Here is a 359,980-nt window from a genome sequence, read left to right as displayed (position 1 = left end):
ATGGCGGGCCAGGAGCACTCAAAGCGATCCGGCAATGCTGGCCCGCCACCGGGGTTCAGCGCTGCCTGTTCCACGTGTGGCTCAACACGAAAACCGACCTGACAGGGCACCCGAAAACCCCTGCTGGCAAGGCATTACTGCGCCTCGGAGGCAACCTCGCCGCCATCAACACTCTCGACGAAGCCGCCACATGAGCCACCCAACTCAACAATTGATGGAACGCTTACGGGTATCTCACCCGCGAACGAACCTACAACACCAGCTGGCAACCAGGACAACAACACTGGTGGTACACCCACTACCGGCTTCGACGCGCCTACCTACACCTAGCGAAGCTACTGGCCAACAAGTCCCTGTTCACTCATCTTGCCCCCAGCGTTGCCACCCTTGGCATAGCAAGAACCACAAGCGGGACTGCTACCTCACCAGCCACTACCAGCCACCAGCCCGCAAACCCCTCACCACGCGTGCCGACAACCCCGGCACACCAGCCCGCTACGACACCGCCATCGACTACGACACCAACTACCAAGACGGATCACTACACATCAGAAAAGGCTGGGCAGGACACTCAACACCCCGCGACAAGCCCACCCCATACACACATTTCGGGCATTAACTCTTCGTTCCCACTTGGATGTGCCGGTGCGTGATATAAGCATACCTAAAGTGTTTAGCGCAGTAGACAAATAATGTTTAGTGAGCTAGACTTAATGTGCGAAAAGGCGAGACCTACTCAAGAAACTCAAAACCATTGCCCAGCAAACAGGCAACCCCATGACCACCACAGAAGGCGGACGACACACCCAAATCACAATAGGCCCCCACGTCACCTACGTCCCCCGTCACAGGGAAATAGACGAACACCTGGCCAAAGAAATCCTCAAGCAAGCGAAAGGACTCAAATGAACATCCACGCAACCGCCAGCTTTCACGGCAAATGGTGGGTACTCGAATTTGAAACACCAGCAGGAGTGCGATTCACTCAAGCACGCCACTTAAAAGACGCCGAAGAAATGATACGCGACATCTGCACCATGGAACATGTGAACGTCGAGAACGTTGCTATCAAGCCGCAGGTTCCCGCCATTGTGCGTGAATACCATGAAAAAAGCACCCGTGTCACCCAAGAACAAGAAGCCCTCGCACGCACATCGAAAAAAACAGTCGCAACACTCAGGGATCTTGGAATGTCTGTCCGCGATGTTGCCAGCGTCATGGGAATCTCACCGGGGCGAGTATCCCAACTCGCCAAGTAGGCGCACTACTCCCTCAAAACATCTAACACTTTATCACAGGATTGTGTGAGTGGGTAGCGTTCATGCGCGTGTTGACCACAGCAAGAGGGTAGGTTTTCGGCTTACCCGCCCTAGGTTCAATGACCCCCCGGTGTACCCATAGGTCGAGGCGGTTGTCTGTGAGGGTGGGCCATATTGTTTTCAGGTCCTGCCGCGTCACATACACGTCTAGGCTGGCAACATGCAGGAGCCGCGTTCAGGCTGCCTCGCCCTGGGTGAGATACAGGCGGTCGCAAATGTTGCACCACGACTGGTCGGTGAGCCCGCGCCTGGTGGGGTACCGGTAGATCCTCCCACCACATTCACACGTGCCGACGAGCATGGGAGCATGCTCGGTCAGGCGGGCGATGCGGTGGTGGATGCGGTGGATCTCGTCCAGGACAGCATCCGCATCCGGGTAGTGTTCTGCTGCCCATGGCATGTCACGCTGCAGGTCAGCTATCGGACTGCCTGTCGAGTGCGTGCCGCGCTCACCGGCAATCAGCGTGGCGTAGGAGGAGAGGATTTTAAGGCTCCCACGTGTGTGCGGATACCTGGCCACCCGTCATCGGTTTGGTCGATCCGGTGGTCGAGCCCGAAGGGTAGGCCGTTGTGCCTGGCGCACCTGGCTGGCGTGACGCGGGCTGACCTGACACCATACACGGCCAGTGACTGCGCGGTGAGCAGTGGGAGCCATGCGGCTATGTCGGATAGCTCGTTGATGGCTCTTTTTTCCTGTCGTTTTGTTGTGTCTTTGTACGTCAACCTGTCTCCCATCTTTTGGTGTACACACCTCTTGACACTACTGTTAATAGGTGTTATCATTTAGCTATGACGAAGCCAATGCCGTACCGGAAACTAACCGCACTCCTCAAGTAGGCAGGCTTCACTTCACGCCAAGGTAAAGGCGACCACGAAATATGGACCAACGGGCCTTTCCGCGTTACCATCACCCAAACCCGCGAAATCTCTCCAAGCCTCACCCGCAAAGCACTCAAAACAATCGAAGCAAGCAAAAGAAACACAAAATGAACGCGATAACCATCACTGCCCGCCGCTGGAGCGGCGGCTGGGAACTGTGGAACGGTAACGACATCTGGACACAGGTGCGCACTCTTGCCAAAGCCCGCCAGCAAGTAATTGACTACCTCGACACGATGGAAGAAGACATCGATCACTCCACGTGGAACATCACGATCGTCCCTGAAATAGCACAAGCCGCCCAGGTCGAGCAATCTGCCGCAGCATCTAAACTGGCTGAAGAATCCGCCAGAGCGGCCTCCGCGGCATCCCGAAAAGCAGTGCGAGCCCTGAAAGACGATCACTACTCTCTGGCAGATATCAGCTACATTATGGGCTTGTCCCGCGCACGCGTCTCGCAACTCGCCAACTCTTAACATCCAGATTCTTTCCGCCAATTCAGACCAGCTGCCATTTCTCTTGACAACGCTTCCTTGTCGCGGGGTTGGGAACCGGTGGGGTTGCCGTCAATAATGGTGGGTGCTTCTGGCTGTGCTTGGTCGTGTCGCACCCATCGTCGCGCTCCTTTCGTGTTGGCTTCAATTCTTGCAGGTTTACAATCGTTTTTCACCCGTAGGCAGGTGCGGTGAGCTGTGGTCGTAATGAGTCGCCTACCTAAATTCTTTAGGGGGCTTGACTTAAATAAGTCAATGGGGGTAGAATATAATAAAGAAGCGGAGAGACCTCATCAAACAACTCGACAAGATCGCCAAAGCCAAAGGAGAAACACTCACTCTCACAGAAGGCGGCAATCACTCCCACGCCCCAGAGAAGTCAACGAGCTACTAGCGAAAGCGATCATCAGTAGGGCACAGAAATGACACACATCAACGCAACCGCCACCCGCTGCGACGGATGGTGGTCCGCCGACTTCACCATCAACAACCGCGAGTACGGAACCCAAGCGCGCCGCCTCGACCAGCTCGAAGCCATGATCAAAGACGCCGCCACACTCATGACCGGCCAGCCCGAAGAAAGCTTCACCGTCACCATCGAACCCTGCGGGCTCCCACTCGAAGCAATCAACCGCTACAAGAACGCCACAAAAGCTGCACGAGAAGCAGAACAGGAACTGTCCGCGTCTTCGCGCAAAGCAATCCAACTCCTGACGCAGGCGGGCCTGTCTATGCGTGACATTGGATTGATCATGGGCATATCCGTACAGCGCGTCTCCCAGCTCGCTAACTCCTAAGTTCATAAGTCCGTATCCGACTTACTACTAGTCAAGGACGGCTAAGTCACTGTGCGTCATGAGTGCCCACTGGGAACCTAGGCCGTTGACTGCGCGGCGGTTGGCGACAACGGTCCCCGCGGGCGCATTATCGTTACCCATCTCGGTGTGCGCTTCGTTGCCCCATTGGCCGGGTAGGACGCAGCCGCCGTACCCTTTTGTTCTGACGACGATGCACCTGCCCATGTGTCGCATATTGACAATGTCGCCGGTGTCGCCGGCTCCAGCGAGTACTTTCCGGTCGATTCTATCGTCTACCTGTTGGGCGAGGTAGTTGGCGATGGTGTCGAGGAGCCTGCTAGCGCTGACACCTTCCCTGTAGATGTGGGCTTCGACGCGGTGGTCGCTTCCGGAAGTGGGTTGGTCGTGGGTGGTGATTTGGTGGTGAGGACGCGATGGATGACTCGGTCGAGTATTTCTTGAGCGATCAACATAGTGATTGTGATGGAACTGGTTTGTGTGATGCGCTAGATGTGCTCTTTGTCTTGGGTACGAGGGCGTGCGTTGATTCAGTTTCCACACTTAGTGCGTCTTCTGCGAGGGTGAGGCCGACTCGGCGGCGGTGATCTAGGCAATGACCACGTCAACACCGCATACCTGAGAAACGTCCGCGGTGGTGTGGCGCATCTGTAGCCTTTGGGGCGAATTCGTCTGCCACGTCATTGAACGCTGCACGCCAGGAATATCGACGAACTGAGTGTGACGTGTGTTGGGTGGCGGGTCGGACAGGCCGCCTTTGTGTTGCGTCAGATCCATACGAGGGCGGATCCGTTTGTGGGGATTAGGTATGCGTTCGGGAATTGGTTCGAGGCAGCACCAGTGCGAAGTACCCCCGCGTGCGCGGGGAAGAGTAGTGGTACACACCATTCACAGCCGTGTCCTCGGAAATACCCCCGCGTGCGCGGGGGAAGAGAGGGATCATCGCCGCTTCCGGCCGCTTGACTTGGAAATACCCCCGCGTGCGCGGGGAAGAGCAAGTGGAGGTCGAGGATGTTGGCGCGGGTCCGGAAATACCCCCGCGTGCGCGGGGAAGAGCCACGCATCCGCGACACATTCAACCGATCCACAGAAATACCCCCGCGTGCGCGGGGAAGAGCCACCGTGGGAACGTGACGGTGCTGCCGGGCTGGAAATACCCCCGCGTGCGCGGGGAAGAGCTTTACCGGGCGTGAGTAGGTCAAGAATTGCTGGAAATACCCCCGCGTGCGCGGGGAAGAGTGGCGAAAAAGTCAACGACGCCGCTGTGGGTTTGGAAATACCCCCGCGTGCGCGGGGAAGAGGCCTCAAATTCGGCTGGCACATTCTTGCCAACGGAAATACCCCCGCGTGCGCGGGGAAGAGCTCACGATACTAAAAAGCATTCACTACCCGCTGGAAATACCCCCGCGTGCGCGGGGAAGAGCACCCCACCCGCAAAGACGGGTCAGCATCCCCGGAAATACCCCCGCGTGCGCGGGGAAGAGGAGATCCCAAAGGGTGGCACCCTCTCCTATATGGAAATACCCCCGCGTGCGCGGGGAAGAGCCGGATCTGATCAAGGCCATCAAGCTAGGAGAGGAAATACCCCCGCGTGCGCGGGGAAGAGTGCCCTGATACTTGATCGAATGCCCACGCCTCGGAAATACCCCCGCGTGCGCGGGGAAGAGCAGCCCGCACCGTGGACGCTGGACACCATGCCGGAAATACCCCCGCGTGCGCGGGGAAGAGTGCCCCATGATTCCTAGAGGGTGAAAGTACTTGGAAATACCCCCGCGTGCGCGGGGAAGAGCCTTATAGGTCAATCCCTGGCCAAGCACTGCAGGAAATACCCCCGCGTGCGCGGGGAAGAGACAGTTTGAGATGTACTCATGCGACTATTCTAGGAAATACCCCCGCGTGCGCGGGGAAGAGCTTGCTCCTATGGGCGTGGAGCTTACGTATTCGGAAATACCCCCGCGTGCGCGGGGAAGAGGCAACCCGGCTTCCTTGAGCCACTGTTTCCACGGAAATACCCCCGCGTGCGCGGGGAAGAGGACTTAGCGCTGACCGGGCAAAACGGGGAACTGGAAATACCCCCGCGTGCGCGGGGAAGAGTCACAGCAGTAGGAGACGCCCTAGGTAAACTCGGAAATACCCCCGCGTGCGCGGGGAAGAGAGATACCCCCACTCCACAGCCAGGCGCGACCGGGAAATACCCCCGCGTGCGCGGGGAAGAGTGGATCACAGCCGGTCTGCTCGAAAAATCAATGGAAATACCCCCGCGTGCGCGGGGAAGAGCATTCAAAATATGCCATGTGTGATCCTGGATCGGAAATACCCCCGCGTGCGCGGGGAAGAGTCGAGCCCGTTTTTTGTGCGCTCGGGGGATGTGGAAATACCCCCGCGTGCGCGGGGAAGAGCGAAACTAGCGTTAGAGCCGCTAGGAAGCGCCGGAAATACCCCCGCGTGCGCGGGGAAGAGTAATTGAACACTTCGATATATCAGCAGATGAAGGAAATACCCCCGCGTGCGCGGGGAAGAGATAGTGTGCGCTGGCAGCAAGTCCCGCGCCCCGGAAATACCCCCGCGTGCGCGGGGAAGAGGCTTTCTGGGGCGCTGGTTTGAAGCCGTTTGAGGAAATACCCCCGCGTGCGCGGGGAAGAGAGAGACTGCCCGTTCAACAAGTCTGTGACACTGGAAATACCCCCGCGTGCGCGGGGAAGAGCGTTTCGCGTAGGCGTTTGAGCCGGTATTTGTAGAAATACCCCCGCGTGCGCGGGGAAGAGCTGATGGTCAGGCGCAAGGGTTCGGGCACTGTGGAAATACCCCCGCGTGCGCGGGGAAGAGAATCTGCTTGCTGAACGGGTCAAGCCCTGTACGGAAATACCCCCGCGTGCGCGGGGAAGAGAAAGTCCCGGGGTCTGATGGGTTTCATTTCCTGGAAATACCCCCGCGTGCGCGGGGAAGAGCTTTCGCCATCGTGTGCGAGCACGCAGCCCTGGGAAATACCCCCGCGTGCGCGGGGAAGAGTATCTGGTTCATTTTTGATTTCCTTTCTGGCCGGAAATACCCCCGCGTGCGCGGGGAAGAGCGTTAATAGCTAGCTCGCATGTAATCGGCGCTGGAAATACCCCCGCGTGCGCGGGGAAGAGTCTACGGGCGCATGATCGACATTCCCGAACCCGGAAATACCCCCGCGTGCGCGGGGAAGAGGAACGGTTGACGAAAAAACCGTACTAGCAGTTGGAAATACCCCCGCGTGCGCGGGGAAGAGTGACCGACGAGAAGCACCAGCTGGAAGACCACGGAAATACCCCCGCGTGCGCGGGGAAGAGGCGTCATACGGAATCGCTTCCTTGGAATCACGGGAAATACCCCCGCGTGCGCGGGGAAGAGTGGCTGGACACTTGCCCGTCTTGTGGTGTGCCGGAAATACCCCCGCGTGCGCGGGGAAGAGTTGAGCCTGCCACCAGCTTTACTACCAGCCTCGGAAATACCCCCGCGTGCGCGGGGAAGAGCGCGTCTGGGCCAGCCCCGGCCGCACCAACACGGAAATACCCCCGCGTGCGCGGGGAAGAGATATTCGCGCTCAGCCACTCATTAGGCGGCACGGAAATACCCCCGCGTGCGCGGGGAAGAGTCACTACCCTGCCAGGCAGCAGCAGTGCTGCCGGAAATACCCCCGCGTGCGCGGGGAAGAGACCGTGCTCCATGAGCGCGTCGAATTCTTCTTGGAAATACCCCCGCGTGCGCGGGGAAGAGCACCTTGAGCGCGCTAAGAGAACTCTCAGGGAGGAAATACCCCCGCGTGCGCGGGGAAGAGCTGGTGACCACCTGAATAATGCCCTTAATGACGGAAATACCCCCGCGTGCGCGGGGAAGAGGGGTCGTGCTTCCATCGCTCGGACTGCAGCCAGGAAATACCCCCGCGTGCGCGGGGAAGAGTATATGAACCGGCTCACCGAAGTGTCAGATTCGGAAATACCCCCGCGTGCGCGGGGAAGAGGCGACCGATCGTGGCAACCCACTGGCGATCTTGGAAATACCCCCGCGTGCGCGGGGAAGAGCAGTGCGACCGTGAGCACCTGCATGATGATCTGGAAATACCCCCGCGTGCGCGGGGAAGAGTCTAAGTGACCTGCAGATATTAACGGGAGTTATACAATTTCTGAGTGGCCCTGCCGGGTAAGCCAGCGATCACCGTTACCCCATCAATATCCACAGCGGTTCGCGCCGAGTCACCAACTGACACCACGTTGAATCCTTGCTCTCGTGAAGGGTCACTGAAAATCATAGTAACAGCGCCTGAAGTGGGCACAGAGCTAATTCGTTCCCACAAACGTTCCACTACAACTTTCGACAAGTTCCCCACATATAGACCCACATCGGCTTCAGTCAGGAAACGGCTTAGATACCCGTGAAAATGCTCCTGCGATGCACGAACGCTCACAACAACAAACATCAGGAATCCTGCCCGTACTGCACATGGCCCGGAACCTGCTCATCATCCCCGATCAGTCGATCATCATCACGTTCCGGCAAATGCACCCGCAATACATCCATCAAGGCGTCCAGCATTCCCTCCAGGATTCTTTTTCTCCTGATCTCAACGCGCAGACCCTTACGAATCGCGGTCACAGGATCCTCATCATGAGCGTGCGAAAACACTAATGGAATAACCGTGTTTGCCTTATACAGATCCGCTAGATCATAGAGCAACGCCCTAATGTCGCCTCGATGAATGATTCCAAGCGCTGGATTAACCCCCAAAGTCGTACAAGCCGTCGCCGCGAGCCCATACATGATTGAGTTAGCGATGTTGAGGCCTACGTTGACCGGATCCTTCGCGTGTGTATCTCGCCTAAAACCACGTATTCTCGCCTTCTTCGCCTCGTTCCGATACGCATTTCGCATGAGGCGGCCCTCCATCCCTCGCATGGCTTCAATATTGGATCCGGGCATATCCTCCAGACCAAATTGGCGCTTATAGAGTTGAACCGCAGCCTGCTTTTGAAAATCCTCCGAGGCAATCAGGCGAGTCTGAGCAATCGCCCAGCGTGCAGATGAGGTCAGCGGTGTCGCATGCGAATACGCATTCACACCATTCGCACCACTGAAAATCACAGTGCAACCGGATCTGGTACACGACGTCAAGGCGGCGCTGGAAATACTCGTACCAGGCCCTAAACACAGCACCGCCAGTCCCGCGACCGGAATCTGAATTCGCGACAGAAGCACTTGCTCATCTTCTTCAGCGGTGTCGCCCTCGCTCCTCCTTAACGCAACAACACCGGTACGGTCCTGCCGAACCAGACACTGATCGACGTACAGGAAAGAAACTCGATCCTCGAAACGGACCTGCTCACCTGCCGGAATAACACTGAATGCTATAGCTTCCTCGGAGTACCCCATCGCTGACTCACTGACCTAGTCCTCATCCACAAACCCGACGAGCGGGTCGTAAAGATCTTCCGCATCAGGCACGAAATAGTAGCTACGCAGCAGTGAATGCGCCTCCCCAAGCGAAACCGGCCCTCGTTTAGATAAGGCTTCGAACTGTCTTCCGCTCAACGGAAGAGAGGCTCTTAATGCTACGCGTAGCGCATCTTGATCAAATGCTCTCACCGCCAATAGATCCTTCGCATCGCCTTCGAACGCTCCGGGAATTCGATCAGGATCGCCGCCGAGGATGACGCGAAACGTCTCGCTCCCATCCAGGAATCGCGTCTGCCTTTCTTCCACCGTCAGATCCTGGGTGAGCTGACTGAAATCTTCAACGTAGGCGTCGGGAAGAAGAGCATCAGATAGCCTTGCCCTTCTGTCGATGCCTGCCCGCGCCCTCGTCGCCCACACCGCCAATTCCTCAATATCATTCGAATCGACAGCATCATCGAAGGAGATAGTCGCCACGTCAACGAACGCTTGCGCATCGGCAGGCATCTGGATTCTCTCATGACTCATGAGCCACTCCCTCGTTCTGCGCAGCTCGGCGGGTAAGTATGGCAAGCACTGCCACGGCTGAGCGGATGAAATTGCAACGACCGACAGGGATTGACATACCATTTTCGGCACTCGCTGAGAGCGCTCAGGATCGGAACGTCTCCACTGGCGTCCGGCTCGTTGAATGACTGAAGCCGGCGGGCAAAGCTCGGTCCTCAGAAGGTCGAGGTCAATATCCAGTGACGCTTCGATCGCCTGTGTCCCGATTAGGACAATCTGATCGCCACGACCATTCGGCCCGAGGGTGTCCTCCAAGGCACTCGCAACTCGCCTGCGGTGCTCAGCTGTCATTCGAGAGTGAAGGACCAAAATGCGTCCGTCGGCCTCCAGTTTTCTGCCCAGCTCCTGCGCTCGAGCGACAGTATTGCACACAATTCCGATACGCGAACGAGGGAAATCGAGACACTGCTGCCGACACCATGACACATGAGAGTCCACTAGCCTTTCATACGGCTCGTCAGCCAGTTCCACTCGAATAGTCTTGCTGGCCGCGGACATTGGCACTGTATTCAGCCCAGCCTCGTTCAACGTCTCTGAAGCCGGAAAGTGTGTGTCACTCAATTGGAGATCACGAGATCTATACGCCGTCATCAGAGCTTCGCGTTGCCAGCTCGGCATTGTTGCAGTCAGGAATGTCACCCGCGTTCGGGTGGCAGAAAGCCAGGGCAGAATTCCTTCAAGAAGTTTCGTCTGGTACTGGTCAAGAGTGTGCACCTCGTCAATCACGACGTGCGCGTTAGCAAGTGCCAGCAATCTGAGGTGAATCCACTTTGCCGGCAGACTTGCCATCAATGCCTGGTCCACGGTCCCCACAGCTACAGGCGCGAGGAGCCTGGCTGCGCCGCTCTTGACGAATGATGAGGGATACAGTCCGCTGGGTTGAGACGATGTGCTGTCCTCGTGCGTATCAACCGAAACAGGATTGACGTAGAAATCCTCCACCGATGCCAACTCGTGCGCCAGTGCCGCAACGTTTGAGGTCGTCGAGTACGCTCTTTGAACTCGCCGCATGATTGCGTTTGAGGTTGCTTGAGTTGGAAGAAGAAAGATGAGACGTTCATTTCGAGTCGAGTGGCGTAAAAGGGCCGCTTCGGTTTTTCCTCCACCGGTTTGCGCCATTAACGACCACAGCCCGTCACCTACCGACAAAGCTTCCTCCTGGACGGGCCGAGGGTCGTGTTCACCCAGGATCGAGCGTTGTGCCTCTTCTTCGCTCCCCCACGAGCTGTATATTCCGACCGTATCGCGCACCCGTTTCGCAGCATCTTTTCGCCGTTGGACGATCCACTGAGCCGGATTCTTCAACGCGTCAGGGGTCCGGGTGAGGATCTGACCCCCGGCTTCCACAAACGGCACCCCTGAAGCAATTCGATCCGCAAGAATCGTCAGACCGGAAAGCAGGAGCGTAACCGTCGGGCTCACTTCATCGGGCATTTCACTGACGTCAACATCGCAGGCCGCAGCAACGCACGCCACGAGATCCCGCTGAGCCTGGAGCCATCCGTACTCTTCAAGTTCTTTGCTTGCAGTCTTCCGCTTAGCTGCAAAAATCCGGTTGTGCTCCCCCAACGAAAAGTAGCCATGATGTCCAAGCGCCGCGAGGGCATGCCACCTGTCCCGCGCCTCGTCGCTCGATGACAGAAAACCCCCAGCGACGCAGTAGGCAGACCACTGCTCGTGTCTGCGAGCAAATCTATTATCGAAATCGCGCAAGGGTGACCCAACCGGTATCTGTCCATAGAAGCCGGACCCGTCGATGACTTCCCGTATTCGTCGCCAGTGGTCGTCATCTCTGCGGTACTGCATCTGAAAAATCGGTGACGCCTTGCCGATGTCGTGAGAACCTACGACGAACTGAACAATTCGGCGGGCATGCTCTCCGAGTTCTTGCTGAAGAAGATCTCGCAAACCATCACGGAGCCAGAGGTCAAAAAGCACCTCCGCGACGGTCGCAGAGTCCAGGAGATGCGCCAAGAGCGGATAGGGAGTGCCCACGCCGTCATCCTTCGACCACAGTTCAAGGTGCTCGTTCATCCGCACTTCTTTCCGCACTCAGACTCCTCGTATCGAGGCATGCTCATAACTGGCGTACTGACAGCAGCCCGCATCCGTAGGACTTAGCCCTGCCAACACCGTTAAGAATGAGCTTGTTCAACTGCGCAGAGTCGGCAACAATAGCTGCGCCATCGACCTTATCCACCTGCACAACTCGTTGCGAGGTTTTCCTGCCCTGGCGCGAAGTTCCCAGCACTTCCCTCCGATGGTTGATGATTTCAAGATCAGAAAGGCCGCCGGCAAGCTTGCCTTGAAGCCACGGCGTCATCCTGCTGATCGACTCCGGCGCCTGCTCGTCGCCGTCGAAGGGGACGGGCTTGATGCCACCGTTGCTCCCAGGATCAGAGCCGGAATCTCTGTTCTGCCGGCGCACAGCATTGATCGCGATGCGGAAAGCCACCGGTGTTCCCTCTGGGACCAGCCGCAGCTCCCGAGAGATCATCTGCGCGCCCTCAGGAAGGTTGACCGGAGCCACGCTCGACTGGATGAGGAAGAATGGCGGCTGACCAGGCAGATGCTCGACACGGAATAGCACATTCCACTGCGCCCGAGGGTTCGCGGAATCAGAATCTTCGAAAAGTGCCATCACCGCACGATGACGAAAAAGAGGATCATCCATTTTCCCCGACACTGAACCCTGCGCATCTGGAACTTGCTGCATAGCAACCATCATCGGGTATTTGACGAGGTAGATGGATCCCATGTCTTTGCCTTTCATAGGGGTCGGACTTCTGTTGTCCGCCCAACTTCGACGATAGCCAAAGAACGCCGCGTTGCGAAGCCTCAGGTCGGGCGATCAATGCCTGAGCGACAGCTGCAGCACGGGCGACGCTGAAGTGAGCTGCACAACTCTTTGTTCGTGTCCACTAGTATAATGGCCGCACTAGTTCATTTACTTCAGTAGATAGGACAGGAGCATTGGAGCTCAACGCGATCGAGGACGTTGCGTGGATCGATACCACTGTCGGCCTTATGACGCCCAAGGATTTCCTGCTTGAATGCCACACACCAGACGTGGCTCTCCGCCTTGATCGCCCAGCTTTCGAGGTCTCCGCACAGATCAGATTCCTTACCTCAATCCTCGCGGTCGCGATTCGCCACGATTCTGCTGATGTGCGACCCGGCAGAGGCATCGTGAAAGACCTGATCAACAATGGCCTCTCCCGTGACGCTGCAGACTTCATGGTGGAACAGCTTAAGGATGGATCCAACGTCTTCGACACCGAGCAACCTTTCATGCAGCGCCCCCCACTTCCTCGAGAAGAAAAGAAAATAGGGGACAGGTATTCGACAACTAAACCAGACGCTGTCAAGAAGCTGTCACCTGCAATGCCTCCGAGTCAAAGTGAAGATTTCTGGAATCGCAGAGTTGCCTACCCAACCACGCTTGCCCTGCCAGAAGCTCTACTCAAACTCACTACTTATCACTACTTCTCTCCGGCCTCAAACCTCAGTGTGACCATTGATTTTCGCACATCCCCCACGTCGCAGCCTATTTCCTACGTCGAAAAGCCACGTTCAGCAACTCCTGGCTTCCGTTTTCCTGGCCGAAGCCTCACTGCCACAGAATTCTACTGGCGGTACCCCAATGGGTCTTTTCTTAAGACCCTTCTTAGTTCCCTCCCCGCACGCTGGGTTAACGAGGGTGGCCTTCCCGCCTTTGCGGACCGAACCTGTGAAAAATCTCGAGCATCTAATGGTGACTTTTGTTCCCTCTGGTCTGCCACATGGAGCTCCAACACAGCGATCGGATACTGGAAAGGTACCGATCTGGTTCAGGTGAGGGTATGCGGAGTCCCAGAAGAGTGGCTACCGTTTCCTCTCAAAAAGATTGAAAAGAACAAGCGTGGCAAGAAAATACTCGAATTTATCGATACACCTCTTATAGAATGGCGGAACCACCGCAATACGCAGGATCCCTTCTACTTCTACCTCGCAGATTCAAAAGGCGTGCTTAAGGCGCAACGCTTGGACATTGGTCGCGACCCCACGGATCTGTCAGTGGAATGGTATTCCCTCAACAAGTCTGAAAAGCTCCTAGACAGATCTGCTGGCAATCTCTTCCCACCTCGATTCGAAAACGTGGACTTTCCCGAACCGGTTTTCCTCAGACACCTAGTGGAGGGAACGTCCCCATCACCAGTCGTGCGAGCATCCGAAATCTTTCAGCCACGCCGCGATCAATGGGGCTTCGATCTGCCAGAAGACGAACAGGATGCAATTGTCGCAATGGCAGTGGTTGTCACAGATCTGCACCGATATGTAACGGCGGCCTTTCCTCGAGGCGAGGCCAAAACGCAGGGAGGCAAATCACGCACCCAACGGGCCCGTCCACTGTTAGCAGGACGCTATAACGACGTATCCAGCGAATTCTGGCGCAGGATTTCCGCCGTGTATGAGGGATTCATTCAAAGTCTTCGCGCCCATGAGTCTTACCCAGGCGATCTCTTGACGGATCTTCGCGCCGCATCGTTGGAAACCTTCGATGAGATCACTGAACCTTATCTGGCAACAGATGCACAACAGATTTACGAGCTCCGCGCCGACCTGCAACGGGACATCAACAGGCGACTGAAAGACGCTAAAAAGGATGGCAAAGTCGCATTTTCTCAGGATGGTGAGCAATGACAACTGAAAGTCTTCCGGGTAGACAGCTTTTGCAGGAAATTCTCCGGCGACGAAACGATTCCGGTTTCCGCAAGCAGCGGGCGGAACTCAGACGCGGAGCGGACGATACCACCGAGTACTACGCAATTCCGTACGTGTACCCCGCGCTGCCAGCAGGAACTCGGGAGCATGAATATCGCGTGCTTCTTCGCATGGCTGCGATCGCCGCTGAATTCACGGATGTACCCTCATTTGAAAGAACGAAGGAGTTAAGGCGTAAACCGTTTGGACGCTGGTGCCAACAGGTGTCGTGGGCGAAAAAGAAGTCGCGCAGTTCTCGTGAAACCTCGGAGGTGAGTTCTGCGAGCACAGCCGAGACACTCGCCAGTTCTTCACCCACACACGATGCGATCGCAGAGCGCCTTGCCTATCTGCATACGCAGGACTTCGAGGAGGCAGTGAAGACCATCCGCCGCATCCTTCAGATCGCGGAATCAGTGGACGCAGTTCCCGCCCTCGACTACCTCGATCTTTATCGCCTCCTCCTCCACTGGGGTAAAGGCGCGAGCGCGCAATCACGAGCAATGCGGATGTCACCTCTGCGTGACTACTATTCCAATTTCGTTCCCCGGACTGATCAGATCATCGACGCAGCCGACCATTCAGAGGACTCAGACAAAGGAGAATGACTTCCATGGCAAAGAACCTGACCTTGCACTTTCTGACAAACGTGCCGTATTCGAATCTCAACAGAGATGATGCCGGAACGCCCAAACGGGTGATCGTTGGAGGCCAATTGCGAGCACTCCACTCCTCACAGAGCATTAAGCGAGGGATCCGCGCACGATATGAAGAAGCGAGTCTTGATACATCGGTTCGCTCGGGGCAACTAACCGACGAAATTGTGCGACTTGCGTACGCGATCAGGCCAGAATCTGATCTAGAGGCTTTGAAGGAACGAGCCAATGAATTAGTCAGCAAGCTGACTTCAAACAAAGGCAAGAGCGCCAACGGTTCCGACCGCTCAGTGTGGATGAGCAGAGAAGAGATAAACGTAGCAACCCAGAGAGTTCTGGACGAAAAGGGCGGTGAATTCATCCAAGACGACACGACGGGTTCCCTGGCGATAGCAGCCTTCGGGCGAATGTTTGCGAAAAAGCCGAACAAAAACACTGAAGCCGCAATCGCGGTGTCACCGGGAGTGACCACGCATGCCACGCCCATTGAGAGCGACTACTTCACAACTGTTGATGACCTGAAGGTTCGCGATCACAAAACCGGTGCCACCTATCTGGGTGTGCAGCGTTACGTCAACGGCACTTTCTACCGCACGGTGACCATTGATAAAGAACAGCTCAAGCGCAGCTGGAGCGCTTTCGACGATCCCGAATCCCGCGATAATGTGCGCGAGCTGCTTCGGGCAATGGTCTATGGCGCTCCGCGCGGCAAAGAGAATTCCACTGCCCCCTATACCATGCCTGTCCTCATTCTGGCGGAAGAGCAGCGCTGCCGAACCTCATACGAATTTGAAACACCCGTCGAGCCGAACGAAGGCGGAGGTTTCGAGGCACCCAGCATCACTGCCCTGAGCGACCAGTACCAGCGAGCTCGCGAATTTGATGCCGGAAACTTTGGCGACCTGCAATTGCTATCGGGCACCGCGAAGTGTCCGGAATCAGAGTTCCCAGGTGCTGACCGAGTGAACCTTCACGACCTTATTGAGCGCGTCGTCGATTGGATCTATGCGTGATTGACGGCATTTATCTGCGCCTGGCGGGAGTGCTGCAGTCGTGGGCTGGACCGGCAATAGCTGGAAATATCGTCCATACTGAGCGGTTTCCCACCCGGACGGGATTGAAGGGTTTGGTAGCGGGAGCACTGGGGGCGCCGCGTGACGACTGGCCCGAGTGGCTTGACGATGTTGAGTTCACCGTGCGCCAGGACCGGCGGCCGCGCGTAGTTGACGACTACCACACCATCAATCCGCGCACAGAATCTACGAAATTCAGGACGCGGCTGCTTCTGTCACATGGTGACAAAGTATCGGACCATAGTTTGGTTTTCACGCCTGACCAGCAAAACGGAACGTCAGTCGTTAACAGAACCTACCTGGCTGATGGAGAATTCATCGTCCGGATTGTATGCGACGCGCGCCTCGACGAACTGGAATCAGCCCTGTCATCCCCGTCATTCACCAGTTATCTGGGGAGGAAAGCCTTCCCGCCGGCCTTTCCTTTCTATCTGGGACGCGGATCCGTCGATTGTCTCGAGCAAATTCCCACACTCGACTGGCACAGTCATGCGCGCCGGAAAGTTACTCGACCTGACGCTGGAACAGGAACCGCCGATGTGCGGACCGCCGATTCCAACGCAGCGTCCGATTCAGTTCTACCGCGCACGACCCCGCTGATTTTCGTTGAGTATTCGCAGTACACCGGGCCAAAAGGGAAACGCACACAGTGTGCAGTCCCGCTGGCAACCGATCAGACACAGCGGCTTCAAGCGATATCCGACCTGCTCAGCATTCGACGCGAACTTGACTCACCCCCGCGTGGACAGGTGTTGTGATTTGGCCGGACGGGTCGGACAATGATGGGCAGACATCAACGAGCTCCATGCCGCACAGCGAAGGAGGCACCGTGTCCGACCAGTCAGCCCATTCAGACCAGTCAGCGCAGCCCACCCATCCGACCCAGCCAGTGAAACCACCCGTATCTGATGACGATCCACTGGTGACTGCTCCGACCACTCCGGTCACCAACGAGACGATCCGCACTCAGCTTGCGCACCGCACGATCCGCGCATTCACAGACGAGCCGGTCGGTGAGGACATCATGGACACGCTGATCGACGTGGCACGCCGCTCGCCCACCTCCAGCTTCTACCAGCAGATGACGATCATCCGTGTCACGAACGAGGACACGCGCAACGCGCTGGCCCGCAACGCGGGCCAACCCTACATTGGAGGCACGAAAGGCGAACTGGTCATCTTCGTCGCGGACCTGCATCGCAACGCCGTGATCCGCGAGCGCGCAGGCCAGCCCACCGACCCGGCATCAACGATCAACGCCTATCAGCAGGCCGGCCGCGACACCCTGATCGCCGCACAGAACTACGTGATCGCCGCTGAATCTCTCGGGCTCGGCACCGTCTACCTTGGCTCCATCGGCGCGAAACCGCAGGAAACGATCGACCTGCTCGGACTACCCGCACACACCTACCCCGTTGTTGGAGTCCTGGTTGGCCACCCGGCCCAGGAACCCCAGTTCAAGCCGCGGCTCCCGCGCGAGCTGACAGTTGGCGTTGACGCATACCCTGACCTGGACTCCGATCAGGCACGCGCGGCACTGGATGACTACGACGCCCTCGTCACCCGGTACTACGACATGCGAAACCTGAACAGCCGCGTCGACTCGTTCAGCAACCAGATCGTCTCGAAGTACGGCACGAGCCCATCGGAAACTGCCCCCGCCATGCAGGTCATGAACGATCAGGGCCTCGTCCAGAGGTAGTCCTCAGAACCCGTCAGCTGAGCGGCTCCCAGAATCTGTCAACAGGCAGATCTCAAAGCTAGTCAGCAGGCAAATCACAAATCCTGTCAGCAGCTCGTTCTTAGAAGTAGTTCGCCGGCGTCTCCCCGCGTACGGCGCGCTTAATCGGCAAAAATGTCGCGAATGCGCAGATCAGTGCTGCCAGGGCGCAGCCGACCGTCGTCAGGAATCCTCCGATGGCGCCGAACGCATCGATCAGGTGACCACCGATCAGTGAACTGGCAGACTGGCCGACCACCCACATTGTTCCGCACAGCGCCATGCCTTCGGTAAATCGGTAGGACGGCACCATACGCACAATCATTTGATTCACGTTCACCACGGTCGGTGCCTGCGCCAGTCCGGCGATGAACATGACGATCGCGGCACCCCACATGGAGTGCACGAATACCAGCATCGAACAGCCCACGGCCAGCGCAATCAGCCCGATGTAGAAACGTTTCCACAGCTCACCCTTCCAGTCGATCGCACCGTAGGTGAGGGCCGCGATCATGGATGCAGCTGAAAAACAGGCGGTGATCACGCCGGACAGTTCCTGGTGGCCCTGCTCGCCACTGAACGCCACGACCGACAGTGTCGTGATCGACAGGAACGCGCCGTAGGCCAGCTGAATGATCAGCATCGATGCGAACGCAACCGACCACAGGCCCTGGCGCGCCGCCGGTTGTGGCTGCGGGTTTTCGGTGGGCAAGTCGCCCTCGTCCGTGGTGGGTGAAGTGACGAGGGAGTCCTGCACGTCGCCATGACGGCGCAGTATTCGCGAGACCTGGCGCGCGATGGATCGGTGGCGGGTAGCGTACTGTGGGGCCGGTTCGTAGGTCGAATCTGCCAGCATGATCCACATGCCCACGCTCATGAGGACGGCGGCCAGGCCAAGGGACACGAGCGGCGAAATGGAGGTGGCAAGGAAGGCTGCCAGCGGATTACCAATCACCCACATGCATTCTTCGAGGGTGGACGTCAGTGACAGGGCAGAGTTGAGACCCTGTGGGCGTCCGCGCAGGGCGACTGCCCAACGTGCGCGCAGCATGGAGCCGAACGGTGCGTACAGGCCGAGCAGGGGGCTGAGAGCAAAGAGCACCCAGATCGGGGCGCGCAGCGCCAGGGCCACCATGACGGCGATGTCGGCCAGAACCCAGATCGTGATGATGGGAATGGAAACGCGGCGCTGGCCGTGGTTGTCAACCAGACGCCCAATGATCGGGCCGGCAACGGCCGAGGTGAGCGCCACGACCGCTGACAGAGCACCCGCCAGACCATAAGAACCGTAGGCGTGCTGAACGCCGATGAGCATGCCCATTCCGACCAGGGGAAACGGGAACTGTGCGATTGTGCCGCCGAATGCGAAACGAGGGGTGCGCGGAATGCTCAGCAGGGAGCGGTAGACCTTCACACCGTGTGATGGCCACTCATCTGCCGGCGAGCTGGAAGAGTGTGACGCATCGGCGGCGCATTCGGAAGTCTCGGGTGCAGGGGTCACATTCTGCGCGCTCACGTGTTCTCCGCAAAAATCGAGCTGAACTACTGTGTGAAGGGATTGATGAGGGCTGCATAGTCAGCATGCCTCTCAATGCACCATTGTCCACCATCGAGCAGGTTGTCGCACCGTGATTCTCCACGCATACACACCGAACTTTCAGTGACCGCGCAGCAGCGGCAGATCCGGGGTATTCATGGGGATATCGTGTGATCCAGCAACCGGATCAGCGATAGTTTACTTCCCGTGAGCGGCCAGTGCGGAAAAGTCGTGGGCGAATGTGGCCACGTCATCCCAGTTGGTGAATTCGACACGCTGGGTGAAGTCAATGTCGCGTCCCATGAAACGGCGGATCATCTTGATTACCGCGGTATCGAACGGGTTGTAGAGCGAAAAATCGAGGTCACCGGCAAATACGTCAATCATGTCCGGTTTCCATGGGGTGTGTTCGAAGAAGCGACGCATGTACACGTTTGTTTCCGGAGTGTTTTTGCCATCATTCGCGGCCACGAGGTTCACTCCGAAAAAAGCATTGGGGATGTGAGCCAGTGCTGCAGCGTTGGTGCGGGCAAAGCGCCACACTCGTGGGGAAAAATAACCGTACCTGGTGGAGGCTCCGACGATGACTGCCCGACCCGGTGCAGGCTCGATGCGTTCGCGTCCCGTGATGTCCAGGACGCGAGCATCGTTCCCGTCCTGGCGCAGGATGTCAGCGACGCGCCCACAGATGCGGCGTGTATGTCCAAATCGGCTTGAGCAGAGCACCACGATGTCCATAAACCCAGTTCCCGTCCGTCACATGTCAGGTACGGATCCACATCATAGTGCCGTTTTGCGGCTCGTAATATGACGGACTGTGGCAAAGAGCGTGCTGCGCGCACAGTTCCCGCTGCTCACACCGTTTTGATCGCGTCCTTGAGTGCAACGCGCTTGCCGATGCGCATCACCGCACGCTCGTACACGATCGAGCTCAACCACACCAACACCACCGTGGTGACGATCAGGATCGCCGTGCTGATGAACGGTTCCCACCACTGTGCCGTTCCCATGTACAGGCGTGCCGGCATCGCAATCGGAGCACTGAATGGCACATAGCTCATGACGGCCATGACCGTGGTGTTGTCAAAGTAGAGGATGACCAGAACGTACGGAATCATGATGAGCATCATGAGTGGCCCGGTCACTCCTGCGACGTCTTCCTGGCGTGACACCAGTGAAGCAGCACCGGCATAGAGCGCAGCCAACACGATGAAGCCCAACAGGAACAGAATCACGAACCAGATCAGAGCCGATCCCAGCTCACCGAGCAGCAAATCCTGCCCCGTCACCAGCAGACCCGTCGTCGCCAGAATTGCAGCCACACCGATACAAGTGAACGCCACGATCGTGTTACCTGCGATCTTGCCGCACATCAGTGCGCGCGCACCCGTCGTGGCCAGCAGAATCTCCACAATGCGGCTCGACTTTTCCTCCACGACGCCTTGCGCCACGTAACTGCAGAATGTGACCGCACTGAGCATGAACAGGGCCGCAAAGATGAGCGAGATCATGAACGCCATCATGCTGTCCACTTGTGGTGGATCCAGAAGTTCAACCTTTGGGTAGGCCGCCAATACATTGATCACGTTGGCCGGTTCTTTTTCCAGTGCCACCACTGTCAGGCCAACGGGTGAGTCTCCCTCGTCAATGACGGCTTCGACGCTGCCGTCGCGCAGGAGTTCTTCACCGCCGGACCTGTCAGCAACTTCGGTGGCATCTAGCCCCACGCTCGTGGCCATCTGCGTAACGGAGGGTCCGACAGTGGCGACCGAAGGCACCTCATCATCGTCGCCGAGCAGCCCGGGGATGATGGTGCCCGCAAGGACGCCAAGACCCACGATCGACACCATGACGATGAAAGCTTTGGACGTGAATCGTGTTTTTGCCTCGCGTGCGGTAATCAGCACGACTTGCTGGAACCAGTTCATTCGATGACCTCTTTGAAGATTTGTGCCAGTGAGGGGACGATGGGGCCGAAGTGCAAGAGCTGACCCGCTACGTCGCGACGGTGCAGAGCCTGCTCGACGACGCGTTGTTCTGCCTGCTCGTCGGGTGCTGAAAAGCGTGCAAATCCGCCTTCCAGGGCGCTGACTTCGATTCCGGGCATGTCACGAATCCACCCGCAGTCACCGCTGACTTCGATTTCGAACGAGCGGTCCGAGTACTGTTCGCGCAGCTCTTCCCTCTCTCCCGCGGCCACGATGTGACCGTCGCTGATGATGACGAGGTCCTCACATAGGCGCTCGACCACGTCGAGCTGGTGAGAAGAGAAAAGCACCGGAATACCTGTGTCCGATATGCGTTGCAGGACGCCGAGCACCACATCCACCGCGAAAGGATCCAGACCGGAAAAGGGTTCATCGAGGATCAGCGCTGTCGGGTGGTGCACAATCGCCGCCGCGACCTGGGCGCGCTGTTGATTGCCAAGCGACAGGTTTTCCACCGGTTCCGCAGCGCGTTCCGATAAGCCGAGTTCATCAAGCAGCTCATCAGTGGACGTGGATGCGTCGTGCGCGGACACGCCGTGCAGACGCGCGAGGTAGATGAGTTGTTCGCGCAGCGGCATTTTCGCGTACAGGCCGCGTTCTTCTGGCATGTATCCGAATTGCGCGCGCTGAGCGGTGCTCGTCGTGTGTGAATCGATCAGGACTTCACCCGAGTCAGCTTCCAGGACGCCCATGATGATACGCATCGTCGTTGTTTTCCCGGCGCCGTTTCCGCCAACGAAACCCGTCATGCGCCCATCGGCAACAGTCATGGACAGATCGTGGAGGACCTGGTGGCCGGAAAATGACCGGTTAAGATTTCGAACTTCCAGCATGGTGCTTACGCTACGTGCCACCTGAGCCGATCCGCATCCGTCTGGCGGATGATTCCTATCGGTCGTGCGACTGATTTTCGCTTCCCGCCACCTCCCTGACCCCGCGCCCGTAGGATCATGACTTTATGCTGGATTCATGACGGGTCCGATTGTCGAGTTGAACTCCACATGGGTCAGGCCGCGTCCCACTGAACAGGGGCTCAGGCGTGACATTGTGTTGGCCTGCGTGCTGGCCGCATGGTCAGCTCTGACGGTTCCCCTCTACTTGCGTTCGGGCATATTCACGGAAGTTGCCCCCATGTGGCTGACGCTCGCCTCTCTGGCGATCACGTTTACAGCTTCCGCGCTGCGCCGACGCATTCCCTGCACCGTGGCCCTCATTATCACGGCGGCGTTCCTGGTAAATGCGCATTTTGGCGTGCCCGAGCAATTGGTCACCTCCCTGTGCCTGTCGATCGCTCTGTACACGGTGGGCGCGTGGGGTCGCCAACGCGTGCGCGCATTGGTGGTGCGGCTGGTCTGCACCGCGGCGATCGTGATCTGGTGCGTCGTGTGGCTCATCCTCGCCTCCTCCAATGTCGAACTTTTCCCCGGTATCTCCCGCGCCGGCGTCTTTTCTGCCTATGCCACGGTCATTCTCATCACCGTCATGACAAACCTGTTGAACTTGACACTTGCCTGCGCAGTCGGTGAAGCCTCCTGGCAGTGGGCACGCATGCGGGCACGCCTCGAAGCGCAAGGCGGAGAGTTGGAACGGGAACGTCGCACCACCGCTACCCAGGCTGTCGTGCTGGAACGACTGGCTATTGCGCGCGAACTGCACGACGTGGTGGCTCACCACATCTCTGTCATCGGCATCCATGCCGGCGCTGCCCGGTTGAACCTGACATCGGATCCTTCGAAGATCGGCCCCGCCCTGGAGCACATCGAGGAAGGCACGTCCGCCGTGGTCACAGAGCTGCGCCGCCTCGTGCACACGTTACGTGACCCGAGCAATGGTGAAGACGGGCCGACCGTCGGCATCGCACAGATCCCTTCCCTTGTAGAAGAGGCCGCGCACATCGGTATGGATGTAACCACAGTTGTGGTGGGTGAGCCGCGTCCGGTGCCGATGCTGGTCGACGTCGCTCTATACCGCGTGGCTCAAGAGGCGCTGACGAACGTGCGTAAACACGCGCCGAAACGCAGCCGCGTCCAGGTCATCGTCCGGTTCGCCTCTGATGCGGTGGAGGTTGAAGTGGTTGACACGTCCAGGGCAATGATTGCCGATCGACGAGGGCGGCCCGCGCATTCGGCGAGCACGTCAACGGGAATGGGGTTGCGTGGTATGCGTGAACGTATCGGTGCGGTCGGGGGTACTGTCGAAGCGCATCCCGGTCAATACAGCGGGTTCGTCGTGCGCGCACATGTCCCCCTGATGAAATCGACCGGTGATCGTGATCCCAGCACAGTCGCCAGGCAGGAGATGGCATGATTCGAGTCGCCCTCGTTGATGATCAGGCGTTGGTGCGTTCCGGGCTGCGCATCATTGTCAACACTGCTGACGATATGGAGGTTGTCGCTGAAGGTGCGAACGGACTGGAGGCACTCGACATTGCACGCAGTGCGAGGCCGGATGTGATCTGCATGGATATTGAGATGCCCGTGAAAGATGGGCTCAGCGCGGCGCGCGAGATTGTGGACGAATGTGCAGATAGCGGGCCGGAGATCATCATGCTGACAACGTTTGGAGATGATTACTACGTTGTTGATGCTGTTTCTGCCGGCATCAGCGGGTTTCTGCTGAAAACGTGCAGGCCTGAGGAACTTCTCGACGCAATTCGGCGCGTCGCTGAAGGCAAGGCGATACTGGATGATGACGTGACGCGCATTGTCATGAACGCGATGCGTCAGCGGAGCGAAGGTGCTCGTGGCGAAGGTGGTACTCGTGGCTCTGAAATGGATGCGGGCCACGCTTTGGATCCACGCCAGGCTCTGGAAGCCGCCAATGTGACCGACCGCGAGCGCGAGGTACTCGAACTTCTGGCAGCCGGTCACACCAACGCGGAAATCAGCGAGGCTCTTTTTGTCAGTGAATCCACGGTGAAAACTCACGTGTCGAGTTTGCTGCGCAAGGTGCACGCTCGTGATCGTATTCAACTGGTGGTGTGGGCACATGCGCACGGCATCAGACCGCGCAGCTGACGTCAGGCCCACACGGTGCGTACCCGTGAATGCGTCTGATTGTTGCGGCTGGCCAGGCGAGCCTGCGCCAGCGGCCTCATCGCCTCGGCGCCCGATACCTCCACAAGCTGGCAAGGTCCAATCAGTTCGGCCCAGGCGCGCGCGAATTCTTTGGCTCCGGCTTTTCGCCTTCCCACCTCCCTGGGAACCTGCACGTACAGTGCCGAGGGTGAGATCCGTTGCGCGATCCAGCTGACCATGCGCAACAGCAGCGTCGACGGGCGCTGCGAATCTCCCTGAAAGGTCACGCGCAGCAGAAACCGCGGTGTCTCAATGGGAGCGAAGACTTCACTGACTGCATCGATGATGGTGCGTGCACTCGCATCGGGCACATCCGGCAAAGACACGACATAGCCGGCGGGCATTGCCTGGGTTCCCACTGTGACCGCGCCGTAAGGGCGGACCTGAACCTCATCGAGTGAGACAAGGCGCTGGCCGCGTTCTGAGGCGACAAGGCCGCGGGAGACGGCAACAGTGGCACCGGCATAGACGCGGGCGGGGTGTGAACGCCCTCATAACATGCGCCATATTTCAACGGGGAGCCGCCATGCGCCTGCGATGCCCAGGAGCACCACCATGAATGCCAGTGCTATCAGGATGCGGACAGGGTGCGTGCCCCACATGACGAGCATTGGCCAGATGATGCCGGCCAGCAGGGCACACAGGCCGGAAAGGAGGGCCACGGCTGTCCAGAGGGTGGGCGGCGAATAGAACGTTGGATTCTTTCCGGCCGACACTGCCGTGTCGTGGCTGGTGTCGCCTGAATAGGGCTGGCCGATACCCCACTGTTCGTAGGTGGTGGCTCGTGACGCTATGAGCTGCAGTGTCTGGTCATTGAGCTGGTTGATGGTGGCACGCCTGTCGCCTTCAAGAAGTGCGCGCAACCTGGCTTGCCCAGTGAGCGTGAGCGAGTGATCGATGCCGGTGACGATCTGTGGGAACTGACCTGATAGCAGGGTGTTGGCGGGCTGCGGCTGGTTGCCGGGGTGCGGGCGGTCACTGACTTGCAAGTAGTCGCTGGCCTGCGGGGCATGACCGGTTGGCAGGGTGACATCCAGTCCCCACAACTGTTCGTGGCGACGATTCATACGCGATATTTCCGCATCAGAATCCAGGGAGATACGCGGCGGCATCACACAGATCACTCCCCAGTTGTGCGCCACCTTTCCTGGCCATTGGGGATCCAAGCGCAGTGTGCGCCCACGCAGCTGCTGAGTTGCAGCTGATGTGGCCACAGCGGTCAGGTCAATCAGCGTGTTGACGGCCGGGCAGTCCCATCCCTCCCCCAGCAAGCCTCGGGTGCCGACCAGCAGACGTACTGTGCCTTGCTCCATCAGTGTGGATACCGCTCTGACAAGCACTGCCGCAGAAGGGGAGGATGATTCCACTTTGACTCTGGTCACCAGGTGGTCTGCCTGTTCCGGCTCGTTCTCGTCACCGCTATCAACTGCCAGGCGCAGACCGCTGAGTTCTTCAAGGGCGGGAATGATCCACTGCGCGTCAGCGCTGGCAACATGCAGGTGCTGTGAGGTCAGCAAAATCGGGTGCAGTCCCGCTGTTGTCGCGTCAGCACACACTCGGGCAAAACATTCCACCGCGCTGGCAACGGGGCCGGTGGAGCGCCCTCGTCGATTCCCTTCAGTGGCAAAGTCGCACACGATAACTGCCCGAACGTGTTGACCGTCCGCGCTTGCCAGCTCGTGATGCACAATATCGACGGCCGCATCGTTCTTAGCGTGTGACTGCGCCATGACGGTATCAACCGGATTCCGACCCGCACGGATCCCTCTGTCAGTCAGGTAATATCCAAAGTCTTTGAGTGTGCGGCGCATCGCGTGCCATTCATCGGCTCGGCTCGCATCCGGCAGAATCTTCTCCAACGCGAAGCGTGCACACACCCGTATGGCGCTGTCGATGCTGGGGCGTCTGTTGCCGATCAGTCTGGGCAGTGTGAGTGCTGCAGGGTGATCACCGTGGGTATGAATCAGAATCTGCGCAGCTGATTCCGTGAATGCATAATCGGCCTCCAATTGTGCATCTATACCTGTAGGCTGCTCGCCATCTATACCTATGAAACCTATTGATTCCAACAAAAAGTCGAGGCCTTCACCCCCTGCAAAAACTGCCTTCAAAAATCTACGCAATTGGCGATCATGAGAGGTAAGGAATGTGATTTCATCATCTGCCGGCTCAGTGAACCACACAAGATCCCGGTATGGTGCAAGGTTGCCTTCCCGAACGACGGCAGGGGTCGGAACCTCAAAGTCGACGTCACCGAACAGACCTGAATAGGTGTCAAATGCGCGGCCATCGTCCACACTGGGCAGCGTGGCGGTCAGACCGATCACGATCGGTTCGCGGCCACTGGCACGAATACGCGCCAACAGCAGTCCGATAACCAGTGCCCAGTGGTCAAGCAGATGATGGCATTCATCAAGGATGACTGTGCGCACGCCAGCCTGAACTATCCGATCAATTGCAGCAATTGCATGAGGGTGCAGTACGCGTTCCACCAGCTTAGGATCCTGCGCTGTCAGGGTTGTGCGGATCTTGGAGGCTCGACGAGAAATGCCGGAGCGATAAGCCGCGCTATTTGAGCTCTTCAGATCTTTCAACCATTCGTCAGCCGCCTGCACTGAGCGGCCCGCATCCACCAGGTCGTCGATCCACTGCTCCCGCGCCAAATCAGCAACAGCATCTGTGCTGCGGACGGTGGACAATGCCTGATATGTCAGCGCAGTGAAATCGCCGACCAATTCCGGATCTTCGCTGATCGTAGCTTGAGGTTCATCGTCCGGCACGGGTGCATAGGCGGCGGCCGCCCGGCTCAGCTTCGTGGCAGTCAGAGCCCATTGATGGCGAATAGTTGTCGTGGGAGCCAGTGCAACGGCTTTCCATCCTGAACGCATGGCCAGCATCAGGCCGACCAGTGTTTTGCCTGCTCCTGGCGGCGCCACAATATGCAGGGGATGATCCGGGCCTGGTGTCAAAGTGGCAAGAATGTCGCGTTGGTACGTGCGCAGGTTTCCCGTGAATTGCCACGTGCTCAGTGGGCGCTCCTCTTCACAGCTATCGGTATCACAGCGCTGACGCCTGTTCCTGTGCGCATCACAAGGCACAGCTGAGTCGTCATCAGGTGCGCTCGATTCGGGCTTGTGCATGCTTCACTCTAACCTGATGCGCGGACCACCAGCTCACACGGCAGCAGGACAGGAGCTTCCGTATGTTCGCCGTTGATCAGGTCACGCAGCATCCGCGTGGCAACGTCAGCCATCTGATCAGCAGGGTTCGTCAGTGACGTCAATGGCGGAGTGAAGCTCGCTCCCATTTCCGAGTTGTCGATCGACACCACGCGAACATCATCCGGTATGCGAATTCCCTGGTCACGCCACACATTGATTGCGGCCATCGTCATCAGGTCCGACGAGGAAAAAACAGCGTCAACTTCGCCCCGCTGAATCGGCTCGGTCAACTGATACCCCGCCCGGGCTCCCGATTCAGCAGTGAACGAGCCGTTGACAACGAGTGCCTCGATATCGTGAGTTCGCAGCTCATCACAGAAACCATCCAGACGATCCTGCGCTGCCACCATATCCGTTGATCCGGTGATAATAGCCGGTTTGCGCGATCCACCCTCGACCAGTCGGCGGGCAGCCATACGACCAGCCTGCTCGTTATCCACATCGACCCACGACTCAAAGGATGTGGATTGTTCGGGTCGTCCGATGAACACGATTGGAATGGGCGCATGCATGAAGGTTTCAACCTGGCCGGGGATCTGGTGATGAGAAGTCACGATCGCACCGTCCACATGCCCGTCGTACAGGAACGGTCGCAGGCGCTGGTGGTGGCCTTCCTTATCTGCAAATGCCAGAACCAGTTGCACGTCCGTGTCATCCAGGCTGGAGACAACCGCCTGCACAACCGAAGAAAAGAACGGGTCGGAAAAGATGCGTTGATCCGGCTCAGGCACAATCAGCGCGATCGTGTCAGTTCTCCGGGTCACGAGCGAACGGGCCGCACGGTTAGGCCGATAGTTCAGCTCCTTGACAGCGCGCTGCACGGCGCGCACTTTCTGCGGTGACACACGGGTATCCCCACGCACGACACGCGATGCCGTTGCACGTGACACGCCAGCTGCGCGCGCCACGTCCTCAAGGCGCACTGCGCCCGTGCGCGCGACTCCCATGACTCATCCTCTATTCCTGGGCGTCTGGAATCTCCAGCGTTCCGGTGCGCATGACGTCGCGGTACCACAGCGCTGAAGCCTTCGGTACTCGCTCGAGCGTGTCATAGTTGACGCGCACGATGCCGAATCGCTTCGAATATCCCAATGCCCATTCGAAATTGTCCATCAGTGACCATTCCAGGTAGCCGCGCACGCGGGCGCCCTCGTCAATTGCCTGGTGAACAGCTGCCAGATGATCACGAATGTACACCAAACGGTCGGCAGAATCGTCCACGTAATCGTGCTCATCAGCAACATCGGGGTAGGCGGCACCGTTTTCGGTCACCACAAGGTCAGCTCCTGCCGGCTCGGTGTATTCCCGATGCAGGTATGTGAGCAGCAGGTACAGGTCGTGAGCGTCGACCTCCCATCCCATATCTGTCAGCGGCAAGTTGCGCGAGACTACGCGCACAGATGATGAACCGACTTCCGGGCTGGACCGCAGCACTCCCTGCGCATTCGGTGCAGGCACCGATTTCCTGTATCCATCCTCAGGTGCGGCCACTGCCATTCCGTTATAGAAGTTGACCCCCAGCACGTCGATCGGCACATGGATTATCTCCATGTCTCCGGGGCGTACATACTGCATGATGTCGGCTTCCAGACGCATGTCTTCGACCACGTCAGCAGGGTATTCGCCGCGGAAAATGGGGTCAAGGAAAATACGGTTATGCAGCCCGTTGATCCTGCGCGCAGCATCCTTGTCACCCTCGCTTTCGGGGTCAGCGGGATGTGCCACCGTAAAGTTCAACGTGATTCCACGCGTCGGCTCCTCACCTTTTTCATTGGCGAGGGCGTCGATGGCACGTATCGCCAGTCCGTGCGCCAACAGCAGGTGGTGCGCCGCCGCCACAGCCTCATCAGGGCTGGTGTGACCGGGTGCATGCTCACCGCATGCGTAGCTGAGGAATGACGAGCACCACGGTTCGTTCAGCGTTGTCCACACGTCCACGCGGGCGCCAAAACGGTCATACACAGCGGCAGCGTAATCAGCGAACAGTTCTGCGGTACAGCGGTTCGTCCAGCCACCCTCGTCCTGCAGGACCTGCGGCAGATCCCAGTGGTAGAGCGTGAGCCACGGCTTGATTCCCGCGGCACGGAGCTCATCGATCAGGTCACTGTAGAACGCCAGGCCTTCTTCGTTGAGAGTGTGCCCGTCAGGCATGACCCGCGCCCACGACACGGAGAATCGGTAGGTGCCGACACCGAGGTCTTTCATCAAGGCGACGTCTTCTTTCATGCGGTGGAGGTGGTCGCATGCGACGTCGATAGTGGATCCGTCGATGATGGCGCCCGGGGTTTGGCAGTGAACGTCCCAGATGGACGCAGCTTTCCCGCCCTCGTATGCGCCGCCTTCAACCTGAGCTGCCGCGGTGGCGACGCCCCATCGGAAATCTTCAGGGAAAGTGAGTGTGGTCATCCTTTGACAGCTCCTTGCATGACGCCGGAGACGAGGTGTCGTCCGGCCAGGAAGAACAGAATAATCAGTGGTGCCGTTGCCACGACGACGCCTGCCATGATCAGGGAGTAGTCCTTGAAGTAGGAGGCTTGCAGCAGTTGCAGTGCAACGGGCAGTGTTGGGTTTTTCGCGCCCAGAACGATGAACGGCCAGAAGAAGTTGGTCCATGAGCCGACGAACGTGAACAGGGCGAGCATCGCCGCGGCGGGTCGTGCAGCTGGAATCGCCACTGACCAGAACGTGCGGAACATGGAGGCGCCATCCACGCGGGCTGCCTCGATCAGTTCGTAGGGCAGTGCGTCGCGGATGTACTGCGTCATCCAGAACACGCCGAATGCGCTGACCATGCCCGGCACAATGACGGAGACGAGTTCGCCGCTCCATCCCAGTTTTGTCATCACCATGAACAGCGGGACAACGCCCAGCTGTGCGGGCACCGCCATCGTCGCGATGATGAAGGTCAGCAGTGGTTCACGCCCGCGGAAACGCAGCTTCGAAAACGCGTAACCCGCCAGCATCGAGAAGAACACCACAGAGGCGGACGAGATCACTGCGACGATCACCGAGTTGATGAACGCCCCCCACACGTTGATGTCGGAGTTGAGGACGCGCTGAATATTTTCGATCAGGTGCCCGCCCGGAATCAGGGACGGAATCGGATTCTTGGCAATGTCAGGCGCGGTGGACGAAGCAAGCAAAAACGCGAAGTACAGCGGGTAAGCAGAGATCAGCAGGATCACTACCAGCAGTGCGTACTTGTACCACCGCGGCCGCTGGGTCGTGCCGAAACCACGGTGTTCGGGTGTGTCCGCGCGCCGGCCACGCTTTTTCCGCACAGGTTCGGAGAGCTCGTAAGCAGTTGATTGAACTGACGAGGCAGCCTGGCTCTTTCCTTCCTGAGTCCGTGCCCTGATGGTGCGACGACGGTCTTGCCTGGCTCTCGCGCGCGCCGCTGCGCGCGCAGCCCTTTTGCCGCATCGCTGCTCAATCATGGCAATCGACGGCTGGTAAGCACCTTCAAGGGTACTCATGACAGGTCAGCTCCTTTCCCTGCAGAAGTTGAATGTGCCGAACGGTGATCGGAGTGTGCGGCCGAGGTGGCAACCAGTTCGTGCTGCGCACCCGATTTGTCGGAGCGATGTTGTGCTTCGACGGCGCGCCGACGCGCCTCGCGCTTCTCAGCACGGGAAACCCTCTGACCGGAGGAGGAAATTCGCTTGGTCAGGAGGAAGTTGATCGCCGCGAAGAAAACGATGATGAGGAAGAGCAGCCATGCCACGGCAGATGCCTTACCGAAGCTCTTTTGCGCGCCCCACCCGACCTGGTACAGGTACATCGTCAGGGTCAGCCACTGGTTGTCGGCGCCGCCACCACCCATCGTGTCGTACATGCGCGGCTCGTCGAAGATCTGCAGGCCGCCGATAGTGGAGGTGATGACAACGAAAATAATGGTCGACCGAAGCTGCGGGATCGTCACCGAAAAGAACTGGCGGGCCGGGCCTGCCCCGTCAACGGTTGCCGCTTCGTACAGTTCACGCGGAATCGCCTGCATGGCGGCCAGAAGAATCAGAGCGTTGTACCCCGTCCAGCGGAAATTCACCATATTCGCAATAGCGATATGGGAGGCCAGAGCGTTGGCATGCCAGCCGATCGGACTGATGCCCACCATGCCCAGCAGCGTGTTGATCATGCCTGACTGGTCAGCGAAAACTTTCGAGAAGATCAGGGCCACGGCCACAGGCGCCACAACGTAAGGCAGCAGCACACCCATGCGCCAAAATGTCTTGGCACGCAAGTTGGCATCGAGCACCCAGGCAATGAATATCGCGGCGATGATCTGCGGAATTGAGGACAGTAAGAAAATTGAGAATGTATTGCGCAGCGCGATCCAGAAGACTGAATGGTCCAGAACGGCTGCGTAGTTTTCAACTCCGTTGAACCCTTTATCCCCACCGATCAGGTGCCATTTATGGACGGACACCCAGGCTGTATAGACCAGGGGGAACAATCCGGTCACGGAGAAAACAATAAAGAATGGCGAAATGTACAGGTACGGAGAGGCTTTGTACTCGAATCTACTGAGACGATCTCGCCATGTAACGCGCGCAGTGGCAGCATCGCTCGACATGGGTTTTCCTGTGTTCTTTCAGGTAGAAAAGCACGAATGTGCAAGATGGATCCGATGAGCTGGGGACTGTGGCGGGCCCATTTTGAGCCCGCCACAGTCTCACAGTGAGGAGTTATTGAAGATCAAGCTGGTTGTATTCAGCAATAACCTTGTCCCAGGACGCCTGGGCATCATCAGTCTTGTCGACATCGACGCGCGTAATGCCGTCGGTGACCAGCGTGGTCAGAGCGAAGAAGTTGGGTCCCTTGTACGGCTGGACCGTGATCTTCTTCGACATGTCAGAGAAGATCTGCCCGATCGGAGCGTTGTTGAAGAACTCGTTGGTGTATTCGGTCAGCTCCGGAGAATCCAGTGCTTCCAGCTGCGAGGGGAAGTTGCCTTTGGTCTCAAATGCCTTGATCTGCTGTTCGGGTGCGGTCAGCCATGCTGCGAGTTCCCTGGCTTCCTCCGGGTGTGCGCCCTGCGCAGGAACAGTCAGGTAGGAGCCGCCCCAGTTGCCACCGCCACCGGGGAAGACAGGAGCCACGTCCCAGCCTTCGACGCCTTCAGCATTTCCTTCGACAACGCCGAGCATCCACGGCGGGCACAGCATCGTGGCAAAACCATCATTCTGGAATGCGTTGGTCCAGTCTTCCGACCACTGTGACAGGTGGGCAGACAGGTTATCCTCGACCGACGCCTTCAGTACCTGGTCGTACACCTTCTTGATGGTGTCGTTTTGGTCCAGCGGGATCACGGTATTGTCAGACTCTTCGAAGGGCTGTTCAACCTGGTTCAAAATACCCTGGTAGGTACCGGTTCCACCGTCAAACCACGGAATTCCGGTTGCCTCGACGAACTGTTTGCCGACTTCGAAGTACTTGTCCCAGTCGCCTTCCAGCAGCTTGGCCACCTCATTGCGATCAGTTGGCAGGCCGGCTTTTTCGAACATGTCTGCGCGGTAGCAGATGGCTTCCGGACCGGCATCCGTGCCGTATCCCATCAGCTTGCCATCTTCAGTCATCGCAGCTTCGGCCTTCCAGTCCAGCCAGCGACCCTCAACGTCAGGTGAGCTCAAATCGACGAATTCATCTGGGTACTGCTTCAGTTCGGGCCACCAGTCCACTTCGATAGCTTCGATGTCCGACAGGCCGGATCCTGCTGCCAGACGGGTGAGCATGTTGTCGTGGGCTTCGTTCGAGGTGGCCGCTTTCTTCTGCTCGACCTTGATGCCCGGATGTGACTCCATGTATTCGTCAAAGAGGTTGTCGTAGCCAAATTCGTTGAATGTTGCGACAGTCAGCGTGATGTCGCCGTCTGATCCGCCGCCAGCCTCGCCTGATGCTGAAGATTCCGATCCTCCGCCTGACGAGCAGGCTGCCAACGCAAGTGCGCCAATTGAGAACACTCCGATGGTGCCCATCATTTTTCTCGATCTCACAACTACTCCTTCGTATGTGATGGTGTCGTCCATTGCCGATGCGCATGGACCAGCGCCCTGATAAGGCCACCTTTGGGAGCGCTCTCTCATTGTGTTCACAGGCTGAGAGCGCTCTCAACAGGATGTTTCCCATCATGCCACCATAGTGCGTAGGCTGCCACCGTTAAATGGACACAATTTAGTAACACCTCTCACAAGGCGGGTGTTCAGGCTTTCGCCGGTACTCCTTGTGTCTAACGGCAGCCGTCGCTCACAGTGCCACAGCTGTGGAGACCAGCGTCGCTACGGCGACGATTAACAGCAGCCCACCGAAAGTCAGTGTCAGGGTGCTGTCTTTGGCTCGAGTGGTCAATTTTCCGCCGAAGATTCCACCCACCATTGAGGCAGCCGCGAACGACAGTGTCACAACCCAATCGACGCTCACGTGAGTTCCCACCCGAGATAGCAGCCCCATCGCTGAGGCAATGATCATGATCAACAGCGACGTGCCTGACGCTTCCTTGATCGGGAATTTCAGCACCAGCACCAGCATCGGAACAACCGCGAACCCGCCGCCGACACCGAAAAAGCCAGTCAGGAAGCCTGTCAGTGTTGCCGCAGCGATCAGTGCCCAGACGTTGACGCCGTCCAGTGAGAAAAGACGACGAGGCGCGCGGGCACCCTCGTCAATACGGGTGGAGGAAGGGTCAGCATCGTCGCCATCAGCACCATCAGCGGGAGTATCGTCGAGGGCATCTGTGGACGCATCGCCGGATGACGATCCGGCACGGCGCAACACTCGCCAGATCATGAGTGTGCCCACGCACAGCAACAATGCGCCAAAACAGAGCATGAGGATGGTGCCGTCTACCAGCACGCTCAGGCGTGAACCGGCCAGGGACCCGATGCACGACAGGGCTCCGAAAATGAGCCCTTCCTTGATTCGAACCCGTCCGTGGCGCTGGTGGTCAACGATTGACACGACGGCGGTCAGAGCCACGATGACCAGCGACGAAGCGGCGGCAGAATGGGGGCTCTGCCCCAGCAGATACACCAGGATCGGGACGGACAAGATGCCGCCGCCGGCGCCCAGCGCGCCCACCACGACACCCACCGCTAATCCGACTGCCAACGCTGCAACAATGCTCATCATGTCCTGCATGTTCCCTTTCGCGTGTCATTCATAATGTCGCTGGCGGGCCGGCCCGAGACAATCAGGCCCGCCATGCGCTCCAGGTCAGCGCTGATGTGTCGGTAGAAGTGCTCGTATCCGGCGCACAGATAGTTCTGCCCGTACTCTCCGTCGACCGAGCGAACGAAGCGGTCCTTCGGGCATCCGCCATAACACAGCTGCAGGTACGGGCAACGCCGGCACTGTCCGGTCAGCTCGAGGCGTTTCTTGCGTGAAAAGCGGCCCATCGTGTCAGTTCGGGCCAGGTCAGCAAACGCGTCCGATGCCACGTTTCCCACAAGCCAGTCAGGTTCAACCCAGTGGTCGCAGGCGTACACATCGCCGTTGAATTCCATGGCGAAATTGAATCCGCACTCGGGCGCATGCACGCACACCGACGCGGCACCGAAAAGCGCAGACAAGGCTGAATCGAAATCCTGGACGAAGACGCGCCCCACATCGCGCTTAACCCAGCAGTCGAAAACGGTGGAGAGGAACTGGCCGTACGCCTCAGGGTCCACGCTGCGTGATGTCACATCCGAGCCATGCTGACGGTAGAACACGCTCGGAGCGCGCTCCCCTTCGCCGCGCCAGCCGTTTTCAGCCAGATCAGCATATTCGGGGTCGACGCGCTCCACGATGGGAATGAACTGCATAAACTCAGCGCCCAGCTCATCGCGGAAGTACTCGTACACTTCGCGGGCGTGGTGTTCGTTCGCATGGTGAACGGTGCACAGGACATTGCAGCGCACACCGGCTTCCTGCAGGTATCGCCACCCTCGAATCACCATCGTGTGTGTGCCGCGGCCACCCTTATTCAGTCGGTAGGCATCGTGCAGCGCCTCAGGCCCGTCAATCGACACACCAACCAGGACGTCGTGCTTGGCCAGGAATTGCGCCCAGTCGCGGTCGATCAGAGTGGCGTTGGTCTGAATCGCGTGGACAACGCGTTGCGAGGGGCGGCGGTAATCCTCGCACAGCTGGACGGCACGTCTGAAAAAGTCGAGTCCGCGCAAGGTGGGCTCGCCACCTTGCCACAGCATCGTCACCTCGCCGTCAGCGCTGGCGGCCAGGAACTCTGCGATGTATCGCTCCAGCGTGTCCTCGCTCATGCGTTGGCGCGGCACGTCGTAGAGCAGTTCCTTCGACAGGAAGAAGCAGTACTGACAGTCGAGGTTGCACGCCGCACCAGCGGGTTTGGCAACGACGGAGAAAGGAAATCTTTCGCGTGCCAGAGGTGTCCCGTCGAGGGAAGGGGCCTCGGTGCGCACATGTGGAAACGGCAGTGTTGTCAGTGCCGGCACGGAGTCTGCTGCGGGTTCGGGATCCGGCGCTGGAGATGATCCGCGTGTCATGGATACCTCCTGCCCGTTCATCGTCAGCCGTTTTGATCCAGCGTAGTCACGGTTTTCGCTCAGGCGCCACCGCATCAAGGCCCGGGCGGGATGTCTTATGCAACGTCACATCGTGCAGTGATCGCGTCCCTGCCCGACAGTTGGCTCCCTCGTTATTGACGAGGGGCGTGCCGCATCACTGTTCGAATGCGCGCCAGCTGATCATGCAGTTCGGTGAGACGCAGGACCAGGCGGTAACGAAGCATGTTGATCGGGATTTCCCCGTACGTCCACACCTGTGTCGGTTCGGCAGCAAATTTCGTCTTGAACGTATCGAGGTGGGCGAACTGGGGAGCGTCTTCTGAGCCGATTCCCATCAGATCCAGGGTGTGGCACTTGCGTTCGCGGGCCGCCTGAATCATCTTCCACACCAAGGCGTCGGGAGCCAGTTCGCGTTTGGCCTGAGGCGTGGCAGCGGCAAAGTAGTAGGTGGCGAGGCCGTACGCATGGGTCATCATCAACCAGGCCGAAGATTGACCTTCGGGGGCGTAGATTATCAGTGTTGCCGCATCCCCCTGTGCCAATGCAGTCAGGAAGTCATGGTAGTAATCGCCCGTGAAGGTGGCGAAGTGTTCCGCGCTGCCCAGACTGTTCATGATCTCGACAAGAGGGTGGAATTCTTCGGCGCTCAAAGCGGTATAGGTGTGAATGGCACTCTGATCGATCTCGCGCAGGGCTTTCCGCACATCGCGTCGCCCTCGTTTTTTCATGCGAGCGAGCACATCGGAGTCCTCATCGCCCTTAAGGTCCAGCATCACCGTACGGTCGTAGGCCACGGCTTCGCTGCACGGCAGGCACTGCGCCTGAGGGCTCGCCACAATTCTGAGGAACGTGGCATCACTGCGTGATTTCTTGACGTACGCGGCCAGGTTATCGACCATGCGTCGTTCAACTGAGGCAGGGGGGCGCTCATTCCAGACCGGCCCGCCACGAGACCACAGGAACGGTACACGATGAGTCTCATACGACTTCAAGGTTAAGACTGCTTCATAGTGCCCATCAGTCCACAGGTGACGGGACCCCTCAAAAAGGTCGCGGCCCTCATGCAGTGCGTCCACGCGATCCCATTGCACTGTCGCCTCGATCGGCACCAATGACTGCGCACGTGACAGGAATGCCTCGTATTCCTCGTCAGTCAGTGTCTGGATATGCGAATCAGCCGATACTTCCGCTGCAGTGTAAGGGTCGCGCGAAACGGGCGCACTTTTTTCTTTGCGACCCACGACGCTCACCTTCTGTGTCTGACCTACGGAGCAGGGATGATGATCCGTATCCCACCAACCGGCCATACTCGTTGGAAAAACGTCACTGTAGGAGGATCTTGCGCCGAATCTTTCGAGATCCTGAACGGACAACAACGGTTCAGTAACGAGCTGCCATTCTTCATCGTAGCATTTGGATCATCCCGAGGATCTCACTACGATCACTTGAGGCCGACACCACAAAGGCTCCAGCCTTTGACACCTCACCTTGTCGATCGGGCCGCTCGAGGGACCGTCCGTCGGGGTGAAGCTCAGATGATTGCGATGCTTCTACTTTTCCTTGCTGAACATGTAGTTCGTGGCCACCACGATCGCGCCGTAAATCAGTCCGGCGATCGGCCACACCAGCCACGAGGTTTCCCAACTGCCCAGGAATGACACCGCCAGGAAGATTGCAACGGTCAGCAGCCAGTACACTCCGCTGATCATGCCCAGAGGGCTGTGTGAGGTCTTCTTGGCCAGGTCGTACTCTTCAACCTGCAAGATGACGTTCATGCCGTTCATAACAGTCTGAACTGCAGTAATGCTGTAGGTCGCGACGGCGAAGACGATCAGGGAGAGAGCAAAGCAGATTGCCAGTATCCCGTCCCCGAACACGTCCGACAGTATACTGCCAAATATCAAAATCAGTAGCCCGACGATGTAGGAGATCACGGAGATCGTAACGGCACGCGAATATGTCGGCTTAAACTCCTTCTTCTGCTGCTCAGTTCGATACGTTGCGGCAATGGTGGGCGCCAGAACCTTCTTCGACATGTCCTCATACTCACCTGAGTAGGGGTTTTTCAGCATGAAGTACAGTCCGAGGCAGACCAGAATTGCCACTACTGTCAATCCGATGGCACCAGCGATCATCTCAACGGTCTCGCCGCGTCCGTCAGCCACCATGCCACCGCAGATCAAAACGATTGGAGACAGGATAAATGCTGCCACTCCCAAGGCGATGGGGCGTGCCCGTTTGCGTCGATGCTCAATGAACTCGGCGGCTCGTTCAGGACTGATCTGAATCGGTGTATCAGCCAGGGTGACTGTGCGCTCGGTCGGTGCTGTCACCTGGGGATCGCCCGCCTGGCTTGCCGCTGCCGACTGGGGTGATGCGGCCTGGGTTGGAGCGGCTACTCCCATTTCTGCTGCCAACTCATCAACATCTCCGAAATCAGCGATGACCTGGGACAGTGCGTAGTGTTCGGGCAGTCCCTGCGCCAGGAGTTCGTCGTATTTGTCTTCCATCAGCTCGAGCATTTCACTGCGGGCCTGCGCGGTTTCAGGGGTGTGGGGAAGAGATGCGAACATGTAATCAAGATATTGCTCGATGGCTTTCATGGTTACTCCTCAACGAATGAATTGATCAACGAGGGTTTTGGTGTCGTTCCACTCGGAGCACTTGTCATGGTAATAGGTGCGTCCTTCTGTGGTGATATGGAGGTAAGTCCGAGGTTTTCCGCCGGTTCGGGTGCCGGGATACGAGGTCACATATCCGCCTTTTTCAAGGCGCTTGAATGCGGAGTACAACGTCGTTTCCTTCATGACGAAGTCACTGTTGCTCAGTTCGGTGATGGATTTGGATATTTCGTAGCCGTAGCTGTCCGAGTCGAGCAGAACTCGCAGAATCATCAGTTCCGTGCATCCGCGCAGAACTTCACTACTGACCATGTGGGTTCCTCCCTTTGTGATGCCGTCGCCGCACTGTTGTGGTGATGTGTATGCCCCTCAGCAAGTACTCCATGTGAAGTACTACGTCTGATGTAGTAAACACTGTACACCTACTACTACGTCACATCAAGTAGTTTGGGTCACTTCATGGTGCGGTGATTTCCGCCTTACGTGTGTTGGCAGCGACTGAGCCGAAGATCACGCGCTGCACCTCCTAGAGGCCGAAGCCGTCGACACCTCGTGCATCAGTGTCGATCGAATCGAATTCGCTCGCCCGGATTCCGTGCAATATCGACACCTCTCGCATCAGTGTTGATCATGCGACTTCCCCTCGTCCACCACTCCCATCGCGCCGAATCCTCGGCTCATTCACCCCACTCACCGTCTCTTGCGCACCTCCAACCCAGTCCCGCCGCTTCCTCGCACAAAACCCTAAATTTGACGCCTCGTTGTGCACATTCCCCTAGATCTAAGGCCACCACATGCACATTCCCCTAGATCTAAGGCGACCTCGTGCACGATGCCCTGGAAAAAAGAGAGCCTTTTCAGCACTCTTTTCCATGTGTCCACGTCAGCCGGCATTAGCTTCAGCGACGCCCGCGACAGACCTTGTTGATCTAGGGGTTTGTGCAATTTTCTGCCTAAATCTAGGGCTTCGTGCATTTTCTTCCCTTAAATCTAGGGGATTGTGCGTTTTTCTCCTCTAGATTGAGGAGATTGTGCACGCAGACGGCTGCTTGACGATCAGCGCCGACGGTCAGCGCTGGCATGGCGGATTGCGGAGGCGAGCGAAAAGTTCGGACAGTGTGCGCTACGCGCAGTGTTTAAGGCGAGCGCCGGCGTGGCGGATCAGGGGGTGCAGGGCAGATCACGCTCATCGATGTTGCTTTCATTAAAAGTTGTGCCTAACGTAACTAAGCAATTCCTAATTCACTGTTAGAAAGTGAGAGTGCGTTTATGCGCCACCTGGCGAAGACTCTGGTGACCATCAGTGCATCGATTGCGCTGATCAGTGGATGTTCCACTGGGGCCACTGACGCTGGCGAATCTGACCTGGCGACGCATCAGGATACTTCCGCCCAGCCGGCATCGGCTCAGTCCGGGCAGGTCCCACGCGACATTATCAGTGCCTACCGCAATTGGTCGATACGTCGCCAGCCATTGAGACGCACTCGGGTGAATGCCGGGGCCGTCGAGGTAACGCTCGGCATTATCCCAGTTGATGTCGTTGCCCAGTCGAACAAAGATCACGCTTCCCGGTTCGATGTGGGTGCGTTGGTCGCGTGCACAGTCTTCGAGGTCCTGCGCGGTGACCTGGGTTCTGGGTGGGACGCGACCGTTTTCTGATCGCGCGGCCACGTCGAGCAGCACGCCGGGCGCATCAATGATGGGAATGCTTTCCGCGCCTCCTTCTGAAAATCCGTCGTAATTTTCGAGGGTGTCTGCGCGAGATGAGCACCCGTAGAAGTGCAGATCGTCTGCCTGGTGGCATAGCGCGTCGATGTGTGTTCCGGCGTGCTCGTTCATGACGATCACGCCGGAGGCGCTGGAGCGCGGCAGTGTGCCGGGCTGTTCGCGCAGGGTGTCTTTGTGGCGGCGATACAGATGGTAGGAGTATCCGGGTCGGTGGGATCCCAAAACTGGCATACCGTCGAAGCGTTGCTGTTCCAGGTCAATGATCTGAGGTGTCATGTCCGCCTCCGCACTTTCGTCGGTCCACGCCGCGATATTTCAGTCCTCAAGAGTGATGACTGTGTCGAAGAGGCCCACATCTCTGAGCTCTTTGTGCGAGCGGATGCCTGTGTAGCTAAGCGATGCGTCCTCATAACGACGAAACGCGAAAACGGCCTGATTCATGTGGATCGAGTTGAATACCCCCAAGTCTACGAGGAGATGAAAATCATCAACTGTCAAACCAGTTACTGTCTTGAACAAGTCAGGCTCTATTTTTGTGATTACGTCTTGCAACGTATTTTCCCGGAAGTCTGTCAGGTACATAAATGCCGGAATGCGCGTAGCGAACTTGATGAGCTTCTCTTGAATCTGCTTGCGCTTGGACTTGTATTCCTTTTCCTCTGCTGTAAGTTCCTTTCTTTTGTCTCCTGAAAGAGTGTCGCCTTTTTGCTTCTTGGTTTTCGACACTGACTCGCTCTTGTTAACGACCGTTTCGAAGACGTCTGACCCAAGCGAGCGGAAGCCCTCGATGTTCATAATGGCTTCCATTGCGGCTTCGTTGTTCATAATCTTGCGCAACGTAGCGTTGTCTACGTTCACCAGAATCGCAGACTCCCACTTGCGCGCCAATAAGGTTGCTGACGTGCCTGACATTGCGATGTCAAGGATGCTTCCGGCATCTATTTGCGTCATATTCGCCCCGTCATAAGCGAGCACTGGAAGGAAACTCACCAACTCAGCAACGGCATTCTCCGGGTTCGACATCTGCGGATTGAGCCCAGCACCATAGTCTGCTACCTGCCGAAGAGCTCGAGTCGGTGCGAAATCGAAGACGAAAGCAACAGGCTTGAGGACTTCCTCCTTTGAGGGATTGTCGCCATTTGGGTTCTTAATGGACCACGGAGACTGCACACGAAACGCTGCCTGGAAATAAGTCTCTGGACTGGCGAGGTTACGCAACATCAAGATCGATGACCACTGCTTCACCGTGACACCGGTGGTCAGCTTTCCACACGAAAGTGTAATTGTCTTCGTCTCATGTCCATCCCTAATAGCTCTCCGCACAGGTGGGAGTGCCTCTATTCCCACGCCTGCACCTGCGCCCGCCACTACAAGTACCTGGTAGTCATGCCAGTATGTGTTATGTCGAGCCTTCAAAAGATTCGCCATCGCATGGCATGCAGCTACGTTGGGCATAAACCAGAATGAGTGTTGCATATACGGCAGTAAACGCGAATCAGCATACGGGAATGGTGGTCTCGTTCCAGCTCTGAGCGAGTCAAGTTGAGTTGGAGCATGCTCTCCACGAATGAGATCCAACCATTTCTGTACATCTGACTCATGTTTGAACATCGCTTCCCGGCCCGTTCCGGTGGCGGAAAAGAACTCGTTCAAATCGAACTCATCGAATTCCCCTTGGTGGGCTGTAGTAATTAAGTCATCAGGCATTTGGTACGTCATGAGACGTAATTCAGGCAACGCACCGTATGGATTCCATGCGCCGGGCTGTTTTTCGGCCCATTCTTGTTTGGCGCGTTGCTCATCGGTATATGTCCAGTTGAAGATTTGTTCTTCAATAAAGTCGCCTGACCCTATTGCGCGAAACGGCGTACCAGATAAGTACAGGTAGGCACGCGTGGTGATCGGCAAGAACTCATCCTCGTTGCTACCCAATTCATCGAGTTCTTGATCGAAGGTTTCCAGGCCCTCATGGAACTCGACTTTGAGTTCTCGTGCGGCTTCTCTTTCATCCTCACCTTCAAAGAGTTCCTTGACGGAGTCGCGCCACGCCCCAAAGTGATATTCATCAAAAACGACCAAATCCCAGTCCACTGCGTGGATCCATTTGTTTTTCGCCTTGATTAGGCCCGTTCGACGATCGCGGCCCAGTAGGTCCTGGAAAGATCCGAAATATACGAACGGACGCTCGCGATCAAAATCCAGTTGGCCCTTCATCGTTGCCGCATTACCATATTGCCATCCCTCAAAATCAACGTGGTTGGACAGGTCCTCTTGCCACGCATCCTGCACAGCGGGCTTGAAAGTCACCACAAGGACCCGCATGGCGCCCATTCGCTTTGCCAGTTGATAGGTTGTGAACGTCTTTCCAAAACGCATCTTTGCGTTCCACAAGAATCTCGGTGTTGCTTCTCCGTCCTCATGCCATATTGAGCGGTAATACGCCAAAGTCTCGCTCACTGCCCGATCTTGTTCGGGACGCATCTTGAACGTTTCATAGCGTTGCCCGGTGTATGTCTTTCCTGCGCGAAGTTCTTCGATGGCGGTCTTCACGTCTGCGGGAGTACATCGAACCCACTCTCTAGCCGAGCCGCGAGGGGGATTCTCGAAGCCTTTTGCCACAAGACGGGCAATCACATCCTTATCACTGAAATTGCCGCCATCTTCGCGCTCCGCAATCTCATCCACATGTAGTTCGTATTCCTGCTGCATCTGGCCCTGAGACTCTCGAATGCGATCATTTACATCCGCTTTTGTAGTCTGGCCAACCTTGATCAGTCCCTCATAGTCAACAGGCGGATTCTTTGGGGTCCACGCGTAAATATGCAGCCGGGATGAGGGCTTAGGTGGGAGTAAATCAGAAATATTCCTCATGTCACTTACCATTCATGGGACGTATTGACTGCTCGATTAGATTGATCTCCGACTCATCTAGCCCATAACGCGAGTAGAGCTCCTTATCGGAGAAACTATGGTCCCAACTTTGCAGAGGTACATACTTAAACCGGGACTTTGTAATGTGTTGAGTCGATGAGCGTAAAGCTACCAAAAAACGTACGAATTTCGTTATGACGTAAGAGAGGCAACTTTCAGCCTCCCTCTGACTTTCAAAAATCCCAAGTAATATGTATGTTTCCGTCACCACTGCATTCGGCTCAAGTATAGATGTTCGCCCCAGAACCCTCCTAGTTCCAGTTTTATCAGGCTGGCCAGCATGATCATGAGATGCGTTTGAGGTGAAAACTTTCCACCTATCCACCGCATCTAATCTCGTTCGTATTTCATTCCTAGAAATCCAATCAATCCCATTGTTCCGCACTAGCTTTACTGAATCAGTAGAAGTTATTTCTGAGCGACCTCGAAAATTAGTCGGAAATCCAAAAGGCTTACGTGAACTTACTTGAGTAGCCATTTGCAAGTTCTCGGGAAGAATTGTTTTCGACTCTTCTAGCGACGTTTTCATTTCGACTGAGTAAATCTTACGCAAAATCGATATTGCCCTACTGTTGCGAATGAAAATATCGTTTCCCGGTTCGAGCAAAGCGCGCTCAGACACGTCTTCATCGCCGTGTACATGGGTCGTGACACTCGTAATCCCGTTATGATTCTGCGCCCATAGAAAGTAGCAAATACCGCCTGCTACATCTACATCGGGGAACACATCACGGCTATCCGGAAAGTCATGGAGTGCCACAATTCGGGAATCAGTAAGCATTTCTTGACGGAAATCATCGAGTCCCTTACCTCCTGAATACCACCGTGCCGGAATAATCATGCTTAGATATCTAGGATCAAGTTTCTTTGCTTGATCGATGAATAAATGATAAATTGGCTTAGCGCTAACTCCGTAACCCCCATCACTGAGCTGGTAGGGAGGGTTACCGATTACAACATCAAAATGCATTTGTTCTCCAAACATCTCGTTCATACGAGACTTAATATCATCTGTGTGGATGAGGGCGTACGCGTGCGATTCCATATCATTACCGCGCGCATAGTCATCCTCACCCGCACCGCAGTAAACACAGTGTCGGTGCGTATAGATGGTCTGGTCACCGCCGGTAAGTGGGTCGAGGCGAACTTCCTTACTCCCCCCTACCCATGTATGTTCGGTGCGTTCGAACCAGATGTTTCCCCAGTCATTCTCAAAAGCCTTACAAATGGAGTGTTTACCGTTAGCCCACTTTGAACAATAAACACTGCGGCGTGCAAGCAACGCGGTAAGATTCGTGATCCCGATACCGAATACTTGGCGCGTCAAAATATGGTCTACACGCTGTTGCAGGTCGGGAATTCTCATGACAAGACCGCTTACAAGCCGACGGGTGATCTCACGGAGAAATACACCAGACTTAGTGAAAGGATCCAAAAACGTGACTTTTGGATTCTGCCACAGATTCTCGCCGTCGTGATCTTTCGCCCACGCGTCCGCTACTCGATCAAGCATCTGATTGGCAATATCCGGAGGGGTAAAAACTTCGTCGTTGGAAAGGTTTGCAACGCACGTCAGTACATCAGGGTTATGATTGACCAAATCCGTTATCGTCATAACACATCTCCCATTTCGGCCATTTCACGAACGGTCATGGGTTTATAACTGGTTACCGGTTGAAAAACGTCGTCCTCTTTAAATTCCCCAAAAAGCGCCACGTTGTATGCACTTCTCTTAGTTAGTTTGTCATATTTAAAATCACGCCTCTGGAACTTACCTCTGCCGAGGTATCCCCATTCAGAAAACGTCAACGACCCACCTGTAGGAGTCTTCATTGTCAGCGCGTCGGCCTGAACTATGTTTGCGGTGAGTACGACATCAGCAGCCTGAATCCACTGTTCGGCATCCTCTACGCCAATAAAAGCCTGAAAAATCTCACAAAGGACCCGCCGGCACACGCGCACATTGTCCTCCAATAGCTCGATTCCGTAGATGCACATGAGAGCAAGCAAGGCATAATGACGGCGTTCGAATTCGTTTTTTCCATAATTCTGTTGGACTGTCGTTAATTTGCGCTGAAGCACTTGCTTCAAGAAGTTACCCTCGCCGCATGCAGGCTCAAGAAACCGTGAATCGATGCGTTCGGACTCGCCTTTAACGAGATCTAGCATGGCGTTGACGATATGTGCCGGAGTGAAAACCTCACCGTGGTCCGTTACCCGTTCCTTAGACTTGACGAATATTTCCTTCTGATCCACCAAAAACCCCACTCCTTATCCCAAAATCAGGCTTGTTCCAGAGCCGACATAGCTCTCGATAAGCCCAACTCAGATCATCGATTACTTGGATGAACCGTCCATTCAACTCTAGGTCAGGTCAAACGCACAAAACTTGTGATAACACACTCCGCATGCATCTCGAGACCGGTCTTAGATATTATCCTCAGAATACCGCCTCAAGAAAACAAACTACGCTCCTACAAGAGGCACTTCTCTGACTAGGCATCGTTTGCGGCACCTTTAGTGGGTTGATACTCAACGGTACTAAGAAGTCACGGCTTGGTGCATGCACGTAAGCACGCCATGACCAGTGAATCCCAGGAGATTCAGTTATCCGCGGGATCTTCTGTATCCTTGCCTAATGCGGGCGCCGTGAGTGGCGACATCTAGGAATGCTAGCGCAAGCTGAGAAAGCAGAGCTGTTGTTGGACCGATCTTGGCGAGCTGCTTCGAATTCGACTGCTGCGATGCTGAATTAATCACAGTAGCAGGAGCAGTTCTCTGCCCCGGCCTGCTCTCTCCATCGGCTCGATTGCCTCGGATCGAGCGAGTGCTCCTGACGGGTCGATTGAGCCCGCCGGATCCGTCACGTCCAAGGGACCGATTGGCTTCTCTACTGCGTTGAACTTGGCGATGTCTCGCATCAGGGATGCCATAGTCCTTCACAGCTCCAATCGAGAAGTCAACGAGTTTCGTCAACGTATGTCCTTCCACACTGGCCATCTGCTTGAGCCGATACTTTCCCGCGGATAAGTAAATTACGCGGTTCGAGCTATGTGCACCAGCCAGCGTCTAGATCATCGTGTTCTTAGCCGTGTCTCCCTCACCCACAGCCGAGTCCTCTTTCCCAAAGCAGTGAGTATCTGACGCGTAATATCGGCCAGCTCCGCCTACGTCTTTGGCACCGCATCAGTCCGATCTCTGTTTGCCAGGATCTCTGCCTAGATTAGGAGCTCAGTTTTTCCATCAACGCGATAGAGATCGAACTTCGCACGTCCAGCTTCTTATCTCTGTCGCCCTCAACTGTTCAACCAGCAATTCCTTCGGGAGCAAGCGACAGGTCAAGTAATAGTGCTGCATCATTTGATGATAACCGTCCGCGTCATATGCGTGGGCGATGTGTCGGTTGCCGTCCGCTTCGTTCAATACCGCATCAGCTAGGACTGCTCCGGTTTTCGCTTTATTAACGTCGTTGCTCCAATACACGAGGCCGGCAATGTGCTTTGTCAATGCTGCCATGCTCAAATCAACCTCAGTACTCCCGTCCGGACTTAATAACGGAGTCCTCAACTTTCGTGCGTGGCGCAACCGCCCAGCAGAACGACAATCGCGTGATCTCGATCTGCCGCTGGTTCGGTATCCGCCGAATGACCGCGTGGACTCATATCAAGAGCCTCGGTAACAGCCACCAAGTCACTCCACTGGAACTTCCTCGGCATTGGCCTACGTTGCATCGTCCTCACATTCGACGCATTATTCACCCAGAGCCGAGCTCTTAGCAGCCACCTGTTCCTCCGCAGACAAACAGAAGTCATCGTTCATCTTGATTACGAGAGCGATTATGAGCTTTAGGACGGTGATGTAGGTCTGAAAGTGGGCACCTTCACCATCGCCATTCACTTGTGATCCGTGAAGGTATTTGTTGCGCAGCTCAGGCCCGTTACTGAACTCAACCTTATTGAGCATAAAGTTGAAGTAGGCAGCTTCGGCTTCCGTCAGCAGGGACGAGCGACGGGTCACCCACCCACGCTTTTCCATTGAATCCGCTTCTGCACGACCATTCTCCGAGAGGTGGAAGTAACTCACTGCCTCACTGGTGAACAGTGAATGAAGGATGCAAAACTGCTGCGGTTTCGCGATTGTCACCTGTGCCTCCGTATCCTGCAGGATACCTAGCTTGATAAGCTGATCAACCATACTCCGTTGATATTCATCAAAATCGCCATATCTGACCTCGTTCTTGAGTAGAAGTTCCGCGGCGCTTGTTCCTCTCAAGTCATCGCTGATGCACGTTAGCCTCGACTGGTCAGAAAAAAGCGCGTGGAGGATTCCTGTGATTTCTTGTTCATGTGTCGAGTAGATGTACTTTCCGTCTAGGAGGCTGGGTACCCGCTTGTATGCTATTGGGTCTGAACTGATGGAGAGCAAGTCGGGGTCGATTTCACCATTGTTAACAAACTGACGGAATTGGTTCAAAACACTCTCCATTTCGACGAAAAGGTGCCTAGTCCTTTCCAGAAAGGAACTTCCGGGCGTGGAGCGGGTGAACGAGAAGTTCATGGCGCCGAACTCGTCCACAAGATAGGTTCTAAAGAACCAGATGATAACATCTTCCAAGTCGATTCCCTTGTCTTCTAGGAAATGCTGGTAGAGCCTTGTCTGCAGGAAGGACGCCATTTCGGCGACTCGGAACGCCACACCTACCGGGTACTCGCTCTTCCCAGGCACACCCACGAAGCTTTCAAGGGCCCCGAGCTGCGAAGTGTCGAAGGGAAGCTCAGTATTACTTCGCGATTGGCGAACTCGAAGAGGTACTGGAAGTTATTGAGGACACTCGGGTAGTCGAGGGTTTCTTCCAACCAGCGACTGCTGTAACTAAATTGAGCGACTGTCCCATCAGAGTTGTCCAACTTGGACACCACTGGTTCGTCTTGGGTATCGGAGAGACACATCTCAACACCGAACCTGATGCCTGCCGTCTCCTCAAAGAGCTTTTGCGTCATCTCGGCATTGCGGCGCTTCGCTTTCAACTTCAGCTTGGCGTCAATCCCGGTCGCCACCATACCCTGGGATGAAGCGGTCTCGATCAACCTCACGTAGTTAGGGTTAGCCTCGGGACTGTCAAGGTATCTCTCCAGCAAATCGTGCACATCGCTAGTCGTCAGATTCGCAGGCAGGTGGATATCATCACGCGTGTTCTTCTCCAGATACTTGCGCACCACATGCTCTGCGTTCTGCGGCGATGCGAGCAGCCTTTCACGCATCTCCAGCTGGTAAGCAACCACGAGCTTCTCGCATGCAAGCATCTGACCAATGCGGACGCCCGCAGTATCAAGTACAGACAACATGATGGTTGGGTTGCACCGCTCGTACGCTCTGTTCCGGCCAAGTAGTTCGAGTAGGTCCGCGTGGTAGTCATAGTTGATGTCAGTAACGATGGCTTCACAGTTGGACTCGTTGACTCTAGAGAAGAACCGTGCCACCGCGCTGCGCATCCTTGGAACTAGGCTCTCAGCATGGGCGCGTTGTTCGGCCGTGTAAGTCTGGGGTAGAAAACCCTTCTCTATGTACGGCTGGACGTTGTGGAGCTCGATCGCGTCCACGGTCGTGGTCAGCGTGTCAGCATTCTCAAATTTCTCGATGAGCTCAGCCACGCGCGGCATGTACATCCAGGTCGCTAAATCCTGTGCGCCGTAGAACTTCACTCGTCGGAGGGTACCTTCGCCCATCAGTTGCCCCCAATCATACAATCAAGCCACGGGTTTGTACCTCGGCTGGCCGAAGCGTGGTTCCTTGGCCAATCTCATTGTAGAGATCACCCCGGACACTAAACCCGCCGAGCAGCTCAGTACGACACACCAGCGCGCCACGCCTCCTGGAAGTCGAGAGACGCCGCTGAAGACGCCTGTCAGAGCATCAAGCCCCGACTCGCCCCTGATCTAGTCGCTGCATGACGAGCTCCTCTGAGACGCCAAGCGCGGCAGCGAGCCAGCAGCGGATCAGGATTAGGCCCTCCCGCGTCCGTACCCAGGCTTCTCGTCCTTCCGTCAGATCGTTGTCAGCGTGTTTGACTCCTTTATAGGCCTCGTTGAAAGCCTTGCACCAGGAATCACGGCTGCCGCCCTCGCCAACAACAGCGTCGGGTTCGTATCCCAGGAAGTCGAAGATGTTCTTGAGCAGCGCTTCATACGTTCCCGATACTTTCTTGTCGGGATTGGCTTTTTCGGCGATCGCGTAGCCCAATGCTTCGAGCGCCACGGCAACGTGAACAAGCTGCGACTCCACCGGAAGGGTGCGATGGAACAGGGCACTCATGGCGATCCAGGTCGGTCGAGACCAGTACGAGTACTCATTTAGCCACTTCGCAACAAGATCCGCGTTGGCCTCGTCAAGGAAGAAAAGCGGGTTATCATCGTCGGTCAACTGGCGGTCGGGATCGACGGTCCGACCGAAAGACGGTTGGTATGCGTCTCGCCAGAAACGACGCTCATCTGTCGGCGGCAGTTCCTGGTCGTCTTCCCTCATCACCGAGATCAGCCGCGATCCGCAAGGCTTGCCGTATACCAGGCACATGAGGTCTTGCATCATCCGATGCGTCTGCTGGTGCGTCTGCCAACTTTCAAGCTCAGTGCTAAGGGTTCGCACCAGCAGAGCGGTAGGGATCGTGAAGACGCCGCCCTTCGGCATGGGGTTGAAACGGAACGAAGTGCACAGTTGCAGATCGAGCGGGCCTCCCAGAGACAACGAATCCAAGTTCTTTGCCACAATCGAAACACCCTCGATGTCCTTTCCCTCCTCGCCCAGCATCAGTTGCGTTGTTACTGGAACCAGCTTCGCCCACTTGGCCAATCCGTCGATCTCCGAGGTCATCCCATTGACCCCTACATAATCGACTCCGTTTGCACCGGAGTGGATCGCGCGCCTGTAGCGAAGGCGCTCCAGAGAGTGCCCAAGAGACGACGCAGACGCACCCACGGTGTAGCCCTCGGCAAGAGTGAGCCATCCATCGCCATCCCGCAGAATGAGCGGGTCCGGGATTTGCCGACTGTCGTCATTCAGGCGGAGAGCCTCAACTAAATCCAGGGTTCGTGGCCATCTCACGAGCACACCCTTGGTGTCGAACTCAGCAACAACTACCTCGTCGGATCCCTCAGCGCCCGACCGCGTGTGCGCGATCCTCACGACACCAGGTTCCAGCTTCGTCGCCATTTGCCTCACCGCCGATTTTCCGTTGGATGCCGTCCTGCAGGCACAGCGCGGCTACCGGAACAATTCTCTCTGATGCCGGAGCCACTGTCACGAACTTCATGGGCTGCTGTGAAGTCGTACCTCGTCGTCCACGCTTCACATGTGCATCGCCCCGAGTTCCTGCGCGGCTTTCGCATGTGACATCGGGCGTGGAGCTACCACACAGATTGCAAAGCACGCTTGACAGTTTTTGCAAAGCTTACTAGTCTTTTTTGTGTCGGAATGCTTCACAGTGACAGGAGCAAGATGCGAACACAGATCCCGAAACTACGCAAAGAACGCAAGCTTTCACAGGAAGACCTTGCTCTGGCAGTCGGCGTCACACGGCAAACAATCACCTCAATTGAAACCGGTAAATACGTGGCGTCCCTGCCGCTGGCATACAAAATCGCCCACTACTTCGGCCTCACAATCGAGAACGTTTTCGACTTCACAGACCTGGAGAAAACAACATGAACGAACTCGAACAATACCGCACAGAACTCAAGAAGCGCCACAGCCTGGCTCTGATCTTTGTCATCGCCGGCCTCGCATTGAGTTTCTTCGGAAACTTAATACTGCGCGCAAACATCCCGGATGCACCGATCGTCAACATCATCACCGCAGCAGGAATTGTTTTCGAACTCATCTGCGTCGGCTACATGAGTTTCAACCTCAGCAAAATGCGCAATGACAGTACCTTGAGGCAAGCCTATATCCGTGAAACTGATGAGCGTGAAGCCGCCATTCGCGCTCATTCAGGCAGACCCATTGTCACCGTGCTGTCGATGACACTCGTCGGCGCGTCATTCATCGTCGGCGCCTTCAGTATCCCGGCATTCATCGCTCTTCAATGCGCGGCCGCATTCCAACTTATCGTTGCATTCGTCCTTACCGGATACTGGAGTCGCAAACTCTGAGCTGGTGCGTCAGACAACAGGGCCGGCGTCACACACCCCTTCGCCTTCGGCATACTACCCAGTATTGAGCTGGTGATCAGGCTTTGCGGCGTCGGATGACCATGGCGCTGCCAGCAAGCAGCATCATCACGCCTGCTGCCATCTGAACGTATCCGTCAGCTCACCCAGTGCTGGCAAGTTTCCGCGCAGAATAGCTCGGCTGGACCGAGTCTCCCGGGTCGACACCTGGCTTTGGTTGAGGGTCGGGAACAGGTTCAGAGTCACGCGTCGTCCACTGAGCGTATAGTGTCATGTCCTCGGTCACCGGAGTAGTGCCTGTGAAGTTCGTGCCTTTCCCATCGCGTTGAGTATTCCACCCATTGAATTTGTAGTGGACACCGTCAACCTCCATTGAAGCAGGCAATGTCGGCATGCTCTGATCAGTTAATGAGTCAGCCTCAATACCCTTCTTGTGCACAACATTGATCGTGCCGAGGTCTTTTTCAGCAGCACCAGGAGGTGTGTTCTCATCGAAGCTCACCTTGTTGAAGGCAAATGTCACGTCCACGTTGTTGGCTTGCACCGGGCCAAGCAGGAGCTTGCCTCCAAGGGATTGTCCAAAGACGTTCACTACGGAAGCCTTCACCACGCCCTCAGCATTCCAGTGACCTGAATCGGATCTGCTTCGCCATTGGCGATCTTCAGGGCATCTTCTGGGCTGACAGTGAGCGGAGCGCTCGAATCGTCAAGCATCAGGCGCTGCATCTTGGCGATCTTCTCATAGGTCGCAGGAATGCGGTCACCACCAGGCGCTTGGTCATATCCGGTTCGGGTACGAGTACGAACCACGATTTCGTGGACGGGAACACGTTCGCCAGCGGCATTCGTCATCCACGGGACAATTTCGATGATCGTGTCTGGATTATTGTTTTCTGCGAAGTCTATTGCCGTCTTGCCATCCGCAACGAGGGAAACCCCATATTTCCCGCCGGGATTGTCCTTATCCCCCATCGCAACTTCACTGCCATCGGCGTTCGTTGCGGCGTAGACAGCGATCGGACGGAATGTGTAGCTGGAGAACTTGATCTTCATCCGCTCCGGCATCACGATGCGTTCGTCGAGCTTGACGCGCATATCGACGTGGGTCGCCTTGGCTGTTCTGTTCGCCAACTGACTCCAGTCAGAACCGTTATCCAACGCACCTACTATCGGATCTTTGTAGACAGTAATCGAGGTGAACGGAGGCATCGAAAACTGCGCCTCATAAGAAACCTAGTAACCATCGGTACGGTCGTCGTAGTAAGCGGTTGTGGTTGGCATATCGCCTTCGACTTCAAATTTCTTGATGTCGGAGTCAGGCGCTGTTTGCTCACCGCTCTTGCCGCAGTTGATGGTTGCCATCGACGTGGTATCCAGGCCGACGTAGTCGGTATTGGATACGTAGATAGCGTGCAGGGTCTGAGGCGCGGTTCCGGCTGGGAAAATGTCGCCAACCTTCTGGCTCGCAAAGTAGAACGGACTGTCTTCCGAATATTTCTTAAGATCCTTGAACTTCGGATCTGGAGACCACCCGAGGAAGTACATCCTGAAAGGCCACTGATTGATATCGGTCTGTACACCCTGCGTACCGAGAACCGCTTCCGGGTCAGTGAAGGTTTGCTTCGCCTGCACATTCTCACCGTACATAAAGGTGATCTGGACACTGTAAGGCGCGGCCTCCGAGGACTCTGCAGGTGGAGCTGCCGCTTCACGCGCAGACGTATCGTTCGGTTCGACTGAAACAGCAGTATCTTCTGCCGGGGCAGGAGCACCCTCTTCAGAAGTCGGAGCAGCTTCTGAGGCATGAGCCGCCTCCGCAGGAGCCGCTTCAGGATCGACAGGTGACGGGCTCGGCTGACCGGCATCAGATGCCGGCTCGCTGGATTCCACAGCAGGATCAGCGGCAGCGGCATCACTTCCATCACCATCTGCCCACGTCACTGGGGTGATGCCACACATCAGCAGGAGAGCCAACAACAAACTAACACTTGAAAAATGTATGACAGGATACACGGACTTTGTGTGTGACAACATCCTCATGAGGTCCCTTTTTTTCAAAGGGAGTCAGAATCTGGACCCGGATATCGTACACTCAGCAATACTCCGGCATTAGCCCAATATTCGTCGCCACGACACAAAAAGCGCTCATTGTGAATCACAATGAGCGTCCAGTGGTGGAGCTAGTGGGACTCGAACCCACGACCCCCTGCTTGCAAAGCAGGTGCGCTACCAGCTGCGCCATAGCCCCGTTATTGAGTTCCTACCGTACCTGACGGTGACAGCTCCAGACAACCGCCCAGAAAGCGGTCGGGTCGGGTCGCCGTCGTTAATGAGCGGTGGAAGATTCCGGCTCATATTCGTCGGTGACGGACCTCCACAGATCAGCGTTATTGGACAGGTCCTGAGCAATTTGACGAACGACAATCCCCGCTATCGCAGCACCGGCAAGCGCCGCAATGGTCGTGATCGCCTTCTTCACCGCTCCGCCTCCCATTCAGCTGAGTGTGGACAGTGGGCCTAGCTGGACTCGAACCAGCGACCTCAGTCTTATCAGGACTGCGCTCTAACCAACTGAGCTATAGGCCCATCCGCGCCCCAAGGGCACCGAACTATCGTACCCGAGCATCGGTGCGACAACAAAACGAGAGCCTAGTGACGTCTATGACATTCACCGACACCACAGTCGCCATCTTCCACCGCTCGCGCCTCTACTCATCCATCAAGGACACGCGCACCCCGCCCACCAATGAGGCGATGATGTTGTACAGGAACGCACCCAGCGTCGACATCGCCGTGATCATGATGACGTTGGCCACCGCCGCAATGGTCGCGTAGGACAGCACCTTCGACAAATGCAGGTACTCCATGAGCGTGACGAAACGTTCCGCGCTCAGATTCTTGAGGAATTCCTCAATGTCGCCGAAAACGTGCATGGAGTCGAGCATCAGCCACAACACCAGGGTGGCGAACACCAACGCTATCCCCAGCGCCACGGACAACAGGAAACCAACCTTCATGACTGACCACGGGTCCACGCGCGCTACCGACAGGTCGACTCTGCGCGGTACATCCTCATCCAGGATCGGCTGATCGAGGTCTTCAAGATCGCTCATTGCTCGTCCTCCTCAGTTTCTGCACTTGACGCTACAGGCTCATCAGCCTCTTGTGCAGCTGATTCGTCGGCGGTTTCATCAACGGCCTCATCTTCGTCATCCTCCGTGTGACGCGTAATCGCAATAATGCGGTCATCGTCATCCGGGCGAGCGAAAATGACACCCATAGTGTTGCGCCCGGTGGCACGCACGTCGGACGCGTTGATTTGGACAAGTTTACCGGATTCGGTAATCACCATGACATTCTCGTCACTGTCGACAACGAGGGCGCCCACCAGTGCACCTCGTTCATCCACCAAGTTGCCTACTCGCACGCCGAAAATGCCGCGACCCTTCACAGGATATTCGCTCAACGGGGTGCGCTTCGCGTAGCCACCATCTGTGACGATCAGCAGGTCCGCACCCTCGCGCACAACTTCCATCGCCAGCAGCTCATCGCCGTCACGGAACTTCATGCCGCGCACACCCGACGTGCCGCGCCCCATCGGACGCAGCTGCTCATCGCTGGCAGTAAATCGCACCGCTTGCCCCTTACGGGACACCAGGATCAGATCATCATCAGCGTTCACCAGCTGAGCAGACACCTGCTGATCAGGCTCTCCGTTGTCATCATCACGCAAGTTGATCGCAATAATGCCGCCGGTTCTGGCACTGTCGTATTCCGACAGGCGCGTTTTCTTCACCAGACCGGACCGTGTGGCCAGCACCAGGTAGTCAGCCTCGTCGTAGTCGTGAATAGCCAGGACCTGTGCAATGCGCTCATCGGGTTGGAACGCAAGCAGATTCGCAACGTGCTGACCGCGGGAGGTGCGACCGCCCTCCGGAATCTCATACGCTTTCGCGCGGTAAACACGACCCAGGTTCGTGAAGAACAGCAGCCACTGGTGCGTGGTTGTGACAAAGAAATGCTCCACCACATCATCGCCCTTGAGCTGAGTGCCGCGCACACCTTTGCCGCCGCGTTTTTGCGAACGGTAATTGTCGGTGCGGGTACGTTTGGCGAAACCGTCACGGGTGATGGTCACCACCACGTCCTCTTCGGGGATGAGGTCCTCCATCGACATTTCGCCCGCGTACGGCACGATCGTGGTGACACGCTCATCACCGTAGCGCTCGACAATCTCCGCCAGCTCGGTGGACACAATGTCGCGCTGGCGTTGCGGGGTGGCCAGGATGTCTTCCAGGTCGGCCACATGGTCACGCAACTGTGCGTGCTCGTCCAGAATCTTCTGACGTTCGAGGGCGGCCAGGCGACGCAACTGCAGCGCCAAAATGGCATCAGACTGCGCTTCATCAATGTTGAGCAGGTCCATCAGGCCGGTGCGCGCATCGTCGGCTGTTGGAGAGCGACGAATCAGCGCAATCACTTCATCGAGGGCATCGAGCGCCTTGAGGTAGCCTTCCAGAATGTGCAGGCGTTCGCGCGCCTTGTTCAAACGGAAGCGAGTGCGCCGCTCAATGACTTCGATCTGGTGTCTGATCCAGTGACGGATAAATCCATCCAGCGACAGTGTGCGCGGCACGCCGTCCACCAGGGCGAGCATATTCGCCGGGAACGAGTCCTGCAGCTGCGTGCGCTTGTACAAGTTGTTCAGGACAACTTTGGCAACCGCGTCGCGTTTGAGAACCATGATCAGGCGCGTGCCTGAACGGCCCGACGTTTCGTCACGGATATCCGCAATACCCTGGATCTGGCCGGCCTTGACCATGTCGGCAATTTTCTGGACCAGGTTATCGGGGTTGACCTGGTAAGGCAGCGCCTTGACAACCAGGCACGTGCGGCCATGGATTTCCTCAACCTCGACAATGGCGCGCTGAATAATCGAGCCGCGGCCAGTGCGGTAGGCATCCTCAATGCCCTTGCGACCCAGGATCGTCGCACCGGAAGGAAAATCCGGGCCCTTGATGCGTTCCATGAGAGCTGCCAGCAGTTCTTCACGCGTGGCATCAGGATGCTCAAGTGCCCACTGCACACCCTCGGCCACCTCACGCAGGTTATGCGGCGGGATGCGCGTGGCCATACCCACGGCAATACCTTCCGACCCGTTGATCAGCAGGTTCGGAATACGCGACGGCAGGATCGTAGGCTCCTGGGTGCGCCCATCGTAGTTGTCCTGGAAGTCAACAGTGTCTTCATCAATGTCGCGCACCATTTCCATCGCCAGGGGCGCCATCTTACATTCGGTATAACGAGGGGCAGCAGGCCCCAGGTTACCGGGAGAACCAAAGTTACCCTGACCGGCAATGAGCGGGTAACGCATTGACCACGGCTGGATGAGGCGAGCCAAAGCGTCATACACGGAGATGTCACCGTGAGGGTGGTAGTGCGCCAACACGTCACCGACGACGCGCATGCACTTGTAGAAACCTGCATTGGGGCGGTATCCGCCGTCGTACATGGCATACAGGATGCGGCGGTGAACCGGCTTGAGGCCGTCTCGCACGTCCGGAAGGGCGCGGCCCACAATGACCGACATGGCGTAATCAAGGTACGACCTCTTCATTTCCATTTCGAGGTCGACTTGATCAATCCGTCCGTGCGGAGCGGTTGATTCAATCTCTGTGGTGGGCTCGTCACTCACGATGAAACTCTCCTTGGTCCCTGATCAGTAGGTTGTTGACGATGGTCGGATCACTGTCGTTGCGCCGCGGCGCTAGGCGTCAATGAATCGCACATCCTGAGCGTTTCGTTGAATAAACGAACGCCTGGATTCCACGTCATCACCCATCAGCAGGGTGAAGATTTGGTCGGCAGCTGCTGCTTCGCCCACCTCGACTTGCTTCAAAATTCGGTGCGCAGGATCCATCGTGGTTTCCCACAATTCCTGGTCGTTCATCTCACCCAGGCCCTTGTAACGCTGGATGCCGCCCTGCTTGGGCAGGCGATGACCGGCCTTGAGCCCTTCAGTAAGACAGTCGTCACGCTCCTTGTCCGAATACACGTATTCGTGCGGAGCATTCGTCCACTTGAGTCGATACAGCGGAGGTGTCGCTAGGTACACGTACCCTTGCTCCACCAGTGGTCTCATATAGCGGTACAGGAACGTCAGCAGCAAGGTCGCGATGTGCTGGCCATCCACGTCAGCATCTGACATCAGCACGATCTTGAAGTAGCGCAACTTGTTGATGTCAAACTCTTCACCAATGCCAGTGCCCAGGGCGCTGATGAGCGACTGGATCGTCTCAGAGTTCAGCGCGCGGTCAAGGCGAGCCTTTTCAACGTTCAGGATCTTTCCGCGAAGTGGCAAAATCGCCTGGTGTTCCGGGTCGCGCCCACCGACGGCACTACCACCTGCCGAGTCACCCTCGACAATGAAGATTTCACACACCGAGGGATCTTTGGACGAGCAGTCGCGCAACTTCGTCGGCATCGACAGCGTGTCCAGGGCGGTTTTGCGCCGAGTGGCCTCACGGGCCTTGCGTGCCGCGACGCGCGCCAACTGAGCCTGCTGACCTTTCATGATGATCGCCTTGGCGTCGGCAGGATGCGCATCGTACCAGTCCTGCAGGTGCTGGTAGACCTGCTGCTGGACGAATGTGCGGGCTTCTGTGTTCCCCAGCTTGGTCTTGGTCTGGCCTTCGAACTGCGGTTCGGTCAGCTTGATGGAGATCACCGCCGTCAGACCTTCACGCACATCTTCACCGGACAGGTTTTCGTCCTTGTCCTTGAGGATTCCGCGCTCCTTGGCATAACGGTTGATCACCGTGGTCAGTGCCGTGCGGAAGCCCTCTTCGTGTGTTCCGCCTTCGGTCGTATTGATCGTGTTGGCGTAGGTGTGCAGGCTCGACGAGTACGCCGTTGTCCACTGCATCGCAATTTCCAGCGACATCGTGCCCGGATCGTTTTCAGCTTCAAAATCAATGATCTCGGAGTTAATGACGTCAGTCTTGCGGCTCGAATCCAGGAATTCCACGTAGTCGCGCAAGCCATGTTCATACATGTAGGACACGCGGCGGAACCCTGGAACAGGATCGTCAGCTGGGCCTTCATCATCCCCGGTGATCTCGTCGCCCTCGTCCTGAACCCAGGGGCGCTCATCGGTCAGCGTGATGCGCAGCCCCTTATTGAGGAACGCCATCTGCTGGAAGCGGTGACGCAGCGTCTCAAAGTCAAACTCAGTGGACTCGAAGATCTGTGGATCTGGATAGAACACCTGGGTAGTGCCCGTTTCGTCGGTTTCCTCGCCACGTTCGAGCTCAGAGACCACTGCCCCGCCATCGGCAAAGGACATCCGCCACACGTACCCCTGTCGACGCACCTCAGTATCAACCCGGGTGGACAGAGCGTTCACGACGGAAATACCCACGCCATGCAGACCGCCGGAAACAGCGTACCCGCCGCCTCCGAACTTGCCTCCGGCGTGCAGAATCGTCATGACGACCTCAACGGTTGGTCGCCCCTCGGTGGGGTGAATATCCACTGGAATACCGCGCCCGTTGTCGACTACCTTCAGGCCGCCATCAGCCTGGATCGTCACCTCGATGTGGTCGGCATATCCAGCCAAAGCTTCGTCAACGGAGTTGTCGACCACTTCATACACCAGATGGTGCAAGCCGCGTTCTCCCGTTGAACCGATATACATGCCAGGCCGCTTACGAACAGCCTCCAAACCTTCCAGAACGGTGATGTCTGATGCCCCGTAATGCCCCTGGTCCTCATTTGGCTGGGAATTGATCCCTTCGTCCGCCACTCACCGGCTCCCCTCATTGTGATGGTGCTGTGCACCGCGGGCTGGCTGCCCTCCCGGAAAATTCCGGGACCGTGTGTCCACATGACACACTACTCATAATCTGTTTATATTTTACCAAAAAACAGGGTTTTTCGACTTGATTTCACGTTGGTGTAGGCCACGCTAAAGTACTCGTGAGCTGCGAAAAGACAGGTTCTTGTGAAGTGTGGGAGGGGTCACCCATACGTGTCACGCACACCTCTGCCCTTCACTGACCATCGGCCCTTGTTCCAGGAGGGGGCCGACGGGCCGCGGACGATGACCTGATCGACCACTCCGGCACCGACTTCTTCGGCAATTCGGCGCTCAATATGCGGCAGAAGCAGCACGAGCTGTTTGGCCCACGCCGTTGATGAACAGCGCACAATGAGTGTGCGGTCATTGAAGGTTTCGATTGAACAGTGCTGGGCCACGTTGTCTCCAACAATCACTGGCCACTGCGCCATAACGGACCCCATCGCGGTCGACGAATCCCATCCGCGATCATGCGTGGTCTTTTTGATGACACGTCCAATGGAGCGCGGTTCATTCCACCGTAAGCGACCAGAAGCCAGTCCCACACGCCCGGCGCGCCCAGCCCCGCTTCGATGCCGCAATGCCCACAGAGGTCCCAGCATGGCGCGCGCACGCAGTTCCTCGCGTGCATTGCGAGGTTCGAGGGTGACCTGACCACTGTGTGCATCACCGTTCGATGCACCGGTGTCACCTGCACCAGCGTGAGCGCCATGGGCGAACTCATCGCGCTGAGTGCGCCCAGAAGAGCCGGCGGCGCGCGGGTGAGTGCTGCGCGTGGCTCCCCGAGCCAGCATGGCACGCTGCATGCGAGCAGTGGCCTGCGCGATCACATCGGTGCGCTCACCATCAGAAAGCAGTCCGGAATTTTCATTCACGCTCAATCACCGAGCCATCTTCTGGATCCCAGTGGACGCGAAAAATGTGAGCGTCCAGCTGATCGGGCACATCGCTCTCAACTGCCGCAGTAATGAGCACCTGATCTGCCTGCCTGATGACCTCGACAAGGGCTTGACGCCTCTTCGCATCGAGTTCAGCAAAGACATCATCGAGGATGAGGATTGGCCGTTCTCCCTCGTCACTCAGGACTTCAAAGGATGCCAGGCGAAGTGCCAGGGCAGCCGACCATGATTCGCCGTGAGATGCATAGCCTTTAACGGGTAAGTGTCCCAAAGTCAGTTCCAGGTCGTCGCGGTGGGCACCCACAAGGTTCACACCGCGTCGCACTTCATCGTCTCGAACATGCTGGAGGGCCTGTCTTAATGCCTCAATGTGCGCGGTCGGGTCAGTGACGTCGATATCGCTGAAGGCTGACACGGAGGCTTCCAGGCCCACTGAAAATTCTCGAGGCGAGTCAGCCACACTGCTATAGGCATCAGATGCCGGTGTACTCAGTAACGTGACGACGCGGTGGCGCTCAAGTGTGACCTGCGCAGACAGTTCCACGAATTGGTCATCCCAGATTTCCAGCGTTGATAGGTCAGGGACCTGGCCACGACGCACACGTGCACTGGCAGCTTTGAGCACTGCGGCGCGTTGGCGTGCCACACGGTCAAAATCTGCACGAACGGCGCTGAACGTCGGGTGAAGCTGGATCGCGCATTCGTCGATGAAACGGCGCCTGACCTGCGGTGCATCGCGCACAATGGACAGATCCTCGGGTGCGAACACAACGGTCCTGACCATTCCGAGGATTTTCTTAGCCGCCAGCGTGGTGCGATTCAGGCGCGCCCGATTGGCTTTTCCGCGCACCACTTCCAGTTCCACCACCTGGTCGCGCCTGCCGGCTTGATCGCGCCTTTCGGAGGATTCACCTGCCTGTGACGTATCCGAAGCATTGTCACTGTTGTCCCCGCTCAGCGACGTCGTGTGCTCCCCTGTCACCAATTTCACGCGGATCATGGCACCACCAGGAGGAGCCTCCTCGCCGGTCGGTACCCGCACCAGTGCCGTGTCGGCAGCGACCCGATGAGACGAAAACGTTGACAAATAGGCGATGGCCTCAACAAGATTCGTTTTTCCCTGACCGTTGTGGCCAACGAAAACGCTCACTCCAGCGGGAAGTTCACACACCTGGTGACGGTAGGAACGGAAATCATCAAGTGCGACGTGCGAGATACGCACACACTCACGCTCCGAAGCGGATGGGCATCAGCAGGTAGCGGAAACTGGTGTCCTCTCCCCCATCGAGTTCACTTTGACCAGTCATGACAACCGGCTTGGACTGGTGTGTAAAGCCGAAGCGCACAAAGTCGGCCGACAGTACCGACAGGCCTTCAATCAGATACGACGGGTTGAATCCTGTGGTGATCTCGTTGTTGACCTGAGCTTCAATTGCTTCCGAACCCTGGGCGCTTTCACCCTGGCCGGCTTCGAGGACCACCTGACCTTCTGAAAATGCCATCCGCACCGACGTCTTACGCTCAGCCACCAGCGCCATACGCTTGACCGCTTCAAGCAGCACGTGACGATCACATACAGCCTGAATCGGTGTGGTTTCCGGGAAAAGTCGGGATACCGGCGGGTAATCCCCGTCCATCAACGTGGAGGTGGTGCGTCGACCCGATGCCTCAAAACCAATCAGAGATGATGCTCCTGGCTTGGATTCACGTGACAGACCGATCGTCACGCGCGACCCTGATGCGGTGGACTTGGCCACGTCGCTCAGAATCCGGGCCTTCACCAGTGCCGCATCGGAGAACTGCGGGTCACTGGGTTCCCATTCCAGGTCACGCACAGCCAGGCGGTAGCGGTCAGTGGCGATCAGCGATATGCGCTCACCTTCAAACTCCATACGCACACCCGTCAACAGTGGCAACGTGTCGTCGCGCGACGCGGCGATCGAGACCTGGCCGATGGCCTGGGCAAGTGTTTCAGAATCAACAGTGCCGCGTGTTTGGGGATGTTCGGGCAGCAGCGGGTACTCATCCAGTGGCATCACAGCCAGCACAAAGTGAGACGATCCGCAGGTGATCGTCACTTTCGGTCCGTCAACAGTGAAATCGACCGGACGCTGCGGCAGTGACTTACAGATGTCGGCCAGCAGGCGACCCGATACGAGAACCTCACCGGGCTCATGTACTTCGGCAGGAATATGCGAGTTCGCGGATACCTCGTAGTCGAATGACGACAGCGTGACGATCTCAGCATCTGCGCTGAGTCTGACACCTGCCAGAATCGGGCTGGGTGGCCGTTGCGGCAACGCTCGGGCAGTCCACGATACGGCTTCCGACAAAATGTCACGGGCGACAGTGAACTTCATTCTGTACCCCTCCAACTCCCCGTGCGAGCACTCATTAGCTGTTTTGATGAACCGAACCAACTCTACTCGATTCTCATGCAGAAGTTGACCCCAAGGCGAAATATGTGGATTAAATCAGAACTGACCACGAACCCGTGTGATGAGCTTCGTCGAGCTCTTCGCGAACTCACTAATCGGCCACCCATCGTTTGTTGTGAGTTTTCCACTTTTTCATCTTTTATTTCTTTTTCTTCATCGTCATAGGACATGTGGAAAGTGTGGAAAAGCCCGTCAACCCCCGCGATTTCAACGATTCGTTACGTGGACAAATGTGGGCACGAGATGTGGACACTTTATGAGCCGATTGTGGATTCACACAAGACCGGTCCGTGCATCCACAACGAGCAGGCATCGATCCACAGATCGAATCACAAATTTCTTGTCATTACCCACAGGATATCCACAGTTTTATCCCCAGCGGTGGGTAAGTAAGGAATATGCGGCTGGACGCGCCCCCTTCGTCAATTCGTGGCTCAACGGTACGGGCGATCCTTACGAATTGCGAGCTTTTTGCTTGATGCGGTTGGTCAACTCGGTGACGTGGTTGAAAATGTCACGCTTTTCCGCCATCTGCTCGGTGATCTTCTTATTGGCATGCATCACCGTGGTGTGGTCACGACCGCCGAACGCTGCGCCAATCTTGGGCAATGAAAGATCTGTCAACTCGCGACACAGATACATGGCGATCTGGCGTGCTTCCACCACCGTGCGGGAACGGTCAGTTGAACACAGTTGATCCAGCGTGACATCAAAGTAGTGCGCGGTCTGACCCATAATCAGTGCGGACGTGATCTCGGTGTCATCGGGATCAGAAATGATGTCCTTGAGGACCATCTCAGCCAGCGGCAAGTCAATGCGTTGCTGCGTGATATTGGCGAAAGCCGTCACGCGCAGCAGCGAACCCTCGAGTTCTCGAATATTCGACGAAATACGCGAGGCGATGTACTCCAGCACAGCCGGATCCACTTCGATCCCCTCGCCAACGGCCTTCTTCTGCAAGATGACGATACGCGTTTCCAGATCCGGTGGCTGAACGTCGGTGAGCAGACCCCACTCGAAGCGCGAACGCAGCCGGTCCTCAAAGCCTGACAGCTGTTTGGGCGGCAGATCCGAAGTCAGAACGACCTGTTTATTAGCGTTATGCAGGGTGTTGAAGGTGTGGAAGAACTCCTCGACGGTCTGCTCTTTGCCCTGAATGAACTGGATGTCGTCCACCAACAGAATGTCCACTTCGCGGTAGCGGCGCTGGAATTCCTCCGCGCGGTCTTCGCGAATAGCGTTAATGAAGTCGTTCGTAAATTCTTCGGAATTGACGTAGCGCACACGCAGATGCGGATACATCGACAGTGCGTAGTGACCGATCGCGTGCAGCAAGTGAGTCTTTCCCAGTCCTGACCCACCGTAGATAAACAGGGGGTTATAGGACTTGGCCGGTCCTTCAGCCACTGCCGTTGCCGCCGCATGGGCAAAACGGTTCGAGGGGCCAATGACGAATGTGTCGAACGTATAGCGAGGGTTGAGCCGGGTTTCCGTTGAATCGATATTCACAGCATCGAGCACGCGCGAGGCTCCGGCGTCGCGCGGAGTTTGCAAAGGTGGAACATGATCATCGTCGGGTGATGCGCTCTCGTCTTCAAGCGGTGCAAGCGAGGTGTCAATGGTGACAGCGATGCGCACGTTGCGACCCAGTGCCTGGGACAGTGACTGCGTGACGTCGTCGGAAACGCGTGTCTCAATGAAACCTTTGGTGAATTCGTTGGGGACGGCCAGCAAGATGGTGCCTTCGATGTCGCCCAGAGGTTTCACCATGTTGATGAATGACGCCGCCAATGGCCCTAAATCAACGGATTTCAACGATTCGAGGGCGTCTGCCCACGCATCGGATAACGACTTGCTCACTGTTCTTACCTTACCTGCGAAACCGACGTGACATTCAACACTTGAACGCTACCAGTTTGTGACGACGTCCGGATAACTCACTGTATCGATCTGAGCGTAATCCACAAGTTGGGGAAAGGTCTGTGGAAAACACGCTGGCAAATGACACACGTGTAGTTACAAAGCCGAATTCAGAGATGCTGCGGAAAATCCGTAAATTACACCGTTGTGGATAACATGTGGAAATCCACGGATGTGGAAAAAGTTATCCACGGGCCAGTCCACAGTTGTGGACGAAAATTGGGAGTGTGGAACCGGTGACAATTGGCCTCGATTGCGTTGACGGCTCTGGGTCAAACCCCTACGCTTGAAATCTGTCTGTGCTCGCATGAGCACGCCGTGAATCGTCCTGCGAGAACAACTCGGTGGATACTCGCGGTGAAAGAAATAAAGGAAGAGTGGAACGAGGGGTTCCACCGTCAAGGAGTAGCGTCATGGTGAAGAGGACCTATCAGCCCAGTAACCGTCGTCGTTCCCGTACGCATGGTTTCCGTTTGCGTATGCGGACACGTGCAGGTCGCGCGGTGATCTCCAACCGTCGCCGCAAAGGCCGCGCACGTCTTTCTGCCTGAGACTTCGGTGTTGCCGCGCGCGCATCGCATGGTGGATTCGACCGATTTTTCAACGACAATCCGTCATGGTTCTCGCAGCGGTAATGCGATGGTCGTGGTGCATTGCCGAACCGACGAGGATGCTTCCAAGCGCCTCGTCGGTTTCATCGTGCCCAAGCGCGAAGTCGCGTTGGCAACACGACGCAACACCATCAAGCGTCGCCTGCGCCACCTCATGGCCGCGCGAGTAGCTGACCAGCCCGACGGTGCGCGCATTGTTGTCCGCGCAGGGCACCGAGCTCTGGGTGAGGACTCGGCCACACTGGGCGTCAACCTGGATCGGGCACTGACGCGGGCATGGCGCAAGTGGGATGAACGCGAGCAGCAACGGGGCCAGAAATGAGCCTCCTGCGCACCATCGCTTTGGCACCCATACGTTTCTACCAGCGCTTCATCTCTCCCGGTTTGCCACCACGATGCAAGTACGCACCCACATGTTCGGCTTACGCCGTGCGTGCGATCGAAGTTCACGGCATCATCAAAGGCACAATCCTGGCGTCATGGCGGCTCCTGCGATGCAACCCGTGGTCCAATGGCGGTGTCGACCATGTGCCGCTTCAAGGCCAGTGGAGTGCACCCCCCTGGGTTCCGCCTGACGATTGGGCGGGTTATCTGGACCCCGATGACTTCCCCGTGATGGGGCTTAGCGATTGTGACGAGTCGCCCTCGTGCACTCACGATACGATCGATGAGACATGCGCACATTCGCCTGTGCGAGACACACATGAAGGAGATGTCCATGTGGTTTGACAAGATCATTTACCCATTTACCGTTGCGATTGCATGGGTGTGGGTAAAGATCCACGATCTGCTGGTGGCGCTCGGAATGAGCGGTGGGCCAGGTGTGGCGTGGATCGTGTCGATCATCGTGCTGACGATTGTGGTGCGCGCACTGATTACGCCTCTGTACGTCAAGCAGCTGCGTTCGCAGCGAGCGATGTCCGTCATGCAGCCTGAAATGAAGAAGATTCAGGAAAAGTACAAGGGCAAGACGGACCAGGCATCTCGTCTCAAGATGAGCGAGGAGATGCAGGCGCTCAACAAGAAGTACGGGACGAATCCTTTTGCCTCGTGTCTGCCGCTGCTGGTTCAGATGCCGATTCTGTTCGGTATGTACCGCGCACTGTGGAACGCGGGTGCCGTTGCGCAGGGAACGTTCAATCTTGGCGACCACATCGGTCCGATCGATCAGGCGCTGGCTCAGGAAATCGAGCGGACGACGGTGGCAGGTGTGTCACTGTCAGGGCGCTTGACCGAATCGACGGGTGTGGGCCTGGCGGTCTTCATCATCTTGGCCATCTTCATGGTCGTGCTGCAGTTCCTGACGATGAAGATCTCGATGGAACGCAACATGCCGCAGCAGGCTCAGGATTCATCAAACCCGATGATGCGCACCCAGAAGATGATGATGTACCTGATGCCGTTGATGTTTGTCTTCACGGCATTTGTGGTGCAGATGGGCATCATGATCTATCTGTCGATCTCCACCGCGTGGACCTTCGGCCAGCAGATGGTGATGATGACTGTGATGCCGACCCCCGGTTCACCGGCCTACAAGGACGTGCTGGCCAAGCGTGAACGTGGGTACAAGGAGTGGGCCAAGCCTTACTTCGAGGAATACGACCGCAAGCGTGAGGAACTCGGATCTGATCCTGAGGCTGTCGCACAGCTGAACCAAACATCGCTCAAGGAAATCAAGAGCAAGGCCAGGAGCCAGCGCGTAGCCGGCAACTTCCCTGAATCAATGAGTGAGGGTGAAGTGGTGGGCGTATACCGTAACCTGGCGCTGCAGGAGTGGACGACGTTGCCTGACGAAACGTGGATGCGTGGCGTCCACCGTGCCAAGGAGCGCAGCGTGGTGCGCCAGGAGAAGGCTGCGAAGCGTGAACAGCCCCGACGGATGAGTCGTGAACAGCGCAAGCAGGCAGAAGCTAAGGAACGTCAGTTGGCTGCCGAGCATGAACGTGCCGAACAGAATCGGCGAGCTCGCCGCGAGGCGAGCGACCGTGCCAAGAGCGAGCTGACCCCTGAAGAGGTGGAACGCCGCCGCGCACAGCGCAAGAGTCAACGCAACAACCCAGGCCAACGCAAGAAGAAGAAGAGAAAATGATCGGAAAGTGGTGGCACTGACACACAGCGACAGTGACACTCACCGCCGATCCCCTGCACCTGAACAAGTGGAGCCCCACGGAAGGACATCTCAATGAGTGAGAAGAAAGACGAAACGTTGTCACGTCTGGAAGAAGAAGGCGAAGTCGCGGCAGATTACCTGGAGGAACTGCTCGATATTGCCGATCTTGACGGTGACATTGAGATCGACGTTGAAAACGGTCGCGCGTCGGTGGAAATCGTGGCTGACGACGCGACTGGTCTGGAAAACCTGGTCGGTGAGGACGGTGAAGTTCTCGACGCCCTGCAGGAACTCACGCGCCTGGCAGTACAAACCGAGCTGGGCGAACGCTCACGCTTGATGCTGGACATCGCGGGCTTCCGTGCCGATCGCCGCGTCCAGCTTCGTGAGCTGACACAAGAGGCCATTAACCGCCTGAATGCGACGGGTGAGCCGCAAAAGCTTGAACCGATGAACCCGTTTGAGCGCAAGGTGTGTCACGACGTGGTGGCCGAGGCTGGCCTGCACTCCGAATCGGAAGGCGCAGATCCACATCGCTATGTCGTGATCTCCGATCCGCGTGACGATGAGAGCGACGACGTTGATGACGACGCGGACTTCGAGGATTCAGACAGCGATGACGAATCTGTTAACGAGGTGCGCGCTCTGGAGGAATTGCAGGAAGGCGACTTTGTTGCTCCGGCTTCTGATGTAGCGGAGGCAACCTCGGAACTTGCTGAGCGCGACGATGAGTGAGGATGCGGCGCCTGCGGCCGGTAGTGTACCTGACGGCACCGGCGACGCTGACCTGGTGATCCCCGAAGAGCCCACCGAAGCTGTGCGCGAGTATTTCGGTACCAGTTTCTCGGCATTGGAGCACCTGGTCGACATGCTGCTTGACGAGGGAGAGATGCGCGGCTTGATCGGACCGCGTGAAGCCGGACGATTGTGGTCGCGCCACATTGTGAATTCAGCTGCGGTATTGGATTTTCTGCCTAAGCGTGGACAGGTGCTTGATGTGGGTTCAGGCGCGGGATTTCCTGGCCTAGTTATTGCCATATGTAAACCATCACTTGACGTTCACTTGGCAGAGCCGATGGAGCGTCGGTGTGAATGGTTGGCGGACGCAATCGATGAGCTGGGTTTGGACAATGTGACAATCCACCAGGCTCGCGCGGAAGATCTGCGCGGTAAGGGTCGTGCTGATGTGGTGACGGCTCGTGCGGTGGCGAAAATGTCGAAGCTCGTGCGAATGACGTCCAAGCTGATTGCTCCTCATGGTCAGTTGGTGGCGTTGAAAGGTCGTCGTGCTGCGCTCGAAGTTGAGGACGCACGCAACGAATTGAAGCGCCATCATCTCCTCGCTGAGGTTCATGAAGTACCGTCGGTGATGGAAGATGAATCGACCTATGTGGTCGTTGCCCGTCGCGATGTGTGACCTCGGAACCAGCGGCTGACAGAGTAGACAAGAAGAAGGCAGGCTGAGATGAGCGAATTGACGCAAGGTGACGCTCCCCTATCGCGGCGTCTTCAGCAGAACTATGCTGATCTTCGTATGCTCGAGCACGCGGTCTTCACGCGGCCAGAGCGCCCTGTGGTCATGACCGTTGCCAACCAGAAGGGTGGCGTTGGAAAGACGACGTCCGCCGTCAACTTTGCTGCAGCTCTGGCTCTTGGCGGGTTGAATGTTGTGGTCATTGATGCTGATGCCCAGGGAAATGCGTCGACGGCGTTGGGTGCAGAACATGGCGTGGGCACTCCGTCAATCTATGACGTGATGGTGGAGGGAGCATCGTTGGCAGGCGTGATTCAGGACTGCCCTGATGTGGAAGGCTTGCGGGTGTGCCCATCGACCATTGACTTGTCGGGTGCTGAAATTGAAATGGTGGATTTGCCGCGTCGTGCATTTTTGCTGTCCGATGCGGTTTCGGAGTTCTTGTCAGTGAACCGTGACGTGGATGTCATCCTGATTGACTGTCCCCCGTCGCTCGGATTGGTAACGCTCAATGCACTGGTGTGTGCCGACGAGGTCATGATTCCGATTCAGACCGAATATTACGCGCTGGAAGGTTTGACCCAGCTATGGTCAACGATCGAACGGATTCGATCTGAACTCAATCCGCGGTTGAGGATCTCGACGATTGTGCTGACGATGGTCGATAAACGTACCAAGTTGAGCGAAGAGGTTGCAGCTGAAGTGCGCGAACACTTTGGGGAGATCACGCTGACAACCGTCATCCCACGATCCGTTCGCATTTCCGAGGCGCCGAGTTACTCGCAGACTGCAGTAACCTATGATCCGCGATCGACCGGTGCGATTGCGTACCGCAAGGCGGCGCTTGAGTTGACGCAGCGATGGGCACAGAAGTAACTGATCGCGTCATTTTGCGTGGCCGTGACCTGTGAAGGATAATTACAGTTCCAGTGTCTGTGCGGGTGGCGGGCCTGTGAGTGAGTCAGGTTGTATGCGAATGCAGGAAATGTTTCACGTGAAACATTCACGAAGAGGCCCGTTTGGTCAGTGATGACAAAAGCCCGGTGAAGTTGGATGACCAGGTGCGATGTGAACCCGACATGATGGTGGATAGGGACTCCTGCAACTCGTGATATCGAGCGCTCTTTGTTTGGACGGTGGACAAGGTCGCAATCGAATGTGCTCACAGCAATGTTTCACGTGAAACATTCGTTGGCGCTCAGAGAACTGTAGAATCGAAAGCATCGATACGACCGAAGAAAGTGAAGCGCTGGGAACGATGGCCAGGAAGAAAGACACTGCACATCAATCGTCCGATTCAGGAAAATCGACTCGTCGGCACGGAGGACTGGGACGTGGATTGGCGGCACTGATTCCAGATTCTCAGAGCGAAAATCCGCATTCGGTGTCGCGGCCGCTTGATGTCTTATTTCCAGAGCATACGGGTAGCCATGCTCCAGTTCGTGGGGGGTCACAACGAGATTTGTTGTCTCCGCGCTCGTCACGTCGGACAGCACGCACACGGAAGGGCACGACCACGCCCGAGTCAGAAGGTACGGGGAATTCAACAACCGTTGTGTCAGAGTCGTCGGACGCATTTGCATCCAGTCAGTCCCGCAACTTGGGTTCTGAACGCGCCCACAAGGATTCAACGAGAAAGAATCGTGTAACATCTGCTGGAACAAGAAAAGGTGCAGCCCGCAAATCACAATCGGATGACGGCGCAGTGTCGCGAAAAGGTGAGGGTGCGTCACCTCGTAAAGGTCAGTCGAGGTCACGGCTCTTTGCTGAGGTCCTTGAAGGAACACCTGCGAGTGTTTCACGTGAAACATCGCCGTCGGCCGCCGATTCGCCAGGACCTGACGGAGATCACGCGCCAAAAGAAAACTCGGGATCAAATAACGCAGAAGCAGTGCCGAGATCAGACGCTGGTCACGCAGGTACTGGTGACGAGAAGTCTGACCTGGTCGAAGTTCCCGGTGCGACCTTTGCTGAGATTCCAACTCAGTGGATTGTGCCGAATACCCGTCAGCCTCGGAGCGTTTTTGACGAAGATGACCTCAATGAACTGGCCGCTTCGATTCGAGAAGTCGGGGTGCTGCAGCCGATTGTCATTCGACCCATCGAAATCACGTCTGATACGCCTGACACATTGCGTGAATACATCGAGGAAAAGCCGGAAGCGCGCTATGAACTCATCATGGGAGAGCGACGTCTGCGCGCCTCTGAAATCGCTGAGGTCGACACCATTCCCGCCATTATCCGAAGGACCCAAGATGAAGACCTTCTGCGAGATGCCCTGCTGGAAAACCTCCACCGCGCCCAGCTCAATCCACTTGAAGAAGCCTCGGCCTATGCTCAGCTGATGGAGGACTTTGGAGCAACGCAGGAAGAGCTGTCAAGGCGCATTGCACGATCGCGTCCGCAGATTGCCAACACCTTGCGATTGCTCAAACTCCCACCCGCCGTGCAGCGAAAAGTTGCTTCGGGCGTGATCTCTGCTGGCCACGCACGAGCCCTGCTCTCGTTGTCAACACCAGATGAAATGGAGCTGCTGGCTGACCGAATCGTAGCAGAAGGGCTCTCGGTGAGGACGACGGAAGAAATCGCTCGGCTCAACAAGCCTAAGCCTGCACGGGTACAACGCATCCGCAAACCTCAGCAGCTCTCTGAGTTGGGGCGCCACGTGGCAGCGGAACTGTCTGATTTGTGCGATACCCGTGTAACGGTGAACGAAGGCAGCACCAAAGGCAAGATTGTCATTGAGTTTGCCGGCGCACAGGACCTGGAACGCATCGCAGCAGTCCTGCGCGCACAGGCCAGGTAACGCGTACGCAGATATAGACAGGGCCGCACGTGCGCGATCGTGATGCCGACATTTATTGTCAACAAGCGTCTCAGGATGGGTTAATGAGTCTTGAGGACTAGACCACTAGAGATGATATGGGTGTCGCGCTGTCATGCTATGCGCTAGCGGCATGGTGCCATGACGCTGTCACACCGTGATGATGTGATGCGGTGGCGCAAGGCGCCGAGGAATGCACCCGTGAATTCACCGGCCGTGCGCCGCAGACTGTGATCGATACTATTCGTGAAGCCGGTGTGAATGATCACAAACTATCCCATTACATCTGAAAAACGGAGACAATCAGAGCAGCGATACGAATACGGGTGAGCTGCCGGAAACGCTACCAGCGCAACCAGCGGTGAGTCCGTCCACCGGTCCAGTAGGAGATTAAGCAGCAATGGGGAATGCGCAGTGCCTGATCAGCACCGTATTGTTCGACATTGGTGGTGTGCTTGTCACACACCGACCTGATGCGGCGAAGATGGCTCAGGTCATGAATATGGATACCACCCCGTCAGACACCGTCAAGCTGGTTGATCATTCCATCTGGTTCCACCGTGATGCCTACGATGCTGGCTGTTCAGACCGTGAATTCTGGGACCACGTCGCAGGAGATTGCGGATTGGGTGAACTCAGCGATGCCACGATCGCCGCTCTCGTCCAGGAAGACATTACACGCTTCGACCTGCCTGACCCGGACGCCCTCGAACTCGTATGCGAACTGAAAGCCCGCGGAATGAACCTGGGGATCCTGTCCAACGCGCCGCACGCGATTGCCGACAGCTTCCCGCAACTGTCCTGGGCTGAGGCCTTCGACCACTTCACATTCTCCGCTCCGCTGGGCGTGTGCAAGCCGGCACAACGCATTTATAAAGAAGCAATCGCCCGTTCAGGGGTGCCAGCGGACAACATTCTCTTCATTGACGATCGACAGCCCAATATTCGCGCCGCCACACTGGCAGGAATGCACACCATTCAGTGGACCGACCCAGCCACCGCGCGTGAGGCGCTGGTCAACCTCAACCTGCTCGACGAATGCGTCGCAGCGAGCTGACACGAGCTGCAGACACTCGCTGAAGTGCTGAAGTGACGAGGGCGCCTTCGGAAAGCACGCCCGACCACAACCTCACAGATCTGAGGCCACGAAATGCACGATGCGGTCGCACACCGCGCTGAATGAATCCTGCGCATCTGCAGCCTGAGGGAACAACGACGTGTCTGTCATTCCGGGTGCCACATTCGCATCGATGAACCACACAGTTCCAGCAGGATCAACGATCACGTCAATGCGGGAGAGGTGACGCAATCCCAGCAAAGCGTGGATCTCCAATGCTGTTTCCTGCGCATGATCGAGAACCTCTTGATCAAGACGAGCGGGCACGAAGTATTCCGTGCTGTCCGTGGTGTAGCGGGCATCGTAGTCGTAACGCCCGTCATCGGTGACGATCTCAATAGGCGGCAAGGCCGTGGGCCCGTTCTCCAGGTCAAGAACAGAGACGGCAACTTCGGTGCCTTCCACGAAATTCTCGATCATGACGCGCTCACCATAGGCAAAGGCGTCAACCAGCGCCAGCCGCAGCTCCTCAGCCGAGGTCACTTTCGACAGACCCAGGGCCGATCCACCATCAGCCGGCTTCACGATCGCCGGGTAGTGCATTGTCTGATCCAGTGAATCCAGCACACCGGAGGCGCCAACCTGGCGGAAAAGTTGCTGAGGGAGTGTCACCCATCCGGGAGTGTTCAAACCCGATGAACCAACCAGGCTCTTGGCTGTGGGCTTATTGGTCGCCATCATGGCCTGAGCCGAGTTCGACCCGACGAAGGGAATATCAAGGTTTTCGAGCAAGCCCTGCAAGGATCCGTCCTCGCCCAGGGAGCCGTGAATCAGCGGCCAGATCACATCGGGCTGAAAATCCTTGATACCTGTCAGCAATTCACTGTCCAGGTCGCACACGCATACCTTGTGGCCCAGGTGATGCAAGGTGGATGCCACGCGGCGGCCCGACCGCACGGACACGTCGCGCTCGTGGGTAAGTCCACCTGCAATGATCAAGACCCGTTGTGGGTGATCTGTCTGACGAGTCATAGCGTCGATACCTCCTGAGGTAGTCGTGGCAATATCTGTCAAAGAACGTGAGTGGTGTGAACAGTGCGCTCAGGCAGGTTCACGGACCTATTCAGTTATCTGAAGTCGGCAGTGTGGGCTCGACATCGATGTGCGCGTTCGCAGGGACCGACCCGACACCGAACATGTCCACCAGCTCCTTCTCAGCGTTGACCACAGTGGACAGACGTCGCACACCCTCGCGAATTTCCTCGGGAGTGGGGTAGCAGAACGATAATCGCATGTGATTGGTACCACGCCCATCATAGTAGAAGGCAGTTCCGGCCACGTAAGCGACCTGGGCTCGCACCGCGCGCGGCAGCATCGCCTTGGCGTTCAGGCCGTCGGGCAGCGTGACCCACGTGTAGAAGCCGCCCTCAGGATGTGTCCACGTGCAGTCCGGCATGTACTCAGCCAACGCCTTCATCATTGCGTCGCAACGCTCGTGATACATGGAACGGAAGGTTTTGACCTGGCTGTACCAGTCGTAATCAACCAGGTACCCGCCGATCGCCATCTGACCCACCATCGAGGGGCACAGGATCGCTGACTCGCTGGCCAGGACCAGTTTGTCGCGGATTGCGTGGGGTGCGTAGGCCCATCCGATCCTGAAGCCCGGTGCAAACATCTTGGAAAACGATCCCAGGTAGACCACGACTTCCGGTGCGTAGGACTTCAATGCGGGAAGCGGATCTGACCCGAAGCCGAGCAGTCCGTAGGGGTTATCTTCCACGATCAGCACGTGTTCACGCTGGCAGATCTCAACGATGTGCGGTCGGCGTTCCTCGCTCAGCGTCACGCCCGCTGGGTTGTGGAAGTTCGGAATCGTATACAGGAACTTAATCGTCTTTCCAGACTTACGCAGAGAGTGGATCATATCCTCCAACGCCTGCGGAATGATGCCATCGGCATCCATGTCGACGTGCACCACATCGGCCTGACGCGCACGAAACACACCAAGGGCTCCCACATATGACGGCGACTCCGCGATGACAACGTCACCCTCGTCAATGAACAATTCGGAAACAAGGTCCAGGGCCTGCTGCGAACCGGTGGTGATGACAACGTCATCGGGGTCGGCACCTGCGATGCCGTCATAGGACATGACGTCGCAGATCTGTTCGCGCAGCGGTTCCCAGCCTTGACCGGAGCCGTATTGCATGGCGACCGAGCCGTTGCGTGCGATCAAGTCGCGCGCCGAGTCAGCCAGGCGCTCAATAGGCAGGTCCTTCAGGTTGGGCATGCCGCCAGCCAGTGAGACAACTTCGGGGCGCGACACTACCGAGAACAACGCGCGGATTTCAGAGGCGCGCAGGTTGTGAGCTCGCTCGGCATAATGGTCAAACCATGGGTCGAGACGGTTTCCATGCTGAGCGGCTTCCCGGCCGGGCATCTGGCTCACAACGATTTCCTTCCATTGTGCTACGCAAGTGCTGATCACACGTTCTATCACCAGTGTGCCACCACTTCACACACGGTCAGTAACGGTGACACTCGTGAGGCGACATATGATGAATCAGGTCACACTAGCGCGCCGATGTTTCATCGCGCAAGCACTGTCCAGTCCGTGACGCAACTCGGTTTTCGGTTGCGCACCATCCCACGTGCGGGTGGGCTGCTCGTCGTCATACGGATTGATCAGGACGGCGCTGGGAACCCACGTCACATGCCATCGTTTCGCAAAGGTGACGAACTGCGGGGCGTCGGTATCGACAGCCACAACCGTGACATCTGCAGCGAATTCACCTGCAAGTTCGTCGAAAACCGGCTCAACCATGCGCGATTCGGGACTCCAGTGGGCCAGGCATGCAATGAAAACGATGCGGTCGTCGGAAAGGAGCGTGTCGAGTTCACGCAGGTCGACACGCTTCACAGTGTTGCCAGGTACCGTTCAGCGTCGAGGGCGGCTCGGCACCCTGATCCCGCTGCCGTAATGGCCTGACGATACATGTGGTCCACTGCGTCACCGCAGGCGAATACGCCAGGCAGTGATGTGTGGGTCGACGGCTCGTTCACGGTAATGTAACCGGCTTCATCCAGGTCAATCTGGCCGCGCACGATGTCGGTGCGTGGCAAGTGTCCGATCGCAACGAACACGCCCTGGACGGGCAAGGTGGTCTCAGAGTCGTCAACGGTGGAACGCAAAACGAGGCCTTCCACCTCGGTGTCGCCCTCGACGCTGGCTACTGTCGAGTTCCACGCGAAGGAAATCTTCGGGTCAGCCTTGGCGCGGTCTGCCATCACTTTGGAGGCGCGCAGTTCGTCGCGACGGTGAACGATCGTGACGGACTGTGCGAAACGAGTCAGGAAGGTTGCTTCTTCCATTGCAGAGTCGCCGCCACCGATGACCGCCAGGTCCTTGTCCTTGAAGAAGAAGCCGTCGCAGGTGGCGCAGTAGCTGACGCCGTGGCCGGAAAGCTCATCTTCACCTGGCACGTTCATGTGGCGGTATTCGCTGCCGGTCGCAAGGATCACGGTGCGAGCCTGCAGTGTCTCGTCATCGAGTGTCACGGTCTTGACGTCGCCCTCGAGGCTGACGCTGCGGGCATCCTCGAAACGAATATCGGCACCGAAGCGTTCGGCCTGGGCACGCATATTCTCCATGAGTTCGGGCCCGAGGATACCCTCAGGGAAACCGGGGAAGTTCTCCACGTCCGTCGTGTTCATCAGGGCGCCACCTGCGTCCAGTTCACCTGCGATGACGATGGGCTTCAGGCCGGCGCGCCCGGTATAGACAGCTGCCGTGTATCCGGCGGGGCCTGATCCGACGATGATGACGTCATGAACGGTGCCGTCTGTGTGAGACTGTGTAGCCTCGGTGGCCTGGTCGGCGGTTTGAGGGGCCGTTGCATCGTCCGCCTGACTGTCGCCCAGGCTGATTGCGTTGATAGAGGGGATAGAGGAGACGGAAAAATCAGTCATGATGCACCTTGTCATTCCACAGTGACTTCATAGACCCACGCCTGGTTGCTACCTTCGTCAGACGAGGGCATGTAGCGGAACATTAACACGAGGCCCTGGGTCTCAACAGGCTCCGGTAATGTGATGTCAGTTGTCGGACTCATTGCCGTGGTTGCTAGCTCTGTGCCGTGACGTGCAGCGGTGACGTCAACTGACGGGTCGACGGAGGTGAGGACCAGCTCGCCTCCGGTAGTGCCCGGAGCCATGTGGACAGTCACCTTGGACACGGTGGCCTTTTCCTGCAGGTTCAGTTTGAGTGAGACGATCTCATCGGGCGGGAACTGGTTGTAGTCGAAGGAACGCGACCTCCATGCGGTGTCCAGTTTCCCGTCGATGGCGTAGATCGCCTGGTCCGGGTTGTCACCATTGTCGTTACGCCACGACAAAGCATCCACGGAGGTGACCTGCGGACGGATGATTTCCGGTTCGACAGGTTGATCGGATCCTGACTGGCCGGATCCTGACTGTTCTGCAGATTGGCCGGATTCCTGCTCGTTGTGGGTAGGACTGAATGAGAAGCCTTCGCCGGATACAGGTGCGAGCATGGTCTTGACACCCCACAGCCCGCCACCGATGACCAGGATCGCCGCAAAAATCACGGTCGGAATCGTGGGATTGATGCGCGTGGTGAGGGCACGGCTTGTCGTCGAAGATGCGTTCGAGGCCGGCTCGGGCTGCTCGGTTGCTGTGGGCTGTTCGGTTGCTGCAGATTGCCTGGTCTCAGACGCAGCTCCCGCAGCCTCGGTTGTTCCCGTCGTACTTGCTGTGCCGGCTGTACCTGGAGTGCCGGCCGCACCTATGCCACCTGAAGCGGCAGCTGCCGGCGGCACGGAGTGATCACTCGACTCGTGACCCGAGGAGGCATGATCGGTGAGCCTGCCGAACGCAATCTCATCGAAGCTGGGACGCGCGGGCTGATGAGCGCCATGTTCATGAGAGCCAAACTGATCGAGTTCGTCGTTCTCATCAGGTTCGGGTGGGTAGGGCACGGGATGCTCCTTAGGTGTGTGAGCTGGCGTCGGTTCAGAGGCGCGCAGGTCGTTCGCTTGGGATTGTACTAAGTGTGGAGTCTCTTCGTCGGGCGTCACCGCCGAGGCGAGGCCGTCTTGAGCATCCGGCTCCGGCGCCGCGGCACCCCACCTGCTGACCACCGGCATCTCACCCGTGTTCGTCGGATCTGAAGGTGAAAACCCTCTTTGCAGAATGCTCGAGGGGATCTGTGCATCTTCTTCCACCTGGGCCGGGTCATCACTGTGATGAGCGTCAGCGGGGAACGGGTCAGCATGAAGAGTGGTGTCGTATTGCGCGTCGGTGAGTTCCTGACCAACCTCAGCCTGCTCGCGACCCAGGAACTTTGACCAGTCAAAGAAGTGAATCTGCGTGCGTTGCGAATCGGTATCGTGCGAGGACCCGTCCACCACCGCGTCGGCCTGCGTGCTTTGCTGCTCACCAGAATCTGCTGTCGGCTGCGCGCGATCTGCGGCAGCTGAATCCGACTCGTCGCGCTCAGCGTCGGGGGCTTGCGGCACGGTGGTACGTGCGTGTGAAGCAAAAGAGGCGGTGGAGGCGCCCGCTCCTTCAACGACGAACACCTTGCGGATCAACGCTGGTACGGGTAGTCGCCGGTTCACCTTGCGCACAGCATCACTGGTGGAGGCAGGATCAAGCAGACGCATCATCAATGCGAACACGATGGTGACGACGAGGGCGACCACCACGGCTTTCACAGCTGCGACCAGCCAACGCGCCACCCACTGATCGATCGGGGTGGACGCCCCCATCAGCCAGATAGCCACACCACCGGCCAGACCCCCCACACCGGCGGCAGTGAAGTATTTGATATAGCTGGCGACAATCAGACCCGGGTTGACGTAGCGAATCTTTCGCGCAACCCAGAAGACGGCGATAAAGCCCTGGAGGAGTCGGCACACCGTTTCAGCTGCGCTGGCCCCGATCGTCCACCAGCCGGGTCCTGCCAGGAAGAAAACTGACCATCCGACGATGATCTGAATGATCGTCGGGACGATTCCCATCAGGAAAACAGGTTTGGCATCCTCGTAGGCGAAGAAGACGCGTTGGCTCATCAGCACCATGCCGGTCGAAGCAACGCCCGGCATCAGGGCGATCAACACTGCCGCGTAGGCGCGCACATTCTCCGGCGAGGCCATCGGCAACACCAGCTGCATGACCGGCACAGCTGCCGCGATCAAAATGGCCGCAGCCAGCAGCGTCAACAAGGTGATGACATTGACGCCTGTGTGGAAATTCCGCGCGACCTCCCGGTGATCATTTTCGGTGACCGCATTGGCCATCCGAGTGAAGATCGCGGTCGCCAGCGACACGGAGATCAATGACTGAGGAACCATGTACACCATGAACGCTGCCGTGTAGGCCACGTAACCGGCAATGGACGCGTCATGCAGAGTGGCCCAGTGGTCAGCCTGCGTAGCCAGGTTCGTCGTTGAAATAATGCCGATCTGGCTCACGCCGAGCGTGGCGAACGTCCAGCCGGCCACGCGTGAGGCGGACTTGAAGGACGTGCCCTTGAAATGCCAGTCGATGCGCAGCTTCACGTCAGCGTGACGCAGCGGTATCAGCAAGATCAATGCCTGGAGGATCACGCCGAGCGTGGCCGATCCGGCCAGCACCCAGAACTGAGAAGAGGTGAATTCTTCAATCGGGAAGACACCGTGGTGAGGGCCCCACAAGATCAGGAAGATGCTCAGACCCAGGATGGCGATGACATTGTTGAGCACCGGCGCCCACATATAGGGACCGAACATGCCGCGCGCGTTCAGCAATTCGCCCAGCAGGTTGTACACCCCATAGAAGAAAATCTGCGGCAAACACAGCAATGTGAAGGTGATGGTCAGTGCGCGGGCGGGACCCTCGTAACTGGAGGCGAACAATGTCACCAGGAGCGGCGAGCCCACCATCATCACGATGGTGACGCCGAATAGGATCAGTCCGGCCAGCGTGAGGAGGCGCGAGACGTAACGATCCCCAGAACGCGACTTCAGTGCGCGCACGATCTGCGGAACGAGGACAGCGTCGATGACACCTGCCGCCAGAATGTTGTAGACCGTGTTGGGCAGCGTGTTGGCCACCTGGAAGGTCGCTGACACGGAGCCGGCACCTTCACCGATCGCGATGATCAGCAGCGCGGTTCGCACGAATCCGAGGATGCGGGAGACCAGGGTGCCTGACGCCATGATGGCTGACGACTTCAGCAGGGACGTCTGCCTGGGGGCACGCGAATCAGATGCATCGTGTGACTGGTTCATGGTGTGTCTCCATCATCTGAGTGTGTGTGCTTGCGTCGCGACGACACTAACGGGTCGCGTGATCGCCACTGCGAGCGCACATTGCGAATCAAACCGACGCAGAACGCCACTGCAACCAGCCCCGCGATTGACCACGTCCCAATATCCTCCCACTGTGCGCGCAAACGTACCATGACGGACTGAGAGCTATCGAGTATGGTGCCACGCGGTGTGGCCACAATGTAGGTGACGTCGATATTCCCCGATCCGATGGCCTGAACTGGAACTTCGACGTTACCAGTGGAGTTCGCCTCGAGGGGCTGAGCGGCGCTGGGTGTCGCACGAAGACGCGCATCGTCAGGTTTCAGCGTTGCGGTGACGGTGATTGTCCACGGTAGCTTATTCGTCACGCGCACAGGGAACGCGGCCGTCTTGTTAATGACATTGATCGTCGCTGATGGTTCGGCATGGACCAGTGAGTACAGCTCGCTGATCGCTCCCTGCAGGTTCTTCGCCGCCTCAATGGCGTGATCATCGTCGTGTCCTGCACTGACGGCGTTGAGCATCGCCACGTTGACGACGTTCGTCAGCTGGTGGGGTTCGTCGAGTGCGGTCGCCAAGGCTGCAGCCTGATCGCGTGCTTCGTTCAGCGTGTGCAGTGTGTGCTCCCAATGGTCAGGGACCTCAGGTGTGGGATGTACATCTTCACGCTCGGTATCGGTGGGCTCTGACGTTGCAATCTCGGCGAAGGAACGCGGTGCCATCCAGTCCGACTGTGTCAGGGAGCGGATACGTGATACCAGTTCGGAGTTGACGGCGGTGTTGCGCGCCACGGTCACGAGCTGAGGTCGGGCTATATTGGGAAGCTGACGCGTGATCAGAGCACCCATTGCCTGGGCTGCCTGACGCGCATCCAGCTCATCGCTGTCTGTAGGCGCATCCCACGCCAGCAACTCCGTGAGCTCACGAGTCGAGGTCAGCACCGTGCGAGTCGAATCAGATGCGCCCTCCGTGTGGGTGTGACCATCATCAGCATCGACTTCGACGCGTGTCACGGATGTGAAAGAGGCGTCCTCGGGAGGCCCGACTTCACCGGCGGGTGCAATGATCGTGCGGCCAGTTGACTCCGGCAGCATGGACAGCCCGAAAGTCGATGAGCGTGGCCACAGCACTGATCCGATGACGCTGACTGACTGAGCTGAACCAGTGCGTGATGTGGTCGAATCTGCCTGACCGGCCTGATTGACGACCTGCTCGGGCGTGGACAGCGTGCCGAAAACGCTCATCGACTCACGCGCCAGTTCGGTCAGACGCTCATCGCCTAGCTCTTGCAGCCGAGCGGGGTCTGCATCCATGCTGGGCAGGGCAACAACCTGCCCCCCCGATCCGACGAGGGTGTCCAGTGCGCGCGAGACAAACGCGGAAGTTGCCGGTGAATGCCACCATGACGGTGTGGGGTACCTGGGTGAAGGCCAATGAGGAAACGGAGTCATCTCTGCTGGACCGGCGCTTCCGCTTTGAGGCTGATCGCCGGATTGAGAGCCTGCATCTGCCGCCGTGCCGTTCGCGCTGCCGGACTGAGTGCCTTCAGGTTGGCTGCTTTTACCGGATTGCGCCGGGGAGGCCGAATCAGAATCGGAACGGGCAGTGGATTGGGACTGGCTGGTCGGAGCAGTCGACTGCGGCTGGGCGCTTGTCCCGGCAGATTGAGCCTGGTCAGCGGTCGTAGTCGGTGAGCGCAGCCGCCCGTCGGCGTCAAGAATGCCGGTGCGCACAAAACTGGTCAACGCTTCAGGATCAACAGCCAGTGTCACGCCTGGTGTGCGGGCAAGTTCACTGAGAGCTTTCCACTGCTCCGTGGAGCCAAATGCCTGAGTCGACGTGAAAGGAACCAGCACCGATATGGGTGTCTGCTGACGCTCATAGTAAGAATCCCACACGACCACGGAGCGGTCCTCACCGTCTATATCACCCTCATCAGTCGTGGCCAGCGCCTGGACGCAAATACCGCGCGGCCCCCACTCAAAACTGTCATCCAGCGGCAGCTCCTCGGCGGGAACCGACAAGGTGAAACCCACTTTCTGACGCGGGCCAAGCTGCCTGTCGATGGTGCGTTCGGCTACCGGGATGCCGGCATCAGTGTGGCCCGAAAAGTATGCGCTCAGGTCAGGTGCCGCGACCGCTGAATGGACGGACATGAACAGGCGCAGCACAGTTGACGAGGTGGCCTGTGCACCCGAAAGGTTCGTCAATGTGCCCGACACGGTGAGCGTTGACGTGTCATCAAGGACAGTGGGTGTGATCGACGTGATCGACACCTGCAGATTGCCGCCCTCATCGGCTTCACCGAGCACGCTGGGGCGCGTGGTGTGAATACCGGACGGGTCACCCTCGGACGTGGAAGTAAAAGAAGCAACACGCGCACTGGTGTCAGTTAGTGGCATGCTCGAGGCACCCGCGGGCGCGCACAGGCACGCGGCAGTCACAATGGCAGTGACGACCGTGGAGAAAACGCGTGCGCGGCTCTTCATCACACGTCCCGGTACAAAAGATCCAATGCGATTCTGACGATACGACGCTCGTTCGGATAGGCGAGTTGGCGCATCAGCTGCTGCAAGGATACCCACGACGCGTCTTCAGCTTCGTGATCAGGGTCCATTTCCACGGTGATCGATCCCGACACGTAGCCCATGAGGAAGTGGTGCACCACCTTGTGAACACGCCGATCAGGAGAGGAAAACCAGTAGTCGATCGACGCGAGGTGACGAATGATCCGTCCGGTAATCCCCGTCTCTTCCGCAACTTCGCGCAATGCGGCTTCCTGAGCGGTTTCGCGTCCCTCCAGGTGGCCTTTCGGCAGGCACCATTCGATGCGGCCGGCCCGGTTACGTCGCGCAATGATCGCCGCGTAAGGGGTACCGTTGACAACATCGATAACGAGGCCGCCCGCCGATGTTTCTCCCACAATCGGCAGGCGGGAACTGGCAGAGTGATACGCCCGTATCGAGGCATGGTGGCGTGGGGGACGAGGTGTCCCCACACGGCGCTCATAACGACGGGCTGACATAGTTCCACTCTATTAGTCTTGGAGCGATGGCGGGTGACGTGACATTCCTGCGTCGCGGCTCCTGAGGTTTTTCGAGGCCTGAAAACGTGGCACTCTAGTACGTAATGGATACGCACAAGCACGGTTCCCACGCTGACCGCCAGCAACTGAAAGGACACGGTGTGAAGACACGCGCACTCGAGGGTGTCGGATCTCAGGACGTGCCAGCTTTGCTGGTCAACGCTCAACGCACATTCAGCCATCTACCTGCGCAAGTACTGGAAATGGCGCACCTTTTTGACGACGCTGGCCAGGAAATTGCGCTGGTGGGCGGACCTGTGCGCGACGCGTTCCTCGGCGTGACGCCGCATGACTTCGACTTCGCAACATCGGCACGCCCCGACGAAACCGAGGAGCTGCTCAGCAAGTGGGCCGACGCCGTGTGGGACATCGGCAAGAAGTTCGGCACGATCGGAGCACGCAAAGATCACATCGTTGTGGAAATCACCACATACAGGTGCGACGAGTATGACATCGGCTCACGCAAGCCTGACGTCACATTCGGAGACACGCTCGAGGGAGACCTGACGCGCAGAGACTTCACTGTCAACGCCATGGCGATGCGGCTGCCGACGATGGCACTTGTGGACCCTCACCACGGTCTTGACGATCTGGCCGACGGACGCCTGCGCACACCTGTCACCGCTCAACAATCATTCGACGACGACCCGCTGCGCATCATGCGTGCGGCGCGTTTTGCCGCCCAACTGGGCATCGACGTCGACATGGATGTGATGGATGCGATGGAGTCGATGGCCTCACGGCTGTCGATTGTGTCCAACGAACGGATCCGGGCCGAATTTGAACGCCTGATGGTCAGCCCGTACCCGCGGCGCGGCATCGAACTCATGGTGCACACCGGCGTGGCAGCTGTTGTCATTCCGGAGCTGGACGCACTGGTCGATACGCGCGACGAACACCGTCGCCACAAGGACGTGTACGAGCACACGCTGACCGTGCTCGATCAGGCGATGGACCTGGAAACCGGGCTCGATGGCGCTGTGCCGGCACCGGACCTGATTTTGCGGCTGGCCGCGATCATGCACGATGTGGGCAAGCCTGCCACGCGGCGCTTTGAAAAAGACGGCACCGTGTCGTTCCACCATCACGAGATTGTCGGCGCGAAACTGACGCGCAAACGCCTCAAGGCCTTGACCTTTGACAGACACACAGTTGATGCGGTGACGCATCTGGTGGCGCTGCATCTGCGTTTCCACGGTTATGGCGAACAGGCCTGGACTGATTCGGCTGTGCGCCGCTACGTTGCTGATGCTGGTGACCAGTTGGAGCGCCTGCACCGCCTCACTCGAGCTGACTGCACGACGCGCAACCGCCGGAAAGCGATGCACTTGTCGGCCGCTTATGACGATCTGGAAGCACGCATCGCTCAACTACGTGAACAGGAAGAACTCGATGCGATCCGGCCGGATCTGGATGGCAGTCAGATCATGGAAATCCTCAACATTCCACCTGGCCGCGATGTGGGTCGAGCACGCCAGCACCTGCTGGACCTGCGCATGGAGAACGGCCCGATGGGTCAGGACGCGGCACGTGAGGAACTACTGCGCTGGTGGACCGAGCAGGGTGCCAGGGACTGAAACACCCGCCGGCCGCCCAAGGCACGGCGTTCGCACCGTAAAACAGTGGCCGGACTGTACACTCAATGTGAAGGGCGTCATAGCGTGGATCGGACGCCCTCGCGCCACGACAAAGGATGAAAGAAGCTCACGATGACGATTACTTCACCTGAAACGGCAAGTGCTGATATTGGCGTGTATGGAATGGGCGTGATGGGGTCGAATCTTGCGCGTAACCTCGCACGCAACGGGTATCGCACTGCGGTGACGAATCGTTCACCCGGTCGCACGCTGCGCCTCATGGACCAACATGGCGACGGATCCGAGGGCATCTTCATTCCCTCGGAAACCACCGAAGACTTCGTGAAATCGCTCGAAAAGCCGCGCGTGGCCATCATTATGGTGCAGGCAGGTGAGGCCACTGACTGGGTCATCGAACAGCTTGCGGACCACATGGACGAGGGTGACATTATCGTGGACTGTGGAAACTCCCTGTTCACTGACACGATTCGCCGTGAAAAGTGGGTGCGTGAGCGTGGGATGCACTTTGTCGGTGCTGGCGTTTCAGGCGGTGAGGAAGGTGCTCTGTGGGGGCCGTCCATCATGCCGGGTGGAACCGAAGAGTCCTACAAGCGCCTTGGCCCGATGTTTGAAACGATTTCCGCCCATGTGGACGGCGAGCCGTGCTGTACGCACGTGGGTGCTGACGGCGCGGGTCACTTCGTCAAGATGGTACACAACGGCATCGAATACGCAGATATGCAGGTCATCGCGGAGGCCTACGACGTGCTGCGCCGCGGCATGGGTGCTACACCGTCCGAACTGGCGGACATTTTCGACGAATGGAATGCGGGCGAGCTGAATTCGTACCTCATCGAGATCACGGCGCAGGTGCTGCGCCACAAGGATGCAAGCACAGGTGAGCCGCTGGTGGATATGATCGTGGACCAGGCATCGCAGAAAGGCACCGGCAAGTGGACCGTGCAAACAGCGCTGGACCTGGCAGTTCCCGTCACCGCCATTGCTGAAGCAACCTTTGCGCGCGGCGCATCCTCGCAGACCACGCAGCGTGAAGCCGCACAACACATGGAGGGCCACGCCCAGGAACTGAAGGTGGAACAGGCCGATCATGACTCCTTTGTTGAGGACGTACGACGCGCCCTGTTCGCCTCCAAGATCATCGCCTACTCACAGGGATTCGATGAGATCGCTCAGGGGGCACACGCCTACAACTGGACGATTGACAAGGGTTCTGTGGCGCGGATCTGGCGCGCAGGATGCATCATTCGTGCCACGTTCCTGTCCGACATTGGGCAGGCGTACGACGAGGATCCCGATCTGCCTCTGCTCATGGCAGCCGAACCCTTCGCCTCCCGGATCGAGGAATGCATCCCGTCACTGCGCAAGATTGTGGCATTGGCAGCGACGCACGGCATTCCTACCCCCGTGTTCTCGTCGTGCCTGGCCTACTTCGACACGGTGCGTGCCGACCGACTGCCGGCAGCACTGATTCAGGGTCAGCGTGATTTCTTCGGCGCGCACACCTACCGGCGCGTCGATCGCGAGGGAACATTCCACACGCGGTGGGCTGACGAGGGCAAGCCTGAAGAACAGTGGGACTAGGCTCGGACCATACCCAGGTGTGATTCCCTTCATGGAAAAGCTGGGATTTCCATGTGAAACGAGGGGAATAGTGGCGCGGTTCATGGCGCGATCACCGTCGACATGCTTACGCTGAAGGGCAAGGCTCATAGAGACGGTGCCTGTAACGAAAGGTGAACGCGTGTCGAAAAACGGCAGGATGAATCCGGATGAGGCCAAGAACGGGCGTCACTCGTCCCGCTCATCGCACGGCACATCGCGAGGGGCGATGCGTCCCGATCCGGCATTCCCCAAGCGCGCAGCGCGACATGAAGGAACCCATCGGTCATCCGCTTCCAACTCGTCGCCCGGGACTTCCAGGCAGGCTGGCTCCGCTGCGGCAGGCAATGCCGGTGGGCGGAAAGGCGAAACCAGCCGGTCGAACTCACGCAAGACCAGTGGACGCACAGCGAATGGGCGCAAAAGGCGGTCATGGGGTAAACGCATCGGCCTTGCCTTCGTGTTCAGCGTCCTCGGCGTCATTATTGCCGGACTGGCATCCTTCCTGTTCCTGTACGCCACGTTGGATATTCCCAAGGCCGACCAGGTGGCCTTGGCTCAGACCAGCACCGTGTATTACGCGGACGGCACCTCCGAGATGGGGAAGTTCTCTGAGATCAATCGCTCCATCATCGACACGTCCACATTGCCGGACTATGTGGGGCAGGCCGTTGTTGCCTCCGAAGACCGCACTTTCTATTCCAACTCCGGAATAGATCTGAAAGGCATTGCGCGTGCCCTCGTCAATAATCTGAGAGGACTGCCGCGACAAGGTGGCTCCACGCTCACCCAGCAGTACGTGGAGCGCTACTACATGGGTGAGACTACTTCGCTGAAAGGCAAGGTCAAGGAAGCGGTCCTGGCGGTGAAGATCAACCGTGAGCAAACCAAGGACGAAGTGCTGGGCAACTACCTCAATACTATCTATTTCGGCCGGGGAGCCTACGGCATCGAAGAAGCCTCGAAAGTCTTTTTCGGACATCCGGCATCAGAACTGACCCTGTCAGAATCCGCGCTGCTGGCAGGGATCATCCCGGCACCATCGGCGTGGGATCCTGCAGAAGATCCTGATATGGCGCACTCACGGTGGGAACGAGTCATCTCACTGATGGTGCAGGACGGGTGGATCGACCAGGCGGAAGCAAATCAGCAGCAATTCCCGCAGACCATTGATTTCCAGGAGACGACCTCGTCAATGACCGGGACGACCGGCTACCTCCTGCAGCAGGTGCGTCGCGAGCTGGCCGAGACAGGTGCGTTCACTGATGAGCAGATCGATTCGGGTGGCCTGTCGATCATCACCACTATCGACAAGGCTCGTCAGGAAGCCGCAATCAATGCGGCCCAGATGATGAACGAGGTCGAGGGATGGAACCCTGATTCCATGCACGTGGCGCTGTCTGCCATTGACCCTGCAACGGGGGAGATCGTCGCTGAGTTTGCGGGCAGTGACTATCAAAAAGTTCAACGTAATGCGGTCACTGATGACATTGCACAGGCCGGTTCAACCTTCAAGCCGTTTACCTTGCTGGCGTATGCCGATCAGGGCGGCAGTGTCTACGATCAGGTTGATGGCAGTTCACCGCGCTCATTTGACGGCCTGGCTGAACCAGTGTCGAACGTGGGGAACACCTCGTGGGGTAATGTGTCGTTGATTAAGGCAACGTCCTATTCAATCAACACGGCTTTTGTGACGTTGAATGAGAAAGTCGGTCCGCAGGCGACAGTGGACACAGCCGTGAAGCTGGGAATCCCTGAAGACACGAACGGACTCGATGCGACGCTGCTCAACACGTTGGGTGTGGCATCAACGCACAACATTGACCTCACCCATGCGTATGCCACTATCGCCAACGGCGGGACACGGATGAACCCGCATATCCTGCGAGAGGTGCGTGACTCTGTTGGCAACAAGGTCTACAGCGCGCAGCTTGAGTCGGAAAAGGTCTTTGATGCAGAGACGGTCAGCGCGATTATGCCGGCGCTCAAGGCAGTGATGGAGCCGGGTGGCACCGGTGAGAAGGCGGCAGTTCTGGGACGTGAAGCGGCCGGTAAGTCCGGTACGTCTGATGATCAGAAGTCCGCACAGTTTGTTGGAATGGTTCCGGGCCTTGTCGCCAGTGTCTCGATGTATCAGTCCGACGAGGCCGGCAACCCGGTTTCGCTGGATAACATCGGCGGCCTGTATCAGTTCCACGGAGGCGACTGGCCAGCTGACGTGTGGGTGAAATTCATGGAGGCTGCAACTGCTGACCTGCCTAACGGTGACTACTCGTGGTACACCGAACCGAACCCAGTTCAACAGAACACTCCACCAACGCCGACACAACCTCAGTCGGTCCAGCCCACCCAGCCGACTCAGCCCACACAACCCGAACCAGCTGAACCGACTCAGCCCACACAACCCGAACCAGCTGAACCGACTCAGCCCAGCCAGCCTGGTCAGGGTCACGATGACGACCACGATACGGGCGGCTCTCAATCCTCCTAGACGTCTGGCGCTGGTGGGCACGTGGGCCTAGCCGGTTGGCTATCCGACTGCATGAAAATCGAGCCGCACCCACAGTGTGGAAAAAATCCACTGCGCGGGTGCGGCCCGGTATGAATGTGCCCGGCGTCCCGGAGCCTCCTTACAGAAACGGAGTACTCATCGGAACGCCGGGATCACACTCGGTGGTGTGTCACTGTCACTCAGCGATGACGCGGACATGCAGGTTTGCAGACACCTCAGAGTGCAGGTTGACCTTGACGGTGTAGTCTCCCAGCGTCTTGATCGGAGCAGGGATGACGATCTTGCGGCGATCAATCGTCTGGCCGATCTGATCCTGAACGGCCTGAGCGATGTCGGCACTTGAAACGGCGCCAAAGAGTCGATCGTTGGAACCGGTCTTGCCGGAAACAGTCACGAACTTGACTTCCTGGAGCTGATCGCGCACGACGCGGGCATCGTCGACGGACGCGATTTCGCGCTTGCGGCGAGCACGAGCCATGTCGTCAATCTGGCGCTGAGCACCCTTGGACCATGCAGTGGCAAGGCCGCGAGGAACTAGGTAGTTGCGAGCGTAACCGCTCTTCACCTCGACAACGTCACCGGCTGAACCGAGCTTGTCGACATCGTGGGTCAAAATGAGTTTCGTTGTTGCCATCAGAAAAAGCCTCCCTATGAATCTCAGCGACCGGACGAAGAGTACGGCAGCAGAGCCATCTCGCGGGCGTTCTTGACGGCCTTGGCGATGCGGCGCTGTTCCTGTACGGATACGCCAGTGACACGGCGGGCACGGATCTTGCCGCGGTCCGAGATGAACTTACGCAGCAAAGCGGTGTCCTTGTAGTCAATGGATTCGATCTTGGCCGACTTCAGCGGGTTGGCCTTCTTCTTAATGGGCTTATTGCGAAGTTGAGGCTTCGCCATAGTGTTCTCCTTGGATCCAGGTAATCGCTGTGATTACCCCATACGAAAAATGAAGCGATAAGAATGCATTGCGAAAGCGCGTTGCGTCAGATCAGCGTCGCCCTCGTCAATTGAATTTAGAAAGGCGGCTCTTCACCGAAAGAGGACGCTCCCTCGGTGCGCCACGGATCGGAAGTGGACCCTCCGGCGGGCGCATTGTAGCTGCCTTGTTGCTGACCATATCCACCCTGGTAGCTGCCGGAACCACCTTGCGCGCCAGCGCCTGACTGGCTCTGGTATCCACCCTGGGAGTATCCGCCCTGGCCGGAATCGCCTCGAGGAATGCGGGTCACTTCAGCCTTTGCGTAACGCAAGGATGGGCCGACCTCATCAACCTGCAGGGACAATTCACTGCGCTGCTGGCCATCGCGCGTTTCATAGGACCGCAAAGTCAGGCGACCCTGGACGATGACGCGCATGCCTTTGCGCAGGGTTTCGGCCACGTTCTCAGCCGCGTCGCGCCAGACGGAGCAACGGTAGAACTGCGTGTCTCCGTCGCGCCATTCGTTCGCACTGCGGTCGAACGAGCGTGGGGTCATTGCCACCGAGAAGTCGGCAACGGCTACTCCCGATGACGTGAAACGCAATTCGGGATCTCTGGTCAGGTTTCCGACGATTGTGACGACAGGTTCTCCAGCCATGTCAACTCCTTTGGTGGGTGGTCAAACGCTCTTAATTCAGCGTGCGTCAGGGCGCATCAGTTTGTGGCGCAGGATGGACTCATTCAAGCCCATCAGACGTGTTGCTTCCTGTGCAGCCTCAGGCGTTGCTGTCATGTTAATGACAACATAGATGCCTTCAGATTGCTTCAAAATGTCGTAGGCAAGACGACGCTTGCCCCAGACGTCCACCTTTTCGACGGAGCCGTCGCTGGCTTTCACAGGGGCCAGGAACTTTTCCATCATGGGGACGACGGTGCGCTCGTCGATCGTTGGATCGAGGATCACCATCAGTTCATATGTACGCACGTGTGTACCCACCTCCTATGGTCTTAGCGGTCACGGACTTTCCGTGACAGGAGGGTAATGCGTGGACAGTGTCCCTTATGCAGAACACGGTCCGAGTGTCCATTTTAGTCGCTTCGAGGCTCTCTTAGCTACCCCGCGGAGTGAATCTGTGCGGTCGAGTTCGCCACATCCAACGGCCGGCAAGGAGGCTCATGTTCAGTGCAGGTCGGCAATAGCGCGGCGCGGTGACCACCAGGTGCGCCACGCGTTCACGAGGCCGCGCACCCCCAGGAACACGAAACCGAAGATCAGCCACAGCGCCACCATTGCTATACCTTGATCCGCTGGGCTCAGTGCGTCATCAATGCGCTGGGCAGCCATCCATCGCTCCAGTGCCCACAGACACGGAAGGTAGACCACCATCATGAAGACACCGCCAAAGGCCAAGGTCTTGCCGTGCCCCGCGCCGATCAGGACGCCGTCAAGCAAAAACACGACCCCTCCCAACGGCATGGCGCAGGCGCTGGCAATCAGCGCCCATGTCGCAATGTGGTGCATCGATGGGTCAGAGCCGAAGAAGTGAGGCAAAAACGGGCTGGAAGCAGCGATGAGTACCGCGAGAATCAGGCCGACAGCTGCGCCCCACACGGTGAGTTTGCGCAGCAGGGTGCGCAGGTGCTCGCGGCGTCCGGCACCCAGATCGAAGCCCACCAATGCCTGCGCGGCGATGGCCAGCGCATCCAGTGCCAGCGCGGTGAACATCCACACGGCGTTGACCACCTGGTGTGCCGCCAAGGCGGTGACGGAAATGGAGGTGGCAACCATGAGGGTGGCGATGGTGGCGATCCTCATGGCGACGGTGCGCACGAACAGGGGAGCGCCGTCCAGAGCCGCATTCCAGATTCCCGCTCCTGATGGCCGCAAGGACACGTGCCGGCCTCGCGCTTTGGACAAGATGACGGCGACAAGGACGACAGCCATCAGTGTCTGAGCCAGCGCGGTTCCCAGTCCCGACCCGGCGATTCCCATGTCCAGCCCGTAGATGAACAGCGCGTTGAGGGCGACGTTGAGTGCTGCACCTCCGGCGGCAACATACAGCGGCGTGGTCGTATCGAGCAGGCCGCGCAGTGTGCCTGTGGCCGCCAGGACAACGAACATTCCGACCAGGCCGGGAGAGGCCGTGTGCAGGTAGGCGAGCGCGTGCGGCATGACGTCAGGTGAATTGCCCAGGGTTTCCACGAGCGCCCGACCGCCCAGGATCAAGCCGCATGCGGTGACAATGCCGCATCCGGCTGCCAGCCACATTGCTTCAATACCGGAGCGAATGGCGCGCACGCTGTCACCGGCCCCGAGTGCCTGTGCAGCGAGCGCGGTTGTGGAATAGGCCAGAAAGACGAACAGTCCGACGATGGTTTGGACGATGGTGGTGGCGGTGGCCAGGCCGGCCAGCTCTTCAGTGCCAAGGTGGCCCACCATCGCGGTGTCGATGAGGGTGAAGATGGGTGCTGCGACGAGTGCTCCCAGTGCCGGGATTGCGAGGGACAGAATCTGACGGGTCAGTGACCCTGAGGGGGTGGTGGGGGCGCTGTGAGAGGAGTGTGACGTGGATGAAACCGTACCTTTATGTTCATCTTGAGGGTCGCAAGAATTCATCTTCTGTTCATCCACTGATTACGCTCCTATTTGTTGTCCACACATTGTGCATAGATCTGTGGACAACCTGGTGGTGATGTTCCGCATGAAAACGCCTCTTGAGCGATTTGCATGGTGGTGGGGATCAGATCCCCGTCCCAACTTTATCCACATGTACTGTGGACGACCTGCCGAGTTGTCCACAGTCTATCCACACGTTATCCACATCAAGTGATCCTTGAGAGCTTCGCGTGAGGCGGAAAAAGAGGATAACCTCGCGTATGCGCGCACGAGCGGGCGCAGGCAATGGAAGGATTGGCAGGCCGATGGCGTCAGATTCAGATTTTGACCGGGTTCCACCGCAGGATCTGGATGCGGAGATTTCTGTGCTGGGCTCGATGATGCTGTCGAAAGAAGCCATCAACGACGTCACGGAAGAGATTCGCGGCTCGGACTATTACAAGCCTGCTCACGAAACTATCCACAACGTCATCGTGGATCTTTCCGGTCGAGGCGAACCGGCCGACGCCGTCACGGTGGCCGGCGAATTGCAGCGTCGCGGCGAGCTGCAGCGCGTTGGAGGCGCCACATATCTGCACACCCTGATTGCAGCCGTCCCCACAGCGGCGAACGCCGGATATTATGCGCGAATTGTGCGCGAGCGATCGTTGCTGCGACGCCTCGTCAGTGCCGGTACACGCATTGTGCAGCTCGGCTACGCTGATGCCGGGGGCGACGTCGATGAAATCGTCAATCAGGCGCAGGCGGAAATCTACGCTGTTTCAGAACGTCAGGCGAGCACTGATTACCTGTCGATGTCGGACGTTTCGGAGTCCATCCTCGACGAACTTGAGGAAATTGAACGCAACAAGGACAAGCTCAAGGGCGTGCCCACCGGGTTTGCTGATCTGGACCGACTCACCCAGGGTCTCCACCCCGGTCAGATGATTATTGTCGCCGCCCGACCGGCAATGGGTAAATCGACACTTGCACTGGACTTTTGCCGCTCGGCATCGATCCGCCACGGTGTCACATCGGTGATCTTCTCACTGGAAATGTCGCGCTCCGAAATTGCCATGCGCCTGCTGTCGGCAGAATCCGGCGTCTTCTTGCAGAAGATGCGCGCAGGTGAGATGACCAGTGAAGACTGGAGGCGCGTGTCTGCCACCACGGCGAAAGTGTCCGAAGCTCCGCTCTTTATTGACGACTCGCCCAACATGGCGATGACGGAGATTCTGGCCAAGTGCCGCAGACTGAAACAGCAGCACAACCTGGGCCTCGTTGTGGTGGACTACCTGCAGTTGATGACAGCTGGACGCGAGATGGAATCGCGTCAGCAGGAAGTGTCCACGCTGTCGCGCCAGCTGAAGCTGCTCGCCAAAGATATTGAAGTTCCGGTCGTGGCTGTCGCACAGCTGAACCGTGGGCCCGAGCAGCGAACAGATAAGAAACCGATGATGGCTGACCTGCGTGAATCCGGGTCGTTGGAGCAGGACGCCGACGTCATCATGTTGCTGCACCGCCCGGAGTACTACAACTCCGAGGAACGCCCCGGTGAAGCCGACATCATCGTCGCCAAGCACCGTAACGGTGAAACTGCGACGATTCGCGCACTCTTCCAGGGTCATATGGCACGTTTTGCGAACTTCACGGGACGTGAAGAACCGGGCGCATAACCCCTTCACTTCATCAGGGTTTACCCTGAATCTCCCCTTGCCTTCGGTTTGGAGGGTAGCCAAGCGGCGCTGAGTGTTGCACGGTAGACGTGTTGCACGGTAGAAGGCAAGGAAGGAGAGTGAAACCTGATGAGCACACTCCGCGACACTTTTCGTGGCACCACACCTATGACCCCGACGCTGCGGTCATTCGACCAGACTGATCGTCGCCATGTTCAATGCACGAATGCGCGCCATATTGCCGCCCGTAGTCACACCGACACGACGATGATTGACGTTGAGGAAGTGCGTATGCATATGCGCATGCGGGGCGCTCGCCCTCGAACCACAATGCTGGCCGGAGGAAACTAAGGGGTACGGGCCACCCGCTGGAACACGTAATACGCGGGAATAGCAAGCAGGAACCAGACGGCAATGACGAGGTGATGGCGCACGTCGTCAGCCGGTGGGAACACAGTCATGAGCGTATTGGCCATCCCGTGGAACACCATGCACCACAGGACTGATCTGGTGAAGGCGACCAACAGTCCCAACCACGCACTGAGCGCGAAAGAGGTCAGTGCGAATGCCGCAAATGAGGATCCCTGATGCGGGTTGCCGTCGATCCACCACAGGGGGATATGCCAGCATGCCCATACCGCCCCTACAACGAGGGCCGCTACTAGGTCTGGCGCTATGAAATTGTGAAAGCGGCGCGCGAGCAGAGGCTGCATGATGCCACGCCAGCCCCACTCTTCATTGCCGCCGGCCACCAGCGTCACGACCAAGAAGATGGACACGATGGCGATCAATGAGGTGCCTGCCGAGTCGGCGGGTGCACTCCATCCGTGTGATGACAGCCAGAATGCGGCGACCTCAAGCAAAGCGCACAGGAGAAAATAAAGCGCAGCGTGCGGGGCACGACGGGTCAGAAAATGCGCGAGATTTTTCCACGAAAAACCACCCGGCAGGCACACGCAAGCGGCGATGGTCGGGCCGAATCCACCCAGAACAAACAACGCCATAGCGGGAATCTCGGTGGCGCGAAGTGATGTGAAGTGGACCAAGAGTGCTGTCGCGCCCCAACAGATCCATGAGATCGCGAATGTCGTGAGTAGATATGTCACAAGACGGCGCCACGGATTATCGCGCACGGCCCTGCTCCTTTCACGTGCAGCGTCGAGCGGGCCGGGCTCTTCGGCGCCTGTTTATTCCGATGAGAGTGTGAACTTGAAGGAGTAGCGCTGGGCATCGTAGTAGTGAAGGCCGTATTCAACTGCTGCGCCCGCACCGTCATATGCCGTGCGCTCCATTGTCAAAAGCGAGCTTCCAGTTCCTATGTGTAACAGATCCGCTTCGACCTCGCTGGCGTTTCGGGCACCGACAGACTGGGTGGCGGACAGCAGCTCGATGCCGCGCTCGCGGATGCATGAATACAAGCCCTGGTGCGCCAGATCTGTGAATGAGGGGGCGTAGCGAGCCGGCAGCAGATTCGTCATGATCGCCAGTGGCTTGTTGTCGATCCAGCGGCGACGGGTGACGCGAACAATTTCCTCGTCGACGGTGCATCCGAGTTTGGCGGCATCATCCTCGTCGGCCAGGAGAACTTCATAGCGCAGCACTTCGGTGTGTGGGGTGAAGCCGGCTTTTGTCAGGTCGTCGTTGAGGGAGGTCAGGGCGAGGGGGCGGCGGACGTGTTTGGGGGTGACGCGTGTGCCGACGCCACGCCGGCGGGTCACCAGGCCACGGGAGACGAGTTCCTGGAGTGCGCGGCGCGCGGTGGGGCGGGAAACGGACAGGCGGCATGCCATGGAGATTTCATCTTCGATCAGTCTGCCGGGTAGGAGGGTGCCGGTGGAGATGAGATGTTCGAGAGGTTCGGCGATCTGGGTGTACAGGGGCGTTGAACTGGTACGGTCCAGATCGATTGACAGCTCAAAGGGTTCGTCGAGATTTCCTTGGTCACTGGCCATTGTGGGTTCCTTCAGATCGTCTCATGATTGGTTCATGTCATTGAGCGAATCGTATCACCTGAGGACAAACGAATATTTGTTATGACATGCGAGGTTGGTCGGTGCGGAGCGTGGAAAGCCGATGGTGTCCGCCTTGACAGAGGCCTTCATGCTCTATATTGTTTTAGTGATTAACAAATTGAAGTGATGTGGCGACAGAGCTGCGTACGTGCACATGGAGGTGTCTTTACTATGAGTGAATTGTGGTCAAACGGTCCTATCCCTTTCGTCGGGACCGACGATCCGAAAGCGGGCATGGGATTCAGGTACTACCAGCCAGACCGCGTCGTTGCCGGAAAGACAATGGCAGAATGGCTGCGCTTTGGCGTGGCATACTGGCACACATTCAACCAGCGCTTGGTTGACCCGTTTGGAGATGGAACCGCTCAGCGTCCCTTCGACCGCTATACCGATCCGATGGAACTGGCACTGGCAAAAGTGGACTACGCATTCGACTTCTACACCAAGCTCGGTGTGCAGTACTTCTGCTTCCACGATCGCGACCTCGCTCCCGAGGGTGACACCCTGCGTGAGAGCAACAAAAACCTGGATAAGGTCGTCGACCGGATCGAACAGCTCCAGCGCGACACCGGCATGAAACTGCTGTGGAATACCTCGAGCCTGTTCACTAACCCGCGGTTCCTGTCCGGCGCTGCCACCTCGCCGTTCGCGGACATCTATGCGTACTCAGCCGGCCAGCTCAAGCACTCTCTGGAAATCGCGAAGCGACTGGGCGCGGAAAATTACGTCTTCTGGGGCGGGCGCGAAGGATACGAGAATCTGTGGAACACCGATCTCAAGCGCGAACAGGATCACATCGCCCGCTTCTTCCACATGTGCGTGGACTACGCCAAGGAGATCGGCCTGGACGCACAGTTCCTCATCGAACCCAAGCCCAAGGAACCGACGACGCACCAGTACGACTTCGATGCTGCCACGTCGATCGCATTCCTGCAGACCTACGACCTGGCCGATCACTTCAAGCTCAATCTGGAAGGTAACCACGCGAACCTGGCCGGACACACCTACCAGCACGAGATCCGCGTGGCGCGTGCCGCCGGAATGCTCGGCTCGCTCGATGCCAACCAAGGTGACAAGCTCATTGGCTGGGACATCGATGAATTCCCATCTGACCTGTACGAAACCACTGCAGTGATGTGGGAAATCGTCGACGAGGGGCAGATCGGGCCGCGCGGTGGACTGAACTTTGATGCCAAGCCGCGACGTACCTCGTTCACCGCCGAAGACCTGTACCTGGGCCACATCGTCGGCATGGATACGTATGCCGCAGGCCTGCTGGTCGCCGCCAAGATGCACGAGGATCGATTCATTGAAGAACTGGTCTCCACCCGATACGGGTCATTCGATTCTGGAATCGGTGCGACAGTTGAGGACGGGTCGGCAACCCTTGCCAGCCTGGAAGAGTATGCCTTCGATGTGCCGCAGGCTGACCTGATAAAGGCGGTGCGCTCTGACCACCTCGAATGCGTCAAGGCCACCATCAACAACTACATCATCGACGCGCTCGCGCAGGCCTGATCCGGCATCGCTCCGGTGGCACGCCGGGTGAGGTCGACAAACCGAGCCAACGTGCATACCAGACGGCCCATGAACTTGATTAAATGGTTCGTGGGCTGTTTGGTATGCCAAATGAGTTCGCGAGCCTGCTGCGTCGCAGCGATGGCACAGTCAAGAGTGTGTGATGAGGCAGAACGGCAATCACACATCCTCCCATAATTTGTACTGACAAAGTGTGACTGCGTGGTTATACTAGGTGGTGAGTGCGCAGGCCACCCTCGTCCTCATCGAAACAAGGGAATACGAGGTGGCACGGGCGCGGGAAGTGTGGCCATGACAGTGGTCGCGAACGATGACAATGACGAAGGAGCTGTCACAGGTGAATACAATTAAGCACTGGATTGGTGGTGCCGAATACGAAGGCACGCCGGTCAAGACTCTCGATGTCGAAAATCCAGGCACCGGTGAGGTGGTCAGCCAGCTGCTCCTGGCAAGCGATGACGACCTCAACCACGCAGTTGAGGTTGCAACCGAGGCGCAAAAAGAGTGGGCAGCAACGTCACTCGCCAAGCGCACCGCGATCATGTTCAAGATGCGTCAACTCGTCCTGGATCACCAGGATGAAATGGCCAAGCTGATCGTTGAAGAGCACGGCAAGAACTACTCCGACGCAATCGGTGAAATTCAGCGTGGACGCGAAACCCTCGACTTTGCCACCGCCATCAACGTCGCACTCAAGGGTGAGCATTCCGTCAACGTATCAACCGGCGTGGACATCTTCACCACCCGTCAGCCTGTGGGCGTAGTAGCAGGCATCTGCCCCTTCAACTTCCCGGCGATGGTTCCCATGTGGATGCACCCGCTGGCGATCGCTACAGGCAACGCCTTCATCTTGAAGCCCGCCTCGCCGACTCCGTCGGCAGCACTGCTGACCGCACGCCTCTACAAGGAGGCGGGCCTGCCTGACGGCGTGTTCAACGTCGTGTCCGGCAACCGCGACATGGTGCAGTCAATCCTCAAGCACCCCGGAATCAACGCGATCTCATTCGTTGGATCAACCCCGGTGGCACACATCGTGCAGGACACCGGTGTGACCCACGGCAAGCGCGTCCAGGCACTGGGCGGCGCCAACAACCACGCGATCGTGATGCCCGACGCAGATCTGGACTTCGCTGCACAGCACATCTCCGCCTCAGCCTTCGGTGCGGCCGGCGAACGCTGCATGGCGCTGCCGGTTGTTGTCGCCGTCGGTGGAATCGGCCCGAAACTGGCCGAGATGGTCAAGAAGCACGCCGATGCAATCAAGGTTGGCTACGGCATGGATGAGGGCGTCGAAATGGGCCCGGTCATCTCCGCTAAAGCCAAGGAACGCATCGTTGGCCTGATCGACGATGCGGAAAAGCGCGGCGCCACAATCGTGCGCGATGGCCGTGACCTGGTCATCGAGGGGTACGAGGGTGGTCACTTCGTAGGACCGACCATTATCGATGATGTTCCGCTGGATGCGCCGGTGTACACCGAGGAAGTTTTTGGACCTGTCCTGGCAATCGTCCATGCCGACACCTACGAGGAAGCGATGAAGATCGTGAACTCCAGCCCCTTCGGCAACGGTTCAGCAATCTTCACCAACGACGGCGGCGTCGCACGTCGCTTCACACTCGATGTTGAGGCCGGCATGGTGGGCGTGAACGTCCCGATCCCGACACCTGTTGCGTACTACTCCTTCGGTGGGTGGAAGGATTCGCTGCTGGGCGATACCCACATCCACGGTCCGGAAGGTGTCCGTTTCTACACGCGCGCCAAGGCGATCACGTCTCGCTGGCCCAGTGAGAAGACCTATGAGGCAACGATGTCGTTCCAGCGTGAAGAGTGACGCCGGTCTTCCCGTGCGCTGATCTTTTTCATTGACGAGGGCGGCTGTGCGCGGCACTGCTAGATGTGGTGTTGCGTATGGCCGTCCTCGCTATGTCTCATCGCAGTGGATGGCACATGTTCGCAGGACCTGGTCGCGACCTGGCACCGCACCCTTATTGGAATGCTGCATGCTCACCCGAGCAAAGCAAAAGGCGATACCGAAAGGTATCGCCTAGGTGAAGCCGCGTCAGCTGGACGCGATCGGGATCAGTCAGTCCTGGGTATCAAGAACACGCGTGAACAGTGCGTATACTCCCAGAGCCAGAGTGCACAGTCCGGCAATCAGTGTGATAACTGGTGAAGCGGCGGCAATTCCGGCAACGAGGGCGACCAAGCTGATCACAAGAGCAACAACAAAGATGCGATGCTGAGCCGGTGCTGACAGCTGAAGCGTCAGGGCAGGCTGTGCAATTGCATACGATTGAGTTGATGTCATGGTCTCTCCTGTTTATCTTCGTCGGCCATGCAGGAGACCCGATGACACACACCGTGCACCCGCACGGCATTGTGTTCAATCCGGTGGGGCAGATTCCCCGTGGATCAATGCACTTCCATTATCTCCCTTTATCAGCACCGATGCTGGTTGAGTTGATCACAGTAATGAACGCGGGATCGCTGGACCACGTGGTAGCGAGTGGTAGATCGATTCTCCTTGGCGTAGCTGATGCTGACGAGACTGATTCTTGCTAAATGGCGTACACGTACTGGAAAGGTTCCTGCGTCGCAGTGCAAGGGATACCTCTGCCGTGAAGCGTGCAGACTACTGACAACGTCACTTGATTTGCTGACGCCACATCCGATCTTTGGAGTAGACGAGATTGAAGGATTTTCCATCCAGGCGGGCTTGGCTTTCGTCAAAACGCTTGGCAATCAGAGCGCTGGAGCCCATGAACTCGAAGGGCACGTCATCAACATCCTCGTTCAGCACCTGGTCACACAACTCGATGGCTTCATCGAACAGGCTTAACGGCATATCCATCGTCATATGGGAAATGAAAAGCCGGTCGTAGGAATCTGCAGTGCGCTCTTTCATGCTCAGCACACGGTCGCGGTATTCTTCCACAGACGTTGAATTGTGGTCCCACAGAAAAGTTCGCTGATTGCAGGCGTCGCCGGTGATGAGGATTCTTTCTTCTGGGATAAGAATCGCAGTCATGCCGGGAGTGTGCCCGGGGAAGTGAAGGGCTTCCACGCATATTCCGCCCAAGTCGAAGATCTGACCGTCGGTGAGGTCTTCGAAGTTCAAGGGGTGAGGTGGCACAAAATCAGAGTCGTTCATTCGCGGTGATGCATCACCGACAGACAAGTCGATGTATTCACGGCGAACTTTCAGGGCTGCCATTTCGTCGTATACCGGCACGTCCAGAGAATTCATGTAAACGTTGTCAAACTCCGGCCCGCCCATTGCATGATCGACATGGCCATGAGTCAAGATGGTCACGATCGGCTTTTTCGTCAGACGTTCGACGAAAGCTCGCAGGCCTCGTATTCCCAATGACGAATCGATGAGAGCAGCGCGCGTAGCACCCTCCACCAGATAGAGGAGTTCACCAGTCAATGTGCGAATAACGGTCACACGGTTTGTGACACGTTGTGCGGAGAAGAAATCAGCCATGGTGATTTCACCGAACCTTTCGAATAAGCGGGGTGGTCACGCCCTCCGAGAATTGAAGACGCGTCGCCATGGTGGAGCATCGTCGCACTTTTTGGTCCATTCAGCGCCCAGGCTTCGGTTCATGCCAACGTTTCGGCATCAACCGAAAATACACAAAAACCTCCAGCCAACCCGAATATCACCCGGATTGACGTGGAGGTTTGAGATGAAGGCCTGTCGGCCTTACTCCTCGACGCGTTTGATGTGCTCGGCCTGCAGACCCTTCGGGCCCTGCGAGACCTCAAAGTCAACCTTCTCACCCTCGTTGAGAGTGCGGAAGCCTGACGCCTCGATTTGTGAGTAGTGAGCGAACACGTCAGCAGATCCGTCATCGGGAGTGATGAAGCCGTAGCCTTTGTCCGCGTTGAACCATTTAACGACACCAGTGGTCATGAAAGCGCTGTCCTGTCTACAAAAGCCCCTGCGCAGGGGAAAAACCTCGATCCCGGTTGAGACCGACACAGTTTCATGCCCACCGCAAAGCGGAACATAACGACTGCGACATCAACGCTACCGCACATTGGGCTAGAAAAAAGGCAACACAGGTCACAGCTCGGTATCAGTCGACACGGACGCGTTCCGACGCGACTCATGTTTGAGGATCTGACGGGGTACCAGCTTGAGGGGCTCGACGCAACCCTCATGCAGGAGCCCCGATGCCTCATCGTGTGGAAAGTCTGCCGCGTACCTATCGCCCACCGCCCGCCATCCGAAGCCCCCACCACGCCTCAGTCCAGCAGAACCCGCGGCCATGCATCCCCACTCACTGCCGGCCATCCGCTGCCCGGCGCTTGGCGTCTGTCTCTGACGACATGGGACTTTCGTCGGATCCTGGTGTGTGAACCACTTCATAAAGTAGGTACGGAGGTATAGACACAATGACGCGACCCCCATCCCATGACATGCCGCACGCTGACACGCCGCACCCTGACGCGGCTCACACCCACACCGAGCCCAACCCAGTCACGCCAACTTCGATGTCGAAGCGTTCGCGTGGCACACGAAAACAGGCACACGCCAGGCAACGCCCGAGGCGTTCACCGCGCCCCGAATCAGGGCGCCCCGCAACCCTGACCCGCAGCAAACTCGTCGGCCGCATCATCGCGGCCGCTGCCCTTGTGACATTCCTGTTCGTCCAGCTGCCCGGTCTTGATGCGAGCGGCTCACGCATGTTCGGCATTTTCATTGCAGCCATCGCACTGTGGGTCACCGAAGCTATCCCGCTGGCCGCAACGGCAGTTGGCGTCATCTTGATGGAAGTACTCCTGATCTCCAACCAGGCAGTGCTCAGCGTCTCGGAAGAAGCGCCCGCCGCAACCGCCATCTTCGGCTCATTGGCCAACCCCGTCATCATTTTGTTCATGGGCGGATTTATGCTCGCCGACGGAGCCGCCAAATACAACGTTGATAAAGCGCTCTCCGCTCTCATGCTCAAACCTTTCCTGCGTAATGCGCGCATGACCGTCATGGGGGTCATGATGATTACCGCGCTGATGAGCATGTTCATGTCGAACACCGCCACCACCGCCACCATGTTCGCTGTCATGATGCCGGTGATTACAGCCTTGCCGAAGGGACGCGCGAGAACCGGCCTTGCGTTGTCGGTGCCGGTGGCCGCCAATGTCGGTGGCATGGGAACACCTGTGGGCACCCCTCCCAATGCCATCGCTCTGGGCGCCCTTCAAAACCACGGCATCCACGTCACATTCATTGACTGGATGCTGGCCGCAGTTCCGCTCATGCTTGTTGTACTGGTCATCGCCTGGCTGTTCATCATCTGGCGATATATCCCCTCCGACGTCAAGTTCGACGTCGACACATCCGCAACCTTCGAGCGCACCCCGAAAGCCATCATGTTCTACGTGGTCGCCATGATCACGATCGGCCTGTGGATGACTGAATCGCTCCACCACATTTCCTCCAACACAGTGGGCTTCATCCCTGTCGCCGGTCTGATGATCCTGGGTGTCATGGGCGGCGACGACGTCAAGAAACTCGACTGGCCAGTACTGTGGCTGGTCGCAGGCGGTATCGCCCTGGGAGCGGGAGTGGGAGCAACCGGCCTGGACGAGTGGCTCATCGGCTCAATCTCCTGGCAGGCAATCCCGATGGCGTTACTCTTGCTGACTCTGGCAGCAGTGGGCTGGGTGACCTCGAACGTTATCTCCCACTCCGCGTCCGCCAACCTACTCATCCCGATGGGGATGGGGCTGGCAGCAACGGTCAGCACGTCCCCGAGCCAGATCGCGGTTGTCCTGGCTCTGGGATGCTCGCTGGGGATGTGCCTGCCGATCTCCACCCCACCCAACGCCATCGCGTATTCGACAGGCACGACACCCACCCCCGAAATGGTCAGAGTCGGCATCGTCGTCGGCATCAGTGGCGTCCTTCTGCTCGCCTTCGTCGCTCCGCTCACGTGGCGTGTGCTGGGGGTGCTGTAGGTGATTGACGAGGGCACCCTATCCGCACTCCATCCGCGACGCGCAGATGCCTGCGCCATCCTGGTGATAGGCGACGGGTCGGACGGGATTGCCGCGACACTGGTTGAGGATTTAACGGGTGCTTTCAGCCATATCGAGGTCCGCTCAATCGCCGACATCGACGGCATTGACGCCGAATGCGCATACCTGGCGCGCAGCCGTACGCGCCTCGTCCTGGGATTTGTCACCAGCGAGGTCGGCTCTCTCGACCGCGCCTTCGAGGCGCTGAAGGCATACCCGTGCACGCAGCACAATGAATGGGTGGTGGTGACGCGCAGCCGCACGCACACCGACATGAGCCGCGCCCTGGCCTCGGGGCTGCTGGCATCTGTCATCTCCGTGCCGTGGACCCTTCCGACGCTGGTGGCGCAAAGCTACGGTGCAATCACGCGGCTGCTGTTGCGCTATGAAATGAACGAGGCTGAACGTGAACGAATCGCCGGCACTGTTCCCGACAATGCCGTGCGAGGCCCTGTGCTCTTTGGCCTTGACCACAGTGAACGGGAAGTACTGAATGACCTCCTGGCCGGGGCTGAACGAGTACTGGGGCCGCGCCCCATCCTGGAGGTTGGCCCTCATACCGATCTGACCACGCAGGGTCAGCCCGTGCGCGCTGTGCACCTGGTACTCGACGGTCACGTTGCCCTGCACCGCGATTCCGACCAGGGCGACATTCTGCTGCACCATGCCACATCGGGACCCCTGATCGGGTTGGTGTCCCTGGCGCGCGGCGAAAACGCATTTTTCACGTCGACGACCACCACGCCGGTCAAGGTGGTGCGCCTGACCAATGAACAACTCCAGCTGGTCATCGCTGAAGATCCTCCGATGGCGGCGACGTTGGCTGCCCTCGCCATTCAATCCCTGGCCCGCCGCCTCGTGCGCGCAGAATATCTGCACATCGAAAATCGCGTCCTGGTTGACGACCTGCGGCACACGCGCGCAGAACTTGTGGAGCGCGCCCGTTACGCCATGCTCGGTGAACTCAGCGCCGGCATCGCGCACGAACTGAACAATCCGATCACCGCGGTGGACCGGGCTGCCGACCATCTGCGTGACGACATCACAACGCTGATGGACAGTGCCTACGCCGACCATGACCCCAGCGACGAGCTGCGCGCCGCACATGAAGCCATGACCCGCGCGCTCGACGCACATCCGCGCTCCACCGCCGATGAACGCCGACTGGTCAGTGAATTCATGTCGGAGCTGAAAGTCAGCCGTCAGGTCGCTCGCCGCCTGGTGCGAGCAGGGGTACACGATGTGGCAACTGCGCGACCCCTTGTCGCGGCGTCAGCGCCTCCCTCGTATATGACGATGGTGGAGACCGGCGCGCAGATCGGATCCTCGCTGCGCTCGCTGACAGTGGCCGCGGGGCGCGTGGTGCAGTTGACCGATTCCCTGAAGGGCTACGCGCGGCCTGATGGTACCGATGCGCGCATCGTTGACGTGCGTGAAGGGATCGAGGACGTATTGCGTCTGACGGCGCACCGCCTACGCCACGTCGAGGTGCTCCGTGATTTCGAGGGCGAGCCGCTCGTGGTGGGTCATCCGGCCAAACTCGAACAAGTGTGGACGAATGTGTTGGTCAACGCGGCTGAAGCATTCGAAGACGAGGACGAAGCCGATGCCTACGCCCAGCCGGCGCGCGGAGATGAGCCACCGAGTATCACGGTCAGTGCGCGCACAGCAGGGCCGGATGTGGTGGTCGACATCGTGGATAACGGGCCGGGGATTCCCGCCAACGTGCTGGCAAAAATGTTCGAGCCGCATTTCACCACCAAATCGGGGCGCGTTCGTTACGGTCTGGGCATGGGGATGTCGATCTGCCGGTCGATTATCACAGATGCAGGCGGCACCATCAATGTGGCATCTCAGCCCGGACGCACACAGGTCACGATACGTCTGCCGAAAGCTGCCGACCACGAGGGCGGCCCTACCCACAGTGAACACAAGGAGAGATCATGACGTTAGCTGTTCTCATACTGGAAGATGAAGCGGAAGTGCGTGACGCTCTGGAACGCGACTGTGACGAGTTCTGGGACACGCTGCGACTGGAGACTGCCGAAGATGTTGACGATGCATGGCAGGCGATCCGCAGCATTGACGAAGACGGCGATGAGCTTGCGCTGGTCCTGGCTGACCACCGTCTTCCCGGACGGAACGGCGTGGACTTCCTGATCGACATGATGGATGAGCCCTCCACGGTCAATACGCGGCGCGTCCTGGTGACCGGTCAGGCCGATCAAAGCGACACGATCCGCGCCTTGAATGAAGCCAGTCTGGACTATTACATCGCCAAGCCGTGGGTACGTGATGAGCTGGTGGCAACGGTGCGCGACCAACTGACCACCTATGTCCTTGAATCAGGTGTTGACCCGTTGCCGTACATGCCCGTGCTGGATGCGGTTCGTATTATGGATGCCATGCGATAGTCCCCGCTCACAAGGAGGCGTCATGGATATTGCAGTGATCGGGTCGAACAATGTCGACCTCATTACCTACATCGATCGCATGCCCACCGAAGGGGAGACGCTCGAGGCGCCCTCGTTCCAACTGGGGTGCGGTGGCAAGGGGTCGAATCAGGCGGTGGCCGCTGCGCGCCTGGGGTCGCGTGTCCTGATGGTGACCTGCGTAGGTGATGACATTTTTGCCGACATGACGGTAGAAAACTACCGCAATAACGGCATCGACACAGACCACGTCAAGCGTGCGCACGGCACGTCGGGTGTGGCGCCGATCTTTGTCGATCCACACTCGCGCAACTCCATCCTGATTGTCAAAGGCGCCAATAACGACCTGACTCCTGAGGACGTGGAGGCCTGCCGCGAGCAGATTGCACAGTGCGCACTGATCGTCTGCCAGTTAGAAATCCGTCTGGATACGGTCTATGCGGCGATAGCGCTTGGCGAACAGGTCGGTGTGCCCGTGCTGCTCAATCCCGCTCCCGCCAGCCCTGATTTCAACTTTGACTGGGCGCGGCGCTGCACCTACCTCATGCCCAACGAAAGTGAACTGGCGTTGCTGACCGGTATGCCGTGCGACAGCGATGAAGGTGTTGAGGCTGCGGCGTGCACCCTCGTTGAACACGGCTGCCGACACGTCATCGTCACGCTCGGGTCACGCGGGGCGTGGTGGTTCACGCGGGCCAACGAGGGTGGCTTGCACGTTGCCAGTCAGCGTATTGACGCACTCCGTGTGGATTCGGTGGATACGACTGGAGCAGGGGACGCGTTTATCGGAGCCTTTGCGCACCGGATCGTCCACGGCGATGCAATTCCGGAGGCTCTGGAGTACGCCAACAGCTATGCGGCAATGTCGGTGCTCAAACGCGGCACCCAGTACTCATATGCCACAGCCGACGAATTTGACCGGTGGCGTGCCCAACGCACGCAGTAAGACGCGAGCGGTCCTCTGCACCCAGTTGGGGGATGAGCGGCTATGACGGGACTACCACGCAGAAAGTGTGTCCCGGAGCGGCCCAGCCCGCCGGTCACTCGGGCCGAGTGACATCTGCCCACACCTGACGCCACTTGTCGGCCAACGAGTCGATATTTTCGTGTGCGTTCAGGCCGCTTGGCTGGGGAACAACCCACAGGGATATGCCGCGCGGCCAGTTGTCAATCGCGTCAACATCTTGCCTCCCGAGCTTTGCGTGGGGTTGCCTGAACGCCGTGCGGTACGCGGTAATTCCGGCGATGGCAACGGCGCGTGGATTCAGGTCGCCAACCCGAGTCACCAAGTGGGCAGCGCCCTCGCGCAGTTCATCGCGGCTCAATTCATCTGCGCGTGCAGTGGGCCTGCCGACCAGGTTCGTGATGCCGATTCCGCGTGACAGAATATGTTCCTCATCTTCGGCGCTGAGGCCGCAGGACGCATCGATCTCATAGTCAGTCAGACCCGCTCGAGCGAGAGAGGGCCAAAAGCGGTTACCCGGTCGCGCGAACGGTGCATTAACGGCCGCAGTCCACAACCCCGGATTGATTCCGACGATCAGGAGCGTCAGTTCAGCTCCACCGCAGTGCGGACCAGGGAGCACATCGTCAAGAGCCAGAGGATCATCGGTGGCAAAGTACGCCAGATCACTCTGGTGTGGCTTGCGTCCACCCAGAGGCGACGGTCGGCGTAAAGACTTCATCGCTATGGCCGTCAGGCACTTTCCTGCGACCGTTCCACGCGTGCCGTCCACGCCATCGGATCATCGACGAGGTGCTGCAGGACTCGGTGTGCAGCGCCGATCGTGGCAAGTGAAGCAGAGTGCTCGGCAATGCGGATTTCAGAGGGGCTGCCGGCAGAGTGGAGGACCCGCGTGCGCAATTCAGGCAGTGCCCGTTCGCGCAGTTCAGAGCCAATGTCAGCGACGGAGCCGCCCAACACCACCAAAGGAATGTCGAGCATGTTGATGACGGCAGACAGTGTGCGCCCCAGAGCAGCGCCCCCCTCGTCCAATGCAACGCGGGCAGCAACGTTGCCCGCTTGAGCAGCAGCGACAACATCGACATTTGTCGCGCCACGGGCCAGACCTGCGCGCTCTACCAGTGCGCGCTGGCCGATGTAGGCTTCCAGGCATCCCGTCGCGCCGCATCTGCATGTCGGGCCGGCAGGGTCGGTGGAAATATGTCCGATTTCGCCTGCCCATCCGTGCGAACCGGGCAGGAGAGCGTGGTCAATGATGATGCCTGCGCCAATACCGACTTCACCGGACACGTAAACGAACGAGGGCGGCCCTGATGGGACACCAGGTTGCGGACATGCTACGGCCCACGCTGCCAGGTCGGCCTCGTTCGCGACGGTGACGACACCCAGGTGGGACAGCGGTGCGAGCAGCGTGTGTAACGGCAGGTCACGCCACCCCAGGTTGGGAGCGAGGATCACAGCCTGAGCGGAAACAATGCCGGGCACGGCCAACCCGGTTCCAAGAAACAGTGTGTCGCCTTCTGTCGCGGCATCGGCTTGTGCTTTTACCCGATCAGCCAGCTCCCCCAGAGCGCGCATGGTCTGCTGCGGATCTGAGTCTGAAAAGTCGCCTTCCTGCACGCCTTCTGCCACGATCTGCCCTGACAGGTCCACGATGCGTGCAGCCAGGTAGGAGACGTTGACTTCCAATCCCAGTGCGGTCGCATATCCTTCCCGCGGGGTCAGGCGCACCGCTGGCCTGCCTCGTCGAGCATCAGTTGACGGGTCGAGTTCGGTGACCAGGTGAGCCGAGATGAGCTCGTCCACCAGGCGGGAGACTGTTGCTCGCGTAATGCCAGTTGTCGCCGCGACCGAGGCGCGGGTGACTGCTCCGGGATCGGCCAGGATATAGCGAAAGACGAGGGCGAGATTCATGGCGCGCAACGACTGAGCTTTGACGCCGCCGTTGCCACGTGAGGATGTGCGGGCACTGCGCGGCAGGGAGGTGAGGCGTGATGAGGACTTATGTGCTCGGGTCATTGTTCTCTCACATTCTGGTTATGTGTCAGCGTCGCGACGTGGCCTTATGGGTTGACTATACTCGTTCACCCCGCTATTTTGTTTAGTAACGAAACACAATGGGGTTCTCGTGCACGCCACGCCTCTTCCAAGCAGCGTGAAATTATTCAACATGGAACAAGGAGCTGAACATGACGATGTATGGACCGTACGTTGCGGGCGTGGATACGTCGACCCAATCATGCAAAGTTGTCATCGTGGACGCCCTGCGCGGAACGGTCGTGCGTGAAGGCAAAGCGACGCACCCTGACGGCACGGAAGTGGACCCGCAGGCTTGGTGGGACGCGTTCAACGAGGCCGTCAAAGCAGCAGGTGGCCTGGAGGACGTGGTGGCGCTATCCGTGGGCGGACAGCAGCACGGCATGGTGTGCCTGGACAAAGATGGAGAAGTCATCCGACCCGCCCTGCTGTGGAACGACACGCGTTCAGCCGACGCTGCTCGTGACCTTATTGCCGAATACGGCGAGGGTGACGAGGAAGCCGGTGCCGCGTGGTGGGCTGATGCCACCGGATCAGTGCCCGTCGCCTCGCTGACCGTGACGAAGCTGCGCTGGCTGGCAGACCACGAGCCTGAAAACGCGCGCCGTATAGCAGCTATTTGCCTGCCGCACGACTGGCTGACGTGGAAAATCATGGGAACCGGTCGATTGGAGGATCTGCGCACGGACCGCTCCGATGCGTCGGGTACCGGTTACATGGACCGCGCTACGCCAACCTACCGCCGCGACATCCTTGCCCACGCGTTGCGCATCGACGAGGACGTCGCACGATCCATCATCTTGCCGAAAATCCTCGGACCATGGGACGTGGCCGGACGTGGTGATGAGTCGCGAGGCTGGGGTGAGATCATGCTGGGACCAGGGTGTGGAGACAATGCGGGGTCAGCGCTGGGTGTCGACCTCAAACCCGGTCAGGCTCTGCTGTCACTGGGCACATCCGGAGTTGTTGCCGCCGTGTCAGATCACCCGGTTGCTGACCATTCAGGACTGGTGACCGGCTTTGCCGATGCGACAGGAAACTGGCTGCCATTGGCGTGCACGCTCAATGCCTCGCGCATCATCGACGCAATGATGGCGGTGATCGATGCGGGTTACGACGAGTTTGATAATCTTGCCTTGAGTGTGGACGATGCCGCGGGATTGACTTTAGTGCCCTATTTCGAGGGCGAGCGCACCCCGAACCTGCCTGATGCTACGGCTGAGCTGAAGGGCATGACTCTGAAGAACTCGGATCGCGCTCACGTGGCACGCGCAACGGTGGAAGGACTGCTGAACTTGATGAAGTTCGCTCTGGATGCGGTGCGCGCACTGGATGTGAAGCTCGAACACGTGGTCATGGTCGGCGGCGGAGCGAAATCGCGCGCCGTCCTCGAACTGGCCGAAGAATTCCTCGGCGCAACAGTTACAGTACCCAAGTCGGGAGAATACGTAGCGTTGGGCGCCGCCCGTCAAGCAGCGCGCGTGATGGAACGCGCAGGAAAGGCACAGTGATGACGCAGATTCCACAGACTATGAAAGCCAGCGTCCTGATTCGCCAGGGTCTCATTGAGATGGAGGAACGACCGGTTCCGACACCGGATGCGGACCAGGTGCTGATTCGCGTGGAGTCGGTGGGGGTGTGCGGCTCGGATGTGCACTACTACCACAAGGGCCGCATCGGTGACTTTGTGGTGAACGAGCCGATGATCCTGGGGCACGAAGCCTCCGGAGAGATTGTGGCCGTGGGCGATGACGTGGATCCAGCCCGCATCGGCCAGCGCGTTTCCATCGAGCCGCAACGGTGCTGCCGAGTGTGCGAATACTGCAAGCGCGGAGAATACAACCTGTGCCCCGATATCGAGTTCTACGCGACGCCGCCCATTGACGGAGCCTTTTGCGAATATGTCCTGATTCAGTCCGATTTCGCCTACGAGGTTCCCGACTCCATTTCGTGGGATGCGGCAGCCTTGATGGAACCCCTGAGCGTGGGTATTGCCGGAATCCGCAAAGCCCACGTGAAAGTGGGGGACCGCGTCTTTGTTGCCGGCGCAGGTCCGATCGGTGCGATCGTCATCCAGGTTGCGCGGGCATTTGGCGCTGCCGAGGTGGTCGTCAGTGATCCTGTTGAAGGTCGGCGCGATTTGGCACTGTCGCTGGGAGCAACCCAGGCTGTTGAGCCAGGTGACCCGGCACTAGATGGTCAACACTTTGACGCGTTCATTGACGCGACGGGCGTCACTGCAGCTGTGCAGGACGGCATCATGCGTCTGGCGTCTGGCGGCACCGCAGTGCTGATTGGTATGGGTGACGATGATATGTCTCTGCCGGTTGGATTCATCACCGCGCACGAAATCAACGTGACCGGGATTTTCCGTTACAACAACACGTGGCCCACAGCCATCCACCTGGTAGCCAGTGGAGCGGTCGACCTGGATCGCCTGTGCACTGATCACTACGCCCTCGACGAAGCTGACCAGCCCATCATCAACAAGCCCGCGCCGACCACGCTGAAGTCGATCGTCCATCCCGGACAGATGGCACAACACTAGGAGCCTGAAGCAGGGCTGGCTGAGGGGCTGTTCATGCGTGAAACTGCGTAGTGAAAAGCCGTAATTCATGAATAGTGAATGAAAGGAAAGAGCCTTGCAGCAGGCGTTTGAAAAAGACGGTCTAGGACTACGGTGGCGTGGTGACGGAACAACACTTTCAGTTCAGCCTTGGGGAAAGGACGCAGTCCGTGTGCGTTCACGACTCATGGCAGATGTCATCGAATCGAATTGGGCTCTGCTCGATCAACCTGAAGATCAGGAATCGAGCGTCGAACTCAAGGGCGATGAAGCTGTACTCGAGGTCGGATCGCTACGCGTCATCTTGCGCCAAACCGCGATGTGTGATGGAAAAGTTGGGTACGAGACTTTCCATTGCAGTATCAGTTTTGAGAAAACGGATGGAACACCATTACTGCGTGAAAAGGATCGGGGCGGGTCTCTGGACTTGAAGGCTCGCGATCTGCGTCCCGTTCTTGGCGGCGATATCTCCCTGACAATGTCGTTCGAGTCTCCAGAAGAAGAACATCTGTGGGGAATGGGCCAGTACCAAGAGGGTATCGGTGATCTCAAGGGATGCACTCTTGAACTTGCTCATCGCAACTCCCAGGCGAGCGTTCCTTTTGTGATTTCCAGCAAGGGCTACGGCTTCCTGTGGCACAACCCTGCCATCGGGCAAGTAAGCTTCTCATCGAACGTAACTCAGTGGTCAGCAGAGCGCTGCGATCAACTCGACTACTGGATCACGGCTGGAGACAGCCCGCGGGAAATCAGTAAGGCATATGCCGCGGCAACCGGATTCGCTCCCATGATGCCAGAACACGGACTGGGGTTCTGGCAGTGCAAGCTCCGTTACTGGAACCAGGAGCAGCTCCTTGAAGTCGCGCGAGAACACAAGCGCCGTGGACTGCCCCTGGACGTCATCGTGATCGACTTTTTCCACTGGCCCCACATGGGAGATTATCGCTTCGAGGAGGAATTCTGGCCGGATCCTCAGGCAATGGTTGATGAACTCCATAGCATGGGCGTTGAGCTCATGGTTTCGGTGTGGACCCAGGTTGCGCACGCATCCGAGAACTGGGATGAGCTGAAGAAGAACAACCTGCTAGCACGGGCAGAACGTGGCCTAGATGTCCATATGGCGTTCCAGGGACCGAGCGCTTTCATTGACATGACCAATCCCGAGGCAAGAAAGTTCATCTGGGAGAAGTGCAAAGAAAATTACGGCAAGTACGGCATCAAGATTTTCTGGCTCGATGAGGCTGAGCCTGAATACGGTGCCTACGACTTCGATAACTACCGCTACAACGCTGGCCCCAACGTCAAGGTCGGAAATATCTATCCGCAGAACTACGCCAAAGCGTTCTACGACGGACTGGTTGAATCCGGCACTGACGACGTTGTTAACCTCTTGAGGTGCGCCTGGGCGGGCTCTCAGCGTTACGGTGCTCTTGTGTGGTCTGGTGACATTAGCTCAACATGGAAAGACCTGCGGTGCCAGGTTGCTGCGGGAATCCACATGGGTGCCGCAGGGATCCCGTGGTGGACCACCGACATTGGCGGCTTCCACGATGGTGTCATCACAGATCCGAAATTCAAGGAACTTCTCATCAGGTGGTTCCAGTTCGGAGCTTTCTGCCCAGTGATGAGGCTGCACGGTGACCGACGGCCAGTTGAAGAGGTCAGCGCCAAGGATGGCTCCTACAGACTGCCCAGCGGTGCTGAGAATGAACTCTGGAGCTTTGGAGACGACGTGTATGCCGTGCTTGAGAAGTATATTCATCTGCGCGAAAAGCTCCGCGACTACATGCGAGACGTCATGTTGGAAGCCCATGAAGAAGGACAACCTGTGATGAGAGGGCTCTTCCAGGAATTCCCGCTCGACGAGAAGTGCTGGTCCATTTCCGACCAGTACCTGCTAGGCGGAGACATCCTGGTCGCTCCAGTTCTGGAAGCCGCTGCAACCTCCCGATCGGTGTATCTGCCGGCCGGAGCTTCCTGGACTGACGCGTCAACGGGTGACAAGCACGAAGGCGGTCAGTCGATCGATGTCGAGTGCCCTCTGGACAAGATTCCTGTCTTCCTCCGAGACGACACGCATAGTGAACTAGTTGGCATGATCTAGTTCAACTGGGGTGGGTCGTGACCGCAAGGTTCGCGGCCCACCCTTTTTAATGCGACATGACAGGTGGTTGCTTCAGGTGGAGACATCTCGCGCTGCTGCGTCGCTTTTCTCGAACCAAAATGGTCAAATAAACCTAGTTAGCTGAACAGCTCGAACTAAGGAGATCACAATGGAATCGGTGAGCGCGCGACTGTCGCAGGCAGGATACGAACTTCCGGAAGTTGCAGCACCGGTTGCGGCCTATGTTCCGGCAGTTGAAAACCGCGGAGTGATTCGCACATCAGGCCAGCTGCCATTGGAGAACGGTGAGCTTTCCTGCATTGGTGCAGTCGGAGAGGACGGCGCAGACCCAGACGATGCTTACGAGGCAGCCCGCATCTGCGCGCTCAACGCGCTTGCGGCAGCAGCAAGCGTCGCCGGAGACGTCGACCGCCTGGCACGCGTCGTCAAAGTCACCGGTTTTGTATCTTCCCGCCCAAGCTTCACCGGCCAGGCTGGTGTTCTGAACGGGGCCTCTGACTTCTTCCAGGACATCTTCGGAACGCCTCACGCACGTTCTGCCGTCGGCGTAGCCGCATTGCCGCTCAACGCGTCAGTCGAGGTGGAAGTCGAGTTCGCTCTGAATAACTGAACCCAGCCCACACGTCTTCCCGTCCAGGACGCCCCCTCGGTGTCAACGCGCACTAAGGTGAGAAAAGGGGGATAACGATGCACACGAATGCCACTGAATACCCACGCATTTTAGTCACAGGCTCCAGCGGATATGTGGGAAGCAACCTCGTGCCCGCTTTGGAAGCACGAGGTTATGCCGTGCGTTGTTTCGATCAGGTGGCACCTGCCAGTGGTACGCGGGGCTCCCTCGTTCATGATGGTGTGTGCAGTGCGCAGCGAGAGTATGTCACCGGATCAGTGTTGGAACCCGCCCAGGTGGATGAGGCGATGCGCGGCGTTGATGGTGTCATTCACCTGGCGGCCGCCATCACCTTGAAGAAACGTGACCCCCAGGCGTGGAGGTTGAATTCGGCTGGACCCGGAGTCGTGGCCAGGTCGGCGCTGAAACACCACATCCGAATGGTTCACTGCTCGTCCGTGCATGCCCTCGACAATGCGACTAAAGGGGTCATCATTGAAAAGTCGCCGCCTGCCGGGCCAGATCACCCGCTGTATGACCGCTCAAAGGCGGCAGGAAATCGAGCGGTGCGTCGACAGATCGCGCGTGGACTGGACGCGGTGGTGTGTATGCCGACCGGAATTATTGGGCCGACCGACCCGACACAGTCGCGCGTCAACGAAATCATTTTGGATGCTGCACGAGGCCGGGTACCTGCGGTCGTGGCTGGCGGCTTCGACTGGGTGGATGTACGCGATGTTGCCGGAGGACTGATCGACGCCTTTGAGAAGGGCCAAACCTCGCAGCAGTACTTGTTGTCTGGCGTTCGAGCATCCATGTCGACACTGGTGCGAATCGCTTCCGCGCTCGCAGGACATTCGGGGCGTGCGGTGCCGGTATTTCCGTTGCGGTGGGTGGACTGGCTGGCTCCCGTGGGCGAAAAAATCGGATCGTGGGTCAATTCGGATATTTTCACATCGGCATCGCTGGGTGCCCTTGAGGATCTGCCACACGTTTCAGGCGCGAAAGCGCGCAACGAATGGGACTATCAGCCTCGGTCGCTGGCAGTGACCATTCGCGACTTGCTTGTCGACGTGGGAATCGACGTGGTGGATGATCCCGGTGCCATGGTGGAGATGCGCCGCGATCTTGCCGAGGTGTAACGTACGAGCTAGTTCAACGCAGAAATGATTGCTTCGACTGAGGCTTTGGCATCACCGAAGAGCATGTGTGTGTTGTCCTTGAAGAACAACGGGTTCTGTACACCCGCATAGCCGGTCGCCATCGAACGTTTGAAGACGATGACATCGTGTGCGTCCCACACCTTCAGCACCGGCATTCCCGCAATCGGGGAGCCGGGCTGCTCGGCGGCAGGATTCACCGTGTCATTCGCGCCGATGACGAGGACGACGTCAACATCACCGAAATCATCGTTGACCTCATCCATTTCCATCACGATGTCGTAGGGAACCTTGGCTTCAGCCAGCAGCACGTTCATATGACCGGGCAGGCGACCTGCAACAGGGTGAATACCGAAGCGGACATCCACACCCGTCTCGCGCAGTCGCTTCGTCAGGTCCGCGACTGGATACTGTGCCTGAGCCACTGCCATGCCGTACCCGGGAGTGATCATGACGTGCTGCGCATCCGTCAACATCTCGGCGACACGCGCAGCGTCAATCTCGCGATATTCGCCTGTTTCGTCCGAGGCTGACGCAGTCGCACCTGTCGATCCGAAACCGCCCAGGATGACGGAGATGAACGAACGGTTCATCGCCTTGCACATGATGTAGGACAGGTACGCGCCGGAGGAGCCGACAAGCGCGCCAGTGATAATGAGCAGATCATTGTTGAGCATGAAGCCGGCCGCTGCCGCAGCCCACCCGGAATACGAGTTCAGCATGGACACGACAACGGGCATGTCTCCGCCGCCGATCGCGGCCACCAGGTGCACACCCAGTGCCAGCGCGATGAGAGTCATGATGATTAACGCTGCAATGCCAACTCCGGTGAAACCGTCCTGACGCACGAACAGTACCATCAGGATGAGGCAGACGACGATGGCAGCAAGGTTGATCCAGTTGCGCCCCGGAAGCATCAACGGTGCGCCCGAAATCTTCGCGGACAATTTGAGGTACGCGATGATTGAGCCGGTCAAGGTGACGGCACCGATGAAGATGCCCAGGAACACTTCACCGAGGTGGAATCCTCCCAGCAGAAGCGCATTGGCGTCGGGTGCCAGGTAGGAATTGAACCCCACCAGCACTGCTGCCAGGCCGACAAATGAGTGCAGCAATGCGATCAGTTCCGGCATGCCGGTCATCTGAACGTTGCGTGCCTTCCAGATGCCGATCACTGCGCCGATACTCATTGCGAGCGCAATCAGGATCGCGGTGACGACCACCCCGCGTGCCGGCTGCGACGTGAGAGCCAGGACTATGGTGGCGACCAGCGCAATCGCCATGCCGATGATGCCTGAATTGTTGCCGCGTTGAGCCGTCTCATGACGGGACAGTCCGGCCAGCGCCAGGATGAAGAATATGGCGGCAACAATGTAGGCGAACACAACGAAGTGTGAGACGAAACCGCCCGACAGGAGCTCGGCACCCGGAATTTCAGCTGACATGAGGTCCTGGGGAAACGGTGTGACAAGGTTGGTGAACACGGTAAATCTGCCTCAGTCTTTCTTGAACATCGCGAGCATGCGGTGGGTGACTGTGAAGCCGCCGAAAATGTTGATCGACGCGACGAGTATGGCGGCAAAGGAAATGATCGTGACCAAAACGTTCGACGATCCGATCTGAAGCAGAGCGCCGACCAGGATGATGCCGGAAATCGCGTTCGTCACCGACATGAGCGGCGTATGCAACGAGTGCGTCACGTTCGTAATGACGTAGAACCCGACGACCACTGCAAGCGCCAGCACGATGTAATGGCTGGAGACCATCAGCGGTGACGTCAAAATCAACAGGGCGGCCAAGGCTATCGCCACGACAATTCCGATCACGCGGTTACGCTTGTGGGACGCTTCCTTTCGTGACTCATCAGCCGCTCTGGCAGCGACTGCCGCCGGGTCTTCGCGCGGAGTCGGAGCAGGAGCAGGAGCCGCCGACACGTTGACCGGCGGCGGTGGCCACATCACGTCGCCCTCGTGCGTCACAGTGATGGAGCGAATGATCTCATCATCCATGTCCAGCGTGAGCTGACCATCCTTGTCGGGCGTGGCCAGACGCAGCAGATTCACAATGTTTTGCCCGTACAGCTGGGAGGATTGTGCTGGGAGTCTGCCCGCCAGGTCGGTCAGGCCGATAATGGTGACGCCACCTTCGGTTCGCACAATTTCCCCGGGTGACGTCAGTTCACAGTTACCGCCGTTGGCAGCTGCCATATCCACAATCACGCTGCCCGGACGCATCGCATCAATCGCGTCGGCACTGAGCAGGCGCGGAGCGGCACGCCCCGGAATGTTTGCTGTCGTGATGACAATGTCGGAGCAGGCAGCCTGTTCGGCGTACAGTATTTCAGCTGCGCGCGCCTGATCAGCGTCCATCTCCTTGGCATAACCGTCACTGGATTCCTGACGGCCCACCGGGATCGGAACGAATGTGGCTCCCATCGATTCAACCTGTTCGCCCACCTCGGGACGCACGTCGGTTGCGTAGACTTCAGCGCCCATGGAGTTGGCGGTGCCGATCGCTGCCAGACCGGCAACTCCCGCACCGATCACATAGATACGTGCCGGCGGCATTTTCCCGGCCGCGGTGACCTGACCGGTGAAGAGGCGGCCAAATTGATGAGCGGCCTCAACGACGGCTCGATATCCGGCAACATTGGCTTGGGACGACAGGACATCCATCGCCTGAGCACGGGAAATTCTCGGCACGGTGTCCATAGCCAGCGCGGTGATGTTCGCCCTCGCCAATTCGTCGAGCAGTTCGGGGTGGCGCGCGGGTGCCAGGCGGGAAATCAGTGTTGCGCCCGACTGCATCGCCGCGATCTGCTCGCTTGTGGGGGCGTCGAGAGTGAGGACAATGTCGGCTCCCCACGCGCCGCGGTCATCGACGAGGGTGGCTCCCGCATCTTCGAATAATGAATCAGGAAATTGAGCGGTTTGCCCAGCGCCTCGTTGTACGCACACGTCGAAACCCAGTTTCTTGAGCTTGGTGACGGTGTCAGGGGTGGCTGCGACAAGTGGCTGATCAGCATTGCTGGCTGGTACTCCGACGAGCACACGTACTCCTTTGTTCAAGCAGCGACTGTGCGATGCTCGTGGCACGCGCACAGAAAGGTGTTGTGAAGAAGGCACAGCGCAAAGTTGAGCGTTGCGCCGCATTCACGTCTTTATCGTATCGGTGGAAACCGTCATGCGCCGCATCTTTGATCTGCTAATGCGTCAAAAGCTGGAAAGTCGTGGTGGGCAACGATTACCGTTAAGACATGAATTACTTCGACGACGATGACGAATCAATGGACAAGGTGGACAACCTCGACGCGGTTGAAGCAGACATTTCAATTGCAGCGGACCTCGAATCCGTATGGAAAGCGGTCAGCGAGCCGGGCTGGTGGGTCAACGACGGGCCATTCGGCGACCATGAATTTGAACGCGGCGAGGACGGCCTGTACCGTATCGAAGATCCGGATGCCGGTGCATGGCTGATCGAAAAGGAAGATGAAGATCCGATGGATCTCATTTCCTTCCGGTGGTACCCGCTGGCAGGGGACGAATTCCCTGAAGAACGCACCACACGCGTGGAAGTGTCACTGTCCGAGAAGGACAGCTTGGTGCAGGTGCACGTCGAGGAATCAGATATTACATCCGTCAGCGATGACGAGGCTGAAGTGCGCCAGGCATGGGAAGACGCGCAGGGCACGTGGGATGTTGTCCTGCCGGCACTGAAGGCCTACCTGGAAGGCGCAGCCTGAGGCTGTGCTACTGAGCCAGCACGTACTATACTCACGTTTACTGCCACGGGAGCCCAGTTGTGCTGGGTTGAGAGGAGGGGGAACAGAGCCCCTCGACCGTTGAACCTGATCCGGGTTAAAACCGGCGAAGGAAGGCTCTCTTCTCGTGCGCGTCTTCAAGGTCATACACGAGAAAGAGGACACGATGACTGACCAGAAGCCGCGCCTGAGCTGGCGCGTTGTTGATTTTGTGACAGCTGCAATCCTCGCGGTAGCCTGCGGCTGCATTTTCCTGCTGTGGAACCAGCCCGGTGATTTATGGACCAAAGCGATGGATGCCCTCACCCCGGGTCTGGGTGGAATCGCCATTGGAATCTGGCTGATTGGCGGTGTTCTGGGTGGCCTCATCATCCGCAAACCCGGTGCCGCACTGTTCGTTGAACTCCTGGCAGCATGTATGTCCGCAGCCCTGGGATCACAATGGGGCATCGGCGCGGTGTATTCAGGCATCGTGCAGGGACTCGGAGCTGAACTGATCCTCCTGATTGTTCTGTACCGCCGCTTCACATTGCCGATCGGCATTCTGACCGGTATGGGTTCAGCTCTGGGTGCATTCGTCTGGGAATTCATCGCCTACAACCACGCCAAAGGCGCACTCTTCAACGTCACGTACTTCATCACCACGCAGATCTCCGGCGCATTGCTGGCAGGCCTGCTCGGATGGTTCATCGTGCGCGGACTGGCTCAGACCGGCGCGCTTGACCGTTTCGCAGCTGGACGCGAACGCCACGAACTCGTATGAGTCCGGCGGCAACTACCCGCGTGGATATCGGAGCCTCCGTTCACATCGACAGATGGGGATGGCGGCACGCCGGTAGACGCGCATGGGCACTGAATCAGATCACCCTCGACATCAGGCCCGGCGAACACGTCCTCGTACTGGGGGCATCCGGGTCCGGCAAGTCAACACTGCTGTCCGGTATTGCCGGCGTACTCGGAGGTGACGACGAGGGTGAATCTCACGGCACACTCACTGTCGACGGAGCTCGCCCGGAACAAATGCGTGGCTCCATCGGTCTGGTTATGCAGGACCCGGAAGCACAGGTCGTGCTGGCGCGAGCCGGTGACGACGTCGCATTCGGATGCGAGAACCTGGCGGTGGAGCGTGATGAAATCTGGCAGCGCGTCGACCAGTCGCTGCACACTGTGAACCTGGATATTCCGTTGGACTATCCAACATCAAAACTATCCGGTGGGCAGAAACAGCGTCTTGCACTGGCAAGCGTGCTCGCCATGGATCCGCGCCTGCTGCTCCTGGATGAGCCGACGGCCAATCTGGATCCGCAGGGCGTTCAGCAGGTCCGCAACGCGACCCGCGCAGTACTGGAACGTACCGGTGCCACAGCGATCATCATCGAGCACCGCGTTGACGTCTGGATGGAACTGATTGACCGCGTCATCGTGGTGATCGACGGCGCAATCGGTGCTGACGGCACCGTGCAGGAAGTCCTGCATGACCAGGCTGATTACCTGCGTGAATGCGGGATCTGGCTGCCTGGTGACGAAGAAGCTGTGATCGGTGACAGTCGGCGTGACTTACGCAATCAGCACACTGACAGCATCGTGAGTGGCAGCCAGGCTGATCCGGTCACCACCAACACGGATGCCATCACTGTCAGTGACCTGGCCATCGGATACGACTTGGATCATCCGATTCGGCGCGACATTTCGATGCGTATTCCGCAGGGCAAATGCACCTGCATTGTCGGCGGAAACGGGTTGGGAAAGACAACACTGGCGTTGACGATGGCCGGCCTGCTCAAGCCACTTGACGGCATGGTGCGAATCGGTCCGACGCCCCCTGCAGCATCGGATAAGACGTCCGCGTCCGGTAAGACTCCCGAACGGACAGCTTCACGCCGCCCTGAATCCACCGACCCGTACGAGTGGCATTCGCCGGATCTGGTCGGACGATTGTCCATGGTGTTCCAGGAACCCGAATATCAGTTCGTCTGCCGCACTGTTCAAGAAGAGCTGGAACTTGGACCAACACTGGCTAAGTGTGACTCCGACCAGCGCGACGAACTGGTCAAGCGTTTCCTGAAAGCTCTGAAACTTGAGCACCTTGCTCGCGCGAATCCCATGACACTGTCCGGTGGAGAAAAACGCCGCCTGTCGGTGGCGACCGCGCTGATCAGCGCGCCGGACATTGTGATCGCCGATGAGCCGACCTTCGGACAGGACCGGTCCACATGGGTCGAACTGGTGGCACTGCTGCGCTCAGTGGTCGATGCCGGCACCACGCTCGTGGCGATCACGCACGACCACTCATTTGTTGAAGCAATGGCGGACAACGTCATTGATCTGAGCGAAGTTGGAACCGACGCACGCACAGATCCGGCATCTGCCGGTGGTAGTGAGAGCACAGATGGCGTGGACGCCCTCGGCAATGAGGGGCATTCGTGTGCATACAAGCGAGGCGCATTGCTCAAGAAGGTCAACCCGGTGACGCAGGTGCTGGGAATCGCTGCAATGACGACCCCGCTGATCGCTTCCATTGACACAGTCAGTGCAGGCATTGCGCTGATCTGTGAACTGCTGCTGCTCCCACTGGTGGGAATCAGTGCGAAACAGATAGCAGTGAGAATGATCCCGGTCATCATCGCCGCACCGCTGACGTCTGTGTCAATGCTCCTGTACGCCGACCCGGGTGGAACGCTGTACTGGCACTGGGGGCCGATGGCGATCAGTGACCGCTCCATCGCGTTGGCAGCAGGAATATTCCTTCGTATCATCGCCGTCGCAATGCCGGCGATCGTTGTGTTCTCTCACATCGATCCGACTGACATGGCAGATGGACTCGGACAGATACTGCACCTGCCGGCACGCCCCGTCCTGGCATCCCTGGCAGGTGTCCGTATGGCCGGACTCATGATGGCCGACTGGAAAGCGCTCATGCAGGCTCGACGCATGCGCGGCCTCGGTGACGCCAACAGGTTCATCGCGTTCTTCCAGGGAGCGTTCGCACTGCTCGTCTTTGCGCTGCGCCGCTCCGCCAAACTGTCGGTGACGATGGAAGCACGAGGATTCGGTGCAGATACGCGGCGCACCTGGGCGCGCCCCTCCACAGTCAGCTGGGCGGACATGGTCTTCATGGTGCTGTGCATCGTGATCCCGGTGATCGCACTGACCACAGCAATCCGTTTCGGCTGTTTCGAATCAATCGGCACCTGAACAGGAACGAAGACAGACGAGCCGGCCGCAGGTACCTCACTGGGTACAGCGCCGGCTCGTCTGTCTGTCTGCGGCGCATCACCCATGCAGTAGGCTGACTGAGTGCCGACTTCCCATATTGCCAAAACTGACGACGTCAACCCTTTCGAGCGTGCCACGTCCTCGTATGGGCACATCCGCCCCGGATACCCGGCTGCAGCGGTCGACACACTGATCGGTGCCTGCGAGGCGAGCGGCCTGCAGACCGGGTCGCCAGTGCGTATCGCAGACATCGGTGCCGGCACAGGAAAAATGACGTTCGCACTGGCACGGCGCGAAGTCGATGTTGTTGCCGTTGAACCGGCCCGGGCAATGCGCGATCAACTCACCGGCGTTCTTCATGGGCATGACGTCGCCGACAATTCGGCCATGAACGAGGGCGACCCAGCTGCGGATGGAACACCATGGCATCAGGCGCACTCAGGGCTTATCCGCGTGATTGATGGAACCGGGGAGCGGACCACATTGCCGGATCGAAGTGTCGACGGTGCAGTATTTGCACAGTCGTGGCACTGGGTCGATGCGCATGAGGCGAGCGCCGAGCTGGCGCGAATTGTTCGACCTGGCGGCGTGGTGGCAGCAGTGTTCAACCAGATGGATGTGCGGATGCCGTGGGTGCACCGCCTGACACGGATCATGCGTTCGGGCGACGTGCACCGGCCCGACAAACCACCCAGGTGGGACCCGCCGATCACACCGGCGACGCTGCATACCTGCAGGTGGATGCACGTCTTACTGCCCGAACAGGTGATGGAACTGGCACGCACCCGCTCCTCGTACCTGCGGGCGAGCACGGCCATGCGCAAACGCATGCAACGCAACCTGCACTGGTACCTGTACGAACACCTGCGCTACGAAAGCGACCAGTGGGTGTCCATCCCTGTCGTCACGATGACGTGGATTGCGCGCAACGGACTCAACTAAAGTGTGCCGGCAGCTTTAACAGTGATGCCGGGGCGATTCTTACGCGCTGCCACCAGCGCAAACCCTACCCATTAATTCCAGGATGGCGGATGTCGAGCTGGGCACGCACCTGATCGATCATGTCCATGACCTCCACCGTTGTGCGCCACGGCATCACACTGCTTTGGGTGTGACCCTGGGCCAGGCAGCGCGCCACTTCAGCCGCCTCATACTGGAAGCCGCCGGGAATGCGGGCATCCCACTGTTCCACGACTTCGGTCCCCTCGTCATCCCACGTGCGCAACTGCAGGATACCGGGCTGGTAGAACTGCTCAGGCAACTCCAGGCACCCACCTGCACAAACCACTTCGGCCGCTGTAGCTGAACGCGCATCCATCGCGGCGCGAGCCACACCCAGCGCATCGCCTGCGCGCACAGTAACAACCTCAGCGGTGTCAAGGTGATCAGGACGCATCCGGCCGTGCGCCGACAGCTCCTCGGGCGCACCGAGCGCCTGATGGACAAAAGACAGGGAATACACGCCCAGATCCAGCACGGCTCCGCCACCCAGCTCAGGGCGAATGAGGCGCGGAACGTCAAGGAGGCGCTGCCCGTGATCAGCATGAACCGAATGCACCGCTCCCAGACCCCCTCCGGCGAGGATGGCGCGAAGAACGTGATGGTGAGGCAAGTGGCGCATCCACATAGCCTCCATCGCAAACAGGTGCGCTCGTTCAGCCGCATCGAAAACATCGCGTGCCTGCTGTGCCGTCATCGTGAACGGCTTTTCCACCAGCACAGGTTTGCCCGCACGCAGAGCCATCAGCGCGCAACGTGCATGGTAGGGGTGGATCGTCGACACATAGACCGCGTCCACGTCATCGCACGCCACGAGTTCCTCGTACGAATCCACAGCCCGCTCGACGTCATTGTCACGTGCAAACGCCTTTGCCCTGGACGGTTCGCGGGCAGCGACCGCGACGACGCGTGAAGTCGTGTACGCATTGATCGCGGTACACATCGTGCGGGCAATGCCGCTGGCACCAATGATTCCCCACCGAATACTGGGAGCATCCATCGGGTCAGGGATGTGCACGTCGCCAGCCAGGCGGCGCATGGTGGGCGGCAACTCCGGGAGGGTTTGATGGGGGGACGAGGGTGTCTTCGATGTATCTGCTGTCATAATTCGATTCTGTCACATAAGTGTGCCGACTACGTGCGGTCGAAGGTGACGCCAACGTCAGGTGAATCGTGGTGATGCGGTGCGATGTTCGTACAATAGAGAGGACGCGGACGTGAACGTATCCCCACGTCTGACATTCCATGCAACACGGAGGTGACGGGTGCTCGACAGTCCATCTCTGCTCGGCATTATCGCCGCGCTGGTGATGTATGCAGTGTCCGTGTCGCCGTCCCTGCTGCCCAGATCCTGGTGGTGGCAAGCCGTCGTGTCCGGCGTTCTTGCATCGCTCGGATACGTGGTGGGAGTGGTGATCGAGAGCACCGGAACATTAATTTTGCGCCTGACTGACTTAACCATCAGTGCCTCGCCTGCCACCGAAACCGGGTTGCGGTGGGCCGCATTCGTTATTTTCATGATCTGGTTCATCCGATCAGTTGTTCAGTCATTCATCCACGCCCGCTCAGCTGCGCAACTGGTGGACATGCCCGGTCCGCGAATCAGTTCCATTGTGCTGGGACTGCTCGGAGCATTTGTGCTCTTCCACGTGATCATCGGTGTACTGGATGCGTTGCTGTGGATGTTGGCCACCCTGGTCACTTTCCTGGCGCGATGGATACCGATGTGGATTGCGTTGGCGGTGGGATGCGCAATCATCGTGGCGCTGCTGATCCTGTTGACCTCAAAAGTGATTATCGCTGGAGGTGTCACGTTCTTTTCCCGAAAGGCATGGGAAATGAACAACCGCACCGCCAAAGGGATCTTTCGTCCCGAGGTGCCCGAACGATCCGGATCCCACCATTCCCTGGTGTCGTGGGCATCCGTTGGCGGTCAGGGCCGCGTGTTTTTGGGACGAGGCCCCTCGCGCCACGACATTGAAGAGGTGACCGGGCGCGAGGCCCTCGAACCTATTCGCGTCTACGCCGGCATGCCGACAGGCGGGCAGACCCTCGCTGACGCAGCTGACATGGTGGTGCGCGAATTGGAACGCACCGGCGCATTCGAGCGGGCGGTCATCGCCGTCAATACGTCAACGGGATCCGGCTGGGTTGACGAGTGGGAAGTGCAGCCTCTGGAGTACCTGACCTGCGGCAACTGCGCCACAGCGTCGATGCAGTATTCCTACGCGCCCTCGTCCCTGCATTGGATGACCGGATTGGACCACTGCGTCGAAGCCGCGATCATGCTGTACCAGGCAGTCAAGAAGGCAGTGGACGGTCTGCCTGCTAATCAGCGGCCGGCGTTGTATATCACTGGAGAGTCGCTCGGCGCATTCGCCTCACAGGCTGTGTATACCGACCTGGCCGATGTGATGCGTCAGGTGGACGGTGCGCTGTGGGTGGGGACGCCCTCGTTCACCCCGATGCATCAGGAGCTGACAGAAAAGAGGCATCGCGGATCGCCCGAGGTGGCACCTGTTGTGGACAATGCGCGGCATGTGCGCTTTGCGACAGGTCCGGAGGATCTGCGCCACGATATATACGGCCGTGAACTCGGGCCGTGGCACTTCCCGCGCATCATCTACGCACAACACCCGTCCGACCCGGTGGTGTGGTGGACGGGCCGCCTGGCGTGGTACCAGCCGGACTGGATGCGTGAAAAAGCCGGCCGCGACGTGTCACCGTCCATGGAGTACACCCGTATCGGGACATACCTGCAGGTGCTGGCTGATTTGCCGGTGGCGGGTCGGGCACCCGGTGGGCACGGGCACACCTACCACCACGAACTGATCCCCATGTGGAAGGAACTGCTGGGGCTTGGGGACGCAGAACGTCCCAACACGCTGACCGATGGCCAGTGGGCTGATGATGCGATGCTGCGGAGGATCGGGCACGCCATTTCCGCCAACATTGCGCTGTCCGAACGCCAGTAGGCGGCGGTCAGGCAGGCTGCCGGAGAGCGAGTCCCTTGAGCGTTACTGGCGCGGAACTGCGATATCGACGGCAGACTCGTCAACCCTGACATGCACGGTCGAGGCTGTTCCAACCGGATCCCCGTCGACTTGCACGATGCGCGGCTGATCGACGTCGACCTTGACATCGCGGCACTGGCGAGCTGTCATGTGGCCGGTCGAAGCAGGCAGATCCAGTGGTGTCCATCCTGCTCCCTGCGCAAGAATCTTCCCCGCAACATCTGCCCAGCCAAGCAGACCTGCGCGCACGTCCACTGCCACCACGTCGAGGAGTCCGTCAGTCGGATCCGCATCAGGCACCAGCACCAGGTAGGGCAGCTCACCACAGTTGGCAACCATGATGGTCCGTGCCGGCACATCGCTCAGTTCTTCAACATCAGGGCGGTCACCCTCGTCTGCCTGCGCGTCGGGGTGTTCTGCCAGGTCAGGAGCCACCGTCGACTGGTCGGCGGAGACAGCATCCTTCAACTTCAGTGACGCCTTCATGCGTTTGCCGTGCAGCGCCTTCACACCGGAAATGACGTAGGCAATCCACCCGATCTTCTTCTTCAGACCAGAATCCGTGTTCGCCATCGTCTCGCCATCAAAGCCCATTCCGGCAATGACCGTGTAGGCGAATTCATCATCCTCTGCGATGGTGTCACCGTTCGCATCCAGGCGTTCGCGTGCTTCGCGGATCAGCTGGCCTTCAGCGGTCAGGTCGCCAACCTCGTCCGGATCTTCCATCCGCAGCCACGCCAAGTCACCGTGAATAAAGGTGCTGCCCAGCGCAATACGGATGGCTTCATCCAGGTCGTCGGTGGGAATATTCAGGTTGCGTGCCAGCAGGTTGCCGGTTCCGGCGGGGATGATTCCCATCGGCACGCCGCTATGAGCCAGGCTGGCCGCAACTGCACGCACGGTCCCATCACCGCCAGCAGCGATGACCAGTGATGCGCCCTTCGTCAGGGCCTCAATGGCCTGCCCGGTGCCGGGATCTTCCTCGCTTGTCTCAATCCACTCGATGTGGGAAACGTTGCATGAGCGCGCTACTTCTTCGACGTGGGCCTGGAACTGTTCAGTATCGGACTGTTTGGCAGGGTTGAACACGACCCACACGTTCTCCAGCGTCTTGTCGCTCTCATGCGTGTTGACGTCGAACTGGGCGTCCTGGCGCGCATTTGAGCGCGATTGCTGGAAGGCGAGCCAGCGTACGACCAACACCAGACCAGCTGCTGTAGCGCCAGCCGTGGCCAAACCGATCCATCGTGAAAGATTGATGCGTCCCATGAAAAGCTCCTATCTGACGGTGCGACTGTCTGGACTGTGCAGCTTCGAGTTCCCAGCGGTGCGGACGGGCCGGCCCGCCAGTCCTGTTCGACTCTCTGGTACCTTCTACCTCTATTGTCGGGCAAAGTGGGCGCAGGGGCGCGGCGGTTAATCCTTCTGCCTACTTCTCGGCCGCCGGCTCGATCGCCTTGCCGGCTTCAGCAGCCTGATTCTCGATGGTGCGGATGAAGTAGTCAACAGGGTAGACACCTGTCAGGTACGCGTTGTTGATGAAGAACGAGGGTGTTCCCGTCAACCCCACTGATTTGCCGTGCTGCGTATCAGCCTGGACGGCGTCCTTGATCTTCTCGGACGTCAGGTCGGCGCGGAATTGATCCAGGTCTGCCACACCTACCTGCTCAGCAATCTGCGTGACGGACTCTTCAGTGTAGGACGCATGATCTTGCGTGGGAGCCTGAGCGAAAACCGCTTCGTGGAATTCGACGTACTTGCCCTGCAGGCCGGCTGCCCGCGCAGCGGCGGCAGCGATGTCAGACCCCTTGTCGGAGAAGATCACCATGTCGCGGTACTCGATGCGCAGCGTCCCATTGTCAATCAGTTCCTGAAACTTGGGCTCAACCTCCTGGGCGTACTTGGCGCACATAGGGCACGAGTAATCCGAGTACTCGACCATCACGACGGGAGCGTCGACCTCGCCGCGCGCCATCGGGTCGTTGGGATCGCGTCGTGGCTCATCGGCCAGAATCTTCAACGCCTCCTCATTGGTCTGCGAGGGAGCGTAGTCCAGCTGCTGTTGAGTGGTTGCGGATTCAGAGTTTTCACCTTGCTGCGATGCCGCCTCGTCCTGTGTCTGCGAGGACGCCTCGCTTTGTGCCTGTGACGGCTGCGGCGCGGTGCTTCGCCCAACGAACACTCCGGCGGCGAACGCCAGGACCACTGCCAAAACAGCGGCAATGGCGACCAGGACGGATGACGAGGAGCGCGACGACTGTGAGCGCGCCGCACGAGCATCAGTGCCGTGCGTAGCTGATCCTGCTGGTGCGGAATTCTCGTCTGCACCAGCAGAGCCGGTGGAGGAGGCTTGTGAGCCGGAGACGGGCACGGTGCGCGTCAAATGTGAATCTGCGCGACCAGGTGATTCAGAATCAGAAGAAGTACGCTGAATGTCCATACACGCACATTATCGCGTTTTACGTGGCCACGTCGGTCGAGCCACCTCCGGTGCACAACGCGATGCGATCCGAAGATTCAGAGCAGATCCTTCTTCTGCATGATCTTGAGGGCCGCCCATCCGAAGGGGATACGACCGTAGAAGGTCACCAGTCGGTACAGGACGGCAGTGGACAGTGCCACCGAGACGGGGATGCCGGCAACCTGCAGTCCGCCGGTCAACGCAGCTTCCACCGGACCGATACCGCCAGGCGAGGGGATCACTGATCCCAACGAGTTCGACGCCAGATATGTCACCGCCAGGGTCAGCAGGTTGAGCTCACCGCCGAAAGCCTTGAGCGCTGCCCAGAACGCGCCGACGAAGCCGATATTCATCACGATGTTTCCACCTAGGACGGCGGCGATACGCTTGGGCTGACCCACGATCCAGATCAGACGCGGGTAGATCTGCTTCCACGTCGGCTTGATTTTTGCCCACAGCCACCTGCGCAATTTCGGCACTGCGAGCGCTGTGGCCACCACCGCCAGTACTGCGACCACGATCAGCACGATCGTCGACGTCGGCAGGGAAATGTTAAGCGGTGTGGATGATGCTCCGGTCAGCAAGATGATGAAAAGCAATGCGACAGTTGTCAGGAACTGGGAGATCTGCATGAGCGTGACCGTGGTGATCGCCATCGGTGTCTCAACTTTTTGTTTATTGAGGAAGCGCAGGTTCAGCGCCGCAGGACCGATACCGGCAGGAGCCACGACCGTCACAACGGACGCGGCGATCTGTGCCAGGGTCGCGTCAGACAGTTTGATCTTCTCGGTAGACAACGCCACCAACGGCACGGCAGCACCGAACCACGTGAGCGCACCCAGGATGAACGCGATAATAATCCACACCGGGCTGGCAGACGTAACAGCATCAGCGATTTCGCGGAAGTTCATCGAGCCGAGCACGACGATGAGGGCCACCGCGAGGATCGCGACCGTGATAATCGTCTTCGGGGCGAAGCGTTCAAGTTTCAAAAGCTGGGCGGATTCGTTCTTCTCATCGCCCACAATCGCAGTTCGCAGATTTGCCAACGTTTCACTCTTACGCACGGCACGGCTGATCTGCGCGGGCAGCACCGCGCCTTGCAACACCGGCGCGCTGGCCTTGAGTTCACGGATGCCTACCGCGCGCACCGCACTTTCCAGGGCGCGTTTTTCACCCACGCACACCGACAGCAACACCAGCATCTGAGCAATGTCGATCCTGCGGTTGAGCTCGTTCGTTGCTACTTCGCCCTGATCCCAGCCGAGCAGCCATACCTGTCCGGACGCGTCCAGCATCACCGAGTCGAACGTGAGATCGCGGTGCGTGATCGACCGGGAATGCGCCAGGAGTAACTGATTCCACACCTGATCCAGTACGTCGTCAGACAGGAGGTGATCAGGCGAATCCTTGAGCGTTGTCACCGGCGGGATCGCCTTGGATGCCACCAGGATTGAATCGCCTACTTGGGCCATTCCCAGTGGTTCAGCAACATGCACGCCAGCTCTGTGCGCAGCCAGCGTCGTCAGCGTGGAGCGTTCAGCGTTGGCTTTCAGCGACGGCGAGACCCATCGTGATATCCCGCGCAGACGCAGATTGTTCCATACGTCGATCAGCGTGCCTGTCAGTTCGCGACCCGGATCAAGCACCTGTACTTCCCACAGCCTGCCGTGGTCATCCCACACCGCATAGTGGCGGGCGTCGGGGCGTTGCGGGTAACGCGTGACGGTGTATTCAACCAGGTCCACATCGGTGGTGAACATGTGCAGATCCTGGCGCGTGGAAGTGACGTCAGCTTCCTCATCAGTGGAAGTGGTCACCTCATCGGTCACGTCAGTTTCAGGCGTGCCGGCATTGGTCGTCTCGCTGCCGGCTTGCACCGCGGTCGATCCTGGCCGAGCACCCACTAGTGCCGTATCGCGCCCCGGCTGCATGTCGGCCCCACTGATTGCCGAGGCAGACCCGTCCCCTGTTGGATGGCGATCCGGATTGACGCGCCGTGAGTCTACCTCGTCAATCTTCCACGTCACCAGCGGCGAGGTTGACGTTTCCAGGTCGGAACGGATGATCCGCGAGGGGACAATGCCGATCGACAGCAAGCCTTCGACAATGTCGATTCCAGTGGCACGCTGATCCTCGAAACCGAGGACCCATCGTGCCAGTGAGCCGATCATACGGCCAAGCAGCAGGGAGACGAGCGCTGACGGAAGGCTCATGGTGCCGCGAATGACGCCGAAAAATGCGACGACCGCCAGACCGAGCCAGCCGTAGCGGATGGAACGCATATGCGTCGTTTCGCCGGCTGTGGTGAATAACGCGGCAAGCGTCATGAGGACCAGGTTGATGGCGGCGTGTGCGCCGAAGGTGCCGGTGGCACCTAACGGAGCCGTGAAATCGGCAGGTACATGATCGAGCACTATCATCAGAACCCAACCAGTGAACGTCGCGATCGCCGCGGTCAGGAGTGTTTCGATGATGGTGGTGAGTCTTCCTCGCCGGGCAAGCGCGCCCACGATGACGATAGGGCCGGCCAGAATGATCAGGCCCTCGATCAGCGTGACGGGCAGCAGGAAAATGGCTCGCAGAGCGCCGGCAAAGACGTTGCGCACATCGTCGGTGACCCCTTGCGTGGTTGAATGGGCGTACATACCCAACACCCACACCAGTGCGATTCCCAGGAGTGCGAGGATAACGTCGGTCAGATCCTCACGTCGGCGCGTGCGCTCCTCATGACGGTCAGCGAAATACGCGGGCCGCGACAGGCGCGGAAGGGGAGCGGTCGCGCGTTGAGTGGCGGCGAGCTGGTCGATCGACAGGTCATCGATGGACGCGTCGGGGTTTGAGCCGGGCGGCTCAGTGTCAGTCTTGGCAGAAGCGTTCGTGGTGGATCCGTGCGGTGTGGGCGTCGACGGGCCTGACGTCGCGGAGGGCGATGCGGATGTGGGTGTGGCTGAGCCAGGTTCGACCCAATCGGATGTCGTCGACTGGGGTGCCGTCGAATCCGCGCCCTTCAAAGTCATACGATCTATCCTAATGGCGCAACGCCTATTCGTGCAGTAACACATATAGGGTAGTGCGTGCACCGTTTTGAGGTGTTATGCCCCGCTAATGAAAGGGAACTTGTGCTGGCTGTAACCGTGATGCCAACCGATCAATCGTGGTTGACAACCGTCATCGGTTGGTTCCACGATCCCGAATCCTTGCTGCTCGCGATGGGTCCGTGGGTGCTGTGGGGCACGCTGCTGATCGTCCTGATCGAATCGGGCATTCTGTTTCCGGTGCTGCCTGGCGACTCCCTGCTGTTCACGGCCGGTCTGCTTCATGAGCGCCTGGGGCTGCACCTGCCGACCTTGATTGCACTGACGTTCGTCGCTGCGTTTATCGGCGCACAGATCGGCTATTGGCTGGGGCGTCGATTCGGGCGGCGTCTCTTTTCCGACAATGCGCGGATTTTGAAGACCGAGCATTTGCACCAGGCTGAACGCTACTTCGTGAAGTATGGCGGGCGCTCGCTGGTGATCGGGCGTTTCATCCCGTTTGTGCGCACATTCATTCCGCTTGCCGCCGGTATCGCGCGCTACCCGTACGGCAAGTTCGTCATCTATAACTCGCTGGGCGCTCTGGCCTGGGGCGTGGGCATCACATGGGCCGGCTCCGCGCTGGGCGGTATCCAATTCGTTCACGATAATTTGTCAGTCATTATCATCCTGATCGTCGTGGTCTCGGTCATCCCCATGATCGCCGAGTTCGCCATTCAGCGTGTCCGTCAGTCTCGCAAAGGTCGCGCTGAAGCAGCCGAAGCATCCGCGCAGGTGTCGGATGCAGTCGATGCCGACTCCGAGGCTGCTGATCGCAGGTCCGGGTCAGTCAGCTCTGGTCCCGAAGCTGTCGACCCGAAGCCTGAGGCATTTCGGCGGGCCGGCAGCATCGCAATTGACGAGGGTGACCCGACCGGCACCGAACGCGCCACAGAAAGCTGATTCATGAACTGGGTTGCATGGTTGGGGCTGATGCCGCTGGTGATCGCGATGGTTGTCATCGCAATCCTTCCCGGCTATTTCTGGGTGCGCACACAGATCCGTTCATCGGTGGTGGCTGCTGCAGCCGGACCGGCACTCACTGTCGGAACCGTGTCGATCCTGTCGATGATCTGGCATGCGCTGGGAGTTCCGTATACCCGCGCTACCGTTATGCCGGTCCTGGCATTGCTGACCTGCGCCGGAGCTGCGGTTTATGTGCTGCGTCGGCGCGCAAACCCTGAACATGGCGAACTGCTTGGAGACAGCCTGGTGGCGCGGCCACCACTGCGGGCAGATGCGCCGGCCTCGCACGCCTACCGCATTCTGTCGCGCAGAGCGCGCGGCGCAATCTGGTTCATGGTGTTTGTCGGCTGGGTGCTGGCCGCACTGCCCATGCTGATCGCGGTCAATCCGCGTGATCCCGTGCAACAGTGGGACTCTGTTTTCCACGTCAATGGTGTGTGGTCGATTCTGGAGACCTCACGTGCGGATCCTTTCGGAGGGTTGGCACCTCTGTACGGTGGACGTGAAGTTTTCTACCCGAACGCCTGGCATGCGTTCACGGCGCTGTTCGCCACGCCCGAAACCGTGATTCAAACGTCGAACGCGGCCTCGCTGGCACTGATGGCGCTGTGGGCGATCGGTGGCACAGCGTTCACTGCTGTCGTCACCACTTCACGGGTTGCCGTTGTCGTGGCACCCGTTGCTGCGGGCTGCATGCTCTCCATGCCGGCTGACGCCCTGACCATGTACAACCAGTGGCCCAACGCGTTGGGAGTCATCCTTCTGCCGGGAATTGCTGCAATGAGCCTGGTCTGGGGCAGGCGGTTGGCGCGATCGACTGATCGTGGGTTGGCTGGCGCGTTTGCACATCTTCCGCTGGGAGGGCTGATTGCCCTGGGCTTCGTCGGCATGGTGCTCGCCCACCCCACGGCCGCGTTTTCACTGGCTGTGCTGCTGATTCCACCGATCATTGCGTCCATGTTCATCCTCGTCAGGCGCTCCGCGTGGATCGGTCACTACGGCGTGGCTGCGGCAACAGGGGTGGTGTGCGTGGTGGCGGTGTGCGCGCCGCTGTGGATGCTGGGTATGGATCGCGTGCAGGCGATGGGGGATTACCCGAGGCGGGGCATTTCTTACGAGCAGGCTTTCTCGACCTTCCTGACCCCTTATCCGCCTTTCACCCGCACCATCGGCTTGATCTTGACCATCACGATCACCGCGGTGCTGATGCTGATTGGCATCATTGCGCTGATCCGCGGCGCATTTGTGTGGTCTCGAGTGGTCAAGAACGACATTCCCACCTGGCCGTGGCCGTCAGTGGTGCAGCCCGAGGCAGCAGTGCCTTCCGGCGCAGCGGCCCCCTCCGACGAGGCAGCGCAAACCGATGCAGCGCTCCACTGCCAGACAGCAGATTCTCACGATGCGGCAGAGCAGCCCTCGGCAATGCTGCAGGATTCGACGGAGCCGCCCTCGTCGACGGCCTCCATGACCGTGAGCGAACGAGCCGACCTGTGGATCGCAACGCGCCAACGCGTGCGCGAATCGTATGGGCCGCGTCCGACAACCTGGCTCATTGTCTCTTTCCTGCTGTTCGCGGCACTGACTTTCATGGCGTATGCGCCAGATTTTCCCGGACGCACCTACCTGCTGGCACCGTGGTACATGGATGCTCGTCGCATCATGGGGGTACAGAACCTCACGATGATTCCTCTGATCGCGTTCGGTTTCGAGCAGCTCGTGAACTGGGTGCGCTCGCACAGGGTGCGCGCCGCTGACGAGCATCATGCGCAATCGTCACTGTGGCGGGTCGGCGCACTGCTCGGCGTGTGGATCGTTGCCATGTCACTGGGCGGCGCGATGGATGCTCGGCTGTGGGCGGTGCGATACGTGTACGACGCAGATCACCTAGGCAAACCCGGAATGTCAACGAACGCGGAGCTGAACATGTTCCGGCGCATGCCTCAGACGGTGCCAGAAGATGCGTTGATCGTCGGAGATCCCATCGCCGGCGAGGCCTACTCGCTGTCGATCGGACAGCGTCAGGTCGTGTTCAGGCAACTGTCGACGGTTAACAAGGACACGGTTTCGCAAGATATCCTGCGCCGATCCTTTAATGAGATCCACACCAATCCCGAAGTGTGCCAAGTGGTTCGTGACCTTGGAATCACGCACTTCTTTGAGGACGAAGATGGCCAGTACTACAACTTCGCACGCTCCTCGCGAATGCCAGGGTTCTACAACGTGGACACATCCCACGGCTTCGAGCTGGTCGACACTGGCGGCACGGCGAAACTGTACCGCATTACTGCCTGCGACTGACGAAGCGCAGGGCGCGCGGAGTATGACTCAGTGCTTGTCAGCTGAGACCTGCTCGCCGGCTTCTGTGGCAGCCTGGTTTTCCTGACGGTCGGCTATCGGCTCCCAATCGTCGTGGTCGATGCCTTCTTCTTCAAGTTCCTCCGCGGCGACGGCCCCCATCGCGTCGACCAGTTCGACGTTTTCAACATCGGAGTCCTCGACTTCGTGGCGCAGCTGCCTGGCGTGTTTGCGGGAAAAACCGCGATCGAGGCGCAGACGGCGACGTATCAACTTGAGAATGCGGCCGCGTCGCTCCGACTCGTCGATGATGTCCTGGCGAGTCTTGATCCACGAGTAAAACAGCACCACCATCAGCACGATGCCGCAGTACCCCAAGATCGGGAAGAGCTTGTTGACCAGCTCTTTGAACCCGAGGAATGACAGCCCGAACCCTGCCACTGTCAGCGCCAGCAAGATGACGCGGAACCGCATGTCGCCACCGTGCGAGAAACGCTTGGCCAACGCGTAGAACATGGCAATCGCGGTGTTGAAAATCATCAGGAACGTCACGATTGCCATCGCAAAGCCAAACCACGGATGGATGTGGTTGACCAGTGCCAGCATCGGCATGTCCTGGTCATACACGGTCGTCATTTGCGTCAGCAACGCGCCGGCGACCAGTGTGAGCAGTACGCCGTAGACGATGCCGCCGATCATTCCCCCGCGCCCGGCAACCTTCAGATCCGTGATGTCACCGCCCATGACGATCGCCATCGACACAACGGTGGACAGACACACGCCCACGTAGTTCAGGGTCGAAATATGCCACGCCGGAAGGGCCGTGTCCACCAGCTGCGCAGACTCGTGGATATCCTCCCACGCCGCATCAATGTGCGTGAATGACCAGATCACCACGATGAGGACGCACAGGATCAGCACGGGCGTAATCATGCCGATGATCTTCGTAACCTTGTCCACATCCAGCATTCCCACCAGCATGACCAGCACCGTGATGATCGCGGAACCCACCCATGTCGGCAGTCCAAACTGCTGTTCGAGATTCGAGCCGCCACCCGCAATCATGACGAAACCCAGGCTAAAGAGCGTAAACGTGATGATGATGTCGAACAGGCGGGCAAGGAATGGATGTGCCACCCCGCCGAATACCACGTTGTGGTCGCTGGCCAGAAAGTATGATCCGAGCTGAACGACCACCAGACCTGCGAATGAGAACACCGCACCGGTGATGACGGCGCCGACGATGCCCCACACCCCAAATCCGGAGAAATACTGCAGAACTTCCTGGCCTGAGGCAAAACCTGCACCAACGGTGATGCCGATGAAGGCAAGGGCAACAGTCAAGACTTTTTTATTCATGAACGGCTTTCGACGCGAACATTTCCTTTGATACTTTAACCTGCTTTGCTCGTTCACATGCGACTTTTATGCCGGGCGCCAGCGGCAGCGATCGGCCAGTTCGGCGATTCTTCCTTGTGTTCGCCGCTATTGACGAGGGTGGCTTCCACCTCCACTGCTGTCACTTAATCCACACGCTTATCCACACATGGGGAAAACTACATCAGTGTAATTCAGCAGATAGCTGTGGCTTGACGTCGCTTATTTCGCCGACACCTCGCCGGTAGGGGCACCAGGTTCGGCCTGGTTCTGCAACACTGATTCACCGTCAAGATCGTCGTGAGCAATACCACGCGCATCAAGGTCGTCACACGTTTCTGATCCGATGGTCCCCACCAGCTGAGCATTTTCAATGGATGAGGCGCTCACTTCGCGGTCCAGACGTGCCTGATCGAGTCTGGAAAACACACGATCCGTGCGTAGTTTGCGTCTGAGCAGACGCGTGATTCGCCCTCGTCGATCAGTTTCCTCGTTAATTATGCGGCGCGTGCGAATCCACGAGTAGCCCAGCACGCCCATCAGGATGAAGCCGGCATAACCAATGACGGGGAACAGCCAGGTCACCAGGTTCTTGAAGCCGAAAGCCGACAGGACGGTGCCGGCCACAACCAGCGCCACCAGCACCAGGCGAAAACGGCCGGTGCTTCCTGTGGAGAAACGCGAAGCCAGCGCGTAGAACATGCCGATCGCAGAGTTCAGGATCATGCCGAAAACAACCAGTGCCATCACGTGCCCCGCCCACGGTGCCGCGCTGGCGGCCAACGCCAGCATCGGCATGTCATCGCGGTACACGGTCGGCACGTGCACATACAGCGACACCGTGATCGCCAGCAGGAGGACTCCGAAGAACACGCCGCCGAGAAGGCCGCCAAAGCCGGCCACTTTCGGATCGGAAATATCGCCACCGATGACGATCGCCATTGACGCCACCACGCATAGGTTCATTGCCACGTAGTTCAGTGACGACAATGACCAGTGCGCAATGGTGGTGTCAACCAGCTGCGTTGAAGCGTGGATGTCACTCCAGGTGGCGTCGATGTGTGTCAGCGCGTAGATGGTCACCGCCAGGACGCAGATGATCAGCACCGGTGTGAGCGCGCCGATGATGCGCGTAACCCTGCTGACATCCAGAAACCCCATCGCCAGAACAACCACGATCACGATCGCTGAGCCAACCCATGTCGGCAGGCCGAACTGCTGATTCAGGTTCGTTCCTCCGCCGGCAATCATGATGAAACCAATTGAAAAAGCTGTGACAGTGACGGTGACGTCGAACAGGAATGCCAGAACCGGGTGCGCCACCTCGCCGAACACGACTTTGTGATCGCTGGCCAGGAAATAGGACCCGAGCTGGACAATCACGAAACCTGCGAATGAAAACACAATGGCAGCGGCCAATGCGCCGACCAGGCCCCACGGACCAAAACCGACGAAGTATTGAAGGACTTCCTGCCCGGAGGCAAAGCCTGCACCCACGGCGATCGCAATGTACGCCATGGCAACGGTCAGGACTTTCTTATTCATCTGTCGATCCGTTCCCGGGTCGCTTTCTCGCTGATGGGCACCTCCAATAGCGCCGGCGCACCGTCGCGGCGTGGCACACGCCGCGGGGAAAGTCGCCCTCGTCAGTGACCCGAAGTAGTGATACCCACGAACTATAGTTGACCAACCCTGCCGTGTGCGCGCGATTGAGGGGCGTCACCGCACATGCCCGCGACCCCTCCCCGCTGGCGCGGTAGTAACGGGCGGTGTATCTGAACTACCATGAACACATGATTGATATGCGTGCCTTGCGAGAAGATCCCGAACCGGCCCGCGCCTCACAGCGTGCGCGCGGCGCAGACGTGGAACTGGTGGACCGAATCCTCGAAGCCGACACGAAGCGGCGTGAACTGCTCCAGGAATTCGAGCAGCTGCGCTCGCAGCAAAAAGAGGTCTCTCGATCTGTGGGGCGTGCCAGCAAGGAAGAGCGGCCCGCAATCCTGGCTGAGGCCAAGGAACTGGCTGCGCGGGTCAAGAATGCTGAGGCCGCATCGAACGAAGCAGGCGAAGAAGCCGACAAACTGGCACGCATGCTGCCGAACCTGATTCTGCCGGGAGTGCCCACCGGTGGTGAAGAAGACTTCGTGGTGCTGCGCCATGAAGGCCCCGATCCGCGTGACTTCGCGGCCGAAGGGTTCGAGCCGAAAGATCACCTGGAAATCGGTGAAAAACTGGACGCAATTGACGTCGAACGCGGCGCCAAGATTTCAGGATCGCGTTTCTACTACCTCAAGGGAATCGGCGCGCGCCTGGAGCTGGCGATGATGACCATGGCGCTGGATCAGGCTGTCGCTGCAGGTTTCACTCCGATGATGACGCCGACGCTGGTGACGCCGCAGGTCATGGGTGGCACAGGATTCCTCAACGAGCATTCCGATGAAATCTACTACCTGCCTGCTGACGATCTGTACCTGGTGGGCACCTCCGAAGTGGCGCTCGCGGGCTACCACATGGGTGAGATTCTGGACCTGAGTGACGGCCCGAAGCATTACCTCGGATGGTCAACCTGCTACCGGCGCGAAGCTGGGGCAGCCGGGCGCGACACGCGCGGCATTATCCGTGTCCACCAGTTCAACAAGGCGGAAATGTTCTCGTTCTGCCGCCCTGAGGATGCTGAAGAGGAGCACAAGAAATTCCTTGCGTGGGAAGAAGAGATGCTGGCGAAGATGGAACTGCCCTACCGCGTCATCGATACTGCGGCCGGCGACCTCGGCACCTCGGCAGCACGCAAGTTCGACTGCGAGGCATGGCTGCCGACCCAGCAGCGCTACATGGAGGTCACCTCCACATCGAACTGCACAACCTTCCAGGCCCGGCGCCTGGGCATTCGAGAGCGCCGCGATGGCCAGATGTTCCCGGTTGCCACGCTCAACGGCACACTGGCGACAACCCGCTGGCTCGTCGCGATCCTGGAGAACCATCAGCGTGAAGACGGGTCCGTGCGCGTGCCTGAAGCAATGCGGCCCTACCTGGGTGGAATCGACGTCCTGGAGCCGCGGTGAGCATCCCGCTCCTCACACCGCCCCCGTCCGGCGAGCAGGCCATCCCCTTCGATGAACTCGTCGCGAGGGCCGAGGCCGGCCTGCCCTCGTCACTTCCCCGCGATCCGACCAAAATCATGGTCGCCCTGGACGTTGACGGCACATTGTTGCTTCCCGAGGGTGCCTCTGAGCGTGTCATCAGCGCATTCCATGACGGTGTTGCTGCCGGAATGAAGATGGTGATCGCCACTGGGCGAGGCGTCAATGCCGTCGACCCGGTCTTTGGCTATCTGAAAGCCAGTCAGGGGTGGGCGGTGTGTTCGAACGGCACCACGATGGGTCAGTGGGATCCCCAGCTCGAGGGTGGTCGACGCGTGGTGCGCCGGCACAGTTTCAATCCCGCAGAAGCAATTGACGCGTTACGCCAGGTCATGCCGGATGCATTGATCGGGTCAGAACGCGACTATGGATACGCTGTTTCTGCGCCGTTCCCACATGGTGAGCTGATCGAAACGTTCCGCGTCGAATCGATGGAGAACCTGCGCAGCACTCCCAGCACCAAACTCGTTGGCCGTGCGCCGTCGTTGACGCGTGAAGAATTCAGCGAGGCGATCGCGCAGACTGGCCTGGCTGACACACATGAAGTGGCGATCGGGTGGACGTCCTGGGTGGATGTCGGGCCTCGTGGCTTTACCAAGGCGACCGGTCTGGAAGAACTGGCTGAGTACCTGCAGGTGCCCCACAGCGGCACCGTCACGGTGGGGGATGGAACGAATGACATCCCGATGCTGCAGTGGGCCGCGCACGGCGTAGCGATGGGCGGCGCTGATGAGGACGTGCGCAGCTATGCCGATGCGGTGACCGGGTCGGTGGAAAATGACGGCGCTGCCGCTCTGGTCCGCGCGATTTTGAATCGCTTCTGACTCACCGGCTTGTCACGGACCTGAGGACGGCGACTGGCGGCTCGACACACAAACGGTGTCTGTCAGGTGTCAAAACCGAGTTATTGCTGACAAAAAGGACCCTCGGCCCCTCACGTTCGTGGCCAATGAGATATAAATGAAGTGGCTTATCGTAATGGTTACGGCCGATACGAGGAGCACCCGTCACACACGTTGAACGCCGACTCGCTTGCGTATGCCGCAGGGGTGAATGAGCGCTCAGTCCATACATTTGAAGGCAGGAGATGTCACGGTGTATTCACACGCATCGCCCCTGGAGCATTCTCCGCTCGAATCACAGTGCTCATCATCGACGCACACATCCAAGCCAGATGCTCACGGTGCCACACGTCGCCCTCGGCAACCACGAATGCGACGAGCACTGATTGCGGCTCTGGCTGTATGCGCATGTGGAGCATTGGCGAGCTGCGGGACGCCCCAGGCGCAGGAGAAAACCGAACTGGACTTTTTCCAGTTCAAAGGTGAAGCCAAAACAGATTTCGAAGAAATCGCGGCTGATTTTGAGGCCGAAAATCCCGACATTGACATAGTCATTAACCAATCGGCAGATGCGGACACCGCGATCCGTACGCTCCTGGTGAAGAACCGCCCGCCGGATGTCATCACCCTGAACGGTAACGGAAAATTCGCTGACCTGGCACGAGCCGGCGTCTTCCACGACTTTTCAGGTGACCCGCTGCTTGAGCACATTAACCCGGCTGTGCAGGACATTCTGGCTGACCTGGGAAATGCGGAAGGCGAAGTCAACGGTGTCGGCTATCTGAACAACGCAGACGGCATCATCTACAACCGCCAGATTTTCAAGGAACAGGGCCTGGAAGTTCCCTCCACATGGGAAGAACTGCTCGATGTGTGTGAAAAGCTCAAGGCCGCTGGCATCACACCGTTCTACGGGACGGTGGCCGACGCGTGGACCACACTGCCCTCATTTAATGGGTTGGGCGCCTACGCCGCGCGCGACGGGTTCTTCGACACCATGCGCGAGCAGGGTACGGATATCGGGCCGGATTCGGCGGTGTCGTTCCAGAAGAACTTCACCGAACCGATGCAGCGCCAACTCACCTTATTCGGATACGCACAGGACGGATGGCGTGCCCGAACCTACGACGACGGCAACGCCGCATTTGCCAACGGTGAAGTCGCCATGCTGATGCAGGGTATCTGGGCGCTCAATCCGATCCGTCAGGCAAACCCCGACGTGGATGCGGCAATTTTCCCGTATCCGGCTCCCGAAGGTGAGGGCGCCGACCAGCGCCTGCTGGTGACTGGCGTGGACGTCGTTGTGACGATGGGGAAGGGGGCGGCGCACCCTGAAGAGGCACGCCGCTTCTTCGACTACCTCTTCCAGCCTGAAGTCATCGAGAAGGTCGCGAAGTCGCAATCCATGTTCCCCTCCCTCAGAGAAGCTGACTACCCGGATGATCCGGCAATTCAGGAACTGGCTCCGTTCTTCGACGGAGGCCACATCGCAGGATTCGTGGACCACCACGTTCCCGCCTCTATCCGACTGGACCCTCTGGTCCAGCAAGGATTGTTTGATGCAGACCCATCAGTGACACTGCAGCAGCTGGATCGCCAGTGGCGTGAATACGCTGCACGCACTGTGGAGTGAAAGGAAAATCCATGTCATCAACACCTGGTGCTGGCGCCGGATCGCACAATGCCGGCAGCACGGACGGCGAAGACGGCCGCATGGTTGACCTGCCGCCACAGTTGCGCGAACGCATGCGCTCACGAGACACAGCAACGGCGAGTGAACCTGCACGTTCGGTGACCACCACGGCAACGGCTACGGCCGTGTCGGGTACGGCCTCATCGGGCACACTCTCGGCTAAGTCCTCGGCCTCGTCCGCACGCAGGTCCGGTTCAGATAAGGGGAAGCGACGAACAGTGTCGCCCACCAAGGACCGCACGTACACGATGATTGTCGTGCCCGCGCTCATTGCGTTCGCACTGTTCCATACACTGCCCGTCCTGATCGGCGTGTTCTTCTCGTTCACGAACTATGCCGGATACGGAACGTGGAAATTCGTTGGAATCTCCAACTACATCAACATTTTCCGCGACGAGCGCATGTTCCACGCCTATGCGGCCACCTTCATTTTCGCCATCATCGCCACGATCCTGACGAACGTGATCTCGCTGATCATCGCCGTGGCGCTGAACTCGAACATTCTGGCCCGTAACTTCTTCAGAGGCGTGTTCTTCATCCCCTACGTCCTGTCGGTGCTGATCATCGGCTACGTCTTCAAATTCATGTTCTCAACATCGTTGCCGAAGATTTTCTCCAGCATTCCGCTGTTCAGAGACAACATTTTGACGCACCCGATCGCCGCATGGGGAGCGATCATCACGCTGGCCGTGTGGCAGGCAAGCGCATTCGCGATCATCTTGTACCTGGCCGGACTGCAAACCGTTCCAGACGATGTGTACGAGGCTGCCGCACTGGATGGTGCGAACTCGTGGCAACAGTTCTGGAAGATCACGTTCCCACTGATCGGCCCCTTCTTCACCCTCAATATGGTGCTGAGTTTGAAGAGCTTCCTGCAGGTCTTCGACCCGATCATCGCGCTGACCGACGGCGGACCGGGCACGGCAACCGAATCGGTCTCCGTCCTGATTTACCGAGGCGGCTTCACCGGCGGTGAGTTCGCCTACCAGACAGCAAACGCGGTGTTCTTCTTCGTGGTGATCACCATCGTGTCGCTGTTCCAATTCAGAATTTTGCAACGTGGGGAGGGAAAGTAACATGACTGCTCCCATGACACCAGGCACACCGATCGAATCAACGTCCTCGTCAGCGTCGTCGCCCTCGACGCGAGGGACAGCCGGGCAGAACTCGGCCAACACGTCGACGCGCAAGATACGCCCTTCAAAGAGGCGCCGCATCAACTGGGTGGCCACGCTGTTTATCCTGTTCACGTCTCTGGGCGTGCTGATCCCGATGTACCTCGCCGTGGTTGTTGCGCTCAAGTCGCCTGATCAGGTGCTCAACGGCAACGGGTTTGAACTGCCGACCTCGATCCGCTGGCAGAACTTCGCGGACGCCTGGGAGCGCGCCGACTTCAAGCACGCGCTGGTCAACACCGTGTTCGTCACAGCACTGACCTTGGTGTTCACGATTTTGACCTCGTCGATCGTGTCCTGGGCGATTGCACGGAACCTGCATAAGCCGTTCTTCAAGGGCGCGTTCTACTACCTGCTGTCGGCACTGTTCATCCCGTTCCCGATCATCATGCTGCCGATCATCAAGCAGATGTCGATCCTGCACCTGGATCGACCCATCGGCATGGTCATCCTGTACACGATCTTCGGATTGTCGATGAACTCGTTCATCTACGTCTCCTACATCCGCTCGATTCCCATTGAGCTGGAAGAGGCGGCGCGCGTGGATGGCGCATCCACGTGGCGTGTGTTCTGGCAGGTGATTTTCCCACTGCTCACTCCGATGAATGCGACGGTCGGAATCATCACGTGCGTGTGGGCATGGAATGACTTCATCTTGCCGCTGGTTGTGCTGACCGACCCGGCGCACCGCACGCTGCCGCTGGCACAGTATGTGTTCCAGGGACAGTTCAACCTGGACTACTCGGTGGCATTCGCCTCCTACCTGATGGCGATGGCTCCGCTGCTGCTGGTCTATGTGTTCTCTCAGCGCTGGGTGATCTCGGGTGTGACCCGCGGATCCGTGAAGGGCTGATCCCGTACACATAACTCAAGGGGCGCCTCGGGGTGTGAACTCCGGGGCGCCCCTTGAGTTATTGACATGTGACAGGGGCGACGTCCACAGTCGCACTCGTCAACTCCGTTAAGCATGGATGAACGAGGGCGTCGCTGCGTCGCTACTGAGACGGATGCGCAGTGTCATCGGTTCGTGCTGTCATGGTGATCCGCATTGCTGGCGATCCGCACGCTCAGCGGCAAGTGTGGTGAGAACGTCCTGCAGCACTAGTCCGTGGTTGTGCTCGGGGTCTTTTGCCGCGATGAGCAGCGTGACAACATCGCAGGTGAGATGGTTTTCCACGAAGTCGCGTGCGGCTCCGCTGTCAGCCAGTTCCTGACGGTAGCTGTGTGCAAACTCCTCAAATCGTTCGGGTCGGTGTCCGAACCAGGTGCGCAGCTGCGGTGATGGTGGCAGGTCCTTGTTCCATTCGTCCAGGGCGGCGCGCTCCTTGGAGATCCCCCGTGGCCAGAGACGATCGACAAGAACCCGGAGGCCGTCAGACGGCTCCGGATCCTCGTAGATGCGTTTGAGATGAAACTCAGGCATTCACGACAAGCTCTTTCTTGAGGCCGCCGAGTGCCTTGGAGACGGGGCAGTTGTCCTTTGCCCACTCAGCCTTTTCCTTGAAGGCTTCAGCATCGAGGCCGGGAACCTTACCGCTGACGGTGAGTTTGGCTCCGGAAATGCCGTCCTTCGGGTTGAAGGAGACCTCGACAGTGGTGTCGAGGAATTCGGGTGCATGTCCGTTTTCGGTCAGCTCGTTGGTCAGTGCCATCGAATAGCAGGTGGCAAAGGCTGCTGCGATGAGTTCTTCGGGGTTCGTGGTGCCCTGGCCTGGATCAGTGCGCTTGCCCCACGCGACGTCCAGTGTGACCACACCGGATGTTTCGAGTGTCGTTTGTCCGGCGCCGTCTGTCAGGCCACCTTCCCAGTGGGTGCTCGCAGTGCTCACAGTTGAATTCGCCATTGTGACTCCTCTCATAGTGGATGTGCACTTCATGTCTACCCTATTTGCCGGCTCGGCGCGCCCTCAATGGAAATATTCAGCGCGCGGCGAGATTATTTTGGGTGAGACCATGCGCGTGGGAATGCGGTGTTGGCGCCTGGCGGCGCTGTCACATCCAGCCGAACCTGGCCGGGTGCACCTGGACGTGTTGGCTCATCTGTCGCCGCACGACCGAGTGCACCTAGCGCTCGTAGGTCACGCATTACAAATCGTTGAGTTCGTGATAGGTCAGCAATCCAGCGTCACGGAATCCGAGCCGCTCAAACAGTGCCCGCATGGGCGTGTTTTCGGATCCGTATCCGCGCGCAGATGCCCGTTCGGTGACTGCGTCGCAGCGAATTCAATCAGCTTGCGAGCCAGTCCCATTCCGCGAGCTTCTTCGGCAACGATCAGTCGGTGCATCACCCATGTTCCCTCCTTCCCTCGCGCGGAGTCTTCCACGTCAGATTGGCCGCATCGTAAAACGGGCCGGGAGTGTCGTCGATACTCAGATAGGCCAGGACGTCTCCTCTGCTGGCAACCCCCCCATCCGTAGCCGCTTCGAATATCTGCCTCAATATGCTCGGTCAATGGATAGATGCCAGATTGCCACTGATCAAGTCCATCGCGCTGCATCCGATCAGCTTCGCGGGCAAACAGCGCCATGATCTGCTCGGTGTCGGCACCGATCGCGCGGAATTGGCGCGCGCCTCAATCAAGCGCTCAAGGTAGAAATCAACGGATCAAGGTATAAGACTTTGAACTATCAACGGGCAAAGGTCTTAGTCAACTGGTCAAGGTGCTACGGGAGCGTCGGATCAACTGGTCAAGGTAAGAGCGCCTCCACGTGCAGTCTCCTCACAGCCAACTGCAAACCGGCGCCGACCCGTGAAAGCAAACCGCGCCCGCCCCGTGAAAGCAAACCGGCGTGCATGTCACGCAGACGCACACGCCGGTCAGCAGTTCACAGCCCTGCGGGCGCTCAGAAAGACGACACCTCGTAAAGGGAGCGTCCCTCTTTCACGTGCCCGCGCTGGAGGCCTTACTTGGCAGCTTCTTCAGCTTCCTTGTTGGCCTTCTCATCGGCTTCAAGCTTGGCCTGAGCAGCCTCTTCAGCCGCAGCCTTTTCCTCGTCGGTCGGGGTTTGCGACACGCCCTGCGCGTCATCAGCGCTTTCTACCTCAACGTCAGGCAGTTCAACATCGGTGTCCAGGTCAGCCCAGTATTCCTCGGCCCACGGATCTTCGATCGGCTGGCTTCGACGCCACAACAGGTATCCCACACCAGCGGCGCTCAGCCCCAGTGCCGTCCAGCCGAGGCACTTGGCAACTCGGTGTGACTTACGCTTTGGGGTCGGCGTGGTCAACGCATGTGATCCGGCATCGGCAGCGCGGCGAGCGCGTTCGATCAGGTCACCGTCAGTCTGAGCGGCAGCCGTTGCTTCCGTCCATGCGCGGTTCACGCGAGGCATGTAGTCATCCTCGGCACGCTTACGTGCTTCTTCAACCACGGGACGAACCTTGTCTGCAGCATCGCGGGCACGGTCAGTCGCTTCGTCAATGTAAGGTTGGGCAGACTTGCGGGCGCTGTCTGCAGTCTTGCGAGCATTATCCAATACCTCCTGAGCGCGCGGGCCGGCCCAGTCCAAGCCCTGTTCCGCCAGGTCAGCGACCTTTTCGGCAGCGGCATGAGCCTGCTCAGCCAGAGTGGACCCCAGCTGAACGGCATCAGATTTAATCTGCTCCGGATCGAGTTGGTGTTTCTTAGCCATTGATGCCTCCGGATCTTGTTTCTTCATTGCGACGAATGACGCAAAGGGTCTTCCCCCCTATTGTGCACCGTCACACGATTCAATGCACTTCAATCACACCATAAAAGGCCGGCAGACAGTGACCATTTACGTAAAATGCGCGCTGGGCGAACGGCTGCCCACACGCGTGCTCACAGGCGGAAAATCTGTCACTATAGATTCATGCAAGCTATTCTTCATACTTCACAAGGCGATATCCGCCTGGACCTGTACCCCGACCACGCACCGTTCACGGTGAAGAACTTCGTGGGGCTGGCAACCGGTGAGCGCGTGTGGACGCACCCCGGCACCGGTCAGGAAATGAGCTCACCGCTGTACAACGGCGTGATCTTCCACCGCGTCATCGACGGTTTCATGATCCAGACAGGTGACCCGCTCGGCACCGGCACAGGAGGTCCCGGCTACCAGTTCAATGATGAAATCCATCCGGAACTGAACTTCAACGAGCCGTATGTCCTGGCAATGGCCAACGCCGGAACCCGCATGGGGAAGGGCACCAACGGATCCCAGTTCTTCATCACCGTCGCACCGACCCAGTGGCTGCAGGGCAAGCACACGATCTTCGGCAAGGTGGCCGACGATGAGTCACGCAGCGTCGTCGACGCGATCGCACAGGTTCCCACCGACGGACGCGACAAGCCGCGCGAAGACGTCGTGATTGAATCCGTGGAGATTCTTGACAAGTAGACGCGGGCTGATGCCTGCATCATCAGTGACGAGGGCGACCACCGGTAAGCTGGATACTGCCAGCCCTGACAGCCGGATGGGACGCCCTCGTCCACTGTGGCGGGCGCAGCCCTTCCAACGGTGAGTTCGAACAAAGGATGAGTATGGCCAAGATGCCTCAGTACGGTCAGCGTTCAGACCCGAATGCGGCTCCGCCGTGTCCACGCCACCCTGATGTGCAGTCCATCGACTACTGCAAGGTATGTAACCGGCCGATGTGCTCGCAGTGCCGTGTACCGGTGGAAGTGCGCGCCATGTGTGTGGACTGTGCGAAGAAACGAGGCCGACGCGGACGCCGTCAGATGCGCTGGACTCAAAAACCGACCGTGACGATGGTGCTTATTGGCCTGTGCGCAGTGACATTCGTGGCGATGAAGCTCATTCCGCAGGTCTACAGTTCCCTGGCGTTCATGCCGGCGATCGGATGGCTTGAGCCCTGGCGAATTCTGACGACTGCATTCCTGCATGCCAACGTCCTGCACATCCTGTTCAACCTCGTCGCACTGTGGTTTGTCGGCTCGAGCATCGAGCCTGTGCTTGGATGGTGGCGTTTCCTCATCCTGTATATCGCCAGCGCGATCGGTGGCAGTGCCGGTGTCCTGGCCTGGTGCTTCGTCAGCCGACAAACACTGTTGGTGACCACTGTTGGGGCGTCGGGCGCCGTATTCGGCCTGTTCGCCGCGATTTTCGTCCTTCAGAAGATGAGCGGGATCAATACGACATCGATTCTGATCCTGCTGGCAATCAACCTCGGTTACGGCTTCATCGTGCCCAATATTTCCTGGCAGGCGCATGTCGGCGGCATGATCGTGGGCGCGCTGGTGACGTGGGGCTTTGCGCATATCATGAGGCGCCCGCCGCGTCGCAGGAGCGGTGAGGTCGTCGTCAACCGTCAGGCCGAGGCCACGCGCAAGACACGCATCAGCGCACTGGCCGGTGCAGGAATGCTGATCGCCGTGTGCGCCGTGGTGGCTGTGGAATATGCCGCGTTGCTCGCTTTGAACTACTAGTCGGTTTACGGGCGGACGAGGTGAGGTGAGCGCCGCCGCATGGTAAATGAAGTCAGCGCGCTCGCCGAGCAGCCGAGCTTACCGCCAGCGCAGCGTCATCAGGAAACCGATCAGCATAATGCCGAAACCGATGACCAGGTTCCACCATGAGATACCGGGGATCGGGAAGCGTGCGGACGAGATGTAGTACACCATGACCCACACCAGGCCAACAATGAGCAGTGTAATGAAAGCCGGAGCCCACCACGATGGGCTCATGGGGATGTCTTCAGTCCATGAGTGGACTTCGGTATCCTGCTCAGCTACTTCGCCGCTTTTGCGCTTGCGTTTTTTCGACTCGGCCACAACCTACTCCTGATCGCTCTCCCGGAATGGGGCCGGGACTTGAATAACTGCCGTGGCGCGTTATGCGCCTGGATATCCTCTAGCGTAGTCTCGGAGTGGGGTATCGGCCAAAGCGATCGACGCGCGGTGGTCGTTTTCGGTCTATCTCACTGTGGTCTGCCGCCTGCCAACGTGATGCACCCACCGCTCAGATATGGTCCGACCAGTCAGGAGGGATGATGAGCGACAGCGATTCGCCGCAGTCACCTCCGCCGAGCTATGCCCCGCGTGCGCGGATGGATCCACCACGTAAACGTTCAGGGGAGCGTTCGCCCAAGAGACGAACGTGGAAGAAAACCCGCTCAGCACTGGCAATCCTGGTCGTGATGGTCACCTGCGGCGTCGTCTTCGGCATAGCGGCCTCCAATACGCGGGGCCAGGCATCAAGCAGCGACGTCAACCTGCTGTCCATGGTGCGAGACAGGCAGGAAACCGTTCAGGAGCTGACAGATCAGCGCAACAGCCTGCGCGAATCCATCCATCGCTACGTGGACACCACCTCATCGAGTGACGATCCTGCAACGAATGAGGGAGCTGCCTCGTCAATCCCGATCGGAACGACTACCGCTGTTCAGGGGCCGGGTGTCACCGTCACGCTCACTGACGCGCCTGCAGATCAGATTCTGCCCGAGGGCGCCCAGCCCGACGATCTGGTGATTCACCAGCAGGACATTGAAGATGTGATGAATGCGTTGTGGCGCGGCGGTGCGGAAGCGATGACGGTGCAGGGCAAGCGCGTCACGTCACGCTCGGTCATTCGCTGTATCGGCAACGTCATCCTGGTGGACGGCACCTCGTATTCACCGCCGTATGCGATTTCCGCCATAGGCGATCCTGATCGCCTCAAGCGAGCAATCAATTCAGATGAGAGAATAATCAACTATAAGAGGTATGTCGTGAAGTACGGCCTGGGCTGGCGTCTGGATGAAGAAAAGGACTTGACATTCACCGCACTGCCCGAAGACACTTCACCTCAGTACGCGCGCATTGTGGAGGATCATGGCTAGTTCAGGCACACCGGCTCACGTCCGGAGGATTGAGAGCGCCCCAGCATCATTGCCGACCCGCATCATCGGAGTGATCGGTGAGTTGCTCATCACCGTTGCCATCATCCTGGGCCTCTTCGCGTTCTGGCAGTTGTTCTGGACGAGCTACCAAGTCAGCGGGCCGGCGCAGGAAACGGTTCTGCAATTCGAACAGGAACACCAGGCCCCGCAAAAATCAGGTGAACGGCGCACGGATGAACCACCGGCGATCGATCAGCCTGCTCCTGGTGAGGTGTACGGCGTTGTTCACGTGCCGAAATGGAACTGGGCAAAGATTCCGCTTGCTGAAGGCACCACTCCCGATGTGCTCGCGAAAGCGTATGCCGGGCACTACGTGGAAACGGCTCAGCCGGGCGCCCTCGGCAATTTCTCTGTCGCCGGGCACAGGCGAACCTACGGCAACAACTTCCGTTTCATTGACCGCCTCGAACCTGGTGACCAGGTCGTTGTCGAAACGGCCAACACGTACTACGTGTACACGATGGACAATTTCGAGATCTACTCCGCCGACGATGAAACAAACATCAAGACGATCGCTCCAGTCCCCGGCGACCTCAGTTTTTCTGAAACCCCTACCGAGCGGTGGATGACGATGACGACGTGCCATCCCGAGTGGTCGAACACGGAGCGATACATCGTGCACCTCAAGCTGGATTCGTGGACGCCCAAGGAAACCGGTGTTCCTGCAGCACTGGCCAACGAGCCTGCGAAATGACCGCCGTATTTGTCTTGCCCCGCGTGTGAAGAGAGGATTCGACCAACATGTACGCATGGATTTTCCGCCACCTACCTGGCCCGGCCTGGCTCAAGACCATCGAGGCTATTTTGCTGATCGTTCTTGTCATCGCCGTGCTGTTCCAATGGGTGTTCCCGTGGTTCCAGTCCACTTACATTGACGGGAACGTCACCGTCTGATGACAACACCTGGAAACGACTCGTCAATGGCCCCAACCGAATCTGCTCCGCGCCAGCGTCGAATCCTGTGCGTGGACAACTATGACTCATTCGTCTGGACCATCGTCGGCTACCTGCGTCACCTCGGCGCGCACGTGGACGTCGTGCGTAACGACCAGGTGGATCTTTCCCTCATTGACGAGGGCGCCCGCGGGGCCGCTGCTGATGGTGAGCGTACGTATGACGGCGTGCTCGTCTCACCCGGGCCAGGCCGACCCGAGGAGGCAGGAAGCCTGCTTGATGTGATCGATGTGTGTGCCAGATGGCACGTACCGATGCTGGGAGTGTGCCTGGGGCATCAGGGACTGGGTGAGTATTTCGGAGCGGACGTGGTGCGCGCTCCCGAATTGATGCACGGTAAGACCTCACCGATTACGCACGATGGGCGCGGTGTTTTCGCCGGCGCGGAGAATCCTCTCACCGTCACGCGTTATCACTCGCTGGTTGTCGATCCTGCGACGGTGCCGGAGTGCCTGGAGGTCAGTGCGACCACGGACAGTGGCATCATCATGGCGTTGCGCCACAGAGAGCTTCCTCTTGAGGGCGTGCAGTTCCATCCTGAATCGGTGATGACGCGCTCGGGCCACCTCATGCTGGCCAACTGGTTGGCAGCCTGCGGTGACGCGGATGCGCCCAGGCGCGCACGTGAGCTGACACCTGTGGTTGCCGAGCGCTCTGAGCTAACCGACTAACGGGCCGACCGCGGGGCCGGGCACCGAGCCGGCGCTTACCGTCGATTACTTAGTTGCCACTTTGAGAGCCTGAGGACGATCCCCTCGAGACGTACACCTTCACCGTGCCACCCTGGGAGACGAGCTGGCCTTCGCCGGGCTCAACGTTGACGACCATTCCCTTGGCGACATCGTTGCTGTCCATCTCGTACACATCCGGAACCAGTTTGAGTTCCTTGAGAGCGTTGACCACAGCTTCCTGGGACTGGCCGGGAAGGCCGGCAGGGATAGCCACATTTCCGGACGCAAGCTGCAGCGTGATTTCTGAATCCTTGGCGACTTTTTCACCGGCAGCGGGTGCGGAGGAGACGACACGATCCTTCGCCTGCTCGGCGGAATCGACGCTCGTGACCGATCCGACCCGCAGTCCGGCTGCTTCGATCGTGGAACGCGCCTGCTCCTGGCTCATTCCGTTGACATCAGGAACGGCAACCTGGTTGCTGCCCGAGGACACGATGAGCGTAACCGTCGATCCCTTCTTGGCCATTTCCTTAGCCTTCGGTGAGGTTTCGACGACGCTGCCTTCAGCAATATCATCGGATGGCTTCTTCTGGTCGGAGACCTTTACTTCGAAACCGGCGTTTTCCAGGATTGTGCGCGCCTGATCCACCGGATTGCCGGTGACATCAGGAACGGGCTGGGAAGCTGGTCCCGAGGAGAGGAACACAGTAACTGACGAGCCTTCTTCGACCTGGGTGGAGGGCGGCGGATCAGACTGAGCGACGCGGCCTTCTTCCACATCTTCCGATTCGACGGGATCACCAATGGCGAAGACCAGCCCCGCACCTTCGACAGCCTGTTTGGCTTCCTCCTGCGTCATGCCGATCAGAGCATCAGGAACGGTGACCTTTTCAGGATCCTTGTTCGACTGCATGAGGGCGACCGCACCGATTCCCAGCGCGCCAATCAGAAGAATCACCAGTGCGACGATCAGACCTGTGCGCTTCTTGCGCGGTTCTGCTTCCTCCTCGGTCGCCACAGACGTGTCAGCGTACTGGGCACGGTTCCTGTTCGTATAGCTCGGCGGTGGCGGGGGAGGCGATGACATCTGCGACAACGGCATCGTGGCGGTCGCACCAGATGAGCTGCCCGCATTGGCCAGTGCGGCCGTCTCCCACACCTGGGTGGCAGGTGCATCCACGTCAGCACCGTGTACGGCCCGGATCAGGTCAGAACGCATCGATGCTGCTGAGGAGTACCGATCCTCACGATCCTTCGCCAGGCACTTCATCACCACTCGGTCAAGCGACTCCGGAATATCCGGTGTAATGGACGAGGGCAGCGGTGGCGTCGAGGAGACATGCTGATAGGCCACGGCAACGGCGGAATCTCCCTTGAACGGCGGCCGGCCTGTGAGCAGTTCAAAGAGGACGATGCCGGTGGAGTACAAGTCGGAACGCGCGTCGACCTGTTCACCGCGGGCCTGCTCAGGGGACAGGTACTGCGCCGTGCCGACTACCGCATTGGTCTGCGTCATGGTCGCCTGAGAATCTGTCAGAGCGCGGGCGATACCAAAATCCATCACCTTGACCTTGCCGTCAGTGGTGAGCATGATGTTGCCCGGCTTGATGTCGCGGTGGACGAGCGACTGCGAGTGGGAATATTCCAGTGCCGACAAGACGCCGGATACGATCTCGACCGCCTCGTCGATCGGAACCGGAGTGCCGTCAGCCAGCAGATCCTTAACGGTGTGTCCTTCGACGTACTCCATCACGATGTAGGGGACGGATACTCCCGAACCATCGGGCGTGGTGACGACCTCTTCGCCAGTGTCATACACGGCGACGATATTGGGGTGGTTCAAAGAGGCTGCCGCCTGCGCTTCACGGCGGAAACGGGTCTGGAAGATCGAATCGCGCGCCAGGTCTGTTCGCAGCATCTTGATCGCGACGATGCGACTCAGGCGCGTGTCGAATCCCAGGCGGACTTCCGCCATGCCGCCTCGCCCGATGAGCGAGCGGATTTCGTAGCGTCCGCCTAGACGGTGGGCCATGGAATCGGCCATGTGTGAGCCTCCTCGATGATGAATTGACTCATCCCTAGGGGTAGAGACAATGATCCAAATCTATTGTAAAGGGTGGCAATGACGATCAGGACGATCGTGACAAAGATCAGTGCGATGATCAACGCCCGTCCCAGGACATCGCGCCGTGTCAGTGGCGGTGACACCTGCGAACGGTTGAAGCGCGTGGGTGTCGGCGAGCTCGCCTCATCGTGCTTGTTGAACCCGTTGCGCGCATTCGCACGGTCCACTGCGTGCCACCGGACGCGTGGGCGACCATCGCTCGACGAGCCAGATGTGTGCGCAGCTGTCGACGCACCGGATGCGCGATTCTTAGTCGAGGCGGCAGGGGAGTGCCCTGTCGACCCGGAGTGACTGCGGGACGCCTCATGCTTGGTGTCGCGTGCCTGCGCAGTGGCACGCGCGCTTTGTCGCCTTAGCGCTTCCTGACGCTCCTGACGTTGCCTACCGGCCTGCAGGCGGCGTTCATGTGCCTCACGTTCGCGCTCCGCTGTCGCCTGAGCTTCCACTTCTTCGCGTTGACGCTGCTCCTGACGCTGGCGTTCCTCGGCGCGCTGTTTGAGGCGAGCCACCAGTTCTCGTCGACGCCGCTCGCGGGGATCCAGTGGTTTGTCGAGGGCATCCTCGTCAATGGTGGTATCGATTGTCAGATCCAGAACGGGAGCGACAGACGTTGTTGCATCAGCGAGAGCAGGGCCACCCCCGGCAGGAGTCGCTGGCATGGCAGGCGTGGCTGACGTGTCCTGGTGGGACGGCGCGATGACGGGCGGCTGAGCGGTGGTGTCGTCGGTAATCTCAAGGGCAGGAAGCGGGCGGGGAGCTGTCGACAGGTGCAGCGTGTGAGCAGCCTGAACCAGTTCACGAGCCAGAGCCGCACCGGATTGGGGACGAGACTTCGGGTTCTTCTCCAGCAGCTTCATCACGATCCGAGCAAACGGTTCAGGCACGCTGAATGGCAGCGGCGGCACAGGGTCATTGACGTGCGCAAACGCAATATCGACCTGGGTCTTTCCCGTGAACGGGCGCTTACCCGATGCAGCTTCGTAGGCAATGACACCAAGGGCGTACAGATCCCCAAGGGTTGTCGCCACTTCACCCATTGCCTGCTCGGGAGGCAGGTACTGAGCGGTTCCCATCACCATGCCTGCCGCTGTCATAGCGGCCTGATCGGCAGTGCGGGAGATCCCAAAGTCGGTGAGTTTGACGACTCCGTCAGGCCTGATCAGGATATTGGCCGGTTTGATATCGCGATGCACCACTCCTGCCGCTGCCGCTGCGTGCAGAGCCATCGCCACCTGAATCATCATCGGAATGATGTCCCGCACCTCCAGGGTGCGCCCACCGCGCAGGTAGTCCGTCAGGGGGCGGCCCTCGACCAACTCCATCATGATCCAGCCATACCCGCCGGCCTCGCCCGAATCCAGAACAGACGCAATGTTGGGATGCTCGATACGCATCGCGTTACGTGCCTCGATGCGCAGACGGGACAGCGGAAGCTGATGGCCGGACAGTTCCGGCCGCAACACTTTGGCCGCCACGATGTGCCCGGTCTGCTTATCACGTGCCTTCCACACTTCACCCATGCCGCCCTGTGCGATCCGCGTGAGCAGCATGTAGCGCCCGCCCAGCAAGTGTCCGGGCATGTAATGGTTATGCGTTGCTTCACTCATTGCAGGCCAGCCTCCAAAACGGCACGTGCGATCGGACCGGCCGTGTCACCACCATGAGGTACGGGCTGTTCATCATCACCTTCCACCAAAACGGCTATCGCGATCTGCGGGTCGTCGGCCGGGGCGAACGCAACGGTCCACGCATTGGCCTTGCCGGACCCGTCACCCGTTTCCGCCGTGCCGGTCTTTGCCGCCACTTGCCAGTTGCTCAGCGCCATCAGGCCGCCCGTGCCGTACGGCTCATTCACCGTTGACACCATCATCGAGGTCAGCTGGGAGGCCACACCAGCGCTGATCGGTTCAGCAAGCCTGGTCGGTGTCATCTGCTGAGTGGACTGCAGATCGGCGTCCACGATCTCACGTATGAGCTGCGGCTTCATCATGACGCCGTGGTTACCCACCGCCGCGGCCACCATCGCCATCTGCATCGGGGTCACCTGGACGTCAAACTGTCCGATCGATGTGAGCGCCCGTTCAGGCGCATTGGCATCTTCCGGGTAACGCGAGGGTGTCACCGTCAGCGGAATGGACAGTTCCGTTCCGAATTGAAAACGCTCGGCCATGTTGGCCAGTGCCGTGTCAGGCAGCTGCTGAGAGGCAATGACAAAGGAGGTGTTGCAGGAGCGGGCGAATGCTTCACGCAAGGCAGGTTTTCCGTTGCCGCAGGTTGTGGATTCGATATTCGACACCGTCGTAGTGGACTCGGGCAGTGGTGTCTCCACCGGCGAATCGACGGGCGTATCGGGTGTCATGCCGTTTTCGAGCAGGGCTGCTGCCGTCAGGATCTTGAACGCTGACCCTGGTGCGTACCGATTTCCCGCGATCGCACGGTTCGTCAGCGGCTGCGCAGGGTCGGCAACCAGGGCGTCATAGGCATTTTGAACAGTCTGAGCATCGAAAGAGGCCAGTGGATTGGGATCGTAGCTGGGTGATGAATACAAGGCCAGTACCGCTCCAGTTTTTGGGTCGAGGGCGACCACCGCGCCTTTCCTGGCACCGAGTTCTTCAGCTGCCACCTGCTGCATCTGTTCATTCAGTGTCAGAACCACGCCACCGCCCTGACGCTCCGACCCTGTGAACAGGGTGCGGATCCGATGCATCAGGAGGGCGTCCGACCGGCCATCCAGAACGTCTTCGGATGCGCGCTCAATGCCGCTGGCCTGAGAAAACACAGAAGAAAAGTAGCCAGTGACATGTGCGTAGAGCGGGCCTTGCGAGTAGTAGCGTTGGAAGCGTGCAGAGCCCTCCTCCTTTGAGGAAGAAGCAACGGCGTCACCACCGACGATAATGGGGCCACGATCGATTTCTGCGGCGTGCAAGATGGTGCGAGTATTACGTCCATCTGCGTTCAGGGATGGAGCCTGGAAGAACTGGATAGACGTTGCCGCGCATGCCAGGGCGGCAAACATGACAAGCATCAACAGGAACAATCTGCGGATCTGCGTGTTCACTGTGCCTCACCACCCTCAGATGCAGTGGCGGTTGTGCGGTGATCGGCACTTGCGGAGCGTGACTGAGCCAGCGCATTGTCACCGGCGTGGGAAGCGTGTCCACTGATTGCTGAGGAGGGGATCGGGCGGGTGGGGCGCCTCGCAGCATCGGAAATACGCACCAGCAACGCGATCATCACCCACGACGCCACCATCGATGATCCGCCGGCAGCAAGGAAAGGGGCAGTCAGGCCGGTCAACGGAATGACTCGCGTAATACCCCCCAGGACGACGAACACCTGAAGTCCCAGTGAGAAGCTCAAACCAGCAGCCAGTAGCTTGCCGAATCCGTCGCGCACACCGATGGCTGCGCGCAAACCGCGCTCGATCAAAATCAGGTACAGCAGCAAAATGGCCAGCAGCCCGGTCAGTCCGAGCTCTTCAGCCAGTGACGACAAGATGAAGTCGGACTCGGCGTGGACCACGAGGTGCGGGTAGCCACGCCCCCAGCCGGTGCCCATCAGTCCGCCGGAAGCCTGACCGAAGAGGCCCTGGACGACCTGATAGGACCCCACTTGCGCGTTGTACACGTCATTGTCCAGGGCATTGAGCCATACGTTGAAACGGTTCTGAACGTGTGGGAACGCGCGTACTGCCAAAATAACGGCGGGAGTGAACATGACAACGCCGATCACCAGCCACGAGGGACGGTTGGTCGCCACGTACAGGATCGCCACGAACATGCCGAAGAACATGAGGGATGTGCCCAAGTCACGCTGGAGTACCAGAATCGCGATGCCGATGAGCCACACCACCAGGATCGGACCTAGGTCACGTGCGCGCGGCAGGCGCATTCCCAGGATCTTCGGACCGCCGATGGCCAGTGAGTCCCGCTTGTTGACCAGGTAGCCGGCAAAGAAGATGGCTAGGGTGACTTTGACGAGTTCGCCTGGCTGCAAGCTGAGCGGCCCCATGCGGATCCACACGCGCGCGCCCATTTGTTCACTGCCGATGACAGGGAGCATGGGCAGGAGCAACAAGACCAGGGAGATCACTCCGAACGTGTACGTAAAGCGGCGCAGGAGGCGGTGATTCCGCACCACGATCAAGGTGAGTGCTGCGGCAACCAGTGCGACACCCACCATGATGAGCTGCTTCGTGCTGGTTGGCATGAGGTGGCCACCAGATTCAGTGTCGTAACGCCCGAGCATGTCATAGGTCAGATCCAGGCGGTAAATCATCGCCAGTCCCAGCCCGGTCAATGCCACCGAGATCGGCAAGATGACAGGATCGGCGTAGGGTGCCAGCACGTGCATCCCGATTTCAGCGGCTATGGCAACCACCAGCAGGATCACGATATGCATCCCCAGGTTCGGGGGGATAACGCCGGTGCGGTTGATCGTCGTCAGCACGTAGCCGCCGATTCCGATGGCCAGTGCCACCACCATGAGCGCAATTTCCACCAGGCGTCGAGGACGTGTCGGCGCCACCATCACTGTTGCCATTACAGTGCCTCCACGTCGGAGGAATCACTGTGGCGGAGCGACTGTGGCTGCGGCTGGGTGCCCGACTGTGAGGAACGTGATGACTGTGGCCGGTCACCACCCGATTGGGCATCCGTACTGTCTGGTCCCTGGGCACTCACGGGTGCCAGCTGCGCAATATATGCGTCGATTTCCTCGCGTGAGGAACGGGTGACAGGTTCCTGCAGTCGTTCACGATCCACGTTATCGAGGGAAGCCAGCGAAATAGAGGTGACCTCCACGCGGTGCGAAAAGGCCCACGGCCCCAGCGTCTGAGGAATTCCCTGGTAGATGGCGACCGCCCCGTCCTCGCCAATCGCATAGTACTGCTGCTGTGACCAGCGGTATCCCAAAAAGCCTGCCAGGACCACAGCTGCTACGGCCAGCACACCCACGGCAATGGTCCACCACCGCATGCGAGGCCGCTCAGGTTCAGCGGCATCCTCGTCAGGATCTGAAAGTGAATGAGTCGAGGTTGATCGGGCCAGGGCCGCTGCGCGCGCAGCAGCACCGTCACCTCCGCGGGTGGGTGCCTGACGGTCGGTCGCGGCAGCACCCACAATTTCAGGAGCAGTCTGGTTCGTTGTGCCTGCCGGAACAATATCCGCGATCACGCACGTCACATTGTCAGGCCCACCGGCACGCAACGCCAGGTCAATGAGCTTTTCGGCGCACTCGCCCGGATCTTCATACTCGGTCAGCACCGAACCGATCGTGTCTCCCGATACCACTCCGGACAGACCGTCTGAACACAGCAGCCAGCGATCTCCCACAACAGCCTGACGCATGGTTTCGTCAGGAACCACGCTGGCCTGCGAATCCCCTAGAATCTTCAGCACCACGTTGCGCTGAGGATGCTGTTCAGCCTCGTCAGGCGTGATCTGGCCACTGTCAACAAGGTACTGGACAAAAGAATGGTCAGTGGTGACCTGCGTGAGGGTGTGGCCACGCATCACGTAGGCACGAGAATCACCAATATGGACCATCGCCAGTTTTGAGCCGGCACGCATGATCGCAATGCAGGTGGTTCCCAGACCCTTCAGCTCCGGGTCAGTTTCCGAGCGTTCACAGAGCTCATCGTGTGCATCCACCAGGCTGTCATGCAGGAGCTTGGCGATCGAATCAGCTGGATATGATTCCGAATCCAGGTGCGCCAGGTGGGCGATCGCGACGGATGAGGCGATATCACCGCCGGCCGGGCCGCCCATACCGTCAGCGAGTACAAGCAAATTGGGGCCCGCGTAGGCAGAGTCCTGATTGTTCTTGCGGACCAGTCCGATATCAGACCGGGCTGCATAGTGAAATTCGATTGCTTCAGGACTCACGACGCTCACCTGACCAATTCAAGCGTGGTTTGTCCGATGCGAATCGTCGTGCCGGGATGGACGACGGTCGGCTGTGTGATGCGCTCGTCGTCCACGAACGTGCCGTTGCGGGAGCCGAGGTCCTCGATGACCCATTCGCCGTCTTGTGGGGAGAGCATGGCGTGCTGCCCCGAGACGTACTCGTCCTCCAGCACCATGATGCAGTTCGGGGAGCGTCCGATGGTGATCTGGGCGGAGCCAAGTGTCAGAGTCATTCCGACCAGCGGGCCGCCTGTAATGAGCAGTGATCTGGGAATCAGTTCATCTGATGCGCGATCCTTGCGAGCTTTCTGCGACTTCTTGCGTCTCTTGTCAGCGGTACGCCGGCCCTTGCCACGAGGGGTGACAACGGTTCCGAAAATGTCTCGACGCAGCGTGGACACTGCGGCGAGCACCATCAGCCACAGCAGAGCCAGGTATCCGACGCGAAAAACAGTAAATGCCAGATCGCTTGTCATCACCGTTCCTCGTCAGCTGGTTCAGGATGGGTCCAAAACAGAATCCGGGTTCTGCCCACCGTCAGTTGGTTGCCATCCACCAGCGTAGCGGCATCGATGCGGTGTCCCTCCACAAAAGTCCCGTTCGTGGAACCCAGGTCTGTTGCGATGACCCCGGTGGGAGTGATGCGCAGTTCGAGGTGATGGCGTGACACGCCTGAATCGGTGATGACAATGTCGCAGTCTGAGCCGCGCCCGATCACGGTGACTGGTTCGGTCAGCAGCCAGCGGTCTCCATCCACATCGATGATCGGATGTTCAGGGGAAGCCTCGAGCACTGTCGCTGGAGCGACTGCGCCGCGCTCATTGGCAGCTTCAACGATGAGTTGCCCGGTCAGTTCAGATTCGTCTTCCTCGAAACTGACTGCGATGGGGCCAAGCAATGCATAGCCGTGCTGAGTGGCGTACTCTGTCGCGTCGCGTTCAAATTCATCGACGAGGACGGGCATGTCGTCACCGATGGATTCCAGATCCGTCACGGAGGTACGCACGACGAACTTATTGGGCGCGATGGTGCGGTCGGAGGAGACTTCCTGGAGGTTATCCTCCATGGCACGTCGGATTGCAGAATTCACGTCAACTGGCTTGAGGCCGGAACGAAAGACACGAGAAAAAACCGAGTTCACACCTTTTTCGACCGCGTTTTCGAAACGATCAAAGATGCTCATGGCGTCCCCTTCCCTTGCGTCACGCGTAACACTCCGATCACGCATGCACTACTGATGCAGTGCAAAGGCCAGTGTAACCGTGTCGGCGGAACACTCCTAAGCGAACATTCCGACGAGGACAGGACCGACAGGACTTCAGCTGTCTGCGGCACAGAGTCGGTACTCATAGTAACGACAATACCGGCATGGTTGAGTCTAGTGGAACATAAAAGGGTGGATTCTGGCCGATTGGCTCGCTATCATCGGCGCCATGATGGCACTACGTGAATACAACGGCAGTTCCAACCGCCTCGGCCGGCACCGGTGGTGCACCGCCCTGGCGTGCGTCGCTGTGCTCACGGGGCTCACGGCGTGCAATCCTGGTTCTGGGGACACTGCGCCGTCGGGCACACAGGAATCAGGCCAGTCTGCTGCGTCAAGCGCACCCCAGCCTGGCCCGCCCACCTCACCTGCCGGGATACGGTCCCACGTCGCTGACATGCCTGAGGCGCTTCCCGCTGATGACCCGCAGATCGGTCATGTCATTGACCGTTCGTCCACGGCAGACATCCCTGTGACCTGGCCGGGTATCCAGGGATTCGACGACGTCAACGCGTTCATGGAGCAGCGGGCCCTTGAGATGGCATCCTGGCCGGATTCTCAGGAAGTGCGCTACGACGTGTCCTTCGCTGCGGGGCAGTGGATCGGGTTCGTCCTCGAAGCCATCACCTGCACCGACGACGGCGAGGTCACGCGCTCGTCATCATGGATCGTTGATACCCAGGACCAAACGGTGGCGCCTGCGGCCACCCTCGTCAATGAGGATGAGCGGGTGCAGCTGTTCCCTGCCGCCAAGCGTGCGTTGCGTGAGGCAGATCGAGACCCGGGAACCTATCAGGACGCGTTGGCCAGGCTCGGCTTGCGTACGAACGAGGCGTGGCATGGGCCAGATGATGTGCGAATCGGCCAGGACGGCTCATTTGCGCTGATCCTGAACGCTGATAGTGGAGTGAACGCTGATCGCGCGGTGCTGGAAGTGTCCCCCGATCAGGCTGCCGAGGTGTCGAGCGACCTGGGTCGCGCTGTAACTGCGGCGGTGACAGGAGGCGCGGAATTTGCTGGGCTTCCCCAGCCCGAACCGCCATTCGTTCCCCTCGAGCCGCTGCCCGCAGATGGATCAGGTGTGATGGGTATGGTTCCGACCGAGAATGTGGATTGCAGTGCGGCGCAGTGTGTGGCGTTGACGTTCGACGATGGTCCCGATGCGAACCTGACGCCAAAACTGCTCGATGTGCTTGCATCGAAAGGCGTGCACGCCACGTTCTTCCAGTTGGGACCCAGTGTGGCGGCGCGCCCGGATATCACCGCTCGCGCTGTGAACGAAGGGCATGTGGTGGGGTCGCATTCCTGGTCGCACCCACAGCTCGACACGTTGCCGGTCGAGGGGATCCGTGATGAGGTAGCGCGCTCGCGGGATGCGATTCAGCAGGCCAGTGGGCTGTTGCCGGCGCTGATGCGTCCTCCGTATGGAGCGACCAATGACAAGGTAACCGGCGTGCTCAGTGAGGCGGGTCAGGCAGCGATCTTCTGGGATGTGGATTCTGAGGACTGGAAGAACCGCGACGTCAAGAGCACGACCGATCGGATTATGGCGACTGTGCGCGCCGGGTCGATCGTCCTGATGCACGACGTTCACCCTTCGACCATTGAAGCTGTCCCGGGCATCATTGATCAGTTGCAGCGCCAGGGCTTCACGCTGGTCACAGTGCCAACGCTGCTCGGTGGCGTGGAGGCTGGGCAGTCGTATTATTAGGGGGCTGGCGCTGCCGCGGAGGCAGCGTTACTGGCGAGTAGGTGGCCGGCGGTCATGCTTACTCAGCAGGCGGCAATTGGCCAGCCTCGCAGCATCCCGCTGGCGCTGCAGGCATTGCCTAGTGCGTTGAGACGTACGCGATGCTCGTTCCCAGGACATCTGTCACCTGAAGAACACCGCTCGCACCCGCTGGGATCTGGATAGCGACGCTACCAGTGCCTTGCTGTCCCGGTTCAAGGTCCAGAAGGTAGTACGAGTCCTCCAGACCCACGAGGTTGTCATAGTCGTAGTACGTCTGGCCTGCCTCGTCGATGAAGGCGAATGCCAGGAAGGGCAGGGTCTTTTCAGTGCCCTTGTTGGTGAAAGTGACATTGAGCAGGGAGTAAACCGTGCCGTCATCCGGAGGAGTGTTGAACATATTGCCGTTCACAATTTGGTCGGTGGCGTCGGGATTGAATGAATTGATCGCCACGTCCCACTGGCCAACGGTAATGGTTTCTCCCAGTGCTGCGGGATTGTCTCTCGAGGTTTGGGGCGAACTTGCCGTTCCGGGGGTGGGCATCTGTCCAGGCTGCTGTCCTGCCTGACCTGGGTCTCCTGATTGCTGGGGCGTGGTCGGAAGAGGCACGGTAGGTGCTGGGGCAATGGGGCTACTTTGCGGATCTTGATCCTGAGTTTCTGTCGCCGAGGGTTGTTCCTGTTCGTCGACAGTCTCATCAACGTCAGACAGATTGGCCATGATAAAGGCGACGACCAGAGCAATGAGTGCCGAAAGAACCGTCACTGCCAGCGCGATCAGTGCGCTGACGCGCGGCTGGTTCTTCAAGAAGAGCGCGACGAGGGAGCAAATAAACGCGACGCCGAGGATGACCCACCCTACGATCTGCGTCACTGGAATGACAGAGAGGATCAGGCCGAGGACTGCAAGGCCAAGCGCAACAAACGCGACGATGTTGATCTTCTTTGTTCCACCGGATTGGTTCGGTAGCTGTGACCATGAGCCACCAGGGCCTTGAGGCCCCTGCGGCCCGTAGGGCCCTTGTGGACTGTTGGGACCCTGCGAGCCATATGGTCCCTGTGGTCCGTACGATCCTTGCGGATTCGTGGGGCCTTGCGAACCGTATGCTCCCTGTGGGGTATAGGGCCCCTGTGGGCCGTTTTGCCATGACGGGGTGGATGACCATTGAGAATTGGACGATGGCCACTGCTGATTGTGTGACCACTGGTCGTTGTAGCCTGGCCCGTTTTGCCCCGGTTGTCCCGGCTGTCCCGGTTGGCCCGGCTGTCCCGGCTGTCCCGGTTGGCCCGGCTGTCTTGCCGAGTTGCCTGCCCATTGCTCATGTGCAGGTGGCATCTGCGCTGTTTGCTGGTCGCGGCTCCAACGGCCGTAATCTCCGTCGGAGTTCGAGCCTTGTGACGTGGGACCTTCGGGGCTGAACCGGCCATCGCCGTCCTGGCTCAAGCTATTCGCGCCTTGTCCATTCCACTGTGCCGTCTGATCTGGCTTGGACTCGAATTGGCGTGCGTTGTCGAAACCGTAGGGACTACTGCCGTATCGCTGGTGCGAGTTGGCGTCGTTACCTGTCGGTGGGCGTGAATTCGTCATGATTCATCCTTCGTTCTACGACATTCGTGCAAGTGCGGTAGATCAGATGCGTGGGCGTGGAACCCAAAGTGGCTCTTTGATTGAGGTCTCAATTCACTTTAAGCGTATCGCCAACAGAGGCATTATGACGGGCGAAGGTGAAAGTTCCCGATGTGTGCCCGTCGAGTACCTGTCGTTACCGTTCGAACCTGGGGTGGTGGGTGGATTCGTCATGGACTGTCCTCGATCAAGTGGGTGAGACTCTAGGTGCGGTTCAATAACGAAATGGGCGCCCATTAAGCTTCGGCGCCCTCTTTATGAACCTATCCCTTTTGGTGACATGACACAGAAAAACGTTGCTCGCATATGCCGACGCATCGGCGTCCAACACGAACGTCCCTCGAACCTCGTCGCACTGTCAACGCTGATCTCTGAATCGATATCTCCCCGCGAGCATGGCTCTGCCGCGATACGTGAGTATGCGCGGCGGTGAGCCACGATACGTCCCCTGCGAGCGTGGGCCCTGTATATGCACCGTCTGGTGCACATACACCTAAATCTTCGTGCCTGCTTTGCATATGCCCCTAGATCTTCCCTGTTTTGGTGCACATTCCCCTAGATTTAACGCGAAAATTGCACATACCCCTAGCTAAAGTCGGCACCCCAAAAGGACAAAACCTATTTCCGCAGGTCAGCCGTCAGTAGCTTCCGGCGGCCTCGAGCCTCACGCGTTAAATCTAGGGGATTGTGCATTTTTACATGACTTTTTAGGGGTATGTGCACGTGGAAGGCTTAAATCTAGGGGTATGTGCACGCGGAGGGTTTAAATCTAGGGGTATGTGCACGAGGCGGGGTTAGAACTAGGGGTATGTGCACGCGGAGGGTTTAAATCTAGGGGTATGTGCACGTGTTGGTGCGCGCGGCAGGACAGCAGTGGCATCCCCGCCCGAAGGATCTGCGGTCAGGACACACCCAAAAAGGCGGTGAAATGCAGAAAGGCCAGCAAGATGTGGAAACGCCGGCAGTGTACTGAAACGCGGCGATATACAGAAAGATCGGGACACCGCCAACACAATGTCAACGATGTCCCGACACATCACATGGTGCGCGAGGGGGGAGTTGAACCCCCACTCCATCAACTGGAACACGGACCTGAACCGTGCGCGTCTGCCTATTCCGCCACTCGCGCGTTGCTATAGAAGATTACGAGGCCGAGGGTGTCTTCGTCAAACCGAATCCACCACAAGAGGTGTTGAGACCAGTCACATTCACTGCCACGGGACACCGGAGCGGAAGATGACGGAGATGACGGTTGCGGCAAGAACCAGGACCAGCCCGATGATGTCTGGCCAGCGAAAACGAACTCGATCGCGCTCAACTGGCGGGATTCCACCGCGCATTGTCATTGCCCTGCCGGTGTCATCGGCACGTCTCGAGGACGCGGATAACGTTGCGGTTGTCATATCCACGATCAATTTGAGCTGACCGCGAAATGTCATCATCGGCCCATCATCTGTCCAGCGCAGGCGCACGGCGTCGAACACTGCCTGCATCTGGTCGCGCACGGTCGACAGACCTCGAAGCGCAAAACTTGCCGCCATTACCCACTCGTCGACGGGAGCTCGAAACCACGTGAGGGGGTGGAGCAGTGTTCGAAGTGCCGGGGCGATTCGTTCAATGGGTGTGGTCCACACGAGCAGCAGTGATCCGAGGATCACTTCGACCATGACGAGGAAGGCGCGGACGAAAATCAATGCACCGCCGCCGATCGCGGCCCCGATCATGCCGCCAATGAAGCCGGCCCAGATCCAGGACGGCAGGCGCGGCCGTGCCGAAATGGGCACGCGTCCGACAACAGCCGCAACCAGGAGACACACGCCGACCGCCGCGACAGTTGGCCACTTGGGAAGCAGGACCAGCAGTGTCGTCAGAATTGCCAGGCAGATGATCTTCGTGCCGACCCACATGCGCGTCAGGGGAGATTCCCACGGCAGCGGGCGGGGCAGTGCCAACGTAGGTGATGGGCGAGGGCGCCTGTGCGTAGCGGCAGATCCGCGAACACCTGTGTTGGATGGCGTATTGCGTGCGAATGTACTCATGACAGTTTCCCTTCGACGAGGGAAAGGTGCCGGGAGCACACCTGATCCAAACCTTCAAAATCGTGCGAAATCACAATAATTCCCATGCCGCGATCCTGCCGGCGTTTCAGCGCGCTGATGACCAGTTCACGCGATGTTGCATCCAGGCCCGCCAGAGGCTCGTCAAGCACAATGAAATTCAGGTCCGCTGCGAATAATCCAGCCAACGCGACGCGTCGCATCTGCCCGCCGGAGAGTTCATCAATACCGCGCCTTTGCAACTCACAGTCCAGTCCCACTTCCGCCATCGCGCGGCTGACCACGTCGTCGACCCGCTCTGTGTCGTCAGGGTCGATGTTGGCGGCCGCGGCAATGTCCAGACGCACGGACGGGCGTTGGAGCTGAAGTCGGGCGAATTGCATCGACATGCCGATGGATCCGACTTGCTGGCTGGAGGGCTTGTCGCCCAGGAGGCAATCTCCCCAGGTGGGAGGCATCAGTCCTGTCATGATGCGTGCCAGTGTCGATTTGCCCGACCCGTTCTCACCTGCGATCAGGACACTCTCACCTGGCGCAACGTCCAGATTAATGTCAAAGAGGACCTGCTTGTGCCACGGGGTCCTCACGTCGTAGGCGTGCGACACGTCGTGCAGTGTCAGCGCCGGGGCGAAGTGATCCCCCCACCGTTTGAGGTGGGACACGATGTCGTCAGCCTCATCGTCGGTGGAGATCAGAGGCGTGACTGGTGCGGTGCGAACCGCGGATGGGTCACCCTCGTCAATGGGGGAGTCGTGCACGCTGCTGGCTGGCGGGCGGGTGGGAGAGGCTGTGGAATCAGTAGCATCGTCGGTGGGGACGGCCACGACATCGGCAGCGCCGCTGGTGAGGTGGCAGGTCAGGGAGCCAGATGCGCCGGTGGTCGTGCTGTCGGTGAGCGGACTGGTCGGGTCGGTGGGAGCACCATCGAAAGTGACGTGACCGTTGTCGAGTGTGATCAGCCGGTCGGCCCGTGCCGCTTCAGTGAGGTCGTGGGTGATGTGAACGACGGTTGTGCCGGTGCGGGGCAGGTCAGCGAGGATGGCGATCAGTTCGGTGCGCCCCTGCTGGTCGATCATGGCGGTTGACTCGTCCGAGATCAGCAGGGCAGGCTGGCGTGCCAAGGCTCCGGCCAGTGCGAGTCGTTGCAGTTGGCCGCCCGACAGGTGACGTACCGGCATCGCGGACAGGCCAGGCAGACCGACCTGATTCAGAAGAATGTCGAGGGGGAGCGCGGCGCGCTCGTCGGAACTCATACCCCACAGGATGTCTTCTTCGACCGTTTCGCCCAGCGATGACAATTCGGTGCGTTGAGCCAGCAGTGCGACCCCGCTATGTCGACCCAGTCCGATCCGGCCGGGCCGCTTCACGGAACCGGCGCTGTGGCGCGCACCGGCAAGAATGGATGCTAGGGTCGACTTTCCAGATCCGTTCGGCCCGGCGATGACGACGAACTGGCCGCGGTCGATGGTGAGGCTCACGCCGTCAAGCGCGTCGCGCGTGGCGCCCGGATAGTGCATGTGGACGTCGGTGAGCGTGGTGGGCAACGGCTGGATCGGGGCGGCATCCTCGTCGACGCGCAGTGGATCTAATGCATTGCCCTGCGGAATACGGGCGAGGACGTGACCCATCAGCCAGTGCGCAACGGTCAATGTGAGTGCGAATGCGAAAAGTACGGATACCGGCAGCCATGCCCACCAGTAGGCCACCATCCAGTCGGTGAAGGTCAGGAACAGGTCGGACATCGGGCGGGTGAGGCTCCATCCGGATAACAGCCGCGCGTAGCCTTTGACCGAGACTCGCACAGATTCAAGCGTGAGTTCCCGCAGGTCGGTGAGCAGCCATAGCGTCAGGTCAGTGAGTGCTCCGAGGATGACTCCGACAATAATGCCGATCAGGAATGCGAATCGGGTGCGGATGTGTTTGCGGTGGAGTGCTCCGACGATCCACCCTGCCAGTGTCGCCTGGATTGCGGTCAGTGCGGTGTTGACTCCGCCGAGGATGGCTCCGATCAGGCAGGTGGTCAGCACGGTGGTCAGTGATGCACGAGGGCGGAGCCTGACCGCAATCATGGCGATCGGGATTGTAGCGATGAGCTGCAGGAAGTTGTTGAAGAACGGCAGGATGGTAGCGCCGACACATGCCACGATTGCCAGTCCGGCAAGCACTCCGCATGAAGCAAGTTCAACCGGTGTGAGCGCGCCGGTCGGGCGTGCGGTGCCTGCCGTGGATCGCGTGTGAGAACGGTGTGATGACAATTGTGTATCCACTGACAGGAACGGCAGGATGACAGGAGGCAGTCTGAAATCAGAGGGTGACGGCTGTGCCGGTTGCTGTGCAGATCAGAGTGCCTTGCATGCAGGTGTAGTGCATCTCAACACTGATCACGGCGTCAGCTCCGAGGAGTTCGGCACGCTCGCACATTTGGTTGACAGCATTTTCAAAAGCGGTCTGCAGGTTTTCCTCGCCTCTTTTGCGTCCGCCGTTGAGCGCTTTCAGCATTCCGCTCGCGGGGAAAGATGAAACAGTTTCACCTGATACAAGGCCGATGTAACGCGTGATCGGCTGACCTTCGATGGACGGTGTCGTCACTGCGAGCATGTTGTCTCCCATCTATTGACGCAACGATTCGGCAGGCTGGCAATGCGACTGCCATGGGCGCCCGCTGCGCCCGAGCCGACCAGTCGGGCGGCCTGAATCCACTTGTATCATTCCACGTGCGCGCCGCGCGCGCACTTACAGTGCGTGCGCCGTCTTGTTTACCGGCAGGCAGCGTCTGGGTCTGTCAGGGGTTGTCAGAAATCCCAGTCTTCGTCCTCGGTGTCGACGATCTCACCGATGACGTAGGAAGAGCCGGAACCGGAGAAGAAGTCGTGGTTTTCGTCGGCATTCGGTGACAGTGCTGCCAGGATCGCCGGGTTCACATCGGTTTCATCATGCGGGAACAGTGCCTCATACCCCAGGTTCATCAGAGCCTTGTTCGCGTTGTAACGCAGGAACTTCTTGACGTCCTCGGTCAACCCCAACGGGTCATACAGCGACTCGGTGTACAGCTCTTCGTTTTCATACAACTCGAACAACAGTGAGAACGTGTAATCCTTCAGTTCCTGACGGCGCTTCTCATCGGCCTCGTTGACAGCCAGCTGATACTTGTAGCCGATGTAGTAGCCGTGCACGGCTTCGTCACGAATGATCAGGCGAATCAGGTCGGCGGTGTTGGTGAGCTTGGCGTGCGCCGACCAGTACATCGGGGCGTAAAAGCCGGAGTAGAACAGGAAGGATTCCAGCATCGTGGACGCCACTTTGCGTTTTTCTGGGTCGTCACCGTCGTAGTACGACTTCACGATGTGTGCCTTGCGCTGCAGTGGTTCGTTCTCACGCGACCAGCGGAACGATTCATTGATCTCCTGCGTGGACAGCAGTGTGGAGAAAATCGACGAGTATGACTTGGCGTGAACTGACTCCATGAACGCGATGTTTGTGTAGACCGCTTCTTCGTGGGGGGTGCGCGCATCGGGGATCAGGGAGACGGCACCGACGGTGCCCTGCAGCGTGTCCAGCAGGGTCAGGCCTGTGAACACGCGGTTCGTCATGGTCTGTTCATCCTCGTTGAGCGTCTTCCACGACTGAATGTCGTTGGACAACGGGATTTTCTCAGGCAGCCAGAAGTTACGAGTCAGACGATCCCATACCTCTTCGTCTTTTTCATCGATGATCTTGTTCCAGTTAATGGCTTCGATCGTCTCATTCTCTGATGCATGAATGGGATCCACAGTTGTTCCTCCTCAATCCTGGTGGTGTCGCACATGCACGCCACTAGCCCAGCCTACTGGTCTGAGCGTCGAAAAGACACGCCCGCCAGATGTGATGTGGCCGTGTCCTAGTGCACCTCGCACCCGCATTCGCATTGCCTGTCACTGTCGTCGTCGTGGTCAGCGCCCGCAGTCCTCGCAATCATGTGGGCAGTGGGCGTCCTGTCTTGAGCTCAGCAAACCGGACACGTGCGCCGTTTCCATTCCAGCAACGAGGGCTGCCATCAGCGCGGCCAGATCCGTGTGCGCACATCTCTTGCCCGCAGCTCTGCGATTCTCGCCGCGCCGAAAGATAGTTTTCTCGATCCACACTGTTGCAGCCGTCGTCACAGCAGTAATGCCGACCGCGGCTCCAATAAGTGCAGGATTTTCCTGCAGAGTTTCTTGAAGGGTGTCCAATGCTTGGTGGTGGCCACTGCGGTGATCGCCGTGGCGATGATGTTCTGTGCTGCAGCCGCACTGGTCGTGATCGCAATGCTGTCCGTCGTGGTGTCGATTGCCCGTACAGCCGCACGATCCGTCGCTCTGGCAGTCGCACTCCTTGTGTGGTTCAGGCTCCAACGTCCGATTCGGGTCGAGTGGGCCAGCCTGATCCTTGTCGATCAGCGGAACGGTACGCTCACCAGCGGCTGCGGCACCTTCATCCGATCCGCAGCCACATTTGCCCTTTCCTTTGCCACACGCGCAGCCGTCCTGACCTTTACCGCAGCCACATCCATCGTTTTCACCGCAATTGCAGCTCTTGCCCTCGCATGAAGCATCTCCGTTGCAGCAGGCGCACGCGCCCCCCTCGTCACAATTGCCGACGAACGCGCGGTGATCCTCACAGCTGAACATTGACGCCAATGCGGCTGTAATTCCGCCCAGGAGCCCGGCCTTCAACACGCCGCGAACAGGTCGTGAGCGTACGAAGTCCGGCATGGCATACCACGCGAGCGTGCCGCCTGACATCAACGCGACATAACCGAGTTTGCGCGGATCACTCAGCGCCTGCTCAATGCGGCCAAACGCAGAGCTCCCGCCAACATCCGTGCTGGTTGAGCAGTCGTGATCGTGGCAATCGCAAGTCATCAGAAGCCTCCCATATATCCAGTGCTGTCAATCCTACGTGGCGGCATGTGCATTTGCAGCCAGGCCGGACGAACGCTCCTTCCACGCAGTGCTCCACTTACTCACCTCAGGAGGACCCGATATGAGACAGTGGAACCAGCAGGGGACAGCGTCGCCCTCGTCGATGCTGATGACTGGGACGCCCTGCCCCACGTATCTCTATGACCGGATGAGTCTGCCTGGAGCGTAAGGAGCGCGAGATGACCACTCACACGACCGTTGCCTGGAGCGAGGGCCGTTGGCTTCACGACCCTGCCGATCACCACATTGACGATGCGGGAAAACTGGTGGTAACCGCCACCGAGAAATCCGATGCGTGGGAGCGTACCTACTACGGCTTCAGTGTGAACACTGCGAATGCCCTGGTCAGGGAACTTCTCCACGGTACAGCAATGGAGGTGACGCTCAATGCGGCGTTCTCCGAGCAATTCGACCAGGCTGGCATTTTCGTGCGCGCCGGTGCAAAAAACTGGGTCAAAGCGGGCCTTGAGTTTTCCGACGGAGTGCTGCAGCTCGGCGCGGTCGTCACGCGCGGCGTGTCCGACTGGTCAGTGTCGCCGGTCCACGAATGGCTCAACAAAGATGTGGTGATCCGCGTGAGCCGCCACGACGATTCGATCATCCTGCGTGCCGGCGTGGTGGGCGAGGGCCTCAGGTTGGTGCGAGTACTGCCGTGTCTGCCTGACGATGGCTCGGTGGTGGAGGCAGGTCCGTTCGTGTGCTCGCCGTCCAGGGGCGGACTGTCCATCGCCTTCTCGTCATGGACGCTCGGCCCTGCAGACGCCAGTTTGCACTGACGAGGGTGGTGCGGTGGACCAATTGTGCGCATCCTCGGACTGACTCCTATTGTTAAAGAGCACGGGCCGCATGGGTCCGTGAAAACGCCGGCTGCACGCTGGATGTCACGATGAGGAAACGGTGCTAGGGACAGTACTGACAACGATCACACCCATGATCACGGTGGGAGTGCTGGGAACACTTTTCGCACGCAACCGTCACTTTGTCGGTGCCCTGAACCCGATCAACGACTTCGTCTTCTATGTCACCCTGCCGTGCTACATGTTCACCGTCGTGCTCAATGCGCCACTGGACACGTCAGCTACCCCGGTCGTGGAAGCACTCTCAGGCCCCGTCATCGCAGTGCTCCTCTACTTCCTGCTCGGCTTCGCTCTCCGAGCAGTCTCTAAGCGGCGTCGGCTGTGTCAGGAACGTCGTGAAGGACAGGAAACGGACGCTGATCTCTCCGCCCGTGACCGTGCCCGCACAAGCGGAGCGTTCAACCCGTCCCCCATTGTTTTGGGCGCGACCTTCGGCAACGTCGGATACATGGGTGTGCCTATCGCACTGGCCCTGATCGGACCACAGGCCGGCCTTGCGGGCGGCGTCATTCAACTGCTCCACAACGTTGTTTTCCTGTCGGGCTATCCCATCATGCGTCAGCTCCTGCTGGGACAGTCCGCGCACGAGGAACACGTCGACCGTGATCACGCCACGCATACTGCCCGCCCCCGCCACTGGCCGCGAGCGCTCCAAGTCCTCATCCAGGCCGTCACCATGCCTCCCACAATTGCCTTTGCCCTGGCACTTGGCGTCAATGCCCTGCATATCCGCCTCCCGGAGGCAATCACGCACACGACGTCACTGATTGCCGGAGCCACGGTGCCCTGTGCCTTGTTCGCGATTGGTCTGGCTGTCCCTGAGGCCCTGCGGGCCCTGCGTCAGCGTTTTGTCCCATTGTCAGTGGTCCTCGCTGCGGCCCTGACGAAGACGGTGGTGTTGCCGCTGCTGGTGGTGGGCGTGATCGCAGCGTGTGGCATTGATATTCATTCGGTGTGGGCGCTGACGGCGATCGTCCTGGCGAGCATTCCCTCGGCGTCAGCGGTGCTCAACCTTGCGCTCGGCCTGGATGGTGACCCTCAGGGAGCAACCTCCACGATCGTTATGACGCTGACCGTCTTTCCCGTGACATTCCCGCTGGTGTTCTTGCTGGTGAGCGCCCTGTAGTAGGCGCTTCCTGCCCTTACCTCGGCACAGTGTCGAGGGCGTCCAGCACAGTCCGCGTCCACACCTTTGCGCCCTCTTCGTCGGGGTGAACGTTGTCGGAGGCCAGAAGGTCGGTGTGCTCTGCAATCGCGGCGGCCCAGTCGGCCACGCGAACCCGGTCCTTATGCGCTGCCGCCCATGAACGGATCGTGTCAGCGGCGGGACGAATCCACGTGTCATCGTCCGGGCCAAACCCGGTGACCAGCACGAGGCGACGATCCGGCCCGAGCTGCTTGAGCACCTCATCGAGCTGCTCGGGTGGAACATCACCGTTAGTGGCCAGAGCGACAACGACGTAGCGGCGGGCACCATATTCAGCATCAACCTGCGTGAGGACGGATGAAACCTGATAGATCGAACGCGACACTTCGGCATTGATCGCAATACCCGGACGCTCCTCAGTTAAAGCAGGCGCAGCCGCCAGCGTCACCGAATCCCCGATCACCGTGATCTGATTGCCGGGAATCGGTGTGGCGGGCTGATCTGAATGGTCGTGTCCCGCTCCGGATACGGCACCTGCGGCAGCGGACTGGGCAGCAGACGGGTCGCCCTCGGCCTTCTGGCCGGACGCGGGGGTGGTATCGCCGGCAGCGGACTGCGAGCCGGAAATGGCGGCCTGGCCGGAGCGAATGGCCTGCTCGGCGCTGGACATGGCAGGCTGGCGCGCCACTGCAGTCACGAGCACCCCGATGATCAGCATCGAGACTATGAACACGATGATGCGGCCACGCTCCTGCAGGCTCGTGATCCACAAGCGCACTGTGGCAACGATGCCGCCCTTGCGCAGCGGCGTTTCGATCCACCGATAGGAGGCCTCTGCGATCACGACGCTGAGCGCTGCCAGAGCGAGCGCCATCGGGCGCGGCATGTCGCCATCGACGAGGTAGTAGCCCAGAACCCACAGCGGCCAGTGCCACAGGTAGATGCCATAGGAGCGTTCACCAATCCAGCGCATGAAGGGTGCATCAAGGATGCGGCACAGGAAACGTCCCGATACGGAACCGCTCAGTACTGCCGGCATCATCGCCTGGATCACTCCGACCGCGCCGAGCGTTGCAAGGATCAGAACGATTTCCAGGACGAGCGGACTGTTGTTCATGGGCAACATGATGGCGACCACCACGATGATGACGGCGCCCACGTAGCCCAGCGAGGCGCGAGCCGTCGCAGTGCGCGCACTGATCGGGGCGGGTTCATCGATGCTGAGCGGATCGCCGCAGGCCAACGCCAGCGCGCTGCCTGCCATCAGGCCGAAGGCACGCGAATCGGTTCCCATGTAGATGCGCGAGGGGTCAGCACCTCCCGCTGCCAATGCCAGTGCCCACAGAGCTGATGCCGCCATCAGACATGCAGCGACGATCCAGATCCAGCGCTCTGAATGGGTGAAAACGCGGCGCGCCAGCCACAGAAGGGCGATCACGATGAGCGGCCAGATCAGGTAGAACTGCTGCTCGATGGCCAGGGACCACATGTGGGTGAGCAGCAGCGGCTGATTGCGGTCGAAGTAGCTGGATCCGGCAGCAATCTCCACCCAGTTATAGGTATACGTCAACGCGCCGACGAATTGGCGTCGGATAGCCAGCAGCGCATCCCCGCCGACTATGGCGGCTGCAGCGGTGGCCACCACCACCATGACTGCGACGGCAGGAACCAGGCGGCGCACCCGCCGCACCCAAAAGCCCTTGAGATCAATGTGACCGGCCGTGCGGAACTCATGGATCAGCAGGGACGTGATGAGGAATCCCGAAATCACCAGGAACACATCCACGCCTACCATGCCGCCCGGCATCCACGAGCGCATCAGGTGGTAGATCAGCACCACTGCGACTGCCAGCGCGCGCAGCCCGTCAAGGCCGGGAACGCGCCGCCGGGTGGATGCTGTGTGCTGTGAATCTGCCACGTCAGTCGCGCTGTAGGGCAAAGAGATGGTCAAGCACGGCGCCTCCTGAGACACGCAAACCGTCATGCTGGTACTCGTTTGTCACCCACACGCGCGATCCGCGAATGGCGCTCGCAGTTTCCAGTGACAACTCACGCGGCACAAACATGTCATCGAAGTAGACGGCCGACGCGACAGGTACCGAGTTCTCAGCCAGCACCTCCGGGTCGTACACCGCTGGCCAGTCGGTGCGGTTGGCCAGGATGTCGGCAGCCTCGCCCAGTCCGGTCAGCTCCGGATCCTCATCGAAAATCGAGCGCATCATGTGCTCCCCGGTCAGGTAGTACGGCTCGGACGTATCCAACGGGTCAGCATCTGGATCAAACCCCGCGATCTCACGCGAAAGCCGATCCGCTGACCAGCGGGTTGCAGTGCCCGCCAGGGCAGGGGTGGTCGCAGCGTAAATCGTTTCCTGCAGCACCGCATACATAGGAGTGGTCTGAGCGACCTCGTCTGCCACTTGTTGTAGGAAGTGACGCGACAGGCGTGAGACCCCGTTAACCGTGACGAAGGGGGCTTCCAGCATGTAGTGCAGCGTGTCGAAACGCAGTTGCCCACCCAGACATATGCCGATCATGCGGAAACGCTCCGTGGAGAGGCGCTCACCGGTTGGCAGACATTCCTCGTGGTCACGCACATGCGCGGCGATGCGGCGAATCATCGGCTCATCGTCAGGGTAACGCTCATAGTACGCGCGGTTGCGTGCTGCGGTACGCTCGTAGGTCAGCCGGTAAATCGAATCAATGTCCGTCAGACCGGGCAGACCGCCGGTGTTGAAGACGGCGCGCAGCCCTTCGGGTGCAATCGACAGGTAGCACGTGTTGATGAAGCCGCCAAAACTCTGACCGAGCGTCGTCCACGGCTCATCGCCAGCCAGCTCACGGCGCACAACTTCCGCATCGCGCACAATCTGATCCTGTCGGAACAGCATCAGGTAGTCAGCAATTTCCTGAGCAGTGGGAGCGTGGTCACCCTCGTCAGTGACGGATTGATTGCCGAGGGAACTCAGCGTGAGCTTGTCGAGCCGGTGGGATCTGCCCGTCCCGCGCTGGTCCAGCAGAACGACGCGGTAGTCCTTGAGCACGCGGCCGATGAATCCGTCGCGAAAATCGCCTGGACGGGGGCCTTCACCTCCGGGGCCACCCTGCATGAACACCAGGTATGGCAGGTTGTCTCCATCGGGGGGGATAATCTCGCGAGCGTAAATATCCACCGTCCCGTGGCCATACGCATCGGGCGCATTGTGGTCCAGCGGGACGGTGAATGTGTGGTCGTGAACGGTGCATGAATGGTGAATGTAGCTTCCGATGCGCATGCACCACAGTGTAGCTACGGGTGGCGAGCCTCAGTCGTTGGCGCGCCCCAGAGCAGCCAGGACGTGACGCTCCAGCGGTGTGCAGATCAGCAACGCCACCAGACTCATTCCCAGTCCGATGCCGCCAATCATGAGCAGGCGGACCAGCGTGTCGTCCGTGGCGGCGCTGCGTCCTCCGGTTGACGCCAGCGACAGGCCACGACCCAAAGCGGCGAACAGGATGGATGTCACAACCAGGGGTACGAAACTCTGGAACAGTCGAACAAGGGTGAACAGGTGACGAGGGAATCCCATGCGGTCCAGGGCCTGAGTTTGTGTGAGTCGATCGAAGACCCCTGACGCCTGGTTCATCAGGGTGGACAGGGCTGACACGGCGAAGCCGATTCCCAGCGTGATCGTCACGCCCAGCGGGACGTCGTGCGTGAAGAGGATTACCTCTGGCGATATTTCCTGCTTTGTGGTGGACACCGTAGCGAAGTCCATGACGGAGGTGAACCCGCCGATGAAGCACAGAATGGACAGCGCTCCGACTGCGCGCCACACAGCGCGCGGGTCATCCATGATGCGGCGGGCCGCCAGGACCACCGAGGGGAAGTGACTCAGCGTGAATGGTGCAGCCAGCAGCTGAATGATGAACGGAGCTGCGATTGCGATCGCGATGATGGTGACAGATAACAGCGCAATAACAACGAGCATTCCCTGATTATTGAAGTCGGCGGTCGGGAAGATAGCGAAGGTGCAGAACAGAACGATTGCTCCTGCCAGGACGAACAGGCGCCACATCCGCAGTGCCTTCGGTGTATGCCGCTTGGCGACTCCCAGCGGTGAGATCCGCACTTTCTGCAGGCCGACCAGTGTTGAGATGACTGCGATAGTGAGCAGGACGGCCAGCACAATCGCCAGCATCCATGCAGGCACGAGCATCTCGGCAGGGTCGATGGCGACAGTGAGGAAATGAGCGTACGACCACAACGGCAGTGTCACCACGTACAGTATGACGCCAATGGCTGCGCCGATTACCCACTGGATAACCGTTTCCACCAGTGCGATCAGGATGACCTGCCCACTTGTTGCTCCAACCAGACGCAGTGAGGCGAGGCGTTCGGATCTGCCCTGTGCTCCCAGGCGTGCCGCTGAGGACCCGAGAGAGAACACGGGGAAGGCAAGTAAGACGACTGCGAACAGGGCGAACACGAGATACGCTTCTGTTGCCGATGGATGCAAGTCGAGGCGTGCGAACGCTTTCAGGAGGCGCTCGGAAGGATCATTTGCCCATGTGTAGAACATCCACACGCCGCCTGCCACAGTCAGCGTCATCGCGGTGGACAGTGCAAATGATGCGACGGCTAGGACGTCCAGCCACGCGTCTCCGGCACGGGAGCGCAGCCTGCCGACGGTGAGCATCGGAGCCAAGTGCAGGGTCTTCATCGCAGACCACCACCGGGGGCCTGAGCAGGAACCTCGCGCACACCCGAATCTGCGTGCACAACGCCGTCACGGATTTCAACGAGTCGTTGACACCAGTCGGCAACGTGTGAATCGTGCGTGACGATGATGAGCGTTGCGCCACTCATCTGCGTTGTTGTGGTCAGAATCTGCATCACCTCGTGGCCGGTGGACTGGTCGAGCGCGCCGGTCGGCTCGTCGGCAAAAACCACGCTGGGAGAGCCTGCCAAGGCGCGTGCGATGGCGACGCGCTGCATCTGCCCGCCTGACATTTCACCGGGACGGCGCGACTTCTCGGTACCCAGGCCGAGCCGCTCCAGCCACATATCGGCCTGAGCGAGGGACGCTTTGCGGCTTTGCCCCGTCAGCATCAGCGGCACGGCCACGTTTTCACGTGCGGGAAGTTCGGGGATGAGCTGGCCATCCTGGAACACGAAGCCGAATCGGGCCAGGCGCAGTTTGGAGCGGCGCGCGTCGGACAGTGCTGAAATGTTGTCCTGCCCCAGGAACGCGGCTCCCGATGTGGGTGGCAGAATCCCAGCCAGGCAGTGCAGCAGTGTGGACTTGCCGGACCCTGACGGACCCATGATCGCCACTGACTGCCCGGGCGGGAATTCGATGTCAACGCCTCGTAGAGCCGGTACGGTACCGAAATTCTTCGTCAACGCGTGGCCGCTGAGCACCTGAGGTGTTGCGGACGCGGAATTCATTCTTTGTGCCATGTCACCAGTACATCCTTTTGCGTGCTGATTCAACAGTGAGCAGGGGCGATATTTCATGGTAGAGCCAGGTCTACTGTCTGAACCGACCAGTACTGGAGCGCGCCGTCACCCTCCGGGCTGCGTGTGGCGCTTATAGGATGTTCGTGTGCAGATGCGAGATGAATGGAAAGCGTTCCTATGCGGAGCAGGCGCATGTCTCAGCGCTCTGACTGCATGCCTGTTTGCCATGATGTTTCTCAGCAATCCCGGGATTGGTCTGGGTGTGGCGGTCGTGTGCGCACTCGCCGTATTTGCGGCCTGCCTGTTCAACGTGTGGACAATGGTCAGGGACCACGACGGTGGGGCGTGGTGGCGCCGCTCGACTGCTCCTGCAGCGCCCGACGCTTTTGACGAGGTGGTGCACGCGCACCGAGACATCGCCAATGCCTTCGAAATTGAGCGCCGCCGCATTGAACGCGACCTGCATGACGGAGCGCAGCAGTTCATCGTTGCAGCATCAATGGATATCGGGGAAGCGGCTTTGATGCTCGATGACCTGTCAGTGGGCGACAGCGTGGATCCCGCGAGTATGCGCAGCGTCAGCGAACGCCTCGAATCAGCAGCCCAGCGCACGGGAAAAGCTCTGTCCGCCTTGCGTCGCACAGTTGCCGGCATCCACCCTAAAGTGCTGTCAGATCTGGGGCTTGAGGCAGCGGTGCGAGACCTGGCGGACGCCAGTCCGCTGGACGCCGACGTCAAGGTACCCATCCCGCTTCCCGACATTCCTCAGGGCGTGATTGCTGCCGGATACTTCATGGTGGCTGAATGCCTGACGAACGCCGCGAAGTATGCGCCTCACGCGCATGTCACCGTGCTGGTCATCGCCGGTGAGAATCTGCAGATCACAGTGACAGATGACGGTCCTGGAGGAGCAAGCGTGCGCGCCGACGGCGGACTGGCTGGCATGCGTGAACGGCTGGCCTCTTTCGGCGGTTCCCTGGATGTGTCCAGTCCCGAGGGTGGCCCGACCATTATTTCGGGGCGAATTCCGCTCATGTTGATGCGCGGCGAATTCAGCGTCACATCACGAGCCGGCTCACCCCTCACCAATAAGGAGGCATGATGAAACTCATCGTGGCAGATGACTCCACGCTTTTCCGTGAAGGCATTATCGGCCTGCTGGAGCGACGCGGCCATGAGGTCATCGTTCACGTCGCCACAGCGCCGGAGCTGATTGACGCAGTTGGACAGGTCGACGCGGACCTGGTGATCACCGATGTGCGCATGCCGCCGGGAATGAGTGATGACGGCCTGCGTGCAGCAGTTGAGATCCGCAGACAGCACCCTGGTTTGGGAATAGTGGTGCTGTCACAGTATGTGGCACCGGCCTACGCGCGCGAACTGTTCAACCCGCAGTCCGCCCACCATCCGGCTTCGGATGTCAGGTTTGCGGGGTCACCTTCGGCCGGCAATGCGGATGAGGATGCCCCCGGAGGTCTTGGCTACCTGCTCAAAGACCGTGTCGCGAGGGTGGCTGACTTCATCCGATCGCTCGACATTGTCGCTGCTGGCGGCGTGGTGATCGACCCGGAGGTGGCGGCGGAGCTGATGCGGCACGAGCCGTCGAAGCTGTCCACGCTGACTGAGCGCGAAATGGAGATTCTCGCGCTCATGGCGCGCGGATTGTCGAATGCGGAACTGGCCGATGAACTGGTCGTATCGGCGGCAACCGTGTCGAAACACGTGGCGAACATCTTCCTCAAACTCGGCATGGAGCCGGGTGAGGAGAACCGTCGGGTGCGCGCGGTGCTGGCCTACCTGACTGAGCAGCACGCGCAGCGCTGATTGCCGGCGTACCGTCGCGCTCGTGCCGGCCTGGCTTAGCCGGCGTCGACCACGGGCGTGAACTGCTGCCAGATGACGCGCGCCGTGTCAGCACTGGATCCTGCCCACACGTGAGTGATGCGGATTGTGCCTGGCCACGTCGCATCGCTGCCTGAAATCGTAAAGGTAGCGATCCACATGTTCGCGCCGCTCTCACAGATCTCGATGCGACTGACCCGGCACGACTCGCCTGGACGAATCGGCACATCACGCAGCTCTAAGCGATCGTGTCCCTCATGGTCAATAATGCGGGCACCTCCCGCCTCATACGTGCCAAGCTCCTTGACGTTGAGGCTGGCCCACGCGCGGATCAGACTCTTTTGCCGACGCCGTATCGTCGCTGCGGAGTCAACGGTGGGCGGGTCACCCTCGTCAATCGGGGATGCACAACCAGAACCTGGTGAGGACTCAAAACCTGAGCCGGATACGGATGCGAAACCTGGGCCCGGCTCGGGGGCTCGACCATCGCGGTACGCTTCTGCCGCGCCGCGCGCGTGAGTGTCAGCCAGCTCGTTGAGGTCATGTCCGGCGTGGCCGCGCACCCACGCGAAGTGTGCATCGCGTGAGGCGATGAGCCGGTCAATCTCCTGAATGACCTCGAGGTTCGCGATCGGCTTCTTGTCGGCTTTCTGCCACCCCTTCTTCTTCCACGACGGTGCCCACTTGGTGATGACGTTAATGGCGTACTGTGAATCAGCCAGGATTTCCAGGCGTCTGCCGCGCAGCTCATCCGTGTCGGTTGCGCGCAGGAGCTCCAACACGGCGGTCAGCTCGCCCAGGTTGTTCGTTCCTGACGGCCAGCCACCGGCATCCCAGTGGTCACGGTCCACGACCCACGCCCATCCGGCAGGTCCTGGATTTCCAAGCGATGAGCCGTCGACGGCAGCGCGGATCGGATCTGACGATTCACTCATTGATTCCCACCTGACTGAGGGCGAAAGCGAACTCTTCGGCGCGGGAGGCCCAATGCCCGTAACGTCCGGACGGGCCGCGGTGTCCGGCAACCATCTGGGTGCGCATGATGATCGGGCGCTCAGTCGGGTCGCTCTGACCGGCAAATGTGGTTGTGACGGCTGCACTGCCCAGCTCAGATGCACGGCCCGCCGCTGTCGTATTGCCCGCAGTGGCCTGGCGCAGGCGCTGCACCCACTTCAGCGGCTCACCGAAGAGCACGCGCGTGTCGTTAATGCTGGTGGAGGCCATAATCGCGGGATACTCCACGCCGTCGGCAACATTTTCATACGGCGAATACGACTTCATAACGGTGTAGATTTCGCGATCTTCAATCGGATTGCCCCACTCTTCCCATTCACCGACAGTCAGCGGCAACGAGGGATCAAGGATCGAGGTCAGTGCGTCAACGAACGGCACGCCGGCCAAGATCACCCGGAACAGGTCAGGTGCCATATTCGTCACCGCACCCATGAGCAGGCCGCCAGCCGAACGTCCCTCCGCGATCAGGCGGTGTGGCGCTACCCACCCGGCGTCGACAAGGAAGCGCCCCACGTCGATGAAATCGGTGAACGTATGGGTTTTCACCTCGCGCCGGCCATCCTCGTACCACCAGCGCCCCATCTCACCGCCGCCACGAATATGAGCGAGGGCGAACACGACGCCTCGCTGAATGGCCGGCAGGCGCAGCACGGAAAACTCCGGGTCGTTGGAAATCTCATACGAGCCGTAGCCGTACAGCCAGCCTGCTGCACGTCCATCGCACGCAGCGTCGCGGCGGTGCACCAGTGTGACCGGGATACGGGTGTGGCCATCACGAGCCGTGACCCACACGCGCTCTTCCACATAGCCGGCGCGCTGCTCGGCATCCCACCCGGGCACTGCTTTTTCACGCAGGACGTGTGCGGATCCGTCACGAGGATCAACGGAGACCGTGCGAGGCGGCTGCGTGATCGACTGACATTCAACCAGGATCAGCCGGTCGTGCCAGTCGAGTTGACCCACAGTGTTCATCGTGAGGACCGCACCGTTATCGTGAGCGCCGGGCAGAACCGCGCGGGGCTCGGACCAGATTTGCGCGTAGTCGGGACGATGTTGACGCGCACTCGCAGCGGCAGTTTCGGGCGTGGTGGGAGCGGTGCGCGTCATGTACTCCAGCCAGGTCTGGCCATCGCGACGCATCGAGATCACGCACATCGACTCATACGCCTCCACATCCAGCAGGCGCGGTCCTTGGCTGTCACCCTCGATCAGCGTGTGCCACGTCGAATAATCCACCGATTCGGCAGCGCCTCCCTCGTCCCTGACCTGCGGAAGCGGTGCGATGGCGAGGCTGCCTTCGCGACTGTCGGCGGTGTGGATCAACAGGAGGTGATCGCCGGCCGGTTCTGCGCTGACCAGGACGCCCGGCCTGCGGCCTGTGACGCTGACCGGCATGTGGTGCGGCTGGAGGGTCGGCCACAGCCATACCTCGCTGGTGGACGTCGAAGCCGACGTGATCACCACCCAGTTCGGGTCACGTGCCTGCTCAAAGTAGACTTCGAAACGCTCATCCGGCTCGTCAAGAAGGCGGCGGTCGTGCGCTGGATCCTCACCTACGACGTGCAGCCACACCTGGCATGCGCGCCAGGCATCGTCGACCCGCGTGTACAGCACCGACGCTGAATCAGCTGACCATGCCACGCCGTACCCAACGTTCGTGACCTGCTCATCGACCGTGCGCCCGGAGGCAATATCCGTGACCACCAGCGTGTAGCGCTCATCTCCGCTTGTGTCCTTGAGCCACGCCACGCGTGTACCGTCCGGGCTGGGCGCCCACTCGCCCACAGAAAAGAACTCTTCGCCCGCAGCCAGAGCATTCTCATCAATGACGGTTTCCTCACCCGGAGCGGGACGGTCGGCGTGGATCGTGGGCGGAGCAAGTGGGGCGGCGTCGACGTGCGCTGGCGATTCGTCATTGACGAGGGTGACCGGCACGCGCTGATGAGACACATACTGTGAGCCTTCTTCGGTGCGATCGAAATACCAGTACTGGCCGATGCGGATCGGTACGGTGACATCGGTTTCAACGGTGTGCGCCTTGAACTCGCTGACCAGCGTGTCGCTCAGCGCGCGCAGCGGAGCCGTGACGTGATCGGCCCACGCGTTTTCCTTTTCCACTAGGTCGATGACTGCAGGGTCGTCCGCGCAACGCAACCACTGGAAGGGATCTGCGAAGGAATCACCGTGGAAGGAACGCGGCGGATCCAATGGCCGGGACTGTGCTCGCGGCGGATCCAATGGCCGGGACTGCGCTCGCGGCGGCTGGATGCCTGCGTCGTGGTGCTGTTTGTTGTCAGATGGCGCGGAAGAGTGGTGCATGGCTGTCAGTGTAGACGCTTGACAGCGCGCCGGTTCGATGCGGGCGCCAGGGCTGGAGGTGCTGCCTCGGGCCGAGCCTCGTGTCATCCGCGTGCACGATGCCCTAGATTTAAGCCCCCAAGGTGCACAATCCCCTAAATCTGACCCTTCAGGATGCACAATCCCCTAGATCTAACGCGCCGCATTTCCGCCCCGTTTTGAAAGCTGCAGGTCGCGGGGTGTTCGGATTGTCGAGGGTGGTCCCGTCCGTTGTTTAGCTAGGGGATTGTGCAAAAAACTGCGACTTTTTAGGGGATTGTGCACGCGCGCACTGCCATAAGAACGGCCATGCACGCGCCGAAGATCACCACGCTGATTCGCAGCACTCGCGCCGGAATCCTCACACCGATCCACGCTCCCAGCGGAGAACCAATGAGCGATCCGACCGCCACGCAGGCAGCAGCGATCCACGTGCGAGTATCGAGAGTGCCGGACAGGGGTGAAGTGACCGATAGCGTCGGATCCTGCGCCCCCGCAGCCACTGCGATGGCGACGACAATGAAGAACAACGCTGCGACAACGTTGACGATCGCTTGCAGCAGATTCTTCAGAGCGTTGTGCGTATGGATGCTGCCGGGCAGGAAAACTCCCAGAATCGCCAGGAAAATGATCCCCTGAGCAGCGGAAAAGAACCCGCCATACACTGCGCCGCACACCACCAACAGAGCCAGTACACCCAGTCGCGCAGAGGACACGGGCAGCGCCCCCGAGCCGTCATCATGTGCGCTCACCATCCGGGCAAGGCGCGGCTGGCACGCAACCAGGACAGTCGCCAGGGCAATAAGGAACGGCACGATGAGGGTAAACGTGCTGGCAGATACGCGCAGCAGCAGGCCGGCACCAATGAGCGCCCCGCCAGTGGCGCACAGCGACAGGCCACTGATGCGGCCGCGCGACAGAGTAAATGCTGACGGCGCAGAAACAGCAGCGGCGGAGTCTCCCTCGTGCATGAATGTGCGGTAGGAATAGGCGCCGGCCACTGCGCCGGGTGCCAAACCGACCGTGTTCGCCACATTGGCGCTGATCGGGGGGACGCCGAGCAGCACCATCACCGGGTAGGTGACTAGTGACCCTGACCCGATGATCGTGTTGATCGCACCGGCCACCACCCCTGCGACGGTGATGGCGAGAAGCGCTGCAATACCCACAAGACCTGACCTGCCCTGACTGCTGACCTGACCACCCGCCCAGCTCAGCGCATGGTCAGAGCGCGATACCGGTTGACGGCAGCACCGATGTCAATGGGACGCGGCCGCACCAGGAACGCCGGCCACGGCCTGCCTCGATCCTTCGTCAACACGTCCAGGCTTTGCTCACCGATCATCTCGTCGAGGCGCTCCAGCTCCTGATCGATGGAGTGCTCACCGTCTGCGAGGTCATCCAGCACGGTGCGCAACGCCCACGCGATCGCTTCAGTCTGGCCCGCATCCACAATCTGCTCCACGTCGGACACGTCCACGGTGTGTCGGTCCAGTGTGATCGTATCGAGGCCCGCCGACTTGGTCTTCGGCTTGCCGCGACCCGAATTGCCTCGATCCCGCATGAGCACACGCGGCCTGCCCACCGGAAAGTCCTCCTCATCTGTGCGTTCGCGCGGCATCTCCGCCACCACCGCACGAGCCTGGTCGGTGACATCCCGGCACTGATAGGTGTCCATCATCAGCACGCAGTCCGCGATGTCGAGGTAGTCACCTGACCCACCCATGACCATCAGCGTGGAGACGTGGCGCTGATCAAAAAGGGCGCGCACGCGGTCCACCAGCGGCGTGATCGGTTCACGTTCGGCCGCAACAAGGCGACGCATGCGCGCATCACGGATCAACAGGTTCGTCGCTGACGTGTCCTCATCCAGCATGAGCAGTGGACTGCCCAATTCGACCGCCTCCACGATGGCTGCGGCCTGGGAGGTTGAACCGGAGGCATTCTGCGTGGAAAAGTCGCTGGTATCCGCACCGCCCGGCAGATGCGCGATGAAGGCGGAGACATCTACGCCCGTCACCGGGCGCCCATCAGCTGCACGCACTTTCATTGCCGAGGGCGTCGTCGCCACCAATTGCCTGCCATCTGCAGGAACATGGGCGTATACCGAGCGTTGAATCGCGGCGAGCAGGGTGGATTTACCGTGATAGCCACCGCCCACAATGACGGTCACGCCCGGCTCGAGCGCCATGCCGGACACCTCGCCGGCGTGAGGCAAGGTCACTGTGCGGCGCAGTGATTCCGGTGAGCTGAATGGAACGGCGTCCTCCATCGGCAGGTCGGAAACGCCGGACCTGCGCGCCAGAATCGCATCATCAGCCACGAATGTGACCCAGTTGTTGTCGACCAGGGCCTGCTGAAGAGCCTGGTAATCCTCGTAGGTGTGAACGTGTTGATGCAGTTCGTCGAGGTGCCGGTCGGCCTGGTCAGAGACAAAGTCGAAGGTTTCCACCACGATGTCTGGCACGTCCTGGTCAAAGATCCGGGCGGCTGTCAGACCCTGAATGGTGCGCCCACGTGCCGGCATGTGGACCTGGAATCGCAGCTCAACCCGGTCAGGCATCACGGTGCAGGCTGAGCGCTCCAGGATTTCCTGCCCGGTGCGTGCGACCTGGACAGGGGAGCCATGACCGGCCCCTCCGGATCCTTGGCCGGACATTTTTCGGATCGCGTGGCTAAAAGAGCGCAGCAGGAAGTCGGCGCTGGCGACGCGTTGGGTGTGAGTGGACAGGCAGTCGTCGGGGATCCCCATTGTCTGTGGTGAGGCAATCACGCGCACAGCCGATGGCGGTGCGTACGGGTCGGACTGGACGCGGTCAATGGCGATGGAAAAGTCGCCGTAATCCCAGTCTCCGGTTGCTGACTTGTAGGAGCCGTAGCTTTTTCCGTCCAGGCGGCGCAGCAGTTCAATCAGGTCTCGATCGGTGCCGGAACGACGTCGGATAGGAGTATGGGGTCGAGGAGTCATGATCCCAGCCTACGGCTTCACGCGTCCGGACACGAACGTCAGCTGCGCCGGGTTTGTCACCATCGGCTGCTTTGGCGGCAGTCTCAAGTCAGCCGCGCATGGGACCCCTCGTCGATGCCTAAACCTGTGGATCCGTCATCGCGACGACTATGGCCAGCACCACGCAGACGATACCGAGCAGGATGTAGATGACGGTGACCGCAATTGAGATACCGCGCGCAATGCGGGCACGTGACATCGCCTGAACCGGCAGACCTGCCCTGCGTCCCTTGTTGATCATCGACTGGCTCCAGATCCACATCGGCACCGACAGCAGTATGCCCAGCGTGAAGAACGAGACGATGGAAAGGATCAGCGCCACCAGCCCATTCGACTCAATTTCCGTGTAGACCTGCTGGGAGGAATGCTCATTCCAGTAAGGTCCCTGCGGGCCGTCAGTTTGCTGCTGAGGCGTCCACGGTGAGTACTGGCCCTGGGGCGTGCCTCCCGATCGCGGATGCGTGTCCGGTGCGCCGTAGCGGGGAGCCGAACTTTGCCACGATGACGGTGAAGCCGTTGCGGATCCTGCTGAGTCTCCGGACCCGGAACTGCCGGCTGACTCGTATGGGCCGGCGTTGGTCTGACGGGTAGTTGATGTATCGGAGGCGTGGGACTGTGAAGCGGATGAGGCCTCATCGGTCTCAGCATCAGGTGCGAAACGTTTCGAGTCATTGTCATCGGTGGCGTATTGATACATCGGCACGGCAAATCTCCTTAGGCTCACGATCATTGTAAAACATGGGTCGCCCTCGTCGAAGGTGAAAAATCGACGAGGGCGACCGCAGATGCCTCAAAGAGCCGAGGAACTGAAAGCCTGGCGCATGCCTACAACATGCAGGAAACGCAGCCTTCGACTTCGGTGCCTTCCAGAGCCTGTTGACGGATCCGCATGTAGTACATGGTCTTGATGCCCTTGCGCCACGCACGAATGTAGGACTTGTTGACGTCACGTGAGGTCACGGTGTTCGGGTAGAACAGTGTCAGCGACAGTCCCTGGTCAACGTGCTGCGTGGCAACCGCGTAGGTGTCAATGATCTTTTCAGGGCCGATTTCGTAGGCATCCTCGTAGTACTCAACGTTGTCGTTGGTCATGTAGGGCGCCGGGTAGTACACGCGGCCGATCTTGCCTTCCTTGCGGATCTCGATCTTGGAGACGATCGGGTGGATCGACGAGGTCGCGTTGTTGATGTAGCTGATCGACCCGGTGGGAGGAACGGCCTGCAGGTTCTGGTTGTACATGCCGTACTTCGCCACGTCCGCTGCCAGTGCCTTCCAGTCTTCCTGGGTCGGAATGTGGATCGAGGATTTGGCGAGCAGTTCACGGCACTTATCCGTTGTCGGCTCCCACGTGCCGTTGATGTACTTGTCGAAGTACGTGCCACTGGCGTAGTCGGAATCTTCAAAGCCGACGAACTTTTCACCGCGTTCGCGCGCAATCATGCACGACGCCTTGATCGCCTCAAACGCCACGGCCAGAAAGTACATGTTCGTGAAGTCGAGTGCTTCTTCGGAGCCGTAGTGCACGCGTTCGCGCGCGAGGTATCCGTGCAGGTTCATCTGTCCCAGACCGATCGCGTGGCTCATGGCGTTGCCGCGCGCAATGGAGGGGACGGACTGGATATTGGACAGGTCGGACACTGCTGTCAGGCCACGAACCGCCGTCTCGATGGTTTGCGAGAAGTTGGGCGAATCCATCGTCTTGGCAATGTTCAGGGATCCGAGGTTACACGAAATATCCTTGCCCACGTGCGAATACGTCAGGTCTTCGTTGAACTCGGAGGCTTCGGAGACCTGCAGGATTTCCGAGCACAGGTTCGACATCGTGATGCGGCCCTTGATCGGGTTGGCGCGGTTGACGGTGTCTTCGAAGACGATGTACGGGTAGCCGGATTCGAACTGGATTTCAGCCAGCGTCTGGAAGAAGCGGCGGGCGTTGATCTTCTTCTTGTGGATACGCCCGTCATCGACCATTTCGCGGTACTTCTCGGTCACGGAAATTTCGCTGAACGGCTTGCCGTAGACGCGTTCGACGTCGTAGGGGCTGAACAGGTACATATCCTCGTTGGCGCGCGCGAGTTCGAACGTAATATCCGGGATGACGACACCCAGGGAGAGCGTCTTGATACGGATCTTCTCGTCCGCGTTCTCACGCTTCGTGTCCAGGAAGGACATGATGTCCGGGTGATGGGCGTGCAGGTAGACGGCTCCCGCGCCCTGGCGCGCACCCAGCTGGTTCGCATAGGAGAACGAATCTTCCAGCAGTTTCATCACGGGAACAACACCGCTGGACTGATGCTCGATGCGTTTGATCGGTGCGCCCGCTTCGCGCAGGTTCGTCAGTGACAGTGCCACGCCGCCACCACGCTTGGACAGCTGCAAAGCGGAGTTCACGCCTCGGGCGATGGACTCCATGTTGTCTTCGACGCGGATCAGGAAGCAGGAGACCAGTTCGCCGCGCGCACGCTTACCCGCGTTGAGGAAGGTGGGTGTGGCCGGCTGGAAACGTCCTGACATGATCTCGTCGATGAGCTTGCGTGCCAGTTCGATGTCGCCGCGCGCCAGGTACATTGCCACGATGACAACGCGATCCTCGAAGCGTTCCAGGTACCGTTTGCCGTCGAATGTTTTCAGCGTGTACGACGTGTAGTACTTGAATGCGCCCAGGAACGTTTGAAAGCGGAACTTGTAGGCGTAGGCCTGCTTGTACAGGTCCTTGATGTCCTGAGGCTCGTACTGCTCGAGCACGTCGCCCTCGTAGTAGCCTTCGCGCACCAGGTACTCGAGTTTTTCTTCGAGGTCGTGGAAGAACACGGTGTTCTTGTTGACGTGCTGGAGAAAGTACTGGCGAGCCGCCTGACGGTCCGCTTCGAACTGAATCTTGCCGTTCTCGTCATACAGGTTGAGCTGGGCATTCAGCGCATGGTAGTCGAGGTCAGTGCTCAACTCTTCTGGGCCGGTGTCGGTGAGATTTTCGACCAAAATTCCTTCAATCCTTCGCGGACTCGGGAGACATCCTCGGACGTGCCGAGAAGCTCGAACTTATACATATGGGGAACGTGTAGCTTTGCAGAGATGATATCGCCCGCCAAGCAGTACGCCGGTCCGAAATTGGTGTTGCCTGAAGAGATCACTCCCCGGCAATATGAGCGATTGGTGGCATCGTTGAGGAACTTGATGACCTGTTTGGGCACAGCTCCTTTGATATTTCCCCCGCCGTAGGTAGGGGTGATCAGAATGAAGTCGGTGTGAACGTGCAGGAATTCATCATGCGGGTGAAGAGGGATGCGGTGCGCCGGATAGCCCAGTTTTTCGACGAAACGGCGCGTGTTCCCCGTCGCCGACGAAAAGTAGACGATCTCCACCATGACTGAGGAATCTCCTTATATGGACGTGAGAGCCGGTTAAGTGTGTGAGCCTGCGGGCCGAGGGAGGCATGCGCCGTGGATGGTGTGAACCGTCGGTCGTGCCTTCCGCGTCTGACCTGTGCATGGGAAAAGCCCGACACCTGCGAGGTGGCCGGGCTTCACGCATTGATCAGGCTTGGGCGACCCGCAGCGGTGCAGCCTCGGCAGCCATTGCCGCAGCAGCTTTGATGCGGTCGGGGCGGTAGCCGCTCCAGTGGTCCTCGCCGGCGATCACAACGGGTGCCTGCTGGTAGCCCAGTCCCTTAATGTATTCGAGTGCTTCGGGATCCTGCGTCACGTCGATCGAGGTGTATTCCAGGCCCTGCTTGCCGAGCGCACGGTAGGTCGCATCACACTGCACGCACATCGGCTTCGAGTACACGGTGATGGTCATGGGATGCTCCTTTTTCTTCTATGCGCTCTGTGAGGTGGTGGGGATCGTCAGGTTCGGTGCGCGTCCTGCGCGCCTTCTTGATACCCCGAGCCGTAGTGGCTCCGTTGATGTATTAACACTACACCTTGTGGCGCCAAGTGCAAGTGACCACTACATGTTGTGTCTGAGTGATGGTGTGCATCGCGCTGTGGACAGGCTGTGGACAGCGAACGGCGGGCCTGTATCTGACAGCTTAAACTCCGGGCGGGCCTGTGGATAGATGGAATCCCAGCGTGGTGCGCAATCCATATATCTAGTGGGCGTGTTGCGATTCTTCGGCGTGTCGCCCCTATATCTAGGGTGGCGGACTGGTTGTCGTACCTCTATATAGGCGCATTCGGGCGCTGCAGCGGTGTCCCAGGCCATCGTTCAAACGCCATCGGGCCCTACTGTCAGACCCCTCATTGCGGGACAGTCCCTTTCGCTCAGCCTTGGAGCCGGTAGACTTCATGATCTCCCGCCTCCCCGGCACCGGGGACCAGGCGCAGTCCGAGCTTTTCAGCAAGTCGAGCCGAGGCTGTGTTCGCGGGGTCGATAATCGCCACGATCGGGAGCTGTGGGTGGCGGTCGCGTGCCCATTCGAGTGCGGCACTGGCAGCTTCGGTCGCGTACCCCTTGCCCTGCGCCTGTGACGCGAAGCGGTAGTAGAGATTCAGGACCGTCTCGTCACCCTCGACCGCATGCCGCACGCCAGTGAAACCGATAGTTTCACCTCCGTAAGTCAACACGACAAAGTAACCGATGCCGTGCTGGCGCCAATCCTGTTGCCACGCGGACGTCAGTTCCACGGCCTCGTCACGGTCTTTCATCGTGAGCTCCGGTCGGTGTCTGTAGGTCAGCGGGTCCGAGTGAATCTTAAAGACAGCGTCAACGTCTGCGTCCTGTGGTGGCCGCAGGCTGAGGCGTTCGGTCATCAGGGGAGTCGAATCTGCCGTCATGTCAGTCATAGTTCTCCTTTGATTGAGGGCGGGCTTCATTGGGGGCGGACTCACCTCGACTACACACTCGGGGCACGAGCCGAATCCACAGCATCGCGCGCGAGGCGACCCGAGCCTGACGCATCAGGCTCCGTTACTGGTTCGTCAACTGCCCGGCGATCTGACTGACAAGCGCTTTCGCCTCATCGAGACGATCCGCCGGCTGCGGACCTACCGAAATGAGCACGTTGGCAACGCGTGCCCCGACGGTCACCTCACGCTCCGTCGCCTCAGCCTGCGTACTGGTTTCCAGCACCCATCCCTGTGAGATCGCCGCATCATCCCAGTTGGACAACGCCAGCGTCGTAGGCGCCCCGCCACCAATCATGACCGTGTACTGCGAGCACTGCGCCGCCAGATCCTCAACGGCAGTCGCTGCTTCTGCTGCCTCGTCACCCGACGGTGCGACAGCAACGAAAACCCCCTTCATATCGGCTGCCTGCTCGTCGCCTTCCTGCGGAAGATACAGACTGCGGTGGGGCCATTGGGCGCTCAGAGCTCCGAAAGTATGAGGCCGCCACAGGATCGACGCGCACGCAGTCGGCTCTATCGCCTCGGGTGGCAGATCACTTTCAGCCGCGCCGGTCGGGTCCGCCTTGGTGTCAGCGCCGTCACCGCCCTCACCCTCGGGAACGTTCTTGAGGGTGCGACCGTCAGACAATGGTGCGGCAACTGCAGCGTCCACCTGCTCTTCCGTTAATTCAGTCTCATTGGCGAGGGAGTCCCCATCTGTCTCATCAGATTGCGCACCGGATTGCGCGCCGTCTGATCGTTCGGCGGCAGGGGCGGATGACTGGCTGGAGGCTCCAGAGTCTTCGCCGCTGCCGCCCGTGTCCGGTGAGCAGGCCACAAGCGTGAATGCCAGTGCTCCTGATGCGGCCTCTACGAACCAGATGCGAACCTGGCGTCTGGAAAAAACGCGTGTCATGGTTGGCTTCCTTACCTCGGTTACTTCACCCTACCGCGCCGGCATGATGGCACGCGTGGCGTTAGGCTGGCCGTGTGGAATCCGCGCACACCGACTCTGATGACCAGTCCCATTCGCGGCGCACGCCTGCACTTTCGCGCGCACGCCTGGCTGACATTGCGTGCGTGTTCCTCGGTGGCATGATCGGTACCCTCATCCGCGCAAGTCTTGACCATATTGCGGCGGCACATCCCGCCTCATCGGCGCTGGTGCTGGCGTGGTCGACCATTGCGTGCAATCTTGCGGGCGCGCTTATCCTTGGTTTTTGCGCAGGAGCCGGCCGGTGGCTGAGCGCTCGCGTCAACCTTCTGATCGGCACTGGTATATGCGGGGCGCTGACTACATATTCGACCATGATGCTTGGCGCAGTCACATTCGTCCACAGCCCTCCGCTCGACACCACGACGGGCGCGATGGGCAGAATCCTTGCTGGCAGTGCCATTACCCTCGGCCTGCTTGTCCTGGGGGTAGGTGTCGCCGCTGCCGGCTGGTGGCTCGGAAAAAAGGCGCGGCCATGAGCGCGCTGATGTGGATACTCACCGCCCTTGCCGGCGGGTGTGGGGCCACCTGTCGGTGGCTGCTGTCGGGAGCAATCACGCGGCGACTGAACGCGCCGACGTCTGCCTCGTCAATAACACGGCACGTGCCCGGCTCGCGCGCCCAGCTCCTGCGTCCACTATGTGGAATCGCGGCGGTCAACGTGATCGGATGCCTGCTGGCCGGCGCATTCACGTTCCTGATGACATGGCCGCACTGGTGGACGGTGATCGGCGTGGGGTTCCTCGGTGCGTTCACGACGTTTTCCACCGCCGTCGTTGACGTGTGTGAAGTGCTGCGAAGCCACCGCACGGCCCTTGGTGCGAGCCTGCTGGTCGGTGTGTGGGCGCTATGCGTGGTGGCTGTCATTGTGGGGACAGCCGCTGCTTCGATCGCGATCTTTGCTCTGGCCACGGTGAGCACAGGCGGGTGAATATGGTCACGACTGGGCCGCGACGTTTGCTCTAAACGCGCCGACACTTTAAAGTAGTGATCGACCATCCAGAGCAGCTAAGAGACCTGGCTCGATGACGCTGCAGCAACCCCCGGTCACGGAGAGGGTGCTTCCGCCAGGACCGATGGAGGAACCATGATTGACCTTCACGACGTACGCAAGGTGTATCACTTGCGCGGCGGGAATGACGTTGTCGCACTTGATGACGTGACGCTGCACGTCGATGCGGGCTCGATTCACGGAATCGTGGGTCAGTCGGGGGCCGGAAAATCCACACTGATCCGCTGTCTGACCGCCCTCGAACGCCCAACCAGTGGTGAAATCGTGGTCAACGACGTTGACATGACTCAGCTGCGCGGAGCGAAACTGCGTCAGGCTCGCCGGAACTTCGGCATGGTGTTTCAGGCAGCCAACCTGCTCGATGCGCGCACGGCGGCAGAAAACATTGCATACCCGCTGCAGATTGCGCGTCGCCCGAAGAAAGAAATCGACGAGCGCGTTGAAGAACTCCTGACCATGGTGGGGCTGCAGGGACGCGGCGGCTCCTATCCCTCGCAACTGTCAGGTGGCCAGCGCCAACGCGTCGGCATTGCGCGCGGCCTGGCTGGAACTCCGGCAGTGCTGCTTTGCGATGAGCCGACCTCCGCACTCGATCAGGACTCAACCGGCCAGATCCTCGATCTGCTGCGCGACCTGCGCGACTCACTGGGTGTGACGATTGTGATCATCACGCATGAGATGGCGGTTGTACGCGAAATCTGTGACTCGGTGACACTGCTCAACCACGGCGGCGTCCTCCAGAGTGGAACGATCGAAGAGATCATGAAGGATCCGTCCTCGCCGTTGGCTCAGGAACTGGTCCCCTTGCCGAACGTGGACGATGCCGTGATCCCGGAAGACCGCGCGCTGCTGGACCTGATTTTCACTTCACGCCCCGGTGTGCCCACCGGTGCCAGTGTGCTCAACATGAGCGCGTCGATGGGTGCCGACGTGACCGCAGGGGTTTTCGAGTCCATCGGATCAACGCAGGTGGGACGCCTGGCGCTGTCAGTGCCGCGCTACCACACTCAGCAGATCCTTCAACAGCTTCATGACCAAGGTATCTACGCGACTGAAAGGCTGGCATGATCATGAATCATGTACTGCTTGCTGCCCACATCGGTGTTGCACAATTTCAGTCCGCCATGATGTCGATTGCAGCAGACAAACCCACCTGGGGTGACAACCCGGCACTGACCAAGCAGTTCCTGCCGGCAGTGTGGGAAACACTCGTGATGACCGGCGTCGCCACACTGGTGACCGTGATCTTCGGCTTGCCGCTCGGCCTGCTGGTCGTCAACACGTCGCGCCACGGGCTCACGCCCAACCGCATCGTGCACCAGGTTCTCGGCGTGATCGTCAACGTCGGCCGCTCATTCCCATTCATCATCCTGCTGATCGCGATTGTGCCGCTGACCAGGTTCCTGGTGGGAACCACGCTCGGCTGGAAAGCCGCGATGCCGTCCCTGATTATTGGTGCCATCCCGTTCTTTGCACGACTGGTGGAAACAAACGTGCTGGCCGTTTCGCGCGGCAAGATTGAAGCAGCCCAAATGATGGGCGCATCCAACCAGCGCATCTACTGGGGTGTCCAGGTTCGCGAAGCTCTGCCTGCCCTGATCCAGTCGGTGACTGTCCTGGCGATCACGTTGATCGGCTACTCGGCAATGGCCGGAGCGGTCGGTGCCGGTGGCCTTGGAAAGCTGGCCATCAACTACGGCTACAACCAATTCATGCCCGACGTCATGCTGTGCGCAGTCGTTGCGATCATCATCATCGTCCAGGTGATCCAGATGATGGGTGACATGATCAGCCGGCTGGTGGACCACCGCTGAGGCACTACCAGCCGGCACACTTCACGGGCACATGTCCGTACCAGATCTGCGCGGCACCCCCGTCGCATCTGACCTGCAATACGCCTGCGACATGAGCGGAGTGCATTGCATCAACGGGAACGTCACCCTCGTTCATCTCTCATGCTTCAGCGCAATTGAAAAAACCTGAAAACTTGACCATTCTGAATTTAGAAACGGTCTGCATCGGCAGACCGGCAACATGATTGGAGAAACTCTCATGCGTCTATCTCATCTGAACACACGCTCTTTCAAGGCCCTCGCAGTGTGCGGCCTGTCAGCATCCTTCGCACTGGCAGGCTGCGGCGGCGGCTCGAATGAGACCGCCACGAGCGGCTCAACCGACACGGCAGCTTCAGGCACAGCAGGCGGCGCAGCAACCGGCGGCGTTATTGACCTGACCGTTGGTGCCAGCCCTTCACCGCATGCCAAAGTCCTGCACTTTATTCAGGACAACCTGGCTGCTGAAGCTGGCATTAACCTGGAGATCGTCGAGTACACCGACTACCACCAGCCGAACGTTGCACTGAACAGCGGTGACCTGGATGCGAACTTCTACCAGACCCCGAACTTCCTGAAAGACCAGGTCAAGGAATTCGGCTATGAGTTCGACCAGGGCGAGGGCGTCCACATCGAGCCGCTCGGTATCTTCTCCGAGAAGATCAAAGACCTGAAAGACTTCCCCGACGGCGGCAAGATCGGCATCATCTCCGATGTGACCAACCAGCGTCGTGCACTCGAACTGCTTGAAGCCAACGGATTCGTCAAGATTGCCGAGGGTGACGAGGCAGCCAACATCAACTCTGTTGAAAAGCTCAAGAACTTCGAGTTCTTTGAAGCCGAAGGCGCACAGCTGGTACGTTCACTGTCTGACGTTGACATCGCCGTGATCAACGGTAACTTCGCGCAGGAAGGTGGCCTGACCATCAATGGTGACGCACTGGTTGCCGAGCAGGGTAAGGGAAGCCCGTACACCAACTTGCTCGTGTGGAAGAAGGATCTGTCTGGTGACAAGCTCGAAGGTGTGAAGAAGCTTGACGAGCTGCTGCACTCCGACGAGGTCCGCACCTTCTTCGAAGAGAACTGGTCAGACGGCACCGTCCTTCCCGCGTTCTAAGCAGCTTGCTGGCACTGCTCCAGACAGTGTGCTGAGCAGTGCCAGATAGGGCTGTCCTCCTGATAGCAACGGCAGCGACCGCTTTACGCGGTAGCTGCCATTCAAGGGAGACACTTCATAACAGATGGGGGCGGCGCACTTCGCGAACGGAAGTGTGCCGCCCCCATCAGTACATTTTCCTTAGTCGATGATGCCGTACAGGCGGTCGCCGGCATCGCCCAGGCCGGGCACGATGTAGGACTTCTCGTTCAAGCCCTCATCAACGGCGGCGAGCACAACGGTGACATCAGCGCGATCACCCACGGCTTTTTCCACCTCATGAATGCCTTCCGGCGCCCCCAGAATGCATACGCACGTCACATCACGGGCGCCGCGTTCCAGCAGGTAGTTCGTCGCGGCTACCATCGTGTGGCCGGTGGCGAGCATGGGATCCAGAATAAAGCACTGACGGCCCGACAGGTCGTCCGGCAGCCGATTCGCATAGGTTTCAACCTGAAGCGTATCCTCGTCACGCTTCATACCCAGGAACCCAACCTCGGCGGTGGGCAGCAGGCGAGTCATCCCGTCGAGCATTCCGAGGCCTGCACGTAGGACGGGAACGACAATCGGACGTGGATCGGACAGTCGTGTCCCAATGGTGGGGCACACGGGAGTCTCAATTTCGACATCTTTCACGGCAACGTGACGTGTTGCCTCGTAGGCCAGCAGCGTGACGAGTTCATCAACGAGCTGGCGGAATGTTGCCGACGGAGTGCGACCGTCTCGAAGAACAGTGAGCTTGTGGTTAATCAGCGGATGATCAGCGACATGTAGGTGCATGGTTCAAGCGTACCGCGCCAGACATGTCTGCGGCGATTGCGCGCCGAACAGATGCTCTTATGCTGAGTGAATGACGCGGTAGGCTTACCTCGTGACGGTCGACGAATCATGGTCCCAGGCGATGGGACGCGCACTGTTTCTGGCCAACCGTGCCCGCGAAGCGGGCGATGTCCCTGTCGGAGCGGTGGTCCTGGACCCGCACGGCACGGTCATAGGGTCAGGCTGGAACCAGCGGGAAACGACCCACGATCCCAGTGCTCACGCTGAAATTGTGGCGCTGCGTCAGGCCGGCCTCGCGATGGGCACATGGAACCTTGCGGGATGCACCCTGGTTGTGACCCTCGAGCCGTGCACGATGTGCGCCGGAGCGGTGGTCAACTCGCGCGTCGACCGCCTGGTATTCGGCGCGTGGGACGAGAAGGCCGGAGCTGCCGGTTCGCTCCGCGACGTCGTGCGTGACGCTCGTCTGAACCACACAGTGGAAGTGATCGGCGGAGTTCTGCGCCAGGAAGTGGAAGTCCAGCTCAAAGGTTTCTTTCTGGGGAAGAGGGTGCAGCATCAGACGAGCGTTTCTCCTTCCGGCGGCGTTCTTCCTGTTTCCACCCGCCTTGCGGCGACACGTTCTGCCTCTTCATCGACGAGGGCGACGCCGAGCGGCCTTTCTCAACCTGCCCCGCAGGAGTCTCGTGGTGAGGATCTTCTGCCCAGGGGGGTTCGCCTGCGTGGTCGTGGGTGATCCTGATGACGAGCGCCTTGCAACGTGTTTTTGGCCACGGTTAGCCGCCAGATCGCTGCTGAAGTGGCGTTGGGCGACGGATTTCGTGTAATCTGACTGGCCGAGGTAGCGTGTCCGAGCGGCCGAAGGTGCAGCACTCGAAATGCTGTGTGGTGATAAGCCACCCTGGGTTCGAATCCCAGCGCTACCGCCATTAAGAACCGCAAGATACCAACGAAAAGTCAGGGTCAGCGGTTCGGAAAATCGCCCGCGTTGCAGCTACGTTGCATAACGGAATGAGTTTTGCAGCGTCTCCCACCCTCGCTAGAACCCCTGACACTCCTACTGGTAGGCATGTGGGTGAAGCGGCAAACTCAAGGCAAGACAGTGGCCACGACAAGACGAACAGCGCCACGCCCGCGAGCGCCACGGGCACCCCGGCACCTGACCCCCGCGCCGCGCTTTCTCCCTACCGCTCAGTGTTAGCACGCGTGGAGCGTGGCAACTCAGGGGTGAATGGGCTTCAAGGCCTGTGAGAGTGATTAATAGGCGGGTTTTTCTGCGTTTGTGTTCCGGATGTTCCGGATAGGGGTGTTGGGCGTGGCGCTTCTTTTCGTTGGTATAACGCCAATGTTCCGGTGTTCCGCTTGTTCCGCTTCCTAGGGACTGTGGGGGGTGGGTGTGTGTTTAGCGGGGTGGGGTTGTTGTGCCTGTGGGTGTGGGGCTGTCAAAATTGTGGGTGGCAGTTCAAGGCGCGCGGGTTGTGGCTGCACGATGTGGGGGGGGTTCCACGATCTCGTTGGCGTGCCTGTGAGTGGTTCTCACGCGCTTTCAGGGTGCGCGCGTGGGTGGGTTCAGCGTTGCCGGTTTCGCTGGGTGTTCGGGCTTGTTGTGGGTTCGGGGCTGCGTGTGGAAAATGTGCGTATTCCAGACGCACAATTGCTAATGGGACTTACACGGTTTCCAGATGCCCTCTGGTCACGGGGTGTTTCGCGTGGTGTGGCTAACCCCTTGGGTTAAGGCTAGGTTGGGTTTAGGTTCCGTTTTCGTAACCGGCTGGGTTACTTCTAGGTTTTGGCTAGGTTTTGTTTCCGTAACCTGCTGGGTTTCGTCTAGGTTTCGTCAGGCCGGTAGCGGTGCGCTAAACATTGTCGAGGGCAAGACTGCCGTCTATCACGCGGGCTGCAAGGTCAGGTGAGTAGTCGAGAATGATCCCGGCTTCTTTAAGCCGTGACTGCCAGTCGGAGATATTGGCACTTGTGCCAATATCGACACTGCCGCGTTTCCACCTGCCGTTTGCTCTCCTGCCGTCCGCTTCCAGCACGAGGGCTGTTGCCATAGCACGCTAACAGTCACGCGCGCGCCTGTGTAATGTAGCATGGAGTTGTGGTTAATCGTGTAACTACTAATCAAGTAGTAAGCATCCTCGAAGCGGGCGACCCTGACAATGAAGTATGGGCGGCTTTCAGTAGAGCCGTCACCCTGTTCGCTGGTAAAGCGCGCTTGTCGTACGACGAATGTGTGGCCTGCGCGTGGATATGGGCACATGAACACCCTCAACAACTGGTAACCGCGTGGAACCGCGGGGGAGTAGGCGGGCTGATCCTGCGAGTACGTGGACGCTTAACCGAAGTGTTCAAGGACTACAAGCACCACAAACACGAGGAATGTAACTTGCTGGTGACAGGCTTCCAACCTGAACAGTTGGACGCGTAAACATGTGCAGTGAGTACAGTGCGCCTGTGGTGCGTGAGCTGGTGCGCGCGTCGTTCAGTGATGCTCACGCGTGGGGGTGGAGTATTGACGGCACGTATCGTGAAGTGGGGATGCCGCGCTCACAGTTCGACCCTTACAGGCAGTCAACGTTGTGGGCGTGTGTGGCTGACGGTAGGCGCGCGTTTGACGCGCTGCCAGCACAGTTGCGCCGCCGCGTGTATCTAAATGTGGTTGTGGGCTTGCCTCAGGTGGAAGTGGCGCGCCGTGAGGGTGTCACTCAGGGTGCCGTGTGGCAGTCGCTAACGCGTGCTGACGAACTCATGCTTGACTTCCTGAACGGTGACGCGGACGAGTGTTGACAGTGCCTGTCACGCGCGCCATATACTATACGTACCTAGCAGAGCTAGGAACACATCAGGAAAGGTGTCCATTTATTTTTCCTTTCAATGGACACTTACGCTGGCTTTTGCCGGTGCCTTACCCCTAGCGTTGTCGCGCTGGGGGTAAGCCTTTATCCGCGCGGCTTGTGTGAGAACGGTTCTCGCTAACTGCTGCGTGTGTGTCTTGCTGAGGATTGCCACTAGAGACAGACGGCACGATGAGGGCTTCTAGCGACACGCTAGACATTTCTGTAGCGCCACGCTTAGCGGTACGCTTAGCGACACGCTAGCAACCGCCTAGCAATTTGCTTACCAATTTGCCTAGCAATTTGCTTACCAACTTGCCACACGCTTGCCAGACAACAACACGCCAACACCACCGCGAGCGCACGCAACGCAACCGTGGGGCGCTCACGGTAGCTAACCGCCGCCACAAGCGCCCCAAAGTCACGCGCACTACCTACACGACATGCAACGCCCCTGAGCGCGCTCACGCCCCGTTATAAGCGCGCCACCACACTCACAACAATTCTCATACTGCGTGCCGCAACGATCACACACCCACACGCCCGAAGCGTCCAAGACCACAGTGCCGTTGCAGTCCGTGGATTCGCACGATCTGATCTCAGGTTCGGGACATGGCTCGTCCCATGCTGGTTGCGGTGACGTGTCCACTGCGCCCGCTTGTGCTACGTCAGGCCATTCTTCTACAGGTTCCAATGGAACAGACTGGTTATCCTGTTCCTCTTCCTCTTCCTCTGCCTGATCTATCCCTGATCTCATCTGTACCTGACCTGATCTCATCTGATCTACGGGCGCGTTACTAACGCTCCCGTAACGCGTTACGCCCTCGACTTCTCCTTGTGATTGCGCGGAATCGTTTTCGGAAACAGAAAAAACACTGTCACTAGATTTTCTAGAATTTTGAGAACTTCTGAACTTTTGTTGTCGGTCGCGGTTGTGCTGTCGCTGTTTCTCGCGTTCAGCGGCTGTTGTTTGCCATGACCACTCCACGCGCAAAGTGTCTCCTTGTTCGTCCCACCGTGCGAAGTCGTACTTAATGAGAGCCTTAATCGTTTGCGGGCATACGCCTCTTAGGGACTTCGATAGCTCCTTGTCCTCGATGTAAGCGCGTGGGATCACGCCGTCACTGTCGCTACTCATGCACCACATGTGTAATGAGATGAGGGCGCGCACGGCCTTGTCGGACAGAGCGTTAAAGCGCGGATCGCCCGCGAGGGATGTCGGTAGGTTGATGTTTAAGCCTTTTCGTGTCATTGTCTGAAGCCTCTAGAACTGTTATCAAGTGAAGTGAACTCGACACAACGACGCAAAATGAACACGCTATTGCTATAATGATTGCGTGTTCCGTGATCTGCGTGCTGTGGAACATTTCAGGGGTGGGGCGTGGCGTAATCCGTAGATGGATGCCACGCCCCAAGCTGCCCCCCGTTATGGCAGTGCGCGCGCGGCCTGATCGCCGCCTGTCATGGTCTGTACTTGCTCGTCACAACCATTCAGGACGCGCCACCTATCCCTGTGCTGCGCATAGCTAAACAGGTCGCTCAACGCTTCAAGCGCGCTCAAGGACGGTGAAGACAGAGCCCCTAGGAACTTCCCCTCATCGTCGCTCAACGCTCGAATGAGTACGTCTTGCACAGGCTCACGGCCGGGACGGTCGTCAAAATACTGGCGCTCTGTAACTGTCGCTACCCATTGCACGCCCTCACTATCGGTGAACCTATAGCGCCCAACATGACGCGCGCTTGGCTCCAACACGCTACACACGTCGTCAACCACGCACGCCCCAGGCGTACACCACGGGCGATGCGTCAACGCTTCCACAGCCCCACTCATTGCTAGTAAGCGTGCCCGCGCTCGCGGGTTGGTGACGTTTGCTAGGTCTTGTGGCTCGTGGTCGCTTAGGCTCACCGTTTCGATATGTTCGCTACCGCGTCTTCTGATCTTTTCGACCCTCACACGCGCAGCGTCGAAGTCTGTCCTGTGAACAGTGAACGGTTCTAGCGTGGTGTCTGGTAGCGCGTTGATGTAGGCGTGCGCCTCTTGAATCGTGCGTATGGTCACCGCGTCACCATACGAGGACGTGAAGTAAACTCTGTTCGCCTCACGTCCGGTCAACACGCTGCACTCGCTTTCAACCGTGAACCGCATAGTCTCGTTCCCCACGGTGACTTCGTGCTTCCCGCGATGGGTAATCACAGCGTCTGCCGGATTGTCTCCCAGCGTGATATTACACCGGCCGTGCGTGCACCACGGGTGGTGCGCTGCTGCTTGCGTGTAGCACGGTTGAGCTTCAAGCATGGCTTGCCACTGCTCGTTAGTGACTGCGAGCGCGTCGAAGCGTATGCCCGTCACTGTCGTTGTTGTGGTGGTCATGCTGCCACCCCCTCAGTGAGGATGCGGGCTAGCTCGGATGCCGGGATCTTCACGCTGCGTCCACACTTCAACGTGGTGATAGCGCCTTGGTATTGCCACACGTATAGCGTGTTTGTCGGGATGCCGGTGATTTGAGAGACTTCACGAACGGTGTAGATGCCGCGGGGCGTGAATCCTAGTGACTTGATTACTGCGTTAGCTTGCGCCAATCGCTGCTGCGTGTCGGTGTCTGACTGCGTAGACATAATAAAAACTCCCATTCAGGGTGTGACAAGCTCAGGCACCTTGCGAAGCGCCTTTGTCGGCTGTCAATATCCCCCGAATGGGAACAAGCTCCCGACCCTTTAACGCGGTCGGGACTTTCGTTGAAAACTATTCTACCCCATCCGCTGCCACATGGTAAGAACCGTATTGACGTTAATGTAGCGCGCGCCGTGGTCGTACAGTGGCTTGCACGCGTCCCACAGGTCTAGCCCCGTAAACGCTGGTAGGTCGGTTCGGCAACACGGGCACACGTTGAACGCTAAATCGGTCTTGTTCAGTCCTGACACTCCACGCGCGTCTGCGAGTGCAGACAAGGTTAGATCCCACTGGCCACCAATCATGACACTTTCTTGCTGGTAGTCCTCACGCAACTGGTCGGTGTCGGCTTCTTCTGCTGGCATGGGGATCACTGCGAGAACGTGCGCCCCGTGCTTCCGGTGATAATTGCCCGTTGCGCTGTTGCCGTCGCACATAATGACGAACGGGTCATACTCGCTAGTAACGAGAATAGAGGTAGCCGGATACGGCCTGTCTTCTACCGCGCGGGAACCTGTCTGTCTTTTGCGTTGCCAATCCTTCAACTGTCTAGTGAAGTCCCAGTTAGACACGTACGTTTCCTCGCCACCCTCGTCGATGTCTTCAATATGGATAACTCCAGTGCCGCGCGCTGCTTCTTCCAGCTTGTCCACGATGCTGCACAGCGTGACCACGCTCGACGGCCACCCACACGGGCACACGGCTAACAGTCTCTTGCACGGCTGAAACGTCTCGCGGTCTTCTTCACCCTCAAACACCTGTCGCCCTAGAACGTGTTCACAGGGCATCAAGAACCGGCCATGGTACATGTCTGTCTGTAGCCGCGCTTCGGCAATCTCACGCCCCGTCAACCCGTGATGAGGCATATCAACAAGATCGTCAATGTCTTCGTCATGGGTAGCTGGCCACAGTAAATCGCGGACGGAATCGACCGCTTCACTATCAGTTAAAAAAATAGGGCTGATACCCACAACGGGATAGGCTTTCGCCCTCAGGCTGTCCCTGTCCACGCCTTGCACTTGCACGGCACGCCACCCCGCACAGTCCATCCGCTCAGGCACGCTCTCACGCTCAAACACCGCGAGCGCTCGCGGCTTGTGTCCAGCGTGCCACGCTCCACGCTCACACACCACGGTCACACGATTTTTACTCACAACAACGCCCCCTCTGCCCTACACGGCTTGCGTTCGTCGAAGCGGGACAACAACCCCGTCAGACTGCAAGTACACCTTATTCATCCCGTCGGCAATCAACCGTAACTGTTGATCGTCAGTGTGAATGTACCGCGCGGTCACGTTGCTGCCCTTGCTGTGTCCGAAGTAGGCTTGCAAGTCAACTTCTGTCACTCCCTGTATGCGCGCGGCAAACGTGATCGCCGTATGCCTCAGGTCGTGAGGTGTGGCATGCTTTAGCTCCTCACGCTTCAACACGCGATCCATCGCCTGACCTGGCGTTTTACGTCCCACAGGCTCGTTGTCCCGTGGGCGTTTCTTGTCGCGGCCTTGAAACGCGAAGTAGTCGTTCGGGATGAACGGTTCACGCTCGAAGTGCTCCTTGAGCGCGTCAATAACCACAGGCGCTAGCGGAAGTAGGCGCGTGCCCGCTGGTGTCTTCGTCGTGCTTCGCTCAACTCGATTCTTCCCGTCACCTGTCATGCTTCGGTGAACAAACACGGTGCCCGCCTCTAAGTCAATATCGCTACGGTGTAAGGCTCTGGCCTCGCCAAGACGTAACCCCGCTAGTCCCATGAGTAGAATCATTGCCTGTAAATAATCCTCGATACCGTCAACAAGGGCGTGTAACTCGTGCACAGGTAACACGCGCTTATTCTGCTTGCCGCTTGGCTCGTCCCCCCTCGGTTTCAAACCGTCCAGCAACTCAGGGATAAACGGATCGTCGGCCATGAGTTTACGAGAACGCGCTGACCGTAGGATCTGCTTCAACAAGTCATACTGCTTTCTACGGTTAGCGGGCGTGAGCTTACGCATGTGCGCCCCATAGATCCAATCCTCGATAGCTTGAGTAGTAATGTTCCGAAGCTCAACACCACCCCAATAGGGCTTGAGGTGGTTCCGGTAGCGTGATTCCTCGCTCGCATAATGTGAGGGTGCCCAATTCTTACGCTTAAACCACGTATCGGCAAACTCGCCAAACGTGAGCGCATCCGCTTTCGCCTTACGCTCAGCTTCCACGCGCTCGCGGGCTTCCAATTCGGGGCTCTTCCACGTGCCGGCTTCAAGCATTGCTTGTTGCTGTCGTAGCCACTTATCGGCATCCATCTTGCGGGCAAACGTCATGGGCGCTGGTATCCGTTGCGGGGTGCCGCCTGTTGGGTTGGGGAAGTCTGCAAGGAACTTTCCTGACTTTAGCTTCCTGATGCTTCCAAACGTGCGTCGTTTTGACATGTCCGTTTCCTCTTTTTGGCTTCGTGCTGCTGGAAAACCCCCGTCCCGCGTTGCATCTACGTTGCATAACGGAACTAAAAACCATCATAAACCATGACAATAGGTGAGTGTGGCATATCCGCCACAATCGTTGAAAACTCAACCCAAACGCCACTTTTGACTGAGATGCCGCGGAACGCAAAAACCATGGGGATTGTTTTCGAATCCCAGCGCTACCGCCATTAAGAACCGCAAGATACCAACAAAAAGTCAGGGTTGGTGGTTCAGAGAATCGCCCGCGTGGTACCTACGTGGTACTTCCAAAATAAAATCGCCCGATAGATTGCCGCTGTCGTGACTTCGATAGAATCCCCTGACACCCCCTACTGGTAGGCATGTGAGTGAAGCGGCAAACTCAAGGCAAGACAACGGCCACGACAAGACGAACAACGCCACGCCGCCAGCAGCGGGCTAACCCCCACACAACGCGTTCACAACCTCCCAGGGAAGTACAGGTAGTGGAGCGTTCTTCACGTTCCTGGATCCGGCGTGGGAGCGGGTGATGCCGGCGATGAGCAAGCGGATCGAGGGGGCCGTGAAAGCGCTTTTGTGTCAGATACTGCGCGATCATCGGGGTATGCGGTTGAGCTGGCGGATCAAGGCGGTTTTCTGGTGGTGCTACATGCACGCCGAGAAGCCCGTGCCTGCAGCGGTCTTACGGTTCTTCTTTATCGGCTGACTGCACACCGGGCAAAGCCGAGTCTGACGGGATTTCCTCACCAATCATAATCAACACAAGAAATCAAGAATCATCACGACTTAACCCCGAAAAACATAAGTTCACCAGGAAACGCCGACCTGACAAGCCAAAACACTCAACCGGAGCACCACGTTTTGGCAATTAACCCTTCTTTGGCTCCTGCCCTCTCCTGCGAGTCGGCAGGGGCCAGGTCTGTCAGTACACGCCCGCACCCCGCATGGCAATTGACGAGGGCGCCCCATCCGCTGTTGATCAGGGGGTTCGTGCACACGCCGCCCTTAGATTGAGGGGATTGTGCACCACAGAGCCTGAGAATGAGGGCAACGTGCACATATCACCCGAAGAACCAGGCCGTGGCGCATCCCTTCCAGTACGATCTACGCAACGATGCCGCCACAATCATTAGTCGAACACGGTCATTCAAGCGGTACTCGGTGCTCTGGCGAGAGGGCCATTTCTACCAAAGTGTTGGGTTTTGTGGACTGGGAATGTAGAATGTTCCAACCATCAATCTTGTTTGAGAAGGGACTCGCTACTGTGAGAATGAAAACGAGGGCATCACTGAGCGCTCTTGCAGCCTTCGCGCTGGTCGCAGGTGTGCAGGGCATGACAAATGTGGCACAGGCAGCTGAAGAACCGCCTGAGAGCAGTTACACGCTGAACTTCAAGTGGAAGACGTATGACAGCAATCCGGGGTGGACGTACGATCAATCGCGTACGGGTATTTCCAAAAAGATGAGGTTGTACTGCACTCTCTACGGCAAGACGAGTCCGGATGCGGCTGAGAAGCGAATTCCTGCTTATGAGTGGGCAGATGTTCAAGTGACGTATGGCGAGAAGTCGTCGTATGTCGTGAAGACGCCGTCAACTCGCACCGTTAACGGTACGGATTATGTAGATGTGCATATCAATGCGTGTTATCACGTTATGAATGACGAAGAAGGATTTGCGCGTGATCTTGCCACGTCCCACTCGAGCACGGCTGGCACCAACGTCGACGATATTTCGATCTTTCAGCAGGCGAACACCGACTTTGAATTCGTTCTGACTGAAGGTGTCATTCACCCCGAAGATGCGGATGGTGTATCGGTCAAGATCGGACTGAATCGTACCTATAAAGGTAAGACTGAAGAAAACTTCAAAGGAAAAAGCGGCCAGGAAACTGTCAATACCTACAACTTCAAGGGCAACGCAGTTCACCATCCGAGCGCGGAATACAATGCTGATCGTACTCAGACGCCCATTACCAGAGCAGCTTCCGGGAATGATCTCGACATTTTCAGCCCTTATACGGGTCGTATCAAGACCTACGCGTTGAATGCGAAGTTTGCTGACACGGGCGGCGTTGTGAACGCAAATGGTCGCTACGAGATTGAAAAGGTCGAAGGCGATGATCTGACTGGGTGGACTGTATACGTCAAGTCCAATGTGAAGGAAGTTGCGCCTGAGAAACCGACCACCACCCAACCGGACAAGTGCGGTGAAGAAGCGACCGTTAACCTGCCAAAGGCGGAGGATCCTGACAATCCGGTGTGGAATTACGAGGAGACCCGCGTTAATGCGAAGGGTGAGCCGGACGAAAAAGGCCAGTTTATGAAGGTGACGGCTAAATTGGCTGACCCTGTTCTCTACATCGTGAAGAAGGATGAAACCACGGGAGAACCGGTCCAGACCGAATGGACATTCGACATCGCCGCTGCCGCATGCCCGGCAGCACCAAACTGGGATGATGTGACAACTCCTGCTGACAAGCCTGTCGTTGTTCCCAACCACGGTGGCCCGGTCGCCGACGGTGCCACTGTCCAGGTCAAAGGACCGGGAACGGCTGTTATCAACGACAATGGCAACATCACCGTAACCCCGAATTCCGGTGCGCGCGTCGGTGATGTCATTACCGTGACTGTGCTGGACAGGGACGGCAAGGTGCTTGATAGCTTCCAGGTCACGTTGACGAAGGTTGACCAGGTCATCACAGTCAAGCCCGCTGCCGACAGGAAGGGACTGGCACGTACCGGTACTGATCTTGGGATGAGCGGTGCTGCAGCGGCTCTCGCGCTGCTTGCAGGTGCGTCGACCATGATCTTGGCGCGTCGTCGACGTTAGTACACGATTCGGTTCACCACCGCAGGTGTTCTGCAGAGTGTGGCTCCTCGTCTTTCAGGCGAGGAGCCACACTGCCTGTGAACCGCAAAAAGAAGGTGCTCCGAAGCATGAAACTTCGGAGCACCTTTGGTCAGTGGTGCGCCGCGCTGTCGCGGAGCATTCAGTTAGTGGAAAGTCAGGCTACAACCAGACCCTTGAAACCACGAGCGCGCTCCAGACGCTCGCTGACATCCTGCCAGTTCACCAGATTCCACCACGCCTTGACGTAGTCAGCCTTGACGTTCAGGTAATCCAGGTAGAAGGCATGTTCCCACATGTCCAGCATGATCAGCGGGACCGTCGCAACGGGCACATTCTGATGCTGATCAAACAGCTGGAACGTCACCAGGCGCTCCGCAATTGTGTCCCATGCGAGCACTGCCCAGCCGGAACCCTGCAGACCGGTCGCAGCTGCGGTGAACTGTCCCTTGAATGCGTCGAAAGAAGTGAAGAATTCCTTGATGGCTTCAGCCAGCTCGCCTTCAGGCTTGCCGCCACCGTCCGGAGACATGTTCTTCCAGAAAATCGAGTGGTTGGTGTGGCCACCGAGGTTGAACGCCAGATCCTTCTCCAGCTTGTTGATCGTGGGGAAGTCGCCCTTCTCCTGCGCTTCGGCAAGCTTTTCGAGGGCGGTGTTAGCGCCGGTCACATATGTGTTGTGATGCTTGTCGTGGTGCAGCTCCATAATCTTGCCGGAAATGTGCGGTTCCAGCGCGGAGTAGTCGTACGGAAGATCAGGCAGTGCATAAGTCGGCATGGCAGCTCCTTAGCTCTAAACGAGGCGATTTGCCACACATCCGGGCCTTAAGCCCTGGATGCTTCCTCTTTAGGGTATCGGCCTTCGAATCTTTTCGCATGACTTATATGAGGTAATTACTGGTCACCCTCGTCCACTCTGTCAGTCCGACCTCAGCTGCCTACCCAATAACGCTCTCACGTGCATCAATGAACGCCTTGACACACGCGCGTACATCGTCCTCGCTGTGCGCGGCCGACAGCTGCACGCGAATACGTGCCAGCCCCCGTGGAACCACAGGGAAACTGAACGCCGTGACATACACACCCAGCTCCAACATACGCGCCGCAATTTTGACGGCCAACGCCGCTCCATCATCTCCACGGAACATCACGGCATGAATCGGATGCGAACCGGGCAAGACATCAAATCCGGCGTCCTCCATGAGAGAGCGGAACAGTGCCGACATCTCCTTCAGGTGAGCGCGCGCATCGTCAGCCTGGGCGGCCAGTTCCAAAGCCTTACGCGACCCGGCCACAACAACGGGAGCCAACGTGTTGGAGAACAGGTACGGTCGAGCCTGCTGACGCAGAGTGTCCACAATGGCCTGCGGGCCAGCGACATACCCACCCGAAGCGCCACCCAGCGCCTTGCCGAGTGTGCCGGTCAGAATATCCACACGGCCCTCCACACCGCAGTACTCAGGAGTTCCCCGACCGTGCTGACCGACGAACCCTGTCGCGTGCGAATCATCCACCATGACGAGGGCGTGAAACTCCTCTGCCAGATCGCAGATCTGTTCAAGGGGAGCGAACGAGCCGTCCATCGAGAAGACACCGTCAGTGACGATGAGGACCTGATCGCACTTCTTGTCTCGAGCTGCCTGGAGCTGGCGACGCAGATCCTCAATGTCGGCATTGCGGTAGCGGAAGCGGGCGGCCTTGCACAGGCGAATACCGTCAATCAGTGACGCATGGTTGAGCTCATCAGACACGATGGCGTCATCGGGACCCAGAAGGGCACCGAAAATGCCGCCGTTCGCATCAAAACATGACGAAAACAGGATGGAGTCATCCATGCGGAGGAACTGAGCGATCTCGCGCTCCAGCGCACTGTGCTGATCCTGAGTACCGCAGATGAAACGCACCGACGACATTCCGAAACCCCACCGGTCAAGCGCTTCCTTCGCTGCATCGACAAGCCTCTGATCCCCTGCCAGTCCCAGGTAGTTGTTCGCACAGAAATTGAGCGCCTGCCCGGAGTTAGTGTCAACGTGGGAGCCCTGACGACCCAGGATTTCGCGCTCCTCTTTATACAGTCCCTGCTGGCGAATCTGATCGAGGTGAGCTGTTAGCCGTTCGCTGAGTGTGTCCATTGTGAAATGCTCCTTCGGATCTCTATTTCTCCCAGTCGATAATGACTTTACCTGCCGTGCCACTGGCTGCGGCTTCGAACGCATCCTCCCACTGATCAGGTGCAAAACGATGCGTGATGATGGAGCGAACAGATTCGCGCAGCTGTTCGGACGATTCCATCATGAACGTCGCAAGATACCACGTGTCGAACATCTGGCGCCCATACACCCCTTTAATGGTGAACATGCGGGTGATGACCTTGCCCCAGTCCACGGGGAAGGCGCCTTTCGGTAAGCCGAGCAGTGCCAGTGTCGCACCATGGGTGCAGCAGTCGATCAACGTGGTCAGCCCGCCGGGAGCTCCCGACATCTCGATTCCCACGTCGAAACCCTCACGAATGCCCAGTTCAGCCATCACATCTGGAACCGTGCGGCGCGTAATGTTGACCGCGGCGTCCGCCCCTACCGAGCGCGCCATGTCCAGGCGTTCCTCCTGAACGTCGGTGATGACGACGTGACGCGCGCCCGCATGTCGGGCGATCGCCACGCACATGATCCCGATAGGGCCTGCACCCGTAATCAGTACATCCTGACCAGTCATCTCCACCTGCTGACAGGTGTGGACAGCGTTCCCAAACGGATCGAAAAGCGCGCCCAGCTCCGGGTCGATGAGGTCGGGCTGGACCCACACGTTTGACGCCGGCACCACCACATAGTCAGCGAAACCACCGTCGCGGTTCACGCCGATGCCGACTGTGCGCAGACACATCTGCTTGCGGCCCGCGCGGCAGTTACGGCACCTGCCGCACACGATGTGCCCCTCCACTGATACGTGCTGTCCGGGATGTAGCTCGTCGCAGCCGAATCCGGCAGCGACACCCTCGCCAATTTCGACGATCTCCCCGAAAAACTCGTGCCCCAGCGTCTGCGGTGGGGTGAGGGATCCGGGGGCTCCGCCATCCCAGTTGAACAGGTGAACATCCGTGCCGCACAGGCCTGCGCGCTGCACTTTAATTTTGACTTCACTCGGGCCGACTGCCGGTTCGGGGATGTCGCACAGCTCCAAACCTGGTGCCTGTGCCATTTTGCGAAGTGCGCGCACGATGAGCCTCCTTGCTGCCAAAGCTGCGATGCTGCAGGCTGTCTGGAGGGCGAGCGCACCGCCTGAAAAATGTCAGCTCCTAGTGTGGCACGTATAGCCGCTGAAGTGAGAATTTGCGAGGGGAGGCCGAAGCCTGTGCGGATGACCGTATCGTGGTACCGCTCAGCTCATGGGGTATAGGTGCGCTGAGGCGTTGGGGCCTTGGTACTGGATGATCGTGGCAGACGACGAAGATGTCACGTCTTGGCAATGGTGGGTATTCAGTTATGTAACGGGGGTTGTGGGCTGCTTCACTCCCTCATAATCTATGGATCATGGATAAAGGTTTTGTGGGGCGCCTCCGGTGGGGACGCATGGTGTGCGGTTGTATCGGGAGTGCGATCCTTGTGGCTGGATGCACGATGGGCGGCGGGACCCAGTCCGGCCGGACCGGCCAGTCCGGAGCAGATCCTGTCGACACAGACGATGGGCAGCCTCCCATCGGCACCGTTGTGGATCAGGGCGAACCGATAGCAGTGGACATCGAGGTCGGCCCGCTGGCAGCCGGATCTTTTGACGCGCTTGATGATCAAGCCCGTGTGTCGATGTATGCGATGGGGCTGTCCACCCTCGCCAGTGCGATGAAGGCGGGCAGCACGGACGGCTCGGAAAGCGGTGCCGGTGCCAATAGCGCAGATGCGACGAATAGCTCGGCAGATACCACGTCAGATGGTGCGGCAGTTGGAGAAAACGCGCTGACATCTCCGGTCGGCACAGCCACCGCGATGGCCCAGATTGCGCTGGGCGCGCAGGGTGACACGCGCGCTGAGTACGAAAGACTGATGGGCATGAGTGCCGATGAGGCAGCCAACCGGTTTTCCGCATCGTGGGGGCTGTGGGATCGATGGAAAGGCGACGTGTCGAAGGTCGCGGGAGGGAAAGTTGCTGATACCCCCTTGGTTGGCCGATCTATGCGCATGGTGTTTGATGATCAGTTCACGCCCAACCCCACGTGGAAAGATGCCGTCACGTCACAGTGGAAAACGGATGTCACCGACCTGGACTTGCAGTCACCATTAGCTCAGGAGGACCTGGACACGTGGGTCAATGAACACAGCGGCGGGATGATCGACAAGTCAGGAATACGACTGAACGAACTCAGTCGCATGGTGGGGCAAAACGCCATCGTATTCAGCGCGCCGTGGGCACAGCCCTTCGACGAAAAAGATACACGGCGCATGGAGTTCCACACCACAGCCGGTCCGGTCAAACTGGTCGACATGATGGTGGCGCAGAACAAGTTTCAGGGCATGGAGGATGAACAGTGGACCGCTGCGACGATGCCGTATCAAGGCGAGGACCTGGCTTTGCATCTGCTGATGCCGCACGAAGGGACGACGGTCAGCCCCACCAGTGTCCATGATGCGTTGCAGGCACTAAGTCAAACCGCCGCTGACGAAGTGGAAGTGTCAGTGCCGAAAGCGAACTTCACCTCCTCGGTCAGCTTGCTGGATGTCGTGACGGATATGGGCGCGCCAGAAGGCCTCGCAGAAGGGGATTACTCCGGGTTCGGTTCCTCCGCCGATAGTGGACCTGCGTTGAATCTCCAGCAGTTCGTCCAACAGGGCCATCTGATCATTAAGGAGGAAGGCACGGTTGCCGCGGTCGTCACCGAACACGCCACAGGGGACACGGCACTGCCTCCACCCCCGATGCTCACCTTCAATCGTCCATACCTAGCGATCATTTCGGACACGCAGACCGGCACACCGCTGTTCATGGCCTGGATCGGTGATCCCTCCCTGGCTAATTAGGGCAGCACTGTTGCCTGCCAGGCGCAAGGTAAGACGGGCTGCCCGTCCTTGATTCCCCTTAGGTTCGCCCCAGTGCAGGTGCACGATGCCCCAAGAACTCGTGCCCGTGTGCACATACCCCTAAAAAAGGCGTCCATACGTGCACATACCCCTAGAAAGTCGGCCCTGTGTGCACATTCCCCTAGATCTAACGTCACGCCACATCACCCGAATTCTAAACATGCAGGTCAGGAGGTCGCGGGCTAGTCCCCGACGATGACATCCGAGGTTTATCTAGGGGAATGTGCACCGAGAGACCTTAAATCTAGGGGTATGTGCATTGAGCGGCCTTAAATCTAGGGGAATGTGCACCGAGAGACCTTAAAACTAGGGGTATGTGCATTGAGCAGCTTCAGATCTAGGGGTATGTGCAACTGCGACGTCCTCGCGGCCTCAGGTTGGCTCGTCCGCGTAGGCTGGGTGCATGCGAACAGATGACGTGTCGGATGCGAGCCAGCAGATTCCGCCGCAGACACCCTCGGGCGCGACGAAACCGCCGCACCCTCCCTCGGACATTGCGAAGTCGCCGCGACCGCCTGCGCTCGACGACAATCTGATCGAGGCATTGCGCCGGGACCTCGAAGCAGCTCACTTCACCGTCGATTATGTTGACTCGCTGCTCAGCCAGCAGGCGCAGAATGCGTTGATGCGTGATCAGCGCGTGCCGGCGATGGTGGAGCTTCAGCGGCTGATTGATGGTGAGTCCGCCGGGAACGCCGCAGCCGCCGCAACGTTGGCGCAGCTGTTTATCCTGGGGATGGATGTGGACTATGACCGCGTCGATGCGGCATTGCCGGCTCTGGGCAGTGCTGGGGCCTGCGCGCTCGGCCTCATCGCACCTGCCGGCGCGAGCGCGAATGCCGCCGAAACCAGCGGTGCCGACGCGAAGGCGAACGCGAACGCCGCTGAGACCGGCAACCCCGCCGGGAACGCCGGTGAAACCAGCAGCGATGTCGAGTCAGCCGCCGCTCCGATGCGCGCGCTGTTTGACCTGCGACCACATGCCGCCACGCTGCCGGACGGCGACCATCACTGGTGGGTGCTCTCCGATCTGGGAGAGGCCACAACAGGCAGGCCGCTTGCTCCTGACCACGTGCTCGGCATCGGCGGAGCAACGACAACGTTGCTGACACTGACCGACCGCACACCCGTTGACAGCGCACTGGATGTCGGCACAGGCTGCGGCATTCAGGCACTCTACCTGGCCACGCACTGCACCCGAGTCGTGGCGACAGACCTGTCTGAACGCGCCTGTGAAATCACCCGTTTCAACGCCGCACTGAATCAGGTAGCCATTGACGTGCGCTGCGGATCCCTGTTCGAGCCGGTTGCCGGCGCGCGCTTCAACCTGATCGTCTCCAACCCACCATTCGTCATCACTCCCGATTCGGTGCGCGCATCCGGATTGATGCAGTACCGCGACGGCGGCGCGCAGCGAGACCACCTGATTGCGCAGATCATTCGCGAGGCACCCGACCACCTGACCGAGGACGGCACCATTCAGATGCTGGCAAATTGGGAAGTCGGCTCTGACTCCTCCGCCACATGGTCCGATCACCCCAGAAGCTGGTTCGACGGCCTCCCCGTGGACGCGTGGGTGATTCAGCGAGACTCCCTCGAACCTGCCCAATACGTCGAAATGTGGCTGCGAGATTCCGGTGGCACGCTCACCGCCCGCGACACGTTCGAACGCGGATACGCCGACTGGCTGGCTGACTTCACCGCGGCCGGCGTCCAGTCGATTGGCATGGGGCTCATTGCAGCTCGCCGCCGCCCGGACTTCGCTGAGAAGGGTCCCTCCGCCGACGGGGGTAGTCCGATTGACGAGGACGACGTGGCCGCCTCACCATCCAGTGCCAGTGGGAATGAGCCGGATCGGGCGACGCAGCGCCGGCCCGCATACGTGGAATGTGACGCGGTGGCGACCGGACATGTGCCAACCGGGCGAGATATACGTCGAGGCCTCGACATCATTCAGCTCGTCGCCACCCGCGCCGGCGGAGGCAAGATCTATGGCAGCGGTGACAATGGCGGCAGCGTGGAGGGCGATAACACCGATGGCGGAAGCGCCGACCTCCTCTGGGACCTGCACGCCGTGTGCAGCCCGGATGTCACCCAAGTGCGTTATTTTGCGCCCGGTGAGGCCGACCCGCAAGTGATCGAGCTGCAGCAGGGCGGGGGTGTCGGACTGAAAACCTCGGTGAGTTCGGAACTGGCCGGCCTGGTGGGCGCTGCAGATGGCGAGCTGACCCTGGGACAGATCGTTGCCGCGATCGCAGCGCTCATGGAACTTGACCCCTGCGACCTGCGAAATCGCCTGTCGCCGGAGGTGATCCGCCTCCTCAAGTTCGGCATATTGCGCACCAGCTCACAGGACACGCCGTGAGCGAGATGCCGGTTAAACGTTGTATGGTCATCAGCGAACCACATTTCGCGGCTAAGTGAATTTCCCTCGGGAAGGCGAAATGACGGACAGGCAGGAAGGAACGGAGGGACATGGGCGCGTCGAAGTTAGTCATCGTCGAGTCTCCGGCGAAGGCGGCCACTATTGGATCTTATTTAGGGCCGGACTTTCGTGTTGAAGCCTCGGTCGGTCATATCCGCGACCTGCCTCAACCGTCCGAACTGCCCGTGTCCATGAAGAAGGGCCCGTACGGTCGTTTCGCCGTCAACGTCGAAGACGGCTTTACTCCTTACTATCAGGTGACGCCTGAGAAGAAAAAGCGTGTCACTGAACTCAAGCGCGCCCTTAAGGATGCTGACGAGCTCTACCTGGCCACTGATGAGGACCGCGAGGGTGAAGCCATTGCGTGGCACCTGCTGGAAGTGCTCAAACCGAAGGTGCCTGTCAAGCGCATGGTGTTCCACGAAATCACCCGCGAGGCTATTGAGCGCGCACTGGACAACACGCGCGATATTGACACCGACCTGGTTGACGCGCAGGAGACTCGACGCATCCTTGACCGCCTCTACGGCTATGAAGTCTCACCGTTGTTGTGGCGCAAAATCCGCCCATCTTTGTCGGCCGGCCGCGTCCAGTCGGTAGCAACTCGCCTGATTGTGGATCGTGAACGCGACCGCATGGCGTTTATCCGCGCGGACTACTGGTCCATCGATGCCTTCATTCAGGCTGACGAGGGTGACTTTACGGCGCGTGTGAGCGCGCTCGATGGGCGTCCTGTAGCCACTGGCACTGATTTTTCCGAAGAGGGTGTGCTGTCGGACAAGGCTCGCAAAGCTCAGACAGTGGCGCTGGATGAGGCTGCAGCCGACCGCCTGGCGGACGGTCTGCGTGAGGCTCCCTCGTCGATTGAATCCGTCACGAAGAAGCCGTACCGCCGTCGCCCTGCTGCGCCTTTCACGACGTCAACCCTGCAGCAGGAAGCTTCCCGCAAGCTGCACTGGAATGCGTCCTCAACGATGCGCACGGCGCAGTCCCTGTACGAGTCCGGTTACATCACCTATATGCGTACCGATTCGACCGCGCTGTCGAGCCAGGCAATCCGTGCGGCGCGCGCCCAGGCAGCTGAACTGTACGGCAGCGATGTCGTGCCGGACAAGCCCCGTATCTACGGCACGAAATCCAAAGGCGCGCAGGAAGCACACGAAGCGATCCGCCCTGCTGGTGACCATTTCCGCACCCCCGATGAGGTGCGTTCGGTGTTGAGCCGCCAGCAGTGGGCGCTGTATGGCCTGATCTGGAAGCGCACAATTTCCTCGCAGATGGCGGATGCGACGGGGCATACCTCCACGATCCGTGTCCTCAGCCAGCTCACCGATGTGCTCGAGCTGCCAGATGGCACGGGCGCGCGGGAAGTGACCTCGTCCGTGTCTGGTACAACGATCACGTTCCCCGGGTATCGACTGGCCTATCAGGAAGGCCGCGACAAGGATCGCGATGAACAGGCGCAGCCCGGCAGTGATGCAGTATCTGCCTCGCAGTCTGGTTCGCAGGGAGGTTCGCGGGGCGGTGCGCGCGGAGCGGAAACTCTGCTGCCTGACGTGGTGGAAGGCGAAACTGTCACGGTTCACCACGCTGAAGCCGAAGACCACCAGACCCAGCCGCCGGGGCGCTACACCGAAGCGTCACTGGTGAAAATGATGGAGCAGCTGGGAATTGGCCGCCCCTCCACCTATGCGGCAACGATTCAGACGATCGGAGACCGCGGCTACGTCACGCACCGCGGTCAGTACCTGGTGCCTACGTGGCTGGCGTTTTCCGTCACGCGCCTTCTGGAGGAAAACCTCTCTGACCTGGTGGATTACGATTTCACGGCGTCGATGGAAACCGACCTGGACCGCATCGCGGGCGGGCAGGAGGACTCGACGCAGTTCCTCACGGAGTTTTATCTCGGCAGCAGCGTAGGCCAGACAGAGGCCGAGACTGCCAGTGGCGTCGATGGTCCGCGTGACGAAGTGGTCGACGCAGCGGCGGATGGGTCTTCCTCGTCGAAGCGTGAAGGACTGCGCACCCAGGTTGCCTCGCTGGGCGACAATATCGATGCGCGGGCGGTCAACTCGATTGACTACGGCAACGGCGTGACGCTGCGCGTGGGGCGCTACGGGCCGTATCTGGAGCGCGACAGTGACGATGTGCGCGCCAACGTACCGCCGGACGTTGCGCCTGACGAGCTCGATGAGGCAAAGATTGCCGAACTGTTCACTCAGGCAGCTGATGATGGCCGTGAGCTCGGCATCGACCCGGCCAGCGGACATATGCTCATCGCGAAGAATGGTCGCTTCGGCCCCTACGTCTCCGAAGTTCTGCCCGAGGACGCCGACGAGGGCGACGCTGCGAAATCGACGCGTAAGAAGAAGGTGAAGCCGCGCACGGCTTCCCTGTTCAAGTCGATGGATCTGGCGACGATCACGCTGGATGATGCACTGATGCTGTTGTCGTTGCCCCGTGAAGTGGGAGCTGATCCGGCAGATGGCGAAGTGATCACCGCTCAGAATGGTCGCTATGGGCCGTACCTGAAGAAGGGGAGTGACTCGCGCTCACTGGAAAGCGAAGAGCAGTTGCTGACGATCACGTTGGATGAGGCGCTGGCACTGTTCGCTCAGCCTAAGACACGCCGTGGCCGCACGGCCAGGCCGCCGTTGCGTGAATTCGGTATTGACCCGATCTCTGAGAAGAAAGTGGTGGTCAAGGACGGCAGGTTTGGACCGTACATCACGGACGGTCAGACCAATGTGACGGTGCCGCGATCCGAATCGATCGAGTCGCTGACTGAAGCCCGCGCCTTTGAACTGCTGGCTGACAAACGCGCCAAGGGGCCTGCTCCCAAACGCGGACGCAAGAGCACCACCAGGACGACCCGCAAGAAAGCCTCCACGAAGAGTGCGAAGACGACGCGTAGGAGCGCCGGGACTGGTGCGAAGAAGTCGTCGGGCACGTCCAAGGCTTCAGCGTCGAAGAAGAACTCCTCATCTGCGGATGGCGACCAGTAGTGCGTCGGCCTGAACAGCGTGCATGTACGCAAATGCCGGTGCCTCGTGCAAAGATAGGCTCATGAGCACTTCCAGCGGGGATTCGCGGCGCAGGCGCGGCCTGTTCATCACCTTCGAAGGCGGTGACGGTGCAGGCAAAACCACCCAGATCGAACACGTCAAAGAGTGGTTTGATCAGGCTGGATGCGTCTCGTTTGTGACCCGCGAACCGGGTGGAACTGACATGGGTAACCAGCTGCGTCAGCTCATTCAGCACGGACCTGAAGACGTGGATCCGCGTACTGAAGCCCTGCTGTATGCGGCTGACCGTGCCTACCATGTAGCAACCGTGATCAGACCCGCGCTTGCGGCCGGTCAGGTAGTGCTGGCTGACCGATTCATTGACTCCTCAGTGGCCTACCAGGGCGCTGCGCGCGAACTGGGCGTGGATGAGGTACTGGCCTTGTCAAAATGGGCGACGGAGGACCTGTCGCCGGATCTGACATTGCTGTTGGATTTGCCCCCCGAGGTGGGTGCCAGACGAGGGACGGCGTCGCACACCGCTGACCGTATCGAGCGTGAATCAATGGACTTCCATGAGCGAGTGCGCCACGAATACCTGCACCTGGCAGATCGCTACCCAGACCGCATTGTCGTTATCGACGCGGTCGGCACCCCTGAAGAAGTGTTCCGCGAAATCAGAGGCGTACTGGAGGAACGCGTCCGACCCGCACTGGGTCTCCTCGTCAATCATGAGGCGCACGATCAGGTCGAGCTGTCTGCGACCGAATCACCCCAGCCGAACTCGCCTGCGCCCGAGCATGCAGCATCGCAGACAAGCGATGAGGACCAGGCTGGCACGATGGTGGCGGCTTTGCTGAAAGAATCCCAGGGCACACTATGGGAAGGTGACAGTGAGGGACTGCTGTGATGAGCCCGACGTGTTGCAGCGGTGTGCCCACCAGCGGGTATCAGCGCCTGTACGAGGCCTGTGCGCCGGTATCGCTGTGAGGCAGGTGAGCGATGAGCGTATGGGATGACATTGTCGGTCAGGAAAAGGCCGTCGCCACGTTGCAGGAAGCTGCCCGCGCCGCCCGCCACATCGTCGAGGGCAACAGTGATCGCAGCACCCACTCCATGACCCACGCATGGCTCGTGACAGGGCCGCCGGGTTCCGGGCGATCCAACGCTGCGCTCGCATTTGCCGCGTGCCTGCAGTGCACAGGAAGTGAGATCGGGTGCGGCACGTGCCCAGGATGTGTGACGACAGTGGCTCGAACAAACGCTGACGTGCTGAGTGTTGCCACAGAAACCAGCATTATTACTGCAGAACAGGTGCGCGACATCATCATGCGCGCCCAGGTGGCGCCCTCGCAGGGCCGCTGGCGCGTCATCGTTATTGAAGACGCGGACCGCATTCAGGAACTCTCGTTGAATATCCTGCTCAAGGCTATCGAGGAGCCTCCCGAGCGCACCGTGTGGGTGCTGTGTGCACCAAGCCCCGAAGACATGATCACCACCGTCAGGTCACGCTGCCGACAATTGTCCTTGCGCATCCCATCGGTCGACGCTGTGGCTGGTCTGCTGGTCCGGCAGCTCGGCGTGGATATGAACGTGGCGCGCGAGGCGGCGCGGGCAGCGCAGTGCCACATCGGGCGGGCAAAAGCCTTGGCGCGTGACCCCAAGGAACGCGACAAGCGCCGTCAACGCATCCGCGCCGCCATTCACGTTGCCTCAGTCGGTGAAGCCGCTGTCGCCGCCCATGACCTAGTTGAGATGGCGAAGAGTGACACGCAGACGGTTGCCGAGCAGCGCAACACGGAAGAAGAAGCCAAGTTACGCTACCAGCTCGGCATGGTCGAGGGTGACAAGATGACGCCGCATGTGCGCTCACAACTGCGCCAACTGCGTGAAAACCAGACCCGCCGCATGAAACGCTCACTGACCGACATGCTGGATCGGATTCTGCTGGACGTGATGAGTGTGTACCGCGATGTCCTCATGCTGCAGCTTGGTGCGAATCAGGATCTGATGAATGACGATGTTGCGGAGGTGATCGAGCGTATCGCCCGCACCTCCAGTCCGGAGCAGACCCTGGCACGCATCGACGTGATTGACCAGGCGCGCACCAGACTGACCAACGGAGCGAATCCACTGCTCGCAATGGAAGCAATGGTGGTGGCGCTGCGCTAGATACGCGTGGCGTCCAGCCGGAGGGTGCGCGACCGCATCGACACTGTCCGTGAACCAGGAGGCCCCGGCCTCCTACTGGGGTAGGCAGCTGAATCATTGTTAGTCTTGACCCATGAAAACGCGTTCACGCAACATCGTGATAATTCTGCTCGCCATACTGGTCGTCGTTGCGCTGGCAACTGTCAGTGCCGTGCTGATCATTGGACACGACCGCAAGAGCGGTGGATCTGCCGCTCACCAGCAGTCAGCCGTCAGCGAAGATGGTCGCACGGTCATCACCTCGGGATCAACGTTCAGCGACACTTTGGGTGACCTGCCGGAACCAACCATTGAGGGCTTCTACCAGCAGAAAGTCAACTGGCGTGAATGCACTGATGACGACCTCAAACAGATGGAAGGCTCGCAGCAGTCATCAGACGGATATGAGTGCGGCGCACTGTACGCACCGTTGGATTGGGACCAGCTCGACGGCGATGTGATTGCACTGGCGCTGGCCATTCACCGCGCACCGCAATCCGAAGGTGCATTGTTCTATAACCCCGGTGGGCCCGGTGGTCCGGCAACTTCGATCCTGCCCTACATTGCGAGCCAGGGACTGTCGATGGATCTGGCGGACCGCCTTGACATCGTGGCATTGGATCCGCGCGGAGTCGGCCAGTCCACGCCGGTCATCTGCCTGACAGACAAAGAACGCGATGAAACGGCCGCGATGTCCGATGATCCGGCCGATCAATCCGACAGTACTCAAGAGCCCACGCCGCAGGAAATTGTTGAGGATCTAAAGGCTGAATCCGCCAAGCTGGCAGCTGGATGCAAGGAACACAGCGGCTCCCTGGCCGAGCATGTCGACACCATCTCAGCTGCCAAGGATTTTGATATGGCGCGAGCCGCCCTCGGACAGGACAAACTGACCTATCTGGGGTACTCATACGGTACCTACCTGGGAGCGACGTATGCTGAGCTGTTCCCCGACAAGGTCGGACGTATGGTGCTTGACGGTGCACTTGACCCGTCGCTCAGTGTTGACGACGTTGAACGACTGCAGATGCAGGGGTTCGAGGACGCCCTCGAAAACTGGATCAAAGTGTGCTCCGCATCGTCGGACTGCCCGGTGGGGTCAAGTGTTGACGAAGGACTGGAGACTCTGAACGCGTTCTTCGATCAACTGGAAGAAAAACCGCTTGAGACGCAGGATCCTAACCGACCGCTGACGTCTTCCCTGGCCTTCAGCGCCGTGATCGGCCTGCTGTACGACACGCAGTTGCACGATGCGTTGACCCAGGGGCTGGATATGGCAATCAAGCAGGACGATGGGTCAACGATGCTGGCACTCGCAGATCTGCTGATGGAACGCAACGCTGATGGCACGTACCAGAATAATTCGATGGAAGCAATCAGCGTGATTAACTCCCTGGACTATTCTCCGGTCGGAGACATTGAGCAATGGGCTGCTGCAGCGGAGAAGATGAAAGCTGAGCTGCCGTTCATGGGTCGTTTCGCCGGGTATTCCTCTGCCGCTTTGGAAGGCTGGCCCATTGAATCTACGCGCGAACGCGGACCGATCCACGCTGAAGGCACCCCGGAGATTGTTGTGGTGGGAACGACGCACGACCCCGCCACGCCTTATGTGATGTCGCAGGCGCTTGCCGACCAGCTCAGTAAGGGCGTGCTGGTGAGCTGGGATGGATGGAATCACACGGCGTATTCGCGCGACGGGTCGCGGTGCGTGCGCGACGCGGTTGACGGTTTCTTCCTCAATGGCACCGTGCCGCAGGACGGCCTTCAGTGCACGGATTAGGCGCTAACCTTTGGGCGTGACGCGCTCCACCTGTCGAGCATTTGTCGCAGGCGTGGGTAGTCGGCTACAGTAAACGTCGTTGCCTATCAATTGATGCGCGTGGCGGAGCCGCGTAGCGCTGATAAGGAACGCGGCCACCTTAGCTCAGTCGGCAGAGCGATTCACTCGTAATGAATAGGTCGTGGGTTCGATTCCCACAGGTGGCTCTGGTGATGCCCCCGCGAGAGCGGGGGCTTTCGCATATCCGGGGGTGAACGGCGCGGGTATCCATCCTCCAAGTCTGTCCATTGTTGGGAGCAGGTCTACTGAAGTGTCCCGGGTTTTCTTCCGTTTGGGTGGATGGGAATAATCTGGTTTATGCCGAAGAATTTTGGGGTGAGTGCCCGAAATGTGTGTATGGGGTGGGCGTGTCGCGGGGTGTTGAGTGTCCGGCCCAGCCTTTTTTGATGTGTAGTGATCCGTCTTGGTAGTTGGTGTTGTAGTCGATGGTGGTGTCGTAGCGGGCTGGTGTGCCGGGGTTGTCGGCACGCGTGGTGAGGGGTTTGTGGGCTGGTGGCTGGTAGTGGCTGGTGAGGTAGCGTACCGGTTGGTGGGGGTGGATTGTTTTGTTGTTGAGGGATCATTGGACCGCGGTTCGCATGTGGTTTTGTGACAGGTCTTTGTGAGCGGCGAGCAGTTTTCTGATGCCGGCGTTGATCCCGCCTTCGAGACTGCTTGTGGTTCTTGCTATCCCAAGGGTGGCAACGCTGGGGGCAAGATGAGTGAACAGGGACTTTGTTGGCCAGTAGCTTCGCTAGGCGCAGGTAGGCGCGTCGAAGCCGGTAGTGGGTGTACCACCAGTGTTGTCGTCCTGGTTGCCAATTGGTGTTGTAGGTTCGTTCGCGGGTGAGATACCCGTAAGCGTTCCATCAATTGTTGAGTTGGGTGGCTTATGTGGCGGCTTCGTCGAGAGTGTTGATGGCGGCGAGGTTGCCTCCGAGGCGCAGTAATGCCTTGCAGGCAGGGGTTTTCGGGTGCCCTGTCAGGTCGGTTTTCGTGTTGAGCCGCACGTGGAACAGGCAGCGCTGAACCCCGGTGGCGGGCCAGCATTGCCGGATCGCTTTGAGTGCTCCTGGCCCGCCATCGGTGACGACCACGGTAGGGGCTGGGAACTTGGAAAGAAGCGCCTGCCATGCGGCTACGGATTCACGGTCGCACCATTGCCAGCCAATGACGTGTGACCCGTTTGTTGCGATCAGTAAACACCAGTGGTGGGATAGATAGATCCCGTCGATGATGATCTGATCATAAATCTCACCAGTGATCAACGGTTGCGGAGGATCAACCTGCTAGCACCAGGAGTCCTTTCTGGCAAACGAGGTTGTCGGCATTGCCAGCTGTTTGACGCACACTCCTGTCAGAAGCCATGACACGAAAAGTGATGCCTGGGCTCGCCTGGTGGCATCTGGGCGGTTGATAACCCTCGACGCCCCGCACGCTCGGCACCGCCATCTGGTTCTTCCAGCACTGGTTTGACCGTTCTTGACAAGCTTGTGGCCGCATACACCACAACGCGGCCGATTTCTAGACCATGGACCATACATGCTTTCAAAGCATGTACACAGCGCTCAAATCCCTGACACACCGAACAAAAACCAACACCACGTACACACATTCCGGGCATTAACCCCATGACGTGCAGCCGTGCGCAATCCCCTAAAAAAGGCGTGCGGATGTGCACATACCCCTAAAAACTCTCGCCAAAATGCACATACCCCTAGATCTAACGGCGCTACATTCCACCCGAATTTCAAACATGCAGGTCACGGCGTAGTGCAGGTACCGGACGAGGCAGCACGCCCTCTTTATCTAGGGGTATGTGCACGAAAAGGCGAAGATTTAGGGGTATGTGCATCGGGAGGCCTTAAATCTAGGGGTATGTGCATCGGGAGGCGCAAATTCGGCACGCCACGCTCGCGGGGAAGTGCCGATTCACAGACCACCGTGTGCAGCGTGACGAGGTTCGAGAAGCTAGCGTTGAACGCCCATGCGTTGGCCGAGAACGTCAATGGCTCGTATGAGAACGAGTTGGTCCATACCCGCGCATGGCGTGATGTGCTCGAGGTTGAGGTCGCGACTTTCGAATGGGTGAACTGGTGGAGCCGCACCCGTCTCCACCAAGGCCTCGACTACCGCAACCCGGTCGAGATCGAGAACGACTACTGGAACATCGCGAGCACATCAAAGAAAATGGAAACCAGGGCAAACGCCTAGGAAGCAAACCCAGGACACGTCAGTTTCGCGCACCCCAAAGCCTTTTATTAAAATGAGGGTCTTTTCCTGATGGCTCTAACCGGCTTTTTAGCAATTAGGGGACATGGATGAGGCAGCAGTGACTCCGCTCATTATCCAGGCAGCACTGTGAATCAAGCCATTGGCGATGATCCAGGCTCCGTTAATGAGCGCTCTATCACGACCTTTCATCACTACACCGAAGCGACCGGAATCAATGCGGAGTGGGTCTTTTCCCTGCAGGTCTGTAGTTAACTCGCAGTCGAGGAAATCCAGGAAGCGACCGGTCGCTGGAGCATAGGCCTTGTAGGCGGCTTCTTTCGCACTGAAAATGATCCTGTCCCACGCTGAATTTTCCAGGGCTGGTGTTCTGCGAAAAATCTGGCACTCCCCGGGGGTGAGAATTCGGTCTCGTAGCCCTTCGGGTAGTGGCAACGCGCTCTCGGCATCAATTCCGATTCCTGTCACGTCCTGTGACGATGCCACGACTGCAGCACGATATTGTCCGGTGTGTGTGAGTGAACCAGTTGTCCCTTCCGGCCACTGCAATCCTCGAATAGCGTGCGCGATCAATGGCGGTCGGGACAGGCCCAGACATCTCAGGGCATCTCGTGCGCACGCTCGCACGCTGATGAATTCCTCGCGCCGTTGACGCGTCGCCCCTCGTAGATACGTGCGCTCTGACGCAAATAGCACTTCCTCGTGCATGCCCCACGCCACTCGCGCGTAGACCTGTACTGGAAAGAGGCCCTCATAGATCTGTCGGCACATTTTTAAAAAATCCTTGTTGCATAATTTTTAGGAATTAGGTTACCCTAACCTAACTATGTAAATAGTGCTTGGTTATACCGAGAGGGGTCGCTCTGTGAACGCGGAAGTAAAGAATGAAAAGAATCTATCGATAACGCAGGCACTCCTCGTCTCTGTCGCAGTTGGAGTCGCTGGGTCGATAGTTATTGTTCCGCTGACGTATCTGCAGATCTTCGCGACCCTTGCCCACACTTACCTTGTTGCCCTGACTCTGGGACTGTGGGTGATTCCTTGCCTTCTGCCCCTCGTACTTGTCAGGCGTCCCGGCTCAGCTCTGCTCGCCTGCGGCGCTATCGGCGTAATCTCAGCGGTTACAACCCCCTTTGGTCTGGCGGCAATTCCAGCTCTGCTTTTTGAAGGTTTAATTGTCGAGATTCCATTCCTGGTGACTCTGTACCGGTCCTGGCGAACCGTTCAGTACTACGTGGCCGGAGGTATCCTCGGTGCCTTCATGGGTTTCATGGTGCCCGCAAGTATCGGAATCAAAACGCCCGGCATCACGCTTCCGATCATCTGCATGCTGATCGCACTGGTTTCTGCGCTGGCAGGAACCTGGCTGTGCTTCCTCATCGGATCCAAGGTGCGTCTGACCGGCGTACTCGGCGAGCACTAGTGACGGTCCGCTGCCGATGCTTTCAGTGGAAAGTCTTGCCGTTATCTCTGATGGCGGGCAAACAATTGTTGGTCCCATCTCTTTCCAGGTCGCGCGCGGCCAGCTCTGCGTGCTCAGTGGGGAACACGGAAGTGGAAAAACTCTGTACGCCAGAGCCATGAGCGGGCTACTGCCGTCGTCATTACACGTAAGCGGTCACGTTCAGTGCGACGAAGTCGTCTACGTTGGAGAAGATGCCGACAGTCAGGTAGCGACACTGTCAGTACTGGACGAAACGGCCAGTTCGCTTGAATATCTCCTGTTACCACCGGTCGAGGTGAAAAAGCGATGCCAATGGGCACTCCGCGCGATGGAGCTGGAAGGACTTGAAGCGAGAAATCCGTGGACGCTTTCCGGCGGAGAGCGTCAGCGCTTGGCGTTAGCCTCGGCGATCGCCCGGAGACCCGACGTGCTGGTTCTTGATAACCCGTGCAGCAACATCGACAAAGCAGGTCGGGACACTGTCTACCACGTCCTGCGACAATTGGCAGATGATGGAATCGCAGTTGTCCTGTGTGAGAACCGGACCCTAAAGCCGCAGTGGGCAGACTCCCTCGTCGCTCTTCCTCGACCGCGACAGCCTCACCGCGCCCCAGAACCTGTTTCATTCGAACACGCACACGGTGCCCTGAAAGGCCCCGCCATCAGTTTGCGCAACATCACATGCGGTCACGATCCTGTCAGACTGGATGCTGTCAGCCTTGACCTTCAACCTGGACACATCTACATGCTGACTGGGCCAAATGGGTGCGGCAAGACAACGCTCATGGCCGTTATCGCCGGAGCTGTCAAACCTGACGGTGGGCAAATAACGGTCAATGGTCGACGTGTTCGCCGGCTTCCAGATGGAATGCTCGATTGGGCGCAGCAAAATCCTGAACGACAGTTTGTCCTGAACACTGTTGAAGAAGAACTGAATAGTGCCTTCGTTAGGAGCGACAGTAAGGGTCCTTTGAGTCCGCAGGATCTTGCTGTTTTGCCGCAACTTTTTGGGCTGACCGATCTTCTTGGCGAATCTCCATACTCGCTCAGTGGGAACCGTAAAAGAGCCTTGGGGATCGTACTGTGTTTGTTGTCAAACCGTCCTCTAGTTGTCCTGGATGAGCCAACGGCGAATTTCAACCAAAGCCAGGTGCTGGGAACAGTCCTGAAGGCCTATGCGCGCAACGGTGGAATAGTTGTTGTCAGCTCACACGACGAGGAACTGCTGCCGCGTGACGTCAGTGTCGATATGAGTCGTACGCACACGCGTGTGAATTCTGAAGTCAAATCCGATGAACACGGTCCTGTCCGTTCCCGTCGCCGCCCAGCAGATGCGACCGTTCCCCTGAACCCGGTCACCGCTATCGGAGTGCTCATCGGACTCATCGTTCTGGGGATTGTGCTTCCTCATGCGGAGGCTGTTGCGGCCCTCAGCGCAGGAGCTCTTCTGGCTGCTGTACCTTTCCACAGAAACTGGCGCACTTTCGTGTTCCACGCTGTCGCGGCAACGTGCGCAGGTCTGGCCTTTTCCCTCATGGCGCTGCGTGGCAGCTGGTATGTGGGAGCAACTCTTGATGTGGCGCGCATTGCTCGACACGGCGCACTGGGATCGCTGATCCTGGCTGCTTCGTTGTGGGCCGGATCGGCGACAACCGTCACCCAACTGGCGGATGCGGTATCGCAGCGGCTCAAAGTGCCGTACACATACTGCAGCATCATGTTGAGCGGCGTGTCGATTGCGCAGTATCTGCACAACACCCAGCCCTTCATAGCAGCCGCAGTACGACTGCGAAACGTCAAAGCGGGCAGCGCATTCAATGCAGCTCTGACGCGAATTCTGCTCCCTGTGCGCTATGCATTTCCACTATTCGTCGAGTCCATTAGGTACTCGAAACGTCTGAACGACACGTTGGAATCGCGTGGCTTTGGTCGATTCTCGAAAAAAACATATCGCCACACTTATTTATGGCGGCTGCGCGACCCAATAACGATTTTATTGATCTTTTTGGCCATTGTCATATCGATCTGGATTTAGAAAAGAGTATTGATTATGCGAAAATTCCTGTCTGTTTTAGAGGATCTGGAAAACGAAAAAAACAAAGGTATAACCTTTATTGTGCGCGGCGAGGAAAGTTTCCTCAGCTACTCTGATCTTTACCACCAGAGCCCGAGAGTCGCAGGGAAACTCGCTGCCCGGGGAGTGCGCCCAGGTCAGCACGTGGTCTTCCAGCTCACCGGTAATCGCGATCTTATTGATTTGTTCTGGGGCTGCATCTGGCTGGGCGCCATACCTGTAGCTGCACCGCCAGCCGTGTCCACCAACGATCAGGAACGTGTAAGCCGCATTGCCGACATGCTGCCGGACGCTGTGATTCTTACCGATGAACGTACTGCGCCGCATATCCACAGTGAACGGTGTCTGCCGGTTCAGACAGTTAACAGCACTGAAACATACGAAGAACTGCCTCTGTCTGAGACAAACGGCGAATCCATTCGGCTGGTGCAGATGTCGTCGGGATCAACAGGAGACCCCAAAGGCATCATCCTGACTGAGGAAACCCTGATGTCTGCAATGCAGGCGACCATTCCTCGACAGCCACAGCGTTTTGAGAACTGCATGCTCACCTGGTTGCCGCTCACGCACAACTTCTCACTGCTCGGCTTCCATGTCTATTCAATTTTCCGTGGTTATTCACAGGTTCTGATGCCGACGTCAGACTTCATCATGAACCCGCTGAACTGGTTCGAAGCCATTTCACGCCATCGAGCAACCGTAACAGTATGCCCGAACTTCGGGTTTGTTCATGTTTTGCGTTACCTCAAGGCGCGCGGGATTCCCGAGGGAGCCTCCTACGATCTGTCCAGCGTGCAGAAAATAATCAGCGCATCTGAACCTGTTGACAGCAGAGCAGCCCATGCCTTCTGCGAGGCTCTGGCGAAATTCGGGCTTCGGTCCAATGCCGTTGTCGTGGCCTACGGTATGTCAGAGGCCTGTCTGCAGATTTCCACCACTCAGATATATGAGCCGTTGACGGCAGTGTGTCTGGATCGAGCCCGTGTGGCGATCGGTGCGCGCTATGTCGATATTGCCCAACCCGACGGAGCGGAATTCGTATCGGTTGGTCAGGCAGTACCTGGGATGGAAGTGTCGATTCGTGATAACGCCGGTGAGCAGCTGTCCCTTGACACAGTGGGTGAAATCTATATTCGTGGAACCTCCTTGACACACGAGTCGATAGGCATGAACGGTGTTGTTGAACATGATCTCACCTCGGATGGATTCCTTGCTACCGGCGATATCGGGTTGATTCACGAGGGCAACCTTTACGTCGTTGCCCGCAAGAAAGACATCATTTTTGTTAACGGGAAAAACTACTATTCACCGGACCTGGAATCCCTGTTGATGACAAAACTGGAGATCGAGACAGTTGTCTTGGGACGAACAGACCCGCAAAGCGGTGAAGAACAGGTGGTTGTGTTTGTTCCCGTGACCGAAAAGAACGTCAGCGATAAGGACATTATCGGCGTGATGGCGACCGATGCCGGAATTCCGGTCAGCAGGATTATGCGTATTGACGCGATTCCGCATACTGCCAACGGCAAAAAGTTGCGTCGAGAGTTGGAGGTCCTCCTGTGACGGACGCACAGACTGTATGCGACATCCTTGAATCAATCGTGGATGTCACGTTTGAACCTCATGATCTGCTGCGGGCTCGTATACCCAATTCGATGATGCTGATGCAAGCTGTGCTCGGCCTTGAAGCGCGTTTGTCAGCCACCATAGATCTGTCCCGACTGGACTATGACGCAACTGTTGGTGACCTGGTTGGAATTATCGAAAAACGGGCGGAATCTGATCAGGCTGCCGATCCCGATCACGAAATCAGCCTGAGTCCGATCCAGATTGCGTATCTGCTGGGATCGGAAGAGGACATTGAACTGGGCGGGCAATCGACATTCATTTATGCTGAAGCCGCCTTTGAGACGAGTGCTCATGAAGTTGCTGCCGCTGTGCGTACAATCGCTCAGCGCCATGATGTCTTTAGCTACCGTCCCGACCTGGAGACAGGTACGCTGAAGCGCACCGACTCCAGCATTTCGATAGAAACTCAAGAGGATGATTCGCCATCAGCCCGGTCGCGCGTGCGAGAGGAGCTGATGGAGCAGGCACGGAAGTCGAATGAAGACGGGCCTTTGGTGGGAGTGCGCATTCTCGGCAACGAAAACGCTTCACTGTGTGCCTACTTCAACATGGTGATCATGGATGCCGGATCACTGTATGTCTTCTTCCGCGAGCTCCGAGACATTCTGACAGGAAAGGATCTTCCTGAAGCAATGCCCTTGAGGCAGGCTACCCGGCTCACTACTGAGCATCTTCAGGCATCTGTGCGGCAGCGTGACCTGGAATACTGGCGCACGAAAGTGCAGGACTTTCCAACGCCTACGTGTCCTGCCCACCGCGTGATGGGAGATCACCCCTGGCACACAGAGCGACTGAATAACCGTCTGGACGCGGACCTGTCACGCAAACTGGAACGCGTCGCTGAAAAGGCAGGTGCGAGCCTTTCAGCTCTGATCCTGGCTGCATGTTCTGCTGTTGTCTCACGATGGAACAATTCGCCGGGATTGATGTGCAACGTGACTGTTTCACGGCGAACTGCACTTGATCCGGGGAAGTCAGTGATGGGCGATTTTACGTCATCCATGCTGATGGGAATTGATGTCGACAATCCTGACACTATCGGTGAACTGGCATCAACGATTAGTCGAGACATGCATGACGGAATCGTGCACGGCAGCGTCAGCGGGGTGGAGGTGATGACTGAATTCCTGCGCACGGAAGAAAACCAGGAACAGGCCACAGCTTCGATTGTCTTTACAAGTTATCTGGGTGGCTCGTCCAATTCTGACCTGAAGATTGACTATCTGTACACTCAAACAGCGCAAGTCAGCCTCGACATGCAGGCAATGCCGGCGGGAAATGGGCAGATTAACCTGTCGTGGGACGTGGTGCCCGAATATTTCCCTTATGCCACAGACATGTTCGAGTGCCTTAAGTCGCTCCTGGCTCGCATCGCAGATGGTCACGATGCGTTGCCCGTGGTTGATCAGGCCACCGTCATTGAGTCCGAAAAATACAATTCGGTTCGGGCCGGCGACTCGGTGCGAACCATGCTCGACCTTGTCAGAGATTCAGTGCGGAAGTACCCGACGCACCAGGCAATCATTGCCGATCCCGGCTATACCTATCAGGAGCTGTGGGAAGCATCGGGTAACGTGGCAGCCTATCTGCGTGAAAAAGGTGCGCGCGAGAAAAGCACAGTCATTATTGAATTCGCTAAAGACTCTGCCGACGTTGTCGCCATGGTCGCGGCGTTGCGTCTCGGTGCCGCTTATGTTCCAGTTGCAGCACATCTGCCTGCATACCGTCGCGATGCGATCCGCCGCCTTATCCCAGGGTCCGTTACGATCACGACCGACGAGGCTCTGCGTGAAAGCCGCGTGAAGCGTGAATTCGTCTCAGATGCATCGCCATCGCGTGAAGATCTGGCATATATCATCTTCACGTCAGGATCAACCGGCGTTCCCAAAGGCGTGGAGATTTCCCACGGCGGTGCAGTAGGGACCATCAGTGACATCAACGATCGCTATGGAGTCGATTCACACTCGCGAATCATTGGTTTGTCGTCCCTGGGGTTTGACCTGTCCGTCTACGACATCTTCGGTTCACTTGCTGCCGGCGCCACACTTGTCATGGTTCACGATGAACGAGACGCCGACCGGATTATCGATGTTCTGCGCACTCAGGACATCACTGTGTGGAATTCCGCGCCGGCCCTCATGGAACTGGCACTGCTGCGCTGCGAGCAAACAGACAGATTCGACTCTGTCAGGACAATCATGCTCAGCGGTGACCGCATTCCGGCATCGATGCCGGCGCGTGCGCACGCCGTGTTTCCCAACGCTCAGATCTACAGTCTCGGGGGCGCAACGGAGGCCAGCATATGGTCGATTCAGTTCCCACTCGACGAGGACAGCCTCGATAACCGAATCCCGTATGGTTACCCATTGGCGGGCCAGGGAATTCACATCCTGGGATACGACCTGACGATGTGCCCACGAGGTGTGCCCGGTGACATCTGGATATCAGGGCAGGGAGTCGCTCTGGGATACGCCCGCCAACCTGAGCTCACGGCAGAGGCATTTCGTGACATACCCGGACTGGGACGGTGCTACAGGACCGGTGACATCGGGCTGTTCAATCACGAAGGATTCGTTGAGTTCCTTGGCCGTAAGGATCGACAGGTAAAGGTATCTGGACACCGGATTGAACTGGGAGAAATCGAATCAGTACTGAGCAGGTCCGGGCTGGTCATCACGTCGTGTGCGGCAATCATGGAAGGGGCGCACACCCCATCGTTGGTATGCGCCTACGTGCCGCGTGATGGTGTCCAGGGCACACAGATCCGCGACGAGCTTGCCCAGCAGCTGCCGGACTACATGATCCCGCGTGCGTTAATTCCCGTTGATTCCATACCGATGACAGTGAACGGGAAGCTCGACCAGAAAGCCTTGAAGGCTTTATTCGAAGGCACAATCAACGATAATTCGCCATCGTGTGATAGCGGGGAGAGTGTTGCCGGCACCCCCAGTGATTCAAGCCAGCTGAACATGCAAGAACTCTTCGAAGAAGTCTTGCACACCCGCGTCGAGGACCCGTCCGCCTCTTTCTTCGCTCTGGGTGGAGACTCTCTGAGATTCCAGATGCTGCTGAAATTGATTGGAGAACGAACCGGCAGACGTTTGAGGTTCCGCGATCTAATTCGCAATCCCTGTGTCCTCCAGGCGGCGCAACTGGTTGAATCGGCCCAGGCGTCTGAGCAGTCGCACAACGCTATGACTGCAATCGAACATGATCCATATGCGCCATTCCCCTTGACTGAGATGCAGATGGCCTATTACGTGGGGCGTCAGCAGGGATTCGATCTTGGCGGTGTAGGTGAGCACTTCTATATTGAATCTGTCACCCATGCTGACATGCAGCGCCTGGAAAACGCTCTCAATGCGGTGATTCAACGACATGAAATGCTGAGAGCCGTCTTTACCGATGATGGCCGTCAGCGTGTCTTGCCGGAAGTTCCCCGCTACACCGTTGACGTCAAGGATCTGCGCTGTGCCTCAGACAGCGAAATCTCTGAAGCCACAATGCGCGAACGCGAGGCGCTTAGCCACGAATGCTTTGATTTGGGTACATGGCCGCTGTTCCGACTGCAGGCACACGCGTTGCCGGATGGGACTCATCGGCTCTTCTTCAGCATCGACATGATTATTGGCGATGGGGCGAGCCAGCGTATCTTCATCAAGGATCTTGCCCGAGCGTATCGAGGCGAAGAGTTGCCTCCTGTGGCGGGATCGTATCGAGATCACGTGATCGCAATTAAGCGCATACAGGATCAAAACCGCGCCAATGCGTACAGCTCGGAAATCAAGCGCATGATGGAGGAATTCCCCCTCGGCAATGTCCTGCCGGCGAACACGAGCGTTGTCGCCAGGCCACATATGCGCAGAATGTCGTGGGACGTTTTCGAAGATCTGGTGGAAAAGATCAGGTCTTACGCCGCACAGCAGGGAGTATCCCTGTCCACAGTCCTGCTCTATGCATATGCCTCCAGCCTTGCTTTGTCTTCGAGGGAGGGCAAGATCGGCATCAATGTCACGACGTACAACAGGAATTACGACCTGCCTGGAATCGAAGAAATGTTCGGAGATTTCACGGGTATCGCCCTGATAGATTTCGATGAATCGGAGGGCCAGGACGCATTGCCACGGATCCAGCAACTCCTTCTTGAACAGATAGACGATTCCCGCTCAGGTGTACAGATGCTGGCAGAAATGGGGCGTCTCCAAGGGTTCGCAGGACAGGCCCTGGCGCCATTTGTGTTTACGTCCCTGCTTTTTGATGCGAAGAAAGCCGAAAACTCCGTGCTCGGGCACATTGAGTATGCGATTTCGCAAACTCCGCAGGTTCTGATCGACCACCAGGTTCTACCAACAGCACGCGGTTTGAACATCTCCTGGGACTTCGTTGAGCAGATCCTCGATCCAGCCCTGATGGAACAGATTTTTGCGTACTTTAAATCCTCCCTCCGTCAGTACGCTGAGTCAGGGAGCCTGAGTTCCACCGTGCCAGTCGAGGTATTGCGAACCATTCGGCATTCGTGGGCATCCACGCGAGGCGCAGATATCGACACGCGCACTCCAACGGTTCAGGCAAGCAACGATTCCACCGAACTTTCTGGAAGCATTCAGCAGATTCGCCGATGGCTTCATGAGGACTACGCGTTGGACTCGCAGACTGATCTTGATGAATCACTCTTCAACGTCGGCATCGACTCTCTTGGTTTTGTTCAGCTGGTTCAGAAGGTGCAGCGCTATGCGGGCGGCAAGATTCCACTCGCCCAGGCGCTGGCCAGTCCCACGATCCGCACACTCGCTCAGCTTTCGACCCGCGTGGTTCAACAGGATGAACGGTCTTCCTCGCTCAGCCTGCTCAGGCAGGGCGACCAGGAACTGGTCATCGTGATGGTGCACGGCGGGTTCGGAACCGTCGACATATATCGAGACCTGGCGCTGGGAATGAAGGCGGGGCCTCAGATCTGGGGATTGAAGTTTGACTACTTTGCCCGGCAATGGCCCCAGCACATCAGTGTTGAAGAAATCGCGCAGCACTACCGTGCCGAGATTGACCGACAGTTCGCCCCGTCGACGCGTTTTGTCGTCGTGGGGTGGAGTGCCGGCGGCACGTTGGGGCACGCTCTGGCGTCCCTCCTGGCGTCACGGTGCGAAGGGCTGGTGTTGTTGGACAGCCTGGCTCCGGGCGCCCATGCCCCCGTTGGAGAATTCACCCTGCAGGCCGATGAGACAGTGCTGAAACGAGCCGGTGTGGTGTATGAGAAGAAAGCAGCAGGCCTGCTGGAGCTGTGGAGCAGCGTCGAGAACGATCCGCAGGCGGTGTGTAAGATCGCCCAGACATTCTCCGACTCCCTGCTCGAAGACCTCGGTGTCTGCGCCGGCCAGGTACGTGTTCGCGACCTGTCCACCTTGCGCACCCTCATTGCTGCTCGAAACGAGTACGCGCCATCTTATTGCGCCATTCCAACCCTTATCGTCGTTCCCGACGACGGTGAAGCTTATAACTACGCGGACTGGGCGAAGTTTGCGGACTGTCGCCAGACAGAGAAAGTAGTGGGAAACCATTATTCCTTTGTCATCGGCCCAACGAGCGCTCCGACAGTTCAGGCAGTTGAAGAATTCATTACTCACACCTGTACACGCCAATCAGTGAAGGAAGCAGGCCAGGCATGAAAATTCTGGTGATGGGAGGAACCGGTGTCACCGGAACTCGCGTGAGAAAGCTGCTCGCTGACAGCGACGCCGTCGTTGACTACAGCTCGCGGCACGAAAGTGACGACCCGCATCAAGTGACGCTCAACCTGTCGGGGTCGACATCGAGAATCATCGATGTGCTCAGCACATATGACTGGGTGATCGCATGTGTCGGTCCCTTCGAAAAGATCCTCGACAAAGTAGCTCTGCTATGTATGAAAGCAGGCACCAACTACATTGATGTCAATGACTCCATCGATGCCAGGGAAGCGATCCTGGCGCTTCCTGCACGGGATGCCGGAGTGGTAATGGTAACGGGCGCGGGCCTGTGTCCTGGCCTGTCGACCGCTCTGATGATGAGCATTCCGACAGACGACATCACGCAGATTCGTGCAGAACTCACCATCGGGAAAGGGCAGCCATCCGGTGCGGCTGCCGTGCAGTCAATGATGTCGACAATGCATGGCGGCTATCGGATGATGCAGAACAGGCAAATAGTGACAATCCCGCATCAGGTACCTGCAGAACGATTTGTCGGGTACGAGTGTCCCGATATCGGTGCTGTGGGCAAAGTATTTCCCCAGGTGCAGGACTACAGCTACTTTGTTGCCTTTGAAGCACTGTCCGGGCAGATGGTGACAGCTTTGCAGCAGAAGAGGATTTTCTCTTTGCCGGTGATTTCCACCTGGCTTGCCAGGAAAGCATCACGCAGCGTGTCGAGGAAAGCCCTCGAGGCAAATCAGCCTCATCCTGCGTCCCTGTCGATCGCGATGCAGGGAAAGTCTGAACTTACCACTGTGTCGTTGTCAGGGTTGACTTCGTATGAATTCACTGCGGTGGCGGCGGCCAGCGCAGCGCGATTCCTCGTGTCGGACAAGATCAAACCAGGAGCCTACGAGGTTGCTGATCTGCCGAAACTTGCTGACTACCTGTTGGCGCAATCCCAGGAATATGGTGCGCGAATTTCCCGCACCCAGCGAGGCTTGTAAGACCAGTTCGCCAATCTTGAATGGAGAAACCGTGAAGTCGTTTTCGCAGTGGAGCATGGATCGCCCCAGAAAGCTCCGGCGGTATGAAGAGACAATCCACCCGCGTTTTCTGAAGAAGTATGCCGGTGAATCTCTGACATTTGACGAGATCTACCGTGAACTGTTGTCGCATACACCTCAGGGGTGGCAATTGCGTGCAGGTGATGTATTGCTTGATATCGGCTGTGGAACGGGCTGGTTTGCGCGAAAACTGTCGATGGAGCCGCATTGCGCTGGCACCACTATTCATGGTGTCGATATTTCGCACAACGCCCTGAACATTGCCCGCGCTAGGCAGCCAAAGCAGACCAGCGCTGCGCGAGTCACCTACACGCAGGCAGATCTGATGGATGGCTTACCTATGAAAGCCGCCCGTGGAATCTGGTTTTGCGGAGCATGGCATCAGATGGGAGATGTCAGGAAAGCTCTTCACCATGTCGCATCCGCGCTCGCAGACGACGGTCTTCTTCGTATTCAGACCTATTGCGAAGAAACGCCCAACAAACAGCCAATTGACACGGCACTTATGCGTCTTCTCGGCCACTACGTCTTCCGTCCGGGCGAGATTGCAAACATCGCGCATGCATGTGGCTGCGAAATTATCCGCGAAGTGCGCAAGGGAATGGTGACGCTATGCACCATGCGTCACGCGCACTAAAGGATCCGGGTCGTGTGGCCAGCCCCGTTCATCGAGATCCAGGCTCTTTGGTCACTGTGAGAGGAATGTGAAACATCGATGAATGTGCTGAGGGCTTGTGTGAAACCCCATCAGGGCAAGTATTTTCTTTCCGTACTCTTGGCAATAGTGGCGGTGCTGTGCGGATTCCTTCCGTACGTCGCTGCTTCTGCACTCATTGCCAGATTGCTCGCAGGACACTCGCAGGCAGGCTTTTACGTATTGTGGTGCGTGATCGCTGTTCTGGGCCACATCGCGAAAGCGCTTCTTTCAGGTGCATCCACACTTATTTCTCATCGCGCAACATTCGCTGTGCTTTCCGAAATGCGCCGGTCGCTTGCGGTCAAGCTCGATCGTGTCCCCATGGGATATCTGATCAATACTCCTTCGGGCGAGCTAAAGACGGCATTCGTTGAGCGAACCGAACAGCTTGAGGTGCCTCTGTCCCATGTCATTCCGGAGCTGACGGCAAACGTGATGGTTCCACTTGGAATAGTGGTGTACCTGTTCGCCCTCGACTGGCGAATGGCACTCGCTTCCTTGGTCACAATTCCAATCGGCATCTTCGCGTACATGATCGGCATGCGGAGCTACGCGGAAAAATACGGCCGCGTTGTGCAGGCGAAGAAACATATGGGCGCCGCCATTGTTGAATATGTAGGTGGGATCGAAGTGATCAAGGCCTTCAGCCGGACCGACTCCTCCTACCGGAAATTCACTGAAGCTGTTCAGGCTAATTCCGGTCTGATGCTGGATTGGATGCGCGCAACACTGCCATGGACTGCCATCATGATGAATGTGTGGCCGGCGGTTCTGGTCGGGGTGCTGCCGATAGGGTGCCTCCTCACAATCAACGGGACCTTGCCGGCTGCGACTTTCGTGACGGTCATCATCCTGTCGCTGGGAATCATCGAACCCCTTTTTACAGCCATTTTATTCACCAGTGATATTTCGAAGATCTCGACAGTTGCGAACGAGCTGAATTCGGTGCTTGAGCAGCCTGAGATGCAACGACCGTCCACCCCGGTCAAACTCGACGGATCGGAAATTGTCATGAAAAACGTTGAGTTTTCCTATGAAGACGAGCTGGTTCTAAAGGGGGTAAATCTCACGGTGGCTCCAGGAAAGGTGACTGCGCTGGTGGGGCCGTCCGGTTCAGGAAAGTCAACAATTGCCCGGCTGATTGCCTCGCAATGGGATGCGACAGGCGGAACAATCACAATCGGCCGGCAGAACATCCGCGACATACCGCTCAGCCAGATTTCTCAGACCATTGCCTATGTTGCTCAGGACAATTATCTCTTCAACGACACGGTTATGAACAATATCCGAGTCGGCAGGCCAGATGCCTCTGATGATGAGGTGATTGCCACTGCGAAGGCAAGCGGTTGCCATGAGTTCATCATGGGACTCGACCACGGCTACGACACGCGCGTCGGATTCTCCGGTGGGCATCTATCAGGCGGGGAGCGCCAACGCATTGCAATAGCCCGAGCGATGATGAAAGATGCACCGATCATCATTCTTGATGAGGCAACTGCCTACACGGATCCGGAAAATGAGGCGGTTATTCAAGGTGCCGTCAGCCGTCTGGCTCGAGGCAAGACCATGATCGTCATTGCGCACAGACTCTCTACGGTCATCGACGCCGACGCCATAGCGGTTGTGGATGACGGTCGCATTATTTCCTGCGATACTCACGACAATCTTCTGGCTCACTGTCCGCTCTATCACCACATGTGGGACGCGCATGAATCGGCACGCGATATGGCAACGGAGGTTGCGACGAAATGATCTCGATATTCGCAAAGTTCTTCCGTTTTTCGGGCACGCACCGACGCTCCTGGTACTGGGCAATTGCGTTGGAATGTCTACGGTCGCTGGCCACTTCCATTCAGATCGTTCCACTGTTCATGGTGTTGTTTGCACTTGTCAATGGCACAATGACAGCGCGCATCATGTGGATCAGCCTGGGACTTCTGATAGTTTCGGTCGTTCTGGCATCGGCCCTTCACTACGCCGGATACAGCCTCGAGATGCAAGCGTGCTACCTGATGCTCGATGACAAACGCATCAACATTGGCCAGCGGATGCGTTTCATGCCGATGGGCTTTTTCAACAAGCGCAGCCTGGGTAACTTGACCGCAGTTTGCACCTCGACGATGGAAGATCTGGAATCTCTGGCTGGCAACATCGTCGTGCGCGTGCTGACCGGCGTGCTTCATGCCACGATCCTCAGCTGCGGATTCATCATCATCGACTGGAGGATCGGTCTGCTGTATCTGTGCGGCGTGGCCGCCATGCTGGTAGTCAATTCCCGAATGATCGTCCTGTCGCGCAAATATTCACCTGCCCGCCTCGATGCTCAGACGAGGCTGGCAGATGCAGTGATGGAGTACATCCAGGGCGTGGGAGTCGTGAAATCATTCGGGATGTCCGATCGCCATAACACATCGATGGACACAGCTATCGGTGAGGCCGAACGTCAGAACTATCGGCTGGAAAAGGTCAGTATTCCGCCGACCATGATTCAACAGATAGTGCTCAGAACCTTCTCCGTTGCCGCGATTGCTGCATCCATATATTTCTATGTCGCAGATTCGATGAAGCTGTTTGTCTGTCTGCTCGTCATCGTTGGCGCGTTTTTTGTGTACAGCAAAATCGAGGTTGCAGGCGCTTTGTCCTTCATGTTGCCGTCGATCGACCTGGCAATGGACCGAGTCAATGAAGTGGAAAACACACCGCTGATGACTGAGGCAGGCTCCATTACGCATGCTGACACCAGTGATTTGGTCCTGAAGGACGTGACATTTTCATATGGCGAAGACGAAGAAAATGCAGTCATACACGGCGTGAACCTGACAATTCCACAGGGAACCAGTTGCGCCATCGTCGGCCCGTCAGGCTCTGGGAAAACAACGCTCATGAAGCTGATAGCCCGCTTCTGGGATGTGCAGGGCGGTAGCGTGACGCTGGGTGGGCACGACGTCCGGGAATGGTCCTATGACAGGTTAATGGATCACTTCGCGATGGTGTTCCAGAACGTCTATCTGTTCAGTGACACGGTCGAAAACAACATCACATTCGGCTGTCCGACAGCTACTCATGAGGACGTGGTGCGCGCTGCCCGACAGGCCTGCTGCCATGACTTCATCGAAGCCTTGCCTGATGGATACAGCACTGTGCTGGGAGAAGCGGGCGCGACACTGTCCGGCGGTGAGCGCCAGCGCCTGTCGATCGCTCGTGCCCTGCTGAAGGACGCGCCGATTATTCTGCTGGATGAGGCGACAGCCAACGTTGATCCAGAAAATGAAGCTGAGCTGCAAAGCGCGATCGAAACTCTCACTCGGAACAAGACAGTTGTGATGATTGCTCATCGCCTGAAGACTGTGAGAAATGCAGACCAGATTGTCGTTCTTGACCATGGGTGCGTTGTACAGCAGGGACAGCACGATGAACTGAGCAGACAAGACGGAATCTACCGTGACTTCGTGAATACCAGAGAACGAGCGATCAGCTGGAAGATTGCCACCGCATCCGACTAGGCCAGGGGACAGTTTCCATTCGGTATGAAGGCTGTTTTCAGAACGTGACAATTCGATTGTAGAAGGCGATTGATTGCCTCAGGTGCCTGCGGCGGGCAATGAGAGCGAAGCCGGCAGACCCGCCGCACCGAGGATGACAGAGTGAACCAGGTGTCAGGATCGGTGTGCCAGGCCCTGAGCCGGCGCGCGGCGCTTGGACGTGACTGTGGTCCCAGAAAGACTCTGTTGAAATCGCTATAGTTAGGATACCCAAAAGATAAAGTTGGGGTAGCCGAAATAAAGTTGGAGAGGGGTCCGATGAGGATGTGTGACGTTCAAGGAGCACTCCGCGCTGGCGGCGTGACAAATCCCTATGTGGTTGGTTTTGTGCGCGAATGGGCAGAAATCACGCAACCAGATGCCATTGAGGTGATCAGTGCCAGTGACGACGAGCGACTGATACAGGAGGCGCTGGAAGCCGGTGAGATCTTTCCGGCAGGAAAAGAAACGTACTATTCGCGCTCATACTACAAAGACACTGCGCGTTCTGAGGAACGAACGGTGGTTGCCACGCATAGGGAAAGCGACCAGGGTGTTTTCAATAACTGGCACAATGCTGATGAGGTGGATGAGCGTCAGCGGTCGCATATGCACGGTGCCCTGCATGGAAAAACCATGTACGTTGTGCCGTATCTGATGGCTCCTCCTGGCTCCGCGCTCGAAGTGTGGGCACGAGGCGTTGAGCTGAGCGACAACCGGATTGTTGTCCTGCAGATGATTCGCATGGCACGCGTCGGGGTCGAGTACGTCAACACTGACAATCAGCCTCGTGAGTTTGTGCGCGCCATCCATGTCACGGGAGATATAGAGAATCTGGGACAGGGAACTGCGGATGACCAGCGCTTGTTTGCCACCCTTGCGGATGAGCGCACCATTGAACACTTTGGTTCTGCCTATGGCGGTAACGCATTGCTGGGCAAGATCGCCCACGGCCTGCGTCAGGCTTCATACGACGGCTGGGTGTCGGGGAAGTTCCTTGCCGAGCAGTTCATGCTCATCGGAATTCACGATAAGGTGACTGATCGGACACGCTACGTGTGCGGCGGCTTCCCGTCAGCTTCAGGCAAGACAAATCTGGCAATGATGTTGGCGCCAGACGCCCTCGGCGATCGTTACGAAGTGTTCTTCTACGGGGATGACATTGTCTGGCTGCGGGTCGATCCCGACGACGGGCGCGTATACGGTATGAATCCAGAATACGGAGCATTCGGCGTTGCCAAAGACACGAACTGGAAGTCGAATCCGACCGCTATGGAGTCGATCCGTCCTGGGAGCCGTGCGCTGTTCACCAACGTTGCATACAACCCGGACAGGCAGGAAGTATGGTGGGAAGGTAAAACCCCTGACTACCCGGAGGACGTGACAGGATGGTACGACTGGACAGGTAAGCTGATCAGCGATCGTCCCAAGGAAGAGCAGCGCTCATCGCAAAAGGGCTGCGAATGGTCACACCCGAATGCTCGATTCACCACTTCGCTGCGCAACGTCCCGAACGTTGCTCCCGACTATGAAGATCCGAAGGGTGTGCCGATTGACGCAATCATTTTTGGCGGCAGGGTAGCCAACCGCGAGCCCCTCATTCGGGCAATTACAGATCTTGCTGAAGGCGTTTACGATGGTCTTACCCTGGGCGCTCAGGCAACGTTCGCGGCAGAAGGCAAAGAAGGTGTTCTTCGATACGACCCGATGTCGATGCGTCCGTTCATGTCCTATCCCGAGAGTGATTATGCAGCTCACTGGCTCAAGATCCTCGGTAAGGCGACCCACCAACCGGTTTTCGCTCACGTCAACTGGTTTGCCCGCGATGATGAGGATGGGCATTTCCTGTGGCCGGGGTATCGTGACAACCTCCGGGCATTGCTGTGGTTGCTTGACCTCAAGGATGGTCGAGTGACAGGGCGCTCAACACCCGTTGGAATCGTTCCAGAGGTCGACGAATTGAACCTCGATGGTTTTGAAGGATCGCGCGCAGACCTGGAGAAGATCCTGACTATCGACCGTGAACTATGGGTCAAAGAACTGGATAACCGCGAAGAGTATCTGAACCAGTTCCACGATCTTCCCGACGAAATATGGGAGGCGCACCGTCGAATCTGTCAGAATATCTGACAGGGCAAGGATACAAGAGCATCAGTGCCCGCTGGCGATCTGGGGTCCGGCGGGCACTGATCATAAGTTGGCCCGCATTTTCCTCCCTGGTGTTTGTCCGTGTGCTCATTGTCGTTCGTACCAGCTGTCACTGTCTGCAGATTGGCAGATGGTCTTCGCGTATGCCAGATGTCCTATAACCCGACTTCCGTTCGCCTCAACAGAAGAAACCTCGACCGCTGCGCTAGAGCAGCTCCATTTGCTGAGCGGATATAAGGTCAACGAGAGGAGACTCTGGGCGAACCCCATGTCATAGTGAGCGTGGCGAGAGCCAGAGTGAGCGCGGTGAGGCCGCAGACCACCAGAACGCTGGCGACTGGCCATGAGTCCCCGGAAAAGGAAGCGTGGACAAGCCGTGCCATGTGGTACGAGGGAGATGCGGTCAACCACTTGCGGACACCGGGTGCCAATGAATCAACGGGGAAGAACGCGCCCGATGTCATCATGAGCAGAATCATCAGCATATTCCCCAGACCTGTGGCTGCGCCGGGGCTAGGGAGCAATGCCGCCAGTGCGTAACCGAAAGCAAGCATCGCGACCTGGCACATGATGACTGCTGCGAGCAGTGCGACCGTGTTGCTCGGTGTTTTCGCCTTGAAAATCAGCACGGCGGTGATGAATGCGGTGACTGGCCCGACCATGCCGAGCACGAAATTGACAGTCATGTCGGATGCCAGGTAGGTGACGGCAGATAGAGGGGTCATGCGAAGTCGCGTGAGTAAGCCGGAGGACCGCATGAATGTGTGATTGTGAGGGATGACAGTTGTCCCGATAATGAGCGTTGACATCACCATCACACCAGGCAGCATGTAGTCGATGGGCCCTTGTCCGCCGAACTCAGGGATGCTCTGGTTGCCGAAAATAAGGCCCAGCACCAGCAAGAGTCCGGGAGAGAAGATGAGAAGAAAGAACACTGCCGCGGGTTCGCGCAGCTGCGATGTGAAGAGGGCGCGAGTGAGCGCCCGGTATCCGCGCATCATCGCCCGTCCTCCTTTTCAGTGGCGTGTGTCAGCAGCAGGAAGACGTCTTCGAGCGTGGGCTGTTTGAACGTCATGTCGGTGACGCTGATTCCTTCATTGACTAGATCTCTTGCAACCTGTGCGACCACATCCTCCTCGCCCGTAACTTCCCACGTGGTCTGCGAGTCGGATTGGCCTGCGTGAGGGGTGGCTCCATATCTGTGGAGCGTCGCGAGTGTTCCTTCGTTTAAGGGGATGTGGGTGGACAGTGTCAAGGTCTGGTGCGGCGCGTATCGGTTGATAAGTTCATTCGGACTTCCTTCAGCAAGAATGTGTCCCTTATCCATGATGGCGATCCGATCGCAGATCTGTGCGGCTTCCTCCATGGAATGAGTAGTCAACACGATGGTTTTGCCTGCCTCGCGCAGGGTGCGAAGAATGTTCCATATGGAGTGCTTCGTATGAGGGTCGAGGGCGGACGTGAGTTCGTCGAACAGCAGCAGTTCCGGCTGGTGGATGAGGGCGAGCGCGATGAGCACGCGCTGACGCTGCCCGCCGGAAAGCTTCTCCACACGTGCATCGGCTTTGTCATCGAGCAGGAGGTCGCTGATGAGCTGCGCTGAGTTGAGGCGGTGAGAGTAGAAGGCGGCGAAGAGGTCGAGGGTTTCGCGCACCGTCAGGCGAGGCGGTAGTGCCGCCTCCTGATGCTGACTCCTTAGGTGCTGAACCAGCTGCGCATGACTATCGGCAGGGTCGTAGCCTAGGACTTCCACATGGCCCGAATCAGGAGTGTCGAGGCCTTGAATCTGATTGAGCAGGGTGGTTTTTCCTGATCCATTTGGTCCAAGTAAGCCAAAAATCTGGTGTTTCTCAACGGTCAGGCAGATGTTGTCAAGAGCGATGACGTCGGCAAAGGTGCGCCGGACGTCTGTGCACACAATGGCGGGCATGGATTCTCGCTTAGGAAACATGTGGTGGTGTCTGGGGAAGAAGCTTGTTGATCTGATCGGCCGGCAGAATCGCAATGCCGCGTTCGGGGTCAGCAAGGAGAAGGACATCATCGCCCGGCTTGTATCCGAACATGTCGCGAGCTGGAATGTCGAGGGCTGTCGTGCGCCTGTTTCGAAATGTGGCCAGGGTCCGTGGCGAGTGGATGGGCTGTGAAGTCGGTAGATACCCCAAGGGAGTCCTTTTGCTCTGACGTTAAGCCAGGCTGGGTCAGACGCAAGCAATTTACCGCTATGCAGGAATTCACACACGAGAAAGGTGGAAAAGTGAGATGATCGAATAGTTTGAGGAATTTTCGCTGGGATCGGAATGACGACATGCGTAGTGTTTTAAGGCTTGTGACCAGTCTCCTTACTGTTTCCCTCGCTGTTGTACTGACACCCAGTGGGATTGCGAGGGCAGAGGAGCCCCCCTCATGGGACACAATCGTTTCCCAGGCAGCCCAGGCGACGCCAGGTGCTGAGACCACAGTCGCGATTGACAGTGATGTCAGTGCGACAGCAGACAAACCGCTCGTTGTTCCGGAGGGTGCGAGACTGACTCTCACGGGCAGTGGAACTGTCACGGGAGTGGGCGCCGACACAGTGACTGTGGCCGAAGGCGGGAGCCTCACGCTTGCCGGCCCCTCCTTCACGAACTCACGAATCGTTGTGAACGGTGGAACGCTGGACTTCACTGACGGATCCGTCCACGACACATCGCTCACCGGACCTGTCATCTTCGTCAAAGACGGCGAATTCAACATGACTGGGAGCGCTGACTTTTCGAGGAACAATGTCACTGATACCTCCGGCACCCTGCCTGAAGGGGTGAATGAGGGCCTCTACGCACCGATTACGATCTACGGCGGTGACGGTGTCAGCATTGCCGGCGGAACTCTTCAGGAGAACCACGGCTACCAGCGTGGTGGTGCGATAGGCATTTGGGGAGCTGAAGGTGCTCCTGTACCCGTTTCCTTGACCGGTGGGGAAATATCCGGCAATGATGCGGTTCATCCCAAATATAAAGGATTCGGTGGAGGCGTGTATGCGAGTTTTGCCAACGTCACGCTTGATGGAACGACAATCGCAAAAAATACCACCGAAATTGGCGGAGGAATCGCGATTGATAATGGAGATAGCTTCAACTTCACGAGCGGAACTGTCCAGGAAAACACCAACGGTGATTACGCCGGTCAGGGCGGCGGCATGTACATCCATGATGTCAAAGATGTGGAAATCTCTGGCGGCACGGTCGAAGGCAATACTGCTAAAGGTCTCGGAGGAGGGATCGCGCTCGGTGGTGGCAAAGATGTGGAAATCTCCGGCGGCACGGTCGAAGGCAATACTGCTAGTGGTCACGGAGGAGGAATCGCTCTCGGTGGTGGCGAAGCCACGATCAGCGGAGGAGAATTTGCGCACAACGTGGCCCTGAAAGCTGGAGGCGGACTCGCGTTCTACGGTGAAGCTAAGGTAACGATGAAAGCCGGCTACGTACACGACAACGTTGCGAAGGGCTTTTGGGGCGGTGGCGGTATCTACAACGATTCCGATTCGATTCTTACCATTGAGAACTCTCTGATCCGCGGCAATGCAACCAAAGACGCATTCCTTATCGGGGCAGGAAATCACCTTCCCAGCACGCAGGGTGGCGGTGTGTGGAACTGCGCAACGGGCACAACCACCTTGAACATCACCAAGGGCGTCGCGATTTTCGATAATTCTGCCCCAGATGTTGGGCGTAATAAGGAATACAAAGGTGCAGGAGACGATTTTGCAAGCGTCGCTGAGCATACTTTTGGCGCGGCTGAGCCGGAGAAAGGCCACCCTGTCTTCATAGGCGAGCGCATGCTTGGTGGTGCAGAGAGAATGTGGTACCAGGATGGCTCGATTTTCGGTAAGCGCTTGAACTGGCCGCAAGAGCAGCAAGAACCGCGATACGTGCAAGGCGGCGACAACAAGCGGGTGGAGAATAACAAACTCTACACAGTGAATAAGGCCTTTAAGTCGGTTCCGAGTGATCAGGCAAAGCGACTGGCTGAACGTCTTGCCACTGTCAGAATCGAAAATAACCTCGCCACTGACATGGGATTTAGCGGTGGAGGCATTGCCAACAACGGACAATTGTTCTTTGGTGAAGATGCCTGGAAACTCAAGATCAAGAAATCTTGGAGCAACGATGACCCGGGTGTGCGCCCAGACAGAATTACGCTGGACGTCCTCGTTGATGATGTAGAGGTCGTCAAAGGTATCGAGCTGTCGGAGGCAAATAACTGGGAAACAACTATCGATAACTTCCCCAATCCTCAGACCTTAGTCGATGCCGCAACAGGTGAACGCATCCCGCTTAAGTTCAAGGAAAGCGGCGCGGACGGTTACACCATGAAGGTCTCAGAAACTTCGGATGACAAGCAGAAGACCTACAGTGTTGCGCTGACGAACCGGATCCTCACCTCTGTGGGTGTGTCGAAGTCGTGGCTTGATGGTGAGGATGCGTTGGGTGAACGTCCTGGCAGTGTTGTGGTTGAGTTGTTGACTGGTGGGGAGCCGACTGGCACGACGTTGACTTTGTCGGCGGATAATTCGTGGTCCGGTGTGTTTAAGGATTTGCCGAAGTTTGACCATGGCGTCTTGGTTGAGTATTCGGTGCGTGAGGTTGAGGTTCCTGGGTATCGGTCGGTAGTGGCTGGTAACGCCGTGGACGGCTTCACGATCACAAACAGAGCCCTCACAGCTGTTCCCGTGACGAAGAAATGGGTGAACCACGACGGCGCAGCGCTCAGTGACGATATCCCACAGTCCATTGACGTTGAACTTGTGGCTGACGGTGAGCCAACTGGACAGAAACTCACTCTCTCAGCAGACAACTCCTGGTCAGGCACATTTGCCGACCTTGAAATGTTCAATGCAGACGGCTCCGCGCCCATCGTCTATACAGTCAAGGAAACACCAGTTGACGGCTTCAGTGCCCGCATCACAGGAACTGCGACTGACGGATTCACCATCACGAACTCGAAGAATCCGCCTCCGCCGGGTACACCACCGTCACCGCCGACCATCGTGAACACGGGGGCGACGGCTGGAGGTGCTGTAGGAGCGAGCATTTTGATGATCACCCTGGGCGCTGGCCTGCTCTGGTACCGCCGCCGAGGAATCCACTGAACTCAGGAGGTGCATCAGTTCTGAGCTGTTGAATCTCCGTGTCAGACGGGCGCGCGCTGGAAGACTCTGTGCTTCAGCGTGCGCCCGTTCCTCGTTGGCAAGACGGTTTTGGCCAGCCGCCCTCGTCGGTAAAACTGACCAGACGCGGCCTCCCTCGTCGCAGTACGGGCTGATTGCACGCGAGATGCGCTCTATCATGTATGTGCAGGCAGTGAGGCCTGAGGCTGTCACTGATAGGAAAGGGACGACAGGAAGAGACGCAATGACTGAGAAGACCGCGGAAGAACACTACGTACTTGCCATCGATCAGGGCACGACGTCCTCACGAGCCATTATCTTCAACCACGATGGGCAGATCGTGGCCGTCAGTCAGAAGGAACACGAGCAGATCTTCCCGAAGCCCGGATGGGTTGAACACGATCCACTCGAAATATGGAGCAACATTCGCATCTGCGTCGCGGACGTCCTGCAAAAAGCCGAAATCAACAGGCACGCGATCGCAGCCGTCGGCATCACGAACCAGCGCGAAACCGTTGTCGTGTGGGATAAGAACACCGGCGAACCCGTCTACAACGCGATCGTGTGGCAAGACGCGCGCACATCGCAAATCATTCGTGAGCTTGCAGGTGACGAAGGGAAGTCAAAGTACCGCGACATCTGCGGTCTCGACCTGTCGACCTACTACGCAGGCCCTGAGATCAAATGGATCCTCGACAACGTCGAGGGAGTCCGCGAACGCGCCGAAGCTGGTGACCTCCTGTTCGGCACCACCGACACCTGGACACTGTGGAACCTGACCGGCGGCGTCAACGGAGGTGCTCACAAGACTGACGTCACCAACGCGTCGCGCACCATGCTGATGGATATTCGCACACTCCAGTGGCGAGAAGACGTGTGCGAGGACTTCGGCATCCCTATGTCGATGCTTCCTGAAATCTGCTCCTCTTCTGAAATCTACGGATACGGTCGCAAGAACGGGCTGCTGATTGACACTCCGATCGCTGGAATCCTTGGTGACCAGCAGGCCGCCACCTTTGGGCAAGCGTGCTTCGACAAAGGCATGGCAAAGAACACGTACGGTACGGGCTGTTTCGTCATCATGAACACCGGTGAGGAGCCGGTCTTTTCAGAAAACGGTCTGCTCACCACCGTGTGCTACAAGATCGGTGACAACAAGCCGGTCTACGCCCTGGAAGGCTCGATTGCCGTAACAGGCTCACTGGTTCAATGGATGCGCGACAATCTGGGAATCATCAAGGACTCCAGAGACATTGAAGACCTGGCGAAAACAGTTGATGACAATGGTGGCGTGTACTTCGTACCCGCATTTTCCGGCCTGTTCGCACCGTACTGGAAGGACGATGCACGTGGCGCGATCGTGGGGCTGACGCGATACAACAACAAGGGACACCTGGCCCGTGCAGTTGAAGAAGCCACCGCTTTCCAGTCCCGCGAAGTCTTTGACGCGATGGAAGCGGACTCGGGTGTTGCGTTGAAGGAGCTGCGCGTCGACGGTGGCATGACGAATGACAATTTGCTTATGCAGTTCCAGGCCGATCAGCTGGGTGTGCCGATCGTTCGCCCGAAAGTCCTGGAGACAACAGCGCTAGGCGCCGCATACGCAGCAGGCATTGCCGTGGGCTACTGGGAGGGCGAGCAGGACGTCATCGACAACTGGTCGGAAGGAAAGCGCTGGGAACCAGGCGATGATCGCGACGAGTACGACCGCAACTACCGCCTGTGGAAGAAAGCCGTCACACGCACCTTCAATTGGGTAGATGAGGACGTCGAAAACGCCTGACCGCCATTCGCGCCTCACTTAATTGACGAGGGAGGCCGGCCGGAGCCCCATCTCAGGTGCAAACACGGGGAGAATTCGGTGAGAATCTGCTGACCCCTTCAGTGCTTGACTTCATACGGCGTGACCGTACTGCCCAGCGTCATGCAGGTGCGCCCGCACGCCTGGCTCCACGCGAGCACGGATTGAACCCGCGCGGACACCGAACCTCACCGTCTGCGTCAAAACCGGGTGAGCAGTGAGCTACCTTCGACAACGATGAATCCTCACGATCTCCCACTTGCAGACCAGATCCGCGCCACCCTCGCCCAGTGAACCGGAACGAGCGCTGATGACTGGTTCCTGGTGCTGCGCGCACGCCACGCCATGCACCTGGCCTTTGATGCGATCCGGCAGGCGCGGCGCGCCCGCTACGTCGTGACGCAGGCGTTCACGCGCGTCACGGCAATTAACCCGATTGTGTCCGCGGGTATGCTCCCGCGGTACGCCGATATTTCGCCCGACACGCTCTCGATCGACCCACAGACCTTGACGTTCCCGCCCTCGACGGGGGCGATCGTCCTCCAGCACACCTTCGGTATCGTGGACGATGGCGCATCCAAGGTGATCGTGGATCAGGCGCACGCAGCGGACGCCTTTGTTGTTGAAGACAGCGCACATTGCGTCGGACGCATGGCCACCGATCCGCAGACGCGGCGTCCCCTCGCGGATATTTCGATTCACTCTTTCGGCGCGGAAAAGGTCCTGCCCACGAAATTCGGTGCCGCACTGTGGCTCAATCCCGACACGGTTGATGCACCTGTGCGCCAGCTCCTCGTCGGCGCGCTGACGAACCTGCCTCAGCCTCGGGTCACTCTCGACACGGCAATTCGGACCTATCGTCTGCAAGATCGCGCCTACTCTCACCTGCCATCAGCGCTCTCAGGCAGGTTGCGGAGTGCGGCTCAGGCCGCACACCTTTTCTACCCGCCATGCTGACACGCAATGGCAGGGCGGATCCAACGGAAGACCGTACGCACCCTCACGCTGGGTGCTCGACCACATGAGCGAAGCACTCGCGGGTGTGGATGCCATTGAACGTGAACTGGCCGAGCGAACCGGCCACTACCTGCGTGCATTGTCAGCAATCCACACCGCCGCAACGGTTCCGGCTTCTGTCACCGCATCGATGCCGCTGATCCGCTTCCCTGTGATCCTCCAGCGCGATGGGTCCGGTCAGCCTATCGACCCAGAAGACATGTTCAGTGCGCTGCAGTCACAGGGCTTCTATCCGGGCAGGTGGTATCGGCCTCTCCTCTTCCCCGGTGTGCGCAGCCCGCGTACATACGAACTTGATTCTCACAGTGATGACCTTTCACGCACACGCCAGATCGAGCGTTCGATCATTAACTTGCGGACCCAGGAATCACGCGACCATGCTGAGCGACTGGCCGATGCGGCCGTACGCTGGCTCGCCGCTCATGAAGCGATTTGAGCGTCTTCCAGCTCAAGGAGCCACGCCTTGCGGTCAGTTCCCGCAGCGTATCCCGTCAACGAACCATCTGCCGCCACGACACGGTGACACGGGACGATGAGGGAGATGGGATTGCGCCCGACAGCCTGCCCGACAGCCTGAGGTGCCGGCCGGCCAGCCTGACAGGTCAGTTGACCAGCCTGACGTGCCAGCCCGCTGGCTCGCTGATCAGCAAGAGCATCGGCCAGGTCACCGTACGTGGTCGTCTGCCCGTAGGGAATTGCGAGGAGCTCGCGCCACACACTGACCTGGAAATCAGTGCCGACCAGGCGCAGCGCAGGCACCTCGTCGGGAATGTGGCCGGCAAAGTAGGTGTCCAGCCAGCGCGTTGTGCAGGTCAGGTTGTTCTGCGTCTTGATTGACGAGGGTGGCTCCAGCTCACTGATGTCATCGGTGTGCGTCATGCCGGCGATGGTGGAGCCGAAATGCTTCGCCCCCTCACACCACAGTCCGACGAGGTCACCACCTATGAAAGCCAGTGTCCAGGTGCCGATGGGTGAACGGTAGCGTGAGAGAAAAGCCGGGGCTGTGGGGGTCATGGTCGTCAGCCTACTGTGGGGCGCGTGAGTTCGCATTGAACATAGTTTTTCCCGTACAGTACACATCGTGACGAAATCTTTAGCTGTGTCAGAAAACGCTCGAGCCGAACGACCCGCAGTGATCCTGGCCAACCTCGGAACGCCGCAGGCACCCACAGCCCGGGCTGTGCGCCCCTTCTTGCGTGAATTCCTCTCCGACCGGCGCATCATTGAAATGCCTCCAGCAATCTGGCGACCGATCCTCGAAGGCATCATCTTGCGGGTGCGCCCTGCACGGTCTGCAAAACTCTACGAGTCGATCTGGCACACCGAGTCGAACTCCTCACCACTGATGTACTGGTCGCTGCGTCAGCGCGACGAACTGGCTGCGCGCCTCGACCATGTTGCCGACGTGCACCTGGCCATGCGCTACGGCGAACCATCGATCCGCAGCGTGCTTGATCAGCTGCGTGATCAGGGAGTGCAGCGCGTCCTCATCATTCCCGCCTACCCGCAGTACGCCTCCTCATCTACCGCGCCTGTCATCGATGAAGTTGCCCGCGACATGCTGAACGCTCGCAATCAACTGGAGATCCGCACCATTCGCTCCTTCCATGACGCCCCGGTGTATATCGAGGCGCTCGCGGCCGCCCTCGTCAATCACTGGGATGCGCGCGGCCGGCCCGATTTTGAAGGCGGCGACAAACTCGTCCTGTCCTTCCACTCAATACCCGAGGCGATGCACCGCGACGGAGACGTGTACCGCGACGAGTGCGAAACGACGGCTGAACTGCTGCGATCGCGCCTCAACCTGGATTCACAGTGGGTACTCACCCGCTACCAGTCCGTCTTTGGGCCGGCCAAGTGGATTGGGCCCGCCACCATCGACACGATGGGGGAACTTGGCGCAGTGGGCACCACCAGAGTGGACGTGATCTGCCCCGGGTTTGTCGCAGACTGCATCGAAACGCTTGATGAGATCGCACGCCTGAACCGTGATGCCTTCATCGAAGCTGGCGGTTCGCAGTTCCACTACGTGCCATGGGGCAACGATCTGCCCGGATGCATCGACACGTTCGAGGAGGTCGCCCGCACCGGCTTGGCCGGCTGGGTATAAGCCTCGTCGTCTGCCCGTTTGAGCGAGAGCCTCGTCAATTACCCGGCCGGGTGCGACGCCTCGCTCAGGCGCGTGAAAGCGCAGGTGATGGCCCACGACAATCCAAGTGCAATGAGTGCCGGAACCAGGATAGTTGCCCCCTGATGCGTAAACTCCAGCACAAGGGCGAGTGCGGTGAGCGGCGCACGCATCGATGAGCCCAGGAATGACATCGCTCCGATCAGCGCGCAGGCAGTGATTGAAATGTCGGGGAACATCGTCGACCACGCCAGTCCACCGACGGCGCCGAAGCCGGCTCCCAGTGCTATCCCCGGTGTCAGCGTTCCACCCCATGCACCTGATGCGATTGTGCCCAGCGTCGTGATGGCCTTGGCGCACGTGATGCTCAGGACAGGGACGAGGGCGGCCAGGGCATGCGCGTCGAATCCCGCCTGAGCAGTGGCCTGACCATTACCCATGACCTGCGGAATCCACACGGCGACCAGGCCGACCAGCGTGAAGACTACGGGTAGGGTGATCAGAACCAGAGGGGTTGTTGGGCGCAGGTCTTCAGCGCGTTTCACCAGGCGACTGAAACCCCATCCTGCTGTACCTAAGATTGGACCGGCGATAAGTGCCCACAGCAGCAGTGATGGTGTTGAAGTGGGTGCGGTGACCGTGTAGAACGGTTCGGGCCGGATGGGGCCTTGGGCGACCAGGACAGACAGGCCCGAGATCAGGCATGCACACCACAATGCCCGCGGGGTCAGAGAAACGATCAGAACTTCCAGGGCGAAAATTGCTCCTGAAATGGGGATTGAATACACAGCGGCCAGCCCTGCGCCTGCGCCGCATGCGACGATCAGGCGGCGATCCTGCGCGCTCAGTCCCAACCGGTCACAGCACCATCCTGACAGGGCTGCGGATACTTCACGCGGTGCCACTTCCCGGCCGATGGACGCACCGAGCGCCACAATGACAACCTGTGTGGTCGCGTGCGCGAATGTGGTCAAGAGCGGCATTTTCGCCCCGTTGACACCCTGGGTGACGGTGACGATCCCTCGTCTGGTGTGGTGCAGCAGTGCCCAGGAAACCCCGCCGATCGCACCTGCCAGAGCAAGAAATATGACGCGTCTGGACGAATCGGTTGACAGGACAGCCTCGATGAAGGTTGCGCTCTCACCGTAGGCGAGTCTTTCGATCAGGTGAAGCAGATGCGAAAAGAACCATCCGGTGATGCCAGCAATTGCGGCCGTGAAAATGACGGCCACGATGAGGCGAACGAGCGGAGTGCGGTGAGAGCTTTCACCGTCTGAGGGTACGTGCATCCATCTACCGTACGTTGGCTGCGCTTTGGTGCGCCAGCAGGGACGCGGTGAGGCGGGGCGGGGACAACGGCGCGTACTGTCAGGATTGATCAGTAACCTTCGCGTGGCGGGAATGGAGGTATTGAGCAATCCGGGTCAGAATTGCTGCGAACAGCGCCCCTAAAACAATTCCGCATGCCATTGATATCAGTGGTGAAGTGGAAATACGTGCACCGATTGTTCCGCTCAGGCCGTAGATGCAAGCCCAGATAAGGCAGGCGGGTGCATCGAGTAACGCAATATGGCGGAAAGGTATGCGCATTTTCCCCGCGCTGAGAAAAATCGCAATTCGCACAATGGGGACGAATCGACCCGTCGACAGGAGAATTCTCCATTGGCGCTCTGTTACTGCACTTAACCTCATATTGAGTTTCGGTAGACGACGGGACTTTTCAGGAAAGAGTCGACCGATCGCTGCCATTGTAAGGTCGCCTACAAGTGCCGCGCAGGCACAGCACACAATGAGGAATGTCAGGAACACAGGTTCACGGTATGCCGGAGTTGCCGACAGGGCGCTGATAACCGAACCAGAGGGAAGGACGGGGAAGAACCCGTCACCCCAGCATGCCAGGACGCACAGAACGAGGGAAAGCGGCTGATCGGAAAATGAAACGATGGCGGTTTCGATGCCGCTGATAAAGGACCAAAAGGAGCTCATTGCGGCAGGCCTGAAAAGCTCAGGGAATGCGACAACGTCGAATAGACTGGCGCAGGCCGGTGCTTCAATGAATTCACATGGTGATCATCGCACGGAATGGAAGTTAAACGCCATAGGGGAATCCCCTGAACAGTCCCTGAACCTAGTAGCAGGTTCTGCCCGATTTTGGTGTTCACCATGAACTTGTCAGCGATCTGAGAAAGTGCCTAATGTGAGGAAGCGGTTGATGCGAGAAAACGGCTGATACGAGAGAACGGTTGATGTGAGAAAACGGTTCACGCCACATTGCCAGATGAATTCAAATAAATGAAAACCGATTGAAGTGCTACTCTTTTTATTGTCGGAATTGGATTCTGCAGAAGGAATACTTTCAATGAAAAAGACAAAGGTTTTCTTGGTCGACGACATCGATGGCTCTGAAGCTGAACGGACGATTAGTTTTGCCTTCAACGGCATTTCCTACCAAATCGATCTGAATGCTGAACACGCGAACAAGATCGAAGACGATTTCGCGCAGTGGATTCGCCATGCGCGCCGGACCGGTGGCCGGGCTGTCACTCGCCGCAGCGGTGCGACCGCCGGCGCGTCCGATTCAGCGAAGATTCGCCAGTGGGCGCAGGATGAGGGTCTTGAGGTGTCACAGCGCGGACGTATCCCCGCCGACATTGTCGAGCAGTACCGTCAGGCGCATCAGTAAGAGCTGCCGATGAGGTGAAGGACAACCGCTCAGGCGGCGACCGGCCGTTGTTGAGTGGCTCGTATTGCCGACGCTGTGAAGTGATGTCGAAGGGTCCCGTGACAGCGGGCACGATCTTTGTGAGAATAGGACTATGACATACAAACTGGTATTGCTCCGCCATGGCGAGAGCGAATGGAATGCAAAGAACCTTTTCACCGGCTGGGTTGACGTACCCCTGTCAGAAAAGGGCCGCTCAGAGGCAACGCACGGAGGAGAGCTTCTCAAGGAAGCCGGCATCCTGCCTGACCTGCTGTTCACCTCGATGCTGCGTCGCGCCATCCAGACCGCCAACCTGGCCCTGGATGCCGCGGACCGTCACTGGATTCCCGTGGAGCGTTCATGGCGCCTTAACGAGCGTCACTATGGCGCTCTGCAAGGCAAGAACAAGAAGGAAATCCGCGACGAGTTCGGCGAGGAACAGTTCATGCAGTGGCGCCGTTCCTACGATGTGCCGCCGCCGGAGATCGAAAAGGGCTCGGAATTCTCGCAGGACGCCGACCCGCGCTATGCAGGCGAGCCGATTCCGTTGACCGAATGCCTCAAGGACGTGCTGGCCCGTTTGCTGCCGTACTGGAATGACACCATCGTTCCCGCGATTCGCTCCGGCAAGACCGTGATGGTTGCAGCCCACGGCAACTCACTGCGCGCCATCGTCAAGCACCTCGATGATATCTCCGACGACGACATCGCCGGCCTGAATATCCCGACCGGCATTCCGCTGGTCTACGAACTTGACGAGGAAACCCTCAAGCCCGTCAAGAAGGGCGGCACATACCTTGATCCCGATGCTGAGGCCAAGATCGCGGCCGTAGCAAACCAGGGCAAGTAAGTTTCATTCACGAGGGTTCCCACCCTCAAGGCTGGTGCCCCACCTCCCAAGGAGGTGGGGCACCAGCCTTTATGCGCATGTTGAAGGCGTCAGCGGGGTAATACGGTGTGTGAGCTCCGCGTTCGCCGGATATAGATTCGGCAGTTCCGCTTAGGCGGTTTGTGCGCCTTCCACGATGTACATCACCTGGTCCGCAACGGAAACAGCGTGATCACCGAAGCGCTCCAGGAAGCGGGCCGCGAGCGTCACGTCGATCACCTGAGCGCGAGTCAGATCATTGTCGTCATCGGTTGCCATGCGGCGAGCCTCGATCTGCAGGTCATCGAGAATGTCGTCATCGCGATGCATACGACGGGCCAGGTTCAGATCCTGGGTCTGGACAACCTTCTCCATCGAGTGTGCCATCTGCACGGCCGCGTCCGTCATCTTGGTGATGAGCGGTCGAGCCTGTGGGCAAATCCCCGGCTCCTGGTGGGGGTTGCGTGCGATCAAAGCCAGGTGGGCCGCAAGGTCGCCCTGACGCTCCATCGTCTGAGTCAGTCTCAGGCCCGCAACAATCAGGCGAAGATCGGATGCAACGGGGCCCTGTAGCAGCAGAAGGCTCACACAGGTTTCGTCGATGTGACGGGACAGTTGGTCGAGGCGGTCATCAGCGTCGCCTGTCTGCTCCGCCTTGATCATGTCACCTTCGCGCAGGGCCTGCGTTGCGCGTTCAATCGCGACGGTGACACCGGAGCTCATCCTCTCCAAATCGAGTCCAAGCTGCGTCAGTTCCTGTCGATATACAGTGCGCACAATGTCTCCTTCACGAAAAATCCACTGTAACTGTTTAAGTCCACCAAAGATAAGTGCCAAGTGTGTGCATATCGGGTTAATTTTTGGTTAACTCCTGCTTGCTTTTCGGGTATTGTTGCAGGAAATCTGCAGATGGCCCGTCACGAGTGGTGACGAAGAGGCAAACAGATCGATACAGTTATGTCTGTGTTGGACGCTATCACTCTCATCGTTGTCGCGCTGCTGGGTGTCCTCGTCGGCGCTGTCGGCGTAGGAGCCTTCCGGCTGTCTCAGCGTCAACAGGACGTCGAAAATGGAGTGGATCCGCAGTACACCCAGCCGCCTGTCGATCTGCTCGCCATGACTTCCGCTCTGCCCGGCATCGTGATCGTCGTTGACGCGGACAACAAGATTGTCCGCGCTGATGCCAAAGCGTATGCCAAAGGCCTGGCGCGTCACCAGGAACTGACGCACCCTGCCCTCATTGAAGTTGCCGCACGCGTGCGGGCCGAGGGAGTCCCGCTGACCACTGAGATGACGCTGCCACGCTCCGACCTTCCTGAAGCAGCTGAACTGTTCTTCCGAGTGCGGGTGGCCCCGCTGCCCGGTGACCTCCTCTTGATCGTGGCAGAGGATCTGACGATCCAACGACGCAACGAGGCTGCGCGTCGTGATTTTACTGCGAACGTGTCGCACGAGCTGAAAACACCTGTCGGGGCTGTGCGACTTCTGGCCGAAACGATCGCTGAAAACTCTGACGATTCTGAAGCAGTTGCCTACTTCGCGAGCCGACTGTCGAAAGAATCGGAACGACTGTCCACACTGGTGCAGGACATTATCGACCTGTCGCGCCTGCAATCACCTGATGCTCTGGATTCGCCCGACCTCGTCAGCGTCAAGCAAGTGATCAGCGAAGCGCTCCATCAGGAAGAATTCCCCGCCGAGCAGGCACGCATCGAGTTGCGCGGACCGGATCCTGCGCTCGAAGCCTACGTGTGGGGAGATAAGGACATGCTGGTGATGGCGGTCCGAAACCTCGTCGATAACGCTGTGCGGTACTCGCATCCGGATTCATGGGTGCGTGTCGACGCGGTACGCAACCAGGAACGAATCTGCATTCGCGTCATCGACACCGGTATCGGCATCTCATCTGAGCATCAGCAACGCATCTTTGAACGCTTCTTTAGAGTCGACACGGCGCGTTCACGTGAAACAGGGGGGACAGGACTGGGATTGTCAATCGTCAAACATGTTGCCAGTGATCACGGCGGAACAGTGACCGTTGCATCCCTCCCGGGTCGCGGATCAACGTTCACGCTAGTGTTACCTGAAGCAGAGATCGGTGAAAATGGAGACGAGCGTAAAGACAAGGACGCAAGATAATCATGACGGCAATTTTGATAATCGAAGATGAAGCCTCCTACCGTGAGCCACTCGCCTACAACCTGCGTCGGGACGGCTTTGACGTGGGCGAAGCATCCGACGGAAATGCTGGACTCGAAAAAGCGATCGATCCGAAATGGGATCTGATCTTGCTTGACCTTATGCTGCCGGGAATGTCGGGCACCGAAGTGTGCAGGAAACTCAGAAAAGTATCCAACGTTCCTGTCATCATGGTGACCGCGAAAGACGAAGTGGTCGAACGCATCGTCGGCCTGGAGATGGGTGCCGACGACTACATCACGAAGCCGTATTCCTACCGTGAATTGCTGGCCCGCATCCGTGCAGTATTGCGGCGCCAGGCTGGAACACTGGAGGATGAAGAAGAAGTCCTCGAAGTGGGAACAATCCGCCTGTGGGTAGACCGGCACGAAGTCACGGTGGACGACACATCCGTGTCGATGCCGCTGCGCGAATTCGAACTGCTGGAATTCCTCGCCCGCAACCCCGATCGAGTCCTGACGCGCTCGCAGCTGATGGATCGTGTGTGGGGAGTCGGAACGATCGGTGATTCAAAGACCCTGGACGTGCATGTCAAACGTCTGCGCGCTCGGATCGAGCCGGATCCATCCCACCCCGTCCGCCTGGTGACCGTTCGCGGACTGGGCTACAAACTGGTGTCGAATCCGCGCGACGAAAGCAAGTAAAAACGGCGCGCAGGTGTGTGCCGGCATCCCCGTGCGAAGGGGCGTGGAGCGAGCGAAGCGCTAGCATAACACCCCCACTGACTGTGTGTGCACGATTACTGGTAGAATGGCGGTATTGTTTAATACCAGCAGGAGTTTCTTTTATGACGTTCACCATCGGTCAAACGGTCGTCTACCCCCATCACGGAGCAGCCACGATCGAGGAGATCGCCACCCGAAAGATACGCGGTGAGGAAAAAACTTACTTAACACTGCGCGTCACGCAAGGTGACCTCAAGATTCAAGTGCCAGCTGACAACGTCGACCTCGTTGGCGTTCGAGATGTCGTCGATGAAGACGGGCTGGAAGAAGTCGTCTCCGTTCTGCGAGCACCTTATGTCGAAGAGCCGACGAACTGGTCACGACGCTTCAAAGCGAATCAGGAAAAAATCGCAACCGGCGACATCGTCAAAGTCTCCGAAGTTGTTCGTGACCTGACACGCCGCGACGCCAGCAAGAAGCTTTCCACGGGCGAAAAGCGCATGCTGACGAAAGCCCGCCAGATCCTGACTTCTGAGCTTGCTCTGGCCCGCGACATCGACAAGTCAGCAGCATCGGATCGCCTCGACTCGATCCTGGCTGAATCGGCCGAAACGGATGACAGTGCCGACGACGCCGGCACCGACACTCGCGAATCAGGCGACGACAAGTAGTGCCGTCAGCACCGCGCCCCTCCCGGCAGTGGCGCGGCACCTGAATTGCGACCATCCTGACATGAGCCAGCTGCGATCCCAGTCAACGACGCCATTGCAGGCGCCTGGATCCCACCACGCTGGCATCGTGTCAGCTGAACCTGCGCTCACTGAATCTGTGTCAACCGAATCTGCACGAGCAGAACCTGCACCTGTCAAGAGGCGCCTGTCTGTCCTGGCCGCAGCTGGCTCGGGCACCCGACTGGGACGGCACATGCCCAAAGCCCTCGTCGAAGTAGGCGGTGTACCGATGGTACTGCGCGCCCTTCGCGGCCTTGACGCTGCGGGAATCACGCACATTGCGGTCACCGCTCCGACAGACGCCCTCGTCGATTTTGAACAACTCATCGGGAGCGCGCTGCCCGACCTATCTGCCACCGTGCGAGTCGTCGCGGGAGGAGCGTCGCGTCAGGCGTCTGTGGCCGCAGGTTTGCGATCCCTTGAACAGTTCCGTCCTGACGCGCGCACACCTGTCCTGATCCACGACGCGGCGCGCTGCCTGACACCGCCGGCGCTCATCGGCCGCGTAGCCCGAGCCATTGAAAACGGTGCCAATGCCGTCATCCCAACCTTGCCAGTAACTGACACGATCAAACCGCTTGCCACCGGCACGCACATCGACGAGGGAGACGATGCGCTATCGCCCCTCGACCCGAGTATTGACCGCTCACGCCTGCGCGCTGTTCAAACTCCGCAAGGCTTCACGTGGGACGTCATATGCCGTGCTCACGAGTACGGAGCCAGCAGAGCAGCCGACGAATCGAGCGCCGCCACCGATGATGCAGGGCTGGTGGAAGCACTGGGACTGACGGTGATGTCGATTGCGGGCGACACGATGGCATTCAAAGTGACCACCGAGTTGGACATTGCCCTGGCGCAAGCCTGTCTAGATCACGGGTACGCGCCCGATGCGTGATACCTTGCAATCGCAGGTATCTGTCTGCGGCGCGCGCCGCACCCTTGCATAAGGAGATCCCATGTCACAACACGAGCAGTCCTTCGAGCATGCTCCCACTCCTTCTTCCACTTCGTCACACTCGACAGGTTCCACGCCTCCGTCAGGGTCACGCCACCACTGGGTTCTGTGGAACAAGAAAGTGGTCTCATGGGCTTTGTGGGACTGGGGCTCAGCCGCATTCAACGCCGTGGCAACAACGTTCGTCTTCTCTGTCTACCTGACAACTGACGGGGTGTTCGCCCCCAAAGTTGTTGCCAACGAGAACCTGTCACTGGGACTGACCCTTGCCGGCATCGTGATCGCTCTGCTAGCTCCCATCACGGGGCAGCGTGCTGATCGGCGCGGTAAAGGGGGAGTGTGGCTCGGCTGGTTCACCGCCATGGTGGTGCTGTGCATGCTCGCCATGTTCTTCGTGGCACCCAATTCCTCGCTCGGCCCAACCGGCGCGCTGTGGCTGGGAATCGGTCTGCTCGGCTTGGGTAACGTGTTCTTCGAGTTCGCCTCCGTCAACTACAACGCGATGCTCAACCACCTGGCTGATAAGTCAGCGATGGGACGAATCTCCGGATTCGGCTGGGGCCTCGGATACGTCGGCGGCATCGTGTTGCTGCTGATCCTCTTCGTCGGTTTCATCAACCCTGAAGTCGGCTGGTTCGGCGTGACAGGTGAAAACGGGCTGAATATTCGCGTCGCAATGGTGGTCTCAGCCATCTGGTTCGCCGTCTTCTCTCTGCCGGTCGTCCTTAACCCGCCCAAACCGAAGAATGTGTCCACCAGCGATACCCATGAGTCTCTGATCGATTCCTACAAGCTGCTGTGGTCAACAGTGAAGTCTCTGGCGCGCACATCACGCCACACCTTGATGTTCCTGATCGCGTCGGCTGTTTTCCGCGATGGCCTGGCTGGGGTGTTCACATTTGGCGCAATCCTGGCAGGGTCCGTGTTCGGCTTTTCCGCCTCCGAAGTCATCCTCTTTGCCATTGCCGCCAACGTTGTCGCCGGCCTGGCAACCATTGGCTTCGGTGCGCTTGACGACTGGATCGGCCCCAAGCGCGTCATCATCCTGTCCCTGGTGTGCATGGTGACCTCCGGGTTGCTGGTGTTCTTCTTCCACTCATTCGGCAAGCCGATCTTCTGGGTCCTGGGTCTGATCCTGTGCGTCTTTGTCGGCCCGGCACAGTCGGCCTCGCGCTCCTTCCTGGCGCGCATGATTCCGGCAGGTCGCGAAGGCGAAGTATTCGGCCTGTACGCCACGACCGGCCGAGCTGTCTCCTTCCTCTCACCTGCCCTGTACTACCTGGCCATCAAACTGGGGCGCGCCGTCACACCACCGGACGTGGACGCCACTCACTGGGGCATTCTCGGCATCGTCGTGGTACTGCTGGCTGGCCTTCTGCTGCTCATTCCGATTCGCCAGGAATCCGCGCATCTGAACATTTATCAGGACAGCACGCCGTCACAGGGGTGATACTGGAAGCACGTTCCTGGAAGCCGCGCGGTGAAGGCGCCCTCGTCAACGAAGGGAAAATACATGTCCGCTCCACGTCTGCGCATGTACAGCGCGCCGCCCTCGCAAGTCGTGCTCGCCTTGAACCACCTGCGCGACAAGACCGGGATCCCCACCGAGTTTTCCGACGAGGCGCAGCACGAAGCTGACCTTGCGGCCTCCCATTGGCATTCCAGCGGCGTTGAGCGCTTCATTGCCGAGGGTGCCCGCGACGCGCGTGACATCCCGTTCGTCACCATCGACCCGCATGGTTCCCGTGATCTGGATCAGGCTGTGGCGTGTGTGCGACTGGACGGTGACGATGACGGCGAGCGCAGCGCCTCGCGGGCAGGGCGAGCCACCTTTCGCGTTTACTATGCGATCGCCTCACTGGCAACATTCGTGTGGCCTGACGGGGCGTTGGACCATGCTGTGCGTGAGCGTGGATCAACCGTATACGCGCCCGATGAGGTCACGCCATTGCATCCGGATGTGTTGTGCCATGATGCTGCCTCACTTATTCCGGATGCGGATCGCCCCTCGTGCCTGTGGACCATTGACCTGGACGATGACGGCAACGTGGTGAAAGCGAACGTGGAGCGGGCTGTGATCCGTTCGCGGGCACAACTGGACTACGACGGTGTTCAGCGCGCAGTCGACGGCAAGGGCGACCTGCCTGATGTGGTTCCAGCTGACTTTATTGACAACTTGGCTCACGTCGGTCAGGCTCGTGAGCAGCGTGAAATCGAACGCGGCGGTATTTCGATGAACGCGCCTGAGCAGGAAATTGAGGAGCGCGACGACGGCCAGTTCGAGTTGACGTACCGCGCGACGCTGCCCGTTGAAGAATGGAATGCTCAGATCTCGCTTCTGACCGGCATGTGTGCGGCTGACATGATGCGCCGGGCAGGGATCGGTATTTTGCGTGTCATGCCGCCTGCAACCGACCGTGACATTACCCGCCTGCGGCGCGTGGCCGAGGCACTGGATCTGGAATGGCCTGTTGAACAGACCTATCCCGACTTTGTGCGATCGCTCGATTCGGCCGAGCCGGCTCACGCGGCGTTTATGAGCCAGGCGCGCACACTGTTCCGCGGCGCGGGGTACACGGCGTTTGACCGGGGGGCACCCACCGGTGATGAAGCGATCCACGGAGCGATCGCTGCGCCGTATGCGCATGTGACCGCACCGCTTCGCCGTTTGGTGGACCGCTACGGTGAGGAAGTGTGCCTGTCGATTTGCGCCGGTGTTGACGTGCCGACGTGGGTACGTGACCGTTTGCCTGAGTTGCCCACCATCATGGCTCAGACGACTCAGAAAGTGCGCACCGTTGAAAACGGAGCGGTTGCCGCGCTGGAGGCGATGGTGCTGGCTGGTCATGAAGGCGAGCTGTTTGATGCGGTGGTCACCAGTGTGAACAAGGAGCGGGCAGAGATCATCGTGTCGGATCCGGCTGTGATTTCACGCGTCGATATTCAGGGAATCGAGGATGCTCCTTCCTTGGCTGGCAAGCGCGTGCAGGTCAGGCTCGAGAAGGTCGACCCTGCCGCTCCGTCGGTGGAGTTCGCCCTCGCCATCGATGGGTCTGAGGCCGATCGGCGCTGACGGTGCCGCTAGGGTGTGCCCTCGCTGACGGTGCCCATAGAAATGCCCTCGTTGCCGAATGACAGTCAGCTGTGGTTGTGCCGGTGCGCGCGGCGCCCGCGGCCACCCTCGTCAATCAAAAACCAGACCCTGGAGCCGTCGACATTGCGTAGATCAGTGCGCTTGCCTGCGCTGCCAGCCCTTCGCCGCGTCCAGTAAACCCGAGCCCGTCGGTCGTGGTGGCCGATACGGATACAGGGGCGCCGACGATATCTGACAATGTACGTTCGGCTTCCTTCAGGCGCGATGCCATTCGCGGGCGGTTACCGACCACCTGCAGGCTCACATTCGCAACGGCGAAACCGGCCTGCGTGACCATCCGCAGGACCTCTGTGAGGAATGCGCGCCCTGATGCGCCCTTCCACTCGGGGCGGTCCGTGCCGAAGTTGGATCCCATGTCGCCCAGGTGTGCGGCTGACAACAGTGCATCGCAGATGGCATGCGCCGCCACATCACCATCGGAATGACCTGCCAGCACCGCCTCACCTGGCCATTCCATGCACGCCAGCATCAAGACGTCGGTATGCGGCTGCTCGTTGCCACTTCCGTGAATGTGCTGGGTGTCGGTTCCGCGCGCTTGCTGAGCGTCACTGGTCTGTCCTCGCTGGCTATCATCTCTGCGCACCTGCGAGCTTTCTGCAGCCTGTCCCGGCTGGCTGCCGCCAGGGTGCGGATTCTCAGCGAACGCGTGAACGTCAATGGCGTGGCCGATGCGGAATGGGCACGCCTGCGGCGTCTGCGCGTTGCCTGCTGCGGCGTTACTTGCTGCCGCGTTGCCTGCTGCCGCTTTACTTGCTGCCGTGTTGCTTGCTGCGGCGTTGCCTGCTGCCGCGTTGCCTGCTGCGGCGTTGCGAGAATAATTGGTCCGGTGCGCGGTGCTCATAAGGTCAGCTTAGTATCCACCCTCGCCCGCGGGATGAGTTGCAGCCGTCACGAGGTATGGGCGGTGCCGGTCGTTTGCCCTTCCGCCCTGGCGCCAGCGCATACTCTGGATTTAACTTCGCCGGGTGCACATACTCGTGAAATTGGGCCTTCCTCGTGCACATACCCCTAAAAAGTCTTGTAAAAATGCACAATCCCCTAGATTTAACGCGTGAGGCTCGAGGCCGCCGGAAGCTACTGACGGCTGACCTGCGGAAATAGGTTTTGTCCTTTTGGGGTGCCGACTTTAGCTAGGGGTATGTGCAATTTCTGCGTTAAATCTAGGGGAATGTGCATCAAGACCGTGAAGATTTAGGGGAATGTGCAACGCAGGCACGAAGATCTAGGGTGTTGTGTTGCATCGGCGGCTGATTTGTCGCATGAGCGCACGAGAAAAGGGGTCGCGGAGACGCAGGGAGAAGAGCAAAGCGCGACACGACGCGCGAAAAAGCGGAGGTATGCCCGCTGCTGAGGAGAGCTGCACTATCCGGGCGGTGCTGAGGAAAACTGGCGATCGGCGGAACTGCTGAAGAGAACTTTGCGTGCGTACGCCCGCTCCATGTGGAGGCGAATTTCAGCCACGATGCGTTCAGGCGAGCGCAGATCCTTCCACACAAAACGCAAAACGGTGAAACCTGCGGCCTCAAGCTTTTTCTGGCGGTATTGCTGAGCTTCCAAGCTGGCGAAAATGTCGTCGGTATCAGTTCCGTGTTTCGAACGCCCATCAAACTCGATGGCGATACGAAGGTCTGGAATTCCAAAATCTGTGAAGAACGTGTAGCCGTCATGCAGCACTTTCATCTGCGTGCAGACCTCCGTGATGCCACCTTCGCGCATGATCCATAGCAAGTGTCGTTCTGCAACGGATTCACACGCGGCGTCTGCACCCTCGATGATGTGCGAAAGGTGTTTCTTGTTACGAGTCCGTTCAGGCAATTTGCGTGCGAGTAAAAGTAGATCTTTGCGGACCGCATCCTCTCGCTTCCGAGACATGTCGTATTCCCGCCGGTCGAAGCGAGACAGGATGCGCAGAACTCCACACATGACGACGTGGCTATTCGCCGTATCGTCTAGAACTCCAGTTGAAATAGCGGCGTCTTTCAGTGAACAGCAACGAATCCCATGAGGAAATGTGACCGGTTCGCTTAACAGCTGCCGGTTATGTCTACGCACGGTTATCGCTGGGATAACGTCGTTTTCAGACAGCTGGACCGGGGGCAGAAAACTTGTCGATGTGGTCGAATTCAGGGGCGCTGGATGCAAGAGATCGATTGTTATCAGCGAGGAGAGAGTGCTGATGCCGTGGACGACGCATGCGGCTTGGCCAATTACGATGCATTTGCTGTGTCGGTAGCGCGTGAGAATCCATGCTCGCGCCCGATTAATGAAATTGATAACTGCCCACTTGTCGGGTAGCTCCTCCAGTATGTATCGAGCAACGTAGAAACCTTTTCCTAAGGCGATGAGATTCATCGAGGTGGCTTTTTCTTGCGAGATGCGTCTGTCGCGAGATGATCGGATCAGGATCTTGTCAAAGTCGAATGCAACAGCAGGCATCGGTGCTCCTCTGGTTTGGACTGTGTACCCAAGTGAGATGTGGTTGCAATGGTCGGATTTACGGTGCTCAGGATAGAAGTAGCTCGCGCGCAAGAATAGGTCGAGGCGACAGTCTGTGGATGGCGGGCTGCGCAGGGCGGGGCGTGGATGAAGTCAGATAGGGCCAGAGACTGACGGGCGCGGGCAGCCCCATTGCGCGTGGGTTGCAGCGCGTCGGCGGAAGAGGGGCCGGTGGCGCATATGGCAACCCTCGGGCGGGCGCGGATCGCAGGACGAAGATGAGGAATGCGCGCGCGGCGCATTACGATAAGAGGCATGACGCTGTATCTGCACGATTCGAAGAAGGCCGCACTGGCTCCGCTGGAGCCTGTCCACCCCGGACACGTCGGGATTTACCTGTGCGGTGCCACCGTGCAGGGCTCCCCGCACATCGGGCACCTGCGCAGCGCGGTCGCCTTCGACACGCTGATCCGCTGGCTGCGCCGCAACGGCACGCAGGTGACCTACATTCGCAACATCACCGACATTGATGACAAGATCCTCGCCAAATCAGCTGAAGCAGGAGTGCAGTGGTGGGCGTGGGCGTCTCGATTCGAGCGCGAATTTGCCGATGCGTATGCGACCCTCGGCGTGCTGCCACCCACCTTTGAGCCGCGCGCCACTGCCCACATCCCTGACCAGATCGCGCTGGTGGAGCGCCTGATTGAACGTGGACATGCGTACGTGGACGGCCAGGGCAATGTGTATTTCGACGTTCATTCGCAAGAAGATTACGGCTCGCTGACCCGTCAGAAACTGGACGATATGCGTTCTACGGAAGATGACGCGCAGATCGACCAGGATGTCGAAGCAGGCAAACGCGATCCGCGCGACTTCGCCTTGTGGAAGGCTGCCAAACCCAGCGAACCAGCCACCGCCTCGTGGGATTCTCCGTGGGGACGAGGGCGGCCGGGTTGGCACCTGGAATGTTCGGCTATGTCGAAGCGTTACCTGGGCGAAGAATTCGACATCCACGGGGGCGGCATTGACCTGCGATTCCCGCACCACGAAAACGAGCAGGCACAGTCACACGGAGCCGGATGGGGATTTGCCCGCATGTGGGTTCATAATGCCTGGGTCACCATTAAGGGTGAGAAGATGGCGAAATCCGTGGGCAACGTTCTGTCCGTGGATGCGCTGACGCAGCAGGCACCCGCTCTGGCTGTGCGCTGGGCATTGTCAACAGTGCATTACCGTTCAGCCTTGGAATGGGGACCCGACACGTTGCCGGCGGCTCAAGCGGCATCTGAAAAGTTCATTACCTTTGCTCTCAAGAGTGCGGAAGCTGCAGGCGAAGCAACCGTCGAAGAACTGCAGCTGGGGGAGAAAGATCTGCCTGAAGGGTTCGTCAATGCTTTGAACGATGACCTGAACGTCGCCGGCGCCCTCGCCGTGATTTACGAACACCTCAAAGTCGGTAACCAGGCCCTGGCCAGCGGCGACACAGAGGCAATTCGCCGCGAACACGTCCTCGTGCGATCCATGCTGGATCTGCTGGGCGTGGATCCCCTGTCCGATCAGTGGAAGGCCACCACTCGCGGGGAAACTGGAGCAACGACAGGCACGAACGGCAGCGGATCAAACGGCGCAATGGACGCCCTCGACAATCTTGTGACCGGTATTTTGAACGAGCGTGCGCAAGCCCGAGCAGATAAAGACTGGACGCGAGCCGACCAGCTGCGAGACACGCTGACCGAAGCCGGCATCACGGTGGAGGACGGCAAAGACGGCGCGACCTGGCACCTGGCAGCCGACTAAACCTTCTCGCCGCGCACACCAGCTCTCGCCAGCACAGCTTGGTCGGCACAGCTAAGACGGCAAGACTAGATGGCACGCGGAGCGTCGTGCTGCGGGTTCACACAGCGACGCCGGCGCCTAGCGGCACAAATGTGGCAAGGATCCACGAAAATGCACTCGAATGTGGGGCGGGCCGTACGATAAAGTGAAGGACTTGCACGGCGCGAATCGCCACATCACCAGGTGAGGCGGCTGGAAGCATCCATTGAGCACCTCACGTAGCATCCGTATGTGCAGCCGTGCTCAAGCCCGCGATCAGCATAAGAAGGCAGGAGTCAACAGATGGCAAGTAATTACGGTCGACGTGGAGCCATCCGCAAACCTAACTCCAAGAAGGGGCCACGCGTAGGAACCGGCGGCCATTCACGCCGGGGTCTGGAGGGTAAGGGCCCCACTCCGAAAGCTGAGGATCGCGTCTACCACGCCGCCCACAAGCGCAAAGTTGCCCGTGAAAAGCGTGAGCAACAGGAAGCAGCGCTGGCACGTGCCCGCTCCAGGACCTCTATCAAGATTCCCGAAGGCCACGAGCTGATCTGTGGGCGTAACCCCGTTGCCGAAGCAGCTCAGGCAGGCGTGCCGATTCTGCGCGTCTTCATTTCACCGACCACAACGGCCGATGAGCGACTCGAATCCGTGATCCGCACAGCATCCTCTCTGGGAGCGCCGGTGATTGAAGTGACCAGGCGCGACCTGGACGTTGCAACGGATGGTGCCGTGCATCAGGGAGTAGCTGCCGAGGTGGACGCCTACGACTATGCGGATGCAGACGAACTGCTTGGTGACCTGCTTCAGCAGAGTGAGCCGCCCATGGTGGTGGCACTTGACCAGGTGACGGACCCGCACAATCTGGGTGCGACGTTGCGTGCTGCTGGCGCATTTGGCGCGGGAGGCGTGGTGATTCCGCAGCGCCGCTCGGCAGGTGTGAACGCCACCGTGTGGAAGGTGTCCGCTGGTGCAGCCGCGCGCGTCCCGGTTGCGCAGGTGTCCAACCTTGTACAGTTTCTGCGTGTCGCCAAAAAGGCCGGGTACTTCGTGGTCGGATTGGACGGCGGGGGTGACCAGTCGATCCGCCGCCTGCCCTTGTCGACCGAGCCACTGGTTATTGTCACGGGTGCGGAAGGGGCTGGACTGTCACGCCTGGTGCGCGACACCTGCGACCAGATCGTGTCGATTCCGATCAGCTCCACCGTTGAGTCTTTGAACGCGTCGGTTGCCACGGGCATCGCGTTGTACGAGGTGGCGGCCACGCGCGCCGACGCTCGCTGACAGGTACGCCGAGGTTATGCGGTGATGTCGCTGCCTAGAATAACCTTCGTACGTTTTTGGCGAGATCACCAATACCGGTTAATCTCCAACTGAGCAGGAGTGCGTCCCGAAGTGCTGCTTGGGCAGGGGATGCGTCGCCTCGCTTGCGATTCGCTGATTCAGCGATCGACATCGTTGACCAGTCGGGACTCATCTGACAAAGGTAGTTAGACCTGTACGGAATCCCGTAGTTATCCATCCTCAACTCGAGGATCGTCGAGAGGGGAGGGGCCTGCTGGATTTATCTGCACGGGCATGTTATCGTTAACTTCACTGGCGGAACAATGTAGATCTCCGCAGTGTATGACTCGAGAATCTAGCTCACTTCGTAAATCATGGGAGGCTTCAATGGCGCGACTACATGTTGATCCTAAGTATGTGAACGCTAACATCAATGAATTGATATGGGGATCGTTCACCGAGCACCTGGGCCGATGCATCTATGGGGGACTTTATCAGCCCGATCATGCGACCGCAGATGACAATGGCCTGCGGCAAGACGTGATCGATGAGGTAAAGGAACTTGATATAAGCCTTGTTCGCTATCCTGGTGGAAACTACGTTTCGAATTACAACTGGAAAGATGGTATTGGACCTAAGGAAAAGCGTCCGAGACGACTTGAATTTGCATGGGCAACCATAGAAAGCAATCAATTTGGAATTGATGACTTTATTGATTGGGCGCGAAAAGCAAACGTAGAGCCGATGATAGCCGTGAATCTCGGAACCGGCACTCCTAAGGAAGCTGCAGAGCTCGTAGAATACTGCAATCATCCTGGTGGCACATACTGGAGTGACCTTCGCAGACAGAATGGTCATGAAGAGCCCTACGGTATCAAATACTGGTGCCTAGGAAATGAAATGGAAGGAGATTGGCAAGCCGGCCATCTTAGTGCAGATAACTATGCGGATAAAGCACTTGAGACGGCGAAGATGATGCGGTGGGTAGATCACGACATTAAGCTCGTTGCTTGTGGTAGTTCATATCATGTGCTGCCAGAATACCTCGAATGGGACAAGATTGTTCTGAGTAAGCTCTACCCGCATATCGACTACATCTCTACTCACTTTTACGCATCGAGAAGCGATAGTAGTGCCGAAGAATTCATCCACTCATGGCACGAACTGCATCAGCATCTGAAAAACTCTGAGGCTGTCTTAGATTTTGTGAAGGGTAAGCGTGACGAGGATAAGGAAATCCCCATTTGTCTTGATGAATGGAATGTTTGGAACTTCTCAGATCTCAAAATCAACGGTCCGAGTGATCTTCTTGGTGCAACAGAACTCGAGGTAACTTCTGCAGAGAGATGGGAAGAAGCTCCGCCTATTCTTCAAGAGAAATACTCTCTTCTTGATGCTGTAACCTTTGCTGGCTTGGGCATGACCTTGATAAACCACGCTGATCGAGTTGAGATTGCTTGTCTTGCGCAGCTAGTTAACGCGATCGCTCCTATCACTACCAAGAATGACGGGGGAATTCTTCGACAGGCTATTTGGTATCCGCTTCATGAGCTTACCGAGCGTGGCCATGGAGAGGTTCTCTCTCATCGCTTAGAGTGCTCTAAGAGCTTGGTTAAGGGACGGGAAATCCCATCAGTCTATTCGGCCGTTGTGTACGACTCTGACAATCGTGAAATGACACTGTTCGTGTTGAATTCGAACCTCGAGAAATCGGAGCCACTTGAAATTGAAGTTAGCGGTAGCAAATTTGCAATCAAGAGTGTGCGTAGGCTTGTAGGAAAGAATTTAACGAGCGTTAATACCTTTGATAACCCGGAGGAAATTTCGATGGAGGAGCTAAAAGACTTTGACTCTTCCGTCCTTGAACTTCCTCCGGCCTCTTTCTCTGTAGTCACAGTTGAGGTGGCAAAATGACCGAAACTATCGGTAATAATTCCGCTAGGATTTACGGTTTTAAGGGTGAGATAAAAACCTGGAACCGGATAGCATATGGTGCAGGAGATATGGCTGTCAACATTACGTGGGCAGCCTTGGGAATGTTCATCATTTATTTCTACACTGACGTTGCGCTAATTCCAGCTGCTGCGGTCGGCACCTTGATGCTGTTTGGGAGAATTTTCGACGGGGTCACGGACGTGATCGTCGGTGCTTTGGTTGATAAGACTGATACAAGGTGGGGGAAAGCGCGCCCGTGGGTGTTATTCGGAGCGATACCGTTTGCTGCTTGTTCAACTCTCCTTTTCGCCGTGCCTGATACGTCAATTTCGGGAAAGCTGATATACGCTTACGTTACCTACCTACTAATGACAATTGCCTTTACTGCCGTTTGTATTCCTTACGGCACAATTAACGCGCTGATGACTCGCGACGTTAATGAACGGGCTAAGCTGAATGTTTTCCGGATGTTCATGGCTCAGATAGGCTTCCTGCTGGTCACGACGGTAACCCTTCCTTTGGTGAAGCGCCTTGGTGACGATCAACGCGCATGGGTCATCGCGTTCGCGATCTTGACGAGTCTATCGGTGCTTTTGTTTTGGTTCACTGTCGCAGGAACGCGCGAGATCAGAACGCTACGTGATGAAGGGAACGAAAATGTGCCTTTTAATGCGCGTTTGAAAGCAATGTTTGCCAATAAGTATTGGATTCTGGCAACAGTGTTTTTCCTCGTCTTTAGTATCGGTTACGCGCTGAATCAGTCTGCATTGGTTTACTACTGCAAGTGGGTTCTTGGAAACGAGCAATTGGTTTCAGTTTTGACTTGGGCATATCTAGTCCCAGTGATGGTCGGATTCTTGTTTTTGCCAGAACTGATCAAACGATTTGGTAAGACCAAATTGATGATGGTTGGCATTTTGGTCTCAGTTGTTGGCCTCGTAGTAATGGCAATTGCTCCTGCCAGCTTTGCTGTTGCAATGGGGGCTCAAATCGTTAAGGGTGTTGGTCAAGTTCCACTTCTAGGAATCGTCTGGGCCCTGTTCCCCGATACGATCGAGTACGGCGAGTGGAAGACGGGTATTCGCTCGGAAGGTTTGCTCTACAGCTCAGGTAGCTTTGCGCAGAAGCTCGGTATCGGAATCGGAGCGGCTCTGATGAGTTGGATTCTTGCCATGGGAGGGTACGACGGTGCTGCGTCGGTTCAGAGTGGTGGCGCGTTAAGTGCGATTTTGTGGTCATTCATTTATATTCCGATCATCACTTTTGTTCTTCAAGCGGTGATTCTTTACTTCTATGACATCGACAAGAAGCTTCCGATGATTATGGAGGAGCTGAAAAGGCGCTAGGACATCCGCCTAGCACCATGTTGATTGGGGGGTTGCTTCATTCAAGCGCCCCCCAATCACGTGAGATTGTCACTTGTGCATTCGACGGTCGTCGGGCGCTGACGGGTACGCCGGGTATTTCCCGGCGCGCTGCCCGCACGAACTGGACACTGGTGATGAGAACGCGCCAATGGCGATAGACTGGACGGTGGTGTTTCAGCCAGGTGACCGTGAGACACCCTCGTCCATCAAGAAGACAGGCGAGCCGCCAAGTAGGGGAGCATAACCGAATGCCAGCCGTGATCGTTTTGGGCGCACAATGGGGCGACGAAGGGAAGGGCAAGGCCACTGACCAGCTGGGTCAGCGCACCGACGTCGTCGTCAAGTTCAACGGTGGGAACAACGCCGGCCATACCGTCGTCGTCGACGGAGAAAAGTACGCGCTGCACCTGCTGCCCGCAGGTATCCTGTCCAAAGGTGTCACACCGCTGATTGGCAACGGTGTGGTGGTCGACTTGAGCGTTCTTTTCGATGAGATGGAACAGATCAGCGCTCGCGGTGTGGACTGCTCGAAACTGAAGATTTCGGCGGCCGCGCACATCATCCCGCCTTACAACCGCCTGGTGGACAACGCCAGTGAGAAGTTGCTGGGCGACAAGCAGATCGGCACCACTGGCCGAGGCATCGGGCCGACATATGCGGACAAGATGAACCGCATCGGCATCCGCATTCAGGATCTGTTCGATCCGCCGACCCTTGAGCAGAAGGTGCGCAGCGCCCTGGCTCAGAAGAACCCGCTACTTGAATCTGTTGGTATGGAAACGCTCGATCCGGAGGAGGTCACGCGCGAACTGCTGTCGTACGCTGACCGCGTGCGCCCCATGGTGGTGGATGCGTCATTGCTGGTCAACGATGCTTTGGATGATGGCAAGACCGTCTTGTTCGAGGGTGGCCAGGCCACAATGCTCGACATCGATCATGGAACCTACCCGTTTGTGACCTCATCAAATCCGACGGCCGGCGGCGCACTGACCGGAACAGGTGTCGGGCCTACCCGCATCGACCGCGTAGTGGGTGTTGCGAAGGCGTACACGACGCGCGTAGGTGAAGGGCCTTTCCCAACGGAGCTTACTGACGAAGTCGGTGATGAACTGCGTAAACGCGGCGGCGAATTCGGTGTGACGACGGGGCGGCCGCGTCGTACTGGATGGTTCGATGCTGTGGTCGTGCGATACGCATCGCGCGTCAACGGGTTGACTGACCTGTGCCTGACGAAGCTGGATGTCCTGACCGGATATGACACGATTCCGGTGTGCGTGGCCTATGAGGTGAACGGGCAGCGTTTGGATGAGATGCCAATGAATCAGTCAGACTTCGAGGCTGCAACACCCATCTATGAAGAGATGCCCGGATGGAGTGACGACATCTCCGGCGTGCGCACCTTCGAGGACCTGCCTCAAAAGGCTCAGGAGTACGTGCTGCGCCTGGAGGAGCTGTCCAAGTGCCGCATCTCCTCGATCGGTGTGGGAGCAGGACGCGAAGCCATCATTGTGCGCCACGCGCTCTGATCTGCAGTCGGTGCGCGCAGCTTGAATGTCGACGAGGCTGCGCGCCCCTGCGCCGAGCTGCCGCTCAGCTTTGATGGAATTGGAGCTCAGCTTTGCTCGGAGCTTCCGCTTAGCTGTGTTCCGAGCCGGCGCTCAGCACTCCGTTGTCAATGGTGTAGGTCGTATCGGTCGCGCTCAGAGCCTGTTGGTCGTGCGTGACCATGATGACCGCTGCGCCTGTCGCGGCACTGTCGCGCAATAGCTCAAGTACCAGCGCCGTGCTGTCCGCATCAAGATCGCCGGTCGGTTCGTCAGCAATGATGATCGCAGGGGAGTTAATGACTGCGCGCGCAACGCTGGCCCGCCGCAGTTCTCCACCTGACAGTTCCGAGGGGTAGGCGTCAGCAAGTGGCGCAATATCCATCCGCTCCAGCAGTTCGCGGCCGCGCTCTTCAAGGCCGGCCAGGTCTGCCTCGCCGGCGATCTCTCCAGGCAGCAGAACATTGTCGAGGATGTTCAGGCTGGGAAGCAGTGAATGGTGCTGCGTAATGAAACCGAGGGTGCGCGCCCGAAGATTGCATAGCTCATGGTCATTGAGGTGCGAGACTGCTTTGTTGTCAATGAGAACAACACCCGATGTGGGAGCCAACAGGCCAGCGATCAGATTTAACAGCGTGGTCTTCCCATTGCCGCTCCGGCCGACAATCGCAATGAACTCACCGGCATCGACCGTCAGGTTCACATGATCAACCGCCGCGAACACTGTGCCGCGTCGCGTGAATTCCCGGGTGAGGTCCCGAGTGGTCACGAGTGTCATTACTGCCCCCTCTGGAAAGTCGTATACGTCTCGGCTCGCGACAACTTCCATGCTGACAGGCTTGAGGCTGCCATACCGACGAGGGTGGCTGCCAACACGCTCCCCACTGCCAGACCCAACACTTGCGCGATGCTGATCTGAAGATAGGGCAGTGCCAGGGCGTCTGTAATCAGCGTGCTGTATGGGAAAACGACGAGGGAAGCCAGGCCGATTCCGATCACACCGCCAGCCAGGCCGATCAGCGCTGATTCAGTGAGGTACACGCGAACGAGGTGGGACTTGCGCATTCCCATGATGCGCAGCGAGGCAAATTCTTTCTTCCGCTCATTGACCGAGGTTAAGAACACAGCGAACAGCACGATCGCGCCCAGCACCCATACCGCGCCCACGAATGCGTAGGCATATCCCGTGATCACGTTTAGGTGAGCTTTGGTGGTCGCCGTAATTCCTCCGGGATAGACGAAGCCGAGGCTTCCCATCCCCGTCGCCTTGGTGATGTTGTCTGCCACCTCGTGCGGGTCGACTCCATCTTTGACTGTGAGCAGGACGGCGGAGATCGCATTGCCCGCATGTTCTTCCGGAATGGCCGGATGGCCCACTTCCGCCGAGTACTTCACGACTTGAGGAACGGTTGCCGGATTGACGAACACTGAGCTGTCCAATGAGGTGCCGGTGGGTGCGAGCTGCGCTGCGACAGGGAAGTGGTGGCCGAAAAGTTTGATGTCACCGTTTGCAGACACTTTGATCTTCGAGCCTGCAATGACGTCACCGTCAGCAAGCTGTTTGTCGTATTGCGAGGACACCCAAGGCTCAATAATGAAATCGGTCTGTGGATTGAAACCGATGATCTGAACCTGGTCGTCACAGCAACTTGCCGTCAACGACGCAATATAAGTCTGCGCGGTGAGCTTTTCGATCCCGTTGGCCTTGGCCACCAACTCGGCGATGTTGTTGATGAAGTAGAAGGTGGAGGAACCGGTATTGGTCAGCAGTGCTTCCGCCTGCGGACGGGAAACCTGAGGAACAACCATGAGGTCGGCACCCATGCGTTCCTGCATACTCGCCAGACCGGTCTTAAGGTTGAACGACAAGACGGTACCGCCGAAGAAGGTACCGGATAGAACGCTGACGATGAATATCAGCGCGAAGGTGCGCAGTGGTCTGCTCGATAAGTTCTTCAGCGGTAGCCGTCGCAGTAGGTTGTGACGTGTCACGGTCTGCCTTCAGAACTTACTTCTGTGAGGCGGGTGCGATTGTCTTGACGCGACTGTTGACGTACACCACAACCACCGCGTAGACAATGGTCAGGATGCCCAGAACCATCAGCGTGGGGACCATGATCATGTTGCAGTGCATGTCGGCCTTCATGCATCCGCCAATGAGAACCTTGACGATGGCGATAGTCAAAGCGCCGTTGAGGCCAGCTGCAATTGCCAGTCCTGTCTGGATGCGGGTGTCAACGAAGAACGCAATGACGCCGATGACTGCGATAACCAGACCGATGCCGAGGGCCGCCTGAGCTGACCAGTGGCACTTCATGAAGTGCCCATCTTCCATCGGAGGGCATGGCTGCGCGAAAGTCTTGGGCGCGAATGCGATGAGAAGTCCCAGAAGGATTGCTGGAATCGATGAGATCAATTTGTTTGTCATGATAACCCTTTCACAGGTGCTCGACGACCCTTCTGCCGGATCAGTCCGTCTCGCAAGAAACGCTGTTATTATGACAGCGTAAAATAAGAAAGGCAAACCTTACCTAATCGGTGAGGAGTGGATGGAAACCGCAGAATAGCGCCAACGGCGAGAGCACAGGAGGTGTAGACCTGTGGTGCGAACCGTTAAAAAGTGAGCAAGGCGACGTGAAAGGGCCTCGAACTAAGCCATCTTTCTATCTCGTACGGTGAGCTGCTGTGCCCGGCGCTCAACCGGCTGTCAGTGCTTGGTGGTCAGATCCTCATCGAACCGCATCGATAATCGACGTCACTGTTTCATGGATCGCTTCGGCGCTTACTGGTTCGCCTGCGCTGGTGAAGTAGATTCCCAACACGAGGTTGGAGCACGCGATACGAGTAAACGTATACGTCTCATGTGGATCAGGATCGGCAAGATCAGCCGTGAAGGTGACGTACTGCGCGCCGCTGACCCTGCCGTCCTTTCTGAAGTCCAGGCCGGTGACCGCCGCATCAATTGCCTCACCATCGCATCCTTTCCGATTTCTCTCCAAGTGGAGATTGTAGAATTCCTGCGCGTTGGCCTTACTGAGAAAGAGTGACAGCTCAATGAAGGCCACAGAGGTCACTCCCTCAATCAATGACGTGTGACTCATGTAATCCGGTGACGGCAGGCTGTCAAAAAGCTTCTGGCATTGAGTGCTCTTGAACTGCAGCGGCTCAACGTCGGTATAGCGGATGGGGCCCTCGACTTCATCAACGGGGCCAATACCACTGACCGCGACATTTCGGAGTGCCTCTGTGGCTTCACTTGCAGAGAGTGGATCAGAGTGACGTGAGGTGATGACAAGAACGCCGGCTGCAACCAGAGCGATCACGAGAACGCAGCTCACCAGCACGATAGCAATCAGGCCACCTTTGTTCCTTGGACGGGGGCGCTGCTGAGAGGGGCCCTGCAGAGGAGCGCCCGGCTGAAGGTCGCCCTGCAAAGGTGAACCGGACTGAGGGGGACCCTGCAGAGGGTACTGTGGTTGTGTCACGATGCGCTCCGTGGCACGACTAGATCAGTTTCATGTACTTGAGTACTACCGTGCCATGTCGCACTGCCACACATCAATATCTCCGGCCCCAACAATCTGTCCTTGATCATCGCAAGGTGCTGGAAATGAGGCGGGGTGAAAGTGGCACCGGACCGAAAGCGCCTGTCGGCGCGAAGGCCGCTCGTAGCGGCAATAGTTGGAGCCCGGGGCTTAGCGGCCCGATGCCGCGTTCAGCCTAACATTGCCACCCACACTGACGCTCAGTGACCTTGCCAACTCCACGTTCCGCCGGTGTCGTCCTTGCCGGCAGTGCGCAGTGTTGCCCGCTTCGGTGATGGCGAACAAGACCAGAGAATTGCTGGTCGCCCTCGTGAATCGTCGTGAAGGCCCGTACAGTAAGAAGCATGTTTGTACTTGATGAGAACACTCCTCGAGAAATTGCACCCCTGGCGTGGATGCTGGGACAGTGGCGCGGCTGGGGCGTGATTGCCGGATCGCACGCGGCGCCCGCCACCCCCGATTCGTCCGGAGAATCCGACCAGAACACCCCCGCCACCTCGGCCGACAGTGACGATGTGTCCGATCAGATGGTCATTGAAGAGATCACGTGCGAAGCCGTGGGCACACAGATGCGCATGGTGACCCGCATCTACTCGGCAAGCTCGCGCGTTCAGTCGCTTGACCCGAGTGCCTCGACCGAGGAAGGCCTGGCTGCCCTCGTCGAACAGGACCTGATCAATGAGGAAACCGTGTACGTCAGCGTCATGCCGACGACGCAGGAGCTGCCCCCTCCCGGACAGTTCCAGACCCGAGAGCTCACTGCCAGTGGCGCGGACCAGAAAGGTCTGGCGACGCTGTGGGCGGGAGTGTCGATGGGGCCGCGCGTACGCATGATTTCCGACGCGATCGCACGCAGCCCACACGCTCAACCCGTTGAGGAAGCCTCTCGCATGTTCGGCCTGGTCGCAGGTGAACTCATGTGGGCTCAGGACGTCACAATGGTGGGTGCAGGCGAGTCGATTACCTCGATTTCCGGTCGTCTCATGCGAATTGACGAGGGGGACGCTGCCACATCGGATTCTGCAAGAACGCCGAGCAACGCTGCGGCGAACCATGGTGGCGTCGATGCGCAGGACAGCGATGACTGATCAGCTGCATTCGCCACTGTTGACCTGGTCGAAAGCTGTTGCAGGTGAGGGCGAGTGGGTCGGCCTGCCGATCCACTATGGCGACCCGATCGGGGAGCAGTGGGCACTGGCTGAATCGCGGGCCTTCACGGATCTGTCCACTCTGGCAGCCGTGTGCGTCAGCGGGCCTGATCGTCAGTCATGGCTCACGAACATGACTTCGCAGATCATCAACGGCATGACGCCTGCAGAATCAAAGGAACTGCTGGTGTTGGATGCCAACGGTCGCATCGAGCACGCCGCAGCAGTCCACGATGACGGTGAAACGACGTGGCTGGTAACTGTGCGTGACCGCGTCGACGCACTGGCCCAGTGGCTCGAGTCCATGAAATTCATGCTGCGCGTCGAAGTGGCGGAGCGCCACGGCATTCGCGTGATCGGCACCGTCAGCTCTGACGCCCAGACCGATCCGCTTGCTAAAACAGCACGCAACCTGCCGGGATACCTGTTCACGTGGGATGACCCGTGGCCAGGAGTCGTGGAAGGCGGCACGCGTTACTTTGCAGGCAGCAAGCACCCGGGATCTGACACGCGTTTCCACCTCCACATTGTCGAGGGCGACGGCGCCATCACCGACATGATGAGTTCGGCGGGCGACAGCGACGGCATGACGCCTGCCGGAATGCTTGCCTGGGACGCACTGCGCATTGCGGCATGGCGTCCTCTTATCGGACGGGACACGGACGCTCGATCCATCCCGGCTGAACTCGACTGGATGCGCACCGCCGTCCATCTGCATAAAGGCTGCTACCGCGGGCAGGAATCTGTGGCACGTGTGGTGAACCTTGGTAAACCGCCCAGGCGCTTGACCTTCCTGCAACTCGATGGCTCACGCGGAGATCTGCCGGAAAGTGGAGCCAGACTGATGCGTGGAAACCGGCAGGTGGGTGTGGTCACATCAGCGGCACGGCACTACGAACTTGGCCCCGTTGCGCTGGCGCTCATTTCGCGCAACGTCCCAGAAGACACGGTCTTTGACATTGACGGGGTCAGCGCTGCGCAGGAAATCATCGTGCCGCGTGACGGTCGCAGTGAAGATTCACCCGATGAGCGCCCCGGCAAGGACCTGACGAACAAGGACCTGCGCCGGCTGGATATTCCGCCGGCAGGATCACCGCACATGTCAGGTGGAAGGAAGGCATAACAGTGCGAGCAGTACTTCAGCGTGTTACCCGCGCATGCGTGCGCGTCGATGGTGAAGTTGTCGGAGAAATCAGTGGCCCCGGCATCCTCGCCCTCGTCGCTGCCACTCACGAGGACGGCCCCGACCAGGTCGACACGGTGGTGCGCAAAATTGCGGAGCTGCGGATCATGGACGATGAACAATCGGTGAGCGACATTGGCGGCGCGGTCCTGGTCGTCTCGCAGTTCACACTCTATGGCAGTACCCGTAAAGGCCGGCGACCCTCGTGGTCGGCAGCTGCGCCGGGCCCTGTGGCTGAACCGCTGATTGATGCCGTGGCTCAGGGGCTGCGTGAGCGTGGGCTGGAAGTGGCGACCGGCCAGTTTGGCGCCCACATGGAGGTTGAACTGGTCAACGACGGGCCCTTTACTGTGCTGGTTGAGGCGTAGACGGAACCATGGCGGAGGTGCATATTCGCCCGTACCGGTTAACGGACGCAGCTGATCTGATCTCAATCTGCATTGATACGGCCGACAGTGGCAGGGGAGCGCGGGGCAGGCTCACCGATGATGAAATTCTGCCCTACATTTACGCACTGCCGTACGTCAGTTACGCTCCGAGCTGGTCGTTTGTGGTTGATACTGGCTCACGCATCAGTGGATACATCGTGGGTGTCCCCGATGTTGCTTCCTTTGTGGACTGGTGGCGCGACCACTGGGTGCCGGTGCTGCGCGAGCGTTTCGGCGGCACGGAGCTGTGGCCAGAGGGCGAGCGTGAACTGCTTGAACGCGGCCTCAACCCTGATTCCATGTGGTCGGATCTTCGCCGCACCTATGAGGCCGAATTTCACATCGACCTGCTGTCCGATGTGCAGGGACGTGGGCTCGGTACGCAGCTTCTTGGCAGATTCACCGAGGCGGTGACCACGCGCTCGCACGCACACGGCATCGCCATCGGGGTTGACGCGGACAATTCACGTGCCATCGGCTTTTATGCCAAAAATGGTCTTGAGGTGCTGCGTGAAGACCGAGGCAGTGATGGCGCCGTCAGCGGCTACACCATGGGGATTTGCCTGCGCGGGCCATCCAGATCCGCATGACACGCGAAGCGGTGGCACGCAGGTTCCTTTCGCCCGATGACATGGCTTCATCCGTTGAACACGGCCCGGGCACGATCGGGACAGCGGCAATGATTCCGCATCGCAACAGCTCATCAGTCAGTGCCTGCTCCTGTTCAATTCTGCCGGCGCACGCGATGACAGGAACGCTGCCGGCCTCGCGTGCCAGACGCGCCAGCCCGGAGATGGTTTTGCCCATGACACTTTGCCGGTCGATCGACCCCTCGCCGGTCAGCACGAGGTCAGCCCCGCGCAGCACTTCCGCCAGCCCGACGCCTTCCATCACCAGATCCACCCCTGATTCCAACGAAGCGCCCAGGAAAGCTGACAGCGCAAACCCCAGCCCACCTGCCGCTCCAGCTCCCGCCTTGTCGGCATGGGCGCTCGCTGCCTGGTCAGCGTGCGCGAAGGTTGCCAACGCACGATCCAGCACCTTGACGTCGCGAGGTGTCGCACCCTTTTGAGGCCCGTAGACAGCGGATGCGCCCCGAGGCCCACACAGCGGATTGTCCACATCGCATGCGGCGCGCACGCGCACATCCCTCAGCCTCCCATCCAGGCCAGACACGTCAATGCGTCGAACCTTTCCCAGGCACTCCGGCGAACCGTCGACGTCACGGCCACCCTCGTCAATGAAGCTCATACCCAAGGCGCGCAGCATTCCCGCTCCGCCGTCGTTCGTGCCGGACCCGCCCAGCCCGATGAGGATCTCCTCAACACCAAGGTCCAGTGCTGCCGAGATCAGCTCACCCACTCCAGCGCTGGTCATGGAACAAATTCGCCGGTCGCAAGCCGCGACCAATCCCAGCCCGACAGCCTCGGCAACTTCGATGACCGCGCTGCCACCTGCCGTCCAGAACCCTGCCTCACGAGGGCGGCCGAGCGAGTCGTGAACCTCGACGATGTGGTACTGCGCCCCCAGGGCATCCGCGATGGCCTGCGCGAAGCCTTCTCCGCCGTCAGCCAGCGGAACCACCTCGCATTGCGCATCGGGGACGACTGCACGAACACCGTCGGCAAGTGCACGCGCCGCCTGCATCGCTGTCATCGACCCTTTGAAACTGTCAGGAGCGCAGACGATTTTCATGGCAGTCCTTCCTGTCGCGGCGCGGTTTGCTCTGATTGTAGGCAGCGTGTTGACGTGCTTGTGTGCGCACGCGAGGCAGACAACTGGCAGTGTTTCCGCTCGCCTGTAGTGAACATTCAAGCGACCGCGCCAATCAGCCCGTAGGGTGGAACCAGTTGAAAACGCCAGGCACCCGTGTCTGCGCCATCCCATTCGTGAACATCAGGAGGAGCCATGTTCGAACGGTTCACCGACCGAGCTCGGCGAGTCGTCGTCCTCGCACAGGACGAAGCCAGGAACCTCAACCACAACTACATCGGCACTGAGCACCTGCTGCTGGGCCTCATTACCGAGGGCGAGGGCGTCGCAGCAAAAGCCCTCGACATGATGAACATTGAGCGCGACCAGGTGCGTGAAGCGGTCATCGACATTATTGGCGAGGGCGAAAAGCCTGTCGAAGGTCACATTCCGTTCACGCCGCGTGCCAAGAGAATCTTTGAGCTGTCGCTGCGTGAAGCACTGCAGTTGGGTCACAACTACATTGGCACTGAGCACCTGCTGCTCGGTTTGCTCAAAGAGGGCGAGGGCGTTGCAGCTCAAGTGCTGACGAAGCTGGGAGCTGACTTGTCGCAGGTGCGTCAAGCCGTTATCCAGCTGCTGTCGGGTTACCAGAGCGATGGGGACAACCGCGAGGCGGTGGGCGTATCGGGCAACCCTGTGCGCGACCCCGGTCAGACGAACTCCGCTATTTTGGAGCAGTTCGGTCGCAACCTGACTCAGGCTGCACGTGAAGGCAAGCTTGATCCGGTGATCGGTCGTAAGACGGAGATGGAACGCGTCATGCAGGTACTGTCGCGTCGCACGAAGAACAACCCGGTGCTGATCGGTGAACCCGGTGTCGGTAAGACCGCTGTTGTCGAAGGCCTGGCTCAGGCGATCGTGCATGGCGACGTGCCGGAGACGATTAAAGACCGCCAGATTTACTCACTGGATATGGGATCCCTGGTCGCCGGGTCGCGCTATCGCGGCGATTTCGAAGAACGCTTGAAGAAAGTCCTTAAAGAGATCCGCACGCGCGGTGACATTATCTTGTTTATCGATGAGATCCACACACTGGTCGGCGCCGGTGCTGCTGAAGGCTCCATTGATGCCGCTCAGATGCTCAAGCCAATGCTGGCTCGCGGCGAAATCCAGACCATCGGTGCCACCACGCTTGACGAGTACCGCAAGCACGTGGAAAAGGACGCTGCGTTGGAGCGTCGTTTCCAGCCGGTGCGTGTCGAGGAACCCTCTGTGGATGAGACAGTTGGGATCTTGAAGGGGCTGCGTGACCGCTACGAGGCGCATCACCGCGTCATCATCACCGATGAGGCGATCCGCGCCGCAGCCGATCTGGCAGACCGCTACATTTCTGACCGTTTCCTGCCTGACAAGGCCATCGACCTGATGGATGAAGCCGGTGCCCGCCTTCGCATCGCCCGCATGACGGCACCACCCGAGCTGCGTGAAATCGATGAGAAGATCGCTGATGTGCGCAAGGCCAAGGAAGCCGCGATCGATGATCAGGACTTTGAGCGTGCCGCCTCCCTGCGTGATGAGGAAAAGAAACTGGGCGAGGAACGTCGCGAGAAGGAAGATGCGTGGAAGGGTGGCGAACGCGAAGAAATCGCGGAGGTCACCGAAGAGGAAATCGCTGAAGTGCTCGCCATGTCGACCGGCATCCCGGTGGTGAAGCTGACTCAGACCGAATCGGCCAAGCTGCTGAAGATGGAAGACGAACTGCACAAGCGCGTCATCGGCCAGGAAGAGGCTGTCAAAGCACTGTCGCAGTCGATTCGACGCACACGTTCGGGCCTGAAAGATCCGAAACGCCCCGGTGGTTCGTTCATTTTTGCCGGCCCGACCGGTGTCGGTAAGACTGAGCTGGCCAAGGCGCTCGCGGAGTTCCTGTTCGGTGATGAAGATGCGCTGATCCAGATGGATATGAGCGAGTTCTCCGAGAAGCACACGGCATCACGCCTGTTCGGTGCACCTCCCGGGTACGTTGGATACGACGAGGGCGGCCAGCTCACTGAAAAGGTCCGTCGCCGTCCGTTCTCCGTTGTCCTGTTTGACGAGGTTGAAAAGGCTCACCCCGATATCTTCAACTCCTTGCTGCAGATCCTGGAAGAAGGTCATCTGACCGATTCACAGGGACGCAAGGTGGACTTCAAGAACACGGTGATCATCATGACCACCAACCTGGGCACGCGCGACATCAACAAGGGCGTGCTGACCGGCTTCCAGTCCGCCGACAACCTCACGCACGACTACTCGCGCATGAAGTCGAAGGTGAATGAGGAGCTCAAGCAGCATTTCCGCCCCGAATTCCTCAACCGTGTTGACGACGTCATCGTCTTCCCGCCGCTCACGAAGGAACAGATCACGCAGATCGTTGACCTGATGATCGGTCGTCTGGCGGAGCGCATGGAGGACCAGAATATGAAACTGCAGATCAGCGATGCTGCGCGTGAACTGCTGGCCGACCGCGGATACGACCCTGTTCTGGGTGCCAGGCCGCTGCGCCGCGCGATCCAGCGCGATATTGAGGACGCCTTGTCCGAGCGGATCCTGTTCGGTGAGATCATGCCGGGTCAGGTTGTCACCGTCGATGTTGCCGGCGAGGGCGACCAGCGTGAATTTACGTTCACTGGGATCTGATCGCCTGGTCGCATGGCCTGCGTGTAGCGGCTGACTACCGTGGTTAGGGGCCAACCGGCCACGGTAGTTCGGCTCCAGGCGTCAACTGGTCACGGTCATCCAGGCGGCCACCCTCGACAAATATCTTCAGCTGCGTGGGGACGAAGCAGCCTGCAGCGTCCGAAGAATTCCTGCCACACGTGACCCCTCCTGCACGCAGTTGAGCCTTTGCACACGAGGGTGATAAATCTCCTTCTCGCACGCCCATCTCAGCCAACAGCGCCGACGAGATTTTGCCATAATTGCTGCGATGCCAAACCTAAGGAGACCCTGATGCCTGCAGCACCTACGCCCGAGTCACACGCACGCGTTGACGCCGACACGACGCTCAGCACAGACCCACTGTGGTGGCGCCAGGCGGTTGTGTACCAGATCTACCCGCGCAGCTTCGCTGACTCGAACGGCGACGGGCTCGGTGACATCAAGGGTGTGACCTCACGGGCAGACTACCTGGCTGACCTCGGTGTGGATGCTGTGTGGCTCAGCCCCTTCTATCCTTCCGAGCTGGCTGACGGCGGATACGACGTGGCCGACTACCGCAACGTGGATCCACGCCTGGGGACGCTTGACGATTTTGACGAAATGATCGCGGCCCTGCATGGACGAGACATCCGCGTCATCGTTGACATCGTGCCCAACCACACCTCACGCATGCACCCATGGTTCCAGGAAGCTCTGGCAGCGGGCCGCGGGTCAGCGGCGCGTGAACGTTACATCTTCCGTGAAGGCACAGGCCCTGACGGCTCGCAGCCCCCGACGGACTGGACCTCCACGTTCGGCGGTGCCGCATGGGAACAGGTTGAAGACGGACAGTGGTACTACCACTTCTTTGCCCGCGAGCAGCCGGATCTGAACTGGGATCACCCCGATGTGCGCGAGGACTTCCTGACAACACTGCGCTTCTGGTCTGACCGCGGTGTCGATGGTTTCCGCATTGATGTCGCCCACGGACTGGCGAAAGACCTCAGCGAACCGCTGCCCAGCCAGGCAGAACTCGACGCTATGCCGATGGATGGACACCACCGCATCTTTGACCGCGACGAGGTTCAGGACATTTACGCTACCTGGCGTGAGGTCTTCAACTCCTACGATCCGCCGCGCACAGCGGTTGCCGAGGCGTGGGTGAATCCTGACCGGGTGCCTCGGTACGCAAACCCGAACAGCCTGGGACAGTCCTTCAACTTCGACCTGCTTGAAGCCGACTTCAACGCCGACCAGTTCCGCACGATTATCACCGACAATTTGGAGCTGGCCAGTTCGTCAGGTTCCTCGAGCACATGGGTGTTGTCGAACCACGATGTTGTCCGCCATGCCACGCGCTACGGCCTGCCCGATGCAGTGCGCACTCATGGTCCGAGGCCCGACAAGCCGGTGGGTCAGGACTGGCTGCTGACAGGTGGTACCGAGCCGGAGCTTCACCGTGAACAGGGATTGCGTCGTGCGCGCGCCGCCACCATGCTCATGCTGGCACTGCCCGGATCGTCCTACATCTATCAAGGTGAAGAGCTCGGCTTGCATGAAGTGGCGGAAATCCCGGCCGATCAGCGTCAGGACCCGACGTTCTTCCGCACCAATCAGAAAGAAATCGGTCGCGACGGCTGCCGCGTCCCCTTGCCGTGGGTCCATGACGCCGCGAACTTCGGATTTGGAGGACCGGCCCACCTGCCGCAACCCTCATGGTTCGCAGACAGTGCAGTCGACGTGGAATCTGCCCGCGAAGACTCGACGCTGTCTCTGTACCGGCGTGCACTGCATCTGCGCCGCACACTGCAGGGCGCCGAAGAAATGGAATGGGTCGACGACAGCATCGAGGCACCGCACAGCGACCAGGTGCTGCACCTGCGCCGTCCCGGTGGCTGGGACGTGATCACGAACTTCAGCACCGAGCCGATCCCATTCGACACCAGCACAGCCATCCTGACCAGTGAGCCGCTGACCGACGGTGTCCTGCCTGGTGAGACAACCATCTGGTGCGCACCGCGCAGCTAAGCTACCGTGAACCCCCTCGTGCCCGCACAGAAGCGTCGCATTGTCGGCGCCTCTGCCCGGGTCGTGGGGACTCCATCCCTCGCCCGCGTGGGAACCGACAACTGAGCGCGATACACGTGAGAAATAGGAACGATTTTTCGCCTGCCTCTGTCTTTATTCGGATTTTCGTGTCAGACTTACTGCGGTTGCAGTTGTTTCTGCGTATGCGACTCCACTTCTTTGAGAGGACGTGAGCCTGCCCGCCGCCAGGTGGATCATCTGATGCGCAGAGCCGTCACATGCTGATCATTGTTTCAATGAGACCGTGATGAAGGAGGCGAGAGTGAGGACGACGTCTGATTTTCCGCAGAGTCGACCTGAACCCGTTGGGCAATCCGAATCAGGCACCCAACCCGCTACCGGATCCAAGTCAGTGAACGGCAACAACGTTTCCCCTTTTCTTTCTGCACCCCCGATGCCTCCCGGCGACGAGTACTCGCCCGCCAATCAGGGCGGTAACACGCTGTCACGCCGGCTTCACCTGAGCCGACGGGGACGACAATTCAAGAAGCAACTCGCGAAAAATCGACGCAAAATTCCAGCCATTATCGTGTTGGTGTTCTGCCTGATTGTCACCACGCTGGCGCTGCTTCATCCGGGCGTGCCAACATCCCAGATCGACGTGAATGACGGTGGCATATGGGTGACAAACTCCTCGCGCCAACTGGTCGGTCACCTCAACTACCAGACTCGGCGCCTCGATGCCGCATTGCGCACAGACGCCGCCCAATTCGACATCGGCCAGGCAGCAGATACCGTCACGTTTTCTGATGAGAGCACCAACTCGATCGCTCCTATCGACGTGGCCGGCGTGCGCATGGGTGCCACAACGTCGCTGACTGAACGCGCCCAGGCAGTGCAAGGCGGAGAACGGATCGGTGTGCTGGACGGCGCGGAAGGAAATCTGTGGGTCCTGCCGGCATCTGAGCCCTCGACCGTGCCGATGGGAGACGACAGCGCGATCGAAACAGGCCTTACCTCAGGTGTGGTGACAACCAGCGTCAATGGAACCGTCATGGCGGTGTCGGCAGCAACCGGCCAGTTCGTGACAGTCACGCGCCGCGGCTATGTCGATCAGAAACACAGTGTCGACATCCCTGATATGCGCGCCGACGCATTGCTGCAGATCACGGCGGTCGGTGAACAACCAGTCGCCTTCGACCAGTCAACCAACACGCTGTTCCTCCCTGACGGGTCCGCACGATCCCTGTCCGATGAAGGCGTCCCAACAGATGCCATCTTGCAAAATCCCGGCCCCGACCATGACGCGGTATTACTGGCCACCCCTCGATCCCTGATCAGCGTTCCCCTCAACGGCGATCCTGTGACGATCACCCCCGCGAATGAGCAGAATCGTTCAGGAAAGCCGGCGGCTCCCACACGACACGAAGGATGCTCGTACGGCGCGTGGGCAGGATCGGGCTCCTATGTGCGTCTGTGTGACGACTCTGCCAATGACACGTCGATGGATGTTGACACCCTTAAGTCTGCGCGCAACATCTCGTTTAGAACCAACCGTAAGGTCATCGTCCTCAACGAAATTAACGAGGGTGGCATCTGGCTGCCCGACATGAACATGGCGTTCATGGATGACTGGGATGAGATCGACCAGGAGATCGACAAGGAAAAAGAAGAAGAGGAATCGCCTGAATACACCGACGAAATTATCGACCCTCAGCGCAAGGACAAGAACACTCCACCTGACGCCGTTGATGATGAGTTCGGTGTCAGGCCAGGCCGAGCCACCACGCTGCCTGTACTGCAAAATGACACGGATATCGATGGTGATGTTCTGACAGCCAGACCGATCAGCCAGCCTCAGATCGGAGCGGTGACACCGACGCGTGGCGGCCAGGCGTTGCAGATGACGGACGTGCCCGATGATGCGTCGGGCAGCACCACTTTTGTGTACGAGGCATACGACGGGCAGGCATCTGACAGTGCGACGGTGACGATCAGTGTGCACCCCTGGGATCAGAACGCCGGCCCGGTGCAGATCCGCAAGAATCCGCAGAAACTGGGAGCGGGAGCTGCCATTGAGTACAACGTGCTGCCTGATTGGAACGATCCGGACGGCGACCCGATCTTCCTGCAGTCCGCCAGTGCTCCTGACGGTATCCAGGTGCAGTACCGTGAAGAAGGAACCCTGAATATCCGGGATCTGGGCGCAGCGCCCGGCCAGTACGAGGTGAACGTCGTAGTCTCTGACGGGCGTGCCGAAACGCAAGGTGTCGTACCCATCGTCGTACAGCCACCAGGCAACATTCCACCTGTTGCGCACGCCGATTTCTATGTGGCGAGAGCCGGCGAAGCCCTCGAGATCGAGCCGCTGACCAACGATACGGATCCCAACGGTGACGGCCTGACGCTGGTTGGTGTGTCTGAAGCTCCAGCCGGAACACAGCTCACGCCCGACCTGGCCCTCGGATCCATCACGTTCAAAGCGCAGGCACCGGGTACCTACCAGTTCACCTACACCATTTCAGATGGCCCTTCGACCGTGTTGGGCATCATTCGCATTGACGTGGTGGAAGCTGACTCCAATGCAGTCCCCGTTGCTGACGATGACCTAGTTGTCCTGCCTGCTGGCGGTGAAGCACTTGCCGCACCGTTGAATAATGATTCCGATCCAGCCGGCGGCGTCCTGGTCATTCAGCAGGTGGAGCCGACGGACAAACTGGGCCTGCGCGTCACACTGGTCGATCGCCACCTCCTGCGCATCACGGCACCTGGCGGCCTCGATGAAGCCGTCAGCTTCCAGTATTCCGTTTCCAACGGGTCCCATACTGCCCAGGCGCGGATCACAGTCGTCCCGTCACGAGCGCTCGACGACAAGAAACCACCCGTTTTGCAGCCCGACCATGCCAAAGTGCGTGTCGGAGACGTCGCTTCGGTCCCCGTGCTGGAAAACGATCGCTCGCCGGCCGGCCTGGCAATGAAAGTCGATCCGAAACTGCAGTTCGAGGAAAACTCGCAGGTCGGAACCCCCTTTGTAACAGGTAACCTGGTGCGCTTGGAAGCAGGCACAACGCCAGGTGTGATGCATGTGTCGTACACGGTGCACGACATGGTCGGCAACATGGCGACATCGACAGTCGTGTTCGAAGTGGTCGCCCTCGAAGGTGCCAACGCGGCACCGCAACCTCGCCCTCTGACAGCGTGGGCCGTGTCAGGGCAGACGACTCGAATCCCTGTCCCACTGTCCACGATCGACCCTGACGGCGATTCCGTGACACTGGTGGGTATCGAGCAGGCACCGTCCAAGGGAACGATTGAATTGGGCACTGACTGGATCGAATACACGCCTGCGCGCAAGACCACCGGCACGGACGTATTCACCTACATCGTTGAGGACCGTCAGGGCAAGCAGGCAACCGCACGTGTGCGCGTCGGTATTGCGCCACCGGCGGGTAGTAATCAGCCACCCACTGCTGTTAAAGACGTTCTGTTGGTCAAACCTGGGCGCACGATCATGGTGAACGTTCTAGCCAACGACATTGACCCTGACGGGGATTCAATCTCGCTGGTTCCCGATTCGCTCAGCGTGCTGGACGACGCCCTCGAAGCTGAAATTGTGGGAACCGGGATCCAGGTTGAGGTTCCAGAAGCTGCCGGAACATACGTCATGTCCTACCAGGTCACCGACTCGCGTGGCGGTGTGGACAACGGGACGTTGACGATCAATGCGAAGAACGATGCGCCCCTGATGCCTCCGATCGCTCGCGATGACGTTGTGGCGCTGGCTGATATGCCTGACAGTGAGATTGTGCCGATTAACGTGGTGGAAAACGATGAGGATCCCGACGGAACCGTCGCAGACCTGGTTGTGTCCACACGCGCTCCCGACGCTGAAGTCAAGGGCGGAATCATTGAAGCGAAGGCATACGAGACTCGACGGCTCTTGGTCTACACGATTACCGATCAGGACGGCCTCTCATCCTCCGCAGTGGTGTCGATTCCGGGAACCGATCAGACCAGGCCGCGCCTGGACCAGTCGCACCTGCCGATCAAGGCACGGGCCGGCAGTGACGTCGTCATCGACATTCGGGACCACGTCATTACGAGGGCGGGCCGTACCGCGATGATCACGGACGAATCCAGGCTCAAAGCATCATGGGGGCTGGATCCGAAGATCGTGCTGGAGGACCAGCATCGCCTCACCCTGCACACCGACCCGGAATTTTCCGGTAAGACATCCGTTTCCTTTGAAGTACGTGACGGTGTTGCATCGGATACATCAGCCTTATCAGCTGTGCTCTCCCTGCCGATTGTGGTGCAGGCAGTGAAGAACCAGCCACCGGCTTTCATCCCGACGAGTGCGCGTGTGGCTGCAGGTGAAGAACCCATCACGTTGGACCTGTCGGCGATGGTCGATGACCCGGACGACGCTGACCCTAAAGGATTCAAGTATGCGCTGGTGAAGAGTCCTCGTGTTGTCAGCGCGAAACTTGATGGGCATATGCTGTCCCTTCAGGCCGGCGTTGATCAGGCCACCGGCACCACGGACCAGGTCACGATCAGTGTTGATGACGGGTCAGGGCCGGTAGTCGGTGAGATCCCGGTGACGGTTGTCGCCTCCACGCGGCCACTCATTCAGGTGTCGGACGCGCTCATCGACGCTGCGAACGCTGGCGGTACGGAAACGATCGATCTGACGAAGTACACGATCAACCCGTTCCCGGAAACGCCGATACGGATCGTGTCAAGCCAGATTGAAATCGGTGAAGGCACCGTGGATCCGCAGGGCACAGTCCTCCACATCACGCCAGCTGTTGGTTTCCACGGGCAAATGACGGTCAACTATCGCCTGATTGATGCCACCAATGATCCGGGGCGCATCGTGGAAGGTAACGTGCGGTTAGTTGTGCGTGATCGGCCCGAACCACCATCCAACGTGTCGGTGATGGCCACGGGTCCTGGCAGTGCAACTGTGACGTTCCAGCCCGGAGCGGACAATGGCGCGGCTATTACCTCCTTCACCTTGACGGATGTCACGACCGGTCAGGAGTTCACTTGCGATGTTGCGTCCTGCCCGCTTAGCGGTCTGGCGAACGGCCTGAAGCATTCGTTCTCAGTCGTGGCGCACAACGATGTAGGAGCATCCGATTCGTCTCCTGCATCCGAGCCTGTCCTGGTCGACGTTCAACCATCCCAGCCTGCCGCCCCGACGCTTGCTGCTGGCGACGGGTCGGTGACGGTGACGTGGAATCCACCGGCAAATGAAGGGTCACCGATCACCGCGTACGAAGTGACGCTCTCTGACGGCCAGACGCAGCGAGTAGACGGCGCAACGACATCAGTGACATTCACCAACCTGACGAACGGTCAGCCCTACTATGCCTCTGTTGTGGCATTGAATTCCTCGCCGTCACCCTCACAACCATCCGAGCCATCTGCCCAGGTCGCGCCCTTTGGGCCGCCTCTGAAGGTGTCGATCACGGACATTCGGTCAACACCTTCTGCCGATGATCCAAACCTTGCTGCGGTCAGTGTCAGCTGGGCAGTCGAGTCGGACAACGGCAGTCCGCTGACCGCTGCGCACGTCACATTGAGCGGTGGCGGAAAGGGTGACGTCGCGTTGAACGGTGAGCTGTCTGGGGAAATCACGTTGCAGGCGCAGCCGCAGGAAGGCGTGGTAGCCACCGTGTGGGTTGACAATGCGGCAGGATCGTCACGCAAGGTCGATTCCAAGCGTTTCACTGTGTTCTCGACGCCGGTTGTGATCGATCTTCCGACGGTTACAGCAACCGGAGAAGCAGGTACCGCGAAGGTGACGGCTGAAACGAAAAAAGGTAACGGTTACAATCGCGGAGAACTTGAGCTTCAGTATTCGGTGAATGCAGGTCAGTGGACACCGTTGCAGGGCAAGACCATCACGGGACTGCCTGACGGGCAGGAGGCGCGGATTACATTCAGGCAGGTTGCTCCCGGCCGCGCCGACGGGCCAGCGACTGAAGAAGTAGTGGTGATGACGTACGGACAGCCGACGATTGACAGCTTCACGGCAACCAGTACGCCGGACGGAGTCGACCTGTCGTGGGCCATCACTCACAACGCCGGAGCTCCCATCACATCGATCACCGTGAAGTACAACGGAAAGAGCGAGGACATCCCCGTTTCGGAAACGAGCCGGCACATCGATGTGGACACCAGTACGAACGTGAAATTCAAACTGGTCGTGCGAGCTGAAAAGTTTGATCGGGACATCACCAAGGAGGCGACGAGCCCGGCGCGAGGCACGATTACGCCTGTACCGTCCACGTGCAATGCTGAGATGTCGGACAAGTTCGATGATTGTCACACCTTCAAAGTGGACGCGGATGGATGGGATGGTAGTTTCCTGCCATTGCGATGCGAGTTCAGGTCGGATGTAGACAACCAGACGTACCAATTTCAGATTGACTCGAACGTGGTGATTAAGCCGTCGAATGCGCCTACCCATGTCACAGACCGGGAAACCATGAAGAACTGGCTACAGGATGGCACCCTCACATGCGAAACGTCACAATAACAGGTGAGCAGTGGAACTGGACGGGAATAGTACGCATGGCAGTAACTGAGCCGCCCTCGTCAATGAGCTGCCAACGACTGGCCAGCAACCAACGCACAGTAAGGAGTATGTATGTCACTCAATGAACGCGATGCCACAGAGTTCGCCGAAATGTTCGCCGCGTTGGTCGACGCGATTTCGCTGGCAGTGCTGGACAAGAAACAGGCCATTCGACTGACGTTGACGACACTGTTCGCTGGCGGGCACCTGCTGCTCGAGGACGCGCCCGGAACAGGAAAAACTGCTCTTGCGCGCGCGCTGGCGGCAACCATTGACGGGTCACACTCGCGCATCCAGTTCACACCTGACATGCTCCCCTCCGACATCACGGGCGTGAACATGTACGACCAGCAAAAACACGAGTGGGTATTCCACCGCGGCCCAATCTTCGCCCAGATTGTGCTGGCCGACGAAATCAACCGTGCATCGCCCAAGACGCAGTCGGCTCTGCTGGAAGTGATGGAAGAAGCGCACGTGACGATCGACGGCGTTTCCTACCCGGCTGGCGAACCCTTCATGGTGATTGCTACCCAGAACCCGGTCGAACAGGCCGGCACCTACCCGCTGCCTGAAGCGCAACTGGACCGATTCCTCATGAAAACGTCACTGGGGTACCCCTCGCGTGCAGCCATGATCGAAGTCCTTGACGGCGCGGCCGCACCGGACCGGTCACGTAACCTGCACCCCGTCGTCTCAGCCCATGAAGTCGACACGTTCCAGGCGATGGCCGCCGACAACCACACCGACCGCGCGGTTTTGGACTACATTGCCGCACTGGCGGAAGCCACCCGCGAAGACGAGTCCTCCATGTTGGGCGTGTCCACGCGAGCCGCCATCGGCATGACTCGATGCGCACGTGTATGGGCCGCAGCACAGGGACGTCACTTCGTGCTGCCTGACGACGTGAAAGCGCTCGCAGGACCTGTGTGGGAGCACCGCATCATCGTGGATCCGGACGCCGCATTCGCCGGCGCAACACCGGCCGGTGTGGTCTCGCGTGCACTGACCTCCGTTCCCGCTCCGATCACGGGTGCCTAAATGCCGCACGAGGCTCAGCGTCGAATATCCATCATAGGTGGAGTACGTCGTGCATGGGACATCGCCATTTCCACGATCACCATCAGTGGTGTCGGACTGCTGTGTGGTGGCATCGTGGCGACTATCCTTGCCTTCACCGCGCATTGGCGCGAAGCAGGGATCGTTGCCGTTGCGTGCGGATTATCCTTGATCGCCGCGCTGATCTGGATCATTGGGCGCGCTCCCCAGATCGTCAGCGTGGAGCTTCCTCAGACACGAACCGTCGCCGGACGCACCATCATTGGAGAGCTGCGCGTGCGCAACGACCATGCCCGACCGTCCCGCTCCCACGTCATTGAACTGCCGGTCGGATCAGGTGCCGCCCAGTTCGTCGTCCCTAATCTGGCGGGCAGGAGCTCGTGGTCGGAAGTATTCGCAGTTCCCACCCGCAGGCGCGGTATCGTCACGGTCGGTCCGCCCAGTTCAGTGCGCTCCGATCCGGTGGGTCTGTTCCGCAGAGTCAGAGCATGGACGAAACCGATTCGCGTCTACGTCCACCCGCGTACAGTGCGCGTTCCTTTCGACGCGACAGGCTTCCAGGCAGACATCGAAGGCGTGGTGACAGCTAAACTGTCCTCCTCCGACGTGTCGTTCCATGCGTTGCGGGATTACCAGCCCGGCGATGACCGGCGAAACGTTCACTGGCCGACCACTGCCCGCACGGGTCGCCTGGTTGTGCGTCAGTTTGAGGAAACCCGCCGCTCCCATCACGTGATTTTCATCGATACGTTGCGTGATCACTGGGAAGAAGAACCGTTTGAGACGGCGCTGTCCATCGCCGCTTCACTGGCTCTGACGGGCATCACCGCGTCGCACCAGGTTTCGATGGCAACCTCGTCACGCCCTGTTTCCACACTGTCCGCGACCCGCATGCTCGATGAACTCACTGAAGAAAGCTGGCGAGTGGAGGACCAGGACCTGAGTGAGCGTCTGCGTGAAGTCCTCACGTCATATCCCAACGCGTCCGTTCTCACGCTGATTGTTCCGGCAAGCGTGTCATATGACGAGATCGCGCGCCTGTGCCATCTGCCGAGCGTTGATGTCATCGTCGGCGTGATCCGCGTGGACCCGGACGCGCCCTCATCTCGATCCAGTTCGTCACGAGCAGTCGTCGCAACCTGCCCGACCCTGGAGTCGCTTCCCCGCATGCTGGCACGCGGAGGGCTGCGATGAGTGCGAACACGTTCGACCGCCCGCCTGCAGGTGCACAGCGTCCACGCCGTTTTCGTGTGCGTAATGGACGAGGGCGACTGACACGAAACCCGTTGCCTGTCTGGTCATGGATCGTTTTGGCGGTACTGTTCATTCCGGTGATTGCAGCGCACGAACCACTGTTTGGCCACGGACTGGGATTGCGCGCCGCGGGCAGTGGTGTTGCGGCAGGTCTGATCCTTGCGGCACTGTGCACCTACTGGCGCTGGGACGTGATTACGAGCGTGGCGGCACTGTTCGCGACGCACCTGCTGCTCGGCGGTATCGGCTCACTTCCTGAAACGCTGTACGCGCACGTCATTCCCACCGGGCGCACCCTTCAGTTCCTGGTCATGCAGCCCGTTGTCGCGTGGCGTGACCTGCTGACACTGGCACCACCTGCGTCATCGTATGTCGGCCCGTCGGTTATGCCGTGGATCTGCGGATTGCTGTGCGCATTCGCGACCGGGGTGATGACCATGCGGCGCGGCTGGGTTGTTGTCGGTACCATTCCGTTGGCGCTGATGGGCATCATCGCCGTGGCGTGGGGCCCCAGCGGCATGCAGCCGCCGGTGTGGGCCGTCATGGTGTGGTTCCTGGCGATCATCATGTGGTGGATGTGGTCCGTTCAGCATCTGCGCCTCCATTCTGATTTCGACATCCTCATCGGCCGGCGGGCTCGTCGTGCGGCAGGCATGACGACAACCGGACATAACACCTCGACACGGTCGGTGCGGCCAGTTCGCGCCCACGTGCTGCAGCAGGCTGTGGTCGCCCTCGTCATCACGGCATGTACGACCGCGCTCGCATTTCCTGTCACTTCTTACGTCGGATCGTGGGACGAACGCACAGTCCTGCGTGATCTTGTGGAGCCGCCGCTGGACCTGCATGACTACCCCAGTCCGCTTGCGGCCTTCCGGCATCTGACAACCGAGGAACGTGACGAGACGCTGATATCGGTGTCGCAACTGCCTCATGGGGCGCGCGTGCGCCTGGCAGTCATGGACACGTATAACGGCATCACATTCGGCATGTCCGATCCTGAGGAAAGCCCTGTCGGTAGCTACATTTCAGTGGGCAGTCAACTGCCGGTGCGGCCCTCTCCGATCGGTTCAGTGCGCGCAGATACGAGGGTGACAACGTCTGGCCTGATGGGGCCATGGGTTCCAACGATGGGGCAGGCCGAAGTTATCGAGTTTTCAGGCGATCAGGCGCAGCGATACCAGGATGGCCTGCACTGGAACAGGTGGGCAGACGCTGCGCTGACCACCGGGTCGGACGGGGATGATCTGAGCTATCACCTGGTCGCCGATGTGCCACCGCGCTGGTCTGATTCGCAGCTGGCAGGTGCCGGCGCAGTGTCGGTGGAAGGACAGCCTGACACGAACGTTCCTGACGGTGTCAAAGAACTTGCCGTCTCAATGTCAGCGATTGAATCGACTCCGATCAAGAAAGCCCGGGCCATTGAACGTACCTTGGCGCAGAACGGGTATTTCTCCAACGGGATGGATAAGAGCTCGCGGTCAGGACACCGGGCAGACCGACTGGCACGCATGATCGATGACGATCAGATGGTGGGCGATGACGAACAGTACGCAACTCTGATGGCTCTGATGCTGCATTCTCTGGGTATGTCAGCGCGCGTCGTGATGGGTGCCTATCCCAGTGACCCCGTCACAGGGGCTGCACTGGATCAACTGCAGGGGAATGCGGCCAGTGAAGCGCCGGTGCGTTCAGTTGGTCTCAAAGGTGCGGATCTGCACGTGTGGGTGGAGGCTGAATTTGTCGATGTCGGATGGGCGATTTTTGATCCCACACCCCCACGCGACAACATCTTTTCCGATCCGACCCCGGATCCGACTCCTACTCCGCGCCCGCAGGTTCTGCAGCCACCGAATCCGCCGGAAGAGCCACCGGAGCTTCCGCCGGCGATAACAGAGAAGAACACGCCATCCGATTCGGAAGCACCTGTCCCTGTCCCATGGGGCGTGATCCTCACCTCGGTCGGTATAGCGTTGCTCATCATCGTGCCAATTGCAGCAATTCTGCTGTGGAAGGCTCGACGCCTCTACAAGCGGCGTCACAGCTCCCCGCTGTCATCAGTGGAAGGCTCATGGAACCAGACGGTCGATCTTGCGGCTGATGCCGGAACCCGGCTTCCTCGCGACATGACACGTGCAGAAGCAGCGTGGAGCCTTGCGGACAGCGTGTGGCAGGACACTCACGAGGACACAGAGTCGCCCTCGCCCGTCGTTGATGAGTCGACGGTAGCGTCAGTTGACTGGCGCGTTGCCGGCCAGACAGCACCGGCGACAGTGCTCCTGGCATCTATTGCCGACCGCGCTCAGTTTGGACAGGACGTCGTGACGAAGGATGATGCCAACCGAGCCTGGGGTTACTATTCGCAGTTGAAGGCAGAACTGCGATCCAGGCAGTCCTGGTTCCAGCGGGCACTGACCGCGCTGTCCGTCAGGTCGCTGAGGCGGCACCGGCACCGCCGCGGAGGCTTCACCCATGCCGAAAAGCCCCGCACAGAATCCCGGTGGCGCTTCTGGAAACGGCACTCGCGCCGCGATCAGCGGCAAAAGGCGTTCTCCGATCAGCCTGTCCGCACGTCGTCACCTAAAGGAAGACCATGACAAGTCAGAACAACCAAGGCCCACAGCTTGAGGGATACACGTTCAGACGCGCATTGGGTCACGGTGGCTTTGCGGATGTCTACCTCTACCAGCAGCATGTTCCCTCGCGCGACGTTGCCGTCAAAGTGGCGCGCAACCATGAAGGCACTGACGCAGACGAGGCAGTGATCCGGGAAGCTGATGCAATGGCGGCGACATCGGCTCACCCGTCGATCCCATCACTGTATGACGTGGGCACCACTGCTCAGGGAGATTCCTACCTGATCATGGAGTACTGTCCTGTGACCAATGTGCTCCAACAGGTGCGTTCCCAACCGATGTCAGTGCGGCGCGCCCTGGACGTCATGATCCAGCTGTGCGGCGCAGCGGAAATGGTGCACCGGGCAGGATACGTCCACCGCGATATCAAACCATCCAACGTCATGATGAATGCATATGGTCACCCGATGCTCACTGATTTTGGGGTTGCCGCCAAGTTGGGTGCTCCCGCTTCCCATTCCGCTGACGGCTTTTCGGTGCTGTGGGCGCCACCTGAGCAGCAGGTGTCTGGCACGCCCGCCCACCCCTCGATGGATATCTGGGCGCTGGCCACGACCGCGTGGACGTTCCTGACTGGGCGCTCACCCTTTGAGGACCCGGTGGGCGACAATTCGGCCGTGGCTGTGGCTGGCCGCGTCCAGGAAGGGCGCATCGGCTCGCTGAACCGCTCTGACGTGCCACAGGTATTGGAAGCTGCGTTGCGTCAGGCGCTGTCAGTGGATCCACGCCAACGCCCTGCCTCAGCAGCAGAGCTGGGCCGGCAGTTCCAGCGCGCCCAGGAAGTCATGCATCAGCCGATGACGCGCATGGAGCTTCACAGCGCCGGGCCGCACGATGACCTGACAGCCGTGCAGGACACGTCTATTGATTCAGATCAGACCAGGGTGCGTGCCATTCGCACCATTGATCCGTCGATGTCAGGTGCAGATAACCGCCGAGCAACGACGTCGGTAGAGGGACGAACAACGGACGGCGGCTGGAGCACAGTGGTGCCTGGAGGGCACACTGCAGGCACCGCTCGCGGCGACGCCAGAGACGATGCGTCCGAGCAGGCAGCATCTGGATCCTTTGTCTTCGCTGATTCACAGTCGTATGCTGTCGAGCCCGACCAATGGGTCTCTGAAGAAGACAGACTGGCGCAGATTGAACGCGAGAACGCGGCTTTTTCCTCCGATACCGCGCGGCCGGCACGACGCCTGTCGCTTCCCGTCATTATCGTCATTGCATGCGTGTGTGTGCTGGCGTGTGCCGGGCTGGTGGTTGCCCTGCTCACCGGCGGGGGAGGCACAATATCGTGGAACGGTCCATCACCTGCGCCAGGCCCGATCAATAACCCGACACCCGCACCTCCCGCACCGGTGGACCCCATCGGTCAGACTCCGCCCTCGCCCACGTCAGTAAGCGGCGTTGTCGACGGCGATGTCATCCACTGGTCGTGGCGCCACCACATGTCCGCAGATTCGTCCGGCCAGTCGGGCGCTCAGGATGATGCAGGCCAGCAGGACAGCGCCATGCAGTCTGATTCTGGCGGCCAATCCGGCGACGAACAGGTCATCGAATTCTTCTATGTGATGAGCGGCCCTGAAAATCTCAACAAGTCGGGCAAGACTCAGGTGCAGTCACTGGATACGCACGCATTGTCGGGAGAGAACTGCCTGGAGGTGACAGCCGCCATCAGGGGAGGCCGTCAGTCCGATTCAGCCAAGGCCTGCGTCGATGTGCCGTAGGACGTTCTGCCGCCTCGTCCGCGCAGGATGCCACGCTGGCCGGATGCCCCGCTGAGACCTCCCTACTTTTGACCTGACTCAGTGCGCGGAACGCGAGGTGAAAACGGGTTCGACACGTGGCGTGTCGTCACGGAGCTCTTCCTGGCACGTTTCCTGGTTTGTCGGTGCTGATCGATCAGTGTGGCAGCCACGAGGCTTCCGAGAAGCACAGCCACCCCGATGCCTGCAGCGATTGTCAGGTATTGCGTGCGGCTTTTTGTCAGATCCTCTTCGGGCTTGACCAGGCGCACAGGTGGAGGAATCGGCCGGTCTGCCCGCTGGTAGCGAGGGTTAGGCGGACCATCCTGCGTACCGTCGTTCACGAAGTTGATCGCATCCTTGGGTGCAACAATTCCCCACCCGACAATCTCATTGCGTTCAGAGGGCGTGGAGCGTAATGCTGTTGCAAGAATCCTGTACTTCCAGTCAGCAGGAGTCTCCTCTGGATGAGCAGCAGCGACGAGGGCGGCAATGCCGGCGACGTACCCCGTTGAGTACGACGTGGAGGGCTGCTCGCCTGACAGGACACAATCACCCCACTGGAGGAACGTGGTCAGCACATCGGAACCGGGAGCTGCCACTTCCACGTGAACGCCGTGCACGACGCTGTCCGAAGGCTGTCCCTGAAGCGTTACCGCACTGACTGAGAGCACCTGCTCATAGTTGGCAGGAAAACGCACCCCTGAATTTTCCCCGTTCGGATCGGCGTTACCCGCCGAGGCGACAATGAGCGCACCGGCGTTCGTAGCATAGGCGACTGCCTGAGCCAACTCAGCATGGTCAGACGGTGACGATGCCGGAACAGCAATGATTTTGGCACCGTGATCGGCCGCCCACCGTATGCCCGCTGCTGTGCGCTTCACGTTCGGACCGCGCCCATTGTCGGTATCCTCGGGTCGCGTGGAAGCATATACGCGCACAGGCAGAATCTGTGCTGACTTGGCGATGCCGACCAGTCCGGATCCCTCAACTGGCCGCGACGCGATCTGACCGGCGACCGCCGTACCGTGTCCGTCGACATCGGTGCGCCCATCGCCACCCGAATCAACAAAATCGGTTCCTGGCTGAACAGCTTCCTTCAGGTGCTCATTAGCGCTGCTCACCCCTGAGTCCACAACAGCGACGAGCACTCCGCCGGTGGACAGTTCCCACGCCTGCTGGATTCCCAGTCGTTCAAAGACGGGCGGTTCAATCGGAACGTACTGCGTCTTGCCTACCTGGCATGCCTGTGGTTCGTCCCCATTGGCGAGGGGGATGCGCGCCCGGTGATCGACTCGCGCAGGCTGGCTGTGAGAAGTGCCAACCGGGGCTTGAGCGCGAGATGCATGAGGGATGAGCGACAGTGGAAGCAGGGCGCATACGCATGTCAGGAGGGCGGTGTGTGCCCACCTGACAATGTGTGTCCGTTGTTCGCTCATGAGGCTGAACCTGTGGCAGGATCGATGGGTTTGAGGTCGATGCCTTCAGGGATCAGCGCGATCCACGGCCCGGGAATCGGCGTAATGGAATTTTCGTCATACCCCAATCGCTGCATGGCTTCGGAGTAGTTCAGGCCCAGACCGTGCGACAGACCTGTATCAGAGATCAGCATGACGGCACCCAGGGAGCCGCCGGAAGTGGAACGTGCCAGAACACCGCTTCCGCCCAGAACGGATGTTGACCCCACGGCCGGCGGGTGAGGAGAATTCGAGGCCGCGGGGGAGGCGGACGTGCCCATACCCGACTGTGCGGATGCCAGATCTGGTGAATCAGCGGGTATGGCTGACAGGACGCTTCCTTTCTCGATGTCACTGACGTCGAGGTGAGCACACGGCCGAGCCTGCTCATTGGTAATCGTGCCGAGGGTGTCAGGCCAGTCCGCAGGAACAGGACCGCCTTCAGTGACGACATGAATATTGGCTATTTCACCGACGGACACTGTCGGTGGGTCAATTGTGTACGGGTTGCCGGTGGAAGAGGCCTGGTACATTGCATACGACACGTCGGAGAGCTGGACCAGCTGACCATCGCCTATGACGAGGTAGTGGTGGTCTCCCTCGGGAAATTTGACGTTGATGATCGTGCCGACGACGGCATCGTGGACGGACGAGGGCATCCCGCTGACGGGCGTACCGCTGTTGTCGAGACTGATGGGGGTGAATGGTGTGCCGTTATTGAAGAGATTGAGCCAGTCAGCCGGCACGTCAAAGACAGGTGAATCGTTGATGTTGAGGGTGTTCTTGAGGACTTCGAGATGTTCGGGTTCGATGCGGTGACGCACATTCTCTGCAATGACGTAGAGGGTGTCGCCCTGTTTGACCAGCGTTGTCGTCACGGGTTCGAGGCCGTCGGGTCGGATTGACACCCATGTGTGGGTCGACGCGTTTTCCATGACGCATGCGTTCCACTCGGTTGCTTTCAGGTCGGTGGGAGCGGGGACATTATCGGGTGCTTCAGGTTCTCCGATCGCATCGCCGCGAGGAATACCCGCGATCACTTTTTCTCCCACGGAAACGGTCTGCAGGGAGCCAGCCGGGGTGCGCATACGCGCTGAGGTGACATTGTAGATCGGGTGCAGCACTCCTTGAACGGAGTAGTAGCGCGCGCCTGTTCCCTTGACGATAATCAGCGTGTTGTTCTGCCAGTTATCCGGCAGGGTGGGGGAGAACTTTCCCATCGCGAAGGCAATGCCGAGCATCAGCAGTGAAATGACGATCCCGCCGATCAGGGGCGGCACGAACGATTTGGATTCCAGTTCCCGGCCTCCAGGCGTGCCGGAGATGAACGCCGTGACGAGTCGGCGGCGATTAAACCGTTGCGCATTGAGAATATCTTTATTGGAAGCCATTAAATGATCCCCCACACCAGGCACGTCAACGGAATGATCGCGATCAGAGCGATGACGTTGGCTCCATCTGCCAGGCGAGTGAGCCACGGGCGCAGCCGCGAATTAACGACGTTGGCCGCCAGGATCAGGATCGCGACCAGGACCGTCAGGCCTACCGTCCAGGGAAGCAGCCACGATACCGCCAGAGTTGCCAGGATCCCGGTGGCGAGCGTGATCAACATGCCGGCGACAACCCCGATAAAGACGTCAATTCGGCCGTGAAGCGACCGCGTCCCCAGCATGAATGCCGCCCCCACGCATGCCATGAGCAGGACACCCTCGACGGTCGCAACCACCATCGGAACGCAGGTAATGATCACCATGAACGATGCGATCTTCACTGATAAAGCCAGCGCCTGTCCGGTCACTACCTGTTCATCGACTGCTGCACCTGAGAATGACTCTGTTGATTGGATGTTAAGAGCGGGAATCCGCGAGGGCATCTGTGCCAGCCCGATCCACGGAGTCGACAGCACGACCAGCGTCAGGAGAGCCACCACCACCGTCGCTGACCGTTGCAGCGAAACTGTGGCGTAGGCAGTCAGTGCGCCGACGACCATATAGGAAAACCCTGCGAGCAATGGGCCGCCGGCAATGATGCGTAACCCCGGGGGAAGCACCATCGTGGCAAGGGAGCCGAACATGATGCCGACGCCGATGGCCATGAAACAGTGCGCCAGGTTCCCATCAGTGATGAGGGCAAATCCTGCGACACCAAGAAGAACGGGAACGGTCAAGCTGAGCGAAACGGCTCCTGCAGTGCTGCTTCCTCGTGCCACGATCGCTGCAGTGGCGCACACGAGGGCGGCTCCGACAGCTGCGATGATGGCGGTGGCCATCGTGTGTCCACCGCGAATTGCGAGCAGCACCGCTGCAGTCAGGATCAGGATGACTCCGCAGTGTGATGACAACTGTGCACTGTCGCCTTTGGTCCATGCGTCCTGATGTTTGTTGACGGATGTGCCGATAGCTTCAACCAGATCGTCATAGCGCTGGTCTACTGTGCTGCCACCCTCGGACTCAAGGGTAAGAAGTGTGCCGGGAGTGACGTGTTGGGCGCGCAGGGTTTGAGAATGGTCGAGTACGCGCCCTGACGGAGTCAGGAGTCGGTATCCCTGAGTTGCCGTTTCTGGATCGAGGCGGCCAAGTGCTTCAACCATGCCCGGCAGCAGCTCCGCCACGATCAACGATGACGGTACGGACATATCGAGCTTTTGACCAGCGCACATGACGGAGATTGGCATGAGTGTTCCGGTGCGTGATTTGACGCTCTGTGGCATGAACGGTCCTCTCGGATGCGTCGCCCGTGGAATTCGGGCCCCATCTAAGACTAAACGGTATTTCATTTATTGGAACATCAACAAACAATAAGTATGAAAGAGGGAAACCGTGAAGGGCATGCTGACGGTTCGATGGGTGAACACCCCGCATACTGCGAATCCGCGGACGACCAGCGTTAACTACCGTTTCTTTCGAGCGTAAACGGGCAAAAATCTCGATTTTTTTGCCGATTCTTTCAAGTAACACGTCGGTGACGAAACGTTTACAGTTTACTTCAGACTATTGCCAAACGGGGGGCGGGTATGTTTCAGTAAGTGTGTCATCTTCCGAGTGTTCGAAGTGAGTGCTCGGCAGCCTACCGATTATGGAGGATAAAACATGGCTGGACAGGTTTCCGCCGCAGAGGGTGCAATCCTCAAAGGCGCTCAAACTGTTTCTTCTACACGTCAGGATCTTGAGGGCCGCCTGAGCACCTTGCGCTCCAACCTTTCAAGCATCGGCTCACAGTGGGTCGGCAACGCATCTACCGCTTTCCAGCAGCTGATGGTTCAGTGGGATGAGGATGCACGCAAGATCACCAGTGCGTTGAACGAATTCGAAGCCAACCTGCGTTCATCGCAGCAGGCTTACGACACGACCGATGCCGACCACCAGGCTGCGATGAACTCCGTCGCCGGCCGTCTTGGAATGTGAGAGGACTAAGCTGAAATGGATCTGAAAGTAAACTACGGGGCTCTGTCAACCGCCTCAGCAGATATCAACACTGGTGCTACCGGCATTCAAAACACCTTGGATCAGATGGATTCTGAGCTCCAGCAGCTGCAGACCAACTGGGAAGGCGATGCACAGCAGGCCTACCAGGTTGCCAAGGCAAAGTGGACCGAGGGCATGACCGGTATGCGTGACGTCCTGGCTCGCATCAGCGTTCTCGTCGAGCAGGCTAACCAGGATTACAACTCAACTGACCACCACAACGCAGGACTGTTCCAGTAGTCTGAGCCTTGTGCTTGTCGAAAGGGACGCTGCAGGCGGTTTCTCGCGGCAGCGTCCCTTTCGCCGGTTCACTATTTCGATCTGATTCACGACATGGACACAACGATCGTTCGACCACGACAGGTGTAGAGGAGAAACAGTGTCTGGAGGCTGGGAAGTAGATGTTGATGCTGCGCGGACGGAGCTGAATAAGCTGCGCCACGACGGGTTGACTCACGTTACAGCGGCGAAGACTTCCACTGGCAGCATTGCCAGGGGTGAGACCAGCGCGAAGTGGGGAGTTGAAAGCGGAGCGGTGATGTTCCGTGAGCGTCTCGTTGAAAATTTGAATGAACTGGAGGTCCTCATCGATCTGCTTCATTCAGACTTGACTGCCTTCTCCGGTGGTGTTGACGATGCGATCAATGCATTCATACGCTCCGATACGGACTCTGAAGCAGAGTTGAAGGTCAAGGAAGCAGAATCTGCCCGAAATGCCGAGCGCCCGCAGGAGCAGGAACGCCTTCGCGAGCAAAGCGGCGAAGAGGCAGATACGAGTGAGCAGGGCTCAGAAGGCGCGACCGAGCGTACGAACTCGGAATCCGAAGATGGAAACGAGCGCAGGAATTCGGAGTCCGAAGACCCCGAGTAAGCCCCTGAGAGATTCCACATGTTGAACTACTGGAGTGAATAGGTGAATCATGGCTGGAGAAATCGTCCAACGACTGGAAGCGGTGCAGCAGCTTCCGGTGCGAGGCGCGGAGACGCCGGAGTTGATCGAGAAGATTTCAGAAAAACTCGATGAGTGCAACGAGATCATTAGCACGTATAAGGCCAGGACGAATATTTCTGGCGAAACCAATGACGCCATTGTGAGTTGGCTATCGCGGTGCCAGAGCAAGGTGGAAGATTACTCGGCCGCGGTCAGGACGTATTCGAAGGCTTATTCTCAGGCGCAGGTTGCTATCGGAGAGGCGTCGCGTGAGGGTGAGACGGTTGTCGCGGAGTATCACCGCGCAGGCCCCAAGCGTCCTGAAGATATCAGCCAGCTCGATTCGGAAGCCGCCCAGATCCTTTCGAAAATGAATGAGGGCCTGTTCGCGGCATCTCGAACAGCTAAGAACGTGATCTCCAAAGTCCAGCAAGTGAACAGGTCAGGAGGCTCCTCCACAGGGAATAATTCTTCACGGTCGGGATCGGGCGTCGGCTACGCGAATTACGACTACCCAAATGGAACCGGCTCTCGTGGACGCGGGCAGAGCGCAGGAATACCGTTGATCTCCGGATCTGAGACACGTCACGGACTGGGTTCGTGGATGTCGAACATGCGAGGCGAGTCGAGCGCGTCCATCGGAGACGTCAACTCAGGTGCCACGGCATTTGAAAGCGGAACTCGCAATGAGGCAACGCTGTCAGGCTCCTCCCCTGATGGTGCGATCAGACCTGACGGCCCCCTGAAGGGATATCTGCCGGAGGGAACGCGCCCTAAGGGTATCGGTGCATTCCTCGATCAGGGAATCGCTGCGGAGGGAAGTCGTCTGGGAGTAGGCGGCTCGACGGCTGTCATGGCAGGAGGTCTGCTGGGAGCAGGAGCTGCCACTTTGGCTGCCCGGGCCGGCGGATCAGGTCTGTCAGGACTGTCATTGGCCGGACCGAACGCAGCGGCCGCATTTTCGCGGGGAGTTCCCGCCAGCGGAATCGTGTCATCGTCCACCTCGGGTGGTGCTGGAGGAAGTGCAGCAGGAATGTCCGCGCAAGGCACAACAGGTGGTGCTGGAGGAAGTGCAGCAGGAATGTCCGCGCAAGGCACAACAGGTGGCGCTGGAGGAATGGCTGCCCGGGGCGCGACAGGCTTTGGAGCTCAAGGTGCAGGTGGTGCGGCCAACTCTTCAGCTGCGGCTGCCGCAGGTCGAGGCGGAATGGGACGAGGCTTTATGGCACCCATGGGCGGTACCGGTGCCGGCTCTGACAACAGCGAGAGAAAATCCGCGCTCGTGGGATACGATGTATTCCGTTTGGAAGAAGACGCAGCTTCAGAACCATACGAATCAGAACAGTCAGGAGCAGGTTCAGCGGAGGATCTACATGCCAGTGAAAGCGAGATCGAGGATCGTTGGTGAGTAGTTTCCCGATTCGATCAACTCGCCCCCTCAGAAGTCTCAGCCTCTGCCTATCAGCAGTGCTCATCGCTCTGCTGTGCATGGTGGGCGTCCCCGCCCACGGCGATGACACAATTCGCGACCAGGCCTACGAGGACTATCTAGGGTTGGACGAGGCGCGCTCGCAGGGGCTGGATGGGTCCGGCATCACGATCGGAATCGTGGACGGACTGGCCGATACGGGAGTGCCGGAACTGGCCGGTGCCGACATCGCCGCTCACGAGGCAATGTGCTCTGACGCCGCATTCGAACCTATTGAAGTGTCACACGCAACCGCCGTCACGTCAGTAGTCGCCTCGCCGGATTACGGCGTGGCACCCGGTGCGACAATCGTGAACTTTGCGGTGACGTCGCTGTTCAATGAGTCCCGTGACGGCCTGTCCACGCATTGCGCTGCCCAGGACAACGTGGTCAGTGCAATCAATGCCGCCATCAACGCGGGCGCCGATATCGTGGTGATCACGATCGGTGGCAGCGCTTCGCTGCTCCAATATGTCTCGATGCGCGCCGAGCTGCACGAGGTGTTGCTGGTGGCAGCTGCCGGCAATAAAGAGGATTTCCCTATCGATATCGCCGCAGATAACGGTGTGCTGGCTGTGGGCTCATCTGACTTTGAAGGCAACCGCTCAACGTTTTCTTCCCACGGCGAGGGATTGGACGTGGTCCTTCCCGGTGAACAGATCACGCTTCGCGATCCGGACCCTGACGGCAACCTCACGGTCATTACACCTGATGCATGTGGAACCTCGTTTTCAGCTCCAATGGCTGCCGGCATGCTGGCATTGGGTATGCAGAAGTGGCCCGAGGCGACGCCGTACGAAGTGCTCAACGCTTTTTCGTGGTCCACAGGTCGTGAAGACTGGGATGAGCAGATTGGTTTTGGAGTTCCGCAGCTGCATGAGTTCCTCAACGCCGATCCAACCCGTTTCAAGGACGAAAACCCCCTGCTGCACAAATCAGATCACGGCCCTGATGATCAGCTGCGAGCCGATTACCGCGACGGCCTCATTGACCCCTTCTTCACGATAGATGTCGGAGACAAGGACTACGTGTATCGCGGGCGCGCAGACGACGCTTTTGCACGTCCCGAATACGGCGATCAATGGCAGCCCGGCACCTCACCGCGCTTTACCCAATCGGGGCAGTCAGGTGCCAGCCAGTCTGACGCCAGCCAACTGCCTCAGTCCGCACCATCAGACGGGGCCGGCCAGTCCAATGGCATACCGCTTGGCATCTGGATTGCAGTAGGTGCAGTCGTCTTTGTCGTCATAATTGTGGTCGTCGTGCTTGTTGCCCGCGCGCGTTCGCCTCGGACCGGCACTCCACGTCAGCAGCCATTCTAAGAGCAGCCAGGGACGCAGCTGAGGCGCAGTCGATGCGGCAATCGATCTTCCTGGCACACAAACTCTATGAATTTGAGCCCAGACGTGAAAAACTCGGAGTGAACATCCGACAGGAAGAGGTATGCCATGGACCTATCTCGTCTCGGTAGCGTTGTACGCACGCGGTGGGGAGCAGCAACCGATCAGGGTCCGCGCCCCGACAATGAGGACCATTGGGCAGCACAGCCCCCTCTCTACGCAGTAGCAGACGGTATGGGTGGACATGCAGGTGGCGGACGTGCCTCCGAAGTGGCGATCCAGGCTTTCACTGGCGCACTGTCCGGCGATGCTCTCAATGGCCGCGAAGCCGATGTGAACGACCTTGATCATGCCATTTCCGTCGCCGCGCAGGCAGTGATGGCCCTGGCCACCCCCTCGTCCATGTCCGACGAGGACAAAGACCTGGCGAATATTGTGCTGGCCGGTGCGCCGGGCACGACCCTGACGGGGGTTCTCATCGCCAGTCACGAGGAGCGGCCCCAATGGCTTGTCTTCAATGTAGGCGATTCACGTACGTACCTTATAAACGATGGGCAGATCCGGGCCATGACGAAAGACCATTCGGCCCGGCAGGAAGCGCGTGACGCTCAATGGTCACCAGACGAACTCCCCGCAGCCAATATCATCACACGCGCCCTGGGTGGCGGAATGCCGGGCCTGCCCCAGGCAGACTTCACCGTGACGACGATCGCGCCTGGGGACAGGGTGGTGATCTGCTCAGATGGAGTGCACTCGGCGATTGACGACGCGGAGATGGTTCGCATCGTTACTCAGTCAGATGATGCTCAACGCGCGGCAAATGCGCTGGTGGATGCGGCGCTGGAGCGGCAGACACGCGACAACGCGACGGTTGTGACGATTTTCGTTGAATCCGTGAATCCGCCGTGGCCAGCTGACGATTCCGTCAATCCGTTTGAACGTACCGTCGGCATTGCGCGTCCTTCCTCTACGCAGACGATTCGCCGTCAGCCAGGCAGTGATGCGGCCGAACAAGCGGGCGACGAGGTTCCTTCGTCCGCGGAGGAAACCATCTGATGTGGCAGGTTGGACGCGTATCCACCCAAGGGCATGGGTTTGTCGCCGTCAACGGCCCGTTCGGCACGGCATTGGTGTCCTCTGAATGCCTGAACGCCGCACTGACGTGTGTCATGAACGAGGGGGACCCCGGCGAGCTGCTCGAATCGATTCGTGCACAAGGCGGACGCGTTTTCGTCGCTGATACTCGCGGGGACCAGGTGCAGCTCTATGCGCATCCCGAATGTTCGATTCGGACCTGGAGCGCGAGCCCGGTGACGGATTCTGAAGCAGCAGGCCAACCGCAGGTTCGCTCCTCGCGCATCACGTCCGAAGGTGTGCAGGCCGATTCTTCACACTGGGACGCCATCGAGATCGAGTTCGGCTCTGGCGAACTGGATCAGCCTGATGCTGACAGCAATGACACGGACCAGGCAGATGGCATCGCTGATGGGCAGCGCCGTGATCCGTGGCTGCCGCTTGTCACAGGCGCGGCTCAGGCTCGCCGAGTGCGCATCGGTTACTTCGATCCGGTGTCCTCGCCTCTCGATGCAGTAGATCGTGACGATGCCTCAGAGCGCGACGCGTCACCTCATGACGTGTCACCTGAGCCGAACGAGAAACCTCTCGTCGATGGTGACAATACCGCGAGCAGCGTGGATGCTGAGCCGACACCTCCAAGTGACCCGGCACCGCCTGTCGGACCTGCCGGGGTTGCTGCACCAGTCACCCCTGCTGCGCCTGCTGCCAGTGACGTGCCTGACGGCCCTGCCAAGCTGGCAACGCCGTCTGGACCCGCTCCGAGTGACGTTCCCGAAGGGTTCAACCCTGAATCGCTCGAAAAAACGATGACGCCTGAAATGCTCGAACAGATGCGCCGTCAACGCGAACAAAACCAGCCACGTCGCGACTCGAAGGACTCACTGGATTCGGGCCAGGGCCCCCAGGCACCTCACACCGTGCGTTATGCTGCGCAGCCTGCGGCACCCACCGCTCAACCATCAGCCAGGTCGCAGAGCCCCGACAGTGCGAGCAGCGGCACCCAATTTGCTGACAGTTCCTTTCAGGGACGCCCCTATGATTTTGCGGCCCCGAACGGATACCCGGGTCCTCCGCCGTCTCCACTCCCACCTGAGACACCGCACACGCGACTCAGTGCTTACCTCGTCTATGCCGGTGGAGCGCCTGTTGAACTCACCCGGGATGTGGTCATTGGTCGAGATCCGAACTCGCGCGTCATTACAGGGCGCCCACCTGCCACAACACTTCGCGTGCCCAGCCCGCAGGGGGAAATATCTCGGTCACACTGCATCGTCATGCCGCAAGGCCCTGAACGGTGGGCCGTGATGGATCTGGGATCTGCTAACGGCACGACAGTCGTACACGAAAACGGGCAAGTCAGCCGTGTCGCCACGTGGGATCCAGTAGTCCTATTCGACCGCGATCGCATCGACCTGGGGGAGGGGCTCAGCGTGGAGTTCCGCGTCGTTGAAACACCGGCGATGCGTTACGCCCCGCCGCAGGGCTGACCAGCCGGGCAGCAGCCGACACCCCGCGTTTTGCGCCACGCGCAGATCATCTGGCTAGAACCCAGTCGCGCACCTGCAACCGGGCCGGCACTGCAATCGGGTCGGCGCAGCAGACCCAGGTCACGCGATCGGATCCGTCCACGCCAATTGACCCATCACGAGTCCCGCGTCGCGTGACACGATCTGGGCACGACCGGCTACCAGGCGCTTCGGCTTGATGCGGCCAATGACCGCGCCCTCATCAGGGCTGCCGGACAGCATCAAACCAGTGGTACCGAGTTCAGACAGTGCCTGAAGGACAGGTTCGAAGGCAGCGCGCGAAGCACCGCCCATTCGTCTGCTCACGATGACGTGAAGACCCACATCCACAGCCTGAGCAAGTAACGGTTGGAGGGCGATCAGCGGGTTACCTGACTGTGTGGCAACCAGATCGTAGTCATCGACCAGCAGCCACGCCTCGGCGCCCTGCCACCAGGAGCGGTTACGGAGCTGCTCAGTTGTCACAGAGTCACTGGGCAGTCGGGTGCGCAGATACTCAGCCAGATCATTGATTGTCGCTGTCGCATCATCACGCGTGGTCATGTAACCCGCAAGGTACTCCTCGGGAACCTCCCCGAGCAGGGTGCGGCGGTAGTCAACCAGGAAGATCTGGGCCTGTTTCGGTGTACTCGTGCGCATGATTTCACGAGCGACAGTGCGCAGGAATGTGGTCTTGCCGGACTTGGAATCGCCATACAGGTACAGGTGCGATTCGTGGGCAGGATCGAAGACCCATGGGCCCAGTCGGGATTCTTCCACGCCGAGCAGCAATCCCTCGCGGTCCTGCGCGCCCTCCAGTTGCTGGACTTCCTCCACCGTGATGCGTTCGGGCAACAGGCGCAGTTTCGGACCCGGTGCGGGAGCAGCCTTTGCGATGCGCTCAAGCGTTGCGGTAATGCCGGCTGACATGGACGATACGTCGTGGTCACCGTCCTCCCTCGGCAATGCGACGAGGACGTGGTGGCCGCCCATTTCCAAGCCGCGCCCTGGACGACCCTCCGGCACCGTAGCCGCAACCTTGCGGTTGACTTCAGAATCGGTGACGTCGCCCAGCCGCAGCTCCAGCTTTGATCCCATGACGTCACGCACCTGCTGACGCATATCCATCCAGCGTGATGTCGCGACTATCAGGTGGACGCCGAACGACAGAGCTCGCGGCAACATCGCCTGGATTCGCATATCGAGATCCTCGAAGTCGCTGCGCAGGATCGCCCACCCGTCAACGACCAGGAACACATCACCGTATCCGTCGTCGAAACGCCCCTCAGCGCGTCCCTGCCGGTACGTGGAGATGGAGTCGATTCGATTCGCGCGGAAATAGCGTTCACGGTCGACGATGATGGACTCGATCTCGGCAAGCATACGGTTGAGGACGTCGGGGGTATCACGCGTCGCCACGCCAGCGATGTGGGGTGCGTCCGCAAAGGCTGAGAAGGTGCCGCCGCCCAGATCAATGATGTAGAACTGGACTTCCTGCGGTGTGTGCGTCAACGACAGTGCCATGACCAGTGTGCGCAGCGCGGTGGACTTACCTGACAGTGGACCACCCACAATGGCCATGTGACCACCCGCGCCGGACAGGTCATATTCCAGTGTCTCACGGCGCTGTTCCAGCGGAACGTCAGTGGTGCCCATCGGGACACGCAGACGGCCTTTCGCACGCCACGATTGTGAAACCAATCCCAGGCGCGGATCAGCATCCAGATCCGGCATGAGGGCGTCCAACGTATCCGGAATATCCAGGGGCGGCAGCCACACCTGGTGAGCTTCAGGTCCGTGACCCACCATCTTGGCAACCGCAATATCCATCTGTGTCATATCCGCCCACTGACGGTCCTCAGGGGCGACATATTCGTTGCGAGCTTCTTCCTGCTCGCGATCAGAATCCTGGTCAGAGTTATCCTCGTCAAGCGAAAGCTGAGGAGTGGAGGTGAACGGGAGGATCGTGAGCGCCGACTCGGGGGAGCCGGCCTGCTCGCCTGAGCGTGGAGCGTGGGAACGTGCCGGCGGGGGAGCGGCAACATACGAGGCGCGGAAACGCACCATCTGATCAGTACCGGTCTTCAGATATCCGACACCTGGAATCGATGGCAGCTCATACGCATCCGTCACACCCAGCACGGAACGTGACTCCTGACCGGAGAATGTACGCAAGCCCATGCGATAGGACAGGTGCGAATCCAGCCCGCGCAGACGGCCTTCTTCCAGGCGCTGAGAGGCCAGCAGCAAGTGGATCGACATGGATCGCCCCAGACGACCGATTTGTACGAACAGATCAATGAAGTCAGGTTTGGCCGACAACAGTTCGGAAAACTCGTCGAGGATGATGAACAGTGCCGGCATCGGCGGATACTCGTGTTTCCCGGCGCGCCGATCTGCCTCGTAATCCGTGACGTTGGCGTAGTTGCCGGCCTTTCGCAGCAGCTCCTGGCGTCGCACCATTTCGCCGCGCAGGGCCTCCTGCATACGGTCAACCAGGAACAGTTCCGACTCAAGGTTGGAAATGACGGCCGATACGTGCGGCAGCTTGCCCATTCCCCAGAACGTCGCGCCACCCTTGAAGTCAACCAGCACGAAGTTGAGCTGCTCGGGGGAGTGGGTCAGCGCCATTGCCAGCACCAGAGTCCTGAGTACCTCAGACTTACCTGAACCAGTCGCACCGATCAGCAGGCCATGCGGGCCCATACCTTGCTGAGCTGATTCCTTGATGTCCAGCAGGACGGGGATCCCCTCGGGCGTCACACCGAACGGAACACGCAGCAAGTCGCGCCCGGTGCGGTACTTCCATTCCTTATCTGGATCGAAGTCGCGCACATCCGGCAGGTGCAGCAGCGTCATCAGGTCTTCCGAACGTGCGGGGTCTGAGCGGCCGGCAGGTTTGTCGGCGGAACGTTTCTCGCCTTCGCTCCAGAATGCGGTGCGTCGGCTCAGTGCTTCAGCCTGCTCGATGCTCATCTCATCGGGTTGGGCGACGATGGGGCGCTGATCCATCAGCACGACTTCCATGACTCGCCGATCGGTAGGATCCTTGTGTTCGTACGGGTGAATCAGCAGGCGCATCGTGCTGCGTGAGACGAGCGGTCCCCACTTTTCGAGAACCTTGATAACGGTGACGCCCAGACATCCTTCGAGTGACCCGAGGCGCGTTTGTGACGGCATGTTCGCATCGTCGACGATCAGCACGAGGTGCGGCCACTGCACGTTTTCGTCACGTGGTCGGAACGTGCCGCGCGTGGTGAACTCCTCACCCAGCAGGTTTTCCAGTTCGGCGTAGTCGCTGGTGATCATTCGTGCAGGGCCGAGGGCGTCCCGCTCCTCTGATGAACGCGCATGCGGGGCCCACTTGACCCACTCCCACTGCGGGCGTGCCTCCTCGGAGCACAACACGGCGACTTTCAGGGCGCCTGGACCGATGAATGTCAGCAGGTGGCACAGCATGGCACGTGCCTGCGCGCGGGCCACATCGTGCCGCCCTGCAACCTCAATATGGGAGAATTCTCCGATCATGACGCCGAAAGGCACATGATCAATGTTGGAAAACGTCTCCACGAACCGGTTGAGCGCACTATGGCAGACGATGTCGGGGTTGGCCATCGGAGGAAGCTCAGGTACGTCAAGATCCATTGAGAGTGCTTGTGTTGAAGAGCCAATTCGCATGTTGAGCGCGTCAGCATCCCCTGGGGCTCGTTCCCACAGACGGGCGCGGTCCTGCGCAATCAGCGTTAAAGCCAGCGGGTCGGGTAAGTGCCAGCGGATATAGGCGCGCTGTTTGCGCTCAGCAGTGCGGACGGTCTGGCGCATTTCTGACAGGTAGGCGAGGTATTCCCGGCGGGTCGTCACCACTTTTTGACGGTGCCCGCCGATCTGGCGGTAGATATTGAAACCGACCATGGATAGCATCGCGAAAACCATGGCGCCGCCCATCATGAGCATGCGCGGGTTGTTGTTCGCACTCATGACCATAAAGATCATGACACCCATCGATCCGAACATCGGGACAACCGTCATCAGGACATTGCCCATACCAGGCGGTTCAACCTGATCCGGAGGCCCCTCGATCGGGATCGTACCCGCAGGCAGCTCCGGCGAGCTGACCCGGTCTGGGGATGCGTCCTCTTCTGCCATATTTTCACCTCAAATGGTGGTCTTGACATGAAATGCATGCGCATCTCATATTATCTTGATAGTGGGGATAGAACGAGAGGTTCACCAGCTCGAAGGACAGGACAGCCTATGACATCGGTTGCGCAGGCCACTATCGAGCAGGCTGGTACCCGGTCAGATGTCGCCGTCCCTGTCGGCACGACGGTGTCAGGCTTGCTTGCGATGATGAATGTGGATACGTCGATGGGCGACGTCCGCATCACGCTGCCGAGCGGCAAGCCGGTGTCCCCTTCTCAAGCGCTGGGACGAGATCTTCCGTCCGGCACTATTCTGTCGGTCGCCAGTGGACTAGCGTCCGACCGGGCGCAAGTCAGGGCCCGTGAATACGCCGAGGCCCCCTGGTTCAACCGCCTTCTGGGCATCGTGGGCATCATGATTGCCGTCGTTGGGCTTGAAGCGGCCTGCATTATCGCCCCACTGGTGGCACGGTCCGCCATGATTCCACAAGGCGTGCGCATTGGTGCCGGCATCGTGTCGATCCTCCTGATTCATCCCCTGATTTTCCGAGGTCGTCTGCACGCGGGAACCGCAGCCTGCCTGGCGCTGAGTTCCTTCATCGGCGTGGCATCCCTGGCGTTGCTTCCTCCGCAGGCCCCCGTTTCCATCGTTCTTGCACCCCCCATGCTGTGTTGGGTTGCGTTTGGAGTATCGCTTCTGTATTGGCTGACGACTCGCCTGCCTTCGGCGGCGGCCAGCGCTGTCGCTTTCGGTGTGTTAGCTGCTGTGCTGTCCATGACCACGGCGTTCCAGATTCCGTGGTCCACGATCATGCCGATCGGCTTGGCGTTGCTGGTGTTGGCCCTGGCGATTGTGCCTCAGACAGCGGTGCGGATTCCTGAAACGCAGCTCCTCGACCTCCCACTGGTCACCACGTCAGCGCCTGCGGTGCGTCAAGCGAAAGTGGCATCACCCTCGCGGATCACGCATGCACGTGTGGAGCGCACCGTGCGGGAGGCATCCGGGATTCTGGATACGCTGGTCATCATCTGTTGTGTGGCGGTTTGCGTCACGATTCCAACGGTGGCGAGCCGAGTTGACCTGACCTCGTGGCACGGACGCGTCGGCACTGCGACGGTTGTGTGCGCAATTCTTGCCCTCTCACTTACGCCCCGCAATACGCGTTCGAAAGCATTTCGCATCGGCCCGCGCGTATGCGCAACGGCTCTGGCGGGCGCGCTCATCATGTCCCCGACGGGGCAACAGGTGGCAGGACCTCTTGGCGTTGGCGGGATGCTGGCAATCAGCGGCATCGCAGTGGTGTGCGCGGCCATGCTGGTCTCACGCCGTGACGAGGGCGCCGCGTTCCTCGGCCGGGTCGGAGACATTGCCCAGTCAATTTCACTGGTGTTCATCTTGCCGTGCGCCGTATTCTCTACCGGCTTATTTGACGTGATCCGACAGGTGGCATCGTAACTATGACGTCTATTCCTTCCACTGCACCAGCTCAAAGCCCGATGCGCACGCAGATACCGCGCGGAACGCAATCACGTCCCTCCTCGCAAAGAAGCGCCCCCACCTCCAGTGGTAACCCGGCGTCGCGAAACCTGCGGGTCGGCTCGTACATGATCGACCTGCTGATGATCTGGGCGTGTGCAGCGCTTGCATGGTTCATCCGACCGTCTCTTATCTTCGTCGGCACTATCGTGCTGGAACTGTTCCTGGTTCTGACGCTTGTGCGCGCCCGTACCGGACGCACCTTGGGAGCACTGGCCACACGTACCGTCGCGGTCGCAGCGGGTACGGATCACGCACCGGGACTTAAACGTCAGGGAATTCGCAGCGCCATCATCGGTTTACTGCACGTCACGGTTATCGGGCCTGTGATCGTGGTGTGGCTGGGTAAAGATGGCCGCGATTGGGTTGATTCGCTCGCGGGTACGGCGACACTTGATTTGCGCTCACCGCTCAGGCGCCCGACAACGGCCCCCGACGCCTATGGCCGGCAGACTACTCACACACTGACATCGGAGAACACCGGCTGGACTGGGCCAGCCTCACCCTCGTCGCACCCGATGGACGAGGGTGACGCGCGAGTCCCCGGACCGTCGATGCCACCGGCACCTCAGCCGCAACCACAGGAGCAGGCTGGTTCACAGCAGAGCCAGCGCTCGTTTGGCATGTGGATGCCGAGCCTGTCATCTCCCGGGCTGAAACCGACAGGTGCGGGATCCTTTGCCGTTCCGTCACAGCCCAAACCGTCGTTGGCTCCGCGCCAGGCTCATCCCCAGGAAGCACCCGACCCACTGGCACAGCCTGAGGTGACACCGGCCCAGTCAGCCCAGCCCGATGGCTTCTCCGTTATCGTTCCACCAGCAGCGCCAGCGCAACCTGCTCCTGACGTGGCTCATCCGGAGCCGATTGCTTCAAATTCGGCTGCAGTTCCGCTGGCTAGCCAGTCTGCCGCCGGAGTCGAGAAGCCAGAGAATAGTGACGACACTTCTGCACCTGCACCGGAGGAGCAGCTGGATCGAGCCGGCACGCCGAAGCCTGACACGCAGCATGATCAGAAGAACGCTGAAATATGGCTGGTATTCGATTCAGGTGAGAAAGAAGCGGTGATTGGTACGACAGTCATTGGACGCGCACCTGTCACGATGTCACCGAGTGAACGTGCTGTCACTGTCGAGGACTCAACGCGCTCACTGTCTCGCACTCATCTGCGCTTGGGTCCTGCTCCCGGCGGAGTGTGGGTGGAGGATGCTTTTTCTGCGAACGGCACGTCGGTCACGTTACCTGACGGTTCAGTGTTTGAACTGGAGCGAGGAAATCGTCAGGCTGTCCCAATTGGCGCAACACTTCGTGCTGGAGAACGGTCGATCACCATCAACTCGCCCCACAGTCACCAGTGATGGCTCTAGTGGGGAGCTCCCGGACTGTCTGACTGCCACTGCGGATCATCGGCTGACGTGGGCGAGAACTTCGTGTCAGCGGGGTCTCAACGAAATACGTAGTCGGTATCGCCGTGATGAATGATGGACGAGCTTAAGTCAGGAAAATAGCGCGTGCAGGAGGGCGAAAAGATCGAACAGTTCCCCTGGTGCGACAGTGGCGAGGCGTCAGCGGGTGCTATGAACGGCAGGTTCGGCAGTGACAGGAATGTCACTCGGGTAAGCGGCGCCCTCATCATCGGCAGGCATGACGAACCACAATATGAGGTAGAGCATGATGCCTGACCCAGGAAGCGGCAGCGTTGCGATAAACAGCAGGCGCACAAGGATCAGATCCCAACCAAGGTATCGGGCGATACCAGCGCATACACCTCCGAGAAAACGATGCTGAGTGTCTCGGCTGAAAACCCTGCGAGAGTAACCCGTTGTGACTTGTTCATTCATGGAACCATTCCACCTGATAACAGGCATTGAGCGCTATCGGGGAAAGCCCTGAGATCTCCCTGAGGCACCCGAGCATTCGTCCACTTTCGCCCTGGCAGCCCCTTCGCAGATGCGCGGTCGCCCTCGCCAATGAGGAGCCGGTGGGCGAGGCGGTGAGCGGACGGAATTATTCTTCTGGCGAATTGTGGAAGCTTTCAGCGCTTTCAAGGCCTGCGCGCGGTGACCAAGGTCCCAGTTTTGGTACAGTTGGCACGAAGGCGCCCGAGGACGGGTGCGTCACGAGAGAAACGAGAGATGAGGACCTCGATGGTCAAGTATGTTTACGATTTCTCCGAGGGCAACAAGTCCATGAAGGATTTGCTCGGGGGTAAGGGCGCAAACCTCGCTGAGATGACGCGACTGGGTTTGCCTGTTCCGCCTGGATTCACGATTTCCACCGAAGCCTGCCGGGCTTACCTGAAAGATGGAAGCGTGCCAGACACCCTCGAGACCGAGGTGACCGCAGCACTGCGTAGCGTTGAAGACACCATGGGCCGCCAACTCGGAGCAGGCGATGACCCGCTGCTCGTCTCGGTCCGGTCAGGCGCGAAATTCTCCATGCCCGGCATGATGGAAACAGTACTGAACATTGGCTTGAACGATGAATCAGTCGAAGGCCTGACGAAAGTTTCCGGATCAGAGCGTTTCGCATGGGACTCCTACCGCCGCCTGATCCAGATGTTCGGCAAGACGGTGCTGGACATCGATGGTGATCTGTTCTCCGACGCGTTGGATTCACTGAAGAAGGAACGCGGCGTTGAGGCCGACGTTGACCTGACCGCAGAGGACATGCGCACGCTGGTTGACACATTCAAGAAGATCGTGCGTGACGCCACCGGCCAAGACTTCCCACAGGACCCTCGCACTCAGATGGACATGGCCACCGAGGCTGTTTTCCGTTCATGGAACACGGAGCGTGCACGCATCTACCGTCGTCGCGAGCGCATTCCGGATGATCTGGGCACCGCCGTCAACATCTGCACCATGGTGTTCGGCAACATGGGTGACACCTCCGGTACGGGCGTGTGCTTCACCCGCGACCCTTCCACCGGACACTCAGGCGTGTACGGCGACTACCTGCCGAACGCTCAGGGCGAAGACGTCGTGGCCGGCATTCGTAACACTCTGCAGCTGTCAGCTCTGGAAGAGCGCGATCCCAAGTCGTACCAGGAACTGCGTGCCATCATGCGCAAGCTTGAAACTCACTATCGCGACCTGTGTGACATTGAGTTCACCATCGAGCGCGGCAAGCTGTGGATGCTGCAGACCCGCGTTGGCAAGCGCACTGCCGCCGCCGCCTTCCGTGTTGCCACCCAGCTGGTTGACGAGAAGATGATTACCCGCGACGAAGCCCTCGGCCGCGTTACTGGTGACCAGCTCACTCAGTTGATGTTCCCGCAGTTTGATGCGAGCGCACAGAAGGAACTGATCGCCCGCGGCATGCCTGCATCTCCCGGTGCGGCAGTCGGAAAGATTGTCTTTGACAACGCTCAGGCTGAAGCTGCGGCCCGCGATGGAGTGAAGTGTGTGCTGGTTCGTCGTGAGACGAACCCTGATGATCTGCCCGGTATGGTTGCCGCCGAGGGTGTCCTGACCGCCCGTGGTGGCAAGACCTCTCACGCAGCTGTTGTGGCACGTGGCATGGGCAAGACCGCTGTGGTGGGCGCTGACGCGCTGGATATTGATGCCGCCGCCGGAACCGTCAAGGTGGATGGTCGTGTTCTGACCTCTGAAGACACGATCGGCATCGACGGATCCACCGGTGAAATTTTCCTTGGTGACGTTCCGGTTTCGGATTCACCTGTGACGACCTATCTGTCGCACGGACTGGAGGCGGGCCTGGAGGTTGCTGGCGATGATGCGGATATGCGTGAGCTGATTGCAGCTGTTGACCGAATTCTGGTGCACGCTGACGAGGTACGTCGCCTGCATGTGCGCGCCAATGCGGATACTCCTGAAGACTCACGTCGCGCGCTCGAGTTCGGAGCGGAAGGTATCGGCTTGTGCCGCACCGAGCATATGTTCCTGGGTGATCGTCGCCCGCTGGTTGAGCGCGCCATCCTGTCTGAAGCCGGATCGAAGGATCGTCAGGATGCGTTCGATGAGCTGGAGAAACTGCAGAAGCAGGACTTCCTCGAGATGCTCGAGGTTATGGATGACAAGTCGATGACGGTGCGTCTGATTGACCCGCCGCTGCATGAGTTCCTGCCGGATTTGACCAGCATGGAAATCAAGTTTGCCGTGGCCAAGGCCAAGGGCGAGACGGTTGATCCAGCTGATGAGAAGATGCTGGCCACCGTGCGCCGTATGCATGAGGACAACCCGATGCTGGGTCTGCGTGGCGTCCGCCTGGGCATTTACCTGCCAGGCCTGTTCGAATTGCAGATCCGCGCACTGTGCGAAGCTGCTGCCGAACTTGTTGCACGCGGGCTGCACCCGCATCCGGAGGTCATGGTTCCGCTGGTCGCATCCGAGCGTGAACTTCAGCTGATCCGCGAATCGGCTGAAGAGATTATCGCAGCGGTGTCCAAGGACAAGAACGTTGACCTGTCGGGTGTGACAATTGGCGCCATGATTGAGCTGCCTCGCGCAGCCATGACCGCTGAGGATCTGGCACACGCAGCCGACTTCTTCTCATTCGGCACGAACGACCTGACCCAGACCGCCTGGGGCTTCTCGCGCGATGACGTGGAAGGCGTGTTCTTCCCCGAGTACATCGATGCCGGCATCTTCGGCGTCTCTCCGTTCGAGACAATCGACCAGCACGGTGTGGGTGCCCTGGTGCGTGAAGGCGTTGAGCGTGCCCGTTCCACCAAGCCGGAAATCAAGCTCGGCGTGTGTGGCGAGCATGGCGGCGACCCGGCCTCCATCCACTTCTTCTCGAAAGTGGGCTTGAACTACGTGTCGTGCTCCCCGTTCCGCGTCCCCGTTGCGCGTCTGGAAGCAGGCCGCGCCGCGGTGGCCTCCGAAGAGAACTGATCCGCGCCGCACCTGTTCAGGCAGCGCCGTCACGCCGGCCGCGTCGGCCGCGTCGATGAGCTGTCTGTCGGTGCATCAGCTGCAAGGGCTGTACCTGGTATCACTGCCGGGTACAGCCCTTCGCGTTTTCGCGTGGCGGTGTGGCGGGCCGGTGGTGTGGCGGGCCGCCGGGGTGCACGACTTACTAAAACTAAGCGCCCCAGATGCACGACTCACTAAAATTGGCCCTTTGGCCTGCACGACTTACTAAATTTAACGCCCCGCCATTTCGGCCGATTTTCAAACACGCTGGTCACGGGGTATTTGGATTGTCGAGGGCGTCCCTATCCACTGTTGATCAAGGGGATTGTGCAGAAATTGGAGACTTTTTAGTGAGTTGTGCATGTGTACGCAGAGGATTAAGTAAGTCGTGTATGTGGGCGCAGAAGATTTAGTGAGTTGTGCACGTGTGAAGGCTGAATCCAGGGCATGGTGCGCTCCTTGTCCTGGAGTGACATGGCCGGGGGCGGGGCCAGCGGGCGCCCTCGTCGATGTGCCTCGACTGCTCAATGGTGAGCGAAGTCATGCCGGTGTGACGAAAAGACAAAAAATCCTGAAGTGTCGCAAAAATGGCTGTTCTGTTGCCAAAACGGAACCAATGAGACTGAGCACGATGCTAGTAAAGTTAGTGGCACCTAAGTTATACTGCGTTGAGCAGCAAAGAAGAAAAGTCAGGCACGTCGATTGGTCTTGTCGCCAGCGGTCGGAAGCTTAACTTACGAAATAAGGGAGGCTCACATCGTGAGCACAGCTCGACTCGAGCATCGCATTGAGCCACAGCGCCTAGTCGGTGTGGCATGCGTCGTAGCGTTAATGGCAATCCTTATGGCAATGCTGGCACTGCCCGCTCATGCGCAACCAGCCCCAGCATCCACACTCATCTCAGCAGAACAACCGGCACACGACTCATGGAGCTCCGTGGCCAAAGAGATGGGCTCGATTCTGGACGACGCAGTGGAGAAATACCAGGGAGGTGACGCAAAAGGCGGTAAAGACACCGTCAATGTGGCGTACTACCAGCGCTATGAGACGCTTGGCTTTGAAAAGCAGGTCATGGCGCGTATCTCCGGTGCACGCGTGTCGACAGTGGAGATGGAATTCTCGCTGCTGAAGAAAGCCATGAGTGACGGTGACGATGCGGGAGTGACTCAGCACGCCGACACCCTCAAGACCATGCTGGTTGAAGACGCGGCAACCCTTGACGGCGGCTCAGCCGACGGCGAGTCATACAGCCCCGGACCGTGGGGCCAGGTCGCCAAGGAAATGAACGGCATCCTCGATGAGGCCGTGGACCACTTCAAGAACGGTGACATTGAAGCTGGCAAGGACACCGTGAACGTGGCGTACTACCAGCGATACGAAACTCTCGGATTTGAAAAGCAGGTCATGGCGCGTATCTCCGGCACTCGCGTGTCGACAGTGGAGATGGAATTCTCGCTGCTGAAAAAGGCGATGAACGATGGCAATGCTGACGTTGTCGACCAGCACGCCACCACGCTGAAGAACTACATTCGTGAAGATGCCAACACCCTCGATGGGTACGAAGGAACAGGTGCGACCGAAAGCAGCCCATGGCTGTCCGCATTCCTGCCCGCCTTCCTCATCATCTTGCGTGAAGGCTTCGAGGCAATCCTTGTTGTCGGCGCTGTCATCGCCTACCTGATCAAAGCGGGCCACGGTGACAAGACCAAAGTCGTGTGGGCCGGCACCGGAGTCGCCATCGTGTGCTCCATTGTGCTGGCTGTGCTGCTGAGCAACATCACGGCACTTGCCGGACATAACCAAGAACTCATCGAAGGCCTCACAGCACTGCTGGCTGTGGCCATGCTCATCTGGGTGTCCAACTGGATGATCGGCAAGTCAAGCCAGGCGGCCTGGGATCGGTTCATCAAGTCGAAGACGGAGCGCTCCTTGTCGCAGGGCTCCCTGTTCTCACTGGCCTTCATCGCATTCCTCGCGGTTTTCCGTGAAGGCGCAGAAACAATCCTGTTCTACCTTCCTGTCATCGCCCAAGCTGGCAACCAGGTGCATTACGTGTGGGTCGGTCTGGGCGTAGGCGCTGTGTGCCTGGTCATCGTCTACCTGATGATCCGACTGCTGGCTGTCAGAATCCCGCTGCGACCATTCTTCATCGTCACATCGATTCTGCTGGCGATCATGGCGATCACATTCACCGGCTCCGGTATCAAGGAGCTACAGGAAGCTGACGTGTTCCCGCTGACACCAATCAACGGGGCGCCCACCATAGATCTTCTGGGAATCTATCCCAGAGTCGAGAACCTGGCTGCTCAAGGTCTCGTTCTCCTGATCATTATCGGCCTGTTCGTTTGGGGCTCCCGACGTAATCGGGCGCAGGCTGCAGCCGATAATGCCACCCCATCTGAAGATAAAACGGAGACAGTTCAATGAAAATTCGTTTACGTCAAGTCGGTGCTGCTCTGACTGCACTCGTTGTTGCCGGTACGCTCGGTGCCTGCTCACAGCAGGGATCAACCAATGAGAGCGGCGCCTCTGACAACTCCACCACTCAGTCCGCTGCAGGCGACGCTGCTGAAAGCGCTGGTGGCGACGCAGCGGCTGCCCCAGGTGAAGACGCAGGCTTCCAGGAAAATCCGCTCGGCGATGACATTTACCTGGACAACGACCGCGTGAAGGTCGGCGGCGTCTACTTCCAGCCCGTTGACATGGAGCCTCAGATGGGTGTTCCCAAAGAGGAATCATCCATGCACCTCGAAGCTGACATTGCAGCTGGTGAAAACGACCTGGGCTACGGCGTCGGCGACTTCATTCCCGGCCTGACCGTGACCTACAAGCTGTACAAGGCAGGCACCAAGGATGTCGTGCAGGAAGGCGCCTTCATGCCGATGGTTGCCAACGACGGCCCGCACTACGGCCTGAACCTGCCCAAGCTGGATGCAGGCACCTACGACGTTGAAATCACCATCGAGTCTCCTGAAAAGGACGGCTGGATGCTGCACGTCGACAAGACCACTGGTGTGACCGGCCGCTACTGGACTGAGCCGCTGGTTGCAACGTTCAAGAACTTCCAGTGGGATCCAACCGCTGTCGAATGGTGAGCCTGACCTGCACCATTTGTTAAACGTATGAGCTGGGGCAGGGTGCTTGCGCACCCGGCCCCAGCTTGGTGCGTCAATGAAAGGTTGATTGATGATTCAGCAGATTGTTGAAATAGTCTCCACCACTCTCTTGCTGGCACTCGCCCTTGGGGCTCTCAGCGCGGCAGTACCCAGCATGGGGGGAGGCCAAAAAGGCCGCAAACCTGGATACCGCTCCATTATCTGGGGTGCGCTTGCGGGAGTCGCCCTCGGCGGTGTACTGACCATCGTGCACCTGCTGATTCCGCGTCAGATCAACCGCCAGGACATCACGTTCTGGGCGCTGATTCCCACAGTCATCCTGGCCGCTGTGACCCTCGTGATGGTGTGGCGGGTACGGGGTCGTGCTCGAAAAGGCGTTGAGGCAAGCTCAACGCAGCGTCGCGCAGCGCTGTGGGTTGCTGCAGCATATGCAGCCATGGCGACCTTCCGGGTGGCCCCCACCGCGCTCCTTCAGATCCGAACCTTCGTCTCTCCCAACACGTCCCTGGTGTCCACCGACACCGTCAAGAACATCGTCGGATACCTCATCGGCGTCGCCCTGGTCGCCCTGCTGGCCGTGGGTGTGCGCAAACTGTGCGAACGCGGTGCCCTGCTGGCACCGATCATGTCAACAGTGGGTGTCGGCATCCTGACACTGACACACGTGATCCTTATCGTCCGCATCCTGCAGGCCAAGCGGATCATTCACCTGCCCGGCGCGATCTTCGAATCCATCGCGTGGACCATCAACCACGAAGATGCCATCACCCTGGTGGCCACCGCACTGGTCGCAGTGGCCTCAATCCTGGTGTGGATCCGGTCGCGATCGCTGCCCAAGGACGGTCCGAACCCTGCTGTGCGTCGCCTCCGCCTGGCTGAAGCAAAGTCGTGGCGCCGCCTGTCTGCCGGCTCCCTCTTGGCATGTGCGGCAGCAGGTGCCGTGCTGACTATTGGGGCTGCAATCAGTTCGGCAACCGTTGAACTGTCCCAACCTGAACCGTTTGAAGTGTCAGGTGACCAGGCAGTCGTGCAGCTCGATAAAGTCTCAGATGGGCATTTGCACCGATTCGCCTACACCACGTCAACGGGCATTGAAGTGCGTTTCATCGTCATCCAGAAAGCCGGATCCTCCTTCGGGGTGGGCCTGGATGCGTGCGAGATCTGCGGCCCGACCGGGTATTACGAAAAGGACGGGAAAGTCATCTGCAAGCTGTGCGAAGTGGCCATGAACATCGCCACGATCGGATTCAAGGGCGGATGCAACCCGATCCCGATTGACTATGAAGTGTCGAACGGCACGCTGTCGGTGCCCATCGCCCAACTTGAAGCTGCAGCGAGCGTCTTCGCATGATCTGCTGTTCAGCGCCCCATTGCGTGCACATAATTCGACATCACGGTGAACGAAGTCAGGATGTGACAACATGTTTCTGAGAATGCTCAAAGGAGCACTGTTCCGTCAGCGTGGCCGCCACCTCATGATTGCCTTGACTGTCGCGCTCGGCGCGTCGGTTGCGACATCCATGCTGTCAGTCATGTTCGATGTGGGCGACAAGATCAACCAGGAGCTGAAAAACTACGGCGCCAACATTGTGGTGCGCCCCAAAGGCGCGGCCGTGGTCCAGGATCTGTATCAGTTCGACACTCCGGTTGAACAGGAAGCATTCCTTCAGGAAGACGAGCTCGGCAACATCAAGACCATCTTCTGGACCTACAACATCGTTGACTTTTCGCCGCTGCTGTCCGTACCGGTGACAACAACCGGCCAGTCATCCACCGATGACAGCATTGAACTGACCGGCACATGGTTCAGTCACGATCTCAAACTCCCCACAGGCGACACGGTGACAACCGGCCTGACCAACCTGCGTGGATGGTGGACAATGGACGGCGCGTGGCCCCAGGACGGAGACGACAACTCCGTCATCGTCGGCTCGAAACTGGCGCAGACTCAAGGATGGAGCGTCGGGCAGACAATCCCGCTGTCAGCACGCGGACACAGCCAGGACGTCACCATTTCCGGTATCTTCACCTCAGATGGAGATGAAGACTCCCAGATTTACGCGCCCCTGCATCTGGCACAGACATTCCTGGACAAGCCCGGCGCCGTCGGATCTGTTGAAGTGTCGGCTCTGACCACCCCTGACAACGACCTGGCACGAAAAGCCGCCAAGAACCCTGCATCCCTGTCGCTGACTGAGAGGGAAACCTGGTACTGCACCGCCTACGTGTCCTCCATTGCCTACCAGATCGAAGAAGCCATGACAGATGCCGTGGCGCGGCCGGTGCGTCAGGTCTCAGAATCTGAAGGCATCATCATGGAGAAGACCCAGATGCTGATGCTGCTGGTGACGGTTCTGTCACTGGCCGGATCGGCACTGGCGATCGCGAACCTGGTGACCGCCAACGTGATGGAACGGGCTCCCGAAATCGGCTTGCTCAAAGCAGTGGGAGCGAAAGACAACGCCGTTGTGCGCATGCTGCTGGCAGAAATCACGATCGTCGGCCTGGTGGGCGGCGTCGCCGGATACTTCGCCGGCATCGGATTCGCCCAGATCATCGGCCGAACCGTCTTTTCCTCCTCCATCGCAGTTGCGCCCGTAGTGGCCGGAATCGTTGCAGTGCTTGTGACGATCGTGGTGCTGGCAGGCTCGATTCCTGCCATACGCTTCCTGCTGGGACTGCGGCCGGCAGAAGTGCTTCACGGAAGGTGATAGTCGGTGAATAAGAGAAAAATGTACTGGCGCATGGTCACATCCTCGATCCTGCGTCGTCGATCCCGCGTGCTGATCGCAGTTCTTGCTGTTGCCATCGGCGCCACGACCCTGTCGGGACTGGCTGCCATCGCCATTGACGTGCCCAGCCAGATGGCGCAGGAAATGCGCCTGTACGGCGCGAACCTCGTGGTCGTCCCCTCCGAGAAGAACGACAACCTGACTGACCAGACCATCAACCGCATCGACGAAGTGGTGAAATCGTCGGGTTCAACGCTCGTTGGCTCAGCTGCTTTCGATTACCAGCCGGTGTCCATCAACGACCAGCCGTACGTGGCGGCAGGAACCGACATTGATGCTGTCAAGGCAATCAACCCGTACTGGTACATCGAAGGTGAATGGCCCTCAGCCGACGGGCAGGTGCTCATCGGCCGTGAAATTGCCTCCACCATTGATGCCAAAGTGGGCGACTCGATCACCGTGTCGCAGCTCGCCGAAGGCGCCTCCTCGGCTGCCCCCCACTCCGGCGGGCAGGACGCATCGACCGCTCCGGGCACCACAGCGATGAGCGGGGCCCCTGAGATCCCCGAAGGCTCCCACATGATGCCCGACGGCACGATCATGAAGAACAGCGAGATGCCCGGATACGACCCGTCGAAGAACGTGGACGGAATCTACGTTGGAGACCAGCCGCAAAGCGCTCAGTCCGGTGCGCCGACCACAAAGAAGGACGCGATCGAACAGCTGACGCAGAACAAGCCGACCGCTCCGGTCGCCCCAGGCAACGGCAAGGGGCAGGCGCCCGATCCGGTCGACACACGCGACATCTCACTGACGGTGTCCGGAATCCTTGAAACAGGTGGATCAGAAGACGGCTTCCTGTTCATGAGCACCGCCGACATGTCGCAGCTGACCGGCAAGGACACAAGCTACGGCGTATCTGAATATTCGGTTGCCGGGCAGGCGGAAGCCGTCTCCGCCCTCGCCAAGCAGATCAATGACGCAGTCGACGGCGTGAAGGCCTCGACAGTGACCCGACTGACCCATTCTGACGAGGGCGTCCTGACGATGCTGCGCTCGCTGATGGGAATGATCACGATCATCGTGCTGGCTTTGACGATGATCGGCGTGTCCACCACGATGATGGCTGTGGTTGCGGAACGACGCAATGAAATCGGCCTGCGCAAAGCTCTGGGAGCTCACTCGAAATCAATCGTGCGTGAATTTCTTGGTGAAGGCGTCATGCTCGGCATTCTGGGCGGTGCGATCGGCGCGGTGCTCGGCTACCTTCTGGCGATCGTGATCTGTCTGAACGTCTTCCACCGGACAATCGCATTCCACCCGCTGATGGGAGTGGTTACTGTGCTCGCATCAGTGATCATCGCGACGCTGGCATGTCTGATTCCAGTGCGTCGTGCCCTCGACGTTGACCCTGCACTGGTGCTGCGCGGAGAATAAGGAGAAACAATGACATCACAGGTGAAGGACGACCTGCTCAGACTTGAGCACGTCTCGAAAATCTACGGCGACCTGCACGCACTGGATGACGTGTCGCTGAGCGTGCCGACAGGGCAGTGGCTGTCGATTGTGGGCCCGTCCGGGTCAGGCAAGACCACGATGATGAACATCGTGGGATGCATGGACCGCCCCACCAAAGGCACCGTGACGCTCGACGGGCGCGACATTTCCGAGCTGACCGCCTCCGAACTGACGACCGTGCGCTGCCAGACCATCGGCCTGATTTTCCAGCAGTTCCACCTGATTCCGCACCTGACCGCCCTCGAAAATGTCATGGTCGCCCAGTACTACCACTCGGTGCCCAACGAAAAGGAAGCGCTGGCGGCACTGGACCGGGTGGGACTGGCCGATCGCGCCACCCACCTGCCGCGACAGCTGTCCGGCGGCGAGCAGCAGCGCGTGTGCGTGGCCAGGGCCCTGATCAACTACCCGAAACTGGTGCTGGCTGATGAGCCGACCGGTAACCTCGATGAGCACAATGAACAGATCGTGCTGGATATTTTCCGTCAGCTTCATGCCGATGGAACCACGCTGATCGTGGTGACTCACGACGCCCTCGTCGCTTCGTGTGGCCAGCGGGAAATCCGCCTGGATCACGGTAAAGTCGCCAGGGAAACGTGGCATGACCACGACCGGGACAATGCGGAAGCTGCAGGCGCGGCGTCGGGGAACCTGGCAACGGGTCGCGACGTGAAAGAAAAGGTTCCGATCCCTGAACCTCGTGACGATGCGTCCTGAGGCGCCCGAACACTGTCAGCAATGAGATGAATCGCAGATGACTAACATGACGTCTTCACAGTTTTCACGACTTGTCACCATGGGGTCGCTCGGCGGGCTCGGCATGATGATTCTGAGCGCGTGCGGCCCGTCGATCCCACCGGTGGACATGTCACTTCCCATGAATGACGGAGAGTACACCGGGGAGTCCAATCCTGACGAACAGGGAGCCATCGGCACTGTTCATATCACGGTGGAAGGCGGCAAGATCACCTCCACCTCATATGAAACCCGCATGAAGGACGGCGAGCTCAAGGACCAGAACTACGGGACGACCAGCGCCGGCGAAGTGGGCAACAAGGATTACTACAAGCGCGCCCAGAAAGCGGTGGAGGCGTTCAACAAGTATTCCGACGAGCTGACGGCCACGAACGACCCCAACGAAGTTGATGTCATTTCAGGCGCCACTGTTGCGCACAGCCAGTTCATGCAGGCGGCAATCCGAGCCATCCAGACCGCTCAGGGAGTGGAAACCCAGCCCGGGGAGGATGCGGCCGACCAGATCGACGTGCCGGGCCTGGACTTCAGCGACGATGACCAGCTCGACGAGTTCTCCAACTGATTCACCCGGCCCCGAGCTGCTTGTTGATCTGCGCGACTCATCGTGGCGCATGTCCTTTCCCGCGATGGGCACGCGCGTCGATCTCATTGTCGAGGGCGGCTCCGCCAGGCAGATGACGGAAGCTGTCTGCGAACTTGTTGCACGCCATGAGCGGCTCTGGTCGCGTTTTTCGGCGCACTCCGATGTGACACGGTTGAACACTGCGTGCGGACAGTGGGTGGATGTGGATCCGGCGACGTGCGCATTACTGGCACGCGTCAAGGACCTGATCGACGTCACGTCAGGCTGTTTCAACCCGCTGATTGAGCCGGTGCGTCAGCTGTGGGACCCGGCAGGTGCGCTGGCAGCTCTTGTCGCCAACGCAGGCGCTGCCACGAGCACGGAGAGCGCAACCACTCCGGGCAGCGACGCGCTGGCCGAGGTGTTGCCACTGTGCTCACCGGAGATGCTTGACGTTGACCCGGCGGCATCGCGGGCACGCCTGAAGGGCGGCGCACGCATTGACCTGGGCGCGATTGCGAAAGGTGCCAGTGCTGATCAGGCTCGGGATCTGTGTGCCCGACTTGGTGCCCGTGCCGCGCTCGTGTCGATCGGAACATCCTCCATTGCCGCCCTGGGAAGGCGCTCCGACGGCACACCGTGGCGCGTGGGGATACGCGACCCGCGCAGCAGTGAATCATCGTGGCTTGGATACGTGGAACTGCCTGACCGCATGTCACTGTCCACTTCGGGTGACAACCTAGGAGCACTCGTGGACGTGGCGCCCGACCATGCGCAGCGTTTCAACCATGTCATCGACCCGCGCAGCGGCATGCCCGCCCGGATCCTTGCCCGTTCGGCAACGGTGATCTGCGCAGACGGCATGACGGCTGAAGCGCTGTCCACCGGCATGCTCATCGGCGGACGGCAGGCGGTTGTCCTGCCACACACAGCAGATGGTGATGCGGCAGCGTCGCCCTCGTCAATCATTGTCGGCGGCGAGCGGGGAGTGATGGCAGGCGGGATTCGCGTCGATGCCAGGCCCGCGCAGATCTGGCATCCGCGTCAGGAATTGTCGGAATCTGATGGTGGGGCGGGTGTGTCGGGGCAGAATTCGAGCACGTCACCCACCTGACAGTCGAGCGCCTCGCACAGTGCGTTCAGAGTGGAAAAGCGGATGGCGCGGGCCCTGCCGGTTTTCAGGTTCGACAGGTTCGCCAATGTGATGCCGACGCGTTTCGACAGGTCGGTGAGCGTGATGCGGCGTTCCAGCAAGATGCGGTCCAACGTGACGTGAATACTCATGGCTACACCGTCAGCTGATTCTCATCCCACGCAGCAATCGCAGCGCGGAAAATGTGTCCGGTGACCAGGAAGAAAACAGTGCCGCCTGCGCTGAGCGTCACCATGAAGATCGCCATCAGAAGGATCGAGATGTGCTGGAGCGGGCTGACGCACATGAACCAGATGGTCGCGCTCACGTAGTAGATCGTGGCGGCGATGCACACCCACTGCGCGCGGCCAATCAGCGCTAATGCCCGGTGCGTGAAGACTGTGCGGCGCTCAACGAGCAATAGGAACTGGTAGGCGATGATCAGGATGGCGAGGAATGGAAGCGTGGCGATGATCGAGCCGACGAGGATCGGGTACTGCAGGTGTGCCATTTCCGGCCAGACGGCGGCGCTGTAGTCGCTTTCTGACCAGAGCAGCAGCCAACTTAAGACAATGCCGAGGCCGAAGATCACCAGAACCACGCGGGCAATGATGGTATGCGGTTTCATGAGTGTGCCTCCTTCAAGCATCGCATAGTTATCGATAAACGATAATAATTTATCGATGATCGGCATGTCAATGGGTGTGGTGGCAGGACGGCACATGTGCTGATTGGTTCAGTTAACGTGACGCTGAGTGGCGAGGCGCAAAGCGGTTTTAGATCTGCGATGCCAGCAAGCTTGCCAGATGCATGCCGCCTCGGTCAGCGAGCTGCTGGGCCTGAGTGCGGCACGAGAAACCATCCGCCAGATACACGGCATCTGGATACGCGTTGAGGGCAGGGAGCAGTGAGGTGCGCGCCACCTCGACCGACATATCGTAGTGCCCCTTTTCCATGCCGAAATTACCGGCCAGACCGCAACAGCCATCCAGCTGGACAACGGTGGCACCCAGTGAATCCAGCAGCGCCCGATCTGCGCTCCACGTCATCACCGAATGATGGTGGCAGTGCGGCTGCGCCACAATTGTCGTGCCATGTAAATCAGGCAGAACACGCTCCTCCTTCGGAACAGTGGCCAGCACTTCAGCCAGAGTATGCACAGCGCGCGACACGGGAACTGAGCGCCGGTCATCTGGCAGCAGATCCAGCAGATCATCACGCAGGACTGCCGTACATGACGGTTCCACACCAACGATTGGAATGCCGGCTACAGCGAACGGTGCCAGAACGTCCAGCAAAGCCGTCAGTTTCTTCTTCGCCCCAGTCAGCTGCCCCGTCGTGATCCACGTCAGGCCGCAGCACGCATGGGGAGGAATAATCACCTCGAAACCGTTCTGACGCAACACCGCGACCGTTGCACGCGCGCCCCGGTCGTCAAGCGTCTGTGAAAACGAATCGGCCCACACCACTGCGAAGCGTCGGGCTTCAGAAGCGGACGAGGAAGCAGGCGATGCTGTCTCAGCAAGCCGCTCGGCACTCGGCGGCACTGCTGACGGAGGCGCATCTGCAACCAGGTGCCGCCGCCTGGCCCATCGCTGGAAGGTTCCGGACTGAAGGGCGGGCATCGGTCTGCGCGCATCCATACCCAGCAGTGCGAATGCAGCCCGGCGAATCGCATCTACTCCCATCACTGCGTTGGCCAGGGCGGATGCACCCGGAATGCGGGCGCTCAGGCCCGTCCACAGGGGCAGGCGGCCCAGCGCATAGTGGGACAGTGGACGCAGGCGCCCACGGTACTTACGGAAGAGCACCTCAGAGCGGTACCTGGCCATGTCCACACCTGCCGGGCAATCCGACGAACAGGCCTTACATGACAGACACAGGTCGAGCGCTTCGAGCACCTCCGGTGAGGTGATTGACTGGACCAGTTGCCCATTGGCAGCGTCCTGGAGTGTGCGCGCCCGCCCTCGGGTCACGTCCTTTTCCAGATGCGACGCCTTCCACGACGGGCACATAAACGTGCCGTCAATCGTCGCGCGACACTTGCCCACACCTGTGCAGCGATGGACCGCCTGAGTGAAATCACCGTGGTCTTCCCCGAAGGCGAAGCCTCCCGCCGCTGGCAACGAGCGTGCACGAGGGCGCCGCAGGAAATCATCGAGCTTGTCGATCTGGTTGGTCGGTGAGGCCAAAACACCGGGATTGAGCAGGTCATCGGGGTCGAACAGGGCCTTGACGTTGTTGAACAGGTCAATCAGTTCCGGGGAGTACATGAAGCGCAGCAGTTCCGTGCGTGCACGCCCATCCCCGTGTTCACCGGAAACTGAGCCGCCATGCCTGGCGCACACCTGAGCCGCCTCCTCCAGGAAACGCCTCGAATGCGCCACCCCAGCCCCGGTCTCGAGTGGCATGTTCAGACGCACATGCACGCAGCCATCTCCGAAATGCCCGTACAGCAGCCCGTCAATGTCATACTCATCCATCAGCGCCGTGAAATCACGCAAGTAGGCTCCGAGGCGGTCCGGTGGCACCGCGGCATCTTCAAAACCGGGCCATGCCTGTTCACCGGTCGCTGACGTTTCAGATGGGGGAGTGCGCCCACCCAATCCCGCACCATCAGCGCGGATGCGCCACAGTCGCGTGGCATCATCCCCCGGAGGATAGACCGCCGCATCGACCGCATGAGATGCGGCCGCAAGTCTGCGAGCCTGTGCCAGCGATTCCTCTTCGCTTCCGGCCGACACCTCGCACATCAGCCACCCGTCACCCTTGGGAAGCGCCGGCACGGCTCCGGGTCCGCGGTGAGCTCGTACCACGTCCACCAGGCGCGAATCCATCCCTTCGACAGCCAGCGGCTCACAGCGCAAAATTGTGGGTACATCGTCAGCTGCAGCAATCATGTCCGGATACCCCAACGCCACCAGCACGGGCGCTCGCGGAATCTCCACCAACTTGACGGTGATCGACACGATTGTGGTCAGCGTCCCCTCGGTGCCCACCAGCATCGCCGCCAGATTGCGATGCTTCTCAGGGGTCAGATGCTCAAGCGAATAACCCGACACCTGCCTGCCGAAACGCCCCAGTTCCGTGCGGATGAGCGCCAGATTGGAATCGATCAGCGTGTCCAGTCCAGGCACCTGCGAGAGGTCAGAGTGGCTGGTGGAAGCGGTGAAGCGTCTGCCTCGTCCATCGATGACGTCGAGGGAGACGATGTTGTCTGACGTGCGTCCCCAGGCGGTTGCGTGAGGCCCGCACGCATTGTTGCCCACCATGCCGCCGATCGTTGCCCGGTTCTGGCTGGACGGATCCGGACCGAAACGCAGTCCGTACTTGCGGGCAGCTTCCTGCAGGGTGGATTCCACGCAGCCCGGCTCCACCACGGCCGTGCGCGCCTGCGGATCGATCGACAGCACTCGGTTCAGGTGGCGCGAAAAGTCAATGACGATGCCCGGTCCACACGCATTGCCAGCACATGACGTGCCACCCCCACGGTTGGTCAACGGAATGGAGAAGCGTCGCGACGCCTCGCACACCGCCAGGACGTCCTCGGTTGAACGAGGGAAGACAACGAACTGCGGCGGAACGCGATAGTTGCCGGCGTCTGTGGAATAGCGCGCACGGGCGCCTGTCGTACGATCAACCTCACCGTCGAGCACGTCAACCAGGTGCGCGTAGCAAGCTTCCACGTCGCGAGGCCGGATATCGGCGCGCTTGGGCAGGGGGGACGAGGCAGGCGCCGGCTCACTGCTGAGTGGGTGGAAGCTCATAGGCTGATTGTGCCACTTTTGATGCCTGCTCTGCGTCCTCATCAGGTATGTGAACTGACAGGTGGGGCTGTGTCGCGGGCGTCAGCGAGTCAGCATCACCATGCGTGTGGGTGTCACAATCGCGTCTACGGCGACATCGTGAGGATCGACAGGCAAGGTGCCTGTATCCCACACCTCTTCATCGAACAGTGCGATGACCAGTGGAGCGCGGCGCCTCACAGGCAGTGCGCTTTCCTGCGGCGATCTCTCAGCGTGATCCGTGTTCCACCTACTTAAGGCCCGGTCATACCACCCGCCGCCCTGGCCCAGGCGCGTGCCCGAAAGGTCGGCGGCCAGGCCCGCAAGCAATACAATGTCGACGCTGTCAGGAAGTTCGGCATAGGGCGCATCGGAGAGATGAGGCTGGGCAGGCCAGCGTGCAGAAGGCTGGTCGAGGACTGCTGCCAGACGGTCAGTCGTCAATGATGACCAGGCAGATGTGCTGGCATCAGGAAAATCAATACAGCCCCACGCAGGTTCGTCCAGTGCACGCCCCTGCCGGTTAACGACAACAGGCAGGAAGCAGTGACCCGATTCAGTGACGATGGCTGAGACATCCGGCTCGGTGGTGGTTGGAACAAACAGTGCCGGGAGGTGAGGACACCCCACTCCGAGCGCGTGACAGGCCTGCAGCCACGAGCGGACCAGTCCGCGTTGCTCCCGCCGGCGCAACTCATCGGCTTCGCGGGCAGGGAGTGCATCCCACCGGGCGCGCCTGTCACGCCGCTGGGCGCGAATTCTGGCGCGAAGTGGAGCTTTTTCGTGCAACATGGCCCCTCCTGAGCACTGAACATCTCCTACTTAGGATACTGTGGCAGACATGAGCGAAACTGAGCCCACTCGTCACGCGCGCGTGCGTCACGCCGTGATCCCAGCAGCTGGACGCGGAACGAGATTCTTGCCGGCAACGAAGTCTGTGCCCAAAGAAATGCTGCCGGTCGTTGACCGACCATCCATTGAATATATTGCGCGCGAAGCCACTCGAGCCGGCATTGAAGACATGCTGATCATCACTCGCACCGGCAAAGATGCCATCGAGGAATACTTCGACGCAGATCCCGGCCTGGAGGCGGCGCTGGAGGCCTCTCACAAGGAATCACTGCTCAAGATCGTGCGCGAATATGAGCACCTCGCGCGCATGCACTCTGTGCGCCAGGGACATCCGCTGGGGCTGGGACATGCCGTCCTTCAGTCACGCTTCCACGTCGGTAACAATCCTTTTGCCGTCATGCTGCCGGACGATTTGATGCACCCAAAGTCCCGCCTGCTGGAGAAAATGCTCGCGATCCGCACGGCGATCGGTGGATCGGTTGTCGCACTCATGCGTGTCACACCCGAACAGGCAACCGCTTATGCCTCTGTTGACGTCACCCCGATGCCGATTCCGGAAGGCCTGCCCATCGACATTGAGGAAGGCACATTGTTCCGCCTCAACAAGGTTGTCGAAAAGCCCCCGGTCGATGAGGTGCTCAGCGAATACGCCGTGGTGGGCCGCTACGTCTTCAATCCGCGTATCTTCACGGAACTGGAAAATATCGAACCCGGTCACGGTGGTGAATACCAGCTCACCGACGCATATGCCCGACTCATCGACGTGCCAGCCGAAGAAGGAGGTGGCGTAGTTGGCCTGGTTCTGGATGACCGCCGCTTCGACACCGGAGACAAACTCGGCTACCTCACCGCCTCCATTGAACTGGCGCTGGAGGACCCGGAACTGGGACCCGGAGTACGCTCGTTCCTGGAAGAGCTCATGGCAACACAGCCGGGGGACGCCCTCGACGATTCTGACAGCACGTCACCCGAGCACCACTGAAGGGACAACCTGAATGCGTTCGGTCGCAGAGTTTTACCAAGACTGCCTGTCAACTGTTGGCCAGCAGCCGCCGCTGGAAGTCCAGCTCGCTGATGCTGTGTCGTGCGTGCTGGCTGAAGACGTGCAGGCCCGCTTCGACCTTCCCGTAGCGGATCTGGCCGGATGCGACGGGTACGCCGTGCGATCGTCTGACCTCGAAGGGGCGCGCCCGGACAGTATGGTGACCCTGCCGGTCACCGAGGAAGTCAAGGCTGGAGATGTTGACCCGGCCGCGCTGGTGCCGGGAACTGCCATCCGCATTGCATCGGGAGCGCCGGTGCCCACAGGTGCAGATGCGGTGATCGCACTGGATTTTACGGATCGCGGTATGGCTAAAGTGACCGTGCGCACCCAGCCGGCGCGCGGTGAGAACATCCGGCGTCGCGCCGAAGACGTGGTCGAGGGGGACGTGGTTCTGCGTCACGGCACGCGTGTAGGTGCACGCCAGGTAGCGCTTCTGGCCGGCGTGGGGCGCTCACGAGTGACAGTGCATCCACGCCCACGAGTGGTGATCCTGTCGATTGGTGACGAGCTTGTGGAGCCGGGTGAACAGGCACGACCCGGCACGGTGTTCGATGCCAACGGGCATGCCCTTTCCACCGCTGTGGCGGATGCGGGTGCTCAAACCTTCCGCGTGGCAGCCGTTCCTGATGGCCGTCAGGCACTGCGCGAAACGATCCAGGACCAGCTGGTTCGCGCTGACCTCATCATCACGACCGGCGGCATCTCGTATGGCTCAGGCGATACGGTGCGCGAAGTGCTCGGCGCGCTGGGCACGGTGCGCTTTGACAATGTGGCCGCATGGCCCGGGCATATCCTCGGAGTTGGAACCGTCGGTGACGAAGATGACGCGACTCCGATCTTCTGCCTGCCCGGTGACCCTGTATCCGCGCAGGTGTGTTTCGAAGTGTATGTGCGTCCTGCCCTTCGACAGATGCAGGGATGGACGACACTGAGCAGGCCGAGCGTGCAGGCTCGCGTGGATCGCTCATGGTATTCACCACGAGGGCGACGCGAATTTGTCCGCGTGCGCCTGACGGGGTCGCCTCGAACCGGATACCAGGCCAAAATCATGGGATCACCTGCAGCGCTATTGCTGTCCGCACTGGCTGAATCGAACGCACTGGCGGTCGTGCCCGAAGAGGTCACGAATGTGCGTGCCGGTGACGCCCTGCAGTGCATGGTGCTTGATTAATGCTGCTCGGCAGGCCGCGGATCTGGGGACGCCACCCCGATGAGCTGACGATTCGCATCGACGATCCTGTGGGTCGCGCTCTGATCAGGCCGCATGGCAGTGCCTCGAGAATCGGGGCGACGGGGAGCGCTGCGCGAACGGGGCGTGATAGCGCCGTGAAGCTCGGGGACAGTGTTGTGATCCGTCCGGCCTACGGTAGCGATCATCTTCGCATCGAGAAAGCGCGTGCCGAGAATTCTGCGTGGCTCAAACCCTGGGAGGCGACGCTGCCGGTCGGATCGACAGAGGAACTCCCCGACATCTGGACCTATCAGCGCCAGGTCGACAGGCAGCAAAAGCGCGGAACGAGCCTTGTCATGATGGTCGAATGCGACCGTCAACCGCTGGGTTTGATCACCGTCTCCAATGTTCAGTGGGGGGCGATGTGTCAGGGCGTCCTCGGCTATTGGATGGTCAGGAAAGCCGCTGGGGTGGGGCTGGGTGCGCTGTGCGTGGCTGGCGTCATCGACCTGATGATCGGTGAGCTGGGCTTGCACCGGGTGGAGGTCAACGTCCGGCCGGAAAATGATCGATCTTTGGGATTGTGCCGAAAAATCGGGTTGCGTGAAGAGGGCTACAAGAAGCGTTACATGTGCATTGCGGGCAGGTGGGCTGATCATGTCAGTTTCGCTTTGGATACGGAATCCTGGCCCGAGGGCGGCATCGTCCAATCCGTGTGGAAAATGCCGCTGACGCTGACCTGATTCGCCTCTCATTTGGCGCCGGCGCGCGCGTCAGAACCTGTTTTTGGCAGCCCGTGCCGTAGCGTTAATACGTGGAGTACGGTGGAATCATTGTTGTGATGGCAATCGCGATCACGATCGTCGTGATTGTGCCGCACCTTGTTGACCGACGCACGGCAATCACTCAGTCCCGCGAGGCTGACCGATTCTCGCCCAGGATGCGTCTGATTGATGAGGAACCGGCACTGTGCCATCACAGTGGCGATACTTCATCCACCGCCAATTCGCACTGCGGCTCGACACCGTTGTTGGCGCATCAGGCGCTGCAATCCGATGATGCTGCTGGAGCGGATGACTACCACGCGCGCCCGGCGCTGCCGGCCACCCAACAACCTGCTCACCTTCGTGGTCATCGAGGAGACACCATGGCTGACGAATCGCGATCCGCACGTCGACCCGACGGGACGATCCACGCGCAACGAGACTATGTGCGCACCCGCGAACTGTCGCGCCTGCGTGCACGACGCGCGGCACGTATTGCCAGTGAGAAGGCAGCAGGTCAGCGCCGAATGATCCTCAGTGGGGTGTGTGCAGCAATCACTGTGCTGATGATGCTGATTGCAGCGCTGACCACGATGTCATGGGCATGGGTTCTGATTCCCGCGGCGGCACTTGCTGCTGGCCTTGGCGTGTCACGCTGGAGCGCCATTCGTTCCCAGCGCGTTGGTGAAGCCGAAGAAAAGTGGATTATGGAGCTGACGCGTGGCACCTCGGCACGCCGCAATTCCGCGCCTTCGCCCGTCGCCTCTGAGACTGTGGAGCATGCTCCTGCGTCTGAAACGGCAACCGACGAGGGGCCGGATGAAGCCCTTGGAGCCGACGTGTCGACCGAAATCCAACGTGTCGACGACGAGGCGCAGGCGTCTCACAGTGTTGATGACGAGGACGCACGACTCGACCAGGCGACCCGCGATGTCGCCCAGACGCAGCGCGCATGGTCCGTCCAGCGCATCCCTGCACCGACCTACGCATCACGCCAGGAGATTACCGGCCGAGTGGTGCACGCCGATACTGATTTGCGAGGCATTCCTCAGGTCCCTTCCGATGTCCGAGGGCGTCCTATCCACGCGAGCTCATCTTCCGGTCAGCAGATGCGTTCGACTGAAGAGGTCGCCGCTCAGGCGGATGTCGCGTTCGATCTGGACGCGGTTCTGGAGTCTCGTCGCGCCCAGTAACGGTGCTGCTTCGGCGCTGCATCGCTCATGTTGATGTCGTCCTGGTAGCCCGTCGCGTCCGATGGAGTTGCCGATTTGGCAGTGCAGTGTGCCCGGCAGAGTCGCCCCGGCAAAGCCTGTTGAGTTTGCGGGTTCTGAAAATCACGCTCAGCGTGCACAACCCCCTGGATCTAAACTTTCCAGCTGCACAATCCCCTAGATCTACGCTTCTTTTTGCACGAAGCCCTAGATCTAACCCTCCCGTCTGCGTACTGTTTTCTGTTTTCGCTGGTCAGGACGCATGATGGAAATTTCGAGAGGCGTGGTGGGATTTAGAACTAGGGGTATGTGCACAATTGGCGGAAGATCTAGGGGTATGTGCACGAAGATCCCGAAGATCTAGGGGAATGTGCGCAGATGCCTGCTTGTCTTATACGGACGTATCCATCCTGGCGGTGCATCGCGCCATTTCTGTGCAGCGTTACGCTATCCCGTCGCTGCATTGCAGCTAATCAGATCTCCCGCACTAGCGGTCGCACACCATGTAATAGAGGAAATCTATTGAAGTGGTAAGGTGCATTGGTTTGGTCTATACTGAGAGTGTTGTGAGAAACCGTTCGACATGCTCGTTATGTGCGTGAGCGGTTGGCGAAACTCGGATAGGAGAACCATGAACTTGATGAACACCCAGATCCGCCCCTTCAAGGCCACAGCGTTCAAAGAGGACGAATTCGTTGAACTGACCGAACAGGATGTCCTCGGCAAATGGGCCATTTTCTTCTTCTACCCAGCTGACTTTTCCTTCGTGTGCCCGACCGAGCTGGGCGACCTCGCAGACTACTACGACGAGCTGCAGAAACTGGGCGTTGAGGTCTATTCCGTGTCCACCGACACGCACTTCACGCACAAGGCATGGCACGAAGCATCCGACACAATCGCCAAGATCAAGTACTACATGATCGGTGATCCGTCAGGTGAACTGACCAACAACTTCGAGAACATGCGCGAAGGCGTCGGCCTGGCTGACCGCGCCACCTTCCTCATCGATCCAGACGGCGTTATCCAGTTCTTCGAGGTTTCCTCGGAGGGAATCGGCCGCAACGCAGCTGAACTGATCCGCAAGGTCAAGGCAGCTCAGTATGTTGCCGCGCATCCGGGCGAAGTGTGCCCCGCGAAGTGGGAAGAAGGCGAAGAGACGCTGGCTCCGTCCCTGGACCTCGTCGGCAAGATCTGACCCGCATCACTGAACGTCACGCCATCCCGCACACGTAAGTTCTCGTCGCACGTGAGAACGCGTCGGTGCGGGATTGGCGCATCACGAGGGCGACACCTGCCCTCCCGCGTCCGCAATTTTGTGAAAGGCACGTAACGCCATGCCAGTTTTGAATGACCAGCTTTCCGCCCAACTGTCGCAGCTGCTGACCAAAGTAGTAGCGCCGATTGAACTCGCTGCAAGCCTGGATAACTCCGATCTGTCGGCGCAGGTACGGGAGCTGCTGGAGGAAATAGCTGCCAAGAGTGAGAACATTACCCTCACCGACGAGGCAAACCCTCGCACACCATCCTTCGCCGTTCGCCGCATCGGTACGGATGTCGAGGTGAGGTTCGCGGGACTGCCACTGGGTCACGAATTCTCCTCACTTGTCCTGGCGCTTCTGCAGGTCGGCGGTCACCCCGCCAAGATCTCCGACGAGCAACGCCAGGCCATTCAGCGCATCAAAGGCCCGCGCGAGTTCGTGACCTACATGTCGCTCACGTGCCAAAACTGCCCGGAAGTCGTGCAGGCACTGAACACGATCTCCATCATCAATCCCTCGATTCGCCACACCGCAGTTGAAGGCGGCGCTTTCCAAAGCGAGGTCGAAAACCACGGAATCATGAGTGTGCCCGTCACATTCGAGGGTGACGAGATGTTTTCCTCCGGTCGCACGACACTCGACGACTTCGTTTCCATGCTGGACGAGGGCGGCGCCCAGGCCGCGGTTGACCAGATGAATCAGGAAGAACCCTACGACGTGGTGATTGTCGGCGGAGGGCCGGCCGCCTCGTCAGCTGCCATCTACACCGCTCGCAAGGGTATCCGCACCGCAATGGTGATGGATCACCGCGGTGGCCAGGTGGTGGAAACCGAAAGTATTGAAAACGCCATCTCTCAGGTGCACACAACAGGTTCTCAGCTGGCTGCCGATCTGACTGAACACATCAACCAGTACGACATCGATGTGTATGTGCCGCAGTGGGCCGATCGCCTTGAAATCGCTGCGGTCAGTGCTGACGACAACTCGGGAGACTATCCGCTGCATACCGTGGTGACACGTTCAGGTGGGCACCTGCGCGCCAGGAGCGTCATCGTGGCCAGCGGTGCGACGTGGCGAACTCTGGGTGTACCCGGCGAAGAGGAATACCGCAATAAGGGCGTGTCCTTCTGCCCGCACTGCGATGGTCCACTGTTCAAGAACAAGGACGTCGTTGTGGTCGGCGGCGGAAACTCCGGTATCGAAGCGGCTATCGACCTGGCCGGCGTCGCGCGCCACGTCACCGTAGTCGAATTCCTGGATCAGCTCAAAGCTGACCGAGTGCTACTGGATGCGATGGACGCCCTCGACAATGTTGATGTCATTGTCGGAGCACGCTCCACTGAAGTGATCGGTGACGGTCAGAAAGTGACTGCCCTGGCATACGAAGATCGTGCAAGCGGCGAGACGCGCTCGGTCGACACGGACGGCATTTTTATCCAGATCGGCCTGGTTCCGAACACGCAGTGGCTTCCCGAAGAGGTGGAACTGAGCGACCGGCGTGAGGTTGTGACAGATCGCGAAGGAAAGACCAACGTGCTCGGGATTTTTGCTGCCGGTGACTGCACAGATGAACCATACAAGCAGATCGTGACGGCATTCGGCTCCGGCGCCACCGCCGCACTGAGTGCGTTCAACTACCTGATTCGCGCCCCGCACCACGACTAGGTCGCGACCAGGCGGCAGCGAAAAATGTGATCACGCTGAGCAGGAACTGAGCTAGGCGATTCGGGCTCGCCATGTTGGTGATGGGGATCCACCGCCTGCTCAGCGGATCACACATCAGGAAGGAGTGCGTCAAGGTGAGGAACGTTCGGGCCCTGGAGTATCTTGTCGCGTTGGATGAGGAGCGGAACTTCACGCGTGCTGCTCAGCGTGCTCACGTTTCGCAGCCGACGCTGTCAGCGCAGGTCAAGAAGCTGGAGGAGGAATTGGGAGCCCAGCTGGTTGAACGCGGAACGCAGCAGGTGCTGATCACCCCGGTTGGCCGTGACGTTGTCTACTATGCGCGTCGCATCCTCACTGACCTGGACCACATTGAGCAGGTCGGTCGCAGCGGATCGAATCCTCTGGCCGCCACCGTCACCATCGGCGTATTCCCGACGATTGCACCCTACCTTTTGCCGCGCTTTGCGCCCGAACTTGGGAAAGCGCTGCCAGACCTGACCGCCCATTTCGTCGAGGAAAAATCTCTCGCACTCATGGACGCGCTTGCATCCGGCAGAATTGACGCGGCTGTTCTGGCGGATACGTCTGCGGAGTCGGGCCTGACCGTGGCGCACCTTTTTGACGAGGATTTCGTGCTGGCAACCTCGAGCACGTCAGCCCTAGGCGAGCAAACCACGCCCGTTGACTTGGGCGATTTGGCCGGTCACGAGGTGATTCTGCTTGAAGAAGGACACTGCATGCGTCGCAGCACGGTCAGCATCTGCGAAAAAGTCGGTGCCCGCCAGTCAGCCTTCCGCGCCACGTCGCTCGAGACGCTGCGCTACATGGTCGCAGCCGGGAGCGGAGTGACGCTGCTGCCTCGGCTGGCGACGATCCCTCCGATCGCGCAACCCGACGGTCTGGTTCTTCGCGAGTTCTGCCCGCCGCGCCCCTACCGCTCCATCAACCTGGTATGGCGTCGATCCAGCCCGCTGGACGAGCTCAACGCCACCATTGCTGACCTGATCAGCTCACTGGTCGCACCTGTCTCTCATGCAACGGAGGAGCAGTGACATCGGCCGCTCCCTCGGCGCGAGCGCTTTTTGACGCGCTGTGCAGGCGCATTGACGCCAGTCAGTGGTGGCCGGCCGACACCCGCTTCGAGATCGTGGTGGGTGCTGTCCTGACGCAGAATGTGGCGTGGCGCAATGTGGAGTATTCTCTGGCAAATCTGCGCGAAGCCGGCCTGCTCGAGGCGCAGAAACTGGCGACCACTGCATCTGCCGACCTGCAGCGCCTGATCCGTCCCAGCGGCTTCATGCGCACCAAGTCCGAAACCCTCATCCGTGCAGCACGCTGGTTCCTCGACGACGCGTCCCACACGCGGTTGCCGACCGACGAACTGCGCGCGAGCCTCATCGACGTGAAGGGGATCGGCCCTGAAACCGCCGACGACATCGTGCTGTACGGCTATGAGCGTCCCGTATTCATCTGGGACCTGTATGCGCGCCGGTTCCTGAGCGCCGCCGGGTGGGCCGTGCCTCGCAGCTATGAAGCCGCGCGTCGCACTCTTCAGCCCCTCATTGACGAGGGTGACTTCACGACACCTGAACTGGCCCACTTTCATGGGCTCATTGTTGAAGCAGGCAAGAAGGCTCGATCCTGCGGCGGATGGGAGGCGTTCTATCCCACGCTTGAGGTGTCGCAGGGCGGTTGAAGCAGCGCAGGGCATGCGTGCTGGTGCTCGGATCCACGGTTCCCGTCACATTCCAGTACAGGTACGACGCATCCCAGGCGCCGGGAATGCGGGAGAAGTCCTCCGACGCTGTCACCGGATCGCCATCACCCACAACGCCGTCCTCAAAGAACGCGTCGAACGGTGTTCGGACGCGATCATGCGTGTCGCGGTCGTTGACGGTCAGAGGGAACTGGTCGTAGTACTCAGATTCAGGGGCGCGCGGGCAGCGCATCCATGTGTGCGCGTGCCAGCACGGGTTGCCCGTCACCGTTGGCAACGACGCTCACCACGCCGGTCGGGCCCACTCGGGTGGCATCAAGGCCCAGGGCGGTTACCTCGTCAATGATCGTCTGACTGGTGCGTTCTTCTTCCATCGACACTTCGGGATGGCGGTGAAGGTCAGCACGCAGGTCTTCTTGCCATTTGTGAATATCGGCGTACCGGCCGGCGATGTGCTGAACGTGAGACATATGTCCTCCTCTTTGCAGCTGGTGGCAGCGGCTCACATGCGCGGGACTCGTCGCCCGGATGCCTGCAAAGGCCTCTGAGTGCATTATCTGTCTGATCGCTGAGCGTTCCAACGTACCCGGGGCAGGTGCACGCTCGAGGCGTCGTGAGATTGACACGATGGGTCCCACGTTCTAATATTCACTTTTATTAGTGGCTTTCATAAGGGAGATGGGCGAACGTCCATCGCAATAATGCCCATGAAAGACGTGGCAATGAGGCAGTGAGGACGCAGTATGAGCACTCGGCGTAGTTCAGAGCGCGGAGACCGGCGTGCCCTGGACGTAATCAACGTGCTGCGTCAAGGCGGCGCCACCCATTCCCAACTCGCTCAAGCCTGCAGCGTGACGCGACCGACCGTGACGCCGATCCTGGAAGGCCTGGCAGCACGCGGAATGATCGTTGAGCAAAGCAGCGTCGTTGACGGTGGCAGGCCGGCACGCGTATTCACTCTGGCGCCCCAGGCAGGATTCGCTGTGGGCGTGGATCTGCTTCAACGGACAATGGCCATCAGCGCGATCTCCATGTCCGGCTCCATCATCCAATCGCGTGTAGCTCAGCTGAAGGCCCAAAGCGGGCAGGAACGCTACCGCGAGGTAGAGGCGCTCATCACCCGCTTCATTGAAAAGCTGCGGCCCCAATGGGGACCCGTTCACGCCTGCGTCGTCTCCACCACAGGTGTCATTGATGCCCAGGGCACGATTGTTCGTTCAGACCTGATCCCATCGTGGGCTGGCTTTCCATTTGGTGATGCCCTGCGCCGCGATCTGGAATGCCCGGTTCGAATCGAAAATGACATCAACGCTGCGGCAATGGGTGAATTTGTGACTCGCGTCAGCGACGGAAAACTTGCCGCCGATGACGACCTGCTGTTCGTGAACTGCCAGTTGGGCATCCACACGGGGCTGATCCTCAAAGGACAACTCCACCGAGGCTGCTCATTCAATGCCGGTGAAATCACAGACGTGGTGGACGCGCCCCTCGTGGAGGAATCCGTTGCCCGCAATCAGGTCGGCACCCAGGATTCACCGCAGGACAGAGCCTCCCTCGAACGTGCCTACGCCCAATGGGGCGAACGACTGGCCAGCATAATCGGACCGCTGGGGGTGGTGGTCGATCCGCGAACCATCGTCATTGCAGGCCTTCCCGCCAACTCCACGCAAGTCATGGCAGCAATCAAGAGGAAACTTGCCAGTCTGCGCCCTGAATCCGCACCTGATCTTCGAATCGAAGAATCTCCCTACGGCACGGCCTGCGCCTCAATTGGCACCGTCGCATGGGCACTGCTGGACGCAGATCGCCACCTCTTCGGGGAAGGGTCCTCGCAGCTGCCCACGCTCCATCACCTTCACTCAATTCTGTCAGCTCAACTCAACAGGAGGCATACGACGTTGACGACTCAGCACACATCCAGTTCATCTGCGCCACTGAGAGTCGGCGTTGTGGGGATCGGGGCCCGCGCCCCTCTGGCTCTGGGAGCCGAAAATGCCAGTGTTCCGGCGCAGATCGTCGCAGCATGTGAACCGCATCCGCAGCGCCGCGAACGCGTCGAGAAACAGCTCAAGCGGGACCCGGACTCGATTGCCGTATGCGAAGCAGTCGACGAGCTCATTGAATGCGACGTTGACGTTGCATTTGTGACATCACCAGATGACACCCATGCCGACATCGCGTGTCAACTGCTCAAGGCAGGAATCGACGTGTACGTTGAAAAGCCGCTCGCCATCCACCTTGACGATGCCACACGCATCCTGGAGACGGCATATGAAACTGGATCGAAGCTGTACGTCGGTCACAATATGCGCCACATGAACGTCGTGCGCACCATGCGTGATCTGATCCGCGCGGGGCGAATCGGTGAAGTCAAGACGATCTGGTGCCGACACTTCGTGGGCGCAGGCGGCGACTTCTACTTCAAGGACTGGCACGCCACGCGTGAGCACGGCACGGGGCTGCTGCTGCAGAAAGCCGCACACGACATTGACGTGATGCACTGGCTGGCCGACTCTCACACGACAGACGTCGTCGCAATGGGCGACCTGATGGTATACGACAAGATCACCGACCGCGGCGATCATTCCAACGAGCTCATGCACGACTGGTATTCCCTCGACAATTGGCCGCCCATGACCCAAAAGGGCTTGAACGCCGTTATCGATGTCGAAGACGTGTCCATGATGCTGATGCGAATGGAATCTGGTGTCCTGGCCTCATACGAGCAATGCCACTTCTCGCCCGATTACTGGCGAAACTACACGGTGATCGGCACCGAAGGGCGTCTGGAAAACTTCGGTGACGGCGAGGGCGGGCACATCAGCTTGTGGAATAAGCGCACGATCTATAACCCTGATGGTGACGAGCAGTTCCCCATCATCGGTGATGAGAAGGGGCATGGAGACGCCGACAAGCTGATTGTTGACGAGTTCCTCCGATTCGTTGCCCACGACGCGGTGACCGACACATCGCCTTTGGGAGCATGGTACGCGGTGGCTGCCGGCATCCAGGCAACGAGTTCGTTGCGCGAGGGGAACGAGCCGCGCCACATCCCCGAACTTCCTGAACACCTTGTTGCTTATTTCAATCACAACCAGGTGAAATAACGGCTACTGAACTGAGCCGCGCTATTATCCCAAGATCGTATATAAGTAATACTCACAACTTGTAGCGTGAAGAATCGACTACGTAACCCAAGGGAGGGTGCCGATGTCTCGAGAAGGAGTCGCTTCCGTAGAAGAAGTTGCCGCTGCGGAAAAGACACGGCAACGACACAGTCCAACCGGGCTGGTCTATCTGCTCAAACGCCTGGGATTCTATGTCGTCACTGCTTTTGTGGCAGTCGTCTTGAACTTTGCCATTCCGCGCTTCATGCCCGGCGATCCGGTGGTCACGTTGACCCGCCAGATCGAACAACAAACGGGAACCAAGCTCAGTGCAGAACAGGTTCAGTCGATGTATTCCCTCTACGGCGATCCGCAGAAGAACATCGTGGAACAGTTCCTGACCTACATCTGGGACGTCCTGCACGGCGAATTCGGTATCTCCGTCATGCGATACCCGACCAGCGTGGGAGAACTCATCAGTGGTGCGTTGCCGTGGACCGTCCTGCTGGTAGGTGTGACAACTTTACTCGCCTGGCTCGTGGGAACTGCTCTGGGAGCCATCGTCGGCTGGAACCCGGGATCGCGCCTCGACAACATCCTCACTCCCGCTTCAACGTTGTTCTCATCATTCCCAGCATTCTGGGTATCGATGGTCGTGCTGTGGGTCTTTTCTTTCCAGTTGAACTGGTTCCCTGGTGCAGGTGGATATGACCCCGATGTTCCTTTCGACATCAATAACTTCTACTTCGTTATGAGCGTGCTGCGGTATGGCGCACTGCCCGCATTCACCCTCATCCTGATCGGTTTTGCCGGATGGCTTTTCTCGATGAGAAACATGATGGTGACCACGATTTCGGAAGACTACGTCACGCTGGCAAAAGCAAAGGGATTGCCCGAGCGAACCGTGCTGTTCCGCTACGCGGCGCGTAACGCGCTCCTGCCGAATATTACGAATCTGGCCATGGCAATGGGAGGCATCGTGGGTGGTGTCGTCCTCAGTGAAATCGTCTTCACCTACCCCGGGATCGGTTACCTGCTGCTGCAGTCGATCCTCGCGAAGGATTATCCAGTCATGCAGAACATCTTCCTCATGATTGTTTTTGCCGTCCTGATCGCTAACTTCGTTGCAGATTCCCTGTACGTGGTTCTCGATCCTCGAACGAGGGAGAACTGATGCTCAAGCAATTTCTCTCAAGCCGCAAAGTACAGGTCGGAATTTCTGTCCTGATCTTCTTCCTGATCGTTGCGATTTTCGGTGAACTGTTCATTACCACAGTGATGAACCTGGACCCGGCAGCCGTCGACTACGAAAACATGGGGTCAGCGCCAAGCAGCGAACACCTTCTGGGCACGAACCTTGCCGGACAGGACGTATTTGCGCAGACGGTGAAAGGCGCGCGCGGATCGGTATTCGTCGGTTTGATTTCCGGTCTTCTGGCAACGGTGATCGCTGTCCTGGTCGGAACATGGTCGGGATACTCAGTCGGCCTGATCGACAAGGTGACGATGGCTTTCGTGAACGTGCTGATGACCCTCCCAAGCCTTGCACTGATGTTCATCATCGCCGGCTACATCAACAATGCCGGGATCGTCATGATCGCCCTAATTATCGGCTTCCTGGAGTGGCCCGGTGGTGCGCGAGTCATCCGTTCGCAAACGCTTTCTCTTCGCAACAGAGACTTCACTGCGGCTCTGCGTTCAATCGGAGAAAAGAGGTGGCGAATCGTCATGGTCGAAATCGTGCCTCACCTGGGCGGCATCATTTCGGCAATGTTCCTGCGTGCTCTGGTGGCTGGCATTTTCGCTGAATCCTCCCTCGCATTCCTAGGTATTGGAAATACAAACGGAATGTCCTGGGGTATGCAGATCGGGCAGGCACAACAGCAGGGCGCATTGCTGCGCGGCATGTGGTGGTGGTTCCTGCCACCAGGTATCTGTATCGCCCTGATCGGCTTTGCGACGGCAATGGTGAACTTCGGTCTGGATGAAATCACGAACCCCTCACTGAACGCACGATTGACGAGCATCACCCGCAAGTTCAACAGGAAACGTGACCGAGAGATTCGATCCAGCGATCAGCCCGTGATGTGGAGCGCAGATACAGGGACGGTGACCTCATGACAGAGCCAGTGAAACTGCTGGAAGTTGACAACCTGTGCGTCGACTATCTTGGTATTGACGCCGATGCGCGGGCGTGCAACGACGTCAGCTTCACGCTGCATCGAGGCGAGATCCTGGGCGTGGCTGGTGAATCAGCTTCCGGAAAATCGACGCTTCTGACAGCAATAATGAGGTTGCAAAAACCGCCCGCCGTTATCGCATCTGGCGCAATTCGCTACTATTCCCCAGACGGAAAGGTCATCGATCTGGCGCGTGCCAGTGAGGACCAGATCCGCCCCCTGAGGTGGGTTGATCTGTCAATCGTGATGCAGTCGGCGATGGCCTGCCTGAACCCGGTGATGCGTCTGGGCAAACAGTTCGATGACGTGCTGGCAGTCCATAATCCCAGGATGGATAAGAAGGCTCGCCAGGAACGCGCAGTGTCGCTGCTGGAAGATGTTGGCATTGGCCCTGACGCCATGACACGTTACCCGCATGAATTGTCCGGAGGGATGCGGCAGCGCTCACTGATCGCGCTGGCGCTGGCATGCGATCCAGAACTGATCGTGATGGATGAGCCGACCACTGCCGTCGATGTCGTCATGCAGCGCCAGATCCTCGACGAGATTCTGGCACTTCAGGAAAAGCTGGGATTCTCGGTCATTTTCGTGACGCACGACCTGTCGTTGCTCCTCGAGATCGCTGATCGCATCGCAATCATGTATGCCGGCAAGCTCATTGAAATTGCTGATGGCGAGGACCTGGCAGATGACCCGATCCACCCGTATTCGCGTGGTCTGCGGGATGCTTTCCCCTCGTTGACCCAGCCCAAGCGGAAGTTCCACGAGATTCCTGGCACCCCTCCCGACCTGTTGAATCTGCCACCAGGCTGCCCCTTTGCGCCGCGCTGTGAATTCAGAGAAGCGCGGTGCGAGGAAAAGCCGCCAGTTCTGATTGATCTTGGAGGCGGACGCTCAGTGGCCTGCCCCGTCATGGTGGAGAGGAGGAACGACCATGCCCGAAACTGAAGTGGTTCTCGCCGCTGAAGATGTGACCGTCACCTTTGAAGGCAAGGCACAATCAGGTGGACGCAGCACTGTCACTGCCTGCGATCATGTCAGCCTCGAGCTGCACAAGGGTGAAGTGGTCGCCCTCGTCGGTGAATCGGGATCTGGAAAAACGACGCTGGCGCGTGCCCTTGCCCTCCTCGGTGACATCGATTCTGGGCAGATTTTGCTGCACGGCAAGACGGTGAACCTCAGCGGGCCGAACCGCATCAAGCCTATTGAGTACTACGGGCAGGTGCAGATGATCTTCCAGGACCCGTTTGCCTCGCTCAACAACCTGAAGACGGTGCGTCACATCATCGGCAGAGCGTTGAAACTGCATGGCCGCGCCACTAGTCGGCAGGAAGTCGAGCAGCGAACACTGGAACTGCTGGAAACCGTGCATCTGACTCCTGCCTCAGAGTTCATCGACCGGTATCCCAGTTCCATGTCCGGTGGGCAGCGGCAACGCGTCTCCATCGCGCGGTCGTTGGCTGTGGAGCCGTCTGTGCTGCTGGCAGATGAACCCACGTCGATGCTGGACGTGTCGATACGAATCGGTGTGCTGAATCTGCTCGATGAGCTGCGTCATGAACGTGGCGTGTCCATCCTGTACATCACGCACGACATCGCCAGTGCGCGATACCTGTCTGACCGGATGGCCGTGATGTACCACGGGAAGCTGGTTGAAGTGGGCCAGACTGAACAGATTGTGCACGAACCTGAGCACGACTATACGCGGGTTCTGATTGGCGCTGCACCGGATCCGAGCAGGCGAGTCAAGAGAACGAAAAAACGATAAAAGAAATCCAACTACGTACCAGAAAGGTCACACAATGATGAGGAGATGGAGACGAGCACTGGCAGTCGGCCTGTTGTCAGCGGTGACGCTGACCGGCGTGGGGTGCTCCTTCGACAAGGGAGACGGGGCATCGTCGAGTGCCTCCGGAGACGCATCGAGCTCCGAGGTTAAGATTGCCGGCTGGGGCGGAACCACCTGGAGTCAGAACTTCAACCTGTTCTCCCCGACAGCAACTGCGGTTACGCCGGGCACAGCGTTCTTCTATGAGCCGTTGGTTCGTCTTGATCGCACCAAGGCCGGCGAGGTTCTTCCCTTCCTTGCTGAATCATGGGAATTCAATGAGGATGGAACAGAACTGACATTCACCCTGCGTGACGATGCGACGTGGAGCGACGGTGAACCATTCACCGCGAAGGATGTGGCGTTCACCTGGCAGCTCGTGATCGACGGAAAGACCAAGGCGTTCTACCCGTTCAAGCAAGTCAGCGCTATCGACGACACTCATGTGAAGGTCGTGTACGACGAACCGGCGTTCGCTGACCTGGTTTCATTCGCAAAGCGCCAGATCATTCCGGAGCACGTGTGGAAAGACGAGGATCCGGCTACCTTCACCAACCCTGAGCCGATCGGGACGGGTCCCCTCGTCCTTGATTCCTTCTCGCCTCAGCAGCTGACACTGAAGATGCGCGACGACTACTGGGGTGACACATCCACTGACGTCAAGACCGTGAAGATCATGGCCATGAGTGCTGACGCCGCCAAGGACGCCCTGAAGAAGGGGACAATTGACTACGGCACGGCCGGGTGGGAAAACGCTGATGAAGAATACGTCAGCAAGGACCCCGAGCACTTCAGCTATACCTTCTACCCGGTGGGCACCAGCGACGGAATCGTCTTCAACACGATGAAAGCACCGTACGACGATCCCGCAGTCAGGCGTGCGCTGCGCGATTCGATTGACCTGGAAGCTGCCGCGAAGGCTGTCAACGTTGGATACTCAGTGCCGACGAAGGCTGGTCTTGACCCGAGCGTGTACGGAGATATCCTCGCGAGTGGTCAGGAAGCAAAGCTGGATGTCGAAGCCGCCAAGAAAGATCTGGCTGACGCCGGATGGGAGGTTGTCGACGGCAATCTGGTGAAAGACGGACAGTCCTACACGCTGCAATATGATGTCTACCAGCCCTACACCGAATGGGTGCTGACGGCGCAGATCCTAGCTGACCAGTGGAAGCAGAACCTCGGCCTGACAGTGGGAATCAACCAGCTGGCTGACCAGCCATTTTCTCAGCTGGTCGAATCGGGCGACTACGGCATGATGTCCTCGAGCCCGACGCAGGGTCTGCAGATCACGGACATCGTTACGCACTTTGACTCGGCGCGCGTCGGAACGCCTGGAGAAAAGAACGACGGCAACGAGATGTTCTTCAAGAACGAGCGTCTCGATGAGATCGGCGTCAAGCTTGGAGAATTCCCACCGGGAAGCACGGATGATGAATTCAAGAAGCTGGCTGTCGAAGCACAGGAGATCCTGGCTGAGGAGGCCCCGTTCATCGCCACAGCAACTGCCGGCTGGAAAGCCGAGCTCAACTCGATGAGGTGGACAGGCTGGCCTGTTCAGGGAGAAACTACCTGGGTACCGAATAACACCTTGCCGGCAGACGCTATTCTCAATATTTTGAATCTGAAATCATCATGACGCGATCAACACTGGAAGTGCGGGGCGCGCAGTTCCTGCGCGGCAATGAACCGCATCTCATCATTTCCGGCGCACTGCATTATTTCCGAGTGCACCCGGATTTGTGGGAAGACCGTCTCAAGCGGCTGGCCCTGATGGGCTGCAATACCGTCGAGACATATGTGGCGTGGAACTTTCACGCCCCGGCTTCCGGGGTTGTGTCATTTGAAGGTGGCAGAGACCTCGGCCGCTTCCTCGACATTGCGGCGGAGCTTGGCCTGGACGCGATTGTGCGACCAGGGCCTTACATTTGTGCCGAATGGGAAAACGGCGGCCTGCCGTCGTGGTTGACGCACGACACATCCCTGCGGCTGCGCTGCCGCGATGAGAAGTTCCTGGCGGAAGTGTCCCGCTGGTTCGATCAGCTCATCCCGATTGTGGCGCAGCGCCAATCCAACAGGGGTGGCAACGTCGTTGCCGTCCAGGTGGAAAACGAATATGGTTCATGGGGGGATGACGCGCAATACCTCGCGATTATGCGCGATATGGTCACCGATCGTGGGATCGATGAACTCCTGGTGACGAGCGATGGTGGCGCTTCCCTGTGGCTATCTGCCGGAACCGTGGAGGGCGCGTATCCGACCGGTAACTTCGGGTCGCGAGCTGAACAGGTCCTCCCCGTGCTGTCTCAGTGGACAGACGGCGGGCCGGGGATGTGCATGGAGTTCTGGAACGGGTGGTTTGACCATTGGGGAGAACCCCACCACGACAGAGACGCCCAGGACTGTGCGAACGAACTTGATTTCATGCTCTCGCACGGCATGAGTGTCAATTTCTACATGGCGCACGGAGGCACCAACTTTGGCCTGTGGGCCGGTGCGAACCAGGCGGAGGACTACCAGCCGACCACGACCAGCTACGACTACGACGCTCCCATTGCTGAAGACGGAAGGCTCACGGCAAAATTCCACGCCTACCGACAGACGATCGCACGCTACCGGGATCTTCCCGATTACGAGGCAGAACGCGAACGCCTGGGGATCACGGAAAATCCCACAATGCAGCCGCGCCTGGATCTGCAGCTCGAGCATTCCCACAACCTGCGCACACTGCCCTTGTGGCGCAGTGAAGGTGAAGGCTGGCCGTGGGTTCCCACCTTTGAAGAAGCGGAAATCGACCTGGGATTCCAGCTGCTCAAACGCGAGATCACGGTCTTCCCCTGGTCTGACGGCGCCATTGTGCCGCTTCGGTTCATGGAGCTGCACGACAGGGCCTACGTGTGGGGTAATGGGGTCTTCCTGGGAGTTGCTGATCGCAACAATCCTGACCAGGAAATATCGCTGGAGCCTGCGCTGGGCGATGTTGCGGAGAGGCAATCGCTCGAGGGGACAACGATTGAGCTGGAAATACTCGTCGAGAACCTGGGGCGTGTGAACTTTGGCCCCCACCTGGGCGATCCTAAGGGAGTCGTTCGAGGAATCTGGTACGGGGTGCGTTTCCTGAACAATTGGCAGGTTGTCTCGCTTTCGCCAGAATCGCTCCTTGCCGCATGCGAGGAAGCGAACGGGGCGAATTCTGAGCACAGCGCTTCGGCCGGGTTGCCAGTTCTTGCCTCGGCGGCATTTGACGTCGAGGACGAGGCGGACGCCTACCTGGACGTATCGCAATGCGGTCACGGCATCGCCTGGATTGATGACTTCTGCCTGGGGCGTTTCTGGAATATCGGGCCACAGCACGCACTGTACGTCCCGTCGCCGCTGCTCAAACCCGGCAGACATCGGATCACCGTGCTGGATCTGGAATGTGAGCACCCCTCGGTCTCACTTATCGACCATCCGCTGTTCACCACGGAGGACTAGAAGCACTGGAACCGTTGGTGCGGACACATCTCAGGCCCTGGCTCGGCGCAGCCAGGGCCTGAGTGCATGGAGAGGTGCCCGCGGTGGCTCTACGATGGCAACCATGGCACACCAGATTTCGGCACCTGTTCCTGCAGGGCCTGGCGACAAAGTGGCACTGCTGTCACCTGCGTGGGCGGCACCGGCTTATTTCCCGGAGGTTCACCGCCAGGCGGTCTCGCGCATGGAAGAGCTGCTGAATGTGGAAGTGGTTGAATACCCCACCACGGCGGCAATGAATGCGTCACCAGCTGATCGCGCTAGGGACTTCAATGCCGCACTTGCTGATCCGCAGATCCGCGCCATTTTCACCACCGTGGGCGGCGACGATCAGATACGGATCACCCGGTTCCTTGACCCTGTTCTGGCCCGACGTGACCCGAAACCGGTGTTCGGATACAGTGACAACACAAATATCCTGAACTGGTTGTGGCGCAACGGAATCGCGTCATATCACGGTGGCGCCTCCATGGTGCATTTCGGAAGTGGCCCTGGTGTGGATAGCGAGCACCTGGCAACGGTGCGTGCAGCGCTCTTTGGTCAGGAAGACCTGCCCTTGCCCATGCCTGAAGACAGTGAGGACTACGGGTGGGACTGGTCGACGCCACAGGCACTGACTGAGCCTGTCCGACGAGAAAGCGCAATTCCCCTCGAGTTTATCGGCCCTGACGCACTTGTACGAGGGCGCACCTGGGGCGGCTGCATGGAAGTGATCGATCAGCTGGCGCTCGCGGACCGTCTGCCGGCGGCGCGTGAACTCGAAGGTGCGATTCTTCTGCTGGAGACATCCGAAATGCTGCCACCGCCGGATTATGTGGGACGCTGGGTGCGCGCGATGGGGGAGCGTGGGTATCTGGACGCCGCCGCAGGTCTGGTGTTCGCCCGTCCTGTGGTGCGTAATCGCGAGATGCCCGACGAGCCGGAAGCTGTGGTCACGGCTCGCCGCGAGGCCTACACCGAGTACCTTCTGTCCAACATCGTTGACTACACGCGCGACCTGCTGGTGTGTATCGGGTTGCCGTTTGGCCATACGCGACCGCAACTTGTCCTGCCCTATGGTGGTGAAATCACGCTTGACCCGTCAGCGGGCGCGGTGATTGCACATTTCGCATCCGTGTGAGTCTCCCTCGCCAAAATGCAGGTTGATGCCGCAGTCGATAGTCAGGGGAGTCACCACGTTAAGTGTTGGATTGGCAGGTTCGCCGGTGATCTGCTGAATGATGTCGCAGAGCTACTCGGCGCTGTGCACCCCTGAGTTCAGCTGCTGACACAGAAGCCGGGTCTGGACTGCGCGGGCATGCATGAACTCCGTGGCTTCACTTCCGGGTGTGAGTGCCTGGCCAGCAGCCATCATTTTCAGGAATTCTGCTCGATTCATGTGGCTCCTCCTTGCTGCCCATTGTAGCATTCTCATCGAAACGAGACTGGACTGTCGGAGTGGAGCGATTGGTGGCAGCAGACGTCAGTGAGGGTATGCATGTGCTCCAAAGAGACGTCAAGCTGTTCCTGCCTGGATGCGCATCTGGTGTCCCGGACTTGACTTCAGAAGCATGACAAGTGAACGCCGAAATATGCGTTCGACCGATGGACACGTCTTGCTTCTCAAACCCTGAGCCTGCTGCAAATAGAGTGCATCGACGCTTGCCAACGAGTCTGCCGGCAGTTAACTCATTGCACGACAGCACTGACGCAGGAACTGTGGCGCTGTATCAGTGGTTGCACGATCTTAATACCGCCAATGGCATGACACATCCACACAAAAAGCCGGGACACCGCCAACAAACTGTCAACGATGTCCCGACACATCACACAGTGGAGCTAGGGGGATTCGAACCCCCGACCTTCTCATTGCGAACGAGACGCGCTACCAACTGCGCCATAGCCCCAAGGCTCAAGTATCGTACCACCCTGGCAGCACGAAATGCACACTGGGGACTGTGAAGCGCACCGCCATCATTTACGAGTATTGATGCGCGCTTACATGCATGCACACTGCCAGCGCGGATCAACACTAAGGCGTACAAAAATTGATCTGAGTAATTCAGTGCTTGGTGCGCCACACTTTTAGGGGATCAGCGATGGTGGAGCGCACTCAACCGGGCACCAAAAAACCAGAATTAATGATGATAAAAACCGGATTAAAACAGTATTCCACCTGCTGTTTGGCGACATTGTGCCGAAAAATCGAACGGTGAGGGAGCTCACCGCAAATCAGTTTGACGATCGCCCCGATTGTTCGTAGAGTATTTTCTTGTCGCCCGGGCGGTGCTGATTGTTTGTGGTTGGTGTTGTTTGTGGTGGTTGTCCCGCGTTTGTGGCCTTTTGTTTGGGGTTGTGGGCGTGTGGGGGTGTTGTTTGTGAACTCGATAGTGTGTTTGTTTTGTTGATGCTTGTTTTTGTTTTTTGAGTTTTTTTGGTTGGGATTGGCTGCCCTGTTGTGGGGTGGTTGTTTTCTGAGCAGATTATGGTTTTTGTTTTTTGTTTGGAGAGTTTGATCCTGGCTCAGGACGAACGCTGGCGGCGTGCTTAACACATGCAAGTCGAACGGGATCTGCGTGGCCTTTGTGGTTGTGTGGTGAGAGTGGCGAACGGGTGAGTAACACGTGAGTAACCTGCCTTTTTCTTTGGGATAACGCTCAGAAATGGGTGCTAATACTGGATGTTCTGCGCTTTCCGCATGGGGGGTGTGGGAAAGGGGCCTTTGTGGTTTCTGGAGGGAGATGGGCTCGCGGCTTATCAGCTTGTTGGTGGGGTGATGGCTTACCAAGGCTTTGACGGGTAGCCGGCCTGAGAGGGTGGGCGGTCACATTGGGACTGAGATACGGCCCAGACTCCTACGGGAGGCAGCAGTGGGGAATTTTGCACAATGGGGGGAACCTTGATGCAGCGACGCCGCGTGAGGGATGGAGGCCTTCGGGTTGTGAACCTCTTTCGCTCGTGTGCAAGCCGCTA

At 58.9% G+C, this 359,980-nt stretch carries 289 protein-coding genes, 6 tRNA genes, 1 rRNA gene, 5 pseudogenes, 1 CRISPR repeat array and 1 riboswitch; of the genes and pseudogenes, 157 read left to right on the top strand and 144 right to left on the bottom strand.

The features are described from left to right. Together AC1EJ1_RS05855 and AC1EJ1_RS05850 are read left to right on the top strand one after the other, a co-directional pair. A pseudogene (locus tag AC1EJ1_RS05855) lies at positions 1-194 on the top strand (hypothetical protein); the annotation flags it as partial. Between the two features lie 711 nt (positions 195-905). Continuing rightward, on the top strand, positions 906-1,259 hold the full coding sequence (locus AC1EJ1_RS05850; RefSeq protein ID WP_070726137.1) for a hypothetical protein: 354 nt from the start codon (positions 906-908) through the stop codon (positions 1,257-1,259). Positions 1,260-1,494: 235 nt separating this feature from the next. Here AC1EJ1_RS05850 and AC1EJ1_RS05845 read toward each other — a convergent pair whose 3' ends face one another. After that, positions 1,495-1,839: a hypothetical protein gene (locus AC1EJ1_RS05845; RefSeq protein ID WP_285016386.1), complete on the bottom strand. Its 345-nt coding sequence runs from the start codon at positions 1,837-1,839 to the stop codon at positions 1,495-1,497. A 466-nt stretch (positions 1,840-2,305) separates the two neighbouring features. On the opposite strand from AC1EJ1_RS05845, the gene AC1EJ1_RS05840 reads away from it, so the two are divergent. After that, entirely contained in the window at positions 2,306-2,674 is a 369-nt protein-coding gene (locus tag AC1EJ1_RS05840; protein ID WP_285016385.1) for an antitoxin HicB, read from the top strand. Positions 2,675-3,114: 440 nt separating this feature from the next. Next, positions 3,115-3,489 carry a sigma-70 family RNA polymerase sigma factor gene (locus tag AC1EJ1_RS05835; RefSeq protein WP_285016383.1) on the top strand — a complete coding sequence of 125 codons (375 nt, stop codon included), beginning with the start codon at positions 3,115-3,117 and terminating at the stop codon, positions 3,487-3,489. 27 nt (positions 3,490-3,516) lie between these two features. Here the strand turns inward: AC1EJ1_RS05835 and AC1EJ1_RS05830 are convergent, their stop codons facing one another. The 6 genes from AC1EJ1_RS05830 to cas6e all read right to left on the bottom strand — a co-directional run bounded on the left by AC1EJ1_RS05830 (position 3,517) and on the right by cas6e (position 12,244). Beyond that, positions 3,517-3,714, bottom strand: coding sequence for a hypothetical protein (locus AC1EJ1_RS05830; protein ID WP_285016382.1), 198 nt, complete (start codon positions 3,712-3,714; stop codon positions 3,517-3,519). 381 nt (positions 3,715-4,095) lie between these two features. Then, positions 4,096-4,284, bottom strand: a complete 189-nt coding sequence (locus tag AC1EJ1_RS05825) for a hypothetical protein (RefSeq protein WP_070726127.1) — start codon at positions 4,282-4,284, stop codon at positions 4,096-4,098. A 66-nt stretch (positions 4,285-4,350) separates the two neighbouring features. Continuing rightward, a CRISPR array of direct repeats spans positions 4,351-7,614; the repeat unit is 29 nt; unit sequence GGAAATACCCCCGCGTGCGCGGGGAAGAG. 19 nt (positions 7,615-7,633) lie between these two features. Continuing rightward, complete coding sequence (gene cas2e / locus AC1EJ1_RS05820; RefSeq protein ID WP_285015492.1) at positions 7,634-7,948, bottom strand: type I-E CRISPR-associated endoribonuclease Cas2e; 315 nt, start codon at positions 7,946-7,948, stop codon at positions 7,634-7,636. Continuing rightward, a complete protein-coding gene (gene cas1e / locus AC1EJ1_RS05815) occupies positions 7,948-8,898 on the bottom strand; it encodes a type I-E CRISPR-associated endonuclease Cas1e (RefSeq protein ID WP_285015489.1) in 951 nt (316 codons plus the stop codon). The genes cas2e and cas1e overlap by 1 nt, the downstream gene beginning before the upstream one ends. A gap of 15 nt (positions 8,899-8,913) precedes the next feature. Further along, positions 8,914-11,520: a CRISPR-associated helicase Cas3' gene (cas3, locus tag AC1EJ1_RS05810; RefSeq protein ID WP_285015487.1), complete on the bottom strand. Its 2,607-nt coding sequence runs from the start codon at positions 11,518-11,520 to the stop codon at positions 8,914-8,916. A gap of 43 nt (positions 11,521-11,563) precedes the next feature. Next, positions 11,564-12,244: a type I-E CRISPR-associated protein Cas6/Cse3/CasE gene (gene cas6e / locus AC1EJ1_RS05805; RefSeq protein WP_285015484.1), complete on the bottom strand. Its 681-nt coding sequence runs from the start codon at positions 12,242-12,244 to the stop codon at positions 11,564-11,566. 215 nt (positions 12,245-12,459) lie between these two features. On the opposite strand from cas6e, the gene AC1EJ1_RS05800 reads away from it, so the two are divergent. The 5 genes from AC1EJ1_RS05800 (at position 12,460) to AC1EJ1_RS05780 (ending at position 17,660) form a co-directional block, all read left to right on the top strand. Next, on the top strand, positions 12,460-14,169 hold the full coding sequence (locus AC1EJ1_RS05800) for a type I-E CRISPR-associated protein Cse1/CasA (RefSeq protein ID WP_480295517.1): 1,710 nt from the start codon (positions 12,460-12,462) through the stop codon (positions 14,167-14,169). Continuing rightward, positions 14,166-14,837, top strand: coding sequence for a type I-E CRISPR-associated protein Cse2/CasB (locus AC1EJ1_RS05795; RefSeq protein ID WP_070726119.1), 672 nt, complete (start codon positions 14,166-14,168; stop codon positions 14,835-14,837). The genes AC1EJ1_RS05800 and AC1EJ1_RS05795 overlap by 4 nt, the downstream gene beginning before the upstream one ends. Then, positions 14,834-15,898 (top strand): type I-E CRISPR-associated protein Cas7/Cse4/CasC, encoded by a 1,065-nt coding sequence (gene cas7e, locus AC1EJ1_RS05790; protein WP_227469252.1) that lies wholly within the window; start codon positions 14,834-14,836, stop codon positions 15,896-15,898. The genes AC1EJ1_RS05795 and cas7e overlap by 4 nt, the downstream gene beginning before the upstream one ends. Then, positions 15,895-16,716: a type I-E CRISPR-associated protein Cas5/CasD gene (gene cas5e, locus AC1EJ1_RS05785; protein ID WP_070726117.1), complete on the top strand. Its 822-nt coding sequence runs from the start codon at positions 15,895-15,897 to the stop codon at positions 16,714-16,716. The genes cas7e and cas5e overlap by 4 nt, the downstream gene beginning before the upstream one ends. A 71-nt stretch (positions 16,717-16,787) precedes the next feature. Next, positions 16,788-17,660: an NADPH-dependent oxidoreductase gene (locus AC1EJ1_RS05780; RefSeq protein ID WP_285015479.1), complete on the top strand. Its 873-nt coding sequence runs from the start codon at positions 16,788-16,790 to the stop codon at positions 17,658-17,660. A 100-nt stretch (positions 17,661-17,760) separates the two neighbouring features. Here the strand turns inward: AC1EJ1_RS05780 and AC1EJ1_RS05775 are convergent, their stop codons facing one another. The 4 genes from AC1EJ1_RS05775 to AC1EJ1_RS05760 all read right to left on the bottom strand — a co-directional run bounded on the left by AC1EJ1_RS05775 (position 17,761) and on the right by AC1EJ1_RS05760 (position 22,036). Continuing rightward, the gene (locus AC1EJ1_RS05775) at positions 17,761-19,194 is read right to left on the bottom strand and encodes an MFS transporter (RefSeq protein WP_285015478.1); all 1,434 of its coding nucleotides are present in this window, start codon (positions 19,192-19,194) and stop codon (positions 17,761-17,763) included. Between the two features lie 219 nt (positions 19,195-19,413). Further along, positions 19,414-19,941, bottom strand: coding sequence for a menaquinone-dependent protoporphyrinogen IX dehydrogenase (hemG, locus tag AC1EJ1_RS05770; RefSeq protein WP_285015475.1), 528 nt, complete (start codon positions 19,939-19,941; stop codon positions 19,414-19,416). Between the two features lie 128 nt (positions 19,942-20,069). Continuing rightward, positions 20,070-21,143, bottom strand: coding sequence for an ABC transporter permease (locus AC1EJ1_RS05765; protein ID WP_285015473.1), 1,074 nt, complete (start codon positions 21,141-21,143; stop codon positions 20,070-20,072). Continuing rightward, positions 21,140-22,036, bottom strand: coding sequence for an ABC transporter ATP-binding protein (locus AC1EJ1_RS05760; protein WP_070726111.1), 897 nt, complete (start codon positions 22,034-22,036; stop codon positions 21,140-21,142). The genes AC1EJ1_RS05765 and AC1EJ1_RS05760 overlap by 4 nt, the downstream gene beginning before the upstream one ends. A gap of 136 nt (positions 22,037-22,172) precedes the next feature. Here AC1EJ1_RS05760 and AC1EJ1_RS05755 point away from each other — a divergent pair, with 136 nt between their 5' ends. Further along, on the top strand, positions 22,173-23,510 hold the full coding sequence (locus tag AC1EJ1_RS05755) for a sensor histidine kinase (RefSeq protein ID WP_285015470.1): 1,338 nt from the start codon (positions 22,173-22,175) through the stop codon (positions 23,508-23,510). Continuing rightward, positions 23,507-24,220: a response regulator gene (locus AC1EJ1_RS05750; RefSeq protein ID WP_092648999.1), complete on the top strand. Its 714-nt coding sequence runs from the start codon at positions 23,507-23,509 to the stop codon at positions 24,218-24,220. Before AC1EJ1_RS05755 ends, AC1EJ1_RS05750 begins: the two co-directional genes overlap by 4 nt. A 2-nt stretch (positions 24,221-24,222) precedes the next feature. Here the strand turns inward: AC1EJ1_RS05750 and AC1EJ1_RS05745 are convergent, their stop codons facing one another. The 20 genes from AC1EJ1_RS05745 to AC1EJ1_RS05650 all read right to left on the bottom strand — a co-directional run bounded on the left by AC1EJ1_RS05745 (position 24,223) and on the right by AC1EJ1_RS05650 (position 50,506). Further along, on the bottom strand, positions 24,223-24,639 hold the full coding sequence (locus AC1EJ1_RS05745; RefSeq protein WP_480295516.1) for a hypothetical protein: 417 nt from the start codon (positions 24,637-24,639) through the stop codon (positions 24,223-24,225). A gap of 132 nt (positions 24,640-24,771) precedes the next feature. Further along, complete coding sequence (locus tag AC1EJ1_RS05740; RefSeq protein WP_480295515.1) at positions 24,772-27,249, bottom strand: DEAD/DEAH box helicase family protein; 2,478 nt, start codon at positions 27,247-27,249, stop codon at positions 24,772-24,774. 179 nt (positions 27,250-27,428) lie between these two features. Continuing rightward, complete coding sequence (locus AC1EJ1_RS05735) at positions 27,429-28,448, bottom strand: LacI family DNA-binding transcriptional regulator (RefSeq protein WP_480295514.1); 1,020 nt, start codon at positions 28,446-28,448, stop codon at positions 27,429-27,431. Between the two features lie 10 nt (positions 28,449-28,458). Further along, positions 28,459-29,907, bottom strand: a complete 1,449-nt coding sequence (locus AC1EJ1_RS05730; protein WP_480295513.1) for a GH1 family beta-glucosidase — start codon at positions 29,905-29,907, stop codon at positions 28,459-28,461. Continuing rightward, positions 29,904-30,977: a carbohydrate ABC transporter permease gene (locus AC1EJ1_RS05725; RefSeq protein WP_257525598.1), complete on the bottom strand. Its 1,074-nt coding sequence runs from the start codon at positions 30,975-30,977 to the stop codon at positions 29,904-29,906. The genes AC1EJ1_RS05730 and AC1EJ1_RS05725 overlap by 4 nt, the downstream gene beginning before the upstream one ends. Further along, on the bottom strand, positions 30,974-32,074 hold the full coding sequence (locus AC1EJ1_RS05720) for a carbohydrate ABC transporter permease (RefSeq protein WP_083314412.1): 1,101 nt from the start codon (positions 32,072-32,074) through the stop codon (positions 30,974-30,976). The genes AC1EJ1_RS05725 and AC1EJ1_RS05720 overlap by 4 nt, the downstream gene beginning before the upstream one ends. A gap of 112 nt (positions 32,075-32,186) precedes the next feature. After that, on the bottom strand, positions 32,187-33,494 hold the full coding sequence (locus AC1EJ1_RS05715; protein WP_227469246.1) for an ABC transporter substrate-binding protein: 1,308 nt from the start codon (positions 33,492-33,494) through the stop codon (positions 32,187-32,189). Positions 33,495-33,744: 250 nt separating this feature from the next. Further along, complete coding sequence (locus AC1EJ1_RS05710; RefSeq protein WP_285015453.1) at positions 33,745-34,626, bottom strand: sulfite exporter TauE/SafE family protein; 882 nt, start codon at positions 34,624-34,626, stop codon at positions 33,745-33,747. After that, a complete protein-coding gene (locus AC1EJ1_RS05705) occupies positions 34,623-35,999 on the bottom strand; it encodes an anaerobic sulfatase maturase (RefSeq protein WP_083314424.1) in 1,377 nt (458 codons plus the stop codon). The genes AC1EJ1_RS05710 and AC1EJ1_RS05705 overlap by 4 nt, the downstream gene beginning before the upstream one ends. Positions 36,000-36,151: 152 nt before the next feature. Further along, positions 36,152-37,261, bottom strand: a complete 1,110-nt coding sequence (locus AC1EJ1_RS05700; protein ID WP_480289682.1) for a lipid II:glycine glycyltransferase FemX — start codon at positions 37,259-37,261, stop codon at positions 36,152-36,154. A 309-nt stretch (positions 37,262-37,570) separates the two neighbouring features. Continuing rightward, a complete protein-coding gene (locus AC1EJ1_RS05695) occupies positions 37,571-38,623 on the bottom strand; it encodes a permease prefix domain 1-containing protein (RefSeq protein WP_480295512.1) in 1,053 nt (350 codons plus the stop codon). Positions 38,624-38,632: 9 nt separating this feature from the next. Further along, entirely contained in the window at positions 38,633-38,953 is a 321-nt protein-coding gene (locus AC1EJ1_RS05690; protein WP_070726097.1) for a PadR family transcriptional regulator, read from the bottom strand. A 936-nt stretch (positions 38,954-39,889) separates the two neighbouring features. Further along, complete coding sequence (locus AC1EJ1_RS05685; protein ID WP_480295511.1) at positions 39,890-40,645, bottom strand: cyclase family protein; 756 nt, start codon at positions 40,643-40,645, stop codon at positions 39,890-39,892. Positions 40,646-40,684: 39 nt separating this feature from the next. Beyond that, on the bottom strand, positions 40,685-43,240 hold the full coding sequence (locus AC1EJ1_RS05680) for a DEAD/DEAH box helicase family protein (protein ID WP_092649009.1): 2,556 nt from the start codon (positions 43,238-43,240) through the stop codon (positions 40,685-40,687). Position 43,241: 1 nt separating this feature from the next. Then, a complete protein-coding gene (locus AC1EJ1_RS05675) occupies positions 43,242-44,915 on the bottom strand; it encodes an Eco57I restriction-modification methylase domain-containing protein (RefSeq protein WP_092649010.1) in 1,674 nt (557 codons plus the stop codon). Beyond that, entirely contained in the window at positions 44,912-45,556 is a 645-nt protein-coding gene (locus AC1EJ1_RS05670; protein WP_092649011.1) for an N-6 DNA methylase, read from the bottom strand. The genes AC1EJ1_RS05675 and AC1EJ1_RS05670 overlap by 4 nt, the downstream gene beginning before the upstream one ends. A gap of 500 nt (positions 45,557-46,056) precedes the next feature. Next, complete coding sequence (locus tag AC1EJ1_RS05665) at positions 46,057-46,233, bottom strand: hypothetical protein (protein ID WP_157886421.1); 177 nt, start codon at positions 46,231-46,233, stop codon at positions 46,057-46,059. 817 nt (positions 46,234-47,050) lie between these two features. After that, positions 47,051-47,995, bottom strand: a complete 945-nt coding sequence (locus AC1EJ1_RS05660) for a hypothetical protein (RefSeq protein ID WP_257590332.1) — start codon at positions 47,993-47,995, stop codon at positions 47,051-47,053. A 2-nt stretch (positions 47,996-47,997) separates the two neighbouring features. Next, entirely contained in the window at positions 47,998-49,002 is a 1,005-nt protein-coding gene (locus AC1EJ1_RS05655) for a hypothetical protein (protein ID WP_257590333.1), read from the bottom strand. Positions 49,003-49,213: 211 nt separating this feature from the next. After that, positions 49,214-50,506, bottom strand: a complete 1,293-nt coding sequence (locus AC1EJ1_RS05650) for an ApeA N-terminal domain 1-containing protein (RefSeq protein WP_480293755.1) — start codon at positions 50,504-50,506, stop codon at positions 49,214-49,216. A 285-nt stretch (positions 50,507-50,791) separates the two neighbouring features. Between AC1EJ1_RS05650 and AC1EJ1_RS05645 the strand changes: the two genes are divergently transcribed. Then, a complete protein-coding gene (locus AC1EJ1_RS05645) occupies positions 50,792-51,001 on the top strand; it encodes a helix-turn-helix transcriptional regulator (RefSeq protein ID WP_092649014.1) in 210 nt (69 codons plus the stop codon). Then, positions 50,998-51,444 carry a hypothetical protein gene (locus AC1EJ1_RS05640; RefSeq protein ID WP_092649015.1) on the top strand — a complete coding sequence of 149 codons (447 nt, stop codon included), beginning with the start codon at positions 50,998-51,000 and terminating at the stop codon, positions 51,442-51,444. The genes AC1EJ1_RS05645 and AC1EJ1_RS05640 overlap by 4 nt, the downstream gene beginning before the upstream one ends. A 76-nt stretch (positions 51,445-51,520) precedes the next feature. On the opposite strand, the pseudogene AC1EJ1_RS05635 reads toward AC1EJ1_RS05640, so the two are convergent. The 14 genes and pseudogenes from AC1EJ1_RS05635 to dnaA all read right to left on the bottom strand — a co-directional run. Further along, positions 51,521-51,589 (bottom strand): annotated as a pseudogene (locus tag AC1EJ1_RS05635) (LPXTG cell wall anchor domain-containing protein); the annotation flags it as partial. Between the two features lie 15 nt (positions 51,590-51,604). Further along, positions 51,605-52,054, bottom strand: coding sequence for an InlB B-repeat-containing protein (locus tag AC1EJ1_RS05630; protein ID WP_480293754.1), 450 nt, complete (start codon positions 52,052-52,054; stop codon positions 51,605-51,607). A gap of 11 nt (positions 52,055-52,065) precedes the next feature. Beyond that, complete coding sequence (locus tag AC1EJ1_RS05625) at positions 52,066-52,671, bottom strand: hypothetical protein (protein WP_480293752.1); 606 nt, start codon at positions 52,669-52,671, stop codon at positions 52,066-52,068. 24 nt (positions 52,672-52,695) lie between these two features. Next, on the bottom strand, positions 52,696-53,421 hold the full coding sequence (locus tag AC1EJ1_RS05620; RefSeq protein ID WP_480293751.1) for a hypothetical protein: 726 nt from the start codon (positions 53,419-53,421) through the stop codon (positions 52,696-52,698). Positions 53,422-53,634: 213 nt separating this feature from the next. Continuing rightward, positions 53,635-53,710, bottom strand: a tRNA-Ala gene (locus AC1EJ1_RS05615). Between the two features lie 78 nt (positions 53,711-53,788). Further along, the gene (locus tag AC1EJ1_RS05610; protein WP_227469239.1) at positions 53,789-53,941 is read right to left on the bottom strand and encodes a DLW-39 family protein; all 153 of its coding nucleotides are present in this window, start codon (positions 53,939-53,941) and stop codon (positions 53,789-53,791) included. Positions 53,942-53,974: 33 nt separating this feature from the next. Further along, positions 53,975-54,048 (bottom strand) — tRNA-Ile (locus AC1EJ1_RS05605). A 122-nt stretch (positions 54,049-54,170) separates the two neighbouring features. Continuing rightward, positions 54,171-54,575, bottom strand: coding sequence for a DUF3566 domain-containing protein (locus AC1EJ1_RS05600; RefSeq protein ID WP_070726086.1), 405 nt, complete (start codon positions 54,573-54,575; stop codon positions 54,171-54,173). Next, on the bottom strand, positions 54,572-57,157 hold the full coding sequence (gene gyrA / locus AC1EJ1_RS05595; protein ID WP_058237581.1) for a DNA gyrase subunit A: 2,586 nt from the start codon (positions 57,155-57,157) through the stop codon (positions 54,572-54,574). Before gyrA ends, AC1EJ1_RS05600 begins: the two co-directional genes overlap by 4 nt. A gap of 72 nt (positions 57,158-57,229) precedes the next feature. Beyond that, entirely contained in the window at positions 57,230-59,266 is a 2,037-nt protein-coding gene (gene gyrB / locus AC1EJ1_RS05590; RefSeq protein WP_480295510.1) for a DNA topoisomerase (ATP-hydrolyzing) subunit B, read from the bottom strand. 215 nt (positions 59,267-59,481) lie between these two features. Beyond that, positions 59,482-60,195: a DciA family protein gene (locus AC1EJ1_RS05585; RefSeq protein WP_480293750.1), complete on the bottom strand. Its 714-nt coding sequence runs from the start codon at positions 60,193-60,195 to the stop codon at positions 59,482-59,484. Then, positions 60,188-61,441 (bottom strand): DNA replication/repair protein RecF, encoded by a 1,254-nt coding sequence (gene recF / locus AC1EJ1_RS05580; protein WP_480293749.1) that lies wholly within the window; start codon positions 61,439-61,441, stop codon positions 60,188-60,190. Before recF ends, AC1EJ1_RS05585 begins: the two co-directional genes overlap by 8 nt. Positions 61,442-61,445: 4 nt before the next feature. Then, positions 61,446-62,579, bottom strand: coding sequence for a DNA polymerase III subunit beta (gene dnaN / locus AC1EJ1_RS05575; protein WP_058237585.1), 1,134 nt, complete (start codon positions 62,577-62,579; stop codon positions 61,446-61,448). A 531-nt stretch (positions 62,580-63,110) separates the two neighbouring features. After that, positions 63,111-64,517: a chromosomal replication initiator protein DnaA gene (gene dnaA, locus AC1EJ1_RS05570; RefSeq protein ID WP_070726077.1), complete on the bottom strand. Its 1,407-nt coding sequence runs from the start codon at positions 64,515-64,517 to the stop codon at positions 63,111-63,113. Between the two features lie 473 nt (positions 64,518-64,990). Here dnaA and rpmH point away from each other — a divergent pair, with 473 nt between their 5' ends. The 9 genes and pseudogenes from rpmH (at position 64,991) to AC1EJ1_RS05525 (ending at position 72,653) form a co-directional block, all read left to right on the top strand. Continuing rightward, the gene (rpmH, locus tag AC1EJ1_RS05565) at positions 64,991-65,128 is read left to right on the top strand and encodes a 50S ribosomal protein L34 (RefSeq protein ID WP_083314406.1); all 138 of its coding nucleotides are present in this window, start codon (positions 64,991-64,993) and stop codon (positions 65,126-65,128) included. Positions 65,129-65,135: 7 nt separating this feature from the next. Continuing rightward, a complete protein-coding gene (gene rnpA, locus AC1EJ1_RS05560; protein ID WP_480293747.1) occupies positions 65,136-65,510 on the top strand; it encodes a ribonuclease P protein component in 375 nt (124 codons plus the stop codon). Beyond that, a complete protein-coding gene (gene yidD, locus AC1EJ1_RS05555; protein ID WP_480293746.1) occupies positions 65,507-65,917 on the top strand; it encodes a membrane protein insertion efficiency factor YidD in 411 nt (136 codons plus the stop codon). The genes rnpA and yidD overlap by 4 nt, the downstream gene beginning before the upstream one ends. Beyond that, a complete protein-coding gene (yidC, locus tag AC1EJ1_RS05550; RefSeq protein WP_480293745.1) occupies positions 65,907-67,277 on the top strand; it encodes a membrane protein insertase YidC in 1,371 nt (456 codons plus the stop codon). The genes yidD and yidC overlap by 11 nt, the downstream gene beginning before the upstream one ends. A gap of 93 nt (positions 67,278-67,370) precedes the next feature. Next, positions 67,371-67,874 (top strand): annotated as a pseudogene (locus AC1EJ1_RS05545) (Jag family protein); the annotation flags it as partial. Positions 67,875-68,025: 151 nt separating this feature from the next. Then, on the top strand, positions 68,026-68,715 hold the full coding sequence (gene rsmG / locus AC1EJ1_RS05540) for a 16S rRNA (guanine(527)-N(7))-methyltransferase RsmG (protein ID WP_285015407.1): 690 nt from the start codon (positions 68,026-68,028) through the stop codon (positions 68,713-68,715). A 48-nt stretch (positions 68,716-68,763) separates the two neighbouring features. Then, entirely contained in the window at positions 68,764-69,648 is an 885-nt protein-coding gene (locus tag AC1EJ1_RS05535; RefSeq protein ID WP_092649023.1) for a ParA family protein, read from the top strand. Between the two features lie 1,015 nt (positions 69,649-70,663). Continuing rightward, positions 70,664-71,578, top strand: coding sequence for a ParB/RepB/Spo0J family partition protein (locus AC1EJ1_RS05530; protein WP_480295508.1), 915 nt, complete (start codon positions 70,664-70,666; stop codon positions 71,576-71,578). A gap of 418 nt (positions 71,579-71,996) precedes the next feature. Then, positions 71,997-72,653: an HAD family hydrolase gene (locus AC1EJ1_RS05525; RefSeq protein WP_480293744.1), complete on the top strand. Its 657-nt coding sequence runs from the start codon at positions 71,997-71,999 to the stop codon at positions 72,651-72,653. 72 nt (positions 72,654-72,725) lie between these two features. On the opposite strand, the gene AC1EJ1_RS05520 is transcribed toward AC1EJ1_RS05525, so the two are convergent. From AC1EJ1_RS05520 to AC1EJ1_RS05490, 7 genes are all read right to left on the bottom strand, one after another. Continuing rightward, complete coding sequence (locus tag AC1EJ1_RS05520; RefSeq protein ID WP_058237594.1) at positions 72,726-73,685, bottom strand: D-alanine--D-alanine ligase family protein; 960 nt, start codon at positions 73,683-73,685, stop codon at positions 72,726-72,728. A 91-nt stretch (positions 73,686-73,776) separates the two neighbouring features. Beyond that, on the bottom strand, positions 73,777-75,096 hold the full coding sequence (locus tag AC1EJ1_RS05515) for an aminotransferase-like domain-containing protein (protein WP_480293940.1): 1,320 nt from the start codon (positions 75,094-75,096) through the stop codon (positions 73,777-73,779). A gap of 123 nt (positions 75,097-75,219) precedes the next feature. Continuing rightward, entirely contained in the window at positions 75,220-75,576 is a 357-nt protein-coding gene (locus AC1EJ1_RS05510) for a thioredoxin family protein (protein ID WP_070726064.1), read from the bottom strand. Continuing rightward, positions 75,573-76,625, bottom strand: coding sequence for a thioredoxin-disulfide reductase (gene trxB, locus AC1EJ1_RS05505; RefSeq protein WP_070726062.1), 1,053 nt, complete (start codon positions 76,623-76,625; stop codon positions 75,573-75,575). Before trxB ends, AC1EJ1_RS05510 begins: the two co-directional genes overlap by 4 nt. Positions 76,626-76,636: 11 nt before the next feature. Next, positions 76,637-79,948 carry a murein biosynthesis integral membrane protein MurJ gene (gene murJ / locus AC1EJ1_RS05500; protein ID WP_480295505.1) on the bottom strand — a complete coding sequence of 1,104 codons (3,312 nt, stop codon included), beginning with the start codon at positions 79,946-79,948 and terminating at the stop codon, positions 76,637-76,639. Next, on the bottom strand, positions 79,945-82,458 hold the full coding sequence (locus AC1EJ1_RS05495) for a DUF6049 family protein (RefSeq protein ID WP_480295503.1): 2,514 nt from the start codon (positions 82,456-82,458) through the stop codon (positions 79,945-79,947). Before AC1EJ1_RS05495 ends, murJ begins: the two co-directional genes overlap by 4 nt. Continuing rightward, positions 82,458-82,994: an NUDIX hydrolase gene (locus AC1EJ1_RS05490; RefSeq protein ID WP_082628632.1), complete on the bottom strand. Its 537-nt coding sequence runs from the start codon at positions 82,992-82,994 to the stop codon at positions 82,458-82,460. The genes AC1EJ1_RS05495 and AC1EJ1_RS05490 overlap by 1 nt, the downstream gene beginning before the upstream one ends. Positions 82,995-83,206: 212 nt before the next feature. Between AC1EJ1_RS05490 and AC1EJ1_RS05485 the strand changes: the two genes are divergently transcribed. The 3 genes from AC1EJ1_RS05485 to AC1EJ1_RS05475 all read left to right on the top strand — a co-directional run bounded on the left by AC1EJ1_RS05485 (position 83,207) and on the right by AC1EJ1_RS05475 (position 88,742). Beyond that, complete coding sequence (locus AC1EJ1_RS05485; protein ID WP_082628699.1) at positions 83,207-84,631, top strand: CCA tRNA nucleotidyltransferase; 1,425 nt, start codon at positions 83,207-83,209, stop codon at positions 84,629-84,631. Between the two features lie 132 nt (positions 84,632-84,763). Beyond that, complete coding sequence (gene gndA, locus AC1EJ1_RS05480; RefSeq protein ID WP_058237597.1) at positions 84,764-86,233, top strand: NADP-dependent phosphogluconate dehydrogenase; 1,470 nt, start codon at positions 84,764-84,766, stop codon at positions 86,231-86,233. A 160-nt stretch (positions 86,234-86,393) separates the two neighbouring features. Continuing rightward, positions 86,394-88,742, top strand: a complete 2,349-nt coding sequence (locus AC1EJ1_RS05475; RefSeq protein ID WP_058237598.1) for a transglycosylase domain-containing protein — start codon at positions 86,394-86,396, stop codon at positions 88,740-88,742. Between the two features lie 196 nt (positions 88,743-88,938). On the opposite strand, the gene rplI is transcribed toward AC1EJ1_RS05475, so the two are convergent. From rplI to AC1EJ1_RS05450, 5 genes are all read right to left on the bottom strand, one after another. After that, entirely contained in the window at positions 88,939-89,397 is a 459-nt protein-coding gene (gene rplI, locus AC1EJ1_RS05470; RefSeq protein ID WP_480295501.1) for a 50S ribosomal protein L9, read from the bottom strand. 23 nt (positions 89,398-89,420) lie between these two features. Beyond that, positions 89,421-89,663, bottom strand: a complete 243-nt coding sequence (rpsR, locus tag AC1EJ1_RS05465; protein WP_058237600.1) for a 30S ribosomal protein S18 — start codon at positions 89,661-89,663, stop codon at positions 89,421-89,423. Positions 89,664-89,779: 116 nt separating this feature from the next. Further along, positions 89,780-90,343, bottom strand: coding sequence for a single-stranded DNA-binding protein (locus AC1EJ1_RS05460; protein WP_070726052.1), 564 nt, complete (start codon positions 90,341-90,343; stop codon positions 89,780-89,782). 36 nt (positions 90,344-90,379) lie between these two features. Then, a complete protein-coding gene (rpsF, locus tag AC1EJ1_RS05455) occupies positions 90,380-90,670 on the bottom strand; it encodes a 30S ribosomal protein S6 (protein WP_058237602.1) in 291 nt (96 codons plus the stop codon). Between the two features lie 195 nt (positions 90,671-90,865). After that, positions 90,866-92,317 carry an MATE family efflux transporter gene (locus AC1EJ1_RS05450; protein WP_480295500.1) on the bottom strand — a complete coding sequence of 484 codons (1,452 nt, stop codon included), beginning with the start codon at positions 92,315-92,317 and terminating at the stop codon, positions 90,866-90,868. A 290-nt stretch (positions 92,318-92,607) separates the two neighbouring features. Here AC1EJ1_RS05450 and dnaB point away from each other — a divergent pair, with 290 nt between their 5' ends. Beyond that, entirely contained in the window at positions 92,608-93,957 is a 1,350-nt protein-coding gene (gene dnaB / locus AC1EJ1_RS05445; protein ID WP_058237603.1) for a replicative DNA helicase, read from the top strand. 129 nt (positions 93,958-94,086) lie between these two features. After that, positions 94,087-94,308: a hypothetical protein gene (locus AC1EJ1_RS05440; RefSeq protein WP_058237604.1), complete on the top strand. Its 222-nt coding sequence runs from the start codon at positions 94,087-94,089 to the stop codon at positions 94,306-94,308. Here the strand turns inward: AC1EJ1_RS05440 and AC1EJ1_RS05435 are convergent. Together AC1EJ1_RS05435 and AC1EJ1_RS05430 are read right to left on the bottom strand one after the other, a co-directional pair. Then, complete coding sequence (locus tag AC1EJ1_RS05435) at positions 94,305-94,961, bottom strand: CPBP family intramembrane glutamic endopeptidase (protein WP_480295498.1); 657 nt, start codon at positions 94,959-94,961, stop codon at positions 94,305-94,307. The two genes, AC1EJ1_RS05440 and AC1EJ1_RS05435, sit on opposite strands and share 4 nt — an antisense overlap. Before the next feature lie 183 nt (positions 94,962-95,144). Continuing rightward, positions 95,145-95,909 (bottom strand): GntR family transcriptional regulator, encoded by a 765-nt coding sequence (locus AC1EJ1_RS05430; protein ID WP_480293737.1) that lies wholly within the window; start codon positions 95,907-95,909, stop codon positions 95,145-95,147. A gap of 231 nt (positions 95,910-96,140) precedes the next feature. Between AC1EJ1_RS05430 and xylA the strand changes: the two genes are divergently transcribed. Then, complete coding sequence (gene xylA, locus AC1EJ1_RS05425) at positions 96,141-97,487, top strand: xylose isomerase (RefSeq protein ID WP_070726050.1); 1,347 nt, start codon at positions 96,141-96,143, stop codon at positions 97,485-97,487. 358 nt (positions 97,488-97,845) lie between these two features. Then, entirely contained in the window at positions 97,846-99,339 is a 1,494-nt protein-coding gene (locus tag AC1EJ1_RS05420; protein WP_058237940.1) for a CoA-acylating methylmalonate-semialdehyde dehydrogenase, read from the top strand. Positions 99,340-99,591: 252 nt separating this feature from the next. Here the strand turns inward: AC1EJ1_RS05420 and AC1EJ1_RS05415 are convergent, their stop codons facing one another. The 3 genes from AC1EJ1_RS05415 to AC1EJ1_RS05405 all read right to left on the bottom strand — a co-directional run bounded on the left by AC1EJ1_RS05415 (position 99,592) and on the right by AC1EJ1_RS05405 (position 101,427). Then, entirely contained in the window at positions 99,592-99,816 is a 225-nt protein-coding gene (locus AC1EJ1_RS05415; protein WP_480295496.1) for a hypothetical protein, read from the bottom strand. 336 nt (positions 99,817-100,152) lie between these two features. Beyond that, entirely contained in the window at positions 100,153-100,995 is an 843-nt protein-coding gene (locus AC1EJ1_RS05410; protein ID WP_285015378.1) for an MBL fold metallo-hydrolase, read from the bottom strand. Between the two features lie 222 nt (positions 100,996-101,217). Further along, the gene (locus AC1EJ1_RS05405) at positions 101,218-101,427 is read right to left on the bottom strand and encodes a cold-shock protein (protein ID WP_058237610.1); all 210 of its coding nucleotides are present in this window, start codon (positions 101,425-101,427) and stop codon (positions 101,218-101,220) included. Between the two features lie 485 nt (positions 101,428-101,912). On the opposite strand from AC1EJ1_RS05405, the gene AC1EJ1_RS05400 reads away from it, so the two are divergent. Genes AC1EJ1_RS05400 through rbsK form a run of 4 tightly spaced genes read left to right on the top strand, consistent with a single transcriptional unit; the run spans position 101,913 to position 106,913 of the window. Then, a complete protein-coding gene (locus tag AC1EJ1_RS05400) occupies positions 101,913-103,475 on the top strand; it encodes an SLC13 family permease (protein ID WP_480295494.1) in 1,563 nt (520 codons plus the stop codon). Further along, the gene (locus AC1EJ1_RS05395) at positions 103,476-105,482 is read left to right on the top strand and encodes an ATP-binding protein (RefSeq protein ID WP_480295493.1); all 2,007 of its coding nucleotides are present in this window, start codon (positions 103,476-103,478) and stop codon (positions 105,480-105,482) included. Continuing rightward, positions 105,479-105,949: a response regulator gene (locus AC1EJ1_RS05390; protein ID WP_058237613.1), complete on the top strand. Its 471-nt coding sequence runs from the start codon at positions 105,479-105,481 to the stop codon at positions 105,947-105,949. The genes AC1EJ1_RS05395 and AC1EJ1_RS05390 overlap by 4 nt, the downstream gene beginning before the upstream one ends. A gap of 22 nt (positions 105,950-105,971) precedes the next feature. Beyond that, positions 105,972-106,913, top strand: coding sequence for a ribokinase (rbsK, locus tag AC1EJ1_RS05385; protein ID WP_480295491.1), 942 nt, complete (start codon positions 105,972-105,974; stop codon positions 106,911-106,913). A gap of 94 nt (positions 106,914-107,007) precedes the next feature. Here rbsK and AC1EJ1_RS05380 read toward each other — a convergent pair whose 3' ends face one another. Together AC1EJ1_RS05380 and AC1EJ1_RS05375 are read right to left on the bottom strand one after the other, a co-directional pair. Continuing rightward, positions 107,008-107,703 carry a mismatch-specific DNA-glycosylase gene (locus tag AC1EJ1_RS05380; RefSeq protein ID WP_480295489.1) on the bottom strand — a complete coding sequence of 232 codons (696 nt, stop codon included), beginning with the start codon at positions 107,701-107,703 and terminating at the stop codon, positions 107,008-107,010. Continuing rightward, on the bottom strand, positions 107,664-108,950 hold the full coding sequence (locus AC1EJ1_RS05375) for an ROK family transcriptional regulator (RefSeq protein ID WP_285015364.1): 1,287 nt from the start codon (positions 108,948-108,950) through the stop codon (positions 107,664-107,666). Before AC1EJ1_RS05375 ends, AC1EJ1_RS05380 begins: the two co-directional genes overlap by 40 nt. A gap of 170 nt (positions 108,951-109,120) precedes the next feature. Here AC1EJ1_RS05375 and AC1EJ1_RS05370 point away from each other — a divergent pair, with 170 nt between their 5' ends. The 5 genes from AC1EJ1_RS05370 (at position 109,121) to AC1EJ1_RS05350 (ending at position 115,411) form a co-directional block, all read left to right on the top strand. After that, entirely contained in the window at positions 109,121-110,479 is a 1,359-nt protein-coding gene (locus AC1EJ1_RS05370) for a xylulokinase (RefSeq protein WP_285015362.1), read from the top strand. Beyond that, positions 110,479-111,516, top strand: a complete 1,038-nt coding sequence (locus AC1EJ1_RS05365; RefSeq protein WP_285015359.1) for an NAD(P)-dependent alcohol dehydrogenase — start codon at positions 110,479-110,481, stop codon at positions 111,514-111,516. The genes AC1EJ1_RS05370 and AC1EJ1_RS05365 overlap by 1 nt, the downstream gene beginning before the upstream one ends. A 94-nt stretch (positions 111,517-111,610) precedes the next feature. Next, complete coding sequence (locus AC1EJ1_RS05360; protein ID WP_350309964.1) at positions 111,611-113,638, top strand: glycoside hydrolase family 31 protein; 2,028 nt, start codon at positions 111,611-111,613, stop codon at positions 113,636-113,638. A gap of 169 nt (positions 113,639-113,807) precedes the next feature. Beyond that, entirely contained in the window at positions 113,808-114,269 is a 462-nt protein-coding gene (locus AC1EJ1_RS05355) for a RidA family protein (protein ID WP_285015353.1), read from the top strand. A gap of 77 nt (positions 114,270-114,346) precedes the next feature. After that, complete coding sequence (locus AC1EJ1_RS05350) at positions 114,347-115,411, top strand: NAD-dependent epimerase/dehydratase family protein (RefSeq protein ID WP_285015352.1); 1,065 nt, start codon at positions 114,347-114,349, stop codon at positions 115,409-115,411. A gap of 8 nt (positions 115,412-115,419) precedes the next feature. Here AC1EJ1_RS05350 and pntB read toward each other — a convergent pair whose 3' ends face one another. Next, on the bottom strand, positions 115,420-116,874 hold the full coding sequence (gene pntB, locus AC1EJ1_RS05345) for a Re/Si-specific NAD(P)(+) transhydrogenase subunit beta (protein ID WP_285015506.1): 1,455 nt from the start codon (positions 116,872-116,874) through the stop codon (positions 115,420-115,422). 51 nt (positions 116,875-116,925) lie between these two features. Next, positions 116,926-118,479: a Re/Si-specific NAD(P)(+) transhydrogenase subunit alpha gene (locus AC1EJ1_RS05340; protein WP_058237626.1), complete on the bottom strand. Its 1,554-nt coding sequence runs from the start codon at positions 118,477-118,479 to the stop codon at positions 116,926-116,928. Positions 118,480-118,685: 206 nt separating this feature from the next. On the opposite strand from AC1EJ1_RS05340, the gene AC1EJ1_RS05335 reads away from it, so the two are divergent. The 4 genes from AC1EJ1_RS05335 to AC1EJ1_RS05320 all read left to right on the top strand — a co-directional run bounded on the left by AC1EJ1_RS05335 (position 118,686) and on the right by AC1EJ1_RS05320 (position 123,347). Then, positions 118,686-119,171, top strand: a complete 486-nt coding sequence (locus tag AC1EJ1_RS05335; protein ID WP_285015348.1) for an SRPBCC domain-containing protein — start codon at positions 118,686-118,688, stop codon at positions 119,169-119,171. Positions 119,172-119,355: 184 nt separating this feature from the next. Beyond that, a complete protein-coding gene (locus AC1EJ1_RS05330; RefSeq protein WP_480295486.1) occupies positions 119,356-119,952 on the top strand; it encodes an ECF transporter S component in 597 nt (198 codons plus the stop codon). Positions 119,953-119,972: 20 nt separating this feature from the next. After that, positions 119,973-122,384 (top strand): ATP-binding cassette domain-containing protein, encoded by a 2,412-nt coding sequence (locus tag AC1EJ1_RS05325; RefSeq protein ID WP_480295484.1) that lies wholly within the window; start codon positions 119,973-119,975, stop codon positions 122,382-122,384. Positions 122,385-122,486: 102 nt separating this feature from the next. Next, positions 122,487-123,347, top strand: coding sequence for a class I SAM-dependent methyltransferase (locus AC1EJ1_RS05320; protein ID WP_083314399.1), 861 nt, complete (start codon positions 122,487-122,489; stop codon positions 123,345-123,347). A gap of 64 nt (positions 123,348-123,411) precedes the next feature. Here AC1EJ1_RS05320 and AC1EJ1_RS05315 read toward each other — a convergent pair whose 3' ends face one another. Next, positions 123,412-124,509, bottom strand: a complete 1,098-nt coding sequence (locus tag AC1EJ1_RS05315; RefSeq protein WP_083314398.1) for a Gfo/Idh/MocA family protein — start codon at positions 124,507-124,509, stop codon at positions 123,412-123,414. 160 nt (positions 124,510-124,669) lie between these two features. On the opposite strand from AC1EJ1_RS05315, the gene AC1EJ1_RS05310 reads away from it, so the two are divergent. Next, a complete protein-coding gene (locus AC1EJ1_RS05310) occupies positions 124,670-126,379 on the top strand; it encodes an alpha/beta hydrolase (RefSeq protein WP_480295482.1) in 1,710 nt (569 codons plus the stop codon). A gap of 42 nt (positions 126,380-126,421) precedes the next feature. Here AC1EJ1_RS05310 and AC1EJ1_RS05305 read toward each other — a convergent pair whose 3' ends face one another. The 3 genes from AC1EJ1_RS05305 to AC1EJ1_RS05295 form a co-directional block, all read right to left on the bottom strand. After that, positions 126,422-127,687: a diacylglycerol/lipid kinase family protein gene (locus AC1EJ1_RS05305; protein ID WP_070726015.1), complete on the bottom strand. Its 1,266-nt coding sequence runs from the start codon at positions 127,685-127,687 to the stop codon at positions 126,422-126,424. Between the two features lie 160 nt (positions 127,688-127,847). Further along, entirely contained in the window at positions 127,848-128,858 is a 1,011-nt protein-coding gene (locus AC1EJ1_RS05300) for a DsbA family protein (RefSeq protein ID WP_058237635.1), read from the bottom strand. Positions 128,859-128,935: 77 nt separating this feature from the next. Further along, a complete protein-coding gene (locus AC1EJ1_RS05295; protein ID WP_070726012.1) occupies positions 128,936-131,899 on the bottom strand; it encodes a lysylphosphatidylglycerol synthase transmembrane domain-containing protein in 2,964 nt (987 codons plus the stop codon). A gap of 120 nt (positions 131,900-132,019) precedes the next feature. Between AC1EJ1_RS05295 and AC1EJ1_RS05290 the strand changes: the two are divergent. Together AC1EJ1_RS05290 and AC1EJ1_RS05285 are read left to right on the top strand one after the other, a co-directional pair. After that, positions 132,020-132,658: pseudogene (locus AC1EJ1_RS05290) on the top strand (DedA family protein); the annotation flags it as partial. 204 nt (positions 132,659-132,862) lie between these two features. Then, positions 132,863-135,220: a DUF6541 family protein gene (locus AC1EJ1_RS05285; RefSeq protein ID WP_070726011.1), complete on the top strand. Its 2,358-nt coding sequence runs from the start codon at positions 132,863-132,865 to the stop codon at positions 135,218-135,220. Positions 135,221-135,247: 27 nt separating this feature from the next. Here the strand turns inward: AC1EJ1_RS05285 and AC1EJ1_RS05280 are convergent, their stop codons facing one another. Both AC1EJ1_RS05280 and AC1EJ1_RS05275 read right to left on the bottom strand, forming a co-directional pair. Next, complete coding sequence (locus AC1EJ1_RS05280) at positions 135,248-136,576, bottom strand: YkvI family membrane protein (RefSeq protein ID WP_058237638.1); 1,329 nt, start codon at positions 136,574-136,576, stop codon at positions 135,248-135,250. A gap of 240 nt (positions 136,577-136,816) precedes the next feature. Further along, positions 136,817-138,139 carry a YkvI family membrane protein gene (locus tag AC1EJ1_RS05275; RefSeq protein WP_070726010.1) on the bottom strand — a complete coding sequence of 441 codons (1,323 nt, stop codon included), beginning with the start codon at positions 138,137-138,139 and terminating at the stop codon, positions 136,817-136,819. 248 nt (positions 138,140-138,387) lie between these two features. Between AC1EJ1_RS05275 and serS the strand changes: the two genes are divergently transcribed. The 5 genes from serS (at position 138,388) to AC1EJ1_RS05250 (ending at position 144,300) form a co-directional block, all read left to right on the top strand. Then, entirely contained in the window at positions 138,388-139,659 is a 1,272-nt protein-coding gene (gene serS, locus AC1EJ1_RS05270; protein ID WP_058237640.1) for a serine--tRNA ligase, read from the top strand. Continuing rightward, entirely contained in the window at positions 139,656-140,561 is a 906-nt protein-coding gene (locus AC1EJ1_RS05265) for an HAD family hydrolase (RefSeq protein ID WP_070726007.1), read from the top strand. Before serS ends, AC1EJ1_RS05265 begins: the two co-directional genes overlap by 4 nt. 388 nt (positions 140,562-140,949) lie before the next feature. Then, complete coding sequence (locus AC1EJ1_RS05260) at positions 140,950-142,212, top strand: ABC transporter substrate-binding protein (protein WP_058237946.1); 1,263 nt, start codon at positions 140,950-140,952, stop codon at positions 142,210-142,212. An 11-nt stretch (positions 142,213-142,223) separates the two neighbouring features. Beyond that, complete coding sequence (locus tag AC1EJ1_RS05255) at positions 142,224-143,348, top strand: carbohydrate ABC transporter permease (RefSeq protein WP_227469227.1); 1,125 nt, start codon at positions 142,224-142,226, stop codon at positions 143,346-143,348. 1 nt (position 143,349) lies between these two features. Beyond that, complete coding sequence (locus AC1EJ1_RS05250; protein ID WP_227469225.1) at positions 143,350-144,300, top strand: carbohydrate ABC transporter permease; 951 nt, start codon at positions 143,350-143,352, stop codon at positions 144,298-144,300. 180 nt (positions 144,301-144,480) lie between these two features. On the opposite strand, the gene AC1EJ1_RS05245 is transcribed toward AC1EJ1_RS05250, so the two are convergent. From AC1EJ1_RS05245 to AC1EJ1_RS05235, 3 genes are all read right to left on the bottom strand, one after another. Then, positions 144,481-144,870: a DUF488 domain-containing protein gene (locus AC1EJ1_RS05245; RefSeq protein WP_070726004.1), complete on the bottom strand. Its 390-nt coding sequence runs from the start codon at positions 144,868-144,870 to the stop codon at positions 144,481-144,483. Then, on the bottom strand, positions 144,863-145,291 hold the full coding sequence (locus AC1EJ1_RS05240; RefSeq protein ID WP_070726002.1) for an OsmC family peroxiredoxin: 429 nt from the start codon (positions 145,289-145,291) through the stop codon (positions 144,863-144,865). The genes AC1EJ1_RS05245 and AC1EJ1_RS05240 overlap by 8 nt, the downstream gene beginning before the upstream one ends. 267 nt (positions 145,292-145,558) lie before the next feature. Further along, on the bottom strand, positions 145,559-145,945 hold the full coding sequence (locus AC1EJ1_RS05235) for a GNAT family N-acetyltransferase (RefSeq protein WP_227469255.1): 387 nt from the start codon (positions 145,943-145,945) through the stop codon (positions 145,559-145,561). Between AC1EJ1_RS05235 and AC1EJ1_RS05230 the strand changes: the two genes are divergently transcribed. Beyond that, complete coding sequence (locus AC1EJ1_RS05230; protein ID WP_157886259.1) at positions 145,889-146,041, top strand: hypothetical protein; 153 nt, start codon at positions 145,889-145,891, stop codon at positions 146,039-146,041. The genes AC1EJ1_RS05235 and AC1EJ1_RS05230 overlap by 57 nt on opposite strands. Before the next feature lie 310 nt (positions 146,042-146,351). On the opposite strand, the gene AC1EJ1_RS05225 is transcribed toward AC1EJ1_RS05230, so the two are convergent. Next, entirely contained in the window at positions 146,352-147,080 is a 729-nt protein-coding gene (locus tag AC1EJ1_RS05225; RefSeq protein WP_193599986.1) for a hypothetical protein, read from the bottom strand. A gap of 201 nt (positions 147,081-147,281) precedes the next feature. Between AC1EJ1_RS05225 and AC1EJ1_RS05220 the strand changes: the two genes are divergently transcribed. Beyond that, positions 147,282-147,806: a peptidylprolyl isomerase gene (locus tag AC1EJ1_RS05220; protein ID WP_058237647.1), complete on the top strand. Its 525-nt coding sequence runs from the start codon at positions 147,282-147,284 to the stop codon at positions 147,804-147,806. A 143-nt stretch (positions 147,807-147,949) separates the two neighbouring features. Further along, complete coding sequence (locus AC1EJ1_RS05215) at positions 147,950-148,855, top strand: rhomboid family intramembrane serine protease (RefSeq protein ID WP_227469223.1); 906 nt, start codon at positions 147,950-147,952, stop codon at positions 148,853-148,855. Between the two features lie 78 nt (positions 148,856-148,933). Here AC1EJ1_RS05215 and AC1EJ1_RS05210 read toward each other — a convergent pair whose 3' ends face one another. Beyond that, complete coding sequence (locus tag AC1EJ1_RS05210) at positions 148,934-149,200, bottom strand: cell division protein CrgA (RefSeq protein WP_058237648.1); 267 nt, start codon at positions 149,198-149,200, stop codon at positions 148,934-148,936. A 218-nt stretch (positions 149,201-149,418) separates the two neighbouring features. Between AC1EJ1_RS05210 and AC1EJ1_RS05205 the strand changes: the two genes are divergently transcribed. From AC1EJ1_RS05205 to AC1EJ1_RS05190, 4 genes are read left to right on the top strand one after another with little or no spacing between them, the layout of a single operon-like run. Continuing rightward, positions 149,419-150,246, top strand: a complete 828-nt coding sequence (locus AC1EJ1_RS05205) for a DUF881 domain-containing protein (RefSeq protein ID WP_227469221.1) — start codon at positions 149,419-149,421, stop codon at positions 150,244-150,246. Continuing rightward, positions 150,239-151,000 (top strand): class E sortase, encoded by a 762-nt coding sequence (locus AC1EJ1_RS05200; RefSeq protein ID WP_083314397.1) that lies wholly within the window; start codon positions 150,239-150,241, stop codon positions 150,998-151,000. The genes AC1EJ1_RS05205 and AC1EJ1_RS05200 overlap by 8 nt, the downstream gene beginning before the upstream one ends. Positions 151,001-151,047: 47 nt before the next feature. Beyond that, positions 151,048-151,200: a hypothetical protein gene (locus AC1EJ1_RS05195; RefSeq protein ID WP_193599985.1), complete on the top strand. Its 153-nt coding sequence runs from the start codon at positions 151,048-151,050 to the stop codon at positions 151,198-151,200. Continuing rightward, positions 151,200-151,931, top strand: a complete 732-nt coding sequence (locus AC1EJ1_RS05190) for an anthranilate synthase component II (RefSeq protein ID WP_227469219.1) — start codon at positions 151,200-151,202, stop codon at positions 151,929-151,931. The genes AC1EJ1_RS05195 and AC1EJ1_RS05190 overlap by 1 nt, the downstream gene beginning before the upstream one ends. 49 nt (positions 151,932-151,980) lie before the next feature. Here AC1EJ1_RS05190 and pknB read toward each other — a convergent pair whose 3' ends face one another. Genes pknB through AC1EJ1_RS05155 form a run of 7 tightly spaced genes read right to left on the bottom strand, consistent with a single transcriptional unit; the run spans position 151,981 to position 161,145 of the window. Continuing rightward, the gene (pknB, locus tag AC1EJ1_RS05185; RefSeq protein WP_070725997.1) at positions 151,981-153,975 is read right to left on the bottom strand and encodes a Stk1 family PASTA domain-containing Ser/Thr kinase; all 1,995 of its coding nucleotides are present in this window, start codon (positions 153,973-153,975) and stop codon (positions 151,981-151,983) included. Next, positions 153,948-155,663: a serine/threonine-protein kinase gene (locus AC1EJ1_RS05180; protein WP_227469218.1), complete on the bottom strand. Its 1,716-nt coding sequence runs from the start codon at positions 155,661-155,663 to the stop codon at positions 153,948-153,950. Before AC1EJ1_RS05180 ends, pknB begins: the two co-directional genes overlap by 28 nt. After that, complete coding sequence (locus AC1EJ1_RS05175; RefSeq protein WP_070725996.1) at positions 155,660-157,114, bottom strand: peptidoglycan D,D-transpeptidase FtsI family protein; 1,455 nt, start codon at positions 157,112-157,114, stop codon at positions 155,660-155,662. The genes AC1EJ1_RS05180 and AC1EJ1_RS05175 overlap by 4 nt, the downstream gene beginning before the upstream one ends. Beyond that, a complete protein-coding gene (locus AC1EJ1_RS05170; RefSeq protein WP_083314396.1) occupies positions 157,111-158,598 on the bottom strand; it encodes an FtsW/RodA/SpoVE family cell cycle protein in 1,488 nt (495 codons plus the stop codon). Before AC1EJ1_RS05170 ends, AC1EJ1_RS05175 begins: the two co-directional genes overlap by 4 nt. Further along, the gene (locus tag AC1EJ1_RS05165) at positions 158,598-159,941 is read right to left on the bottom strand and encodes a PP2C family protein-serine/threonine phosphatase (RefSeq protein WP_070726143.1); all 1,344 of its coding nucleotides are present in this window, start codon (positions 159,939-159,941) and stop codon (positions 158,598-158,600) included. Before AC1EJ1_RS05165 ends, AC1EJ1_RS05170 begins: the two co-directional genes overlap by 1 nt. Before the next feature lie 5 nt (positions 159,942-159,946). Next, positions 159,947-160,438, bottom strand: coding sequence for an FHA domain-containing protein FhaB/FipA (locus AC1EJ1_RS05160; RefSeq protein ID WP_058237654.1), 492 nt, complete (start codon positions 160,436-160,438; stop codon positions 159,947-159,949). Further along, positions 160,438-161,145, bottom strand: coding sequence for an FhaA domain-containing protein (locus AC1EJ1_RS05155; protein ID WP_058237655.1), 708 nt, complete (start codon positions 161,143-161,145; stop codon positions 160,438-160,440). The genes AC1EJ1_RS05160 and AC1EJ1_RS05155 overlap by 1 nt, the downstream gene beginning before the upstream one ends. 250 nt (positions 161,146-161,395) lie before the next feature. On the opposite strand from AC1EJ1_RS05155, the gene AC1EJ1_RS05150 reads away from it, so the two are divergent. After that, complete coding sequence (locus AC1EJ1_RS05150; protein ID WP_070725993.1) at positions 161,396-162,937, top strand: polysaccharide deacetylase family protein; 1,542 nt, start codon at positions 161,396-161,398, stop codon at positions 162,935-162,937. 118 nt (positions 162,938-163,055) lie between these two features. On the opposite strand, the gene AC1EJ1_RS05145 is transcribed toward AC1EJ1_RS05150, so the two are convergent. Next, positions 163,056-164,543 carry a DUF4352 domain-containing protein gene (locus AC1EJ1_RS05145; RefSeq protein WP_480295474.1) on the bottom strand — a complete coding sequence of 496 codons (1,488 nt, stop codon included), beginning with the start codon at positions 164,541-164,543 and terminating at the stop codon, positions 163,056-163,058. Between the two features lie 319 nt (positions 164,544-164,862). Between AC1EJ1_RS05145 and AC1EJ1_RS05140 the strand changes: the two genes are divergently transcribed. Continuing rightward, positions 164,863-165,015: a hypothetical protein gene (locus AC1EJ1_RS05140; protein ID WP_193599984.1), complete on the top strand. Its 153-nt coding sequence runs from the start codon at positions 164,863-164,865 to the stop codon at positions 165,013-165,015. Positions 165,016-165,623: 608 nt separating this feature from the next. Here AC1EJ1_RS05140 and AC1EJ1_RS05135 read toward each other — a convergent pair. The 6 genes from AC1EJ1_RS05135 to AC1EJ1_RS05110 all read right to left on the bottom strand — a co-directional run bounded on the left by AC1EJ1_RS05135 (position 165,624) and on the right by AC1EJ1_RS05110 (position 170,847). Continuing rightward, positions 165,624-165,711, bottom strand: a tRNA-Leu gene (locus AC1EJ1_RS05135). A gap of 79 nt (positions 165,712-165,790) precedes the next feature. Further along, complete coding sequence (locus AC1EJ1_RS05130) at positions 165,791-166,621, bottom strand: energy-coupling factor transporter transmembrane component T family protein (RefSeq protein ID WP_083314562.1); 831 nt, start codon at positions 166,619-166,621, stop codon at positions 165,791-165,793. Beyond that, positions 166,618-168,894 (bottom strand): ABC transporter ATP-binding protein, encoded by a 2,277-nt coding sequence (locus AC1EJ1_RS05125; protein ID WP_058237659.1) that lies wholly within the window; start codon positions 168,892-168,894, stop codon positions 166,618-166,620. Before AC1EJ1_RS05125 ends, AC1EJ1_RS05130 begins: the two co-directional genes overlap by 4 nt. Positions 168,895-168,943: 49 nt before the next feature. Beyond that, the gene (locus tag AC1EJ1_RS05120; protein WP_070728262.1) at positions 168,944-169,237 is read right to left on the bottom strand and encodes a heavy metal-binding domain-containing protein; all 294 of its coding nucleotides are present in this window, start codon (positions 169,235-169,237) and stop codon (positions 168,944-168,946) included. A 194-nt stretch (positions 169,238-169,431) separates the two neighbouring features. Then, a complete protein-coding gene (gene nrdF / locus AC1EJ1_RS05115) occupies positions 169,432-170,400 on the bottom strand; it encodes a class 1b ribonucleoside-diphosphate reductase subunit beta (protein WP_058237952.1) in 969 nt (322 codons plus the stop codon). Between the two features lie 168 nt (positions 170,401-170,568). Next, entirely contained in the window at positions 170,569-170,847 is a 279-nt protein-coding gene (locus tag AC1EJ1_RS05110) for a hypothetical protein (RefSeq protein ID WP_157843528.1), read from the bottom strand. Positions 170,848-170,853: 6 nt separating this feature from the next. Between AC1EJ1_RS05110 and AC1EJ1_RS05105 the strand changes: the two genes are divergently transcribed. The 3 genes from AC1EJ1_RS05105 (at position 170,854) to AC1EJ1_RS05095 (ending at position 173,562) form a co-directional block, all read left to right on the top strand. Then, positions 170,854-171,204, top strand: coding sequence for a hypothetical protein (locus AC1EJ1_RS05105; RefSeq protein ID WP_058237661.1), 351 nt, complete (start codon positions 170,854-170,856; stop codon positions 171,202-171,204). 554 nt (positions 171,205-171,758) lie between these two features. Next, complete coding sequence (locus AC1EJ1_RS05100) at positions 171,759-172,355, top strand: DUF1349 domain-containing protein (RefSeq protein ID WP_070728005.1); 597 nt, start codon at positions 171,759-171,761, stop codon at positions 172,353-172,355. Positions 172,356-172,476: 121 nt separating this feature from the next. After that, positions 172,477-173,562 (top strand): AEC family transporter, encoded by a 1,086-nt coding sequence (locus AC1EJ1_RS05095; protein WP_141757425.1) that lies wholly within the window; start codon positions 172,477-172,479, stop codon positions 173,560-173,562. A gap of 16 nt (positions 173,563-173,578) precedes the next feature. Here the strand turns inward: AC1EJ1_RS05095 and AC1EJ1_RS05090 are convergent, their stop codons facing one another. Genes AC1EJ1_RS05090 through AC1EJ1_RS05075 form a run of 4 tightly spaced genes read right to left on the bottom strand, consistent with a single transcriptional unit; the run spans position 173,579 to position 179,023 of the window. Next, positions 173,579-175,534, bottom strand: coding sequence for an acyltransferase family protein (locus AC1EJ1_RS05090; protein ID WP_480295472.1), 1,956 nt, complete (start codon positions 175,532-175,534; stop codon positions 173,579-173,581). Beyond that, the gene (locus AC1EJ1_RS05085; RefSeq protein WP_070728014.1) at positions 175,503-176,855 is read right to left on the bottom strand and encodes an alpha/beta fold hydrolase; all 1,353 of its coding nucleotides are present in this window, start codon (positions 176,853-176,855) and stop codon (positions 175,503-175,505) included. The genes AC1EJ1_RS05090 and AC1EJ1_RS05085 overlap by 32 nt, the downstream gene beginning before the upstream one ends. 30 nt (positions 176,856-176,885) lie before the next feature. Then, a complete protein-coding gene (locus tag AC1EJ1_RS05080) occupies positions 176,886-178,283 on the bottom strand; it encodes an FtsX-like permease family protein (protein WP_480295470.1) in 1,398 nt (465 codons plus the stop codon). Next, positions 178,280-179,023 (bottom strand): ABC transporter ATP-binding protein, encoded by a 744-nt coding sequence (locus tag AC1EJ1_RS05075; RefSeq protein WP_257590346.1) that lies wholly within the window; start codon positions 179,021-179,023, stop codon positions 178,280-178,282. The genes AC1EJ1_RS05080 and AC1EJ1_RS05075 overlap by 4 nt, the downstream gene beginning before the upstream one ends. Before the next feature lie 151 nt (positions 179,024-179,174). On the opposite strand from AC1EJ1_RS05075, the gene AC1EJ1_RS05070 reads away from it, so the two are divergent. Beyond that, positions 179,175-180,125 carry a sensor histidine kinase gene (locus AC1EJ1_RS05070; RefSeq protein WP_257590422.1) on the top strand — a complete coding sequence of 317 codons (951 nt, stop codon included), beginning with the start codon at positions 179,175-179,177 and terminating at the stop codon, positions 180,123-180,125. Next, positions 180,125-180,847: a response regulator transcription factor gene (locus AC1EJ1_RS05065; RefSeq protein ID WP_092648075.1), complete on the top strand. Its 723-nt coding sequence runs from the start codon at positions 180,125-180,127 to the stop codon at positions 180,845-180,847. The genes AC1EJ1_RS05070 and AC1EJ1_RS05065 overlap by 1 nt, the downstream gene beginning before the upstream one ends. Positions 180,848-180,882: 35 nt before the next feature. On the opposite strand, the gene AC1EJ1_RS05060 is transcribed toward AC1EJ1_RS05065, so the two are convergent. From AC1EJ1_RS05060 to AC1EJ1_RS05015, 10 genes are all read right to left on the bottom strand, one after another. Next, entirely contained in the window at positions 180,883-181,800 is a 918-nt protein-coding gene (locus AC1EJ1_RS05060) for a ribonuclease H family protein (protein WP_083314564.1), read from the bottom strand. After that, positions 181,793-184,198, bottom strand: coding sequence for a S9 family peptidase (locus AC1EJ1_RS05055; RefSeq protein ID WP_480295468.1), 2,406 nt, complete (start codon positions 184,196-184,198; stop codon positions 181,793-181,795). The genes AC1EJ1_RS05060 and AC1EJ1_RS05055 overlap by 8 nt, the downstream gene beginning before the upstream one ends. Before the next feature lie 287 nt (positions 184,199-184,485). Then, the gene (locus AC1EJ1_RS05050; RefSeq protein WP_070728023.1) at positions 184,486-185,385 is read right to left on the bottom strand and encodes a sulfite exporter TauE/SafE family protein; all 900 of its coding nucleotides are present in this window, start codon (positions 185,383-185,385) and stop codon (positions 184,486-184,488) included. 44 nt (positions 185,386-185,429) lie between these two features. After that, entirely contained in the window at positions 185,430-187,184 is a 1,755-nt protein-coding gene (locus AC1EJ1_RS05045) for an ABC-ATPase domain-containing protein (protein ID WP_058237670.1), read from the bottom strand. A 118-nt stretch (positions 187,185-187,302) separates the two neighbouring features. Next, positions 187,303-187,926: a hypothetical protein gene (locus AC1EJ1_RS05040; protein ID WP_141757426.1), complete on the bottom strand. Its 624-nt coding sequence runs from the start codon at positions 187,924-187,926 to the stop codon at positions 187,303-187,305. 122 nt (positions 187,927-188,048) lie between these two features. Next, positions 188,049-190,202 carry a class 1b ribonucleoside-diphosphate reductase subunit alpha gene (gene nrdE / locus AC1EJ1_RS05035; RefSeq protein ID WP_058237672.1) on the bottom strand — a complete coding sequence of 718 codons (2,154 nt, stop codon included), beginning with the start codon at positions 190,200-190,202 and terminating at the stop codon, positions 188,049-188,051. After that, positions 190,163-190,588, bottom strand: a complete 426-nt coding sequence (gene nrdI / locus AC1EJ1_RS05030) for a class Ib ribonucleoside-diphosphate reductase assembly flavoprotein NrdI (RefSeq protein WP_058237673.1) — start codon at positions 190,586-190,588, stop codon at positions 190,163-190,165. The genes nrdE and nrdI overlap by 40 nt, the downstream gene beginning before the upstream one ends. A gap of 169 nt (positions 190,589-190,757) precedes the next feature. Next, positions 190,758-191,021, bottom strand: coding sequence for a glutaredoxin-like protein NrdH (gene nrdH, locus AC1EJ1_RS05025; RefSeq protein WP_058237674.1), 264 nt, complete (start codon positions 191,019-191,021; stop codon positions 190,758-190,760). 464 nt (positions 191,022-191,485) lie between these two features. Then, on the bottom strand, positions 191,486-192,007 hold the full coding sequence (locus tag AC1EJ1_RS05020) for a GNAT family N-acetyltransferase (RefSeq protein ID WP_285015245.1): 522 nt from the start codon (positions 192,005-192,007) through the stop codon (positions 191,486-191,488). Positions 192,008-192,131: 124 nt separating this feature from the next. Beyond that, positions 192,132-192,965: a hypothetical protein gene (locus tag AC1EJ1_RS05015; RefSeq protein WP_285015241.1), complete on the bottom strand. Its 834-nt coding sequence runs from the start codon at positions 192,963-192,965 to the stop codon at positions 192,132-192,134. Between the two features lie 74 nt (positions 192,966-193,039). Between AC1EJ1_RS05015 and AC1EJ1_RS05010 the strand changes: the two genes are divergently transcribed. The 6 genes from AC1EJ1_RS05010 to AC1EJ1_RS04985 all read left to right on the top strand — a co-directional run bounded on the left by AC1EJ1_RS05010 (position 193,040) and on the right by AC1EJ1_RS04985 (position 197,004). After that, entirely contained in the window at positions 193,040-193,522 is a 483-nt protein-coding gene (locus AC1EJ1_RS05010) for a fluoride efflux transporter FluC (RefSeq protein WP_480295466.1), read from the top strand. Beyond that, the gene (locus tag AC1EJ1_RS05005; protein WP_480295464.1) at positions 193,519-193,974 is read left to right on the top strand and encodes a fluoride efflux transporter FluC; all 456 of its coding nucleotides are present in this window, start codon (positions 193,519-193,521) and stop codon (positions 193,972-193,974) included. Before AC1EJ1_RS05010 ends, AC1EJ1_RS05005 begins: the two co-directional genes overlap by 4 nt. A 61-nt stretch (positions 193,975-194,035) precedes the next feature. Then, a riboswitch (SAM riboswitch) is annotated at positions 194,036-194,126 on the top strand. Positions 194,127-194,130: 4 nt separating this feature from the next. After that, entirely contained in the window at positions 194,131-195,123 is a 993-nt protein-coding gene (locus tag AC1EJ1_RS05000) for a methionine ABC transporter ATP-binding protein (protein ID WP_480295463.1), read from the top strand. Positions 195,124-195,125: 2 nt separating this feature from the next. Further along, positions 195,126-195,869: a methionine ABC transporter permease gene (locus tag AC1EJ1_RS04995; protein ID WP_371935795.1), complete on the top strand. Its 744-nt coding sequence runs from the start codon at positions 195,126-195,128 to the stop codon at positions 195,867-195,869. 31 nt (positions 195,870-195,900) lie between these two features. Continuing rightward, complete coding sequence (locus tag AC1EJ1_RS04990; RefSeq protein ID WP_480295461.1) at positions 195,901-196,038, top strand: hypothetical protein; 138 nt, start codon at positions 195,901-195,903, stop codon at positions 196,036-196,038. Positions 196,039-196,107: 69 nt separating this feature from the next. Next, entirely contained in the window at positions 196,108-197,004 is an 897-nt protein-coding gene (locus tag AC1EJ1_RS04985; RefSeq protein WP_480295460.1) for a MetQ/NlpA family ABC transporter substrate-binding protein, read from the top strand. 180 nt (positions 197,005-197,184) lie between these two features. On the opposite strand, the gene upp is transcribed toward AC1EJ1_RS04985, so the two are convergent. Beyond that, complete coding sequence (gene upp, locus AC1EJ1_RS04980; protein ID WP_480295459.1) at positions 197,185-197,823, bottom strand: uracil phosphoribosyltransferase; 639 nt, start codon at positions 197,821-197,823, stop codon at positions 197,185-197,187. Positions 197,824-197,914: 91 nt separating this feature from the next. Between upp and tadA the strand changes: the two genes are divergently transcribed. Together tadA and AC1EJ1_RS04970 are read left to right on the top strand one after the other, a co-directional pair. Beyond that, positions 197,915-198,559 carry a tRNA adenosine(34) deaminase TadA gene (tadA, locus tag AC1EJ1_RS04975; RefSeq protein ID WP_480295457.1) on the top strand — a complete coding sequence of 215 codons (645 nt, stop codon included), beginning with the start codon at positions 197,915-197,917 and terminating at the stop codon, positions 198,557-198,559. Positions 198,560-198,663: 104 nt separating this feature from the next. Beyond that, positions 198,664-198,752: transfer RNA gene (locus AC1EJ1_RS04970), tRNA-Ser, on the top strand. A gap of 927 nt (positions 198,753-199,679) precedes the next feature. Here the strand turns inward: AC1EJ1_RS04970 and AC1EJ1_RS04965 are convergent. Next, entirely contained in the window at positions 199,680-199,877 is a 198-nt protein-coding gene (locus AC1EJ1_RS04965) for a hypothetical protein (protein ID WP_480295455.1), read from the bottom strand. A gap of 47 nt (positions 199,878-199,924) precedes the next feature. Here AC1EJ1_RS04965 and AC1EJ1_RS04960 point away from each other — a divergent pair, with 47 nt between their 5' ends. Further along, on the top strand, positions 199,925-200,254 hold the full coding sequence (locus AC1EJ1_RS04960) for a hypothetical protein (RefSeq protein ID WP_480295454.1): 330 nt from the start codon (positions 199,925-199,927) through the stop codon (positions 200,252-200,254). Between the two features lie 26 nt (positions 200,255-200,280). Beyond that, complete coding sequence (locus AC1EJ1_RS04955; RefSeq protein ID WP_480295452.1) at positions 200,281-200,613, top strand: hypothetical protein; 333 nt, start codon at positions 200,281-200,283, stop codon at positions 200,611-200,613. A 1,473-nt stretch (positions 200,614-202,086) separates the two neighbouring features. Here AC1EJ1_RS04955 and AC1EJ1_RS04950 read toward each other — a convergent pair. The 4 genes from AC1EJ1_RS04950 to AC1EJ1_RS04935 form a co-directional block, all read right to left on the bottom strand. Next, positions 202,087-203,031 (bottom strand): hypothetical protein, encoded by a 945-nt coding sequence (locus tag AC1EJ1_RS04950; protein WP_480295451.1) that lies wholly within the window; start codon positions 203,029-203,031, stop codon positions 202,087-202,089. Then, complete coding sequence (locus AC1EJ1_RS04945) at positions 203,028-203,276, bottom strand: helix-turn-helix domain-containing protein (RefSeq protein ID WP_480295449.1); 249 nt, start codon at positions 203,274-203,276, stop codon at positions 203,028-203,030. The genes AC1EJ1_RS04950 and AC1EJ1_RS04945 overlap by 4 nt, the downstream gene beginning before the upstream one ends. Positions 203,277-203,408: 132 nt before the next feature. Next, a complete protein-coding gene (locus tag AC1EJ1_RS04940) occupies positions 203,409-203,984 on the bottom strand; it encodes a hypothetical protein (RefSeq protein ID WP_480295448.1) in 576 nt (191 codons plus the stop codon). A 519-nt stretch (positions 203,985-204,503) separates the two neighbouring features. Next, a complete protein-coding gene (locus AC1EJ1_RS04935) occupies positions 204,504-205,736 on the bottom strand; it encodes a tyrosine-type recombinase/integrase (protein ID WP_480295446.1) in 1,233 nt (410 codons plus the stop codon). Between the two features lie 541 nt (positions 205,737-206,277). Here AC1EJ1_RS04935 and AC1EJ1_RS04930 point away from each other — a divergent pair. Together AC1EJ1_RS04930 and AC1EJ1_RS04925 are read left to right on the top strand one after the other, a co-directional pair. After that, positions 206,278-206,454 (top strand): hypothetical protein, encoded by a 177-nt coding sequence (locus AC1EJ1_RS04930; RefSeq protein WP_285015231.1) that lies wholly within the window; start codon positions 206,278-206,280, stop codon positions 206,452-206,454. Positions 206,455-207,018: 564 nt separating this feature from the next. After that, positions 207,019-208,578, top strand: a complete 1,560-nt coding sequence (locus AC1EJ1_RS04925) for an Ig-like domain-containing protein (protein ID WP_480295444.1) — start codon at positions 207,019-207,021, stop codon at positions 208,576-208,578. A 175-nt stretch (positions 208,579-208,753) separates the two neighbouring features. Here AC1EJ1_RS04925 and AC1EJ1_RS04920 read toward each other — a convergent pair whose 3' ends face one another. From AC1EJ1_RS04920 to tdh, 3 genes are all read right to left on the bottom strand, one after another. Beyond that, positions 208,754-209,374 carry a superoxide dismutase gene (locus AC1EJ1_RS04920; protein ID WP_480295443.1) on the bottom strand — a complete coding sequence of 207 codons (621 nt, stop codon included), beginning with the start codon at positions 209,372-209,374 and terminating at the stop codon, positions 208,754-208,756. Positions 209,375-209,534: 160 nt separating this feature from the next. Beyond that, the gene (locus AC1EJ1_RS04915; protein ID WP_480295441.1) at positions 209,535-210,728 is read right to left on the bottom strand and encodes a glycine C-acetyltransferase; all 1,194 of its coding nucleotides are present in this window, start codon (positions 210,726-210,728) and stop codon (positions 209,535-209,537) included. Between the two features lie 22 nt (positions 210,729-210,750). After that, positions 210,751-211,809: an L-threonine 3-dehydrogenase gene (gene tdh, locus AC1EJ1_RS04910; RefSeq protein WP_285015224.1), complete on the bottom strand. Its 1,059-nt coding sequence runs from the start codon at positions 211,807-211,809 to the stop codon at positions 210,751-210,753. 314 nt (positions 211,810-212,123) lie between these two features. Here tdh and AC1EJ1_RS04905 point away from each other — a divergent pair, with 314 nt between their 5' ends. From AC1EJ1_RS04905 to AC1EJ1_RS04875, 7 genes are all read left to right on the top strand, one after another. Beyond that, a complete protein-coding gene (locus tag AC1EJ1_RS04905; RefSeq protein ID WP_285015222.1) occupies positions 212,124-213,602 on the top strand; it encodes a serpin family protein in 1,479 nt (492 codons plus the stop codon). Between the two features lie 463 nt (positions 213,603-214,065). Beyond that, complete coding sequence (locus AC1EJ1_RS04900) at positions 214,066-216,027, top strand: DUF7059 domain-containing protein (RefSeq protein WP_480295440.1); 1,962 nt, start codon at positions 214,066-214,068, stop codon at positions 216,025-216,027. 110 nt (positions 216,028-216,137) lie between these two features. Next, positions 216,138-219,092, top strand: coding sequence for a type I DNA topoisomerase (gene topA, locus AC1EJ1_RS04895; protein ID WP_480295438.1), 2,955 nt, complete (start codon positions 216,138-216,140; stop codon positions 219,090-219,092). A gap of 61 nt (positions 219,093-219,153) precedes the next feature. Beyond that, a complete protein-coding gene (gene tmk / locus AC1EJ1_RS04890) occupies positions 219,154-220,002 on the top strand; it encodes a dTMP kinase (RefSeq protein WP_070728275.1) in 849 nt (282 codons plus the stop codon). 92 nt (positions 220,003-220,094) lie between these two features. Beyond that, positions 220,095-221,264: a DNA polymerase III subunit delta' gene (locus tag AC1EJ1_RS04885; RefSeq protein ID WP_480295437.1), complete on the top strand. Its 1,170-nt coding sequence runs from the start codon at positions 220,095-220,097 to the stop codon at positions 221,262-221,264. A 112-nt stretch (positions 221,265-221,376) separates the two neighbouring features. Then, the gene (locus AC1EJ1_RS04880; RefSeq protein WP_480295436.1) at positions 221,377-223,062 is read left to right on the top strand and encodes an alpha/beta hydrolase; all 1,686 of its coding nucleotides are present in this window, start codon (positions 221,377-221,379) and stop codon (positions 223,060-223,062) included. A 133-nt stretch (positions 223,063-223,195) separates the two neighbouring features. Beyond that, positions 223,196-223,268, top strand: a tRNA-Thr gene (locus AC1EJ1_RS04875). 723 nt (positions 223,269-223,991) lie between these two features. Here AC1EJ1_RS04875 and AC1EJ1_RS04870 read toward each other — a convergent pair. Further along, positions 223,992-224,369, bottom strand: a complete 378-nt coding sequence (locus AC1EJ1_RS04870; RefSeq protein ID WP_480295435.1) for a transposase — start codon at positions 224,367-224,369, stop codon at positions 223,992-223,994. Positions 224,370-224,390: 21 nt separating this feature from the next. After that, complete coding sequence (locus tag AC1EJ1_RS04865) at positions 224,391-224,645, bottom strand: transposase-like zinc-binding domain-containing protein (RefSeq protein WP_480295434.1); 255 nt, start codon at positions 224,643-224,645, stop codon at positions 224,391-224,393. Positions 224,646-225,054: 409 nt separating this feature from the next. Between AC1EJ1_RS04865 and AC1EJ1_RS04860 the strand changes: the two genes are divergently transcribed. Next, positions 225,055-225,315, top strand: coding sequence for an integrase core domain-containing protein (locus AC1EJ1_RS04860; RefSeq protein WP_257590358.1), 261 nt, complete (start codon positions 225,055-225,057; stop codon positions 225,313-225,315). An 87-nt stretch (positions 225,316-225,402) separates the two neighbouring features. Here AC1EJ1_RS04860 and AC1EJ1_RS04855 read toward each other — a convergent pair whose 3' ends face one another. Together AC1EJ1_RS04855 and AC1EJ1_RS04850 are read right to left on the bottom strand one after the other, a co-directional pair. After that, a complete protein-coding gene (locus tag AC1EJ1_RS04855) occupies positions 225,403-225,819 on the bottom strand; it encodes a 4'-phosphopantetheinyl transferase superfamily protein (protein ID WP_257525629.1) in 417 nt (138 codons plus the stop codon). Positions 225,820-225,825: 6 nt separating this feature from the next. After that, positions 225,826-226,041, bottom strand: a pseudogene (locus AC1EJ1_RS04850) (4-phosphopantetheinyl transferase); the annotation flags it as partial. Between the two features lie 157 nt (positions 226,042-226,198). Here AC1EJ1_RS04850 and AC1EJ1_RS04845 point away from each other — a divergent pair. From AC1EJ1_RS04845 to AC1EJ1_RS04805, 9 genes are all read left to right on the top strand, one after another. Then, positions 226,199-226,756 (top strand): ECF transporter S component, encoded by a 558-nt coding sequence (locus tag AC1EJ1_RS04845; RefSeq protein WP_157843532.1) that lies wholly within the window; start codon positions 226,199-226,201, stop codon positions 226,754-226,756. A gap of 16 nt (positions 226,757-226,772) precedes the next feature. Then, complete coding sequence (locus AC1EJ1_RS04840) at positions 226,773-228,812, top strand: ATP-binding cassette domain-containing protein (protein WP_285015983.1); 2,040 nt, start codon at positions 226,773-226,775, stop codon at positions 228,810-228,812. A 15-nt stretch (positions 228,813-228,827) separates the two neighbouring features. After that, positions 228,828-230,414 (top strand): AMP-binding protein, encoded by a 1,587-nt coding sequence (locus tag AC1EJ1_RS04835; RefSeq protein WP_074026238.1) that lies wholly within the window; start codon positions 228,828-228,830, stop codon positions 230,412-230,414. Further along, positions 230,411-236,143, top strand: coding sequence for a non-ribosomal peptide synthetase (locus tag AC1EJ1_RS04830; RefSeq protein WP_058237729.1), 5,733 nt, complete (start codon positions 230,411-230,413; stop codon positions 236,141-236,143). The genes AC1EJ1_RS04835 and AC1EJ1_RS04830 overlap by 4 nt, the downstream gene beginning before the upstream one ends. Then, positions 236,140-237,153 carry a saccharopine dehydrogenase family protein gene (locus AC1EJ1_RS04825; protein WP_058237730.1) on the top strand — a complete coding sequence of 338 codons (1,014 nt, stop codon included), beginning with the start codon at positions 236,140-236,142 and terminating at the stop codon, positions 237,151-237,153. The genes AC1EJ1_RS04830 and AC1EJ1_RS04825 overlap by 4 nt, the downstream gene beginning before the upstream one ends. A gap of 31 nt (positions 237,154-237,184) precedes the next feature. Beyond that, the gene (locus tag AC1EJ1_RS04820) at positions 237,185-237,850 is read left to right on the top strand and encodes a class I SAM-dependent methyltransferase (RefSeq protein ID WP_058237731.1); all 666 of its coding nucleotides are present in this window, start codon (positions 237,185-237,187) and stop codon (positions 237,848-237,850) included. Between the two features lie 99 nt (positions 237,851-237,949). Next, the gene (locus AC1EJ1_RS04815; protein WP_257525634.1) at positions 237,950-239,662 is read left to right on the top strand and encodes an ABC transporter ATP-binding protein; all 1,713 of its coding nucleotides are present in this window, start codon (positions 237,950-237,952) and stop codon (positions 239,660-239,662) included. Continuing rightward, entirely contained in the window at positions 239,659-241,413 is a 1,755-nt protein-coding gene (locus AC1EJ1_RS04810; protein ID WP_058237733.1) for an ABC transporter ATP-binding protein, read from the top strand. Before AC1EJ1_RS04815 ends, AC1EJ1_RS04810 begins: the two co-directional genes overlap by 4 nt. A 297-nt stretch (positions 241,414-241,710) precedes the next feature. Beyond that, the gene (locus tag AC1EJ1_RS04805) at positions 241,711-243,561 is read left to right on the top strand and encodes a phosphoenolpyruvate carboxykinase (GTP) (protein WP_371935779.1); all 1,851 of its coding nucleotides are present in this window, start codon (positions 241,711-241,713) and stop codon (positions 243,559-243,561) included. Positions 243,562-243,818: 257 nt separating this feature from the next. On the opposite strand, the gene AC1EJ1_RS04800 is transcribed toward AC1EJ1_RS04805, so the two are convergent. From AC1EJ1_RS04800 to AC1EJ1_RS04790, 3 genes are read right to left on the bottom strand one after another with little or no spacing between them, the layout of a single operon-like run. Next, a complete protein-coding gene (locus AC1EJ1_RS04800) occupies positions 243,819-244,580 on the bottom strand; it encodes an ABC transporter permease (protein WP_257525638.1) in 762 nt (253 codons plus the stop codon). After that, complete coding sequence (locus AC1EJ1_RS04795) at positions 244,577-245,530, bottom strand: ABC transporter ATP-binding protein (RefSeq protein WP_257590362.1); 954 nt, start codon at positions 245,528-245,530, stop codon at positions 244,577-244,579. The genes AC1EJ1_RS04800 and AC1EJ1_RS04795 overlap by 4 nt, the downstream gene beginning before the upstream one ends. Next, complete coding sequence (locus AC1EJ1_RS04790; RefSeq protein ID WP_257525642.1) at positions 245,520-245,741, bottom strand: hypothetical protein; 222 nt, start codon at positions 245,739-245,741, stop codon at positions 245,520-245,522. The genes AC1EJ1_RS04795 and AC1EJ1_RS04790 overlap by 11 nt, the downstream gene beginning before the upstream one ends. A gap of 143 nt (positions 245,742-245,884) precedes the next feature. Between AC1EJ1_RS04790 and AC1EJ1_RS04785 the strand changes: the two genes are divergently transcribed. The 4 genes from AC1EJ1_RS04785 to AC1EJ1_RS04770 all read left to right on the top strand — a co-directional run bounded on the left by AC1EJ1_RS04785 (position 245,885) and on the right by AC1EJ1_RS04770 (position 251,979). After that, positions 245,885-248,707, top strand: coding sequence for a Cna B-type domain-containing protein (locus AC1EJ1_RS04785; protein WP_082628652.1), 2,823 nt, complete (start codon positions 245,885-245,887; stop codon positions 248,705-248,707). A gap of 262 nt (positions 248,708-248,969) precedes the next feature. After that, positions 248,970-250,508: a glycerol kinase GlpK gene (gene glpK, locus AC1EJ1_RS04780; protein WP_058237737.1), complete on the top strand. Its 1,539-nt coding sequence runs from the start codon at positions 248,970-248,972 to the stop codon at positions 250,506-250,508. Between the two features lie 342 nt (positions 250,509-250,850). Continuing rightward, positions 250,851-251,483 carry a DegT/DnrJ/EryC1/StrS family aminotransferase gene (locus AC1EJ1_RS04775; RefSeq protein WP_480295432.1) on the top strand — a complete coding sequence of 211 codons (633 nt, stop codon included), beginning with the start codon at positions 250,851-250,853 and terminating at the stop codon, positions 251,481-251,483. A 64-nt stretch (positions 251,484-251,547) separates the two neighbouring features. Then, entirely contained in the window at positions 251,548-251,979 is a 432-nt protein-coding gene (locus tag AC1EJ1_RS04770; RefSeq protein WP_070728078.1) for a hypothetical protein, read from the top strand. Here the strand turns inward: AC1EJ1_RS04770 and AC1EJ1_RS04765 are convergent. Then, the gene (locus AC1EJ1_RS04765) at positions 251,964-252,557 is read right to left on the bottom strand and encodes a methylated-DNA--[protein]-cysteine S-methyltransferase (RefSeq protein ID WP_070728081.1); all 594 of its coding nucleotides are present in this window, start codon (positions 252,555-252,557) and stop codon (positions 251,964-251,966) included. The genes AC1EJ1_RS04770 and AC1EJ1_RS04765 overlap by 16 nt on opposite strands. Positions 252,558-252,621: 64 nt before the next feature. Between AC1EJ1_RS04765 and hemH the strand changes: the two genes are divergently transcribed. Then, on the top strand, positions 252,622-253,653 hold the full coding sequence (gene hemH / locus AC1EJ1_RS04760) for a ferrochelatase (protein WP_070728083.1): 1,032 nt from the start codon (positions 252,622-252,624) through the stop codon (positions 253,651-253,653). 38 nt (positions 253,654-253,691) lie between these two features. Here the strand turns inward: hemH and AC1EJ1_RS04755 are convergent, their stop codons facing one another. Further along, a complete protein-coding gene (locus tag AC1EJ1_RS04755) occupies positions 253,692-254,960 on the bottom strand; it encodes a chloride channel protein (RefSeq protein WP_070728086.1) in 1,269 nt (422 codons plus the stop codon). 79 nt (positions 254,961-255,039) lie between these two features. Next, a complete protein-coding gene (locus AC1EJ1_RS04750; protein WP_480295430.1) occupies positions 255,040-255,657 on the bottom strand; it encodes a DedA family protein in 618 nt (205 codons plus the stop codon). A 373-nt stretch (positions 255,658-256,030) separates the two neighbouring features. On the opposite strand from AC1EJ1_RS04750, the gene AC1EJ1_RS04745 reads away from it, so the two are divergent. Both AC1EJ1_RS04745 and AC1EJ1_RS04740 read left to right on the top strand, forming a co-directional pair. After that, positions 256,031-256,354: a histone-like nucleoid-structuring protein Lsr2 gene (locus AC1EJ1_RS04745; protein ID WP_070728091.1), complete on the top strand. Its 324-nt coding sequence runs from the start codon at positions 256,031-256,033 to the stop codon at positions 256,352-256,354. Between the two features lie 133 nt (positions 256,355-256,487). Next, complete coding sequence (locus AC1EJ1_RS04740; RefSeq protein WP_058237742.1) at positions 256,488-257,225, top strand: phosphoglyceromutase; 738 nt, start codon at positions 256,488-256,490, stop codon at positions 257,223-257,225. A 150-nt stretch (positions 257,226-257,375) separates the two neighbouring features. Here the strand turns inward: AC1EJ1_RS04740 and phoU are convergent, their stop codons facing one another. After that, on the bottom strand, positions 257,376-258,020 hold the full coding sequence (phoU, locus tag AC1EJ1_RS04735; protein ID WP_058237743.1) for a phosphate signaling complex protein PhoU: 645 nt from the start codon (positions 258,018-258,020) through the stop codon (positions 257,376-257,378). Positions 258,021-258,206: 186 nt separating this feature from the next. Between phoU and AC1EJ1_RS04730 the strand changes: the two genes are divergently transcribed. The 6 genes from AC1EJ1_RS04730 (at position 258,207) to AC1EJ1_RS04705 (ending at position 264,866) form a co-directional block, all read left to right on the top strand. After that, positions 258,207-259,382 carry a sensor histidine kinase gene (locus AC1EJ1_RS04730; RefSeq protein WP_162272387.1) on the top strand — a complete coding sequence of 392 codons (1,176 nt, stop codon included), beginning with the start codon at positions 258,207-258,209 and terminating at the stop codon, positions 259,380-259,382. 2 nt (positions 259,383-259,384) lie between these two features. Beyond that, complete coding sequence (locus AC1EJ1_RS04725; RefSeq protein ID WP_058237745.1) at positions 259,385-260,086, top strand: response regulator transcription factor; 702 nt, start codon at positions 259,385-259,387, stop codon at positions 260,084-260,086. A 143-nt stretch (positions 260,087-260,229) separates the two neighbouring features. Beyond that, positions 260,230-260,778 carry a CarD family transcriptional regulator gene (locus AC1EJ1_RS04720; protein WP_058237746.1) on the top strand — a complete coding sequence of 183 codons (549 nt, stop codon included), beginning with the start codon at positions 260,230-260,232 and terminating at the stop codon, positions 260,776-260,778. A gap of 61 nt (positions 260,779-260,839) precedes the next feature. After that, a complete protein-coding gene (locus AC1EJ1_RS04715) occupies positions 260,840-261,733 on the top strand; it encodes an IspD/TarI family cytidylyltransferase (protein WP_082628654.1) in 894 nt (297 codons plus the stop codon). Positions 261,734-261,794: 61 nt separating this feature from the next. Next, positions 261,795-263,243, top strand: coding sequence for an MFS transporter (locus tag AC1EJ1_RS04710; RefSeq protein WP_082628655.1), 1,449 nt, complete (start codon positions 261,795-261,797; stop codon positions 263,241-263,243). A 63-nt stretch (positions 263,244-263,306) separates the two neighbouring features. After that, positions 263,307-264,866, top strand: a complete 1,560-nt coding sequence (locus tag AC1EJ1_RS04705; protein WP_070728096.1) for an RNB domain-containing ribonuclease — start codon at positions 263,307-263,309, stop codon at positions 264,864-264,866. A gap of 115 nt (positions 264,867-264,981) precedes the next feature. Here the strand turns inward: AC1EJ1_RS04705 and ispF are convergent, their stop codons facing one another. Together ispF and AC1EJ1_RS04695 are read right to left on the bottom strand one after the other, a co-directional pair. Then, on the bottom strand, positions 264,982-265,458 hold the full coding sequence (ispF, locus tag AC1EJ1_RS04700; protein WP_480295519.1) for a 2-C-methyl-D-erythritol 2,4-cyclodiphosphate synthase: 477 nt from the start codon (positions 265,456-265,458) through the stop codon (positions 264,982-264,984). An 851-nt stretch (positions 265,459-266,309) separates the two neighbouring features. Then, positions 266,310-267,383, bottom strand: coding sequence for an endonuclease domain-containing protein (locus AC1EJ1_RS04695; RefSeq protein ID WP_480295428.1), 1,074 nt, complete (start codon positions 267,381-267,383; stop codon positions 266,310-266,312). A gap of 315 nt (positions 267,384-267,698) precedes the next feature. Here AC1EJ1_RS04695 and cysS point away from each other — a divergent pair, with 315 nt between their 5' ends. From cysS to AC1EJ1_RS04670, 5 genes are all read left to right on the top strand, one after another. Further along, on the top strand, positions 267,699-269,180 hold the full coding sequence (gene cysS / locus AC1EJ1_RS04690) for a cysteine--tRNA ligase (RefSeq protein WP_058237749.1): 1,482 nt from the start codon (positions 267,699-267,701) through the stop codon (positions 269,178-269,180). Positions 269,181-269,501: 321 nt separating this feature from the next. Then, positions 269,502-270,485 carry a 23S rRNA (guanosine(2251)-2'-O)-methyltransferase RlmB gene (gene rlmB, locus AC1EJ1_RS04685; RefSeq protein WP_058237750.1) on the top strand — a complete coding sequence of 328 codons (984 nt, stop codon included), beginning with the start codon at positions 269,502-269,504 and terminating at the stop codon, positions 270,483-270,485. A gap of 387 nt (positions 270,486-270,872) precedes the next feature. Continuing rightward, positions 270,873-272,399 carry an alpha-N-arabinofuranosidase gene (locus AC1EJ1_RS04680; RefSeq protein WP_480295426.1) on the top strand — a complete coding sequence of 509 codons (1,527 nt, stop codon included), beginning with the start codon at positions 270,873-270,875 and terminating at the stop codon, positions 272,397-272,399. Beyond that, positions 272,396-273,766, top strand: a complete 1,371-nt coding sequence (locus AC1EJ1_RS04675; protein ID WP_480295425.1) for an MFS transporter — start codon at positions 272,396-272,398, stop codon at positions 273,764-273,766. Before AC1EJ1_RS04680 ends, AC1EJ1_RS04675 begins: the two co-directional genes overlap by 4 nt. A gap of 269 nt (positions 273,767-274,035) precedes the next feature. Then, the gene (locus AC1EJ1_RS04670; protein ID WP_480295424.1) at positions 274,036-275,313 is read left to right on the top strand and encodes an adenylosuccinate synthase; all 1,278 of its coding nucleotides are present in this window, start codon (positions 274,036-274,038) and stop codon (positions 275,311-275,313) included. A gap of 109 nt (positions 275,314-275,422) precedes the next feature. Here the strand turns inward: AC1EJ1_RS04670 and AC1EJ1_RS04665 are convergent, their stop codons facing one another. The 4 genes from AC1EJ1_RS04665 to AC1EJ1_RS04650 all read right to left on the bottom strand — a co-directional run bounded on the left by AC1EJ1_RS04665 (position 275,423) and on the right by AC1EJ1_RS04650 (position 278,669). Continuing rightward, positions 275,423-276,109, bottom strand: coding sequence for an ABC transporter ATP-binding protein (locus AC1EJ1_RS04665; protein WP_480295422.1), 687 nt, complete (start codon positions 276,107-276,109; stop codon positions 275,423-275,425). Next, positions 276,109-277,323, bottom strand: coding sequence for an ABC transporter permease (locus tag AC1EJ1_RS04660; protein WP_480295420.1), 1,215 nt, complete (start codon positions 277,321-277,323; stop codon positions 276,109-276,111). Before AC1EJ1_RS04660 ends, AC1EJ1_RS04665 begins: the two co-directional genes overlap by 1 nt. A gap of 16 nt (positions 277,324-277,339) precedes the next feature. Beyond that, entirely contained in the window at positions 277,340-277,759 is a 420-nt protein-coding gene (locus AC1EJ1_RS04655) for a DUF4418 family protein (RefSeq protein WP_480295419.1), read from the bottom strand. 301 nt (positions 277,760-278,060) lie between these two features. After that, the gene (locus AC1EJ1_RS04650; RefSeq protein ID WP_480295418.1) at positions 278,061-278,669 is read right to left on the bottom strand and encodes a hypothetical protein; all 609 of its coding nucleotides are present in this window, start codon (positions 278,667-278,669) and stop codon (positions 278,061-278,063) included. 551 nt (positions 278,670-279,220) lie between these two features. Here AC1EJ1_RS04650 and AC1EJ1_RS04645 point away from each other — a divergent pair. From AC1EJ1_RS04645 to AC1EJ1_RS04630, 4 genes are read left to right on the top strand one after another with little or no spacing between them, the layout of a single operon-like run. After that, positions 279,221-279,964 (top strand): heme-binding beta-barrel domain-containing protein, encoded by a 744-nt coding sequence (locus AC1EJ1_RS04645; RefSeq protein WP_480295416.1) that lies wholly within the window; start codon positions 279,221-279,223, stop codon positions 279,962-279,964. Continuing rightward, complete coding sequence (gene ygfZ, locus AC1EJ1_RS04640; protein WP_480295414.1) at positions 279,957-281,147, top strand: CAF17-like 4Fe-4S cluster assembly/insertion protein YgfZ; 1,191 nt, start codon at positions 279,957-279,959, stop codon at positions 281,145-281,147. Before AC1EJ1_RS04645 ends, ygfZ begins: the two co-directional genes overlap by 8 nt. A 2-nt stretch (positions 281,148-281,149) precedes the next feature. Next, positions 281,150-281,575 (top strand): D-aminoacyl-tRNA deacylase, encoded by a 426-nt coding sequence (gene dtd, locus AC1EJ1_RS04635; protein WP_058237759.1) that lies wholly within the window; start codon positions 281,150-281,152, stop codon positions 281,573-281,575. 8 nt (positions 281,576-281,583) lie between these two features. Then, on the top strand, positions 281,584-282,225 hold the full coding sequence (locus AC1EJ1_RS04630) for a GNAT family N-acetyltransferase (protein WP_285015999.1): 642 nt from the start codon (positions 281,584-281,586) through the stop codon (positions 282,223-282,225). On the opposite strand, the gene AC1EJ1_RS04625 is transcribed toward AC1EJ1_RS04630, so the two are convergent. Further along, the gene (locus tag AC1EJ1_RS04625) at positions 282,173-283,330 is read right to left on the bottom strand and encodes a glycerate kinase (RefSeq protein WP_480295412.1); all 1,158 of its coding nucleotides are present in this window, start codon (positions 283,328-283,330) and stop codon (positions 282,173-282,175) included. The genes AC1EJ1_RS04630 and AC1EJ1_RS04625 overlap by 53 nt on opposite strands. 213 nt (positions 283,331-283,543) lie before the next feature. Here AC1EJ1_RS04625 and AC1EJ1_RS04620 point away from each other — a divergent pair, with 213 nt between their 5' ends. The 7 genes from AC1EJ1_RS04620 (at position 283,544) to AC1EJ1_RS04590 (ending at position 301,299) form a co-directional block, all read left to right on the top strand. Then, positions 283,544-286,009, top strand: a complete 2,466-nt coding sequence (locus AC1EJ1_RS04620) for an ATP-dependent Clp protease ATP-binding subunit (RefSeq protein WP_285016001.1) — start codon at positions 283,544-283,546, stop codon at positions 286,007-286,009. Positions 286,010-286,321: 312 nt separating this feature from the next. Beyond that, entirely contained in the window at positions 286,322-288,037 is a 1,716-nt protein-coding gene (locus AC1EJ1_RS04615) for a glycoside hydrolase family 13 protein (RefSeq protein WP_480295411.1), read from the top strand. A 322-nt stretch (positions 288,038-288,359) separates the two neighbouring features. Then, on the top strand, positions 288,360-294,587 hold the full coding sequence (locus AC1EJ1_RS04610; protein ID WP_480295410.1) for an Ig-like domain-containing protein: 6,228 nt from the start codon (positions 288,360-288,362) through the stop codon (positions 294,585-294,587). 111 nt (positions 294,588-294,698) lie between these two features. Continuing rightward, positions 294,699-295,664: an AAA family ATPase gene (locus AC1EJ1_RS04605; protein ID WP_092648199.1), complete on the top strand. Its 966-nt coding sequence runs from the start codon at positions 294,699-294,701 to the stop codon at positions 295,662-295,664. After that, positions 295,665-296,876, top strand: a complete 1,212-nt coding sequence (locus AC1EJ1_RS04600) for a DUF58 domain-containing protein (protein WP_285016004.1) — start codon at positions 295,665-295,667, stop codon at positions 296,874-296,876. Further along, on the top strand, positions 296,873-299,533 hold the full coding sequence (locus tag AC1EJ1_RS04595) for a transglutaminase-like domain-containing protein (RefSeq protein WP_480295408.1): 2,661 nt from the start codon (positions 296,873-296,875) through the stop codon (positions 299,531-299,533). Before AC1EJ1_RS04600 ends, AC1EJ1_RS04595 begins: the two co-directional genes overlap by 4 nt. Then, positions 299,530-301,299: a serine/threonine-protein kinase gene (locus AC1EJ1_RS04590; protein WP_480295406.1), complete on the top strand. Its 1,770-nt coding sequence runs from the start codon at positions 299,530-299,532 to the stop codon at positions 301,297-301,299. Before AC1EJ1_RS04595 ends, AC1EJ1_RS04590 begins: the two co-directional genes overlap by 4 nt. Before the next feature lie 62 nt (positions 301,300-301,361). On the opposite strand, the gene AC1EJ1_RS04585 is transcribed toward AC1EJ1_RS04590, so the two are convergent. Genes AC1EJ1_RS04585 through AC1EJ1_RS04575 form a run of 3 tightly spaced genes read right to left on the bottom strand, consistent with a single transcriptional unit; the run spans position 301,362 to position 305,484 of the window. Then, entirely contained in the window at positions 301,362-302,756 is a 1,395-nt protein-coding gene (locus tag AC1EJ1_RS04585) for a S8 family serine peptidase (protein ID WP_480295405.1), read from the bottom strand. Beyond that, a complete protein-coding gene (eccB, locus tag AC1EJ1_RS04580; RefSeq protein ID WP_480295403.1) occupies positions 302,753-304,165 on the bottom strand; it encodes a type VII secretion protein EccB in 1,413 nt (470 codons plus the stop codon). Before eccB ends, AC1EJ1_RS04585 begins: the two co-directional genes overlap by 4 nt. Further along, the gene (locus AC1EJ1_RS04575) at positions 304,165-305,484 is read right to left on the bottom strand and encodes an EsaB/YukD family protein (RefSeq protein ID WP_480295402.1); all 1,320 of its coding nucleotides are present in this window, start codon (positions 305,482-305,484) and stop codon (positions 304,165-304,167) included. Before AC1EJ1_RS04575 ends, eccB begins: the two co-directional genes overlap by 1 nt. Positions 305,485-305,863: 379 nt before the next feature. On the opposite strand from AC1EJ1_RS04575, the gene AC1EJ1_RS04570 reads away from it, so the two are divergent. From AC1EJ1_RS04570 to AC1EJ1_RS04540, 7 genes are all read left to right on the top strand, one after another. Continuing rightward, complete coding sequence (locus tag AC1EJ1_RS04570) at positions 305,864-306,178, top strand: WXG100 family type VII secretion target (RefSeq protein WP_058237775.1); 315 nt, start codon at positions 305,864-305,866, stop codon at positions 306,176-306,178. 15 nt (positions 306,179-306,193) lie between these two features. Then, positions 306,194-306,478, top strand: a complete 285-nt coding sequence (locus tag AC1EJ1_RS04565; protein ID WP_058237776.1) for a WXG100 family type VII secretion target — start codon at positions 306,194-306,196, stop codon at positions 306,476-306,478. Positions 306,479-306,617: 139 nt separating this feature from the next. Continuing rightward, the gene (locus tag AC1EJ1_RS04560; protein ID WP_070728167.1) at positions 306,618-307,109 is read left to right on the top strand and encodes a hypothetical protein; all 492 of its coding nucleotides are present in this window, start codon (positions 306,618-306,620) and stop codon (positions 307,107-307,109) included. A 49-nt stretch (positions 307,110-307,158) separates the two neighbouring features. Beyond that, complete coding sequence (locus tag AC1EJ1_RS04555) at positions 307,159-308,577, top strand: hypothetical protein (RefSeq protein WP_285016009.1); 1,419 nt, start codon at positions 307,159-307,161, stop codon at positions 308,575-308,577. A gap of 59 nt (positions 308,578-308,636) precedes the next feature. Continuing rightward, positions 308,637-309,959: a S8 family peptidase gene (locus AC1EJ1_RS04550; protein ID WP_285016010.1), complete on the top strand. Its 1,323-nt coding sequence runs from the start codon at positions 308,637-308,639 to the stop codon at positions 309,957-309,959. Between the two features lie 126 nt (positions 309,960-310,085). Further along, positions 310,086-311,033: a PP2C family protein-serine/threonine phosphatase gene (locus AC1EJ1_RS04545; RefSeq protein ID WP_074026241.1), complete on the top strand. Its 948-nt coding sequence runs from the start codon at positions 310,086-310,088 to the stop codon at positions 311,031-311,033. Beyond that, positions 311,033-312,541 (top strand): FHA domain-containing protein, encoded by a 1,509-nt coding sequence (locus AC1EJ1_RS04540; RefSeq protein WP_480295401.1) that lies wholly within the window; start codon positions 311,033-311,035, stop codon positions 312,539-312,541. The genes AC1EJ1_RS04545 and AC1EJ1_RS04540 overlap by 1 nt, the downstream gene beginning before the upstream one ends. A 120-nt stretch (positions 312,542-312,661) precedes the next feature. Here AC1EJ1_RS04540 and eccCa read toward each other — a convergent pair whose 3' ends face one another. Next, positions 312,662-316,705, bottom strand: coding sequence for a type VII secretion protein EccCa (gene eccCa / locus AC1EJ1_RS04535; RefSeq protein ID WP_480295400.1), 4,044 nt, complete (start codon positions 316,703-316,705; stop codon positions 312,662-312,664). A gap of 108 nt (positions 316,706-316,813) precedes the next feature. Here eccCa and AC1EJ1_RS04530 point away from each other — a divergent pair, with 108 nt between their 5' ends. Further along, on the top strand, positions 316,814-318,157 hold the full coding sequence (locus AC1EJ1_RS04530) for a hypothetical protein (RefSeq protein ID WP_480295399.1): 1,344 nt from the start codon (positions 316,814-316,816) through the stop codon (positions 318,155-318,157). A gap of 2 nt (positions 318,158-318,159) precedes the next feature. Continuing rightward, a complete protein-coding gene (locus AC1EJ1_RS04525) occupies positions 318,160-319,593 on the top strand; it encodes an FHA domain-containing protein (RefSeq protein WP_480295398.1) in 1,434 nt (477 codons plus the stop codon). A 207-nt stretch (positions 319,594-319,800) separates the two neighbouring features. On the opposite strand, the gene AC1EJ1_RS04520 is transcribed toward AC1EJ1_RS04525, so the two are convergent. Further along, complete coding sequence (locus AC1EJ1_RS04520) at positions 319,801-320,076, bottom strand: PspC domain-containing protein (RefSeq protein WP_480294465.1); 276 nt, start codon at positions 320,074-320,076, stop codon at positions 319,801-319,803. Positions 320,077-320,382: 306 nt separating this feature from the next. Here AC1EJ1_RS04520 and ppdK point away from each other — a divergent pair, with 306 nt between their 5' ends. The 9 genes from ppdK (at position 320,383) to AC1EJ1_RS04475 (ending at position 332,913) form a co-directional block, all read left to right on the top strand. Next, positions 320,383-323,094, top strand: coding sequence for a pyruvate, phosphate dikinase (gene ppdK / locus AC1EJ1_RS04515; protein WP_480295397.1), 2,712 nt, complete (start codon positions 320,383-320,385; stop codon positions 323,092-323,094). 780 nt (positions 323,095-323,874) lie between these two features. Next, positions 323,875-325,542, top strand: a complete 1,668-nt coding sequence (locus AC1EJ1_RS04510) for an FTR1 family iron permease (RefSeq protein ID WP_443592065.1) — start codon at positions 323,875-323,877, stop codon at positions 325,540-325,542. After that, on the top strand, positions 325,539-326,210 hold the full coding sequence (locus AC1EJ1_RS04505) for an iron transporter (protein ID WP_058237786.1): 672 nt from the start codon (positions 325,539-325,541) through the stop codon (positions 326,208-326,210). Before AC1EJ1_RS04510 ends, AC1EJ1_RS04505 begins: the two co-directional genes overlap by 4 nt. A 91-nt stretch (positions 326,211-326,301) precedes the next feature. Further along, positions 326,302-327,582 (top strand): Fe-S-containing protein, encoded by a 1,281-nt coding sequence (locus AC1EJ1_RS04500; RefSeq protein WP_058237787.1) that lies wholly within the window; start codon positions 326,302-326,304, stop codon positions 327,580-327,582. A gap of 70 nt (positions 327,583-327,652) precedes the next feature. Continuing rightward, a complete protein-coding gene (locus AC1EJ1_RS04495; protein ID WP_082628661.1) occupies positions 327,653-328,942 on the top strand; it encodes an ABC transporter permease in 1,290 nt (429 codons plus the stop codon). Between the two features lie 21 nt (positions 328,943-328,963). Continuing rightward, complete coding sequence (locus AC1EJ1_RS04490; protein ID WP_480295518.1) at positions 328,964-330,400, top strand: ABC transporter permease; 1,437 nt, start codon at positions 328,964-328,966, stop codon at positions 330,398-330,400. 9 nt (positions 330,401-330,409) lie between these two features. Then, on the top strand, positions 330,410-331,198 hold the full coding sequence (locus AC1EJ1_RS04485) for an ABC transporter ATP-binding protein (RefSeq protein ID WP_480295396.1): 789 nt from the start codon (positions 330,410-330,412) through the stop codon (positions 331,196-331,198). Between the two features lie 37 nt (positions 331,199-331,235). Further along, positions 331,236-331,799, top strand: coding sequence for an FMN-binding protein (locus tag AC1EJ1_RS04480; protein ID WP_070728202.1), 564 nt, complete (start codon positions 331,236-331,238; stop codon positions 331,797-331,799). Beyond that, a complete protein-coding gene (locus AC1EJ1_RS04475; RefSeq protein WP_480295395.1) occupies positions 331,771-332,913 on the top strand; it encodes an FAD:protein FMN transferase in 1,143 nt (380 codons plus the stop codon). The genes AC1EJ1_RS04480 and AC1EJ1_RS04475 overlap by 29 nt, the downstream gene beginning before the upstream one ends. Here the strand turns inward: AC1EJ1_RS04475 and AC1EJ1_RS04470 are convergent. The 4 genes from AC1EJ1_RS04470 to AC1EJ1_RS04455 form a co-directional block, all read right to left on the bottom strand. Continuing rightward, entirely contained in the window at positions 332,844-333,083 is a 240-nt protein-coding gene (locus AC1EJ1_RS04470) for a helix-turn-helix domain-containing protein (RefSeq protein ID WP_285016020.1), read from the bottom strand. The genes AC1EJ1_RS04475 and AC1EJ1_RS04470 overlap by 70 nt on opposite strands. 2 nt (positions 333,084-333,085) lie before the next feature. Beyond that, positions 333,086-333,559, bottom strand: a complete 474-nt coding sequence (locus AC1EJ1_RS04465; protein ID WP_480295394.1) for a DUF2975 domain-containing protein — start codon at positions 333,557-333,559, stop codon at positions 333,086-333,088. Between the two features lie 148 nt (positions 333,560-333,707). Further along, positions 333,708-336,698, bottom strand: a complete 2,991-nt coding sequence (locus AC1EJ1_RS04460) for an FAD-binding and (Fe-S)-binding domain-containing protein (protein WP_480295393.1) — start codon at positions 336,696-336,698, stop codon at positions 333,708-333,710. An 81-nt stretch (positions 336,699-336,779) separates the two neighbouring features. Continuing rightward, positions 336,780-337,508: a 5-formyltetrahydrofolate cyclo-ligase gene (locus AC1EJ1_RS04455; protein WP_058237794.1), complete on the bottom strand. Its 729-nt coding sequence runs from the start codon at positions 337,506-337,508 to the stop codon at positions 336,780-336,782. 49 nt (positions 337,509-337,557) lie between these two features. Between AC1EJ1_RS04455 and AC1EJ1_RS04450 the strand changes: the two genes are divergently transcribed. The 8 genes from AC1EJ1_RS04450 to AC1EJ1_RS04415 all read left to right on the top strand — a co-directional run bounded on the left by AC1EJ1_RS04450 (position 337,558) and on the right by AC1EJ1_RS04415 (position 346,379). Beyond that, entirely contained in the window at positions 337,558-338,550 is a 993-nt protein-coding gene (locus tag AC1EJ1_RS04450) for a UTP--glucose-1-phosphate uridylyltransferase (RefSeq protein WP_285016023.1), read from the top strand. A gap of 13 nt (positions 338,551-338,563) precedes the next feature. Next, positions 338,564-339,784, top strand: coding sequence for a molybdopterin molybdotransferase MoeA (locus AC1EJ1_RS04445; protein WP_285016024.1), 1,221 nt, complete (start codon positions 338,564-338,566; stop codon positions 339,782-339,784). Beyond that, positions 339,784-340,527 (top strand): GNAT family N-acetyltransferase, encoded by a 744-nt coding sequence (locus tag AC1EJ1_RS04440; RefSeq protein ID WP_480295391.1) that lies wholly within the window; start codon positions 339,784-339,786, stop codon positions 340,525-340,527. Before AC1EJ1_RS04445 ends, AC1EJ1_RS04440 begins: the two co-directional genes overlap by 1 nt. A 71-nt stretch (positions 340,528-340,598) precedes the next feature. After that, positions 340,599-341,741 carry a hypothetical protein gene (locus tag AC1EJ1_RS04435; RefSeq protein WP_480295390.1) on the top strand — a complete coding sequence of 381 codons (1,143 nt, stop codon included), beginning with the start codon at positions 340,599-340,601 and terminating at the stop codon, positions 341,739-341,741. Positions 341,742-342,390: 649 nt separating this feature from the next. Next, positions 342,391-342,954 carry an alkyl hydroperoxide reductase subunit C gene (gene ahpC, locus AC1EJ1_RS04430; protein WP_070728220.1) on the top strand — a complete coding sequence of 188 codons (564 nt, stop codon included), beginning with the start codon at positions 342,391-342,393 and terminating at the stop codon, positions 342,952-342,954. A gap of 139 nt (positions 342,955-343,093) precedes the next feature. Beyond that, positions 343,094-344,683 carry an alkyl hydroperoxide reductase subunit F gene (gene ahpF / locus AC1EJ1_RS04425; RefSeq protein WP_480295389.1) on the top strand — a complete coding sequence of 530 codons (1,590 nt, stop codon included), beginning with the start codon at positions 343,094-343,096 and terminating at the stop codon, positions 344,681-344,683. Positions 344,684-344,817: 134 nt separating this feature from the next. Continuing rightward, a complete protein-coding gene (locus tag AC1EJ1_RS04420; protein ID WP_480295388.1) occupies positions 344,818-345,735 on the top strand; it encodes a LysR substrate-binding domain-containing protein in 918 nt (305 codons plus the stop codon). After that, entirely contained in the window at positions 345,732-346,379 is a 648-nt protein-coding gene (locus tag AC1EJ1_RS04415; RefSeq protein ID WP_480295387.1) for an endonuclease III domain-containing protein, read from the top strand. Before AC1EJ1_RS04420 ends, AC1EJ1_RS04415 begins: the two co-directional genes overlap by 4 nt. A gap of 230 nt (positions 346,380-346,609) precedes the next feature. On the opposite strand, the gene AC1EJ1_RS04410 is transcribed toward AC1EJ1_RS04415, so the two are convergent. Next, entirely contained in the window at positions 346,610-346,870 is a 261-nt protein-coding gene (locus AC1EJ1_RS04410; protein WP_058237802.1) for a hypothetical protein, read from the bottom strand. A 273-nt stretch (positions 346,871-347,143) separates the two neighbouring features. Between AC1EJ1_RS04410 and AC1EJ1_RS04405 the strand changes: the two genes are divergently transcribed. The 8 genes from AC1EJ1_RS04405 to AC1EJ1_RS04370 all read left to right on the top strand — a co-directional run bounded on the left by AC1EJ1_RS04405 (position 347,144) and on the right by AC1EJ1_RS04370 (position 358,148). After that, positions 347,144-349,507, top strand: a complete 2,364-nt coding sequence (locus tag AC1EJ1_RS04405; protein WP_480295386.1) for an ROK family protein — start codon at positions 347,144-347,146, stop codon at positions 349,505-349,507. Between the two features lie 103 nt (positions 349,508-349,610). Then, a complete protein-coding gene (locus AC1EJ1_RS04400) occupies positions 349,611-350,681 on the top strand; it encodes an ABC transporter permease (protein WP_480289712.1) in 1,071 nt (356 codons plus the stop codon). After that, positions 350,681-351,628: an ABC transporter permease gene (locus AC1EJ1_RS04395; protein WP_070728235.1), complete on the top strand. Its 948-nt coding sequence runs from the start codon at positions 350,681-350,683 to the stop codon at positions 351,626-351,628. The genes AC1EJ1_RS04400 and AC1EJ1_RS04395 overlap by 1 nt, the downstream gene beginning before the upstream one ends. Then, the gene (locus tag AC1EJ1_RS04390; protein ID WP_480295385.1) at positions 351,625-352,635 is read left to right on the top strand and encodes an ABC transporter ATP-binding protein; all 1,011 of its coding nucleotides are present in this window, start codon (positions 351,625-351,627) and stop codon (positions 352,633-352,635) included. Before AC1EJ1_RS04395 ends, AC1EJ1_RS04390 begins: the two co-directional genes overlap by 4 nt. After that, entirely contained in the window at positions 352,622-353,455 is an 834-nt protein-coding gene (locus AC1EJ1_RS04385; protein ID WP_285016033.1) for an ABC transporter ATP-binding protein, read from the top strand. The genes AC1EJ1_RS04390 and AC1EJ1_RS04385 overlap by 14 nt, the downstream gene beginning before the upstream one ends. A 34-nt stretch (positions 353,456-353,489) precedes the next feature. Further along, a complete protein-coding gene (locus AC1EJ1_RS04380) occupies positions 353,490-355,151 on the top strand; it encodes an ABC transporter substrate-binding protein (RefSeq protein ID WP_480295384.1) in 1,662 nt (553 codons plus the stop codon). Next, on the top strand, positions 355,148-356,989 hold the full coding sequence (locus AC1EJ1_RS04375) for a glycoside hydrolase family 35 protein (RefSeq protein ID WP_480295383.1): 1,842 nt from the start codon (positions 355,148-355,150) through the stop codon (positions 356,987-356,989). The genes AC1EJ1_RS04380 and AC1EJ1_RS04375 overlap by 4 nt, the downstream gene beginning before the upstream one ends. Positions 356,990-357,092: 103 nt before the next feature. Then, on the top strand, positions 357,093-358,148 hold the full coding sequence (locus tag AC1EJ1_RS04370; RefSeq protein ID WP_285016036.1) for a S66 family peptidase: 1,056 nt from the start codon (positions 357,093-357,095) through the stop codon (positions 358,146-358,148). Positions 358,149-358,259: 111 nt separating this feature from the next. Here AC1EJ1_RS04370 and AC1EJ1_RS04365 read toward each other — a convergent pair whose 3' ends face one another. Continuing rightward, entirely contained in the window at positions 358,260-358,406 is a 147-nt protein-coding gene (locus tag AC1EJ1_RS04365) for a hypothetical protein (protein WP_480289707.1), read from the bottom strand. Between the two features lie 435 nt (positions 358,407-358,841). Continuing rightward, positions 358,842-358,914, bottom strand: a tRNA-Ala gene (locus AC1EJ1_RS04360). A 593-nt stretch (positions 358,915-359,507) separates the two neighbouring features. Between AC1EJ1_RS04360 and AC1EJ1_RS04355 the strand changes: the two genes are divergently transcribed. Beyond that, positions 359,508-359,980: ribosomal RNA gene (locus AC1EJ1_RS04355) — 16S ribosomal RNA — on the top strand; the annotation flags it as partial.

The organism is Pauljensenia sp. C0170B4 (assembly GCF_056590235.1).
This window is presented reverse-complemented; position numbering and strand designations above follow the sequence as displayed.

What these genes read in the sequence shown, in the direction of transcription:
- AC1EJ1_RS05850 (WP_070726137.1), top strand. Translation starts at nt 906, where the DNA reads ATGAACATCCACGCAACCGCCAGCTTTCACGGCAAATGGTGGGTACTC.
- AC1EJ1_RS05840 (WP_285016385.1), top strand. Translation starts at nt 2,306, where the DNA reads ATGAACGCGATAACCATCACTGCCCGCCGCTGGAGCGGCGGCTGGGAA.
- AC1EJ1_RS05835 (WP_285016383.1), top strand. Translation starts at nt 3,115, where the DNA reads ATGACACACATCAACGCAACCGCCACCCGCTGCGACGGATGGTGGTCC.
- AC1EJ1_RS05830 (WP_285016382.1), bottom strand. Translation starts at nt 3,714, where the DNA reads ATGGGCAGGTGCATCGTCGTCAGAACAAAAGGGTACGGCGGCTGCGTC.
- AC1EJ1_RS05825 (WP_070726127.1), bottom strand. Translation starts at nt 4,284, where the DNA reads ATGGATCTGACGCAACACAAAGGCGGCCTGTCCGACCCGCCACCCAAC.
- cas2e (WP_285015492.1), bottom strand. Translation starts at nt 7,948, where the DNA reads ATGTTTGTTGTTGTGAGCGTTCGTGCATCGCAGGAGCATTTTCACGGG.
- cas1e (WP_285015489.1), bottom strand. Translation starts at nt 8,898, where the DNA reads ATGGGGTACTCCGAGGAAGCTATAGCATTCAGTGTTATTCCGGCAGGT.
- cas3 (WP_285015487.1), bottom strand. Translation starts at nt 11,520, where the DNA reads ATGAACGAGCACCTTGAACTGTGGTCGAAGGATGACGGCGTGGGCACT.
- cas6e (WP_285015484.1), bottom strand. Translation starts at nt 12,244, where the DNA reads ATGGGATCCATCTACCTCGTCAAATACCCGATGATGGTTGCTATGCAG.
- AC1EJ1_RS05795 (WP_070726119.1), top strand. Translation starts at nt 14,166, where the DNA reads ATGACAACTGAAAGTCTTCCGGGTAGACAGCTTTTGCAGGAAATTCTC.
- cas7e (WP_227469252.1), top strand. Translation starts at nt 14,834, where the DNA reads ATGACTTCCATGGCAAAGAACCTGACCTTGCACTTTCTGACAAACGTG.
- AC1EJ1_RS05765 (WP_285015473.1), bottom strand. Translation starts at nt 21,143, where the DNA reads ATGAACTGGTTCCAGCAAGTCGTGCTGATTACCGCACGCGAGGCAAAA.
- AC1EJ1_RS05760 (WP_070726111.1), bottom strand. Translation starts at nt 22,036, where the DNA reads ATGCTGGAAGTTCGAAATCTTAACCGGTCATTTTCCGGCCACCAGGTC.
- AC1EJ1_RS05755 (WP_285015470.1), top strand. Translation starts at nt 22,173, where the DNA reads ATGACGGGTCCGATTGTCGAGTTGAACTCCACATGGGTCAGGCCGCGT.
- AC1EJ1_RS05750 (WP_092648999.1), top strand. Translation starts at nt 23,507, where the DNA reads ATGATTCGAGTCGCCCTCGTTGATGATCAGGCGTTGGTGCGTTCCGGG.
- AC1EJ1_RS05735 (WP_480295514.1), bottom strand. Translation starts at nt 28,448, where the DNA reads ATGGGAGTCGCGCGCACGGGCGCAGTGCGCCTTGAGGACGTGGCGCGC.
- AC1EJ1_RS05730 (WP_480295513.1), bottom strand. Translation starts at nt 29,907, where the DNA reads ATGACCACACTCACTTTCCCTGAAGATTTCCGATGGGGCGTCGCCACC.
- AC1EJ1_RS05725 (WP_257525598.1), bottom strand. Translation starts at nt 30,977, where the DNA reads ATGAGTACCCTTGAAGGTGCTTACCAGCCGTCGATTGCCATGATTGAG.
- AC1EJ1_RS05720 (WP_083314412.1), bottom strand. Translation starts at nt 32,074, where the DNA reads ATGTCGAGCGATGCTGCCACTGCGCGCGTTACATGGCGAGATCGTCTC.
- AC1EJ1_RS05710 (WP_285015453.1), bottom strand. Translation starts at nt 34,626, where the DNA reads ATGATGAGCATTGTTGCAGCGTTGGCAGTCGGATTAGCGGTGGGTGTC.
- AC1EJ1_RS05705 (WP_083314424.1), bottom strand. Translation starts at nt 35,999, where the DNA reads ATGACACGCGGATCATCTCCAGCGCCGGATCCCGAACCCGCAGCAGAC.
- AC1EJ1_RS05695 (WP_480295512.1), bottom strand. Translation starts at nt 38,623, where the DNA reads ATGAAAGCCATCGAGCAATATCTTGATTACATGTTCGCATCTCTTCCC.
- AC1EJ1_RS05690 (WP_070726097.1), bottom strand. Translation starts at nt 38,953, where the DNA reads ATGGTCAGTAGTGAAGTTCTGCGCGGATGCACGGAACTGATGATTCTG.
- AC1EJ1_RS05685 (WP_480295511.1), bottom strand. Translation starts at nt 40,645, where the DNA reads ATGACACCTCAGATCATTGACCTGGAACAGCAACGCTTCGACGGTATG.
- AC1EJ1_RS05680 (WP_092649009.1), bottom strand. Translation starts at nt 43,240, where the DNA reads ATGAGGAATATTTCTGATTTACTCCCACCTAAGCCCTCATCCCGGCTG.
- AC1EJ1_RS05675 (WP_092649010.1), bottom strand. Translation starts at nt 44,915, where the DNA reads ATGACGATAACGGATTTGGTCAATCATAACCCTGATGTACTGACGTGC.
- AC1EJ1_RS05665 (WP_157886421.1), bottom strand. Translation starts at nt 46,233, where the DNA reads ATGGCATCCCTGATGCGAGACATCGCCAAGTTCAACGCAGTAGAGAAG.
- AC1EJ1_RS05650 (WP_480293755.1), bottom strand. Translation starts at nt 50,506, where the DNA reads ATGGCGACGAAGCTGGAACCTGGTGTCGTGAGGATCGCGCACACGCGG.
- AC1EJ1_RS05645 (WP_092649014.1), top strand. Translation starts at nt 50,792, where the DNA reads ATGCGAACACAGATCCCGAAACTACGCAAAGAACGCAAGCTTTCACAG.
- AC1EJ1_RS05640 (WP_092649015.1), top strand. Translation starts at nt 50,998, where the DNA reads ATGAACGAACTCGAACAATACCGCACAGAACTCAAGAAGCGCCACAGC.
- AC1EJ1_RS05625 (WP_480293752.1), bottom strand. Translation starts at nt 52,671, where the DNA reads ATGCCTCCGTTCACCTCGATTACTGTCTACAAAGATCCGATAGTAGGT.
- AC1EJ1_RS05620 (WP_480293751.1), bottom strand. Translation starts at nt 53,421, where the DNA reads ATGTGTGGCATCACCCCAGTGACGTGGGCAGATGGTGATGGAAGTGAT.
- AC1EJ1_RS05600 (WP_070726086.1), bottom strand. Translation starts at nt 54,575, where the DNA reads ATGAGCGATCTTGAAGACCTCGATCAGCCGATCCTGGATGAGGATGTA.
- dnaN (WP_058237585.1), bottom strand. Translation starts at nt 62,579, where the DNA reads ATGAAGTTCACTGTCGCCCGTGACATTTTGTCGGAAGCCGTATCGTGG.
- rpmH (WP_083314406.1), top strand. Translation starts at nt 64,991, where the DNA reads ATGGTGAAGAGGACCTATCAGCCCAGTAACCGTCGTCGTTCCCGTACG.
- yidD (WP_480293746.1), top strand. Translation starts at nt 65,507, where the DNA reads ATGAGCCTCCTGCGCACCATCGCTTTGGCACCCATACGTTTCTACCAG.
- yidC (WP_480293745.1), top strand. Translation starts at nt 65,907, where the DNA reads ATGTGGTTTGACAAGATCATTTACCCATTTACCGTTGCGATTGCATGG.
- rsmG (WP_285015407.1), top strand. Translation starts at nt 68,026, where the DNA reads ATGAGTGAGGATGCGGCGCCTGCGGCCGGTAGTGTACCTGACGGCACC.
- AC1EJ1_RS05535 (WP_092649023.1), top strand. Translation starts at nt 68,764, where the DNA reads ATGAGCGAATTGACGCAAGGTGACGCTCCCCTATCGCGGCGTCTTCAG.
- AC1EJ1_RS05525 (WP_480293744.1), top strand. Translation starts at nt 71,997, where the DNA reads ATGGGGAATGCGCAGTGCCTGATCAGCACCGTATTGTTCGACATTGGT.
- AC1EJ1_RS05520 (WP_058237594.1), bottom strand. Translation starts at nt 73,685, where the DNA reads ATGACTCGTCAGACAGATCACCCACAACGGGTCTTGATCATTGCAGGT.
- AC1EJ1_RS05515 (WP_480293940.1), bottom strand. Translation starts at nt 75,096, where the DNA reads ATGCCCGGCCGGGAAGCCGCTCAGCATGGAAACCGTCTCGACCCATGG.
- trxB (WP_070726062.1), bottom strand. Translation starts at nt 76,625, where the DNA reads ATGACTGATTTTTCCGTCTCCTCTATCCCCTCTATCAACGCAATCAGC.
- murJ (WP_480295505.1), bottom strand. Translation starts at nt 79,948, where the DNA reads ATGAACCAGTCACACGATGCATCTGATTCGCGTGCCCCCAGGCAGACG.
- AC1EJ1_RS05495 (WP_480295503.1), bottom strand. Translation starts at nt 82,458, where the DNA reads ATGAAGAGCCGCGCACGCGTTTTCTCCACGGTCGTCACTGCCATTGTG.
- AC1EJ1_RS05490 (WP_082628632.1), bottom strand. Translation starts at nt 82,994, where the DNA reads ATGTCAGCCCGTCGTTATGAGCGCCGTGTGGGGACACCTCGTCCCCCA.
- gndA (WP_058237597.1), top strand. Translation starts at nt 84,764, where the DNA reads ATGACGATTACTTCACCTGAAACGGCAAGTGCTGATATTGGCGTGTAT.
- rplI (WP_480295501.1), bottom strand. Translation starts at nt 89,397, where the DNA reads ATGGCAACAACGAAACTCATTTTGACCCACGATGTCGACAAGCTCGGT.
- rpsR (WP_058237600.1), bottom strand. Translation starts at nt 89,663, where the DNA reads ATGGCGAAGCCTCAACTTCGCAATAAGCCCATTAAGAAGAAGGCCAAC.
- AC1EJ1_RS05460 (WP_070726052.1), bottom strand. Translation starts at nt 90,343, where the DNA reads ATGGCTGGAGAACCTGTCGTCACAATCGTCGGAAACCTGACCAGAGAT.
- dnaB (WP_058237603.1), top strand. Translation starts at nt 92,608, where the DNA reads ATGGCGTCAGATTCAGATTTTGACCGGGTTCCACCGCAGGATCTGGAT.
- AC1EJ1_RS05440 (WP_058237604.1), top strand. Translation starts at nt 94,087, where the DNA reads ATGAGCACACTCCGCGACACTTTTCGTGGCACCACACCTATGACCCCG.
- AC1EJ1_RS05435 (WP_480295498.1), bottom strand. Translation starts at nt 94,961, where the DNA reads ATGGCGTTGTTTGTTCTGGGTGGATTCGGCCCGACCATCGCCGCTTGC.
- AC1EJ1_RS05430 (WP_480293737.1), bottom strand. Translation starts at nt 95,909, where the DNA reads ATGGCCAGTGACCAAGGAAATCTCGACGAACCCTTTGAGCTGTCAATC.
- xylA (WP_070726050.1), top strand. Translation starts at nt 96,141, where the DNA reads ATGAGTGAATTGTGGTCAAACGGTCCTATCCCTTTCGTCGGGACCGAC.
- AC1EJ1_RS05415 (WP_480295496.1), bottom strand. Translation starts at nt 99,816, where the DNA reads ATGACATCAACTCAATCGTATGCAATTGCACAGCCTGCCCTGACGCTT.
- AC1EJ1_RS05410 (WP_285015378.1), bottom strand. Translation starts at nt 100,995, where the DNA reads ATGGCTGATTTCTTCTCCGCACAACGTGTCACAAACCGTGTGACCGTT.
- AC1EJ1_RS05405 (WP_058237610.1), bottom strand. Translation starts at nt 101,427, where the DNA reads ATGACCACTGGTGTCGTTAAATGGTTCAACGCGGACAAAGGCTACGGC.
- AC1EJ1_RS05400 (WP_480295494.1), top strand. Translation starts at nt 101,913, where the DNA reads ATGACGCGACCCCCATCCCATGACATGCCGCACGCTGACACGCCGCAC.
- AC1EJ1_RS05390 (WP_058237613.1), top strand. Translation starts at nt 105,479, where the DNA reads ATGACGTTAGCTGTTCTCATACTGGAAGATGAAGCGGAAGTGCGTGAC.
- rbsK (WP_480295491.1), top strand. Translation starts at nt 105,972, where the DNA reads ATGGATATTGCAGTGATCGGGTCGAACAATGTCGACCTCATTACCTAC.
- AC1EJ1_RS05375 (WP_285015364.1), bottom strand. Translation starts at nt 108,950, where the DNA reads ATGACCCGAGCACATAAGTCCTCATCACGCCTCACCTCCCTGCCGCGC.
- AC1EJ1_RS05370 (WP_285015362.1), top strand. Translation starts at nt 109,121, where the DNA reads ATGACGATGTATGGACCGTACGTTGCGGGCGTGGATACGTCGACCCAA.
- AC1EJ1_RS05365 (WP_285015359.1), top strand. Translation starts at nt 110,479, where the DNA reads ATGACGCAGATTCCACAGACTATGAAAGCCAGCGTCCTGATTCGCCAG.
- AC1EJ1_RS05355 (WP_285015353.1), top strand. Translation starts at nt 113,808, where the DNA reads ATGGAATCGGTGAGCGCGCGACTGTCGCAGGCAGGATACGAACTTCCG.
- AC1EJ1_RS05350 (WP_285015352.1), top strand. Translation starts at nt 114,347, where the DNA reads ATGCACACGAATGCCACTGAATACCCACGCATTTTAGTCACAGGCTCC.
- pntB (WP_285015506.1), bottom strand. Translation starts at nt 116,874, where the DNA reads ATGTCAGCTGAAATTCCGGGTGCCGAGCTCCTGTCGGGCGGTTTCGTC.
- AC1EJ1_RS05335 (WP_285015348.1), top strand. Translation starts at nt 118,686, where the DNA reads ATGAATTACTTCGACGACGATGACGAATCAATGGACAAGGTGGACAAC.
- AC1EJ1_RS05330 (WP_480295486.1), top strand. Translation starts at nt 119,356, where the DNA reads ATGACTGACCAGAAGCCGCGCCTGAGCTGGCGCGTTGTTGATTTTGTG.
- AC1EJ1_RS05315 (WP_083314398.1), bottom strand. Translation starts at nt 124,509, where the DNA reads ATGACAGCAGATACATCGAAGACACCCTCGTCCCCCCATCAAACCCTC.
- AC1EJ1_RS05305 (WP_070726015.1), bottom strand. Translation starts at nt 127,687, where the DNA reads ATGGGACGCATCAATCTTTCACGATGGATCGGTTTGGCCACGGCTGGC.
- AC1EJ1_RS05300 (WP_058237635.1), bottom strand. Translation starts at nt 128,858, where the DNA reads ATGGACATTCAGCGTACTTCTTCTGATTCTGAATCACCTGGTCGCGCA.
- AC1EJ1_RS05295 (WP_070726012.1), bottom strand. Translation starts at nt 131,899, where the DNA reads ATGACTTTGAAGGGCGCGGATTCGACGGCACCCCAGTCGACGACATCC.
- AC1EJ1_RS05285 (WP_070726011.1), top strand. Translation starts at nt 132,863, where the DNA reads ATGAACTGGGTTGCATGGTTGGGGCTGATGCCGCTGGTGATCGCGATG.
- AC1EJ1_RS05280 (WP_058237638.1), bottom strand. Translation starts at nt 136,576, where the DNA reads ATGAATAAAAAAGTCTTGACTGTTGCCCTTGCCTTCATCGGCATCACC.
- AC1EJ1_RS05275 (WP_070726010.1), bottom strand. Translation starts at nt 138,139, where the DNA reads ATGAATAAGAAAGTCCTGACCGTTGCCATGGCGTACATTGCGATCGCC.
- serS (WP_058237640.1), top strand. Translation starts at nt 138,388, where the DNA reads ATGATTGATATGCGTGCCTTGCGAGAAGATCCCGAACCGGCCCGCGCC.
- AC1EJ1_RS05260 (WP_058237946.1), top strand. Translation starts at nt 140,950, where the DNA reads ATGCGACGAGCACTGATTGCGGCTCTGGCTGTATGCGCATGTGGAGCA.
- AC1EJ1_RS05255 (WP_227469227.1), top strand. Translation starts at nt 142,224, where the DNA reads ATGTCATCAACACCTGGTGCTGGCGCCGGATCGCACAATGCCGGCAGC.
- AC1EJ1_RS05250 (WP_227469225.1), top strand. Translation starts at nt 143,350, where the DNA reads ATGACTGCTCCCATGACACCAGGCACACCGATCGAATCAACGTCCTCG.
- AC1EJ1_RS05245 (WP_070726004.1), bottom strand. Translation starts at nt 144,870, where the DNA reads ATGCCTGAGTTTCATCTCAAACGCATCTACGAGGATCCGGAGCCGTCT.
- AC1EJ1_RS05240 (WP_070726002.1), bottom strand. Translation starts at nt 145,291, where the DNA reads ATGGCGAATTCAACTGTGAGCACTGCGAGCACCCACTGGGAAGGTGGC.
- AC1EJ1_RS05230 (WP_157886259.1), top strand. Translation starts at nt 145,889, where the DNA reads ATGCTCGGTCAATGGATAGATGCCAGATTGCCACTGATCAAGTCCATC.
- AC1EJ1_RS05235 (WP_227469255.1), bottom strand. Translation starts at nt 145,945, where the DNA reads ATGCAGCGCGATGGACTTGATCAGTGGCAATCTGGCATCTATCCATTG.
- AC1EJ1_RS05225 (WP_193599986.1), bottom strand. Translation starts at nt 147,080, where the DNA reads ATGGCTAAGAAACACCAACTCGATCCGGAGCAGATTAAATCTGATGCC.
- AC1EJ1_RS05220 (WP_058237647.1), top strand. Translation starts at nt 147,282, where the DNA reads ATGCAAGCTATTCTTCATACTTCACAAGGCGATATCCGCCTGGACCTG.
- AC1EJ1_RS05215 (WP_227469223.1), top strand. Translation starts at nt 147,950, where the DNA reads ATGGCCAAGATGCCTCAGTACGGTCAGCGTTCAGACCCGAATGCGGCT.
- AC1EJ1_RS05205 (WP_227469221.1), top strand. Translation starts at nt 149,419, where the DNA reads ATGAGCGACAGCGATTCGCCGCAGTCACCTCCGCCGAGCTATGCCCCG.
- AC1EJ1_RS05200 (WP_083314397.1), top strand. Translation starts at nt 150,239, where the DNA reads ATGGCTAGTTCAGGCACACCGGCTCACGTCCGGAGGATTGAGAGCGCC.
- AC1EJ1_RS05195 (WP_193599985.1), top strand. Translation starts at nt 151,048, where the DNA reads ATGTACGCATGGATTTTCCGCCACCTACCTGGCCCGGCCTGGCTCAAG.
- AC1EJ1_RS05190 (WP_227469219.1), top strand. Translation starts at nt 151,200, where the DNA reads ATGACAACACCTGGAAACGACTCGTCAATGGCCCCAACCGAATCTGCT.
- pknB (WP_070725997.1), bottom strand. Translation starts at nt 153,975, where the DNA reads ATGGCCGATTCCATGGCCCACCGTCTAGGCGGACGCTACGAAATCCGC.
- AC1EJ1_RS05180 (WP_227469218.1), bottom strand. Translation starts at nt 155,663, where the DNA reads ATGAGTGAAGCAACGCATAACCATTACATGCCCGGACACTTGCTGGGC.
- AC1EJ1_RS05170 (WP_083314396.1), bottom strand. Translation starts at nt 158,598, where the DNA reads ATGGCAACAGTGATGGTGGCGCCGACACGTCCTCGACGCCTGGTGGAA.
- AC1EJ1_RS05160 (WP_058237654.1), bottom strand. Translation starts at nt 160,438, where the DNA reads ATGACAAGCGATCTGGCATTTACTGTTTTTCGCGTCGGATACCTGGCT.
- AC1EJ1_RS05155 (WP_058237655.1), bottom strand. Translation starts at nt 161,145, where the DNA reads ATGAGCATCTTTGATCGTTTCGAAAACGCGGTCGAAAAAGGTGTGAAC.
- AC1EJ1_RS05150 (WP_070725993.1), top strand. Translation starts at nt 161,396, where the DNA reads ATGATGGCACTACGTGAATACAACGGCAGTTCCAACCGCCTCGGCCGG.
- AC1EJ1_RS05145 (WP_480295474.1), bottom strand. Translation starts at nt 164,543, where the DNA reads ATGACGAATTCACGCCCACCGACAGGTAACGACGCCAACTCGCACCAG.
- AC1EJ1_RS05140 (WP_193599984.1), top strand. Translation starts at nt 164,863, where the DNA reads ATGACACAGAAAAACGTTGCTCGCATATGCCGACGCATCGGCGTCCAA.
- AC1EJ1_RS05130 (WP_083314562.1), bottom strand. Translation starts at nt 166,621, where the DNA reads ATGAGTACATTCGCACGCAATACGCCATCCAACACAGGTGTTCGCGGA.
- AC1EJ1_RS05120 (WP_070728262.1), bottom strand. Translation starts at nt 169,237, where the DNA reads ATGCTCGCAGTGACGACACCGTCCATCGAAGGTCAGCCGATCACGCGT.
- AC1EJ1_RS05100 (WP_070728005.1), top strand. Translation starts at nt 171,759, where the DNA reads ATGACCACTCACACGACCGTTGCCTGGAGCGAGGGCCGTTGGCTTCAC.
- AC1EJ1_RS05085 (WP_070728014.1), bottom strand. Translation starts at nt 176,855, where the DNA reads ATGCGCATCGGAAGCTACATTCACCATTCATGCACCGTTCACGACCAC.
- AC1EJ1_RS05080 (WP_480295470.1), bottom strand. Translation starts at nt 178,283, where the DNA reads ATGAAGACCCTGCACTTGGCTCCGATGCTCACCGTCGGCAGGCTGCGC.
- AC1EJ1_RS05075 (WP_257590346.1), bottom strand. Translation starts at nt 179,023, where the DNA reads ATGGCACAAAGAATGAATTCCGCGTCCGCAACACCTCAGGTGCTCAGC.
- AC1EJ1_RS05070 (WP_257590422.1), top strand. Translation starts at nt 179,175, where the DNA reads ATGCGAGATGAATGGAAAGCGTTCCTATGCGGAGCAGGCGCATGTCTC.
- AC1EJ1_RS05065 (WP_092648075.1), top strand. Translation starts at nt 180,125, where the DNA reads ATGAAACTCATCGTGGCAGATGACTCCACGCTTTTCCGTGAAGGCATT.
- AC1EJ1_RS05060 (WP_083314564.1), bottom strand. Translation starts at nt 181,800, where the DNA reads ATGAGTGAATCGTCAGATCCGATCCGCGCTGCCGTCGACGGCTCATCG.
- AC1EJ1_RS05055 (WP_480295468.1), bottom strand. Translation starts at nt 184,198, where the DNA reads ATGCACCACTCTTCCGCGCCATCTGACAACAAACAGCACCACGACGCA.
- AC1EJ1_RS05045 (WP_058237670.1), bottom strand. Translation starts at nt 187,184, where the DNA reads ATGACTCCTCGACCCCATACTCCTATCCGACGTCGTTCCGGCACCGAT.
- nrdI (WP_058237673.1), bottom strand. Translation starts at nt 190,588, where the DNA reads ATGGTGGAGATCGTCTACTTTTCGTCGGCGACGGGGAACACGCGCCGT.
- nrdH (WP_058237674.1), bottom strand. Translation starts at nt 191,021, where the DNA reads ATGACCATCACCGTGTACTCGAAGCCGATGTGCGTGCAGTGTGATGCG.
- AC1EJ1_RS05020 (WP_285015245.1), bottom strand. Translation starts at nt 192,007, where the DNA reads ATGACTGACATGACGGCAGATTCGACTCCCCTGATGACCGAACGCCTC.
- AC1EJ1_RS05015 (WP_285015241.1), bottom strand. Translation starts at nt 192,965, where the DNA reads ATGACACGCGTTTTTTCCAGACGCCAGGTTCGCATCTGGTTCGTAGAG.
- AC1EJ1_RS05005 (WP_480295464.1), top strand. Translation starts at nt 193,519, where the DNA reads ATGAGCGCGCTGATGTGGATACTCACCGCCCTTGCCGGCGGGTGTGGG.
- AC1EJ1_RS05000 (WP_480295463.1), top strand. Translation starts at nt 194,131, where the DNA reads ATGATTGACCTTCACGACGTACGCAAGGTGTATCACTTGCGCGGCGGG.
- AC1EJ1_RS04995 (WP_371935795.1), top strand. Translation starts at nt 195,126, where the DNA reads ATGAATCATGTACTGCTTGCTGCCCACATCGGTGTTGCACAATTTCAG.
- AC1EJ1_RS04990 (WP_480295461.1), top strand. Translation starts at nt 195,901, where the DNA reads ATGTCCGTACCAGATCTGCGCGGCACCCCCGTCGCATCTGACCTGCAA.
- AC1EJ1_RS04985 (WP_480295460.1), top strand. Translation starts at nt 196,108, where the DNA reads ATGCGTCTATCTCATCTGAACACACGCTCTTTCAAGGCCCTCGCAGTG.
- upp (WP_480295459.1), bottom strand. Translation starts at nt 197,823, where the DNA reads ATGCACCTACATGTCGCTGATCATCCGCTGATTAACCACAAGCTCACT.
- AC1EJ1_RS04965 (WP_480295455.1), bottom strand. Translation starts at nt 199,877, where the DNA reads ATGGCAACAGCCCTCGTGCTGGAAGCGGACGGCAGGAGAGCAAACGGC.
- AC1EJ1_RS04950 (WP_480295451.1), bottom strand. Translation starts at nt 203,031, where the DNA reads ATGACCACCACAACAACGACAGTGACGGGCATACGCTTCGACGCGCTC.
- AC1EJ1_RS04945 (WP_480295449.1), bottom strand. Translation starts at nt 203,276, where the DNA reads ATGTCTACGCAGTCAGACACCGACACGCAGCAGCGATTGGCGCAAGCT.
- AC1EJ1_RS04935 (WP_480295446.1), bottom strand. Translation starts at nt 205,736, where the DNA reads ATGTCAAAACGACGCACGTTTGGAAGCATCAGGAAGCTAAAGTCAGGA.
- AC1EJ1_RS04930 (WP_285015231.1), top strand. Translation starts at nt 206,278, where the DNA reads ATGCCGGCGATGAGCAAGCGGATCGAGGGGGCCGTGAAAGCGCTTTTG.
- AC1EJ1_RS04925 (WP_480295444.1), top strand. Translation starts at nt 207,019, where the DNA reads ATGAAAACGAGGGCATCACTGAGCGCTCTTGCAGCCTTCGCGCTGGTC.
- AC1EJ1_RS04920 (WP_480295443.1), bottom strand. Translation starts at nt 209,374, where the DNA reads ATGCCGACTTATGCACTGCCTGATCTTCCGTACGACTACTCCGCGCTG.
- AC1EJ1_RS04915 (WP_480295441.1), bottom strand. Translation starts at nt 210,728, where the DNA reads ATGGACACACTCAGCGAACGGCTAACAGCTCACCTCGATCAGATTCGC.
- AC1EJ1_RS04905 (WP_285015222.1), top strand. Translation starts at nt 212,124, where the DNA reads ATGGATAAAGGTTTTGTGGGGCGCCTCCGGTGGGGACGCATGGTGTGC.
- AC1EJ1_RS04900 (WP_480295440.1), top strand. Translation starts at nt 214,066, where the DNA reads ATGCGAACAGATGACGTGTCGGATGCGAGCCAGCAGATTCCGCCGCAG.
- topA (WP_480295438.1), top strand. Translation starts at nt 216,138, where the DNA reads ATGGGCGCGTCGAAGTTAGTCATCGTCGAGTCTCCGGCGAAGGCGGCC.
- tmk (WP_070728275.1), top strand. Translation starts at nt 219,154, where the DNA reads ATGAGCACTTCCAGCGGGGATTCGCGGCGCAGGCGCGGCCTGTTCATC.
- AC1EJ1_RS04885 (WP_480295437.1), top strand. Translation starts at nt 220,095, where the DNA reads ATGAGCGTATGGGATGACATTGTCGGTCAGGAAAAGGCCGTCGCCACG.
- AC1EJ1_RS04880 (WP_480295436.1), top strand. Translation starts at nt 221,377, where the DNA reads ATGAAAACGCGTTCACGCAACATCGTGATAATTCTGCTCGCCATACTG.
- AC1EJ1_RS04865 (WP_480295434.1), bottom strand. Translation starts at nt 224,645, where the DNA reads ATGTATGGTCCATGGTCTAGAAATCGGCCGCGTTGTGGTGTATGCGGC.
- AC1EJ1_RS04840 (WP_285015983.1), top strand. Translation starts at nt 226,773, where the DNA reads ATGCTTTCAGTGGAAAGTCTTGCCGTTATCTCTGATGGCGGGCAAACA.
- AC1EJ1_RS04835 (WP_074026238.1), top strand. Translation starts at nt 228,828, where the DNA reads ATGCGAAAATTCCTGTCTGTTTTAGAGGATCTGGAAAACGAAAAAAAC.
- AC1EJ1_RS04825 (WP_058237730.1), top strand. Translation starts at nt 236,140, where the DNA reads ATGAAAATTCTGGTGATGGGAGGAACCGGTGTCACCGGAACTCGCGTG.
- AC1EJ1_RS04810 (WP_058237733.1), top strand. Translation starts at nt 239,659, where the DNA reads ATGATCTCGATATTCGCAAAGTTCTTCCGTTTTTCGGGCACGCACCGA.
- AC1EJ1_RS04805 (WP_371935779.1), top strand. Translation starts at nt 241,711, where the DNA reads ATGAGGATGTGTGACGTTCAAGGAGCACTCCGCGCTGGCGGCGTGACA.
- AC1EJ1_RS04800 (WP_257525638.1), bottom strand. Translation starts at nt 244,580, where the DNA reads ATGATGCGCGGATACCGGGCGCTCACTCGCGCCCTCTTCACATCGCAG.
- AC1EJ1_RS04795 (WP_257590362.1), bottom strand. Translation starts at nt 245,530, where the DNA reads ATGTTTCCTAAGCGAGAATCCATGCCCGCCATTGTGTGCACAGACGTC.
- AC1EJ1_RS04785 (WP_082628652.1), top strand. Translation starts at nt 245,885, where the DNA reads ATGCGTAGTGTTTTAAGGCTTGTGACCAGTCTCCTTACTGTTTCCCTC.
- glpK (WP_058237737.1), top strand. Translation starts at nt 248,970, where the DNA reads ATGACTGAGAAGACCGCGGAAGAACACTACGTACTTGCCATCGATCAG.
- AC1EJ1_RS04770 (WP_070728078.1), top strand. Translation starts at nt 251,548, where the DNA reads ATGAGCGAAGCACTCGCGGGTGTGGATGCCATTGAACGTGAACTGGCC.
- AC1EJ1_RS04765 (WP_070728081.1), bottom strand. Translation starts at nt 252,557, where the DNA reads ATGACCCCCACAGCCCCGGCTTTTCTCTCACGCTACCGTTCACCCATC.
- AC1EJ1_RS04755 (WP_070728086.1), bottom strand. Translation starts at nt 254,960, where the DNA reads ATGCACGTACCCTCAGACGGTGAAAGCTCTCACCGCACTCCGCTCGTT.
- AC1EJ1_RS04750 (WP_480295430.1), bottom strand. Translation starts at nt 255,657, where the DNA reads ATGAGCTCCTTTTGGTCCTTTATCAGCGGCATCGAAACCGCCATCGTT.
- AC1EJ1_RS04745 (WP_070728091.1), top strand. Translation starts at nt 256,031, where the DNA reads ATGAAAAAGACAAAGGTTTTCTTGGTCGACGACATCGATGGCTCTGAA.
- AC1EJ1_RS04740 (WP_058237742.1), top strand. Translation starts at nt 256,488, where the DNA reads ATGACATACAAACTGGTATTGCTCCGCCATGGCGAGAGCGAATGGAAT.
- AC1EJ1_RS04725 (WP_058237745.1), top strand. Translation starts at nt 259,385, where the DNA reads ATGACGGCAATTTTGATAATCGAAGATGAAGCCTCCTACCGTGAGCCA.
- AC1EJ1_RS04720 (WP_058237746.1), top strand. Translation starts at nt 260,230, where the DNA reads ATGACGTTCACCATCGGTCAAACGGTCGTCTACCCCCATCACGGAGCA.
- AC1EJ1_RS04715 (WP_082628654.1), top strand. Translation starts at nt 260,840, where the DNA reads ATGAGCCAGCTGCGATCCCAGTCAACGACGCCATTGCAGGCGCCTGGA.
- AC1EJ1_RS04710 (WP_082628655.1), top strand. Translation starts at nt 261,795, where the DNA reads ATGTCACAACACGAGCAGTCCTTCGAGCATGCTCCCACTCCTTCTTCC.
- AC1EJ1_RS04705 (WP_070728096.1), top strand. Translation starts at nt 263,307, where the DNA reads ATGTCCGCTCCACGTCTGCGCATGTACAGCGCGCCGCCCTCGCAAGTC.
- AC1EJ1_RS04695 (WP_480295428.1), bottom strand. Translation starts at nt 267,383, where the DNA reads ATGCCTGCTGTTGCATTCGACTTTGACAAGATCCTGATCCGATCATCT.
- cysS (WP_058237749.1), top strand. Translation starts at nt 267,699, where the DNA reads ATGACGCTGTATCTGCACGATTCGAAGAAGGCCGCACTGGCTCCGCTG.
- rlmB (WP_058237750.1), top strand. Translation starts at nt 269,502, where the DNA reads ATGGCAAGTAATTACGGTCGACGTGGAGCCATCCGCAAACCTAACTCC.
- AC1EJ1_RS04680 (WP_480295426.1), top strand. Translation starts at nt 270,873, where the DNA reads ATGGCGCGACTACATGTTGATCCTAAGTATGTGAACGCTAACATCAAT.
- AC1EJ1_RS04675 (WP_480295425.1), top strand. Translation starts at nt 272,396, where the DNA reads ATGACCGAAACTATCGGTAATAATTCCGCTAGGATTTACGGTTTTAAG.
- AC1EJ1_RS04670 (WP_480295424.1), top strand. Translation starts at nt 274,036, where the DNA reads ATGCCAGCCGTGATCGTTTTGGGCGCACAATGGGGCGACGAAGGGAAG.
- AC1EJ1_RS04665 (WP_480295422.1), bottom strand. Translation starts at nt 276,109, where the DNA reads ATGACACTCGTGACCACTCGGGACCTCACCCGGGAATTCACGCGACGC.
- AC1EJ1_RS04655 (WP_480295419.1), bottom strand. Translation starts at nt 277,759, where the DNA reads ATGACAAACAAATTGATCTCATCGATTCCAGCAATCCTTCTGGGACTT.
- AC1EJ1_RS04645 (WP_480295416.1), top strand. Translation starts at nt 279,221, where the DNA reads ATGTTTGTACTTGATGAGAACACTCCTCGAGAAATTGCACCCCTGGCG.
- ygfZ (WP_480295414.1), top strand. Translation starts at nt 279,957, where the DNA reads ATGACTGATCAGCTGCATTCGCCACTGTTGACCTGGTCGAAAGCTGTT.
- AC1EJ1_RS04630 (WP_285015999.1), top strand. Translation starts at nt 281,584, where the DNA reads ATGGCGGAGGTGCATATTCGCCCGTACCGGTTAACGGACGCAGCTGAT.
- AC1EJ1_RS04625 (WP_480295412.1), bottom strand. Translation starts at nt 283,330, where the DNA reads ATGAAAATCGTCTGCGCTCCTGACAGTTTCAAAGGGTCGATGACAGCG.
- AC1EJ1_RS04620 (WP_285016001.1), top strand. Translation starts at nt 283,544, where the DNA reads ATGTTCGAACGGTTCACCGACCGAGCTCGGCGAGTCGTCGTCCTCGCA.
- AC1EJ1_RS04615 (WP_480295411.1), top strand. Translation starts at nt 286,322, where the DNA reads ATGCCTGCAGCACCTACGCCCGAGTCACACGCACGCGTTGACGCCGAC.
- AC1EJ1_RS04605 (WP_092648199.1), top strand. Translation starts at nt 294,699, where the DNA reads ATGTCACTCAATGAACGCGATGCCACAGAGTTCGCCGAAATGTTCGCC.
- AC1EJ1_RS04600 (WP_285016004.1), top strand. Translation starts at nt 295,665, where the DNA reads ATGCCGCACGAGGCTCAGCGTCGAATATCCATCATAGGTGGAGTACGT.
- AC1EJ1_RS04595 (WP_480295408.1), top strand. Translation starts at nt 296,873, where the DNA reads ATGAGTGCGAACACGTTCGACCGCCCGCCTGCAGGTGCACAGCGTCCA.
- AC1EJ1_RS04590 (WP_480295406.1), top strand. Translation starts at nt 299,530, where the DNA reads ATGACAAGTCAGAACAACCAAGGCCCACAGCTTGAGGGATACACGTTC.
- AC1EJ1_RS04585 (WP_480295405.1), bottom strand. Translation starts at nt 302,756, where the DNA reads ATGAGCGAACAACGGACACACATTGTCAGGTGGGCACACACCGCCCTC.
- eccB (WP_480295403.1), bottom strand. Translation starts at nt 304,165, where the DNA reads ATGGCTTCCAATAAAGATATTCTCAATGCGCAACGGTTTAATCGCCGC.
- AC1EJ1_RS04575 (WP_480295402.1), bottom strand. Translation starts at nt 305,484, where the DNA reads ATGCCACAGAGCGTCAAATCACGCACCGGAACACTCATGCCAATCTCC.
- AC1EJ1_RS04570 (WP_058237775.1), top strand. Translation starts at nt 305,864, where the DNA reads ATGGCTGGACAGGTTTCCGCCGCAGAGGGTGCAATCCTCAAAGGCGCT.
- AC1EJ1_RS04565 (WP_058237776.1), top strand. Translation starts at nt 306,194, where the DNA reads ATGGATCTGAAAGTAAACTACGGGGCTCTGTCAACCGCCTCAGCAGAT.
- AC1EJ1_RS04555 (WP_285016009.1), top strand. Translation starts at nt 307,159, where the DNA reads ATGGCTGGAGAAATCGTCCAACGACTGGAAGCGGTGCAGCAGCTTCCG.
- AC1EJ1_RS04545 (WP_074026241.1), top strand. Translation starts at nt 310,086, where the DNA reads ATGGACCTATCTCGTCTCGGTAGCGTTGTACGCACGCGGTGGGGAGCA.
- AC1EJ1_RS04540 (WP_480295401.1), top strand. Translation starts at nt 311,033, where the DNA reads ATGTGGCAGGTTGGACGCGTATCCACCCAAGGGCATGGGTTTGTCGCC.
- eccCa (WP_480295400.1), bottom strand. Translation starts at nt 316,705, where the DNA reads ATGGCAGAAGAGGACGCATCCCCAGACCGGGTCAGCTCGCCGGAGCTG.
- AC1EJ1_RS04530 (WP_480295399.1), top strand. Translation starts at nt 316,814, where the DNA reads ATGACATCGGTTGCGCAGGCCACTATCGAGCAGGCTGGTACCCGGTCA.
- AC1EJ1_RS04525 (WP_480295398.1), top strand. Translation starts at nt 318,160, where the DNA reads ATGACGTCTATTCCTTCCACTGCACCAGCTCAAAGCCCGATGCGCACG.
- AC1EJ1_RS04520 (WP_480294465.1), bottom strand. Translation starts at nt 320,076, where the DNA reads ATGAATGAACAAGTCACAACGGGTTACTCTCGCAGGGTTTTCAGCCGA.
- ppdK (WP_480295397.1), top strand. Translation starts at nt 320,383, where the DNA reads ATGGTCAAGTATGTTTACGATTTCTCCGAGGGCAACAAGTCCATGAAG.
- AC1EJ1_RS04505 (WP_058237786.1), top strand. Translation starts at nt 325,539, where the DNA reads ATGAAAATTCGTTTACGTCAAGTCGGTGCTGCTCTGACTGCACTCGTT.
- AC1EJ1_RS04500 (WP_058237787.1), top strand. Translation starts at nt 326,302, where the DNA reads ATGATTCAGCAGATTGTTGAAATAGTCTCCACCACTCTCTTGCTGGCA.
- AC1EJ1_RS04495 (WP_082628661.1), top strand. Translation starts at nt 327,653, where the DNA reads ATGTTTCTGAGAATGCTCAAAGGAGCACTGTTCCGTCAGCGTGGCCGC.
- AC1EJ1_RS04490 (WP_480295518.1), top strand. Translation starts at nt 328,964, where the DNA reads ATGTACTGGCGCATGGTCACATCCTCGATCCTGCGTCGTCGATCCCGC.
- AC1EJ1_RS04485 (WP_480295396.1), top strand. Translation starts at nt 330,410, where the DNA reads ATGACATCACAGGTGAAGGACGACCTGCTCAGACTTGAGCACGTCTCG.
- AC1EJ1_RS04480 (WP_070728202.1), top strand. Translation starts at nt 331,236, where the DNA reads ATGACTAACATGACGTCTTCACAGTTTTCACGACTTGTCACCATGGGG.
- AC1EJ1_RS04475 (WP_480295395.1), top strand. Translation starts at nt 331,771, where the DNA reads ATGACCAGCTCGACGAGTTCTCCAACTGATTCACCCGGCCCCGAGCTG.
- AC1EJ1_RS04470 (WP_285016020.1), bottom strand. Translation starts at nt 333,083, where the DNA reads ATGAGTATTCACGTCACGTTGGACCGCATCTTGCTGGAACGCCGCATC.
- AC1EJ1_RS04465 (WP_480295394.1), bottom strand. Translation starts at nt 333,559, where the DNA reads ATGAAACCGCATACCATCATTGCCCGCGTGGTTCTGGTGATCTTCGGC.
- AC1EJ1_RS04460 (WP_480295393.1), bottom strand. Translation starts at nt 336,698, where the DNA reads ATGAGCTTCCACCCACTCAGCAGTGAGCCGGCGCCTGCCTCGTCCCCC.
- AC1EJ1_RS04455 (WP_058237794.1), bottom strand. Translation starts at nt 337,508, where the DNA reads ATGTTGCACGAAAAAGCTCCACTTCGCGCCAGAATTCGCGCCCAGCGG.
- AC1EJ1_RS04450 (WP_285016023.1), top strand. Translation starts at nt 337,558, where the DNA reads ATGAGCGAAACTGAGCCCACTCGTCACGCGCGCGTGCGTCACGCCGTG.
- AC1EJ1_RS04445 (WP_285016024.1), top strand. Translation starts at nt 338,564, where the DNA reads ATGCGTTCGGTCGCAGAGTTTTACCAAGACTGCCTGTCAACTGTTGGC.
- AC1EJ1_RS04440 (WP_480295391.1), top strand. Translation starts at nt 339,784, where the DNA reads ATGCTGCTCGGCAGGCCGCGGATCTGGGGACGCCACCCCGATGAGCTG.
- ahpC (WP_070728220.1), top strand. Translation starts at nt 342,391, where the DNA reads ATGAACTTGATGAACACCCAGATCCGCCCCTTCAAGGCCACAGCGTTC.
- ahpF (WP_480295389.1), top strand. Translation starts at nt 343,094, where the DNA reads ATGCCAGTTTTGAATGACCAGCTTTCCGCCCAACTGTCGCAGCTGCTG.
- AC1EJ1_RS04410 (WP_058237802.1), bottom strand. Translation starts at nt 346,870, where the DNA reads ATGTCTCACGTTCAGCACATCGCCGGCCGGTACGCCGATATTCACAAA.
- AC1EJ1_RS04405 (WP_480295386.1), top strand. Translation starts at nt 347,144, where the DNA reads ATGAGCACTCGGCGTAGTTCAGAGCGCGGAGACCGGCGTGCCCTGGAC.
- AC1EJ1_RS04400 (WP_480289712.1), top strand. Translation starts at nt 349,611, where the DNA reads ATGTCTCGAGAAGGAGTCGCTTCCGTAGAAGAAGTTGCCGCTGCGGAA.
- AC1EJ1_RS04395 (WP_070728235.1), top strand. Translation starts at nt 350,681, where the DNA reads ATGCTCAAGCAATTTCTCTCAAGCCGCAAAGTACAGGTCGGAATTTCT.
- AC1EJ1_RS04390 (WP_480295385.1), top strand. Translation starts at nt 351,625, where the DNA reads ATGACAGAGCCAGTGAAACTGCTGGAAGTTGACAACCTGTGCGTCGAC.
- AC1EJ1_RS04385 (WP_285016033.1), top strand. Translation starts at nt 352,622, where the DNA reads ATGCCCGAAACTGAAGTGGTTCTCGCCGCTGAAGATGTGACCGTCACC.
- AC1EJ1_RS04380 (WP_480295384.1), top strand. Translation starts at nt 353,490, where the DNA reads ATGATGAGGAGATGGAGACGAGCACTGGCAGTCGGCCTGTTGTCAGCG.
- AC1EJ1_RS04375 (WP_480295383.1), top strand. Translation starts at nt 355,148, where the DNA reads ATGACGCGATCAACACTGGAAGTGCGGGGCGCGCAGTTCCTGCGCGGC.
- AC1EJ1_RS04370 (WP_285016036.1), top strand. Translation starts at nt 357,093, where the DNA reads ATGGCACACCAGATTTCGGCACCTGTTCCTGCAGGGCCTGGCGACAAA.
- AC1EJ1_RS04365 (WP_480289707.1), bottom strand. Translation starts at nt 358,406, where the DNA reads ATGAATCGAGCAGAATTCCTGAAAATGATGGCTGCTGGCCAGGCACTC.